At 50.2% G+C, this 397,513-nt stretch carries 355 protein-coding genes, 8 tRNA genes, 5 pseudogenes and 1 other annotated feature (1 of these 369 only partly in view); of the genes and pseudogenes, 186 read left to right on the forward strand and 182 right to left on the reverse strand.

What is annotated here, in order from left to right; genetic code table 11:
* From ACJHYO_RS03955 to alsR, 13 genes are all read right to left on the reverse strand, one after another.
* Positions 1–201, reverse strand: partial view of an ABC transporter substrate-binding protein gene (locus tag ACJHYO_RS03955; protein ID WP_000592279.1) — the 5' portion only. The gene continues 1,368 nt to the left of window position 1, outside the view; 201 of the gene's 1,569 nt are visible here — the first part of the coding sequence; it begins with the start codon at positions 199–201; its stop codon lies off the left edge, out of view.
* Between the two features lie 374 nt (positions 202–575).
* Positions 576–2,723 (reverse strand): formate dehydrogenase H subunit alpha, selenocysteine-containing, encoded by a 2,148-nt coding sequence (locus ACJHYO_RS03960; protein ID WP_011076734.1) that lies wholly within the window; start codon positions 2,721–2,723, stop codon positions 576–578.
* 197 nt (positions 2,724–2,920) lie between these two features.
* Positions 2,921–4,387, reverse strand: a complete 1,467-nt coding sequence (gene mdtP, locus ACJHYO_RS03965; protein ID WP_085455649.1) for a multidrug efflux transporter outer membrane subunit MdtP — start codon at positions 4,385–4,387, stop codon at positions 2,921–2,923.
* Complete coding sequence (gene mdtO, locus ACJHYO_RS03970) at positions 4,384–6,435, reverse strand: multidrug efflux transporter permease subunit MdtO (protein ID WP_085455650.1); 2,052 nt, start codon at positions 6,433–6,435, stop codon at positions 4,384–4,386. Before mdtO ends, mdtP begins: the two co-directional genes overlap by 4 nt.
* Positions 6,435–7,466, reverse strand: coding sequence for a multidrug efflux transporter periplasmic adaptor subunit MdtN (mdtN, locus tag ACJHYO_RS03975; protein ID WP_000446369.1), 1,032 nt, complete (start codon positions 7,464–7,466; stop codon positions 6,435–6,437). Before mdtN ends, mdtO begins: the two co-directional genes overlap by 1 nt.
* An 18-nt stretch (positions 7,467–7,484) precedes the next feature.
* On the reverse strand, positions 7,485–7,760 hold the full coding sequence (locus ACJHYO_RS03980) for a YtcA family lipoprotein (protein WP_001317551.1): 276 nt from the start codon (positions 7,758–7,760) through the stop codon (positions 7,485–7,487).
* 208 nt (positions 7,761–7,968) lie between these two features.
* The gene (gene yjcS, locus ACJHYO_RS03985; protein WP_410232409.1) at positions 7,969–9,954 is read right to left on the reverse strand and encodes an alkyl sulfatase YjcS; all 1,986 of its coding nucleotides are present in this window, start codon (positions 9,952–9,954) and stop codon (positions 7,969–7,971) included.
* A 272-nt stretch (positions 9,955–10,226) separates the two neighbouring features.
* A complete protein-coding gene (alsK, locus tag ACJHYO_RS03990; RefSeq protein WP_001171673.1) occupies positions 10,227–11,156 on the reverse strand; it encodes an allose kinase in 930 nt (309 codons plus the stop codon).
* On the reverse strand, positions 11,140–11,835 hold the full coding sequence (gene alsE, locus ACJHYO_RS03995; RefSeq protein ID WP_001314355.1) for a D-allulose-6-phosphate 3-epimerase: 696 nt from the start codon (positions 11,833–11,835) through the stop codon (positions 11,140–11,142). The genes alsK and alsE overlap by 17 nt, the downstream gene beginning before the upstream one ends.
* A gap of 10 nt (positions 11,836–11,845) precedes the next feature.
* Positions 11,846–12,826 (reverse strand): D-allose ABC transporter permease, encoded by a 981-nt coding sequence (gene alsC / locus ACJHYO_RS04000; protein ID WP_000507111.1) that lies wholly within the window; start codon positions 12,824–12,826, stop codon positions 11,846–11,848.
* Entirely contained in the window at positions 12,805–14,337 is a 1,533-nt protein-coding gene (gene alsA / locus ACJHYO_RS04005) for a D-allose ABC transporter ATP-binding protein AlsA (protein ID WP_021516676.1), read from the reverse strand. Before alsA ends, alsC begins: the two co-directional genes overlap by 22 nt.
* A gap of 126 nt (positions 14,338–14,463) precedes the next feature.
* A complete protein-coding gene (alsB, locus tag ACJHYO_RS04010; RefSeq protein WP_001361478.1) occupies positions 14,464–15,399 on the reverse strand; it encodes a D-allose transporter substrate-binding protein in 936 nt (311 codons plus the stop codon).
* A 58-nt stretch (positions 15,400–15,457) separates the two neighbouring features.
* The gene (gene alsR, locus ACJHYO_RS04015) at positions 15,458–16,348 is read right to left on the reverse strand and encodes a D-allose utilization transcriptional regulator AlsR (protein ID WP_000083216.1); all 891 of its coding nucleotides are present in this window, start codon (positions 16,346–16,348) and stop codon (positions 15,458–15,460) included.
* A gap of 358 nt (positions 16,349–16,706) precedes the next feature.
* On the opposite strand from alsR, the gene rpiB reads away from it, so the two are divergent.
* Positions 16,707–17,156, forward strand: coding sequence for a bifunctional allose-6-phosphate isomerase/ribose-5-phosphate isomerase RpiB (rpiB, locus tag ACJHYO_RS04020; protein ID WP_000716792.1), 450 nt, complete (start codon positions 16,707–16,709; stop codon positions 17,154–17,156).
* Between the two features lie 68 nt (positions 17,157–17,224).
* Positions 17,225–17,554, forward strand: a complete 330-nt coding sequence (gene yjdP / locus ACJHYO_RS04025; protein ID WP_000819746.1) for a DDRRRQL repeat protein YjdP — start codon at positions 17,225–17,227, stop codon at positions 17,552–17,554.
* 27 nt (positions 17,555–17,581) lie between these two features.
* On the opposite strand, the gene phnP is transcribed toward yjdP, so the two are convergent.
* The 16 genes from phnP to ACJHYO_RS04105 all read right to left on the reverse strand — a co-directional run bounded on the left by phnP (position 17,582) and on the right by ACJHYO_RS04105 (position 29,466).
* Positions 17,582–18,340 (reverse strand): phosphonate metabolism protein PhnP, encoded by a 759-nt coding sequence (gene phnP, locus ACJHYO_RS04030; RefSeq protein WP_021516677.1) that lies wholly within the window; start codon positions 18,338–18,340, stop codon positions 17,582–17,584.
* A 1-nt stretch (position 18,341) separates the two neighbouring features.
* A complete protein-coding gene (gene phnO, locus ACJHYO_RS04035; protein ID WP_085455652.1) occupies positions 18,342–18,776 on the reverse strand; it encodes an aminoalkylphosphonate N-acetyltransferase in 435 nt (144 codons plus the stop codon).
* Positions 18,763–19,320, reverse strand: a complete 558-nt coding sequence (gene phnN / locus ACJHYO_RS04040) for a ribose 1,5-bisphosphokinase (protein WP_085455653.1) — start codon at positions 19,318–19,320, stop codon at positions 18,763–18,765. The genes phnO and phnN overlap by 14 nt, the downstream gene beginning before the upstream one ends.
* The gene (gene phnM, locus ACJHYO_RS04045; protein WP_000586261.1) at positions 19,320–20,456 is read right to left on the reverse strand and encodes an alpha-D-ribose 1-methylphosphonate 5-triphosphate diphosphatase; all 1,137 of its coding nucleotides are present in this window, start codon (positions 20,454–20,456) and stop codon (positions 19,320–19,322) included. Before phnM ends, phnN begins: the two co-directional genes overlap by 1 nt.
* Positions 20,453–21,133: a phosphonate C-P lyase system protein PhnL gene (gene phnL / locus ACJHYO_RS04050; protein WP_000611415.1), complete on the reverse strand. Its 681-nt coding sequence runs from the start codon at positions 21,131–21,133 to the stop codon at positions 20,453–20,455. The genes phnM and phnL overlap by 4 nt, the downstream gene beginning before the upstream one ends.
* 110 nt (positions 21,134–21,243) lie before the next feature.
* Positions 21,244–22,002 (reverse strand): phosphonate C-P lyase system protein PhnK, encoded by a 759-nt coding sequence (gene phnK, locus ACJHYO_RS04055; protein WP_001075531.1) that lies wholly within the window; start codon positions 22,000–22,002, stop codon positions 21,244–21,246.
* Positions 21,999–22,844, reverse strand: a complete 846-nt coding sequence (phnJ, locus tag ACJHYO_RS04060) for an alpha-D-ribose 1-methylphosphonate 5-phosphate C-P-lyase PhnJ (protein ID WP_000002299.1) — start codon at positions 22,842–22,844, stop codon at positions 21,999–22,001. Before phnJ ends, phnK begins: the two co-directional genes overlap by 4 nt.
* Positions 22,837–23,901 carry an alpha-D-ribose 1-methylphosphonate 5-triphosphate synthase subunit PhnI gene (phnI, locus tag ACJHYO_RS04065; RefSeq protein WP_001296656.1) on the reverse strand — a complete coding sequence of 355 codons (1,065 nt, stop codon included), beginning with the start codon at positions 23,899–23,901 and terminating at the stop codon, positions 22,837–22,839. The genes phnJ and phnI overlap by 8 nt, the downstream gene beginning before the upstream one ends.
* On the reverse strand, positions 23,901–24,485 hold the full coding sequence (phnH, locus tag ACJHYO_RS04070; RefSeq protein ID WP_021513923.1) for a phosphonate C-P lyase system protein PhnH: 585 nt from the start codon (positions 24,483–24,485) through the stop codon (positions 23,901–23,903). Before phnH ends, phnI begins: the two co-directional genes overlap by 1 nt.
* Positions 24,482–24,934: a phosphonate C-P lyase system protein PhnG gene (phnG, locus tag ACJHYO_RS04075; protein WP_000542780.1), complete on the reverse strand. Its 453-nt coding sequence runs from the start codon at positions 24,932–24,934 to the stop codon at positions 24,482–24,484. The genes phnH and phnG overlap by 4 nt, the downstream gene beginning before the upstream one ends.
* A complete protein-coding gene (phnF, locus tag ACJHYO_RS04080) occupies positions 24,935–25,660 on the reverse strand; it encodes a phosphonate metabolism transcriptional regulator PhnF (RefSeq protein ID WP_085455654.1) in 726 nt (241 codons plus the stop codon). It lies immediately after the preceding gene.
* A 20-nt stretch (positions 25,661–25,680) separates the two neighbouring features.
* On the reverse strand, positions 25,681–26,460 hold the full coding sequence (gene phnE / locus ACJHYO_RS04085; protein ID WP_001296658.1) for a phosphonate ABC transporter, permease protein PhnE: 780 nt from the start codon (positions 26,458–26,460) through the stop codon (positions 25,681–25,683).
* Positions 26,461–26,565: 105 nt separating this feature from the next.
* On the reverse strand, positions 26,566–27,582 hold the full coding sequence (phnD, locus tag ACJHYO_RS04090) for a phosphonate ABC transporter substrate-binding protein (protein WP_000991976.1): 1,017 nt from the start codon (positions 27,580–27,582) through the stop codon (positions 26,566–26,568).
* 24 nt (positions 27,583–27,606) lie between these two features.
* Positions 27,607–28,395: a phosphonate ABC transporter ATP-binding protein gene (gene phnC, locus ACJHYO_RS04095; protein WP_410232410.1), complete on the reverse strand. Its 789-nt coding sequence runs from the start codon at positions 28,393–28,395 to the stop codon at positions 27,607–27,609.
* A 132-nt stretch (positions 28,396–28,527) separates the two neighbouring features.
* On the reverse strand, positions 28,528–28,971 hold the full coding sequence (gene yjdN, locus ACJHYO_RS04100) for a VOC family metalloprotein YjdN (RefSeq protein ID WP_001131341.1): 444 nt from the start codon (positions 28,969–28,971) through the stop codon (positions 28,528–28,530).
* 159 nt (positions 28,972–29,130) lie between these two features.
* Entirely contained in the window at positions 29,131–29,466 is a 336-nt protein-coding gene (locus ACJHYO_RS04105) for a zinc ribbon domain-containing protein YjdM (protein ID WP_001300891.1), read from the reverse strand.
* A gap of 402 nt (positions 29,467–29,868) precedes the next feature.
* Between ACJHYO_RS04105 and crfC the strand changes: the two genes are divergently transcribed.
* The 4 genes from crfC to pmrR all read left to right on the forward strand — a co-directional run bounded on the left by crfC (position 29,869) and on the right by pmrR (position 34,939).
* The gene (gene crfC / locus ACJHYO_RS04110) at positions 29,869–32,097 is read left to right on the forward strand and encodes a clamp-binding protein CrfC (RefSeq protein ID WP_085455655.1); all 2,229 of its coding nucleotides are present in this window, start codon (positions 29,869–29,871) and stop codon (positions 32,095–32,097) included.
* Complete coding sequence (locus ACJHYO_RS04115; protein WP_085455656.1) at positions 32,094–32,972, forward strand: YjcZ-like family protein; 879 nt, start codon at positions 32,094–32,096, stop codon at positions 32,970–32,972. Before crfC ends, ACJHYO_RS04115 begins: the two co-directional genes overlap by 4 nt.
* Before the next feature lie 263 nt (positions 32,973–33,235).
* Positions 33,236–34,738 (forward strand): glycine betaine/L-proline transporter ProP, encoded by a 1,503-nt coding sequence (gene proP, locus ACJHYO_RS04120; RefSeq protein WP_001296659.1) that lies wholly within the window; start codon positions 33,236–33,238, stop codon positions 34,736–34,738.
* A gap of 111 nt (positions 34,739–34,849) precedes the next feature.
* Complete coding sequence (gene pmrR, locus ACJHYO_RS04125; protein ID WP_000797657.1) at positions 34,850–34,939, forward strand: LpxT activity modulator PmrR; 90 nt, start codon at positions 34,850–34,852, stop codon at positions 34,937–34,939.
* On the opposite strand, the gene pmrB is transcribed toward pmrR, so the two are convergent.
* The 7 genes from pmrB to melR form a co-directional block, all read right to left on the reverse strand.
* The gene (gene pmrB, locus ACJHYO_RS04130; protein ID WP_001052123.1) at positions 34,915–36,015 is read right to left on the reverse strand and encodes a two-component system sensor histidine kinase PmrB; all 1,101 of its coding nucleotides are present in this window, start codon (positions 36,013–36,015) and stop codon (positions 34,915–34,917) included. The genes pmrR and pmrB overlap by 25 nt on opposite strands.
* Positions 36,016–36,684 carry a two-component system response regulator BasR gene (gene basR, locus ACJHYO_RS04135; protein ID WP_000697907.1) on the reverse strand — a complete coding sequence of 223 codons (669 nt, stop codon included), beginning with the start codon at positions 36,682–36,684 and terminating at the stop codon, positions 36,016–36,018.
* On the reverse strand, positions 36,681–38,324 hold the full coding sequence (gene eptA, locus ACJHYO_RS04140; RefSeq protein WP_001314357.1) for a phosphoethanolamine transferase EptA: 1,644 nt from the start codon (positions 38,322–38,324) through the stop codon (positions 36,681–36,683). Before eptA ends, basR begins: the two co-directional genes overlap by 4 nt.
* Positions 38,325–38,427: 103 nt before the next feature.
* Positions 38,428–39,765: an arginine/agmatine antiporter gene (gene adiC, locus ACJHYO_RS04145; RefSeq protein ID WP_000093154.1), complete on the reverse strand. Its 1,338-nt coding sequence runs from the start codon at positions 39,763–39,765 to the stop codon at positions 38,428–38,430.
* Between the two features lie 136 nt (positions 39,766–39,901).
* Positions 39,902–40,663, reverse strand: coding sequence for a DNA-binding transcriptional activator AdiY (adiY, locus tag ACJHYO_RS04150; protein ID WP_001217066.1), 762 nt, complete (start codon positions 40,661–40,663; stop codon positions 39,902–39,904).
* Positions 40,664–40,998: 335 nt separating this feature from the next.
* The gene (adiA, locus tag ACJHYO_RS04155; protein ID WP_001445397.1) at positions 40,999–43,266 is read right to left on the reverse strand and encodes an arginine decarboxylase; all 2,268 of its coding nucleotides are present in this window, start codon (positions 43,264–43,266) and stop codon (positions 40,999–41,001) included.
* A 198-nt stretch (positions 43,267–43,464) separates the two neighbouring features.
* Entirely contained in the window at positions 43,465–44,397 is a 933-nt protein-coding gene (melR, locus tag ACJHYO_RS04160; protein WP_255123145.1) for a transcriptional regulator MelR, read from the reverse strand.
* A gap of 258 nt (positions 44,398–44,655) precedes the next feature.
* On the opposite strand from melR, the gene melA reads away from it, so the two are divergent.
* A complete protein-coding gene (gene melA, locus ACJHYO_RS04165) occupies positions 44,656–46,011 on the forward strand; it encodes an alpha-galactosidase (RefSeq protein WP_085455657.1) in 1,356 nt (451 codons plus the stop codon).
* Here melA and ACJHYO_RS04170 read toward each other — a convergent pair.
* From ACJHYO_RS04170 to ACJHYO_RS04190, 5 genes are all read right to left on the reverse strand, one after another.
* Positions 46,008–46,658 (reverse strand): DUF2238 domain-containing protein, encoded by a 651-nt coding sequence (locus ACJHYO_RS04170; RefSeq protein WP_000198739.1) that lies wholly within the window; start codon positions 46,656–46,658, stop codon positions 46,008–46,010. The two genes, melA and ACJHYO_RS04170, sit on opposite strands and share 4 nt — an antisense overlap.
* A gap of 122 nt (positions 46,659–46,780) precedes the next feature.
* Positions 46,781–48,427 (reverse strand): class I fumarate hydratase, encoded by a 1,647-nt coding sequence (gene fumB / locus ACJHYO_RS04175; protein ID WP_000066699.1) that lies wholly within the window; start codon positions 48,425–48,427, stop codon positions 46,781–46,783.
* Positions 48,428–48,504: 77 nt separating this feature from the next.
* On the reverse strand, positions 48,505–49,845 hold the full coding sequence (dcuB, locus tag ACJHYO_RS04180; RefSeq protein WP_000899522.1) for an anaerobic C4-dicarboxylate transporter DcuB: 1,341 nt from the start codon (positions 49,843–49,845) through the stop codon (positions 48,505–48,507).
* Positions 49,846–50,415: 570 nt separating this feature from the next.
* Positions 50,416–51,135, reverse strand: coding sequence for a two-component system response regulator DcuR (gene dcuR, locus ACJHYO_RS04185; RefSeq protein WP_000611282.1), 720 nt, complete (start codon positions 51,133–51,135; stop codon positions 50,416–50,418).
* Complete coding sequence (locus tag ACJHYO_RS04190) at positions 51,132–52,763, reverse strand: sensor histidine kinase (RefSeq protein ID WP_001216466.1); 1,632 nt, start codon at positions 52,761–52,763, stop codon at positions 51,132–51,134. Before ACJHYO_RS04190 ends, dcuR begins: the two co-directional genes overlap by 4 nt.
* 180 nt (positions 52,764–52,943) lie before the next feature.
* Here ACJHYO_RS04190 and yjdI point away from each other — a divergent pair, with 180 nt between their 5' ends.
* The 4 genes from yjdI to ghoT all read left to right on the forward strand — a co-directional run bounded on the left by yjdI (position 52,944) and on the right by ghoT (position 54,184).
* The gene (yjdI, locus tag ACJHYO_RS04195) at positions 52,944–53,174 is read left to right on the forward strand and encodes a 4Fe-4S mono-cluster protein YjdI (RefSeq protein ID WP_000373291.1); all 231 of its coding nucleotides are present in this window, start codon (positions 52,944–52,946) and stop codon (positions 53,172–53,174) included.
* Between the two features lie 11 nt (positions 53,175–53,185).
* Positions 53,186–53,458: a GNAT family N-acetyltransferase gene (locus ACJHYO_RS04200; protein ID WP_000405647.1), complete on the forward strand. Its 273-nt coding sequence runs from the start codon at positions 53,186–53,188 to the stop codon at positions 53,456–53,458.
* A gap of 228 nt (positions 53,459–53,686) precedes the next feature.
* Entirely contained in the window at positions 53,687–53,983 is a 297-nt protein-coding gene (gene ghoS / locus ACJHYO_RS04205) for a type V toxin-antitoxin system endoribonuclease antitoxin GhoS (protein ID WP_001312331.1), read from the forward strand.
* 27 nt (positions 53,984–54,010) lie between these two features.
* Complete coding sequence (ghoT, locus tag ACJHYO_RS04210) at positions 54,011–54,184, forward strand: type V toxin-antitoxin system toxin GhoT (RefSeq protein WP_001173343.1); 174 nt, start codon at positions 54,011–54,013, stop codon at positions 54,182–54,184.
* 118 nt (positions 54,185–54,302) lie between these two features.
* Here ghoT and lysS read toward each other — a convergent pair whose 3' ends face one another.
* From lysS to aspA, 12 genes and pseudogenes are all read right to left on the reverse strand, one after another.
* Positions 54,303–55,820, reverse strand: a complete 1,518-nt coding sequence (gene lysS, locus ACJHYO_RS04215; protein ID WP_000003806.1) for a lysine--tRNA ligase — start codon at positions 55,818–55,820, stop codon at positions 54,303–54,305.
* 236 nt (positions 55,821–56,056) lie between these two features.
* Positions 56,057–57,514 (reverse strand): dipeptide/tripeptide permease DtpC, encoded by a 1,458-nt coding sequence (gene dtpC / locus ACJHYO_RS04220; protein WP_000856826.1) that lies wholly within the window; start codon positions 57,512–57,514, stop codon positions 56,057–56,059.
* Positions 57,515–57,572: 58 nt separating this feature from the next.
* Positions 57,573–59,720, reverse strand: a complete 2,148-nt coding sequence (gene cadA / locus ACJHYO_RS04225) for a lysine decarboxylase CadA (protein ID WP_001296667.1) — start codon at positions 59,718–59,720, stop codon at positions 57,573–57,575.
* A gap of 79 nt (positions 59,721–59,799) precedes the next feature.
* Positions 59,800–61,134 (reverse strand): cadaverine/lysine antiporter, encoded by a 1,335-nt coding sequence (cadB, locus tag ACJHYO_RS04230; protein WP_000092909.1) that lies wholly within the window; start codon positions 61,132–61,134, stop codon positions 59,800–59,802.
* Between the two features lie 365 nt (positions 61,135–61,499).
* Positions 61,500–63,038: a lysine decarboxylation/transport transcriptional activator CadC gene (gene cadC, locus ACJHYO_RS04235; protein ID WP_001187191.1), complete on the reverse strand. Its 1,539-nt coding sequence runs from the start codon at positions 63,036–63,038 to the stop codon at positions 61,500–61,502.
* 259 nt (positions 63,039–63,297) lie between these two features.
* Positions 63,298–63,457 (reverse strand): annotated as a pseudogene (locus tag ACJHYO_RS04240) (integrase); the annotation flags it as partial.
* Positions 63,458–63,654: 197 nt separating this feature from the next.
* A tRNA-Phe gene (locus ACJHYO_RS04245) sits at positions 63,655–63,730 on the reverse strand.
* 106 nt (positions 63,731–63,836) lie between these two features.
* Positions 63,837–64,412: a transcriptional regulator gene (locus tag ACJHYO_RS04250; protein ID WP_001188520.1), complete on the reverse strand. Its 576-nt coding sequence runs from the start codon at positions 64,410–64,412 to the stop codon at positions 63,837–63,839.
* Between the two features lie 36 nt (positions 64,413–64,448).
* Positions 64,449–66,146 carry a protein-disulfide reductase DsbD gene (gene dsbD / locus ACJHYO_RS04255; RefSeq protein WP_000068944.1) on the reverse strand — a complete coding sequence of 566 codons (1,698 nt, stop codon included), beginning with the start codon at positions 66,144–66,146 and terminating at the stop codon, positions 64,449–64,451.
* Positions 66,122–66,460: a divalent cation tolerance protein CutA gene (gene cutA, locus ACJHYO_RS04260; RefSeq protein ID WP_000883409.1), complete on the reverse strand. Its 339-nt coding sequence runs from the start codon at positions 66,458–66,460 to the stop codon at positions 66,122–66,124. The genes dsbD and cutA overlap by 25 nt, the downstream gene beginning before the upstream one ends.
* Before the next feature lie 115 nt (positions 66,461–66,575).
* The gene (gene dcuA, locus ACJHYO_RS04265; RefSeq protein ID WP_000961959.1) at positions 66,576–67,877 is read right to left on the reverse strand and encodes an anaerobic C4-dicarboxylate transporter DcuA; all 1,302 of its coding nucleotides are present in this window, start codon (positions 67,875–67,877) and stop codon (positions 66,576–66,578) included.
* Between the two features lie 117 nt (positions 67,878–67,994).
* Complete coding sequence (gene aspA, locus ACJHYO_RS04270; RefSeq protein WP_000069437.1) at positions 67,995–69,431, reverse strand: aspartate ammonia-lyase; 1,437 nt, start codon at positions 69,429–69,431, stop codon at positions 67,995–67,997.
* Between the two features lie 336 nt (positions 69,432–69,767).
* On the opposite strand from aspA, the gene ACJHYO_RS04275 reads away from it, so the two are divergent.
* The gene (locus tag ACJHYO_RS04275; protein WP_001267445.1) at positions 69,768–70,244 is read left to right on the forward strand and encodes an FxsA family protein; all 477 of its coding nucleotides are present in this window, start codon (positions 69,768–69,770) and stop codon (positions 70,242–70,244) included.
* Positions 70,245–70,259: 15 nt separating this feature from the next.
* Here ACJHYO_RS04275 and yjeH read toward each other — a convergent pair whose 3' ends face one another.
* Positions 70,260–71,516: an L-methionine/branched-chain amino acid transporter gene (gene yjeH, locus ACJHYO_RS04280; protein WP_000015814.1), complete on the reverse strand. Its 1,257-nt coding sequence runs from the start codon at positions 71,514–71,516 to the stop codon at positions 70,260–70,262.
* A gap of 275 nt (positions 71,517–71,791) precedes the next feature.
* Here yjeH and ACJHYO_RS04285 point away from each other — a divergent pair, with 275 nt between their 5' ends.
* From ACJHYO_RS04285 to ACJHYO_RS04295, 3 genes are all read left to right on the forward strand, one after another.
* Complete coding sequence (locus tag ACJHYO_RS04285) at positions 71,792–72,085, forward strand: co-chaperone GroES (protein ID WP_001026276.1); 294 nt, start codon at positions 71,792–71,794, stop codon at positions 72,083–72,085.
* Between the two features lie 43 nt (positions 72,086–72,128).
* Positions 72,129–73,775, forward strand: coding sequence for a chaperonin GroEL (groL, locus tag ACJHYO_RS04290; RefSeq protein ID WP_000729117.1), 1,647 nt, complete (start codon positions 72,129–72,131; stop codon positions 73,773–73,775).
* A gap of 137 nt (positions 73,776–73,912) precedes the next feature.
* On the forward strand, positions 73,913–74,266 hold the full coding sequence (locus ACJHYO_RS04295; protein WP_000558209.1) for a DUF4156 domain-containing protein: 354 nt from the start codon (positions 73,913–73,915) through the stop codon (positions 74,264–74,266).
* 49 nt (positions 74,267–74,315) lie between these two features.
* Here the strand turns inward: ACJHYO_RS04295 and ACJHYO_RS04300 are convergent, their stop codons facing one another.
* Together ACJHYO_RS04300 and epmB are read right to left on the reverse strand one after the other, a co-directional pair.
* Entirely contained in the window at positions 74,316–75,185 is an 870-nt protein-coding gene (locus ACJHYO_RS04300) for a YjeJ family protein (RefSeq protein WP_001008035.1), read from the reverse strand.
* A gap of 234 nt (positions 75,186–75,419) precedes the next feature.
* Positions 75,420–76,448 (reverse strand): EF-P beta-lysylation protein EpmB, encoded by a 1,029-nt coding sequence (gene epmB, locus ACJHYO_RS04305; protein WP_000940544.1) that lies wholly within the window; start codon positions 76,446–76,448, stop codon positions 75,420–75,422.
* A gap of 41 nt (positions 76,449–76,489) precedes the next feature.
* Here epmB and efp point away from each other — a divergent pair, with 41 nt between their 5' ends.
* From efp to sugE, 4 genes are all read left to right on the forward strand, one after another.
* On the forward strand, positions 76,490–77,056 hold the full coding sequence (efp, locus tag ACJHYO_RS04310) for an elongation factor P (protein WP_000257278.1): 567 nt from the start codon (positions 76,490–76,492) through the stop codon (positions 77,054–77,056).
* A 51-nt stretch (positions 77,057–77,107) separates the two neighbouring features.
* A complete protein-coding gene (gene ecnA / locus ACJHYO_RS04315) occupies positions 77,108–77,233 on the forward strand; it encodes a lipoprotein antitoxin entericidin A (protein ID WP_000977757.1) in 126 nt (41 codons plus the stop codon).
* 110 nt (positions 77,234–77,343) lie between these two features.
* The gene (gene ecnB / locus ACJHYO_RS04320; RefSeq protein ID WP_000239596.1) at positions 77,344–77,490 is read left to right on the forward strand and encodes a lipoprotein toxin entericidin B; all 147 of its coding nucleotides are present in this window, start codon (positions 77,344–77,346) and stop codon (positions 77,488–77,490) included.
* Positions 77,491–77,665: 175 nt separating this feature from the next.
* Positions 77,666–77,983: a quaternary ammonium compound efflux SMR transporter SugE gene (gene sugE, locus ACJHYO_RS04325; RefSeq protein ID WP_000118477.1), complete on the forward strand. Its 318-nt coding sequence runs from the start codon at positions 77,666–77,668 to the stop codon at positions 77,981–77,983.
* On the opposite strand, the gene blc is transcribed toward sugE, so the two are convergent.
* The 6 genes from blc to frdA all read right to left on the reverse strand — a co-directional run bounded on the left by blc (position 77,980) and on the right by frdA (position 83,109).
* Complete coding sequence (gene blc, locus ACJHYO_RS04330) at positions 77,980–78,513, reverse strand: lipocalin Blc (RefSeq protein ID WP_085455659.1); 534 nt, start codon at positions 78,511–78,513, stop codon at positions 77,980–77,982. The two genes, sugE and blc, sit on opposite strands and share 4 nt — an antisense overlap.
* An 88-nt stretch (positions 78,514–78,601) precedes the next feature.
* Positions 78,602–79,735, reverse strand: coding sequence for a BlaEC family class C beta-lactamase (locus ACJHYO_RS04335; protein ID WP_001350795.1), 1,134 nt, complete (start codon positions 79,733–79,735; stop codon positions 78,602–78,604).
* 62 nt (positions 79,736–79,797) lie between these two features.
* A complete protein-coding gene (gene frdD / locus ACJHYO_RS04340) occupies positions 79,798–80,157 on the reverse strand; it encodes a fumarate reductase subunit FrdD (RefSeq protein ID WP_000609663.1) in 360 nt (119 codons plus the stop codon).
* A 10-nt stretch (positions 80,158–80,167) separates the two neighbouring features.
* On the reverse strand, positions 80,168–80,563 hold the full coding sequence (gene frdC, locus ACJHYO_RS04345; RefSeq protein ID WP_000208757.1) for a fumarate reductase subunit FrdC: 396 nt from the start codon (positions 80,561–80,563) through the stop codon (positions 80,168–80,170).
* A 10-nt stretch (positions 80,564–80,573) separates the two neighbouring features.
* Positions 80,574–81,308 (reverse strand): fumarate reductase iron-sulfur protein, encoded by a 735-nt coding sequence (gene frdB / locus ACJHYO_RS04350; RefSeq protein ID WP_000829496.1) that lies wholly within the window; start codon positions 81,306–81,308, stop codon positions 80,574–80,576.
* Positions 81,301–83,109 carry a fumarate reductase (quinol) flavoprotein subunit gene (gene frdA, locus ACJHYO_RS04355; RefSeq protein ID WP_001192980.1) on the reverse strand — a complete coding sequence of 603 codons (1,809 nt, stop codon included), beginning with the start codon at positions 83,107–83,109 and terminating at the stop codon, positions 81,301–81,303. The genes frdB and frdA overlap by 8 nt, the downstream gene beginning before the upstream one ends.
* A 324-nt stretch (positions 83,110–83,433) precedes the next feature.
* Between frdA and epmA the strand changes: the two genes are divergently transcribed.
* Positions 83,434–84,411, forward strand: coding sequence for an elongation factor P--(R)-beta-lysine ligase (epmA, locus tag ACJHYO_RS04360; protein ID WP_000004771.1), 978 nt, complete (start codon positions 83,434–83,436; stop codon positions 84,409–84,411).
* Positions 84,412–84,629: 218 nt separating this feature from the next.
* Positions 84,630–86,132, forward strand: coding sequence for a glutamate/gamma-aminobutyrate family transporter YjeM (yjeM, locus tag ACJHYO_RS04365; RefSeq protein WP_001314359.1), 1,503 nt, complete (start codon positions 84,630–84,632; stop codon positions 86,130–86,132).
* 150 nt (positions 86,133–86,282) lie between these two features.
* Here yjeM and mscM read toward each other — a convergent pair whose 3' ends face one another.
* From mscM to rsgA, 3 genes are all read right to left on the reverse strand, one after another.
* The gene (mscM, locus tag ACJHYO_RS04370; RefSeq protein WP_410232412.1) at positions 86,283–89,606 is read right to left on the reverse strand and encodes a miniconductance mechanosensitive channel MscM; all 3,324 of its coding nucleotides are present in this window, start codon (positions 89,604–89,606) and stop codon (positions 86,283–86,285) included.
* Between the two features lie 21 nt (positions 89,607–89,627).
* Entirely contained in the window at positions 89,628–90,596 is a 969-nt protein-coding gene (gene asd / locus ACJHYO_RS04375) for an archaetidylserine decarboxylase (RefSeq protein WP_000934920.1), read from the reverse strand.
* Between the two features lie 96 nt (positions 90,597–90,692).
* The gene (gene rsgA, locus ACJHYO_RS04380) at positions 90,693–91,745 is read right to left on the reverse strand and encodes a small ribosomal subunit biogenesis GTPase RsgA (RefSeq protein ID WP_000041976.1); all 1,053 of its coding nucleotides are present in this window, start codon (positions 91,743–91,745) and stop codon (positions 90,693–90,695) included.
* Between the two features lie 94 nt (positions 91,746–91,839).
* On the opposite strand from rsgA, the gene orn reads away from it, so the two are divergent.
* The 5 genes from orn to ACJHYO_RS04405 all read left to right on the forward strand — a co-directional run bounded on the left by orn (position 91,840) and on the right by ACJHYO_RS04405 (position 93,181).
* Entirely contained in the window at positions 91,840–92,385 is a 546-nt protein-coding gene (gene orn / locus ACJHYO_RS04385) for an oligoribonuclease (RefSeq protein ID WP_001295188.1), read from the forward strand.
* Between the two features lie 210 nt (positions 92,386–92,595).
* Positions 92,596–92,671 (forward strand) — tRNA-Gly (locus tag ACJHYO_RS04390).
* 36 nt (positions 92,672–92,707) lie between these two features.
* Positions 92,708–92,783, forward strand: a tRNA-Gly gene (locus ACJHYO_RS04395).
* 35 nt (positions 92,784–92,818) lie between these two features.
* Positions 92,819–92,894 (forward strand) — tRNA-Gly (locus tag ACJHYO_RS04400).
* Between the two features lie 233 nt (positions 92,895–93,127).
* Positions 93,128–93,181, forward strand: a complete 54-nt coding sequence (locus tag ACJHYO_RS04405; RefSeq protein ID WP_010723271.1) for a hypothetical protein — start codon at positions 93,128–93,130, stop codon at positions 93,179–93,181.
* On the opposite strand, the gene queG is transcribed toward ACJHYO_RS04405, so the two are convergent.
* Positions 93,164–94,303: a tRNA epoxyqueuosine(34) reductase QueG gene (gene queG / locus ACJHYO_RS04410; RefSeq protein WP_085455660.1), complete on the reverse strand. Its 1,140-nt coding sequence runs from the start codon at positions 94,301–94,303 to the stop codon at positions 93,164–93,166. The genes ACJHYO_RS04405 and queG overlap by 18 nt on opposite strands.
* Here queG and nnr point away from each other — a divergent pair.
* From nnr to ACJHYO_RS04515, 21 genes are all read left to right on the forward strand, one after another.
* Positions 94,302–95,849 (forward strand): bifunctional ADP-dependent NAD(P)H-hydrate dehydratase/NAD(P)H-hydrate epimerase, encoded by a 1,548-nt coding sequence (gene nnr / locus ACJHYO_RS04415; RefSeq protein ID WP_077769761.1) that lies wholly within the window; start codon positions 94,302–94,304, stop codon positions 95,847–95,849. The genes queG and nnr overlap by 2 nt on opposite strands.
* The gene (gene tsaE, locus ACJHYO_RS04420; protein ID WP_000981977.1) at positions 95,821–96,282 is read left to right on the forward strand and encodes a tRNA (adenosine(37)-N6)-threonylcarbamoyltransferase complex ATPase subunit type 1 TsaE; all 462 of its coding nucleotides are present in this window, start codon (positions 95,821–95,823) and stop codon (positions 96,280–96,282) included. Before nnr ends, tsaE begins: the two co-directional genes overlap by 29 nt.
* 18 nt (positions 96,283–96,300) lie before the next feature.
* Entirely contained in the window at positions 96,301–97,638 is a 1,338-nt protein-coding gene (gene amiB / locus ACJHYO_RS04425) for an N-acetylmuramoyl-L-alanine amidase AmiB (RefSeq protein ID WP_000990294.1), read from the forward strand.
* A 9-nt stretch (positions 97,639–97,647) separates the two neighbouring features.
* Positions 97,648–99,495, forward strand: a complete 1,848-nt coding sequence (gene mutL / locus ACJHYO_RS04430) for a DNA mismatch repair endonuclease MutL (RefSeq protein WP_033555750.1) — start codon at positions 97,648–97,650, stop codon at positions 99,493–99,495.
* Complete coding sequence (miaA, locus tag ACJHYO_RS04435) at positions 99,488–100,438, forward strand: tRNA (adenosine(37)-N6)-dimethylallyltransferase MiaA (protein ID WP_001280357.1); 951 nt, start codon at positions 99,488–99,490, stop codon at positions 100,436–100,438. Before mutL ends, miaA begins: the two co-directional genes overlap by 8 nt.
* A gap of 85 nt (positions 100,439–100,523) precedes the next feature.
* Positions 100,524–100,832, forward strand: coding sequence for an RNA chaperone Hfq (gene hfq / locus ACJHYO_RS04440; RefSeq protein WP_001051883.1), 309 nt, complete (start codon positions 100,524–100,526; stop codon positions 100,830–100,832).
* A 75-nt stretch (positions 100,833–100,907) separates the two neighbouring features.
* Positions 100,908–102,188, forward strand: a complete 1,281-nt coding sequence (hflX, locus tag ACJHYO_RS04445) for a ribosome rescue GTPase HflX (RefSeq protein WP_000460357.1) — start codon at positions 100,908–100,910, stop codon at positions 102,186–102,188.
* Positions 102,189–102,273: 85 nt separating this feature from the next.
* On the forward strand, positions 102,274–103,533 hold the full coding sequence (hflK, locus tag ACJHYO_RS04450; protein WP_000312479.1) for an FtsH protease activity modulator HflK: 1,260 nt from the start codon (positions 102,274–102,276) through the stop codon (positions 103,531–103,533).
* 2 nt (positions 103,534–103,535) lie between these two features.
* Positions 103,536–104,540, forward strand: coding sequence for a protease modulator HflC (gene hflC, locus ACJHYO_RS04455; protein WP_001232412.1), 1,005 nt, complete (start codon positions 103,536–103,538; stop codon positions 104,538–104,540).
* Between the two features lie 81 nt (positions 104,541–104,621).
* A complete protein-coding gene (locus ACJHYO_RS04460; protein WP_001089295.1) occupies positions 104,622–104,819 on the forward strand; it encodes a DUF2065 domain-containing protein in 198 nt (65 codons plus the stop codon).
* Positions 104,820–104,922: 103 nt separating this feature from the next.
* Positions 104,923–106,221 carry an adenylosuccinate synthase gene (purA, locus tag ACJHYO_RS04465; RefSeq protein WP_000527955.1) on the forward strand — a complete coding sequence of 433 codons (1,299 nt, stop codon included), beginning with the start codon at positions 104,923–104,925 and terminating at the stop codon, positions 106,219–106,221.
* Between the two features lie 204 nt (positions 106,222–106,425).
* Positions 106,426–106,851: a nitric oxide-sensing transcriptional repressor NsrR gene (gene nsrR / locus ACJHYO_RS04470; RefSeq protein ID WP_001177639.1), complete on the forward strand. Its 426-nt coding sequence runs from the start codon at positions 106,426–106,428 to the stop codon at positions 106,849–106,851.
* A 38-nt stretch (positions 106,852–106,889) separates the two neighbouring features.
* Entirely contained in the window at positions 106,890–109,331 is a 2,442-nt protein-coding gene (gene rnr / locus ACJHYO_RS04475; RefSeq protein ID WP_000076277.1) for a ribonuclease R, read from the forward strand.
* Between the two features lie 90 nt (positions 109,332–109,421).
* Entirely contained in the window at positions 109,422–110,153 is a 732-nt protein-coding gene (gene rlmB / locus ACJHYO_RS04480) for a 23S rRNA (guanosine(2251)-2'-O)-methyltransferase RlmB (RefSeq protein WP_001293282.1), read from the forward strand.
* Between the two features lie 126 nt (positions 110,154–110,279).
* The gene (locus ACJHYO_RS04485; RefSeq protein ID WP_000220143.1) at positions 110,280–110,681 is read left to right on the forward strand and encodes a YjfI family protein; all 402 of its coding nucleotides are present in this window, start codon (positions 110,280–110,282) and stop codon (positions 110,679–110,681) included.
* 18 nt (positions 110,682–110,699) lie between these two features.
* Positions 110,700–111,398 (forward strand): PspA/IM30 family protein, encoded by a 699-nt coding sequence (locus ACJHYO_RS04490; protein WP_000511955.1) that lies wholly within the window; start codon positions 110,700–110,702, stop codon positions 111,396–111,398.
* 49 nt (positions 111,399–111,447) lie between these two features.
* Positions 111,448–112,107, forward strand: coding sequence for a YjfK family protein (locus tag ACJHYO_RS04495; RefSeq protein WP_000012531.1), 660 nt, complete (start codon positions 111,448–111,450; stop codon positions 112,105–112,107).
* Between the two features lie 17 nt (positions 112,108–112,124).
* A complete protein-coding gene (locus ACJHYO_RS04500; RefSeq protein WP_000547753.1) occupies positions 112,125–112,523 on the forward strand; it encodes a DUF350 domain-containing protein in 399 nt (132 codons plus the stop codon).
* Positions 112,524–112,532: 9 nt separating this feature from the next.
* On the forward strand, positions 112,533–113,171 hold the full coding sequence (locus tag ACJHYO_RS04505) for a DUF1190 domain-containing protein (RefSeq protein ID WP_410232413.1): 639 nt from the start codon (positions 112,533–112,535) through the stop codon (positions 113,169–113,171).
* A gap of 2 nt (positions 113,172–113,173) precedes the next feature.
* Positions 113,174–114,337, forward strand: a complete 1,164-nt coding sequence (locus ACJHYO_RS04510; RefSeq protein ID WP_001591414.1) for a glutathionylspermidine synthase family protein — start codon at positions 113,174–113,176, stop codon at positions 114,335–114,337.
* Between the two features lie 83 nt (positions 114,338–114,420).
* On the forward strand, positions 114,421–116,046 hold the full coding sequence (locus tag ACJHYO_RS04515) for an isovaleryl-CoA dehydrogenase (protein ID WP_033555747.1): 1,626 nt from the start codon (positions 114,421–114,423) through the stop codon (positions 116,044–116,046).
* A 116-nt stretch (positions 116,047–116,162) separates the two neighbouring features.
* Here the strand turns inward: ACJHYO_RS04515 and yjfN are convergent, their stop codons facing one another.
* Together yjfN and bsmA are read right to left on the reverse strand one after the other, a co-directional pair.
* A complete protein-coding gene (gene yjfN / locus ACJHYO_RS04520) occupies positions 116,163–116,438 on the reverse strand; it encodes a DUF1471 family protease activator YjfN (protein WP_000811566.1) in 276 nt (91 codons plus the stop codon).
* A gap of 148 nt (positions 116,439–116,586) precedes the next feature.
* Positions 116,587–116,916 carry a biofilm peroxide resistance protein BsmA gene (bsmA, locus tag ACJHYO_RS04525; protein ID WP_000254636.1) on the reverse strand — a complete coding sequence of 110 codons (330 nt, stop codon included), beginning with the start codon at positions 116,914–116,916 and terminating at the stop codon, positions 116,587–116,589.
* A 181-nt stretch (positions 116,917–117,097) separates the two neighbouring features.
* On the opposite strand from bsmA, the gene yjfP reads away from it, so the two are divergent.
* Positions 117,098–117,847: an esterase gene (gene yjfP, locus ACJHYO_RS04530; protein ID WP_085455663.1), complete on the forward strand. Its 750-nt coding sequence runs from the start codon at positions 117,098–117,100 to the stop codon at positions 117,845–117,847.
* On the opposite strand, the gene ulaR is transcribed toward yjfP, so the two are convergent.
* Both ulaR and ulaG read right to left on the reverse strand, forming a co-directional pair.
* Positions 117,844–118,599, reverse strand: coding sequence for an HTH-type transcriptional regulator UlaR (ulaR, locus tag ACJHYO_RS04535; RefSeq protein ID WP_000133631.1), 756 nt, complete (start codon positions 118,597–118,599; stop codon positions 117,844–117,846). The genes yjfP and ulaR overlap by 4 nt on opposite strands.
* A gap of 107 nt (positions 118,600–118,706) precedes the next feature.
* Positions 118,707–119,771, reverse strand: a complete 1,065-nt coding sequence (gene ulaG / locus ACJHYO_RS04540; RefSeq protein ID WP_001298012.1) for an L-ascorbate 6-phosphate lactonase — start codon at positions 119,769–119,771, stop codon at positions 118,707–118,709.
* Positions 119,772–120,125: 354 nt separating this feature from the next.
* On the opposite strand from ulaG, the gene ulaA reads away from it, so the two are divergent.
* From ulaA to ulaF, 6 genes are read left to right on the forward strand one after another with little or no spacing between them, the layout of a single operon-like run.
* Positions 120,126–121,523 (forward strand): PTS ascorbate transporter subunit IIC, encoded by a 1,398-nt coding sequence (gene ulaA / locus ACJHYO_RS04545; protein ID WP_000404886.1) that lies wholly within the window; start codon positions 120,126–120,128, stop codon positions 121,521–121,523.
* A 15-nt stretch (positions 121,524–121,538) separates the two neighbouring features.
* Positions 121,539–121,844 (forward strand): PTS ascorbate transporter subunit IIB, encoded by a 306-nt coding sequence (gene ulaB, locus ACJHYO_RS04550; protein WP_000218362.1) that lies wholly within the window; start codon positions 121,539–121,541, stop codon positions 121,842–121,844.
* Positions 121,845–121,853: 9 nt separating this feature from the next.
* Positions 121,854–122,318, forward strand: a complete 465-nt coding sequence (gene ulaC, locus ACJHYO_RS04555) for a PTS ascorbate transporter subunit IIA (protein WP_000776505.1) — start codon at positions 121,854–121,856, stop codon at positions 122,316–122,318.
* 13 nt (positions 122,319–122,331) lie between these two features.
* Positions 122,332–122,982 (forward strand): 3-keto-L-gulonate-6-phosphate decarboxylase UlaD, encoded by a 651-nt coding sequence (ulaD, locus tag ACJHYO_RS04560; RefSeq protein WP_000056749.1) that lies wholly within the window; start codon positions 122,332–122,334, stop codon positions 122,980–122,982.
* Positions 122,983–122,991: 9 nt separating this feature from the next.
* On the forward strand, positions 122,992–123,846 hold the full coding sequence (gene ulaE / locus ACJHYO_RS04565; RefSeq protein ID WP_000949498.1) for an L-ribulose-5-phosphate 3-epimerase UlaE: 855 nt from the start codon (positions 122,992–122,994) through the stop codon (positions 123,844–123,846).
* On the forward strand, positions 123,846–124,532 hold the full coding sequence (ulaF, locus tag ACJHYO_RS04570; protein ID WP_001170780.1) for an L-ribulose-5-phosphate 4-epimerase UlaF: 687 nt from the start codon (positions 123,846–123,848) through the stop codon (positions 124,530–124,532). Before ulaE ends, ulaF begins: the two co-directional genes overlap by 1 nt.
* Positions 124,533–124,660: 128 nt before the next feature.
* Here the strand turns inward: ulaF and yjfY are convergent, their stop codons facing one another.
* Entirely contained in the window at positions 124,661–124,936 is a 276-nt protein-coding gene (yjfY, locus tag ACJHYO_RS04575) for a DUF1471 family protein YjfY (protein ID WP_000492914.1), read from the reverse strand.
* Between the two features lie 327 nt (positions 124,937–125,263).
* Between yjfY and rpsF the strand changes: the two genes are divergently transcribed.
* From rpsF to ACJHYO_RS04605, 6 genes and pseudogenes are all read left to right on the forward strand, one after another.
* The gene (gene rpsF / locus ACJHYO_RS04580; protein ID WP_001216676.1) at positions 125,264–125,659 is read left to right on the forward strand and encodes a 30S ribosomal protein S6; all 396 of its coding nucleotides are present in this window, start codon (positions 125,264–125,266) and stop codon (positions 125,657–125,659) included.
* A 6-nt stretch (positions 125,660–125,665) separates the two neighbouring features.
* Positions 125,666–125,980, forward strand: coding sequence for a primosomal replication protein N (gene priB, locus ACJHYO_RS04585; RefSeq protein WP_001296681.1), 315 nt, complete (start codon positions 125,666–125,668; stop codon positions 125,978–125,980).
* A 4-nt stretch (positions 125,981–125,984) separates the two neighbouring features.
* On the forward strand, positions 125,985–126,212 hold the full coding sequence (rpsR, locus tag ACJHYO_RS04590; RefSeq protein ID WP_000135199.1) for a 30S ribosomal protein S18: 228 nt from the start codon (positions 125,985–125,987) through the stop codon (positions 126,210–126,212).
* A gap of 41 nt (positions 126,213–126,253) precedes the next feature.
* The gene (gene rplI / locus ACJHYO_RS04595; RefSeq protein WP_001196062.1) at positions 126,254–126,703 is read left to right on the forward strand and encodes a 50S ribosomal protein L9; all 450 of its coding nucleotides are present in this window, start codon (positions 126,254–126,256) and stop codon (positions 126,701–126,703) included.
* 401 nt (positions 126,704–127,104) lie between these two features.
* Positions 127,105–127,596: a helix-turn-helix domain-containing protein gene (locus ACJHYO_RS04600; protein WP_021516697.1), complete on the forward strand. Its 492-nt coding sequence runs from the start codon at positions 127,105–127,107 to the stop codon at positions 127,594–127,596.
* A gap of 2 nt (positions 127,597–127,598) precedes the next feature.
* Positions 127,599–128,866 (forward strand): annotated as a pseudogene (locus ACJHYO_RS04605) (type II toxin-antitoxin system HipA family toxin).
* Positions 128,867–129,008: 142 nt separating this feature from the next.
* Here ACJHYO_RS04605 and ACJHYO_RS04610 read toward each other — a convergent pair.
* The 6 genes from ACJHYO_RS04610 to ACJHYO_RS04635 all read right to left on the reverse strand — a co-directional run bounded on the left by ACJHYO_RS04610 (position 129,009) and on the right by ACJHYO_RS04635 (position 136,428).
* Positions 129,009–130,286: an MFS transporter gene (locus ACJHYO_RS04610; RefSeq protein WP_001033605.1), complete on the reverse strand. Its 1,278-nt coding sequence runs from the start codon at positions 130,284–130,286 to the stop codon at positions 129,009–129,011.
* A gap of 92 nt (positions 130,287–130,378) precedes the next feature.
* Entirely contained in the window at positions 130,379–132,451 is a 2,073-nt protein-coding gene (locus ACJHYO_RS04615; protein ID WP_085455664.1) for an FAD-binding protein, read from the reverse strand.
* Positions 132,448–133,989 carry an acyl CoA:acetate/3-ketoacid CoA transferase gene (locus ACJHYO_RS04620; protein ID WP_085455665.1) on the reverse strand — a complete coding sequence of 514 codons (1,542 nt, stop codon included), beginning with the start codon at positions 133,987–133,989 and terminating at the stop codon, positions 132,448–132,450. Before ACJHYO_RS04620 ends, ACJHYO_RS04615 begins: the two co-directional genes overlap by 4 nt.
* Positions 133,990–133,998: 9 nt before the next feature.
* The gene (locus ACJHYO_RS04625; protein ID WP_001283532.1) at positions 133,999–134,775 is read right to left on the reverse strand and encodes an enoyl-CoA hydratase/isomerase family protein; all 777 of its coding nucleotides are present in this window, start codon (positions 134,773–134,775) and stop codon (positions 133,999–134,001) included.
* Between the two features lie 9 nt (positions 134,776–134,784).
* Complete coding sequence (locus ACJHYO_RS04630; protein ID WP_001205254.1) at positions 134,785–135,627, reverse strand: sugar phosphate isomerase/epimerase family protein; 843 nt, start codon at positions 135,625–135,627, stop codon at positions 134,785–134,787.
* Positions 135,628–135,636: 9 nt separating this feature from the next.
* Positions 135,637–136,428 (reverse strand): 3-ketoacyl-ACP reductase, encoded by a 792-nt coding sequence (locus tag ACJHYO_RS04635; RefSeq protein WP_000843394.1) that lies wholly within the window; start codon positions 136,426–136,428, stop codon positions 135,637–135,639.
* 212 nt (positions 136,429–136,640) lie between these two features.
* Between ACJHYO_RS04635 and ACJHYO_RS04640 the strand changes: the two genes are divergently transcribed.
* A complete protein-coding gene (locus ACJHYO_RS04640) occupies positions 136,641–137,288 on the forward strand; it encodes a TetR/AcrR family transcriptional regulator (protein WP_001350383.1) in 648 nt (215 codons plus the stop codon).
* Here ACJHYO_RS04640 and ytfB read toward each other — a convergent pair.
* The gene (ytfB, locus tag ACJHYO_RS04645; RefSeq protein ID WP_001683491.1) at positions 137,272–137,910 is read right to left on the reverse strand and encodes a cell division protein YtfB; all 639 of its coding nucleotides are present in this window, start codon (positions 137,908–137,910) and stop codon (positions 137,272–137,274) included. The two genes, ACJHYO_RS04640 and ytfB, sit on opposite strands and share 17 nt — an antisense overlap.
* 217 nt (positions 137,911–138,127) lie before the next feature.
* On the opposite strand from ytfB, the gene fklB reads away from it, so the two are divergent.
* Together fklB and cycA are read left to right on the forward strand one after the other, a co-directional pair.
* Positions 138,128–138,748 carry an FKBP-type peptidyl-prolyl cis-trans isomerase gene (fklB, locus tag ACJHYO_RS04650; RefSeq protein ID WP_000211225.1) on the forward strand — a complete coding sequence of 207 codons (621 nt, stop codon included), beginning with the start codon at positions 138,128–138,130 and terminating at the stop codon, positions 138,746–138,748.
* 308 nt (positions 138,749–139,056) lie between these two features.
* Entirely contained in the window at positions 139,057–140,469 is a 1,413-nt protein-coding gene (gene cycA, locus ACJHYO_RS04655) for a D-serine/D-alanine/glycine transporter (RefSeq protein ID WP_000228369.1), read from the forward strand.
* Positions 140,470–140,513: 44 nt separating this feature from the next.
* Here cycA and ytfE read toward each other — a convergent pair whose 3' ends face one another.
* From ytfE to qorB, 3 genes are all read right to left on the reverse strand, one after another.
* Entirely contained in the window at positions 140,514–141,176 is a 663-nt protein-coding gene (gene ytfE, locus ACJHYO_RS04660) for an iron-sulfur cluster repair protein YtfE (RefSeq protein WP_410232415.1), read from the reverse strand.
* Positions 141,177–141,283: 107 nt separating this feature from the next.
* Positions 141,284–142,249, reverse strand: a complete 966-nt coding sequence (locus ACJHYO_RS04665) for a DMT family transporter (protein ID WP_001304672.1) — start codon at positions 142,247–142,249, stop codon at positions 141,284–141,286.
* Positions 142,250–142,356: 107 nt separating this feature from the next.
* Entirely contained in the window at positions 142,357–143,217 is an 861-nt protein-coding gene (gene qorB / locus ACJHYO_RS04670) for an NAD(P)H:quinone oxidoreductase (RefSeq protein WP_021513930.1), read from the reverse strand.
* An 88-nt stretch (positions 143,218–143,305) separates the two neighbouring features.
* Here qorB and ACJHYO_RS04675 point away from each other — a divergent pair, with 88 nt between their 5' ends.
* Positions 143,306–143,686 (forward strand): winged helix-turn-helix transcriptional regulator, encoded by a 381-nt coding sequence (locus tag ACJHYO_RS04675; RefSeq protein WP_001317588.1) that lies wholly within the window; start codon positions 143,306–143,308, stop codon positions 143,684–143,686.
* A 128-nt stretch (positions 143,687–143,814) separates the two neighbouring features.
* Here ACJHYO_RS04675 and cpdB read toward each other — a convergent pair whose 3' ends face one another.
* Complete coding sequence (gene cpdB, locus ACJHYO_RS04680; protein ID WP_024240782.1) at positions 143,815–145,758, reverse strand: 2',3'-cyclic-nucleotide 2'-phosphodiesterase; 1,944 nt, start codon at positions 145,756–145,758, stop codon at positions 143,815–143,817.
* Positions 145,759–145,947: 189 nt separating this feature from the next.
* Between cpdB and cysQ the strand changes: the two genes are divergently transcribed.
* Entirely contained in the window at positions 145,948–146,688 is a 741-nt protein-coding gene (gene cysQ / locus ACJHYO_RS04685; protein ID WP_000886909.1) for a 3'(2'),5'-bisphosphate nucleotidase CysQ, read from the forward strand.
* Here the strand turns inward: cysQ and ACJHYO_RS04690 are convergent.
* Complete coding sequence (locus ACJHYO_RS04690; RefSeq protein ID WP_000175289.1) at positions 146,678–147,235, reverse strand: YtfJ family protein; 558 nt, start codon at positions 147,233–147,235, stop codon at positions 146,678–146,680. The two genes, cysQ and ACJHYO_RS04690, sit on opposite strands and share 11 nt — an antisense overlap.
* Before the next feature lie 324 nt (positions 147,236–147,559).
* Here ACJHYO_RS04690 and ACJHYO_RS04695 point away from each other — a divergent pair, with 324 nt between their 5' ends.
* Positions 147,560–147,766: a DUF1107 domain-containing protein gene (locus ACJHYO_RS04695; protein ID WP_000689228.1), complete on the forward strand. Its 207-nt coding sequence runs from the start codon at positions 147,560–147,562 to the stop codon at positions 147,764–147,766.
* A 77-nt stretch (positions 147,767–147,843) separates the two neighbouring features.
* Here ACJHYO_RS04695 and ACJHYO_RS04700 read toward each other — a convergent pair whose 3' ends face one another.
* Both ACJHYO_RS04700 and msrA read right to left on the reverse strand, forming a co-directional pair.
* The gene (locus tag ACJHYO_RS04700) at positions 147,844–149,187 is read right to left on the reverse strand and encodes a hemolysin family protein (RefSeq protein WP_000935036.1); all 1,344 of its coding nucleotides are present in this window, start codon (positions 149,185–149,187) and stop codon (positions 147,844–147,846) included.
* Positions 149,188–149,509: 322 nt separating this feature from the next.
* On the reverse strand, positions 149,510–150,148 hold the full coding sequence (gene msrA, locus ACJHYO_RS04705; RefSeq protein WP_085455666.1) for a peptide-methionine (S)-S-oxide reductase MsrA: 639 nt from the start codon (positions 150,146–150,148) through the stop codon (positions 149,510–149,512).
* 205 nt (positions 150,149–150,353) lie between these two features.
* Between msrA and tamA the strand changes: the two genes are divergently transcribed.
* Genes tamA through ACJHYO_RS04720 form a run of 3 tightly spaced genes read left to right on the forward strand, consistent with a single transcriptional unit; the run spans position 150,354 to position 156,207 of the window.
* Positions 150,354–152,087 (forward strand): autotransporter assembly complex protein TamA, encoded by a 1,734-nt coding sequence (tamA, locus tag ACJHYO_RS04710; protein ID WP_001269314.1) that lies wholly within the window; start codon positions 150,354–150,356, stop codon positions 152,085–152,087.
* Positions 152,084–155,863 (forward strand): autotransporter assembly complex protein TamB, encoded by a 3,780-nt coding sequence (gene tamB / locus ACJHYO_RS04715; RefSeq protein ID WP_000060878.1) that lies wholly within the window; start codon positions 152,084–152,086, stop codon positions 155,861–155,863. The genes tamA and tamB overlap by 4 nt, the downstream gene beginning before the upstream one ends.
* 2 nt (positions 155,864–155,865) lie before the next feature.
* A complete protein-coding gene (locus ACJHYO_RS04720) occupies positions 155,866–156,207 on the forward strand; it encodes a gamma-glutamylcyclotransferase (RefSeq protein WP_001219160.1) in 342 nt (113 codons plus the stop codon).
* Positions 156,208–156,585: 378 nt separating this feature from the next.
* Here the strand turns inward: ACJHYO_RS04720 and ppa are convergent, their stop codons facing one another.
* Positions 156,586–157,116, reverse strand: a complete 531-nt coding sequence (ppa, locus tag ACJHYO_RS04725) for an inorganic diphosphatase (protein ID WP_000055072.1) — start codon at positions 157,114–157,116, stop codon at positions 156,586–156,588.
* Between the two features lie 309 nt (positions 157,117–157,425).
* Here ppa and ytfQ point away from each other — a divergent pair, with 309 nt between their 5' ends.
* The 4 genes from ytfQ (at position 157,426) to yjfF (ending at position 162,042) form a co-directional block, all read left to right on the forward strand.
* Positions 157,426–158,382, forward strand: coding sequence for a galactofuranose ABC transporter substrate-binding protein YtfQ (gene ytfQ, locus ACJHYO_RS04730; protein WP_000265933.1), 957 nt, complete (start codon positions 157,426–157,428; stop codon positions 158,380–158,382).
* A 139-nt stretch (positions 158,383–158,521) separates the two neighbouring features.
* A complete protein-coding gene (gene ytfR / locus ACJHYO_RS04735) occupies positions 158,522–160,024 on the forward strand; it encodes a galactofuranose ABC transporter, ATP-binding protein YtfR (protein WP_000205797.1) in 1,503 nt (500 codons plus the stop codon).
* A gap of 13 nt (positions 160,025–160,037) precedes the next feature.
* Positions 160,038–161,060 carry a galactofuranose ABC transporter, ATP-binding protein YtfT gene (gene ytfT / locus ACJHYO_RS04740; protein WP_021522337.1) on the forward strand — a complete coding sequence of 341 codons (1,023 nt, stop codon included), beginning with the start codon at positions 160,038–160,040 and terminating at the stop codon, positions 161,058–161,060.
* Positions 161,047–162,042, forward strand: a complete 996-nt coding sequence (gene yjfF, locus ACJHYO_RS04745; RefSeq protein ID WP_000595996.1) for a galactofuranose ABC transporter, permease protein YjfF — start codon at positions 161,047–161,049, stop codon at positions 162,040–162,042. Before ytfT ends, yjfF begins: the two co-directional genes overlap by 14 nt.
* A 32-nt stretch (positions 162,043–162,074) precedes the next feature.
* Here yjfF and fbp read toward each other — a convergent pair whose 3' ends face one another.
* Positions 162,075–163,073, reverse strand: coding sequence for a class 1 fructose-bisphosphatase (gene fbp, locus ACJHYO_RS04750; RefSeq protein WP_000853753.1), 999 nt, complete (start codon positions 163,071–163,073; stop codon positions 162,075–162,077).
* Between the two features lie 175 nt (positions 163,074–163,248).
* On the opposite strand from fbp, the gene mpl reads away from it, so the two are divergent.
* The gene (gene mpl / locus ACJHYO_RS04755) at positions 163,249–164,622 is read left to right on the forward strand and encodes a UDP-N-acetylmuramate:L-alanyl-gamma-D-glutamyl-meso-diaminopimelate ligase (RefSeq protein ID WP_001219792.1); all 1,374 of its coding nucleotides are present in this window, start codon (positions 163,249–163,251) and stop codon (positions 164,620–164,622) included.
* Between the two features lie 157 nt (positions 164,623–164,779).
* Here the strand turns inward: mpl and yjgA are convergent, their stop codons facing one another.
* Positions 164,780–165,331, reverse strand: coding sequence for a ribosome biogenesis factor YjgA (gene yjgA, locus ACJHYO_RS04760; protein ID WP_000166276.1), 552 nt, complete (start codon positions 165,329–165,331; stop codon positions 164,780–164,782).
* 93 nt (positions 165,332–165,424) lie between these two features.
* Between yjgA and pmbA the strand changes: the two genes are divergently transcribed.
* Both pmbA and cybC read left to right on the forward strand, forming a co-directional pair.
* Positions 165,425–166,777, forward strand: a complete 1,353-nt coding sequence (pmbA, locus tag ACJHYO_RS04765) for a metalloprotease PmbA (protein ID WP_049595564.1) — start codon at positions 165,425–165,427, stop codon at positions 166,775–166,777.
* A 182-nt stretch (positions 166,778–166,959) separates the two neighbouring features.
* Positions 166,960–167,346 (forward strand): cytochrome b562, encoded by a 387-nt coding sequence (cybC, locus tag ACJHYO_RS04770; RefSeq protein ID WP_049595565.1) that lies wholly within the window; start codon positions 166,960–166,962, stop codon positions 167,344–167,346.
* A gap of 44 nt (positions 167,347–167,390) precedes the next feature.
* Here the strand turns inward: cybC and nrdG are convergent, their stop codons facing one another.
* From nrdG to treR, 5 genes are all read right to left on the reverse strand, one after another.
* Positions 167,391–167,855, reverse strand: a complete 465-nt coding sequence (gene nrdG / locus ACJHYO_RS04775; RefSeq protein WP_001106230.1) for an anaerobic ribonucleoside-triphosphate reductase-activating protein — start codon at positions 167,853–167,855, stop codon at positions 167,391–167,393.
* 157 nt (positions 167,856–168,012) lie between these two features.
* Complete coding sequence (nrdD, locus tag ACJHYO_RS04780; RefSeq protein ID WP_000187799.1) at positions 168,013–170,151, reverse strand: anaerobic ribonucleoside-triphosphate reductase; 2,139 nt, start codon at positions 170,149–170,151, stop codon at positions 168,013–168,015.
* Between the two features lie 393 nt (positions 170,152–170,544).
* Positions 170,545–172,200, reverse strand: a complete 1,656-nt coding sequence (gene treC, locus ACJHYO_RS04785) for an alpha,alpha-phosphotrehalase (protein ID WP_085455668.1) — start codon at positions 172,198–172,200, stop codon at positions 170,545–170,547.
* 49 nt (positions 172,201–172,249) lie between these two features.
* Positions 172,250–173,671 carry a PTS trehalose transporter subunit IIBC gene (gene treB, locus ACJHYO_RS04790; protein WP_001299664.1) on the reverse strand — a complete coding sequence of 474 codons (1,422 nt, stop codon included), beginning with the start codon at positions 173,669–173,671 and terminating at the stop codon, positions 172,250–172,252.
* Between the two features lie 118 nt (positions 173,672–173,789).
* The gene (gene treR / locus ACJHYO_RS04795) at positions 173,790–174,737 is read right to left on the reverse strand and encodes a trehalose operon repressor TreR (RefSeq protein ID WP_001181333.1); all 948 of its coding nucleotides are present in this window, start codon (positions 174,735–174,737) and stop codon (positions 173,790–173,792) included.
* 184 nt (positions 174,738–174,921) lie between these two features.
* On the opposite strand from treR, the gene mgtL reads away from it, so the two are divergent.
* Together mgtL and mgtA are read left to right on the forward strand one after the other, a co-directional pair.
* Positions 174,922–174,975, forward strand: coding sequence for a mgtA regulatory leader peptide MgtL (mgtL, locus tag ACJHYO_RS04800; RefSeq protein ID WP_001387276.1), 54 nt, complete (start codon positions 174,922–174,924; stop codon positions 174,973–174,975).
* Positions 174,976–175,115: 140 nt separating this feature from the next.
* Positions 175,116–177,812 carry a magnesium-translocating P-type ATPase gene (gene mgtA, locus ACJHYO_RS04805; RefSeq protein WP_094259015.1) on the forward strand — a complete coding sequence of 899 codons (2,697 nt, stop codon included), beginning with the start codon at positions 175,116–175,118 and terminating at the stop codon, positions 177,810–177,812.
* Positions 177,813–178,017: 205 nt separating this feature from the next.
* Here the strand turns inward: mgtA and ridA are convergent, their stop codons facing one another.
* The 9 genes from ridA to arcA (ACJHYO_RS04850) form a co-directional block, all read right to left on the reverse strand.
* A complete protein-coding gene (gene ridA, locus ACJHYO_RS04810) occupies positions 178,018–178,404 on the reverse strand; it encodes a 2-iminobutanoate/2-iminopropanoate deaminase (protein ID WP_000047539.1) in 387 nt (128 codons plus the stop codon).
* A 72-nt stretch (positions 178,405–178,476) separates the two neighbouring features.
* Complete coding sequence (gene pyrI, locus ACJHYO_RS04815) at positions 178,477–178,938, reverse strand: aspartate carbamoyltransferase regulatory subunit (RefSeq protein ID WP_000148581.1); 462 nt, start codon at positions 178,936–178,938, stop codon at positions 178,477–178,479.
* A gap of 12 nt (positions 178,939–178,950) precedes the next feature.
* Entirely contained in the window at positions 178,951–179,886 is a 936-nt protein-coding gene (gene pyrB / locus ACJHYO_RS04820) for an aspartate carbamoyltransferase (protein WP_000013046.1), read from the reverse strand.
* A gap of 3 nt (positions 179,887–179,889) precedes the next feature.
* Complete coding sequence (pyrL, locus tag ACJHYO_RS04825; protein ID WP_001296693.1) at positions 179,890–180,024, reverse strand: pyr operon leader peptide; 135 nt, start codon at positions 180,022–180,024, stop codon at positions 179,890–179,892.
* Between the two features lie 89 nt (positions 180,025–180,113).
* Entirely contained in the window at positions 180,114–180,602 is a 489-nt protein-coding gene (locus ACJHYO_RS04830; protein ID WP_000666045.1) for an arginine repressor, read from the reverse strand.
* Between the two features lie 115 nt (positions 180,603–180,717).
* Complete coding sequence (locus tag ACJHYO_RS04835; RefSeq protein ID WP_001298046.1) at positions 180,718–182,121, reverse strand: YfcC family protein; 1,404 nt, start codon at positions 182,119–182,121, stop codon at positions 180,718–180,720.
* A 56-nt stretch (positions 182,122–182,177) separates the two neighbouring features.
* Positions 182,178–183,182: an ornithine carbamoyltransferase gene (argF, locus tag ACJHYO_RS04840; RefSeq protein WP_000235828.1), complete on the reverse strand. Its 1,005-nt coding sequence runs from the start codon at positions 183,180–183,182 to the stop codon at positions 182,178–182,180.
* Between the two features lie 10 nt (positions 183,183–183,192).
* On the reverse strand, positions 183,193–184,137 hold the full coding sequence (arcC, locus tag ACJHYO_RS04845; protein ID WP_410232416.1) for a carbamate kinase: 945 nt from the start codon (positions 184,135–184,137) through the stop codon (positions 183,193–183,195).
* 10 nt (positions 184,138–184,147) lie between these two features.
* Positions 184,148–185,368, reverse strand: a complete 1,221-nt coding sequence (gene arcA, locus ACJHYO_RS04850; RefSeq protein ID WP_094259017.1) for an arginine deiminase — start codon at positions 185,366–185,368, stop codon at positions 184,148–184,150.
* Between the two features lie 677 nt (positions 185,369–186,045).
* On the opposite strand from arcA (ACJHYO_RS04850), the gene ACJHYO_RS04855 reads away from it, so the two are divergent.
* Complete coding sequence (locus tag ACJHYO_RS04855) at positions 186,046–186,498, forward strand: YhcH/YjgK/YiaL family protein (RefSeq protein ID WP_000635215.1); 453 nt, start codon at positions 186,046–186,048, stop codon at positions 186,496–186,498.
* Between the two features lie 44 nt (positions 186,499–186,542).
* On the opposite strand, the gene argF (ACJHYO_RS04860) is transcribed toward ACJHYO_RS04855, so the two are convergent.
* Positions 186,543–187,547 (reverse strand): ornithine carbamoyltransferase, encoded by a 1,005-nt coding sequence (gene argF / locus ACJHYO_RS04860; RefSeq protein ID WP_000012935.1) that lies wholly within the window; start codon positions 187,545–187,547, stop codon positions 186,543–186,545.
* Positions 187,548–187,708: 161 nt separating this feature from the next.
* Between argF (ACJHYO_RS04860) and rraB the strand changes: the two genes are divergently transcribed.
* The gene (rraB, locus tag ACJHYO_RS04865; protein WP_000002952.1) at positions 187,709–188,125 is read left to right on the forward strand and encodes a ribonuclease E inhibitor RraB; all 417 of its coding nucleotides are present in this window, start codon (positions 187,709–187,711) and stop codon (positions 188,123–188,125) included.
* Positions 188,126–188,302: 177 nt separating this feature from the next.
* Here rraB and ACJHYO_RS04870 read toward each other — a convergent pair whose 3' ends face one another.
* Complete coding sequence (locus ACJHYO_RS04870; protein WP_001298035.1) at positions 188,303–188,806, reverse strand: GNAT family N-acetyltransferase; 504 nt, start codon at positions 188,804–188,806, stop codon at positions 188,303–188,305.
* Positions 188,807–188,998: 192 nt separating this feature from the next.
* Here ACJHYO_RS04870 and ACJHYO_RS04875 point away from each other — a divergent pair, with 192 nt between their 5' ends.
* Complete coding sequence (locus tag ACJHYO_RS04875) at positions 188,999–190,186, forward strand: YjgN family protein (protein ID WP_410232417.1); 1,188 nt, start codon at positions 188,999–189,001, stop codon at positions 190,184–190,186.
* Positions 190,187–190,232: 46 nt separating this feature from the next.
* On the opposite strand, the gene valS is transcribed toward ACJHYO_RS04875, so the two are convergent.
* From valS to pepA, 3 genes are all read right to left on the reverse strand, one after another.
* Positions 190,233–193,088 (reverse strand): valine--tRNA ligase, encoded by a 2,856-nt coding sequence (gene valS, locus ACJHYO_RS04880; protein WP_000416365.1) that lies wholly within the window; start codon positions 193,086–193,088, stop codon positions 190,233–190,235.
* The gene (gene holC / locus ACJHYO_RS04885) at positions 193,088–193,531 is read right to left on the reverse strand and encodes a DNA polymerase III subunit chi (protein ID WP_000786399.1); all 444 of its coding nucleotides are present in this window, start codon (positions 193,529–193,531) and stop codon (positions 193,088–193,090) included. Before holC ends, valS begins: the two co-directional genes overlap by 1 nt.
* A 257-nt stretch (positions 193,532–193,788) precedes the next feature.
* Entirely contained in the window at positions 193,789–195,300 is a 1,512-nt protein-coding gene (gene pepA, locus ACJHYO_RS04890; protein WP_000397144.1) for a leucyl aminopeptidase, read from the reverse strand.
* A gap of 153 nt (positions 195,301–195,453) precedes the next feature.
* Here pepA and ytgA point away from each other — a divergent pair, with 153 nt between their 5' ends.
* The 3 genes from ytgA to lptG all read left to right on the forward strand — a co-directional run bounded on the left by ytgA (position 195,454) and on the right by lptG (position 197,749).
* Entirely contained in the window at positions 195,454–195,504 is a 51-nt protein-coding gene (gene ytgA / locus ACJHYO_RS04895; protein WP_211180521.1) for a protein YtgA, read from the forward strand.
* Positions 195,505–195,566: 62 nt separating this feature from the next.
* Entirely contained in the window at positions 195,567–196,667 is a 1,101-nt protein-coding gene (gene lptF / locus ACJHYO_RS04900) for an LPS export ABC transporter permease LptF (RefSeq protein ID WP_000584114.1), read from the forward strand.
* On the forward strand, positions 196,667–197,749 hold the full coding sequence (gene lptG, locus ACJHYO_RS04905; protein WP_001295681.1) for an LPS export ABC transporter permease LptG: 1,083 nt from the start codon (positions 196,667–196,669) through the stop codon (positions 197,747–197,749). The genes lptF and lptG overlap by 1 nt, the downstream gene beginning before the upstream one ends.
* A 160-nt stretch (positions 197,750–197,909) precedes the next feature.
* Here lptG and ACJHYO_RS04910 read toward each other — a convergent pair whose 3' ends face one another.
* From ACJHYO_RS04910 to idnD, 5 genes are all read right to left on the reverse strand, one after another.
* Positions 197,910–199,412, reverse strand: coding sequence for a helicase HerA-like C-terminal domain-containing protein (locus ACJHYO_RS04910; protein WP_021513935.1), 1,503 nt, complete (start codon positions 199,410–199,412; stop codon positions 197,910–197,912).
* Between the two features lie 77 nt (positions 199,413–199,489).
* Positions 199,490–200,488, reverse strand: a complete 999-nt coding sequence (gene idnR, locus ACJHYO_RS04915; RefSeq protein ID WP_001331768.1) for a DNA-binding transcriptional regulator IdnR — start codon at positions 200,486–200,488, stop codon at positions 199,490–199,492.
* 66 nt (positions 200,489–200,554) lie between these two features.
* Positions 200,555–201,874: a gnt-II system L-idonate transporter gene (gene idnT / locus ACJHYO_RS04920; protein WP_001128336.1), complete on the reverse strand. Its 1,320-nt coding sequence runs from the start codon at positions 201,872–201,874 to the stop codon at positions 200,555–200,557.
* 64 nt (positions 201,875–201,938) lie between these two features.
* Complete coding sequence (gene idnO / locus ACJHYO_RS04925) at positions 201,939–202,703, reverse strand: gluconate 5-dehydrogenase (RefSeq protein ID WP_000998695.1); 765 nt, start codon at positions 202,701–202,703, stop codon at positions 201,939–201,941.
* Positions 202,704–202,726: 23 nt separating this feature from the next.
* Positions 202,727–203,758, reverse strand: coding sequence for an L-idonate 5-dehydrogenase (idnD, locus tag ACJHYO_RS04930; protein ID WP_001197423.1), 1,032 nt, complete (start codon positions 203,756–203,758; stop codon positions 202,727–202,729).
* A 216-nt stretch (positions 203,759–203,974) separates the two neighbouring features.
* Here idnD and idnK point away from each other — a divergent pair, with 216 nt between their 5' ends.
* Positions 203,975–204,538: a gluconokinase gene (idnK, locus tag ACJHYO_RS04935; protein WP_000896740.1), complete on the forward strand. Its 564-nt coding sequence runs from the start codon at positions 203,975–203,977 to the stop codon at positions 204,536–204,538.
* 3 nt (positions 204,539–204,541) lie between these two features.
* On the opposite strand, the gene ahr is transcribed toward idnK, so the two are convergent.
* Positions 204,542–205,561 (reverse strand): NADPH-dependent aldehyde reductase Ahr, encoded by a 1,020-nt coding sequence (gene ahr / locus ACJHYO_RS04940; RefSeq protein ID WP_001555771.1) that lies wholly within the window; start codon positions 205,559–205,561, stop codon positions 204,542–204,544.
* 195 nt (positions 205,562–205,756) lie between these two features.
* Here ahr and ACJHYO_RS04945 point away from each other — a divergent pair.
* From ACJHYO_RS04945 to ACJHYO_RS04955, 3 genes are all read left to right on the forward strand, one after another.
* A tRNA-Leu gene (locus ACJHYO_RS04945) sits at positions 205,757–205,841 on the forward strand.
* A 200-nt stretch (positions 205,842–206,041) separates the two neighbouring features.
* Entirely contained in the window at positions 206,042–207,310 is a 1,269-nt protein-coding gene (locus tag ACJHYO_RS04950; RefSeq protein WP_410232418.1) for a tyrosine-type recombinase/integrase, read from the forward strand.
* A gap of 393 nt (positions 207,311–207,703) precedes the next feature.
* Positions 207,704–209,293 carry an SIR2 family protein gene (locus tag ACJHYO_RS04955; RefSeq protein ID WP_094259018.1) on the forward strand — a complete coding sequence of 530 codons (1,590 nt, stop codon included), beginning with the start codon at positions 207,704–207,706 and terminating at the stop codon, positions 209,291–209,293.
* Between the two features lie 77 nt (positions 209,294–209,370).
* Here ACJHYO_RS04955 and ACJHYO_RS04960 read toward each other — a convergent pair whose 3' ends face one another.
* From ACJHYO_RS04960 to ACJHYO_RS04970, 3 genes are all read right to left on the reverse strand, one after another.
* Positions 209,371–210,534, reverse strand: a complete 1,164-nt coding sequence (locus tag ACJHYO_RS04960) for a restriction endonuclease subunit S (RefSeq protein ID WP_001683505.1) — start codon at positions 210,532–210,534, stop codon at positions 209,371–209,373.
* Positions 210,531–212,165, reverse strand: a complete 1,635-nt coding sequence (locus tag ACJHYO_RS04965; RefSeq protein WP_001683506.1) for a class I SAM-dependent DNA methyltransferase — start codon at positions 212,163–212,165, stop codon at positions 210,531–210,533. Before ACJHYO_RS04965 ends, ACJHYO_RS04960 begins: the two co-directional genes overlap by 4 nt.
* A 63-nt stretch (positions 212,166–212,228) precedes the next feature.
* The gene (locus ACJHYO_RS04970; protein WP_094259019.1) at positions 212,229–215,642 is read right to left on the reverse strand and encodes a DEAD/DEAH box helicase family protein; all 3,414 of its coding nucleotides are present in this window, start codon (positions 215,640–215,642) and stop codon (positions 212,229–212,231) included.
* Positions 215,643–216,219: 577 nt separating this feature from the next.
* Here ACJHYO_RS04970 and ACJHYO_RS04975 point away from each other — a divergent pair.
* From ACJHYO_RS04975 to ACJHYO_RS04990, 4 genes are read left to right on the forward strand one after another with little or no spacing between them, the layout of a single operon-like run.
* On the forward strand, positions 216,220–216,903 hold the full coding sequence (locus ACJHYO_RS04975; protein WP_170984046.1) for a WYL domain-containing protein: 684 nt from the start codon (positions 216,220–216,222) through the stop codon (positions 216,901–216,903).
* 38 nt (positions 216,904–216,941) lie between these two features.
* Positions 216,942–217,955 carry a GTPase family protein gene (locus ACJHYO_RS04980; protein WP_094259020.1) on the forward strand — a complete coding sequence of 338 codons (1,014 nt, stop codon included), beginning with the start codon at positions 216,942–216,944 and terminating at the stop codon, positions 217,953–217,955.
* A gap of 11 nt (positions 217,956–217,966) precedes the next feature.
* Positions 217,967–218,323, forward strand: coding sequence for a hypothetical protein (locus tag ACJHYO_RS04985; protein ID WP_249540000.1), 357 nt, complete (start codon positions 217,967–217,969; stop codon positions 218,321–218,323).
* A gap of 5 nt (positions 218,324–218,328) precedes the next feature.
* Entirely contained in the window at positions 218,329–218,751 is a 423-nt protein-coding gene (locus ACJHYO_RS04990) for a hypothetical protein (RefSeq protein ID WP_249540001.1), read from the forward strand.
* A 210-nt stretch (positions 218,752–218,961) separates the two neighbouring features.
* Here ACJHYO_RS04990 and ACJHYO_RS04995 read toward each other — a convergent pair whose 3' ends face one another.
* Both ACJHYO_RS04995 and ACJHYO_RS05000 read right to left on the reverse strand, forming a co-directional pair.
* Complete coding sequence (locus tag ACJHYO_RS04995) at positions 218,962–219,180, reverse strand: helix-turn-helix transcriptional regulator (protein ID WP_094259021.1); 219 nt, start codon at positions 219,178–219,180, stop codon at positions 218,962–218,964.
* Between the two features lie 117 nt (positions 219,181–219,297).
* Positions 219,298–219,912, reverse strand: a complete 615-nt coding sequence (locus ACJHYO_RS05000) for an inovirus Gp2 family protein (protein WP_094259022.1) — start codon at positions 219,910–219,912, stop codon at positions 219,298–219,300.
* A 592-nt stretch (positions 219,913–220,504) separates the two neighbouring features.
* On the opposite strand from ACJHYO_RS05000, the gene ACJHYO_RS05005 reads away from it, so the two are divergent.
* The 10 genes and pseudogenes from ACJHYO_RS05005 to ACJHYO_RS05050 all read left to right on the forward strand — a co-directional run bounded on the left by ACJHYO_RS05005 (position 220,505) and on the right by ACJHYO_RS05050 (position 229,051).
* Entirely contained in the window at positions 220,505–221,458 is a 954-nt protein-coding gene (locus ACJHYO_RS05005; protein ID WP_094259023.1) for a hypothetical protein, read from the forward strand.
* A gap of 235 nt (positions 221,459–221,693) precedes the next feature.
* Entirely contained in the window at positions 221,694–222,512 is an 819-nt protein-coding gene (locus ACJHYO_RS05010) for a DUF932 domain-containing protein (protein WP_094259024.1), read from the forward strand.
* A 29-nt stretch (positions 222,513–222,541) separates the two neighbouring features.
* Positions 222,542–223,015, forward strand: a complete 474-nt coding sequence (gene radC, locus ACJHYO_RS05015) for a RadC family protein (RefSeq protein WP_001552321.1) — start codon at positions 222,542–222,544, stop codon at positions 223,013–223,015.
* The gene (locus ACJHYO_RS05020) at positions 223,015–223,350 is read left to right on the forward strand and encodes a type IV toxin-antitoxin system YeeU family antitoxin (RefSeq protein ID WP_096939090.1); all 336 of its coding nucleotides are present in this window, start codon (positions 223,015–223,017) and stop codon (positions 223,348–223,350) included. Before radC ends, ACJHYO_RS05020 begins: the two co-directional genes overlap by 1 nt.
* A gap of 30 nt (positions 223,351–223,380) precedes the next feature.
* Positions 223,381–223,716, forward strand: a complete 336-nt coding sequence (locus ACJHYO_RS05025; protein WP_094259026.1) for a TA system toxin CbtA family protein — start codon at positions 223,381–223,383, stop codon at positions 223,714–223,716.
* 130 nt (positions 223,717–223,846) lie between these two features.
* Positions 223,847–224,680 carry a DUF4942 domain-containing protein gene (locus ACJHYO_RS05030; RefSeq protein WP_094259027.1) on the forward strand — a complete coding sequence of 278 codons (834 nt, stop codon included), beginning with the start codon at positions 223,847–223,849 and terminating at the stop codon, positions 224,678–224,680.
* Between the two features lie 76 nt (positions 224,681–224,756).
* Positions 224,757–225,005, forward strand: coding sequence for a CopG family ribbon-helix-helix protein (locus tag ACJHYO_RS05035; RefSeq protein ID WP_024187601.1), 249 nt, complete (start codon positions 224,757–224,759; stop codon positions 225,003–225,005).
* Between the two features lie 3 nt (positions 225,006–225,008).
* Positions 225,009–225,284: a type II toxin-antitoxin system RelE/ParE family toxin gene (locus tag ACJHYO_RS05040; RefSeq protein ID WP_001683517.1), complete on the forward strand. Its 276-nt coding sequence runs from the start codon at positions 225,009–225,011 to the stop codon at positions 225,282–225,284.
* Between the two features lie 113 nt (positions 225,285–225,397).
* Positions 225,398–226,195 carry a helix-turn-helix transcriptional regulator gene (locus tag ACJHYO_RS05045; RefSeq protein WP_001552326.1) on the forward strand — a complete coding sequence of 266 codons (798 nt, stop codon included), beginning with the start codon at positions 225,398–225,400 and terminating at the stop codon, positions 226,193–226,195.
* Between the two features lie 820 nt (positions 226,196–227,015).
* A pseudogene (locus tag ACJHYO_RS05050) lies at positions 227,016–229,051 on the forward strand (hypothetical protein).
* Between the two features lie 398 nt (positions 229,052–229,449).
* Here ACJHYO_RS05050 and ACJHYO_RS05055 read toward each other — a convergent pair.
* Together ACJHYO_RS05055 and ACJHYO_RS05060 are read right to left on the reverse strand one after the other, a co-directional pair.
* Positions 229,450–229,629 (reverse strand): annotated as a pseudogene (locus tag ACJHYO_RS05055) (peptidase); the annotation flags it as partial.
* A 44-nt stretch (positions 229,630–229,673) separates the two neighbouring features.
* Entirely contained in the window at positions 229,674–230,546 is an 873-nt protein-coding gene (locus tag ACJHYO_RS05060) for a phosphorothioated DNA-binding restriction endonuclease (protein ID WP_087602996.1), read from the reverse strand.
* Positions 230,547–230,645: 99 nt separating this feature from the next.
* On the opposite strand from ACJHYO_RS05060, the pseudogene ACJHYO_RS05065 reads away from it, so the two are divergent.
* Positions 230,646–230,750, forward strand: a pseudogene (locus tag ACJHYO_RS05065) (HNH endonuclease); the annotation flags it as partial.
* Between the two features lie 7 nt (positions 230,751–230,757).
* Here the strand turns inward: ACJHYO_RS05065 and ACJHYO_RS05070 are convergent.
* The 3 genes from ACJHYO_RS05070 to nanC all read right to left on the reverse strand — a co-directional run bounded on the left by ACJHYO_RS05070 (position 230,758) and on the right by nanC (position 233,645).
* Complete coding sequence (locus tag ACJHYO_RS05070; RefSeq protein ID WP_001532876.1) at positions 230,758–231,738, reverse strand: sialate O-acetylesterase; 981 nt, start codon at positions 231,736–231,738, stop codon at positions 230,758–230,760.
* Between the two features lie 64 nt (positions 231,739–231,802).
* Positions 231,803–232,909 carry an N-acetylneuraminate epimerase gene (nanM, locus tag ACJHYO_RS05075; protein WP_001532880.1) on the reverse strand — a complete coding sequence of 369 codons (1,107 nt, stop codon included), beginning with the start codon at positions 232,907–232,909 and terminating at the stop codon, positions 231,803–231,805.
* 19 nt (positions 232,910–232,928) lie between these two features.
* Positions 232,929–233,645: an N-acetylneuraminic acid outer membrane channel NanC gene (gene nanC / locus ACJHYO_RS05080; RefSeq protein WP_001531273.1), complete on the reverse strand. Its 717-nt coding sequence runs from the start codon at positions 233,643–233,645 to the stop codon at positions 232,929–232,931.
* Between the two features lie 1,463 nt (positions 233,646–235,108).
* Here nanC and fimB point away from each other — a divergent pair.
* The 9 genes from fimB (at position 235,109) to fimH (ending at position 243,860) form a co-directional block, all read left to right on the forward strand.
* A complete protein-coding gene (gene fimB, locus ACJHYO_RS05085) occupies positions 235,109–235,711 on the forward strand; it encodes a type 1 fimbria switch DNA invertase FimB (RefSeq protein WP_000790574.1) in 603 nt (200 codons plus the stop codon).
* Between the two features lie 477 nt (positions 235,712–236,188).
* Entirely contained in the window at positions 236,189–236,785 is a 597-nt protein-coding gene (gene fimE / locus ACJHYO_RS05090) for a type 1 fimbria switch DNA invertase FimE (protein WP_000044711.1), read from the forward strand.
* Between the two features lie 480 nt (positions 236,786–237,265).
* Positions 237,266–237,814: a type 1 fimbrial major subunit FimA gene (fimA, locus tag ACJHYO_RS05095; RefSeq protein WP_000695546.1), complete on the forward strand. Its 549-nt coding sequence runs from the start codon at positions 237,266–237,268 to the stop codon at positions 237,812–237,814.
* Between the two features lie 64 nt (positions 237,815–237,878).
* Entirely contained in the window at positions 237,879–238,418 is a 540-nt protein-coding gene (locus ACJHYO_RS05100) for a fimbrial protein (protein ID WP_000824098.1), read from the forward strand.
* Between the two features lie 36 nt (positions 238,419–238,454).
* A complete protein-coding gene (fimC, locus tag ACJHYO_RS05105) occupies positions 238,455–239,180 on the forward strand; it encodes a type 1 fimbria chaperone FimC (protein ID WP_000066559.1) in 726 nt (241 codons plus the stop codon).
* A 65-nt stretch (positions 239,181–239,245) separates the two neighbouring features.
* A complete protein-coding gene (fimD, locus tag ACJHYO_RS05110) occupies positions 239,246–241,882 on the forward strand; it encodes a fimbrial usher FimD (RefSeq protein WP_000120951.1) in 2,637 nt (878 codons plus the stop codon).
* Positions 241,883–241,891: 9 nt separating this feature from the next.
* On the forward strand, positions 241,892–242,422 hold the full coding sequence (gene fimF / locus ACJHYO_RS05115) for a type 1 fimbria minor subunit FimF (protein ID WP_001244830.1): 531 nt from the start codon (positions 241,892–241,894) through the stop codon (positions 242,420–242,422).
* A 72-nt stretch (positions 242,423–242,494) separates the two neighbouring features.
* On the forward strand, positions 242,495–242,938 hold the full coding sequence (locus tag ACJHYO_RS05120) for a fimbrial protein (RefSeq protein ID WP_306306309.1): 444 nt from the start codon (positions 242,495–242,497) through the stop codon (positions 242,936–242,938).
* A 19-nt stretch (positions 242,939–242,957) separates the two neighbouring features.
* A complete protein-coding gene (gene fimH, locus ACJHYO_RS05125) occupies positions 242,958–243,860 on the forward strand; it encodes a type 1 fimbria D-mannose specific adhesin FimH (RefSeq protein WP_000832236.1) in 903 nt (300 codons plus the stop codon).
* A 242-nt stretch (positions 243,861–244,102) separates the two neighbouring features.
* Here fimH and gntP read toward each other — a convergent pair whose 3' ends face one another.
* Positions 244,103–245,446, reverse strand: coding sequence for a gluconate permease GntP (gntP, locus tag ACJHYO_RS05130; protein WP_000558243.1), 1,344 nt, complete (start codon positions 245,444–245,446; stop codon positions 244,103–244,105).
* 339 nt (positions 245,447–245,785) lie between these two features.
* Here gntP and uxuA point away from each other — a divergent pair, with 339 nt between their 5' ends.
* The 4 genes from uxuA (at position 245,786) to iraD (ending at position 250,297) form a co-directional block, all read left to right on the forward strand.
* On the forward strand, positions 245,786–246,970 hold the full coding sequence (gene uxuA / locus ACJHYO_RS05135) for a mannonate dehydratase (RefSeq protein ID WP_000438591.1): 1,185 nt from the start codon (positions 245,786–245,788) through the stop codon (positions 246,968–246,970).
* An 80-nt stretch (positions 246,971–247,050) separates the two neighbouring features.
* Positions 247,051–248,511, forward strand: a complete 1,461-nt coding sequence (locus ACJHYO_RS05140; RefSeq protein WP_000208180.1) for a fructuronate reductase — start codon at positions 247,051–247,053, stop codon at positions 248,509–248,511.
* A gap of 214 nt (positions 248,512–248,725) precedes the next feature.
* On the forward strand, positions 248,726–249,499 hold the full coding sequence (gene uxuR / locus ACJHYO_RS05145; protein ID WP_000833684.1) for a Uxu operon transcriptional regulator: 774 nt from the start codon (positions 248,726–248,728) through the stop codon (positions 249,497–249,499).
* A 414-nt stretch (positions 249,500–249,913) separates the two neighbouring features.
* Complete coding sequence (gene iraD / locus ACJHYO_RS05150; RefSeq protein ID WP_001304530.1) at positions 249,914–250,297, forward strand: anti-adapter protein IraD; 384 nt, start codon at positions 249,914–249,916, stop codon at positions 250,295–250,297.
* 47 nt (positions 250,298–250,344) lie between these two features.
* On the opposite strand, the gene ptsP is transcribed toward iraD, so the two are convergent.
* Genes ptsP through dhaK form a run of 3 tightly spaced genes read right to left on the reverse strand, consistent with a single transcriptional unit; the run spans position 250,345 to position 254,439 of the window.
* Positions 250,345–252,726 (reverse strand): phosphoenolpyruvate--protein phosphotransferase, encoded by a 2,382-nt coding sequence (ptsP, locus tag ACJHYO_RS05155; protein WP_410232419.1) that lies wholly within the window; start codon positions 252,724–252,726, stop codon positions 250,345–250,347.
* Positions 252,727–252,729: 3 nt separating this feature from the next.
* Positions 252,730–253,362 carry a dihydroxyacetone kinase subunit DhaL gene (gene dhaL / locus ACJHYO_RS05160; protein ID WP_000701650.1) on the reverse strand — a complete coding sequence of 211 codons (633 nt, stop codon included), beginning with the start codon at positions 253,360–253,362 and terminating at the stop codon, positions 252,730–252,732.
* Between the two features lie 12 nt (positions 253,363–253,374).
* Positions 253,375–254,439, reverse strand: coding sequence for a dihydroxyacetone kinase subunit DhaK (dhaK, locus tag ACJHYO_RS05165; RefSeq protein WP_000733759.1), 1,065 nt, complete (start codon positions 254,437–254,439; stop codon positions 253,375–253,377).
* Positions 254,440–254,763: 324 nt separating this feature from the next.
* On the opposite strand from dhaK, the gene ACJHYO_RS05170 reads away from it, so the two are divergent.
* The 4 genes from ACJHYO_RS05170 to ACJHYO_RS05185 all read left to right on the forward strand — a co-directional run bounded on the left by ACJHYO_RS05170 (position 254,764) and on the right by ACJHYO_RS05185 (position 260,405).
* Positions 254,764–255,846, forward strand: a complete 1,083-nt coding sequence (locus ACJHYO_RS05170; RefSeq protein WP_000357812.1) for a glycerol dehydrogenase — start codon at positions 254,764–254,766, stop codon at positions 255,844–255,846.
* A 66-nt stretch (positions 255,847–255,912) separates the two neighbouring features.
* Positions 255,913–257,181, forward strand: a complete 1,269-nt coding sequence (locus ACJHYO_RS05175) for an MFS transporter (protein WP_000203402.1) — start codon at positions 255,913–255,915, stop codon at positions 257,179–257,181.
* Positions 257,182–257,198: 17 nt separating this feature from the next.
* On the forward strand, positions 257,199–258,563 hold the full coding sequence (locus tag ACJHYO_RS05180; protein ID WP_000228118.1) for an FAD-dependent oxidoreductase: 1,365 nt from the start codon (positions 257,199–257,201) through the stop codon (positions 258,561–258,563).
* Between the two features lie 300 nt (positions 258,564–258,863).
* Positions 258,864–260,405, forward strand: coding sequence for a BCCT family transporter (locus ACJHYO_RS05185; RefSeq protein WP_000559096.1), 1,542 nt, complete (start codon positions 258,864–258,866; stop codon positions 260,403–260,405).
* A 55-nt stretch (positions 260,406–260,460) separates the two neighbouring features.
* Here ACJHYO_RS05185 and ACJHYO_RS05190 read toward each other — a convergent pair whose 3' ends face one another.
* The 4 genes from ACJHYO_RS05190 to gcl all read right to left on the reverse strand — a co-directional run bounded on the left by ACJHYO_RS05190 (position 260,461) and on the right by gcl (position 265,117).
* The gene (locus ACJHYO_RS05190) at positions 260,461–261,603 is read right to left on the reverse strand and encodes a glycerate kinase (RefSeq protein ID WP_000706582.1); all 1,143 of its coding nucleotides are present in this window, start codon (positions 261,601–261,603) and stop codon (positions 260,461–260,463) included.
* A 74-nt stretch (positions 261,604–261,677) separates the two neighbouring features.
* The gene (locus ACJHYO_RS05195) at positions 261,678–262,565 is read right to left on the reverse strand and encodes a 2-hydroxy-3-oxopropionate reductase (RefSeq protein WP_001020473.1); all 888 of its coding nucleotides are present in this window, start codon (positions 262,563–262,565) and stop codon (positions 261,678–261,680) included.
* Positions 262,566–262,582: 17 nt separating this feature from the next.
* A complete protein-coding gene (gene hyi, locus ACJHYO_RS05200) occupies positions 262,583–263,365 on the reverse strand; it encodes a hydroxypyruvate isomerase (protein ID WP_021560182.1) in 783 nt (260 codons plus the stop codon).
* 12 nt (positions 263,366–263,377) lie between these two features.
* On the reverse strand, positions 263,378–265,117 hold the full coding sequence (gcl, locus tag ACJHYO_RS05205; protein ID WP_001338071.1) for a glyoxylate carboligase: 1,740 nt from the start codon (positions 265,115–265,117) through the stop codon (positions 263,378–263,380).
* A 393-nt stretch (positions 265,118–265,510) separates the two neighbouring features.
* Between gcl and dhaR the strand changes: the two genes are divergently transcribed.
* The 3 genes from dhaR to nhaC all read left to right on the forward strand — a co-directional run bounded on the left by dhaR (position 265,511) and on the right by nhaC (position 270,520).
* Entirely contained in the window at positions 265,511–267,445 is a 1,935-nt protein-coding gene (dhaR, locus tag ACJHYO_RS05210) for a dihydroxyacetone kinase operon transcriptional regulator DhaR (RefSeq protein WP_410232420.1), read from the forward strand.
* Positions 267,446–267,731: 286 nt separating this feature from the next.
* Complete coding sequence (gene ibeA / locus ACJHYO_RS05215) at positions 267,732–269,102, forward strand: putative intracellular survival FAD-dependent oxidoreductase IbeA (RefSeq protein ID WP_001357515.1); 1,371 nt, start codon at positions 267,732–267,734, stop codon at positions 269,100–269,102.
* A 14-nt stretch (positions 269,103–269,116) separates the two neighbouring features.
* Positions 269,117–270,520, forward strand: coding sequence for a Na+/H+ antiporter NhaC (gene nhaC / locus ACJHYO_RS05220; protein WP_001357516.1), 1,404 nt, complete (start codon positions 269,117–269,119; stop codon positions 270,518–270,520).
* 86 nt (positions 270,521–270,606) lie between these two features.
* On the opposite strand, the gene hypT is transcribed toward nhaC, so the two are convergent.
* From hypT to ACJHYO_RS05240, 4 genes are all read right to left on the reverse strand, one after another.
* Positions 270,607–271,518 carry a hypochlorite stress DNA-binding transcriptional regulator HypT gene (gene hypT / locus ACJHYO_RS05225; protein ID WP_000340758.1) on the reverse strand — a complete coding sequence of 304 codons (912 nt, stop codon included), beginning with the start codon at positions 271,516–271,518 and terminating at the stop codon, positions 270,607–270,609.
* Positions 271,519–271,582: 64 nt separating this feature from the next.
* Entirely contained in the window at positions 271,583–272,755 is a 1,173-nt protein-coding gene (gene iadA, locus ACJHYO_RS05230) for a beta-aspartyl-peptidase (RefSeq protein WP_000568393.1), read from the reverse strand.
* Positions 272,756–272,767: 12 nt separating this feature from the next.
* Positions 272,768–273,229 (reverse strand): YjiG family protein, encoded by a 462-nt coding sequence (locus ACJHYO_RS05235; protein WP_000211971.1) that lies wholly within the window; start codon positions 273,227–273,229, stop codon positions 272,768–272,770.
* Positions 273,226–273,909 (reverse strand): nucleoside recognition domain-containing protein, encoded by a 684-nt coding sequence (locus ACJHYO_RS05240; protein ID WP_001298014.1) that lies wholly within the window; start codon positions 273,907–273,909, stop codon positions 273,226–273,228. Before ACJHYO_RS05240 ends, ACJHYO_RS05235 begins: the two co-directional genes overlap by 4 nt.
* A gap of 249 nt (positions 273,910–274,158) precedes the next feature.
* Between ACJHYO_RS05240 and kptA the strand changes: the two genes are divergently transcribed.
* Positions 274,159–274,713 (forward strand): RNA 2'-phosphotransferase, encoded by a 555-nt coding sequence (kptA, locus tag ACJHYO_RS05245; protein ID WP_094259029.1) that lies wholly within the window; start codon positions 274,159–274,161, stop codon positions 274,711–274,713.
* Between the two features lie 12 nt (positions 274,714–274,725).
* Here kptA and ACJHYO_RS05250 read toward each other — a convergent pair whose 3' ends face one another.
* The 6 genes from ACJHYO_RS05250 to ACJHYO_RS05275 form a co-directional block, all read right to left on the reverse strand.
* Positions 274,726–275,904, reverse strand: a complete 1,179-nt coding sequence (locus tag ACJHYO_RS05250) for an MFS transporter (RefSeq protein ID WP_001141220.1) — start codon at positions 275,902–275,904, stop codon at positions 274,726–274,728.
* Positions 275,905–275,971: 67 nt separating this feature from the next.
* Positions 275,972–276,832 carry an SdiA-regulated domain-containing protein gene (locus ACJHYO_RS05255; RefSeq protein WP_001300028.1) on the reverse strand — a complete coding sequence of 287 codons (861 nt, stop codon included), beginning with the start codon at positions 276,830–276,832 and terminating at the stop codon, positions 275,972–275,974.
* Between the two features lie 64 nt (positions 276,833–276,896).
* Entirely contained in the window at positions 276,897–277,154 is a 258-nt protein-coding gene (locus ACJHYO_RS05260; RefSeq protein WP_000657674.1) for a DUF3343 domain-containing protein, read from the reverse strand.
* Positions 277,151–277,918 carry a putative 2-hydroxyacyl-CoA dehydratase activator YjiL gene (gene yjiL, locus ACJHYO_RS05265; protein WP_014640273.1) on the reverse strand — a complete coding sequence of 256 codons (768 nt, stop codon included), beginning with the start codon at positions 277,916–277,918 and terminating at the stop codon, positions 277,151–277,153. The genes ACJHYO_RS05260 and yjiL overlap by 4 nt, the downstream gene beginning before the upstream one ends.
* Positions 277,919–277,927: 9 nt before the next feature.
* Positions 277,928–279,079: a double-cubane-cluster-containing anaerobic reductase gene (locus ACJHYO_RS05270; RefSeq protein WP_001298064.1), complete on the reverse strand. Its 1,152-nt coding sequence runs from the start codon at positions 279,077–279,079 to the stop codon at positions 277,928–277,930.
* A gap of 115 nt (positions 279,080–279,194) precedes the next feature.
* The gene (locus ACJHYO_RS05275; RefSeq protein WP_014640274.1) at positions 279,195–280,475 is read right to left on the reverse strand and encodes a DUF445 domain-containing protein; all 1,281 of its coding nucleotides are present in this window, start codon (positions 280,473–280,475) and stop codon (positions 279,195–279,197) included.
* A gap of 184 nt (positions 280,476–280,659) precedes the next feature.
* On the opposite strand from ACJHYO_RS05275, the gene ACJHYO_RS05280 reads away from it, so the two are divergent.
* A complete protein-coding gene (locus ACJHYO_RS05280; RefSeq protein WP_053294456.1) occupies positions 280,660–281,616 on the forward strand; it encodes an Rpn family recombination-promoting nuclease/putative transposase in 957 nt (318 codons plus the stop codon).
* Positions 281,617–281,858: 242 nt separating this feature from the next.
* On the opposite strand, the gene ACJHYO_RS05285 is transcribed toward ACJHYO_RS05280, so the two are convergent.
* On the reverse strand, positions 281,859–283,271 hold the full coding sequence (locus ACJHYO_RS05285; protein ID WP_001682534.1) for a PLP-dependent aminotransferase family protein: 1,413 nt from the start codon (positions 283,269–283,271) through the stop codon (positions 281,859–281,861).
* Between the two features lie 176 nt (positions 283,272–283,447).
* Between ACJHYO_RS05285 and ACJHYO_RS05290 the strand changes: the two genes are divergently transcribed.
* From ACJHYO_RS05290 to ACJHYO_RS05300, 3 genes are all read left to right on the forward strand, one after another.
* Entirely contained in the window at positions 283,448–283,612 is a 165-nt protein-coding gene (locus tag ACJHYO_RS05290; protein WP_001682535.1) for a DUF1127 domain-containing protein, read from the forward strand.
* A 498-nt stretch (positions 283,613–284,110) separates the two neighbouring features.
* Positions 284,111–287,401 (forward strand): protein YjiT, encoded by a 3,291-nt coding sequence (gene yjiT / locus ACJHYO_RS05295; RefSeq protein WP_115445189.1) that lies wholly within the window; start codon positions 284,111–284,113, stop codon positions 287,399–287,401.
* 12 nt (positions 287,402–287,413) lie between these two features.
* Positions 287,414–293,758: a DEAD/DEAH box helicase gene (locus ACJHYO_RS05300; RefSeq protein WP_410232421.1), complete on the forward strand. Its 6,345-nt coding sequence runs from the start codon at positions 287,414–287,416 to the stop codon at positions 293,756–293,758.
* 56 nt (positions 293,759–293,814) lie between these two features.
* Here the strand turns inward: ACJHYO_RS05300 and mcrC are convergent, their stop codons facing one another.
* The 6 genes from mcrC to hsdR all read right to left on the reverse strand — a co-directional run bounded on the left by mcrC (position 293,815) and on the right by hsdR (position 303,694).
* Positions 293,815–294,861 carry a 5-methylcytosine-specific restriction endonuclease system specificity protein McrC gene (mcrC, locus tag ACJHYO_RS05305; protein WP_021581294.1) on the reverse strand — a complete coding sequence of 349 codons (1,047 nt, stop codon included), beginning with the start codon at positions 294,859–294,861 and terminating at the stop codon, positions 293,815–293,817.
* Complete coding sequence (gene mcrB, locus ACJHYO_RS05310; RefSeq protein WP_032341241.1) at positions 294,861–296,240, reverse strand: 5-methylcytosine-specific restriction endonuclease subunit McrB; 1,380 nt, start codon at positions 296,238–296,240, stop codon at positions 294,861–294,863. Before mcrB ends, mcrC begins: the two co-directional genes overlap by 1 nt.
* A 161-nt stretch (positions 296,241–296,401) precedes the next feature.
* Positions 296,402–296,743, reverse strand: a complete 342-nt coding sequence (gene symE / locus ACJHYO_RS05315) for an endoribonuclease SymE (RefSeq protein ID WP_021581296.1) — start codon at positions 296,741–296,743, stop codon at positions 296,402–296,404.
* A 227-nt stretch (positions 296,744–296,970) separates the two neighbouring features.
* Positions 296,971–298,395, reverse strand: a complete 1,425-nt coding sequence (locus tag ACJHYO_RS05320; RefSeq protein ID WP_000009567.1) for a restriction endonuclease subunit S — start codon at positions 298,393–298,395, stop codon at positions 296,971–296,973.
* Positions 298,392–299,981 (reverse strand): type I restriction-modification system methyltransferase, encoded by a 1,590-nt coding sequence (hsdM, locus tag ACJHYO_RS05325; RefSeq protein ID WP_001063206.1) that lies wholly within the window; start codon positions 299,979–299,981, stop codon positions 298,392–298,394. Before hsdM ends, ACJHYO_RS05320 begins: the two co-directional genes overlap by 4 nt.
* Positions 299,982–300,181: 200 nt before the next feature.
* Positions 300,182–303,694 carry a type I restriction-modification system endonuclease gene (gene hsdR / locus ACJHYO_RS05330; protein ID WP_021581297.1) on the reverse strand — a complete coding sequence of 1,171 codons (3,513 nt, stop codon included), beginning with the start codon at positions 303,692–303,694 and terminating at the stop codon, positions 300,182–300,184.
* 187 nt (positions 303,695–303,881) lie between these two features.
* On the opposite strand from hsdR, the gene mrr reads away from it, so the two are divergent.
* A complete protein-coding gene (gene mrr, locus ACJHYO_RS05335) occupies positions 303,882–304,796 on the forward strand; it encodes an adenine/cytosine-specific restriction endonuclease Mrr (RefSeq protein WP_000217934.1) in 915 nt (304 codons plus the stop codon).
* A 45-nt stretch (positions 304,797–304,841) separates the two neighbouring features.
* Here the strand turns inward: mrr and yjiA are convergent, their stop codons facing one another.
* The 3 genes from yjiA to btsT form a co-directional block, all read right to left on the reverse strand.
* Positions 304,842–305,798, reverse strand: a complete 957-nt coding sequence (yjiA, locus tag ACJHYO_RS05340) for a GTPase (protein ID WP_001295525.1) — start codon at positions 305,796–305,798, stop codon at positions 304,842–304,844.
* Between the two features lie 10 nt (positions 305,799–305,808).
* Positions 305,809–306,012, reverse strand: a complete 204-nt coding sequence (locus ACJHYO_RS05345; RefSeq protein WP_000467859.1) for a YbdD/YjiX family protein — start codon at positions 306,010–306,012, stop codon at positions 305,809–305,811.
* Positions 306,013–306,129: 117 nt separating this feature from the next.
* Positions 306,130–308,280, reverse strand: a complete 2,151-nt coding sequence (gene btsT / locus ACJHYO_RS05350) for a pyruvate/proton symporter BtsT (RefSeq protein ID WP_001366791.1) — start codon at positions 308,278–308,280, stop codon at positions 306,130–306,132.
* 376 nt (positions 308,281–308,656) lie between these two features.
* Here btsT and tsr point away from each other — a divergent pair, with 376 nt between their 5' ends.
* Positions 308,657–310,321 carry a methyl-accepting chemotaxis protein gene (gene tsr, locus ACJHYO_RS05355; RefSeq protein WP_000919584.1) on the forward strand — a complete coding sequence of 555 codons (1,665 nt, stop codon included), beginning with the start codon at positions 308,657–308,659 and terminating at the stop codon, positions 310,319–310,321.
* A 42-nt stretch (positions 310,322–310,363) separates the two neighbouring features.
* On the opposite strand, the gene ACJHYO_RS05360 is transcribed toward tsr, so the two are convergent.
* The 3 genes from ACJHYO_RS05360 to ACJHYO_RS05370 form a co-directional block, all read right to left on the reverse strand.
* Positions 310,364–311,635, reverse strand: coding sequence for a TRAP transporter large permease (locus ACJHYO_RS05360; protein WP_000118642.1), 1,272 nt, complete (start codon positions 311,633–311,635; stop codon positions 310,364–310,366).
* Entirely contained in the window at positions 311,632–312,105 is a 474-nt protein-coding gene (locus ACJHYO_RS05365) for a TRAP transporter small permease (protein WP_001235679.1), read from the reverse strand. The genes ACJHYO_RS05360 and ACJHYO_RS05365 overlap by 4 nt, the downstream gene beginning before the upstream one ends.
* A gap of 63 nt (positions 312,106–312,168) precedes the next feature.
* Positions 312,169–313,140: a C4-dicarboxylate TRAP transporter substrate-binding protein gene (locus tag ACJHYO_RS05370; RefSeq protein ID WP_000034589.1), complete on the reverse strand. Its 972-nt coding sequence runs from the start codon at positions 313,138–313,140 to the stop codon at positions 312,169–312,171.
* A 690-nt stretch (positions 313,141–313,830) separates the two neighbouring features.
* Here ACJHYO_RS05370 and ACJHYO_RS05375 point away from each other — a divergent pair.
* Positions 313,831–315,483 carry a Na+/H+ antiporter gene (locus ACJHYO_RS05375; protein WP_001298060.1) on the forward strand — a complete coding sequence of 551 codons (1,653 nt, stop codon included), beginning with the start codon at positions 313,831–313,833 and terminating at the stop codon, positions 315,481–315,483.
* Between the two features lie 170 nt (positions 315,484–315,653).
* On the opposite strand, the gene ACJHYO_RS05380 is transcribed toward ACJHYO_RS05375, so the two are convergent.
* Entirely contained in the window at positions 315,654–316,559 is a 906-nt protein-coding gene (locus tag ACJHYO_RS05380; RefSeq protein WP_000091596.1) for a GntR family transcriptional regulator, read from the reverse strand.
* 138 nt (positions 316,560–316,697) lie between these two features.
* Between ACJHYO_RS05380 and ACJHYO_RS05385 the strand changes: the two genes are divergently transcribed.
* On the forward strand, positions 316,698–317,720 hold the full coding sequence (locus ACJHYO_RS05385) for a zinc-binding alcohol dehydrogenase family protein (RefSeq protein ID WP_094259032.1): 1,023 nt from the start codon (positions 316,698–316,700) through the stop codon (positions 317,718–317,720).
* A 139-nt stretch (positions 317,721–317,859) separates the two neighbouring features.
* Here the strand turns inward: ACJHYO_RS05385 and opgB are convergent, their stop codons facing one another.
* The 6 genes from opgB to ACJHYO_RS05415 form a co-directional block, all read right to left on the reverse strand.
* Positions 317,860–320,151 (reverse strand): phosphatidylglycerol--membrane-oligosaccharide glycerophosphotransferase, encoded by a 2,292-nt coding sequence (opgB, locus tag ACJHYO_RS05390; protein WP_001292628.1) that lies wholly within the window; start codon positions 320,149–320,151, stop codon positions 317,860–317,862.
* Between the two features lie 253 nt (positions 320,152–320,404).
* Complete coding sequence (yjjA, locus tag ACJHYO_RS05395; protein ID WP_001357532.1) at positions 320,405–320,899, reverse strand: DUF2501 domain-containing protein YjjA; 495 nt, start codon at positions 320,897–320,899, stop codon at positions 320,405–320,407.
* 48 nt (positions 320,900–320,947) lie between these two features.
* Positions 320,948–321,685 (reverse strand): DNA replication protein DnaC, encoded by a 738-nt coding sequence (gene dnaC / locus ACJHYO_RS05400; RefSeq protein ID WP_000799911.1) that lies wholly within the window; start codon positions 321,683–321,685, stop codon positions 320,948–320,950.
* A gap of 2 nt (positions 321,686–321,687) precedes the next feature.
* The gene (dnaT, locus tag ACJHYO_RS05405) at positions 321,688–322,227 is read right to left on the reverse strand and encodes a primosomal protein DnaT (RefSeq protein ID WP_094259033.1); all 540 of its coding nucleotides are present in this window, start codon (positions 322,225–322,227) and stop codon (positions 321,688–321,690) included.
* Positions 322,228–322,334: 107 nt separating this feature from the next.
* On the reverse strand, positions 322,335–322,808 hold the full coding sequence (locus ACJHYO_RS05410; RefSeq protein ID WP_000538188.1) for a threonine/serine exporter: 474 nt from the start codon (positions 322,806–322,808) through the stop codon (positions 322,335–322,337).
* Entirely contained in the window at positions 322,799–323,569 is a 771-nt protein-coding gene (locus ACJHYO_RS05415) for a threonine/serine exporter ThrE family protein (protein WP_001314410.1), read from the reverse strand. The genes ACJHYO_RS05410 and ACJHYO_RS05415 overlap by 10 nt, the downstream gene beginning before the upstream one ends.
* 619 nt (positions 323,570–324,188) lie before the next feature.
* On the opposite strand from ACJHYO_RS05415, the gene ACJHYO_RS05420 reads away from it, so the two are divergent.
* Positions 324,189–324,914, forward strand: a complete 726-nt coding sequence (locus tag ACJHYO_RS05420; RefSeq protein WP_000936639.1) for a helix-turn-helix domain-containing protein — start codon at positions 324,189–324,191, stop codon at positions 324,912–324,914.
* Positions 324,872–325,549 carry a DNA-binding transcriptional activator BglJ gene (gene bglJ, locus ACJHYO_RS05425; protein ID WP_094259034.1) on the forward strand — a complete coding sequence of 226 codons (678 nt, stop codon included), beginning with the start codon at positions 324,872–324,874 and terminating at the stop codon, positions 325,547–325,549. Before ACJHYO_RS05420 ends, bglJ begins: the two co-directional genes overlap by 43 nt.
* Before the next feature lie 37 nt (positions 325,550–325,586).
* On the opposite strand, the gene fhuF is transcribed toward bglJ, so the two are convergent.
* A complete protein-coding gene (fhuF, locus tag ACJHYO_RS05430) occupies positions 325,587–326,375 on the reverse strand; it encodes a siderophore-iron reductase FhuF (protein WP_000331596.1) in 789 nt (262 codons plus the stop codon).
* 140 nt (positions 326,376–326,515) lie between these two features.
* Here fhuF and ACJHYO_RS05435 point away from each other — a divergent pair, with 140 nt between their 5' ends.
* Positions 326,516–326,752, forward strand: coding sequence for a DUF1435 domain-containing protein (locus ACJHYO_RS05435; RefSeq protein ID WP_001350368.1), 237 nt, complete (start codon positions 326,516–326,518; stop codon positions 326,750–326,752).
* 38 nt (positions 326,753–326,790) lie between these two features.
* Here the strand turns inward: ACJHYO_RS05435 and ACJHYO_RS05440 are convergent.
* From ACJHYO_RS05440 to rsmC, 4 genes are all read right to left on the reverse strand, one after another.
* A tRNA-Leu gene (locus ACJHYO_RS05440) sits at positions 326,791–326,877 on the reverse strand.
* Between the two features lie 34 nt (positions 326,878–326,911).
* Positions 326,912–326,998: transfer RNA gene (locus tag ACJHYO_RS05445), tRNA-Leu, on the reverse strand.
* 28 nt (positions 326,999–327,026) lie between these two features.
* Positions 327,027–327,113 (reverse strand) — tRNA-Leu (locus ACJHYO_RS05450).
* Positions 327,114–327,312: 199 nt separating this feature from the next.
* On the reverse strand, positions 327,313–328,344 hold the full coding sequence (gene rsmC / locus ACJHYO_RS05455; protein ID WP_001272332.1) for a 16S rRNA (guanine(1207)-N(2))-methyltransferase RsmC: 1,032 nt from the start codon (positions 328,342–328,344) through the stop codon (positions 327,313–327,315).
* A gap of 102 nt (positions 328,345–328,446) precedes the next feature.
* Here rsmC and holD point away from each other — a divergent pair, with 102 nt between their 5' ends.
* From holD to ACJHYO_RS05495, 8 genes are all read left to right on the forward strand, one after another.
* Positions 328,447–328,860 (forward strand): DNA polymerase III subunit psi, encoded by a 414-nt coding sequence (gene holD / locus ACJHYO_RS05460; RefSeq protein WP_000204031.1) that lies wholly within the window; start codon positions 328,447–328,449, stop codon positions 328,858–328,860.
* Positions 328,829–329,275: a ribosomal protein S18-alanine N-acetyltransferase gene (gene rimI, locus ACJHYO_RS05465; protein ID WP_001552361.1), complete on the forward strand. Its 447-nt coding sequence runs from the start codon at positions 328,829–328,831 to the stop codon at positions 329,273–329,275. The genes holD and rimI overlap by 32 nt, the downstream gene beginning before the upstream one ends.
* Positions 329,276–329,289: 14 nt before the next feature.
* Positions 329,290–329,967, forward strand: coding sequence for a pyrimidine 5'-nucleotidase (gene yjjG / locus ACJHYO_RS05470; protein ID WP_000870712.1), 678 nt, complete (start codon positions 329,290–329,292; stop codon positions 329,965–329,967).
* A 90-nt stretch (positions 329,968–330,057) separates the two neighbouring features.
* Complete coding sequence (prfC, locus tag ACJHYO_RS05475; protein ID WP_000175940.1) at positions 330,058–331,647, forward strand: peptide chain release factor 3; 1,590 nt, start codon at positions 330,058–330,060, stop codon at positions 331,645–331,647.
* A gap of 392 nt (positions 331,648–332,039) precedes the next feature.
* Complete coding sequence (gene osmY / locus ACJHYO_RS05480; protein WP_001295748.1) at positions 332,040–332,645, forward strand: molecular chaperone OsmY; 606 nt, start codon at positions 332,040–332,042, stop codon at positions 332,643–332,645.
* 126 nt (positions 332,646–332,771) lie between these two features.
* Positions 332,772–332,933, forward strand: coding sequence for a DUF1328 domain-containing protein (locus ACJHYO_RS05485; RefSeq protein WP_000490275.1), 162 nt, complete (start codon positions 332,772–332,774; stop codon positions 332,931–332,933).
* 121 nt (positions 332,934–333,054) lie between these two features.
* Positions 333,055–334,128 carry a patatin family protein gene (locus tag ACJHYO_RS05490; RefSeq protein WP_001298490.1) on the forward strand — a complete coding sequence of 358 codons (1,074 nt, stop codon included), beginning with the start codon at positions 333,055–333,057 and terminating at the stop codon, positions 334,126–334,128.
* Positions 334,125–334,904, forward strand: a complete 780-nt coding sequence (locus tag ACJHYO_RS05495; protein WP_000563042.1) for a metal-dependent hydrolase — start codon at positions 334,125–334,127, stop codon at positions 334,902–334,904. The genes ACJHYO_RS05490 and ACJHYO_RS05495 overlap by 4 nt, the downstream gene beginning before the upstream one ends.
* 216 nt (positions 334,905–335,120) lie before the next feature.
* Here ACJHYO_RS05495 and ACJHYO_RS05500 read toward each other — a convergent pair whose 3' ends face one another.
* Together ACJHYO_RS05500 and ACJHYO_RS05505 are read right to left on the reverse strand one after the other, a co-directional pair.
* Positions 335,121–335,984, reverse strand: coding sequence for a YjjW family glycine radical enzyme activase (locus ACJHYO_RS05500; RefSeq protein WP_001088372.1), 864 nt, complete (start codon positions 335,982–335,984; stop codon positions 335,121–335,123).
* A complete protein-coding gene (locus ACJHYO_RS05505) occupies positions 335,956–337,506 on the reverse strand; it encodes a YjjI family glycine radical enzyme (protein WP_001143234.1) in 1,551 nt (516 codons plus the stop codon). The genes ACJHYO_RS05500 and ACJHYO_RS05505 overlap by 29 nt, the downstream gene beginning before the upstream one ends.
* Positions 337,507–337,763: 257 nt before the next feature.
* On the opposite strand from ACJHYO_RS05505, the gene deoC reads away from it, so the two are divergent.
* The 4 genes from deoC (at position 337,764) to deoD (ending at position 341,994) form a co-directional block, all read left to right on the forward strand.
* Positions 337,764–338,543, forward strand: coding sequence for a deoxyribose-phosphate aldolase (gene deoC, locus ACJHYO_RS05510; RefSeq protein ID WP_001295412.1), 780 nt, complete (start codon positions 337,764–337,766; stop codon positions 338,541–338,543).
* Positions 338,544–338,620: 77 nt separating this feature from the next.
* Entirely contained in the window at positions 338,621–339,943 is a 1,323-nt protein-coding gene (gene deoA / locus ACJHYO_RS05515; protein ID WP_000477811.1) for a thymidine phosphorylase, read from the forward strand.
* A gap of 51 nt (positions 339,944–339,994) precedes the next feature.
* Entirely contained in the window at positions 339,995–341,218 is a 1,224-nt protein-coding gene (deoB, locus tag ACJHYO_RS05520; protein WP_000816471.1) for a phosphopentomutase, read from the forward strand.
* A 56-nt stretch (positions 341,219–341,274) separates the two neighbouring features.
* On the forward strand, positions 341,275–341,994 hold the full coding sequence (gene deoD, locus ACJHYO_RS05525; RefSeq protein ID WP_000224879.1) for a purine-nucleoside phosphorylase: 720 nt from the start codon (positions 341,275–341,277) through the stop codon (positions 341,992–341,994).
* 160 nt (positions 341,995–342,154) lie between these two features.
* Here the strand turns inward: deoD and ACJHYO_RS05530 are convergent, their stop codons facing one another.
* The 3 genes from ACJHYO_RS05530 to ACJHYO_RS05540 are packed head-to-tail and all read right to left on the reverse strand — an operon-like array spanning position 342,155 to position 344,138.
* Positions 342,155–342,418: a helix-turn-helix domain-containing protein gene (locus ACJHYO_RS05530; RefSeq protein ID WP_000566145.1), complete on the reverse strand. Its 264-nt coding sequence runs from the start codon at positions 342,416–342,418 to the stop codon at positions 342,155–342,157.
* 31 nt (positions 342,419–342,449) lie between these two features.
* Complete coding sequence (gene lplA, locus ACJHYO_RS05535) at positions 342,450–343,466, reverse strand: lipoate--protein ligase LplA (protein WP_001682548.1); 1,017 nt, start codon at positions 343,464–343,466, stop codon at positions 342,450–342,452.
* Positions 343,467–343,493: 27 nt separating this feature from the next.
* Positions 343,494–344,138 carry a YtjB family periplasmic protein gene (locus tag ACJHYO_RS05540; protein ID WP_000124608.1) on the reverse strand — a complete coding sequence of 215 codons (645 nt, stop codon included), beginning with the start codon at positions 344,136–344,138 and terminating at the stop codon, positions 343,494–343,496.
* 105 nt (positions 344,139–344,243) lie between these two features.
* Here ACJHYO_RS05540 and serB point away from each other — a divergent pair, with 105 nt between their 5' ends.
* The 5 genes from serB to nadS all read left to right on the forward strand — a co-directional run bounded on the left by serB (position 344,244) and on the right by nadS (position 348,606).
* Complete coding sequence (gene serB, locus ACJHYO_RS05545; protein WP_001132964.1) at positions 344,244–345,212, forward strand: phosphoserine phosphatase; 969 nt, start codon at positions 344,244–344,246, stop codon at positions 345,210–345,212.
* A 48-nt stretch (positions 345,213–345,260) separates the two neighbouring features.
* Positions 345,261–346,643: a DNA repair protein RadA gene (gene radA / locus ACJHYO_RS05550; RefSeq protein WP_094259035.1), complete on the forward strand. Its 1,383-nt coding sequence runs from the start codon at positions 345,261–345,263 to the stop codon at positions 346,641–346,643.
* Between the two features lie 20 nt (positions 346,644–346,663).
* The gene (nadR, locus tag ACJHYO_RS05555) at positions 346,664–347,896 is read left to right on the forward strand and encodes a multifunctional transcriptional regulator/nicotinamide-nucleotide adenylyltransferase/ribosylnicotinamide kinase NadR (protein ID WP_000093834.1); all 1,233 of its coding nucleotides are present in this window, start codon (positions 346,664–346,666) and stop codon (positions 347,894–347,896) included.
* Positions 347,897–347,987: 91 nt separating this feature from the next.
* Positions 347,988–348,320, forward strand: coding sequence for a type II toxin-antitoxin system RelE/ParE family toxin (locus tag ACJHYO_RS05560; RefSeq protein WP_000513549.1), 333 nt, complete (start codon positions 347,988–347,990; stop codon positions 348,318–348,320).
* A gap of 1 nt (position 348,321) precedes the next feature.
* Positions 348,322–348,606 (forward strand): NadS family protein, encoded by a 285-nt coding sequence (nadS, locus tag ACJHYO_RS05565; protein ID WP_000007436.1) that lies wholly within the window; start codon positions 348,322–348,324, stop codon positions 348,604–348,606.
* 55 nt (positions 348,607–348,661) lie between these two features.
* Here the strand turns inward: nadS and ettA are convergent, their stop codons facing one another.
* Complete coding sequence (gene ettA / locus ACJHYO_RS05570) at positions 348,662–350,329, reverse strand: energy-dependent translational throttle protein EttA (RefSeq protein ID WP_000046754.1); 1,668 nt, start codon at positions 350,327–350,329, stop codon at positions 348,662–348,664.
* A 206-nt stretch (positions 350,330–350,535) separates the two neighbouring features.
* Here ettA and sltY point away from each other — a divergent pair, with 206 nt between their 5' ends.
* Together sltY and trpR are read left to right on the forward strand one after the other, a co-directional pair.
* Positions 350,536–352,473, forward strand: coding sequence for a murein transglycosylase (sltY, locus tag ACJHYO_RS05575; protein ID WP_001682549.1), 1,938 nt, complete (start codon positions 350,536–350,538; stop codon positions 352,471–352,473).
* An 89-nt stretch (positions 352,474–352,562) separates the two neighbouring features.
* Positions 352,563–352,889, forward strand: coding sequence for a trp operon repressor (gene trpR, locus ACJHYO_RS05580; protein ID WP_000068677.1), 327 nt, complete (start codon positions 352,563–352,565; stop codon positions 352,887–352,889).
* A gap of 72 nt (positions 352,890–352,961) precedes the next feature.
* On the opposite strand, the gene yjjX is transcribed toward trpR, so the two are convergent.
* On the reverse strand, positions 352,962–353,489 hold the full coding sequence (gene yjjX, locus ACJHYO_RS05585) for an inosine/xanthosine triphosphatase (RefSeq protein WP_001531361.1): 528 nt from the start codon (positions 353,487–353,489) through the stop codon (positions 352,962–352,964).
* Between the two features lie 51 nt (positions 353,490–353,540).
* Between yjjX and gpmB the strand changes: the two genes are divergently transcribed.
* Positions 353,541–354,188, forward strand: coding sequence for a 2,3-diphosphoglycerate-dependent phosphoglycerate mutase GpmB (gene gpmB, locus ACJHYO_RS05590; RefSeq protein WP_000942350.1), 648 nt, complete (start codon positions 353,541–353,543; stop codon positions 354,186–354,188).
* Here gpmB and robA read toward each other — a convergent pair.
* The gene (gene robA / locus ACJHYO_RS05595) at positions 354,185–355,054 is read right to left on the reverse strand and encodes an MDR efflux pump AcrAB transcriptional activator RobA (protein ID WP_021531009.1); all 870 of its coding nucleotides are present in this window, start codon (positions 355,052–355,054) and stop codon (positions 354,185–354,187) included. The two genes, gpmB and robA, sit on opposite strands and share 4 nt — an antisense overlap.
* A 210-nt stretch (positions 355,055–355,264) precedes the next feature.
* On the opposite strand from robA, the gene creA reads away from it, so the two are divergent.
* The 4 genes from creA to creD are packed head-to-tail and all read left to right on the forward strand — an operon-like array spanning position 355,265 to position 359,274.
* The gene (gene creA, locus ACJHYO_RS05600) at positions 355,265–355,738 is read left to right on the forward strand and encodes a protein CreA (protein WP_000875487.1); all 474 of its coding nucleotides are present in this window, start codon (positions 355,265–355,267) and stop codon (positions 355,736–355,738) included.
* Between the two features lie 12 nt (positions 355,739–355,750).
* A complete protein-coding gene (creB, locus tag ACJHYO_RS05605; RefSeq protein WP_001188687.1) occupies positions 355,751–356,440 on the forward strand; it encodes a two-component system response regulator CreB in 690 nt (229 codons plus the stop codon).
* Entirely contained in the window at positions 356,440–357,864 is a 1,425-nt protein-coding gene (creC, locus tag ACJHYO_RS05610; protein ID WP_001219586.1) for a two-component system sensor histidine kinase CreC, read from the forward strand. Before creB ends, creC begins: the two co-directional genes overlap by 1 nt.
* Before the next feature lie 57 nt (positions 357,865–357,921).
* A complete protein-coding gene (creD, locus tag ACJHYO_RS05615; protein WP_001357542.1) occupies positions 357,922–359,274 on the forward strand; it encodes a cell envelope integrity protein CreD in 1,353 nt (450 codons plus the stop codon).
* Positions 359,275–359,333: 59 nt separating this feature from the next.
* On the opposite strand, the gene arcA (ACJHYO_RS05620) is transcribed toward creD, so the two are convergent.
* Positions 359,334–360,050, reverse strand: a complete 717-nt coding sequence (arcA, locus tag ACJHYO_RS05620; protein ID WP_001194358.1) for a two-component system response regulator ArcA — start codon at positions 360,048–360,050, stop codon at positions 359,334–359,336.
* 95 nt (positions 360,051–360,145) lie between these two features.
* Between arcA (ACJHYO_RS05620) and yjjY the strand changes: the two genes are divergently transcribed.
* The 7 genes from yjjY to ACJHYO_RS05655 all read left to right on the forward strand — a co-directional run bounded on the left by yjjY (position 360,146) and on the right by ACJHYO_RS05655 (position 366,925).
* Positions 360,146–360,286, forward strand: a complete 141-nt coding sequence (gene yjjY, locus ACJHYO_RS05625) for a protein YjjY (protein ID WP_001295754.1) — start codon at positions 360,146–360,148, stop codon at positions 360,284–360,286.
* Positions 360,287–360,685: 399 nt separating this feature from the next.
* A complete protein-coding gene (locus ACJHYO_RS05630) occupies positions 360,686–361,372 on the forward strand; it encodes a tRNA/rRNA methyltransferase (RefSeq protein WP_001223137.1) in 687 nt (228 codons plus the stop codon).
* A gap of 213 nt (positions 361,373–361,585) precedes the next feature.
* Positions 361,586–361,651, forward strand: coding sequence for a thr operon leader peptide (thrL, locus tag ACJHYO_RS05635; protein WP_001386572.1), 66 nt, complete (start codon positions 361,586–361,588; stop codon positions 361,649–361,651).
* Positions 361,587–361,706, forward strand: a sequence feature (Thr leader region). It overlaps the preceding gene by 65 nt.
* A 25-nt stretch (positions 361,707–361,731) precedes the next feature.
* The gene (gene thrA / locus ACJHYO_RS05640) at positions 361,732–364,194 is read left to right on the forward strand and encodes a bifunctional aspartate kinase/homoserine dehydrogenase I (RefSeq protein ID WP_001350366.1); all 2,463 of its coding nucleotides are present in this window, start codon (positions 361,732–361,734) and stop codon (positions 364,192–364,194) included.
* Position 364,195: 1 nt separating this feature from the next.
* Positions 364,196–365,128, forward strand: coding sequence for a homoserine kinase (gene thrB, locus ACJHYO_RS05645; protein WP_000241660.1), 933 nt, complete (start codon positions 364,196–364,198; stop codon positions 365,126–365,128).
* Positions 365,129–366,415, forward strand: coding sequence for a threonine synthase (thrC, locus tag ACJHYO_RS05650; RefSeq protein ID WP_000781063.1), 1,287 nt, complete (start codon positions 365,129–365,131; stop codon positions 366,413–366,415). It abuts the gene before it with no gap.
* Between the two features lie 213 nt (positions 366,416–366,628).
* Positions 366,629–366,925, forward strand: coding sequence for a DUF2502 domain-containing protein (locus ACJHYO_RS05655; RefSeq protein WP_000738733.1), 297 nt, complete (start codon positions 366,629–366,631; stop codon positions 366,923–366,925).
* A gap of 39 nt (positions 366,926–366,964) precedes the next feature.
* Here the strand turns inward: ACJHYO_RS05655 and yaaA are convergent, their stop codons facing one another.
* Positions 366,965–367,741: a peroxide stress protein YaaA gene (gene yaaA / locus ACJHYO_RS05660; RefSeq protein ID WP_000906188.1), complete on the reverse strand. Its 777-nt coding sequence runs from the start codon at positions 367,739–367,741 to the stop codon at positions 366,965–366,967.
* A 69-nt stretch (positions 367,742–367,810) separates the two neighbouring features.
* A complete protein-coding gene (locus tag ACJHYO_RS05665; RefSeq protein ID WP_085455674.1) occupies positions 367,811–369,241 on the reverse strand; it encodes an alanine/glycine:cation symporter family protein in 1,431 nt (476 codons plus the stop codon).
* A gap of 278 nt (positions 369,242–369,519) precedes the next feature.
* Here ACJHYO_RS05665 and tal point away from each other — a divergent pair, with 278 nt between their 5' ends.
* Together tal and mog are read left to right on the forward strand one after the other, a co-directional pair.
* Positions 369,520–370,473, forward strand: coding sequence for a transaldolase (gene tal, locus ACJHYO_RS05670; RefSeq protein WP_000130187.1), 954 nt, complete (start codon positions 369,520–369,522; stop codon positions 370,471–370,473).
* Between the two features lie 114 nt (positions 370,474–370,587).
* Positions 370,588–371,175, forward strand: coding sequence for a molybdopterin adenylyltransferase (gene mog, locus ACJHYO_RS05675; protein WP_001314415.1), 588 nt, complete (start codon positions 370,588–370,590; stop codon positions 371,173–371,175).
* A gap of 204 nt (positions 371,176–371,379) precedes the next feature.
* Here the strand turns inward: mog and satP are convergent, their stop codons facing one another.
* The 3 genes from satP to ACJHYO_RS05690 all read right to left on the reverse strand — a co-directional run bounded on the left by satP (position 371,380) and on the right by ACJHYO_RS05690 (position 373,238).
* Positions 371,380–371,946, reverse strand: a complete 567-nt coding sequence (satP, locus tag ACJHYO_RS05680) for an acetate uptake transporter (protein WP_000528533.1) — start codon at positions 371,944–371,946, stop codon at positions 371,380–371,382.
* A gap of 148 nt (positions 371,947–372,094) precedes the next feature.
* A complete protein-coding gene (gene msyB, locus ACJHYO_RS05685; RefSeq protein ID WP_001102393.1) occupies positions 372,095–372,808 on the reverse strand; it encodes an acidic protein MsyB in 714 nt (237 codons plus the stop codon).
* A gap of 25 nt (positions 372,809–372,833) precedes the next feature.
* Positions 372,834–373,238 (reverse strand): DUF2541 family protein, encoded by a 405-nt coding sequence (locus ACJHYO_RS05690; RefSeq protein ID WP_000843687.1) that lies wholly within the window; start codon positions 373,236–373,238, stop codon positions 372,834–372,836.
* Positions 373,239–373,609: 371 nt separating this feature from the next.
* Here ACJHYO_RS05690 and dnaK point away from each other — a divergent pair, with 371 nt between their 5' ends.
* Both dnaK and dnaJ read left to right on the forward strand, forming a co-directional pair.
* Positions 373,610–375,526 carry a molecular chaperone DnaK gene (gene dnaK, locus ACJHYO_RS05695; protein ID WP_000516135.1) on the forward strand — a complete coding sequence of 639 codons (1,917 nt, stop codon included), beginning with the start codon at positions 373,610–373,612 and terminating at the stop codon, positions 375,524–375,526.
* An 88-nt stretch (positions 375,527–375,614) separates the two neighbouring features.
* Complete coding sequence (gene dnaJ, locus ACJHYO_RS05700) at positions 375,615–376,745, forward strand: molecular chaperone DnaJ (protein ID WP_001118464.1); 1,131 nt, start codon at positions 375,615–375,617, stop codon at positions 376,743–376,745.
* 104 nt (positions 376,746–376,849) lie between these two features.
* Here the strand turns inward: dnaJ and mokC are convergent, their stop codons facing one another.
* On the reverse strand, positions 376,850–377,002 hold the full coding sequence (gene mokC / locus ACJHYO_RS05705; RefSeq protein WP_000809168.1) for a type I toxin-antitoxin system toxin MokC: 153 nt from the start codon (positions 377,000–377,002) through the stop codon (positions 376,850–376,852).
* Between the two features lie 614 nt (positions 377,003–377,616).
* Here mokC and ACJHYO_RS05710 point away from each other — a divergent pair.
* The 5 genes from ACJHYO_RS05710 (at position 377,617) to nhaR (ending at position 383,645) form a co-directional block, all read left to right on the forward strand.
* Entirely contained in the window at positions 377,617–378,378 is a 762-nt protein-coding gene (locus ACJHYO_RS05710; RefSeq protein ID WP_001274832.1) for an outer membrane protein OmpK, read from the forward strand.
* A gap of 19 nt (positions 378,379–378,397) precedes the next feature.
* Positions 378,398–379,891 (forward strand): sulfatase, encoded by a 1,494-nt coding sequence (locus ACJHYO_RS05715; protein ID WP_085455675.1) that lies wholly within the window; start codon positions 378,398–378,400, stop codon positions 379,889–379,891.
* Positions 379,892–380,019: 128 nt separating this feature from the next.
* Positions 380,020–381,279: a hypothetical protein gene (locus ACJHYO_RS05720; protein ID WP_000494924.1), complete on the forward strand. Its 1,260-nt coding sequence runs from the start codon at positions 380,020–380,022 to the stop codon at positions 381,277–381,279.
* A gap of 234 nt (positions 381,280–381,513) precedes the next feature.
* Positions 381,514–382,680 (forward strand): Na+/H+ antiporter NhaA, encoded by a 1,167-nt coding sequence (gene nhaA / locus ACJHYO_RS05725; protein WP_000681386.1) that lies wholly within the window; start codon positions 381,514–381,516, stop codon positions 382,678–382,680.
* A 59-nt stretch (positions 382,681–382,739) separates the two neighbouring features.
* Positions 382,740–383,645 carry a transcriptional activator NhaR gene (nhaR, locus tag ACJHYO_RS05730; RefSeq protein WP_000062878.1) on the forward strand — a complete coding sequence of 302 codons (906 nt, stop codon included), beginning with the start codon at positions 382,740–382,742 and terminating at the stop codon, positions 383,643–383,645.
* Positions 383,646–383,740: 95 nt separating this feature from the next.
* Here the strand turns inward: nhaR and rpsT are convergent, their stop codons facing one another.
* Positions 383,741–384,004: a 30S ribosomal protein S20 gene (rpsT, locus tag ACJHYO_RS05735; protein WP_001274021.1), complete on the reverse strand. Its 264-nt coding sequence runs from the start codon at positions 384,002–384,004 to the stop codon at positions 383,741–383,743.
* A 102-nt stretch (positions 384,005–384,106) separates the two neighbouring features.
* Here rpsT and ACJHYO_RS05740 point away from each other — a divergent pair, with 102 nt between their 5' ends.
* The 11 genes from ACJHYO_RS05740 to carB all read left to right on the forward strand — a co-directional run bounded on the left by ACJHYO_RS05740 (position 384,107) and on the right by carB (position 397,329).
* Positions 384,107–384,325, forward strand: coding sequence for a DUF2575 family protein (locus tag ACJHYO_RS05740; protein WP_001337277.1), 219 nt, complete (start codon positions 384,107–384,109; stop codon positions 384,323–384,325).
* Between the two features lie 7 nt (positions 384,326–384,332).
* Positions 384,333–385,274, forward strand: coding sequence for a bifunctional riboflavin kinase/FAD synthetase (ribF, locus tag ACJHYO_RS05745; RefSeq protein ID WP_000767329.1), 942 nt, complete (start codon positions 384,333–384,335; stop codon positions 385,272–385,274).
* Positions 385,275–385,316: 42 nt separating this feature from the next.
* Positions 385,317–388,133 carry an isoleucine--tRNA ligase gene (gene ileS / locus ACJHYO_RS05750; RefSeq protein ID WP_410232422.1) on the forward strand — a complete coding sequence of 939 codons (2,817 nt, stop codon included), beginning with the start codon at positions 385,317–385,319 and terminating at the stop codon, positions 388,131–388,133.
* Positions 388,133–388,627, forward strand: coding sequence for a signal peptidase II (gene lspA / locus ACJHYO_RS05755; RefSeq protein WP_000083369.1), 495 nt, complete (start codon positions 388,133–388,135; stop codon positions 388,625–388,627). The genes ileS and lspA overlap by 1 nt, the downstream gene beginning before the upstream one ends.
* A 108-nt stretch (positions 388,628–388,735) precedes the next feature.
* On the forward strand, positions 388,736–389,185 hold the full coding sequence (gene fkpB / locus ACJHYO_RS05760) for an FKBP-type peptidyl-prolyl cis-trans isomerase (protein WP_021515981.1): 450 nt from the start codon (positions 388,736–388,738) through the stop codon (positions 389,183–389,185).
* 1 nt (position 389,186) lies between these two features.
* The gene (gene ispH / locus ACJHYO_RS05765) at positions 389,187–390,137 is read left to right on the forward strand and encodes a 4-hydroxy-3-methylbut-2-enyl diphosphate reductase (RefSeq protein ID WP_001166403.1); all 951 of its coding nucleotides are present in this window, start codon (positions 389,187–389,189) and stop codon (positions 390,135–390,137) included.
* A 65-nt stretch (positions 390,138–390,202) separates the two neighbouring features.
* Positions 390,203–391,117, forward strand: a complete 915-nt coding sequence (gene rihC / locus ACJHYO_RS05770; RefSeq protein WP_001239167.1) for a ribonucleoside hydrolase RihC — start codon at positions 390,203–390,205, stop codon at positions 391,115–391,117.
* Positions 391,118–391,139: 22 nt separating this feature from the next.
* On the forward strand, positions 391,140–391,505 hold the full coding sequence (locus ACJHYO_RS05775; RefSeq protein WP_000220879.1) for a DUF805 domain-containing protein: 366 nt from the start codon (positions 391,140–391,142) through the stop codon (positions 391,503–391,505).
* A gap of 160 nt (positions 391,506–391,665) precedes the next feature.
* Complete coding sequence (gene dapB, locus ACJHYO_RS05780) at positions 391,666–392,487, forward strand: 4-hydroxy-tetrahydrodipicolinate reductase (protein ID WP_000543585.1); 822 nt, start codon at positions 391,666–391,668, stop codon at positions 392,485–392,487.
* 454 nt (positions 392,488–392,941) lie between these two features.
* Positions 392,942–394,090, forward strand: a complete 1,149-nt coding sequence (carA, locus tag ACJHYO_RS05785; RefSeq protein ID WP_001295757.1) for a glutamine-hydrolyzing carbamoyl-phosphate synthase small subunit — start codon at positions 392,942–392,944, stop codon at positions 394,088–394,090.
* Positions 394,091–394,107: 17 nt separating this feature from the next.
* Positions 394,108–397,329 carry a carbamoyl-phosphate synthase large subunit gene (gene carB, locus ACJHYO_RS05790; RefSeq protein WP_001126333.1) on the forward strand — a complete coding sequence of 1,074 codons (3,222 nt, stop codon included), beginning with the start codon at positions 394,108–394,110 and terminating at the stop codon, positions 397,327–397,329.
* The last annotated feature ends 184 nt before the right edge of the window (positions 397,330–397,513 follow it).

The following is a 397,513-nucleotide window of genomic DNA, read 5'->3' on the forward strand; positions in this document are numbered from 1 at the left end:
ATCATTACGGTCCGGTTGTACTACGCGTTGATACAGACTTGGTACAGTCTGAATACTTGAGAGTTCATTAGCTTCTGCCGGGTCCAGACTCACAATATCATCCAGTCCCTGGGCTACAACCAACGTATTCGGCGGTGTAGCGGCAACGGTTGTGGCGGAAATTGTGCTTAAAACCAGTAAAGGTAATAGTTTTTTAATCATATGCTTCCCAATCCCTGAAATTACTTTGAGGTTATTAATATGCTATCAGACGGGGGTTCGCTGCATTAATCGCGCCAAAATATCCCGTTAATAGAACGAGTTAAACGGTCGATGATTTCTCACCTTACCGAAATTTTGTTTATCAAATGTAAAGTATTATTACGTTAGGCCGCGATGAGAATTGAGTAAAGATAATTCTCATTTGCAATCGTGACTGGAATAGAAGAACAACCGAGAAGACGTCGCTAATAACCAGGATGGGCTGGTTTGACTGCGCAGGTATGTATAAAAAAATCCGGAAACAGAGAGTCGTTTCCGGATTGATACAAAGGCGTTGGGTAATATCGCCGCTTTTAACGTGAGTTTAAGCGGTATTACGCCAGTGCCGCTTCGCGCAGGCGAGTTTTCAACTTGTTGTACTCGTCAATCACGTACTGCTCGGCGGCGCGCTGATCGGCGATCGGCTCGACGCGCACGGCGCAGTATTTGTATTCCGGCGTTTTCGTAATCGGGCTTAAGTTTTCGGTCACCAGCTCGTTACAGGCACCAATCCACCACTGGTAGGTCATGTAAATCGCCCCTTTGTTCGGACGATCGCTGACCTGCGCACGGGTGATAATTTTGCCTTTACGCGAGTGCACCCAAACCAATGCCTCATCTTCAATACCCAGACGTTTGGCGTCTTCGGTATTGATTTGTGCGTAGCCAGGTTCATCAGCCAGCGCCGCCAGTGCCGCACAGTTACCGGTCATCGAACGGCAAGAGTAGTGACCAACTTCACGCACCGTTGACAGTACCATCGGGTATTCGTCGGTGAGTTTGTCGATTGGCGCTACCCAGTCGCAGGTGAAGAACTGCGCCAGACCGTTCGGGGTATCAAACTTCTCTTTAAACAGATAAGAAGTCCCCTGATCGGCATCTGAAGTATCGCGGCAAGGCCACTGAATGAAGCCCAGTTCGCCCATTTTCTCGTAAGTCGCACCGTAGAAATCCGGGCACAGATGACGCAACTCGTCCCAGATCTCCTGGGTGTTGTTGTAGTGCATCGGATAACCCATACGAGTGGCAATTTCACTGATGATTTGCCAGTCCGTTTTCAGATCCCACTTCGGCTCAACCGCCTTGAAGAAACGCTGGAAGCCACGGTCAGCCGCAGTAAACACGCCTTCATGCTCGCCCCACGACGTTGACGGTAAAATGACATCCGCCGCCGACGCGGTTTTGGTCATAAAGATGTCCTGAACGATAACCAGTTCCAGATCTTCAAAGGCTTTACGTACTGCCGACAGTTCCGCGTCAGTTTGCAGCGGATCTTCGCCCATAATGTACGCCGCTCTCACTTCACCATGCGCCACGCGGTGCGGCAGCTCGCTGATGCGATAGCCGGTATGAGCAGGCAGGCTTTCCACGCCCCAGGCTTTGGCGAATTTCTCGCGGTTAGCCGGATCTTTCACGTACTGATAGCCCGGATACGTATCCGGCAGCGCGCCCATATCGCAGGCACCCTGCACGTTGTTCTGACCACGAACCGGGTTTACACCCGCATGTGGCTTACCGAGGTTACCGGTCAGCATCGCGAGGCTGGTCAGAGAACGCACGGTTTCCACGCCCTGATAGAACTGGGTTACCCCCATGCCCCACAGGATGGCGGCGCTTTCTGCCTGGGCATACATCCGCGCCGCCTGACGAATCTCACTGGCGCTGACGCCGGTGATATCTTCAACCGACTCCGGCGTGTAGCCTTCAACGATTTTACGATACTCTTCAAAGCCTTCTGTACGGGAAGCGACGAACGCTTTGTCGTACAGATTTTCTTCAATAATGACATGGCCCATCGCATTCAACAGCGCGATGTTCGAGCCGTTTTTCAATGCAATGTGCATGTCAGCAATGCGCGCGGTTTCAATTTTACGCGGATCGCAGACGATAATTTTCGCCCCGTTACGTTTAGCGTTAATTACGTGATTCGCCACGATTGGGTGGGAATCCGCCGGGTTATACCCGAAAACGAACACTAAATCGGTATTATCAATTTCGTTAATAGCATTGCTCATTGCGCCATTACCGACCGATTGGTGCAGACCTGCAACCGATGGGCCGTGTCAGACACGAGCGCAGCAGTCAACGTTATTGGTACCAATAACGGCGCGCGCAAATTTTTGCATTACATAGTTGGTTTCGTTACCCGTACCGCGCGAGGAGCCGGTCGTCTGGATGGCATCCGGACCGTACTTCTCTTTGATGGCGCTCAGGCGCTCGGCAACGTAATTCAGTGCCTCATCCCAGGAAACAGGTTCGAGTTTGCCGCCACGCTGGCGACGGATCATGGGGGTTTTCAGGCGCGGGGTCAGGATCTGGGTATCGTTAATGAAGTCCCAGCCATAATAACCCTTCAGACACAGGGTACCCTGGTTGGTTTTCCCCTGCGCTGCCTCCGCCCGGACGATTTTGCCGTTATCGACGACCAGGTTGATTTTGCAACCTGATGCGCAATAGGGGCAAACCGTGACGACTTTTTTCATCGGTCTCGCTCCAGTTAATCAAATCACGCATACGCGCTCTCGACTACAGTATGCATCTTTTATGCCACATTTTATTTGGGGTCATTCCCTGATATTACGGGCACTATTTATTCAAAACTCTGACGAAAAACAGGCTGTCGTCAGTTTTGACGTGACGAAACGAAATACCGCGTGACAGCCATCACGCGGTAGACATTTTATTTTTTCCCGACGACGGGAGCCGCCTGATACCCGCCGCCCAGCGATTTCATCAACTGAATGCTTTGGATCACCCGGCGGCTGTCCAGCATCAGTAATGACATCTCTTCGGCAAGCACTGGCAACCGGGCTTCGGTGGCCTGTAAGCGGCTGGTTAAGCCGCGCTGATAGGCGGCCTCGGCTGCGCGCTGGGTGAAGCGCGTTGCTTCTACGCGTTCAGCCTGCATCTCTCGCTCGTCGTTGAGCGTTTGCAGACGTGTGCCGTTGACGGCAACGTCACGCACCGCGTTCAGTACTGACTGGTTGTAACGTTCAATCATCATGTTGCTGGCGGCGCGAGTGCCTTCGAGATTGGCATTCAACCGTCCACCGTCAAACAGCGGCAATTTCAGACCCGGGATGAAGTTGAACTGGCGACTGGTTTTTTTGAATAAGGTATCCAGGTGGATGGAGTCCAGACCGAAAAACGCTTTGATATCAAAGCTCGGGTAGAACAGCGCCCGCGCGGAATCCACCTGGTCTAATGACGCCTGAACATACCAGCGCATGGCTTGCAGATCCGGGCGTCTGGCGAGCAACTCATAAGAGAGCGTTGCCGGAATGCCGGTCTGTACTCGTGGTAATGCCACCGGTTTGATCTCCGGCATATCGCTGGCTCCCGCGCCAATCAATGCACGCAGAGATTCTCGCGTTTCAGTGATTTGCCCTTTGACGGCAGCAATTTGTTTATCGACCGCCAGAATCTGTGCCCGCGCGCCGTGGAAAGGCACTTGCGCTTCCAGACCGTGCGCCACTTTACTCTGGTGCGCTTTCACCGCGTAATCAATCACATCGCGAGTTTGTTCTAACAGATCGAGCATCTGATAGCTGGCCTGCATACTGTAATAAAGCTGCGCTACGCCCGTGGTCAGCGATAGCTCTACTGCTGCGGTTTCTGCCAGCGCGGCATTATGCGCGCCAATGGCGGCAGCAACCGCTGAGCGATGCACACCCCACAAATCGAGATCCAGTCCGGCAAACAAACCGACTGTGGCTTCCGTATAGTACGGCCCGTCCATACCCAGTGCTGGCGCATCCATCGCATAAGGGCTTAAAAAGCCGTTCGCCGAGACGCGTTGGCGGTTGAGCATCCCTAACGCTGCGACCTGTAATTGTGAACCGGCATCTAACAAATCGGCCTGGGACTGCGCTTTTTCTTCCCGCAGTTTCGCTTCGGCGAGGGGGTGTGAACCACTTAGCGTCCGTTGGATCAGCGCATCCAGCTGCGGGTCGTTAAATTGTTTCCACCACTGCGCCTGCGGCCAGCCGGAGCTGGCAAGATGAATATCATCGGCCAGTTTGATTTGTTCCGGTTTGAGCTGTTGATGAGGCGCAGAATCCTTACGAACCAGGGCACAGCCGGAAATCAGCGTCGTGCTGCCGAGAATGCTGCACAACAGCAGGCGTGAAAGTTGACGATTGATCATTGCGTGGCTCCTTGTGCCTGTTCCGTGGCGGGCGTTAATGCCGGGGCTGTCCAGTCTGGCAAGCGGGCGAAAAGCTGGCAGACGTGTTGCTCCTGTTTTAATAAGGTCGGCAGGATGGCCTGCGAGGCGGGTGTTTCTTCAAGCGTTATTTGAGGAGAATGACTGAGTGCGGTAGCCACACCGGCGGCGTATTTCTCCAGGGCATCGGCAAACTGACCTGCTCTGTCCGGCTGTAGTGCGTTATCCAGCGCCTGCGCCGAGTTCCAGGTGGCATCCCAGGCGTGAAGAATATCGCGGCCCTGACGAATAACCGTTTGCGAACGTTCAATCAGTAATGCGCGTTCTTCGCTGTCCAGTTGACGCTCCAGCACCACGCGTTGGCACATCTCTTCACAGGCATTAAACGCCGCATGCAGACCTATGCGAATGTGCAGATAAGTGCGCAGAGCCGTGACTTCCTGCTGGCGTGGGATCCGCATTACTTTACTCAACATACCCAGCGCGCCAGCCAGTTTTTGCGGCAGCGTGCGCGCTTCGCTTTCAGGCCAGACAAAGGTGTAAATCACCGCCGACACCACGGTACCAATGATGATACCCAGAGCGCGATCGCGAATTTCCACCAGGTCGTACACCGGGCCAAAAACGTTTTCGAGCGTGGCGAGCGCGAAGGTGACCACCATCTGTGTGCCGATATAAGAAGAGCGTTCAGAGCTGGTGGCAATCCATGCGCCCAACAGGAAAATCGGTGCCAGCACAAACAGCAATTCGACAATATTGTCCAGCCAGGGCATGACCATTAGCGTGAATAACAGCGCCAGAATCGCGCCGCAAAAGGCCCCGCCAAAACGCAGCACCATCTTCTGGTACGACGAACCGACATTTGGATTAGCGACGATCACGCAGGTCAGCATACAGGTGTGAATGCCTTCCCAGTCCACGCCGCTGTAGAAGGTGTAACAGATCAAACAGGCGAGCAGCGTTTTTACCGCGTAGCGCATATAGTCTGGATTGGTAAAAGCATCGGCGACCATTGATGGCGGTTTGGCTGCGGGCGTTGGCGGCGTATTCGGGTCCATCTGACCAAGCTGTAACAGCGTCTGGCAGATATTCTCCAGGTTACATTCCCGTGCCGTCATCGCTTCACTTTCACTGATCCGCCAGTCGCTTTGCCAGCACTGACCTTCGGTAATGGAATGCTGCAGCTTGTTGATTTCTGAAGCTAATTTTTGTCGGAATTCAATAATTGCCTGAGAATCAGCAAAAGAGGTGGGATCGTAGCGATTCAGTGTCGAGTAAATGTAGGTTACCGTTGCCACGCAGCTTTGCCACCATGCGCTCTGGGTTCGCCAGTTGGCATCGTCCGCGAGGCAAAAGACATTGAGTTTTTGCAGCGCCAGCGCCTCTCTTTCAATCCGCGTTTCGGGTAGCGGTGCGAGGCTGTCCGTCAGGTGGCTAATGGCATCATCAAGCCGATCATTAAGCGCCTGATGCATCTGCGTAATGGCACGACTGGGAAACCACAGCACGCCGATTAACGTCATCAGCAAGGTTGGATAGAGGCCAACAACGATACACCACAGCGTTAAGCGCACGACCGCTTCCGGATAGTCGAGCATAGCGGGGAAGGTTTGCCCGTAAATAGCGACAATGGCGACGGCGAAAAAGACCAGTCCCAGCCGATGGGTGCGCATCAAAAACATGCAGCCCATCAGGATCGGCCCGGCGATGATCAATCGGATCAACGGTTCGCCATATGACCATTTGTAGATCAAAAACAGGCTGCCGATCTCCAGCACCGTGGCAACCACAAACAAGATCGCGACAAATTTGGTGTAAAACGCGTTCGACTGAATACCGTAAAACAGCACTGCCAGTGATAACGCCACAAAAGGGATCTCAAAAGTCATCGAGATCAGAATCACCAGCAGGCAACCTACCCAGAGTTGCATCGTCTGTGGCACGCGCCCTGGTCGCCGCTCGCTTAACTCTTCATGAAAGAACGTCAGCAGCCTGACCACCGGTAATGGCAGGGAGTTGAGCGCGCTCATTATTGCGGCTCAAGATTAGCGACTGCCGAAGCGCCGATGCGGAACATTTCCGGGTCAGGTTTATCGACCATGATTTTGACCGGAAAACGCTGGGCAACGCGGACCCAGTTAATAGACCGTGACACTTTCGGCAGGCCGCCCAGCACCAGGCCGCCGTCATCCGGTAGCACGCCGTAGCCAATCGAATCCACTTTACCCTCGAAGGTTTTGCCGCTGTCGCTCATCAGGCGAATGGTTGCGAGTGTACCCGAGCGAATATTTTTCAGGTCAGTTTCGCGGAAGTTGGCAATCACGTACCAGTGACGAGTGTCGATTAGAGTGAAAATAGGGCGCATCGCAGATGCAAACTGCCCGACGGAGGTTTTGAGGGAAATGACCCGGCCATCAAACGGCGCGCGAACGGTCGCCATTTCCAGATGCAGTTTCGTCAACGCAATATCCGCTTCGACTGCCGCACGTTGCGCCACCAGCGCATCCACGCCGCTGACGGAGCTGGCGGCTGACTGCGCCTGCAACAATACGGCATTAAGGTCCGCTTCTGCCGCACGCTGTGCGGTTCTTGCACGGTCAACCTCTTCCGCAGAAACAAAACCTTCTCGCAGTAGCGGTTCGGTACGGCGTAACGTATCGCTGGCTTGTTTCGCGGCGGCACGGGCTTTTTCTACCGTGGCATTAACCGAGTCGGCACCAAACTGTTGTGCGTCAACGCTACGCTGGGTGAGCATAATTTGCTTATCCAGCGCCGCGAGGGAGGCTTCAGCTTTCGCCAGATTGGCTTCGTACGGGCGCGGGTCAATGCGGAACAGCAAATCGCCCTGTTTCACCGCCTGGTTGTCGGTGACCGCCAGTTCTACAATGCGACCGCTGACTTCCGGCACCACATCAATGGTATCTGCTGACGCGTAAGCGTCATTAGTTGATGGCGCACTGTCTACGCGCCAGATAACGAAAACAAGGGCAACCAGCGCCAACGCAACCACTAACAGAGCAGGGAATTTACTGCGAGGAGCTTTTTTCGGCGTACTTTCCATGAGCGCGTCTCAAATAGATTAGAAAAATGCCAGCCAGAACAGCATGGCGTAGAGAGCAAAAAGGGCGGTATAAATAATTCCGACAAATGCCAGATTGATATTTGTCCGCTGAATAATTCGCCTCGTGATGAGCGTCAAAATAAGGCTGGCAATAGCGCAGAAAAACCAGCCGGGATAATAAGCGCCGATCACCGGGATCGCCGGAGATAATGAGCATCCCGATACCATGAAAACGGGAATTATCCACGCTGTTTTTTTGAGTTGCATCGCCATGCGAGAGAGAACTGTTGGCATATTAAATACATCCTGTCTGCTGCGAACAATATCTGTAGTGAATATCAATATCCATTGAAGGCGTCAGTATGGCTATTTTCTCGATGAATAAAAATAGCTTTATTCAGCCACCGCATTCATAACTTATATATTTTATTTATTAATTGGCTGTATATATTTTTAAAGTAAATGCTTTTGGCGGCTTCAGTGCCCCCAAAAGCGAGTGACATTAATTTGGGGTTACGATATTCACCCACAAATCGAAATTATCCAGACAGGCGATAATTTCTTCCAGTTTCGCGCCATTGCCAATAATTTTGGCTTTCTTCGCTTTTACCAGATCGGCCATTTTTGCCTGTCCGGTCAGCACGGCGTGCAGATCTTCACGGCTGATGTAGAAAGAGGCGTCAGCTTGCGGTTGCAGTGTTTTACGGTAGTTAAGCACGCTATCGTTCAGCGTCAGGTTGAGGTTATCGCCGTTGCTCATATTGAAGTTCAGGCTGATATTTTTACCCGCGGCTTTCACGCTATCGAGGCGAACGGACATAAAGTCGAACAGCATTTCGACCGACATCCCGCGAATGGTGTCCGGGGAACCGGTGGTGCCGTGGCTGAACTTATGCACCCCTTCGCGCAGCTCTTTCGCGCCGGTCAGGTAGAAACCGCGCCATGTGGCGGACTCGGCCTGATAGCCCAGCTGTTCAAAGTTATTCGCTTGCAGATTCTTCGCGACCTGGTCACCCGGGTTGGCGGCAATCACCTGTTTCAGCAGTTCTGCCGACCAGCGATAATCACCTTGCTTGTTCGCTTCTTGCGCCAGGTTGATGATGCGGGCAGAACCGCCCAGCGCCTGCACGTAACGTTTACCCATCTCCACCTGACCATACGGATGCAGGTTAGCCGGGTTACCGTCGTAATAGCCAAGATAGAAGTTATATACCGCGCGGGCGTTGTGGCTGACAGAACCGTAATAGCCGCGGCTGGCCCAGTTATTGGCAAGCGCAGGCGGCAGCTTAATCATGTCGCCGATTTCATTCATGGTGTAGCCCTGGTTCGCCAGGTGCAGGGGCTGGTCGTGAATGTACTTGATAGTATCGCGATATTTACCAATATAATCATTGATATGTTTATTGCCCCAGACCGGCCAGGTGTGCGGCATAAACAGTACTTCCGCGTCGTTACCCCACATATCCAACGTTTCGTTCAGATACTCGGTCCACTTGCTGGTGTCGCGGGTTTTCGCGCCGCGCAGGGTGTAGAAGTTGTGCAGGGTATGCGTGGCGTTCTCCGCGGTACACAGGGCTTTCAGGGCCGGAATATAGAAGTGCATTTCGGCTGGCGCTTCGCTACCTGGGGTCATCAGGAAGTCAAACTCCAGGCCGTCGATAATCATCTTCTCGCCAGTTCTGACGATAGTTTTAGTCGGTGCAATAATGCTCGGGTCGCCCGTTGCCAGCGTCACGCCAAGGCCATTACCCACATTGCCTTGCGCGTTGTGCGGCAGTAACAGACCGTAAGAGTAGAGCGCACGGCGGCTCATGATGTTACCCGCCAGCACGTTTTCGCTGATGGCTTCGTCCATAAAGCCAGCCGGAGCAATCACCTGAACTTTGCCGGATTTAACATCGGCTTCAGAGATAATACCTTTCACGCCGCCATAGTGATCGGCGTGGCTGTGAGTGTAGATAACGGCAACAATCGGTTTTTGCGGACGATGCTGGAAGTAAAGGTCAAGTGCGGCTTTTGCGGCAGGTGGCGTCACCAGTGGATCAATAACAATAATGCCTTTCTCGCCCTCAACGAACGTAATGTTAGAGATATCCTGGCCGCGCACCTGATACATTTTATCGGTGACTTTGAACAGGCCTGAAATGCCGTTGATCTGCGACTGACGCCACAGGCTGGGGTTTACGGTTTCCGGCGCAGCGGCATTAATATCAAATTTGTAATCATTCGCGCGGTAGTAAATTTTACCGTTCGCATCACGCAGAATACCTTCATCCAGCAGCGGAGCGATAAATCCACGCTGAGCATCGTCAAAATCCTGGCGATCGCTAAACGGTAATGATTTGGCGTAATTCTGATTAACCTGTTGGGTATATTGAGTGGCGGCTTTCGCTTCATCTGTTGCGTAAGCGGTATTTATCATCATGCCGCTGGCGGCAGTGAACGCAATAACAATCCTGCTCAAACGGAATAACCGAGAGTTATTCATATAAATCTCCATTTATCATTTATGTCGTAAATATGTAATCCATGCAAAATACGTCATTTAAAGCTGGCGTTATCATAATTCTGAAATTGCGACTTTAATAAGTGGAAGTGTGAGCGGAACGAGCCATTTTATTAGGCATTTGTGCTGAAGAGGGAAAATTACAGTAGAACTATTATTGCTGGGAATAATATGGGCTGTTTTATGTAATTATTATATATATTGTACCTGTCGTTGGCACAGCGGGACATTGCGCTACTGTGCCAACGCTTTACTCATGGGACTTTAGCACAGGACTGTGGCAAAAAACGTTGATGCGCCAATATTGCTGCACCCTGAGCGCCATTAAAGTCAGAAGATGAGGCGGCAATAAAGCGCACAACCTGATACGGCAGTGGACGGCGCAGGTACTTTTGGGTCATGGCAATGAGAGTCTCGCGTGGGAAGGCGGGCATATCCATCACGCCACCACCCAGAATCACCGCATCGGGATCGAACAGATTAATGCTGGTGGCAATGGCTCGTGCCGCGTTTTCAAGCAGACTCTGGACGAAAGGGGCGTTTTCCGCATGGACGAAAAGATCGCTCAATGGGTAATTTCGGGGCTGTTGTTCGTACCAGCGTCTTAGCGCCATTCCAGAGCAATTGGTTTCCAGGCACCCAGGATTACCACACGCGCAGTGTTGGGTCATATCTCCCAGGGGGATATGGCCCAGTTCGCCTGCCACACCGTGTGCACCCGTCCACGGCGCACCGTTCATCCACACTGCGAACCCCATCCCCGTACCGAGATAGGCTGCCAGAACCAGTTGTTGCGTAAGGCGATTTTCTACTACGTCCCAGGAGAGTTGCAGGTTAACGTCGCGGGAAAACTCAACCGGACAATTCAGCGTATTTTCGAGCTTATCGGCGAGATCATATAAATCTGCCGCTGTTAACGGCAGGTTAGGCGTAGAAATAATGGTGCGTTTATCTTTACTGACCAGCGCCGGAAATCCCATCACCAGACCATGACAGCGAGCGTTAAAGCGCCTGAGTTGCTCGTCAATCATTTCGCCGATACCCGACACCAGGTCGGGAGCAATAACTTCTGCGGTCCGCTTTTTTTCGCAGTGTAGCGTTTCACCTTCTGCTGTCCGCAGACAAAAGCGGATATGCGTTGCCCCCATATCCACGCCCGCTACGACGTTATGCTGTTTTTGCATGAGGCTGTACCTCGCTTTTTGCAGCCAGAATCTGCGCGGTCATAATTCTCCATGCTTCGTCGATATTTTCCGCATGATTAAACAGGCCGGAAGTGCCGACGATAAAGACATCCGCCCCTGCCGCCATTAGTTTTTCGTAAGTTGCCTGGTTGCAGGAACCGTCCACCTCAATTTCGTACTCCAGACCTTCTCGTTCACGCCATGCCTTCAGTTCGGCAACTTTATCCAGCATTTCAGGAATGAAGGGTTGTCCGGCAAAACCGGGATCGACAGTCATGACCGTAATTTTATCAGCCTTATGGATATAGTATTTCATGGCCTCAACCGGCGTTTCCGGATTAAGAATCAGCCCCACTTTCATGCCATGACGGCGGATTTCATCAATCAGGCGGAATGCCTGACCGTTGATAGTTTCCGGATGCAAAGTGATGAAATCAGCTCCCGCACGTGCCAGTTGAGCAATGTAATCCTGCGGACGCGTTACCATCAGATGGCAGTCGAGCGGTTTACTCGCCAGTTTTTTTACCTGGCTTACGAAGAACGGTGAGAGCGTCAGATTCGGCACAAAGTGGCCGTCCATGATATCGATGTGAAAGTAATCGGCATGGCTGTCGATAAATTCGATCTGTTCTTTAAATTTCAGCAGATCCATACACATTAACGAGGGGGAGATTTTCATGTTCAATTCCTTACTTACTGATAAGACGGTCAAGGGCGACAGCCGCGATAATTAATCCGCCCATCACCACCAGTTGGTAATAGGTTTGTACCTGCAAAATATTCAGACCGTTGTTGATGGTGCCGATGATCAACCCGCCAATCACCACAGAGAAAATGCGCCCCTTGCCGCCGAAGAAACTGGTGCCGCCAATGATGGCGCTGGCAATGGCATAGGTTTCAAAACCCATACCGGCAAGCGGTTCTGCGGCACCGAGTCGTGCAGTTGAGACGACGCCTGCCAGACCTGCACAAACACCGGAGATGATAAACACCACCAGGATGTGGAATTTCACGTCAATCCCGGAATAGAACGCCGAGTTTTTGTTGCCGCCCAGTGCGTAGATGTTGCGTCCGAGCCGCATACGCGTTGTCAGAAACCAAAGGATGAGCGCGACAATTAGCGAGAAGATAACGGGGACAGGTATCCCAATTACGCTGGCGGCAAAGAAGTTCACGAAGTCAAATGAGAAGCCGTATACCGAGTTGGCATCGGAGATCACCAGCGTGATCCCACGGAAAATAGCGTTGGTGCCAAGGGTGATAATGAACGGGTGTAGTCCCGTCCAGTTGACCAGGCAGCCGTTGATCGCCCCCAGTGCGCCGCCAACCAGTACACCGCCAATTAGCGCCGCGAGAAACGGATCAATACCTGCCAACATCAGTTTAGCGGTCACCATACCGGAAAGCGCCAGAATCGCGCCAACCGAAAGGTCGATACCGGCGACCAGGATAGCGAAGAATTCCCCCATGCCGATCAGTACCGTCACGGAGCTTTGCACAAAAATCTGGGTAATATTATTGGTGGTCAGAAAATATTCTGACGACAGCGAACCAAAAATGGCGACGATGATCGCCAGGATAAAAAAGGTGCCGTATTTATCCCAGAACAGCGCAAAGTTGAACGGTTTCTTCTCGCTCGCTTCGCTTTTTACTCGTGTGGTAAAGCCCATGCCATAATCTCCTCTTCGCTCATGTCATCGCGATTGGTCAGGATTTGCGTCAGTCGTCCTTCGCAGAACACGGCGATGCGGTCGCAGACGGTGATAATTTCAGGTAGTTCAGATGACACCATCAGGATGACTTTTCCGTCGTCCGCCAGTTGGCGCATCACTTTGTAAATTTCGGCTTTCGCGCCAACATCGATGCCACGGGTAGGTTCATCGAAAATGATCACTTCCGGGCGACAGCACAGCCATTTGGAGATCAGGACTTTCTGCTGGTTACCGCCGGAGAGTTCAGTGATGTTCTGGTTTACCGAATGACATTTCAGCGCCAGCAGTTCGCGTTGATTTTCAGCGGTACGTTGCTCGTCAACTTCATGAAACAACCCCATCGCGCCTTTATAGCCGCCGTCTTTCAGACTGCGGCTGATAGCCATGTTCTGAGCGATAGAAAAGTTGGGGAAAAAGCCGTTATCCCGGCGGCTTTCAGTGATGTAAGCCATCCCTTTTTTCACGGCATCCAGGGGAGAACGTGGAGAGATATCTTTGCCATTAAGACGGATTTCTCCGCCAGCGCGTTTATCAACGCCAAACAGGCAGTTCATCAGTTCAGTACGTCCGGAACCGACCAGTCCGGCAAAGCCTAATATTTCTCCCCGGCAGACGCTAAATGAGATATCCCGGACCTTTTTTCTGTCACGGCTGGTGACGTTGCGCACCTCAAAAACCGTATCGTGCGCAAGGTTGCTGACATTCTCCTTCATCGCGTTAAAACGGTTTTGCAATTCGCGGCCTACCATCAGACGGACGATATCGTCATTTGACACATCGCTCACCATGCCGCTGCAAACGCTGCTGCCGTCTTTCATCACCGTATAGCGGTCGCAAATACGGCGAATTTCCGCCAATTTATGCGAGATATAGACGATGGCCGTACCCTCCTTACGCAACTGATTCATGATCAGAAACAGATAGTCCACCTCTTTATTGGTGAGTGAGGAGGTGGGTTCATCCATGATGATGACTTTGGCATCGAGCATCAGCGTTTTGGCAATTTCCAGCATCTGCTTGTGGCTGATAGATAAATTCGCCACTTTCTCATCTAAATCAACTTTCAAGCCCACGCGTAATAACATCATTGCGGCGCGGACACGCATTTCTCGCCAGTCGATAATATTGACACCGCAGATTTTTTTCGTCAGATGACGACCAATATATAAATTTTCCAGTACGGTTAATTCATCAATAACGCTGAGTTCCTGATAAATAATCCCGATACCGAGTTGTGCCGCTAATTTATGATCCAGTTTGTTATAGTTAATGTTATTAATGGTAATGGTGCCTTTGGTCGGCTCATGTATCCCGGATAACACTTTCATTAGCGTAGATTTACCCGCACCATTTTCTCCTAGTAATGCATGTATTTCACCAGGATAAACCGTTAAATTAACCGACTTTAATGCGTGAACCGGACCAAAGGACTTGCCGATCCCCGCCATCGATATATATGGCGTGGCCATAAATAACCTCTCTGCACGAAATATCGTATTATTGCCTGATGGCTACGTTTATCAGGTCTACGTTCAGGTTATTTTGTTGGCCGGATAAGACACTTCATTAGCATCATCATCCGGCATCATTCAGTTTTATTGAGTGACCAGGATTGAATCGACCAGTTTAAATTCCGGTGCTTTATCCAGCGGGATAACCTTGCCGGATTTCTCAGCGTCAACCATCAGCTTCAGACCCGTTGCACCGATATCCGCCGGGTTCTGGGCAACCGTCGCGGTCATTTGTCCGGCTTCCACCATTTTGCGGGCTTCCGGAATGCCATCTGTACCGACGACCAACACTTTGCCCGTTTTTCCAGCGTTTGCGACTGCCTGAGCAACACCCATTGCCATCGTGTCATTCGCGCAATAGATCGCTTTAATATTCGGATTACGTTGCAACACGTTAGTGGCGACATCCAGTGCTTTAATACGGTCCCAGTCGGCAGGCTGGCTGGCGACAAGCTTGATCTGGCTTGCTTTTTTGAAGGCTTCGGTGGCACCATTACGACGCGCTTCACCGGAGGCGTTACCGGCTTTACCCTCAATGATTGCGACTTCACCCCCTTCGGCACCCAGCTTGTCAATAATGAATGACGCGCCTTTCGCCCCGACGGCAACATTATCGGTGGTGACAAAACCTTCCACATTACCGCCTGCTTTTTTCAGATTATCCATGTCGATTTTTTCATCGAGATTGACCAGATAAATGCCTTTTTTCCATGCGCGGGCAACAGGCATGACCAGGTTCACTGAGGATAATGGTGCGAAGGCGATACCTTTGTAATTTTTATTACTGAGATCTTCAAATAACTGCAATTGAGATTGAAAATCGCCTTCTGAAGGAGAGGCAAAAATATCAACGCTGACGCCCAGCGTTTTTGCTTCATCTTCAATGCCTTTTTTCATATCTACCCAAAATGGATTGGAGAGTGTTTTCAATACGACGGCATATTCGGCGGCAGCAAAAGCGCTGGTTGACAACATTAAGCCCACGAGTGTGCCGCTGAAATATTTCAGATATTTATTCATAATCATGTTCTCACGGTAAGGGGAGAGGTAACTCCGCGATGGCGGAATTACCTTTTTCTTATTTCAGCGCGCCTGGTGAGAAGAAATCAACAATTGCGCCGGTTTTTTGCATATTAATATTAGCTTGTTCAATGTTGAGCTGGGCGACAGAGACAAAAAACGCGTCCAGCAAAGTCAGTTGTAATATTCTTGCCGAGGCATTACGACCTAATAACGGTGTTTCCGGGGCCGGTGAGCAAATAATATAATCGGCCAGCTTCGCTATTGGTGAATGATAGCTATGCGTTATACAAATAATCTTTGCCCCGTTCTTTTTTGCCAGTTCTACAGCCGCTTTTACATCACTGGTTCGCCCGGAATGAGTCACCACCAGCACCACATCTCCTTCCTGTAACAACGAAGCAGACATCATCATGATGTGAGCGTCCGGATAGGCCTGGCAGCGTACGCCAATGCGCAAAAACTTGTGCTGTACATCAGCACAGATAGCATTTGATCCTCCGGCACCGTACAAATCCCGCTGTCTGGCCTGATAGAAAAAGCGGGCGGCACGGTGGATCTCATCAACGTTGACGATCGACTGACCTTCCATAATGGTGCGTAAAGTGATGTTAAATACCTTATTCACCACATCCTGCGGCGCTTCATCAAAAGCCAACTCGGAAGGCAATACTTGTTCTGACTGAGAAAAATAATCTTCCAGCGCACTGCGTAAGTTACGAAAGCCGCTAAACCCCAGCAGCTTTGATACCTTAACGATCATCGCTTCAGATACCGCCAGAGCTTCTGCGACATCTTTAATTGCGGGTGCACAACTCAGGTTACCGGGTTTGAGTAACCACTCCACGATGCGGCTTTCGTTTTCTGTCATTCCTTCCTGCTTCATTCGCAGGTAAGGCGCTAACCCGATACCGTTCGGAAGCGCTGAATCAAACTCTGACTGGCTCATCACGTTCTCTTGTCCTTGAATTGAAGACGCCACTATATCACCACAGCAAGAACAGAAAAGATGCTGGCAACTTCACAAAAAAATAAAATTTATAAAGTTTGTTTTGTTGTGAATAATGGAGAGTGGCTTAAAATTTCATTTCATTTAATCACTTTAAAAACATGATGTTATTTGTTTTCCTGGTTTATTAGATGATAGATGTTGCTGGATAGTGAGTGTCTTTAACGCTATTGCGCTGCCAGATGTAACTCTGTAAAACAGATCGGGAAGGCGGATTTCATCGATTTTGGATGTTTTTAATTCATTTGCATCACAAATGTTTTTTGATTGTGAAGTTTTGCGCGGGCGGGGAAGATGAATGAAAAAGATTGCATTTGGCTGTGATCATGTCGGTTTCATTTTAAAACATGAAATAGTGGCACATTTAGTTGAGCGTGGCGTTGAAGTGATTGATAAAGGAACCTGGTCGTCAGAGCGTACTGATTATCCGCATTACGCCAGTCAAGTCGCACTGGCAGTTGCTGGCGGAGAGGCTGATGGCGGGATTTTGATTTGTGGCACTGGCGTCGGTATTTCGATAGCGGCGAACAAGTTTGCCGGAATTCGCGCGGTCGTTTGTAGCGAACCTTATTCCGCGCAACTTTCGCGGCAGCATAACGACACCAACGTGCTGGCTTTTGGTTCACGAGTGGTTGGCCTCGAACTGGCAAAAATGATTGTCGATGCGTGGCTGGGCGCACAGTACGAAGGCGGTCGTCATCAACAACGCGTGGAGGCGATTACGGCAATAGAGCAGCGGAGAAATTGAGATTCATCCACTACTTGCATGGATGAGTAATGACTAATGTGGATAGAGTTTCTTTTTGAGGTTGGCTAATGAAACGCTTTCCGCTATTTCTTTTATTCACCCTGCTCACGCTGTCCACCGTTCCGGCCCAGGCCGATATTATCGACGACACCATTGGCAATATTCAGCAGGCGATTAACGACGCTTATAACCCTGACCGTGGGCGAGACTATGAAGATTCGCGCGACGACGGCTGGCAGCGTGAAGTGAGCGACGATCGGCGCAGACAATATGATGACCGCCGCCGCCAGTTTGAAGATCGCCGCAGGCAGCTGGACGATCGCCAGCGCCAGCTTGATCAGGAGCGTCGGCAACTGGAAGATGAAGAGCGGAGAATGGAAGATGAGTATGGGCGTTGAGGTAGGGGCCGGCGCGGGTATTTTCCCTCACTCCACCTCAATCTCCATCCCATCAAACCCCGCCTCAAACCCCGATGGTAGCGCGTTTTCCATCAGCCACGCATCAAACTGATGGCTGATATGGGTCAGAATAACCCGCGGCGAGCGGATAACCTGATTCAGCGCAAGCACGGTATTTAAATCACAGTGATTACGCGGTGCATCCTCGCGCGGCGGGTGGCTGCAATCAATCACCATTACCTGCGGCTGATTATTGCGTAAAAATTTCAGCGTTTTTTCCGGCAGGCCTGCGGTGTCAGATAGCCACGCCACCCGGCTGTGTGCCGTTTCCAGCAGATAACCGAAGGTCAGTTTTGAGTGGTTGAGCGGCAGAGGCGTGACCTGTAACCCCTGTAAATCAAACACCACAAACGGTTCCATCGTGTGGCTGAAATCAAGCAGGCCCGGATGTTTAAACAGATCGTCGCAGCCCTGTTCATCCGGCGGGCCGTAGACCGGGATCTGATCGCCCACGCCCCAGCGCAGCGGAAACAGCCCCTGGACGTGATCCATATGATAATGCGTCAGCAAAAACTGCTGGAACGATCCTGGCGACCAGCGATCGGCGAGATCGTGCAGCCCGGCGTCGATCAGGGTGATTGCGTCGTTAAACTTTACTACGCCGCTGCATGGCTGGCGGCGATACTGCGGCGAGCGTCGTGCTCTGGCGCAGGCCGCGCACTCGCAGCCCCATGCCGGAACGCCCTGTGCGCCGCCGGTGCCGGTGAGCGTGAGGGTCAAGCTCATATTACAGCGCCTTGGTGAAGCGGAAGTGGCTCTGCTCGTAGCCTTCACGCAGGTAAAAACGGTGTGCGTCGTGGCGCTTCACGTTGGTGGAAAGCTCGGTCATTTCGGCCCCGGCCTGGCGGGCTTCTTCTTCTGCCCATGCCAGTAATTTACTGCCGACGTTCAGACCGCGCGCCTGCGGCATCACCACCAGTTCCTGAATTTCGCCGATCCAGTTGACATGATGCAGATGAAACTGCAAATGCAGGCCGATCATGCCGACAACCTCGCCATCCAACAGCGCCAGATGGTAGCGCATATTCGGGTCACGCAGGTTGGCGTTAAAGCCCACGCGAAACGCCTGGTGGTCAAACTCCGCTTGTTTTAGCTCACAAATCAGCGCGTAAACCGCGTCGGTGTCGTACTGCGTTGCCGGGCGAAGTTCACAAGCAGACATGGTGTTTCTCCTTCTGATGAATCAGCGACAGCAGCGTGTCGACCGACTGGCGCAGGCTGCCGTCATTATTGAGTGTATGGCAATCCTGAGGAGTATAGCGGGCGGCGCGCGCCAGCCGGGCATTAATTTCACTGGCGTTTTCGCGGCCACGGTTTTCCAGGCGCTGGCGCAGGATCTCCGGCGAAACCTGTAAACAGATGGGCAGCAGCGCCGATTGATAACGCGCCCGCGCCTGCGGCAGGTGGGCGCGTGAGCCGTTAACCACGACGTCGAATCCGGCGTGCAGCCAGAGGTCGATCTCAATGCCGACACCGTAATACAAACCATTAGCATGCCAGCTCAAGGCCAACAGATTTTGCCCCGCGCGGGTAAAAAACTCCCGCTCGCTTAAGGCGATATGATTTTCACTTCCGGCGCTGGCATCACGCGTGATGTAGCGATGCGCTACCAGTAGCTGGGTTTGTTCCCGCTGGCGGAGTTCCGCCAGCAGGCTGTCTTTCCCGGAGCCGGACGGACCCATTAACCAAATCAGTTTTCCCGTCATCAGAACACCCTTTTACCCTGACGCCAGACGTGGTCAATATGAATGTGATTGCCCTTGCGATGCGCCAGCACCAGGTCGGCGCGTTTGCCCTCGCCAATCACCCCGCGATCCTGAAGATTCAGTGCCTGGGCCGGGTTTTTGGTCACCAGCCTCACCGCCTGCGGCAGCGTAAAGCGGTTGCTCTGGTCATCGGCCACGCGAAACGCCGCATCCAGCAGGCTGGCGGGGTAGTAGTCGGAAGAGAGGATATCCAGCAGGCCAAGCTGCGCCAGTTCACTGGCCGCCACGTTGCCGGAGTGCGAACCGCCGCGCACGATATTCGGCGCGCCCATCAGTACGTTCATGCCGTGCTTGCGCGAGGCTTCTGCCGCTTCGAATGTGGTAGGAAATTCGGCGATCACGCTGCCAAGCTGATGGGATTGGGCTACGTGGGCGTGCGTGGCGTCATCGTGGCTGGCGAGCGCAATGTGTCGCGCGCGGCACATTGCGGCGATGGATTCGCGATTCGGCTGTGACCAGCGTGCGGCGAGCGCCAGTTGCTCCTCTTCGTACTGTTGCATCTGCGCATCGGTGAGCGAGTATTTGCCCTGATAATATTCACGATATTTTTCGCGGTTGGCGAACTGGCGCTGGCCCGGTGAGTGATCCATCAGCGACACCAGCGTTACCGGTTCGCGCTGTACCAGTTTTTCAAACAGCGGCAGCGTGGTGTGATGCGGCAGTTCGCAGCGTAGGTGCAGACGGTGCTCGGCACGGTTGACGCCGCGTTTCTGCGTCTCTTCGATGGCGTTGATCATCTTCTCCAGATTCTCCAGCCGATCGCCGCCGTCGCGTACATCACCAATCGCCACGGCGTCCAGCACGGTGGTGATGCCGCTCGCCACCATCAGCGCGTCGTGGCTGCTCATCGCCGAGTGGGCAGGCCAGTCAACTTTCGGGCGCGGGGTGAAGAATTTATCCAGATTATCGGTATGCAGCTCAATCAGCCCCGGTAGCAGCCAGCCGCCTTCGCCGTCCATTGCTTCTGACAGGTGACTCTGGCTTTCGGCAAAGGCGCGGATTTCGCCGTCCTGCATCTCCAGAGAACCGTGTACCACCTCGTTTTCCAGCACCAGTTTGACGTTATTGATAATCATGAAGAGACTCCCATTGGGTGCAGGCGGTCGGCGACTTGCTCGCGCACGGTTTCGTCATGGAAGATACCGACGATGGCCGCGCCGCGGGCTTTGGCTTCGCGGATCAGTTCCACTACGGCGGCGCTGTTTTTAGCGTCCAGCGAGGCGGTAGGTTCGTCGAGCAGCAGAATGGGGTAGTCGACGATAAAGCCACGGGCGATGTTGACACGCTGCTGTTCGCCGCCGGAAAAGGTTGATGGCGCAAGGTGCCACAGGCGTTCAGGCACGTTCAGGCGCGTCAGTAATCGGGCGGCTTTAGCGGCGCAGGCTTCACGCGGTACGCCGGTATTGAGCAGCGGCTGCATCACCACTTCCAGTGCCGAAATACGAGGGATGACGCGAAGAAACTGGCTTACCCAGCCGACAGTGGTTTTGCGGATCTCCACCACTTTGCGCGCTGGCGCGGTGACCAGGTCGACCCATTCATCACCGTGTTTGATCTGGATTTGCCCTTCGTCGGGTAGATAGTTGGCATACAGCGAGCGTAGCAGAGTTGATTTTCCACTGCCGGAATGGCCGTGGAGTACCACGCATTCGCCGGCGTTGACGGTGAGTGAGGCGCCTTGTAATACAGGCAGGCGCACGCCGTTTTGCTGGTGCAGGATGAAGGTTTTACTGACGTTTTGTACGTTAATCATTTTTAGCCTCGTGGTTCGGGTGTCGGATGCGACGCTGATGCGTCTTATCCGACCTACGGGGAGCGCATTTGTAGGCCGGATAAGGCGTTTACGCCGCATCCGGCATCAGCTCAATTCTGCAAAACCGATGACACCAGCAACTGGGTATACGGATGGTGCGGGTCGTCGAGCACGCGGTCGGTTAACCCACTCTCCACCACTTTCCCTTGCTTCATTACCAGCAAACGGTCCGCCAGCAGACGGGCGACGCCTAAATCGTGGGTGACAATCACTACCGCCAGGTTAAGCTCCATCACCAGACCGCGGAGCAGGTCCAGCAGGCGCGCCTGTACCGACACATCCAGCCCGCCAGTGGGTTCATCCATAAACACCAGCTTCGGATGCGTCACCAGGTTGCGGGCAATCTGCAAACGTTGCTGCATGCCGCCGGAAAAGGTGGTCGGCAGGTCGTCGATCCGGTTGGCGGGAATCTCCACCTCTTCCAGCCATTTCTGCGCGGTGGCGCGAATATCGCCGTAATGACGCGCTCCGGTTGCCATCAACCGTTCGCCGATATTGCCGCCTGCCGACACCTGGCGGCGCAGGCCGTCAAGCGGATGCTGATGCACCACACCCCATTCGGTGCGCAGCAGGCGACGGCGGTCGGCCTCGCTCATCGCGTACAGCGAACGGTTCTCGTAGCGAATTTCCCCTTGCTGTGGTGTCAGGCGGGCGGAAATTGATTTCAGTAGCGTGGTCTTCCCGGAACCGGACTCCCCAACAATGCCCAGAACTTCTCCCGGCCATAAATCAAAAGAGACATCGCTGAAGCCTTTGCCCGGGGCATAAAGGTGGGTCAGGTTATTGACCGAAAGTAACGGTTGATTCATTGGCTTTTGGCCTCGCTCTGTTGGCGGCAATAATCGGTATCGGAGCAGACAAACATGCGGTTTCCGGCGTCATCCAGCACCACTTCATCAAGATAGCTGTGGGTCGATCCGCAGATGGCGCATGGTTCATCCCACTGCTGGACGGTGAACGGATGATCATCGAAATCGAGGCTTTCCACGCGGGTAAACGGTGGCACGGCATAGATGCGCTTCTCGCGCCCCGCGCCAAACAGTTGCAGGGCGGGCATCATGTCCATTTTCGGGTTATCGAATTTCGGGATCGGCGACGGGTCCATTACGTAGCGCCCGTTCACCTTCACCGGATAGGCGTAGGTGGTGGCGATATGACCGAAGCGGGCGATATCTTCATACAGTTTCACCTGCATCACGCCGTACTCCTCCAGCGCGTGCATGGTGCGCGTTTCCGTCTCTCGCGGCTCAATAAAGCGCAGCGGTTCGGGGATCGGCACCTGGAAGATAACTATCTGATCTTCGGTCAGCGGCGTTTCGGGTATGCGGTGACGCGTCTGGATAAGTGTCGCATCGTCCGTGCGCTCGGTGGTGTTCACCCCAGTCACGCGCTTAAAGAAGTTACGAATCGACACGGCGTTGGTGGTGTCGTCTGCGCCCTGGTCAATCACCTTCAACACGTCGCTTTCGCCAATCACGCTGGCGGTGAGCTGAATGCCGCCGGTTCCCCAGCCGTAGGGCATCGGCATCTCGCGTCCGCCAAACGGCACCTGATAACCGGGGATTGCCACCGCTTTTAAGATAGCGCGGCGGATCATGCGTTTGGTCTGCTCGTCGAGGTAAGCAAAGTTGTAGCCGCTCAGATTAGCCATGGTTCTGCTCCTGTTGCAGACGTTTGAGTAGCTCCAGTTCGGCCTGGAAATCGACGTAGTGCGGGAGTTTGAGATGCGAAACAAAGCCTGCGGCTTCGACGTTGTCGGCATGGGCCAGCACGAACTCTTCATCCTGTGCCGGACCTGTTGCGTGCTCGCCGTATTCCGGTGCCTGCAACGCACGGTCAACCAGCGCCATCGCCATTGCTTTGCGCTCGCTCATGCCGAACACCAGCCCATAGCCGCGTGTAAAATGCGGTGGTTCATCCGGCGGGTCGATAAAACCGTTGACCATTTCACACTCGGTCATCAACAATTCGCCGACGTTCACCGCAAATCCCAGCTCTTCCGGCACAATAAATATATCGATATAGCCACTGCGAATTTCGCCTGCGAACGGGTGATTGCGCCCGTAACCGCGTTGGGTGGAGTAGGCCAGCGCCAACAAATAGCCTTCGTCACCGCGCATTAATTGTTGTAGACGGGAAGAACGCGAACAGGGATAAACCGGCGGCGTGCGGGTGATGTCGTCCGGTTGTGCGCCGCTATCTTCTTCAAACTTCGCCAGCCCCTGACGCGCCAGCAGGCTGAAGACGTGTGGCGACGGTTGCTGTTCGCTGTCAGCGGTGGTCAGCGTTGGCGTTTCGCCGTTTGCCAGCAGGGTGAAATCGAGCAGGCGATGGGTGTAGTCGTAGGTGGGGCCAAGCAGTTGGCCGCCGGGAATGTCTTTATAAATTGCTGAAATACGCCGTTCGAGACGCATCCCGGTGGTGTCGAGCGGCTCACTGACCGCCAGCTTCGCCAGCGTGGTGCGGTAGGCGCGCAACAGAAAAATCGCTTCGACGTTATCGCCGCTGGCCTGTTTCAGCGCCAGCGCGGCCAGCTCGCGGTCGGCAATACCGCCTTCGGTCATCACGCGATCTACCGCGAGGTTAAGCTGCTGTTCAATCTGGGCGACGCTCAGTTCAGGCAAATCAGTATCGCCCCGGCGTCGGCTCTCTTGCAGGGCGTGGGCGGCGTCGATCGCCTTTTCGCCCCCTTTCACGGCAACGTACATCAGCACACCTCCACATGAGTGGTTCGCGGAATAGCCAGCAGGCGCTCGCCGCAGGTCAGGATCAGGTCGATGCCGAGCGGGAACGGGTGCGGGCGCTCGGTAAGTTCATGAAGAATGCACTTTGGCAGTTGCGGGGCGATCATCCGTTCTTCGGCAATACCTGCGCCGGTGAGGCGCAGCATGCGCCCGCCGCTCAGGCTGACGACCTGTAAAATCAGCGTCGCGCCCGCTTCCGGCGCAACAGCGGTGCCGGTGGAAAGGGCGTTGAGCTGCTCGCTGGAGATCGCCTCATCTGTTACCGCGAAGGTCGCCTGTTTCGGCTGATTAACCAGCGGCGCGTTGGTATGAAAACGCAGGCTCTGATTGACGATATCGTTGCTCAATGGCGCGGCAAGCCACACCGGCGTGTCGTTATCGGCCAGCGTCAGCAGCACGCTGGTGGTGGCGATATTCAGCGGCTGCCAGCCGCGCTTGAGCTGATGCAGGGCGACAATCACGCCCGGCTCGCTCATGGCCTTTAACAGGCGACGAAAACTGTGCTGGGCATCCTGCACGGGAAGCATAAAAGCGGTTTCCAGGGTCATGCGTTGTCTCCGCGAACCATCGTAAAGAAGTCGACCCGGCTGGCGTTCACTTCGGCCTGACGCGCGGCAATGCGTGCCATACGGTCAGCGTCCAGCGGGGTAATAAGGGTTTCTGATAAGTTTTGAAAGTGGCGGTTTTGCTGCATCAGCGCATCAATCAGCGCACAACGTTCGGCGTGCTGTTTGTCGCGCCCCAGCACCCAGCTATAGCCGAGCGTGCCGTCAGTCAGACGCACGGCGGCGCGGGTGAGCGTGGCGTCGCCAGCAAAAAAGCGTTCGCCGGTGCCGCCCATTCGCGCCTGAATCTGCACCAGGCCAGTTTCAGCGGCGCGGATCACCTCATAATCGGCGTTGATGTTCAGCGCGTTCAGGCGGGCTGCCAGTTCAGCCGGTTGGCTGTGCGCCAGCACGGACATCCAGTGCTGGCGGGTCGCGGTATCTGCGTGCATTCAGTGCTCCATAGTGAATTCAATCATGTCGGCGCGCGTCAGGCTGACGGAGTACTCCGCCGGGCTGCTTTCACCGTCACGGTGGTTAAGGGTGCGCACGCACAGCAGCGGCGACAGATTCGGGATTTCAAGACGCTGGCACTCTTTGGCTTGGGCGCGGCGGGCGCTGATCCGCGTCTGGCTGCGTCGTAGCGTAATCCCCGTTTGCTCGCGCAGAAAATCGTGCAGCGAACCGCTGTCGAAACGTTGCAGCGTCGGCCAGAGGGTGAGGTCCGCAAAGTAGTGGTCGATTAAACAGAGCGCGACGCCGTTGACCCGACGCAGGGTGCGCAGGTGGATGACGTTCTCCCCCTCGGTTATCCCCAGCGCGTCAGCGACGTGACCGGAGGCGGGGCGCAGCACCGATAGCAATTTTTCGCTGGTGGGATGGCTGCCCTGGTCCAGCAGGTTCTGGCTAAAACGCGCCTGGGCGTTGAGCGGGTAATCGAACGGGCGCATCAGCACCAGTACGCCGACGCCCTGACGGCGCTGTACCCAGCCTTTTTCCACCAGTTGGTCGATGGCGCGGCGCAGGGTGTGGCGGTTCACCTCAAAGCGCGCCGCCAGTTGCTGCTCGGCGGGAAGATAGTCGCCGCAGCGGTAGTGTTGACGAAGCTCCTGCTCAAGTTTTGCGGCTATCTCCTGATAGCGTGTTGGGTAGCTGGTCGGATGTGTAGACAAGAGCATAGATATCAATGCCTCGCTAATCAGATAAAGTGCTTACGCAACCGTTGAGAGAGGAAATCCAGCAGGCTGACCGTGACGATAATCAGCACCATCAGGGCGCAGGTTTGCTGGAACTGGAAACCGCGAATCGCTTCCCACAGCGTGACGCCGATCCCGCCCGCGCCAACCATACCGACGACGGTCGCCGAGCGGACGTTGGATTCGAAGCGATAGAGGGAGTAGGAAATCAGCAGCGGCATGACCTGCGGTAGTACGCCGTAGAGGATCTCTTCCAGCTTGTTGGCTCCGGTAGCGCGAATGCCCTCCACCGGGCCGGGTTCAATCGCTTCTACCGCTTCGGAAAGCAGTTTGGAAAGTACGCCGGTGGTGTGGATAAACAGCGCCAGCACGCCAGCGAACGGGCCGAGACCGACGGCGACCACGAACAGCATGGCGAAGACCATTTCGTTAATGGCGCGGCAGGCGTCCATCAGGCGGCGTACAGGTTGGTAGACCCACCACGGTACCAGGTTTTCAGCGCTCATCAGGCCGAAGGGGATGGAGAGAACCACCGCCAACGCGGTGCCCCAGACGGCGATTTGCAGCGTGACGGCCATTTCGGTGAGGTAATCCTGCCACTGGCTGAAATCGGGCGGGAAGAAGTCGGCGGCGAACGTCGCCATGTTGCCGCCATCTTTAATCAGCGTAAGCGGGGCCATTTCCGCGCCCTGCCACGAGACGACCAGCACGGCGATAACAACGGCCCAGCTCAGAAGCGAGAACCAGCTGCGCTTGGGTGGGGCGATGGTGATGGTTTGCATGTTTGGCTCCGGTCTGTAGGCCGGATAAGGTGCTTGTACCGCATCCGGCATCAACGTCTGCACATTGTCGGATGCGACGCCGGGGCGTCTTATCCGACCTACGATTTACTGCACCGCTTTACTCACCGAACTCATTGCGCTTAACGCGTTGTTCAGGCGGTCCAAATCATCCAGTTGCGCCTGAATGGCGGTGGTTTTTGCCAGCTTGTCCTGTTCGTTCAGCCCTTTGTTGTCCTTCACGCTTTGCATCTCTTTAAACAGTGCGAGCTGGCGAATCGGCACCAGTTGCAAGTCGCTGGAGGCGCGGAACGGCGCCCAGCCCAGGCGCTCCAGCACCGCTTTCTCTTCAGGCGTTTTGCCGTAATTCATAAAGAAGTCGTAGATCTTGTCTTTAGTGGTTTCGGAAAGATTTTTGCGCCAGACGATCGGATCGCCAGGGATCAGCGGTGATTTCCAGATCACCTTCAGTTCTTTCAGCTTCTCCGGCGCGGAGGTTTTCAGCTTGTCGAGGTTTTCGGTGTTGTTGGTGGCGACATCCACTTGCTTGTTAGCGACGGCGAGGGCGTTGGTTTCATGCCCGGCGTTGACGGTGCGCTTAAAGTCGCTGGCGGAGATATTGTTTTTAGCGAAGACGTAGTAACCGGGGACGAGGAAGCCGGAGGTAGAGTTAGGATCGCCATTGCCGAAGGTGAGATCTTTCCGCTTCGCCAGCAGATCGTTCAGGTTGTTGATCGGGCTATCTTTGTTGACGATCAACACGCTCCAGTAACCCGGCGATCCATCCGCCGCGACCGTCTGGGCGAAGACCTGACCGTTGGCGCGATCCACCGCTTCCATCGCCGACAGGTTGCCGTACCAGGCGATATCCACTTTATTGAAGCGCATCCCCTGGATAATGCCCGCGTAGTCCGGGGCAAAGAAGGCGTTGACCTTTACGCCCAGCTTCTTCTCCATATCCTGTAAGAACGGCGTCCATTGCGGTTTCAGGTTTTGCTGTGATTCCGTTGAAATAATGCCGAAATTCAGCGCCTTTTCCTGCTCTTCGGCGTATGCCGGATTTAACAGGGTGCTGAGGCTGAACATGCTGGTGAAGGCCAGCGAGGCAATTATCTTAGCGTTCATTCGTTTTCCTCAATGATGGGGATGTCAGGCAGCTTTCGCGTTCTCTTCGACGCGGTTAATTCTGCGGTAGAGATGGTCAAAACGTTCGTTATCAAACTGTTGGCTGCAGCCGTCGTAGAAGACGTGCCCCTGGCGCAGGGCGACGATGCGTTCGCAGTAGCGCAGGGCGTAATCCACCTGATGCAGCGTGACGACCACGGTAATGCCGTCGTTCTGGTTGATGTCGCGCAGGGTGTCCATCACGATGCGTGCCGATTCCGGGTCCAGCGAGGCGATGGGTTCGTCAGCGAGAATGACCTTCGCCTGCTGCATCAGCGCGCGGGCAATCGCCACACGCTGTTGCTGGCCGCCGGAGAGTGTGGAAACACGTTGATGGGCAAAGTGCACCATGCCAACGCGGGTCAGCGCCTGTAACGCGCGCTGTTTCTGCTCGCGGGTGAAGTTGCTAAAACAGGTTCGCCAGAATGGCGTGCTGCCGAGCGCGCCAATCAGCACGTTCTCCAGTACGCTCAGGCGATTCACCAGGTTGAATTGTTGAAAGATGTAGCCGGTATGGGCGCGGCTTTTACGGATATCGCGGGCCAGACGGCCTTCGCGCTGGACAGTGCGGCCCAGCAGCTCGATATGGCTACCGACAGATTTATCGCCGGTAATCAAACCGCTTAAGTGACGTAAAAGGGTGGATTTTCCGGAACCCGACGGCCCAAGCAGAGCCACCATTTCACCATGATGAATGTTCAGATCAACCGCGTGCAGCGCCTGATGCTGATTGAAGGTTTTGGCGAGCTTCTCGACACGGATAATCGTTTGCATGATGCAGCCTCCCTAAAAAAGTGGCTCCATCGTGGCGGATTATTGTGACGATTTGGTTAATTCAAAGTGACTAACAGATGAAGAGTTAACGGGAATTCGATGACAGTGCGGGAGGGCGGGCCTCCCGGCGGGTTATTGCGTTGGCTGTTGTTTGATGACATTAATCATCCACGGTACGCCAAATTTATCGGTGACTTTGCCAAAGCCATGCGCCCAGAACGTTTCCTGCCAGGCCATTTCGATTTTTCCGTTGGCGGCAAGGTTATCAAACCAGCGTTTTCCTTCTACCACCTGTTGAGAATCGAGCACCAGCGTAAAGCCGGAGTAGCTGGCTTTTCCTGACGGCATGGCATCGCTCATCATGATGTCGCTTCCGGCAATGCGCACGTTGGCATGCGCGATGGCGGTATCGGGAAATTGCATTCCGGAAGGGCAGTTTTCGGCGCTGTCCTGCGCTGATTTCGGCATTTCGCCGAAGCTGATTTTATAGAGCAGTTCCGCGCCCAACGTACGTTGATAATAGGCAATCGCGTCGGAACAGTTACCGGCAAAAGAGAGGTAGGGACTTAACGGCATGATGGTGACCTCAGTTAAGAGAAGCCCGTTAAGTGTAGTTCGAAATTTATACAGATGAGAGGGAAGCCTGATAAGACGCGGTCAGCGTCGCATCAGGCAGTCGCCACCGTTGCCGGATGCGGCGCGAGCGCCTTATCCGGCTTACCGATCACAATACAATCAGTTCTTTTTCACAAACTCAGATTTCAGTTTCATCGGACCAAAACCGTCGATTTTGCAATCGATGTTATGGTCGCCTTCAACCAGGCGGATGTTTTTCACTTTGGTGCCAATTTTCAGCATCGAAGAGCTACCTTTCACCTTCAGATCTTTAATGATGGTCACGCTGTCGCCGTCAGCCAGCAGATTGCCGTTAGCATCTTTAACGATCAACTCGTCGCTTTCCTGTGCAGGTTCTGCGTCGTTCCATTCGTAGGCACATTCCGGGCAGATGTACATGCCGTTATCTTCGTAGGTGTATTCGGAGTTGCATTTTGGGCAGTGTGGTAATGACATGTGGATTTCCTCAAAAGTCAGCAGGGCAAAAGCGCCAAAAAACGGCAGATTGCCGAAAAAGGCCGCAATTATACACAAAATCCCTGAGTTTGTCGGGGGTACTGCTGATTTTAGACGACGATCGTTTTCATTTGAAAGGAAACGCAAAAAGAAAATAATCTTTTTGCCTCCATTTATTATTTAAGATAAGGTTAATGCTCTACTCGTTCTTTTTTTAATTCACATGATGTTTTTATCTTTCTGACGTTTTAAACGTATTGGGAGATGTTATTTATTCTAATAAAAAAACAACACGCTAAATATAAAATTATTTCTTGCAGTAATTATAAAAGCCGAAAACAGAACTCAAAAACAATCTGGCTAAATAAAAGTAACAAAATTTGCTTTAAGGAAGAATTTTCTATGTACACACAGACCCTGTATGAGTTAAGTCAGGAGGCTGAACGGCTGTTACAGCTTTCTCGCCAACAGTTGCAGTTACTGGAAAAAATGCCTCTCTCTCCCCCCGGAGACGATGCGCCACAACTGGCTTTACCCTGGAGTCAGCCTAATATCGCCGAACGTCACGCGATGCTGAATAATGAGTTGCGTAAAATTTCCCGGCTGGAAATGGTGCTGGCGATTGTCGGTACCATGAAAGCAGGGAAATCAACCACCATTAATGCCATTGTTGGTACGGAGGTTCTGCCTAATCGTAATCGCCCAATGACTGCGCTGCCAACGCTTATTCGCCATACGCCCGGGCAAAAAGAACCGGTACTGCATTTTTCACATGTCGCGCCAATCGACCATTTAATTCAACAATTACAACAGCGCCTGCGTGATTGCGATATTAAGCATCTGACCGATGTGCTGGAAATAGATAAAGATATGCGTGCGCTTATGCAGCGGATCGAAAATGGCATCGCTTTCGAAAAATATTATCTGGGTGCTCAACCTATTTTTCATTGTCTGAAAAGTTTGAATGATTTGGTGCGACTGGCGAAGGCGCTGGACGTCGATTTTCCTTTTCCTGCTTACGCCGCCATTGAGCATATTCCCGTGATTGAAGTGGAGTTTGTCCATCTGGCGGGGCTGGAGAGTTATCCCGGTCAGTTGACGTTACTGGATACCCCTGGGCCAAATGAAGCCGGGCAACCGCATCTGCAAAAAATGCTTAACCAGCAGCTGGCTCGCGCCTCGGCGGTATTGGCGGTGCTGGATTATACGCAACTGAAATCGATCTCCGATGAAGAGGTCCGTGAGGCGATTTTGGCGGTGGGGCAATCGGTGCCGCTGTATGTGCTGGTCAATAAGTTCGATCAACAGGATCGTAACAGTGACGACGCCGACCAGGTGCGGGCACTGATTTCCGGGACGCTGATGAAAGGTTGTATTACGCCACAGCAGATATTTCCGGTGTCGTCGATGTGGGGCTACCTGGCGAATCGGGCGCGCCATGAGTTAGCCAACAACGGTAAGTTACCACCGCCAGAGCAACAACGCTGGGTGGAAGATTTTGCCCATGCCGCGCTCGGCAGGCGCTGGCGTCATGCCGATCTGGCGGACCTCGAACATATTCGCCATGCTGCCGATCAGTTGTGGGAAGATTCGCTGTTCGCCCAGCCAATTCAGGCGTTGCTTCATGCCGCTTACGCTAACGCCTCGTTGTATGCTCTGCGATCTGCCGCGCATAAACTGTTGAATTACGCGCAGCAGGCGCGGGAATACCTGGATTTTCGTGCGCACGGGTTAAACGTCGCTTGTGAACAATTGCGGCAAAATATCCATCAGGTCGAAGAAAGTTTGCAGCTATTGCAACTCAATCAGGCGCAGGTGAGCGGCGAGATTAAACATGAAATCGAGTTGGCCCTGACCTCCGCCAACCACTTTCTGCGTCAACAGCAAGATGCGCTGAATGCGCAGTTAGCCGCGTTGTTTCAGGATGACTCGGAGTCGTTAAGTGAGATGCGTACCCGCTGTGAGACACTGTTACAGACGGCGCAGAACACCATCAGTCGCGACTTTACGCTGCGTTTTGCCGAGCTTGAATCCACTCTTTGCCGGGTGTTAACCGATGTTATTCGCCCCATTGAGCAACAAGTCAAAATGGAATTGAGTGAGTCAGGGTTTCGTCCTGGGTTTCATTTTCCTGTTTTTCACGGCGCAGTTCCCCACTTCAACACTCGCCAGCTGTTCAGTGAAGTCATTTCGCGCCAGGACGCAATGGACGAGCAGAGCACGCGTTTAGGCGTTGTGCGTGAGACTTTTTCGCGCTGGTTGAATCAGCCCGACTGGGGACGGGGAAATGAGAAATTCCCGACAGAGACGGTTGATTACAGTGTGTTGCAACGAGCATTAAGCGCAGAAGTCGATCTTTATTGCCAACAAATGGCTAAAGTTATGGCAGAGCAGGTCGATGAATCTGTTACGGCAGGCATGAATACTTTTTTCGCTGAGTTCGCTTCATGTTTGACGGAATTACAGACGCGTTTACGCGAAAGTCTGGCTCTGCGTCAACAAAATGAATCGGTGGTCAGGCTGATGCAACAGCAATTGCAGCAGACTGTGATGACTCACGGCTGGATTTACACCGACGCTCAGCTGTTACGCGATGATATTCAAACACTTTTCACGGCAGAACGATATTGACCAAGACGTTACTGGACGGCCCCGGTCGCGTGCTGGAGTCGGTTCATCCGCGCTTTTTAGTGGATCTGGCGCAGGGCGATGATGCCCGCCTTCCACAAGCCCATCAGCAGCAGTTTCGTGAACGACTGATGCAGGAACTTCTTGCGCGCGTGCAGCTTCAGACATGGACGAACGGCGGCATGTTAAATGCGCCGCTTAGTCTGCGTCTGACATTGGTGGAGAAACTGGCGTCGATGCTGGATCCCGGTCATCTGGCGCTGACGCAGATCGCGCAGCATCTGGCGCTGCTGCAAAAAATAGATCACCGTCAGCACTCTGCTTTCCCGGAGCTCCCCCAGCAAATTGTCGCCTTGTATGAGTGGTTTTCAGCCCGTTGTCGCTGGAAGGAAAAGGCGTTAACGCAACGAGGCCTACTGGTGCAGGCGGGTGAACAGAGCGAGCAAATTTTTACCCGCTGGCGTGCTGGGGCGTATAACGCCTGGTCGTTGCCTGGGCGCTGTTTTATCGTTCTGGAGGAGTTGCGCTGGGGGGCATTTGGCGATGCCTGCCGTCTGGGAAGCCCGCAAGCGGTGGCGTTGTTGCTGGGTGATTTGCGCGAGAAAGCGACACAACATTTGGCAGAGAGTATCAATGCGGCCCCGACCACGCGTCACTATTACCATCAGTGGTTTGCCTCTTCGACCGTTTCGACGGGCGGGGATCATGCTGATTTTTTAAGTTGGCTGGGAAAGTGGTCCACGGCAGATAAACAACCCGTTTGCTGGTCAGTGACCCAACGCTGGCGAACTGTCGCACTGGGGATGCCACGACTCTGTTCAGCGCAGCGTCTGGCGGGGGCAATGGTCGAGGAAATCTTCTCTGTAAATTTGGTGTAAATAATCAGTTACATCAATGAGTCCTAAACGAAATACATGTGTGAAGTTGATCACAAATTTAAACACTGGTAGGGTAAAAAGGTCATTAACTGCCCAATTCAGGCGTCAACTGGTTTGATTGTACATTCCTTAACCGGAGGGTGTAAGCAAACCCGCTACGCTTGTTACAGAGATTGCATCCTGCAATTCCCGCTCCCCTTTTGCGGCCGTCGCGCTGATTTTTCTGGCGTTTGCGGAAATGGGCCAACTCTGCGAGGAAAGCTATGCTGAAAAGGAAAAAAGTAAAACCGATTACCCTTCGTGATGTCACCATTATTGATGACGGTAAACTGCGTAAAGCCATTACCGCAGCATCACTGGGTAATGCAATGGAATGGTTCGATTTTGGTGTTTATGGTTTTGTTGCTTACGCATTAGGTAAAGTTTTTTTCCCGGGGGCTGACCCCAGCGTGCAGATGGTTGCTGCACTCGCCACTTTCTCCGTTCCCTTTCTGATTCGACCGCTTGGCGGGCTCTTCTTTGGTATGTTGGGCGATAAATATGGTCGCCAGAAGATCCTCGCTATCACTATTGTGATTATGTCGATCAGTACGTTCTGTATTGGCTTAATACCGTCCTACGACACGATTGGTATTTGGGCACCGATTCTGCTGTTGATCTGTAAGATGGCACAAGGTTTCTCGGTCGGCGGTGAATATACCGGGGCGTCAATATTTGTTGCGGAATACTCCCCTGACCGTAAACGTGGCTTTATGGGCAGCTGGCTGGATTTTGGTTCTATTGCCGGGTTTGTGCTGGGAGCTGGCGTAGTGGTGTTAATTTCGACCATTGTCGGCGAAGAGAACTTCCTCGATTGGGGCTGGCGTATTCCGTTCTTTATCGCTCTGCCGTTAGGGATTATCGGGCTTTACCTGCGCCATGCGCTGGAAGAGACTCCGGCGTTCCAGCAGCATGTCGATAAACTGGAACAGGGCGACCGCGAAGGTTTGCAGGATGGCCCGAAAGTCTCGTTTAAAGAGATTGCCACCAAACACTGGCGCAGCCTGTTGACATGTATTGGTCTGGTAATTGCCACCAACGTGACTTACTACATGTTGCTGACCTATATGCCGAGTTATTTGTCGCATAACCTGCATTACTCCGAAGACCACGGGGTGCTGATTATTATCGCCATTATGATCGGTATGCTGTTTGTTCAACCGGTGATGGGCTTGCTGAGTGACCGTTTTGGCCGTCGTCCGTTTGTGCTTCTTGGTAGTGTTGCATTGTTTGTGTTGGCGATCCCGGCGTTTATTCTGATTAACAGTAACGTCATCGGCCTGATTTTTGCCGGCTTATTGATGCTGGCGGTGATCCTTAACTGCTTTACGGGCGTTATGGCTTCTACCTTGCCTGCGATGTTCCCGACGCATATCCGTTACAGCGCGCTGGCGGCGGCATTTAATATTTCGGTGCTGGTTGCCGGTCTGACGCCAACGCTGGCGGCCTGGCTGGTCGAAAGCTCGCAGAATCTGATGATGCCTGCCTATTACCTGATGGTAGTGGCGGTGGTTGGTTTAATCACCGGCGTAACCATGAAAGAGACGGCGAATCGACCGTTGAAAGGTGCGACACCGGCGGCGTCAGATATACAGGAAGCGAAGGAAATTCTCGTCGAGCATTACGATAATATCGAGCAGAAAATCGATGATATTGACCACGAGATTGCCGATTTGCAGGCGAAACGTACCCGCCTGGTGCAGCAACATCCGCGAATTGATGAATAAGCTGAAACGGATGGCCTGATGTGACGCTGTCTTATCAGGCCAATTGAACTCTTAAGGTTCACTTAATCTCTGACGCGCATACTCTCCTCCAGGTTAACGGAGGAGAGTGCAATGAAAAACCGTGTTTATGAAAGTTTAACTACCGTGTTCAGCGTGCTGGTGGTCAGCAGCTTTCTTTATATCTGGTTTGCCACGTACTGATCTTTTTTCAGCCGTATCCAGGCCCGCGTGCCGGAAGTCTCTTGCCGGTTTTGCAGGAAAAACTGCCCGTGATGCAACTGTGTAATGCGGCTGACAATACTTAACCCCAGACCAATCCCGCCATAACGGCTGTCCATTCGTACAAACGCTTTACTCAACTCCCCGCATTTACTCTCATCAATACCCGGCCCTTCATCTTCAACGGCCATGACCGCTCCGCCATCTTCTTGCAGCTTAATCATAATGTTGCTGCCTTGTGGGCTATAACGATGGGCGTTTTCTACCAGGTTTCGCAATAACATCCGCAGCAGGGTTGCATCACCCTGAACGGTGATGTCGGCGGCGCTCTCTGGCAATAGCAGGGTTTGCTGGCGCTGGTCGAGCATGGTACTAAGTTCGTCATACGAGGGGAGAATGACATCTTCCAGCAGTTTTACATGTTGATAATTACCGGAAGAAAATGACTGTCCGGCACGCGCCAGTTGCAGCAGCTGGGAGACGCTCTCCATCATCTGATCAAGTCGTGCCACTAACGGTGCTACATCAATGTGATGCGTTTTCGCCAGCAGTTCCAGATGCAAACGCACCCCCGCCAGTGGCGTTCGCAGTTCGTGCGCGACGTCAGCGGTAAACAACCTTTCGTTATCCAGCGTGCTGGTCAGGCGACTGACCAGATCGTTTAATGCCGAAACCACCGCATCGATTTCGAGGGTGGCGCTATGAATGGCAATGGGCGTTAAGTTGTCGGCGGTGCGCGCTTCCAGCTCTTTTTGCAGCTCCGCCAGCGGTCGGGTGATGCGGCGTACCGCCTGATAGCAGATAAATAGCGTCAGGCTAACCATAAAGACGCCGGGGACAATCAGGCTGGCGACCGCCTCGCGGATCTCACGCATGATGTGGCGATCGTTGTTGCGATTGTCGCGTAGCGCCTGCTCAAACAGCTGAATCTGCTCGGTACTTTCATGCCATAGCCAGAAGACGCTGATCAGCTCAAACACCAACAAAATGGCCCCGATGGTCAATATCAGCCGTTGGCGCAGCGATATTGGTCGGCGCAGAAAACGCATCAGATTCAATTAGTTTTCCTCATTTGCGACCAGCATATAGCCAAATCCGCGCACGGTGCGGATACGGGCTTTGCCCACTTTGTCGCGCAGGTTATGGATATGCACTTCCAGGGTGTTGGTCGAGGGCTCGTTGTCCCAGTTGTAGATATCGTTGTAGAGAATTTCCCGATGCACCGGGCTGCCTGCTTTAAGCATCAGGCGGGACAGCAGAGCATATTCTTTGGGCGTCAGAATCAGTTCTTCTCCGCTCATCCATACCTGGCGGCGACCCATATTCAGCGTCAGGTTGCCAACGTTCAGCTCACTTTCGCCCTGATTATTATGGCGTCGTAGCAGGGCGCGGATACGGGCGTGCAACTCTTCCAGCGCAAAAGGCTTCACCAGATAATCGTCGGCCCCGACATCCAGCCCGGCGATTTTGTCGGTAAGGGTATCGCGGGCGGTGAGAATTAACACCGGCAGAGTGTATTTTTTCTGCCGGATACGGGCAAGAAAATGCAGCCCATCTTCATCGGGTAAGCCTAAATCCAGTACCACCAGGCTGTAATGACCGGCTTCAAGGCTTTGTTCCGCCATCCGCGCGGTGCTCACGCCATCGCACGCGTAGCCTTCGGTTTGCGCCGCCAGAATCAATCCCTGCAATAACAGCGTATCGTCTTCAACAATCAGAATTTTCATTCACTCACTCTCCTGCAAGTTTGCAGAATATCATCCGCAGCCTGGTAATACTTCGTCTCAACGCCAGTCAGGCCCAATAAGGTTGAGAATAAATTGTCTTGTGAATAGTGTTGCGTTTGCGCCTGTTTTTGCAGGCAGTTCTGGTCAACCTGATACCGTTTTTGATAATCCTCCGATAGCCACAGCAGCATCGGCACCTGTTTTTGGCTATCCGGGGCGATGGCATAAGGCAGACCGTGCAGATAGATGCCATTTTCACCTAACGATTCACCGTGGTCAGAAAGATAAACCAGGCTGGTGGTAAATTTATCCTGATGTTCTTTCAGCAGATTAATCGCTTTATCAACAATATAGTCGACGTAAACCAGCGTGTTGTCGTAAGTGTTCACCAGTTGCTCTTTGGTACAGGTCTGGATCTCGTTAGTGTCGCAGGTTGGGGTAAATTTCCTGAACTGCGGCGGATAGCGGTTGTAATAGGTCGGGCCGTGGCTGCCGATGGTGTGTAAGACAATCACGCCATCACCCTGCAGGTTATTGATGTAATCTTCCAGCCCGTGGAACAGCACTTCATCATAGCATTCGCCGTTGATGCACTGACCAGGCAGGTTCAGCGCGGTGACGTTCTGGTGAGGTACGCGATCGCAAACGCCTTTACAGCCGCCATCGTTGTCATTCCACAGCACGTTGATGCCCGCTCGCTGAATGATATCCAGCACGCCTTCCTGGTGCTGTGCCAGCTCTTCTTTGTAGTGCTCACGCGGCATATCCGAGAACATGCACGGCACTGAGACGGCTGTTGCTGTGCCACAAGATGCGGTATTAGGGAAATAGACCACGTTATCTTTTGCCAGGCGAGGATTGGTTTCGCGTGGATAACCATTCAGCGAGAAATTCTCTGCGCGCGACGTTTCTCCGACGATCAAAATGGTCAGGTTTTTACGTTTCCCATTTTGCATTAATGGGTTGCGGTGAGCATCTTCACCAATGCGTATCAGTGGCAGGTTGGCTGACCGCTGGTGAGAGTACCACGACCAGCTAGCAACAATGCTGTTGGACGGGCTTAAGGATTTCACCAGCTCTTTGTTGTTGCGAAACAGCGAGGCATAGTCTTTGTAGAACAGTGCGGCAACCAGCAGAATCAGCAGCACAGAAATCAGGATGTTGGCCCCGCGGAAAAGAACGCTGCGCAGGCGTGAGGTGGTGGGTTTGATTTTGATCCAGCAGGCAATAATCGCGGCCAACACGCCACTTAACCCCAGCGTTAATAACATTCGTGGCGTCATCAACGCATAACTTTCCGCCGGCGTAGTATCAATGATATTGGTGATCATTGAACGGTCGATGACGATGCCATAGGTCATGATGAAATATTGTGCAGCCGCACCGACCAGAATAAACAGGCAGGCGAGTGGACGATTAAGCCATAAGAAAGAGCCTAGTGTCAGGACAATATTAATCACGCTGAATGCGACGACCGGCATCGACAAGAAAACCAGCACGTTATGCAGTGAATCCAGCGGTAACACCTGTAGCACCTGTTTAAAAAAGGCGATATTCAGGCAGACTGAGATATAAAAAGTAGCAAGTAATAACCAGGAGAATAAATTTAAAGAGGGTCTTTTTAGTAGGCGCTTCAACATCACGGTGTTTCCATCGAACAAAGTGCGCATATGCTCGCAAAGCAAAATTAAGCCAACCTTAAGTTCTTAAGGTTGGCTTTTATGTTTGCTTGATTAAGGGGAATTAATCTTTGCTTATTGGTGCATCTAAGGGATACGGGTTTTTATGCAGCCGGTTGTAATTCAGCGCATACATGGCGGTGATTACCATCAGAGTGACAAATGACCACATAACCTCTTTCGCGCCGGACCCTACTACGGCCCAGATGCAGTAGAGGAAGGCAATGGTAGTAACTGCCAGGTATGCCGGGCGTGCTTTACCAAAGTGACCGTGGCCGAGCAGTAGTAACGCCGCACAGGTGTAAAGATATGGCACCAGTGTAAAGATGACCGACACGGAAGAAACCAGACCGAATTCTTTGGTCGCGTTTGGCGAAATGCTACTGAGCTGGAAGATGGTCATCAAAATACCGACGATAATCAGCCCCGCCACTGGCGTGCCCGCTTTATTTACACGGGCAAAAATCGGTGGGAACAGTCCGTCATCGGCAGCGGCTTTCGCCGTTTGACCCGCCAGCAACGTCCAGCCGCCCAGTGAACCTAAGCAACCCGCAGCTGCGCAGAAGGAAACAATGGCCCCGGCGGTGTCACCCAACGCCATCCGTGCGGCATCACCGAATGGCGAAGCAGAAACGCGCAGTGCGGCATTAGGGATCATCCCCATAATCGCGGTGGTAGAAAGTACATAGCAAACGGCAGCAATCAATACCCCGCCAATGGTGGCGATAGGGACGTTGCGTTTCGGGTTTTTCACCACACCTGCGGCAACGGAGGCACTTTCCACACCGATGAACGACCACAGCGTAACGTTAAGGGTACTTTGAATCGCACCGAAGGTGCCCAGGCCGCTGACGTTCCATGCCGCCATATAGGTTTCACCACGGAACCAGAACCAGCCAAATACGGCAATCCCGACGATGGGGATCAGCGCCAGCACGGTAGCAACGGCCTGTACGCGGGTGATCATTTTCGGACCGACAATGTTCAGCAGGACGAAGATCCACAGCACCACGACGCAGGTGATGGTTAATACCAATGGGTCTTTCAGAATCGGGAAGAAGTAACTTAAATATCCTACGCCAATGACCACCATGGCGATATTGCCGATCCAGCAGGCCAGCCAGTAGAGGACGTTGGTTTGATAACCGAGAAACGGGCCAAAGCAGCGGCGGGCGTAAGCGTAAGAACCACCAGGACTTGGGTCGAGGAACGACATTTTGGCGTATACCATCGAGAGCCCCAGCGCACCGATAATCGTCACCAACCATCCATAAATGGCAATCCCGCCAGTGGAGGCCAGGTTTGCAGGTAACAGAAAAACACCTGACCCCATAATATTCCCCGACACCATCAGGGTGACGGGGATTAAGCCCACTTTGTGAGCATCAGCATCCGAAGACATAATTAAACTCCTGCGAAGGCGAGCTTCGTGACAATAAATTACGTCATATCATACGCCTGCATTCGATAGTTGAATTATTATCGGCCGGGTTATCGCTGATGCCGTTATTAATATAGCTCTTCGTTAAGGTTAAAAATCAGGCGACAGTGCGTTCTCTGTGCTGACTAACATAATGCAGCGGCGTCATACCGTAGAAGTCTTTAAAGACAGAAATAAAGTACGACGTACTGTTGTAGCCGCAGGACTGTGATACCTGAGAGATATTTTTACCGTCCATCATTAATTCATTTACGGCATAACGCATGCGGCAGGTGGTGATTATTTGGCTATAACTGGTGTTTTCGCTTTTCAGCTTTTTCTTTAACAGACTTGGGCTAAGACATAAACAACTGGCTACCATACTAAGATTCCAGTCTTTGTGGATATCGCTTTCAATAATTTGATAAACGCTGTCACTTACACAATTACGTAACATATACATCATTAGTGAAAGGAATTTTTTACTGTCGAGAAAACGGGATAGCACAGTGAATAATAATGCACGTGTTCGTTCCTTTTCTGACTCAGTTTCAGCGGGCATCATGCTATGCTGCGCGGCAACGCGAAAGACGTCTGGCGTCAGGCATGGAAGGGTGAGGATGGGCGTAGCGCTACGTTGCCATACTGGTATTTGCGAGAGATCTTTATTCAGAAACCGGAGGTAATCTTTGATGATGTCGTGACTAATATGAGCAACCAAAGTGTTATTAAGAGAGGAGACGTCGATAATATTATTTTCACAATTTAATAACGCCATGTGGTTAGCTTTAAGGCTAATAGATTCTTTCCCATTCACCCTTATCCAGACATCTTTTTCAGTCAATAAAACAATACAAGGTTGGTCGCTGCAAATCCTCATACATGTACTCCTGAGTGCGAATAAAAGACCAGTTCTCGCTAAAGCGAAGCGATACCGGGAAATGGTTATATAATTGTATGATGAATATAAACATGCATAAAAATAACGAGTTTTACTAATATTACAAATTTTTATAGTAATTTCTCATGTACATATTTTTTTACAGGCTAAAAAAAGTATAAATAACAGGCAAAAAAAAGCGCGGGGTGGGACCGCGCAAAAAGCATGACATTTTTTGTTTGCAGCAATTTTTATGAAAACGTTGCCATACTTAAAAGGCCTCAAGCCAGGTGGCGTAATGTTATTTAACAATTACGCCTTCAGCGGAATAGTGGTTACGCTTTCACACACATAACGTGGTAAATACCGTCAATAATTTCTGTCCCTTCTGTTTCGTGTTCAAATCCAGGGAAATGATGGTCCCAGGATTGCAGCGAGCGTAAATAACTTACTTGCGGACTGTTTTTATCGCCGAAGTTTTCACCAGACAGCAGCATCGGGATTCCTGGCGGATACGGGATAACTGAGTTTGCCGCGATACGTCCTGGCAGATTTTCAATGGATACCAGTTCGACATTGTTGTCGACAATCGCGTTGTACGCTTCACGCGGGGTGATTTCCGCCACCGGTAGGCCGGAATAGGCTTCATTCAACCGTGCGCCAGGGTTGTTTTCTTTCAGCCAGGCAAACATGGTGTCACCCAGATCGTGAATCCCTATGTTCGCGTAAGTGTCAGGATATTGTTCAACAAGTTCCGGCATCACCTGCGCCAGCGGTGTGTTGGCATCATAGTGGCGTTTGAAGGAGCAAAGGGTGTTAACCAGAGTCCCCCATTTCCCACGGGTCACGCCCATAGAGAACAGGAACATAATCTGGAAGTCAGTGGTACGGGTAGGCACAATGCCGTGGCGACCAAGCCAGGCTGTGACCAGCGCCGCCGGAACACCGGTTTCTTCCAGTTCACCATCTTCACCCATTCCCGGAGCAAGGATGCTGACTTTAATCGGGTCGAGCATACTCCAGTTATCCGGAATATCTTTGAAGCCGTGCCAGCTTTCGCCCGGATGCATGACCCAGCAGTCCTGAACGGTGGTCAGCAGTTTGGTTGGTGCGTCAGCAAAGTCATAGGTTTTGCCGGTTTGTGGGTCGGTGACGACTTCTTTGTTCCACGGTTTGAAGAACCAGCTACCGTCAGCGGTGAACTCTTTATACAGCCGCGCCATCGCCTGACGGAAATCAACCGCTTCGTCGATCACTTCCTGGGTCAGTGACAGGCCGCTGTTGCCGTCCATCATCGACACTGCCACGTCGTTGGATGCGCAGATGGCATACAGCGGGGAGGTGGTGGCATGCATCATGTAGGCCTGGTTGAAGCGGGAGAAGTTAATCGCCCCACGACCTTCACGTACATGAATATAAGAGGCCTGGGACAGCGCATTCAGCAGTTTGTGGGTGGAGTGGGTGGCGAAAACGGTAGGACCGTTGTGATCGCCAGGTTCGCCGCGCATGGCATAGTGATCGGCATAGATCGGGTTGAAACGTGCATAGCCGTACCAGGCTTCGTCAAAGTGCAGACGATCGGAGGTTTTTTCCAGCAGATCCTGTGCTTCTTTAGCGTTATAACACACGCCGTCATAGGTGCAGTTGGTCACCACGCAGTAAGACGGTTTTTGCCCGGCTTTGTCTTTAGTCAGCGGGCTTTCATTGATTTTCTTCTGCAAGGTTTCAGGTTGCATTTCCTGCGGATAGATTGGCCCGATAATGCCGTAGCGGTTGCGGCTTGGCACCATGTAGACCGGTTTCGCACCTGTCAGCATCAAGCCTTGTTCGATGGATTTATGGCAGTTACGGTCAACGACCACTACATCGTTATCGGTCATGCAAGCCTGCATGATGGTGCGGTTAGAGCCGGAAGTACCGACGACTACCGACCAGGAGCGATCGGCACCAAATACGCGTGCGGCATATTTTTCGCTTTCGCCAAATGCGCCAGTATGGTCAAGCAAAGAACCGAGGGAAGTGCGTTCGATGCCCATGTCGGTGCGGAACAGATTTTCACCATAGTAGTCATGGTAGAAACGTCCGGCGGGTGTTTTAGTAAAACCAACGCCGCCCTGGTGGCCTGGCGCTGCCCAGGAATATTCATGGATGTCGCTATATTTCATCAGCGCGCTGAACAGTGGCGGCAATAGCTGCTGGCGGTAGCGGGTCATCGCGGCAACGGCGCGTCCGGCGATAAAGTCGGCAGTATCTTCCAGAATCCAGGCGAATTCATCGACAAGCTCCAGCAGGTCGCGATCCATTGCGGCGAGGGCTTTTTCCCGATCGCCCAACAGGAAGACCGGCACGTTTTGTTGGCGCTCATGAAGCTTACCGATCAATTGTCTGACGTTTTGATGTTCGTCCGGATGTTCCATTTGATAGCTGAACATCAGGCAGTCAATGGCTTCGTTTGAAGAGAGAATGGCAAAACCATCATCAAAGGAGGTGGATTTAATCACGGTAACATTTTGCTGGCTTAAAGCATCTGCCAGACGCTCAACGGCGTTACCGACCCAGGTGTCTTGATGGAGAAACTCGCTTTCAACAATTAATACTTTCATCATTGCTTACCCGGTTATGAAGGAATCTTCGTTGCGGGCAAGTATCTTCCGGCCTTTTCGGGCTGTAAAGCGCGTGAAAAACAAACATTTTTGAAATATTTATTTTTATAAACAACACGTTATGTGATTATTTTAAATTATTTTCACTGCTTATTATCGACGGCTAAACTATTTTTTTGGCTGATACTGATATCGTCTTTAGCCGGGAAACGTCTGGCGGCGCTGTTGGCTAAGTTTGCGGTATTGTTGCGGCGACATGCCGACATATTTGCCGAACGTGCTGTAAAAACGGCTACTCGAACGAAAGCCTGCCGTCAGGGCAATATCGAGAATACTTTTATCGGTATCGCTCAGTAACGCGCGAACGTGGTTGATGCGCATCGCGGTAATGTACTGTTTCATCGTCAATTGCATGACCCGCTGGAATATCCCCATTGCATAGTTGGCGTTAAGTTTGACGTGCTCAGCCACATCGTTGATGGTCAGCGCCTGATCATAGTTTTCGGCAATAAAGCCCAGCATCTGGCTGACATAAAATTGCGCATGGCGCGAGACGCTGTTTTTGTGTGTGCGCGAGGTTTTATTGACCAGAATCGGTTCCCAGCCAGAGAGGCTAAATCGCTTGAGCATCAGGCCAATTTCATCAATGGCGAGCTGGCGAATTTGCTCGTTCGGACTGTTTAATTCCTGCTGCCAGCGGCGCACTTCAAACGGGCTAAGTTGCTGTGTCGCCAGTGATTTGATCACCATGCCGTGAGTGACGTGGTTAATCAGATCTTTATCCAGCGGCCAGGAGAGAAACAGATGCATCGGCAGATTAAAAATCGCCATGCTCTGACAGGTTCCGGTATCTGTTAGTTGGTGCGGTGTACAGGCCCAGAACAGCGTGATATGACCCTGATTGATATTCACTTTTTCATTGTTGATCAGGTATTCCACATCGCCATCGAAAGGCACATTCACTTCGACCTGACCATGCCAGTGGCTGGTGGGCATGATATGCGGTGCGCGAAACTCAATTTCCATCCGCTGGTATTCTGAATACAGCGACAGTGGGCTACGGGTCTGCTTTTCGTCGCTGCTGCACATAAACGTATCTGTATTCATGGATGACTCTCTTTCCTGGAATATCAGAATTATGGCAGGAGTGAGGGAGGATGACTGCGAACAGGCGCACGGTTTTATTCCTCTCCCTGGAGGTGCGAGGAGAGCGGATGAGAAGACTGGGGTCGATTATTCAGCTTTTCAGGTAATTTATTCCCATAAACTCAGATCTATTGATGTGCCACTTAGGATCTGAGTTTTTGGGAATGCTCAACCGGGAAACCGGAGGTTTTCTGCGATATCGCCTGCCATGATGAAGTCATTCAAGCAAGCCAGGAGATCTGCATGATGTCTGCACCTAAAATTACATTTATCGGCGCTGGTTCGACGATTTTCGTTAAAAATATTCTTGGTGATGTGTTCCATCGTGAGGCGCTGAAAACGGCGCATATTGCCCTGATGGATATCGATCCCACCCGCCTGGAAGAGTCGCACATTGTGGTGCGTAAGCTGATGGATTCAGCAGGGGCCAGCGGCAAAATCACCTGCCACACCCAACAGAAAGAAGCCTTACAGGATGCTGATTTTGTGGTGGTGGCATTTCAGATTGGCGGTTATGAACCTTGCACGGTGACTGATTTCGAGGTCTGTAAGCGGCATGGTCTGGAACAAACCATTGCCGATACGCTGGGGCCGGGCGGTATTATGCGCGCGCTACGTACCATTCCGCACCTGTGGCAAATTTGCGAGGACATGACGGAAGTCTGCCCCGATGCCACCATGCTCAACTACGTTAATCCAATGGCGATGAATACCTGGGCGATGTATGCCCGCTATCCGCATATCAAGCAGGTAGGGCTGTGCCATTCGGTGCAGGGAACGGCGGAAGAGCTGGCGCGTGACCTCAATATCGACCCGGCTACGCTGCGTTACCGTTGCGCAGGTATCAACCATATGGCGTTTTACCTGGAACTGGAGCGCAAAACCGCCGACGGCAGTTACGTGAATCTCTACCCGGAACTGCTGGCGGCTTATGAAGCAGGGCAGGCACCGAAGCCAAATATTCATGGTAATACTCGCTGCCAGAATATTGTGCGTTACGAAATGTTCAAAAAGCTGGGCTACTTCGTCACAGAATCGTCAGAACATTTTGCTGAGTACACACCGTGGTTTATTAAGCTAGGTCGTGAGGATTTGATTGAGCGTTATAAAGTACCGCTGGATGAGTACCCGAAACGCTGCGTCGAGCAGCTGGCGAACTGGCATAAAGAGCTGGAGGAGTATAAAAACGCCTCCCGGATTGATATTAAACCGTCACGGGAATATGCCAGCACAATCATGAACGCTATCTGGACTGGCGAGCCGAGTGTGATTTATGGCAATGTCCGTAACGATGGCTTGATTGATAACCTGCCACAAGGATGTTGCGTGGAAGTGGCCTGTCTGGTTGATGCTAATGGCATTCAGCCGACCAAAGCCGGTACGCTACCTTCGCATCTGGCCGCCCTGATGCAAACCAACATCAACGTACAGACGCTGCTGACAGAAGCTATTCTTACGGAAAATCGCGACCGTGTTTACCACGCCGCGATGATGGACCCGCATACTGCCGCCGTGCTGGGCATTGACGAAATATATGCTCTTGTTGACGACCTGATTGCCGCCCACGGCGACTGGCTGCCAGGCTGGTTGCACCGTTAAGGGGTAATCGCTTCCGGCGCTCTGGTGATTAAGCCAAAGCGCCGTAGCTGGCGGCAATGAAAGCGGGCGAGGAATATCACCGTCGTTAATGCGCCCAGTAGTGCGCAGAACATATCGGATTGCGTATCCCACGGGTCGCCTTGAGTACCGAGAAAATCATCTGCGCCCTGGCCCATTGCCAGCGCTGCCCACCACTCGATTAACTCATACATCGCGCTTATCGCCAGCGCGACACAACAGACCAGAAACGCCACCATTTTACGCCCGCGAACGTACATCCCGCGCACGAGGATCTCTCGTGCCACCAGTGCAGGCACCAGCCCCTGGAAAAAATGCCCCAGTTTGTCATACGGATTACGGCTCAACCCCAGCCATTCCTGCACCTCAAAACCAACGGGGACTTTCGCGTAGGTGTATTGCCCGCCGACCATCAGGATGATGGCGTGAAAGAAAATGAGCGTATAGAGCAGCGGCGTTAACGGATAACGTTTAGCGGTGGCAAGCAGTAGCGGCACGACAATAATCACCGGTGTCACTTCCATCAGCCAGGTGAGTTTGTCATGGGCCGAAATGCCGGTATAAATCAGGATTAACGTTAGCGCCAGTGCGCCGGTGTTAAGAATTAACGGCTTGAGTGTGCGGGTCATGGTGAGTTCGCAAGTCAGGGAAAATACTGACTATTGACCAGTAAGCGTGAAATTACAATCACAAAAGAGGTGGCCCAGGGGGATCACCTGGCAGCATGCTGCCAGGCGCTGGGCCGAAGAGGTTACTTAGTGCAGTTCGCGCACTGTTTGTTGACGATCTGCTGGAAGAAGTCGTTACCTTTGTCATCGACCAGGATAAACGCCGGGAAATCTTCTACTTCGATTTTCCAGATAGCTTCCATACCCAGCTCCGGATAAGCGACGCATTCCAGATGCTTGATGCTCTGCTGCGCCAGTACCGCCGCCGGACCGCCGATACTACCGAGGTAGAAGCCGCCGTGTTTATGGCACGCGTCGGTAACCTGCTGACTGCGATTACCTTTCGCCAGCATGATCATGCTGCCGCCGTGGGATTGCAGCAGATCCACGTAGGAGTCCATACGACCTGCGGTGGTTGGGCCAAGTGAACCTGATGGATAACCGGCAGGCGTTTTCGCCGGACCCGCGTAGTAGATCGGGTGATCTTTGATGTACTGCGGCAGTTCTTTACCGGCGTCAATCAGCTCTTTCAGCTTGGCGTGTGCAATATCGCGACCCACGATAATGGTGCCGGTGAGCGACAAGCGGGTGGATACCGGGTATTGCGAAAGCTGGGCAAGGATCTCTTTCATCGGGCGGTTAAGGTCGACTTTCACTGCTTCGCCTTCACCTGCCTGACGCAGTTCTTCTGGAATGTACTGGCCTGGATTGTGTTCCAGTTTTTCGATCCAGATACCTTCGCGGTTGATTTTCGCTTTAATGTTACGGTCAGCGGAGCAGGAGACTCCCATGCCTACCGGGCAGGATGCGCCGTGACGTGGCAGACGGATAACGCGGATGTCGTGCGCGAAGTATTTACCGCCAAACTGCGCGCCAAGACCGAGTTTCTGGGCCTCTTCCAGCAGTTCCTGTTCCAGCTGGATATCGCGGAACGCCTGACCATGTTCGTTCCCTTCCGTCGGCAGTTCATCGTAATAGTGAGCGCTTGCTAACTTGACGGTTTTCAGGTTGGTTTCCGCAGACGTACCGCCAATCACAAACGCGATATGGTACGGCGGGCAGGCTGCAGTACCGAGGGTACGCATTTTCTCGACGAGGAAGTTTTTCAGTTTGCCGGGCGTCAGCAGGGCTTTGGTTTCCTGGTAGAGATACGTTTTGTTGGCAGAGCCGCCGCCTTTAGCGACACAGAGGAATTTGTACTCATCGCCATCTACCGCGTACAGGTCGATTTGCGCAGGCAGGTTCGTGCCGGTGTTGACCTCTTTATACATGTCCAGCGGCGCGTTCTGTGAATAGCGCAGGTTATCTTCGATATAGGTGTTATAGACGCCTTTCGACAGCGCTTCTTCATCACCGCCACCGGTCCACACGCGCTGACCTTTTTTACCGACGATGATCGCGGTGCCGGTATCCTGGCAGGTCGGCAGCACGCCTTTAGCGGCGATTTCGGAGTTTCTTAAGAATTGCAGCGCCACGTACTTGTCGTTTTCGCTGGCTTCTGGATCGTGAAGAATAGCCGCAACCTGTTTCTGGTGTGCCGGGCGGAGCATGAAAGAAGCATCGTGAAAGGCTTGCTGCGCCAGCAGGGTCAGGGCTTCTGGTTCCACTTTCAGGATGGTTTCGCCGTCGAAGTCGGCAACGCTAACGTAATCGGAAGTGAGTAGATAGTATTCGGTATTGTCTTTCCCCATCGGGAAAGGTGCCTGGTAGATAAAGGGTTTGTTTGACATAGCTTCCAGCCTGTAACTCTGTATTTGTTATTCGAAAATGGCGTGCCGCGTAGTCACGGGCGGCACGCAAAGTGCATTTATAAGAACCCGTACATCGCGGCGAAGATCCAGCCGAAGACGCACGATACGCTCACACCAATCAACCCCGGCAGAATAAAGCTGTGGTTGATGACGAAGCGACCGATGTGGGTGGTGCCGGAACGGTCAAACTGAATCGCTGCCAGATCGCTCGGATAAGTCGGCAGGATGTAATAACCGTAGCAAGCCGGTGCTGAAGCCACGATGTAAGCGGGGTCAACGCCGATCGCCAGCGCGACCGGAACAATCGCCGCCAGCGCCGCAGCCTGAGAGTTTACAAACTTGGAAACCAGCAGCAGAACAATGGCATAGGCCCACGGATACTCTTTCACCATTTCACCCAGTACGCCCTGAATTTCAGACATATGCGCACCGAACATGGTTTCAGCCATCCATGCGATACCGTACACCGCCACGATGGCAATCATACCGGAACGGAAGACTTCGTTTTTTGAGATAGACGCGGGATTGGTTTTGGTCAGGATAATAATCAGCGCCCCGGTCAGCAGCATAAACATCTGAATAACCAGTACCATCGACAGCGGTTTGCCGCCGAAGGATGGACGCAGGTCCGAATCAGCACCAAGAAGGGCGACTACAGCGATTGCCCCGAGGAAGATCCACATTGCCAGCCAGTTGCTTTTCGGCAGTTTTTTATCCAGCAGCGTCGCGGTATCACCGTAAACATACTCACGGTTTTCCGGTACGGAGATGAATTTTTGGAACTCTTCGTCTTTATCCAGATCTTTACCGCGGAACCAGCTGAAGATACCGATCGCCAGGATACCGATTAACGTCGATGGAATGGTGATTGCCAGCAGGTCGAGGAACTCAAGATGGCGACCATCAAAGGTGACATTACCCAGCATCGCAACCAGAGATACGACCGCAACCGACACCGGACTGGCGATAATCCCCATCTGTGCACCGATAGAACTTGCCGCCATCGGACGTTCCGGACGGATGTTGTTCTTAATAGCAACGTCGTAGATGATCGGCAGAATGGTGTAAACCACATGACCCGTACCGCAAAGAATGGTCAGCGTACAGGTCACAAACGGCGCGACAATTGAGACATATTTCGGGTTGCGACGCAGCAGCTTCTCGGCAATTTGCAGCATGACATCAAGACCGCCCGAAGCTTGCAAGGTCGCCGATGCCGCCACCACCGCAATGATAACCAGCATGACATCAACCGGTGGTTTACCTGGCTGAAGGTGGAAGACGAAGACCAGAATGACCAGACCGATACCGCCTAATAAACCCAGCGCGATACCCCCCTTTCTGGCACCATAAAACAGACATATCAGTATTATGATAAGTTGGATAGTAAATAACATGTGTGAACCCTCGCGATAATCCTATTTAAATTTTTGCTGAATAGATCACAGTCACGTTCTGTTTTGTATGAACTGTTTTCAGAGCCTGACTAAATATCCGTTTGGTCGTTACCGGCTTGAGCAAATACCTCACAGTGAATATTGGCTGATTAAAGCAGCGGCAAATTTATGCACTGTGATAAGCGGCTTTTTCAGAGAGAAAGACTCTCTGGCGATGGGTTTATAGTTTGTACAGCGCAGATGTTAATGTTTTGTTTGCTGTTATCTTATTGATATTTATCGGTCTGTTTTTTGTTCTCAGGGCAGGTATCATTAGGTTTATAGATTAATCTGATCTACCCATTTGTGGGTAAAAATACACATAATGTGGGTGACATAATAGTTAATTAACTTTTGTTAGCGTTTTGAAATTAAAAACACCGTTCATCTGAAGAGATATTAATTTTTAGCGATGATGGAGGGATAATTATATTTGATCTGGCACAAGTTTTACTGATGAACGATGTAACTTGTGCCAGGGGGATTTTGCATTACGGTAATAATTATTACTTACAGATAACCAGCGATCCGTTATTGGCAATATTGTTTCAGTAGTGAGTAGTGTTCTGCCTGAATACGGTAACGGTAAACCGGACGCCCCGTGACGCCATAATGGATACTGGTGAACAATATGTGGCAGTTGACCAGCCAGATAAGGTATTTACGGCAGGAAACACGCGAGATGTTAACCTCGTTAGCCAGCTCGTCGGTTGAAAACTCATAGTCCTGATGCGCGTCAATCCACTGGCACAGCGTGCGTAACGTCTGCGGCGTTAAGCCTTTTGGCAAGCGACGAGGATCCTGCTCGTTGGAGCTGCTGCCGTGGATTAGCTGATCAAGCTCGGCCTGGTCATAATACTGATGTTTTTCCAGCGCCATTTTCTTTTGCCGCCAGCCGGTGAGCGCCTCTTCAAAGCGGGAAGCCTGGAAGGGTTTGATCAGGTAATCCACAACACCGTAATGCAGCGAATCTTTAATGGTTACTGCATCGGCAGCGGAGGAGATGACAATCACATCACTTTTGCAACGCGCGTTATGCAGGACAGGCAGTAAATCGAGCCCGTTCTCTTTTTGCATATAGATATCTAGCAATATCAGGTCGATAGGCGAATCGCTATTGAAGATAATCTCTTTGGCTTTCTCCAGCGTCGAAGCCGTTCCACAGCATTGAAAGCCCGGGATTTGTGCCACGTATCGGCGATTCAGCTCCGCGACCATTGCGTCATCATCGATAATTAATACATTGATCATCTGTTCGACCTCTCCCCGTCCCAGGGTATCTGGACAAAAAATTGTGTGAAAATCCCGGGTTCCGATTCCACGGCGATGCTGCCGCCGAGATTTTCTACCTGTTGTTTGACAAGTGCTAAACCGACGCCTCGCTCGCTTCCTTTTGTCGAGACACCTTTGTCAAAAATGTGATCGATTTTGTCGGGTGCGATCCCCGGTCCATCATCGTTAACTTCGCAGTGCAGCCAGCCGTGACGGTAGTGCAATGTTACGCTAATTTCGCCACCGGGTTCCGGCCCTAATGCCTCCAGCGCGTTTTCTATCAGATTTCCCAACGTGGTAATCAGCGTCGCGACCTGATCCTCACTACCGCTGTCTGGCAGCTGGCTTTCACTGTTTAAAATCAGCGTATGGCCTAAATCGGTCGCGCGGTTAATCTTGCTGATTAAAAAACCAGCGATAACCGGAGATTTGATCTTACCCAGCAGAGAGCCAATCTCTTCCTGATAGTTATTGGCTGTTTTGAGAATGTAATCTTCCAACTGCTTATAACTCTTCAGATGCAATAATCCGAGAATCACATGCAATTTATTCATAAATTCGTGGGATCGTTCACGAAGTGCGTCAGCATAGTTGACCAGACCGTCGAGTCGCTGCATCAGTTTACGTACTTCAGTTTTGTCCCTGAAGGTTGAAATGGCACCGATGATAACGCCATTACTGCGCACCGGAACGGTGTTGATCAGTAATAGTCGGTCCTTAATCGTAATCTCTTCGTCGCGGCGTGGGGTTCCGTCGCGTAACACTTCCGAGACATCTACCACCTGTGACCACGAGTGGCTTAGCGTCGACAGTTTCTCATCGTCCTGCGACTTACGGTAATTCAGCAATTCTTGTGCGGCATCGTTGATCAGCGTGACCTCGCCGCGATCGTCCACGGCAACGACGCCTTCTTTGATGGACTGCAACATGGCCTGGCGTTGCTCAAACAGTGTGGAGATTTCGTAGGGTTCCAGGCCGAAAAGGATTTTTTTCAGTACGTTAACCAGAATGCATGTGCCGATCAGTCCGACCAGCATGCCAAATAGTACCGACCAGATAATGCTCCAGCGACTGTCATTGATCTGTTGGGTCACGCGGCTTAACTCAAGGCCGATCGCCACCACGCCAATTTGTTTATGATTTTCATCGTAGATGGGGGTAAATACGCGTAAAGCCTGCGCCAGAAAACCGCGATTGATAGCGACATTTTCTTCGCCATTCAGCGCTTTAAGGATGTCATCACCTTTAAATGGCTGACCAATACGCTGGGCTTCAGGATGCGAGTAGCGAAGACTGTGCATATCGGTAACGACAATAAACAGCAGATCGTTGCGTTTGCGCACGGCTTCCGCGATGGCCTGGATTCCACTCTCCTGCGGTTTTTTCTGCAAGCCCTGACGGATTTCCGGCGAGTCGGCGAGGGTACGCGCTACTGCCAGAGCCTTGTTAGCTAGCCCGTCTCGCGTCATATCACTGATTTGCGAGAAGTAAATCAGATGCACCACCAATAGCACCGAGAACAGTACCGCGCTGACCATTAAGATCACAGTGGTACTCAATTTCATCGGACGTTTGCGTAACATACGGTAGGGCAATGAATGTCTCATCAGCTTCCTTGTGTGACAAATTTCTTAAGCATTATCTCTGATGAGGCGGGTAATTCAAAGGGAGTAAGAATGATTGGCTATATAGGGGAAGAGATTCTGGCAACGGAAACTGCCAGTGCTGTATGAAGATTCCGGGGCTATGCTTATAGCGATAATCATACTGATGAGAGAGGGAAGGTCATGGATCGGGCGCTACTGGACGGGGGTTATCGCTGTTATACCGGCGAAAAGATCGATGTCTATTTCAATACTGCGATATGTCAGCATTCTGGCAATTGCGTACGTGGCAACGGCAAGTTATTTAATCTCAAACGAAAGCCGTGGATCATGCCGGATGAAGTCGACGTTGCCACTGTGGTTAAAGTGATTGATACGTGCCCGAGCGGCGCGCTGAAATACCGTCATAAATAAGCGAGGGTAAAATGGAAATACGCGAAGGCCACAATAAATTTTACATTAATGACGAACAAGGCAAGCAAATCGCTGAAATTGTCTTTGTGCCGACCGGAGAGAATTTAGCGATTATCGAACATACCGATGTCGATGAAAGCCTGAAAGGGCAAGGGATTGGTAAACAGCTGGTTGCGAAAGTCGTGGAAAAAATGCGTCGGGAAAAACGAAAAATTATCCCACTATGCCCATTTGCGAAACACGAATTTGATAAAACACGGGAGTATGATGATATTCGCAGTTGATGGGAGAGTACAGAGTCACGATATTTTTCATGCTCTCCGCGGTGTGATGCAGGAGAGCATCTGAAGGGTAGGGGGATGCACAAAGAATGGTCAGAGAGAGCGTTTTTTTGTCCCAAGTCATCCCCTTTACTGAGCAAAAAAAAAAGAATATCTCCTATATGAGAATCATCATTCGGGGTTAATAAGTTTTGCGTCCCCAGAGCGTTCAATATTGATAGGAGTCATATTATGGAAGGTAAAAACAAGTTCAATACTTATGTTGTTTCTTTTGATTATCCATCATCTTATTCCTCAGTGTTCTTAAGGTTAAGATCATTGATGTATGATATGAATTTCTCCTCTATCGTGGCTGATGAATATGGGATACCACGACAACTGAATGAAAACTCCTTCGCAATAACGACATCGTTAGCCGCAAGTGAAATCGAAGATTTAATCAGGCTCAAATGCTTAGACTTACCGGATATTGATTTTGACCTCAGCATTATGACAGTTGATGACTATTTCCGTCAGTTTTACAAGTAGCCAGGAAGGATAAGAAGAACATAAAAAATGGCACTATTCTCTAAAATATTAATTTTTTATGTGATTGGTGTGAACATATCCTTTGTCATTATCTGGTTTATCTCACATGAGAAAACACATATTCGTTTACTTAGTGCATTTCTGGTCGGAATAACCTGGCCAATGAGTCTTCCTGTGGCATTACTTTTTTCTCTCTTTTAGGAGCTGTAGTTGAGTGGACCCGCTGGTTATCTTGAAACGAAGCGTCTCTCCTCAAAACTGGATTTGCGGAATGACGAACGAAGCAGTCGCCTGACTGCTTCGTTCATTAAAGTGAAATTTATTTCTGTGGGCGCATCGCCGGGAAGAGAATAACGTCGCGAATAGTATGACTGTTTGTAAACAGCATAATCATTCGGTCGATACCAATACCCAGACCAGCGGTTGGCGGCAGACCATATTCCAGCGCAGTCACGTAATCTTCGTCATAGAACATGGCTTCGTCGTCACCTGCAGCTTTAGCGTTAACCTGTTCCTGGAAACGTTCAGCCTGATCTTCTGCGTCGTTTAATTCGCTAAAACCATTACCAATTTCACGACCACCGATGAAGAATTCAAAACGGTCGGTGATTTCCGGGTTAACATCATTACGGCGCGCCAGCGGGGACACTTCTGCCGGATATTCCGTAATAAAGGTTGGCTGAATCAGATGTGCTTCTGCCACTTCATCAAAGATCTCCGTAACAATACGTCCCAGCCCCCAGCTTTTCTCTACCGTAATACCGATAGATTCAGCTAATGCTTTAGCAGCATCAAAATTATCCAGATCCGCCATATCGGTTTCTGGACGATATTTTTTGATTGCTTCGCGCATGGTGAGTTTTTCAAACGGTTTGCCGAAATCAAACACATGCTCGCCATAAGTGACTTTAGTGGTACCCAGTACCTCTTGTGCCAGGGTGCGGAACAGTGACTCCGTCAGTTCAATCAAATCGTGGTAATCCGCATATGCCATGTAGAGTTCCATCATTGTGAACTCAGGATTATGGCGAACAGAAATACCTTCATTACGGAAGTTACGGTTGATTTCGAATACCCGTTCAAAACCGCCTACAACCAGACGTTTCAGATACAGCTCCGGCGCGATACGCAGGTACATATCTAAATCCAGAGCGTTATGATGGGTAATAAACGGGCGAGCAGATGCCCCACCTGGAATTACCTGCATCATCGGGGTTTCTACTTCCATAAAGCCGCGCGCGACCATGAACTGACGGATAGCGGCCAGAATTTTTGAACGGACAACAAACGTTTGACGGGATTTATCGTTAGCGATGAGGTCCAGATAACGTTGACGATAACGGACTTCCTGATCCTGCAGACCATGGAATTTATCTGGTAAAGGACGTAGTGCTTTAGTCAGCAGGCGCAGCTCAGTACAGTGAATGGAAAGCTCACCCGTTTGCGTCTTAAACAGCGTACCGCGGGCACCGATAATGTCACCCAGATCCCATTTTTTAAACTGATCGTTATAAACACCTTCTGGCAGGCTATCTCTTGCAACGTACAGTTGAATACGGCCACCGACATCCTGCAACGTTACAAAGGAGGCTTTCCCCATAATACGACGGGTCATCATTCGGCCAGCAACCGAGACTTCAATGTTTAAGGATTCCAGTTCCTGGTTATCCTTCGCATCAAACTCTTCGTGCAACTGGTCAGAGGTATGGTCGCGGCGAAAATCATTGGGAAACGCCACACCTTGCTGACGTAGTGCCGCCAGTTTTTCGCGGCGATTTCTCAGTTCATCGTTAAAATCAATAGCCTCATTGGCTCCCCGTGTTTCTCGTTCAGACATTTTGGTTCCTCTAAATCCAGCTTTCAATTTAGCGTAGATAAAGAGACAGATCGGTACACTGTATTATCTGCCTCGACTATTAATAACTCAGTTTATCTTATCGAAACTAACGCTTACCTCAAGTTGATATCACTAATAAATAACCATCAAAATGGTTTAAATGACTTATTAATCTCGATTTACTAGTGTGATAAACTGAAAGTTAATTTATTCATAACCAATTGTTTTTACGACAGTTAATCGTTGCTCTCCTGTATCATATTCGTCGGCGTGCTAAACAGAAAACGGGTAGCAAAGGCCAATACCACGATGATCGCGACACAAGCCAACGTCCACTCTCCCATCTGAGAAAAGAATCGCTGGTAAGCGGCAATTGCCATACCGCTAATTTGCGACTCTGTCGTCTGCTGTGCCACGACGCCTGCCAGCCAGTTGGCGACCGCGCCTGTTGCCAGCATATAAATACCGGTTAATACGCCAGACATTTTCAGACGCGTGATTTGCGCAATCGCCACCGGGTCAATAAAGAGTTCAGCAAAGCCCATTAGCGCCAGCCCGGATATCATCACGCCCATTGACGCTTGACCGCCAGCCGCTGCATGTCGGGCATCAAATGCCAGCAACATAAAGCCACAAGCCATCAGCAGTAAGCCAAAGGCAAACTTCAGCCAGACGCGCAATGCTGAATTGCCGCGGCTTTCTGGCGACGCCAGCCAGGCCAGAACAACCCCAGCGAGCATCACCGCAATAGCATTCACCGACTGGAATAGTGCTGTAGGTACTTCAATATTGAATGCCTGACGATTCACAAAGCGATCGATAAACAAGCTGATGGTACTGCCGCCCTGTTGTGCCAGTACCCAGAACAACGTCCCGACAAACATCAACAATACAATTTGCCAAAGAGCACGGCGGTGTTCGGGGAATTTGATCATCATGCGGGCAATGATTTGTGCGGCAATGAGGCAAACGATCGCCAGCAAATATCCGGACCAGTCGTTCTCCAGCAGCAGGGTAAAAAATACTGGGGCTAAACAGAGCATCACCACTAACCAGCTCCATACTGGTAAGGCAAATTTGACGCTTGTGAGCGCTTTTTTATCCATACTACGCGTGGACTGGAAATGACGATGACCACTTAAGAAAATCAACAAACCGATAAACATGCCGCCTCCCGCAAGGGCAAAGCCAACATGCCATCCATACCACTGAGCAGCCAGGCCGCAGGCGATGGGCGCGGCGATAGAACCGATATTGCCCGCAGCATACAGCAGCGAAAAACCGCCATCACGTCGATGATCGTTCTCGTCGTAGAGCTCGCCAAGCAAACAGCTGATGTTTGATTTGAATAAACCGTAGCCACAAATAATGATTGCCAGCGCCAGATACAGGCTAAAGGTTGAATTTGTATCAATGCCCAGCACCACATGGCCAAGGGTCATTAACAGCGCGCCGGCAATCACTGCAGTGCGGTTGCCGAGCAGGCGGTCGGCAAGCCAGCCGCCGAGAATAGGGGTAACGTAAACCAGAGAAGCATATGCGCTGAACAGGCTGATGGCATGGTTATCATCAAAACCAAGCTGATGGGTGAGATAGAGAATGAGTAAGGCACGCATGCCGTAAAAACTGAAGTACTCCCAGATTTGGATCGCCACGATATAGTATATCGCGCGCGGCTGTGAGGGTGTTTTCATGTGTTCTCCTTATGAGCAAAAAAGGGAAGTGGCAAGCCACTTCCCTTGTACGAGCTAATTATTTTTTGCTTTCTTCTTTCAATACCTTAACGGTATAGCGGCCATCAGCCTGACGGTATGCACCGTGAATATCGGTTTCAAAGCCCGGATAGTGAGCGCCGATTTCACACAGCATCTGCAGGAACTCCAGAACCGGACGGCTTTCTTCGGTGATCATTTCACCCGGCATTACCAGAGGAACTCCCGGCGGATACGGAAGGATCATATTGGCGTTAATACGACCTACCATTTCGTCGAGGTAAACTTCTTCGGTCATACCGTGCAGCTCTTTCTGGAACGCAGCATACGGAGTCATTACCATAGTCGGCAGAACTTCAAATGCGCGATACATCAGATCCGGCAGATTGTGGTGAACAATCAGTTTGTGGATATTCTGAGCCAGTTCCTGAATACGCATGTTTTCATAGAATTCAGGATCTTCACGATACAGAGACGGCAGCATGTTTTTCACACGCAGGTTCAGATCGAACGCACGTTTGAAGTCAGTCAGAGCACGCAGCAGGCTCAGTGCTTTGGTCTTATCGATACCGATGCTGAACAGGAACAGCAGGTTATACGGACCGGTTTTCTCAACAACGATGCCATGTTCGTCGAGGTATTTCGCCACGATGCTGGCCGGAATACCAAAGTCGCTCATGGTGCCGTCTTTTTCCATCCCCGGAGTCAGCAGGGTGACTTTGATCGGGTCAAGATACATGTGCTCGTTATCGATGTTTTTGAAGCCGTGCCAGGTGCTGTCAGAACGCAGCGGCCAGCATTCAGTCGTATCGATATGATCCGGCTGCCATACATCAAAGAACCAGCCATCAGATTCCGTTCTCAGACGTTTGATCTCTTTACGGAATTTGATCGCACGTTCAATGGAACCATTGATCAGACGTTTACCTGCATTGCCTTTCATCATCGCCGCAGCGGTTTCAGTGGACGCCACGATACCGTAGTGCGGAGAGGTGGTGGTGTGCATCATGTAGGCTTCGTTAAAGGTTTCTTCGTTTACGTCACCTTTAACGTGGATCATGGAAGCCTGAGAGAACGCCGCCAGCAGTTTGTGAGTAGACTGGGTTTCGTAAATCACTTTCCCTTCTACACGGCCACCGCTCATACCGCATTTACCTTCGTAAATCGGTGAGAAGTTGGTGTAAGGCACCCACGCGGAGTCAAAGTGGATGGATTTCACATCCAGTGTTTTCTTGATGAAGTCGGTGTTGTACAGCAGACCATCATAGGTAGAGTTGGTAATTACAGCATGTACCGGCCAGGTTGCGTTTGGTGTTTCTTTCACGCGCTTAGCAATGGTAGCGTGCTGGAATTCACTCTGTGGGATACCACCAAGAATACCGTAAGCGTTACGGGTCGGGCGGAAATAGATTGGCGTAACATCGCTCATCATCATCAGGTGGGTCAGCGATTTGTGGCAGTTACGGTCAATCAGAATGGTGCTGCCTGCCGGAGCAGAGTACATACCAACAATTTTGTTCGCAGTGGAAGTACCGTTGGTCACCATGTAGCTGCGGTCTGCGTTAAAGACGCGAGCGATATACTGTTCTGCTTCTTTGTGTGGACCACTGTGATCCAGCAGAGAACCCAATTCAGATACTGAAATGGAAATATCAGATTTCATGGTGTTCGGACCAAAGAAATCATAGAACAGGCTACCTACCGGGCTTTTCTGGAATGCAGTACCACCCATGTGACCAGGAGTACAGAAAGTATATTTACCTTCACGAACATATTTAAACAGTGCTTTGGTCAGCGGAGGCAGAATAGTGTTGATATATTCGTCAGTGGTCTGCTTGATCTTGTTAGCAATATCATCAGCAGCACCCAGCGCATATTCAAAGAAGCTAATCTGTAAACGCAGGTCATTCAGGCTTACATCGAGAGTGGAATACGTATTAGCGAACGCGTACAACGGCAGGTTCTCGTTCATTTTGCTAATTTCTTCGCACAGCTCGAGATTATATTTATCCCAGTCAAAAATAACGCCGCACAGACGCGCATTGTTTTCGATCAGTTTTAATAAGTCGTCACGGTCGTTCGGGTAAACAATCTGGAAGTTCAGACGTTCAAGCGCGCGATGAAGTTCACGGATGGGTTCTTCTTTAAAATAAACCCCCATGTGATTCAATATTGCAATAACGTTCATAGTCATATCTCCAGGTAAAAAAGGCCCCTCCCAACACATGGGACAAAATGAAAGGAGGAGCCTCGGAAAATACTTTTAATTAATGTGCGTTAGACGCTGTGTGGTTATCCATTGAGTGGCTCTGGCGCTCGTGCATTTTGCGAGCGTAGAACATCAGGATAATCAGGCTGACGATGAAGGTACCTGCCAGCTCGAAGGAGCTTGCGCCCATCAGCGCGATGAAGCAGAACACGCAACCCAGTACAGAGCAGATCAGGCTGACAAAGTTGCGGATGTTAACGCCTTCAAAACGAATCAGGTCAACGCAAGAGTAGAAGTACGGCAGCATAGTCAGCAGTACTGCGATACCGGTCAGTTCACCGAACAGGTCAGAGGCTTTACCACCGGCAGAGTTCATCAGAGTGATGAGGATCATCAGGGCAGTCATTTTCACTGCAGCCAGCAGCAGACCTTTTTTCGGAATACCGTTGCTGTCGACTTCACCATAAACTTTCGGGAAGTTACCGTCGTTAGCGGCACGTACACCTGCCTGGCCTACCAACATCATCCAGGAGCCCAGAGAAGTCAGGCACGCAAAGGCGGTGAATGCAGAAACCAGTGGTGCAGCCCAGTTACCGAGGATAGTTGAAGCACTGATTGCAAACGGAGCACCGGAAGCCGCCATTACAGAAGACGGATACATACCGGAAAGCACCTGAGTCGCAGCGATGTAAACAATACCTGCTAAACCAGTACCCAGCATGGTTGCCAGCGGAACGGTACGTTTCGGGTTTTTAACCATACCAGTACTTACTGCTGCGGATTCAACACCCACGAAGGCCCACAGGCAGAGCAGAATACTTTTAATGATCGCATGACCATCAGTGGTATCCGCAGTATTCCAGTTAGCTGCATAAGTTGCTGCATCAAACCAATGCCAGCCAACAATAGCAGTCATCACCACAGGAATAAGAACCAGCACCAGACCAATCGTGGTTAAACGGCTTACCCAGGTACCGCCGAGCATATTCACAAAGGTAAATACCCAGACGATAGCAATACAGGCGATACCCGCCGGAACAGGATCATTTAATACTGGGAAGAAGGTGGAAAGATAAGATACAGCGGTAATACCAATTGCCAGGTTACCAATCCAGTTAGCATGGTAATAAAGAACACCTGTCTGAAAACCAAATGCAGGGGAAATTTCTCCGGCATACGCAATTGGGCCACCTTGTTGCGGGTTTTTTGTTGCCAGTCGGGCATATACATATGCCAGCGACATTGCACCAATAATAGAGATAATCCAACCCCAGATAGCAATACCACCGATACTTGCTAGGTTCGCAGGTAATAATGCAATACCGCTCCCCATCATATTACCGGCAACAACACCGGTACAGGCAAATAGCCCGATCTTCTTGGCAGAACTCATGCTCTTCTCCTAATTTCATTTTTGAATTTGGAGTCCGGGTCATGATGTATAACTATTTCCTGACCAGACCAAACTGGCGCTAAGATTACTCACGAAAAAAGGATTAATCCTAAAGATTAGGTGAAATAACACAAAAGTTTCTGTAAGTGAGAACTTGAGGTTTTTCATTAACACATCAGGATCGCAAGTTGATATCATGAAAAGATAAACATTCAATTTTTACAATGAGTTGCGTGACATTCTCTGGTTAGGTTTATGTAATAAAAATTATGCGGCAAATAAATTGCCGCAACATATTATACCAACGGGAACATACAAAAACTCAACAACAAATATTCCCGAGCATGAATCAACCCGGGGGTTACTTATTCTGAAGCGAGAAATTTGTCTAGATAAGGTACAACATAAGGAACAGAAGTCTGGAATATACCATTTTCAATCCAGTAAAGGGTGTTTGCCCCTGGGCGTAAATTAAAGGCGGTGAGATATGCATCAGCTGCTTCCCGGTTCATCCCCTTCATTTCATAAACCTTGCCAAGCAACACATAATTTAGCCAGGACATTTCAAGATCAATGCCGGTATTTATCGCCTGATAAGACTCATCTGTTTTACCTTTTACCAGGGCACTGACCGCTTTTATTTGATATATAATGGACAGGTTGTTCAATTCCGGCAGTGTAACAATGTTATCTATTTCTGTGTTCAGTGCTGCTAATTGTTTTTCGTCTAAAGGATGTTGAGAATGGCGCACGATATCAACTAATGCTTTTTCTGCTCTCGCGTAGGTAAATTCTGGGGATGATTGAACAATCTCACCTAATAATTCACTGGCACGATCCAATGATTTATCATCACCATGCAGTAAATAATCATGTGCCTGATAAAAATTAGTTAATAACGCACCACGATGCGGCAAAATTTGCTGGAGCATCTCCTGCATTCGTTGTGGCCACGGTTGGTTTAACGCTTTTGATAAACTCTGGAGTAAATCATTTTGAATCGCCAGCTGATTACCGTTAGTGATGACATAACGTTTATCCAGCATGGTTGAACCATCTGCATTGTCTACCAATTTTACCGACATAAAGCATTGTTGAGCACGGTATTGGCGCTGATTAACAAACGCAATAGATAATGTTTTACCGGAACTGCTCGGTTCATCAATGTTGTAGTTGATTTTGTCATGCACCATAAAGGTGGAGAAGGTGTTAAGTGATGTCGCCACCAAATCACCCACGCCTATCGCGTAAGAGAGCTGATACGGAGAACTCCAGCTGTTACAACTCTTATTAACCATATTAATGTCAATATCGCGTGGATTGAGCAAAATGCGCGATTTACTCATAGGAAGACGTGTTTCAAGACTTGAAAACGCTACCAGTGCTACACAGATACCTAACGACAACAGGAAAAAAAACCATACCCAAAAGGTAGTGAATCGTTTGCTTTTAACTGGGGATTGTTCAGGTGGCGTTGTGGTGTTTTGAATGTTAAGACTGTGGGAGGGAGAATCTGTGGCAGGAACCGCCTCTGGTATAGGGGGAGGCGAAGATAGCATTATTTCCTCTCCCTCTTCTTCGCTGTACCAGATAACCGGCACCATTAATTTATAGCCGCGCTTTGGTACAGTAGCGATATAGACAGGACTATCTTCATCATTATCTTTTAATGACTTACGTAGTTCTGAGATACTCTGCGTCACAACGTGATTGGTGACAATACTTCTCTTCCAGACATTATCGATAAGTTCATCCCTGCTAAGTACTTCGCCACTGTGTTGAGCAAAGAAAACCAGAAGATCGATTAATCTCGGCTCAAGGGTAAGTTGACGCCCATTGCGGCTAATTTGGTTTATGGACGGAGTAACAAGCCATTCGCCAACGCGAACTACAGGTTGTTGCATAATAGAAACTCATTCGAAAAGGGAATGATGCAATGATAATTGCCATAACCTATTTTTTCCATCTATAGATGGGTTTATTTACATATTATTGGTGAATGCAAGACGTTATTTTTACTCGCCATAAACTTCTTGATTACATAGTATTACGAAAGGATTTTACTGAGAACCAGAAGTAATTTTCCTTACCATCAAAATTCATCATCTTTGCCAAAGAAAAATGTTCAGAAAATAATCCATGGAAAATTGTCCGGAGCGCTTACTATTTTAATGGATTGTTAGTCTTTGCATGAGCAAACGGACTGATACATTTCTCTTTGTTCTCATTCAGAAAATCTCATCAGTTGGCGTTCTGCCCGATGTTGTGCTTTATGGGTGCGTTACGCTCATGATGACGTCATTTGACGTTCAACAGCATCACGGGGCCGCACGACATTTCACGTCAGTCAGCGCTATAGCTCAGAAACAAATTTTCCCGAATTGGGATATGCCCGCAAATTGCTGGTGATGTGGGGAGAATCTGGTTGAGTTCGGTAGAATTGATTTGGCGGCAGGACGCTTAAATCGTGGCGTCCTGAAACGAAAAACGGACCTCCGTGGAGGTCCGTTTATATGAATTTGGTGCCCGGACTCGGAATCGAACCAAGGACACGGGGATTTTCAATCCCCTGCTCTACCGACTGAGCTATCCGGGCAACGGGGCGCATTAAACCGTAATCTGCACATCTCGTCAACCTAATTTCAGTAAAAGCGATTCAACTGCTTAAGATTGCGGCAAATCGCTTCTTTTCTGTGTTTCTGTCAGGTCAAAGCACCACCCTGGCGGCAGCGGGCGAAGCGCAGGATATCTTCCGCCAGCCGATGTGCGGTGTCGACATCCGCCTGGCTACGATTCACCAGCATTCGGCTTAAACAGCCTTCCAGCACCAGTTCCATCTGCTTTGCTACCATCGCCGGATCGTCAACTTCCAGCGTGGTTAACAGTTCGTGGGTGAAATCGTAGGCCGCGCTTTTTTGCTGATCGGCCAGTTGATGAATAGGGTGGCCAGGATCGGGATAAAACGTACAGGCAGCGATAAACAGACAGCCCGGATAGCGGTTGTTTTTAACGCACTCCGATAACGCCTGATAACGTGCCAGCAACTTTTGTTCGGCGGTTTGTGTTTCGTCCAGCATCAGCTGACGACGCCAGACATCTATCTGTTGGCTAAGATAACGCAGCGCATCGTAGAGGATTGCCTCTTTGTCTGGCCAGAAGCGGCGTAGCTCGTCCAGTGGGTAATCCACACGTTCAGCAACCATCTCCAGCGTGGTGTTGGCAATCCCTTGTAATTCTAATAATTTCAGGGCTTCTCCCAGTACATCTTCACGTTGCACGCTATTTTCCTCCGTCTTTCCCACTGCAAGTGTCGTTCACGGTTGGCGATCGCGCAAATGTGCGCTGAAGGTTTCAGCATCCATAAAGCCCGTGACGCGTGCTTGTGGATGCTCCTGGCCTTGTCCGTCAAAAAAGAGAATTGTCGGTAGGCCAAGGACATTAAGATGCTTTAACAGCGCCACATCTTGTGCGTCGTTGGCAGTGACGTTAGCCTGAAGTAAGACCGTGTCTGCTAACGCTTTTTGCACCTGCGGGTCGCTGAAGGTGTATTTCTCAAACTCTTTACAGGCGACGCACCAGTCGGCATAGAGATCTAACATCACTGGTTTGCCTTTGGCTTCAACGAGCGCCTGATTTAACTCATCTACCGTTTTGATTTGTGTAAAGTTGAGATGCGTCTGAGTTTGCACGGTATGCGTCGCACCAAATGCCCAATCCTGAAGTGGGCGCACGCTAACCAATGCCGCTGCCAGCAGGATTATTTGCACCACGCGCATCCAGCCGCGTTTGGCCTGTAGGCTGGTGATAAAGGCCCAGCCAAAGAATGCGACACCAAGCGCCGACCACAAGCGTAATCCCCATATATCACCAATCACTCGCTCCAGCAGGAAGACCGGCAGTGCGAGGATCACAAAACCAAACGCGGTTTTGACTTGTTCCATCCACGGGCCGCTTTTCGGCAGCAAGCGGTTACCAAAGACGGTAATTAGCATCAGCGGCAGGCCCATGCCCAGCGCATAAAGATAAAGCGTGCCGCTGCCCAGCCACATGTTCCCGCTTTGGGCGATATACAGCAGAATCGCGCTAAGCGGTGCGGTGGTGCATGGTGAACAGATCAGTCCGGCAATCGCCCCCATAATAAACACACCGCCAGGTGAGCCGCCCTGTTGGCGATTGCTCATCAGCGTGAGACGTGTTTGCAGCGAAGAGGGGAGTTGCAGAGTAAACAAGCCAAACATTGACATCGCCAGCAAGGTAAAGACGATGGCGAGGCCAATGAGCACGTATGGGTGCTGTAGCGCCGCCTGGAACTGTAACCCTGCGGCGGCAACCACCAGACCCAGCGCCGTGTAAGTCAGCGCCATCCCCTGCACATAAATAAAGGTCAGCAACAATGCTCTGGCAGTGGAAAGCCGCTGTTTACCGCCCAGCACGATGCCAGAAATCAGTGGGTACATTGGCAGCACGCATGGCGTAAAGGCGATACCAATACCGATCAACAACGCCCAGAGCGCGGAAAAGGGCAATTGCGCGGTGGGCTGCTCTTGCTGCGGAACAGACACAGGCTGTGACGCTTCGTTGTTGGCGACCACTTCGCTTAACGGAACGGTTTTGGTTTCTGGCGGATAACAGAAACCGGCATCAGCACAGCCCTGGTAGGTGACAGTTAACGTTGCTCCCGCACTCGCCTGGTTGATGGTTACGGGAAGCGTCAGCCGATCGCGGTAAATCTCGCTTTTGCCGTAAAACTCATCTTCATGCCAGACGCCTTGCGGCAGCTGCACGTCGGCAATTTTCGCGTGTTCCGGCGTAATGCGGATCTGTTTACGGTAGAGGTAGTAACCGTCTTTGATCTGCCAGGTCAGATTCAGATCATGTTGATTTTGCTGAAAATCAAAAGCAAAGGCTTGATCCGCGGGGACAAATTGTGAACGTCCCGGCGCGTCGAATAATCCGGCAAAAACGGAAGTGCTGCAAAGTAGCAGGATCAGCGTAAAGATGCGTTGAGCCATGAGAGGTAATCTGTGTCTCCGTGTGTAACAGGTAAAACCAGAAGTTCCGGGGTTTGATATGGATGATGAGACTTCAGGCATTCCAGCAGCGCCTGCTGGTGAGATACGGTAGTTTTTAAAATCATCTGCACTTCGTATTCTTGCTCCAGCTTACCTTCCCAGTAATAGAGAGAGGTAGCGCCGGGGATCAAGGTCGCGCAGGCCGCCAGTTTTTCCGCCAGCACTTTGGCGGCTAAATCCTGGGCTGTCGCTTCATCCGGTGCCGTACATAGCACCACGACAGACGTGGTATTCGAACTTTTTTCATCAAGCATAAACACCTCGCAAGAACAGATGGAACTGCAAGAGAGAGGTCACTATACAACGGACGGGGAAAGGATGTTAGTCGGCGGGAAAGAAAGCGGGGCGTGAACGCCCCGCGATGGGTCATTACAGCATGAAGCTACCCAGCACGAAGCCGAAGCAAACGGCCAGGGCAACGCCCAGAGTACCCGGGATGAAGAACGGATGGTTGAAGACGAATTTACCGATACGGGTAGTACCCGTGTCATCCATCTGTACCGCAGCAACCAGTGTCGGGTAGGTCGGCAGAATGAACAGACCAGACACCGCAGCGAAAGAAGCAACAGCGGTCAGCGGAGAAACGTTCAGTGCCAGAGCCATCGGCATCAGTGCTTTTGCGGTTGCAGCCTGAGAGTACAGCAGAGCAGAAGCAAAGAAGAAGATGACGGCCAGCAGCCACGGATGACCCTGAATCACTTCACCAGCGGTATCTTTGATCCAGTCGATGTTGTTGGAAACGAAAGTATCGCCCAGCCACGCAACACCCAGGATACAAATACAGGCGCTCATACCTGCTTTGAAGGTGCTGGAGTTGAGAATGTTGTCGGTATCGACTTTACAGATAACGGTGGTCAGAGTTGCAACGCTGAGCATGATGATCAGGATTGCGTTGGTGGTGTTCATCAGCGGTTTTTCAACCAGACCCATGCTTGGGCTGTTGATGATTGCATAGATAACCACGCCAACTACGCCCAGCAGGAACAGCCAGACGGACGTTTTTGCACCGGATTTGATTTCAATCTGCTTTTCACCGCGCAGTTCAACCAGGCCCTCTTCCAGACGCTTGCGATAAATCGGATCGTCAGAGAGTTTGGAGTTGAACAGCATAGTGACCAGGAAGGACATCACCAGAACCGCCAGCAGGGTGGACGGGATGACCACGGAGAGCAGATGGAGGTAGCTGATGCCATGACCTTCCATTACGGAAGACATGTAAACCACTGCCGCTGAGATTGGCGATGCGGTGATCGCAATCTGCGCGGATACCACTGCAGTAGACAGCGGACGGCAAGGTTTAACGCCTTGTTCCTTCGCAACTTCAGCGATAACTGGCAGTGTCGCCAGAGAGATGTTGCCAGTACCAGCAAAGATTGTCAGGAAATAGGTCACGATCGGTGCGAGGATCGTGATGTATTTCGGGTTACGGCGCAGCAGCTTTTCTGTCTGATGAACCAGATAGTCCAGACCGCCAGCAACCTGCATGGCAGAAATAGCGGCGATAACCGCCATGATAATGGAAATGACATCGAACGGGATGTTACCGGGTTTAACGCCAATAGCGGCAAGAACCAGCACCCCCAATCCGCCTGCAAAACCAATACCTATTCCCCCCAATCTGGCGCCCAAGAAGATCGCCAGCAAAACTATGATGAGTTCTACAACTAGCATATTAGCCTTCCTTGTTTTTTAACAAGTTGATATTAAATTGTTATTTTTAAGTTACTGCTCACAAGAAAAAAGGCACGCCATCTGACGTGCCTTCTTTATTTGTACTACCCTGTACGATTACTGTTCGCTTTCATCAGTATAGCGTTTTGCTTTGTAAGCCGGGTGCATCAGATTCTGTACGGAGAAAATATCGTCAAGTTCCGCTTCAGTCAACAGACCGCGTTCCAGAACGACTTCACGTACACTCTTACCGGTTTCGGCACAGATTTTACCCACGATGTCACCGTTGTGGTGACCGATGAACGGGTTCAGGTAAGTAACGATACCGATAGAGTTGTAAACGTAACCTTCGCACACTTCTTTGTTAGCAGTGATGCCGTTAATGCATTTTTCCAGCAGGTTGTAGCAAGCGTTGGTCAGAATGTGAACGGATTCGAACATGGCCTGGCCAATGACTGGCTCCATAACGTTCAACTGCAGCTGACCTGCTTCTGCTGCCATGGTAACAGTGGTGTCGTTACCGATGACTTTGAAGCATACCTGGTTAACCACTTCCGGAACAACCGGGTTTACTTTAGCTGGCATGATGGAAGAGCCTGCCTGCAGTTCCGGCAGGTTGATCTCGTTCAGGCCGGCACGTGGACCAGAAGAGAGCAAGCGCAGGTCGTTACAGATTTTGGACATCTTCACAGCCAGGCGTTTCAGCGCGCCGTGAACCATAACATAAGCGCCGCAGTCGGAGGTCGCTTCGATCAGGTCTTCAGCCGGTACGCATGGGAAGCCAGTGACTTCAGCCAGTTTTTTCACTGCCAGCGGAGAGTACTCTTTCGGCGTGTTCAGACCAGTACCGATTGCTGTTGCGCCAAGGTTAACTTCCAGCAGCAGTTCAGCGGTACGTTGGATATTTTTCACTTCTTCTTTCAGCAAGATGCTGAAGGCGCGGAATTCCTGACCGAGGGTCATCGGTACTGCGTCCTGCAGCTGGGTACGACCCATTTTCAGGATGTCCTGGAATTCGACAGCTTTACGTTCAAAGCCTTCACGCAGTTGGTTAATCGCATCTACCAGTTTAATCAGGGAAGAGTAAACTGCGATACGGAAACCGGTCGGGTAGGCGTCGTTAGTGGACTGACATTTGTTAACATGGTCGTTCGGGTTCAGGTACTGATATTCACCTTTCTGGTGACCCATCAGTTCCAGACCGATATTGGCCAGCACTTCGTTGGTGTTCATGTTTACGGAAGTACCTGCGCCGCCCTGGTAGACGTCTACCGGGAACTGATCCATGCATTTTCCGTTGTTCAGGACTTCATCACATGCGGCAATGATGGCATTCGCTACACTTTTAGGAATGGTTTGCAGCTCTTTGTTTGCCATAGCTGCGGCTTTTTTAACCATTACCATACCGCGAACAAATTCAGGAATATCACTGATTTTGTTGTTGCTGATATAGAAGTTTTCAATCGCTCTCAGAGTGTGAACACCATAGTAGGCATCAGCTGGAACTTCCCTGGTACCCAACAGATCTTCTTCGATACGAATGTTGTTTGACATGTGAACCTTCTTTTTCAAGCTGCCAATGATTTGCTTTAAACACACAGAATATATGTGGTTTCGAATGTTTTTCGGCCGACGATTATCCCCTGCATCGACCGAATACCCGAGATCATATGCTGCTTGAGGATTTCTACCGTAACCTGGATCACTTTAAGTGTCGGTTTTTACCCCTTAATTATTAATTTGTGAAATGGATCACCGCTTTGGGATTACTACCAAAAATAGTTGCGCAAACATCTTGAAATTTTGCTAATGACCACAATATAAGCTAAACGCGATTCGCAACCCATTCAGGTAGCCGGGTTTAACCGGCTGCTATTACAGGAGAAACCTTTGCGCTGGTTACCTTTTATTGCCATTTTCCTTTATGTCTATATTGAGATTTCAATCTTTATTCAGGTTGCTCATGTATTGGGGGTATTGCTGACCCTCGTGCTGGTTATATTCACGTCAGTTATCGGTATGTCACTGGTACGTAACCAGGGCTTTAAGAATTTCGTGCTGATGCAGCAAAAAATGGCGGCGGGTGAAAACCCAGCGGCGGAGATGATTAAAAGTGTTTCGCTGATCATTGCCGGTTTGCTGCTTTTATTACCGGGCTTTTTCACCGATTTCCTCGGTTTGCTTCTTTTATTACCGCCGGTGCAAAAGCATCTGACAGTGAAGTTGATGCCTCATCTGCGTTTTTCCCGTATGCCAGGCGGCGGTTTTAGCGCCGGGACCGGTGGCGGTAATACTTTTGATGGTGAGTACCAGCGAAAGGATGATGACCGCGACCGCCTTGATCATAAAGACGATCGCCAGGATTAATGTCGAAACGCCGGATTATGTGGTTATGCCATTTTCCGGCGTTTTTCGTTTTGGCAGAAACAGCCATAACCCCGCCAGCATGATCAGCGCGTAGAGACTTTTCCAGCCGACCATTGCCAGTAACAGAACGCATAATAGCCCGCCAACCACCGCCAGTAGTCGATAACGTCCTTGCAATAATTTACAGCCTGCCAGCATGCATAACAGATAAATCATAATAAAGATGCCATTGGCATAAATAATAAGAGCGTCCAGATTGATCTCTAAAGCATGAATCACCAATGTGCTCACCACGCAGCAACCGAGCACTGCATTGAGGGCATTATTCGGGATATGGCGAGAAGAGAGGCGTGCCAGGTAGTGGTCAGGATTATGTTGCGCCTGCGACCAGACCAGGCGGGCGAAGCTCTGTATATAAATGTTGAGACTGGCAAAGCAGGCCAGATAGCCAATTACGCAGGCAATCCATAACGCTCCTACACCGAACAACTGCACTACAATTTTGGGAAGCGATGCTGCCGCCGCCATTTGTTCACCATAGGCGTCGAAGTGTAAGACGACTACCGTACAGCCCCAATAGACTAATCCTGCCAGCAGCAGGCCAATCATCAAAGCACGAGGAAAATCACGCTCTGGATTTTTAAATTCCGAGGCAAGATGGGCAAATGCTTCCAGACCGACAAAACACCAGAACATCACTGATAACGCAGCGAATAACCCGGTAAGTTCGATATTTCCTGGCGCAGGGAAGGGGATATTCGCAGGTTTGATATCGCCCGCCCACCAGATAGCGACAATCAGTGCGACGATAAGCCCGGCAATAACTGTTTGTAGATTAGCACTGGAACTGGCACCTCGAGTACCGATATACCACACCAGCGCCAGCGTACCGAGTTCTGCCAACAACAGTTGCCCGCTATGCCAGCCAAACATTGCCTGGCCGAATCCGGCAGCAATTTGTAGCGCGGCAGGCAAACCCACGGGAATGACCGATAAAAACAACCAGCCGGTGACTCGCTCAAGCCGCGAACCAAACGCCATACCGACGAAGTGTGCGACGCCGCCTGCGCTGGGATAGTGGCGACCCAGAATCGCAAACACAATCGCAATCGGGAACACTAAGATAATCAAAACGGGCCACGCCCACAGGCTGTTATTGCCTGCTACTAGCGCAGCTAACGCAGGAACGGCAAACACGCCAGTGCCTAATAATGACGTCGATAGCAGGCCGATGCCCTGGGCCAGCCCCAGTTCTTGTTTGAGTCCACTCATGGGTTGATGTCCGATTGCGCCCAAATTTTGGGCAACTGCGTAGATTTTCGATGGTAGCACAATCAGATTCGCTTATGACGGTGATGAAGAAATAGCGATGAAATGTGAGGTGAATCAGGGTTTTCACCCGATTTTGTGCTGATCAGAATTTTTTTTCTTTTTCCCCCTTGAAGGGGCGAAGCCTCATCCCCATTTCTCTGGTCACCAGCCGGGAAACCACGTAAGCTCCGGCGTCACCCATAACAGATACGGACTTTCTCAAAGGAGAGTTATCAATGAATATTCGTCCATTGCATGATCGCGTGATCGTCAAGCGTAAAGAAGTTGAAACTAAATCTGCTGGCGGCATCGTTCTGACCGGCTCTGCAGCGGCTAAATCCACCCGCGGCGAAGTGCTGGCTGTCGGCAATGGCCGTATCCTTGAAAATGGCGAAGTGAAGCCGCTGGATGTGAAAGTTGGCGACATCGTTATTTTCAACGATGGCTACGGTGTGAAATCTGAGAAGATCGACAATGAAGAAGTGTTGATCATGTCCGAAAGCGACATTCTGGCAATTGTTGAAGCGTAATCCGCGCACGACACTGAACATACGAATTTAAGGAATAAAGATAATGGCAGCTAAAGACGTAAAATTCGGTAACGACGCTCGTGTGAAAATGCTGCGCGGCGTAAACGTACTGGCAGATGCAGTGAAAGTTACCCTCGGTCCGAAAGGCCGTAACGTAGTTCTGGATAAATCTTTCGGTGCACCGACCATCACCAAAGATGGTGTTTCCGTTGCTCGTGAAATCGAACTGGAAGACAAGTTCGAAAACATGGGTGCGCAGATGGTGAAAGAAGTTGCCTCTAAAGCGAACGACGCTGCAGGCGACGGTACCACCACTGCAACCGTACTGGCTCAGGCTATCATCACTGAGGGTCTGAAAGCTGTTGCTGCGGGCATGAACCCGATGGACCTGAAACGTGGTATCGACAAAGCAGTTACCGCTGCAGTTGAAGAACTGAAAGCGCTGTCCGTACCGTGCTCTGACTCTAAAGCGATTGCTCAGGTTGGTACCATCTCTGCTAACTCCGACGAAACCGTAGGTAAACTGATCGCTGAAGCGATGGACAAAGTCGGTAAAGAAGGCGTTATCACCGTTGAAGACGGTACCGGTCTGCAGGACGAACTGGACGTGGTTGAAGGTATGCAGTTCGACCGTGGCTACCTGTCTCCTTACTTCATCAACAAGCCGGAAACTGGCGCAGTAGAACTGGAAAGCCCGTTCATCCTGTTGGCTGACAAGAAAATCTCCAACATCCGCGAAATGCTGCCGGTTCTGGAAGCTGTTGCCAAAGCAGGTAAACCGCTGCTGATCATCGCTGAAGATGTTGAAGGCGAAGCACTGGCAACTCTGGTTGTTAACACCATGCGTGGCATCGTGAAAGTTGCTGCGGTTAAAGCTCCGGGCTTCGGCGATCGTCGTAAAGCTATGCTGCAGGATATCGCAACCCTGACTGGCGGTACCGTAATCTCTGAAGAGATCGGTATGGAGCTGGAAAAAGCAACCCTGGAAGACCTGGGTCAGGCTAAACGTGTTGTGATCAACAAAGACACCACCACCATCATCGATGGCGTGGGTGAAGAAGCTGCAATCCAGGGCCGTGTTGCTCAGATCCGTCAGCAGATTGAAGAAGCAACTTCTGACTACGACCGTGAAAAACTGCAGGAGCGCGTAGCGAAACTGGCAGGCGGCGTTGCAGTTATCAAAGTTGGTGCTGCTACCGAAGTTGAAATGAAAGAGAAAAAAGCACGCGTTGAAGACGCCCTGCACGCGACCCGTGCTGCGGTAGAAGAAGGCGTGGTTGCTGGTGGTGGTGTTGCGCTGATCCGCGTAGCGTCTAAACTGGCTGACCTGCGTGGTCAGAACGAAGACCAGAACGTGGGTATCAAAGTTGCACTGCGTGCAATGGAAGCTCCGCTGCGTCAGATCGTCCTGAACTGCGGCGAAGAACCGTCTGTTGTTGCTAACACCGTTAAAGGCGGCGACGGCAACTACGGTTACAACGCAGCAACTGAAGAATACGGCAACATGATCGATATGGGTATCCTGGATCCAACCAAAGTAACCCGTTCTGCTCTGCAGTACGCGGCTTCTGTGGCTGGCCTGATGATCACCACCGAGTGCATGGTTACCGACCTGCCGAAAAACGATGCAGCTGACTTAGGCGCTGCTGGCGGTATGGGCGGCATGGGTGGCATGGGCGGCATGATGTAATTGCCCTGCACCTCGCAGAAATAAACAAACCCCCGGGCAGAAATGTCTGGGGGTTTTTCTTTTAGTCATCTTTCTAGTATAAGATTCAGACACGGACGACGCGAGTGGCGTCCAGCTCATTGATTATGGGGAATAACATGCACGTAAAATACTTAGCAGGGATTGTCGGTGCCGCGCTACTGATGGCGGGTTGTAGCTCCAGCAACGAATTGAGTGCTGCCGGTCAGAGTGTACGCATTGTGGACGAGCAACCAGGTGCAGAGTGCCAGCTGATTGGTACTGCGACAGGTAAGCAAAGCAACTGGCTTTCCGGGCAACACGGAGAAGAAGGCGGTTCTATGCGCGGCGCAGCAAACGATCTGCGCAACCAGGCGGCTGCAATGGGCGGTAACGTGATTTATGGCATCAGCAGCCCGTCGCAGGGAATGTTGTCCAGTTTTGTCCCGACGGATAGCCAGATTATCGGTCAGGTTTATAAGTGCCCGAACTGATGTGATCCAGAGGCTGGATACTTCCAGCCTCGTAGTAAAACAGATGAGATTATTTCGCCTGTGGTGCAGTTTTGCTGGTGGATTGAACACGTAAGTGATGCAGCGCGCGTAAGCATTGATCCTGGGTTAGCGGTTGGGCGTTATTTGCCGCTACGGTGCGAACATAGACCTGACATGGCACACCCGCGAGTTTTTTCAGTCGGGGGCTGAAATCAAGCATTCGGCGAGTGATCGCCTCCACTTCTTTACCCGGCGTTGCTTCACGCGTTTTCACCACTGCGCCGCTAAATTGTTCATTGCCACTTTCATCTTTAAAGCGGTAAAGCACCGCCAGATAATGGTTGAACAAGTTATGTTTCCATTCCGGTTGGGAATAGGTGTCATATTCCAGATTGCCATTTTCCTGGCAGTCAACGTCGTATAACGGCAGGAAATCTAACAGTGAGGTAATACGTAATGCCAGTTCACGCATTTCCGCATTATTAATTGCATGAATGATTGCTCGCGCCAGCATTTCAATCTGCAACTCATTGACGACTAACTCACATTTGCTACCGTCATGTAGCGTTAATACGAAGGTAAGATTTTCGCCCTGATCATCGGTAAGTTCCAGCGTGTTAACCCGACGATTAATATCGGCATTTTTAAGCTCATCAACCAGAATTTCTGGGATATTTTCTGCCATTTTCTTAATGACTTTATCGCGAGCTTGTTCATACTGAAGGCGTGCAGCAGCATCCAGTTTATGCTTTTGATGCAGACGACTTTCCAGCGCAATCAGAAGGTCGCGCAATTCCATGGCAGACATAAAGAACAACGATTCTTTATTGCGAGGTTCTTTAATTTTCAGCGCCAGTGCAATGAAATTATTACTCTTGCGAATAACACCGGTATTAACACCCTTGATGCTTATGGCCATGTAGGTTCTCCCTAACCATTTCTCAATTAAATAATTAATTTTAGTTTATAAGCCAGATAAATGGGCTTGGTAGTAATAGTTGTTAAAATAACATAAATAGCCGTGCTCACTCTATATAAACAGAAAAGAAAGGTTAATTATTGGTGTTGGTTATATAAAGAGTAACAACAGCAATGTATATGAATAATTAAAGGTTATGCAACGGGCAAAGATTAAACTTCCCTGTTTAATCAGTTACTGCTGGCGTAGCTGGAGATCCAGCGGCGTTTTGCTGGGTTCGCCGCCAATTTCTCGCGCCAGTTTAGGCACCAGATATCCCGACACCAGTGTCAGCAACTCACGCATAATCTGCCGTGCTTCGTCATCACTCACCATAAAATGCGCCGCGCCCTGTACTTTATCGAGCACATGCAGGTAATACGGCATCACGCCCGCATCGAACAACGCATTACTCAGGTTTGCCAGCGTTTGCGCGTTATCGTTCACACCACGTAACAGAACGCTCTGGTTCAGCAAAGTAACGCCCACCCGGCGCAACTTAGCCATCGCCTGACGGAATGTTTCATCTACCTCATTGGCATGGTTGATGTGATTCACCAGCAAGATTTGCAGCGTAGAATGAGAAAAGCGTTCAACCAGCGCATCTGTGATGCGTGCCGGGATCACAATCGGCAGACGGCTGTGAATCCGCAGACGTTTGATATGCGGGATGGCTTCCAGTTGTGTGAGCAACCAGTCCAGCTCGTGATCTTTCGCCATCAGCGGATCGCCGCCGGAGAAAATCATCTCGTCCAGTTCCGGATGCGCAGCAACATACTCAAGTGCAGTCTGCCAGTTACGCTTATTGCCCTGATTTTCGGCATAGGGGAAGTGGCGACGGAAGCAATAGCGGCAATTTACCGCGCAGCCGCCTTTGACCAGCAAAAGCGCCCGGTTGTGGTATTTATGCAACAAACCAGGCACTACGCTATGCTGTTCTTCCAGCGGGTCGGTGGAGAATCCGGGCGCGACGACAAACTCATCTTGCGAGGTAAGTACCTGACGCAAAAGCGGATCGTTCGGATTGCCTTTCTCCATGCGATCGATAAATGAGCGGGGCACACGCAGGGCAAACAGCTTTTTGGCGCTGCGTCCGGCCAACAGTTTTTCGTCCGCGTCTATATTCAAAAGACGCAGAAGTTCATCAGGATCGGTCACAACATCGGCAAGTTGCGTTAACCAATCTTCTCTGGATGGGGTATTTAGGGTTACAATATGCGCCATTTTGTGGCTTAGCTACCAATTAACAAATTTCAGAGGGCCTTATGGCAACGTACTATAGCAACGATTTTCGTGCTGGTCTTAAAATCATGTTAGACGGCGAACCTTACGCGGTTGAAGCGAGTGAATTCGTAAAACCGGGTAAAGGCCAGGCATTTGCTCGCGTTAAACTGCGTCGTCTGCTGACCGGTACTCGCGTAGAAAAAACCTTCAAATCTACTGATTCCGCTGAAGGCGCTGATGTTGTCGATATGAACCTGACTTACCTGTACAACGACGGTGAGTTCTGGCACTTCATGAACAACGAAACTTTCGAGCAGCTGTCTGCTGACGCAAAAGCAATTGGCGACAACGCTAAATGGTTGCTGGATCAGGCAGAGTGTATCGTAACTCTGTGGAATGGTCAGCCGATCTCCGTTACTCCGCCGAACTTCGTTGAACTGGAAATCGTTGATACCGATCCGGGCCTGAAAGGTGATACCGCAGGTACTGGCGGCAAACCGGCTACCCTGTCTACTGGCGCTGTGGTTAAAGTTCCGCTGTTTGTACAAATCGGCGAAGTCATCAAAGTGGATACCCGCTCTGGTGAATATGTCTCTCGCGTGAAGTAATGCGGTTGTGGTGCGGCCTGCAGGCTGCACCATCACTTATTCAGGTCAGAGATGATGAAACGCCTTATCGTTCTTGTTTTGCTTGCCAGCACGCTGCTTACGGGCTGTAACACCGCTCGCGGTTTCGGCGAAGATATCAAACACCTCGGCAACTCCATCTCCCGCGCTGCCAGCTAATTTTTCTTCTCTTCCGAAAAATCATCAGATTTCCATCATTTTTGGCGATGTTGTCTATTATTAATTTGCTATAGGCAAACATAAATAACATTACCTAAAAGGAAGACGTTATGGTGAAGAAGACAATTGCAGCGATCTTTTCTGTTCTGGTGCTTTCAACAGTATTAACTGCCTGCAACACCACGCGTGGCGTTGGTGAAGACATTTCTGATGGCGGTAACGCGATTTCTGGCGCAGCAACGAAAGCGCAGCAATAAGCAATAACGGTACGACAGCTGTGTCGTGCCGTTTGTTTTTTCTGCGATAGTTACATAGGTAATAGTTGAAATTCCCCTGCCACCTGGCAAAATATCCGTTCAACCATCAGCTTTGCAGGACGACCTGCAAACGCGTCTTTTCACCGGGGACGGCCCCAATTTTCCGGAGCCTGATATGTCCTGGATTATCTTAGTTATTGCTGGTCTGCTGGAAGTGGTATGGGCCGTTGGCCTGAAATATACTCACGGCTTTAGTCGTTTGACGCCAAGTGTTATTACCGTGACGGCGATGATTGTCAGTCTGGCGCTACTTGCCTGGGCGATGAAATCGTTACCAGTAGGGACGGCTTATGCCGTGTGGACGGGTATTGGCGCAGTCGGCGCGGCCATCACCGGCATTGTGCTGCTCGGTGAGTCCGCTAACCCGATGCGCCTGGCGAGTCTGGCGTTAATCGTATTGGGGATTATTGGTCTGAAACTCAGCACTCATTAACTACCGGGCTGCTGTACCCAAATAAACTTACTGACATCAAACCCTTCCCGGGTCGCGACTGCCAGCATCTCCTGTTTCACTTCGTCAGAAATGGTTGGCGTGCGGGAGAGTATCCACAGGTAGTCGCGGTCCGGGCCGCAAACCAGCGCATGGCGGTATTCCCGATCGAGTGCAATAACGTTATAACCGCCATAGAAAGGACCAAAGAATGACACTTTCAGCGCAGCGTGAGTTGGTGCTCCGGTAAAGTACGCTTTCCCTTCACTCTGCTGCCACATTTCTCTGTCAGGGTTATAGCCTTTATTAATGACATTCAGGCCGCCGTCATCACGCAGGCTGTATGTTGCGGTGACTTTTTCCAGTCCACGTTCAAAGCGGTGATCAAAACGGGCAATCTCATACCAGGTACCGAGATAACGTTTAGCGTCGAAATTATTCACTACGGTCACGCCACGCGGCGGCGTAGGGGAACTGCAGGCAACGACCAGAAATGCAGCTGTCGCTGCGGCAACGAGAGGGAGCAGGCGCATAAATGTTTCCTTACTGGTTTTTTTCTAAGTGTAGATGACAGCAAGGAAAAGCGGAGAAAAGGTCTGAAAATTCGGACCCGATGAAATTTTACTGTAGAGTGTTGAGAATCTGCCAGGCGGCGGTAACTCTCGCTGGATTGGGATAGTTTTTGTTAGCCAGCATCACGATACCCAGCTCTTTTTCTGGAATAAACGCGACATAGCTACCAAATCCGCCGGTCGCCCCCGTTTTATGTACCCATGATGCGCGTACTGCAGGAGTTGGGGGCGTAATCGGTTTTACGGGGCGTGCTGCCAGTGCAATTTTATTGTCACTGCCGTTAATGATGATGTCAGGATTTACCGGCCAGTCCAGCATTTCCCAGCCCAGACCCTGATACATATCGCCGGTTTGCCAGTAGCGAGATTGTGCCAGCTGTATCCCTTGTTGAAGTATTTTCTCATTGATATCAAAGGGTTTTAAATTGCTTTGCACCCAGCGGGCCATATCTTCAATGGTCGACTTCACACCATAAGCTTCAGCATCTAACGCCCCTGGCGAAACATGTACTGCCTTACCTTCGCGATATCCCCAGGCGTAGTTCTTTTCTTCTGCGGACGGTACATTAATCCACGTATGATTGAGTTTGAGTGGCTGGAAGACACGAGTTTTCATCGCCTGCTCAAAACTCAAACCAGACGGCTTCACAGCCAGTGCGCCGAACAAACCGATACTGGAGTTGGCATACAGACGTTGTGTTCCTGGAGCCCATGCAGGCTGCCAGTTTTGATAGAAGCGCAGCAAGTCGCTTGAGGATTTCACCTCATCCGGCACCTGCAATGGCAGGCCGCCAGCGGTGTAGGTTGCGAGATGTAATAGTGTGATCCCATTCCACTGTTTAGCGGTAAGTTCAGGCCAGTATTTTGTTGTGGGATCGCTTAACTTGATTTCCCCTCGAGCAATAGCGTCGCCACCAAGCACGCCCGTAAATGTTTTGCTGACCGAACCTAACTCAAACAACGTTTGCTGTGTGACGGGCTGCTTTTTGGCGATGTCCGCATAGCCCCAGGTAAAGTAATAAGGTTTACCCTGATAAATTACCGCTACCGCCATACCGGGGATCTTTTGTTGCTCTATAAGCGGGGTAATTGTGCGATGCACAATATCGTTGATTTGTTGAGGTGCGGCAAATGTGGAGCAAGAGGCGGTAATTAATAAGGTGCAGAGCGTCGTTTTGAACATAGGGTCTGGTTTCCATACAAAACGGCCCGCCATAGGCGGGCCAGATTTACATTGGCGATGCGTTAGATTGTAACGACACCAATCAGTGTGACAACTGTCAGGATAGCAGCCAGACCGTAGAAAACCCATTTACCCGCAGGTACGTGGATTTTCAGATCGTGCATCGCGTGGTGCATACGGTGTAAACCACACCACAGCGGCAGAACGATCATCAGGAACAGGAATACGCGACCAATGAAGCTCTGCGCGAACGCCAGAACGCGCTCGTAGCTCAGTGCATCACCCGGAAACAGCCCTAGCGGCAGCAGAATACCAACCAGCAGGATCATCACCGGCGCAATGATGGCGCTCCACATACCACCGGCCCCGAAGAGGCCCCAGAATACCGGTTCGTCAGAACGCTTTGGATTTGGATTAATCATCTCAGGCTCCTTACCAGTACAGGGCAACAAACAGGATTACGATGGTGGCAACCACAGTTACCGCCCAGAGACTTTTGATAATTGGCTCTGGTCCCATTTTTTCGTCTTTTACAATGATATTGGCTGCTTTTGGTGCCAGCTCAAACCAGGTTTTGGTGTGCAGCAGGGCTGCCGCCAGAGTGATCAGGTTAATGATCACGATAACCGGGTTTTGTAAAAAGTCGACGAATCCCGCCCAGGCTTCCGGGCCATTTTTCAGGGCAAACAGCCCGAAAATCAGTTCAATGCTGAACCACACAGCCGGAACCGCCGTGCCTTCGCGCAGCATGTAAAAGCGATAAAACGGCAATTTTTTCCACCAGGTGGACGTCATTGGCCGTACATACGGTTTACGTTTAGTCGTCATGTTGCACTCCTTAGCGTGGTTTCAGGGTCGCGATAAGAAAGTCTTTCGAACTTTCTACTTTGCCCTGCTGAATGGCCGCAGCCGGATCGACGTGTTTCGGGCAGACTTCGGAGCAGTAGCCCACGAAAGTACAGCTCCATACGCCGTTCTGGCTGTTCAACTGCGCCATACGCTCCTTCTTACCGTGGTCGCGGCTATCTTCGTTATAACGATGCGCCAGCGTAATGGCAGCCGGACCGATGAACTCTGGGTTCAGGCCAAACTGCGGGCACGCGGCGTAGCACAGACCACAGTTGATGCAACCGGAGAACTGGTGATACTTCGCCATCTGCGCCGGGGTCTGGATGTTAGTACCCTGATCCGCGGTGCGGGCGTTGCCGATGATGTACGGTTTGATCGCTTCCAGACTTTCGATGAAGTGGGTCATATCGACCACCAGATCGCGTTCAATCGGGAAGTTAGCTAACGCTTCAACCTTCATACCGTCGGTGTAATCACGCAGGAAGGTTTTACATGCCAGTTTTGGCACGTTGTTAACCATCATGCCGCAGGAGCCACAAATCGCCATACGGCAGGACCAGCGGTAGCTCAGGTCCGGTGCCAGGTTGTCTTTGATGTAGCCCAGCGCATCCAGTAATGAGGTAGTTGCGTCATAAGGCACTTCATAGAATGCGCTATGCGGTGCGGTATCGACTTCCGGGTTATAGCGCACCACCTCAATTTTCAGGTTTTTCATCTCAGCCATTCGCCTTCTCCTTCTTATTGGCTGCTTCCGCCTTATCGGCTGCATCCGCTTCGCCACCGTAAACACGTTTAGCTGGCGGCAGCGTAGTAATCTTCACGTCGCTGTACTCCAGGCGAGTCGTGCCATCAGCATCGCGGAAGGCGAGGGTGTGTTTGAGGAAGTTGACGTCGTCACGCTCGGTGCAACCTTCGTCCAGACGCTGGTGCGCGCCGCGGGACTCTTTACGTGCCATTGCGGAGTGCGCCATACATTCAGCAACGTTCAGACCGTGGCCCAGCTCAATGGTGTAGAGCAGGTCGGTGTTGAACACGCTGGAAGTGTCGGTGATGCGCACGCGCTTGAAGCGTTCCTGCAGCTCTGCCAGCTTGTCGATGGTTTTCTGCATCAGTTCCGGCGTACGGTAGATACCGCAGCCTTCTTCCATGGCCATGCCCATTTCGTCGCGGATCTTAGCCCAGTTTTCGCCGCCATCCTGGTTAACCAGATCTTTCAGACGTTGTTCAACGCCAGCTGCCTGCGCTTCAATTGCCGCTTCGTTGCCATTACCGGCAGTTGCTGCACGCTCTGTCGCTTGTTCACCGGCCAGACGACCGAAGACCACCAGTTCCGCCAGCGAGTTGGAGCCCAGACGGTTCGCACCGTGCAGACCAACAGAGGAACATTCACCCACGGCGAACAGACCTTTAATGCGGGTTTCACAGTTCTGATCGGTTTCGATACCGCCCATGGTGTAGTGTGCGGTCGGACGTACCGGAATCGGTTCTTTAACCGGATCGACGCCAACGTACGCTTTCGCCAGTTCGCAGATGAACGGCAGACGTTCATGCAGTTTTTTCTCGCCGAGGTGACGCAGGTCGAGGTAAACCACATCGCCACGTGGCGTGGAGATGGTGTTGCCTTTACGCCATTCGTGCCAGAAGGCCTGAGAAACTTTGTCGCGTGGACCCAGTTCCATATATTTGTTTTTCGGCTCGCCCAGCGGAGTTTCCGGGCCCATGCCGTAATCTTGCAGATAACGGTAGCCATTTTTGTTGACCAGAATACCACCTTCACCGCGGCAGCCTTCGGTCATCAGGATACCGGAACCTGGTAGACCGGTTGGGTGATACTGAACGAATTCCATGTCACGCAGCGGAACGCCGTGGCTTAGCGCCATACCCATACCGTCACCGGTAACGATGCCGCCGTTGGTGTTGTAACGATAAACGCGACCCGCACCGCCGGTAGCCATAACGACCGCGTTAGCACGGATCTGCACCAGCGTGCCTTCCATCATGTTCATTGCTACCAGGCCGCGAACATGACCATCATCAACCAGAATATCCAGCACGAAATGTTCGTCAAAACGCTGGATCTGCGGGAATTGCAGAGAGGTCTGGAACAGCGTGTGCAGCATATGGAAGCCGGTCTTATCGGCGGCGAACCAGGTGCGCTCGATTTTCATGCCGCCGAAGCGACGTACGTTGACGCTACCATCCGGGCGACGGCTCCATGGGCACCCCCACAGTTCCAGTTGGGTCATTTCGGTTGGGCAGTGGTGGACGAAATAATCCACGACATCCTGCTCACACAACCAGTCGCCACCCGCTACTGTATCGTGAAAGTGATATTCGAAGCTGTCATGATCCTGCGCGACAGCGGCGGAGCCCCCTTCTGCAGCAACGGTATGGCTACGCATCGGGTATACTTTTGAGATTAGTGCGATTTTTGCATTTGGATTTGCCTGCGCGGCAGCAATTGCAGCACGTAATCCCGCGCCACCGGCGCCTACAATGGCAAGATCGGCTTGAAAGGTTTGCACGACATTCCTCCAGATTGTTTTTATCCCACAGCCCCGTACTTCAGGGTAAGTGCCTGAAAGTTACGGTCTGCGAACGCTATTCCACTGCTCCTTTATAGGTACAACAGTATAGTCTGATGGATAAGTCTGAAATTTGACGAGATCGATTTTTTTAGTGCGCAAGAGGGCTAAATTATCACTGAAGATGATTAATTTAATTACTAAACCATCAGATCGTGCTTTTTTTAGTCACTGCCCACCGTTGTTTTATTCCTGCGTAAAATTTGTCTCGCCGTCGCGTTGCGAGTAGACTTCGTGCCCTTGTCAAAAACTGGAGATTTAACTATGAGCGAAACGGCATCCTGGCAGCCGAGCGCATCCATTCCTAACTTATTAAAACGCGCGGCGATTATGGCGGAGATCCGTCGTTTCTTTGCCGATCGTGGAGTGCTGGAGGTGGAGACGCCTTGTATGAGCCAGGCGACGGTAACCGATATTCATTTGGTCCCGTTTGAGACACGTTTCGTTGGCCCCGGGCATTCGCAGGGGATGAATCTCTGGTTAATGACCAGCCCGGAATACCATATGAAGCGCCTGCTGGTTGCCGGTTGTGGGCCGGTATTCCAGCTGTGCCGCAGCTTCCGTAATGAAGAGATGGGGCGTTATCACAACCCTGAGTTCACTATGCTTGAGTGGTATCGACCGCACTATGATATGTACCGGTTGATGAACGAGGTGGACGATCTCTTGCAACAGGTGCTGGACTGTCCGGCAGCAGAAAGCCTTTCTTATCAACAAGCTTTCTTACGTTATCTGGAAATTGACCCACTCTCTGCCGACAAAACGCAACTGCGGGAAGTGGCAGCGAAACTGGATTTGAGCAACGTTGCCGATACTGAAGAAGACCGCGACACGCTTCTACAATTGCTGTTTACCTTTGGCGTAGAGCCAAATATTGGCAAAGAAAAACCGACCTTTGTGTACCACTTTCCAGCCAGCCAGGCATCACTGGCGCAAATCAGTACCGAAGATCATCGGGTCGCTGAACGCTTTGAGGTTTATTATAAAGGTATTGAGCTGGCGAATGGTTTCCATGAATTGACGGATGCCCGTGAGCAGCAACAACGCTTTGAACAAGATAACCGTAAGCGCGCGGCGCGCGGTTTGCCGCAGCACCCCATTGACCAGAATCTGATTGAAGCCTTGAAAGTCGGTATGCCTGACTGTTCCGGCGTGGCATTAGGTGTTGATCGTCTGGTGATGTTGGCGCTGGGCGCGGAGACACTGGCTGAAGTCATCGCCTTTAGCGTTGACCGGGCATAATTCTGAAAAATTACTGAATTAACAGCGAAGAATGGCGTGATAAGCGCCATTCTGTAGCATATGTTTTCATTTTTCCGCTAAAGACCACAATTTAAGACTGGATATTTGATATCATCCAGGTATCAATTCTGTATTGGTTTTTACGCTGCCCGCTCAATGTTGGGCAGTGCAGTTCAGTGGGCGCGTTTTATACACGCGCTGAAATGAAGGATGGTTTCATGCCTCACTCGATAAAAAAGATGAGTCTGATAGGACTCATATTGATGATCTTTACTTCTGTATTTGGATTTGCCAATAGCCCATCGGCTTATTACTTAATGGGTTATAGTGCGATTCCCTTTTATATATTTTCTGCATTGTTATTCTTTATTCCATTCGCCTTAATGATGGCTGAAATGGGAGCTGCTTATCGCAAAGAAGAAGGCGGTATCTATTCCTGGATGAATAATAGTGTCGGACCACGTTTTGCCTTCATTGGTACGTTTATGTGGTTTTCCTCTTATATCATCTGGATGGTGAGTACCTCCGCGAAAGTTTGGGTACCGTTCTCAACATTCCTCTACGGTAGCGACATGACCCAGCACTGGCATATTGCCGGACTGGAGCCTACGCAGGTGGTTGGTCTGCTGGCAGTGGCATGGATGATTCTGGTCACCGTCGTTGCTTCAAAAGGGATTAATAAAATTGCCCGCATTACTGCGGTGGGCGGTATTGCAGTAATGTGTCTGAATTTAGTATTGCTGTTAGTAAGCATTACTATTTTGTTATTAAATGGTGGGCATTTCGCGCAGGATATTAATTTCCTTGCATCACCGAACCCAGGTTATCAGTCCGGTCTGGCAATGCTATCGTTTGTGGTATTTGCCATTTTTGCCTATGGCGGAATTGAAGCGGTTGGTGGTCTGGTTGATAAAACGGAAAATCCAGAAAAGAACTTTGCCAAAGGTATTGTTTTTGCCGCTATTGTTATTTCAATCGGTTATTCGCTGGCAATATTTTTATGGGGCGTCAGCACAAACTGGCAGCAGGTATTAAGTAATGGTTCCGTTAACCTCGGCAATATTACCTATGTGCTGATGAAGAGCCTCGGGGTGACGCTGGGTAACGCACTGCATTTGTCACCTGAAGCGTCATTGTCGCTGGGCGTATGGTTTGCGCGTATTACCGGACTTTCGATGTTCCTCGCTTATACCGGTGCGTTCTTTACACTTTGCTATTCACCGCTGAAAGCCATCATCCAGGGGACGCCGAAAGCATTGTGGCCGGAACCGATGACGCGCCTGAATGCGATGGGGATGCCGTCTATCGCCATGTGGATGCAGTGTGGGTTGGTTACTGTCTTCATCCTGCTGGTTTCGTTTGGTGGCGGTACCGCATCGGCGTTCTTTAACAAGCTGACGCTGATGGCGAACGTGTCTATGACGCTTCCTTACCTGTTCCTCGCGCTGGCTTTCCCGTTCTTTAAAGCACGTCAGGATCTCGACAGACCATTTGTGATTTTCAAAACGCGTATGTCGGCAATGATTGCGACAGTGGTTGTCGTACTGGTGGTGACATTTGCGAACGTCTTCACCATCATTCAACCTGTGGTTGAAGCCGGAGACTGGGACAGCACATTGTGGATGATTGGCGGCCCTGTCTTCTTCTCGCTGTTAGCGATGGCGATTTACCAGAACTATTGCAGTCGCATGGCGAACAAACCTGAGTTAGCTCTCGACTGATCATATGAAATCCTGCAACTCATCGTCTCTCCGGCGATGAGTTGTCAGGAAGTAATGCGTATGGATGATACTCTCCGGGGCCAGTGATAACTGAAGATGATGTTAAGCTGCTAAATGAGCCACGTTGACATCATTTGGCAGCTTCATGCATTACAAACTTCCCGCCTGACGACCTTTGCCCGCAGAAGTTAATGTTCTCCCCGTTTGCTTACCATTCAGGCTTTCCAGACGCATCTGGAAGGGCGGGAATGGCATATCAATACCGTGGGCATGGAATCCTGCCAGAATCAGCTGGTGAATCTCATGGCGTAGTGGCATACGGTGACCCATCTCAGCGGCGTAAATACGCAGCTCGAAAATTTGAATCCCCTGTTGCAGATCCACCAGGAAGACTTCCGGTGCTGGGTTATCGATTACCAGCGAGCAGCGACGCGCTGCGGTGAGCAGGATTTCCGTCACTTCTTCACTGTTGGCATCGGCAGGGGCCGGAATCGTCAACACCACGCGCGTGACCGAGTCAGAGAGCGACCAGTTGATAAACTGCTCGGTAATAAACGCCTTGTTCGGCACGATAATTTCTTTGCGGTCCCAGTCGCTGATGGTGGTGGCGCGGGTGTTAATTTTTGTCACGCTACCGGTGAGATCGCGGATCGTTACCGTATCGCCAATACGAATCGGTTTTTCGAACAGGATAATCAGGCCAGAGATAAAGTTGGCGAAAATCTCCTGTAAACCAAAGCCCAGACCAACACCGAGCGCGGCGACCAGCCACTGCAATTTCGACCACTCAATACCAATCATCGAGAAGCCGACCAGCCCGCCAATCAGCATCAGCAGATATTTGGTGATGGTGGTGATGGCGTAGCCCGTACCCGGCGTTAAATCCAGGTGCTGCAGAATCGCCAGTTCCAGCAGCGCGGGCAGGTTGCGCACCAGCTGCGTGGTGATGATAAACACCAGAATGGCAATCAGTACCGCACCGAGGGTAATCGGCTCCAGGCTTTCTACGCCCTGTACCGTGGAAGTGACATCCCACAGCGAAATATTTTCGAGGAAGCCGAAAGCGGAATGGATTTCTGACCACAGCACAATGACCGAAAGCAGGGCGATCAACATCAAAATTGAGCGCACCAGCCGCAAGGATTGCGCACTGATGGCATCGAGATCGACTTCGCTTTCATCGACTTCAATTGCTCCTTCCGGGCTACTGTGATGATGCGCTTCCTCTTCGCCACGCGCGCGCTGCGCTAACATCTCTGCCCGGCGATGCTTCGCCCGGTCAAACGCCAGCCTGCGGCGCTGGATCAGCATCCAGCGGCGGATAACGTGATAAACCACCAGTAGCAAAAACCAGATGGCAACCGAGGTTTCAAGCCTCGCTAACAGCGCCTGCGCCGTTGCCAGATAACCCACCGCCGACGCCAGAATGGCAACCAGCGGTGCGCCAATCATCATGTTCCACAGCATATGGTTGGTAATGTTGTCGCCGCTGCCCTCTTTGTTGAGATACAGCGGGATCCCGGCCTTTTTCAGGCTGAGGGTGACCACCGCCAGCGCACCGCAAATGAGGATAAAGCAAAGCCGTCCCAGCGAACCGGAGAATTCACGGTCGTCGAGGTTATCGAACATCATCAGCGCCATAATCAGCGGCACAATAAGCCCGATGCTCATCAGGTAGTAACGCATCCCACGGGAAACTCGTTCGCGCGGCCAGCCAAAATGAGCGATAAACAAGCCGTTCAGGCGAGCAAAGGTGGCGCAAATCATCACTACCCACAGCAGCGGCACGGTGGCTGTTACGCCATCACCAATCGCGACCGCCAGCGGATAAGGCCACGCCTCGCGCAAGCCGTAACCCAGTGTCATCCACAGCACAGGCAGCGGTGACGCGACGAGAATCGACCAGAAAAGAGTGCGTAACGTCAGCCAGAAGTGATCCTGAGTCACTTTGCCGACTTTCGCCGCCGAACGTTCAAGAAAACGGGTGAAATAGCGGCGCGAGTAAATACTGCAACCGACCAGAATCAACGCGCCAAACAGCGGCAAAATCGTCTCCTTACTGGTCAGCATCATCACACTGGCTTTGCCCAACTGACTGAAGGTGTCCAGCGAAATGAGACGACGCAGATCCTGGGCGATTTCCAGCGGCCAGGCGATGGTCATCGGGCGCACGTCAGAGGTCCAGAACAGATAGCGGTGCGTCGCTTCGTTCACCTCTTTCAGCGCATCCTCCAGTTGCCCGTTGGAGACTTTCAGCTTGGTCAGCTCCAGCAGTAGCGTGTCGCCACCCTGCAACAATGAGTTCAGCAACTCACGCTGAGTGCGTAGCTGTGCTTCCAGAATACGGTTTTGCTCAGCGGTCAGTGGCTGACCGTCGGCCTGATGGATTTGCCGTAGCAGCGGCTGTTTATTAAGCAGATCCTCATAACGTAACCGTTGCACACGTAACTGCGCCATTTCGGTATCAAGCTGTTGTGGTTTTGGCATTTCCGGTAGCCGTGCCACCTGCGCCCGCAACGCTTCGCCGAGCAGGTTAGATGATCCCAGCCATTGCGACTGTTCACGCAGCGTATTCAACGCCTGCCGGACCTGTAACGTCTGGCTGGCAGCCTGACGCTGTTGCGAGGCAACGAGATCCATCCGCTGCGCCTGTTGATTCAGCGCCGCCGATAGTTCGCGGTTAATTTTAAACTGGGCGACGATATCTTTTGGCAAATCGGCGCTACTTTCCGCCAGTTGCTCGGTACTTTCCAGCGCCCGTTCCGCTTCCAGTTGGCGTTGACTATTCAACTGGTTGCGTAGTGCTTGCAAATATGCATCCAGCTGCTGGCTCTCTTTTTCCGCCAGCTCAGAGCGCAAGCGCGCTAATTCCTGGCGGTTATTGGCAGATAGCTGCGCCAGCTCCAGTTCATCAACGAGCGCTTTCAGACGTGCGGAGTCAGACTGCAACGCGAAATTTTGTGCCTGATTGAGCGGGGTATTGCCGGTAAGTGTCCCCAGGCGGCGCTCGATTTCATTCAACTGACGGCGGGCATCGGTTTGCTGTTGCGGCAGTTGATTCAGCGAATCGGCAATCTCGCGGGCGCGCTCCTGCTCTTGCTGGGCCTGACGGCTTTTATCCAGCAACTGACTGCTGATCTGGAGAATTTCCTGATTCAGCTCATCGTTAGACATTCCCGGCGACACGCTGCGTGGCTCGTCACGCATGTTGTTTAACTGCGCGCGCAGAGTGGCGGAAAGTTTCGGATAATTATCAATGACTTCTTGATATTGCTTGATGCGCTCAAGGGAACCTTTTCGTTCCTCAAGCGCATTTAAGGCAGACTGGAGCGCCTCTACGACTTCCGGCTGCGCAGGTTTCGCCGCTTTTGCCTGCTCCAGTTCCTGGGTGATTTGTTTGCTATCGGGGGCCGTCGCGGCGTACGCCCCCCAACTGAGGCACCAGGCCATCAGAAAAGTGATAATCAGGCGCACGTCAGCGTTTCCTTTGATGGATTAGACCTGGTCTTTTTTGTCGTCAACCAATGGGCTGGCGTCGTGTTCTGCTTCGATCTCTTCAGCAGGAAGCGGGGCTGGTTCAGCGTCTGGCGTAACAAAGGTTTCGGTAGATACTGCCAGCGGCTGGCCAATTTTCGTGACAGACAGGCTTTCCAGTTGCTCAACCAGGTTCACTTTACCTGGTGCAAACAGGTTGATAACGGTAGAGCCAAGTTTAAAGCGACCCATTTCCTGGCCTTTCAGCAATGCCACAGAACCGTCGTTTTCCCCGGCAGGCCAGGTCCAGCGCTTGATGATGCCTTCGCGCGGCGGCGTAATGGTGCCCGCCCAGACCGTCTCAATGCTGCCTACAATCGTCGCACCGACCAGAATCTGCGCCATCGGGCCAAATTCGGTATCGAACAGGCAGATCACGCGTTCGTTACGGGCAAACAGATTCGGCACGTTCTGAGCCGTGAGATGGTTAACGGAGAAGAGATCGCCCGGCACGTAGATCATTTCACGCAGAATACCGTTACACGGCATGTGTACGCGGTGGTAGTCACGTGGGGAGAGGTAAGTGGTCACAAACGTACCGTTACGGAAGAGATCCGCCATCAGATAGTTGCCTGCCAGCAGGGCTTCGAGGCTGTAGTTGTGGCCTTTGGCTTGCAGGATTTTATCTTCTTCGATTTTACCCAACTGGCTGATAACGCCATCGGCAGGCATAACCAGTACATTCGGATCGGTATCGATTGGGCGTACTTCGTCACGCAGCGGACGGACAAAGAATTCGTTAAAGGTGCGGTAGCTGGCGGTGTCCGGCTTTTGCGCCTCTTTCATGTCGACCTTGTAGTATTTAACGAACAGATCGATAACCAGTTTTGTCAGCCATCCTGCCCGCTTGCTTGCGCCCCAACCCGCCAGGCGAGTAAGCCATAGTTTCGGCAGAATGTACTGTAGCGAAAGTTTAAATGAATTTAACAAGGTAGCCTCCAGGCCATTGTTTTGTCGTTCCTGATCCGGCCTACATGCCGGATCCTGAAAAAAAGGGGACGATTCTAACGACGGTTAGCTTAATTGTCAGTCATCCGTATCAGAAAAGTTTTTACGCGTTTTTACCTGCGCCATGCTTTCCAGAATACGGTGATAGTTTTCGAAACGGGTTTCCGCGATTTTCCCTTCCTCAACCGCTTCCCGGATAGCGCAGCCCGGATCGGTATCGTGTTTGCAATCGCGATATTTACACAGACCTAAATAGTCATGGAATTCGACAAAGCCCTGAGTGATTTGTTCCGGCTCCAGGTGCCAGAGACCAAACTCACGCACACCTGGGGAATCAATCACATCACCGCCGTGCGGGAAGTGATACAGTCGTGCGGCGGTCGTGGTGTGCTGACCAAGCCCCGAGTTGTCAGAGACATCGTTGGTCAGGATCTCTTTTTGCAGACCCAGCAATGCGTTCAGCAGGCTGGATTTGCCAACGCCAGACTGCCCGGCAAAAATGCTGATGCGCCCGGTCAACGCCTCTTCCAGCGGTTTCAGCCCATCCTGAGTATGACTGGAAACCATCAATACGCGATAACCGATATTGCGGTAGATATCCATCTGCTCGTTGACGAACTCCATGCCTTCGTCGTCCAGCAGGTCTATCTTGTTGAGCACAATAATCGGCTCAATCTGCAAGGTTTCGCAGGCCACCAGGTAACGGTCGATAATATTGAGCGACAGCTCCGGCAAAATGGCGGAGACAATGACAATCTGGTCGATGTTGGCAGCAATAGGTTTCACACCGTCGTAAAAATCCGGGCGCGTCAACACTGAGGTGCGCTCATGCACCGCTTCCACGATCCCTTTGACATTTACGCCTTCCGCCGCTGGTTTACCCGGACGCCAGACTACGCGGTCGCCGGTCACCAACGAACGGATGGTACGGCGAATATTGCAGCGGTGAACGTCGCCATCGGCGGATTCCACATCAGCGTGCATACCAAAGCGGCTGATGACGATACCTTCATCAGGCTCGCCAAACAGATTGTCGTCGTAGTCGGGCTTCTCCTTAGACGTTTTAAGACGACGCTGGTGATTGGCGTTCACGCGGCGCTGCTGGCCTTTGGAGAGTTTATTTTTACTCAATCGTACAGACTCCTGGTCGCCCCTGATGGGCAAAACATCTATGATACACGCAATTGTGGATCAATATAGTCACTGTGAATGGGTGGAAAATAGCATGAGTGCCAATGAAAACAACCTGATTTGGATCGATCTTGAGATGACCGGTCTGGATCCCGAGCGCGATCGCATTATTGAGATTGCCACGCTGGTGACCGATGCCAACCTGAATATTCTGGCAGAAGGGCCGACCATTGCAGTACATCAGTCCGATGAACAGCTGGCGCTGATGGATGACTGGAACGTGCGCACCCATACCGCCAGCGGGCTGGTAGAGCGTGTGAAAGCGAGCACGATGGGCGATCGTGAAGCTGAACTGGCAACGCTCGAATTCTTAAAACAGTGGGTGCCTGCGGGAAAATCGCCGATTTGTGGTAACAGCATCGGTCAGGACCGTCGCTTCCTGTTTAAATACATGCCGGAGCTGGAAGCCTACTTCCACTACCGCTATCTCGATGTTAGCACCCTGAAAGAGCTGGCGCGCCGCTGGAAGCCGGAAATTCTTGACGGCTTTACCAAGCAGGGGACGCATCAGGCGATGGATGATATCCGTGAATCGGTGGCGGAGTTGGCTTACTACCGCGAGCATTTTATCAAGCTGTAAAATTTTTCCTGGTCACGTAAGCGCCGGAATCCACTTGCGGCGGCGTGATTTTGACGCTAAATTGAACGTCTTGCTGATAATTTCAGCACTTGAGATAAAAACTCAAAAAAAATTTTTTAGGGGGGTTGCAGAGGGAAAGATTTCTCGTATAATGCGCCTCCCGTAACGACGCAGAAATGCGAAAATTACGAAAGCAAAATTAAGTAGTACGCGGGAATAGCTCAGTTGGTAGAGCACGACCTTGCCAAGGTCGGGGTCGCGAGTTCGAGTCTCGTTTCCCGCTCCAAAATTTGAAAAGTGCTGTAAAGCACAGACCACCCAAGCGGGAATAGCTCAGTTGGTAGAGCACGACCTTGCCAAGGTCGGGGTCGCGAGTTCGAGTCTCGTTTCCCGCTCCAAAATTTGAAAGTGCTGTAAAGCACAGACCACCCAAGCGGGAATAGCTCAGTTGGTAGAGCACGACCTTGCCAAGGTCGGGGTCGCGAGTTCGAGTCTCGTTTCCCGCTCCAAATTCTTCTCTCAATAAAATATCCACAGCGACGCGATGCGTTATTGCTGGTTTTTGTTGTCTCTGACAAACTCTTGTAAACAGAGTTATCCACAGCCTCAGGCCGTAATCTTAATTTCAAAGAAACTTCGCACGGTGAATAGTATTTTTTTAACCTATTGATAGATAAGTTAAAAATTAAGATTTCGTTTTGTCGTATCGATCACTTGACGATTTTTTCCGGCTTGAATTGCAATGCGTTTTTATTTTTATTCACAAGCTGTGGATGAATCAGGCGTCACGCGGTAACCCTTTTTCAATCACCCGAACCAGACGCTGTTTTTTCGGTAATTGCACTTCGACCACGCACGCATTTCGTCTCTCGATTTGCTGCGCAATCGCCCACGCTATGTGCTCATCAAGAAGTGGGTGCTCACCTTTACGACTTTCCAGCGCTGTCAAAATCGTTTCATCCCAGGGGGCATTGCCTAATGCTACGGCGATATTACGCAGCCAACGCAGGTGACCTATACGGCGAATCGCCGAACCTTCCGTGACTTTTAAAAACTTCTCTTCACTCCAGGCGAATAACTCAATGAGTTCCGGTGCGTGTAGCGGCTTACGCGGGCTGAAATCGTCTTCTGTAGTGAGTTGCGAATAGCGATTCCACGGGCAGATAAGCTGGCAGTCATCGCAACCGTAAATACGGTTTCCCATTAACGGTCGCAACTCTTCCGGGATCGCCCCTTCCAGTTCGATGGTGAGATAAGAGATACAGCGGCGAGCATCGACGGTATATGGCTCGACGATGGCACCGGTCGGGCAAATCGTCATACAGGCCACGCATTTACCGCATCCTTCCTCGACTGGTTGATCCACGGGCAGCGGAATATCGACCAGCAATTCGCCTAAAAAGAAGAACGAACCGGCCTCGCGATTGAGGATAAGTGAGTGCTTACCTGTCCAGCCAAGTCCTGCTTTTTCAGCTAACGGGCGCTCGAGAATAGGCGCAGAATCGACAAACGGTCTAAAATTCAGCGAAACACAATGTTGCTGAATCATCTCGCCCAGCTTTTTGAGTCGGTTGCGCAGAAGTTTGTGATAGTCACGGCCCAGCGCATAACGGCTAACATAGCCGAGTTTGGGGTTTTTCAGCGTGCTGGCAAATGCGGCGTTAGCAGGAATGTAATTCATCCGCACGCTGATCACGCGCAGCGTACCGGGCAATAACTCATGGGGGCGGGCACGTAGCATACCGTGACGCGCCATCCAGTCCATTTCGCCGTGGTATTGTTTGTCCAGCCATGCTTGCAGTTTGGGCTCGGACGCGCTGAGATCGGTATCGGTAATACCTACCTGCTGAAAGCCCAGTTCCAGCCCCCACTGTTTAATTTTTTGCGCTAACTGATTGAGATCGAGGGGCTCTGACATGACGGACCATACAATGAAGAAAAACCCCATAAGTATACCACACACCGTCTGGTACGCCGACGATATCCGCCGCGGAGAACGCGAGGCGGCAGATGCGCTGGGGCTCACACTCTATGAGCTGATGCTTCGCGCTGGCGAAGCCGCATTCCAGGTGTGTCGTTCGGCTTATCCTGACGCCCGCCACTGGCTGGTGCTGTGCGGTCATGGTAATAACGGCGGCGATGGCTACGTGGTCGCGCGACTGGCCAAAGCGGTCGGTATTGATGTCACGCTGCTGGCCCAGGAAAGTGACAAACCGTTGCCGGAAGAGGCCGCGCTGGCACGCGAAGCATGGTTAAACGCGGGAGGCGAGATCCATGCTTCGAATATTGTCTGGCCCGAATCGGTAGATCTGATTGTTGATGCGCTGCTCGGTACCGGATTACAGCAAGCGCCTCGTGAATCCATTAGCCAGTTAATCGACCACGCTAATTCCCATCCTGCGCCGATTGTGGCGGTTGATATCCCTTCCGGCCTGCTGGCTGAAACTGGCGCTACGCCAGGCGCGGTGATCAACGCCGATCACACCATCACTTTTATTGCGCTGAAACCAGGCTTGCTCACTGGAAAAGCGCGGGATGTTACAGGACAACTGCATTTTGACTCACTGGGGCTGGATAGCTGGCTGGCAGGTCAGGAGACGAAAATTCAGCGGTTTTCGGCAGAACAACTTTCTCACTGGCTGAAACCGCGTCGCCCGACTTCGCATAAAGGCGATCACGGGCGGCTGGTGATTATCGGTGGCGATCACGGCACGGCGGGGGCTATTCGTATGACGGGGGAAGCGGCGCTACGTGCTGGTGCTGGTTTAGTCCGAGTACTGACCCGCAGTGAGAACATTGCGCCGCTGCTGACTGCACGACCAGAATTGATGGTGCATGAACTGACTATGGACTCTCTTACCGAAAGCCTGGAATGGGCCGATGTGGTGGTGATTGGTCCCGGTCTGGGCCAGCAAGAGTGGGGGAAAAAAGCCCTGCAAAAAGTTGAGAATTTTCGCAAACCGATGTTGTGGGATGCCGATGCATTGAACCTGCTGGCAATCAATCCCGATAAGCGTCACAATCGCGTGATCACGCCGCATCCTGGCGAGGCCGCACGGTTGTTAGGCTGTTCCGTAGCAGAAATTGAAAGTGACCGCTTACATTGCGCCAAACGTCTGGTACAACGTTATGGCGGCGTAGCGGTGCTGAAAGGTGCCGGAACCGTGGTCGCCGCCCATCCTGACGCTTTAGGCATTATTGATGCCGGAAATGCAGGCATGGCGAGCGGCGGCATGGGCGATGTGCTCTCTGGTATTATTGGCGCATTGCTTGGGCAAAAAATGAGCCCTTATGATGCAGCCTGTGCGGGCTGTGTCGCGCACGGTGCGGCAGCCGACGTACTGGCGGCGCGTTTTGGAACGCGCGGGATGCTGGCAACCGATCTCTTTTCCACGCTACAGCGTATTGTTAACCCGGAAGTGACTGATAAAAACCATGATGAATCGAGTAATTCCGCTCCCTGATGAGCAGGCAACATTAGACCTGGGCGAGCGGGTAGCGAAAGCCTGCGATGGCGCAACCGTAATCTATCTGTATGGCGATTTAGGCGCAGGTAAAACCACCTTTAGCCGGGGCTTTTTGCAGGCTTTGGGCCATCAGGGTAATGTCAAAAGCCCCACTTATACGCTGGTCGAACCCTATACGCTCGACAACTTAATGGTTTATCACTTTGATTTGTACCGCCTTGCCGATCCCGAGGAGCTGGAGTTTATGGGGATCCGCGATTATTTTGCCAACGATGCCATCTGCCTGGTGGAGTGGCCACAACAAGGTACAGGTGTTCTTCCTGACCCGGATGTCGAAATACACATTGATTATCAGGCACAAGGCCGTGAGGCGCGCGTGAGTGCGGTTTCCTCTGCGGGTGAATTGTTGCTGGCGCGTTTAGCCGGTTAACCTTTGAAAGGTGGCGGGATGATGTATCGCATCAGAAATTGGTTGGTAGCGACGTTGCTGCTGCTGTGCGCGCAGGTGGGTGCCGCGACGCTCTCTGATATTCAGGTTTCTAACGGTAATCAACAGGCGCGGATAACGTTGAGTTTTATTGGCGATCCTGATTATGCGTTTAGCCATCAAAGCAAACGCACCGTGGCGCTCGATATCAAACAAACGGGCGTGATTCAGGGACTGCCATTGTTGTTCAGCGGTAATAATCTGGTGAAGGCGATTCGCTCCGGAACGCCTAAAGATGCACAAACGCTACGGCTGGTGGTCGATCTTACCGAAAACGGTAAAACCGAAGCGGTGAAGCGGCAGAATGGCAGCAATTACACTGTCGTCTTTACGATTAACGCCGATGCGCCGCCACCGCCTCCTCCGCCGCCTGTGGTTGCGAAACGCGTTGAAACGCCTGCGGTTGTCGCACCGCGCGTCAGTGAACCAGCGCGCAATCCGTTTAAAACTGAAAGTAACCGCACTACGGGTGTTATCAGCAGTAATACGGTAACGCGACCGGCTGCGCGCGCGACGGCTAACACTGGCGATAAAATTATCATCGCTATTGATGCCGGACACGGCGGTCAGGACCCTGGCGCTATCGGCCCCGGTGGTACGCGGGAGAAAAATGTCACCATCGCCATCGCGCGTAAATTGCGTACTTTGCTCAATGACGATCCGATGTTTAAAGGCGTTTTAACCCGTGACGGGGATTACTTTATCTCGGTGATGGGGCGCAGCGATGTGGCACGTAAGCAAAACGCCAATTTCCTTGTGTCGATTCATGCCGATGCAGCACCGAACCGCAGTGCGACTGGCGCTTCCGTATGGGTGCTCTCTAACCGTCGCGCCAACAGCGAAATGGCAAGCTGGCTGGAACAGCATGAGAAACAGTCGGAGCTATTGGGCGGAGCGGGCGATGTGCTGGCGAACAGTCAGTCTGACCCCTATTTAAGCCAGGCGGTGCTGGATTTACAGTTCGGTCATTCCCAGCGTGTAGGGTATGATGTAGCGACCAGTATGATCAGCCAGTTGCAACGCATTGGCGAAATACATAAACGCCGACCAGAACACGCGAGTCTCGGCGTTCTGCGTTCGCCGGATATTCCGTCAGTACTGGTCGAAACCGGTTTTATCAGTAACAACAGCGAAGAACGTTTGCTGGCGAGCGACGATTACCAACAACAGCTGGCAGAAGCCATTTACAAAGGCCTGCGCAATTACTTCCTTGCGCATCCGATGCAATCTGCGCCGCAGGGTGCAACGGCACAAACGGCCAGTACGGTGACGACGCCAGATCGCACGCTGCCAAACTAAGGACGATTGATGCCAATTCAGGTCTTACCGCCACAACTGGCGAACCAGATTGCCGCAGGTGAGGTGGTCGAGCGACCTGCGTCGGTAGTCAAAGAACTGGTGGAAAACAGCCTCGATGCAGGTGCGACGCGTATCGATATTGATATCGAACGCGGTGGGGCGAAACTTATTCGCATTCGTGATAACGGCTGCGGTATCAAAAAAGACGAGCTGGCGCTGGCGCTGGCGCGTCATGCCACCAGTAAAATCGCCTCTCTGGACGATCTAGAAGCCATTATCAGCCTGGGCTTTCGCGGTGAGGCGCTGGCGAGTATCAGTTCGGTTTCCCGCCTGACGCTCACTTCACGCACCGCAGAACAACAGGAAGCCTGGCAGGCCTATGCCGAAGGGCGCGATATGGACGTGACGGTTAAACCGGCGGCGCATCCGGTGGGAACGACGCTGGAGGTGCTGGATCTGTTCTACAACACCCCGGCGCGGCGCAAATTCCTGCGCACCGAGAAAACCGAATTTAACCATATCGATGAAATTATTCGCCGCATTGCGCTGGCGCGTTTCGACGTCACGATCAACCTGTCGCATAACGGTAAAATTGTGCGTCAGTACCGTGCAGTGCCGGAAGGCGGGCAAAAAGAACGGCGCTTAGGCGCGATTTGCGGCACCGCTTTTCTCGAACAAGCGCTGGCGATTGAATGGCAACACGGCGATCTCACCCTGCGCGGCTGGGTGGCCGATCCGAATCACACCACGCCCGCCCTGGCAGAAATTCAGTATTGCTACGTGAACGGTCGCATGATGCGCGATCGCCTGATCAATCACGCGATCCGCCAGGCCTGCGAAGACAAACTGGGGGCCGATCAACAACCGGCATTTGTGCTGTATCTGGAGATCGACCCGCATCAGGTGGACGTCAACGTGCACCCTGCCAAACACGAAGTGCGTTTCCATCAGTCGCGTCTGGTGCATGACTTTATCTATCAGGGCGTGCTGAGCGTGCTACAACAGCAACTGGAAACGCCGCTACCGCTGGACGATGAACCACAACCTGCACCGCGTGCCATTCCGGAAAATCGCGTGGCGGCGGGGCGCAACCACTTTGCTGAACCGGCAGTTCGTGAGCCGGTAGCTCCGCGCTACTCTCCTGCGCCCGCCTCAGGCAGTCGTCCGGCTGCCCCCTGGCCGAATGCGCAGCCAGGTTACCAGAAACAGCAAGGTGAAGTGTATCGCCAGCTTTTGCAAACGCCCGCGCCGATGCAAAAACCAAAAGCGCCAGAACCGCAGGAACCTGCACTTGCGGCGAACAGTCAGAGTTTTGGTCGGGTACTGACTATCGTCCATTCCGACTGTGCGTTGCTTGAGCGCGATGGCAACATTTCACTTTTATCCTTGCCAGTGGCAGAACGTTGGCTGCGTCAGGCACAATTGACGCCGGGTGAAGCGCCAGTTTGCGCCCAGCCGCTGCTTATTCCGTTGCGGCTAAAAGTTTCTGGTGAAGAAAAATCGGCATTAGAAAAAACGCAGTCTGCCCTGGCGGAATTGGGTATTGATTTCCAGTCCGATGCACAGCATGTGACCATCAGGGCCGTGCCTTTACCCTTACGCCAACAAAATTTACAAATCTTGATTCCTGAACTGATAGGCTACCTGGCGAAGCAGTCCGTATTCGAACCTGGCAATATTGCGCAGTGGATTGCACGAAATCTGATGAGCGAACATGCGCAGTGGTCAATGGCACAGGCCATAACCCTGCTGGCGGACGTGGAACGGTTATGTCCGCAACTTGTGAAAACGCCGCCGGGTGGTCTGTTACAATCTGTTGATTTACATCCGGCGATAAAAGCCCTGAAAGATGAGTGATATCAGTAAGGCGAGCCTGCCTAAGGCGATTTTTTTGATGGGGCCGACGGCCTCCGGTAAAACGGCGTTAGCCATTGAGCTGCGTAAAATTTTACCAGTAGAGTTGATAAGCGTTGATTCTGCCCTTATTTACAAAGGGATGGATATCGGGACGGCGAAGCCGAACGCTGAAGAGTTACTCGCCGCGCCGCACCGATTGCTGAATATTCGCGATCCGTCGCAGGCTTACTCGGCTGCTGATTTTCGCCGCGATGCGCTGGCGGAAATGGCCGATATCACCGCGGCGGGGCGGATCCCACTGTTAGTGGGCGGTACGATGTTGTATTTCAAGGCATTGCTGGAAGGGTTGTCGCCGCTACCGTCGGCAGACCCGGAAGTACGGGCCAGAATTGAGCAACAGGCGGCAGAGCAAGGTTGGGAGTCATTGCATCGTCAACTTCAGGAGATCGATCCGGTTGCGGCAGCAAGGATTCATCCAAATGATCCACAAAGGCTTTCCCGGGCACTGGAAGTTTTTTTCATTTCGGGTAAAACTTTAACGGAACTGACGCAAACGTCAGGAGACGCTCTACCGTATCAGGTGCATCAGTTCGCCATCGCCCCGGCGAGCCGTGAACTGCTCCATCAACGAATTGAGCAGCGTTTTCATCAGATGTTGGCTTCAGGTTTTGAAGCAGAAGTCCGGGCGCTTTTTGCCCGAGGAGATTTGCATACGGATTTGCCTTCCATTCGTTGCGTGGGTTATCGCCAGATGTGGTCTTACCTTGAAGGCGAAATCTCATACGATGAAATGGTTTATCGAGGTGTTTGCGCCACGAGACAGTTGGCGAAGCGGCAGATAACCTGGCTGCGTGGTTGGGAAGGGGTTCACTGGCTTGACAGTGAAAAACCAGAACAGGCGCGTGACGAAGTATTACAGGTTGTTGGTGCTATCGCAGGCTGAATGTGTACAATTGAGACGTATCGTGCGCAATTTTTTCAGAATCGAAAGATTCAAAGTACAAATAAGCATATAAGGAAAAGAGAGAATGGCTAAGGGGCAATCTTTACAAGATCCGTTCCTGAACGCACTGCGTCGGGAACGTGTTCCAGTTTCTATTTATTTGGTGAATGGTATTAAGCTGCAAGGACAAATCGAGTCTTTTGATCAGTTCGTGATCCTGTTGAAAAACACGGTCAGCCAGATGGTTTACAAGCACGCGATTTCTACTGTTGTCCCGTCTCGCCCGGTTTCTCATCACAGTAACAACGCCGGTGGCGGTACCAGCAGTAACTATCATCATGGTAGCAGCGCGCAGAATACTTCCGCGCAACAGGACAGCGAAGAAACCGAATAAGGTTTCGGGCTGTTTTTTTACACGGGGAGCCAGCGATCCTGCGTTCCCCGCTGATCTATTTAGAGGGTTATACGCTTGTTTGACCGTTATGATGCTGGTGAGCAGGCGGTACTGGTACACATCTATTTTACGCAAGACAAAGATATGGAAGACCTCCAGGAGTTTGAATCTCTGGTCTCTTCCGCCGGTGTCGAAGCATTGCAGGTGATTACCGGTAGCCGTAAAGCGCCGCACCCAAAGTATTTTGTAGGTGAAGGTAAAGCAGTTGAAATTGCGGAAGCTGTCAAAGCGACGGGTGCTTCGGTCGTTCTTTTTGACCATGCCCTGAGCCCGGCGCAAGAGCGTAACCTGGAACGTTTGTGCGAGTGTCGTGTCATCGACCGCACCGGCCTTATTTTAGATATTTTCGCCCAACGTGCGCGTACCCATGAGGGTAAGTTGCAGGTTGAGCTGGCGCAGTTGCGCCATCTGGCTACGCGCCTGGTGCGTGGCTGGACCCACCTTGAAAGACAGAAAGGCGGGATTGGTTTGCGTGGTCCGGGTGAAACCCAGCTCGAAACCGACCGTCGTTTGTTGCGTAATCGCATCGTGCAGATACAGTCGCGCCTGGAAAGAGTTGAAAAGCAGCGTGAGCAGGGGCGGCAATCGCGTATCAAAGCCGACGTTCCTACTGTTTCGCTGGTGGGATATACCAACGCCGGTAAATCTACTCTTTTCAATCGCATCACCGAAGCGCGGGTCTACGCGGCAGACCAGTTGTTTGCCACCCTCGACCCGACGTTGCGGCGTATTGACGTTGCGGATGTCGGTGAAACCGTGTTGGCAGATACCGTAGGGTTTATTCGCCACCTGCCGCACGATCTGGTGGCGGCATTTAAAGCCACGTTACAAGAGACGCGGCAAGCCACATTGCTGCTGCACGTCATTGACGCGGCGGATGTGCGTGTACAAGAAAACATCGAAGCGGTGAATACGGTTCTTGAAGAGATTGATGCTCACGAGATCCCAACCCTGCTGGTGATGAACAAGATCGATATGCTGGACGATTTCGAACCGCGTATTGACAGAGATGAAGAGAACAAACCGATCCGTGTCTGGCTTTCTGCGCAGACCGGAGCGGGGATACCACAGCTTTTTCAGGCTTTGACGGAGCGTCTTTCCGGCGAGGTGGCGCAGCATACATTGCGTCTGCCGCCGCAGGAAGGGCGCCTGAGAAGTCGTTTTTATCAGCTTCAGGCAATAGAAAAAGAGTGGATGGAGGAGGACGGCAGCGTAAGTCTGCAAGTTCGTATGCCGATCGTTGACTGGCGTCGCCTCTGCAAACAAGAACCGGCGTTGATCGATTACCTGATCTAACGGCGTAGCGTCTGAAGCGTGGAGTCATATCCTCTGGCGTCGAAAGACAACAGGGATCACCGCATAACAAATATGGAGCACAAACATGGCGTGGAATCAGCCCGGTAATAACGGACAAGACCGCGACCCGTGGGGAAGCAGCAAACCTGGCGGCAACTCTGAGGGAAATGGAAACAAAGGCGGTCGCGATCAAGGGCCACCTGATTTAGATGATATCTTCCGCAAACTGAGCAAAAAGCTCGGTGGTCTGGGCGGCGGTAAAGGCACCGGATCTGGCGGTGGCAGTTCATCGCAAGGCCCGCGCCCGCAGCTTGGCGGTCGTGTCGTTACCATCGCAGCGGCAGCGATTGTCATTATCTGGGCGGCCAGTGGTTTCTATACCATTAAAGAAGCCGAACGTGGCGTGGTAACACGCTTTGGTAAATTCAGCCATCTGGTTGAGCCGGGTCTGAACTGGAAACCGACGTTTATCGACGAAGTCAAACCGGTGAACGTGGAAGCCGTGCGTGAACTGGCAGCTTCTGGTGTGATGCTGACGTCGGACGAGAACGTAGTGCGCGTTGAGATGAACGTGCAGTACCGCGTCACCGATCCGGAAAAATATCTGTATAGCGTGACCAGCCCGGATGACAGTCTGCGTCAGGCTACCGACAGCGCCCTGCGCGGGGTTATCGGTAAATACACCATGGACCGCATTCTGACGGAAGGTCGTACCGTGATTCGTAGCGATACCCAGCGCGAACTGGAAGAGACGATTCGTCCGTATGACATGGGCATCACTCTGCTGGACGTCAACTTCCAGGCTGCTCGTCCGCCGGAGGAAGTAAAAGCGGCGTTTGACGATGCGATTGCCGCGCGTGAAAACGAACAGCAATACATTCGTGAAGCAGAAGCGTATACCAACGAAGTTCAGCCGCGTGCGAACGGTCAGGCGCAACGTATCCTCGAAGAGGCACGTGCGTACAAGGCCCAGACCATCCTGGAAGCTCAGGGTGAAGTGGCGCGCTTTGCTAAACTTCTGCCGGAATATAAAGCTGCGCCGGAAATTACTCGCGAGCGTCTGTATATCGAGACGATGGAAAAAGTGTTGGGTAACACCCGCAAAGTGCTGGTTAACGACAAAGGTGGCAACCTGATGGTTCTGCCGTTAGACCAGATGCTGAAAGGTGGTAACGCCCCTGCGGCGAAGAGCGATAACGGTGCCAGCAATCTGCTGCGTCTGCCGCCAGCCTCTTCCTCCACAACCAGTGGAGCAAGCAACACGTCGTCCACCAGTCAGGGCGATATTATGGACCAACGCCGCGCCAACGCGCAGCGTAACGACTACCAGCGTCAGGGGGAATAACGATGCGTAAGTCAGTTATCGCGATTATCATCATCGTGCTGGTAGTGCTTTACATGTCTGTCTTTGTCGTCAAAGAAGGTGAGCGCGGTATTACGCTGCGTTTTGGTAAGGTACTGCGTGACGATGACAACAAACCTCTGGTTTATGAGCCGGGTCTGCATTTCAAGATACCGTTCATTGAAACGGTGAAAATGCTCGACGCACGTATTCAGACCATGGACAACCAGGCCGACCGCTTTGTGACCAAAGAGAAGAAAGACCTGATCGTCGACTCTTACATCAAATGGCGCATCAGCGATTTCAGCCGTTACTATCTGGCAACGGGTGGTGGCGACATTTCGCAAGCGGAAGTGCTGTTGAAACGTAAGTTCTCTGACCGTCTGCGTTCTGAAATTGGTCGCCTGGACGTGAAAGACATCGTCACCGATTCTCGTGGTCGTCTGACCCTCGAAGTACGTGACGCGCTGAACTCCGGTTCTGCGGGTACAGAAGATGAAGTTACTACCCCTGCAGCAGATAACGCCATTGCCGAAGCGGCAGAGCGCGTAACGGCTGAGACGAAGGGCAAAGTTCCGGTCATCAATCCGAACAGTATGGCGGCGCTGGGTATTGAAGTTGTCGATGTGCGAATTAAGCAGATCAACCTGCCGACCGAAGTGTCTGAAGCGATCTACAACCGTATGCGCGCCGAGCGTGAAGCGGTAGCGCGTCGTCACCGTTCACAAGGTCAGGAAGAAGCGGAAAAACTGCGCGCGACTGCCGACTATGAAGTGACCAGAACGCTGGCAGAAGCTGAGCGTCAGGGCCGCATCATGCGTGGTGAAGGCGATGCAGAAGCAGCCAAACTGTTTGCTGATGCATTCAGTAAAGATCCGGACTTCTACGCATTCATCCGTAGCCTGCGTGCTTATGAGAACAGCTTCTCTGGCAATCAGGACGTGATGGTCATGAGCCCGGACAGCGATTTCTTCCGCTACATGAAGACGCCGACTTCCGCAACGCGTTAATATAACGACTGCGGTACAGGTCAATAAAGCCACCGCATCCTCAGGGATGTCGGTGGTTTTCTTTTTCTATAAGGATAATGAATGAATTCGACAATCTGGCTGGCGCTTGCCCTGGTTTTGGTACTGGAAGGTTTAGGGCCGATGCTTTACCCGAAGGCATGGAAGAAGATGATCTCTGCGATGACCAATTTGCCCGATAATATTTTACGTCGTTTTGGCGGTGGACTTGTGGTTGCGGGCGTTGTGGTCTACTACATGTTGAGGAAAACGATTGGCTGAACAAAAAACAGACTGATCGAGGTCATTTTTGAGTGCAAAAAGTGCTGTAACTCTGAAAAAGCGATGGTAGAATCCATTTTTAAGCAAACGGTGATTTTGAAAAATGGGTAACAACGTCGTCGTACTGGGCACCCAATGGGGTGACGAAGGTAAAGGTAAGATCGTCGATCTTCTGACTGAACGGGCTAAATATGTTGTACGCTACCAGGGCGGTCACAACGCAGGCCATACTCTCGTAATCAACGGTGAAAAAACCGTTCTCCATCTTATTCCATCAGGTATTCTCCGCGAGAATGTAACCAGCATCATCGGTAACGGTGTTGTGCTGTCTCCGGCTGCGCTGATGAAAGAGATGAAAGAACTGGAAGACCGTGGCATCCCCGTTCGTGAGCGTCTGCTGCTGTCCGAAGCATGTCCGCTGATCCTTGATTATCACGTTGCGCTGGATAACGCGCGTGAGAAAGCGCGTGGCGCGAAAGCGATCGGCACCACCGGTCGTGGTATCGGGCCTGCTTATGAAGATAAAGTGGCACGTCGCGGTCTGCGTGTTGGCGACCTTTTCGACAAAGAAACCTTCGCTGAAAAACTGAAAGAAGTGATGGAATATCACAACTTCCAGTTGGTTAACTACTACAAAGCTGAAGCGGTTGATTACCAGAAAGTTCTGGATGATACGATGGCTGTTGCCGACATCCTGACTTCTATGGTTGTTGACGTTTCTGACCTGCTCGACCAGGCGCGTCAGCGTGGCGATTTCGTCATGTTTGAAGGTGCGCAGGGTACGCTGCTGGATATCGACCACGGTACATATCCGTACGTAACTTCTTCCAACACCACTGCTGGTGGCGTGGCGACCGGTTCCGGCCTGGGCCCGCGTTATGTTGATTACGTTCTGGGTATCCTCAAAGCTTACTCCACTCGTGTGGGTGCAGGTCCGTTCCCGACCGAACTGTTTGATGAAACTGGCGAGTTCCTCTGCAAGCAGGGTAACGAATTCGGCGCAACTACGGGTCGTCGTCGTCGTACCGGCTGGCTGGACACCGTTGCCGTTCGTCGTGCGGTACAGCTGAACTCCCTGTCTGGCTTCTGCCTGACTAAACTGGACGTTCTGGATGGCCTGAAAGAGGTTAAACTCTGCGTGGCTTACCGTATGCCGGATGGTCGTGAAGTGACTACCACTCCGCTGGCAGCTGACGACTGGAAAGGTGTAGAGCCGATTTACGAAACCATGCCGGGCTGGTCTGAATCCACCTTCGGCGTGAAAGATCGTAGTGGCCTGCCGCAGGCGGCACTGAACTACATCAAGCGCATTGAAGAGCTGACCGGTGTGCCGATCGATATCATCTCTACCGGTCCGGATCGTACTGAAACCATGATTCTGCGCGACCCGTTCGACGCGTAATTCTGGTACGCCTGGCAGATATTTTGCCTGCCGGGCTAACAGTGTGATACATTGCTGTGTCGGGTAAGCCATTACGCTATCCGACACAGTGTTAAATCCTCGCTTTTTTCCTTCCCCGAACTGAAATAAATTAGCGACACAGCTTGTGGCTGGTTTATCATCAATATAAATGTATTTTTTCCCGATTTCCCTTTTGAGGTTGATGTGCAGTTAACGAGTTTCACTGATTACGGATTACGTGCGCTGATCTACATGGCGTCATTGCCAGAAGGGCGGATGACCAGTATTTCTGAAGTGACTGACGTCTACGGCGTCTCCCGTAATCATATGGTCAAAATAATCAATCAACTTAGTCGTGCCGGCTACGTGACTGCTGTTCGTGGAAAAAATGGCGGCATTCGCTTGGGTAAACCGGCGAGTGCAATACGTATTGGTGATGTGGTGCGCGAGCTGGAGCCCTTATCGCTGGTGAATTGCAGCAGTGAGTTTTGCCACATTACACCTGCCTGTCGGTTGAAACAGGCGCTTTCTAAGGCCGTGCAAAGTTTTCTTACGGAACTGGATAACTACACGCTTGCCGATTTGGTTGAAGAGAATCAACCGCTTTATAAATTATTGCTGGTGGAGTGACGAAAATCTTCATCAGAGATGACAACGGAGGAACCGAGATGTCACAAGATCCTTTCCAGGAACGCGAAGCTGAAAAATACGCGAATCCCATCCCTAGTCGGGAATTTATCCTCGAACATTTAACCAAACGTGAAAAACCGGCCAGCCGTGATGAGCTGGCGGCAGAACTGCACATTGAAGGCGAAGAGCAGCTTGAAGGCCTGCGTCGCCGCCTGCGCGCGATGGAGCGCGATGGTCAACTGGTCTTCACTCGCCGTCAGTGCTATGCGCTGCCGGAACGCCTCGACCTGGTGAAAGGTATCGTTATTGGCCACCGTGATGGCTACGGCTTTCTGCGAGTTGAAGGGCGTAAAGATGATTTGTATCTCTCCAGCGAGCAGATGAAAACCTGCATTCATGGCGATCAGGTGCTGGCTCAGCCGCTGGGCGCTGACCGTAAAGGTCGTCGTGAAGCGCGTATTGTCCGCGTACTGGTGCCAAAAACCAGCCAGATTGTTGGTCGCTACTTCACCGAAGCGGGCGTCGGCTTTGTGGTTCCTGACGATAGCCGTCTGAGCTTCGATATCTTAATCCCGCCCGATCAGATCATGGGCGCGCGGATGGGCTTTGTGGTGGTGGTTGAACTGACTCAACGCCCGACTCGCCGTACCAAAGCGGTGGGTAAAATCGTCGAAGTGCTGGGCGACAATATGGGCACCGGCATGGCGGTTGATATCGCTCTGCGTACCCATGAAATTCCGTACATCTGGCCGCAGGCTGTTGAGCAACAGGTTGCCGGGCTGAAAGAAGAAGTGCCGGAAGAAGCAAAAGTGGGCCGTGTCGATCTGCGCGATTTACCGCTGGTCACCATTGATGGCGAAGACGCCCGTGACTTTGACGATGCAGTTTACTGTGAGAAAAAACGCGGCGGCGGCTGGCGTTTATGGGTCGCGATTGCCGACGTCAGCTACTATGTGCGTCCGCCAACGCCGCTGGACAGAGAAGCGCGTAATCGTGGTACGTCGGTGTACTTCCCTTCGCAGGTTATCCCGATGCTGCCAGAAGTGCTCTCTAACGGCCTGTGTTCGCTCAACCCGCAGGTAGACCGCCTGTGTATGGTGTGCGAGATGACGGTTTCGTCGAAAGGCCGCCTGACTGGCTACAAATTCTACGAAGCGGTGATGAGCTCTCACGCGCGTCTGACCTACACCAAAGTCTGGCATATTCTGCAGGGCGATCAGGATCTGCGCGAGCAGTACGCCCCGCTGGTTAAGCATCTCGAAGAGTTGCATAACCTCTATAAAGTGCTGGATAAAGCCCGTGAAGAACGCGGCGGGATCTCATTTGAGAGCGAAGAAGCGAAGTTCATTTTCAACGCTGAACGCCGTATTGAACGTATCGAACAGACTCAGCGTAACGACGCCCACAAGTTAATTGAAGAGTGCATGATTCTGGCGAATATCTCGGCGGCGCGTTTCGTTGAGAAAGCGAAAGAACCGGCACTGTTCCGTATTCACGACAAGCCGAGCACCGAAGCAATTACCTCTTTCCGTTCAGTGCTGGCGGAGCTGGGGCTGGAATTGCCGGGCGGTAACAAGCCGGAACCGCGTGACTACGCGGAGCTGCTAGAGTCGGTTGCCGATCGTCCTGACGCAGAAATGCTGCAAACCATGCTGCTGCGCTCGATGAAACAGGCGATTTACGATCCGGAAAACCGTGGCCACTTCGGTCTGGCATTGCAGTCCTATGCGCACTTTACTTCGCCGATTCGTCGTTATCCTGACCTGACGCTGCACCGCGCCATTAAATATCTGCTGGCGAAAGAGCAGGGGCATCAGGGCAACACCACTGAAACCGGCGGCTACCATTATTCGATGGAAGAGATGCTGCAACTGGGTCAGCACTGTTCGATGGCGGAACGTCGTGCCGATGAAGCAACGCGCGATGTGTCTGACTGGCTGAAGTGTGACTTCATGCTCGACCAGGTAGGTAACGTCTTTAAAGGCGTAATTTCCAGCGTCACTGGCTTTGGCTTCTTCGTCCGTCTGGACGACTTGTTCATTGATGGTCTGGTCCATGTCTCTTCGCTGGACAATGACTACTATCGCTTTGACCAGGTAGGGCAACGCCTGATGGGTGAATCCAGCGGCCAGACTTATCGCCTGGGTGATCGCGTGGAAGTTCGCGTCGAAGCGGTTAATATGGACGAGCGCAAAATCGACTTTAGCCTGATCTCCAGCGAACGCGCACCGCGCAACGTCGGTAAAACGGCGCGCGAGAAAGCGAAAAAAGGCGATGCAGGCAAAAAAGGCGGCAAGCGTCGTCAGGTCGGCAAAAAGGTCAACTTTGAGCCAGACAGCGCCTTCCGCGGCGAGAAAAAACCGAAGCCGAAAGCAGCGAAGAAAGACGCGAGAAAAGCGAAAAAGCCATCGGCGAAAACGCAGAAAATAGCCGCAGCGACCAAAGCGAAGCGTGCGGCGAAGAAAAAAGTGGCAGAGTGATCATTACCCTCTTCAAACAGAAGAGGGTGAATTATCCGTAGGCCGGGCAAGCGTGGCGCTCCCGGCAAAACGTAAACAACGAGTACATTAATGAGCGAAATGATTTACGGCATCCACGCAGTGCAGGCCCTGCTGGAGCGCGCCCCTGAACGTTTTCAGGAAGTCTTTATTTTAAAAGGCCGTGAAGATAAACGTCTGTTGCCGCTGATTCACGCCCTTGAGTCCCAGGGCGTGGTTATCCAGCTGGCAAACCGCCAATATCTCGACGAGAAAAGCGACGGTGCCGTGCATCAGGGCATTATCGCCCGTGTGAAGCCAGGACGTCAGTATCAGGAAAACGATCTGCCGGATCTGATCGCTTCGCTCGATCAACCGTTCCTGCTGATCCTCGACGGTGTAACCGATCCGCACAACCTCGGCGCGTGCCTGCGCAGCGCGGACGCCGCTGGCGTTCATGCGGTGATTGTGCCGAAAGATCGCTCCGCACAGCTCAACGCCACGGCGAAAAAAGTGGCCTGCGGCGCGGCAGAAAGCGTTCCGCTGATTCGGGTGACTAACCTGGCGCGCACCATGCGTATGTTGCAGGAAGAGAATATCTGGATCGTCGGTACGGCAGGTGAGGCGGATCATACACTTTATCAGAGCAAAATGACCGGACGGCTGGCACTGGTGATGGGCGCGGAAGGTGAAGGTATGCGTCGCCTGACCCGTGAACATTGCGATGAGTTGATCAGCATCCCAATGGCAGGAAGTGTTTCTTCGCTGAACGTTTCTGTGGCGACAGGCATTTGCTTATTTGAAGCGGTACGCCAGCGTAGCTAATTTCTCGGAATTATGAAAAGCCATCCAGATTTGGATGGTCTTTTTTTGTCTATAGCTGGTAAGATAATTACGTACTGCAAATATTCATTTTATTAATATTTAAACTTAATTTATATGGAATAATATATGACATGGAATCCGTTGGCGCTGGCGACGGCGCTGCAAACTGTACCTGAACAAAATATTGATGTAACAAATAGCGAAAGCGTATTAATTATTAAAATGAATGATTATGGCGATTTGCAAATCAATATTCTTTTTACTTCCCGCCAAATGATCATCGAAACCTTTATTTGTCCGGTAAGTAGTATCAGCAATCCAGATGAATTTAATACCTTCTTATTAAGAAATCAGAAGCTGATGCCATTGTCATCGGTAGGGATCTCCAGCGTGCAACAGGAAGAGTATTACATTGTTTTCGGTGCATTATCGCTTAAATCTTCTCTTGAAGATATCCTGCTTGAGATAACCTCGCTGGTAGATAACGCATTGGATCTGGCTGAAATTACAGAAGAATATTCACACTAATTACAAGGACGGGTATTTATGGGAATTTTAAAAAGTTTATTTACGCTGGGGAAATCGTTTATCTCCCAGGCGGAAGAGTCCATTGAAGAAACCCAGGGCGTGCGCATGCTGGAACAGCATATTCGTGACGCTAAAGCTGAACTCGATAAAGCCGGAAAATCTCGCGTTGATCTGCTGGCGCGAGTGAAATTAAGTCACGATAAGCTGAAAGATTTACGTGAGCGCAAAGCCAGTCTGGAAGCTCGTGCGCTGGAAGCGTTAAGCAAGAACGTGAATCCGTCGTTGATTAACGAAGTTGCTGAAGAAATCGCGCGCCTTGAGAATCTCATTACCGCTGAAGAGCAAGTGTTGTCGAATCTGGAAGTCTCTCGTGATGGCGTGGAAAAAGCAGTTACAGCGACAGCGCAGCGTATCGCTCAGTTTGAGCAGCAAATGGAAGTCGTTAAAGCCACTGAAGCCATGCAGCGTGCACAACAGGCTGTAACGACCTCTACTGTTGGCGCATCTTCCAGCGTTTCGACAGCGGCAGAATCCTTAAAACGCCTGCAAACGCGTCAGGCCGAACGTCAGGCTCGCCTGGATGCTGCCGCACAGTTGGAAAAAGTCGCAGACGGTCGCGATCTCGATGAAAAGCTGGCGGAAGCCGGAATTGGCGGTAGCAATAAAAGTAGCGCCCAGGATGTATTAGCAAGACTGCAACGCCAACAGGGCGAGTAATTTTTTGCCAGCCTCACTGCAAGGCTGGCAACTATTTTAAGGATAAAATATGTCTGGTTTTTTCCAGCGTCTGTTTGGCAAGGATAATAAGCCTGCTATCGCTCGCGGTCCGTTGGGTCTGCATCTCAATAGTGGTTTTACGCTCGATACGTTAGCGTTTCGTTTGCTGGAAGATGCATTGCTGATTGCGCTGCCGGGTGAGGAATATACCGTGGCCGCCGTCAGTTGCATCGATCTGGGCGGGGGTAGCCAGATTTTCCGTTACTACACTTCGGGCGATGAGTTCCTGCAAATCAATACCACTGGCGGCGAAGATATTGATGACATTGATGATATCAAGCTCTTTGTCTATGAAGAGAGCTACGGTATCAGTAAAGAGAGTCACTGGCGCGAGGCGATCAACGCCAAAGTGATGGGGGCAATGACCTTAAACTGGCAGGAAAAACGCTGGCAGCGATTTTTTAACAGCGAAGAACCGGGAAATATCGAACCCGTCTACATGCTGGAAAAAGTAGAAAATCAAAACCATGCCAAATGGGAAGTGCATAATTTTAGCATGGGCTACCAACGGCAGGTGACCGGAGATACTTACGAATATTTGCTGTTAAATGGTGAGGAATCTTTTAACGATCTCGGCGAGCCGGAGTGGTTATTTTCGCGCGCGCTGGGGGTCGATATCCCGCTGACATCACTTCATATTATTGGTTAATTACAAGGACGTTTACAATGCATATACTGGATTCACTTCTTGCCTTTAGTGCCTATTTTTTTATTGGCGTGGCGATGGTGATTATTTTCCTGTTTATCTACTCCAAAATTACACCGCACAACGAATGGCAGTTAATCAAAAACAATAACACCGCGGCGGCACTGGCGTTCAGCGGAACATTGTTGGGGTACGTGATCCCCTTATCCAGTGCGGCAATCAATGCGGTGAGTATTCCAGACTATTTCGCATGGGGCGGGATTGCTCTGGTGATTCAATTACTCGTTTTTGCTGGCGTCAGGCTTTATATGCCCGCATTAAGCGAAAAAATTATTAATCACAATACCGCAGCAGGAATGTTTATGGGAACCGCCGCGCTGGCTGGCGGTATTTTTAACGCAGCTTGTATGACATGGTAATGGACGATCATGGCCAGAAAACGCAAATCCAGAAATAACAAAAATATCGGACATGGGGCAATCAGTCGCATTGGTAGACCGCATAATCCTTTTGAGCCGCGCCGCAATCGCTACGCACAAAAATACTTAACGTTGGCACTAATGGGCGGTGCCGCTTTTTTCGTATTGAGAGGTTGTGGCGATAGTGGCGATGTCGATAACGACGGCGACGGAACGTTTTACGCGACTGTGCAGGATTGTATTGATGATGGTAATAATTCAGATATCTGTGCTCATGGCTGGAACAACGCCAAAGCGGCGTTTTATGCCGATGTTCCGAAGAATATGACTCAGCAGAATTGTCAGTCTAAGTACGAAAATTGCTACTACGACAATGTTGAACAGAGTTGGATCCCGGTCGTTTCTGGATTTTTGTTAAGCCGGGTTATTCGTAAAGATCGCGATGAGCCGTTCGTCTATAACAGCGGCGGATCCTCATTTGCTTCCCGCCCCGTCTGGCGCAACACTTCCGGTGATTACTCCTGGCGCTCCGGTTCTGGCAAAAAAGAGTCTTACTCTTCGGGCGGCTTTACCACCAAAAAAGCGTCAACCGTTTCTCGCGGCGGCTATGGTCGTTCTTCCAGCGCCCGTGGGCATTGGGGAGGCTAATCATGCTGAGACACAACGTTCCTGTGCGGCGGGATCTGGACCAGATCGCCGCCGACAACGGTTTCGACTTTCATATCATCGACAATGAAATCTATTGGGATGAGAGTCGGGCTTACCGCTTTACTCTGCGCCAGATTGAAGAGCAGATCGAAAAACCGACTGCGGAACTGCATCAGATGTGCCTGGAGGTGGTGGATCGCGCGGTTAAAGATGAAGAGATCCTGACGCAACTGGCGATCCCGCCGTTGTACTGGGATGTGATCGCCGAAAGCTGGCGCGCACGCGATCCTTCGTTGTATGGCCGGATGGATTTTGCCTGGTGTGGTAATGCACCGGTTAAGTTGCTGGAGTACAACGCCGATACGCCAACTTCATTGTACGAGTCGGCTTATTTCCAGTGGTTGTGGCTGGAAGATGCCCGGCGCAGCGGCGTTATTCCGCGTGATGCCGATCAGTACAATGCCATTCAGGAACGCCTGATTTCACGTTTTAGCGAGCTTTACAGTCGGGAACCGTTTTATTTTTGCTGCTGTCAGGACACCGACGAAGACAGGAGTACCGTGCTGTACTTGCAGGACTGCGCCCAGCAGGCAGGGCAGGAGTCGCGGTTTATCTACATTGAAGATCTCGGTTTGGGCGTCGGCGGCGTACTGACCGATCTTGATGATAATGTCATCCAGCGTGCATTTAAGCTGTATCCGCTGGAGTGGATGATGCGTGACGATAACGGCCCGCTGCTGCGCAAGCGTCGTGAGCAATGGGTGGAGCCGTTATGGAAAAGTATCTTGAGTAATAAAGGGCTAATGCCGCTGCTTTGGCGCTTCTTCCCTGGTCATCCTAACCTTCTTGCATCCTGGTTCGATGGTGAAAAACCGCAGATTGCCGCTGGCGAAAGCTATGTGCGTAAACCGATTTACTCGCGCGAAGGCGGAAACGTCACCATTTTCGACGGTCAGAATAACGTCGTTGACCACGCTGATGGTGATTACGCCGATGAACCGATGATCTACCAGGCGTTTCAACCTCTGCCGCGATTTGGCGATAGCTACACACTCATCGGTAGCTGGATTGTCGATGATGAAGCGTGCGGAATGGGGATCCGTGAAGATAACACGCTGATCACCAAAGACACCTCACGTTTCGTTCCGCATTACATTGCTGGATAAGAATGTTTTAGCAATCTCTTTCTGTCATGAATCCATGGCAGTGACCATACTAATGGTGACTGCCATTGATGGAGGGAGACACAGTGCACTGGCAAACTCACACCGTTTTTAATCAACCTATACCATTAAATAACAGCAACTTATACCTGTCTGATGGCGCGCTTTGCGAAGCGGTAACGCGTGAAGGTGCTAGCTGGGATAGCGATTTTCTCGCCAGTATTGGTCAGCAGTTAGGAACGGCTGAATCCCTTGAACTGGGGCGGCTGGCGAATGTGAATCCGCCTGAATTATTGCGCTACGATGCGCAAGGACGCCGTCTGGACGATGTGCGTTTTCACCCCGCCTGGCACCTGCTGATGCAGGCGCTATGTACCAATCGGGTGCACAATCTTGCCTGGGAAGAAGACGCTCGCTCCGGCGCATTTGTGGCGCGCGCGGCGCGTTTTATGTTACATGCGCAGGTTGAGGCTGGGTCGTTATGTCCGATAACGATGACCTTTGCCACCACGCCATTGTTGTTACAGATGTTACCCGCGCCGTTTCAGGACTGGACCACGCCGCTGCTGAGCGATCGCTACGATTCTCACTTATTGCCAGGTGGGCAAAAACGTGGCTTGTTGATCGGCATGGGAATGACGGAAAAGCAGGGCGGTTCCGATGTCATGAGCAACACCACCAGCGCAGAGCGTCTGGACGATGGTTCTTATCGGCTGGTGGGGCATAAATGGTTTTTCTCGGTGCCGCAAAGCGATGCGCATCTGGTGCTGGCACAGACCGCGGGCGGTTTGTCCTGCTTTTTTGTGCCGCGCTTTTTGCCTGACGGGCAACGCAACGCGATTCGCCTCGAGCGGCTGAAAGATAAGCTGGGTAATCGCTCTAACGCCAGCTGCGAAGTGGAGTTTCAGGATGCCATTGGCTGGTTGTTGGGGCAGGAAGGGGAAGGAATTCGTCTGATCCTGAAAATGGGTGGGATGACGCGTTTTGATTGCGCCCTGGGTAGCCATGCCATGATGCGCCGTGCATTTTCGCTGGCGATTTACCATGCACATCAACGCCATGTTTTTGGTAATCCATTGATCCAACAGCCTCTTATGCGTCATGTCTTAAGTCGCATGGCACTTCAGCTTGAAGGGCAAACGGCGTTGCTGTTTCGTCTTGCGCGAGCGTGGGACCGGCGCGCCGATGCCAAAGAAGCTCTGTGGGCGCGTTTATTTACGCCTGCGGCGAAATTTGTGATCTGCAAACGAGGCATTCCGTTTGTGGCCGAAGCGATGGAGGTGCTGGGCGGCATTGGTTATTGCGAGGAGAGCGAGCTGCCGCGGCTTTACCGGGAGATGCCGGTAAACAGTATTTGGGAAGGTTCCGGCAATATTATGTGCCTGGATGTGCTGCGCGTTCTCAATAAGCAAGCGGGCGTATACGACTTATTGTCGGAAGCATTTGTGGAAGTGAAAGGGCAGGATCGCTATTTTGATCGCGCGGTTCGTCGTTTACAGCAGCAGCTGCGTAAGCCAGCTGAAGAATTGGGGCGAGAGATTACTCATCAGCTATTCCTGCTGGGCTGCGGTGCGCAAATGTTGAAATATGCCTCTCCGCCAATGGCGCAGGCGTGGTGTAAGGTGATGTTAGATACGCGCGGCGGCGTACGGTTGTCAGAGCAGATCCAGAATGATTTATTGCTGCGGGCGACGGGAGGAGTGTGTTTGTAAGCGTATACGACTGATGCGACGCTGGTTTCGATTAACTAAATGAAATATTTTAAAATTGTAGGCCGGACAAGGCGCTCGCGCCGCATCCGGCATTGTTCATTTGCTGTAGATGACACTCACGCATACAGTATCGCCTGTACGCGCCAGTTATCAGGCTGCTGGTCTTCGTACATGGTAATAATGCGGTACCATGACGCACCTTGTTCATCGGCCTTTAACGCCACGATACGTTCCACGTCCTGCGGATCCCCTGAAATATTGCTAACTGAGATCTGACCTATTTCATTCAGGCCCGTCACGCAGTCAGCACTGGCGAATTCTGCAGACTGTGCCGTGGCGCTCGCAGGATAAGTCACTAATTGCAGCGAGGGTGAGGCAAGTAATTGTTTCATCGTCAGCTCCATTTTTCGTTTCCCCACATGTTGCAGGGCATTCCATCGCGGTAATAAACGCCCGAGCTTCCAGCCGGTAATTTATTGTGCACAGGTAAACGCATAGGGACGCAAAGCAATGTAAAGCTGACTATGTAAGTTGTCTGATTTATTTACGGTACAAAATGGCTTGTGAATACCACTGTCCTGTCACGATGGTTTCGTCCACCATGACGACAACGTAATAATCAGCTTTTGCAGCGACAGCTTTCGCTCTGATTTCTGCTAATGCGTCATCCGGAGAACCCCGAACCATCGTGCTTACGCTACCTATTCGCTGTAACCCTTGCGTCTGGTCGCGGCGAATCTCTTGCGGATGGTCCGTTACTGGCGGTGCTGGCTGTGGCGTACCTTGCAGTGCGCTACAGGCACTTAACATCAACACCAATAATAAACTGGCAAACCGGTAAATAACGCTATTACGTTTCCTGCTAACCATAGTGTAGTGCCTTATTAATTTAACTTTGGGGGAATGTTCCCGAATTGTTACCTGGTACGCGATTTTCGAATGAAAACGTGACGAAAGCGTAACCCACATCTCAACATTATGAACTAATACCGCCAGCAGAAACTTGTGCTAAGGATTTCTTCATGTCATACCAGACAAAAAGGAGAGACAGATGATTGAAATAGAATCACGCGAGCTGGCAGATATTCCCGTTCTTCATGCTTATCCTGTCGGGCAAAAAGATACCCCGTTACCGTGTGTGATTTTTTATCACGGCTTTACTTCGTCCAGTCTGGTGTATAGCTATTTTTCCGTTGCGCTGGCGCAGGCTGGTTTGCGGGTGATCATGCCGGATGCGCCCGATCACGGTAGCCGTTTTAGTGGCGACGCAGCGTGGCGGTTAAATCAATTCTGGCAAATCTTGCTACAAAGTATGCAGGAATTCACTACATTACGTGCGGCAATAGCCGAAGAAAACTGGCTGCGTGATGACCGTCTGGCAGTCGGTGGCGCGTCGATGGGCGCGATGACGGCACTGGGAATTACCGCTCGCCACCCCACGATAAAATGTACCGCCAGCATGATGGGATCGGGCTATTTTACATCGCTCGCCCGTTCACTGTTTCCACCGCTGATACCTGAAACGGCAGCACAGCAGAATGAATTCAATAACATTGTCGCGCCGCTGGCAGAGTGGGAAGCGACAAACCACCTGGAACAACTTGGTGACAGACCTCTACTGCTGTGGCATGGCCTTGACGATGACGTCGTGCCTGCCGACGAATCACTACGTCTGCAGCAGGCCTTAAGCGAGACGGGGCGGGATAAACTGCTAACCTGTTCATGGCAGCCAGGCGTGCGTCACCGCATTACGCCTGAGGCGTTAGATGCTGCCGTGACATTTTTCCGCCAGCATCTTTAAACACGCAGAATGCTGACCCCTTGCGCTTCCAGTTGTTGCAGGATTTCCGGGTTAGCATTTTTGCCGGTGATCAGCATATCGATTTGATCGGCACGGCTAAAAAGCATTCCCGCGCGTTCGCCAATCTTACTGCTATCAACCAGTACCACCAGTTTCCCTACCACGCTCAGCATCTTCTGCTCTGCCATTGCCGTCAGCATATCGGTTTTATACAACCCTTCTGCTGTCAGTCCTTTGCCGCTGGTAAACATCCAGTGCCCGGCATAGAGACTGTTTTCGCTGCCCTGCGGGCTTAAGGTGATGGACTGGCTTTTGTTGTACTGTCCGCCCATAATGATCACGCTGTCATGCTCCTGATCGATCAGGTAGTTTGCCAGTGGTAGATAATTAGTGATGATTTGCACTGGCTTGCCACACATTTCCCGCCCAAGCAGAAACGCGGTGGAGCCGCAGTTGATGACTACGCTTTCGCCCGGATTAACCAGCTGCGAGGCCGCTTTAGCAATACGTACTTTTTCATCGTGATTCTGCGCTTGATGCAGATTCATCGGCGTCCAGCGCGGGCGCTGTTGGGTAATAGCTTCTGCGCCATTGCGCACTTTTTTCAGTTTGCCGCTTTCGTCAAGTTTATTGATATCGCGTCGTGCAGTGGCAGGCGAAATTCCCAGACGCTCAACGACTTTCTCAACGGTCACAAAGCCCAATTGTGCGAGCATTTCCAGGAGGATTTGATGTCTTTGTGCTTCAGTCATGAGCTATTCCGATAAAATTTGATTTTTTTAGATGATATTTGAAATAGCCAGGAAATACTATGCCGGATAGCGCGAGCATCTCCACGCTATCCGGTACAAGCGACAGATTACAGGAACGACTTGAACGGCAGATCTGGTTCAATAGTGAAGCAATCATCGAAACCACGCGGATAGTGGTACTCGAAGTTGTCTTTATCCAGCGGCCAGGTAAATTTGCCGCCGACCTGCCAGATAAACGGCTTGAAGCCATACTTCAGGCGATCTTTTTTCATCTCCCACAGCACGCGGATCTCTTGCGGATCGGCCTGGAAGTTTGACCAGATATCGTGGTGGAACGGGATCACTACTTTCGCATTCAGCGCTTCGCCCATACGCAGGATATCAGCACTGGTCATTTTGTCGGTAATACCACGTGGGTTCTCTCCGTACGATCCTAAAGCCACGTCGATCTGATGCTCATTACCATGTTTTGCATAGTAGTTAGAGTAGTGGGAGTCGCCGCTGTGATACAGGGTACCGCCTGGGGTTTTGAACAGATAGTTCACCGCGCGATCGTCCATGCCGTCCGGCAGTACGCCAGCCGCTTTTTGATCGGCAGGCAGGGTGATCAGTGCCGTGCGGTCGAAAGCATCAAGTGCATGAATTTCAATGTCTTTCACTTTTACGACATCGCCCGGTTTGACCACGATGCAACGCTCTTTCGGTACGCCCCAGCCAATCCACAAATCAACGCAGGTTTTCGGTCCAATGAACGGTACGTCATCAGCACAGTTCTGCATCACGGCAGCAGCGACGTTAACGTCGATATGATCGTTGTGATCGTGAGTCGCCAGTACCGCGTCGATCTGGCGAATCGCAAACGGATCAAGAACAAACGGGGTGGTGCGCAGGTTTGGCTGCAGTTTTTTCACGCCAGCCATGCGCTGCATCTGGTGACCCTGTTTCATGAACGGGTTACCGTGGCTTTGTTTGCCAGTACCGCACCAAAAATCAACACAAACGTTGGCACCTCCTTCTGATTTCAACCAGATCCCGGTACAGCCGAGCCACCACATTGCGAAAGTGCCAGGTGCGACCTGCTCTTGCTCAATTTCTTCATTCAGCCAGCTACCCCACTCCGGGAAAGTGCTCAGGATCCAGGACTCACGGGTGATACTTTTCACTTTACTCATCGCCATTTACCTTCGTGATAGTTCAATTCGAATCAACATGTGATTTGTTTTGATTAATCCTGACACTATTTTTTCAGGAAGGCAATGACCATTTTTTGACTTTTTAGCAGGAGAGTTATTGTGGATTTTGAGTGTGGAAAGATTAAATTGAATGTGTAATGCAATTAACTAAATGAATTTAAATGAATAAATATTTCATTATGTGAATCCCATTCTGTTTATGTGGAATTATTTGCGTGCGACGTCACATTTAATCATAAATAATCTTGTTGTGATTACTTTTGAAAATTAGAGTGAGAGCACAACATTCCGGGTGTGCGAAATACCCGGTTACCTCTTCTTCAGGAGATCGTTATGGAGATCCTCTACAACATCTTTACCGTGTTTTTTAACCAGGTCATGACCAATGCCCCGTTGTTGCTGGGTATTGTGACCTGTCTGGGTTACATCCTACTGCGCAAAAGTGTCAGCGTTATTATTAAAGGTACGATTAAAACCATAATTGGTTTCATGTTGTTGCAGGCAGGGTCCGGCATCCTGACCAGCACCTTCAAACCGGTGGTGGCGAAAATGTCCGAAGTCTACGGCATTAACGGCGCAATTTCCGATACTTACGCGTCGATGATGGCAACCATTGAACGCATGGGCGATGCCTATAGCTGGGTGGGTTACGCGGTGTTGTTAGCGCTGGCGCTGAACATCTGTTACGTGCTGCTGCGTCGCATTACCGGTATTCGTACCATCATGCTGACTGGTCACATCATGTTCCAGCAGGCGGGGCTGATTGCCGTTACGCTGTTTATCTTCGGCTACTCCATGTGGACGACCATTATCTGCACCGCGATTCTGGTTTCGCTCTACTGGGGCATTACCTCCAATATGATGTACAAGCCGACACAGGAAGTCACCGACGGCTGTGGTTTCTCCATTGGTCACCAGCAGCAGTTCGCATCATGGATTGCTTATAAAGTCGCACCGTTCCTCGGCAAAAAAGAGGAAAGCGTTGAAGACCTCAAACTGCCTGGCTGGCTGAATATTTTCCACGACAACATCGTCTCCACGGCGATTGTCATGACTATCTTCTTTGGTGCCATTCTGCTCTCCTTTGGTATCGACACCGTGCAGGCGATGGCAGGCAAAGTGAACTGGACGGTGTACATCCTGCAAACCGGTTTCTCCTTTGCGGTGGCGATTTTCATCATCACTCAGGGCGTGCGCATGTTTGTGGCGGAGCTCTCTGAAGCATTCAACGGTATCTCCCAGCGCCTGATCCCGGGTGCGGTTCTGGCGATTGACTGTGCGGCTATTTATAGCTTCGCGCCGAACGCCGTGGTCTGGGGTTTTATGTGGGGCACCATCGGGCAACTGATTGCGGTTGGCATCCTGGTCGCCTGTGGCTCTTCAATCCTGATTATTCCAGGCTTTATCCCGATGTTCTTCTCCAACGCCACTATCGGCGTGTTCGCTAACCACTTCGGCGGCTGGCGCGCGGCGCTGAAGATTTGCCTAGTGATGGGGATGATCGAAATCTTTGGTTGCGTCTGGGCGGTGAAACTCACCGGAATGAGCGCCTGGATGGGCATGGCGGACTGGTCAATTCTGGCACCGCCGATGATGCAGGGCTTCTTCTCCATCGGTATCGCCTTTATGGCCGTCATCATTGTCATTGCACTGGCTTATATGTTCTTCGCTGGCCGCGCGCTGCGTGCAGAAGAAGATGCAGAAAAACAACTGGCAGAACAATCTGCTTAATAAGGAGTTTTGATTATGACCGTACGTATTCTGGCTGTGTGTGGTAACGGACAAGGCAGTTCCATGATCATGAAAATGAAAGTGGACCAGTTTTTAACCCAGTCGAACATCGACCACACGGTAAACAGCTGCGCGGTTGGCGAATACAAAAGCGAGTTGAGCGGTGCGGATATCATCATCGCTTCTACCCATATTGCGGGCGAAATCACCGTGACCGGCAACAAATATGTGGTTGGCGTGCGCAACATGCTCTCTCCTGCTGATTTTGGCCCGAAACTGCTGGAAGTGATCAAAGAGCATTTCCCGCAGGACGTGAAGTAAGGACGCGCCATGAAATTACGTGATTCGCTGGCTGAAAATAAATCTATCCGCCTGCAAGCGGAAGCAGAGACATGGCAGGACGCAGTGAAAATCGGCGTTGATCTGCTGGTAGCGGCAGATGTGGTAGAGCCGCGTTACTACCAGGCGATTCTGGATGCGGTTGAACAGCACGGCCCGTACTTTGTGCTCGCACCCGGCCTGGCAATGCCGCACGGACGCCCGGAAGAGGGGGTTAAGAAAACTGGTTTTGCGCTGGTGACGCTGAAAAAGCCGCTGGAGTTCAACCACGAAGATAACGATCCGGTGGATATCCTCATCACCATGGCGGCGGTTGATGCCAACACTCACCAGGAAGTGGGCATCATGCAGATCGTCAACCTGTTTGAAGATGAAGAGAATTTCGACCGTTTACGTGCCTGCCGTACCGAGCAGGAAGTACTGGATCTCATTGACCGCACCAACGCGGCAGCTTAAGAAGGAATTGAACATGTCATTACCGATGTTACAAGTCGCGCTGGACAACCAGACTATGGATAGCGCCTACGAAACCACTCGCCTGATTGCCGAAGAAGTCGACATTATCGAAGTGGGCACCATTCTTTGCGTAGGCGAAGGCGTGCGTGCGGTTCGTGACCTGAAAGCGCTGTACCCGCACAAAATCGTACTGGCTGACGCCAAAATTGCCGATGCAGGCAAAATCCTTTCTCGCATGTGCTTCGAAGCCAACGCTGACTGGGTGACCGTAATTTGCTGTGCGGATATCAACACCGCCAAAGGCGCGCTGGACGTGGCAAAAGAGTTTAATGGCGACGTGCAGATCGAACTGACCGGCTACTGGACCTGGGAACAGGCGCAGCAGTGGCGCGACGCAGGCATTGGGCAGGTGGTTTATCACCGCAGCCGTGACGCGCAGGCCGCAGGCGTGGCATGGGGCGAAGCGGATATCACCGCGATCAAACGTCTTTCCGATATGGGCTTCAAAGTTACCGTCACTGGTGGTCTGGCGCTGGAAGATCTGCCGTTGTTTAAAGGCATTCCGATTCATGTGTTTATCGCTGGTCGCAGCATTCGTGATGCCGCTTCTCCGGTGGAGGCCGCACGTCAGTTCAAACGTTCCATCGCTGAACTGTGGGGCTAAGGAGCGGATATGTTGTCCAAACAAATCCCGCTTGGCATCTACGAAAAAGCACTCCCCGCTGGGGAGTGCTGGCTGGAACGACTGCAACTGGCAAAAACGTTAGGCTTCGATTTTGTCGAGATGTCGGTAGATGAAACGGACGATCGCCTTTCGCGCCTCGACTGGAGCCGCGAGCAGCGTCTGGCGCTGGTGAACGCGATTGTTGAAACCGGCGTGCGCGTGCCGTCTATGTGCCTTTCTGCTCATCGTCGTTTCCCGCTGGGCAGCGAAGATGACGCGGTGCGGGCCCAGGGGCTGGAGATTATGCGTAAAGCTATCCAGTTCGCCCAGGACGTCGGTATTCGCGTGATCCAACTGGCGGGCTATGACGTTTACTATCAGGAAGCCAATAACGAAACGCGTCGTCGTTTTCGTGACGGCCTGAAAGAGAGCGTTGAGATGGCGAGCCGCGCGCAGGTCACACTGGCGATGGAGATCATGGATTACCCATTGATGAACTCCATCAGCAAGGCGCTGGGCTACGCACACTATCTCAACAATCCGTGGTTCCAGCTCTACCCGGATATCGGCAACCTGTCGGCGTGGGACAACGACGTGCAGATGGAGTTGCAGGCCGGAATTGGGCATATCGTCGCGGTACATGTGAAAGACACCAAACCAGGCGTCTTCAAAAACGTGCCGTTTGGCGAAGGCGTAGTGGATTTCGAACGTTGCTTCGAAACGCTCAAACAGAGTGGCTATTGCGGGCCGTACCTGATTGAGATGTGGAGCGAAACGGCGGAAGACCCGGCGGCAGAAGTAGCGAAAGCGCGTGATTGGGTGAAAGCGCGCATGGCCAAAGCAGGCATGGTGGAGGCGGCATAATGCAAAAGCTGAAACAGCAGGTGTTTGAAGCCAACATGGATTTACCGCATTACGGGTTGGTGACCTTTACCTGGGGCAACGTCAGCGCTATTGACCGTGAACGCGGGCTGGTGGTGATCAAGCCCAGCGGTGTCGCCTACGAAACCATGAAAGCGGACGATATGGTGGTGGTCGATATGAGCGGTAAGGTGGTGGAAGGGGAGTATCGTCCGTCTTCCGACACTGCGACGCATCTCGAACTCTACCGTCGTTATCCGTCGCTTGGTGGTATTGTCCATACCCACTCCACTCATGCCACCGCATGGGCGCAGGCGGGGCTGGCGATCCCGGCGTTAGGCACCACGCACGCCGATTACTTCTTTGGCGACATCCCGTGCACGCGCGGATTAAGCGAAGAAGAGGTGCAGGGTGAGTACGAACTGAATACCGGCAAAGTGATTATCGAAACGCTGGGTGACGCCGAGCCGCTGCATACGCCGGGAATTGTGGTGTATCAGCACGGACCGTTCGCCTGGGGGAAAGATGCCCACGACGCGGTGCATAACGCGGTGGTGATGGAAGAAGTGGCGAAAATGGCGTGGATTGCGCGCAGTATTAATCCACAACTGAATCACATCGACAGCTTCCTGATGAATAAACACTTCATGCGTAAGCACGGTCCCAACGCCTATTACGGGCAGAAGTAAAACACGCGCTGCGGAAATTTCCTTCTTCGGGAGATAACTGGTCTAATTCCGCAGCCGTTTTTCAAAAAAAGCCCCCTGCGAAGGGGGCAAAGCAAACTATGGCAATGTTTCGTTGGTTATACCTGGTGCTAGCGATAAATATCCGCGCTGGCGTGCATGTTGCCGTTACTCCCCGGTTCCCGCATCAGAATCACATGGTAGTACGTTGCGCCTTGCGCATCTGTCTCTTCATTTAATGCCTGACGTGCTTCACTCTCAGTGGCGAAGTTATGATTGATATAAATCACGCCTAAGCTTTGCACATCGTCCATATTTCTGGCCTGGTGGTTATTAATTTCAATGGCTGCCCATGTATTTGCACTTAGCAAAAGCACAGCCAGAAGGGCTAAAACACGACTGAACATAGATACCTCCTTGACGGCTGACTTTGTGTGCTCTCCTCTTGTGGTGATCTTCTGATTTAATTTTAATCAATGATAAAGAAGTTGATGGTGACCATTTCTGATGCAGTTGTTCAAAAAAACACCATGACGAAGTGTGATGAACTCCAAATCAGCGGTTTAGAGGTTATTTGCGAAAGGGGAGATTTATTTCGGCTCTGCCCTTGAGTTTAGCGGGGTATGTCAGTACTATAACGCGTCATTTTTCAGCCGACCTTTAACACGTTCCTTGCCTCCCCGGGATTCGGCTGACCCAGACAGGAGGCTGAATAATCCGTAAGGAGCAATTCGATGCGTCATTACGAAATCGTTTTTATGGTCCATCCTGACCAGAGCGAACAGGTTCCGGGCATGATCGAGCGCTACACTGCTGCCATCACTGGTGCAGAAGGCAAGATCCACCGTCTGGAAGACTGGGGCCGCCGTCAGCTGGCTTACCCGATCAACAAACTGCACAAAGCACACTACGTTCTGATGAACGTTGAAGCTCCGCAGGAAGTGATCGATGAGCTGGAAACTACCTTCCGCTTCAACGATGCCGTTATCCGCAGCATGGTTATGCGTACCAAGCACGCTGTTACCGAAGCATCTCCGATGGTTAAAGCGAAAGACGAGCGCCGTGAGCGTCGCGATGATTTCGCAAACGAAACCGCTGATGATGCTGAAGCTGGGGATTCTGAAGAGTAATTTCTGATGACCAACCGTCTGGTGTTGTCCGGCACCGTGTGCAGGACTCCCCTTCGAAAGGTCAGTCCATCAGGAATTCCTCACTGCCAGTTCGTGCTTGAGCATCGTTCTGTGCAGGAGGAAGCCGGCTTTCACCGGCAGGCATGGTGCCAAATGCCCGTTATTGTTAGCGGACACGAAAACCAGGCCATTACTCACAGTATAACGGTCGGCAGTCGCATAACCGTTCAGGGGTTCATTTCATGCCATAAGGCAAAGAACGGACTGAGCAAAATGGTTTTGCATGCCGAGCAGATTGAATTGATAGATTCTGGAGACTAGCCATATGGCACGTTATTTCCGTCGTCGCAAGTTCTGCCGTTTCACCGCGGAAGGCGTTCAAGAGATCGACTATAAAGATATCGCTACGCTGAAAAACTACATCACCGAAAGCGGTAAGATTGTCCCAAGCCGTATCACCGGTACCCGTGCAAAATACCAGCGTCAGCTGGCTCGCGCTATCAAACGCGCTCGCTACCTGTCCCTGCTGCCGTACACTGATCGCCATCAGTAATCGGTCACGGTCCATTAATACGACTTTGAGAGGATAAGGTAATGCAAGTTATTCTGCTTGATAAAGTAGCAAACCTGGGTAGCCTGGGTGATCAGGTAAACGTTAAAGCGGGCTATGCTCGTAACTTCCTGGTACCGCAGGGTAAAGCTGTTCCAGCTACCAAGAAAAACATTGAATTCTTCGAAGCACGTCGCGCTGAACTGGAAGCTAAACTGGCTGAAGTTCTGGCAGCAGCTAATGCTCGCGCTGAGAAAATCAATGCACTGGAAACTGTTACCATCGCGTCTAAAGCTGGCGACGAAGGTAAACTGTTCGGTTCCATCGGTACTCGCGACATCGCTGACGCTGTAACTGCAGCTGGCGTTGAAGTGGCTAAGAGCGAAGTTCGTCTGCCGAACGGCGTTCTGCGTACCACTGGCGAACACGAAGTGAGCTTCCAGGTTCACAGCGAAGTATTCGCGAAAGTGATCGTAAACGTAGTAGCTGAATAATTCGTTATTCAACGAGACGTAAAAACGCCGACCAGTGGTCGGCGTTTTGCTTTTAAGTGATAAAAACCGCAGAAACAGACGTTCCCTCCATAAATCTCTTGCTATTCCTTTTATAAAAAGTTCGCAGTACCCATACCTGGCCCCCAGCCTCGCCGCTGGTAGTTCGTGTCATGTTTTTTACGCGTAAAACACGACAAAAGCATCAATACAGCGATCGTCTCCCTTGTATGATAATAAAAACAATATGTTATATATGAATGCGCTGTTATTTTATTGTTTTTATATATAAAAGGATAAAATATCATCACTTTCGTAATCTTGAACGCTTTGCAGGTGCGTTCAATCCAATAAATGCTAATATTATGGCTATCATAGCCATAAAAAGATAAAATATTATCACTATGGGTAAAAAAACAGCACCGTTACTCCCTTATACGAATCAGATGCTTAGTGAATTTGGTGAGCGGCTGAAACTTGCTCGTTTACGACGCAGGCTTACCGCAAAGCAAGTTGCTGAACGTGCCGGGATGTCGCCAATAACATTGCGCTCTCTGGAGTCAGGAAGTGCAGGGGTCACTATAGGGGCATATTTGTCTGTGATGCAGGTTTTGGGTCTGGAAACGGATTTAAATAAGCTTGCAGCTGAAGACGACTTAGGGCGTCAGCTCCAGGATTCCCGTTTGATTAAAAAAAGAGGGCTTTCTCGTTCATCCGGTAAGAGTGAAGAAGAGATTCAGACAGCCTCATTTCAGACGAAACGCGAGAAAGAAGGTCATCTCACCACGGATTTAACAGCACTGGCAAAAGACTCAACGCCAACTATTCCAGGGGAAACGTCCACCTCTCTTGCTGCACTATTACAACCGATAAAAAAACCGATAAAAGGAAATTAATTATGGCATTAATCGGAGTGTATGCGGATTGGGAAGGCCTGGATGGTCCGGAGCGGATTGGTTATTTACACAGTCGTCGCACCCGGGCGCGTGAGATATTTGAGTTTGAGTACGATAAAAAGGCGCTTGCAGATCCTGCAATTAATTTTATTCAGTTAGATCCTGAAATAATGTTGTATGAGGGAGCACAGTACCCAATTCCTCCTAAGGATAAATTTGGTGCATTTAGTGATTCCTGCCCGGATCGTTGGGGGCGTATGCTAATGAAGCGTCGTTTTGAGAGGGATATTCGAGACGGGTTATGTGATAAAGACTCCCACCTTTATGAGTCTGATTATCTACTAGGTGTTCATGATCTTTATCGGGTTGGGGCTCTTCGATACAAACGTGAAGACGCTGGAGAGTTTCTTGATAATCGCATTGATGTTGCACCCCACCATTTACCGAAATAGCGAGTCTGGAAAGGGCTAGCCGGGCAATTGAAGAAGATCCTGATAATAAAGAGCTAATGGGGCAAAAATGGTTAAGAATGCTAATCGCTCCGGGGGGATCATTAGGGGGGGCACGTCCGAAAGCCAGTGTTGTTGATGAAGCTGGGCATCTCTACATCGCTAAATTTCCCAGTGTAAAAGATGAGTATGATGTTGGTGGATGGGAAATGGTCGTTAATGCACTTGCTGTTGGCTGTGGACTGAATGTTGCACCTGCTCAGGCGCATAAATTTGCCAGCAATTACCATTGTTTTATGGTTCGTCGTTTTGACCGCACTAATGCGGGAAGGCGTCTGCATTTTGCTTCGGCTATGACACTAACCAGGCATCAGGATGGTGAAGATGCCTCTACAGGTGTGAGTTATCTGGAATTAGCAGATGTTCTTATCAGACATGGAGCGCAGACTAATACTGACCTTAAGGAACTCTGGTCCAGGATTGTTTTTAATATTCTTGTTTCTAATACCGATGACCATTTACGTAATCATGGATATATCTTGATACCGGGAAAAGGTTGGCGGCTTTCTGAGGCATATGATTTGAATCCTGTTGCCAGGTCTGACGGTCTAAAACTCAATATTACAGAAAATGATAATGCACTTGATTTGGAATTAGCTCGAGAAGTTGCGGAGTATTTTCGACTTGGTTTGACAGAAGCAGATGACATTATTGCTAATTTTAGAGGGATTGTCAGTCAGTGGCGAATCATTGCCGAGCGTCTTCGATTACCTGGTCGTGAGCAAGAGTTAATGGCAGAGGCGTTCAGGGGGGCAATTTAGAATAGTTATTTCGATATATTCGCTAAATCATAAATTTGCGAAGCAATGCCAGTAGATACTGAACGTTTTGGAAGAGACGTTTAATTTATGAGAAAAATAGAAACGCTACAAAGCTAAATTATAGCGTTTCTATGTAAAATAATTAGCTTGTCGCTAACTGTACTTGTGGTTCTTCGTCTTTAACTTTGATAAGCATCCACAGCGCAATGGCGCCAATAATGTCAAAGAAAGCCAGGGCAATAAAGAACGGCGCGAAGCCAATAATGTGAACGAATGCCCCGATAAACAGGTTGAAAATCAACTGACCGCTCCATGCACAGGCTCCTGCCATACCCACAGCGGTAGCTACTTCGTCTTTTTTGAATAGGTCACCGCCCAGAGTTGCTGCAACAGTAGAAAGACATTGATGCGAGAATGCGCCAATGCTAATCAGTAATACGGCGATGTAGGGATTTTCGACAATACTCACCAGACCAATCGTCATCATAATGACGGCTGCAATAGTGAAGGTAATTCTTCGTGAGTTAATTAAACTCACGCCGCGATCGTGGAAGAACTTCGCGACAAAACCACTGGCTAAACAGCCGAGATCGCCCAGCAGGAAAGGCAGCCAGACGAACATGGCAATTTCTTTCAGGCTAAAATGCAGCGTTTCGACGAAGAAAATCGGTACCCAGAAGTTAATGGTTCCCCATGCCGGGTCAGCGAGAAAACGCGCGATGCCAATCCCCCAGAAATTACGTTGGCTGAGGATATGCTTGATTGACGTTTTTTCTTTCTTATCTGTTTTAAGATGCTGTTCTTGCCCAGACTCAATATAGTGGCGCTCTTCATCAGAAAGGCGTTTAGCATCTTTTGGATCTTTATAACAAAAGAACCAAAATAAAGCCGCGAGTAAAGCAAGGCTACCTGAGACAATAAACGCAAATTGCCAGCTATGAAACATAATGCACCAGGCAATCAACGGTGGAGCAAGCATCGCGCCGAGTGAGGTACCCATATTGAATACACCTGTCGCCACGCCACGCTCTTTTGCCGGGAACCATGTTGATGCGGTTTTTACACCCGCAGGAATTGCCGATGCTTCGCTGAAACCCATCAGGGCGCGCATAAATGCCAGACCTGACCATGTTCCTGTCAAGGCATGCCCCATTGTCGCCAGGCCCCAGATTGCGGCACATATCGCAAAACTTAACTTCAGACCCACGGTATCAATAAAGAAGCCCATTATCGGTTGCCCCAATGTATAGGCCAACTGGAATGCACTGACAATCCATGAATATTGTTCTTTGGTTATTCCGGTTGTCTCCATAATCGTTGGAGCCGCAATACCTAACGCCGTTCTGTCCAGATAATTGATTACAGTGATAAAACATACGAGGGCAATCATATGCCATCGATAATTCTTTATTTTATTCATTTTTAAACCTTTTAATTATATTAATAAACCCTGGTTGTTGGTATTTCCATGTAATAGGCAATAAAAATCAGGTACAGAGGAAATATTGAAGATTATTGTGTGTAAATGTCTCCCTTTAAAAAGTCTGGCCAGTTTTTTTCAAAGTAAATACCGTTAATACACGGTTGCATACGTAAAGACTTTACTTCGGTAATAAAAGAACCTTGCGAATATTGAATTGTTAATTTGTGATTTTTGTCTTCAGCGAGTTCAGAGCGAAAACGCCATTCTTCTTTTGCGCCGCGACGAGTTTGTGGTAGGCATTTGCCTTGTGGATCAATAACCATACGCGCCCCACGGCTACCACCACCAGCATCAATATAATGCGTTAATTGTGTTAATACCGCGGCAGAAGTCAGCGCCATATGCCGCCACATAAACAGCTCGGCAACTTCACCCACATGTTTGATTGCCAATCCATGCCGTTGGACAAATTCGTTCAATAGCAGGGCATCACGAGTGGCACGTCGGACTTTATCGGCATGGCAAATAAATCCCGCATAGTCAGACATTCGTGCCTGAATTTTTTCTCTCACAACCGACAACGGCATCCCGGACCCGTTATCGTGCGCCTGAGTAATGATCTCTCTTATAGAAGCCAGTGCCGGAGCTGCCAGCTGTGCAATATCTCCATCAATATTCCGCTTTTGCGTGCAACCAATAAAGCGCGCCAGACGAACAGCAAAAACCTGCCCGGCATTCAATGCCGCGCCGCCAGGTCGGGTGACGCCGTGTGTGCCAGCAACTTCCCCCACCGCAAAACAACCGGGCAGAGATGTTTGTCCCCAGATATCGACTTCAATGCCGCCATTCATGTGCTGATTATTCATGGCAAACTGCAATGGCTGCGTGATGAGATCGTAACCGTGCATCTTATACAGCGAGATAGACAGAGGATTCATTTGTTGCAGGCGTTCGATGGGCGATGGTGCCAGAGCGTCGTTATTTTCCAGATACGCGCGAACGTCGTCGTCCAGTCGATCTAATGAGAACGGCAGGTCACCCGGCACAGGTTCTGGATTACGATTGAAATCCATAAATACCTGACGACCATGTTGCTGCTCTTGCGCTACTGCCATATCTAACAAGCTGGAGCCAAAATCCATTACCCGCGTGGCGTGGAACGGCCACTGATAGCCTTTACGGAAAATGTTTGAAGCCAGCTCCTGGGTGGTGCGATAGTAATCCGCGAGGAAGTTATACTCGTTGCCCCCGGCATCCACGGAATAGATATATGGGATCACCTGTACATAGGTGCCGGACAAATTCCACGGAAACGTGCTGCGCGGTGTGCCTATACCAAACTGGCTTTCAGTCAGATTCGTTAACGTCAGACCTTCCTCCAGCGCCAGCCCCAGCGAGCCGAAACATTTGTGTGGATACACACTGTCGCGATAAAGCTCGCCAGGCCCTCCTGTTGCCAGTACCACATTGGGCGCAGTCACAATTGCCAGCCCCCATGGGTTATGGGCGCGATGACCGGTCGCGAGGATTGCCCCCGCCACACGGTCTTCACCGTTTTCGTCACGCTGATGCAGCAGTTTAATCACTGTTGCACTGGTCAACATTGGGATAGCAAGACGCTGTACTTCTTCCAGCAGCACTTTCACCATTAACCTTGAGGTACGCGGCCCACACGAGGTTGCACGCCCGGCTTCGTCATGGTCGGTTTGATAACGAAGAATCGCGCCATAGCGATCTTCCGGTAATTCCAGACCAAGATATTGCAACCCGCCAAGAGTGTGCAGAGAACCTACCGCTTCGACATAAGCGGTGTCGTGATCCATCGCCCCACCGCTCGCCAGTGCCTCTGCCAGTTTGGCGAAGTTGTCGCCGTTGCCCGCGGTAGCGGCGGTAAACAGTGTTTGTTTATCAGAGCCAGAACATGCCGATGTCCCCATATATAACCCGGCGGTGGCGATTAACACATTTTGCTGGCGGCGTTTAAGTTCCACAGCTGCACGTAGCCCGGCTGCACCACTGCCGACTACCAGGGCATCTGTTTTCCAGAGTGGGTAATCAACACCGTCTACCGTGACAACCCATGCGGGTTCTGCCTGTGCAAAACCCTTTGGGAAAGTAACGTGTGTCAGTGCATCAAGGATGGCCTCATCAAGCTGACTCATGCATCCTCCATTGGCGTAAACAGGCTACTTTCCATCAGGCGTGGGTGCCTGATAATCGGACGGAAGGCCATATACGGCAGAATGTCGCGGTCAATCTCTACGCCAGGGGCGATCTCAATTAATTCAACGCCTTCTGCCGTTAACTGGAATACCGCACGTTCGGTGATATACAGCACTTCCTGACTGCTTTGCTGTGCGTATGCGGCGCTAAAAGTAATTTTTTCCACCTGGGTAACCAGTTTGGGGATTTGACCTGACTGGGCGATATGCAGGCCATCAGGCGTTACATCAATCTTGCTGCCTTTGGCGTCAAACGTACCGCAGAACACCACTTTACGGGCGTTTTGCGCAATTTCGAGGAAGCCGCCGGGGCCAATGAGATTGCCATTGAGATGGGATACGTTGACGTTACCGTACCGATCCATCTCTCCCATGCCGAGGAAGGTGATATCGATACCGCCGCCACTGTAGAATTCGAATTGATCGAGTGATGGAATAATGGCATCGGCGTTACGGGCGCAGCCGAACAGAGCATCATCCAGCATCATGCCGTTATGTACACCCTGTTCTACACTCAGCCACAAACTTTGATAAGGCACGCCTTCGCGCAGTGCAACCCCAGGAATACCGCCGGGAATACCAAAGCCAAAGTTGGTTGAAGCACCTGCCGCCAGTTCCCGCGCTGCCCGACGGGCAATCAGGCGACGCACCGGATGACTAACCAGTTCAATAGCGTCGTTAGAACTTAGACGGCGATGCTGACCGCTGATGGTCAGGTCGTAACCGCCAAGATAGGTTTGCGGTTGTTCGCGGTGTTCAACGATACCATCGACCAGAATCCCCGGTAGCTTGACCTTGCGAGGTTCAATGGCGCCAGCTTCCAGTACATCGCGCACCTGTACAAACACTTTGCCGCCACTGTTGTGTGCTGCCAGCGCCATCGAATAGCTATCCATATCAATCGCTTCTTCTTCGAGGCTAACGTTGCCACGCGGATCGGCATAGGTGCCGCGCAAAATCGCGTAGTCCACTTTGAAAGGGCGATAGCGGAGTTTGGTTTCACCGTCGATTTCAATCAGTTCTACCAGGTCGTCGGTCGTGCATTCATTCGACTTACCGCCACCATTGCGTGGATCAACAAACGATCCCAGCCCAACGTGGGTAAAAAGCCCCGGACGTCCGGCACCGATCTCCCGCAGCAGTGCCTGAATTACGCCACCAGGGAAACAGTAGGCTTCAATAGCATTGCTTTTCACCAGTTCCTGCATCTTGGGCGACCAGGTAAAATGTCCGGCAATAATGCGTTTGAGCATTTCGGCGTGAGCAAAACGGTTAGTGCCTTTGCTGTCGCGATCGCCAATACCCAGCGAGTGGATTAATGTCAGATCGCGCGGGTGTCCGGTTTGCAGGAAACGCTCTTCAATGGCGGCCATAATATGGTCAGCTTCCACCATACCGCCGCCGTTACCGCTAATGGCAATGGTTGCGCCGTCCTGAATTTGCGCCGCCAGTGTCTCGGCGGTTGATAACTTACGCATACAATTTCCTTATTGATTGTGGAAGCTCACGCCGGCTTTTTCGGCAAATGCGTGCGTCGCCTGTTGGCAATCCTGAGTGGCGGACATTAATCCAGCCAGTAACTGGTGGGAGTAATCGGCGTGTTTATTTTCCAGCGCCAGAATCAGTTGCTTAATATGTGCCAGTGCCACCGGACCACATTTTTCCAGCTGCGCTAACTGGTTCGCCATCCAGCTTTCCACCTGTTCTTTTTCTACCACTTCATCAATTAAATTCGCCACCTGGGCTTCCTGCGCCGTCAGGCGTTTACCCAGCATCAGCATCTGGCGACCGACTACCGGGCCAACCTGATTAAGCACGCGTTCAATGCCCATCCAGCCAGGCACCATGCCGAGCATCACTTCCGGGTTAGAGAATTTCGCGCCGGGGCGAGCGATACGAATATCGCAGCACAAGGCAAGTTCAATACCGCCACCGATGGTATGACCGTTGAGATTCGCAACGGTTAATTGGGGTAAGTTGCGCAGGCGATTAAAAACGTCATTACCGCGTTTAATCCATTTTCTGCCCATATCTAATGGCGAATAGGCCGACCACGATTTAATATCGCCGCCCGCACAAAAGAATTTATCGCCGGTTGCCGTTAATTCGACTAAGCGTAATGCCGTGTCATTTTCAATTTCATTTAAATAATGGTCGAGAGATTCGATCATTTCTTCATTAATAGCATGACATTTATCTTCACGGTTCAATGTCAGGCGGCAAGAAGCCGCCGCTCTGCTGAACAGAACGGGTTGGTCACTCATGATTATTCCTTAACAATAATGTGCGATGCGATCGACGCTAATATCCAGCGTGCTGTTAATATCTTTCTGCCACCAGTACGGTGAGAATATTTCCAGTTCAATAGCGCCATTAAATCCGGCGTTTTCAACCAGCCGACGAATTGACGGAATATTGATGACACCATCTCCCGGCATTCCACGGTCATTGACCAGATCGGTGGTCGGCACTAACCAGTCGGAAACATGAAACGCGAGGATGCGTTTTCCGGCACGCAGGATCTGACTGGCGAGATCCGGGTCCCACCAGACATGGTAGACATCTACCGCCACGCCGAGGCCAAATTCGCCATCGGGATCGAGTTCATCACACCAGTCCAGCGCCTGACGTAACGTGCACAGACAAGAACGATCGGCAGCAGTCATCGGGTGCAGTGGCTCCAGTGCAATTGGCACGCCGACCTCTTTCGAATGTGGCAGCAACTGGCGAATCCCTTGTTTCACCTGTTCCCGTGCTTCGTACAGATCTTTTGTTCCCATTGGCAGACCGCCAACCACCTGCATATAACAGGCGGCGTTCAGTACAGCGGCGTCGTCCAGCGCCCGGCGGTTATCGTCAATCGCCAGTTTGCGCTCCGCCAGCGTCGGTGCGGTGTAGTAGGTGCTACGGCACAAACCGGAAACGTTCATGTTACTGGCAGCAAGCTGGCGGGCGATTTGCTGGAGATCTTCACTCTGCAACTCCCTGCGCCAGGGGGCAATCGCGCCAATACCGCGTGCGGCGCAGGCATCAATAATGGCGGGTAGCGGCGTTTTATAGCCCAGTGTCGCGGTATTGATACTGAATAAATCCGGGCGTTGTAACAGATCTCTCATGATTCAGCCTCAGAAGCGCGGCATACTTAAGCCGCCGTCGATGGCGACCGCCTGACCACAGGTGTAAATCAGTTTACCTTCCGCCATCGCGCGGACAGTGGAAGCAATATCAGCCGGATAACCCCAACGTCCCCACGGCACCAGACCTTTGGCAATCAGTTCGTCGTAATAGGCCGTTGCCGGAATAGTCATATCGGTTTTGATGAGACCAGGACGCACTTCATATACGCCAATTTGTTCATTACAAAGGCGAGCAGCAAACAGACGAGCAGCGGCAGAGACGGCAGTTTTGGCAATGGTATATTCGCCGCGATTCATCGCCAGCATGATGGCGTTGATGGAACTGACAAAAATAATCGAGCGGTGCGGCAGTTCTGCTTCCGGTTTCGGCTGTGCCAGTAAGCGCTTACTGAATGCCTGAGCAAGGAAGAACGGTGCGCGGGTGTTAATGGCAATATTTTGGTCGAAGCTGTCTGGTTCGAGGTCGAGAAGGTCACCGCGTTTTTTCACTGAAATGCCTGCGTTGTTGAGCAGGCAGTCCAGACGTCCCCACTGGTTTTGCGCTGCGTCGAGCATCTCTTCATGCAGGGAGAGATCGCCCACATCAGCAGGGAAGCAAATCACTTCCACGCCTTCCGCCAGACATTCTTGTTGTGTGGCATGTAATTTTTCTACGCTATCCGCATCCGGACGATCATTAATCAGCAGATTAAATCCGCCACGCGCAAGCTCCAGCGCACAGCCCTTTCCAATACCACGAGCGGCTCCGGTAATCACGGCAACAGGACGAGTGGATTTCATACAATAGCTCTCTTTTTTTGAATTTTGTTTCCTTAGTGATGATTAGCTTGCGACTGGAGGATAAAAAGATCAACCATCTAGTTGGTTGATATGCGATGGCGATCACAGGACATTTGATAACCTGATGAAAGTACAAGTTTTTGCCCTTTTTTCTGAAGCTGAAATCAAATCAGGTTATGATAGTCACCACGAAGAGGTCGTGGGGAAGCGTTATGTATCTTGATACCAGCAACGTACAGAGCCTGAAAGAAAAGCTGCTGTTATGCGCGGTTAATGAATTTGCCGAATATGGTTACGAAGGGGCCAGAGTCGATAATATCGTCAAGGCCGCGGGGTGCAGTAAACAGACGGTTTATCACCACTTTGGTAATAAAGAAAATTTATTTATCGAAGTACTGGAATATACCTGGAACGATATTCGACAAAAAGAAAAGGCCCTTGATTTCTCAGATCTTCCGCCACAGAAAGCCATTGAGAAAATAATCGATTTTACATGGGATTATTATATTTCTAATCCCTGGTTTTTAAAAATTGTGCATAGTGAAAATCAAAGTAAGGGTGTGCATTATGCAAAGTCACAGCGTCTTTTAGAAATTAACCATGCGCACTTGCAGTTAATGGAATCCTTATTGGATGAAGGGAAGAAAAACAATATTTTTAAGCCAGATATCGACCCATTGCAGGTGAATATTAATATTGCTGCGCTTGGGGGATATTATTTGATCAACCAGCATACGCTTGGTCTGGTTTATCACATCAGTATGGTTTCACCCCAGGCACTGGAAGCCAGACGTAAGGTCATCAAAGAGACAATCCTTAGCTGGCTTTTGGTTGACCCTTCATCTACCGCGCGCGAATAAAACTGCCATCCGGCTGGCGGGTAAACAGGACCTGTTGATTATTCCCCGTATCAATGGTTAAGCCCGTCACCACGCCGCTGGCGTTCTGGCGGATTTTCACCATCTGCCCGTTTTGCAAATTACTCAGTGGCTTATCCGCGCCTTCTACCTGCGCCATGGCATAGACATCGGTAGCGGGCAGTCCGTGGTCGCGGAACAGCTGCGCCATCGTTTTACCGGGTTCGACACGATAGGAGCGCCATTGATTATCAATTCCGCTATCTGGCTGGAATGGTTGCGTATGGGGGGTTTGCGGCTGCTCTTCTGGTTGGCCTTCCTGTATTGGTTCTGGAGCGACCGGAGCCACCTGATCAGGATCATTTTGTGGCGTGACTAATTGCGCCCGCAGCTGTTCTTCTGTCGGTGGTTGTGATTGCGACTGAATATCTAACTGCGCTTCACGCGTCACCACCGGCGCGTTGGGCGTATCATCAGATGGAAGCAGAAATCCGACCACCAATACAATGGCGGCAATAATGATCCCCCGACGATGCATCGGCGGCAGCGGGTCCATGAAGCGAAAATTGTCCGGCGCGTGCCAGACTTTCTCCAGGGTTGGTTTTAGTTCAAAGCGCCCGGGCATGGTTTCCTCCTGCTCCGCGTCTTGTTCCTCAATCATAGCCTATGAATAAGCTAACGCTATGATGTCCGTGGTAAACCCGCCTTTATTATATTCATACGGGATATTGCTATTGTTTCTTTTTCCCCGGGATTTGTCATCATTCCCGCGACAAAGTTTTACCCAAAGAAGTGTGGCTGATATGCTGCCCGCTACTTTATACCCTAAGAAAGGAAATACGATGACCACCCCAACTTTTGACACCATCGAAGCGCAAGCAAGCTACGGCATTGGTTTGCAGGTAGGGCAACAACTGAGTGAATCTGGCCTGGAAGGGCTGCTGCCAGAAGCTCTGGTTGCAGGCATTGCCGATGCGCTGGAAGGCAAACATCCGGCTGTTCCAGTTGATGTGGTGCACCGCGCGCTGCGTGAAATCCACGAACGCGCCGATGCCGTTCGTCGTCAGCGTTTCCAGGCGATGGCTGCTGAAGGTGTGAAATACCTGGAAGAAAACGCCAAAAAAGAAGGTGTAAATAGCACCGAATCTGGCCTGCAATTCCGCGTGATCAACCAGGGCGAAGGCGCAATTCCGGCACGTACCGACCGCGTTCGTGTTCATTACACCGGAAAACTGATCGACGGCACCGTGTTTGACAGCTCCGTTGCTCGCGGCGAGCCAGCTGAATTCCCGGTTAACGGCGTGATCCCTGGCTGGATTGAAGCACTGACTCTGATGCCGGTAGGTTCTAAATGGGAACTGACTATCCCGCAGGAACTGGCATATGGCGAGCGTGGCGCAGGCGCGTCCATCCCTCCGTTCAGCACCCTGGTGTTTGAAGTCGAACTGCTGGAAATCCTCTAAGCAGCGCATTCTGTTCCCCTCGAACCAGAGGGGAGCAGGCATTCAGCAATAAACCCTTCAGTTTGCCAAACGGCGCTATTTTATGTTGCAAAGCCCCTGTAAGCGTGTATTTTTGTGAGCTGTTTCGCGTTATCACCGTGATATGACACTCACTTTAAACATAAAATTAACATTAGATCTAAATCTTAGTATTCATCCCGCGTATTGTTACCTAATATCGATGAGTCCCGATACAGATTCGTCGTATCATAGACTGACTAAAGGCCGTAGAGCCTGAACAACACAGACAGGTACAGGAAGAAAAAAACATGGTAGATCAGGTAAAAGTCGTTGCCGATGATCAGGCTCCGGCTGAACAGTCGCTACGGCGCAATCTCACAAACCGACATATTCAGCTTATTGCCATTGGCGGTGCCATTGGTACAGGGTTGTTTATGGGGTCCGGCAAAACGATTAGCCTTGCCGGGCCGTCGATCATTTTCGTTTATATGATCATCGGTTTTATGCTCTTTTTCGTGATGCGGGCAATGGGGGAATTGCTGCTTTCGAATCTGGAATACAAATCTTTTAGTGACTTCGCTTCCGATTTACTCGGGCCGTGGGCAGGATATTTCACCGGCTGGACTTACTGGTTCTGCTGGGTTGTAACCGGTATGGCAGATGTGGTTGCCATTACCGCCTATGCGCAATTCTGGTTCCCTGGGCTTTCTGACTGGGTTGCTTCGTTATCCGTGATCATTCTGTTACTGGTTCTAAACCTCGCCACGGTAAAAATGTTCGGTGAGATGGAGTTCTGGTTTGCGATGATCAAAATCGTCGCCATCGTGTCGCTGATTGTTGTCGGCCTGGTCATGGTGGCGATGCACTTTCAGTCACCGACCGGTGTGGAAGCATCATTTACACATTTGTGGAATGACGGCGGCTGGTTCCCGAAAGGCTTAAGCGGCTTCTTTGCCGGATTCCAGATAGCGGTTTTCGCTTTCGTGGGGATTGAGCTGGTAGGTACAACAGCTGCGGAAACCAAAGATCCGGAGAAATCACTGCCACGCGCGATTAACTCCATTCCGATCCGTATCATTATGTTCTACGTCTTCTCGCTGATTGTGATTATGTCCGTGACGCCGTGGAGTTCGGTAGTCCCGGAGAAAAGCCCGTTCGTTGAACTGTTTGTGTTGGTAGGTTTGCCTGCGGCTGCCAGCGTGATCAACTTTGTGGTGCTGACCTCTGCGGCGTCTTCCGCTAACAGCGGTGTCTTCTCTACCAGCCGTATGCTGTTTGGCCTGGCCCAGGAAGGTGTGGCACCGAAAGCGTTCGCTAAACTCTCTAAGCGCGCAGTACCCGCGAAAGGGCTGACCTTCTCTTGTATCTGTCTGCTCGGCGGCGTGGTGATGTTGTATGTGAATCCCAGCGTGATTGGCGCGTTCACGATGATTACAACCGTTTCCGCGATTCTGTTTATGTTTGTCTGGACGATTATCCTTTGCTCGTACCTGGTGTATCGCAAACAGCGTCCTCATCTGCATGAGAAGTCGATCTACAAGATGCCACTCGGCAAGCTGATGTGCTGGGTATGTATGGCGTTCTTTGTGTTTGTTCTGGTGTTGTTGACACTGGAAGATGACACCCGCCAGGCGCTGCTGGTTACCCCGCTGTGGTTTATCGCGCTGGGGCTGGGCTGGCTGTTTATTGGTAAGAAACGGGCTGCTGAACTGCGGAAATAATCGCATTATCATGCTGGATGGCGCAATGCCATCCAGCTTTTAGATCACTCACCCGCCAGCGCGCGCGGGAATAGTACATTGTTTTCCAGACTGATGTGCTCCATCAGGTCATCAATCAGTTCATTAATGCCGTTATACATCGCTTTCCAGGTGGTGCAGGCTTCCGGCGGCGGTGTGACGTTATTGCTGGTGTGTTTGATCACTTCCAGCAGTTCGCCCGCTTCATCGTGCTCGCTTTCCATTACGCTGATTGGCCCCATTGCCTGGCTGCCCATGCCTTGTTTAATCATCGGGAAGAGAATTTGCTCTTCTTTCATCATGTGGCTGGAAAGCTCTTCATGCAGCATAGTCAGGTATTTTGTCAGCCCTTTTGGCACACTTGGTTTGTCGGCGTGAACGCGCTCGACTTTAGTCGCTTGCAGGATCAGCTCCGGCAGCTGCTCGCGATGGCGATCGTGATAGCGCACAATAATGTGGTCGATGATTTCCGCCAGCGGGGCGCTACGCCAGTCTTTCTCAATCGGTTGTTCAGCAAGCTTTGCCAGTTCGGCTTCAATGACGTCAACATCCAGTTCTTTACGTGCCGCCGCGCGCGCCAGCGTCTGCTTACCGCCACAGCAGTAATCCATATCATATTTACGAAACAGAGCCGAAGCGCGAGGAATAGAGAGCGCCAGTTCACCTAAAGGTTGGTCGCGATAAGCCATAGCTGATACCTCATTCTTAATAAGATAAGATGTATTTTAAATACATCTTTAAGGCAAAAGCTATAACCCTTACGTAGCAGAGGCTTATTTAACTCACTGCCAGCGTGTCAACTTTCTGAGACAGATTCAGTTAAAGGTTTTTCTGGTTTTGCTCTGACCGCAATGACCACGCCAATCACTAACAGCGCGATACCGCTCAGCGTCATTAGCGGCGGCATTTGCTGGCGGAGTAAAAAGGTGTACAGCAAACCTGCCAGCGTTTCGAAAACAATCAGCGGCCCGAGAATCACTGTCGGTAATCGCTGGCTGGCGACGTTCCAGCAGAGTGCGCCAACCCATGAGCAAAGCACGGCTATCGCAACCATCAGACTAATAAACACCAGCGGACGGGGGCCAAAGGGTAAGGAGAAGTCCGGCGTTTGCATATTCAGCCAGTAACAGGCGACGAGATAGCCGATGAGAGAAACCGGCAGCGTGACCAGCGCCTGCGCCGTCGCCCACATCATCGGATGTTTGTCGGGATTTTCCCGCAGCCAGCGGGCGTTGCGCAGGGCATACCATGCCCAGCAGACCACGGAAACTAACGCCAGCACGATGCCTGAGGTATAACGTGCCCAGTCAAAATCGGGGAGTCCGTGGTTTAACTCAGCAATATTCACACACGCCAGGCCGATGCCAATACAAACCAGTGCCGGGGCGAGTTTTCCCCATGCGAGTTTGCCGTCGCGCTGGCTATAAAGCAGATTGGCAAAAACGGGAATCACCACCGGCAGGGTGCCGATAATCATCGTGGAAACAGGCGCGCCAGTACGTTGAATGGCACTGGCAAGGCAGAAGTAATAGATAAGGTTGCCCATCATGGTGAGCATCAAGGCGGTAAGCCAGTCGCGACGCGCCAACTGACGCAGACGCACGCGTCCCAGCCAGGCAATGGGCAGCGCAATTAACCCTAACGCCAGATAACGCCCCATCGACTGCAGCATCGCCGGGTATTCCGGTACGATCAACGGCCCGACAAAAATAAGCCCCCACATCAACCCTGCTAACAGGGCGTACAGCACGCCGCTAATCATTACTGGCATCCATTGGTCTGTCAGAAGAAAGTTCAGGAAGCAGACATGATTGCTCCCGGCATCCCGTCATTATCAGAGAGGATGCGGGAGGATGCCACTTTAATTAACTAGTTATTAACATTAAAAAGATGGCTTACGCTTTCGGCTAACGTTGTCGTTGGGCGGCCAATCAATTTGCTAAGCGTTTTGCTGTCATCAAACAGACCGCCTTTCGATGCGCCAACGTCAGAATCCGCCAGCATATCCGCCAGTCCATCAGGCAGTCCGACGCTTTTCAGTGCCGCAGCGAAATCGGCTTCGCTCAGGTTTTGATAGGTAATCGGTTTGCCGCTCTGTTTGGTGAGTTCTGCCGCTAACTGTGTCAGCGTCCAGGCACTATCGCCCGCCAGTTCGTAAACCTTGCCTTCATGACCGGCTTCGCTAATTACGCGCGCCGCAGCTACCGCATAATCAGCCCGCGTTGCTGAGGCGATTTTGCCATCGCCCGCGGCACCGATAAATACGCCGTGTTCCAGTGCTGCCGGGGCGCTGGCGAGGTAGTTTTCGGTGTACCAGCCGTTGCGCAGCAGGGTGTAAACGATGCCAGAATCAGCCAGCATTTTCTCCGTCTCGATGTGCTCATCGGCGAGGCCGAGCGGGGAGGAATCGGCATGTAGCAGGCTGGTATAAGCGATAAATTTCACGCCGGCCGCCTTTGCGGCATTAATAACATTACGATGCTGCGGGGCACGTTGACCCACTTCGCTGGAAGAGATCAGCAGTAGTTTTTCCACTCCCTGAAGCGCAGATGTCAGTGCGGCTTCATCGCCGTAATCAGCCTGACGCACGGTAATGCCTTGTGCTGTCAGTGCCTGTGCTTTTGCCGGATTACGAACGATAGCCACTATTTGGCTGGCAGGAACCGTTTTCATCAAGGATTCAATAACATAGTGACCAAGTTGGCCAGTGGCACCAGTAATAGCGATCATGGGAAGTCTCCATCGTTTTGTCTTGTGTTTAAATACGCTAACACCTAAACTTACTTTTAGTAAGTACGTACAAAAAGGTAAGTATGAAATGAGTCAGGTTAGCCTGTCGCAACAACTGAAAGAGGGAAATCTCTTTGCGGAACAGTGCCCGTCGCGCGAGGTTTTGAAACACGTCACCAGCCGTTGGGGGGTGTTGATTCTGGTGGCGCTACGCGAAGGTACTCATCGCTTTAGCGACCTGCGGCGCAAAATGGGCGGGGTGAGTGAAAAGATGCTTGCGCAGTCGTTACAGGCATTAGAACAGGATGGTTTTCTTAACCGTATCGCGTATCCGGTGGTGCCGCCGCATGTGGAATATAGCCTCACGCCGCTGGGCGAGCAGGTGAGCGAAAAGGTTGCTGCACTGGCGGACTGGATTGAGTTGAATTTGCCCGAGGTGTTAGCGGTGCGGGATGAACGTGCGGCATAACTGCCGGATGCGCTGCGCTTATCCGGACTACGGTTCATGGCTTGTAGGGCGGATAAGATGCGTCATCATCGCATCCGCCAATAAATGCCGGATGCGGTTGATGATTTGTAGGCCGAAAAAGAAGTGTTTTACTTACTCAGATCCACCTGATAAATCGCAAACCCGATATCATCGGTCGCGACTTTATTCATCGGATACTGCCCTTTCTCTTTAATAAACACTGCGGCTTTATCTGACGGAGAGGTTTCGAAACGGATATCCAGTTTCTTATCGCCAGCTATTGGTGCTAAACGCCAGTTGTTATCTGCCGCCGGGTGAATTTCCCCCGCACGTTTCGACTCATCAGCAATCCACGCTGCCAGCACCGAGCGGTTCTCATCCGGTGAAGCAAAAGCGATATGGCTGTCGCCCGTACCGGCAAATTTGCCGCCGTAAGCGCGATAGTTATTGGTGGCAACGAGGAACATGGCGTTCGGATCAATCGGCTTGCCGTTAAAGGTCAGGTTCTTAATCCTTTCCGCATTGGCATTAATCATCTGGCACTCGCCGTCATAACGGGCGGGCTGGGTAACATCAATCTGATAATTCACACCATCAATAACATCAAAGTTATAGGTGCGGAAACCATCCCAGTTGATGAGTGACTGTGGTTTCGTGCTGTTAGGATCAATCTGGTTAAACTGTCCGGCGGAGCACTCCAGCCACTCTTTCACCTCTTTACCGCTGGCTTTCACCACAATCAGCGTATTGGGGTAGAGATAAAGATCGGCGGCATTACGGAAGGTCAACTGGCCTTTTTCCACCTCCACATAGCTTGCCGGGTCATTTTTGCGACCACCAACTTTAAACGGTGCGGCAGCTGAAAGCACTGGCAGTTTTGCCAGATCCGGATCGCCCTGAATGTAATGCTCGACGTACGCTTTTTGCGCGTTGTTCACCACCTGCACGGTCGGATCGTCCTGCACAAGCGCCAGATAGCTATACATATTGTCGGCAGATTTACCGATTGGCTTGCTGACGAACTGGCGTGTGGCATCGTGATCGGCTTTGAGTGTTTCTACCAGCTTGCTGTCTTCCGCCGCGAGGGATTTTTTATTCGCGATGTCGTAAATCGGCCGTGCTTCCGCTTTCGCCTGCGTCACCTGCCATTTACCGCTGTCATTACTGAGTTGTAAGTCGACCACACCAAGATGATCGCCCCACATGCCTGGCATTACCGCCGGAACACCATTCAGCGTGCCTTTCGCGATATCAGCCCCTTCGATATCAGCAAAATCTTTACCTGGGAAAACGGCGTGAGCATGGCCAAACATAATGGCGTTAACGCCCGGAATTTCACTGAGGTAATAAACTGAGTTTTCCGCCATCACTTTATACGGATTGGCAGACAGCCCGGAATGCGCCAGAACGACAACGACATCGGCACCTTTCTCGCGCATTTCAGGCACGTATTTGCGCACGGTTTCGGTAATATCATTCACCGTCACTTTCCCGGATAAATTAGCTTTATCCCAGCCCATGATTTGTGGCGGGACGACGCCAATATAACCAATCTTCAGCGTCTGTTTTTTTCCGTCTTTATCGACCACTTCGGTGTCTTTAATTAAATACGGTGTAAACATTGGCTGTTTGGTTCTGGCGTCAATGACGTTGGCATTTACATAAGGGAATTTCGCTCCCGCCAGCGCATTTTTCAGATAATCCAGACCGTAGTTAAACTCGTGGTTGCCAAGCGTGCCGACGGTATAGTCCAGCGTATTTAATGCCTTATAGACCGGGTGAATATCACCTGCTTTTAATCCTTTCGCCGACATGTAATCTGCCAGCGGACTCCCCTGAATCAAATCGCCGTTATCGACCAGTACGCTGTTTTTCACTTCATTGCGGGCATCGTTAATCAGGCTTGCCGTACGTACCAGTCCGAATTTTTCCGTGGCGGTGTCTTTGTAATAATCGAAATCCATCATGTTGCTATGCAGATCAGTGGTTTCCATGATACGCAGATCGACCGTCGCTGCATTCACACTGGCGGCAATCAGCGTGGCCAGGAGCGTTGCGCTAAACTTAATCATCAGGGACATCCTTTTATCATCGGGAATACGAAAGAAAAGGGAGAATAAACGTCTTACTTATAGAACAGTGAAGAATGCCACAATTTTACGCTTTGAAAATGATGACACTATCACAGTTGGCGCATTCATTAACGATAGGGTATAAGTAAAACAATAAGTTAACACCGCTCACAGAGACGAGGTGGAGAAATGTTAGATCAAGTATGCCAGCTTGCACGGAATGCAGGCGATGCCATTATGCAGGTCTACGACGGGACGAAACCGATGGACGTCGTCAGCAAAGCGGACAATTCTCCGGTAACGGCAGCGGATATTGCCGCTCACACCGTTATCATGGACGGTTTACGTACGCTGACACCGGATATTCCGGTCCTTTCTGAAGAAGATCCTCCCGGTTGGGAAGTCCGTCAGCACTGGCAGCGTTACTGGCTGGTAGACCCGCTGGATGGTACTAAAGAGTTTATTAAACGTAATGGCGAATTCACCGTTAACATTGCGCTCATCGACCACGGTAAACCGATTTTAGGTGTGGTGTATGCGCCGGTAATGAACGTAATGTACAGCGCGGCAGAAGGCAAAGCCTGGAAAGAAGAGTGCGGTGTGCGCAAGCAGATTCAGGTCCGCGATGCGCGCCCGCCGCTGGTGGTGATCAGCCGTTCCCATGCAGATGCGGAGCTGAAAGAGTATCTGCAACAGCTTGGCGAACATCAGACCACGTCCATCGGCTCTTCGCTGAAATTCTGCCTGGTGGCGGAAGGACAGGCGCAGCTGTACCCGCGTTTCGGGCCAACGAATATTTGGGATACCGCCGCTGGTCATGCTGTGGCTGCAGCTGCCGGAGCGCACGTTCACGACTGGCAGGGTAAACCGCTGGATTACACTCCGCGCGAGTCGTTCCTGAATCCGGGGTTCAGAGTGTCTATTTATTAATTAATTTATGCAGCAGGTCCATCACTTGCTGCACCTCTTCCTGAGTAAGTGCCCCGTCTTTGGCCCATTGCACGCGACCGTCTTTATCCAGCACCACTACAGCGGAACTTTTTTCATCCAGCTGCCAGGCACCGCGTGCGACGCCATTGCTATCAACAATAAACTGCGACCAGGGATAAAGCTTTTTATTACTCTCCAGACTGCTGCGCACAAACATCCCTGAACCCGGAATCGCGTCGTCGGTGTTAACAATGGTGGTGGTCTGGTAACGATCGTGCGGTAACTTCGCTGATTTAATCGCTTCAATCAGCGTCGCGTTTTTCTCTTTTGCAGAGGTGCGACCAGCAATATGTTGCAGTACTCGCACTTTTCCCACTAACTGCGCGCTGTTCCAGGTTTTGTAGCTAAACTGATCTTTATCAAGCACCAACTCGCCACGATCGGTGATGCCAATCGGCGGCACTCGCTGACCGGTTTCGAACTGATGTGCGGAAGCCATCATCGGCAACAGCAGGCAGGTGAGTGCCAGAATCTTGCGTAGGGTCATGGTGTTTCCTTCTTATGATATGCAGGTGATCCGACCACTTGGGTCTGAGTTTTAATCATATGTGCTATTTATCGAATTTCCCGCAAGTGTGATGCCAGTTTGCGGTCAAGCGCACAAATCATATGAAAAATGAATGCTTATACTGAAGACCGCGCTTCGGTAAAAAGATAATTCTGAATAATTGTAACCTTTAGGTAAAAAAAGTTATACGCGGTGGAAACATTGCCCGGATAGTCTATAGTCACTAGGCATTAAAATTTGCGCCTCATAATAGTTGGGCCGATTGTGGCACCGCAAAGGCGTAATACTCAGCAGGAGATAACAATGAAAATTTTCCAACGGTACAACCCACTTCAGGTGGCGAAGTACGTAAAGATCCTGTTCCGTGGACGGTTATACATCAAGGACGTTGGCGCTTTTGAATTTGATAAGGGTAAGATTCTTATCCCAAAAGTGAAGGATAAGCTGCATTTGTCAGTGATGTCCGAAGTTAACCGTCAGGTTATGCGTCTGCAAACAGAGATGGCTTAACCAAAGTGCTATGCAGTAAAAAGTGCTATGCAGTAATAAGACGGCTCCTGATTCAGGAGCCGTTGATGTTTCTGGGGTTATGCGACGCTTTCTTCTTTATCTTTAGCGTCAGGCAGTTTTGGCGAAAGGGCGGTGGCTTTGCTGTCGATTCGGGTCACCAGCAGCTGGTCGATGCGGTAGTTATCGATATCCACCACTTCAAATTTGTAGCCGGCGAATTTCACCGAATCGGTGCGTTTCGGGATCTTACGCAGCATAAACATCATAAAGCCGCCGATGGTTTCGTAGTTGCCCGACTGCGGGAACTCGTCAATATCCAGCACGCGCATGACGTCGTCAATAGGCGTGCCGCCGTCTATCAGCCATGAGTTCTCATCACGGGCGACAATTTGCTCTTCCAGCCCCTGGCCGACCAGATCGCCCATCAGCGTGGTCATCACGTCGTTGAGGGTGATGATCCCCACTACCAGCGCGTACTCGTTCATGATCACCGCGAAGTCTTCACCTGCGGTTTTAAAACTTTCCAACGCCTCTGAAAGGGTTAACGTATCCGGCACAATCAGCGTGTTGCGAATTTGTACGCCGCTGTTCAGTGCCAGGCTTTGGTTAGCCAGCACGCGGTTCAGCAGGTCTTTAGAATCGACATAGCCGATGATGTGGTCAATATCTTCATTACAGACGAGAAACTTAGAGTGCGGATGTTCCGCAACCTTATTCTTCAGACTTTGCTCATCTTCGTGGAGATCAAACCAAATCACGTTTTCACGCGGTGTCATTGAAGACGGAACGGTACGGGATTCCAGCTCAAAGACGTTTTCAATCAGCTCGTGTTCCTGTTTACGTAACACGCCCGCCAGCGCACCGGCTTCCACTACCGCGTAGATATCATCAGAAGTGATGTCATCTTTACGTACCATTGGCAGTTTGAAAATACGGAAGATTATGTTCGCCAGTCCGTTGAAGAACCACACCAGCGGGGTGCAAACGTACAGGCAGAAGCGCATCGGGTTGATGATACGCAAAGCCACAGCTTCTGGCGCAATCATACCGATGCGTTTCGGGGTTAAATCCGCAAACAGGATAAACATGCCAGTCACTAACGAGAAAGAGAGAATAAAGCTCAGTTGCTCAGAGAGTTCTGCCGACATATAGCGGGAGAACAGGCTGTGAAAAGCTGGAGAAAATGCCGCATCACCGACGATACCGCCGAGAATCGCCACTGCGTTCAGACCGATCTGGACCACGGTAAAGAACATGCCGGGATTTTCCTGCATATTCAAAACGCGTTGGGCATTTATATTGCCTTCATCAGCCAGCAGTTTAAGTTTGATTTTGCGTGAGGCGGCAAGCGAGATCTCGGACATCGAGAAGAACGCACTTACAGCGATCAAACAGAGTATGACTAAAATACTGTTTAACATATCTTATCCGACCTTTCAGGCCAGATCCTCGGAAGGGGAAGTTGATTAATTTGTGTGAAATACACATTGAAAGCCGATTCGAAGAAAGTGAACCGGCATTTTCAGTGGCTAGTATAGCGTAAGGTACTGTAAAGCCGCCAGAGGGTTAAAATTCAGACAGCTGAAAAATGAAAAACTGCCTGATGCGCTATGCCGAACAGGCCTACGCAGTCCCCGCAATATATTGAATTTGGACGATTTTGTAGGCCTGGCATTTTGTTTACGCCGTATCCGGCATAAACAAAATGCACTTTATCAACAATCTACATTTGTACCCGTAACGCTATGCTTCCGGCGGCAGACAGACGCCAATTCCGCCAATTCCACAGTAACCATACGGGTTTTTATGCAGATATTGCTGGTGGTCATCTTCGGCATAATAAAACGGTGTGGCGTTAGCGATTTCCGTGGTGATGCGACGATCGTCATCGGCGGCAAGCATCGCCGCCTGAAAACGTTCCAGACTGGCGCGAGCGGCGGCATCCTGTTCTGGGGTCAGCGGATAAATCGCTGAACGATACTGCGTGCCGTGGTCATTGCCCTGACGCATTCCCTGGGCGGGATCGTGATTCTCCCAAAATACTTGTAGCAACTGCTCATAGCTGATGACGGATGGATCGTAAACAATGCGCACCGCTTCGGCATGGCCAGTATCGCCGGAGCACACTTCCCGATAAGTCGGATTTGGCGTATAGCCGCCGGTATAGCCTGCGGCGGTGCTGTAAACGCCGGGTAACTGCCAGAACAGACGCTCCACACCCCAGAAACAACCCATCGCAAAAATGGCAATCTCCATTCCGTCAGGTACATTGGTCATTGAGTGGCCGTTGACCGCATGCAGTATGGCTACGGGCATCGGGGTGTTACGTCCAGGCAGGGCATCGGCGGGGGAAACCAGATGCTTTTTATCAAATAAACTCATGGTGTCGCTCTCCCGAAAATCGGTCATTGGGGTTAAGGTTGTAACAAGAGGCGTATTTGCACACAATAACCACCGTGAATAGGTCTAAAGTAAAACATAAGAAATATTTTGGGTTTAGTCTGCTTTTTAATCCATATTACTGGATTTTTGTTAAGCCGTTTAACGGCGTTCCAGGGGCAGGAAAAAAGGATATTCAGGAGAAAATGTGCGCTATATCCGACAGTTATGCTGTGTAAGCTTACTCTGCTTAAGCGGATCTGCCGTCGCCGCGAACGTCCGTCTACAGGTCGAGGGGTTATCGGGACAGCTGGAAAAGAACGTTCGCGCGCAGCTTTCTACGATTGAAAGTGATGAAGTGACGCCAGACCGTCGCTTTCGCGCACGCGTCGATGATGCCATCCGCGAAGGTCTGAAAGCGCTGGGCTATTACCAGCCGACCATTGAATTTGATCTCCGTCCACCGCCAAAGAAAGGGCGGCAGGTATTGATCGCCAAAGTCACGCCAGGCGTGCCGGTGTTAATTGGCGGCACCGATGTGGTATTGCGCGGCGGCGCGCGGACCGATAAAGACTATTTGAAATTGCTCGATACTCGCCCGGCTATTGGTACGGTACTGAACCAGGGCGATTATGAAAATTTCAAAAAGTCCTTAACCAGCATTGCGTTGCGTAAAGGTTATTTCGATAGCGAATTTACCAAAGCACAGCTGGGCATTGCGCTCGGCCTGCATAAAGCCTTCTGGGATATTGATTATAACAGTGGCGAACGTTACCGCTTTGGGCATGTGACCTTTGAAGGATCACAAATCCGCGATGAATACCTGCAAAATCTGGTGCCGTTTAAAGAGGGCGATGAGTACGAATCGAAAGATCTGGCAGAACTGAACCGTCGACTTTCTGCTACCGGCTGGTTTAACTCGGTGGTGGTGGCTCCACAATTTGATAAAGCGCGCGAAACGAAAGTATTACCATTGACGGGCGTGGTTTCGCCGCGAACAGAAAACACCATCGAAACCGGCGTCGGTTACTCTACGGACGTGGGACCGCGCGTGAAAGCGACGTGGAAAAAGCCGTGGATGAACTCTTACGGTCACAGTTTGACCACCAGTACCAGTATTTCCGCGCCGGAACAGATCCTCGACTTCAGCTATAAAATGCCGCTGCTGAAGAATCCGCTGGAACAATATTATTTGGTGCAGGGCGGTTTTAAGCGCACTGACCTGAACGATACCGAGTCTGACTCCACTACGCTGGTGGCTTCTCGCTACTGGGATCTCTCCAGCGGCTGGCAGCGTGCCATTAACCTGCGCTGGAGTTTCGACCACTTTACCCAGGGTGAAATTACCAACACCACGATGCTGTTTTATCCTGGGGTGATGATTAGCCGCACGCGTTCTCGTGGTGGCCTGATGCCAACCTGGGGCGACTCGCAACGCTACTCTATCGACTACTCCAACACGGCCTGGGGCTCGGATGTTGATTTCTCCGTTTTCCAGGCGCAGAACGTCTGGATCCGCACACTGTACGATCGCCATCGTTTTGTGACACGCGGCACGCTGGGCTGGATTGAAACGGGTGATTTCGACAAAGTACCGCCGGATCTGCGTTTCTTCGCCGGGGGCGATCGCAGTATTCGCGGCTACAAATACAAATCTATCGCCCCGAAATACGCCAACGGTGACCTGAAAGGGGCCTCGAAGCTGATAACCGGATCGCTGGAATACCAGTACAACGTGACCGGAAAATGGTGGGGCGCGGTGTTTGTCGATAGCGGCGAAGCGGTAAGCGATATTCGCCGCAGCGACTTTAAAACCGGTACCGGTGTCGGCGTGCGCTGGGAATCGCCGGTCGGGCCAATCAAACTCGATTTTGCCGTGCCGGTCGCGGATAAAGACGAACACGGGTTACAGTTTTACATCGGTCTGGGGCCAGAATTATGAGTTTATGGAAAAAAATCAGCCTCGGCGTGGTTATCGTTATCTTACTGTTGCTGGGATCGGTGGCGTTTCTGGTGGGCACCACCAGCGGCCTGCATCTGGTATTTAAAGCGGCGGATCGCTGGGTGCCAGGACTGGATATTGGCAAGGTCACCGGCGGCTGGCGTGATCTCACCTTGTCTGACGTTCGTTATGAGCAGCCAGGCGTGGCGGTAAAAGCGGGCAATCTGCATCTGGCGGTCGGGCTTGAGTGCCTGTGGAACAGTAGCGTTTGTATTAATGATCTGGCGCTGAAAGACATTCAGGTCAACATCGACAGTAAAAAAATGCCTCCTTCTGAACAGGTTGAAGAAGAGGAAGATAGCGGTCCGCTGGATCTCTCCACGCCGTATCCCATTACCCTGACACGGGTGGCGCTGGACAACGTCAACATCAAGATTGATGACACCACGGTATCGGTGATGGACTTCACCTCCGGCCTCAACTGGCAGGAGAAAACCCTGACCCTGAAACCGACATCGCTGAAAGGCCTGTTGATTGCTTTGCCGAAAGTGGCGGAAGCGGCGCAGGAAGAAGTGGTCGAACCGAAAATTGAAAATCCACAGCCGGAGGAAAAGCCGCTCGGCGAAACGCTGAAAGATCTCTTTTCTCGCCCGGTATTGCCGGAAATGACCGACGTGCATTTGCCGCTTAACCTGAACATTGAAGAGTTTAAGGGCGAGCAGCTGCGCGTGACGGGCGACACGGACATCACCGTGAGCACCATGCTGCTGAAAGTGAGCAGCATTGACGGCAATACTAAACTGGACGCCCTGGATATCGACTCCAGTCAAGGGATCGTCAACGCCAGCGGCACGGCGCAGCTGTCAGACAACTGGCCGGTGGATATCACCCTCAACAGCACACTGAACGTGGAGCCGTTGAAAGGTGAAAAGGTGAAGCTGAAAGTGGGCGGTGCGCTGCGCGAACAGCTGGAGATAGGCGTTAACCTTTCCGGTCCGGTGGATATGGATTTACGCGCCCAGACGCGACTGGCGGAAGCCGGATTGCCGCTCAACGTGGAAGTGAACAGCAAACAGCTTTACTGGCCGTTCACTGGTGAGAAGCAGTATCAGGCGGATGATCTGAAACTGAAACTTACCGGCAAAATGACCGATTACACGCTCTCTATGCGCACGGCTGTTAAGGGCCAGGAGATCCCGCCAGCCACCATTACCCTTGATGCCAAAGGTAATGAACAGCAGGTCAATCTCGACAAACTTACCGTCGCGGCGCTGGAAGGGAAAACGGAACTTAAGGCGTTGCTCGACTGGCAGCAGGCCATTAGTTGGCGCGGTGAGCTAACGCTTAACGGCATTAACACCGCCAAAGAGATCCCGGAGTGGCCGTCGAAACTCAATGGCTTGATTAAAACCCGCGGTAGCCTGTACGGCGGCACCTGGCAGATGGAGGTGCCAGAACTGAAGCTGACCGGTAACGTCAAACAGAACAAAGTGAACGTTGACGGCACGCTGAAAGGCAACAGTTACATGCAGTGGATGATCCCAGGGCTGCATCTGGAACTGGGGCCAAACAGTGCCGAAGTGAAAGGCGAGCTGGGGGTAAAAGATCTCAATCTTGATGCCACCATCAACGCGCCGGGGCTGGATAACGCGCTGCCGGGGCTTGGCGGTACAGCGAAAGGGCTGGTGAAAGTACGCGGCACGGTGGAAGCGCCACAACTACTGGCAGATATCACCGCGCGCGGCCTGCGCTGGCAGGAACTTTCCGTGGCGCAGGTTCGCGTGGAAGGCGACATTAAATCCACCGATCAGATCGCCGGGAAACTCGACGTACGCGTTGAGCAAATTTCGCAACCGGATGTAAATATCAATCTCGTCACCCTGAATGCCAAAGGCAGTGAAAAGCAGCACGAGCTACAGTTGCGGATTCAGGGCGAGCCTGTCTCCGGGCAGCTTAATCTGGCAGGAAGTTTTGATCGCAAAGAAGAACGCTGGAAGGGAACTCTTAGCAATACCCGCTTCCAGACGCCGGTCGGCCCGTGGTCGCTGACCCGCGATATTGCGCTGGATTACCGCAATAAGGAGCAAAAAATCAGCATCGGGCCACACTGCTGGCTTAACCCGAATGCGGAACTGTGCGTGCCGCAAACTATCGATGCGGGTGCCGAAGGGCGTGCGGTGGTGAATCTCAACCGCTTCGACCTGGCCATGCTGAAACCATTTATGCCAGAAACCACTCAGGCCAGCGGTATCTTCACGGGTAAAGCGGACGTTGCCTGGGACACCACGAAAGAGGGGCTGCCGCAGGGCAGTATCACTCTTTCGGGGCGTAATGTGCAGGTGACGCAAACCGTCAACGATGCGGCGCTGCCCGTGGCGTTTCAGACGCTGAATCTGACGGCGGAGTTGCGTAACAACCGTGCCGAATTGGGCTGGACCATCCGCCTGACCAATAACGGCCAGTTTGATGGTCAGGTGCAGGTGACCGATCCGCAAGGCCGCCGTAATCTTGGTGGCAACGTCAATATCCGTAACTTCAACCTTGCGATGATAAACCCCATCTTTACCCGTGGGGAAAAAGCAGCGGGGATGGTGAGTGCCAACTTGCGTCTGGGTGGTGATGTGCAAAGCCCGCAGTTGTTTGGTCAGCTTCAGGTTACGGGGGTGGATATCGACGGCAACTTTATGCCGTTTGATATGCAACCAAGCCAGCTTGCGGTCAACTTTAACGGTATGCGCTCGACGCTTGCAGGTACCGTGCGGACCCAGCAGGGTGAAATCTACCTGAACGGTGATGCCGACTGGAGCCAGATTGAAAACTGGCGGGCGCGGGTAACAGCGAAGGGCAGTAAAGTGCGTATCACCGTGCCGCCGATGGTACGAATGGATGTATCGCCAGATGTTGTATTCGAGGCTACACCAAACCTGTTTACCCTCGATGGTCGCGTGGATGTTCCGTGGGCGCGCATCGTGGTGCACGATCTGCCGGAAAGCGCAGTAGGCGTTTCCAGCGATGTGGTGATGCTTAACGATAACCTGCAACCGGAAGAGCCGAAAACGGCGTCGATTCCGATTAACAGTAACCTGATTGTCCACGTTGGCAACAATGTGCGCATTGACGCCTTTGGCCTGAAAGCGCGGCTGACGGGCGATCTCAACGTCGTTCAGGACAAACAAGGGCTGGGCCTGAACGGGCAGATCAACATCCCTGAAGGGCGCTTCCATGCCTATGGTCAGGATCTGATTGTGCGTAAGGGTGAGCTACTGTTCTCTGGTCCGCCAGATCAACCGTATCTTAATATCGAAGCTATTCGTAACCCGGATGCTACAGAAGACGACGTCATCGCCGGAGTTCGCGTCACTGGTCTGGCGGACGAACCGAAAGCGGAGATCTTCTCTGACCCGGCGATGTCGCAACAAGCTGCATTGTCTTATTTGCTACGTGGACAAGGGCTGGAGAGCGATCAGAGCGACAGTGCGGCAATGACCTCGATGCTGATTGGCCTGGGGGTTGCGCAAAGTGGCCAGATTGTGGGTAAAATCGGCGAGACGTTTGGCGTAAGCAATTTAGCGCTCGACACCGAGGGAGTTGGCGACTCCTCCCAGGTGGTGGTCAGCGGCTATGTATTGCCAGGCCTGCAAGTGAAATACGGCGTGGGTATATTTGACTCTATAGCAACACTCACGTTACGTTATCGCCTGATGCCTAAGCTATATCTGGAAGCCGTGTCTGGTGTAGACCAGGCACTGGATTTGCTCTATCAGTTCGAGTTTTAGCAATGCGAATATTTGTCTACGGCAGTTTACGCCACAAACAAGGCAACAGTCACTGGATGACCAATGCCCAGTTACTGGGCGATTTCAGTATTGATAACTACCAGTTGTATAGCCTGGGCCACTATCCAGGCGCAGTTCCGGGGAACGGAACAGTACATGGTGAAGTTTATCGTATTGACAACGCCACGCTGGCCGAACTTGATGCCTTGCGCACCAGGGGCGGTGAATACGCGCGCCAGTTGATTCAGACGCCGTACGGGAGTGCATGGATGTACGTTTATCAACGACCCGTTGATGGATTAAAGCTAATTGAAAGCGGCGACTGGTTAGACAGGGATAAGTAATAATAAAAGCACGCCACCTTCGGGTGGCGTTGTTTTATGCGATGTATCTCGCGATTTTTTTGTAACTTTCCCATCTTTTGCTTTTCTCTCCGGGCCGCTTTCCATATCCGTTAACGCATGTAAAACTCTGCTGGCGTTAACAAATGTGCAGGGGTAAAACGGGGGCACGCTTTGAACGGTGAGTATGAGTGAGGCCGGCTAACTTCCAGCAAGTGGCTATGAACAGCAAAATGGTGGTCGAGTTTAGCTTGTTCTTACCGTTCAAGCCTTTAAACTGCTGAAAATAATAATAGTGGAGTAGAGAGTTTATAAATTGCGGGCATAAAAAAACCCCTACTAACCGAAGCCCGGCGTTCAGGGTTATTACGCCAGAAGAACTTATTTATTCTTGGCGCGCTCGAAGGAAGCAACGATTTCAGCTTTAGCGGCTTCTGCGTTTTCCCAACCTTCAACTTTAACCCACTTGCCTTTTTCGAGGTCTTTGTAGTGCTCGAAGAAGTGAGCGATTTGCGCTTTCAGCAGCTCTGGCAGATCGTTAACGTCTTTAATGTGATCGTATTCTTTGCTCAGCTTGGTGTGCGGAACAGCAATCAGTTTCGCATCTTCACCGGCTTCGTCGGTCATTTTCAGTACGCCAACCGGACGGCAGCGGATCACAGAACCCGGCTGCAGCGGGTACGGAGTCGGGACCAGTACGTCAACCGGGTCACCGTCCAGAGACAGGGTGTGGTTGATGTAACCGTAGTTGCACGGATAGAACATCGCGGTGGACATGAAGCGGTCAACGAACAGTGCGCCGCTCTCTTTGTCGATTTCGTATTTGATCGGATCTGCGTTAGCCGGGATCTCAATAACAACGTAGATGTCTTCCGGCAGATCTTTACCCGCAGGGACGTTGAGTAAGCTCATGTCTGTTTCCTTTAAAAATATGTGGCAAACAAGTGCCGAGTATTATAGCCAACTCGCGCCGAATGTCTTCGCTTGTTTTCGTCTTCATTTTCCTTTTTCGCCAGTTTTAAGACGGTATACAGAGCAGGAAAATCCATAACCGTAGCCGCATTTTTCATAGTGAGATGAAAGCGATTACAAACTTGTGATTAACGTTTTATTTACTTTTTTGAAGTGTGATGTAACGCAATCCGTTACATAACGAATTGTCTATAGTTTTTTCGCGAACATCTTTTCACCAATAATAATTACCCCGACGAGGACAACCCTATGTGGAAACGCTTACTTGTAGTCTCTGCAGTCTCGGCAGCCATGTCGTCTATGGCGTTGGCCGCTCCATTAACAGTAGGATTTTCGCAGGTCGGATCGGAATCCGGCTGGCGCGCCGCAGAAACCAATGTGGCGAAAAGTGAAGCCGAAAAACGCGGTATCACACTGAAAATTGCCGATGGTCAGCAAAAGCAGGAAAACCAGATTAAAGCGGTACGTTCCTTCGTCGCGCAAGGGGTGGATGCGATCTTTATCGCTCCAGTGGTAGCGACCGGTTGGGAGCCGGTATTAAAAGAGGCGAAAGATGCCGAAATCCCGGTCTTCTTGCTTGACCGTTCCATCGATGTGAAAGACAAATCTCTCTATATGACCACTGTCACCGCCGACAACATCCTCGAAGGCAAGTTGATTGGTGACTGGCTGGTAAAAGAAGTGAATGGCAAACCATGCAACGTGGTGGAGCTGCAGGGCACCGTCGGGGCCAGCGTCGCCATTGACCGTAAGAAAGGCTTTGCCGAAGCCATTAAGAATGCGCCAAATATCAAAATTATCCGCTCGCAGTCAGGTGACTTCACCCGCAGCAAAGGCAAAGAAGTGATGGAGAGCTTTATCAAAGCGGAAAACAACGGCAAAAACATCTGCATGGTTTACGCCCATAACGATGACATGGTGATTGGTGCAATTCAGGCAATTAAAGAAGCGGGCCTGAAACCGGGCAAAGATATCCTGACAGGCTCTATCGACGGCGTGCCGGACATCTACAAAGCGATGATTGATGGCGAAGCGAACGCCAGCGTTGAACTGACGCCGAACATGGCAGGTCCTGCTTTCGATGCGCTGGAGAAATACAAAAAAGACGGCACCATGCCTGAAAAGCTGACGTTAACCAAATCCACCCTTTATCTGCCTGATACCGCAAAAGAAGAGTTAGAGAAGAAGAAAAATATGGGGTATTGAGGGTTGCTATGCCTGATGCCGATTCGTAGGCCGGATAAGGCGCTCGCGCCGCATCCGGCGGTTGTGCGCTGAAGCCTGATGCGACGCTTACCGCGTCTTATCATGCCTACTGGGAGCACGCTTTACACCGGGGGAAACCATGACGACCGACCAACACCAGGAAATCCTCCGCACCGAAGGATTAAGTAAATTTTTCCCCGGTGTCAAAGCGTTAGACAACGTTGATTTCAGCCTGCGCCGTGGTGAAATCATGGCGCTGCTCGGTGAAAACGGGGCGGGAAAATCGACGCTCATCAAAGCATTAACCGGTGTATACCACGCCGATCGCGGCACTATCTGGCTGGAAGGCCAGGCTATCTCACCGAAAAACACCGCCCACGCACAACAACTCGGCATCGGCACCGTCTATCAGGAAGTCAACCTGCTACCCAATATGTCGGTCGCTGATAATCTATTCATAGGTCGCGAACCCAAACGTTTCGGCCTTCTACGCCGTAAAGAGATAGAAAAGCGCGCCACCGAACTGATGGCATCTTACGGTTTCTCCCTCGACGTGCGCGAACCGCTCAACCGCTTTTCAGTCGCGATGCAGCAAATCGTCGCCATTTGCCGGGCTATCGATCTCTCCGCCAAAGTGCTGATCCTCGATGAACCCACCGCCAGTCTCGACACTCAGGAAGTAGAGTTACTGTTTGGCCTGATGCGTCAGCTTCGCGATCGCGGCGTCAGTCTGATCTTCGTCACTCACTTTCTCGATCAGGTCTATCAGGTCAGCGATCGGATCACCGTCTTACGTAACGGCAGTTTTGTGGGCTGTCGGGAAACCCGCGAGCTACCGCAGATCGAACTGGTAAAAATGATGCTGGGGCGTGAACTGGACACCCACGCGCTTCAGCGTGCCGGGAGAACATTGCTGAGCGACAAACCTGTTGCCGCGTTCAAAAATTACGGCAAAAAAGGAACGATCGCGCCGTTTGATCTCGAAGTACGCCCCGGCGAGATCGTCGGTCTGGCAGGCTTGCTGGGATCAGGACGTACCGAAACCGCCGAAGTGATCTTCGGTATCAAACCTGCTGATAGCGGCACGGCGTTGATCAAAGGCAAACTGCAAACGCTACGCTCGCCACATCAGGCTTCGGTACTGGGCATCGGCTTCTGCCCGGAAGACAGGAAAACCGATGGCATTATCGCCGCCGCCTCGGTGCGGGAAAATATCATCCTCGCTCTCCAGGCCCAGCGCGGCTGGCTGCGACCAATTTCCCGCAAAGAGCAGCAAGAGATTGCCGAACGCTTTATTCGCCAGCTTGGCATTCGCACACCTTCCACCGAACAACCGATTGAATTTCTCTCCGGCGGCAATCAGCAAAAAGTGTTGCTTTCACGTTGGCTACTGACCCGACCGCAATTTCTGATCCTCGACGAGCCAACGCGCGGAATTGATGTTGGTGCCCACGCCGAGATCATCCGCCTGATTGAAACGCTGTGCGCCGATGGGCTGGCGCTGCTGGTGATCTCCTCCGAGCTGGAAGAGCTGGTGGGCTATGCCGACCGGGTGATTATCATGCGCGATCGCAAACAGGTAGCGGAGATCCCACTGGCAGAGCTTTCCGTTCCGGCGATCATGAACGCCATTGCGGCGTAAGGAGAACAGTGTGATGCCTCAATCTCTCCCGGACACTACGCCGCCGAAAAGGCGTTTTCGCTGGCCAACAGGAATGCCGCAGCTGGCGGCACTGTTGCTGGTGCTGCTGGTTGATAGCCTGGTGGCCCCGCATTTCTGGCAGGTGGTGCTTCAGGATGGGCGTTTGTTCGGTAGCCCTATCGACATTTTTAACCGTGCGGCCCCCGTTGCGCTACTGGCGATTGGCATGACGCTGGTTATCGCCACCGGTGGGATTGATCTCTCCGTAGGGGCGGTGATGGCTATCGCCGGAGCCACAACGGCTGCGATGACGGTCGCGGGATTCAGCCTGCCAATTGTTTTGTTAAGCGCCCTCGGCACTGGCATCCTGGCGGGATTGTGGAACGGCATACTGGTAGCGATCCTCAAAATTCAGCCGTTTGTCGCCACCCTGATCCTGATGGTCGCCGGGCGCGGCGTGGCGCAACTGATCACCTCCGGACAGATCGTCACATTTAACTCACCGGATCTCTCCTGGTTTGGCAGTGGATCGCTGTTGTTCCTGCCAACGCCAGTCATTATTGCGGTGCTGACGCTTCTCCTGTTCTGGCTGTTGACCCGCAAAACGGCACTGGGGATGTTTATCGAAGCCGTTGGTATCAACATTCGGGCGGCAAAAAATGCCGGGGTAAACACGCGGATCATCGTCATGCTCACCTACGTTTTGAGCGGGCTATGTGCGGCGATTGCGGGCATTATCGTGGCGGCGGATATTCGCGGTGCCGATGCCAATAACGCCGGGTTATGGCTGGAGCTGGACGCCATTCTTGCAGTGGTGATTGGCGGCGGATCGCTGATGGGCGGGCGCTTTAACCTGCTGCTTTCGGTGGTGGGGGCGCTGATTATTCAGGGAATGAACACCGGAATTTTGCTTTCTGGCTTTCCGCCGGAGATGAACCAGGTGGTGAAAGCGGTGGTGGTGCTTTGCGTGCTGATTGTTCAGTCGCAACGCTTTATCAGTCTGATTAAAGGGGTACGTAACCGTGATAAAACGTAATTTGCCACTGATGATCACCATCGGCGTCTTTGTGTTGGGTTATATCTACTGTCTGACCCAGTTTCCCGGTTTTGCTTCCACAAGAGTGATCTGCAATATCCTGACCGATAATGCCTTTCTTGGGATAATCGCCGTTGGCATGACCTTTGTGATCCTCTCCGGTGGGATCGATCTCTCCGTCGGTTCGGTGATCGCCTTTACCGGCGTGTTTCTGGCAAAAGTGATTGGCGATTTCGGCCTCTCGCCGCTGCTGGCGTTTCCGCTGGTGTTGGTGATGGGCTGTGCCTTCGGCGCATTTATGGGACTTCTGATCGACGCCCTGAAGATCCCGGCGTTTATCATTACTTTGGCCGGAATGTTCTTTTTGCGTGGCGTCAGCTATCTCGTTTCGGAAGAGTCGATCCCGATAAACCATCCTGTTTATGACACGCTCTCAAGCCTTGCGTGGAAAATCCCTGGCGGTGGTCGCTTAAGTGCGATGGGACTACTGATGCTGGCGGTGGTGGTTATCGGCATATTACTCGCGCATCGTACCCGTTTTGGTAATCAGGTATACGCCATTGGCGGCAACGCAACGTCGGCAAACCTGATGGGGATTTCCACTCGCAGCACCACTATTCGCATTTATATGCTCTCCACCGGACTGGCAACGCTGGCGGGGATTGTCTTCTCGATTTATACCCAGGCCGGATATGCACTGGCGGGCGTAGGTGTGGAACTGGATGCTATCGCCTCAGTGGTAATTGGCGGTACGCTTTTGAGTGGTGGCGTTGGAACGGTATTAGGGACGCTTTTTGGCGTGGCGATTCAGGGACTGATTCAGACTTACATAAACTTTGATGGCACGCTGAGTTCCTGGTGGACGAAAATCGCCATCGGTATTTTGTTGTTTATTTTTATAGCATTACAGCGTGGATTAACGGTGCTGTGGGAGAATCGTCAGAGTTCGCCAGTGACAAGAGTCAACATTGCGCAGCGATAAAAACGCCTCTCCGTGTGGAGAGGCGCAGGAGCTTACGCGTCCGGGAACTCACGGATAAAGCGTTCGACATCTTCAACCATATGGTCGTTGCCGACAAAGAACGAACGGCGCTGGTGCAGGGTTTCCGGGATAATATCCAGAATACGCTCTTTGCCATCGCTCGCTTTACCGCCCGCTTGTTCCGCCAGGAATGCCATCGGGTTGCACTCATACAGTAAACGTAGTTTACCGTCCGGGTGGCTGGCGGTGCTTGGGTAGAGATAAATACCGCCTTTCAGCAGGTTACGGTGGAAATCCGCGACCAGTGAACCGATATAACGTGAGGTATACGGGCGGTTGGTGGATTTATCTTCTTCCTGGCAGAATTTAATGTACTTCTTCACCCCGTTCGGAAACTTAATGTAGTTTCCTTCGTTGATGGAGTAGGTTTTGCCTTTCTCCGGGAAGCGCATCCGTTCCTGGCACAGGCAGAAAACACCCAGCGAAGGATCATAAGTAAAGGCGTGAACACCGCATCCGGTGGTGTAAACCAGCATAGTAGAGGAGCCGTATACCACGTAACCTGCCGCAACCTGTTTGTTACCAGGCTGGAGGAAATCTTCTTCCGTTACCGGCGTGCCAACAGGCGTAACGCGGCGGTAGATAGAGAAAATGGTACCGACAGAGACGTTAACATCGATGTTGGACGAGCCATCCAGTGGGTCCATCAGCACCACGTATTTTGCGTGTTCACAGCCTTCAAAGACGACAATCTCATCTTCTTCTTCAGAGGCAATGCCCGCAACGATATCGCGTGCTTTCAGTGCGGCTTTCAGTTTCTCATTAGCGAACAGGTCGAGTTTCTGCTGAACCTCGCCCTGCACGTTCTCAGCACCGCTGGCACCCAGGATATCAACCAGTCCTGCTTTGTTGATATCGCGATGGATAATCTTGGCGCCCAGTTTTATTGCCGACAGCAAAGCAGTGAGCTCACCGGTAGCATGAGAAAACTCGTGCTGCTTTTCGACAATAAATTCACCTAACGTTTTCATAAAACTTTCCCTGCAATGTTTATGGAGTAAAGCGACCGCAACAATCTTAACAAATAATCCCAATGTTGCGCTCAGGTGAATCGCGCCAGCAAATTACGGATTATCCTGAAATGCGTTTCTCACTTGCCCGACATATGCGTAAAATGAGCGCCAGATTAAAAAAGGATAGTGACGTATGCGCATTCATATTTTAGGAATTTGTGGCACGTTTATGGGCGGTCTGGCGATGCTGGCGCGCCAGTTAGGCCATGAAGTAACGGGTTCGGACGCCAATGTGTATCCGCCGATGAGCACCTTACTTGAGAAGCAAGGCATTGAACTGATTCAGGGTTACGATGCCAGCCAGCTCGATCCACAGCCGGATCTGGTGATTATTGGTAACGCCATGACCCGTGGAAATCCGTGTGTGGAAGCGGTACTGGAAAAAAACATCCCTTATATGTCAGGTCCGCAGTGGCTGCACGATTTTGTGCTGCGCGACCGCTGGGTGCTGGCCGTTGCCGGTACACACGGCAAAACCACCACGGCGGGAATGGCGACCTGGATTCTGGAACAATGCGGTTACAAACCGGGATTTGTGATCGGCGGTGTGCCGGGGAACTTTGAGGTTTCGGCGCGTCTGGGCGAAAGCGACTTCTTTGTTATCGAAGCGGATGAGTACGACTGCGCCTTCTTCGACAAACGCTCTAAATTTGTCCATTACTGCCCGCGTACGCTGATCCTCAACAACCTTGAGTTCGATCACGCCGATATCTTTGACGACCTGAAAGCGATCCAGAAACAGTTCCACCATCTGGTGCGTATCGTTCCGGGGCAGGGGCGTATTATCTGGCCGGAAAACGACATCAACCTGAAACAAACCATGGCGATGGGCTGCTGGAGCGAGCAGGAGCTGGTGGGCGAGCAGGGGCACTGGCAGGCGAAAAAGCTGACCACCGATGCTTCCGAATGGGAAGTCTTGCTGGATGGCGAAAAAGTGGGCGAAGTGAAATGGTCGCTGGTAGGCGAACATAATATGCACAATGGCCTGATGGCGATTGCAGCGGCTCGCCATGTTGGTGTAGCGCCGGCAGATGCCGCTAACGCGCTGGGTTCGTTTATTAACGCTCGTCGCCGTCTGGAGTTGCGTGGTGAAGCGAATGGCGTCACGGTATATGACGATTTTGCCCATCACCCGACGGCGATTCTGGCAACGCTTGCGGCGCTGCGTGGCAAAGTTGGTGGTACGGCGCGCATTATTGCCGTGCTGGAACCTCGCTCGAATACCATGAAAATGGGGATCTGCAAAGACGATCTGGCACCTTCATTAGGTCGTGCCGATGAAGTCTTCCTGCTGCAACCGGCACATATTCCGTGGCAGGTGGCAGAAGTGGCAGAAGCCTGCGTTCAGCCTGCACACTGGAGCGGCGATGTGGATACGCTGGCAGATATGGTGGTGAAAACCGCTCAGCCTGGCGACCATATTCTGGTGATGAGCAACGGCGGTTTTGGTGGGATCCATCAGAAACTGCTGGATGGGCTGGCGAAGAAAGCGGAAGCTGCGCAGTAATTCACAGCCTCAGCCTGATAGAGTGTGTGTAGGCCGGATAAGGCGTTCACGCCGCATCCGGCATTTGAGCATAGTGCCTGATGCGACGCTTGATGCGTCTTATCAGGCCTACAGGTGCACCGCATCCGGCAAACCATACTCACATCAACAACGAAAATTACCCTTCGTTCTCCGCTAACTCGCGCAGATACTGGAAAATCTGGCGTGCGGATTTCGGCGGCTTATTCCCTTCTTTCTCTTTCTTCGCGTTACGGATCAGAGTACGCAGTTGCTGACGATCGGCATCGGGCCACAGATTCAATACTTCAGCGATGGCTTCATCACCCTGGTCGATCAGACGATCGCGCAGGTTTTCCAGTTTATGGAACAACACCACTTGCTGGTTGTGGCGGTTTTTCAGCTTATCCAGCGCCTGACGGATCGGTTCTACGTCGCGCTGGCGCAGCATCTTACCGATGAGCTGCAACTGGCGGCGGCGACCTTCCATCTTAATACGCTGGGCGAGCTCAATAGCCGCGCGCAGATCCGCATCTAACGGGATCTTATCCAGCGCGTTTTTCCCCAGATCAACAATTTCCGCGCCAAGGCGTTTTAGCTCCTCGGCATCACGTTTAATTTCACTTTTACTGACCCAGATAATTTCATCGTCTTCGTCTTCGATGTCATCACCGGGAACGTCGTCGAGCCAGTCTTCGGGCTGCTTAGTCATCTCAGGCTCCTTAAAAAAAGAGGCTAATGTTACCAGTTAAGATGCGCACTGAAAAACGGTTCTCTGTTAGACTTCAGAGAAACTCTCTACATTATGGCACTTGCAATGAAAGTAATCTCTCAAGTTGAAGCGCAGCGCAAGATTCTGGAAGAAGCAGTTTCGACTGCGCTGGAGTTGGCCTCAGGCAAATCGGACGGTGCAGAAGTTGCCGTCAGCAAGACCACCGGCATTAGCGTAAGCACGCGTTATGGTGAAGTGGAGAATGTTGAATTCAATAGCGATGGCGCGCTGGGGATCACCGTTTATCACCAGAACCGTAAAGGTAGCGCATCGTCTACCGATTTAAGCCCGCAGGCCATTGCCCGCACCGTACAGGCGGCGCTGGATATTGCCCGTTACACTTCGCCAGATCCGTATGCAGGCGTGGCAGACAAAGAACTGCTGGCTTTCGACGCGCCGGATCTTGACCTGTTCCACCCTGCGGACGTTTCTCCGGATGAAGCCATTGAACTGGCGGCCCGTGCGGAACAGGCGGCATTGCAGGCGGACAAACGCATCACCAATACCGAAGGCGGTAGCTTTAACAGCCACTACGGTGTCAAAGTTTTTGGCAACAGCCACGGCATGTTGCAGGGTTACTGCTCAACGCGTCATTCGCTCTCCAGTTGTGTAATCGCCGAAGAAAATGGCGATATGGAGCGCGATTATGCCTACACCATTGGGCGTGCGATGAGCGATCTACAAACGCCAGAGTGGGTTGGGGCCGACTGTGCTCGCCGTACCTTATCGCGCCTGTCACCGCGTAAACTTTCTACCATGAAAGCGCCGGTGATTTTTGCCAATGAAGTGGCAACAGGGTTGTTTGGTCATTTGGTGGGGGCGATAGCGGGTGGTGCGGTCTACCGTAAATCGACCTTCTTGCTGGATTCGCTGGGTAAACAAATTCTGCCGGATTGGCTGACCATTGAAGAGCATCCGCATCTGCTGAAAGGGCTGGCATCTACACCATTCGACAGCGAAGGTGTGCGCACCGAGCGCCGCGATATCGTCAAAGATGGCATCCTGACTCAGTGGCTGCTGACCAGCTATTCGGCGCGGAAACTGGGGCTGAAAAGCACCGGACATGCGGGCGGTATTCACAACTGGCGGATTGCCGGACAAGAGCTAAGCTTCGAACAAATGCTCAAAGAGATGGGCACCGGGCTGGTGGTGACGGAGCTAATGGGCCAGGGCGTGAGTGCCATTACCGGTGATTATTCCCGTGGTGCAGCTGGCTTCTGGGTAGAGAATGGCGAGATTCAGTATCCGGTGAGCGAAATCACCATCGCTGGTAATTTAAAAGATATGTGGCGCAATATTGTCACCGTCGGTAACGATATTGAAACACGCAGTAATATACAGTGTGGTTCTGTGCTGTTGCCGGAGATGAAAATCGCCGGGCAGTAAAAAACTGGCGCGACCTGCAGCGCTATAAACTAAAAAATTACACAAAATCATTCGCACTGCATCGAGACGGAAAGTGAATGAGAGCCGGGGAGCGTACTCGTAGTACGTGACTCGGGCGAATGAGCGTAGCCGTCGATGAGGCAGTGTGAAGGATGAAGTGTAAATAAAAAAGGAAGTGAGCAATGCGTAAAAGCCTGTTAGCTATTCTTGCAGTCTCCTCGTTGGTATTCAGTTCGGCGTCGTTTGCCGCTGATCTTGAAGACAATATGGAAACCCTCAACGACAATTTAAAAGTGGTTGAAAAAGCCGATAACGCGGCGCAAGTCAAAGACGCGTTAACGAAGATGCGCGCTGCGGCGCTGGATGCGCAAAAAGCGACGCCGCCGAAGCTTGAAGGCAAATCACCGGACAGCCCGGAAATGAAAGACTTCCGCCACGGTTTCGACATTCTGGTCGGTCAGATTGACGACGCGCTGAAGCTGGCAAATGAAGGTAAAGTAAAAGAAGCGCAGGCTGTCGCAGAGCAACTGAAAACGACCCGCAACGTCTATCACCAGAAGTATCGTTAATTCTTTATTTCCCTGTTGCCTGCACTCAGGTAACAGGGAACTTATCATCGCAAATGATGCACCACCTGATTGCTGCTGCCGCGCCAGATCAGGGAAGGGTCTTTTAAATCCTGCACAAATTTGCCGTCGACCAGCACGTTAATCAAATCAACAACCTGCATTTGCGCAGCGTTGAGTTCGTCGAGTTTATAGCCTGTCCACATCCAGATGTCTTTACCCGGACACTCGGCGCGGATGCGTTGTACCAGCTTCAGAATATCCGGCACGTTTTGCGGATGTAGCGGATCGCCGCCGGAGAGGGAAATACCCTGGCGTTTGATGCGAGTGTCATTCAGATCGTTAATGATCTGGTCTTCCATTGCTTTGGTAAATGGCTGACCGGAATTTACCCGCCAGGTGCTTTTGTTATAGCAACCGGGGCATTCATGAACACACCCGGAGACAAACAGGGTGCAGCGAGTGCCGGGGCCGTTGACGATGTCGACAGGATAGTACTGATGATAGTTCATTATTTCACCTGGCTTATCAGTCCGCGTGTAGGCTGCATCCGGTAATCAACGCCTGATGCGACGCTGTCGCGTCTTATCAGGCCTACAGCCGTTGCCAAATGTAGGCCGGATAAGGCGTTTACGCCGCATCCGGCATTTGCTTAACACAGAGTGAAGATTAACCTATCTGCCCATTTCCCAAATGTTTAACGCGGCGCTTAACTTCTTCCTGCTTACCAGCGTTAAACGGACGTGCATCCGGGCTACCTAAATATCCGCACACGCGGCGAGTCACCGACACACGGGAGGTGTCATGGTTACCACATTTCGGACAAGTGAAGCCTTTGCTGGTGCACTCAAACTCGCCGGTAAAGCCACACTCGTAGCATTCATCGATCGGTGTGTTGGTGCCGTAATACGGTACATGCTGATAGCTGTAATCCCAGACATCTTCCAGCGCCTTCAGGTTGTGCTGAATGTTTGGATACTCGCCATAGCAAATGAAGCCACCGTTCGCCAGTGGCGGGTAAGGCGCTTCAAAGTCGATCTTGTCGTACGGGTTCACCTTCTTCTCCACATCGAGGTGGAAACTGTTGGTGTAGTAACCTTTATCGGTCACGCCCGGCACCACGCCAAACTCAGCGGTATCGAGACGGCAGAAGCGGTCACACAGGTTCTCACTCGGCGTACTGTAGAGGCTGAAACCGTAGCCAGTTTCTTCTTTCCACTGATCCACCGCCTGACGCAGACGCTCAACAATCGCAATACCTTTCGCGCGCAGCTGCTCGTTGTCGTAAACATGCTCGCCGCCGAACAGCGCGTTAATGGTTTCGTGGATGCCGATGTAACCCAGCGAAATAGACGCACGACCATTTTTGAAGATTTCAGAAACGTCGTCGTCAGCATTCAGACGCACGCCACAAGCGCCTTCCATATAGAGGATCGGGGCTACGCGCGCTTTCACGCCTTCGAGACGAGCGATACGGGTCATCAGCGCCTTACGTGCCAACACCAGACGTTCATCCAGCAGCTTCCAGAAGGTGGCTTCATCGCCTTTTGCTTCCAGAGCAATACGCGGCAGGTTCAGGCTGATCACGCCGAGGTTGTTACGACCATCGTGGATCTGCTCGCCGTTTTCATTTTCCCACACGCCGAGGAAGCTGCGGCAGCCCATCGGGGTTTTAAACGAACCGGTGACTTTCACTACCTGATCGTAGTTCAGGATATCCGGATACATGCGCTTGCTTGCGCACTCCAGCGCCAGCTGTTTGATGTCGTAGTTCGGATCGCCTTTTTTATGGTTCAGGCCATCGCGAATCGCAAACACCAGTTTCGGGAACACCGCCGTTTTACGGTTTTTACCGAGGCCGGCGATACGGTTACGCAGGATAGATTCCTGAATCAGGCGCGACTCCCAGCTGGTGCCCAGACCAAAACCAAAGGTCACAAACGGTGTTTGACCGTTGGCGGTGTGCAGGGTGTTTACTTCGTACTCCAGCGACTGGAAGGCATCGTAGCACTCTTTGATGGTACGAGAGTTAGCGTAGCCTTCGGCGTCCGGGATGTTCCACTCTTCTGCGGTCTTGCGATGTTTGTTGTAGCTGGCGGTGACAAACGGTGCCAGCACTTCATCGATACGGTTAATGGTGGTGCCGCCATAAATATGGCTGGCGACCTGAGCAATAATCTGCGCAGTTACCGCGGTTGCCGTAGAGATCGATTTCGGCGGTTCAATCTCGGCGTTCCCCATTTTAAAGCCCTGGGTCAGCATGCCTTTCAGGTCGATCAACATGCAGTTGAACATCGGGAAGAACGGTGAGTAATCGAGATCGTGATAGTGAATATCACCACGTTCATGTGCCTGCACCACGTCACGCGGCAGCAGGTGCTGGCGTGCATAGTGTTTAGCCACGATCCCGGCCAGCAGGTCGCGCTGGGTTGGAATCACCTTGCTGTCTTTGTTGGCGTTTTCGTTGAGTAACGAGGAGTTGGTCTGCTCGACCAGACCACGGATCTCCTGGTTCAGGCGACCGCGTTTTTCACGTTCAATGTCGCGATCGTGACGGTACTCGATGTAAGCACGAGCCAGTTGTTTGTATGGCCCCGACATCAGCTGGTTTTCAACTGCGGTCTGGATCTCATTGATATCCACCTGGTTGCGGCCCTGCATCTGCTCGCTGACAACCGCAGCAACAGTGGCGCAATAATCGGCATCATCGACTTCCGCTGCTTTAGCTGCACGCAGAATCGCTTCTTTGATGCGCTCTGATTTAAACGGCACTTTGCAGCCGTCTCGTTTCATCACATGCGGTGTCATGATCGCTCCATATTTTTAAGAACAGGTTATCCACAGAAATTGGGAAAGGCGTTTTCCGGTTTTTTCGTTTCGTTTTCCGGTGCTTTCCGCAATCGCCATCCGCTTATCCACAACGTCGCACCTTTTTCGTGGGGAGCTGTAGTAGCAATTATAGTCGATTAATACAACATATTGGGTTGGGACGCATTTTAAAGTCTATATATAGTGCTTTGCATCAAGGATGTTTGAACTTTTTTTGATGTAGCTCAAAGTAAAAAGCAGAGCGTACGGATGACGGGCGCTACAGCGATATGTAAATTTTTTAATGAATTTTTTGATTATAAAATCAACAAAAACAACATACTGACAGGCAAAACCCCGGAATGACAGGCATTACCGGGGCTTAGCGAAGATTTACTTCTGTAACCACCAGACAGCCTCAAAAGGCCGTAAAGTCATGGTACAGGGTTGTGGTGAGGCTTCTTCGTAGTTATGCATCACAAGCTGCCAGTTGCCGAGCATTTTCCCTGGCTGCCAGGGTTGGGTCTCACGGCTAAGGTTGGCAATGACCAGCAAGGTTTGCCCCTTCCACTCACGGCGATAGCACCACAATACAGGGCTGTTTGGCAGCAGATCCTGGTAATCGCCCCATGTCAGGACGGCTTCTTGCTTACGCAGTGCGATTAACTTTTGGTAGGTGTAAAACACCGAGGACTCATCGGCCAGCGCTGCTTCTACGTTGATTTCCTGATAGTTATCGCCCAGGCCAATCCACGGTTCGCCAGCCGTAAACCCGGCATTATCGCCGTTGGTCCATTGCATGGGTGTGCGACTGTTGTCACGGGATTTACTGGCGAGGATTGTCAATAACTCGTCGGCATCACGCCCATCGTTGCGCAGCTCGGCAAACATATTGAGGCTCTCCACGTCGCGATAGTCAGTAATGCGCGTGAAATGTGGGTTGGTCATGCCAATCTCTTCGCCCTGGTAGATATACGGCGTTCCCTGCATGCCATGCAGCACCATCGCCAGCATTTTTGCCGCAGGCACGCGGTATTCACCTTCATCACCAAAGCGAGAAACAATGCGCGGCTGATCGTGGTTACACCAGAACAAGGCATTCCATGCCACGTTGTGCATTCCTTGTTGCCAGTGGCAGAACAATGTTTTCAACGCCACAAAGTCAGGTTTAGCCAGCGTCCATTTTTCACCACCGGGATAATCGACCTTCAGGTGATGAAAATTAAAGGTCATCGACAATTCACTGCCTGTCAGTGCCGCGTATCGCTGGCAATGCTCAAGGCTGGTGGAGGACATTTCACCTACGGTCATTAACCCGCGTGGCGTAAACACATCGCGGTTCATCTCGTGCAAAAACTCGTGTGCTCGTGGCCCGTCGGTGTAGAAGCGACGCCCATCGCCATCCAGGTCTTCAGGGTAACGCGGGTCTTTGGAGATCAGATTCACCACATCCAGGCGCAACCCGTCGACCCCACGATCGGCCCAGAACTCACAGACTTTTTTCAGCTCTGCGCGTACCGCTGGATTCTCCCAGTTGAGATCCGCCTGTTCTGGTGCAAAGAGATGCAAATAGTACTGTTCGCTTTCTGCATGCCAGCGCCACGCACTACCACCGAATTTTGAACGCCAGTTGTTCGGTGGCGTTTCTGGTTCTCCATCGCGCCAGATATAAAACTGGCGGTAAGGGCTTTCTTTGTTCAGCGCCTCGCGAAACCAGGCATGTTGGGTAGAGGTATGGTTAAACACCATATCGAGAATGATACGAATCCCACGCGATTTTGCCTGTGTCACCAGTTCGTCAAAATCGTCCAGCGTGCCGTAGGTGGGATCAATCGCCGTATAATTCGCTACGTCGTAACCGTTATCGACCTGGGGAGAGACATAAAAGGGGGTTAGCCAGATGGCATCAACGCCCAGTTTATGCAGATAGTCCAGGCGTTGGATAACGCCACGTAAATCGCCGGTGCCGCTACCCGTGGTGTCCTGAAAACTCTTTGGATAAATCTGGTAGATAACGCCGTTTTGCCACCAGTGGGGAAGATGAGTCATTACGTTATTCCTGCAAATGCGAGGGGGCGCAATTGCGCCCCGAAGAAAATTAAACAATGTCCAGCGTGCCCAGGCGGTATTTCCGCTGATAGATAAACGAGGTGAGTACAATCGGGATGATGATGGCGATAGCCATTGCCAGCGCAAACACCTGCCAGTAGCTCGGTTGAATCGAGAGAATTCCCGGCAGGCCGCCTACGCCGATGCCATTCGCCATAACGCCGTTCAGGCCGCATAGCAATCCTGCCAGACCAGAACCAATCATCGCGCACAGCATCGGGAAGCGATATTTCAGGTTGATGCCGTACATAGCAGGCTCAGTGACTCCAAGCCAGGCGGAGATAGCGGCAGGCACGGAGATCTCGCGTTCATTGTGCTTGCGGCTGGAAATGATAATACCTATCACGGCGGAGCCCTGAGCGATATTCGACAGTGCAATCAGCGGCCACACTGGCGTGCCACCCATGCTTTGAATCATCTGCAAATCAATAGCAAGCGTGGTCTGGTGTACGCCGGTGATCACCAGCGGGGCGTACAGGAAGCCAAACAATGCCGCGCCAATCGGAGCAAAGCTGCCGGTCATCAGGTGACGTACCGCAAAGGCAACGCCATCGCCAATCATGCGACCAAACGGACCAATCAGCGCATGGGCGAGGAACACCGCGAGGATCAGCGAACAGACGGGCACCACCACCAGATAGAGGTAATCCGGCACGATGCGCTTAAGACGAGTTTCAATAACGCCCAGCGCCAGTCCGGCTAACAGTGCCGGGATGACCTGCGCCTGATAGCCCACTTTGGCGATGCTGAACATGCCAAAGTCCCATACTTCCGGCAGCTGCTGCCCGAGCAGATAAGCGTTCATCAGCTGTGGAGAAACCAGCGTTACGCCAAGCACGATACCGAGGATCGGTGTACCGCCCATTTTTTTCACCGCTGACCAGCAAATCCCGACCGGCAGGTAGAAGAAGATCGCTTCACCGATCAACCACAGAAAATCGTAGATCGTTTGCAGGGAAGGGTACATTTGCGCCAGCGTCTGACCGTTGCTCATGGGCAAATCGCCGATCACATTGCGAAAACCGAGGATCAAACCACCACTAATCAACGCGGGCAGCAACGGGAAGAAGATCTCCGCGAAATGAGAGATCAACTGCTCATGCCATTTCATATTCTGCCGGGCGGCTTTTTTTACCTGCTCTTTATCAACCTGCGCCTGTCCGGTTGACGCAATCAGTGCTTGATAGTAATCACCCACGTTGGTGCCAATCACCACCTGAAATTGCCCGGCATTGGTGAAACAGCCTTTCACCATGGGGAGTTGCTCAATTTCTTTCGGTCTGGCATTGGCCGGTTGGTTGAGGACAAAGCGCAGGCGAGTAATACAGTGGCTCACCGTCGCAATATTGCCGCGCCCGCCGACCAGTTCAATCAACCGATCGATATCCGTTTGGTTTATTTTGCTCATCATAAAGCCCCATGGCAGATGACATTTTTGGTTGGCTGCAGAATATATTGCGCGGAAAAATTTAAAAACGGGAACGTTCCCGAAACGCAGCGAAGATCACAATTTATCGTTCAGGAAACGATCAGGACAGGGTGGCGGGGATGATGATTTGTTGCGGTTCGCTGCGCCCGGTGACCTGCGCGATCAACTGGCAGGCCGCCTGGCGTCCAGCTTCGGCATAACCGGGATCTACGGTGACGATCTCCGGATGGAGGAATTTCATTAACGGTGTATTACCGACGCTCGCCAGTTGCAAGGTGTCGATGCGTTGCTCTTGCAGGTATTTACTTGCGCCAAGTGCCAGCGTGTCGGTTGCGCACAGTAACGCGGTAGTTTCAGGCGTAATCACTTTTGCTACGTTCTCATAGCCTTGCTTCATAGCAAGCCCTGGCAGAGCGGCAACGGGATGCAATTTATGCGTTTTGCAGAACGCCAGGTAGGCTTCGTGACGTCGCTTACCGGTTGTCACGTCACTGTGCGGCACGCCGAGATAGCTGATATTACGATGTCCCTGGTCATACAGCCGTTGCATCAGGATCTTGATTGCCCCTTCGTCGTCATAACAGACCGAAGCAAAGCCTTTTGCGTCACGCGCCAGCAGAACCAGCGATGACTGCCAGTGGGCTAACATTTCTTCTGTTATGCCGGTAAAACCGAACAGCACTACGCCGTCGATATTACGCCGTTTCAGCACCCCCAAATGTTCGGCAACTAATTGTGGGGAAAACTGACTTTCCATCATGATTGGATCGTAACCTTGTTCATAGAACGCTGGCAGCATGGTTTGAACGGCGAGATTTTCTGACAACGAATCCAGACGGGTAACAATGATGGCGACCACTTTATCGCTTTGCCCACGCATAGCGCGCGCAGAGCGGGAAGGGGAAAATCCATGCTGATTCATCACTGCTTCAACACGCTCGCGCGTGCGCTGGCTCACGCCGCTTTCGTTATTCAGCACCCGGGAAACCGTAGATTTCCCCACGCCGCTTAAGCGCGCGATGTCTTTGATGGTCAGCCGATTTTGCATCCTGTTGTCCCATAACGTGTTGTTTAATTATTTGAGCCTAACTTTACCTGTGCATTCAGCAATGGGTAAAGTCTGGTTTATCGTTGGTTTAGTTGCCAGCAGGTATTATATCGCCATAAATGCTACGAATATTATTGGATTCTCCTTATTATTTGCGGCGCTTTTTTCACTTACCGGAGGTTATATGGAACCTGATCCCACGCCTCTCCCTCGACGGAGATTAAAACTTTTCCGGTAAGCCCGTCTTTTCACGGCGTTACCGGATGCGTAAGGCCGTGACGTTTTAACGTCCCTGCTCAGCTTTATTACCTTCAGGTAAGGCTTCGCCACGCCTGAAGACATTTCTGTACTGTTTCAGACAGTGCGGAGGGACTCCTTATGTTTAAAGAAATTTTTACCCGGTTCATTCGCCATTTACCTTCCCGTCTGGTTCATCGCGATCCATTGCCTGGCGCGCAGCAGACAGTGAATGCGGCGGTCCCGCCTTCTTTAAGTGCGCATTGCCTGAAAATGGCGGTGATGCCCGAAGAAGAATTGTGGAAAACGTTCGACACCCATCCGGAAGGGTTAAATCTGGCGGAAGTGGAATCTGCCCGCGAACAACATGGTGAAAATAAATTACCCGCACAACAACCGTCGCCGTGGTGGGTACATTTATGGGTCTGCTATCGCAACCCCTTTAATATTTTGCTTACCATTCTCGGTGCTATTTCTTACGCCACGGAAGATTTATTTGCCGCAGGTGTTATCGCGCTAATGGTCGCTATTTCTACGTTGCTGAACTTTATTCAGGAAGCTCGTTCCACCAAAGCGGCAGATGCCCTGAAAGCGATGGTCAGTAATACCGCGACGGTACTGCGCGTAATTAACGATAAAGGTGAAAATGGCTGGCTGGAAATCCCGATAGACCAGCTGGTGCCCGGCGATATTATAAAACTGGCGGCAGGGGATATGATCCCGGCAGATTTACGTATCTTGCAGGCGCGGGATCTGTTCGTCGCTCAGGCGTCGTTAACCGGTGAGTCTCTGCCCGTGGAAAAAGCAGCTACTACTCGCCAGCCGGAGCACAGCAATCCGCTGGAGTGCGACACCCTGTGTTTTATGGGCACCACCGTGGTGAGCGGCACGGCACAAGCAATGGTGATTGCCACAGGTGCCAATACCTGGTTTGGTCAACTGGCGGGGCGTGTTAGTGAGCAGGAAAGCGAGCTGAATGCCTTTCAGCAAGGGATCAGCCGCGTCAGTATGCTGCTGATTCGCTTTATGCTGGTGATGGCTCCGGTGGTGTTGCTTATCAATGGTTACACTAAAGGCGACTGGTGGGAAGCGGCACTGTTTGCGCTTTCGGTCGCGGTAGGCTTAACGCCGGAAATGTTGCCGATGATTGTTACCTCGACGCTGGCGCGCGGTGCAGTAAAGTTGTCGAAACAGAAAGTGATCGTCAAACATCTGGATGCCATTCAGAACTTTGGCGCAATGGATATTCTGTGCACTGATAAAACCGGCACCCTGACACAGGATAAAATTGTGCTGGAGAATCATACCGATATCTCCGGTAAAACTAGCGAACGCGTGCTGCATAGCGCGTGGTTGAACAGTCATTACCAGACCGGGCTTAAAAACCTGCTTGATACAGCGGTGCTCGAAGGTACGGATGAAGAGTCAGCGCGCTCGCTGGCCAGCCGTTGGCAAAAAATTGATGAGATTCCGTTTGATTTCGAGCGTCGTCGGATGTCGGTGGTTGTGGCAGAAAATACCGAACACCATCAGTTGGTTTGCAAAGGTGCATTGCAGGAAATCCTCAATGTGTGTTCGCAAGTGCGTCACAATGGCGAGATTGTACCGCTCGATGACACCATGCTGCGTAAGATTAAGCGGGTTACTGATACGCTGAATCGTCAGGGGCTGCGCGTGGTTGCGGTGGCGACAAAATACCTGCCAGCGCGTGAAGGAGATTACCAGCGGGCGGATGAATCCGACCTGATCCTCGAAGGATATATTGCTTTCCTTGATCCGCCAAAAGAGACAACAGCTCCGGCACTGAAGGCATTAAAAGCGAGTGGAATTACCGTAAAAATCCTTACTGGCGACAGTGAGTTGGTTGCAGCGAAAGTGTGCCATGAAGTGGGGCTGGACGCGGGAGAGGTGGTCATTGGTAGTGATATTGAAACGCTATCTGACGACGAACTGGCAAATCTCGCACAGCGCACCACGCTGTTTGCTCGTCTGACGCCGATGCATAAAGAACGCATCGTAACGTTGCTGAAGCGCGAAGGGCATGTGGTTGGCTTTATGGGCGATGGTATTAATGATGCGCCCGCCTTACGCGCTGCGGATATCGGCATTTCTGTGGACGGCGCGGTAGATATTGCCCGTGAAGCGGCTGATATCATCCTACTGGAAAAAAGCCTGATGGTGCTGGAAGAGGGGGTTATTGAGGGTCGTCGCACTTTCGCCAACATGCTGAAATACATCAAAATGACGGCGAGCTCTAACTTCGGTAATGTGTTCAGCGTGCTGGTGGCGAGTGCTTTCTTGCCCTTCCTGCCGATGTTGCCGCTACACTTGCTTATTCAAAATCTGCTGTACGATGTGTCACAGGTGGCGATCCCATTTGATAACGTCGACGACGAGCAAATTCAAAAGCCGCAGCGTTGGAATCCGGCGGATCTGGGGCGCTTTATGGTCTTCTTCGGACCGATCAGCTCGATTTTCGATATTCTGACGTTTTGCCTGATGTGGTGGGTATTCCATGCCAACACGCCGGAAACGCAAACGCTGTTCCAGTCGGGCTGGTTTGTGGTGGGCTTACTGTCGCAAACGCTGATTGTGCATATGATCCGCACCCGCCGTGTGCCGTTTATTCAGAGCTGTGCATCGTGGCCGTTAATGATCATGACCGTGATCGTGATGATTGTCGGGATCGCATTGCCGTTTTCACCGCTGGCCAGTTATCTGCAACTGCAGGCGCTGCCGTTAAGCTATTTCCCGTGGCTGGTTGCGATTCTGGCAGGGTATATGACGTTAACCCAGTTGGTGAAAGGTTTCTATAGCCGTCGTTACGGTTGGCAGTAAAGAATAAACTGGGCATGGTGGCCCGGAATCAGATTGCAGACAAAGTGAGCTTTGTTCATGCCGGATGCGGCGTAACCGCCTAATCCGGTCTACAAATTCAATAAATTGCAGGAATCACGTAGGCCTGATAAGCGTAGCGCATCAGGCGATTTTGCTTTTGTCATCAGACTTAATCCGGGCATGATAGCCCGGATTTCCATCAAGATTAGCGACGAACAGCGATCGCTTCGATCTCAATCTTCACGTCTTTCGGCAGACGGGCTACTTCAACGCAAGAACGTGCCGGGAAGGTGGCGTTGTGTTCGGTGAAGAAGGCTTCGTAGGTAGCATTAACGGTTGCGAAGTCGTTCAGATCTTTCACAAACACGGTAGTTTTAACGATGTCGCCCACTTTCAGGCCAGCGGCTTCGACGATCGCTTTTACGTTATCCAGCGACTGACGCGCCTGTGCAGCGACGTCTGCCGGGACTTCGCCCGTTTTCGGATTTACCGGGATCTGACCGGAGGTGATGATCATATTGCCCAGATCAACGCCCTGTACGTAAGGACCGATAGCTGCCGGTGCATTTTCCGTCGCGATAGTTTTGCTCATGATTTCTCCTTTATTACAGCGGTAAAAAGTCTGGCTCATTATAGGGAGCCAGACTTTTATTACCAACCGCAATTAATTGGCCAGCACCACATTATGAGAAAACTCTTTTTCACAGTATTTGCATTTGAGCGCGATATCATTGGCGCGTTTTCGCACGGCAAAGCTGGATGAAACCGGTTCGGCATGGCTGATACAGTTGCTGTTAGGGCAGACCAGCACATTGTCGATGCGCTCTGGCAAACTGGGGCGCGATTTGCCAACCACTTCATAGTTGTCGATACGGTTAACCGTGGCTTGCGGTGCATATAACGCCAGCTGATCAACCTGATCCTCACTTAAAAAGGTATTTTCGATTTTGATCAAATCTTTGCGGCCCATCTCGCCAGAAGGCAAATTCAGACCAATGGTGATGCGCTGATCTGTTTCGGTCAACTTGAACAGACTCAACAGCTTAAAACCGATCTGGGCGGGGATATGGTCAATTACCGTGCCGCGTTTAATAGCTTCAACCTGCAATTTATTATCGTGTGTCATCTCTATTTCCCCTTACAGTACCAGATCGCGATTCAGAACCAGTGCCAGTAACGCCTGGCGAGCGAAAATCCCGTTGCCTGCTTGCTGGAAGTACCAGGCGTGAGGCGTTTTATCCACATCCGTCGCAATCTCATCAACACGCGGCAGCGGATGCAGCACTTTCATATTGGCTTTGGCGTTGTGGAGATCGCTGGCGCGAAGAACAAACTGCGCTTTCACGTTGGCGTACTCGGACGGGTCCAGACGCTCTTTTTGCACGCGGGTCATGTACAGGATGTCTACTTCCGCCATCACTTCTTCAATAGAGCTGTGCAGACTCCAGGCGATCCCTTTTTCATCGAGCATATCCAGAATGTATTGCGGCATTGCCAGCGCATCCGGCGCGATAAAGTAAAAACGGTTGCCGTCGAACTTCGCTAGCGCCTGGGTCAGGGAGTGAACGGTGCGGCCATATTTCAGGTCACCAACCATTGCGACGTGGAGATTGTCCAGACGCCCCTGGGTTTCCTGAATGGTGAATAAGTCCAGCAAGGTTTGCGTCGGATGTTGGTTGGAGCCATCACCGGCATTCAGTACCGGTACATTGCCGGAAAACTCGGTGGCCAGGCGCGCTGCACCTTCCTGCGGATGACGCATCACTATCGCATCGACGTAAGTGCTGATAACCGAAATGGTATCGGCCAGCGTTTCGCCCTTTTTACCCAGTGATGTATTGGCGCTGTCGGAGAAGCCCACCACGCTGGCACCCAGGCGGTGCATGGAAGTTTCGAAAGAGAGGCGGGTGCGGGTAGAGGCTTCGAAGAAACAGCTGGCAATAACTTTGTGCTTCAACAGCTCTGGTTGCGGGTTCGCTTTCAGTTTCGCCGCTGTCGCCAGCACCAGATTAAGGTCATCGCGACTAAGGTCGTTTATGGAAATGATATGTTTCTGATATAGCGGATTAGCCATCTTTTATCTCCTGACGCCTGGGCAAAAAAAAGCCCCTCGATTGAGGGGCTGGGAATGGGTGATCAACGGGAAGAAAAACGGCAGGCCAGCGTCTTTTTTCAGACGCGGTAAGACAAAATGTCGAACACACTGAACCATACATCCTCCCGGCAAATTGTCCGGCATTATACTCAGCTCTGAGAGAGGATCAAGAAGATGATGCAGTTATAAAGCAAGGCAAACGGTTATCATGAATATATATTCAATTTTAATAAGTAATTAATTTGCTTGTGCACCAGGGCTGTACGCTTTACCACACGTGGTGCGACCCAAACGATATTGCTGCCAGCAATCACGCCAAGAATTTCTGGCAAAGCATGGAAATCAAGGATTCGCGCTACTGCCCGACCATATCCGGCGACGGTATGGATAAGGATAAATTCACCATTATGCTCGACACTCAGGACCATTTCAGCGACGGATCGACCTGCGTCAGGTGTGGGAAGTAATTGAGGATTCACCGAATAAATTTTTTGTCCTTTTGTATTTCTAATTTTTATGACTCCCAGCAATTTCAGTAGTCGTGAAACGGTTGACTGACTGATACTGTCAAAGCCATGGTTTTGCAAATCGCGGCGGATTTCCTCCTGTGAAAGATAACTTTTTTCGGTAATCAGGCGCTGACAGACCGCCAGTTGCTTCTTTTCTTTGGCGGAGTAATCATCGTATTCCTTCATAATGCACCTTTTATTTATTATTACCTGATGATATTTTTCACATTTTATAATGTGAGAGTGGTTCATTTATCACTACACCAGATTTGAAGGCCGCTTTGATAAGCGGCCTGTCGCGTTAAATCATCGCGGCGATACTCAGCACAATCATATTCAACATCGTGAGAATCAGCAGTAGCGGTGCTACCCATCTCAGATAACGGACCCAGGGTACACGGGCAATCGCCAGACCGCCCATCACTACCGCAGAGGTTGGCGTAATCAAATTAACCACCCCGGAAGCAGACTGATAAGCGGTCACCACCAGATCGCGTTGTACATGAGCAAAATCAGCGAGTGGAGCCATTATTGGCATCGTTAACACTGCAAGGCCGGAAGATGAGGGAACCAGAAAAGAGAGCAATACTTCCAGCCAATAGGTCACGTTGATGAAAACAGTGGTGGAAAGCCCTGAAACCAGATTCTCAGCACTGTGCAGAATTGTGTGCGTAATCATGCCGTTATCCATCACGACCACAATACCGCGGGCGATGCCGATAATCAGTGCCACACCAAGGAGATCCCGCGCGCCGTCAATAAAGGTACTGGTGAAGGTTTCTTCGCCCATGCGGGCAATGACACCCACGATGACCGCAGCTGCCAGAAAGACAGCAGAGATTTCCGCCATCCACCAACCCAGTACCGCTACGCCGTAAATCATAAAGGCAAAGGATGCAGCAAAAAGTATCAGGATCGCTTTGCGCGTGGGGGTAAATTCCAGCATCGTTTCTGAACGATTTCCCAGAAAATGCGCCTGGTTTTCAGCCATCTTATCCGCCACGATAGAGCTTTCCGGACTGTTGCGAACTTTGCGGGCATAACGCATAACCCAGTAAACACAAATCACGTAGCCTACTAACAGCAAAATAACACGCAGCAAAATGCCCTGAGTAAAGGGGATCCCTGCGGCGTTGGCAGCAATGACGGTAGCAAATGGGTTAATGGTTGAGCCCAGCGTGCCAATGCCCGATCCCAATAACACTGTGGCGGCAGCGACCAGAGGATCAAAGCGGGCAGCCATCATGACGGGCACCAGCAACGTGTAGAAGGGGAGTGATTCTTCCGCCATCCCATAAATAGTACCGCCAGCAGCGAAGAGCGCCATCAGGATCGGAATCATCCACTCTTCCCGACCATTAAGGCGAGTTGTCACTCGTTCGATACCGGCATCTATTGCCCCGGTTTTATTTACTACTCCCAAAAATCCACCGATGATCAGGACGAACAGCGCGACATCAATCGCTCCCGCAGTGTAGGTTTGATGGTTGTACAAGCCGTCGATGGGCGCTAACAGGACAGCCGTAATACCCTGTGGTTGTGCCTCAACAGGTGCGTAAGTGCCTGCAACAGGAACTTCCTTTCCCAGTGCGGCATTTGTCACCATCTGATATTTTCCCGCAGGTACAATCCAGGTCATTGCCGCAACTAACGCAATCAGCACGAACAAGATGGTATAAGCGGTGGGAAATTTGAATTTACCCATAATGTGATCTCCATAATCACGGGCATACGCCACTCGTCGACGCATGCCCGTCAGGGTTAGTCGCCGAGAGTTGCTACCATCACCGCTTTAATGGTGTGCATCCGGTTTTCTGCTTCATCGAAAACAATAGAGTGGGCCGATTCAAAAACCTCTTCAGTAACTTCCAGTCCTTTGAGGCCGTAGGCCATCTCGATCTCGCGTCCTACTGTGGTGTGCTCATTATGGAAGGCGGGCAGGCAGTGCATAAATTTAACTTCAGGGTTACGCGTGGCAGTAATCACCTGTTGATTGATCTGATAAGGTGCCATCAGACTCACTCGTTCTGCCCAGGCTTCTTTTGGCTCTCCCATCGAAACCCAAACATCCGTATAGAGAAAATCAACGTCGTATACGCCTTCTTCCACATCCTCTGTCAGGGTGATTCTCGCCCCAGTCACGCTGGCGATCTCACGGCATTGTGTTACCAGCGCTTCATCTGGCCAGAAAGATTTTGGTGCCACCAGACGGATATCCATCCCCATTTTTGCAGCACCAACCATCAGCGAGTTCCCCATGTTATTTCGGGCATCACCAAGATACGCAAAGCTCAGCTCTGGCAGCGTTTTGCCTGGCGCATGTTCCAGCATGGTCATTAAATCCGCGAGGATCTGTGTCGGGTGAAATTCATTGGTCAGTCCGTTCCATACCGGAACACCAGCGAACTCACCTAATTCTTCAACGATATTCTGACCATAACCGCGATACTCAATACCGTCATACATGCGTCCGAGTACGCGAGCGGTATCTTTCATTGATTCTTTATGGCCGATTTGTGAGCCGCTGGGGCCGATGTAAGTCACCTGCGCACCTTGATCAAAGGCCGCGACTTCAAAGGCACAGCGGGTACGGGTAGAGGATTTTTCAAAAATCAACGCAATGTTTTTACCGACCAGCGTTTGTTTTTCGTTTCCAGATTTCTTGGCGGCTTTAAGATTGATAGCCAAATCAATCAGGTATTGAATCTCTGCTGGGGTGTAATCAAGCAGCTTAAGAAAATTACGGTTTTTCAGTGAAGTAGCCATGGGGATGTCCTTATAAAAATGGATCAAGCGTGGTTATGGGGGTATCAAGGCGAATAAGAGTGCCTTTGTCTCCGGCGAGAATTTCCGGACCATCTGCAAGAGAGCCGATCCCTGCAATGCCCCGGCACTGACTAACAAACTTTGCGCAGGCGGTGACTTTCGGCCCCATAGACCCGGCATCAAACTGCATTTCGTTGAGTAATTCCGGCGTGACCTGGGCCAGCGGGCGTTGGGTTGGCTTGCCCCAGTCGAGATATACTGCGTCCGCATCAGTGAGGATCAACAAGGCGTCAGCATGGATCTGACTTGCCAGTAGCGCGGCTGAAAGATCTTTGTCGATAACCGCTTCAATCCCATGGTATCCATCGGCTTTTTCAACCACCGGAACACCACCGCCACCATTACAGATCACCAGATGATCGTGGGCGATCAGTGTCTGGATGGCATCCCGCTCGACGATGCGTTTAGGTTGTGGAGAAGGTACGACCCGGCGGAAAGAGTGACCATCTGCTTTGAAAACCCAGCCTTTTTCTGCCTGTAGTACCTGAGTCTGAGCGTGGTCATAAATTGGGCCGATGTACTTAGTTGGGTTACTGAAGGCGGGATCGTTGGCATCCACTTCAACCTGCGTCAGCAGCACGCTGATTTCACGTTGTGGTAGTTGATTTTTCAGCGCCTGTTGTAGCATGTAGCCGATCATCCCCTGGCTTTCGGCCCCCAGAATGTCGAGTGGATAGGGAGCGACATGGGCATAGGCGCTATTTTGAAGTGCCAGAAGTCCAACTTGTGGACCATTCCCGTGAACCAGTACAACCCGCCAGTGTTGAGTCAGTTGGGCGATAGTTTTAGCCGCAAGATCGATATTTTTACGTTGGATTTCTGCTTCGAGTGGTTCGCCTCGTTTAAGCAGGGAATTACCGCCGAGAGCGATAACCAGTGTTGGTTTGTTTTCCATGATCTCTTCCTTAGATACCGTCACGATGCAAAGGGCAGCTCATGCAACGTGCGCCGCCACGTCCGCGGCCTAATTCATCACCGGGGATGGGTAAAACAGTGATGCCTGCTTTGTCATATTTTTCGTTAGTCCAGATGTTGCGCTCGTAGCCCACTACCACTCCCGGCCGAAGCGTGAGCACATTGTTAGCGTCATTCCACTGTTCGCGTTCTGCCTCAAAGGCATCACCACCCGTGGTGATTAAACGTACCTGGTCAATACCGAGGGCTTTTTCGATAGCATGGAGGAGTGTGCTTTCTTGAGTACGTTTCAGGCCGCCGTGACCGTCAGGCGTTAGCGTCCAGCAATTAACATCCGGGCGCACAACTTCGGGATAAACCGAGAAGGTTTCGATATCGATATGAGTCATAACGGTGTCAAGATGCATACAGGAGCGGTGTTTAGGCAGCTCAACAGCGATTACCCGTTCAGCCTGACGATGTTTAAACAATGCCTGAGCAAGAAACTCGATTCCTTGTGGCGTGGTGCGTTCAGACATGCCGATCAACACGGCCCCCCGACCAATCACCAGCACATCACCACCTTCTAACGTGGCGTGGTCATAATTAATATTCTCGTCGCCGAAATATTTAATAAATTCGCCGCCAGCAAATTGTGGATGCCAGCGATAAATAGCGCGTAGATTATTGGTTTCACGTTGGCGAGCAGGTTTTGCCATTGGATTAATCGATACACCGTTATAAATCCAGCATGAGGTATCACGCGTAAATAAATGATTCGGTAACGGCTTCATAATGAAATCATTAATATCGTGGGTATCAACCACCATATTTTTAATTGAGGCGGGAATTTCACTATAAGTCAGCCCACCACTTAAATGACGAGCAAGGTCCCGGTGTGACATCTCTGCAAGCCAGGTGCGGACGTCAGTAGCAAACGTAGGGCCGAGTCGGTAATCTGATATTTGTGTTTCCAGTAACCAGCTTTTGGCTTCCGGGATATCCAATGTTTGTGTTAGTAAATCAGTGAGTAACAGAACTTCTATCCCTTGCTGGCGCAGCGTATTGGCGAAAATATCATGCTCTTCACCTGCCCGCTCAACGGACAATACATCGTCAAATAACAACTCCTGGCAATTGGATGGTGTTAGACGTTTCAGACTGAGATTTGGGCGATGCAACATAACGCTGCGTAGTTGTCCAATTTCAGAACCAACATAATGCTTTTCCATCATTATTCCTTTAACACTTTTTCAAAAATAAAGAGGAGATGGCTGCAAACAAATTAAATGCTTGTAGTCAGGTCTGTTCAGTAATTTTCAGATGCAATGATTCAGTTTATTTCTTCCAGAAAATGTGACGACTTTCACACCGGCGGTGATATTAATAATCGAAGTTGATAATATTTGATGCGGTTCTGATAAATGATAAAGAAACAAAATACGATAATGCATTAATACGCAAATATACGCAGAGTTATTCTTCGTTGTTAATTGATTGTTTTATTTTTCAGGAAATGCCTTTAAGTATAATGCATTGATATTTATGTATATTTTAATATTCATTGCATATCTATGCGAAAGGATAAGGTGATTATTTTTCACAGCACTATTTTCACGGGATAACTATGACAGCACGGGCATTAAAAGCTAAGAAAATGAACTGTGATCTGACTGAGAGTTTTCTTTTAACATATGCAATAACAAGATATTAGGACCAAAATACATAGCTAAGTTATAAGATTTATGCAGCAAAACTGCATACAAAATTACTCCTGCTTAACATCAGTACAACATCTCCAGCAATAAACATGCGCAAGGGCAAAACCTGATGATTTTTCTATGGTGAGAGGTGGCTTTTTTTCGTATAAGGAAAGAAGTGAAACATTGTTTTAATAAAGGAAGATATTATGATTGTTGGCAACATCCATCACTTACAATCCTGGCTGCCGGAAGAACTTCGCGAAGCAATTGAGTACATCAAATCACATGTCAGCGATGAGACAGCAAAAGGTAAGCACGCTATTGACGGCGACCGCCTGTTTTATCTGATTTCTGAGGATACGACTGAACCAGGTGAACTGCGTCGTGCTGAGTATCATGCTCGTTATCTCGATATCCAGATTGTATTAAAAGGGCAGGAAGGGATGACATTTAGCACGCAACCAGCAGGCGTACCAGAGACTGACTGGCTGGCAGATAAAGATATTGCTTTTATCGGGCAGGGGATCGATGAAAAAACAGTGATTCTTAATGAAGGGGATTTTGTCGTTTTCTATCCTGGCGAAGTTCACAAACCGCTTTGTGCGGTGGGAGCCCCCGCTCAGGTACGGAAAGCAGTAGTTAAGCTATTAAAAGCGTAAGTGATCACTGCCGGGGGCGACCTGTGCCGCCGCCCGGCAAAACGTTATTTTGCTAATGTAGCGACCATAACAGCTTTTATGGTGTGCATCCGGTTTTCTGCCTGGTCAAAGACAATACTTGCCGGAGATTCAAAGACTTCATCGGTGACTTCCATTCCACCATACAGACCGAATTCTGCGGCCATTTTTTTACCCAGCGTGGTTTGCTCATCATGAAATGCAGGCAGACAGTGGAGGAACTTAACCTGCGAATTACCGGTCAGGGCTATCATTTTGCTATTCACCTGATAGTCACGCAGCAGGGCAATACGCTCCGCCCATTTCTCTTTGGGCTCACCCATCGATACCCAGACATCGGTATAGATAAAGTCTGCGCCTTTAACCCCAGAGGCGATATCTTCCGTCAAGGTGATTTTACCCCCGTGTTTTTGTGCCAGAGCACTGCATTCGGCGACCAGCGCAGCTTCCGGCCAGCATGCCTGTGGCGCGACCAGACGCAAATCCAGACCGGTAAGCGCCGCAGCTTCGAGCATCGAATTGCCCATGTTGTTACGCGCGTCACCTGCATAGACCAGCGTCATTTCGTTGAATGCTTTGCCGGGCAAATGCTCCTGCATGGTGAGGAGATCCGCCAGCAGCTGCGTGGGGTGGAACTCATTGGTCAGGCCGTTCCATACTGGCACGCCAGCGTATTCCGCCAGTGTTTCGACAATCTCCTGACCATAGCCGCGATACTGAATACCGTCATACATGCGACCAAGCACGCGGGCAGTGTCTTTAATCGACTCTTTGTGACCAATCTGGCTGCCGCTTGGGCCGAGATAAGTAACGCGAGCACCCTGGTCATATGCGGCAACTTCGAAAGAGCATCGGGTACGGGTCGAGTCTTTTTCGAAGATGAGCGCGATGTTTTTGCCAGTGAGTCTGGCTTCTTCTTTACCGCTTTTCTTATCGGCTTTCAGCTTCGCGGCTAACTGCAACAAGCTGTTGAGTTCAGCTGGCGTGAAATCGAGTAATTTCAGGAAATGCTTATGATAAAACCCGGACATAGATCCCTCCTGTGGCTAACGCCTCAATGAATTAAAATTCAATTTATATGGATGATTATTCATTTGCAAGTCTAAAGCATAAATCTTTGTCACAAAGGTGGAGGCAATGTCAGTGGTGTGTGACAATAAGAGTATCGGCAGGACATTAAGAGGAATAAGCCATGGCAAACCCGGAACAACTGGAAGAACAGCGTGAAGAAACACGTTTGATTATTGAAGAATTACTGGAAGATGGCAGCGATCCGGACGCGCTGTACACCATCGAACACCATCTTTCCGCAGACGATCTGGAAACCCTGGAAAAAGCAGCAGTTGAAGCGTTTAAACTCGGTTACGAAGTGACCGATCCAGAAGAGCTGGAAGTTGAAGATGGTGACATCGTGATTTGCTGCGACATCCTCAGCGAGTGCGCGTTGAATGCCGACCTGATCGATGCCCAGGTTGAACAACTGATGACGCTGGCGGAGAAATTTGACGTTGAGTACGATGGTTGGGGCACTTACTTTGAAGATCCTAACGGCGAAGACGGCGACGATGAAGATTTTGTCGATGAAGACGATGACGGTATTCGTCACTAATTAAGCGTTGACGACAAAGGCTGCGTTACCTGATGCGCTACGCATATCAGGCCCAGGTAGTTCCTGCAACCTGGTGAATTTGTAGCCCGGATAAGGCATTTACGTCACATCCAGCATACTCAAAAAGCACGTGGTTAATGTTCGAATGCCCGCGAGTCTAAGCTCGCGGGCATTTTTTCAAAGTTTGCGTAGCATCCGTACTTCACAATCGACATGACCCGTGCAGCCAAGCGCATAGTCGATATGCTCAAAGCCCAAATGCTCATAAAGCGCAATGGCTTCCTTTAAAAAAGCGGTCGTTTCCAGATAGCAGCGTTTGAAACCCATTTCTCGCGCCTGCTCCATTGCCATTAAGGCCAGTTTTTTTGCCAGCCCTTTGCCGCGGATAGCCGGAAGAAAATACATCTTTTGCAGTTCGCAAATGTCTGACTCACTCCCGGTTAATGGCGCAATCCCACCGCCGCCGACCACTTCACCCTCGTACTCAACCACCCAATATGCGTGGCCAGGCTGACTATACACTTGATACAGCTCGTCAAGGTTCGGATCGGCGACGGTGTAGCCTTTATCAGCGGTAAGACCGTATTCGGCGGATACCTGACGAATGACGTGGGCGATAGCAGGATTATCGGCGACGGTAAGTTTGCGCAAACGGAGTGCGGGAGAAGCGACAACATTCATAGCATAGCTCAATTTCAAATGTATGATTTATAGCTCACTTTAATACCACCCTCGCTTAGGTGGTGCAAGAAGAAGATAAATCAGAAAATATTACGCATATCTCTCTGAGATAAAGCGTATTCTAGGCGAACCAGTATCAATTGACTGGAATTATTATCGGTATGAATGGAATTTATTTTAGGGATATAGTTCATGAATGATGTAAACATCGGGAAAGATAATTCTCGGCACTCGTTTGTTTTCACAGGCAAAGGTGGTGAGTATTTTCTTATTTGTCTTGTGAATTTTTTACTGACAATTATTACTCTGGGAATATATGGGCCGTGGGCATTGATAAAATGCCGTCGTTATATTTATCAACATGTGACACTCAAGGGGCAACCATTTAGTTATAAGGGAACAGGTGGTGCCATTTTTGTTAGCATGTTACTTATTGTGGCGGTTTATCTTTTCAGTATTTCTTGTTTTGCAGGTCAATACTTTGCGCTCGGTTTATTCCTGTTTGCTCTCTTGATCTGCGGTATTCCTTGTATGGTAGTGAAGAGCCTACAGTATCAGGCGAATATGACTTCACTAAATGGCATTCGCTTTGGCTTTAATTGCTCAATGCTCCGTGCATGGTGGGTTATGCTAGGACTGCCTGTTCTGTTGGCGTTAGTTTTTTGGTTCGCACTGTATCTTATTGCACAAGTGACGACATCAATAGGAGGGTTATTCTTTAACTTAGTCGCATTAAGTTTGCTTTCTGCCATCGGGCTAGGTGTTGTCCATGGTATAACCTATAGTAAATGGATGCCATTGCTGGGTAATAATGCAACTTTTGGCATTCATAAGTTTTCTATTCAGGTAAACGTAAAAGAATGCATTAAAGGTTGCATGCTCGCAATATTAACCATGGTTCCTTTCATCATTGTGATTGGTATTATGATCGCACCAGTATTCCAGCAGTTAATGATGATGACCATGTTGGGTAGGTCTGATGTTGGCAGTGAGTTTGTATTACAATATTACCCGCAGATTATGGCTTCCTACTTTCTGTATTTTGTCGCGATCCTTGTGTTTGCCAGTTATCTCTATGTCACGTTACGCAGTTTGTTCCTGAATAATCTGACACTGGCAAATGGCACTATTCGTTTTCATTCATCTGTTACCGCGATCGGTATGCTTCTGCGCATGTTGGCGGTATTAATGGGGTCCTCAATTACCTGTGGTCTGGCTTATCCCTGGCTGAAAATGTGGATGGTTAGCTGGATTGCTAACAATACCCATGTCCAGGGCGACCTTGATTCGCTGGAGTTAACCAATGATGACAAACCGCAGGATAGCGGTTCGTTAATGTGGATATCTCGCGGTATTATGCCGTATGTTCCGTTTATCTAAATAAAAAGGCCGGAGCATGCTCCGGCCTTCGTTTTCACTATGAGTATTACAGCGCGGCGATAACAGCCTGCTGTTCAATCAGCTTCGCTTTCGCTTCTGCGTAGCCTTCCAGCTTCTCACGCTCTTTCGCGATGACCGCTTCCGGTGCGCGGGCGACAAAGCCTTCGTTCGCCAGCTTGTTCTCAATACGGCTGATTTCGCCTTCGATCTTCGCTACTTCTTTCGCCAGACGTGCCAGCTCATCTTCTTTGTTGATGAGGCCTGCCATCGGGATCAGCAGTTCTGCGCCGTCGACGATCTTTGTAACGGAAACCGGACCTTTATCATCAGCAGGCAGCACGGTGATGCTTTCCAGACGCGCCAGCGTTTGCAGGAAGCCGCGGTTTTCATTTACGCGACGTTCTGCATCCGCGCTGCAACCACGCAGCAGCAGCTCCAGCGGTTTACCCGGCGCGATGTTCATTTCTGCACGGATGTTACGTACAGCAACGATCGCCTGTTTCAGCCACTCGGTGTCGGCCAGTGCCGCTTCATCAACCTGAGACGCATCGTACTGCGGGAACGGCTGCAGCATGATGGTGTCGGCAGTGATACCGCAAAGTACTTTCACACGCTGCCAGATGGTTTCGGTGATGAACGGAATGATCGGATGCGCGAGGCGCAGCAGACCTTCCAGTACAGTCACCAGCGTATGGCGAGTACCGCGCAGTTCGGCTTCTGTTCCACCGTTCATTACCGGCTTGGTCAGCTCCAGATACCAGTCACAGAACTGGTTCCAGGTGAATTCATACAGAATGCCTGCGGCGATATCGAAGCGGAAGCTGTCCAGCGCTTCGCGGTACGCTTTGATGGTCTGGTTGAACTCCGCCAGAATCCAGCGATCCGCCAGCGACAGCGTCATTTCACCGCCGTTGAAGCCGCAATCCTGACCTTCCGTGTTCATCAGCACAAAACGGCTGGCGTTCCACAGCTTGTTACAGAAGTTACGGTAGCCTTCCAGACGCTTCATATCCCAGTTGATGTCACGACCGGTAGAAGCCAGCGCCGCCAGGGTGAAGCGCAGCGCGTCAGTACCGTGCGGCTCAATGCCGTTCGGGAACTGCTTCTCGGTGCGCTTACGGATTTTGTCCGCCAGCTGCGGCTGCATCATATTGCCGGTACGTTTTTCCAGCAGTTCCGGCAGCGAAATACCGTCAACCATATCCAGTGGGTCAATCACGTTACCTTTGGATTTGGACATCTTCTGGCCTTCGTCATCACGAATCAGGCCGGTCATGTAAACGGTGTGGAACGGCACCTGTGGTTTGCCATTTTCATCTTTGATGAAGTGCATGGTCATCATGATCATGCGGGCAATCCAGAAGAAGATGATGTCGAAGCCGGATACCATCACGCTGGTTGGGTGGAACTGGCGCAGTGCGTCGGTGTTTTCCGGCCAGCCGAGCGTGGAGAAGGTCCACAGCGCGGAGGAGAACCAGGTGTCGAGAACGTCTTCATCCTGACGCAGCGCAACATCAGCACCGAGGTTATTTTCTTTACGCACTTCGTCTTCGTTGCGGCCAACATAAACATTACCCGCTTCGTCATACCATGCCGGGATACGGTGACCCCACCATAGCTGACGAGAGATACACCAGTCCTGAATATCGCGCATCCAGGAGAAATACATGTTTTCGTACTGCTTCGGTACGAACTGAATGTCGCCGTTCTCAACCGCTTCAACCGCTGGTTTCGCCAGTACATCGGCACGAACGTACCACTGGTCGGTCAGCATCGGTTCGATAACCACGCCGCCACGGTCGCCGTAAGGAACGGTCAGGTCGTGCGGTTTAATTTCTTCCAGCAGGCCGAGCGCGTCAACCGCAGCAACGACGGCTTTACGTGCAGCAAAACGCTCCAGTTTCTGGAACTCTGCCGGGATTTCGCTGGAATAAACGTCAGATTCGTTACCTTTGGTATCGAACACCTGGGCGCTTGCACGGATATCGCCGTCAAAGGTCAGGATGTTGATCATCGGCAGGGCGTGACGTTTACCGACTTCATAGTCGTTAAAGTCGTGCGCTGGGGTGATCTTCACGCAGCCGGTGCCTTTTTCCATGTCGGCGTGTTCGTCGCCAACGATCGGAATACGACGGTTAACCAGCGGCAGAATGACATATTTGCCAATCAGATCTTTATAACGCGGATCTTCCGGGTTAACGGCCACGCCAGTATCGCCCAGCAGGGTTTCCGGACGGGTAGTCGCAACCACCAGATAATCTTTACCGTCTGCGGTTTTCGCGCCGTCAGCCAGCGGATAGCGGATGTGCCACATCGAACCTTTCGATTCGCGGTTTTCCACTTCCAGGTCGGAGATAGCGGTGCGCAGTTTCGGGTCCCAGTTTACCAGGCGTTTGCCACGGTAAATCAGGTCTTCTTTATACAGACGAACGAAAACTTCTTTCACCGCATTGGACAGGCCTTCGTCCATGGTGAAGCGTTCACGCTCCCAGTCGACGGAGTTGCCGAGACGGCGCATCTGACGGGTAATGGTGCCGCCGGATTCCGCTTTCCATTCCCAGATTTTGTCGATGAAAGCTTCGCGGCCGTAGTCGTGACGGGTTTTACCTTCTTCTGCGGCAATCTTGCGCTCAACGACCATCTGGGTAGCGATCCCGGCGTGGTCAGTACCGACCTGCCACAGGGTGTTTTTGCCCTGCATGCGCTGATAGCGGATCATGGTATCCATGATGGTTTGCTGGAAGGCGTGACCCATATGCAAACTGCCGGTGACGTTCGGCGGCGGGATCATGATGCAGAAACTTTCCTGGCTTTCATCGCCATTAGGCTTAAAGTAGCCCTGCTTTTCCCAGTGCTCGTAAAGCGGCTGTTCGATATCTTGTGGGTTATATGTCTTTTCCATTATTTCCAGGTTGCCGTATTCAGGTTGAAACCAGCCACGCGGTAGGCTTTATAGCGTTCGCGCGCCAGTTGTTTCAGAGAATCTTCATAAGGAACGAAGTCTACCACTTCTGTGAAAGCGGTGGCAAAATCTGCAAAGCTTGTTCGCAGACTAATCAATATATCGCGCGGGCTGCTGCTGCGCTTTTGCGGCCAGGCGATCTCCACCGGCGCACCGCCGCGCGGTCCTTCTCCCGCTAAATTATGCGGAACAAAGCTTTCTGCCGGACGCGCCCACAGGGCTTCATCCAGTCGGTAAGCCTGCTTTTCATCTTCACAGGCGATGAGTACGCGCTTACCACTGCGCCAACGTTCTGCGGCAATTTCACACACCAACTGCTCAACGGCGCTTAAGCCATCGACGGTGGTGTCATTGTCCAGAAGGTAGAACGTTGCGTTTTTCATATATGGGGCTTCTTGTGGTGGATTTAAATACGCATCAGGTATACACCGCAGCGCCTGATGCGACGCTGCCGCGTCTTATCAGGCCTACAAGTTAAGTGCTGTGTGTAGGTCGGATAAGGCGTTCACGTCGCATCCGACAATAACAGCCTTGCCTGATGCGACGCTGTCGCGTCTTATCAGGCCTACGAGTTCAGTGCTGTGTAGGTCGGATAAGGCGTTCACGCCGCATCCGACAATAACAACACAGCCTGATGCAATTACTCTTCGCCGTTAAACCCGGCGCGGTTTAGCAGGAACTGTGCCAGCAACGCCACCGGGCGACCGGTTGCGCCTTTCGCCTTACCAGAACGCCAGGCAGTACCGGCGATATCCAGGTGCGCCCAGTTATACTTACGGGTAAAGCGCGACAGGAAGCAACCTGCGGTAATCGCCCCACCAGGACGACCGCCAATGTTCGCCATATCGGCAAAATTGGACTCCAGTTGTTCCTGGTACTCGTCGCCCAGAGGTAAGCGCCATGCACGGTCACCGGATTGTTCAGACGCGGCAATCAGTTCATGGGCCAGTGGGTTATGGTTCGCCATCAGACCGGTAATGTGATGGCCTAGCGCGATCACGCAGGCACCGGTCAGCGTCGCCACGTCAATCACCGCTTCCGGCTCAAAACGCTCAACGTAAGTTAACACATCGCACAGTACCAGGCGGCCTTCGGCGTCGGTATTCAGCACTTCTACGGTTTGACCGGACATGGTGGTTAACACATCGCCCGGACGATAGGCACGACCGCCAGGCATGTTTTCGCAGCCTGCCAGCACGCCGATAACGTTAATCGGCAGTTGCAGCTCCGCGACCATCCGCATCACACCGTAAACCGCTGCCGCACCGCACATATCGTACTTCATCTCATCCATGCCTTCTGAAGGCTTGATCGAGATACCGCCGGAGTCGAAGGTTAAACCTTTACCCACCAGCACGATTGGGCGTGCATCTTCCGACGCGTTGCCTTTGTACTCAATCACTGACATCAGCGATTCGTTTTGCGAACCCTGACCGACCGCCAGATAGGAATGCATCCCCAGCTCTTTCATCTGCTGTTCGCCGATAACGCGGGTGATGACATTCTTGCTGTAGCTGTCAGCCAACTGGCGCGCCTGAGAGGCGAGGTAAGCAGCGTTACAGATATTCGGTGGCATATTGCCGAGATCTTTCGCGGCTTTAATCCCTGCGGCAATCGCCAGACCATGCTGGATCGCGCGTTCACCGCTGGTCAGCTCACGGCGGGTCGGCACGTTGAACACCATTTTACGCAGCGGACGACGCGGTTCGCTCTTGTTCGTTTTCAACTGATCGAAACTGTAGAGCGTCTCTTTTGCCGTCTCGACAGCCTGACGCACTTTCCAGTAGTTGTTACGGCCTTTAACGTGCAGTTCAGTCAGAAAGCAGACCGCTTCCATTGAGCCAGTATCATTCAGCGTATTAATGGTTTTCTGAATAACCTGCTTGTACTGACGCTCATCCAGCTCACGTTCTTTGCCGCAACCAATAAGGAGAATTCGCTCGGAAAGTACATTCGGCACATGGTGCAGCAACAATGTCTGCCCCGGTTTTCCTTCCAGTTCGCCCCGACGTAGCAGGGCGCTGATGTACCCATCGCTGATTTTATCGAGCTGTTCTGCAATCGGAGAAAGGCGACGTGGTTCGAAGACGCCCACGACGATGCAGGCACTCCGCTGTTTCTCCGGGCTACCGCTTTTTACACTAAACTCCATGCACTACGCTCCTGAATCTTAAAGACAACGGCGGTGGCTACAGATAGAATTGCAAGCTTTCGTAACTCATGTCCGCTGTTGCGATGACTTCGTGTTAATCTTAACGTTATTACGGCATTGGCACGTCAGAACAAAATCTGAGAGGTGAATCCGTTGAGTATAATTATCTTAGCGACGATTTCGACGACTCAAGAGAATAAATGACGTTTAAGCCATGAAACAAGCTAAAATCCTGCAAAAGACGAGTTTTTACGGGCGTATTTAAAGTGATAATCATAAGATATCTGGTGCGGGAGACGCTCAAAAGCCAGCTGGCGATACTCTTCATCTTGCTTTTGATCTTCTTCTGTCAAAAGTTAGTGAGGATCCTCGGCGCAGCGGTTGACGGCGATATTCCGGCGAATCTGGTGCTCTCCCTTCTCGGGTTGGGCGTGCCGGAAATGGCGCAGCTTATCCTGCCATTAAGCCTGTTCCTCGGGCTGCTGATGACGCTGGGCAAACTGTATACCGAAAGTGAAATTACGGTAATGCATGCCTGCGGCTTGAGCAAAGCGGTTCTGGTGAAAGCGGCAATGATCCTTGCGGTATTCACGGCAATCGTCGCGGCGGTTAACGTGATGTGGGCGGGACCGTGGTCATCGCGTCATCAGGATGAAGTGTTAGCAGAAGCGAAAGCGAACCCTGGCATGGCGGCGCTGGCGCAAGGGCAATTCCAGCAAGCGACTAATGGCAGCTCGGTGCTGTTCATCGAAAGCGTTGACGGCAGCGATTTCAAAGATGTGTTCCTCGCACAAATTCGACCAAAAGGTAATGCACGTCCTTCTGTGGTGGTGGCCGATTCCGGACATTTAACCCAGCTGCGCGACGGCTCCCAGGTCGTCACTCTCAACCAGGGAACGCGCTTCGAAGGCACTGCACTGTTACGTGATTTCCGCATTACGGATTTCCAGGATTATCAGGCGATCATTGGTCACCAGGCGGTGGCGCTCGACCCGAACGATACCGACCAGATGGACATGCGCACATTGTGGAACACTGACACCGATCGTGCTCGCGCAGAACTGAACTGGCGTATCACGTTGGTGTTCACCGTGTTTATGATGGCACTTATGGTCGTACCGCTGAGCGTGGTTAACCCGCGTCAGGGGCGCGTACTATCGATGCTGCCAGCCATGCTGCTGTATCTGTTGTTCTTCCTGATCCAGACCTCCCTGAAATCGAACGGCGGTAAAGGTAAGCTGGACCCGACGCTGTGGATGTGGACCGTTAACCTGATTTATCTGGCTTTGGCGATTGTTCTCAACCTTTGGGACACCGTGCCGGTCCGCCGCCTGCGCGCCAGTTTTTCGCGTAAAGGAGCGGTGTGATGCAACCTTTTGGCGTACTTGACCGCTATATCGGTAAAACTATTTTCACCACCATCATGATGACGCTGTTCATGCTGGTGTCGCTTTCCGGCATTATCAAGTTTGTCGATCAGCTGAAAAAAGCCGGGCAGGGGAGTTACGACGCGTTAGGCGCAGGAATGTATACCTTGCTGAGCGTGCCGAAAGATGTGCAAATCTTCTTCCCGATGGCGGCTCTGCTTGGGGCGTTGCTTGGTCTTGGGATGCTGGCGCAGCGCAGCGAACTGGTGGTGATGCAGGCTTCTGGTTTTACCCGTATGCAGGTAGCGCTGTCGGTGATGAAAACCGCCATTCCACTGGTCTTGCTGACGATGGCGATTGGTGAATGGGTCGCGCCGCAGGGCGAGCAGATGGCGCGTAACTACCGTGCGCAGGCGATGTACGGCGGCTCGTTGCTCTCTACCCAGCAAGGTTTATGGGCGAAAGATGGCAACAACTTCGTCTACATTGAGCGGGTTAAAGGTGACGAAGAGTTAGGTGGCATCAGTATTTATGCCTTTAACGAGAATCGTCGTCTGCAATCCGTACGCTATGCCGCTACCGCGAAGTTTGACCCGGAACATAAAGTCTGGCGTCTGTCGCAGGTTGATGAATCTGATTTGACCAATCCGAAACAGATCACCGGTTCGCAGACGGTGAGCGGCACCTGGAAAACCAACCTCACGCCAGACAAACTGGGCGTGGTGGCGCTGGACCCGGATGCACTCTCTATCAGCGGTTTGCACAACTATGTGAAGTATCTGAAGTCGAGCGGTCAGGATGCCGGACGTTATCAGCTCAACATGTGGAGCAAAATCTTCCAGCCGCTATCCGTGGCGGTGATGATGCTGATGGCGCTGTCGTTCATCTTTGGCCCACTGCGTAGCGTACCTATGGGCGTGCGTGTGGTCACTGGTATTAGCTTCGGTTTTGTCTTCTACGTACTGGACCAGATCTTCGGCCCGCTGACGTTGGTTTACGGCATCCCGCCGATCATCGGCGCACTGTTGCCAAGCGCCAGCTTCTTCTTAATCAGCCTGTGGCTGTTAATGAGAAAATCGTAACCTGATGAACGAATAAAGGGAGCGAAAGCTCCCTTTATTATTGTTGACAAAGTGTGTTTCGTTCATGCCTGAAAGATCATGAAAATTCAATATATTGCAGTAGTGTAGGCCTGATGCGGCGCGCCAGCGTCGCATCAGGCAAAGACAAATCGCACCTGGCTTACCTTCTTCTCCCCCCCAGCAAACTCCCCAACATCCCGCGCACAATCTGATTCGTCACCTGGCGGGCGGCGCTTTTTGCCATTGTTTGCACCACACCATCTTTCTTCCCGCCGCGTGGTCCGGTAGTGCCGAACAAAATATCCTTCAATCCACCGAGAATACCGTCATCCACCGCCACCTCTTTCCCTTTCGCGGGAGGATTATTTTGCTGCTCGATACTGGCCTGAAAGCCTTTTTGCAACATCTCATAGGCGGATTCCCGGTCCACGTCATCCTCGTACTTGCCATACACCGGGGAGTGGTTAACCAAGCCATTGCGCTCATCTTCCGTCACCGGCCCCATTCGTGAACAGGGGGCAATCACCATCGCCCGTTCCACCACTGAAGGGCTTCCTTTCGCATCGAGAAACGAGATTAACGCTTCGCCCGTCCCCAGTTCCTGGATTGCCTTTTCGGTATCAAACGTCGGATTGGGGCGCATGGTTTGCGCCGCTGCCTTCACTGCTTTCTGATCTTTAGGCGTAAAAGCACGCAAAGCGTGTTGAACGCGATTACCGAGCTGCCCGAGCACGTTATCCGGGATATCTGACGGGTTTTGCGAAACGAACCAGACGCCCACGCCTTTTGAGCGAATAAGCCTTATCACCTGCTCAATCTTATCCAGCAGTACCTGCGGTGCATCGTTAAACAGCAGATGCGCTTCGTCGAAGAAAAACACCAGTTTTGGTTTCTCCAGATCGCCCGCTTCCGGCAATTGTTCATACAACTCTGAAAGCATCCACAACAGGCTGGCGGCGTACAGTTTCGGCATCTGGTAGAGTTTTTCGGCGCTAAGGATATTGATAACGCCTTTACCGTTGGCATCGGTGCGCATCCAGTCTTTGATATCCAGCATCGGCTCACCAAATAAGTGTGCTGCGCCTTGCTGTTCCAGCGACAACAGCCCGCGCTGGATGGCACCAACCGATGCACTACTGATATTACCGTACTGATTCTGGAAGGATTTGGCGTTATCGCCGATGTACTGGGTAATTGCCCGCAGATCTTTAAAGTCGAGCAGCAACAATCCCTGATCGTCAGCAATGCGGAAAATGATATTCAGCACGCCAGATTGCACATCGTTGAGATTCAACAGTCGTGCCAGCAACAGCGGCCCCAGATCCGAAACCGTCGCCCGCACCGGATGGCCTTTCTCGCCAAAGATATCCCACACCACCACCGGATTAGTATGAGGTTGCCAGTCATTTACGCCGATATTTTTAAGCCTTGCGAGCAGTTTTTCCGAAGATGTACCTTCCTCCGCAACTCCCGTTAAATCACCTTTCACATCAGCCATAAACACAGGCACGCCGATTTCCGACAATGACTCCGCCAGTTTTTGCAGCGTAACGGTTTTACCCGTCCCCGTTGCGCCGGTAATCAGCCCATGGCGGTTAGCCATTCCCGGCAGTAAAAACAGTTCTGTGTCCGGCGTGCGGGCAATTAACAGGGGTTCGCTCATGAGATTTCCTCCAGTTTCCTGCCTGGAGTATAGGCAACGTCCGGCAAAGAGAATATGTGTAATGCAGAGAAAATAACCTAAAGCGTGTTACCGTGATAAATCTGATACCCGAGGTCAACAGTGTTGTGGTTGTGATCGTTATTCTTAATTTTGCTCAGCAACATTTGGGCGGCCATCCGACCAATATCAAAACGGGGAGTAATTACGCTGGCGAGGCTTGGGATCATTTGCCTGCCAATCTCCAGCCCATGAAAACCCGCAATGGAAATTTGTTCTGGCACGGCGAGGTTTCGCTCGCGGCACAGCAGAAGCGCACCCATCGCAATATCGTCATTGGTGCAAAATACACCGTCTAAATCCGGGTTTGCGCTAAGGGCATCACGCATTAACTGCATTCCTAAATGAATGGATGAGATGGCGCGTGGATTCATGCGTAATGGGGAAAGATTATGCAGCATCATCGCATCGCAATACCCCTGATAACGCTGTTCATCGCGGGTGTCATCTTTGGAACCGAGATACAGAATTTTGCGCCTGACTCGCTTATCCAGCATGGTACACACCATGTCAAAAGCAGCCTGCCGATTATCAAAACCGACCTCCATATCCAGCCGTTCTCCCTGTACATCCATCAATTCCACGACCGGAATGGTGGCTGAACGCAGAAATTTCACCGTCCTGATGGTGTGATATTTTTCCGAAAGAATAATCCCGTCAATGTTATAAGAGAGCAGGTTAATCACCGACTCTTCTTCGGAATCGCGATCGTAATTGTAATTAGCAATAATGGTCTGATAATTATGCACAGAGGTGACGGATTCTATTCCCGCGAGAATGTCAGCGAAGAGTTGATTTTGAAATGACGGAATCAAGATACCGAGGGTATAACTTTGTGCATTCAACAACATGCCGGGAGCGCGATTAGGGATATAATTGATCTCTTCCATAATTTTGGCGATGCGCTCGCCTGTTTCCTTTGCCACCTTTTTCGGCGAGCGGATATAACGACTCACGGTCATTTTTGTTACGCCAGCCAGCGTAGCGATATCCTGTAAAGAAATTCTGTGATTGCGCATAACTTCTCCCAACGTCGGGGGAATCTTCAATCTTCCCCCGAAACTACATCACAATATTTTATTCTTTCAGTGCAATACGGCGTTAATGGCTAACACGCCCAGCAAACCCATAATAGAAATAAGGGTTTCCATCACCGTCCAGGTACGCAACGTTTCACCAACCGTCAGATTAAAATACCCTTTAAATAGCCAGAAGCCAGGGTCGTTTACGTGTGACGCGATCACGCTGCCCGCACCGGTTGCCAGTACCATTAAAGCGGGATCGGCATGGGTAACGTTGATAATCGGCAACACCACACCCGCGGTGGTAATGGCCGCGACGGTGGCAGAGCCCAGAGCGATACGCAACAGCGCCGCGACAGTCCAGCACATCAATAACGGCGAAAGTGTAGTTCCGGTCATTAAGTGTGAAATATACTGCCCGACACCGCTATCTACTAATACCTGCTTAAACGCGCCGCCGCCAGCGATAATAAACACAATCATCGCGATAGCGCCTATAGAATCCCCAATGATATCCATGATTTGCTCGATGGTGCGTCCATTACGTCGGCCCAGTGTGAAAATCGCAATAACAATGGCAATAAACAGCGCAACGGCAGGGTTACCGACAAATTCAAAGAAGAGGCGCACGGTGTTAGTTTTCGGTAACGTAATTTCACAAACGGCGGCGATAGCCATCAGGATGACCGGGATCACGGCAGCGAAAATACTGTTCCAGAAGGAGGGCATCTCCTCTTCGCTAAACAGATGAGGATTAAATAAGCCTTCCGGTGGTGCTTTCTCAAAGCGAGTTAGCAGTTTAGAAAACAGCGGTCCTGCGACAATAACTGTCGGAATGGTAATGATAAATCCATACAGTAAAGTCGTTCCGAGATTAGCCTCAAAGATAGTCGCGATGGCAGTAGGCCCTGGATGTGGCGGCAGAAAACAGTGGGTTACAGAGAGCGCTGCTACCATCGGTACGCCAACATACAACAGGGGTAATCCAGATGATGCCACGATGGTAAATACCAACGGCAACAGCAGGACAAAGCCCACTTCAAAAAACATGGCGAGGCCCACAACCAGACCGGTGATCACTAGCGCCCATTGCACGCGTTTTTTACCAAAAGTGGCAATCAGCGTAGTGGCGATACGTTGTGCCGCACCCGTATCAGAAATCAGCTTGCCTAACATGGCCCCGAAACCGAGGATCATTGCCAGCCCGCCGAGCGTGCTGCCGATACCATTTTGTATAGAGTGCAGGACGGCCTGTGCATCCATCCCTTCGGCAAATCCGACGACGGCAGCGACCAGAACGAGGGCAATAAAGCCGTTAACTTTAAAGCCGATCATCAGGATAAGAAGCAGCGCGACGCCTGCCGCAATAATGATTAATGGCATAGTCTTTATCTCTTATTAGTGCCAGAAAAGCAGCGCTTTCGCGCTGCACGTAGGGTAGTAGGTGTTAAACAGCCACTAACATGCCGCCATCAACAAACAACAGGTGGCCGTTTACGAAATCAGAGGCTTTTGAAGAAAGGAACACCGCAGCACCAATCAGTTCCTGCGGATCTCCCCAGCGTGCGGCGGGGGTCCGTTTGCACAACCAGGCGGTGAAGGCTTCGTCCTCAACCAGTGCTTTAGTCATTTCTGTTTTGAAATAGCCCGGCGCAATACCGTTGACCTGAATATTGTGGCGCGCCAGCTCGACGCACATGCCGCGGGTGAGCATTTTTACCGCCCCTTTCGATGCGGCATAAGGGGTGATGGTGTCACGTCCCAGTTCGCTTTGCATCGAGCAAATATTAATAACTTTACCTGCCTTGCGTTCAACCATGTGACGAGTTACCGCTTGCGATACCAGGAACACGGCGGTCTGGTTTACTGCGATCACATCATTCCACTCTTGTTCAGGGAACTCAGTAAAAGGATGACGGCGCTGGATACCGGCGTTATTCACCAGCACATCAATGGGGCCGATGTCCTTTTCGATATGTTCAACGGCGGCATCAATTTCATGTTTATGAGTAACATTAAAAGGTGCGGCAACGGCCTGAATACCCTCCTGGTGGAGTTTTTCTACAGCAAGTTCTGCGCGTTCGGCAGTAATATCATTAATAATTATTTGTGCGCCATATTTACCCAGGCCGGTTGCCAGTAAAAAGCCAATGCCCTGTGCTGAACCGGTAATCAAGATATTTTTTCCTGCCAGTGAAAATAGATCGTTCATTGTATTATTCCTTTATTTATCTCTTAGAAAACAAGCTGGACTTTTGCTGCCTGGGTTTTATCACCGGCGAAACGTAGCGCCTCTTCCAGGTCTGTGAAGGGATATTCAGCACTCAGTAAAGGCAGTGGATTAATAACGCCATTCGCCAGCCATGACACTGCGGTATTAAATTCGCTGGTAAAACGGAAAGAGCCTTTGAGTGAAATCTCCTTACCAATCAACGTCATCATTGGGAATTCTGCCATCGCGCCTCCCATCCCTACCTGCACCATTACGCCGCGTGCACGAGTGACCTCCAGACAGGTATTCACTGATGAAGGATGACCGGACACTTCAAAGCTGACATCGAAATAGCCTTTTTCCGCTTTCCAGTGATCCATGTCGTCGTTTTGTGGGTTTACGAGCACATCCGCCCCCATCTCTTTGCCCAGCGAAAGGGAACGGGGACTCACATCGGCACAGACAATTTCCGCGGCCCCCAGTGTTTTAACAGCACTGACAATCAGGCAGCCAATGGGCCCAACACCAGAAATAAATACTCGCTTGCCCTGTAACTCGCCGGCCTGATGTGCGGCATGAATCGCGACGGCTAAAGGTTCGGCAAAAGCCATAACCTTTTCGTCAGCTTTGGCCGGATAAGGGACACATTGCGACGTTTCGACCATTTTATAACGGGTAAAGCCACCATCAACATGAGGGAAATACATGGCACTGCCAAAAAAACGCATCTCTGTACACTGATTCTCGTTATGTTCAATGCAGTATTTGCAGTGACCGCACGGTTTAGACGGATTAATGGCTACCGTTTGCCCTTCATGTAATTTTGATGAGTCGCTATGAATAACTTTACCGATAACTTCATGACCTAACACCATCGGTGCCTTTATCATGAAATTACCTACTTTTCCTTCCTGATAATAATGTAAATCGGAACCGCAAATTCCACCTCGGGTTATTTGTACTAATGTTCCATTATTATTCCAATCTATCGTCTGCTCGGTAACGGCAACAGTTTTCTTGCCCGCAACAACGCAGGACTGTGTTTTCACTTGCATAAATTCCTCACTGGTCAGGTAGACACCTCGGAAGCATTTAAGCGGTTTTAATTGTCATTATTTGTGATGAAGATCACGTTAGAAAATTGTTACATTACGATGTTACGCATAACGTGATGTGCCTTGTAATTCTTATCAGCAGAAATAAAAAAACGTGAAATTATTATGCCACCAGGCGTAGTATCGCCGCAGGTAAGATGATTCAGGAGATTTTAAATGGCGGGTGAAAGCTTTATTTTGATGGGCGTTTCAGGGAGTGGTAAAACATTAATTGGTAGCAAGGTTGCCGCGTTATTATCTGCTAAATTTATTGATGGTGACGATCTTCATCCAGCCAAAAATATAGATAAAATGTCGCAGGGTATTCCATTATCTGATGAAGATCGACTTCCCTGGCTGGAACGCTTAAATGATGCTTCATACAGTCTTTATAAAAAGAATGAAACAGGATTTATTGTCTGTTCATCATTAAAAAAACAGTATCGTGATATTTTACGCAAGGGTAGCCCCCATGTTCATTTCCTCTGGTTAGATGGCGACTATGAAACTATTCTCGCGCGAATGCAGCGTCGGGCTGGGCATTTTATGCCGGTAGCGTTACTAAAAAGTCAGTTTGAGGCACTGGAGCGTCCACAAGACGATGAACAGGATATTGTGCGCATTGATATCAACCATGATATTGCCAATGTCACCGAACAATGTCGGCAGGCTGTGCTGGCGATACGACAAAACAGAATATGTGCGAAAGAGGGCAGCGCCTCAGATCAGCGCTGCGAATGATTTTCAAAAATCGGCTTTCAACACCACGCGGTAACGCGCCTTACCGTCGCGCACATGCTGGATGGCGTCGTTAATTTTCGACATCGGGAACAGTTCGGTAGTCGGCGCAACCTTGCTGCGGGCGGCAAAGCGCATCAGCTTACGCAACTCATAAGGTGTACCGGTAGCAGAGCCAGAGACACTGCGATCGCCCGCAATCAGCGTAAAGGCCGGAACCGGCAACGGCGTGAGAACCGCACCGACGGTGTGGAAATTACCGCCATACGTCAGCGCCTCAAAATAAGGCTGCCAGTCGAGGCTGACGTTCACAGTATTGATAATGAGATCAAACTGCCCCGCCAGAGTTTTCAGTGCCTGCGGATCGCGGCTATTCACCACTTTATCGGCACCCATCGCCAGTACTTCCTGCTCTTTCGCCGGATTTGAACTAAAGGCTGTCACCTCGCATCCCATTGCGTGCAGAAGTTTTATAGCGATATGTCCCAGCCCGCCAATACCAATTACCCCAACGCGGCTGGTAGCAGTGATATGGTGCATCAACAGTGGTTTAAAGACCGTGATACCACCACACAGCAGCGGCCCGGCGGACTCGATATCGATATTTTCCGGCAGTGGGATCACCCATTGCCAGTCTGCACGCAACTTCTCGGCAAAACCGCCGCGATTCATAATTGTTGGCACCGCACCTTGCTCGCAGTTGATCTGATTACCGCTAATACAGGCATCGCAATGCCCGCAGCTACGCGCCGTCCAGCCAATCCCGACACGCTGACCGACCTGCAAACCTTTATCCTGCGCGGCGCTCCCGAGCGCCACCACGCGACCAATCACCTCATGCCCGGCAATCAGCGGATATTGTGAAAATCCCCATTCATTGTCGATCATCGATAGATCGGAATGGCAGATCCCGCAATAATCCACCTGCACTTCAACATCTTGTGGCCTCAGCTCACCGGGATCGTACTCATAAACTTCCAGTTCGCCGCCCGCTTCTTTTGCGGCATAGCTTTTTATCATCGACATTTTTTGGTCCTTCTCTGGTGTTGTCTGGGAAGTGTAGAGCATGGCAGGGCGGGGTGCCTGGAGTGTGACAAAGGTTACACATCGCGGTATGCAATGCTGAAAATTTCAGCACTTAGCGAGGTGCGAGCAAGCTGGCGCTTGCATGGTGGCGTGCGACAGGTATAATCCACAACGTTTTCCGCATACCTCTTCAGTGCCGAAGTGGCGAAATCGGTAGACGCAGTTGATTCAAAATCAACCGTAGAAATACGTGCCGGTTCGAGTCCGGCCTTCGGCACCAAAAGTATGTAAATAGACCTCAATTGAGGTCTTTTTTTATGCCTGAAATCCGCGCCACGCAAGGCTTTTCCAGCTTTTCTCCTCAACTGAAGTCAACCTGACTCAACCCACATCAACAGGCTTGTGAGTATACTAATGAGTATATTTGCCGATTCGATATTGCTTGTATACTCACGAGATACCAATGGAAGGAAGACCATTATGGCCCTAACGGATACTAAAGTTCGCTCTGCGAAACCTGAGGAGAAAGAGTATTCACTTGTTGACGGCGACGGCATGTCCTTACTTGTAAAACCTGGTGGTTCAAAGTATTGGCGATTTCGTTTCCGTTTTGGCGGTAAACAACATTTGATGGCGTTCGGCGTTTACCCGGATGTTTCACTGGCGGATGCGCGGAAGAAAAGGGAAGAGGCCAGAAAGCTGGTAGCTGCTGGTATCGATCCTCGTGAGCATAAGCGTGCTGTGAAAGAAGAGCAGGCGAAAGAGATTATTACTTTCGAGAAGGTTGCCAGAGAGTGGCTCGTGACCAACCAAAAATGGTCGGAAGATCATGCTAATCGTGTAAAAAAGAGCCTGGAGGACAATATCTTCCCGGCAATTGGTACTCGCAACATTGCTGAACTAGGCACCCGCGATCTGTTAATTCCTATTAAAGCCGTGGAGAAGTCCGGACGTCTTGAAGTGGCTTCCCGCCTTCAACAGCGCACTACGGCCATCATGCGTTATGCAGTGCAAAGCGGGTTAATTGATTACAATCCGGCGCAAGAGATGGCGGGGGCGGTTGCTTCCAGTAATCGACAGCATCGTCCGGCGCTGGAGTTTAAGCGTATCCCGGAATTACTCCAGAAAATCGATGAATACACCGGCAGGCCACTAACCCGCTGGGCAACTGAACTTACTCTGCTTATCTTTATTCGATCCAGTGAGCTGCGTTTTGCTCGCTGGTCGGAGATAGATTTCGACACGTCGATGTGGACCATCCCGCCTGAGCGAGAGTCTATTCCCGGCGTGAAACATTCTCAGCGAGGATCAAAGATGCGTACACCTCATCTGGTGCCGCTTTCAAAGCAGGCGCTAGCGATCCTGAAGCAGATAAAACAGTTCTGTGGCGAACATGAACTCATTTTTATTGGCGATCACGATCCGCGTAAGCCCATGAGCGAGAACACGGTAAACAGTGCGTTACGGGTGATGGGTTATGACACTAAGGTTGAGGTTTGTGGTTACGGCTTCCGCACAATGGCCTGTAGTTCGCTAATTGAGTCAGGACTATGGTCCAAGGATGCGGTGGAAAGGCAGATGAGCCATATGGAACGCAATTCGGTGCGAGCGGCGTATATACATAAAGCGGAGCATCTGGATGAGCGCAAGCTGATGTTGCAGTGGTGGGCAGATTTTCTGGATGCCAATCGGGAGAGAGCGATTATGCCGTTTGACTATGCGAAGATCAACCGGGGGAATGGCGAGTGAGTTGTCTAAAAGCGCACATTCGCCTCTAAATTGAAAGCTGCTGACTTATTAAAACGAGGAATTGGTTAGCAGTGCCAAATAGCCGAGTTTTCACTAAGGTAAGCCTTTTTATTGAACCTAATCGGCAGTAATGCTCCACCTAAGCCTAGATTTAAAATCATGATTACTTATAAAAGGGGAGTGGACCCTTGATTGAGTGCTACATCTCAGCAACAAAGATGCAGCAATTTGGCTGCATTAGGAGTGATAGCCAATTAGTTAATCTAATAATTAATTGTATCTAAATAATTAAATTTCTTACGTAAAATTGACCAATGTACTGGTGGTGTAAGTCGCAATACCTTAATGTAATCGGTATAAAGGGGCTTGATTTCTTTTAAAGAGAGTATCCGTATGAATTTTAAGAAAAAACTCGAAGAGCATTTTAAGCAGTTCGAAGCATCCCCTGTGTTATTTGTCGGCTCCGGTGTGTCTCGTCGTTATCTTGGTGTGCCATGTTGGCAAGACCTTTTGAAGCATTTTGCTGAGGCGATTGGGGAAAATCATATAAAATTAAAAACAAAATCTAATGGTGACTTACCCGAATATGCACAATTATTGGTGTCGGCATACGCTGAGAAATGGTGGGATACTGAAGAAGGACAATTAGCATTAAGTGAAAAAGAACAGGAGAAAACTTTCATTAACGAACAGTCTCCTTTGAAATTGTCAATATCTAAATATATTGAGAATGCACATAAAAATATTATAGATAATGATGAGTTAAAACACGAAATTTCCCTTTTTGCGAAAGCAAATATTGATGGGATTATTACCACAAACTGGGATGTTTTTCTAGAAACTCTTTTCCCTAAATTTACAACATTTATAGGCCAGGATGGATTGATTATTGGCAGGAGCCACGGTATTGCCGAAATATATAAAATACATGGTTGCTGCACTGAGCCTAACTCATTGATTTTGACATCAAGTGACTATGATAAATATAGAAAGAAAAACCCTTACCTATCATCTAAGTTACTAACTATGTTTATAGAGAGGCCCGTTATTTTCTTAGGCTACTCTTTAACAGATGAACATATAGCTGAAATCCTGGAAGATATAGTTAGTTGTTTTCCTGATGCCAGTTTGGATTTTTTACAGAATAAATTATTGTTTGTTGAATGGAAACCTGAACTTGAAGAGGCTGACATTAGTGATTCTGTGATTCATAAAAAAATCCCGGTAAAATATGTTCAGGCACCATCCTATAAAGAAATATTTGAAGTGCTAAGTGAAACTAAAAAAAGGATTCCAGCACATTTATTCAGAATGATAAAAGATGAACTTTATGAATTAGTCTTAACCGATGATCCTAAAGGAAAATTATATGTGAGAGACTCAGAGAAGATTGAAGAGGGCGTCAGTACAACAGAGTTTGTTGTAGGGTATGGTGCTATTTCGATGGTAAAAAAATCAGAGTCGATGGCGGCAAAAGGATTAGTTGGACTGGAGCGTGTAGATCTTATCCGAGAAGTTGTATTTGAAAATGGACATTATGATTGGGAATGTGTTGTTAATGATGTTCTGCCAAATATATGCAAAGGCAATGCGCGTATACCTGTTTTTCACTTCTTCAATCACGCTAATTTAATTAATCCCGATGGGAGTATAATTAACGAAGCGGGACTCTCAGGTGGAGTATTATCACGATTAAATATCACTCCAGTAAGTTTTCAATCACAAGGATGGGATAAACGACGTTCTGAAAACATTCCTGAAGTTAGAGTTGGTGTAAATGAGTTATATCTTGCTTATGATTTCGGATTTTTTTTGAGGATGATGCCCTATATGGAGCCAGGGTTAATCAAGCGTGACATAGATGAGCTTCTTAAAATATTGAAGAAACATATCGATGAAGCTATGAGTATTCAAGCTTTGTCAAGCAATTTCTGTCGATTAGTCTGTGTATATGACTACATAAAAAATAGCAACCGTTTATAGAATAAAAAGCGCCATCAATATAATTATGGCGCTTTTATAAATAAATATAGTGCTAAATATTTATCCTTAAATAAGGATTATTTAAAAATATTTTCATTAATGGTGTTGGATAATAAAGTAAACGAAAGGTCATGATTGTTATACTTATCACTAAGTAATGAATTAAATTTATTGTATATCAGTTCAAATTTTTTCTGAAGCGATAATGGTGGTACTGGTACAAGTAAATTTTTTAGTTTTTCGGCAGTCAAATGGCTGAAAGTTACTTCAGATATAAACTCTGAGAAGGCATTTTTTTTTGCCATTGAATATAAGTATTCCTGTAAGTACACAGAAGTAACTAAGCTATAATTAGGCCGTACTCTATGCAGGGCTTTTTGATAATAACAATCTTTAATTTGGTTATTCCAAATCGCACACCTACCTATTTCTCCACCTTCGCAAACCAGTAAATCTCCCCTTCTAAGTTCAAACTTAGATATTTCCTTTTCATTAAAATCCATTTCAAGAAGATCGTGGATATCAATTTTTCGCCATCTAACATTAGCATTCCGTAAGTATTTTTTTGAAAAAACCCCTGTTTTTGATTTTTTGGACAACATTTTTCCAAGCTGACAATCTGCGATATCACCAAATTTTTCTAATTTCCAATTTTGGGGATTGCGAACTGGGTCCCCAAACATCTCCAAAAAGGTTGCACGCAAATAATCATTAGCCAGTTTGACTGTTTCTTCCCTCTTCTGACGGATAACATCAGCTTTATCGAGAATGCTCGCGATGCGTTTCTGTTCTTCAAAAGGAGGCAAAGGTATTTCGAAATGTTCTACAACTGTTTTAGATACTTCCTTGAAAGTTGCACCATTACCAAGCAACTCTAATTTTGGTGCGAATTTCTTAATGCAATGATATAAGTATTTATTGTGAACATTTTTGCCTGGGATTAAGCTTTTAAAACCTTGGTTTGTACAAAGTTCAATACCAGCAATAGCCACATTTCCTATTGGTGCTCGTGAGGTAAGTAATACAGTTCCTACTGGCAACATATATGTTGCAGCTGCTTTATATCCTGCCGAAGATATATGTTCTGGAGCCTCATAAATAAAAGGAGAGTTAAGGTTCGATATATCTTTAGGCGTTATCCAAGGAATATCTCCTTCCCAATAAGATGCAATATTGCGTTTAGGGGTGGCTCCTCCCACAACTTCGCAGCAATCTTTAAGTTTCACCATCGGCCAACTCACAGCATCCCCTCCAGCTCATCCAGATCTGCCAGAATCTCTTTTTCCAGATCTTTTAATCGTTTCAGTATCACCTTCGGATCTTCATACTCCTCCGCCTGATACACCACTTCTTTATAACGATTAATAGAGAGATCGTATTTCTGCGCAGCAATATCTTCTTTTGGTACAACAAACGCCGCCTGCGTGCGATCTTTAAAATCAACGCCAGCATCAATCCCTTCCGGGTACTGCTGTTTAAGCAACGAGGCTAACTTCTCACCCATAAAGTTATCAACCGGTAGCCCGCGTAAAGTACGGTAATGCTTCCAGCTTGCCAGCAGATGCGGCAGATCGTTGTCTTTTATCGGGTTGCGCTTATCATCCAGGCTGTAGCCGTCATTTTGTAGATCGTAGAACCAGACCTCATCCGTTTGACCGCCTTTGGTAAAGATCAGGATCGCCGTCGCCACGCCAGCGTAAGGTTTAAATACACCAGAAGGCAGATTGATCACCGCTTCCAGTTGGTTATCTTCCACCAGCGTTTTGCGAAGTGACTGGTGCGCCTTGCTGGAGCCAAACAGCACGCCCTGCGGCACGATAGTGGCACTGCGCCCGCCCACTTTCAGCATTTGCAGAATACGCGCCAGGAACAGCAGTTCGGTTTTTTTGGTTTTCACCATTGCCGACAGCGTGGAGTCGATATCTTCCTCGTCCAGTGAACCGGTAAAAGGCGGGTTCGCCAGAATCAGGTTGAAAGCGTTTTTACTGGCCTGAGGGAAGTTAGTGCTGAAGCTCTGGCTCATGGTGTCCTGATAGTGAATATCCGGCGCTTCCACACCGTGCATAATCAGGTTCATAGCGGCGATACGCAGCATGGTGGTATCAAAATCGTAACCGTGGAACATATTGTTATCTACATGGTTACGCCACGGTGTCAGCAGATCGCCGGTAAAGATTTTTTGCTCTTCCAGCTCGCCACGTTCGTTGGTGCCAATCTCAGTATGGATGGATTCCAGCGAGCTGTACTTCTCCAGCAGATATTCATAGCTGGTTGCCAGAAAACCACCGGTGCCACAGGCCGGATCGCAAATCGTCTCGCCGCGGGCCGGGTTCGGCTCCATCATTTCAACCATCGTGCGGATAATGTGGCGCGGCGTGCGGAACTGACCGTTGATTCCGGCAGTGGTCAGCTTGCTTAACAGGTATTCGTAAAGGTCGCCTTTGGTGTCGCCACGATCCAGCGGCAGGTTTTTGATCACCTCAACCGCTTTGGTCAGCAATGACGGCTTAACGATCTCCAGACGAGCATCTTTCATAAAGTTGCCCAGCAGCGTCACCTTCGATGCATCAGCCTGGCCGAGCTGACGGAAATGCTGGAATACGCCATCGCGCACCACTTCCATCATCTCATCCGAGCCAAGGTTGCTATAGTGACTGAAACGGAACTCCTGCTGTTCTGGCGTAAAACGCGGTTTAAAATCAATACCCGCGATTTGTTTACGCTTCTCGTCGCGTTGTTCCTGGGTATCCAGCATTCGGGAATACATCAGATAGGTGATCTGTTCGATTACGGTCAGCGGGTTGGTGATACCACCCACCCAGAAATCTTCCCATAGTCCGTCGATTTTACTTTTTAAGTCGCCAGTAATCATTGTTAGCGTTTATATCCTGTTTTAAATACAAAAGCCCCGCTGCCGGGGCTTGTCATGTGCGTATTATACCGTCGCTGCGTCGGTCACAACACCCAGCTCTTCGACTATCTTTTGCAGGCGGGCGATCTGCTCTATATCAGGGAACACACCGGTAACGCCTTCGTTGTGGATATGTGTAAAAGGCTGTTCAAAGAGCTGCCGCATTTCAATGGTGCCATAATCGCGAATGTGGTTTTTCAGCAATGACAGGAAGCGCAGTTGTTGGCTGGTCAGACTGTTATCAGCGGCGAACTGAGCAAAGCGCACTTCCACCGCGTCGCTGTCCATCCCGATGATGGTACGCAAAAGTTTATCCAGGCTGGCGGTTGCCTGCGGATAAAACTCTTTCAACGCACGAATATCAACGTTGGGGTTCTGGATCAGCACCAGCTTCGCCAGTTCATCCAGCTCGTTTTGCGTGACTGGCTCGCCGTTGCGGATTTTCTTCAGCACCGGGTTTTGCTGGAACAGCGGCTCCAGCGCCCCCTGAACTTGCTGGCGATAGAGTTTGAAATCAATCGAGCGGATGTTGGTTTTGCGGGTTTCCGTCTGGATCAGGTTAGCATCTTCGGTAATATCCACCTGTATCGAACCAAATTTCGGCGTCGCGTCTTTTTCCATCAGGTGCATGATACCGCGCAAATGAATGCGGATATCCTCAAGTTCTTCCAGGCTGGCTTGCTTCCACCAGCCTAGATCACGAAGCTGATTGATTCGTTGTCCCTGTTGCTGCACCTGAGCCAAATGCGGCGGCAGGCGCTCCACTTTTTCGACGATGGCCGGCCAGAGCACATCCAGCTCTTCCGGGTTGGTATAACGGGCAGTTTGCGCCGCCAGAATATCCATATCAAAGCGTATGGCATCGCTTTGCCCGCGCACGTCCAGCCACTGCATCAGCGGGGCCAGAACAGATAGCAGATCCTGCTGTGTTTTCGGAGAAAGCTGGCGCAGCACCTTTTCATCACTGTACTGCGCTTTTTGCTGCCACTTTTCCTGTACGGCAATCGACTTTTCATCCAGTGCGTTGATTTGCTCGCGAAGCTGGTGAGCAACTAAATCCACCGCCTGTTTGTCGAATTTACGTTGCGCAGCGGCCCCCAGCATAACCCACGCTTCGAAGCGTTTTTGCGCCAGCGATTTTGTCGCTGTGACTTCGGCCTCTTCGGTATGCAGTTCGTGATACTCAAAATTGCCCCAGTGATCGAAAATGCGGAATTTCTGTTTATCCAGCGGTTTGCCGTTGTCGTCGTAACCGTACAGCCCCGGACAGAGGCGCGTACCACGGCCAATCATCTGCCAGAACTTCACTTTTGATTTGACCGGTTTGGCAAAGACCAGATTCACAATCTCCGGGACATCAATACCGGTATCGAGCATGTCAACGGAGATAGCGATGGTCAGCTCTTTGTTGGTGCTTTCATCCAGTCCTTTAAAATCATCAATCAGTTGCTCAGCGCGGGGATCGTAGTTATCGATGACCTGGCAGAAGCGCCCGGCAAACTGCGGGTACATATCGTCGAATAATTCATTCAACAGCAGCGCGTGTTTGTGGTTACGGGCGAAAATGATGGTTTTACCTGGTAACTGGCCGTCCCGATCTTTCAGGCCATTTTCCATCAGGTTACGCAGGATATAGCGGTTGGTGTCTTTGTTGTAGATCGCCTCATCCAGCGCCTTGCCATCAAACTCCAGCGTATTGGGATCTATGCCTTGTTCTTCCAGCTCGCGGATTTGTGCATCGCTTAACTTCTCCCGTTTGATGCCTTCGCGCAGGAATTCTGTGGTGTGCGTGACAACCTCATAGGGAACCAGATTGTTATCGGCGATGGCATCTTCCAGGCTGTAGTTGGCGGTAGGAATACGTCCTTCACAACCAAACAGGCCGAAAGTGGTTTTACTCACCATGTCAATCGGCGTGGCCGTCAGGCCAATCTGGAGGGCATCAAAATACTTAAACAGATCGCCGTAGACGTTGTAGATAGAGCGGTGGGATTCATCGGCGATGATCAAATCGAAATAACCGACATCGAAATGGTCCATGATTTTCATCATGCCGGGATAGGTGGCAATGTAGATCCTGGCGTTCTGCCTGTCTGCTTTTTTCGATTTCCCGACCACATACAGCGGCTCATTGGTGAATTGATTGAAGGCATTCGCCGCCTGTTTGCGCAGTTCTTTACGGTCGCATAGGAACAGAACGCGTTTTACCCAACGGGCATCAATCATCAGTTTGCTCAGTGCAATCGCTACACGGGTTTTACCGGTGCCGGTGGCCTGAACGATTAATGACTGACGATATTTATTGGTAAACCGTTCGCTAACGCGGGCAATGGTTTCAAGCTGGTACAAACGTCCGGCAACGGCCTTACCTTCGTTGTCTTTTACGTGCGGCACACTGTTCAGCGGCAGACGGGTTTCACGCTGCTGAATAAGATATTGCAGGCTTTCCTTGCTGTAGAAGCCAAACACCCGACGCGGGGGATAACCATGAGTTTTATGGTCGTCCCACAGCCAGATATCGTAGCCGTTGGTGTAAAAGATGACCGGACGCTGGCCGTATTCTTTTTCCAGCCAGTCTGCATACAGCCTGGCCTGAATTCGTCCTTGCTCGGCATTGACGCTGGTTTTTTTTGCTTCCACCACCGCCAGCGGTTTGTGTGCCTCATCCCACAAGACATAGTCCGCATAACCGTCTCCGGTCGCGGTAGGTTGTTCTTTAACGGGATGTTCCTGCGTAACCTGATCGGTATTATTAAGCTCTTCGCCTACATTCCAGTCAGCAGCAAGCAGGCGAGAGTCAATCAGGCGACGGCGGGTTTCCGCTTCATCAATAGAGAGAATATCGGCAACATGCTGGTTACGCGCTCTGGCTTCATTCAGGCGCTGGGTGAGGTGTTCGGCCTTTTCCTGCTCTTGCTGTAGTGCGCGTTGTAGCGCCAGTTCGCGCTCACGGCTTTCATCTTGGGCCTTGATTGCATCTTCCAGACGTTTTTCATCTGCACGACCTGAAGATTGTGTTAATGGAGGGAGAGTGAATTTGGGGCAGTCATCAACATTACCGTGGGCGTAGCGAACATACAGCCAAATTCCTAACAAATACGCTTCTTTGAGCAGCCAGTAGGTATCTTTAGCTTTGATACGTCCGCCGTGCGCGGCACGGTTGCCATGGATACGCAGTGCATCCATTTTCATGATGATGGCTTCCGGCATCATGCTGGTAAAGACATCAGCATTCATTAAATCGTAAAGATTAGCCTTAATACCTTCCGGCAACCGCTCCTGACGATACAACCAGCGCACCATCAATTCGGTGTAGTTGCGCAGCTTAACCAGACAGCTTTCCGGATCGGAGTGAACATAGCGTTCCGCCATGCACGCGAGTTCAGCCAGTTCCGGCCACTGGCTGCGCAACATTTCAAAATTGAGAGACTGCTCCATCAATCATCGCCTTATGTTGTGGATACAACAGAAATTCTGGAAAGAATATCACACTAATTTGGCCGACGAAGTGAGCCGGATGGCATATGGTGGTGATGTGTTTAACGACATAGCTGCTCTAACGGCCAGAACCTTGGTTTTCGCCCATCAATGGGCGTCTTCAGCCCTGGCTACTCAAGGGATACCTTGCTCACTAACGAGGGTATGGCTGAACATCTCTGGGATATGTTTTTTGAGCCAATAAAACAGCGGGCTCGTTAACATAGCCTGGGCGTTACTCCGTAATACTTGTCTATTTATTGGCTTATAAATATTTTCAGCACTAAATCATTTTAGTAAGTAGCAGATATCTTTTCCCGGCTAACACAAAATACGACAGGTCGTGTCGTATTTTGATGGCGCTTTTACCAAAAATTGTTATTAATTCATTTTATTTCAATGAATTAATCAACGCTTCGCATCTTCGCCATTTTTTCTATCCACCCCCCCTCTGGCACGACATAACGTGTCGTACCTGTACGGCATAATCTCCCGTATCAATACCATGATATTTTGGGAGAACAGGACTGTCCCCACCATGAAAACACAGCATGATCATCATGACCGCCTGTCTGTCAGGCTATCAGTCATTATCAGCCGCTTACTGGCTGGTGAATCTCTGGAGCTTAAAGTATTAGCTGATGAATTTGGTGTCTCAGAACGCACCCTACAGCGGGATTTTCAGCAACGCCTGATCCATCTGGATCTTGAGCATCACAGCGGAAGTTACCGACTTATCCGCCAAACAGGCCGGGAGCACTTACCCAACACATTTGCGTTTATACGTAATTCAGGAATTTCAGGAATCATTCCGGCTCAGAACCGCAGGTTAATTCGACTGATTACCAGTAACTCCGGAAGCTCGCCGTGCCTTATAGGGCATGGAGGGCTGCCATCTCCAGTTACACAAACCGCCTGTTTTCTGGAACTGGCGGAAGCTATCCGCGACTACCGCGCCGTTACATTATTAGTTAACGGTAAAAGCTACGAAGCAGTAGCTCCCCGCCGTCTGATATTTCAGTCCAAAAACTGGTTTCTTGTTGCTACCCGCACCAGAAATTTACAGGTGTTTCGGATGGAAGATGTTAACGCCGTAACCGTTCTGGATACCTCTTTTCGCAGAAAGCCTGAACTTGACGCTCTGACTGCCAGTGAAGAGTTTATTTCAGCCCTCCCTCACTTTCGTTTCATAAGTGACGTAATTCAGACCTTCAGAGAGTAACAGACAACGTTCATTTCAAATTAAAAAGGAGACATCGTATGGATGACCCGGTAAAGGGCGAAGGCCGGATGATTACTGATGCCAGTGGCGTCACCAGAAGGGAAGGCGGGATTTTGGGAATGTGGGGCAATATATTTCCAGAACGTAATGGTTGCAACGAGCAAAAGGGTGATAGCACACCGCACATACCCGACATCAGGGATATTCTTGATCTTTTTCCTCAGTCACTGCGGGAAACGCTGTTGAACAAAATCAGTGAAGCCATCGACTATGAACCCGTGATTGGTGTCATGGGAAAAACAGGCGCGGGGAAAAGCAGCGTATGTAATGCGCTGTTTAAAGGGGCGGTTTGTGCAGTTAGCGACGTTGAGGCGTGTACTCGTGAAGTTCAGGAATTGCGTATGCGCTTCGGCAAACATTCGCTAAAGATCATTGATATACCTGGTGTCGGTGAGAATGCCCGGCGGGATAAGGAGTATGAAGATTTATACCGTAATTTGCTTCCCTCCCTGGATCTCATCCTGTGGGTAATAAAAGGAGACGATCGGGCCTTTTCTGCGGATGAGCATTTCTACAACAATGTTCTGCTCCCTGCTGGTGGGGGTGAGCGCGTTTTATTCGTCCTTAACCAGGTTGATAAAATTGAGCCATTTCGCGAGTGGGATACACATCTGCATCAGCCATCTCCTGCACAGCGCATCAATATCGAAAAGAAAGAAGCCTACATTACTGAACGATTTGGCTTTACGCACTATCCGGTGATACCTGTCTCCGCCGATGAGGGCTACAACATCCTTCGTCTGGTAGAGACTATTATTCGGGCTTTGCCTGATCGGGCTAAAAGTAGCACAGCTTCGCAGTTTAAGGATGAGTTCAAAACCGAAGAGGTCAAGACGGAAGCAAAAAACGGCTTCGGCAGCGTAATCTCCGGGATACTCGACGACGTTATTGATTCTTTTCCGTTACCAAAGCCTGTCAAAGAGCTTACCCGAAAGGGGAAAGACAAACTTATCGAGTGGGCTGGTAATGCCTGGGACCATTTTTTTGGATAGGGAAGTGCTTAATGAAACTAATCATTATACCTGCATTGTTTGTATCTTTATTTGCATTCCACCCTGCTTATGCAGTCGGGGCCTATGACCTGCAATGTCTGCTGGATAACGGCGAGCAAATGACACTCAGCCACGTTAGCAATACCGTTTATATCAGTTTGAAAATCCTGGCGGTGACTCCGAAGAGAGCGGCTCTGTTATTAAACTGGATATTCCTTCCGGCGAAGCGAAACAGACTCTGGCGGCTAATCCGGAAGCAGGAACCGCTTTTTTCACATTACGTGGAGAAAATGAAGATATCGAAGGCGCGGTTGCAGTCAATTACTCAGAATATGATGGTACAGGTGATGCTTATTACACTGTCATGAATGCAATGGGGCAGGAAACCAGCACAGTATCATGCAAGCCGGGTACCATTAAGGTTTCCAGAAGCCTCCTCCAGAATGGCATTAATAGCGTTGGTAGCCAGCAGGCAAATAAACCTGCTCTCTCTCAACAACAGCAGGCACAGCAACCTACGACACCACCATTTAAAGTTCAGTTCGGCAGCTCCGTCAGCAATGAAGGCTGGAATACCAAATATGGTGTTATTCAGCTCACTATCACTGATGACAACGTGGTGCTGAAATCCATTCGGGTAAACAGAGGGAACTGTAAAATGGAGAGCGCCGGTAACAGAACCCTGCCAGCTAAATATAAATTCGGTGATGTGGCTACGTTCAAATATATGAAGTGTGACCGTATCATTGAAGCTGACATTGTGACCGATACGGGTAGCTGGACATTTAATTCATAATTTTACCTGTAGCAGCATCCGGGGAATTCCTGCTAAATAAGCAGGCTATTCCCCGGTTAATTATTTTTCGACGACGTTAAACTAAATGTATTTCATCCGGGTATAATGAAGTTACGCATCGATAGATGCACCGCAACGGCCCTGTCAGGCGCTTACCGATATAGCGTTTGTACTTAACGGGTAAAGCGTGTGGAGATGATATCAGGGGGATTAATCGCGGGATTCTGCAATACGTTCCTTCAACCAGCGTTTAACTTCACTTTCCCGCCAGCGGGAACTACGCCCCAGTTTGACAGGCTTTGGAAACTTGCCTTCACTAATCAGTTTATAAAACCATTTGTCGGTCAGGCCAGTAAACGTGGTAATAAATGCCATCGTCACCAGTTTGTCATTCATCAGGTCAGTATCGGTATTCGGTTGATTGTTCATGACGATTGTCCTTCTGTCTTTACGTTGATAAAAGACAGGAGCAGCAACACTAACCCGTTGATTTAAGATGATGTTGCATACTCCGCCATTACAATCACTTCTCCGGTAATAAATTACTTATCCCTGACTACAACCAAAGTTACGTTCACCGTCATCGTGGTTTTTTGTGTACTCCTTCGCCAGATAACTGATGTGGTATATGTAGCTGCGGAAAAAGTCCGTATTTGTGCCATTTCTGCGATCAAGTTCATAAGAGACGCCCGGTAAATGAAAGGGGACTTTATTTGCCATATCTCCGGTACGCCTAAGCGCCACAACCCATGCACGCGCCACCATTCCCACCAGCAATCCGCGAGGTTGCGCTGAATTCTCCGTATTCAGCATGGTGTTTCTGAATACTTCCCGATTAACCAACAACAACATGTGATAATGCTTGTTGCCATTCAGTTCACCAAATTCTCTTACCCATGCATATCGCAGCTTACAGGGATAAACACGTTTACCGTCTCTCCTGCGCCGTTGTAAATATGCGGCTATCTGCGCTTTCAGTGAGGCTATAAAACGGGTAATAACCGCTGAGTCATACCCTTTATGGCTATTATCCACTGGCAGTAATAAATCCACTCTGAAAGCCAGTATTCTGGCGTAATCATCCATCGCATAACGGGTAATCTCTTCCAGACGTTTCATATAGTGTGCATTAGGCTTGCCATATCGTTCATTCAGTTTCATGCTTCAGTTCCTTGTGGTTGGTTACATATCCATAAGTGCTGTAGTAACTTTTCACTGAGCTATGCCGATCTGGATTACTTTTCCCTGTCTCTGGTGTCATCCCTCTATATGCTGAATCTAATGAATGAGTGATAAACATAATATTAATACCGGCAATGTTGATTCATAAAGAAAGGGTGATAAAAAGAGTAGAAGCCCGGTATTTACTGGTGTTCGTAGTTAATTATCTGTTCTTGAAGACAAAGAGTTTTACTCTTAAGTTATAATTAATACATTGACATAATCTATGATTTGCGGTCATGAATGACATCTTCCAGATGTCAACTCGTTATCCTGGGAGGTTTCACCCGTAAAGCCACCAGGGCTATACGTGGAAAAATTTAAGACTATCCAGCCGTTTTCTACAGGCGGGATCTGTGAGTATGGTGATAAATAAAAAACTACGTTAATGGTACTTTATTACTATGGAATAACACGATATTACTACGTATTTTCCACTTTTATTGATTTATTGCTACGGTTTTACTTCGAAAACACGTCATAATTACGCTATTGATTTTTGCTGATTTAACAAGGATGACGAGGTAGAACAATGGCCGTTAATGTGCGCTCATCAATAGCAGTGAAGGACATCCGAACCAGCAGGTTCCTCTTCTGGTACATCAGGAAAAACATTCAGGGAGCAAATCAATTTGCGTTTGACGGGAACAATCCAGATACATCCCTTTCGGAGAGAATTATTAATACAGCCCTCGAGGCCGGGTATCCCGATCCTATTCAGCGGAGTAATTTTATTCGCTCACTGGAGCTGGCGATTAATACGACGCTTCTGCCGGAGAAATATTTTAGTTGGTTAAAAGAAAATGAAAGAGCGACGTTCTGGCTATGGGGCGTGATGTGTCTTGATTACCGCTGTATGGAGTCAATTAACGAAAAGCTGGGCACAAATTTAAACACTAACTGGTATCAGAAATCCGGAATAACAGATTCTCCTGCAAGTCATAGCGAAAGATACTCAATCATCGTTGCATTACTGGACTATATTAATATTGAGACTAATCAGGCACCGTTGATGAGACAGTGGCTATATGAGAGGCTTGTATTCTGGAGGGCAAATGAACATCAGAGAATAAAATTACGCTGGCTTAATGAGGATAATGACGAAGTCTGTATATGGGCTTATAATTACATTAATAAATTCCAGAAAGAGCACGGTAGTAATACAGGAAGCCAGTTGGACCCCGTTCAGATCCCGGAACCACTGAATAGTATAGAAACCTATCACGCCATTTATGCCATGCTGGATTTATGGTCAGCGGATGATGACCTCCAGCAGAAAGCGGTAAAGAAAATAAATAAAGCGTTTTACCAAAAAAACTTCAGACGTAAACTTTCTGAAAAACGGGAACGGGAGTCTATCAGTGATACGCATAAAGAACGTCTGGATTTTCTGGTTAAATTTTACAAGTCAGATAAAATATCTGTTATTGAAAGGCTAATAGACGAAAGGGTTCAGGGAATAGAAACAAGATTATCCCGTGGTTGAGGTGTCATTTCAAACTTAAATTCTCCCGGTGATAATCACCGGGAGAATTCAGATATGTATTATTTCAGCACTATATCACGCTCATATATGTACTGCCGGAATGTAATTTAATATCTGCTCGCACCTATTATTTTATCCCACCTATACTACCGTCCGTTTTAATCACGCATTAAATTAGCCGCAATTTTTCAGAAGATGCGGCCTGTTTTTTATATTCTTTATTAAGGAATTTACTATGAAATTAGCCAGCCGCTTTGGTCGCGTAAATCAAATCCGTCGCGATCGCCCATTAACGCATGACGAATTGATGCAGTATGTCCCCAGCGTATTCGGGGAAAATAAGCACGAATCACGCAGCGAACGCTATACCTATATTCCCACCATTACTCTGCTCGATAACCTCCAGCGTGAAGGATTTCATCCTTTCTTTGCCTGCCAGACCCGCGTTCGTGATGTGGGTAAACGTGAGCATACAAAACACATGCTGCGTCTGCGCCGGGAAAACCAGATCACTCGCAACCAGGTGCCGGAAATTATTCTGCTCAATAGCCATGACGGTTCCAGTTCTTATCAGATGCTGCCAGGGCTGTTCCGTTCTGTTTGTTGTAACGGGCTGGTCTGTGGCGAGTCGTTTGGTGAAGTACGGGTACCGCATAAAGGCAATGTGGTGGAGAAAGTGATTGAAGGCGCTTATGAAGTCCTCAGTGTTTTTGACCAGGTTGAAGAGAAACGCGATGCCATGCAGTCGCTGATGCTGCCTCCCCCTGCGCAACAGGCGCTGGCAAAGGCGGCGCTGACGTACCGCTTTGGCGAAGAGTACCAGCCAGTGACGGAATCCCAGTTGCTGGCTCCGCGCCGCTGGCAGGATGAATCCGGCGATCTGTGGACGACCTACCAGCGAATTCAGGAGAATCTGATCAAAGGCGGTTTAAACGGGCGCACGGCAAAAGGTGGTCGCACGCACACCCGCGCCATTAAAGGCATCGACGGTGATATCAAACTCAACCGCGCCCTGTGGGTGATGGCTGAAAACATGTTGCAGCTGGCCTCATAAACAACGCTATTAATAGTAAAGGAAATACGATGTCTGAACTGATGCTAACACCGGTGTTTTCGGTGAGTGAACAACGTGTTATCCGCCGTGCGATGCGTCTGCTGGAGAAATATCAACGCAATCCTGGCGAATCTTTTCTTTCCTCTGACGCCACAAAAACCTGGCTGCAACTGCATCTGGCACGACAGGAGCGGGAAATGTTTGTTGTGCTCTACCTCGATAACCAGAACCGACTGCTGGAACACGAAACGCTATTTCTCGGCACGATTAACAGCACGGAAGTACATCCCCGTGAGATTGTGAAATCTGCGCTACGGCACAATGCCGCAGCAGTGATCCTTGCGCATAACCATCCCTCCGGCGTGACGGAACCCAGTCGGGCCGACAGACTTATTACAACGAATATTGTTAAGACACTGGATTTGGTGAAAGTGAGGGTGCTGGATCATTTCATTATTGGGGCGGGGGATGTCCTCTCTTTTGCCGAACGGGGCTGGCTGTAATGCTGCAAAAGGACAAGGTCATGCAACAAGAATGGGGGCTTCCCTGTACCGTTACACCACGCTTCACTGCTCGACTGGTGCAGGAAAGACATAACCTGCATTACCTGGCTGATCGGGCCGCAATCACCGGGAAATTCAGCTCCCCGGATCTGCTGCATATCGACCAGGCTTTTCCGGGGCTGATGAAACAACTGGAGCTGAAACTGGCTGACGGTGAACTCTCCCCCTGCCAACAACGTACCGTCACGCTATACGCCAAAGGAATAACCTGCGAAGCCGATACGCTGGGTTCCTGTGGTTACGTCTATATCGCTATTTATCCCACTCAACGCTGAGTTTTAACCTCCTTAATACGGAACATCGTTATGAAAATTATACCTGCAACGACGCTGCGGGCGACGACGTCATATCTGTCGCCCGTCGTGGTCTGGCAAATATTACTGGCCCGCCTGCTGGAGCAGCACTACGGGCTGTATCTTAATGACACACCATTCAACAATGAAAAGGTGATTCAGGAACACATAGACGCTGGGATCACTCTGGTCGATGCCGTCAATTTTCTGGTGGAGAAGTACGAATTGATCCGTATCGACAGGAAAGGATTTAGCTGGCAGGAACAGACGCCTTATCTTCGTGCGGTCGATATTTTACGGGCGCGGCAGGCTACAGGTCTGCTGCGCCGCCGCCATAACACGCCATAACACCACGGCACGGTGAATTTGCGAGTCTCCTTCCCGATTTACATCGCCAAAATTACTTCCCTCATAACTCCCTGCATAATGCGCCTGCTGTTCATGGCTGGCGCATTTGCTTTTATACGGACAAAAGATTATGCAAACAGAAGCTGAAGTCTTAACCGATCATAACGAGCTAATTTGCTCGACCAGCATTGAACGTATCGTGACGGGTCGTGATAGTGCACTGAACCAGATAGCGACGTTAATCCAAAAACTTCATGATATCTCCAGCCTGACATCCAGTATTGGCGGTGATGTGGCTGGAACCTGGGCAATGCGAAATGGATATGCCTTTGACTGCTGGCTAATGCAGTCAACAGACAAAGCGATGCCGGTGATCACCCGAAATATCGACCGCAGTATCTGGCGCGATCTCATGCTGAAGTCCGGGATGTTGACCCTGATGGATGCCGAAGCCCGCAGTCAGTGGGCAAAGAACCTGGAGGAGGGCGATCTCCCGGCTATTAGCGAAGCCAACATCCTGAGTACCTTTGAACAACTCCACCACAATAAACGGGATGTTTTCGAACGTGGGATTATCAATGTATTTAAAGGGTTAAGCTGGGACTACAAAACCAATAATCCCTGTTATTTCGGTAAGAGGATTATCGTTAACAATCTGGTGAAGCATGACAGATGGGGCTACAGCCTGAACTGGGGCTGGCGGCGAGATCAGCTTGCCGATCTGGAGCGTATGCTCTATTTGCTGGATGGCAAACCTATCCCCGATAACCGGCATGATATCTCCATCCGGTTTATGGATTTTGTGCGCGATAATCCGCATCAGCAGATTTTCGAAGATGAGTTGTTCACTATTCGCTACTTTCAGAAGGGCAGTGGGCATATCACATTCAAGCGACTGGATCTGGTGGATAAGATGAATGATATCGTGGCGAAGCACTTTCCCAGGATGTTGCCTGCGAAATGAGATGTGATGTTTTTATAGGCACCTCTATGCTAATATTAATAGGAGTTATTAAATGTTATTAAACGAGGTAATCCCTATGGGTTCGCTTACTAAACAAACCATCAGCGCACAGATACCTATTGAATTGGCCGCTGCTGTTGAGAATCTGGCAATTGAGTTAGATCGTTCTAAAAGCTGGATTATTAAGGAAGCGTTGACCAGTATGCTGGCCGAAAGAGAACGGCGTCACCAGAGCATCCAGGCCGGTCTTGCGGATGTGGATGCCGGTCGTGTGATGAGCCACTCGGACATGGTGGATTTTGCTAATCGCTTAAAGAAATCCTGATAAATGGAAATTTACTGGACGCTTAAAGCTCAGGATGACCTTGAGCGTATCTACCGTTTCGCCCTTCAGTATAGCCGCCAGCACGCCGATGACGTTTTGGATCGCCTGATTACTGGTTGTGCTGGTCTTACAGCACATCCGGCAATTGGTGTACAGCAGACTCGGTATGAACCTCGGGAAGTCCGAAAAGTGTTATTTGATGATTATGAGGTCCACTACGAACTTCGTGACAATGACATTTATATCGTGGATCTCTGGCATACCAGAGAAGAACGATGAAGAGATTTTCTTTTCGTTCAAGGGTGTTAATTAGTGAGTATAAACACGGTTATGTGTTTATACTCAATTTTGTGTTTTAATGGCACTTTCCACTCCTTCTGAAGGAGGATGCCATGTTACAGAACAACATCAAACAGCTCCGTACCCAGCTATCTATCACTCAGCGCGAGTTGGCGTTTATGGTCGGCACCAGCCAGCAGCAAATTCAGCGTATCGAAACCGGGAAAGTTGCCGCAAAGCTGGGTCTCGCACAGGCAATATGTAATGCTCTGGATAAGCCTCTAAACGTAGTGTTCCCGGAAAGCGATCGGTTGATAAACGACTTCCGCAAAAAGCGTCGTAAAACTGATGAAGATCTTGAGGCTATAGCCACAAGCGGCATTGAAATGGATAGCGGTCTCTGGACCGTAAAACTATGGCTACAGGGGCAGCGGGACTATTTGCTGTTGCCCATTTCAGCAGCGGATAAGCGGAGGTTTTATTATTATTTTCAGGAAAAAAACACCCCAAACATAGAACGCTTCTTCGTTTTTGATTCTTCCGAGTATCGTTATGCGTTAAATATGCGTGAAGTGGTATTTCATCAGTTCCTTTCTGATGGTCTGCGGCCAATCGTTGACGAAGAGGATGATGCCTACGAAGACGATTATTTTAATGTCCATATCACGCTGGTAAACGGCGGACCAGTGATTCCACTGAGTGTTGAGCCAGATGCGCCGCAAAACGAAGAGACGGATGATATCGGCCAGTTGAATGCTTTTTTTGACGCGCTGGATTGCGAGCCTGAAACCACGGATCGTTTTATGATAACCGACGAAGATGGAGAAGATGCTTTCATTCGTATTGGTTCTATCGCTATGGTGCGAGTCGCGCTTGACGCGTTAGAACCTGTGGAAGATGATGAAGAGTAATTTTTGAGCTAGCTAAGATCTCAGAGAATTGCGTTGAGTATACATGTGAGTATATGCGTCGGTTCTCTTATTTTTAAATTTCAATTATTTCAGTTGATTACGTCGAAAATCGCGGTGCGGCCTTCGCACCACACCGTATGCAAATCGAGTCGCTCAAGAGCGGCTTTTTTTGTGTCTGAAATCACCCATATCCGTGCAGTATATAGGCCTGCCAGAAAAGCAGTTCAGTATTCTTCATTTTGTAGTCGATGGTCCCAAGTTTGCTCTGGCTGGAAGCTGCATCGTCCACATTACGTGGGCAGGGTGGTTTCGCTATGCTACTTGAACGTTTTGACCATGTGGCTCAGGTAGCTAATATCAAAAGACGTCATTTTGTCTCCACGCCCACCTTGGTGAACATTCAATAAATAGTTTCGGTCGAGAGCAGTTATGTAGGGCTAGCAGACGAGATGCGCAGACATCTTGTTGAAGACAATTTTACTGACCACCTGAGAACGCTATTCTACCGAATAATATTTATTATCTTGGTGAATAATGATGATTACCTGTGTAACTATGGTTTTATGCTGATGGGACCGGCAGTACAATTTCTGTAGTGTACTCGCAATTTCAGGTCTCTGGCGTTTATTCTGGTGCAAAGGAGGTATGTGATGAAAACTTTGCTACCATGCCATTAAATGCGACCAATATCGGATTATCCATCAGTTGATTGTTGTAGATTTCATTGGTTATAAAAATACAAGGTGTAAAAGATGAAATTTATAATTATTAGTTAAGTGGCTAGTTTTATAGTAATTTAGACAATAGGATGTATGGAAAAATGGAAAAAGTTTATGATACCACTAGAATTAGTAATCTTGCTAACGACCCGAAACAGTTTTGTTCTTTTTTTTGTGAGTACATAAAAAGAGATGATATTAGTATAGATATCGCCTTGGATGTGCTGAGAATATCTTCCATCTATTATAATAGATTTTCAGTTCAGACTGAAGTTGAGTATAACAATACATTCAAAAAATGTATTAATGAGCTAGTAAACTCATTTCCTGATAACATTGAACTAATCTCTGAGTTCGAGAGTCAATGTAAAATTATGCATGATATAAATAATTCTTTCTTTGCGGCTACAAAATGTGCTGGTATTTGGCGTAAAAATACAAAAAAATCACATGCATTAATACTTAATCTCATCATGTTTTGTGAGATGTTTTTATCATCATTATCATCCTTGGTTGTGGTCAATGATCCTAAAAAAATGAAGAGGATTTTTCCATTATTTATCGTTTCTGAAAATATTAATATTCATGCTGAACCTGATATCGAATATTTTCGAGTTATCGATAGGGCATTTGATGAGGTAGCCAATTACACCGGAAGAATATTTTCTTATTTACGGACTCATGGGCCATTGAAACTAACTTCTTGTGTGAATAAACAAACCTTGCTTTCAATGGGAGGGTACCTTAATGAGTGGAATGTTTTTGACTCATTAAGCAGAGTAAGAGACTTTTTCAGACTAAGTAGTGCAGTATTTACAAAATTGGATAATAACATTTACTCTCTTGAGGTTGATAGTTTTTGTTTATACCGAGATTATGAGATTGCAAGAAATAGACTAATGATGAGAGCGTCACATCTATATAGCGAAGTTCATGAATTTAGTAACAAACATTTTCATCTAAATAGTTGGGTAAAGGATCATATGCCATCTTACTTAAATTCTGATGGCGTTTTTAGCTCATTTCATCTAAGCGAGTTGGAAAATATGTCTCCTGATGACCTTCATGAAGAATATGGGAATATATCATTATTTAATTGGGTGCACGCTTATCAATGTTTAGTCGAGTTATCTAAAGAAGAAATGAGCAAAAGATTTTCATCGACAAAACCTATACCCCTACAGTTGGATCGCTGGCTGATCATAAAAAGCCGTGAGAGTTGGTTATCATTCTTTCAACGTAAGGGGATTGCAGCAGATGCAGCAAAAAACTGATAGATTATTTTACCTTCAATTCAAAATCACATGATCTTAATGATTGCCCATTTATTCCCTGTATGGACGGTTTATGCTTAATGCCTGCATTAATAGCAAATCGCTCAGTGACTCGCTCTCTAATGTCATTATTTGGTTCCAAAAAAATTTCTCAAGCAAGTAAAGGGCGATTTCATGAGCAACAATTTATAAAACGAGTTCGTGATGCGGGGATTAAAGCTTCTCCAATTGATGCTCATGCTAATTATCAGTGTGATTGCGTGATTCTCCTGGATGATTGTTTGATTTTTACAGAACTAAAATCAAATGGTCAACCAATATATTATGGTAAGTACTATCAGCAAGTGTGTAACATCGTTGGAGATAGCTCATTAATACATGATCATAATAATAAATTTATGCGTTCTTATTTTCAACAAATAAATCGAATTTCTGAACATTATCTTAATCATCTTGATGTGATCATTAAAGAATTCGAACTACCATCAACATGGCAACCCAAAGGTGTGTATAAGCTTATTGTTACTACAACTATGCTCGGTGGGAAATATCATGTGGATGATACATATGTAGCGGATAAATATGCATTATCTAGTTTTTTTCAACGAATACCTGGAGTGATATATCAAACAAATGAAAATGGAAAAATGGCGAAAAATATCATTGATGGGTTTGAGTGTTGCGAAGGGGAAATCACTATCGATAAGTTTATAGATTATCTTTCCTCTTTGCCCAGTATTAATGCTGTACGTAAAAATATAAAAAAATTAACTTATAGTGTTCGATTTAATGAAAAATTAGTCCATCACCCTTATTATGATTCTTGGGCTTTTGGTCCATATATTCGTAAGGGAAATGATTAGAGCAATTTATTATATAGTCCATGTTATTCACTGATTATATTATTGATAATATAATCAGTGAATAACTCTAATTTTTTTAATGTTGGGGTTTGGCCTGAAGTTGAAATTGGTACTACGGAACGGTATGATCATATCGCATCAAAATATCAAGGTAGTGATGATTTTCTACGCGCCGATCCAGAAACGTGGATTTTATCATCACCATAAGCAATGGCAGCGACAACACCATCAATTTCTATATCAAAGGTGGTGAAATAAATTAGAAAATTGTTTATTTAATCCATTAGCGATAAGTTTTATTGTTATTTAGCCGAGATATATTCCATTGAAAAAAGTAAATTGGCACTGATATTATATCAAATGGGAATAATCCTTTTGTAAATAAGCTGAGGAATGTGTTAATTCACATCCAGCGCCTTATAAACCGCATCAACCGGTTCTGAGTAAAAACTTACCTGAAACTTGGTAAACAACTCTGCCGGAACTGTTGGAATATCCATAGCCGAGGATATCGGCAACAGAACTCGTTTTGCGTCGCTATCGAAGGCGAGTTGTAAACTAGCGGCAAGATCCTGCACTGATTATGTCAGCAATATTGAACATACTGCGATAGTTATCAACCTCACCCCCTAAAAACCTCTTTCCGATGCCACTCCACAAATCCCTCATAAGGGTAATTTTTACGTACCTGCGGCAAGGCAATAGTTTTCCCGTCAAAATCCCAGAATAATCTCTCAACGATCCCTCCGCCGTTTACCGCATCCGAGACCAGTACCCGCATATTTTCATCCAGGCCAATCGATCCTTTATCAAAGGCTTTATGGTGAATTGCGCAAAGCGCCAGGCCATTGGGAATTTCACAAGGACCTCCTTGCTGTTTCCATTTTATATGCGCCGCTTCCAGCGCGACGGTGGTGTCGTCGTGGCGCATATTAAAGCCACATATCGCGCACTGGTAGTTATAAGCGCGTAATACATTTTTGCGAAATAACGGGTCGCGCTGTTTACGGATTTGCTGGAGGTCAAAACCCAATTCGTCAGCAATTTCCTCCTGAATACTCTCGGTAAAATGCGCTTCGAGTATCTGTTGCGCCAGGGTATTGATGAGTTTTTTATTGCCGGTTACCAGGGCGTAGTGCTGTTCATCGAAACCGCCTGCAACGTGGTATTCAGTCAGTTCCTTCACTGGTGGTTGTCGGCTGCTCCCTGCTGTTGAGCAAAGCCCGGCATTGTGTAATTGCCAGAATCCGTCGCCTTGTAATCGCCAGAACGGCATATCAGGTCGGTACTGCGAACGCTGTGGCCCAAAACGTTCCAGTAAACTGTGCAGAGGTTCGTAGATTTCCGAGCCATAATCGAAAAGGCGCGGATGTCCATTCAGGTATCCTGCTAATACGTATAGCAATAACAACGGCTTATGCGGTGCGCGCTGTTCACCTTGGTGCCAAATTTTTATGTTGGCAATTGCCTGCTGTAGCGATTTACTGGAAGCCATTGATATCCCTAGCAGTGAAATAATTGCGATCATGCTCGCAAATTTTCTGCTGTTCAAGCCTACAAGCGAAGATATATTACCTTGCTCTCATTTGTTTTTTTGCTGCCTGTGTGCCCTAATTGCCATGCGATGTAGCACCGACGCAAACCGCCGTTTACGCCGGAGGAGTTAAAAGCGCTGATGGATGCGAATAAATCAAATTAATGAACGCTCACCTTTCGCGCCAAAACTGCAAAATTGCTTCAACAAATCTGTCAGAAATAATCCCCCGACGGGCTGCCGCGCTGAAATGACTGCTTCGCAGTGACGTCGTCCAGTTCTCCGCTGACCGGTACGCTGAACCGAAATATCCCGTGCTTAAATCGTCCGGATCTTCATCAGGCGCGTTCGTCAGTCCTCTTTCACCTTGTTGCTGGAAGTCGACGAAAATAATATTGGCTAAAACATTATTTTGATAATTGCCATAAATAGCTTCATACGCATGAGGGAAATTTTCTTTCCAGTACCAGGTGGTATCGCCGCAAAACCACGGTGCGTCAGTAATATTATTAAGCTGAGAATGGTATTGTTTTAGATCCCTACGAAAGGCTTCAACCATATGATTAAAGTGTTGAGGATGTGACGCGTAGTCACTGGTCATTAAGTCAAATTCGCCTTGCATCCAGCATACGCCGAGGAATTTGTTATACGGATTTTTTGCCAGTGCGGCTCGCGTTCTGCTGACTAAATCCTGGTAGAGCGGGGTATCCGTTCCCCAACGACAAGCATCATGGCTGGCTCCGTGCCGTTCTGAATATGTCCCCTCGCTGCCCGCGGTAAAAGCCGATCCGCCACGGCAACACGGAACGATGAGAATCCCTGCATTATCAGGAATGAAGGGCAGTAATTTCCGTGCAATATGCAGTGCCTGGCCAACGGTGCCGTACTGTGTTTGATGATTCGTTGCCAGAGGATGGTGATAACCCTGCATATCCTGAACATCGTGTGGGCAGTGAGTCAGTGGAATAATGTCGTTAAAGTGACATGGCGGGCCTCCGGGATGCGTATGCGCAAATCTCGCTAATTGTTTGATTCTGGGATGAGGCGCATCTTCCCTGTCCGGTAATGGCAGTCCTTCGCCATACGCCATGGCATTAGACTGACCAGCAACGGTAAGAACATAGTAATAATTGGGCGATATTATTGCGTTCATATAATTTTCGCGTAATTGAAATGACAAATTGATAGCAGGGCCCCTTTACCGGGGCCCTGAAGCGTTAGTTTTGTACAGTGACTTTATTATCCTTCACAGAGATCAAAACTGAATCCGTCACCGCTTTGCCGCCTGCAGTTTCACCGCCAATAATCAATAGACTATTATTCCAGGGCAATGATACTCCGTAGGCCCGACCTTGCGATAATTCGCCCGATTTATCCCATTTCCCGTTATGCCAAAGATGAATATCAGCGCTATATGATTTTTTCAGGCCTTCATGCGCATAGTTCTTACCGTTCTGGTAATTTTCTCGTGAACCTTTGAATCCGGCCCCTCCGGCAAATATCAGTGAGTCATTGCTCATGCCTGCAAAGCCGCCAGCGACGCCATCTGGTGATGCGACGGGAGCTAGCTTATTCCATTTTAAATTATTACCGGTGAAGTCAAGTTCAAATACGGCATCCGTTCGCAATCCGGGTTTGGCTTCGCCATTAATAAGCCAGGTTTTATCACCTTTATTCACAACCGCCGCACCAGCCGTTCCGTACCAGGGAGATTCGCCAGCGTAACTCCATTGCTGTGTTGAGGGATCAAAAGACAACAGAAATTTATTGAAGAAATAATCTTCTGCTTTTTTGTCAAAATAGTGGGTGTTGATTTTATCTATAGCGGTTGAATCTTTTCCAGCCTGGTTGAGATCTTCAAAATAGCCATTGAAGATATTCTGGTTAACACCGCCAGTAACATAAGCCTTGCCGTTGTGTACAAAAGTCACATGGCCCGCCATGCCCATCGGGGCGTGCGACATCAATTTAACCCAGCTATTGGTTTTGGGGTTGTATTTGTGTACGTCATTAAATACCTGAGTCAAGCCCTCGCTGTTTTTGCCAATGCCGCCAAACACATAAAGATTGCCATCAATAAATGCCGAGGTTGCTTGATCTCTTGGTCCACCAGGGAATGCAGCTAACGCTGTCCATTTTTTATCTTTGGCCTGTGTATCCAGCTTGTACCATGCCGTACCTGCGCTACCTAAACCAATGTAGACAGTGTCGTTATCAATTGCTCCGGTACCACTTTTAAATGGCACAGGAGTTTCCGGTAATACAGACGCGTTTGCGGCAAATGAAGCCATCATGATCGCAAGCGCCGTTATTGTTTTATTCATTGTGACTGTCTCCTGTCTACTACAGTTTAAATGACACACCAATGCGATAACTGTTTTCCGATAAATTATCTCTGCCGTTGTAAACACCCTGACGGTCCAGGTAGTCATATTCTATGTATGGCGTAATATCGGGCGTCATATGGTATTGTAGAACAAATGCATTTTCCGTCGCCCATTTCTTATGGTTTGCATAGCGATAATCGTTCTGTTTGCTGTATAGCGTCGTTTGCCATGCGAAGGTGAAATCACTATTAATATGGTAAGTGACATATCCATCCCAACGATGAACGTTATCACGAGACATATCACCGGATAAGTCTTGTTGTCGGTAAGCTTTCCAGTCGTAACGATAGCGAATGCCAAAATTAAGATCTTTTGTCGCGTCCCAGGACAGTTTTACGTAGGGTCCGTAGCGTGTGCCGTTGCTGCTAAAATGCGTTAACATTCCCGGGCGCACCGTCCATTGATCATCAAGTTTAATCGCGTAATTAACTTCCACCTGAACATCATTGAGTGCGGCATTTTCCTTTTTATTATCATGAATGGTATTCCAGGTATTACTTTCCATACTTGCCCACCATCCATTTTGCCATCCCTCACTGACTTTGAGTCGAGTCTCATAGGCGTGGCTTCCACTACGATATCCACCACGTACGTCCAGTGTCGCAGCCTGAGAAATCAGTGGTGACGAAAAGCACAGTAATAATGCGCCAGAAAGTATTTTAGCCTTTTTCATATATTTCACTCATTTGTAGGATACAGAAAGCAATACAAAGCCCGCATAAACAATTAGCATTTATGTTGTGTAATATTTTTTGCCAGGCTTATAGTGTCTTTGGCAACGAGTAGCTGTATTTTATATTTTTTGTATAAGGTCTCCTGTGAAAATTCTCTTTCCACATTATTTAAATAAACAGAGAACCAGATTAAATACCTGAGTATAAAATCTCTTCTGATGTTTAATTGATTTGAATGTTCGTAAGCTATATCACTTACTCAATCCATTTTACCCAGAGTCATAAAATAGAGTGTCTGTTGATCTCATTTTCATATTCCTTTCAGACTGAAGTGCGTTTTCATCACCCGATGAGAAAGAACTGAAGTGATGTTTGCCATAGATTGCGAGATGCCCTGTCTCATTGACTATCGCGGTGCACCTTTATACCTGTTATACCAGATCAAAAATCACGCAATCCATACAACAAAACGAGATTTGCAATTCGTGTCACAAAATATGTCGATCTTTTTCTAAGAGGAAGATGCCATGTGAAGCCAGACGAACACTTGAGGTGGTCTTCAAAAACTAAATGATTTCTTTTAACCGTTTGTTTTATAAAAAATTTATTTAGGGTCTAAACAAGGGGAGCTTTGCAAGCTAACTCAGTGAGCGTGGTGAAAACAAGTGTTTACCCGCCATCAGGATGATCATAATTCTCATCATGAAATATGTTTCCTGGTTTTGGCTTGTAAGTGGTCACCCCTGAAGTCGATCTGGAAAGGCTTGTAGATGTTGGTGTTTTCAGGATGATGTTTCAGATAGGTTGTTTGCCGTATCGCCCGGCGAATAGCTGTGATTGAGGAAGGTTTAAGTCGCAGTGACCAAAGCCATATTTACCAACGAATGTAGATGAAAAAGCGTCTCCTGCGTTCCCCCATATCTCCAGGAAATACACAGTCTGAAAAAGGAATGTAACAATCTCATGGCGTAAGCTGACGAACCAGGCAGGAATAATCGCTAGGGACCTAAGCATTAGCATGATAATAGCCACTAAGAAATTACTGTGTTCCATGAAATAGCCATTTTGTGGCAAATGCAGTTGACTAATAATTTCATATGTGAGACGGCTAGTTGAACAAATATTAAATTTTGCTGAATTTTTTATGTTGATTTTACTTGTTACAGAACATATCACATGATATATAGATAAGATTAGTTGCATTAATGATGAGGGTTATTATTCGATTCGTATCAGATTGATAAATATATAAAGGTACATAGCATGCAAGAGCATGGCGTTTGTATGGCAAAGTTATTATAAGTAACTATCGCTACTCCATTTAAGTTCACTCAGAAGAACTGGTCCACTTACGTTAGTTATTAAGCAAACGTTCGCTTTTATAAACATAATCAGGATTAAAATGTTGGATTATTGCTAACCCAGCACAGCTAGTGCGCGTCTGTAATTATAAGGGAAAACGATGAAGAATAAGGCTGATAACAAAAAAAGGAACTTCCTGACCCATAGTGAAATCGAATCACTCCTTAAAGCAGCAAATACCGGGCCTCATGCTGCACGTAATTATTGTCTGACATTACTTTGTTTTATTCATGGTTTCCGGGCGAGTGAAATTTGCCGATTGAGGATTTCGGATATTGATCTTAAGGCAAAGTGTATATATATCCATCGATTAAAAAAAGGCTTTTCAACAACGCACCCGCTATTGAACAAAGAAATTCAGGCTTTAAAAAACTGGTTGAGTATCCGTACTTCTTATCCGCATGCTGAGAGCGAGTGGGTATTTTTATCACGTAAGGGGAATCCACTTTCTCGGCAACAGTTTTACCATATTATCTCGACTTCCGGTGGTAATGCCGGGTTGTCACTGGAGATTCATCCGCACATGTTACGCCATTCGTGTGGTTTTGCTTTGGCGAATATGGGAATAGATACGCGACTTATCCAGGATTATCTTGGACATCGCAATATTCGTCATACTGTCTGGTATACCGCCAGCAATGCAGGGCGTTTTTACGGCATCTGGGATAGAGCCAGAGGACGACAGCGTCACGCTGTTTTATAGAGATAGTTGAGATACCAGGGATGGTGTTAAAAACTACATTATTCTTACGATATATCAAAAATGATTAACCATTTATTAATTGATGTTATTGTAAGTATGATTCTTAATTATCATAATAAACATTAAGTTAACCATATCCATACAAAATACAATGGTTTATGTTCTTCAAAATAAATAAACAAAATCATTCATAAATTTACACATCACTTAAATTCGCCTGTTTCCATACTTTTTTCTTTATTTTTTAAGCAACTGGAAGTTAATCCACTGCAATCTATTGTTATATTGAATCAAATCAATGAAAATAGATGTTGTCACATCAGTGATATTTTATTTTTGTATGATATTTAATGTAATTGACTGATAGCCACATCACTTCGGGTGTGGTTATCTTTTTATCTATTGGGCTAATTTTGACCGATTGAGGTTTCCTATAGGTATTCATTCAAATATATCTCAGTCAGGAGTACTACTATTGTGAGTAAACGTCGTTATCTTACCGGTAAAGAAGTTCAGGCCATGATGCAGGCGGTGTGTTACGGGGCAACGGGAGCCAGAGATTATTGTCTTATTCTGTTGGCATATCGGCATGGGATGCGTATTAGTGAACTGCTTGATCTGCATTATCAGGATCTTGACCTTAATGAAGGTCGAATAAATATTCGCCGACTGAAGAACGGATTTTCTACCGTTCACCCGTTACGTTTTGATGAGCGTGAAGCCGTGGAACGCTGGACCCAGGAACGTGCTAACTGGAAAGGCGCTGACCGGACCGACGCTATATTTATTTCTCGCCGTGGGAGTCGGCTTTCTCGCCAGCAGGCCTATCGCATTATTCGCGATGCCGGTATTGAAGCTGGAACCGTAACGCAGACTCATCCTCATATGTTAAGGCATGCTTGTGGTTATGAACTGGCGGAGCGTGGTGCAGATACCCGTTTAATTCAGGATTATCTCGGGCATCGAAATATTCGCCATACTGTGCGTTATACCGCCAGTAATGCTGCTCGTTTTGCCGGATTATGGGAAAGAAATAATCTCATAAACGAAAAATTAAAAAGAGAAGAAGTTTGATTTAACTTATTGATAATAAAGTTAAAAAACAAATAAATACAAGACAATTGGGGCCAAACTGTCTATATCATAAATAAGTTACGTATTTTTTCTCAAGCATAAAAATATTAAAAAACGACAAAAATCATCTAACTGTTTGATATGTAAATTATTTCTCTTGTAAATTAATTTCACATCACCTCCGCTATATGTAAAGCTAACGTTTCTGTAGCTCGACGCAACTTCCTCATTCTTCTCTCCAAAAACCACCTCATGCAATATAAAAAACTGCAAATAAAGATAACTATAGAACATTAAGCCAACAAATAAACTGAAAAAGTTTGTGCGCGATGCTTTCCTCTATGAGTCAAAATGGCCCCAAATGTTTCATCTTTTGGGGGAAAACTGTGCAGTGTTGGCAGTCAAACTCGTTGACAAAACAAAGTGTACAGAACGACTGCCCATGTCGATTTAGAAATAGTTTTTTTAAAGGAAAGCAGCATGAAAATTAAAACTCTGGCAATCGTTGTTCTGTCGGCTCTGTCCCTCAGTTCCGCAGCGGCTCTGGCCGATACTACGACGGTAAATGGTGGGACCGTTCACTTTAAAGGGGAAGTTGTTAACGCCGCTTGCGCAGTTGATGCAGGCTCTGTTGATCAAACCGTTCAGTTAGGACAGGTTCGTACCGCTAGCCTGAAGCAGGCTGGAGCAACCAGCTCTGCTGTTGGTTTTAACATTCAGCTGAATGATTGCGATACAACTGTTGCCACAAAAGCCGCTGTTGCCTTTTTAGGTACGGCAATTGATGCTACGCGTACTGATGTACTGGCTCTGCAGAGTTCAGCTGCGGGTAGCGCAACAAATGTTGGTGTGCAGATTCTGGACAGAACAGGCAATGCTCTGACGCTGGACGGTGCGACATTTAGTGCACAAACAACCCTGAATAACGGTACCAACACCATTCCGTTCCAGGCGCGTTATTATGCAATCGGCGAGGCAACCCCGGGTGCAGCTAATGCGGATGCGACCTTCAAGGTTCAGTATCAATAACCTACCCAGGTTCAGGGACGTCATTACGGGCAGGGATGCCCACCCTTGTGCGATCAAAATAACGATGAAAAGGAAGAGATTATTTCTGTTAGCGTCGTTGCTGCCAATGTTTGCTCTGGCCGGAAATAAATGGAATACCACGCTGCCCGGCGGAAATATGCAATTTCAGGGCGTCATTATTGCGGAAGCTTGCCGGATTGAAGCCGGTGATAAACAAATGACGGTCAATATGGGGCAAATCAGCAGTAACCGGTTTCATGCGGTAGGGGAAGATAGCTCACCGGTGCCTTTTGTTATTCATTTACGGGAATGTAGCACGGTGGTGAGTGAACGTGTGGGTGTGGCGTTTCACGGTGTCGCGGATGGTAAAAATCCGGATGTGCTTTCCGTGGGAGAGGGGCCAGGGATAGCCACCAATATTGGCGTAGCGTTGTTTGATGATGAAGGAAACCTCGTACCGATTAACCGTCCTCCAGCAAACTGGAAACGGCTTTACTCAGGCTCTACGTCGCTACATTTCATCGCCAAATATCGTGCTACCGGGCGTCGGGTTACTGGCGGCATCGCCAATGCCCAGGCCTGGTTCTCTTTAACCTATCAGTAATTGTTCAGCAGATAATGTGATAACAGGAACAGGACAGTGAGTAATAAAAACGTCAATGTAAGGAAATCGCAGGAAATAACATTCTGCTTGCTGGCAGGTATCCTGATGTTCATGGCAATGATGGTTGCCGGACGCGCTGAAGCGGGAGTGGCCTTAGGTGCGACTCGCGTAATTTATCCGGCAGGGCAAAAACAAGTGCAACTTGCCGTGACAAATAATGATGAAAATAGCACCTATTTAATTCAATCATGGGTAGAAAATGCCGATGGTGTAAAGGATGGCCGTTTTATCGTGACGCCACCTCTGTTTGCGATGAAGGGAAAAAAAGAGAATACCTTGCGTATTCTTGATGCAACAAATAACCAATTGCCACAGGATCGGGAAAGTTTATTCTGGATGAATGTTAAAGCGATTCCGTCAATGGATAAATCAAAATTGACTGAGAATACGCTACAGCTCGCAATTATCAGCCGCATTAAACTGTACTATCGTCCGGCTAAATTAGCGTTGCCACCCGATCAGGCCGCAGAAAAATTAAGATTTCGTCGTAGCGCGAATTCTCTGACGCTGATCAACCCGACACCCTATTACCTGACGGTAACAGAGTTGAATGCCGGAACTCGGGTTCTTGAAAATGCATTGGTGCCTCCAATGGGCGAAAGCGCGGTTAAATTGCCTTCTGATGCAGGAAGCAATATTACTTACCGAACAATAAATGATTATGGCGCACTTACCCCCAAAATGACGGGCGTAATGGAATAACGCAGGGGGATTTTTTCGCCTGAATAAAAAGAATTGACTGCCGGGTGATTTAAACCGGAGGAATAATGTCATATCTGAATTTAAGACTTTACCAGCGAAACACACAATGCTTGCATATTCGTAAGCATCGTTTGGCTGGTTTTTTTGTCCGACTCTTTGTTGCCTGTGCTTTTGCCGCACAGGCACCTTTGTCATCTGCCGAACTCTATTTTAACCCGCGTTTTTTAGCGGATGATCCCCAGGCTGTGGCTGATTTATCGCGTTTTGAAAATGGGCAAGAATTACCGCCAGGGACGTATCGTGTTGATATCTATTTGAATAATGGTTATATGGCAACGCGTGATGTCACATTTAATACGGGCGACAGCGAACAAGGGATTGTTCCCTGCCTGACACGCGCGCAACTTGCCAGTATGGGGCTGAATACGGCTTCTGTCTCCGGTATGAATCTGCTGGCGGATGATGCCTGCGTGCCATTAACCTCAATGATCCATGACGCTACTGCGCAACTGGATGTGGGTCAGCAGCGACTCAACCTGACGATCCCTCAGGCATTTATGAGTAATCGCGCGCGTGGTTATATTCCTCCTGAGTTATGGGATCCCGGTATTAATGCCGGATTGCTCAATTATAATTTCAGCGGAAATAGTGTACAGAATCGGATTGGGGGTAACAGCCATTATGCATATTTAAACCTACAGAGTGGTTTAAATATTGGTGCGTGGCGTTTACGCGACAATACCAGCTGGAGCTATAACAGTAGCGACAGTTCATCAGGTAGCAAAAATAAATGGCAGCATATCAATACCTGGCTTGAGCGAGACATAATTCCGTTACGTTCCCGGCTGACGCTGGGTGATGGTTATACTCAGGGCGATATTTTCGATGGTATTAACTTTCGCGGCGCACAATTGGCCTCAGATGACAATATGTTACCCGATAGCCAAAGAGGATTTGCCCCGGTGATCCACGGTATTGCTCGTGGTACTGCACAGGTCACTATTAAACAAAATGGGTATGACATTTATAATAGTACGGTGCCACCGGGGCCTTTTACCATCAACGATATCTATGCCGCAGGTAATAGTGGTGACTTGCAGGTAACGATTAAAGAGGCTGACGGCAGTACGCAGATTTTTACCGTACCCTATTCGTCAGTCCCGCTTTTGCAGCGTGAAGGGCATACACGTTATTCCATTACGGCAGGAGAATACCGTAGTGGAAATGCGCAACAGGAAAAACCCCGCTTTTTCCAGAGTACATTACTCCACGGCCTTCCGGCTGGCTGGACAATATATGGTGGAACGCAACTGGCGGATCGTTATCGTGCGTTTAATTTCGGTATCGGGAAAAATATGGGGGCACTGGGCGCTCTGTCTGTGGATATGACGCAGGCTAATTCCACACTTCCCGATGACAGTCAGCATGACGGACAATCGGTGCGTTTTCTCTATAACAAATCGCTCAATGAGTCAGGCACGAATATTCAGTTAGTGGGTTACCGTTATTCGACCAGCGGATATTTTAATTTCGCTGATACAACATACAGTCGAATGAATGGCTACAACATCGAAACACAGGATGGTGTTATTCAGGTTAAGCCAAAATTCACCGACTATTACAATCTCGCTTATAACAAACGCGGGAAATTACAGCTCACCGTTACTCAGCAACTCGGGCGCACATCAACACTGTATTTGAGTGGTAGCCATCAAACTTATTGGGGAACGAGTAATGTCGATGAGCAATTCCAGGCTGGATTAAATACTGCGTTCGAAGATATTAACTGGACGCTCAGCTATAGCCTGACGAAAAACGCCTGGCAAAAAGGACGGGATCAGATGTTAGCGCTTAACGTCAATATTCCTTTCAGCCACTGGCTGCGTTCTGACAGTAAATCTCAGTGGCGACATGCCAGTGCCAGTTACAGCATGTCACACGATCTCAACGGTCGGATGACCAATCTGGCCGGTGTATACGGTACGTTGCTGGAAGACAACAACCTCAGCTATAGCGTGCAAACCGGTTATGCCGGGGGAGGCGATGGAAATAGCGGAAGTACAGGCTACGCCACGCTGAATTATCGCGGTGGTTACGGCAATGCCAATATCGGTTACAGCCATAGCGATGATATTAAGCAGCTCTATTACGGAGTCAGCGGTGGGGTACTGGCTCATGCCAATGGCGTAACGCTGGGGCAGCCGTTAAACGATACGGTGGTGCTTGTTAAAGCGCCTGGCGCAAAAGATGCAAAAGTCGAAAACCAGACAGGAGTGCGTACCGACTGGCGGGGTTATGCCGTGCTGCCTTATGCCACTGAATATCGGGAAAACAGAGTGGCGCTGGATACCAATACCCTGGCTGATAACGTCGATTTAGATAATGCGGTCGCTAACGTTGTTCCCACCCGTGGGGCGATCGTGCGAGCAGAGTTTAAAGCGCGCGTTGGGATAAAACTGCTCATGACGCTAACCCACAATAATAAGCCGCTGCCGTTTGGGGCGATGGTGACATCAGAGAGTAGCCAGAGTAGCGGCATTGTTGCGGATAATGGTCAGGTTTACCTCAGCGGAATGCCTTTAGCGGGAAAAGTGCAGGTGAAATGGGGAGAAGAGGAAAATGCTCACTGTGTCGCCAATTATCAACTGCCACCAGAGAGTCAGCAGCAGTTATTAACCCAGCTATCAGCTGAATGTCGTTAAGGGGGCGTGATGAGAAACAAACCTTTTTATCTTCTTTGCGCTTTTTTGTGGCTGGCGGTAAGTCACGCTTTGGCTGCGGATAGCACGATTACTATCCGCGGCTATGTCAGAGATAATGGCTGTAGTGTGGCCGCTGAATCAACCAATTTTACTGTTGATCTGATGGAAAACGCGGTGAAGCAATTTAACAACATTGGCGCGACGACTCCTGTCGTTCCATTTCGTATTTTGCTGTCACCCTGTGGTAACGCTGTTTCTGCCGTAAAGGTTGGGTTTACTGGCGTTGCAGATAGCCACAATGCCAACCTGCTTGCACTTGAAAATACGGTGTCAGCGGCTGCGGGACTGGGAATACAGCTTCTGAATGAGCAGCAAAATGAGATACCCCTTAATGCCCCATCGTCCGCGATTTCGTGGACGACCCTGACGCCGGGTAAACCAAATACGTTGAATTTTTACGCCCGGCTAATGGCGACACAGGTGCCTGTCACTGCGGGGCATATCAATGCCACGGCTACCTTCACTCTTGAATATCAGTAACTGGAGATGCTCATGAAATGGCGCAAACGTGGGTATGTATTGGCGGCAATGTTGGCGTTCGCAAGTGCGACGATACAGGCAGCCGATGTCACCATCACGGTGAACGGTAAGGTCGTCGCCAAACCGTGTACGGTTTCCACCACCAATGCCACGGTAGATCTCGGCGATCTTTATTCTTTCAGTCTCGTGTCTGCCGGGGCGGCATCGGCCTGGCATGATGTTGCGCTTGAGTTGACTAATTGTCCGGTGGGAACGTCGAGGGTCACTGCCAGCTTCAGCGGGGCAGCCGATAGTACCGGATATTATAAAAACCAGGGGACCGCGCAAAACATCCAGTTAGAGCTACAGGATGACAGTGGCAACACATTGAATACTGGCGCAACCAAAACAGTTCAGGTGGATGATTCCTCACAATCAGCGCACTTCCCGTTACAGGTCAGAGCATTGACGGTAAATGGCGGAGCCACTCAGGGAACCATTCAGGCAGTGATTAGCATCACCTATACCTACAGCTGAACCCGAAGAGATGATTGTAATGAAACGAGTTATTACCCTGTTTGCTGTACTGCTGATGGGCTGGTCGGTAAATGCCTGGTCATTCGCCTGTAAAACCGCCAATGGTACCGCTATCCCTATTGGCGGTGGCAGCGCCAATGTTTATGTAAACCTTGCGCCTGCCGTGAATGTGGGGCAAAACCTGGTCGTGGATCTTTCGACGCAAATCTTTTGCCATAACGATTACCCGGAAACCATTACAGACTATGTCACACTGCAACGAGGTTCGGCTTATGGCGGCGTGTTATCTAGTTTTTCCGGGACCGTAAAATATAATGGCAGTAGCTATCCTTTCCCTACTACCAGCGAAACGCCGCGGGTTGTTTATAATTCGAGAACGGATAAGCCGTGGCCGGTGGCGCTTTATTTGACGCCTGTGAGCAGTGCGGGGGGAGTGGCGATTAAAGCTGGCTCATTAATTGCCGTGCTTATTTTGCGACAGACCAACAACTATAACAGCGATGATTTCCAGTTTGTGTGGAATATTTACGCCAATAATGATGTGGTGGTGCCCACTGGCGGCTGTGATGTTTCTGCTCGTGATGTCACCGTTACTTTGCCGGACTACCCTGGTTCAGTGCCGATTCCTCTTACCGTTTATTGTGCGAAAAGCCAAAACCTGGGGTATTACCTCTCCGGCACAACCGCAGATGCGGGCAACTCGATTTTCACCAATACCGCGTCGTTTTCACCCGCGCAGGGCGTCGGCGTACAGTTGACGCGCAACGGTACGATTATTCCAGCGAATAACACGGTATCGTTAGGAGCAGTAGGGACTTCGGCGGTAAGTCTGGGATTAACGGCAAATTACGCACGTACCGGAGGGCAGGTGACTGCAGGGAATGTGCAATCGATTATTGGCGTGACTTTTGTTTATCAATAAAGAAATCACAGGACATTGCTAATGCTGGTACGCAATATTACCTGAAGCTAAAAACCTGCACGTTAGCCCTTTGTAGGCCAGATAAGACGCGTCAGCGTCGCATCTGGCATAAACAAAGCGCACTTTGCTGGTCTGTTCCCCTCACCCTAACCCTCTCCCCGGAGGGGCGAGGGGACTGGCCGGGCACATTTTTAGACTTTGTCATCAGTCAGAGCCTGCCAATGGCAGGATCTGGTGTTCTTTTACGCTACCATGCTAATAATCAGCACAATAATCAGCCCAACCACGGAGTTGACCAGCTCCAGCAGTCCCCAGGTTTTCAACGTGTCTTTTACCGACAGGTCAAAGTAACCTTTGAACAGCCAGAATGAGGCATCATTAATGTGGGTGAGGGTGTTGGAACCCGCAGCCGTCGCCAGTACCAGCAGCGCCGGATTCACGCCAACCAGCTGACCGGTTGCTGGATCAAGGATTGCAGCACTGATAATCCCGGCGGCGGTCATCGCTGAAACCACACCCTGTCCCGTCGCCAGACGAATCAGTACGGTGATCAGCCATGCCATGATGTAGGGCGAGATATTACCGTGGGACATCAACATGCCGATGGTGTCGCCGATGCCGGTGTCGATGATGGTCTGCTTCAGCACGCCACCCGCACCGATGATCAGAATCACCATTGCAATGCTCTTCACCGCGCTTTCAAAAGCGTTCATCACCCACTGCATGTCATGACCACGCGCGGTACCAAAGAGTACGAATGCAACCACCATCGCAATAAACATTGCAATCGGCGAGGAACCGATAAAGTTAACCACTTCCCAGGCAGGGGTATCTTTTACCAGCCAGATATTGGCGATGGTGGTGGAGATCATAATGATCGCCGGGATCAGCGGCACCAGAATCGAGACACCAAAAGAGGGCAGGTTGTTCATATCAACCGGTTGATCCGCTTTCAGAAATGACGGTGTCGGGCGCTCAAGGTTGCCGAGGAATTTCGGCAAGATCAGTCCCGCACAGATTACGCTGGGAATAGTCACCAGGACGCCATAGATATAAACCATCCCCATATCTGCGCCGTAAGCATTCACCAGCGCCACCGGACCCGGTTGCGGAGGGAACAGTGAATGTGCGGTGGTGGCCGCCGCTACTGCCGGAATAGCCAGTTTCAGGAACGGTATTTTGGCTTCGGCGGCAATTACGATCACCAGCGGCGCCAGCATAATAAAGGCCACTTCATAGAACATCGCCAGACCAAAAATAAGTCCGATGATAATCACTGATATCTGAACATAGCGCAGGCCGAGACGTGCCAGCAGGGTATGCGCTATCTGGTGAGCAGCGCCGGAGTCGACCATCAATTTACCGATGACCGCACCAAACACCACGATGATCGCCAGTTCCCCCAGCGTGTTGCCGAAACCTGCTTTCATGGTGTGCAGCAGCGACATCAAATCCATACCGGCCAGCATCCCGACGGACAGCGCCGCCACCAACAAAGCCACCATCGAATTGATTTTGAACTTCAAATTCAGTACCAGCATCAGGCCAATGCCGAATACCACCCAGAGAATGTTAAGCACATGCATAACGTTTTACCTTACCTGGTTGAACCGTTGTTATTTTGGGCGACATGTTATGTAAATTGGTCAACCATTGTTGCGATGAATGTCACATCCTCTGATCAATAACCATCGATTACCCTTTGCTGCAATTTGCAGCAACAACCAGGAGAGTGAAATTCTTGTGATGTGGTTAACCAATTTTAGAATTCGGGTTGACATGTCTTACCAAAAGGTAGAACTTATACGCCATCTCATCCGATGCGACGCTACGGCTGTGGCCGGGTTGTTCATCCGGATACCTAAACAACTCCGGGGTTCCGCGTCTCTTCGCTGTTGAACCCACTATGTGAAAGAGGAAAAATCATGGAACAGACCTGGCGCTGGTACGGCCCAAACGATCCGGTTTCTTTAGCTGATGTCCGTCAGGCGGGCGCAACTGGCGTGGTTACCGCGCTGCACCATATCCCGAACGGCGAAGTATGGTCCGTTGAAGAGATCCTCAAACGCAAGGCGATCGTTGAAGACGCAGGCCTGGTATGGTCTGTCGTAGAAAGCGTACCAATTCACGAAGATATCAAAACCCACACTGGCAACTATGAGCAGTGGATTGCTAACTATCAGCAGACCCTGCGCAACCTGGCGCAGTGCGGCATTCGCACCGTGTGCTACAACTTCATGCCGGTGCTCGACTGGACCCGTACTGACCTCGAATACGTGCTGCCAGACGGCTCCAAAGCTCTGCGCTTCGACCAGATCGAATTCGCTGCATTCGAAATGCATATCCTGAAGCGTCCAGGCGCGGAAGCGGATTACACCGAAGAAGAAATTGCTCAGGCAGCAGTTCGCTTCGCCACTATGAGCGACGAAGACAAAGCGCGTCTGACCCGTAACATCATTGCCGGTCTGCCAGGTGCGGAAGAAGGGTATACCCTCGACCAGTTCCGTAAGCACCTGGAGCTGTACAAAGATATCGACAAAGCCAAACTGCGCGAAAACTTTGCTGTCTTCCTGAAAGCGATTATTCCAGTTGCTGAAGAAGTTGGCGTGCGTATGGCGGTTCACCCGGACGATCCGCCGCGCCCGATCCTCGGCCTGCCGCGCATTGTTTCCACCATTGAAGATATGCAGTGGATGGTTGATACCGTAAACAGCATGGCGAACGGTTTCACCATGTGCACCGGTTCCTACGGCGTGCGTGCTGACAACGATCTGGTTGATATGATCAAGCAGTTCGGTCCGCGTATTTACTTCACCCATCTGCGCTCCACCATGCGTGAAGATAACCCGAAAACCTTCCACGAAGCGGCGCACCTGAACGGTGACGTTGATATGTACGAAGTGGTGAAAGCGATTGTTGAAGAAGAACACCGTCGTAAAGCGGAAGGCAAAGAAGACCTGATCCCGATGCGTCCGGACCACGGTCATCAGATGCTGGACGACCTGAAGAAGAAAACCAACCCAGGTTACTCCGCAATTGGTCGTCTGAAAGGCCTGGCCGAAGTTCGCGGTGTCGAACTGGCGATCCAGCGCGCTTTCTTTAGCCGTTAATACCCACCGGCATGGCTGCGCGCCGTGCCGGTTCCTTCTTCCTTGCCGTCACTCTCTGAAGACGGATTCTGGAGTTTACGATGACTACTATTGTTGACAGCAATCTGCCGGTTGCCCGCCCGTCATGGGATCATTCTCGTCTGGAATCACGCATTGTGCATCTCGGTTGCGGGGCGTTTCACCGCGCGCACCAGGCGCTGTATACCCATCATCTGCTGGAAAGTACCGACAGCGACTGGGGTATCTGCGAAGTTAACCTGATGCCAGGCAACGACCGCGTGCTGATCGAAAACCTGAAAAAACAGCAACTGCTGTACACCGTGGCGGAAAAAGGCGCGGAAAGCACCGAGCTGAAAATTATCGGTTCGATGAAAGAAGCGCTGCATCCGGAAATCGACGGTTGCGAAGGTATTCTCAACGCGATGGCGCGTCCGCAGACGGCGATTGTCTCTCTGACGGTCACGGAAAAAGGCTACTGCGCTGATGCGGCAAGCGGTCAGCTGGATCTCAATAACCCGCTGATCAAGCACGATCTGGAAAACCCGACTGCGCCGAAGTCCGCGATTGGTTACATCGTAGAAGCCCTGCGTCTGCGTCGTGAAAAAGGGCTGAAAGCATTTACGGTGATGTCCTGCGACAACGTGCGTGAAAACGGTCATGTGGCGAAGGTTGCCGTTCTTGGGCTGGCTCAGGCGCGTGACCCGCAACTGGCGGCATGGATTGAAGAAAACGTCACCTTCCCGTGCACCATGGTTGACCGCATCGTTCCGGCGGCGACGCCAGAAACCTTACAGGAAATTGCTGACCAGCTGGGTGTTTACGACCCGTGCGCCATTGCCTGCGAACCGTTCCGTCAGTGGGTAATTGAAGATAACTTCGTTAATGGTCGTCCGGACTGGGATAAAGTGGGCGCGCAGTTTGTTGCGGATGTTGTACCGTTCGAAATGATGAAGCTGCGTATGCTGAACGGCAGCCACTCTTTCCTGGCGTACCTCGGTTACCTCGGTGGCTATGAAACCATTGCCGACACCATGACTAACCCGGCTTATCGCAAAGCGGCCTTTGCCCTGATGATGCAGGAACAAGCGCCAACGCTGTCGATGCCGGAAGGTACGGACCTGAACGCCTATGCGACGCTGCTGATCGAGCGTTTCAGCAACCCGTCTCTGCGTCACCGTACCTGGCAGATTGCAATGGACGGCAGCCAGAAGTTACCGCAGCGTCTGCTGGACCCGGTGCGTCTGCACCTGCAAAACGGCGGTAGCTGGCGTCACCTGGCGCTGGGCGTGGCGGGCTGGATGCGCTACACCCAGGGCGTGGATGAGCAGGGTAATGCCATTGACGTGGTTGACCCGATGCTGGCGGAGTTCCAGAAGATCAACGCGCAGTATCAGGGTGCAGACCGCGTGAAAGCACTGCTGGGCCTGAGCGGTATCTTTGCCGATGATCTGCCGCAGAACGCCGACTTTGTTGGCGCGGTGACGGCGGCATATCAGCAGCTGTGTGAGCGCGGTGCGCGCGAGTGTGTGGCTGCGCTGTAACTAACTGATTACCCTACAGACTTACTGGTCAATCAAACTAATATTTGGTTGACCAGTTTTCGTTTTTTTGCCCACCTGTACGTGCCAACATCCAGTGCTAATGGTATAGTTTGAGCTTAACGGGTGCCGTAAAATTGCCCGTTGTAGGTCGGATAAGGCGTTCACGCCGCATCCGGAAAAAATTTGATTAACCGCACCTAACGGACACAACACCATGAAATCTGCCACCTCTGCGCAAAGACCTTACCAGGAAGTCGGGGCGATGATCCGCGATCTGATCATAAAGACGCCGTACAATCCTGGCGAACGGCTGCCACCGGAGCGTGAAATTGCAGAAATGCTTGATGTCACGCGGACGGTGGTACGTGAAGCGCTGATCATGCTGGAGATCAAAGGGCTGGTGGAAGTGCGTCGGGGTGCAGGTATCTATGTTCTTGATAGCTCAGGCAGCCACAACGCAGACAGTCCGGATGCCAACGTCTGCAACGATGCCGGTCCTTTTGAGCTGTTACAGGCGCGGCAGTTACTGGAAAGTAACATCGCCGAGTTTGCCGCCCTGCAGGCTACCCGCGAAGATATCGTCAAAATGCGCCAGGCATTGCAACTGGAAGAGCGTGAACTGGCTTCCAGCGCGCCGGGCAGCAGCGAAAGCGGTGACATGCAGTTCCATCTCGCTATTGCCGAAGCAACGCATAACAGCATGCTGGTGGAGTTATTCCGTCAGTCCTGGCAGTGGCGGGAAAACAATCCAATGTGGATCCAGTTGCACAGCCATCTGGATGACAGCCTGTATCGCAAAGAGTGGTTGGGCGATCACAAACAGATCCTCGCTGCGTTAATCAAAAAAGATGCCCGAGCGGCGAAGCTGGCAATGTGGCAGCATCTGGAGAATGTGAAGCAGCGCTTGCTGGAGTTCTCTAATGTTGATGACATCTATTTCGATGGTTATCTGTTTGATTCATGGCCGCTGGATAAAGTCGACGCCTGATCCCTCATTTCTGGTGCAAAGTTTAACCGCTTTGCACTATGTATTGTTCCCTGAGTAGTTAATGATGTTCTGCAGAATATATTATGCGTAATTTAATCATTACGTACGATATATTGTTTTGGAATAATTATATATCAGTTTAACGCTGAGAAATTATTCGGAATAATCAGAATATGTTAACGTATTTCCGTTATGTTTAATGACTTTTGTCAAATGATATCTTTTTAAATTAAAAGTCAGTGGATATTCTTTTCTGTACAGTGTTTTATCTTTGGCGGATCTTATAAATCCCTTATGAAAGTGCCAGGGACGCAATGAGCATAAAGGAATGATTATGGAATATGAGCATCAACCCAGTGGTGTCCGGCAGCCAGGGCAGGATACAGATGCCACTAAACGTCAGGAGTGCGCAAAATGATGCGCCAATCAGTTCAGACGGTATTACCTGAAAGTACAGGAAACAATACGTTATCGCTGCGTGATTCCGTATGCCGGGATCTCTTTCAACTTTTTAGTTCTCCCCATTCACCGCTACCAATATTACTTGTTTCAGGCATGCCTGAGTGGCAAGGGCATAATCAGAGCGACAAGCTTCTCCAGAGTTGGTATTGCCGCCAGTTACGTTCCGCGCTTTTATTTCATGAGCCACGTATTGCGGCATTGCAGGTCAATCTGAAAGAAGCCTATTGCCACGAGTTGGCCATTAGTCTGGAGATGATGCTGTACCACGATGATGAGCCGCTAACGTTTGACCTGGTCTGGCAGAAGGGCAGCTGGCATCGCACGATGCCGCAGTAAATGACGGGAAACGCGATACGCGCAAGACGTATCGCGTTAGGTCACAATTAGTGGGAGGTTCTGATTGCTGCTTTCAAGGCCGGAAGCCGGGATGGACTGGCACTGAGCTTATCAATCCCCATGGTGAGCAGTCGTGCTGTTTGCTGGATATCTCCAGCCATTTCGCCGCACATACTGACCGGAATTTCATTATTACGTCCGGCCTGACACACCATAGCAATAGCGTTAATCACCGCGTCATTACAATAATCGACCAGTTTCGCGACGGTGCTATTTCCTCTGTCTGCCGCCATAATATATTGCGTCAGATCGTTGGTGCCGATGGAAAAGAAATCGACTTCACTGGCTAATTTGTCTGCAATCATGACTGCGGCAGGAACCTCAATCATAATTCCCAGCGCCGGAAGATTTTCTGCAGTAAGTCCCAGCAGTTTTGCCTGAGCGTGTATCAATGTTTTGACGGCCCTGACCTCCTCGAGCGTTGAAACCATCGGCAGCATAATTTGCAACGTTGGGTATTCTTTCCCGGCCCGGAGAAGTGCGCGCAATTGAGGAATAAATATTTGTGGATGCGCCAGACACAACCGGATACCTCGAAGTCCCAGGAAGGGGTTGTCCTCTGTGGGTAAAGGGTATGAAGGTAGCGGTTTATCACCACCAATGTCCAGAGTCCGGATCGTGACTGGTTTGTCGCCAAAAACTCGGGCGACAGAACAATACACACGGAACTGCTCTTCCTCATCAGGTAATGTCGCAGAATCGTGGAATAAAAACTCGGTACGCAGCAAGCCAACGCCCTCAGCGCCGTGAGACAGTGCGGCATCAATGTCTTGCAGATCACCAATATTCGCCAGCACGCTGATTTTACGCCCACCTTGCGTGACAGCGGGCAGCATGGCATCAGCTAACTGACGATCCCTTTGTTGCCGCCATGCTTCGGCGCGTTGCAGTAAATCCAGGCGGGTGACCTCATCCGGCTGTAGCCACAAACGGCCTGTTTCACCATCAAGAATGACCGTGTCGTTATCGCGGACGTTTTGCGGGGTAATAGCTGCCTTCACAATGGCAGGAATACCCATTGCTCTGGCAAGGATCGCTGTATGTGAAATTGTTCCGCCATTATGAAGACAAATGCCAAGAATGTGTGCTTTATTCAGGCTGGTTATCTGTGATGGCAACAGATCGTTGGCTAACAAAATGCAGGGCGCGGTAGTGATAAAGTGTTGTTCACTTACCCCGCAAAGCTGGTTCAGTACCTGACGTGTAAGGTCACGGATATCTGCCTCGCGTTCACGTAAATACAGTGTTTCCGCCTGACAATATTGCTCTGCTAATGCCTGCATGACTTCTAACCATGCGAATTCCGCCTGTTTGCCCTTTGCCAGACGTTGCTGTAATTGCCGGTTAATCTCTGGATCTTCAAGCATCATTTTATGGGCGGCAAAAATATCGCCTTCAGGGCCTGCCGCTTTATCGGCAAGTTCACAAACAACAATGTCGATAGCAGACTCGATTCGCGACAGCTCTTCTTGCGGAGAATCGACGGTGCGCTGCGTAATTTCTGGTCGTTCGCAGGTAAACCATTTAACAGGACCAATAGCGATACCATTTTGTACTGACAAGCCTGATATTGCGCCATCGACAGGGGCGCTGACCACGGGGGTGGCGGTTAGCGGAATCTCTGAAGAAGCGAGCAGGTGAGCTTCACCAAAATGATTTTTCGCCAACGTTTCAATTGCCTTGAGAGCGTCACTGGCATCGGTGCCTTCGGCCTGGAAGATGATTTCATCGCCACAGCGGACGCCCAGCATTGCCAGTTCGTTGAGACTGCGGGTGCTGGCGCGTTTATCGCCTTTGATGACGATAATGTTTGCCGAATATTGTGCTGATACTTTCAGGATGCTGGCTGCCGGACGAGCATGAATGCCGTGGGGATTACATATCGTCCAGCAAAAAGTTTGCCATTCACCGGAATGATTGACTGGTGATATTGCTGGCATAACGTCGCCTGCAGGCGGGGATGGCATGAGCTGCTGCTGTTTAGCGCACAGCGCAAGATCCACTTCAGCGATAATCTCCGTCACCGAAAGCCCCGCTGCGGCAGACGTTACCGCTGACATGGCACCTTCCACTACAGGGGCGGCGAGCAGATAAATTGCACTTCTTTGCTCTTCAGAAAGCAGCTCCAGCGCCATCTCGGTACTAAGCAGCGCACTGCCCATATCCATGAGTACCAGAACGCCATCCTGTGACCAGACCGATTCAATCGCAGACATAATGGCAATAGCATCAGTGCCAATCGGATTTTGCGGATCATCAATACCTGCAGCAATGGCCAGAGGAACGTCCCCTCCAGACATCTGTAGTGCTAATTCCTCAATCCCCTGGGCGAGACGTAGACTATGAGAAACAATAACAATGGCAACCATAATTTATCCCGCGAATCCTTCCTGCATAGCCTTAATCATCAGCCAGGAGGAGGTCGCGCCTGGATCCTGATGGCCCACACTGCGAGCGCCGAGATAACTGGCACGTCCTTTTTTCGCCTGCATATTGATGGTGTTATCGACGGCTGTTGCCGCATCTTGCACCATCGTATTCAGCAGAAGGGAAGGCGACATTCCGGCTTGCAGGTTCTTTTTGGCTTCGTGGAGGACTGGAACCCAGACATCACACAGTGTTTTATCCCCTTGTTCTGCTTTTCCTCGTGCGATAACGCCTGCAATCCCTTCTTCCAGACACGCCAGCCACTCTTCCAGACTTAATTCTGTTCTGGCTCCCACTGCCGCAGAAGCGCGAATAAATAATGTGCCGTAAAGAGGACCACTGGCACCGCCAACGCTGGAAAGTAGTTTCATGCCAGTATTTTTAAGGATATTGCCAATATGCTGACGTTCAATGTCGGGCAACGTCGCTTTCACGGCACTGAAACCACGATTCATATTGAGGCCGTGGTCGGCATCACCAATATCTCTGTCAAGTGCGGTTAGAAAATCTTGTTGTTCAGTAAGATGTGCAGCACAACTCTCCAGCCAGGCAATAACATGTTTGTTTTGAATTTTCATATAATGTCCTTATTAACATCCCCAACGAAGCGCTGGCGTATTGACCGGGGCATCCCAAAGTTGCAAAAACTCTGGGGTACATTTCAGCAGGCTAATGGAAAATCCGGCCATATCTAATGATGTACAATAATTACCGACCAACTGGCGGCTAATTTTAATTCCCTGGCGCTGTGCGGCGCACATAAATACCCTGGCTACACCATATAACTCTGATTCAGGCGTGCTGCCAAGTCCGTTAATTAACACAATATATTCGGCATTTTGATCGAATGACTCATTCATTGATGATGCGTCAATCCATCCCCCCGCATGGCGATCCCAATGGCGTAATGTGCGTCGCCAGGGGGTATTATCCAGTAATTGCGCTATCACGCTGTCGATTAAAGTGTTCAGATCTTGCAAAGTGCGGCGTTCAATGCCGGGTTCACCGTGGATCCCGACACCAAATTCGATTTCATTATCAGCCAGTTCAAATGAGGGTTTTCCCGCGGCGGGAACCGTACAGGCTGACAGTGCGATGCCAAAAGAACGGGTGGCATTGTTAACATCTTTGCCAAGTTGCTCGCACTGCCCCAGGTTATATCCCTGAAGTGCAGCCGCACCGACAATCTTTTCAACAAAAACTGTACCCGCAACACCGCGACGTCCGGCTGTATACAGGCTATCTTTTACCGCTACATCATCATCAATAATGACGGTCCCAACGGCGATGCCTTCTTCGTGTAACATCTCGACTGCCGTTTCGAAATTCAGAATATCGCCAGTGTAATTTTTGATGAAAAACAGAACGCCAGAACCATTATCAACCGCTTTGGCACATTCGATCATTTGATCTGGCGTGGGCGATGTGAAGATTTCACCAGGACATGCACCGGTTAACATTCCCATACCGACAAAACCTGCATGCAGTGGTTCATGGCCTGAGCCGCCGCCTGAAATCAGCGCCACTGCATTATCGGTTTGTTTGCACCACACATATCGGGGTGCGTAATTTGCCTGCAGGTGTGGCCAGGTGGCGATGAGTCCTTCCATTTGTTCTGTGACAACAGAATCAATCTGGTTAATTAATTTCTTCATAGTCATTCCTGTTCTGATAAATTACGTAAATCGCGCTAAATATGCTTGCGAGATTAATTCTCCAGCCGCAATAAAACAAATCGCACGATAATAAGATTCATAATGAAACAGTTAATTCATTGTGTTGTTCCAAAATGAAATGGGATCGGTGACAAGATTAGGGGTTTGTGATTAAAGCATAAAAAATATTTTTATTATTGCTTTGGGATGATGTTTTTTACAGCGCGATCATAAAACATAATTTTTCGCGAATGAAATGTTTGCCGCCACTGGATGCAACGAGTAGGTTAACAGTGAAGCAAAACAAGTTACGCGAGGAATGATATGGATAAGATTATTATAAGTCCGGCTAAATATATCCAGGGAAATGGTTCTCTGGATAATATTGCTACATATGCGGCGAGTTTGGGAACAGAACCATTAATTATTGCAGATGAATTTGTGACCGGTCTGGTGGGTGACAGAGTAAGCCAGAGCTTTGCAAAAGAAAATATTACTGCAGATTTTGATATCTTTTGTGGTGAATGCTCGCAAAATGAAATTTCTCGAATTCGTGAGAAATTTAATCAGCGTAAATATAATGTCGTTATTGGTATTGGCGGCGGTAAAACGTTGGATACGGCAAAAGCCGTAGCGTATTACCAAAAAATTCCGGTGGTGGTGGTGCCGACAATTGCTTCCACAGATGCGCCAACCAGTTCTCTGGCAGTAATTTACACCCCGGAAGGTCAGTTTAGCGAATATCTGTTTTTCCCGAAAAACCCGGATATGGTGATTATGGATACTGGCGTCATTTCAGCCGCGCCAGTGCGTCTGCTGGTGGCCGGTATGGGAGATGCATTGTCAACCTGGTTTGAGGCGAGAGCCAATCAGGCGTCAGGAAAAGCCACAATGGCAGGTGGGGCGTCGACACTGGCGGCACTGGCTATTGCCCGACTCTGTTATACCACGCTACTGGAAGATGGCTATAAGGCAAAAGTCGCGGTTGAACAAGGTGTTAGCACCAAAGCGGTAGAGAATATTATCGAAGCTAATACCTATCTTAGCGGCATTGGATTTGAGAGTAGCGGCCTGGCGGCAGCTCATGCCATTCATAACGGCATGACGCAACTGGAGGAATGCCATCATTGCTACCACGGTGAAAAAGTGGCATTTGGCGTCCTGGTACAGCTCGTACTGGAAAACGCACCACAGGAGGAAATTGAAACCGTACTCAATTTCTGCCATAGCGTTGGCTTGCCGACAAATCTTCATATGTTAGGCGTGAAGGAAATTAATAAAGATAAATTACGGGCAGTGGCTAAAGCCGCGACTGCTGAAGGGGAAACTATCCATAATATGCCATTCGTAGTAACAGCGCAGGACGTTCTTTGTGCAATTTTAACTGCACATCATTTGGGACTTTAAAAAATAATACGGCCTGTGCAAAGCAGGCCGTTGGTGTCATTTTAAATACTTCATTCGGGAATAAATATGACCAGTAACTGGAAACGTTGGATCACGCTGGCGTTATGTGGTATTGCCGGAAGTGCAATATATAAATTGCCTTATTTACGGGAAACCTATTACGACGCGATGCAGCAGGCTACAGGAGCGACTAATGCTGAACTTGGTTTTCTAATGACAGCCTATGGTCTGGTGAACTTTTTATTATATCTACCTGGCGGTTGGGCTGCCGATAGATTTTCTGCACGTAAATTAATGACCTTTTCATTAATTTCCACCGGGATAAGCGGTTTTTATTATGCGACCTTCCCCTCGTATACCATGATCTGTTTGTTACATGCACTTTGGGCTGTTACAACCGTATTTACGTTTTGGGCCGTGTGTGTGCGAATTATTCGTACCCTGGGAACCAGCGAAGAACAAGGACGCTTATACGGTTACTGGTTTCTGGGTAAGGGATTAACCTCCATTGTACTGGGATTTCTTTCCGTGCCGGTATTTGCCAAATTTGGCGAAGGTGTTGATGGTTTACGGGCGACAATTATTTTTTATTCCGTAGTGACTATTCTGGCCGGTGTTTTAGCCTGGTTTGTTTGTCAGGATGAAACACACAGCGAAGATAAAGCGAATTTCCGTCTGGCAGATATGGCATTCGTGCTGAAAATGCCGACGGTTTGGCTGGCAGGTGTTGTGACCTTTTGTATGTGGTCAATTTATATCGGCTTTGGCATGGTCACGCCGTATCTCACGCAGATCCTGCATATGGGCGAATCGGAAGTGGCAGTTGCCAGTATTCTTCGCGCCTATGTGTTATTTGCGATGGGGGGATTAATTGGCGGACAACTGGCCGACCGCTGTGCGTCACGCACGCGTTTTATGATTTACGCCTTTATCGGCATGATTGTCTTTACTACCGTTTATTTCTTCCTGCCCGGTGAGTCGCGCTACGTCACTATTGCGCTGGCGAATATGGTTGCGTTGGGCGTGTTTATTTACTCTGCGAATGCCGTGTTCTTCTCAATTATTGATGAGGTTCGGATCCCGGCAAAAGTCACAGGGACTGCTGCGGGTCTGATCTCTTTACTGACCTATTTCCCGGAAATCTACTGCTACACGATGGTGGGCAATATGGTCGACCGCAAACCGGGTATTGCCGGTTATCAGGATGTTTTCCTGTTCATGTTGGTTTGCGCATTCATCGGCCTTATCGCCGCACTGGTCCTCCAGCGTGTGAATCGTAAAAGTAAAAATCAAGTCAATGAAATCACTGAAAACAATGCGGATTGCGCATCCTGAATCTGACGGGGGAACCAATGGTGGACATGATTAATGAAAGTGCACGGCAAACGCCAGTCATTGCACAAACGGACGTTCTGGTTATCGGGGGCGGTCCGGCAGGATTATCCGCTGCCATTGCGGCAGGGCGGTTAGGTGCCAGAACCATGATTGTTGAGCGCTACGGGTCGCTAGGCGGCGTATTGACGCAGGTCGGGGTAGAAAGTTTTGCCTGGTATCGTCATTCGGGGACGGAAGATTGTGAAGGGATCTGTCGTGAGTATGAAGGCCGCGCACGAGCGCTGGGTTTCACACGACCAGAACCTCAGTCAATTAGCGAAGTTATAGATACTGAAGGATTTAAAGTTGTCGCCGATCAGATGATTACGGAATCTGGCGTTGAGCCGTTATATCACTCCTGGGTTGTGGACGTGATCAAGGACGGGGATACGTTATGCGGTGTTATCGTCGAGAATAAATCAGGTCGAGGGGCAATTCTGGCGAAAAGAATCGTCGATTGCACGGGGGATGCTGATATTGTCGCTCGTGCAGGAGCGCCCTGGACGAAACGGAGCAAGGACCAACTGATGGGCGTCACCGTGATGTTCAGTTGCGCAGGTGTTGATGTGGCACGCTTTAACCGTTTTGTTGCGGAAGAACTTAAGCCGACCTACGCGGATTGGGGCAAAAACTGGACGATTCAAACCACGGGTAAAGAAGACCCGATGTTTAGCCCGTATATGGAGGATATTTTTACCCGCGCGCAACAGGATGGTGTGATTCCAGGTGACGCCCAGGCGATTGCCGGAACCTGGTCGACCTTTTCTGAAAGCGGTGAGGCTTTCCAGATGAATATGGTGTACGCCTTTGGTTTTGACTGTACCGATGTCTTCGATTTAACCAAAGCTGAGATTGTCGGAAGGCAGCAAGCATTATGGGCAATTGACGCACTACGCCACTATGTTCCGGGCTTTGAAAATGTACGGTTACGCAATTTTGGTGCCACGCTGGGGACGCGTGAATCACGGCTTATTGAGGGGGAAATACGTATTGCTGATGATTACGTCCTTAATCAGGGGCGTTGTTCGGACAGTGTAGGGATTTTCCCGGAATTTATTGATGGTTCCGGTTATCTCATTTTGCCAACGACCGGGCGTTTCTTTCAGATCCCTTATGGTTGTCTGGTGCCGCAAAAAGTGGAGAACCTTTTGGTCGCCGGTCGCTGTATTTCCGCAGGCGTAGTTGCACATACTTCTATGCGTAACATGATGTGTTGTGCCGTTACCGGTGAGGCCGCAGGTACTGCCGCCGTGGTTTCGCTACAGCAAAATTGCACCGTGCGTCAGGTTGCTATCCCTGATTTGCAAAACACGCTGCAACAGCAGGGCGTACGTCTGGCATAACAACAAGGCGCAGAGAGCTGAAAGCCTGTCTGCGCCTTGCAGGAGAAAGACCATGAGGGATGATGACCTGGAGCACTTAAGTGCCAATTACTGGATAACCACAGTTCTCTGCGGCCTCTTTTTGGGGATATTCCTGTTCATGCTGCAACAGCATCAGCGTGGTTTAGCTCTGTATTGTATTGCGGCGCTTTCACTTATTTGCGCCTTTTTTTCTTTACGCCTTTCCCGACAATTGCAACACATGAAAAAGGAACGGCAAAATATTCGTCCTCATTGAATGAAAACATTCAGGAGACTGAAATGCACTATTTAAAAAAACGCTTTTCTTTGATTGAACTGAATGTGTTTATCCCAGCAATATTATTTATTGCGGTAATCATTCTGTGTTTGACGATATATCCACAAGATACCAGCCGGTATATAAATAAAATACATCATTTTTTAACCTGGGAAATGGGCGGGATTTTTCTGGTCATGACTTTTCTGGTTGTACTTTGTTGTCTGTGGCTGGCCTTCTCACGTTATGGCGATATCTTGTTAGGTCAGTCGGGAGAAAAACCTGACTTCAGCTTGTTAACCTGGCTTGGACTTATTTTTACTTCTGGAACAGGGGGCAGCTTGTTATATCTGGCCTCTGTAGAGTGGATTTGGATCATTCAGCAACCGCCTTTTGGCGCAACAGCAGGAAGCGCTCAGGCTGCTCGTTGGGCCTCTGCTTATGGCATGTTCCATTGGGGGCCGTCCGCATGGGCATGGTATTTGATTTGCGCCGTTCCTATTGGTTGGTTTATGCATGTTAAGAAAACAAACTCATTAAAGGTCAGTGATTTATGTCGTGGATGTTTGGGAGCGCGTGCGGATGGTTTTTGCGGGCATTGTGTGAATTTTTTCTACATGTTTGGTTTGCTCGGCGGCGCGGTAACGTCTCTGGCGCTGGGAACGCCGATGATTTCTGCCGTATTTTGCCATGTGTTTCATCTGGATCCTGCCGGGCAGTTTATCAATGTCATGGTTATTTTTATCTGGACGCTAGTACCATTATTCATTCTCTTTTTTGGACTTAAAAAAGGTGTGGCATGGGCCAGTAACTGGAATATTCGTGCTGACATTTTGATGCTACTGGCAATACTGATTTGTGGACCAACGGCATTTATACTTAATCAATCAATTGATGGTCTCGGCCTGATGCTGCAAAATTTTGTAGCGATGAGTTTAAGTACCGATGCTATTGGTCGTAGCGGATTTCCACAGATGTGGACCGTATTTTATTTTTCATGGTGGGTCGTGTATGCCATCCCATTCGGTTTATTTATCGCCCGTATTTCAAAAGGAAGGACGATCCGGCAATTGATTGTATGTGGAACTCTGGCAGGTTCATTGGGATGCATGGTTTTTTACATGGTACTGGCTAATTTCGGCTTATCGTTGCAGACAACTCATGTCATCGATTTTGTTCCCATACTTAACGAACAAGGGCGAGGCGTTGTCGTTTCTCGTTTACTGGAGCAGCTACCCGCAAGTCAGGTGTTTTTGGTTGCTTTTGGGGCTATAGCATTAATTTCATATATTACCGGACACTGTACTGTGGGTTATGCCCTCGGTTTTGCGACGCAAAAACGGGCAGATAGTGAGAGTGAACCGGCATTCTGGAACGTGGCATTTTGGTTGATTATGACTGGAATCGTCGCCATCACACTCTATCTTCTTGATGCGCAAAGTCTGCAACCGCTACAAACGGTGTCTATTCTGGCTGGACTACCGCTTTGCGGCGTGGTGTTTATTTTATTGAAGAGTTTTTTGACACAGCTTGCGGCTGAAGAGAAAAACGCGAGAGATGAATAATGATGTTCAGGAATGCCCGGTAATTTGCATTATCGGGCATTTTACCGAACGGGAATTAACTCAGGATCGCACGAAAATATCCCGCCAGATTTTCTCCAAGACGAATTAAATTATTTTCTCCCTGACTCAGCGCGGTCGGTAAATTGCAAGGGCCGTTGACGACAGAAAAACAGGCTTCTATTCCACACTGGCGTAACTCATTCAGATCAAGTTGATCATCGATATACCCGGCAATTGCGATAACCGGAACGCCCATCATCTGGGCAACTTTGGCTGCGCCTACGGGCGCTTTGCCATTCAGGCTCTGACTATCTAATTTCCCTTCACCGACAATGGCCAATGCTGCGTATTTTAAATGTTGGGTATATTGAATCGCTTCCAGCACGAGCGAAATACCCGGTTGTAAGCGAGCATCGAGAAAAGCCATCAAGGCCGCGCCAACGCCGCCAGCCGCCCCAGAACCGGGTATCGTATCGACGTCTTTACCACAACAACGGTAGATGCAACGGGCATAGTTTTTCATTCCCTGTTCCAGTTGCTCAAGGTCGTCAGCACTGGCCCCTTTTTGTTGACCGAAAACCCGGGTCGCGCCGTTATCGCCGGTTAGTGGGTTGGTGACATCGCAGGCTGCAATAAATTTCACATTTTTCAATCGTGGATCGAGGTGCTGTAAGTCAATGTGGTGAATTGCCGCCAGCCCCATCCCATTAACAGAGACTGATAGCCCTTCGGCGTCTGTAAACGATGCGCCAAGTGCCGACATCAACCCAATACCGCCATCATTTGTAGCACTGCCACCCAGGCATAGAATAACGGTATCAATATTGTGTTCCAGGGCGGCGAGAATAAGTTCGCCAGTGCCAAACGACGTCGTATAAAGGGGAGAAAGCTGGACAGGAGAAACCAGTTCCAGCCCTGAAGCTTGTGCCAGTTCTATCACTGCGGTGGTTTGGTTGCCTAAAATACCGTATTGCGCATGTATTGATTCGCCAAGCGGTCCGGTGACTTTTTTAGTGTAAAACGTACCGTCAGTCGCATGAATGAGTGTTTCGAGCGTGCCTTCGCCGCCATCAGCCACGGGCAAACACACCAGTTGGCTGCCAGGCAGGACCTTGCGCCAGCCGATTGCCAGCGCTTCGGCGACTTTCCATGCAGGAAGGCATTCTTTAAAGGAGTCGGGGGAGATAACTATCTTCATAGCAGGTCTCTCAAAATAGGGGAATGGGGCAGGGCAATGAGTGAACGAAGGGAACCGGTGGTTCCCTTAATTCATTATTTACGGATAGTGAAATTGGCTTGTGTTTCAAGCGCCCGAATTAACGCAGAATGATCCCACTCTTTACCACCGAGCGCGGCGCAGGCGCTAAATAATTGTTGCGTCATAGCCGTGTTAGGAAGCGGGGTATTCAACAGGCGGGCATTCTCCAGCGCCAGATTCAGATCTTTTTGATGCAGACTAATACGAAAACCGGGTTCGAATGTTCCTTTAATCATCCGTTCGCCATGAACTTCCAGCACGCGAGAGGAGGCAAACCCTCCCATCAGCGCTTCACGTACGCGGGCGGGATCGGCACCTGATTTACTGGCAAAGAGCAGGGCTTCAGCCACCGCTTCAATATTCAGTGCAACAATAATTTGGTTAGCGACTTTGCACGTTTGACCATCACCGACGTTACCGACCAGAGTGATATTTTTACCCATCAATTCCAGAATCGGTTTGATCTGCAAATAAACCTCTTCACATCCGCCAACCATAATGGAAAGCGTCCCGGCTTTCGCGCCAACTTCACCGCCAGAGACGGGCGCATCGATATATTCCGCGCCTCCCGCGATAATACGTTGTGCAAATGCTTTGGTGGCAACTGGGGAAATTGAACTCATATCAATCACAATTTTCCCGTGGCTTAAACCGTGTATTACGCCATAGTTGGGATGAAAAAGAACATCCTCAACATGTGGGGTATCAGGGAGCATGGTGATGATGACCTCACACTCCTGCGCGACTTCACGCGGTGTAGAGCAAACAATGCCACGTTCACCAATAAGCTCTTGCGGTGCAGGTTCAAAATGCGCTGAAAAATAAAGAGTATGTCCGGCTTGTTGTAAATTATAAGCCATCGGCTTACCCATTATGCCGGTGCCGATAAATCCAATATTCATGATAAATACCTCAGGGATTAAAATTGAGTCTCGTTTTTTAGCCAGCGTAGACTTTCAGTCGTTGTCGTAGATGGAACATATTCGCAACCAATCCATCCCTGATAACCAATCTGGTCTATATAATTTAACAACCACGGGTAATTAATTTCTCCCGTCCCTGGTTCATGACGCCCAGGGTTATCGGCTAATTGAATATGTCCAATGTTATTCAGGTTGTTTTTGATTGTTGTAGCAATATTCCCTTCCATGATTTGCATATGATAAATATCGTATTGATAGCGAAAATCAGGATGATTTACATCATGAATAATATTGAGAGCTTGTCTGGTGTTGTTAACAAAAAAACCGGGAATATCTTTTGTATTAATGGCTTCCAGAACTAACTTTATGCCATGAGAAGCCAATTTATCTACTGCATAGCGCAAATTTTCGACCAGTGTTTCATGACATTGTTCATGCGAATAACCACCTGGATGTTTTCCTGCAAGGCAATTAACTTGTGAACAATTAAGGACCTGGGCATATTCTATCGCTCTGCAAACACCCTCCTGAAATTCTTTTGCCCGACCAGGATGACATGCAATACCCCGTTCACCCTCTTGCCAGTTACCCGCAGGAAGATTAAACAAAACCTGAGTCAGATTATGTTGATGCAGTTGCGAAGCCAGCTCGTCAGTGGAAAAGTCATAGGGAAAAAGATATTCAACGCCGTGGAATCCTGCGTGACTTGCCTGCGCAAAACGTTCAATAAATGGATGCTCGGTAAAAAGCATTGATAAATTCGCTGCAAACTTTGCCATAATCCTGTTTCCTTATAAATCGAGAATTTCTTCAAATTCTGTGACTTTATTAATGTCAGGTCCCATAGCGATATTAGTCACGCGTTCAGTAATAATTTCTACAACAACAGGTACGTGAAATTCGTCACGCAAACGCTGGGCTTCTTGCAGTGCAGGCGCAATATCCTGTGATGCGAATACGCGAATCGCTTTACATCCTAATCCTTCAACCACAGCTTTATGATCAACGCCATAACCATTAATTTCTGGAGCATTAATATTTTCAAATGACAGTTGAACGCAATAATCAATATCAAATGCACGTTGTGATTGACGAATCAAACCAAGATAAGCGTTGTTAAGTAAAATATGGATATACGGAAGATTAAATTGTGCGCCGACGGCTAATTCTTCAATCAAGAATTGAAAATCGTAATCACCGGATATTGCCACAACGGGAACAGATGGATCAGCTTTTACCGCGCCCAGTGCTGCGGGCATTGTCCAGCCTAGCGGCCCAGCCTGACAGGCATTAATCCAGTGGCGTGGGCGGTAAACATGTAAAAATTGGTTTGCGGCGATTTGCGCCAGACCAATTGTCGAAATATAGCGTGTCTCCGGTCCGAAAACCTTATTCATTTCGTGATACACGCGCTGCGGTTTAATTGGATTGCAGTCAAAGTCTGAACGACGAAGCATTGTGCGTTTACGCTCGGCACATTCGGCAATCCAGCGACTGCGGTCTTTCAGTTCTCCACGTGACTTCATATCACGGGCGACCTGAATAAATAGCGTTAAGGCGCTTTCAGCATCAGAAACAATGCCCAGATCCGGCGCAAATATCCGGCCAATTTGTGCAGGTTCGATATCAACATGAATGAATTTGCGGCCTTCGGTGTAGGTCTCAATGGCTCCGGTATGGCGGTTTGCCCAACGGTTACCGATACCAAAAACAAAATCTGAGGCCAGATAACTGGCGTTACCATAGCGATGACCCGCCTGACATCCCATGCGACCAATCATTAGGGGGTGATCGTCTGATAAAGCGCCCCAACCGCGTAAGGTTTGAATGACGGGAACGCCAGTTAACTCGACAAACTCACGCAACAATTCACTCGCTTCGGCGTTAATAATGCCACCGCCAGCGATGATGACGGGCTTTTCGGCGTCATTTAGCATTTCTAATGCGCGTACGGCCTGGGCCCGTGTTGCCTTAGGTTGCCAGGGGATTAGTGGCTGATAGAGATCGATATCAAACTCAATTTCGGTCATCTGAACATCAAAAGGGAGATCTAAAAGAACCGGGCCAGGGCGGCCTGAACGCATTTCCCAGAAGGCTTTCTGGAATATCCCCGGCAACTGACCCGCTTCGAGAATTGTGCGAGCCATTTTGGTTACTGGCGTGGCGATAGCCTCAATATCGACGGCCTGGAAATCTTCTTTATGAAGTTTTCCTACGGGAGCTTGACCAGTAATGCAGAGAATAGGAATGGAATCCGCAGAGGCAGAATACAGCCCGGTAATCATATCAGTGCCCGCAGGGCCTGATGTGCCAATACACACGCCAATATTGCCATTCTGACTGCGGGTGTAACCTTCAGCCATATGCGAGGCGCCCTCAACATGACGGGCCAGAATATGATCAATACCGCCTGATTTTTTCATCGCGGCATAGAGTGGGTTTATTGCTGCGCCGGGTACACCAAAAGCAACGCTAATGCCTTCTTTTTTCAGTATTTCTACTGCAGCTTCGATTGCACGCATCCTCGCCATACATTATTTCTCCTGATATTTACGCTGAGTTGAATAGTCAGTCAATTTTGGAATTTAACGATGAAATATCTTTGAGGAAATAAAAGGGCAGAACAAATTTCGCTGCACTGTTTCACAGTGAAACAACTCGTATGCCTGTGTTGTTTCAGTTTGAATAATTATAAATATCAAACGCAAAGATTTCAGATGTTGTTGGCAGTTTTAAAATTTATCTAATGTATCATTCGTTTTTTATTGCTTTAACGGTTATTATTTCTAATGTATGTGTGATTACATTGTTGATAAGGTCTGTTTTTGTAATGATCCAGGCTAGATATTATTGCGTTTGATCAAGCTTACTGGCATAGCATTCTGATACAAGTTCTGAAAATGACTTGAATGGATATTATTATAATGAATAAAGAGTCGTATCATAATGATCTAAAAAATAAATGGAAAATGTTTGTTAAGCATGGTTGGGTCGCGACAAATTCGACTAATCATGTGATGCTGAGGTCATGGCAAAAATGTCTCAAGCATTGTGACCCTCGCCACTGGAACACGCCTGTCAAAGCTTCCGGGCAAACATTGCAGACGATTTTTTCTCGTAACGAAGAGTTTATTAGAATTTCACAAAGAGTTGTTGAAGACCATTTCACCCTGGCTGGTGACGACCGGTTGGCATTTTTGATCATTGATCCACACGGCTGGGTTCTATCGTTGAATGCAGCAGGCGATTATTCCAGTCAATTGCGAGAGTTAGGAATTGAATCTGGTATGTCATGGGCCGAAGATGGCATTGGAACCAATGTATATAGTCTTTGTCGGGAAACAAATTTATATACACAACTGGAAGGAGCAGAACATTTTAGTGAACAGCTACATTGTTATGCGATGAGCGCTGATCCGGTCATTGATTATTATGGTAATATACATGGATACATTGTATGTATAATTGAAACCACCGCCGAGCTTGTTAAATTAAAAACATCATATTCATGTGCAACAGAAATCGCTAATTATATCTATATTGAGAATGAACAAAAGTTAATAAACAAAGTACTTTGCCAGCATAATGCTGTGATTGAATGTATGGATGACGGTTTTATTTGTTGGAATAGTCATTCTTTAATTACGATGGTTAATTCTCAAGCACAAACATTACTGAATATTGATAAAGAAAGTTTAATTGGTCAGAACATCCGAAAAGGATTCGTATTTCCGCCGATTTTGAATGAGGCAATTACACAACGAAACAAACTATCGCAAAAGCAAATTGTCCTCGAATGCCGTGGCGAATTTATTGAACTTATGGTTACCCTTCGCCCGTTAAGCGATGGTTCGTTTTTGCTTTTTCTTCATCCATTAGACAAAATCAGGAAAATAGCCCAACAGCAAATAAGCACTAATGCAAATTTTACCTTTGACAGTTTACATGCGGCTTCAGGTGGTATGAAGCAGGTATTACTTATCGCTCGCCGGGCAATTAAATCCATCTCTCCGATTTTGATCAATGGCGAAGAAGGTGTGGGAAAATTGAGTTTGGCGATGGCAATACATAATGAGAGCGAGCAACGTGATGGGCCATTTATTTCTGTAGATTGTCAGATGCTATCACCAGAAAATATCTTACACGAACTTCTTGGCTCTGATGTTGGCCCTTCGCCATCGAAATTTGAACTGGCTCATAATGGCACCTTATATCTGGATAAAGTCGAATATCTATCAGGGGAAGTTCAGAGTGTTTTATTGAAAGTATTGAAAACGGGGCTTGTTACTCGCTCAGACAGCCATCGTTTGATCCCCGTACGCTTTCGCCTGATTACATGTACCAGTAGTTCTTTACGTGAGTACGTGCAACAAGGGGCTTTTAGCCGACAGCTATATTATGAGATCTCCATGAATGAAATTGAAATTCCGCCATTGCGCAAACGTCGTGAAGATCTCAAGCAAATGATTGACGATATTATTGATAAGTATCAGGAGCGCACTCGAAAAAAAATGACAATCACGCCTGACGCAAATTCAGTTCTGCTTGAGTACCGTTGGCCTGGGAACATCTCCGAGTTCAAAAATCGAATGGAGAAGGTATTTATTAACTGCAATCGACTTGTCCTCGGGTTAGAGAATATTCCTCTGGATATCCGACAAAATAACAGTAGTGGCGACGATGATATCCCTCATCTTACTTCACTGGCAGAATTGGAGATGCAAGCTATTGAGCATACATGTCGTGTCTGCGAATGGAATCTAACTAAAGCAGCTGAAGTATTAAAAATTGGTCGTACAACATTATGGCGCAAGCTTAAAATCTATAATCTCTATCCAAATGTTGAGCATGCAGATTGATGCTTTTCAAATTGAAAGAATTTTAATGTCGCAGTGTTTCATTTTGGTGCAGTGCTTTAATGGCATTGAAATATTGTGATGTGCTCCATAAATGCCAATGTGGTTATTAGCCAGGGAGACGGAAAATGTGTTTACACTCCTGAAATAATAAAAAACAGGCAAAGAGAGATGATCTCCTTGTATGTCTGTATTAGCATGATGTTGCTTGTTAATAATTAAAAATATCAACGCGCTTATATAAGCGCGGGGGATTGTTTTACTCAATTATTGAATACGGAGATAAAGTATGGAATTTTATCTGGAACCCGCTCGTAATATACCTGTGCTGACAACCACGGAAGTGTTAGTTGTTGGTGGTGGTCCATCGGGTATTGCCGCAGCAATGAGTGCCGCTCGTGAAGGCGCAGCTACTATGCTGATTGAACGTTTCGGTTGTTTTGGCGGAATGATGACAACGGCTGGCGTCGAGTCAATTGCCTGGTGGCGTCATGAAAATACGGTAGAGTCAGGTGGACTGGCACGCGAAATAGAAGAAACGGCAAAATCAATGGGGGCGTCCAGCCCTGAGCCGCAATCGAATAGTCAGGCTATTAACGCCGAGCGTTTCAAACTGGTTGCGGATGCAATGCTTGAACAGGCAGGTGTGCGCCGCGTACTACACATTACCGCCGTTGATGTTATCAAGCAGGGCAATAATTTACTCGGCGTAATAACAGAGAGTAAATCTGGTCGTCAGGCTATTTTGGCAAATGTCATTATTGACTGTACTGGCGATGCTGATATTGCATGGTTTGCCGGAGCACCATTTACTAAGCGTGAACGCGAAGAGCTAATGTGTATGACAACCGTTTTTAGTTGCGCAAATATAAATAAAAATGCGTTCATGCAAAATATTAAGAGCACGGAACCTAAATATGGAGACTGGGGGGCGGATGAAGAAAATAAAAACTGGTCTTATGATGTTCATGAATCTTGTCGCGATATGTTTAGCCCTTATCTGGGTAAAGTCTTTGCGAAAGGAAAGTCGGCAGGAATTATTCCAAAAGATGTGACATTAGGCGGTTCCTGGAGTACGGTCACCGAGTATGGTGATGCGAATTATTTGAATGTTGTTAGCATCCCTGCCGTTGATTGTACAGATGTTTTTGACCTGACGCGTGCAGAAATAGAAGGTCGCAAGCAAGCCATGCAGGCGATTGAAGCGTTGCGTCAATTCCAGCCAGGATTTGAACAGGCGCAATTAAAAAATTTCGGTATGACGGTGGGAACAAGAGAATCAAGACATATTATTGGGCGAGTCCAGCTTACGGAAAATGATATTTGTAATGAGGGACGTCATGCGGATTCAATAGGGGTATTCCCTGAGTTTATAGATGGAAATGGTCATCTTAAATTACCTCTTGAAGCGAACTATTTTCAAATCCCTTATGGCGTAATGATTCCGCAGCAAGTTGAAAACCTGTTGGTTTGCGGACGGGCAATCGATGCAGATAATTTCGCCTACGCGACAATCCGTAATATGGGGTGTTGTATTGTCACTGGAGAAGGTGCAGGGACTGCCGCTGCTATTGCCATTAAAAATAACACTACCGTTTCACAGGTAGATATTCAGACGGTACAGGAACGCTTACAGCAAAATGGCGTAAAAGTCTTTTAACAGGGAATAAAGTTATGAGAGAAAAACCCAGTTTTTATGTCGCGCTTACACCGATCATTTTTATGATGATCGTGTTGGTTATTGGCATCGGTGTTATGGGCTGGCCTGCCAGCGTCTGTTTATTAATTTCAGCGGCGTTTTCCTGCATTATTGCAATGGCTAAGCTGAAATATACCTGGGATGAAATCCAGGGATTTATTATCGATAAGATTTCGGCGGTGATGGCACCGGTACTTATCGTTATTTTCGTTGGCTTTATGGTCGCGACATGGAGCTATGCAGGTACACTGCCGATGCTGGTTTATTACGGTATGTTACTGGTTGCGCCCGCATGGCTTTATGCCATAGCGTTTTTTCTGAACGCAGTATTGTCCTATGTTTCCGGGGCATCATGGGGATCTGTCGCTTCTATTGGTGTGGCATTAATGGGCATCGGTTCCGGCTTACATGCCGATCTTCCAATTCTGGCGGCAGCCATTGTTACCGGGGCTTATTTTGGCGACAAACTTTCACCGTTAAGTGATACCACCAACCTGACTTCAGCGGTAACCAAAACTAAACTTTATGATCTGATTAAATATCTACTCTGGACGACCATCCCATCAACGATTATTAGCCTGCTGTTTTTTACCTGGCTGGGAATGATTCATACTTCTACGGGCTCTATTTCACCAGAAAGCATGCAGATGCTGGTACAGCTCAAAGAGTTATATAAGTTTGGTCTGTTACCGCTACTGCCTATGCTTATTGTTCTGTGCTTTACCTTTTTGCGTTTGCCTACAGTACCGGCATTATTAAGCAGTGCGTTCGTGGCCGTATTGGTTGGATGGCTGTATCAAGGTTTCCCGCTGGCCGAAGGTATTAAGGCCACAATGAGTGGTTTCCGTCTGACGATGATCACTGATTCAACGACGCTGTTACCTTCTGTGAAAGAACTGCTTGAACAAGGCGGCCTGAATAATCAGGGCGGATTCCTGTCATTTATTATCTGCGCCATGATGTTTGCTGGCATCCTGACGGGAACAGGAATGATGGATGTCACATTACAAAGTGCGGCAAACAAAATAAAAAGTGCCTTTGGCGCTATTCTGGCAAGCGGTGTTTTAGCGATCATCATTAACTTACTTACCGGTTCTGATGGTTTGAATAAGATTGTTATATCTGAATTGATGATGAAGAAATTCGAAGATCTTAATTTATCACCGTTAGTCTTAGCCCGAACGCTGGAAGATTTTGGCACCATGAGCGCGCCAATTATTCCGTGGTCAGCTGCCGGATTGTATATGGCGACAACACTAGGCGTGCCGACGTTTAGTTACTTGCCGTACTGTGTATTCTGTTTCTGCTCGATGATATTTGCGTTGATCTATGCTTCTACAGGTTTCCGTTTACTGCGCTTCAACGAAGCAAAGGCCTGAGTTATTCAAGATAATAAATGCGTTTGCCGGATGGATTAATCTCCATCCGGCGTTAATGTCAAAATTCCATGTTTTGCAGAATAATGTCAGCTAAGCACAATCTCCAGCTCGCGCAGTTCACGCCAGAAGCGTTCGGCAACTGGATTCATGCGGGTATTCATCCGGTATGCATAGGCCTGAATCGGGATCACCAGTTCGTCCCGATTCAGTACAACGAGCTGCCCGCTGCGAATTTCTTGTTGGATGGCATACTCCGGCAACCAGGCAATTCCACATCCGTCGAGGGCAACCTGCTTTAAAAGCTCGCTCATCGAAGAGACAAAAAAGGTGCTGAAACTCAACTCACTGTGGCGCGTCAGAGTGCGATTAATCAATCGCCCCATGTAGGAGTTGCGGCTGTAATTCAGTAACGGAAAGTGTGGCTGAGCGAGGTTAAAAAGTGCTTCTCCGTGTTCGTCACTGGCGCAGACGGGGAACAATTGAGATTCAAATAAGCGGATGTGGTCAAACGGCGCTTCCAGCAAATCTTCGTCGTGAAAGGAAAAAATACAGTCACTTTGCCCTTCACGCAGTTTATCGACCGCTTCATCGACATCAATGGCTTCAATTGCCCAGGTAAAGAGCGGCGGCATCTGGCTGATAATGGACGGTAACAGACCGAGGGAAAGAGAGTGTGCAGCGGCTATCTTGATTTTACGTTGCGCGTAATCGCTACCGCCACGCAGCTCTGCCAGATTGCTCTCTAACTGTTGCAACAGATGGCGGATCTGCGAATGGAAGATTTTCCCTTGTTCTGAGAGTTGCAGCGGCGTTACCTGGCGGTTAAACAATTCAACACCAATCGCCTGTTCCAGTGCACGGATGCGGCGGCTGAATGCTGGTTGCGAGACGTTGCGACTGACTGCCGCCTGGGAAAAATTGCGACATTTTTCCAGGGTCAGAAAATCATAAAGCCATTTGGTTTCAATGTTATGCAAAACCGCACCACAGTCATCCATTACGTTATACTCTGTCAGCCGCCCTTGCGGGCATTCTACGTCCATTCGGGCGGCTGACAACCGTTTATGCCGTTTCAAACGTTCCTTTCACGCAGGCTTTGCCGTCTTTGACCATCAGTTTGCCGCGAGCGTATACCTGCTCAATGCGCAATTCAGGCGTCATGACCAGTAAGTCTGCGTCATTGCCTGGCAGAATTTCGCCTTTCCCGGTCAGGTTAAGAAAACCGGCTACGCTACTGGTGAGCGGGCGCAGGGCATCGCTGATACTGAAATCATAGTCTTTGACCAGCACCTGCACGGTTTCCAGCAATGTTTCAAAACCTGCAACACCGATATGGGTTAAATTTCCTTCGTCATCGAAGAACGGCTGGCTACCGTTGCCGTCGGAGCTGAGGGTGACGCGTGCCAGCGGAATACCCGCCTGAACGGCGCGGGCAATACCTTCGGCAGGGGCGACCGGTTCGTCAATGCTGCTGGTGATATCGATGGTGCCGCCTTTGCGCGCGAACTCCAGCGCCTGCTCAAACAACGGAACGTTGCGGTTAACGTGGGTCGGCAGCAGCTTGCTGATCGGCACATCGCAGTTTTCCAGCAGGTCATAGACAGGCTGTAACGCCTTTTTGCTGTCACCCATGTGGAACACGGTGACGCCAGGTTTACCGCCGAGCAAACCGCCAACGCGGGATTCCGCCGCCATATTAGCCAGGTGATAAACGTCCGGTGCGGCAGAACGGTGATCAGAGATGGCGCATTTCACACCAATCACGCGATCGATAATCGCCACGTCTTTTTCCACGGAACCCGTAATAGTGCGGGAAGGGACATGATAAGCGCCGGTCAGCATCCAGGCGCTGATGCCTTCTTCATTGAGCGCACGGGTCTTGGCGAGCAGGGATTCCGGGTGGCGAGAGATAGAGTCGGTGCCCAGCAGGCCAACCACTGACGTGATGCCCGCTTCCGTCAGACGACTTAACGCCACTTCCGGCGTGCGTGTCGTGGGACCTGCTTCGCCGCCACCACCAATCAAATGGACGTGTTGATCAATAAAACCTGGGCAGAGGATCTGCCCGCTGAGATCGACAACCGTGCAGTCCGGTACAATGTCAGAAGGGATGTTGCTGGCAACGGCAATAATTTTGCCGTTAGCGATGAGGACATCGCAAATTCCCCGATCTTCCGGCGCATACAAATGCGCTCCCTGCAGCAGGGTAAAACCGGCTGCGGAATAATCAATCATGGTAACTCCTTGTTAAACAATAAGCTGCATAACCCAGATCGACAGCAATGCGTTAATCACGCAGACCGTAATGATATGCGGATAATATTTGGCATTCACTTCGGCTGTCCCCAGGCAGCGACCGACATTTTGCACCGGGTTGCCCATTAAATACATCGCGGGCAGTAAAACGGTGACATCGTGACCGGTTAATGCGCCAGCGGTTGCCAGACTGGCGGCAACACCGACTGCGCCGCCCATACTCATTAATGCGGCTAAAAGGACGGTTGCCGCTTCACCTGGCAATCCCCACAGCGCCATTACCGGTTCACAGATATGCCCCACCCAGTCGAGCAGGCCGGTAATTTTCAGCGCCTGAATGATGACAAACGCCATCACCACGTTTGGCAGCAGGTTGGTGGTGGCGATAGTAAAGCCACGGCGCGCGCCATCGATAAACATATCCATGACGTTTTTGCGGACCTGAGTTGTCATGCTTGCGCTCCTTGCGTTGGGTTGCGACGTTCTTCGAAGTTAAGCCAGACGCGCAAAATGTTGGCTCCGACAAATTTAAACACCAGGATGACGGCTAAAGGTACGATTACGGACGTGCCCAGAAAGGCAAACACCGCGACGCCGGAAGAGAAGTAGTTGGTGATAATGGCGCTACCGCTGGTTTGATAGGCGGCGAAAATCACTTTATCGCGTTCGGTAATTTCACCTTCCTGCGCCAGCTCTTTGGTCATACCGGCGGCGGCATCCGTGTTTTGCAGGTTAGCGATCAGCGCCAGCGAGCAGATGCCTGGAATGCCCAACAACGGTTTTAGCACGGGCGTCATTAACTGCTGCGCGGCGCGCAATCCGCCAAGACCATCGGTAATCGAGATAATTCCCAGAGAGAGAATCACTGACGGAGCCAGTTCCAGCGCGAAGAGAAAGCCATCTTTAGCTCCTGTGCCACCTGCGCCGCGAAACGAGGTGGTAGCGCCATTCGCACCAGGCAGTTGCCCAAACGATCCGTTCAGAACGGAAAAGTCAAAAACGCGCCACCAACTGTCTGTCCCGGAAAAAACACCGGAAAAAAAGATAATCGTGAGAAAAAAGGCCAGATACCCTTTAACACCCACTTTTTCTGTCGCCAGCTCCCCAGCTACAGCATCCCCTTGTTGTGTCATAACAATCCCCATTGTTTTTTTGTGTATGTGTGTTGCTTGAGCCAGGAAAATTCCTGGAGCTGAAAAACCTTATCAGCCATGTGGGTATGGGGAAAATGCAAGTATGTTTCTTGCTATGCGTTTTTTGCATAGCAGAAAAATGACGCTGTGTGGCAAAGGTTCTGCGCAGGATTGAGTTGCAGAAAATTCATAAACCCAGTGACAATGACATCAGTAAATAAAAACAGAAAATTCAGGGACGAAAACGCGATGGCAAAATACAACGACAAAGAGCTGGCAGAGACGAGCAAGTTTTTAAGTTTTGTCCTCCGACATAAACCAGAGGCGATTGGCATCGTGCTGGACCGTGAAGGATGGGCGGATATCGATAAGCTCATACTTTGTGCCCAAAAAGCGGGCAAGCGGTTAACCCGCGCATTACTGGATACCGTTGTCGCCACCAGCGATAAAAAGCGCTTTAGTTATTCCAGTGATGGTACGTGTATTCGCGCCGTTCAGGGGCATTCGACTTCGCAGGTCGCCATTGGCTTCATCGAAAAAACACCGCCACAATTTCTCTACCACGGTACGGCAAGCCGTTTTCTTGACGAGATAAAAAAACAAGGGCTGATTGCAGGGGAGCGCCATTACGTGCATCTCTCTGCTGATGAAGCAACGGCACGCAAAGTGGGAGCAAGACACGGTTCGCCGGTTATCTTAACCGTCAAAGCACAGGAAATGGCGAAACGAGGGATCCCTTTCTGGCAAGCGGAAAACGGGGTCTGGCTGACATCAACGGTTGCGGTTGAGTTTCTTGAGTGGTAAGGGAAACTTCTCTCATGAAGTGACCACTTGTAGCTTAAATAATTGCACTGTGCTGATAAGCGCAGCAATAAACAACGCCGCCGCGCCGCAGAGAGTGGCGCTGGCAAGCGCCGATGTTCCATTGCTGAGCATACTGGTCAGCGCCGGGCCGAGGATTTGCCCAATGCCGTAAATGAGCGTCACAAAGCCTAAAAGATTGAGATTTCCCGGTACGCTCAGTTGGCGGGCGATAGTCATCACCAGAGATGTCGTGCCCATAAAGGTACCGCCAAAACCAAGACTGCTGATGATAAGCAAGAGAGGCGAGTCGCTGGCGAGAGTAAGCAGCACACAGATAGCCTGCACCAGCAAATTCGCCGTCAGGCAGGGCAAAGCCCCCCAACGTTTTGCTGCCCATAGCCAGCCAAAGCAACCAGGCACAATTGATAAGCCGACTAACGTCCAGAGATGGGCGGTTAACAATGGTGAGCCTGCATCTTTCGCCATGAGCGGCAGGTAAGTCGCGACGATGATATAACCAAATCCCGCCAGGCCGTACAGAATAGCCAGTAACCACCAGCTCATTATCTGTTGCTCCGTTTTTGCCAATGGCATTGGTGTGATGGCGTGTTTTTTCGAGGGCATTAAAAGCGTAAGTGCAATCAGCATCATGCCAGAAAGCGCCCCGGCACCTTGCCATAACGTTTGCGAGGAGAGGTCAAAATGCAGGCCTGCCAGAACATATTCATTGCCCAGTGCGATGCCAATGCCAACGCCAGAAAACAAAGCTGCCAGCACAAAAGGATGGCGCGTGTGCTGCATAATCAGCGTCGAACCAAAAATCAGCATTCCGGCGCTGGCGACACCCGCCAGGACGCGAATCAATAACACCAGAATAAATGGCGGCAACCATGCCATTGCGAGGATCAACAACCCGCTCGCCAGGGCAGAAGCCAACAGAAATGGGCGCAGGCGCGATGGCTGGTGAAATGCGCCAAAAGAAAATAGCAGACTGCCAGCCAGATACCCCGCATAGTTGCCGCTGGCAATCCACGAGAGCTGGCTAAATGAAAACGATCCTTCCGCCATCATGACGGGCAACATAGGCGTATAAAGGAAGCGGCCTAAACCCATACCTAAGGTCAGAACCAGCATCCCGAAAAGCGCGGTGCTGAAAGAAAAGCGTTCTACGGGATGCGTGGACGAAGGCATGTTTAACCTTGTTTGTCATTTTTGTTGTTAACAAGTTAATAACAAAAAGGTGAAACATGCCAGCCTGTTAATGCGATGATTGAGGGGTAAAGCGATAAAAACGATTTGGTTCGCTAACGATATAAATATTACCAGAGGCATCCATCGCAACCCCTTCGGCCTGTTTGATGTTATGCGACAAACCTCGACTGCCTTTGGTTAGTGACATTTCACCGATAACCTCGCCAACCAGCGTTACTTCCTGGAGTGCGCGAGATTCATGAGACAGCACCAGAAGCGTATTTTTTTGTTGGTTAAATTCTGCGCCGGACACATCATCTAAAGTAAATTGCCGTTGTAGTGCCTTGTCTTTGCTGATATGCAATTCATTGCTACTTAACAGCCCGTTAACTTTGTAGACCTCAATCGGGTTTTTCTCTTTAAAAAACCAGAAAGTGTGATCCTGGCGAGAATAGGCCAATCCTTCAAAACCGCAATTGGTTGGGGATTCCTGCAGCGGGATTTTTATTTTTTTGAGGATTTTTACTTCCGAGTTTGGGGTCAGTGAAATCACATAAATGGCATAATCGCGCTCATCGCTAATGACAAACTGATTATCGCCAATGTATTCGATCGTCTCGAGATCCTTAACAAAATCCAGAGGAATTGTGCGGATCAAATCACCATTGGTGGTCATTTCAACAATGGCGGCAGGTTTGTTGATAGTGCTAAAAAGAGTATTGCTTTGTGCCGACCAGGTCAGCGAAGAGATATTATTCGTTATGCCTGCAATTTCTTTGCCGTCAATGGTGGCGTGGTAATTCTGAAATGATGCTGCATGATTGCTTTTACGGGCGCAAGATTGCACGAAGAAAGTACACACTGCCACAATGACAAAAAGAATCACAATAACGAAGATGCGTTTACTTAACGAAATACTTTTTGTCACGGTAATCCCTTTAAGGCAAATCAATAAGATATCGAGAAGTATACGTAGCGATCTTAATGAATCCTTAACGCGGAGAAATCCCGTAATGTGCAATGCAGCGCCAGCCACCATCCTGCTGACAATAAACTGATTCCGTATGCCCAGGGATCACCCATTGAATTTCCTCGCCAGGCGGACAGGTCAGCCAAATGCATAACCCGCAGCCGCCGCGTAAATCACGGGGAATATCGCTGACGCGAAAAGTCATGCCAGCTGCCTGCAACGCCTTGCGGGTTTGTATGACGCCGACCGTGGAGTGAAATAAAAATAAAAACTCTTTCATCGGCGTGTCCTCACTCGTTGACCAATCACCGCCGCGCCAATTGCACCAGCGAATTGCGCATCAGGGTGAGTTTGTACCGGCATTCCCAGATGGCTTTCCAGCATGTGGGTAAACCTTTGACAGTGACTAACGCCACCAGTAAACAGAATCGGCGCTTCACAGGAGAGACGAGCAATGAAATTGGCACTCCGCCGCGCCATCGCGTTAATCACTCCGGCGAGAATCGCTTCTGGCGCGACGCCCGCTGAGCGCAGGCTGATCACTTCTGATTCGGCAAATACTGTGCACATACTCGTGATGGCGTGCGGCGTGACATTTTCGGTAATGCTGTCGAGCTGTTCGACGTTGGTGCCAAGCGTGCGCGAGATCACCTCCAGGAAACGCCCGGTGCCCGCCGCGCATTTGTCATTCATCAGGAAATCGCACAGGTTACCGTCATCATCAAGCTGAATCACTTTGCTGTCCTGACCACCGATGTCGATTACCGCGCGCGTTGCTGGCTCAAGAAACCGTGCGCCCAGCCCGTGACAGGAGATCTCCGTCACTTGTTTATCGGCAAAATCCACCAGTTGCCGTCCGTAGCCGGTGAGCGTCAGAAACGGCGTTGTCTCTAACCCTTCGCGCAGAGTTTCCCAGGCTTCAGTAATTGCTGTTGCCGGGCGAAAGGGTGTTGGAACGAGGAAACGGCGCGTAATCACGCCGTCAGCCAGTAAGATCCCTTTGGTGGTGGTTGAGCCGGAATCAATGCCAATCGAATATGTCACTGCCACTCCTTACAGCATCTCAATAAAGGCCGCGACACGGGTGCTGAGCTGCCCGACATCCGAGGTGGAGTAGTCTGTTTCAATAGCGATATAAGGAATGTTGTGCTGCTGGCGCACATGACGTTTAATCGCCAGCGATTCCACCGCGTAGGTATGGCACGCCTGCAAAATCACATCAACTACGCCATCGACCTGATATTCTTCAACCATCTGGCTGAGCATTTGCAGGCGCTGATCGTTCGGCGAAACACAGGAGCAGCCAATCGCCAGATATTTATCCGCCAGCGCGTCGTACACATCACCCGTTTCCGCCACGCATTGCTCGGTGGCTTTCGCCCCGGTGCAGTTTTCATAACCGACAACCCAGCCGCCATTCTCTTCAATCGCGCGCACCACTTTCTCTGCTGCGCCGCCAATTGGGCAGCCGGTGATTAAAATACGTGGGCGCGGGTCCAGTCGCTGGCCTTCTTCCCACTGCTGACGAACGCGGGCGGTCATTGCATCCAGTTCATTGATCAACGCCTCTTTATCGAACCGGAAGGTTGCGCCGTAGACTACTTTCAGAATGTCGCTGCCGCTAAGCGCCGGAGGATTTAACTGCCCCAAATGATAAAAGTTGGCCAGTGCGCGACGTTCGCGGTTTTTCAGCGCAATGGCATCGCGCAGAGCATCTTCGCTAATCTCGTGCCCAAAACGTTCTTCTACCGTTTTTTGCAAGCGCAGCATCTCGGCTTTCCATAATGCACGCGAGGCATCGTCCTTAACGCTGTTTGGCAGTTGCATCACATGAACGGGCTTAAACTCCGCCATGTATTCATACATTTTCTTTTTGCCGTCGCAGGTGGTTTCACCGACCACCAGATCAGAAAAGTAGAAGTAGGGGCATTTATCGGTTTTGCCGAAGCCGTAGCTGCTTTTAATCAGCGGGCAGAGGTTGCGCGGCAGATCTTTCTCGGCTTCTTCAATGGTTTCATCAGAGGTGGAACATAGCGAAACCACAACCGCACCGGCTGCCATCGGGATCTCTTGCGGCATAAAGGTGCAGTAGGTGCCAACCAGCGGAATGCCGCGCTCCTTGAGATCCATGACGGTGAGAAAGCCTTTCTGGCGAGCTTCAGAGAACTGATCGAAAATGGCGGGTAGATCGGTGACAAGTGACATGATTTTCCTTCCCCGTACCACGGGAGATAATGAAAAGAGGCCACATTATTACCATTCTTTTAGTGTGGTTTATTTGATCTCTCTCGCGGTTAGCCACTTAGTTTTTCATGGATTTCTATAAATTGCCGAGGGGGAACAAGGCCGGGAGCTGCGACAGCAAATACAAAATAAGTCCAATACAACCGCCAACCAGCGTACCGTTGACACGGATAAACTGGAGATCTTTGCCGATATTTAACTCGATTTGCCGCGACATATCCCGTGCGTCCCAACTTTTTACCGTATCGCTAATGTGGCGAGTCAGGAATGCGGAAAACTCAGGCGCAACGCGGTGTGCGGCTTGTTCGAGATGACCATTTAACGACGCCCGCAAGGCATCATCGGCAATTAACGTTTCGCCAAACCATTGCCCCGCCCGCGCGATACGTTCTTTCACACGAGAATCTTCACTGTTGATATCCGCATTCAGCCATTCCCGTAAATCCCCCCACAATTCACTGAGATAGCGGTTAAAAGCTTCATCTTCTTTCAGATAGCTTTTTACGGCATCGGCTCGCGCTGCCATTTCCGGATCGTTTTTCAGCTTGTCGATCAGGGCAAAAGTGGCGCGATCAAACGCATGGCGGATCTGATGCGCACGATCGCGGCTGATATCATCAAGCAAAGAATTCACCGCGTCAGAAACCAACTCCGCGCTATGTTCGCCCAGCCATTCAGTGGGCAAAATTTTGGCTTTCAGTGGATGCTCGCTCTCCAGCCAGCGAACAATTTGCTGGGCGATAAACTTGCGCGATTTATCGCGCTGGAGAAGGGCGATCAACTGTGCGATCAGCGTATCGAGCAGCACCTGATGACGATCGTTTCTGGTCATGCTCTCCAGAATCAGTGCGCTGGTGCCGGAAAGATCGACCTTATCGATCGCCCGGTGGACCGCGCGCTTAAGCAGGCGCTGAATACGCGCATCATCGGTCAGTTCGAGAAAACCGCTCATGATCTGTAACAGATGCTGACCAACGCGGCGGGCGTTCTCCGGCTGACTAAACCAGTTGCCAATCAACAACGCCGGTTCGTGACGTCGAATCAATGCCACCAGCGATTGGGTATCGAGAAATTTTTCCTGCACGAACTGGCCGAGATTTTCGCCAATCCGGTCTTTATTACGCGGGATAATCGCCGTATGACGAGAAATGATCGGAATCGGCACGCGGCGAAACAGCGCCACCACCGCAAACCAGTCCGCCAGCGCGCCGACCATCGCCGCTTCAGCAATCGCCTTAACACCGCTCACCCAAAAATTGGGCGGCAAAAACAGCGTAACGACAAAGGTAGCAGCGGCGATAAGCAGTAAAGAGAGCGCCAACATTTTGGCGCGTCTGAGTTCAATGAGTTTATTCATATCGTAAGAATAGAGCCTGACGGTAAGAAAACGCAAAAAGCGAGATATCTTCCATAAAAATGTATCGTTTGCAGAAGAATAAAAATAGCCTGGAAACCGCCTCGGGGAATAGGAAATAGCCAGGTGTGAATGGCTTTGTTAGTCGCTAAAGTTGGGCCATCTTATCTACAGGTGACGGATCGCCATGACAAACTTTACGACCAGCACGCCGCATGACGCATTATTTAAATCCTTTCTCACACACTCTGACACCGCGCGGGATTTCATGGAGATCCACTTACCCAAAGATTTACGTGAACTGTGCGATCTCGATAGCTTAAAACTGGAATCCGCCAGCTTTGTCGATGAAAAATTGCGGGCGCTACATTCCGATATTCTGTGGTCGGTAAAGACCCGTGAAGGCGATGGCTATATTTATGTAGTGATTGAACATCAGAGCCGTGAGGATATTCATATGGCCTTTCGTCTGATGCGATATTCCATGGCGGTGATGCAGCGCCATATCGAACATGATAAACGCCGGCAGCTACCGCTGGTCATCCCGATGCTGTTTTATCACGGTAGCCGTAGCCCTTATCCCTGGTCTTTGTGCTGGCTGGACGAATTTGCCGACCCGACTACCGCACGGAAGCTTTATACCGCCGCGTTCCCGCTGGTGGATATCACTGTCGTGCCAGACGACGAGATTGTGCAGCATCGCAGAGTCGCCCTGCTGGAGTTGATCCAAAAGCATATTCGCCAGCGCGATCTAATGGGGCTTATTGATCAACTGGCAGTATTACTGGTTACAGGGTGCGCTAATGACAGCCAGATAACCGCGCTGTTAAATTACATTTTACTGGCTGGCGATGAAGCGAGTTTTAAAGAGTTTATCAGTGAACTAACCCGTCGAATGCCACAACACAGGGAGCGAATAATGACGATTGCAGAGCGAATTCATAATGATGGATGGTTGTTGGGAAGGGAGAGGGGGAGGAAAGAAGGGAAAGAAGAAGGGGAACAGAGCCTCCTCCGATTGTTGTTGCAGAATGGGGCGGATCCTGAATGGATACAAAAGATTACCGGACTTTCGGCAGAGCAAATGCAGGCATTAGATCAGCCCTTGCCTGAAAGCAAGCGCGATCCATGGATCGAGTACTAATCAGTGGCCGATGACAAACGCAAAGCTGCCTGATGCGCTACGCTTATCAGGTCTACATAACCCATTCAATATATTGAACTTTAAAAATTTTGTAGACCTGGTAAGGCGTTCACATGGCATCCGGCATGAACGAAGCGCATTTTGCCTAAGCCATGCTGGAACGTGGAGATGACCCTGCAAAGATAAAACGAGTCACACGCTATTCGTGAGAGGAAATCAGGGGGCTCGCCACTATTTCGAATTCATTCCATTGCCCGATACACGGCTTCGCCAATTTGCTTCAGTGCTTCGCGATAGGTTTCGCTGAGCGGCAAAGCGCAGTTGATGCGCAGACAATTACGGTATTTGCCGGAAGCCGAGAAAATCGAGCCTGCCGCCACCTGGATTTTCATGCGGTATAGCTGCCGCGCGACGCAGACCATATCGACCTGTTCAGGCAATTCTATCCACAGTAAAAATCCGCCTTTCGGGCGCGTAATACAGATTTCGCAGGGAAAATATTCCCGTATCCAGCAGGTATAAAGCGCCAGATTGCGCTGATAATTCTGCCGCATCCGCCGGATATGGCGGTGATAATGACCTTCCAGCACAAACGTTGCCGCCGCCATTTGCGTGGACGGTACATTAAAGCTGCTGATGGCATATTTCATATGCAGCAGTTTATCGTGATAGCGCCCCGGTGCGACCCAGCCCACGCGCAGGCCCGGTGCAATACTTTTACTGAACGAGCTGCACAACAGCACTCGCCCGTCGATATCCCAGGAATGAATGGTCCGCGGGCGCGGATACTCCGTTGCCAGTTCGCCGTAGACATCATCTTCAAAAATCACAATATCATGACGCTGAGCGAGAGAGAGAACGGCCCGTTTGCGCGCGTCCGGCATAATAAATCCCAGCGGATTATTACAGTTTGGCACCAGAATGATGCCTTTAATTGGCCACTGTTCCAGCGCCAGTTCCAGCGCTTCAACGCTGATGCCTGTTTCTGGATCGGTTGGGATTTCAATCACTTTCACGCCCATGCCGCGCAGCATCTGCATCGAACCGTAATAACAGGGGGATTCGACCGCGACAATATCGCCCGGTTTACACACCGACATTAACGCCAGCGACATCGAGTTATGGCAGCCGCTGGTAATGATGATGTCATCGGCGGTGACTACCGAGCCGCTGTCGAGCATCAGGCGGGCAATCTGCTCGCGCAATACCCGCTGGCCGGCTAACAAGTCATAACCGAGAACGGTTTGCAGATTATGCTGCACCACCCGGCTTAGCTCCCGCCACAGCGGTTTCAGGCTGGGCGTTTCGACATCCGGCGTGCTTTTACTTAACGGAACAATGGAACTGTCGCTATGCGCCTCCAGCATATCCAGCACCTGATCCCACTGGGTAATTTCCACCGGGCGCTGCACCGGACGCGTCATCGGCGGTACTGGCGGCTGGGCTTTACGTTGTGCGACAAAATAACCCGAACGCGGCTGCGGAGTGATGAGCTTCATCGTTTCCAGCGTCTGGTACGCCTGCTGCACGGTACTGATGCTGACGCCGTGCTCCTGACTTAAGCTGCGCACCGACGGCAATTTCTCCCCGTGACGATACAGCCCTTGCTCAATCCGCTCGGCAAGCAGAGTCGCCAGATGTTGATAACGCGTCATGCTGTGTTCCTTATTTGGACCATACAGAGAGAAAAACCGGTACAGATGAGGCTAAAAAACCGGATGCAGATGCTGTTTTAACCTGTCTGTATGTTAAATAAAACTAATATTTGCATCTGTATTGTGAACTGCCAGAAGGCGGATGATGAAGCCTCTGAAAGATGAGGAGGCAGCAGATGGAATTTCACGAAAACAAAGCTAAAGCACCGTTTATTGGACTTGTGCAACTCTGGCAGGCAGTGAGGCGTTGGCGGCGGCAAATGCAGGCCCGGCGGGGGTTACAGCAGATGAGTGATGAGCGGTTGAGGGATATTGGGTTACGCAGGGAGGATGTGGAGTGAGGGGGGTTATAGATTTATATATAATAAAACGTTTTTATGTTTTTAAATTAAGTTATAAAAATTTTCCCGAGACAATTCATCAATAGGTATGGAGTGTACAGGAATATCTTCTTCACTAAACTCTTTAAACTCATGTCGATAACGGTCAAAAAACGCACACTGATTACTTGTGTTTTTTGACTGACTTTACAACTCTCATTATTCGCTATTGTGCAGTTTCTCTAATTGTTTTATATCCTGGAAAGTTAAATGTTAGCTACTGCATACTTTTTGATTGTTTGAGATTTATTTTCATTTGAAATTATAAAACCAGGTGATAAATGAGTTGTGATTAATAGATAGTTGATATCATTTTTATCTAAAATTAATTTATAGTACCGACCTGAAAAATTAGTTGTTGCCGCCTGATTAATTATACGATAATTTGAAAAGTTTTCTTTCAAATTAGAAGTATTGTAGGGTTTTGTTTTTGTATCTTTTATCTCTAAGGAGCTTGCTTTGGGTCAATCAGAATACATTTCATGGGTAAAATGTACTTCCTGGCTAAGTAACTTTGTGAATCTTAGAGGGTTGAGACAACCGGATGGCCGTCCTCTTTATGAATATCATGCAACCAATGATGAATATACCCAATTAATGCAGCTACTCCGTGCGGTCGGTCAATCGCAATCTAATATATGTAATAGGGACTTTGCTGCCTGTTTTGTTCTTTTTTGCTCTGAGTGGTACCGCAGGGATTATGAACGGCAATGCGGATGGACGTGGGACCCTATATATAAAAAAATAGGGATTTCATTCACCGCCACAGAGCTTGGTACTATCGTACCGAAAGGGATGGAAGATTACTGGCTGCGCCCAATTCGATTTTATGAATCTGAACGACGCAATTTTCTCGGAACATTATTCAGTGAAGGTGGTTTACCTTTCCGGCTACTCAAAGAATCAGACAGTCGCTTTCTGGCTGTTTTCTCCAGGATCCTTGGACAATATGAGCAAGCAAAGCAGTCAGGTTTTTCTGCCCTTTCGCTGGCAAGAGCTGTCATAGAAAAATCAGCGCTGCCAACTGTTTTTAGCGAAGATACCTCTGTAGAACTTATCAGTCATATGGCTGATAACCTCAATTCCTTAGTACTTACTCACAACCTAATAAATCACAAAGAACCAGTACAACAGCTTGAGAAGGTTCACCCTACCTGGCGAAGCGAGTTTCCAATACCGTTAGATGATGAAACAGGAACGCATTTTTTGAATGGACTGCTATGCGCAGCCTCTGTAGAGGCTAAGCCTCGACTACAAAAAAATAAGAGTACGCGTTGCCAATTCTATTGGTCAGAAAAGCATCCAGATGAGCTTAGGGGGATAGTATCTCTTCCGGACGAAGTTTCCTTTCCTGTAACAAGCGAGCCGTCAACTACGCGCTTTGAACTTGCCATTTGTGAAGATGGTGAGGAAGTCTCTGGCCTTGGGCCAGCCTATGCTTCCCTGGAAAACAGACAGGCAACAGTTCGATTACGTAAAAGCGAAGTGAGATTTGTCAGGCAAAATCCATCGGCAGGTTTGTCGTTAGTGGCTCGTGCTGGAGGGATGATTGTTGGGAGTATTAAACTTGATGACAGTGAAATTGCCATTGGTGAGGTGCCGTTAACCTTCATCGTTGATGCAGATCAATGGCTGTTACAGGGACAGGCTTCTTGCAGTGTACGAAGCAGCGATGTTCTGATTGTACTCCCTCGGGATAATAGCAATGTTGCTGGTTTTGATGGCCAATCGAGCGCAGTAAACGTATTAGGACTAAAAGCACTACCTGTGAAGGGATGTCAGGACGTTACAGTTACAGCAAATGAAACTTATCGGATTCGCACCGGAAGAGAACAAATCAGCATCGGAAGGTTTGCTCTAAATGGAAAGCGTGCAAGCTGGGTTTGTCATCCAGATGAAACATTTATTGGTGTACCAAAAGTCATTTCTACACTACCGGATATTCAAAGCATTGATGTAACGCGTTACCTGAGCGGAATTTCAATTGAGCAATGTCATATACAAGAGATGCTGGGGGCTCAATATCTTTCTATCCGTAATAGTAACAATGAAACGCTCTTGCGTCGCAAAATCGGTATCTTGCCTGCTGATTTCAGTATTGAGATAAAAGGTGGAATGCACGCAAATGAAGGCACTATCTTAATCACCACACAGCATCCTTGTGTAGCAAAACTTAAAGATAAAACATTGGAGGCTACACGTAAGCGTACTGAGGGGCGAACAGAGATACAACTTAAAGCGGAAGGGGTACCTCCGGCATTTATTACATTACAAGTTCTGCCTAATTTGGCGGCTGACCCCATCGACATTGAGTTACCTTTTCCCGCTAAAGGCTGTCTCGCTCTTGATGTAAACGGACGTCCTCTGGATAAAAACATTACGCTGCATGATCTGCTGGGTTCCAGAGCGTTTCTGTTCTCCAGAAATGGTGAGCCGACAAAATATACATTGCAGTTGTATTTGCGCTCCGTTAGTGGATTACAGGCATGGCATGAATGGTGTTATACGGCGTTGAGCGATCGTCCTGTTGAATTGAATCTCTATAGTCTGCGCGAACATATTGAGAACCTGATTTCACTTGAGGCAGGTATTGATCAGGTTGTTGAGATGCGTATTACGGGGGCAGGTGTGGTCATGGCCTGGCAAATTCGTCGCTATAAATACAGCCTGCGCTATGATTATGAAAAAGAACTATTACTCAGCCAGTCAGTGAACCATCGTGCTGGGCAGATTCCTTCCCCCGTTATCATGCTGTTAAGTGAACCCGAGAGGAAATCCATTCCCTTAGCATCTAGAATGAGCGAGGGAGTGCCTGTCGGTGAATATGAGTTGAGCTCAATCGTTAACAAAAATGGACCGTGGTTGGTTGTCCCTAAACCGGGTGAAGAGATGGCTTTTCGTCCCTGCTTCATTCGTGGCGAATCTTCGTTACCGGTAGAAGAAAGCAACATCCGCTCATTGCAGAAAGCGACCCAGCTTTTTAATCCACAGGCAGAAGTTAATACCATCACACTGGTTCTCGGACAGATGGCTAACGATCCTGCCCATTCCGGCTGGCAATTTATGCGTAGCCTGTACGATCAATTCGGGTATTTACCACTGGCAACCTTTGAAGTATGGCGTGCACTGGTGCAGCATCCGCAGGCATTGGCAATGTCGCTCTTCAAATTTGAAATGTCAGCAGAGTACCTGAGTCGTATTGAGAATGAGTTCCCTATTCTATGGGAGTTTTTCCCCATCTTTGAGATCAAAGCTGCATCTGAGCGTTTCAAATTGTTCCTGAGCCAAAAAGGTGCACCGGAGGAAACCCAGAAATTACTGGTTACTAATATGTTTCAACGGCTGGGGCTCGTGTTCCCGACATATGCCGATGAAATTGAGAAATGGTTAAGTAACGGATATCTCCCTCCGTCTATTCCTGAATCTTGTGTCCACGGGTGGTATCAGGAGCTTTTACGTGAGCACAGTGAAGCTCGCTGGCCTGAATATGGCTGCAAGCGTCTGTATAAATGGATGATGTCACAAAAAAATCCAGTGATTGGTATTAATCCTGACGCAAATCACCGCTATTCCGTGGCCTGGTTACCCGTCTTCGCTGCAGCTGTGGCAAGCGGAAATACTTCTTTTGAAGCTGTATTTGACCGTAAACCCGGTGCCGTATTTTTCCTGAGGCAAGTCAGGGACTTCGATTCCCGCTGGTTTAAGACCATCTTTCAGTGCAGCCTGTTGCGTTATGTTGCTAAAAAATAAAAAGGAATAAGGATGACTACACGCTATTTTTCGTCACTTATTGAACAATCGTTGTCTCGTTCAACTGAAGCAACGCTCAGTATCATGGGCGTTACCAACCCGCAGCTGCGTGAACATCTCGCGCAACAAATGGGGGCTGATTGTGGGAAACCGGGCTCATTCCTTGCTTCTCCGGTATTCCAGCAAATGTTTGGATGGAAGGAGTCAAATCACACGATGCGCAGCCTGACGGAAGGCAACGCATTGTTGAGCAAAGCAGTGGTTGATTCACTGGATAATCAGAGTAATGGCCGGTACCGATTTGGTGCTGACTGGAAGCCTTTTACACACCAGTTAGCCAGTTGGAAAGCTTTGCTGGAAAAGAAACATTCAGTGGTGGTAACCAGTGGTACGGGTTCAGGTAAAACGGAATGTTTTATGGTTCCGGTGCTGGAAGATCTTTACCGGGAACTGCATGAAAATGGCAACAATCCGTTGGTTGGTGTCCGAGCCCTTTTTCTCTATCCATTGAACGCCTTGATTAATTCACAGCGCGAGCGTCTGGATGCCTGGACGCGTGGTTTTGGTACTGGGATTCGCTACTGCTTGTATAACGGAAATACAGAAGAGCTCCACGCAAAAATGAAAACAGTGCAGGATAATAGACCAAATGAAGTCTTATCCCGTGAAAAGATGCGTCTGGAGCCAGCCCCGATTCTGGTGACCAACGGCACGATGCTGGAATATATGATGGTTCGCCAGGTCGACGCCCCGATTATCCAGCAATCCAAAGCACAAAAATCACTACGCTGGATTGTACTGGATGAAGCGCATACCTATGTCGGGTCGCAGGCCGCTGAACTGGCGCTCCAGCTGCGTCGTGTGATGACAGCGTTTGGCGTGACGCCAGATGATGTGCGCTTTGTAGCGACCTCTGCGACCATTGCCGGCAGCGACGCCGAAAAGCAGCTGAAAAAATTTCTCTCTGAATTATCCGGTATCCCGAAGGAGCGCATCGATGTTCTGGACGGAAGTCGGGTGATTCCTGAACTGGAACCATCCAAAAACGTTTCTCTTCCGTTAGACGAAATAGAGCAAATACCCGATCTGGATCTAAGAGATAAAAATGATAATAAAATTAAAGGTATAAGTCCTGATCGCTTTTATGCGCTTACGCATTCCCCCGAAGCGCGTTACATACGTGAGATGTTGGTCAAACAGCCCAATCCGATGAAGCTGGATGAGATAACAGAGCGGTTAAACGTGCTGACAAAACAGCATTACAGCCAGCAGGAAGTACTGCGTTGGATCGATGTCTGTTCAGGGACTCAACCTAATGCAAAGGATCCCGCATTTCTTAAAGTCAGGGCGCATATCTTCCAGCGTAATACCCAGGGAATATGGGCTTGTGTTGATAAAGATTGCAGATTAAAGCACGGTACACCGCTCGAAAAAGGCTGGCCCTTTGGCTATGTGTATGTGAACCAGCGACAAAATTGCGACTGTGGAAGCCCTGTCTACGAAGTGGCGTTCTGTAATGATTGTAATGAGCCTCATCTTCTGGCACGGGACAAAAAGGGCAAACTAGTTCAGTGGGAAAATAAAGGTGGCGATGAATTCTCTCTGCAGGATGAAGTACCTGTTGAACATGACGCGACAGAGGAAAAAGTCGAAAAAGAGAACAGTTTCCAGCCTCCGTTGATTATTGCCGCAGGAGAAAGCAGTGAGGCAGGTTATACCCTACAACGCCTCGACCGTCAGACGCGCCGTATTGGCGTTATTAACAATGACAGCATTCCGCTGATTATTAATGATATTGAACAGGTTTGTAGCGCCAGTGGCTGTGGCTACAGAGGCATGAGTGGGAAACAACCCTTCCGGCGTGCATTATTAGGAGGGCCATTTTACGTTACTAACATCGTGCCTACCGTTCTTGAGTATTGTCAGGACTTTACCAGTGATGAAGGCAAAGATGGCGTCGGACCAGATTCGTTGCCAGGGCGAGGACGTCGACTCATTACCTTTACGGACAGTCGACAAGGTACAGCTCGAATGGCGGTGCGTATGCAGCAAGAAGCAGAACGCAGTCTCTTACGCGGAAGCGTAGTCGAAATTCTGAGCTGGCATCAACGGACACAAACGTCCACGGCGCCGAATGCCAATGCCGATCTGGAAAAATTAGCGGCCAGGGCGAAGCAAGCCCGTGAGCAGGCAGAAGAATATCGAAGCTGGGGAATGCCAGACCAGGCGAAATTGTCACAAGCGCAGGCTGAACAGCTTGAACAGGCTTATCAGGCTGCAACCGGTGGAAAAGCAGCAACTACCCTGGTATCCCGCACCTGGACAGAAATGGTTAACGAGCTTAAAGATAAAGCCGATATCCGTGGCCCGGTACTGAAATATAACCACTATTTGCAGCCTGAAGTGTTTAATAAAAACGGCGGGCCACTAAAGCTTTCGGAAATGTTGTTGTTCCGGGAATTCATGCGTCGCCCTAAACGGACTAACAGCCTGGAAACACAGGGGCTGGTTCAGGTTGGTTACCAGGGGCTGGAGAAAATACATAAGAGCCCCTTGCACTGGCAGGGAAAAGGATTAACGCTGGATGACTGGCGCGATTTTCTCAAGGTTACGCTGGATCATTACGTTCGCGAGAGCAACTTCACACAGCTGGATGATGAGCTGAAAAACTGGATCGGTAGCCGTTTTTCATCAAAATTCGTCCGTAACCCGGAATCAAAAGATCCTGAAGATAATCAGAACAGACGCTGGCCTCAAATTCGTAATGGCAATATAACCCATCGTTTAGCGAAGTTGCTGATGTTGGGAGCCGGATTCAAAACCGTCAATACGGCGACTATTGATACTATCAATACATGGCTGAAAGAAGCATGGGCCCAACTTACCGGACCGCTTGCAGTATTGAAACCCGATGGCAACCGTTTTTATTTACCGAAAGAGCATATGACTTTTTCTTTAATCACGGATGCCTGGATTTGCCCGGTAACCAATAAAATCCTGAATACGGCTTTTAAAGGCTTAACCCCTTATCTGCCTACCCATATTTCGTTCGAGCATCTTACCCAGGCGCAATATGACAGTTTTGTCGCGCAGAAAGTCACTATGCCGGAAATCTGGAAGCTGGATCGTTCACAGGAAGACTACGCAGAGGGTCTGGCAAAAGCACGCGACTGGGTCAGCAAAGATCCGCTGATCGCACAATTGCGGTCGGAAAACGTCTGGACAGACATTAACGATCGTGTCGTGGAAGGCGGTTTCTACTATCGCACTGCCGAGCACTCTGCCCAGCAGTCGTCAGAACGCCTGCAAAGCTATGAAAAGATGTTCCAGAACGGGCAACTAAATGTTCTCAACTGTTCCACCACCATGGAAATGGGGGTTGATATCGGGGGCATTACTGCGGTGGTAATGAACAACGTTCCGCCACATCCGGCCAACTATTTACAGCGCGCCGGGCGAGCCGGGCGTAGTAAAGAATCACGCGCGATCTCTTATACCCTATGCAAAGGTAACCCACACGACCAACAGGTTTTTGCCAACCCGCTCTGGCCGTTTGAAACCATGATCCCGGCCCCCATGGTCGCGATGAACTCCGCCCGACTGGTGCAACGTCACGTCAATGCATTATTACTGTCCGACTTTTTATGTAACGTTATTGGCGAAACCGATAAAGAAAAAACCAGTCTCGATAGCCTCTGGTTTTTCGGTGAAGATGACGGGCAGTCAAAATGCGAACGCTTTAAAATCTGGCTGGAACGTCCGGTTCTTGATATCGACACGGCGCTGGAACGGCTGGTGAAAGGTACGGCGTTGCATGGTGCAAGAGCCGAATATCTGCGGGATAAAACAATCAACGCGATCACCTTCCTGCAGCAGCGGTGGCTCTCCGTTTATCGCGATCTCGTGACACAGGAGCGTGAGTCGCAGCCGCAAACGCCTTATCGTAAGCGCATAGAGCTGGAGAAGAAACGGCACTGTGGCGAGTATCTGCTGCGCGATCTGGCTGCCAGAACCTTCCTGCCGGGATACGGTTTCCCGACAGATGTAGTGACGTTTGATAACTTCACGATGGAAGATTATATCCGCGAAAAATCGCAGAAAAGTCGTGATAAAAAGGACCGTGAAGATAACGTCTCCCGTTATAAAGGATTACCTTCCCGTAACCTCGGTGTTGCCATTCGTGAATATGCACCGGGAGCAGAGATCATTCTTGATGGCCGTGTCTTCCGCTCTGCCGGTGTCTCACTGCACTGGCACAACATTAATGCTGATACCAATGAAGCCCAGCGTCTGGATTGCGCCTGGCGCTGTCACAAATGCGGGACCATTGGCTATGAAGAGGGGATGAGCAGTTCCGGGATGCTCTTTTGCTCCAATAGCGCCTGCGGCGAAAAAATAATCATGGATAATCGCCGTCAGGTGCTGCAGCCTGCCGGGTTTGTTACCGATGCACATGCTCCGGTAACGAACAATATTGAAACCATGAAATTCGTCCCGGTTGTCCCCGCGTGGGTCTTTGTTAAAGCAGAGCCCGTACCGTTGCCTAACCCGCTAATGGGTTATATGGCTTCTGGGGCTGATGGGCATGTTTTCCAGCAAAGTCTGGGGGAAGGTGGACACGGTTATGCATTGTGTCTGAGCTGTGGCCGTGCGGAGTCGATGCTGAATGAAAATGATGCTCCGAAAAGTATGGAAGCTCACTATCCACCGCGTCCGGGTAAAGCGGACCGCGACAGCCAGAATCATCGTCTGATTTGCCCAGGTTCGACGGCACTCGTGAAGAAAGTCACCCTGGGCGCACTGGCGCGCACCGATGTCTTTGAAATGGTTCTGCGCAAACCACAAAATGGCGAGTATCTGCCAGATAACACAGAAGAGGGGCGGATTGTCGCCATGACTCTGGCGGTTACTCTGCGTCAGGCGCTGGCGGGCGTTCTGGGTATCTCCACCGCAGAACTCGGCTATTCTGTACGTCCGGTCAGACTGGAGGATGGGCAATCGGTATTAGCCTTACAGCTTTATGATGTGATCAGCGGTGGTGCAGGTTTTGCCTCCAGCGCACCGGTACACATTGAAGCTATTTTGCAGGGAATGGTGAAACAGTTAGGCTGCCGCCATTGTGATACTGCATGTAGTGAATGCCTGCTTGATTCCCAGACTCGCCACGATCATGATTTGCTGGATCGCAAAGCGGCGCTGGCCTGGCTTGGCGATGACTTCACGTATTACATCGGTTTACCGGATGAAGAGACATTCTCGCTGCCGGATGCCCGCTACTGCCCTGGCGCTATTGGCGATACGATTCGCCGGGCGATTAACGAAGGCGCTGAAAAGCTCACCCTGTGGATGACTGGCGCGCCCAATGAGTGGGATTTATACGCCCGTCAGTTCCGCGCGGCTATTCAGAGCTATCGGCTAAAAGACAACGTCGAGGTCGATCTTGTTATTCCGGCGGGAGTGGATGATCCGGACCTGTTGCATGAACTATCGCAATTTACTGCGCTGGGTGTGCGACTGTGCCATGTTGAACAGGATCTGCAATTACCGATTGTTGCCCAGGTTACCTTTGCCGATCGCGTGATGACGCTGGCCTCTCGCAGTCAGCAGGCAACGATTCCGGGGCCGGAGTGGCACCTGAATGACGAACTGGTAGTGCGTAGCCTCGGTTATAAAACGGTAGAACTGAGCGAGTTTATTCTGCCAGCTAAAGCCGCCAACGCTGTCGAGCGGGTCAAAGACATTCAGATCCACAAACAGTTGAATGGACCGTTGTCGCAGTTTGGGCAACGCTTCTGGGACGTGCTGTTTAACGACCATGAAGAAGCGCAGTCACTGATGAAAAATACGCGAATTACCGGCGTTCACTATACCGATCGCTATCTGCAAAACCCGGTTGCGCTGGCGTTGTTGGGATCAATTCTGAGACCGCTAAAAACAAAGCTGACCGATGGCGCTGAAGTGACGCTGGATACGCTGTTTAAAGATAAAGATCGCCCCGGTAACCGGCCTTTCCATGACTGGATGAGCATAGCGGATTTTCAGGATTTCGCTGATCAGTGGTTTGCAGCTGCGCTGGGCAGGCCGGTAGAACTGACGGTGTTCGACTCGCCGCGCGATATCCCTCACCATCGTAAACTGACGGTGACTTTTGAGGATGGTCAGGTATTGAAGATCCGCTTCGATCAGGGGATGGGCTACTGGCGAATCAACTTTGCATCGCAATGGCATTACTTTGATTTCCGCGATGACGTTTCTTTCCAGTTAGTCAAAATGGATCAAGCTTGTCAGGAAGGGAATGTGGTCAACAGTGAAGAGAGCTGGGCAACGGATGTGCTGGTGGAGGTGCTCGCCTCCTGATGATGTGCCGCTCCCGACGTCGTGTCGGGAGCGGTATTTTCTATAAAACTTACCGCTTATTTGAGATATTCATCGAAAATGGCGAGTAATTCTTGATGTATACACGGCCATTCCTGACCTAAATTGACGGTACACAGGCCAATATCGAAGCCATTAATTTTATAACGATGTTTCACTGCGGTGTCTACGTGGGGATATATTAATAAACCCCCTATGTTTTCGCCATTTTCAGGCTTTAACGACCATAAGTAATTCATCAGTTGATAAAGGTTTTGAGAATGAAATTTTTCTGAGCCCATTCTTCGTGAAAAAATACTCTTATAGTATTTGGCGTCAATGATAAGTATTTTCTCTGATGAACGAATGGTGATGTCAGTTTCCATTCGAGGTAACAAATTAAGTGACTGATCCGATATGCTTGATGCATCCCATTTTAAATAAGAGCGGGTTGTGTATGCAGATGTTAATTCACGACGGCAAAATTCAAAAAGAAACTTTTGATAAAGTAATGACATCTCTTTTTCATTTCTTTCAAAATCATAGAAACGATAATGTCCTTTGTTTTGACCTGGAATAGAATTATTGACGATGAACTTGCAGACGCTGATAACAAATTTATAATAACGCGTGTTCTTTCCGCCATTCAGATAGCTGAAATGCTGCGGAGTTAAATGAAGAGTGCTAATGCCCGGTAATTTTCTATAAAGTGAACGAGCTTCATCTCTGATGGTTGAGTTTAACTTTTCATGCTTAATTAACATGGCTAATGTGCTTTTTATAATTCGGTTAGCCAGCGTGTCTTCATTAAGCAGATCAAAAGTACTGACGGTTTTCCCATGATTAAGATGGAAGCCGCGTATTGTTTTAGCAAACTCTATTCGCCCTTTGATGCCAGGAATGATCCCGGTATGAGGATTGTAATCAAGCTCAAGCCCTCGGCGTGAAAGCTGTAAAACCCCTTTATTTAATACATACCCCAGGATATCAAGAAGATTGTTACCTGGTATGGCTTCAAGGTTTGCCTGCTTAATTTCCTGTAAATAACCCCATGCATAGGTAAGCATGTAATAGATATTACGGACAGGTATCACGGGCTGTTCCACTATGAGTCACCTAATAATTTGTCGGTCCATATCTGTTGTTTATAGGGATCATCAAAGAAATATTCTTCGAGTAAAGGCGCGATATCCGTCATCACAATTTCCTTAAGCCATTGCGTATCCGGAGAGGTGCCATCTTCCAACCCGGAGCAGAAGTAACTATGCCCAATGCGAAATCCTTTCCCAAGGATAGTGGCCTCTTTGCTGATTTCCTGGTTTAACTCGTTCATTTTTTGGCATAAAGACTCAACAAATGAAGGTTCTGCTTTTTTATTCAGTAAAAAATTCCGGAACTGTGGCGTATCAAAACCTGGCTCAATATCTATGAAAGAAAATCGTCTGCGCAGGGCATAATCAACAACGGCCAGAGAGCGATCAGCAGTATTCATTAAACCGATGATATAAACATTCTCCGGGACATAGAATCGTTCTTCATCGTTTTCGGAGTAGGTTAAGGGAACAGACCAGTTTTCACCTCGTTTATCATGTTCCATTAACATCATCACTTCGCCAAATACTTTACTGAGATTGGCACGATTGATTTCATCTATAATAAAAACATACTTTTTCTCTGGCTGCTTTATAGCTTGCTGACAAAAATTGTAAAATATGCCGTCTTTACGTCGGAAGCCGACGCCATTCGGACGATAGCCCTGTATAAAATCCTCATAGCTATAAGATTGATGGAACTGAACCATATTGACGCGTTGCGGAGCCTTTTCTCCTGTCAGCAGGTAAGCCAGACGGCGTGCAACAAAGGTTTTTCCAACGCCGGGCGGCCCCTGGAGGATAATATTTTTTTTGATGGTTAATCGTTTGAGTATCGTCTCTATCGTGGTTTCAGGGATAAACAAATCATTTAACGCATCTTCCAGACAGTATGATTCAGTTTTTGACATAGGTGGAATAACACTCTCGCTGGAATTAAATATTAATTTATAGTCGTTGATTATGTTGTCCAGCATGGAGGCAAACCGGGTATAATCAAGACCTTGTGAGACTTTTTGGGAACAGGTGTAATAGGACTGTCCGTATTTTTTAGGATAAACACCTGAAGTTGCCTGAAAATACTCTGCGATTGTTTTAGGTATGTCTGAAGAGAACTGCCATTGGGCATGTGGTTTATTCGTGTCGCTTATACCATAAGCCAAAACCAACTCATCAAAATCTTTATAATAGAGAATAACGGGATATATACCGTTAGAAACTTCCTGACCTTCTCCAAGAAATGCAAACCAGGGAATAGATGTAAAATTGCCATAACCGAAACTCACTTTTACTCGCAGGTTACGGTAAGACGTTGGATAATCTTTAGTGGATTGTGAACTTTGTTGCTGTGCTTGCTCAATAAATTTTTCAATCCAGGCTTGAATTGATTCCATAAGATGTGCCTTCCTCATTGCTAAGCCTCTATTATCGCTTTCGCAACGTACTGAAACAATGGATTTTTACTGCACAATCAGGCAGGTAAATATTTACTGAGGGGGAAAGTTTCTATTGAGTCAGTGGAAGGCTCCCGGTGGTTAACCGGGAGTAAACGCTGTTACGCGACTTTCTGTTTACCGGCAATCACTCCAATAAACGCCTGCACCTGCTTTTGTTTACGTGCCGACAGCTTGCACACCTGGCGCAGCGACTGCATCAGTTCGCTCTCTTCGACGGCGAGTGGTTGGGCGGTGAGGACAATACAGCCTTCCATCACTTTGACATTTACCGCCGTGCCGGTGGTAAAACCGGCGGCTTCCAGCCACTGACCTTTCAGGGTGATGGCGGGAATACGGCTGTAATCCGGGTAGCGACTCGCATAACTCACGGTTAATTGACGGTTATTTGCCGGGGAGACTTCTGCTTCGAACGGTTGTGCAATAGAATGCATGTCAGTCATGATTACTATTCCTTAGAAATAGGGATTGTGATTAGCGGTGCGGGTGTGTTGGCGCACATCCGCACCGCGCTAAATACCTGGATATATCATCAGTAAATACAGGGAAAGTCCAGCTAAAAATAGAATAAAATGGGCAATTTCCGGAATGATTTAAATATATTTATGTGAGTTATGATTGGCGAGAAATAATAAAAAGCGCACCGGAAAGGTGCGCCAGAAAATAATGATCAGAACTTTTTACGCGAGGCTTTTTTACCCCCGCTGGCTGCGCGCTCAGCTTTGATTTTCTCCAGCAACGCAGCGGCGCTGTTTTCTCCGCTGATTAAATCCGGGTTTTCGGCCCGCCACTGGGCGGTGAGTTCACCACGGAACGCTTTTGCCAGGATGGATTGCGTCAGGTTGTTGACGCGGGCTAAGGCGTTGTTGACCTGTTTTTCTATGGAGTCGGCGTAGGCGAAGAGTTGCTCGACGCGGCGAACGATTTCGTGTTGTTCTTCTATAGACGGTAAAGGGACAAATGCATTTTTAAGATCTTTTAAATTTAATGTCTTTCTGGCGACCTCCTTAGATGACTGAACTAGCCATGTTTGCATAACTGGTGAACTTAACCATATATGGAGAAACATAGGAACAATAATCTTATATTCAGGAGATATTCTGGCAACGGCACGAGCGATATTAACATTTATATCTTCTCTAACAATACCTATTCTACCTATAGCCCCAACAATTGTTACAAGAATGTCATTCTTTCGTACTTTGGAACGCTTATATTGTAAATCTATTTCCTTTGAAATTTTACGAAGATGATTTAAATCTACTTCACCATCGTTAATATCACAAACACGAATTAATTCTATACCGTCTTTTATATCATCTCCAGGTTGCACCACACCATAACATAATGGTCTTTGTGTATTGATAATGTTATTCAAAATTGTTTCACTCCAGTCTTCTGGAATAAGGATTTTGTAGTTATCTAATTCAACTTTTTTTGTTATAAAATCTTTATCTTCTTTGGTCAACCTACCAGTTACTGCCGCAGCCAACACCGCCTGACGAAAACGTTTCAGGATTTGTGGGATTTGCTCAAGGCGTGCTTTGGTGCTGTCTACCTGCGCCAGCAGCGTATCGAGTTTTTCAGCGATGATTTTTTGCTCGGCAAGTGGTGGCAACGGAAGTAGGGTATCTTGAAGTGTCCTGGAAGAAAGATGCTTTACAGTAACCGAGGACGTATTTGCATTGATTGCGGATAAATATCCTGGTAAGGCGTGATAGAAAAACCTTTTATTGTATTTGTCTTCCTGAACTTCAATTTTACATACTCGTTGATTTAACAGAGCTGGTTCTGAGCACCATATAGTTGCATTAAAATCACCATCCATTCCCACGATTAAGTCTTCGGGATATACCCAATATCCCTCAGGAATTTGACCCGAGTAATAAGTCGATGTATTACCTTTTAGAACATCACGAATTCTAATTAATGGTACACCATCTTTACGATTATTAAATTCTGACGACTTAAAAGCAAAACCGTTTGTGATGTTTGCTACGGAATCCATTGAAATACGTAACCAGCTATCATGGATTGAAAGTAACCCATTGATATTTTGCTCAATTAATTCTTTTGATGTTGAGTTGAAACTCATTCCTTCACCCCACCAAACGCTTCTTCCAGCAACTGACGCTGTGCATCCGCCTCATCGCTCGCTCCCAGTTCACGTATCAGCGCATCCAGTTCGCCCAGCGCCTGTACCAGCTCGCCCATCGCTTCTGCCGCTAATACATCCGGCTCCGGCAGGTTGTCGGCATCAATGCTATCTTTATCTTTCAGCCAGGAGATATCCAGCGAATCGGATTTCGTGGTGCGGATCCACTCGCGGGTGAACTTACGCCAGCGGCTGGTAGCCAGGTGCTGGTCGGTGTTTTTGTTCTCTTCGCTGTCGGCAACTTCCGTCTCTTCGGCGTTAAAACTCCATTCCCCTTCGCTACGCGGGCTTAAACCGTGCGGATCTTCGCCATACACGCGCTCAAACGGCTGCAGATGCTCGTCGGTAAACGGCGTGCGTTTGCCGAAGCTCGGCATATTGGTACGCAGGTCGTACACCCACACATCATCGGTACAGTTCTTATCCTGATGCGGGTTCGCCACCGTCCCTTTGGTAAAGAACAGCACGTTCGTCTTCACGCCCTGCGCGTAAAAAATACCGGTCGGCAGACGCAGAATAGTGTGCAGATGACACTTATCCATCAGGTCACGACGGATGTCCGTGCCTTTGCCGCCTTCAAACAGCACGTTATCCGGCACCACCACCGCTGCACGACCGCCGGGGTGCAGTGTTTCGATAATATGCTGCATAAAGCACAATTGTTTGTTGCTGGTCGGGTGAACAAAGGTACGGGTAATGTTGGTGCCTGCGGCGCTACCAAACGGCGGGTTAGTGGCGACAATATGCGCCTTCGGCAGGTTTTCACCGTCGCTACCCAGGGTGTTGCCCAGACGGATTGCGCCACCGTGGTCGAGGTTGCCTTCGATATCGTGCAGCAGGCAGTTCATTAGCGCCAGACGACGGGTGCCGGGTACCAGTTCGAGGCCGATAAACGCGCGGTGGATCTGGAAATCCTGCGTGTCGCCATCAAGGTCGTCCAGATCGTTAGTCTGCGACTTAACGTAGCGGTCAGCTTCAATCAAAAAGCCCGCTGTACCTGCTGCCGGGTCCTGCACCACTTCACGCGGCTGCGGTTTCAGCAGATGAATAATGGTTTTAATCAGCGGACGTGGGGTGAAGTACTGGCCCGCGCCAGACTTGGTTTCGTTGGCGTTTTTCTGCAACAGCCCTTCGTACATATCGCCGAAGTCATCGCGTGACTTACCGTGCGCGCCGTTGTACCAGTCCAGTGAATCCATATTGCTGACCAGTTCGGTCAACTGTTTCGGCTGGGTAATGGTGGTGTTGACGTTCTGGAACACCGCCTGCACCAGCTTTTGATTGTCGGCGCCCAGATGCACCAGCAGGTTACGGTAGAACTGCAACTGCTCCTGGCCGATGCGGGATTTCAGGTCATCCCAGCGGTAGCCTTCCGGCAGGTATTCCGCTTCCTGTCCGGTTTCTTTACACATTTTCAAAAACAGCAGCGAGGCGAGTTCATTGACGTAGTTTTGATAGGAAACGCCGCCATCGCGCAGGTTGTCGCACAGTTTCCACAGCTTCGCGACCAGATCGTTATTGTTCATTGTAAGTTCCGTAAATTAAGCAGCGGCCCGCATGTTCGGGGCCGCAGAAGAAGAAATTGCCGAGGGTAATATACACAAAATCATTCAGATTGCATCAAGGCGGCAAGTGAGCGAATCCCCGGGAGCGTACAGAAGTACTTGACCGGGGTGAACGAGCGCAGCCAACGCAGAGGCAGCCTGAAGGATGAAGTGTATACGTGTCAGGCCAGCTCGTCCCAAATGTAATCGCTGAATTTATCGAGCAGGTTGTCGAGATTATCGTCAAAGGTTCTTTGCAGCATCGCCTTCCCGCCGCGACGGTGGAAGTTGCCGGTTTTGAAGACATCGTCGTCGAGCACCACTTTCTCTTTCAGCGCCTGCGCTAAACGATCGAGCCAGCTTAATTGCTCGCTGCTCCAGTCATTTTCGCCCTTAATGCGCGTCAGCGCGTGATCGACACGTTCCTCAAACGGTTTCAGCGCATCGCCCACCGCAGCGCGGCGAATATGTCCAATCAGCCGGGCGGCGATATCTTCATTGCGCGTCTCTTGCCATGCTTTGCGCAGGGAAGATTCCTCAAAGTGCTGGCGGTCAAACCACTCCTGTAGCTCGACCAGCCCTTTACGGGTGAGATCGCGCGGGCGATTAATCACCGCCTGCAATGCCGGCTGTGCATTCGGGGAACGTTGCACCAGCGAGTCAAAGGCTTCGAGGAAATCCTGCGGCGTGTCGTAATCACCGTACAGCGATTTTACGCTCACCACTTCATCGTCGATATCGAGGAAGATCGGCGCATCATTCAGGTTGTTGATGTCGGTTTTCAGCTTTTCCAGACGGGCGATAAAGCCAGGTAGTTTGTTAAAGACTTCGGCGCTCCAGTGCGGCCCTTTTTCCCGCAGGCGCGAGGCGAAGCCGTTAAAGTTAACCCCCGCCGCGTCCTGGCATAGCTCATCCAGACGACGCACCTGTTTGTCTATCGTTTCGCTGCGGTCACGGTTAAACGTGGCCAGGCCGATGATGCGCTGGAGCTTCGCCACCAGTTGTTCATGGCTGTGCTCGGCAAAACTGCGGCCATCCGCTTCGGTGATTTTATAGGTTTCTGAATCGGTAATTTCGTTGACCAGCGTTTGCAGTTCCACCTTCGGACGCACCACCACCGGACGCATGGTGTCGACGCTCTCCAGCGTGCTGTAGATATCGACACAGTCGAAAATCTTAAAGCTGGTTTTATTCACCTCCGGGCATAAGCGCGTGGCGCGCCCTTTCATCTGCTCGTACAGAATACGGCTGCGTACCTTGCGCAGGAACACGATATTACAGATCGACGGAATATCGACGCCGGTTGTCAGCAGGTCGACGGTTACCACGATATTGGGCAGCCGCTCTTTATTGAAGCGGGTGATCATGGTCTGCACTTTGCGCGCGTCTTTATCGGCATCACCGGTGATCTTGATGATCGCGTCGTGCTCCAGTTGCGGATACTTTTTCTTGAACGCGGTACGCAACTCTTCCACCACCATATCGGCATGGGCATTGGTAACGCAGAAGACCAGCGTTTTTTGCGACCCGGTCGGGTCAAGGTAGTTGGTGAGCTCGTTACAGACGGCGCGGTTAAACGCCGGGATCACCAGGCCACGGTTAAAGTCGGCGACCTCAAAATCCTGATCGTCTTCCAGGGTATCGTTGATCACTTCTCCCTGCGGGCTGATGCGCTCTACCTGTTCGCCCTTGGAGAGATAAACCCCCTCCTGGGCGTTGCGGGTGATGATCTGAATCGGCGGATCCTGGTCGATCAGAAAACCGTCGATAACCGCGGTACGGTAGGTATAACGGTAAACCGGCTCGCCGAAAATCTGCACCGTATGCAGCGCCGGGGTGGCGGTGAGGGCGATTTTTACCGCATCGAAGTGATCGAGAATGCGACGGTAGGCAGAAACGTAATCCAGCTGGCTGCGAAACTGCAGTTCGCCTTCGGTCTGCTCTTTATCGAGAATATAGCCGCGATGCGCTTCATCGACGACGATACAGTCGTAACGGGCCACCGGCATCGGTTCATCTGATTGCAGGGTGCGTTTCACCAGCGACTGTACGGTGGCAACGTGAATTTTGGTGCTGTCTTCGGGGAATTTATCCGTCAGCCCTTTAATGTCGAAAATGCTGTTGAAAGTGTCGCCGTTAATACGCGTATCTTCAAACGCCCCCAGCGCCTGCTCGCCAAGAGAACGGCGATCGACAAGGAAGAGAATGCGTTTAAAACGCTGGGACTGGATCAGGCGGAACATCATGGCAATTGCGGTGCGGGTTTTACCGGTACCGGTCGCCATCGCCAGCAGGATCTCTTGTTGACCCTTGACGATTGCCTTTTCAACCGCGCGGACGGCATCTTCCTGATAATAACGCAGGCCTAGCTCGCTCATGCCAGGGTTATCGGCAAACCATTGATTCTGTTTTTGCGGTTCGCTGCCGAGCATTTCCAGCAGCTCTTCCGGGCGATGCCACTCGGGTAAGGCTTTCGACATATTGCGGGTATCACGCACGTCGCGATACCAGATGCCACTTTTAGTCTTCATTGCTGCGCGGTATTCGCGCCCGTTGGTGGAGTAGCAGAAGGGGATTTTAAACCGTTGTTGGCCGCTGGTGTCCTGCCAGCTAGTTTCATACTCCGGCACCGCTTCATGCACTTCATCCGGTGAGTAATGCTCAAGCAAGGTTTCCCGCAGGAAGCTATTATCGAAGCATTTACTGTAGCGATACGACTCATTGAGCTTGCCGGGAACGTCGATATTTTTACGTTTCGCCTCTACCACCGCGATGGGTTTGAGGCCGACAAACAGCACATAATCCGCAAAGCCTTGATTACCCGTTTCATCTTTCCCGGTCGGCCATTCAGCAATGGCTTTATTGACGCCGGGTTCCGGGCGCGCGCCTTTGGAGAAGCGCAGGGTTTTGCTGTCGGCCTGCCAGCCTGCCTTACGCAGTTGGGCATCAATCAGGAAGCGGCTCTCTTCTTCGCTAAGATTGAGTGTACGCTTGATGGCCTGATCGGTAATTTCTTTGTGGTAAGCCTTACGTTCCTGTTCGGTCTGCTTGGCCAGTTCCGCGTTCTTCTCGGCGAGCTGTGCTTCCAGTGCAGCAAGGCGAGCCTGGGTTTGCGCTTCGGTTTCCTGCTGCTTGCCTTCCAGAATGGCGATATAGCCGTTCAGGGCAACCAGTTTCTGCTGTTGCGCTTCGACTTCTGCCTGAGTCTGCGCTTTTTCTCGCACCTGCTGTTCAAGCTGTTGTTTTAGCGTCAGCACTTCCTGGTGATAGAGGTTTTCACCACGTTCCGGCAACACAAACACCGGCACCGGGAAGTCATAATCTTTGGTGACCAGACGGTAGTACCAGACAGCCAGGCGGAACCCGAGTCGCAGACACATTTGGGCATCGTCGAGATCATTATGATATTCGTGCACCGCCTGGTTACCAATGCGGCGTAATTTGTGGAATACAGAGAGAATGTTGTCATCAACGAAGGCGATTTTGCCGAGTTCGCGCAGGAGATCGTGTTGATTCTCACAAGGGGGGATGTTGAGTAACATACCAAGATGTTTCGCTGTAGCTTCGCCAAACATACGCATTTTAATCAGCGTCGTGTTGGGATCATCCGGGTAGTTATTTTCCGCCGCACAGGCGATGGCATAAGTGAAGTCGTTGACGCCCTTCAGGAATTCGAAGTTGGATTTATTCATCATTGTTATTAATCCATTGCTGTGTGGGCCTGTCCAAATATTTAAGGCCCATAACGCCCTATCTTAGCTTTCTGTACCTTTCCGGGCAATGACCACGGTCACAGCAACTGACTCATTTCTAACGTGTTCGCCTATTTTGGTAGTGTTATAGTAGCCGAAAAACATCTACCTGATTCTGCAAGGATGTACTATGACGGTTCCAACCTATGACAAATTTATTGAACCTGTTCTGCGTTATCTGGCGACAAAACCGGAAGGTGCAGCCGCGCGTGATGTTCATGAGGCTGCCGCGGATGCATTAGGACTGGATGACAGCCAGCGAGCGAAAGTCATTACCAGCGGACAACTTGTTTATAAAAATCGTGCAGGCTGGGCGCATGACCGTTTAAAACGTGCCGGGTTGTCGCAAAGTTTGTCGCGTGGCAAATGGTGCCTGACTCCTGCGGGTTTTGACTGGGTTGCGTCTCATCCCCAGCCAATGACGGAGCAGGAGACGAACCATCTGGCCTTCGATTTTGTGAATGTCAAACTTAAGTCACGGCCGGATGCCGTCGATTTAGATCCGAAAGCCGACTCTCCCGATCATGAAGAACTTGCAAAGAGCAGCCCGGACGATCGGTTAGATCAGGCGCTAAAAGAGCTTCGTGATGCGGTGGCTGATGAGGTTCTGGAAAACTTATTGCAGGTTTCTCCTTCGCGCTTTGAAGTCATTGTTCTGGATGTTTTGCATCGCCTGGGGTATGGCGGCCACCGTGATGATTTGCAGCGTGTTGGCGGTACTGGAGATGGTGGCATCGATGGTGTGATATCGCTTGATAAACTTGGCCTGGAGAAAGTTTATGTTCAGGCAAAACGTTGGCAGAATACTGTAGGCAGGCCAGAATTACAGGCATTTTACGGCGCACTGGCTGGGCAAAAAGCGAAACGTGGGGTGTTTATTACCACTTCTGGATTTACTTCTCAGGCGCGTGACTTTGCCCAATCCGTCGAGGGTATGGTGTTGGTTGATGGGGAACGCCTGGTGCACTTAATGATCGAAAACGAAGTAGGGGTTTCTTCACGTTTGTTGAAGGTGCCGAAACTGGATATGGATTATTTTGAGTGAAATATCAGGCCGGATGCGGCTGCGCCTTATCCGGCCCATAACCCCTTACTTCCTCAACCCCGCAAACGCCGCCCGAATCTCATCCTCCGGCAGCTGAATCCCGATAAACACCATCGTGCTATGCGGTTTTTCATCGCCCCACGGGCGGTCCCAGTCGGCGCTGTAGAGGCGTTGGACGCCCTGGAACAGCAGGCGATTAGGTTCGCCGTCAATCCATAGCATCCCTTTGTAACGCAGCAGTTTATCTGCCGATTCCAGCAGCAGGTTTTCCATCACCCGGGAAACTTCGCTGATATCTACCGGGTAATCCAGTTCCACCACAATCGACGAAATATCGTTTTGTTTGTCCGCGATAAAGTGAAAACGTGGCTTGGTGCTGACGACGTTTTCTTCCAGCATAAAACCGTTGGTGTTGAACAACAGGCCCAGGTCGATGTCGCCGTGGGTGACGGTGTAGACCGGTGCACGGGCGTTGATGCGCGCCAGGCGTTCACGCAGTTTTTCTGCTTCGCCTGCGACGTCGGTTTTAGTCAGCAGAATACGGTCGGCGTAGCCAACCTGGGACTGGGCGATGGTGAACTGGTTCATCTGCTCATCGGCATGTACCGCATCCACCAGCGCAATCACGCCATCCAGCAGGTAACGCTGGCATAAAATCTCATGGGAGAAAAAGGTCTGAATAATCGGGCCGGGATCGGCCATGCCGGTGCATTCAATGACCAGACGGTCGAACTGAATATTGCCCTTGTCGAGATTATCCAGCAGGTCGAGTAGGGCGTCTTCCAGCTCGTTGGAGCGCGAACAGCAGATGCAGCCGTTGGTCAGCGTTTTGATCTGCGTGGCGCGATCGCCAATCAGTTGATCATCAACGGAGACTTCGCCGAATTCGTTTTCAATCACGGCAATCTTGTAGCCGTGTTGTTCGTTAAGAATATGGCGCAGCAGGGTGGTTTTTCCTGCGCCTAAAAAACCGGTGAGTAGGGTAACTGCAATCGGGTTCATGCTCTCTCCATTAACAACAGCGCATACCGCCTTTACCATCGCCGCCGTAGCGCGCGTTCTGGCGTTCGCGGAAGAATTCTTCATAGCTCATGTACGGCTTGTCGGGATGGTTGGTCTTCATATGCTCGACGTAGTTGTCGTAGTCTGGAATGCCAATCAACATCTTCGCCGCCTGGCCGAGATATTTTTTTGCCTGTCCTAAGTTACCAAACATTTTGCCTTCCAGATATGCGTAAAGCCCGGAAGGTCCGGGCTGGGGATTTGCCGGATGCGGCGTAAACGCCTTATCCGGCCTACGATAGACATTTTGTAAGCCGGATAAGGCAACCGGTTAGTGGTGCGAAGAGATCTTCACGCCGCCTTCCGGGATTGGAACGTACGGTGTTTCTTTGTCAGTACGTTTGTCGCTGTTACGCACCTTCAGCCAGGTTTTGAAACCGTAGAAGATGATGCTGTACACCACAATCAGGAACAGAATACTCAGGCCTGCGTTGGTGTAGTTGTTCACAACGATGTGGTTCATGTTGGCAATCTGCTGCGCCGTCAGGTCAGTACCGTTAGCAATCTTCTCTTTGTACTGGCTCGCCATGTAGAAGAAGCCTTCCATCTGCGGGTTGGTGCTGAACAGTTTCAGGCCCAGCGCCCAGGTGGTGCAGATAAGCAGCCATACTGCCGGGATAACGGTAACCCAGATGTATTGGGTGCGCTTCATCTTAATCAGTACAACGGTGCCCAGTACCAGCGCCACGGCTGCCAGCATCTGGTTGGAGATACCGAACAGCGGCCACAGGCTCTTAACGCCGCCCAGCGGATCGACCACGCCCTGATACAGCAGGTAGCCCCACAGACCCACACAGCCCGCAGTACCGATGATACCGGCAACCAGAGAGTCGGTTTTTTTCAGGAACGGGATGAAGTTACCCAGCAGGTCTTGCAGCATAAAGCGGCCAGAACGGGTACCCGCATCCAGCGCGGTCAGGATGAACAGGGCTTCGAACAGAATACCGAAGTGATACCAGAAGCCCATGTCAGCCATCGGCAGCACTTTGTGGAACACGTGAGCGATACCTACCGCCAGCGTTGGCGCACCACCTGCACGGTTCAGGACAGAAGGCTCACCAATGTCTTTCGCGGTTTGCAGGATCTGCTCTGGCGAAATCACGAAGCCCCAGGAGCTGACGGTCGCTGCCGCGTGTGCGGTAACGTCTTTCAGCTGTGCCATGATGATCGGCGCGTTCTCGCCACCCATTTCATGCAGGTTAGGCATGGTGATGCCGAGGCCAGCAGGCGGGGTGTTCATCGCGAAGTAAAGACCCGGTTCGATGATGGACGCAGCAACCAGCGCCATAATCGCCACGAAGGACTCCATCAGCATTGCGCCGTAGCCGATGAAACGCGCGTCGGTTTCATTAGCCAGCAGTTTCGGCGTCGTACCGGAAGAGATCAGCGCGTGGAAGCCAGATACCGCACCACAGGCGATGGTGATGAACAGGAACGGGAACAGAGCGCCTTTCCACAGCGGGCCAGTACCGTCAATGTACTGGGTCATGGCAGGCATTTTCAGTTCCGGGTTCAGCACCACGATACCCAGCGCCAGGCCGACGATAACGCCGATTTTCAGGAAGGTTGCCAGATAGTCGCGCGGTGCGAGGATCAGCCACACTGGCAGCAGTGCGGAAACAAACGCATAGCCAATCAGCGCGAAAGTAATGGTGGTATCTTTAAAGGTCAGTGCCGGACCCCAGTACGGATCGTGAGCAATCACGCCACCGAAGTAGATAGAGGCAACCAGCAGCACGATACCAATGACAGAGACTTCACCCACACGCCCCGGACGAATAAAGCGCATGTAGATACCCATAAACAGCGCAATCGGTACGGTTGAGCAAACGGTGAAGACCCCCCACGGACTTTCGGCCAGGGCTTTAACCACAATCAGTGCCAGAACGGCGAGGATGATGATCATGATTAAGAAACAGCCAAACAGCGCGATAGTCCCCGGTACTGGTCCCATCTCTTCTTTGATCATCTCACCAAGAGATGCGCCGTTACGGCGAGAGGAGATAAACAGCACCATAAAGTCCTGAACCGCACCGGCCAGCACGACCCCCGCCAGCAGCCACAGCGTGCCAGGCAGGTAGCCCATCTGCGCGGCGAGAACCGGACCCACCAGCGGACCAGCACCGGCGATAGCGGCGAAGTGGTGACCAAACAACACGTAACGGTTGGTCGGAACGTAGTTCAGACCGTCGTTGTTAATAACCGCAGGCGTCGCGCGCGTGGGGTCGAGTTTCATCACCTTCTGGGCGATGTACAGACTGTAGTAGCGATACGCCACCAGATACACCGACACAGAGGCGACCACGATCCACAGGGCGCTGACGTGCTCCCCCCGACGTAATGCAACTACCGCGAGGCAGAATGCACCGATGATTCCGAGAATCACCCAGGGTATGTGCTTGAATATCTTTTTAGTATCCATAGTAAAACCTGGCATGTATTGATTAATAGTTGGCCGAAGCCGTTCTAGGTTTGCGTTGCGTTTGAGGAGGTAAATTGACCGCTATCCTGCAGTGATGTTGCCAGAGTTACGCGCGCGTAAAGTAAGGTAAATAACTGAGTGGTTATTTTAGGGACGTAAGCGGTCAGGAATGGCGGTGAGCGGCAAAGGCGTCGTTTAAGTGACCATAAATATGTGATTTATATCACATATTTATATTGCGAATAATTTATGTAAATAATGGCTTTTTAAATTCAGGGGGTGAATAAAATTACTCGGCGTCATCTCCGCGGGATTTTCATAAAGTTTTTCCTTTCCAGGCCGAAAATCTTGCATCGGTCCACAGGAAAGAGAAACCATGTTAAAACGTATCAAAATTGTGACCAGCCTACTGCTGGTTTTGGCCGTTTTTGGCCTTTTACAACTGACTTCAGGCGGTCTGTTCTTTAATGCCTTAAAGAACGACAAAGAAAATTTCACTGTTTTACAAACCATTCGCCAGCAGCAATCCACGCTGAATGGCAGCTGGGTCGCTTTGTTGCAGACGCGTAACACCCTCAACCGCGCGGGTATCCGCTACATGATGGATCAGAACAATATTGGTAGCGGTTCAACCGTTGCTGAGCTGATGCAGAGTGCCAGTATTTCGCTGAAACAGGCGGAAAAAAACTGGGCGGATTACGAAGCGTTGCCGCGTGACCCGCGTCAGAGCACCGCCGCAGCGGCAGAGATCAAACGTAATTACGATATTTATCACAATGCGCTGGCGGAGCTGATACAACTGTTAGGTGCAGGCAAAATCAACGAGTTCTTTGATCAGCCGACCCAGGGATATCAGGACGGTTTCGAGAAGCAGTATGTGGCTTACATGGAGCAAAACGATCGGCTCTATGATATCGCCGTCAGCGATAACAATGCCTCCTACAGCCAGGCGATGTGGATTCTGGTAGGCGTGATGATCGTCGTACTGGCGGTCATCCTCGCCGTCTGGTTCGGTATTAAAGCCTCGTTGGTCGCGCCAATGAATCGCCTGATTGACAGCATTCGTCATATTGCAGGCGGCGATCTGGTGAAACCGATTGAGGTGGATGGCTCTAATGAGATGGGGCAACTGGCAGAGAGTTTGCGCCATATGCAGGGAGAGCTGATGCGTACCGTCGGTGATGTGCGCAACGGGGCCAATGCCATCTATAGCGGTGCCAGCGAAATCGCCACCGGCAATAACGATCTCTCTTCGCGCACCGAGCAACAGGCCGCTTCGCTGGAAGAGACGGCAGCCAGCATGGAGCAACTGACCGCAACGGTGAAACAGAACGCCGAAAATGCGCGCCAGGCCAGCCATCTGGCGTTAAGTGCTTCCGAAACGGCGCAACGCGGCGGCAAAGTGGTGGATAACGTGGTGCAGACTATGCGCGATATCTCCACCAGTTCGCAGAAAATCGCCGATATTATTAGCGTAATTGACGGCATTGCCTTCCAGACCAATATTCTGGCTTTGAATGCGGCGGTTGAGGCTGCGCGTGCGGGTGAGCAAGGACGCGGTTTTGCGGTGGTCGCGGGAGAAGTGCGTAATCTGGCCCAGCGTAGCGCTCAGGCGGCTCGTGAAATTAAAAGCCTGATTGAAGACTCGGTGGGGAAAGTGGATGTTGGCTCTACGCTGGTCGAAAGCGCCGGGGAAACAATGGCGGAGATTGTCAGTGCCGTGACCCGCGTGACGGACATTATGGGCGAAATTGCTTCTGCTTCTGATGAGCAGAGCCGTGGTATCGATCAGGTTGGCTTAGCGGTTGCTGAGATGGACCGGGTAACTCAACAGAACGCCGCGCTGGTGGAAGAATCTGCTGCCGCCGCCGCCGCGCTGGAAGAGCAGGCCAGTCGCCTGACCGAAGCAGTGGCAGTGTTCCGGATTCAGCAACAGCAGCAACAGCAGCGTGAAGCATCGGCTGTGGTAAAAACCGTGACGCCAGCTACGCCGCGCAAAATGGCCGTGGCAGATAGCGAGGAGAACTGGGAAACGTTTTAACGTAATGATGCCGGATGAGTATTTCATCCGGCGTTTTTATTATTAAACCAGGAACAGTGAAATCGCCGGGATATATGTCACCAGCATTAGCATTAACAGTAGAGCCGCCAGTAGGGGCAGGGATTGTTTAAAGAAATTTCCCACCGAAACTTGCGTGATATTACATACCAGCAGCATCACGGTACCTACCGGTGGCGTGAATGCGCCAATCGACAGGTTGAAGATCATGATGATGCCAAAATGCACCGGATCGATGCCAAAGTGTTCGACCACCGGTTTTAATAGTGGTACCAGGATCAGCAAAATGGCGTTTCCTTCCAGAAACATCCCCAGCGTCAGTAGCAATATGTTGATAATCAACAGGAACATGTATTTGTTTTCGGTCAGAGAAGTCACAAAATTCGCCACTGCGACACCAGCATGTTCCATTGAGAAAATCCATCCCAATGCGGCGCTGGCCATGATTACCAGCATCACCGATGCGGTTGCGCGTGCCGTTTCGCCCAATGCTTTGACGACATGAGAAATCCGCATTTCACGATAGATAAAAAAGCCAATCGCCAGCACGATTAGCACCGCTACTGCACCTGCTTCTGTTGGGGTGAAAATGTTAGCGCGAATACCACCCACCACAGCAAAAATGAGGAACAGCGCAGGCCAGGCCTGTCCCAGCGAGAACACCACCTCTTTGCCCGTAGGCCAGCTTTCACGCGAGGGTTTAGCGTTAGTTTTGCGGGCGACAAGGTAGACGGTAAACATCAGTACGACTGCGCATAGCAAACCAGGTACCAGTCCGGCGATAAACATTTTTCCGATAGAGACATCGGCAACCAGACCGTAAATAATCAGGGCTATTCCAGGCGGTATGATCGGGGTGACTAACGAGCCACCAGCGGTAATGGCGGCGGCAAACGCGCGATTGTAGCCTTTACGCTCCATCTCCGGCACCATCATGCGCGACAGCATCGCCGCGTCAGCAAGGTTAGAGGCGCTGACGCCGCCCATCATGGTGCTGACGAGAATGTTTGCCACGCCCAGTCCGCCGCGCATTTTCCCCACCAGAACGTTGGCAATGTGCAGGATGCGTTCGGCAATGCCGGTGTAGCTCATTAGTGTGCCTAGCAAGATAAAAAACGGAATTGCCAGCAATGATGGGCTTTGCGTTGGCGCGATTAGTCTTTGCACGGCAATTTCAATCGGTACGCTGGAGAAGAATAAAAAGTAAGCGATGATACCAATAAACATCGCCAGATAGACCCGAATGTTGAGAAACAAACAGACGATCATTAGCGGAATAATCAATAACCAACTCATTGCATTTTGTCTCCGCTATCGGATTGTTTTGTATCGTTTATTAACCAGTAGAGGGTATAAATAGCCGTTGCCAGAGCGCCGACAGGGACCGCCAGATCGATCCAGAACCAGGAAACCTTCAGAATTTGTGTCACTTTAAACTGCGCCATTTCGGCTAGTCGGTAGCCCAGCCAGGCCATATAAAGCAGCAGTGCGATGGAGAGAAGGGCGACCAGTATTGCAATAACACGCCTGAGTTTGCCTGGAAGCATCTCCATCAGGAAGGGAATGGTCAGGTGCGCCCTGTCACGTTCCGCCACCACTCCACCTAACATCACCACCCAAATCATCAGCATTCCCGACATTTCTTCTGTCCATTGAAGCGGTTGGCCGATGAAATAACGCATAAATACCGCTCCAATTGTCACCACAACCAGAACGAATAGCGCAAAGGCAGCACTAAATTCTGCCACTTTGCCAAAAAGACGCATGAAACCTCCTGTTAGTGCGTGTCCTGCCTAAGAGAGATGAGGCAGGACGCTGAGCATTAATGCTTATTGCAGTTGCTGTTGAATGGTTTCGTACAGACCTGGTGTCCATTCCGGGAATTGAGAGTAAACTTCGCGTGCTTTCTTCTGGAATGGTCCAGTATCGGGATAGATCACTTCGACGCCGGCTGCCTGCATGGTTTTCAACATTTCGGCATCACGCTCAAGAGTGAGTTTCTGGCTATAGACACCCGCTTCATAGCCGGTCTGGTGGATCATCTCCAGTTGTTCTGGTGAAAGGGTGCTAAAGAAGGCTTCACCACCTATCCACACTGAGGTATTTGTCAGGTAGTTAACCATTGTCAGATATCTTGCCTGCTCATACAGTTTTTGCCCTTGCAGCACTGAAATTGGGTTTTCTACGCCGTCAATAACGCCCTGGGTTAATGCGGGATAAACTTCGCCTAATGGCATGGGAGTTGGTGTTGCCCCCATCGCCTGAATGGCTTTTATTTGCATGACGTTATTAGGAACGCGAATTTTTAAACCTGCGAGATCGTCAACGGTGCGAATGGGTTTTTTCGAAATAATCTGTCGAGTGCCATAGAGATAATTATTCATTACCACATGAATTCCCTTTTTCTTCAGACTTTCATTTTTTTGTTTAAACCAGTCGCTTTCATATATTTTGAACAGTTTTTGCGGATCGTCAGTCAGATACGGTCCAAACAAAATCCCCAAATCGGGTTCATAATCGGCAAGAAAAGCCACATCACTCAAGGTTATGACATTCATGCCCATCATGGCTTGCTCGGTGACATCCTGTTTTGATCCCAATTGGGAGCTGGGATAGAGCGCAAGTGTTATTTCGCCATTACTTTTTTTATTTAATAGGTCTGCCCAGTAACGCATGACCACATCCAGGGGTTCTCCAGGGTTATTTTCATAGGCAACTTTTATTGAAATAGGTTTTGCCTGGATTATTGACGGTAAAAAAAGGGTACTGACAGTAATTAGCATCGCTATTATTTTGCTCATCTTTACTTACTCCATGCTAAGGAAATAAAACTCCAACATTGTTGTCGGGAGTGAAACCTTATGAAAAAGCAGTCATTACTGAAAAGTAGTCAGCGAATAGCAGAATGGCTGCAGATGTATCATAAATTCGTGCACCGGGTAATACTTTGCTGCTTTTAATCGGTTTTTAATGCATTTTTTGATTGTATATCTTAAAGTTATGTAATGCATGACGTTACAAGGAACACCCTCTGATGAGTTTAGTTATCGCTGATAAGATCTCTTATTCGGTTGATGATTTATTAAAAATAAAATCATTAATTTGGCTGCGGTTATTTTTAATTGTCAATACAGATAAAAACTAAGTGTTGACGCAGAATGGTGGTATCCATTAAGTTTATTTAGTGCTGATTTAATACATTTGCTGAACGTATAATTCATGCTGATATTAAAAGAAAGCCGTCATTCACTAAATAACTTGTTCGGCAAGGAAATCAGAGAGTAACGGATGATTCGTTACAACGGGGAAAGGCAGTAAATATTCACGTGGTGAATTTGTTATCAACTTGAAAACTTATTTTACTGGGTTCCTTCTGATCATGTGAGTGAACGCAGTGATTAATGATTAACGTTAAGTGCTAACCAGAGCACTTTTTATGAAGTTAAATTAATAATATCTATTATTTATGAATGAGGAAGCCTGTTTATTATATGGAAATACTTTTAACAATTTTAATTCTTACGTTGGTAGTATCATTAACCAGCGTGCTTACACGTCTGTCTCCTGTCCAGATACCACTTCCTTTAATCCAGATTGCCGCTGGCGCAGTACTGGCCCAGCCTATATTTGGTCTGCATGTGGAATTCAATCCTGAACTTTTTCTCTTATTGTTTATACCACCCCTGTTGTTTGCTGAAAGTTCAAAAATACAACCTAAAGAATTGATCAAGCACAGCCGGGAAATTATCAGCCTGGCACTTGTGTTGGTACTAATCACTATTTTTGGTGTCGGCTATGTGATTCATTTACTCTTACCGAATGTGCCGCTCATCGCTGCTTTCGCATTAGCCGCCGTGTTGTCGCCTACCGATGCCGTGGCGTTGCTGGGGATTGTCGGGAAAGGGCGTATCAGCAAAAACATCCAGGAAGTGCTCGAAGGCGAAGCGTTGATGAATGATGCTTCCGGCCTGGTGGCGTTGAAATTTGCTGTTGCAGTGACGATGGGAACGATGGAATTCAGCGTTCATGGCGCAACCATTGCGTTTTTTGTCGTTGCGTTGGGCGGTATTGCCGTGGGGATCGCTGTTACCTGGTTATATGGTAAAGGGCTGCTGTTGATCAGCCGATATGCTCACGATGAACCTTCCATTCAGATTGTATTGATGCTTCTGTTGCCGTTTATTGTTTATCTGGTTGCGGAACATTTTGGCTTATCTGGCATTCTTGCCGCTGTCGCCGCGGGGTTAACAACCAGTCGCATTGGCGTAGTCCACCACGCGCCTATTCGCCTGAGAATTAAAGCTAAAAGTAGCTGGTCGATGCTTGAATATGTCTTTAACGGCATGGTGTTTCTGATTTTAGGCTTACAACTGCCGGGCATTATTTCGGAATCACTGATCCGTGCAGAAAACGATCCACTGGTGGACACCGGATCGCTGCTCCTTGATGTCATTTGGATCTACCTGGCGTTAATGGTTGTGCGCCTGGGCTGGCTTTGGCTGATGCGTCTGTATAGCCGTAAACGACCCGGCAAACATCCGATGCTGTTTGCTGGATATAAAACGCGTCATATGCTGCTGGCGACCTTTGCGGGGGTGCGCGGAGCTATCACGCTTGCGGGGGTGCTTTCTATCCCGTTATTGCTGCCGGATGGCACACCTTTTCCCGGGCGTTACTTGCTGGTATTTCTCGCTACAGGTGTGATCCTCTTTTCGCTGGTTTGCGGCATTATTATTCTGCCGTTATTACTAGGGAAAAATGTGGGGATTTTCAGCGATAACCGACAAAAAGAAGAGGAAGCTGCCGATCTGTTTATGGCTAAAATGGCCATACTGAGTGTGCAAAAGACCGAGCAACGTTTGCTGCGCGCCAGAACAGAAAACCTCGATAACGAGTTGATTATGGAAACGGGGGCCAGAGTTATCGGTTATATGCGACATAGTGAAGAGGATATGTCGCCTAATGATAATTCCCTGCATATGCAGCGTGCGAAGCTGGAAAGAACATTTAATCTGGCGGCGTTAAATGCCAAACGCGCGGCTATTTACCAGATGCGCGCAAGGCAAGAAGTCAGTGATGAAACACTGGCAAAAATAGTCAGTGAATTAGATGTGCTGGAAACGTTAATCATGGATAGCCGATAATTTTATCGCTGCCAGTAATAGGGAATTAAATGATGGCTGAGAGTAATACTTTCAGCATCGTTTATTCCCTATGTATTTCCTTATGGGCAGAACAATCGCCTGGATTAATACTGCATTAATACAACATAGTGATATAAACCAAGAATCAATGTTTTTAATCTGTACTTAATTTATCGGTGATGTTGCCTGATGGAACGAATCATTGATTGTTTGGCGGTATCCAGATGGTTTCGCAACGCCGTTATTGCATCTAAATCGCTACGGCAAATCAGGGCGCTGAGAATGGTCATATGTTCATCAACAGCAATGATATTGCGCTGTTTGAGATCGCTTTCATCCCATTGATAGTGAAAATGAAAGATCACCGATATAATTTCAAGTGATTGATTAAAAAAGATGTTGTCAGCAGCGGATAACAGCATGGCATGAAAATCACGGTCTAATTGAGAAAACATTCGAAAGTTGCTGCCAATGCTGTCGCGCAGCGTCCGGTGGCGTTCGAGCATGGTTTTTGCTTGCAGCCAGCGAGGGTCATCATCGGGAAGGTTGAGAAAGTGTTGCAGGGAATGTGTTTCGAGCATTTCGCGCAGTTCGAACAATTGCTCGGCGTAGGATTGATCGAACTGCTTCATGCTCCATTGGCCGCGCTTTTCGCTTTGAATAAGATTATAACGACCGAATTTCAAAAGATATTCTCGTACCACTACCGGACTGACGCTTGCCGCTCGCGCCAGCTGAAGTTCGGAAAAGCTTTCTCCGGCGCGTAACTGGCGCAGGTTAATCATGGTGAAAAATGCCTGCTCGAAAAGACGGTTTTGCTCTTTCAGCGAGGCCGTGATGCAATCAAATCCATCGTTCTGTTCGGGTTTGCGGGCGATAACATAATTTTTCCCCACCAGGGTGAGCACGCCACATGCGCTTAAATGCTGGAGTATGTGGCGTACCGTAGTGCGACTGATGTTATACATTTCTGCCAGTCCGCTTTGTGAAGGCAGCGGAGAAGGAATATTGCCCCTCGCCATATCTTCAATCACCTGATTTATGACGCTATGACGTAAATTCTGCGAACGACTCATTCTTCCCTCCAGTCCGGCATTAAAAGCCGATTTAAAACATTTTTATGCGCGATCATCCGCATATTTTATGGGTAAATTCAGGCGCTCTTATAAATTCGACGATATCTGAAAGTCATAAAATAAAAGGAGCGGTGAATCATGTCCACAATGAAAGTATTAATTTGTCAGGAAATAAAGAATTTAGTATGGGAAGTCCGGGAAAGACCGGTGCCAGGCGATAATGAAGCATTAATTAAAATTAAAACTGTCGGGATTTGCGGTACAGATATTCATGCCTGGGCGGGCAATCAGCCATTTTTCAGTTATCCACGCGTTTTAGGCCATGAAATATGCGGGGAGATTATTGAATCAGGAAAAAACATTCACAATTTTAATATCGGACAGCAAGTTGCGGTAATTCCGTATATTTCTTGTCAGCAATGCCCGGCGTGTAAAAGCGGTCGTACCAATTGCTGTGAAAAAATTTCAGTCATTGGCGTGCATCAGGATGGCGGTTTTAGTGAGTATTTGAGCGTGCCGGTGGCGAACATTTTGCCCGCAGACGGTATTGACCCGCAGGCGGCAGCATTGATTGAACCTTTCGCTATTAGCGCTCATGCGGTGCGTCGCGCAGCCATTGCTCCCGGCGAGCAGGTGCTGGTGGTCGGGGCGGGGCCAATCGGTCTGGGCGCGGCGGCAATCGCTAAAGCCGATGGCGCACAGGTGGTGGTGGCGGATACCAGTCCGGCGCGCCGTGAACATGTGGCAACGCGTCTGGAATTACCTGTTCTGGACCCGTTAGCCGAAGATTTTGACGCGCAGCTGCGGGCGCAGTTTGGTGGTTCGCTGGCGCAGAAAGTGATTGACGCGACAGGTAATCAACATGCGATGAATAACACCGTAAATCTGATTCGTCACGGCGGCACGGTGGTATTTGTCGGCCTGTTTAAAGGTGAGTTGCAGTTCTCCGATCCGGAATTCCATAAAAAAGAAACGACGATGATGGGCAGCCGCAACGCCACGCCGGAAGATTTCGCTAAAGTCGGTCGATTGATGGCGGAAGGGAAAATCACTGCCGACATGATGTTAACCCACCGCTATCCGTTCGCCACGCTGGCAGAAACCTACGAGCGCGATGTGATTAACAATCGTGAGTTGATTAAGGGCGTAATTACTTTCTGATAAGGCGAGATTATTAAAGTTGCCATGCAGCGTCCGGGGAAGTGTTGGGCGCTGTTTTTTTTCTGTTTCTCAATAATGTTTTGTAGGTCGGAGAAGGTGTGTAGGTCGCACCTTATGCGACCTACACATCAGTCAGGAATTACCCTTCACGTTCTACCACTTTAATTTCCACCATGCCGATCCCGAGCTTACGCGGCGAGTGCCCGAGGATATTCCCTTCGTTGGTTGAGACAGGTTCCGGTGGCACAATTACCAGTGTGTCGGCATCGGTTGGGTTATCGAAATGCAGTGTGGTGGTGGTCACTTCATTGCCCAGCACAAGGGTTTGTTCTTCATTGCCTACGCGTACCGGAATAGGACGGCTGGCGTTATTGCCGTATGCTTTGGCGGTAATCACCAGGTCAAATTTCTTCGGCAGCGGATGCTTGTACTCGATTTTTACTTCATCGCCCAGCTGTGCGTTGGACCAGCGGCCCCACGACTCTGGACGAGAAATCCCGCTAAACTGTTTCACCTCTTCTGGCGCACCAGCGACGTTAAAGATGAAACTGTCGGCTTTGTAGCGAATATCGTTATCAACAATCTTTAGCGTATCGACATTGCCTTTGTAACGCGCCATGTCGATGACCGTATCTTTAAATGCCGTTTTGCCCTTCCATATTGCTTTGTCAACATGCTGAACAATTTGCTGACCGCCAAGCTGCCCTTGCGAGACACACCAGTCGGTGGAAAGTGCCAGTTCCGGAGCCCAGAGTTGTGCCATCTTATAGCAACGGTCAACCCAGACGAAATTGTCGCGTGGAGCGAAATCAGCCAGCTGGAAACGCAGCGGTGCTGAGTATTCGCTTTCCGGCAGCGGTTCCACGCGTTTGTCTGAAACCCGCAACAGCAGCGGCAAACGGAAATGGCTACCTGAGAAGGCAATCATGTTTTTCTGCTGGTCGATGGTGAACTCTTTCATCTCTTTAGGGAATTTCCACAGGCGGATGATATCCGGCTTCCACGCCAATGTTTTCTCTTTGATATTGAGGAAGATTTCCGACATCGACTGCCCGGATAAACTGCTACGGCCAAGTCCGAGATAGTTATCGCCACCGAGAATGTCCAGCACCGTCGCGCCGTTATCCATCGTATTACGCTTCACTGCCAGCGTCTCTTGCTGCGGCTTGTCGCCACGGATGACAAAAAACAGGTTATTGCGATCCTGCTTATTAAGGTATTTCCACGCCGTATTGTTCATCGCTAAATGGTCAGAAGAGACGACGATGACGGTATCTTTAAACCACGGTGACGCTTTGATTTTGTTGATAAACGTCGCAATATTCTCCTGGCTGCAACTTACCGCGCTGAATGACTGATTCGGCTTACCGTCAAAATCATATTTTTTGCGGTTACAGGTGCGCGAGATAAAACCATCCGGGTGATGGGTATCGACTGTCAGGGTAAACAGTGAGAATCGCTGACCTGAGCGGGAAAGCTCTTCAAATTTTTTCCACGCTTCATCGAGAACGGTATCGTCGTAGAATCCCCAGTCGTTGCGATAGTGCGGGTCGGCCACCACGCTTTTCAGCTCTTCTGAGCCGTATAAGTGGTCGAAGCCGTGCGATTTCAGGAACACATCTTTACCGGCAAAACGCAGATTCGCGCCCTGCACGAAATAGTTCTGATAACCCGAGTTTTTCAGAATATCGCCCAGACAGATGTTCTGCGGGAAGAAGCTGGAAACAGAAGCGGAGGCGTTGCCTTCAAATGGGGCAAACAGCGGTATGCCGCACTGAGAAGCCACCATGCCCGCAATCGTGTAATCCGTTCCTGGCAGCTGCTGCGTGTGGCTGAAATCCAGGCCTTCATTTTTCAACGCGCCCAGTTCAGGCGTGAGATCCGGGAAAGCCTCGTTATCAAAATAGGTCCGCTCGAGACTTTCGCCGTAGATATAAACCAGGTTGAGTTTCGGGTCAGGGATAGTTTTCGACGGCTCTTTATAATAAGCCGCAAAGTCCGGGTCGCCGTCGCGTGACTGGGATTTCACCAGTTCCGTTATCTGACGAAATGCCGGGCTGGCATCCACTGAACCCAGCGCCAGTAAGAGTGCCAGCAGGCTGTAACCAAAATGGTGCGGATGATGACGACGACGGCGCAGGATCCAGCCCAGCGCACCGAACACCGCCGCCAGCCCCAGCACAATGCCGATACCAGGCAGGATGTATTTGCTGACACCAGCACCGGTCAGGCTGTTGGTTAAGGTATAGAGAACCGCGTCGTTAATACCATCGCCAGTAAAATAGTCGCTGGCAAACAGGGTGATATTTAAAACGACAAATAGCCCCAGTACCGTTAATGTGGCTGCAAACCACCAGGTGTTACGTCCCGCTTTCCATGCGTAAATCAGCACAGAGGCGAGAAAAAGGGCGAAAGAGAGTAGTTCTGACAACGGGCGATCCTCACTAAACCGGGCCGTTTAGCCAACGTTTAAGCTTTTTGAGAAGCACAATGTAATGGCGTCGCCATATTGCTGCAATTCTAGTGTCAAAAAAATGCGATGTTGTTAGGAATTAGTTTATAAACAGACTTTTTTGATCGCGGTCGCTTCCCGTGTAACAGGGGTAAAACCGTCCAGGAGCAGGGAAAAGGGCAGGAGAGAGCCGCGTCAGCCGGGTAACAGCTAAAACGCGGCGTTTCGCGGTTCAGGAAATGAAGTTCAGCCCCTGCTTTAACACCAGATCGCAGGCTTTGGTTTTCACCTTTTCTGCCAGCGGAGTCGTTCCAATATTATCCAGATTGAGTTGCTGACCATCTTTGGTTTTCAGCAAACCCTGAATGCCATCCAGATAGTTGGTGTCTTCTTTTTGCTCTTCACTGTTCAGGCCCAGTTTTTCCAGTACCTGATTCTTGATGTTTTCGGCATCGGTTACCGAAGCCAGCTTTTGCTTCGCGCAGTATTGCAGAATGCCTGCGGCGTTGTTCATGTTATCTGCGCTTAAGGCCTGGTTCCCGTTGCTAAGCAAGTTAGTTAATGACGCGAGCGACCAACCGCCTTCCTGTGTCGTGTTGTTTTGGTTGCCAAGTTCGCTGGCGGCGCTGGAGAGCGCATCTTTCCAGGACGCAGCATGCACCCCGGTGGAAATTAATGCGCTGGCGGCAATGGCACAGCACAGAAGATGTTTAATAGTTTTCATCATCATTACTCAAGGTTGAATTGTGTCGCAGTATACCGCCAGAAACGGGGATTAATACTCTTTACCTGTTACACGGCTACGGTAGCTATCCCAGTTGAAGATCACCCACAAACTGTTACCCAGGCGCATACGGTCCATCACGCGTTCGCCCAGCAACTTGGTCATCTCTTCCATATTACTGTTGGTCAGCATCCCGGTTGGGCGTTTGGAAGAAGAGCGGCGATCGACGATCTGGTTGATGATCACTTTTTCGTATTTCGATTCGGTCTGCACGCCGATCTCATCGATCACCAGCAGATCAACGTTACTCAGATCGTTAAGCAGTTGTTCTTCGCTGGTACCGCTATTCCTGAAGGTATCTTTCATCGCCGACATAATATCGGCCACGGTGATGATCAATACGGATTTACCGCGTAGCAGCAGCTCGTTGCAGATTGCCGCCGCCAGATGGTTTTTGCCGGTTCCTGGCTTACCAGAAAAGATGAAGCTGGCGATGTTGCCGTCAAACTCTTCGACATACTGGCGCGCTTTGCTTAACGCATTCATTTGCCCTTCACACTCAACGCGATAGTTCTCAAAGGAGCAGTTCTGATGCAGTGGACGAATACCGGAGCGGTTAAAGGTGCGCTGCATTTTCATCGCCCGATTTTCACGTTCGAGAGCGGCGGAGCGGATCGCCCCTTGTTCTTTCTGCCAGGCCAGTAATTCTTCACCCGTTTTGAACGCAGGTTTGATATGGGCAGGCATCATTTTTTGCAGGCGTTGCATCAGGTCGCCAACGTTTTTCATCGTTACCCTCTGAATCCTGGTGGAATTTGGCTGTCAGGTTCACTGACCGTATTCACATCTCGTTTCGGCAGTCCGCCGTTGCTGGCACGACCGATTTGCAGGCTGCGCGCCAGTTTTTGTTGCCACTGCACATGGTGAAAGACTTTGCCTTCTGCCTGCCAGTAGGCAATGAATGACGCCAGTTCTTCGGCGGTCACCGGCTCTCTTAGTGCCACGCCCCATAGCGCCGCCAGGCGGATAAAGTCGGCATCGGGTTGCCAGTCCGGATACATGGCAAATTTCCCCATGGGTACGGCAACGGGAGCGGTTTGCGGTTCCTGATAGAGTTGATCGTCCAGAGCGACATCGCTTCCCGGACGCGCCAGCTTTTCTACCAGCGCCAGCAGTTCAGCCAGGCGTGCAGGAGTGATGGCATAAAACGCCGGGGCATTGTTAGCAAATACGGCAACCACACCGCCTTCAGCTTTTGCCAGAACGGTTTGGTGATCGTGTACCAGGGCGTCAATACCAACGACGTCCGGGGTCAAAACTCTGGAAGACATACTGTTTCTCAAATATGGAACGATGAACGAGAAGGGAGATAACTTTTATAGTAACACACGGAGGAGAGGAGGCTGTCTCTCATCCGCGTGCTTTAAGTGAGGCAATTTTATACGCGAGGGCGCTTGCGGTACAACCATAATCCAGGAATGGAAAGACCGATGGATAACGCACCAACAATCGATGAAGCTGTAAGAAAGTTGGTTAACAGGGTAATCATCAACGGTTCGCTGTAACCTAGCTGGCTGATTTTTACCGCCGAAATCATTGCGGTATAAGCTGATATGCCAGGGAACATAGGGATAACAGCCGCCACGGTAAACACTTTCGGATGCGCCAGATACCAGCGCGACCATTGAATACCAATGGTGCCGACCAGCATAGAGGCCATAAAGGTTGACCATTCAATATTCAGCCCGCTGGTCATTAAGATCATTCGGGAACCATGACCTATCGCACCAAGCAGCGCACACCAGCGTAACGCTCGAACGGGAACGTTGAACACCATCGCAAAGCCGACCGCAGGAATGGCGGCGAGGATCATATCCTGCGCCAACGCTAACAGAAATTCGATCACACCCATCCGCGTAGCCCCCAAATCGTCAGTGCCATTACTACGCCGACACAGGTAGCCAGTGTCAGCAGACTGGCGATTGCCCAGCGTGCCAGTCCGGTATTGATGTGGCCTTTAAACATATCGGCGACGGCATTTATCAACGGAAAGCCCGGCACCAGCAGCAGAACGCTGGCGGCCATCGCAATGGTGGGGGTATTGCTGAAAGTGGGAAGTTGCAAAAGCAATCCGGAAATGGTGGTGGCGGCGAAAGCGGTGAGGCAAAAGTTGATCTGTGGATGAAGATGACGTTGTGCCAGCAGCTGGCGGATATACATCGCGGCCGTACTGGCCAGGAAGGTGATGACGGCACCATCCCAGCCACCTTTATTGAGTTTACAGAAACAGGCGCAGGAAAGGCCAACCATTAAGGCTACCAGCCATCTTGGGTAACGTAATGGCTGAATTTGGCTAAATCGTTTCTCTACGCCTTTGTAATCCAGCAGATGATGCTCCGCCAGAATTACAATGTGCTGGACTTCAGTCACCACATGCATATTAATGCCGCGATCGTGATTTTTACGTGTCGATGTCAGGCATTGCCCATCTTTAATGGTTGTCAGCACTATGGCGTTCGAAGAGATAGAACTCTCGACGCTGTCCATTCCCAACGCCCGACCCAGTCGTGAGGAAAGCTCATCAACCAACGCGCTTTCCGCACCATGTTGCAAAAGAAATAATCCACACTGGATACAAAGCCGTGTTACGGCTCGCTGTTGCTCAGTTTGCATAACTCGCCCTTTGTCATAGACGTGCTGCGTATTGTTCAGATAATGAGAATCCATTTGTATCATGAAGCACGGTTGTTTTGCGGTAGGTTAAGATCAAAATTGCGCTGATTAATCCTGGTTATCGGGAGATGCTCGGTGATAAAAAGCGAATTATCTCTCGCCGTAAACAAACTATCGCATGAATATTATCACTATAATGAATTTGTTATTTGGCCTTTACGAGTCAGGATAATAGATAGCTGGGCGCGTTTTTTTATGTTAACAAGTTAAAACCATCAGATTTTATTGAATAAATATTGATTGTGTGATTCCCGCACTCTGCGGGAAGAGATATTATTTAATTATAAATTAAATGAATGAGATTTCTGTTTTTCATTAAGTATTTCTAACAACTTAATGTAGATATTTTAAATGTCTCCAGGCTATTTCACCAGGTTATCATTTGATGCTAACCTTCTGACACATGCAGTGGAGTTGTTGTGCAGCAGGAGTATGCTGATATGAAAGTGAATGCTAAGGATAATTTATTCGCTTAATCTATTAATTTGCTGGAAATATTTAAGGGATGAATGCCTTGAATAAACCATCATGATTTTTAGACAGTGGATGTGGAGGAAATATGTTGCCAGGATGCTGCAAAAATGGAATTGTTATCAGTAAAATACCTGTTATGCAAGCAGGGTTAAAAGAGGTCATGAGGACTCACTTCCCTGAATATGAAATAATATCCAGCGCCTCTGCGGAGGACCTTACCTTATTACAATTACGTCGTTCCGGATTAGTCATTGCTGATTTGGCCGGTGAAAGTGAAGATCCACGTTCCGTTTGTGAGCATTATTACTCTTTAATCTCACAATATCGGGAAATTCACTGGGTTTTCATGGTGTCACGCTCCTGGTATTCCCAGGCAGTAGAATTGCTCATGTGCCCTACGGCGACGTTATTGTCTGATGTTGAACCCATTGAGAATCTGGTCAAGACCGTACGTTCCGGCAATACGCACTCAGAGCGTATCAGCGCCATGCTGACCTCTCCGGCAATGACTGAAACTCATGATTTTAGCTATCGCTCCGTCATTCTCACTCTTTCAGAGCGCAAGGTACTGCGGCTATTAGGTAAAGGATGGGGCATCAACCAGATAGCTTCATTGCTTAAGAAAAGTAATAAAACTATTAGCGCCCAAAAAAACAGTGCGATGCGTCGACTGGCAATTCACAGCAACGCTGAAATGTATGCATGGATAAATAGCGCGCAGGGTGCAAGAGAACTTAACTTGCCTTCTGTTTATGGAGATGCCGCAGAATGGAACACAGCCGAATTAAGAAGAGAAATGTCGCACTCATAGAAAAATGCGTCATGAGTAGTATCGGTATTGAGAGTTTATTCAGAAAGTTTGCGGGTAACCCTTATAAGCTCCATACCTATACCAGTCAGGAGTCATTTCAGGATGCCATGTCGCGGATCTCGTTTGCGGCGGTCATTTTTTCTTTTTCTGCCATGAGAAGTGCGCGCAGAGAGGGATTATCCTGCCTGACTGAACTGGCGATTAAGTTTCCGCGTACCCGGCGTTTAGTTATTGCGGATGATGATATTGAAGCTCGGCTGATTGGTTCATTGTCGCCATTACCGCTGGACGGTGTATTAAGTAAAGCGTCAACGCTGGAGATTTTTCATCAGGAACTCTTTTTGTCATTAAATGGTGTACGTCAGGCGACCGATCGACTGAACAATCAGTGGTACATTAACCAAAGCCGGACGTTAAGCCCGACGGAGAGAGAAATATTGCGCTTTATGTCGCGTGGCTACTCAATGACACAAATTGCCGAGCAGCTTAAACGCAATATTAAAACGATCCGTGCACATAAATTTAATGTGATGTCGAAACTGGGCGTCAGTTCTGATGCAGGGTTGTTGGAGGCCGCAGATATTCTGTTATGTATGCGGCATTGCGAAACAAGTAATGTGTTGCATCCTTATTAATCCGCATGATGCCGGGTTTACTTCCCCGGCAGTGCTTTCATTTCAGCGTACAATCGCCACATTGCTGCACATCCGGTAAGCGATAACGCTGGCAGCAAGTGCGGCGCACCAGCAGGCCGTCGCGTAGCACCACGGTACGCCAGAGTGGATTATCTTCACCGGTAGTAAGCGTTTTCTCAAAAAAGAGGGCATAGCGCAGCGATTCAACCGTCGCCTCGCCGAGCAGCTGTTTCATCTCAGTCAGATACCAGTTGATCAAATAACCGGTATTGCTCCAGATAAGTTTGCCGTTAATCTCTCCCGTTGCTTCTAGTGCCTGCACAACCGGAACCAGCGCCTGGCTGATTAACGTTTCCATTCGCTGCTGCGGCGAATGTAGTGTTGCGTTTTTATCTTCACACACATCGACCCAGAAACAGGCGGCGCGTCCGGTTTCGTGAAACTCAACGTGGACATGTTCCGGCGACACATCTAATGCTTTTTCCTGAGTCAGCAGCGCCAGCATTAATGGTGGTACCATCAGGCCGATATACCATTGCGCCCACAGTGAGATCAGCGGTTTGTTTTCGCGGATCATCAAAGGTTGGTTGCGGTAGATATGATCGGAATAGACCGCGAGTAGAGAACTTAGCGCATTAGGTGATGACCATTGCGCCAGCGTCATGGCGTTAAGTGGGGCGGGTTCATCCAGGCGGATAAACTCCAGCAAATGTTCACGATGTTCGGCGATCGTCGCCCGCACGGCTTGTGCAAGCCCAGCATCCTGCGGCTGGAGATGCGTTCGCCAGATAACATCTTCATAGAGCGGTGCGGAACGATAGGCCATAATCGTGATAGTAATCTAAATGATAATTATTGCTAATCCTATCGATAGGTTTACCCGATAGCAAGGGATTTCTCTGGCTTGCAAATGATAAAAATTATCATATGATATTAGTTATCATTATCAATGAAAGAGATGAAACCATGTTGCAACGTACGCTGGGCAGTGGCTGGGGAGTGTTGCTGCCGGGATTGCTGATTGCAGGGCTGATGTATGCGGATTTATCGCCGGATCAATGGCGGATTGTCATTCTGATGGGATTGGTATTGACGCCGGTGATGTTGTATCACAAACAGTTACGGCATTACGTTTTGCTACCATCGTGCCTGGCGCTTATTGCTGGCATCATGCTGATGATAATGAATTTGAATCAGGGGTGATAAAACAGTGAAGAGACAAGAAAAGAAGTAAAGATAATTGGTGCGAGGGGGGGGACTTGAACCCCCACGTCCGTAAGGACACTAACACCTGAAGCTAGCGCGTCTACCAATTCCGCCACCTTCGCACAGTCATCTTACTTTTTTTGATATCGCCTCGTTTGGTGCGAGGGGGGGGACTTGAACCCCCACGTCCGTAAGAACACTAACACCTGAAGCTAGCGCGTCTACCAATTCCGCCACCTTCGCCCAGTGCGAGCAATATCAACGTGGTTTTTGGTGCGAGGGGGGGGACTTGAACCCCCACGTCCGTAAGGACACTAACACCTGAAGCTAGCGCGTCTACCAATTCCGCCACCTTCGCATACCATCAATTCTTAAAAAGAATTGCTACCACGGAGGCGCATTCTAGTGGTTTTCAGCTTTTCGTCAATAGTTAATTATCGACAGAGGTGTAATTGCTGGAAAAATGTCCATCAGCGGATTGTGGATAATTCGTTTGTCGGTCAGATAAGGCGTGTACGCCGCATCCGACACGGTATGCGGCGATATATATCAGATACTCAACCTTTCTTCGCCTGGCGGGTCATAATGGCGCGATACACCTTGAAGCGCCCGGTTTGCGCAATCACTTCGTGGAAACCAAATGTCTCATCCAGCACGTCCGGGTAAGGCAGGAAGGCGTTCGCTACAATTCGCAACTCGCCGCCGCTGTTCAGATGACGCACCGCGCCGCGAATCAGCGTTTGCGCGGCATCCAGGCTGGTTTGCATCCCATCGTGGAACGGCGGGTTGGAGATTATCATATCAAAGCGACCTTTCACCTCGGAAAAGACGTTACTGGCAAAGACTTCACCTTCAACACCGTTGGTCGCAAGTGTTGCGCGGCTGGCTTCTACCGCTGGTGCAGAAACATCACACAGAGTGAGGCGGATCTTCGGTGAATGGCGCGCAAAAGCAACGGAAAGCACTCCCGCGCCGCAGCCGACATCCAGCACTTTACCTTTCGTGTGTGGAGTTAGCGTCGAGAGCAGCAACTGACTGCCGACATCCAGACCGTCGCGGCTAAACACGCCCGGCAGTGTTTTGACCGTCAAGCCATCGACGCTGTATTCGCCCCAGAATTTATTGGCATCAAATACCGGCTGCTTTTCCAGACGACCAAAATAGAGGCCGCAGCGACGGGCGCTGTCTACCTTATTCAACGGCGCATAATCGGCCAGCATCTGCTCGGCGCTGCGCACGCCGCTGCGGTTCTCGCCAACGACAAAAATATCCGTGCCCACCGGAAGCAGAGAAAGTAAATTCATCAACTGGAACTGGGCTTCCGGTTTGTTCTTCGGCCAGTAGTAGATCAGCGTATCGCAATCTGCGACGTCATCTGCCGTGGCGACCAGGCTAAAACGGGCGTTATCCCCCATCTGGCGGCTTAACACCTGCCAGTGGTGGAATTGCTGGGTATGAGCACGGCTGGCCGCGGTATCTAAACGCGCGGGCAGGTCATCCTGTAAGTCTCCGGCAAACAGAATACGGCTTTGTTCGAAATCATCACTGTGACGCAGCAAGACTTCACTTGCCGGGGTAAATGCAGACATGGAATGCTCCTCAATTGATACTGGCGGCGATTATAGCCATATGTTGGCGCGGTATCGACGAATTTGCTATATTTGCGCCCCTGACAACAGGAGCGATTCGCTATGACATCCCGACGAGACTGGCAGTTACAGCAACTGGGCATTACCCAGTGGTCGCTGCGTCGCCCTGGCGCGTTGCAGGGGGAGATTGCCATTGCGATCCCGCCACACGTCCGTCTGGTGATGGTGGCAAACGATCTTCCCGCCCTGACCGATCCTCTGGTGAGCGATGTTCTGCGTGCGTTAACTGTCAGCCCCGATCAAGTGCTGCAACTGACGCCAGAAAAAATCGCGATGCTGCCGCAAGGCAGCCGCTGCAACAGCTGGCGGTTGGGTACTGACGAACCGCTATCACTGGAAGGCGCTCAGGTGACATCACCGGCGCTCACCGAATTACGGGCAAACCCAACGGCACGCGCCGCGTTATGGCAACAAATTTGCACATATGAACACGATTTCTTCCCTCGAAACGACTGATTTACTAGCGGCTTTCCACATTGAACAACGCGCCCACACCTTTCCGTGGAGTGAAAAAACCTTTGCCAGCAACCAGGGCGAGCGCTATCTCAACTTTCAGTTAACGCAAAACGGCAAAATGGCGGCGTTTGCGATTACGCAAGTGGTGCTGGATGAAGCTACATTGTTCAATATTGCGGTCGATCCTGACTATCAGCGTCAGGGACTGGGAAGGGCGCTGCTGGAACATCTGATCGACGAACTGGAAAAACGCGGCGTGGCGACGCTATGGCTGGAAGTCCGTGCCTCAAATGCTGCCGCCATTGCCCTGTACGAAAGTTTAGGCTTTAACGAGGCGACGATTCGCCGCAATTACTACCCCACCACGGACGGTCGCGAAGACGCCATCATCATGGCGTTACCAATCAGTATGTAAGACAAGGTGGAATAATGAAGTGGGACTGGATTTTCTTTGATGCCGATGAAACGCTGTTTACCTTTGACTCATTCACCGGCCTGCAGCGGATGTTTCTTGATTACAGCGTCACCTTTACCGCTGAAGATTTTCAGGACTATCAGGCCGTTAACAAGCCACTGTGGGTGGATTATCAAAACGGCGCGATCACTTCATTACAGCTTCAGCACGGGCGGTTTGAGAGCTGGGCCGAACGGCTGAACGTCGAACCGGGTAAACTCAACGAGGCCTTTATTAATGCGATGGCGGAAATCTGTACGCCGTTGCCGGGGGCGGTTTCCCTGCTTAACGCCATTCGTGGCAACGCCAAAATCGGCATCATCACCAACGGCTTTAGCGCCTTGCAACAGGTACGTCTGGAACGCACGGGCCTGCGTGATTACTTCGATTTGCTGGTGATTTCCGAAGAAGTTGGCGTTGCCAAACCGAATAAGAAAATTTTCGATTATGCGCTGGAACAGGCGGGCAATCCTGACCGTTCACGCGTGCTGATGGTTGGCGACACTGCTGAGTCCGATATTCTCGGTGGCATCAACGCCGGGCTTGCGACCTGCTGGCTGAATGCGCACAATCGCGAGCAACCAGAAGGCATCGCGCCCACCTGGACCGTTTCTTCGTTGCACGAACTGGAGCAGCTCCTGTGTAAACACTGATTGCCTCCCCCCCGTTGATGGGTAAAATAGCCGCAATTTTTCGTTTTCAACAAGCGCGGCGCGATGCCGCTTACTCAAGAAGAAAGAATTATGACGTTGTCTCCTTATTTGCAAGAGGTGGCGAAGCGCCGCACTTTTGCCATTATTTCTCACCCGGACGCCGGTAAGACTACCATCACCGAGAAGGTGCTGCTGTTCGGACAGGCCATTCAGACCGCCGGTACAGTAAAAGGCCGTGGCTCTAACCAGCACGCTAAGTCGGACTGGATGGAGATGGAAAAGCAGCGTGGGATCTCCATCACTACGTCTGTGATGCAGTTTCCGTATCACGACTGCCTGGTTAACTTGCTCGATACCCCGGGGCACGAAGACTTCTCGGAAGATACCTATCGTACCCTGACGGCGGTGGACTGCTGCCTGATGGTTATCGACGCCGCAAAAGGTGTAGAAGATCGTACCCGTAAGCTGATGGAAGTTACCCGTCTGCGCGATACGCCGATCCTCACCTTTATGAACAAACTTGACCGTGATATCCGCGACCCGATGGAACTGCTCGATGAAGTTGAGAACGAGCTGAAAATCGGCTGCGCACCGATCACCTGGCCGATTGGCTGCGGCAAGCTGTTTAAAGGCGTTTACCACCTTTATAAAGATGAAACCTATCTCTATCAGAGCGGTAAAGGCCACACCATTCAGGAAGTCCGCATTGTTAAAGGGCTGAATAACCCGGATCTCGACGCTGCGGTTGGTGAAGATCTGGCACAGCAGCTGCGTGACGAACTGGAGCTGGTGAAAGGCGCGTCTAATGAGTTCGACAAAGAGCTGTTCCTTGCGGGCGAAATCACCCCGGTATTCTTTGGTACTGCGCTGGGTAACTTCGGCGTCGATCATATGCTGGATGGCCTGGTGGAGTGGGCGCCTGCGCCGATGCCGCGTCAGACCGATACCCGTACCGTAGAAGCGAGCGAAGATAAATTTACCGGCTTCGTATTTAAAATTCAGGCCAACATGGACCCGAAACACCGCGACCGCGTGGCGTTTATGCGCGTGGTATCCGGTAAATATGAAAAAGGCATGAAGCTGCGCCAGGTGCGCACCGCGAAAGATGTGGTGATCTCCGACGCGCTGACCTTTATGGCGGGTGACCGTTCGCACGTTGAAGAAGCGTATCCTGGCGATATCCTTGGTCTGCACAACCACGGCACCATTCAGATCGGCGACACCTTTACCCAGGGTGAGATGATGAAGTTCACCGGTATTCCGAACTTCGCGCCAGAACTGTTCCGTCGTATCCGCCTGAAAGATCCGCTGAAGCAAAAACAGCTGCTCAAAGGGCTGGTACAGCTTTCCGAAGAGGGCGCGGTGCAGGTGTTCCGTCCGATCTCCAACAACGATTTGATCGTTGGCGCGGTTGGTGTGCTGCAGTTTGATGTGGTGGTAGCGCGCCTGAAGAGCGAATACAACGTTGAAGCAGTGTATGAGTCAGTCAACGTTGCCACTGCCCGCTGGGTAGAATGTGCGGACGCGAAGAAATTCGAAGAGTTCAAGCGTAAGAACGAAAGCCAACTGGCGCTTGATGGCGGCGATAACCTCGCTTACATCGCTACCAGCATGGTCAATCTGCGCCTGGCGCAGGAACGTTATCCGGACGTTCAGTTCCACCAGACCCGCGAGCATTAATTCTAGCCTCCAGGGCGCGGTAGCCGCTGCGCCCTGTCAATTTCCCTTCCTTATTAGCCGCTTACGGAATGTTCTTAAAACATTCACTTTTGCTTATGTTTTAGCTGATATCCCGAGCGGTTTCAAAATTGTGATCTATATTTAACAAAGTAATGACATTTCTGACGGCGTTAAATACCGTTCAATGCGTAGATATCAGTATCTAAAGCCGTCGATTGTCATTCTACCGATATTAATAACTGATTCAGAGGCTGTAATGGTCGTTATTCATCACCCATCGCTTTTGTGATGGCGACCATTGACTTCTGTAGAGGGTGAAGTCTCTCCCTATTCAGCAATGCAACCTCGTGTTGCCAGGCTCAAATTACGAGCAAACATACAGGAATAAATCGATGACTATGACAAGACTGAAGATTTCGAAAACTCTGCTGGCTGTAATGTTGACCTCTGCCGTCGCGACCGGCTCTGCCTACGCAGAAAACAACGCGCAGACTACCAATGAAAGCGCAGGGCAAAAAGTCGATAGCTCTATGAATAAAGTCGGTAATTTCATGGATGACAGTGCCATCACCGCGAAAGTGAAGGCAGCCCTGGTGGACCATGACAACATCAAGAGCACCGATATCTCTGTCAAAACCGATCAAAAAGTCGTGACCCTGAGCGGTTTCGTTGAAAGCCAGGCTCAGGCCGAAGAGGCGGTGAAAGTGGCGAAAGGTGTTGAGGGCGTGACCTCTGTCAGCGACAAACTGCACGTTCGCGACGCTAAAGAAGGCTCTGTGAAAGGCTACGCGGGTGACACCGCCACTACCAGTGAAATCAAAGCCAAACTGCTGGCAGATGACATTGTCCCTTCCCGTCATGTGAAAGTTGAAACCACCGATGGCGTGGTCCAGCTCTCCGGTACCGTAGATTCTCAGGCACAGAGCGACCGTGCTGAAAGTATCGCCAAAGCGGTAGATGGTGTGAAAAGCGTTAAAAATGATCTGAAAACTAAGTAATTCGTCGTAATTCGACCTCCCGAACTTTGTCGGGAGGCGCGATGTGCACCACACTAAAAATATCGCATTGAGTGATTTTCACGCTCATATCAAGCGGTGACATTAACTATGGTAAAGGAGACGCTTATGTTTCGTTGGGGCATCATATTTCTGGTTATCGCGTTAATCGCCGCCGCACTTGGGTTTGGTGGTCTGGCCGGTACTGCTGCAGGCGCAGCTAAAATTGTCTTTGTCGTCGGGATTATTCTGTTCCTGGTGAGTTTGTTCATGGGCCGAAAACGACCCTAGATTTCAGACCATTAAGAAAATTTTATCCAAAGCCAGTCCAGCGGACTGGCTTTTGCGGTTTTAGCGAATAATAAATTGCGTTACTTTGTCATTCTTTCACAACAAAAACAGGAAGGCAGAGGTGGGGCAGCGAATACCTGTAACGCTTGGTAATATTGCGCCGTTGTCGCTAAGGCCGTTCCAGCCTGGACGGATTGCTCTGGTGTGCGAAGGCGGCGGACAACGTGGAATTTTCACGGCTGGCGTGCTGGATGAGTTTATGCGCGCGCAGTTTAATCCTTTCGATCTTTATCTCGGCACATCTGCCGGGGCGCAGAACCTCTCGGCGTATATCTGCAATCAGCCCGGTTACGCGCGCAAAGTCATCATGCGTTACACCACAAAACGCGAATTTTTCGATCCATTGCGCTTTGTCCGTGGAGGAAATCTTATCGATCTCGACTGGCTGGTGGAGGCCACCGCAAGCCAGATGCCGTTGCAAATGGATACCGCAGCGCGGTTATTTGACAGCGGCAAATCGTTTTATATGTGCGCCTGTCGTCAGGATGACTATGCGCCGAATTACTTTTTGCCAACTAAACAAAACTGGCTGGATGTGATTCGCGCCTCCAGTGCGATACCTGGCTTTTATCGTAGCGGAGTGTCGCTGGAAGGTATTAACTACCTGGATGGTGGGATCAGTGATGCGATCCCGGTTAAAGAGGCGGCAAGGCAGGGAGCAAAAACGTTGGTCGTCATCCGCACTGTGCCGTCACAAATGTACTACACGCCACAGTGGTTCAAACGCATGGAACGCTGGCTGGGTGACAGTAGCCTGCAGCCGCTGGTCAATCTGGTGCAGCATCATGAAACCAGCTATCGTGAGATTCAGCAATTTATTGAGAAACCACCGGGCCAGCTGCGGATATTCGAAATTTATCCGCCGAAGCCATTGCATAGTATTGCGCTCGGCAGTCGGATTCCGGCGCTGCGTGAAGACTATAAACTTGGGCGTTTATGTGGGCGTTATTTTCTGGCAACGGTCGGTAAATTATTGACTGAAAAAGCGCCGCTGAGCCGCCATCTGGTGCCGGTGGTGACGCCGGAGTCGATCGTTATTCCGCCTGCGCCAGTCGCCAACGATACGCTGGTTGCCGAAGTGAGCGACGCTCCGCAGGCGAACGACCCGACATTTAACAATGAGGATCTGGCTTGATTTGCCGTTTTATCGACACCCACTGCCATTTTGATTTCCCGCCGTTTAGTGGCGATGAAGAAGCCAGCCTGCAACGCGCGGCACAAGCGGGCGTAGGCAAGATCATTGTTCCGGCGACAGAGGCGGAAAATTTTGCCCGCGTGCAGGCGTTAGCGGAAAAATATCAACCGCTGTATGCCGCATTGGGCTTGCATCCTGGTATGTTGGAAAAACATATCGATGTGTCTCTTGATCAGCTACAGCAGGCGCTGGAAAGGCATCCGGCGAAGGTGGTGGCGGTGGGGGAGATTGGTCTGGATCTCTTTGGCGACGATCCGCAATTTGAGAGGCAGCAGTGGTTACTCGACGAACAACTGAAACTGGCGAAACGCTACGATCTGCCGGTGATCCTGCATTCACGACGCACGCACGACAAACTGGCGATGCATCTTAAACGCCACGATTTACCGTGCACTGGCGTGGTTCATGGTTTTTCCGGCAGCCTGCAACAGGCCGAACGGTTTGTGCAACTGGGCTACAAAATTGGCGTAGGCGGGACTATCACCTATCCACGCGCCAGTAAAACCCGCGATGTCATCGCAAAATTACCGCTGGCATCGTTGTTGCTGGAAACCGACGCACCAGATATGCCGCTCAATGGTTTTCAGGGGCAGCCTAATCGCCCTGAACAGGCCGCCCGTGTGTTTGCCGTGCTTTGCGAGTTACGACCGGAACCGGCGGATGAGATTGCGCAAGCGTTGCTTAATAACACCTATACGTTGTTTAACGTGCCGTAGGCCGGACAAGGCGTTTACGCCGCATCCGGCCGTTGGCGCACAATGCCTGATGCGACGCTGACGCGTCTTATCATGCCTACAAGTCTGTGCCGAACCGTAGGCCGGATAAGGCGTTCACGCCGCATCCGGCAGCTGGCGCACAATGCCTGATGCGACGCTTGACGCGTCTTATCATGCCTACAGGTCTGTGCCGATCCGTAGGCCACATCCGGCATGTCACAAATATAGCGCCGGAAATATTAACCGGCTCACCCCGCGCTCCCGTAACGCATCAGCCAGTTGTTCCACATCCTCCGGCGTGGCGCTCGGCCAGCTTTGCGCCTCGCCATACACGCCGTGGGCATGAAACGCGTTCAGGCGTACCGGAACATCGCCAAGTCCCTTGATTAACGCCGCCAGTTCTTCGATATGTTGCAAATAATCCACCTGGCCAGGGATTACCAGCAAACGCAGTTCCGCCAGCTTACCGCGCTCTGCCAGCAAACAGATGCTGCGCTTGATCTGCTGATTATCGCGTCCGGTTAATTGCTGATGACATTCGCTCCCCCACGCTTTGAGATCGAGCATTGCGCCGTCACACACCGGGAGCAATTTTTCCCAGCCGGTTTCGCTCAACATGCCGTTACTGTCCACGAGGCAGGTGAGATGGCACAGTTGCGGATCGTTTTTGATGGCAGTAAACAGCGCCACCACAAACGGCAACTGGGTCGTGGCTTCGCCGCCGCTTACCGTTATCCCTTCAATAAACAGAACCGCTTTGCGGACATGGTTAAGCACCTCGTCCACGCTCATGGATTGCGCCATTGGCGTAGCATGTTGCGGACACATCTTCAGGCAGGTATCACATTGCTCGCAGACAGCCGCGCTCCACGCCACTTTGCCGTCGACAATCTGCAACGCCTGATGCGGACACTGCGGCACGCACTCTCCGCAATCATTACAGCGCCCCATCGTCCACGGATTGTGACAGTTTTTGCAGCGCAGATTGCAGCCCTGCAAAAACAGAGCCAGACGACTGCCTGGCCCGTCAACGCAGGAGAAGGGGATAATCTTACTGACTAAAGCGCATCTGCTGTTCATGGCTTATCACGCGCGGCTGGCGTTCCAGAATACGAGTGTTGCGTGCGGCTTCTTCTCCCAGCCAGGTGGTGTTGGTGCGTGAACCTTCGGCGCGATATTTTTCTAAATCCGACAAACGCACCATATAACCGGTAACGCGAACCAGATCGTTACCGCTGACATTGGCGGTAAATTCACGCATTCCGGCTTTAAAGGCACCGAGGCAAAGCTGTACCAGCGCCTGCGGATTACGTTTGATGGTTTCGTCGAGCGTCAGAATGTCGCTGATGCCGGAATAATAATAAGCATGATGCGGGGCGACAGTTTGCAGATGGGTAATCGGATCTGGCTCATCACCATACGGCAAACGCGCGCCCGGCGTGGTGCCGATATCGGAACTTATCCCCGACTGTGCGTGTAACATGGCGCGTTTTTGCCAGCCATATTTCACGGGGGTATTGGCGACAAACTCCGCCAGTTGCGCGCTAATGCGATAACCCACTTCATTTGCGGCGGCCTCTTTACCGTAGCGTGCGGCAATTCCTTCTTTTTCACACAGCAAGTTAACCGCTTCCGCCAGCCCATACATGCCAAACATCGGCACAAAACGTTCAGGGTTAATCAGCCCTTCTTTCACCAGGAAGCTATTCTCAAAGAAGTGTGATTGTTGATAGAGGAATTCACACCGCGCATCGATGATGGCGATCTGCTGTTGGCAGTAGTGCGGTAGAGTGCGCGTAAAGAAGTCCTCCAGCGATTCACTGCGCTCGGCAATGGCTTTCAGGTTTAGGCGTACCAGCGTGCTGCCACCACCCGCCAGCGGCAGTGAGTTGTAACAGCTCACAATCCCGTAGCCCCCTTTTGTGAAAATTTTATCATGCACCGGACCGTTGGCGATGTGCGGTTTGCTACATTCACAGATGTTTTTCGCCACTTCCAGCAGCAGGTCATCAGGGGTGATATCAGGATCGTAGATAAAGGTCAGGTTCGGTGAAACCTGCTTCAGCTCTGCGTCTGCACGTAATATCGCACGGGTAATGGGCGAATCAGACGGGCCGATATTGGCATGCATAAAGGCGTCTGGCAGGGTTCTGTCGAGGTAACGCCAGAAACGTTTTATTCGAATATCGATCTCGTCTTGTGTTAGAATTCTAACATACGGTTGCAACAACGCATCCAGTTGCCCCAGGTAGACCGGCATCGATGTGACCGACGGTACATGGTGGTAAAGAATGGTCAGCAGAGAGAGTGCGTCATCAAGGTCTTTCGCGCCTTCCAGCTCCAGCCATTCGGAACCGTTGGCCAAAAAACGGGCGTAATCGGGTAAGACATAGCGCGGTTTGTACGGCGCATGACCTTCAAACATATCGCAGATTACCCCCTCATCCAGCGCGCGGCGGGCTTCGGCAGGCAGCTGTGGGTAAGGCAGATTGTTTTCTGCTTCCAGTGCCAGAAAATGGCGCTTCTGCTCCGGGCTAAGTACCGGGCTGGTGACAATTTGCTGGCAACGTTGTTGCAGTGCATTTTCATGAGAAGTGGGCATCTTCTTTTCCTTTTATGCCGAAGGTGATGCGCCATTGTAAGAAGTTTCGTGATGTTCACTTTGATCCTGATGCGTTTGCCACCACTGACGCATTCATTTGAAAGTGAATTATTTGAACCAGATCGCATTACAGTGATGCAAACTTGTAAGTAGATTTCCTTAATTGTGATGTACATCGAAGTGTGTTGCGGAGTAGATGTTAGAATACTAACAAACTCGCAAGGTGAATTTTATTGGCGACAAGCCAGGAGAATGAAATGACTGATCTGAAAGCAAGCAGCCTGCGTGCACTGAAATTGATGGACCTGACCACCCTGAATGACGACGACACCGATGAGAAAGTGATCGCCCTGTGTCATCAGGCCAAAACTCCGGTCGGCAATACCGCCGCTATCTGTATCTATCCTCGCTTTATCCCGATTGCTCGCAAAACGCTGAAAGAGCAGGGCACCCCGGAAATCCGTATCGCTACGGTAACTAACTTCCCACACGGTAACGACGACATCGAAATCGCGCTGGCAGAAACCCGTGCGGCAATCGCCTACGGTGCCGATGAAGTTGACGTAGTGTTCCCGTACCGTGCGCTGATGGCAGGTAACGAGCAGGTTGGTTTTGACCTGGTGAAAGCCTGTAAAGAGGCTTGCGCTGCGGCGAACGTACTGCTGAAAGTGATTATTGAAACCGGCGAACTGAAAGACGAAGCGCTGATCCGTAAAGCGTCTGAAATCTCCATCAAAGCGGGTGCTGACTTCATCAAAACCTCTACCGGTAAAGTGGCTGTGAATGCGACGCCGGAAAGCGCGCGCATCATGATGGAAGTGATCCGCGATATGGGCGTAGAAAAAACCGTTGGTTTCAAACCGGCGGGCGGCGTGCGTACTGCGGAAGATGCGCAGAAATATCTCGCCATTGCAGATGAACTGTTCGGTGCTGACTGGGCTGATGCGCGTCACTACCGCTTTGGTGCTTCCAGCTTGCTGGCAAGCCTGCTGAAAGCTCTGGGCCACGGCGACGGTAAGAGCGCCAGCAGCTACTAAGGCTTGATTTGCCGGATGATGCAGCGATGCTCATCCGGTTCCCCGATTACCTCGTCTCTTTTCCACGGGAGGTTACCTTGTTTCTCGCACAAGAAATTATTCGTAAAAAACGTGATGGTCATGCGCTGAGTGATGAAGAAATTCGTTTCTTTATCAACGGCATTCGCGACAACACTATCTCCGAAGGGCAGATTGCCGCCCTCGCGATGACCATTTTCTTCCACGATATGACAATGCCTGAGCGTGTCTCGCTGACCATGGCGATGCGAGATTCAGGAACCGTTCTCGACTGGAAAAGCCTGCATCTGAATGGCCCGATTGTTGATAAACACTCGACCGGCGGTGTCGGCGATGTGACTTCGCTGATGTTGGGGCCGATGGTCGCTGCCTGTGGCGGCTATATTCCGATGATCTCCGGTCGCGGCCTCGGTCATACTGGCGGTACGCTCGACAAACTGGAATCCATCCCTGGCTTCGACATTTTCCCGGATGACAACCGTTTCCGCGAAATTATTAAAGACGTCGGCGTGGCGATTATCGGCCAGACCAGCTCATTGGCTCCGGCGGATAAACGTTTCTACGCGACCCGCGATATTACCGCAACCGTGGATTCAATCCCGCTGATCACCGCCTCTATTCTGGCGAAGAAACTGGCGGAAGGTCTGGACGCGCTGGTGATGGACGTGAAAGTGGGTAGCGGCGCGTTTATGCCGACCTACGAACTCTCTGAAGCCCTTGCCGAAGCGATTGTTGGCGTGGCTAACGGCGCTGGCGTGCGCACCACCGCGCTGCTCACCGATATGAATCAGGTACTGGCCTCCAGTGCAGGTAACGCGGTTGAAGTTCGTGAAGCGGTGCAGTTCCTGACGGGTGAATATCGTAACCCGCGTCTGTTTGATGTCACGATGGCACTGTGCGTGGAGATGCTGATCTCCGGCAAACTGGCGAAAGATGACGCCGAAGCGCGCGCGAAATTACAGGCGGTGCTGGACAACGGTAAAGCGGCAGAAGTCTTTGGTCGTATGGTAGCGGCACAAAAAGGCCCGACCGACTTCGTTGAGAACTACGCGAAGTATCTGCCGACAGCGATGCTGACGAAAGCAGTCTATGCTGATACCGAAGGGTTTGTCAGTGAAATGGATACCCGCGCGCTGGGGATGGCAGTGGTTGCAATGGGCGGCGGACGCCGTCAGGCATCTGACACCATCGATTACAGCGTCGGCTTTACTGATATGGCGCGTCTGGGCGACCAGGTAGACGGTCAGCGTCCGCTGGCAGTTATCCACGCGAAAGACGAAAACAGCTGGCAGGAAGCGGCGAAAGCGGTGAAAGCGGCAATTAAACTTGCCGATAAAGCACCGGAAAGCACACCAACTGTCTATCGCCGTATCAGCGAATAACGGTATACTGATCTGATCATTTAAATTTGAAGCACTGAGTACGGAGAACATATGAAACGTGCATTTATTATGGTGCTGGACTCATTCGGCATCGGCGCTACAGAAGATGCAGAACGCTTTGGTGACGTCGGGGCTGACACCCTGGGTCATATCGCAGAAGCTTGTGCCAAAGGCGAAGCTGATAACGGTCGTAAAGGCCCGCTCAATCTGCCAAATCTGACCCGTCTGGGGCTGGCGAAAGCACACGAAGGTTCTACCGGTTTCATTCCGGCGGGAATGGACGGCAACGCTGAAGTTATCGGCGCGTACGCATGGGCGCACGAAATGTCATCCGGTAAAGATACCCCGTCTGGTCACTGGGAAATCGCCGGTGTCCCGGTTCTGTTTGAGTGGGGATACTTCTCCGATCACGAAAACAGCTTCCCGCAAGAGCTGCTGGATAAACTGGTTGAACGCGCTAATCTGCCGGGTTACCTCGGTAACTGCCACTCTTCCGGTACGGTCATTCTGGATCAGCTGGGCGAAGAGCACATGAAAACCGGCAAGCCGATTTTCTATACCTCCGCTGACTCCGTGTTCCAGATTGCCTGCCATGAAGAAACTTTCGGTCTGGACAAACTCTACGAACTGTGCGAAATCGCTCGTGAAGAGCTGACCAACGGCGGCTACAACATCGGTCGTGTTATCGCTCGTCCGTTTATCGGCGACAAAGCTGGTAACTTCCAGCGTACTGGTAACCGTCACGACCTGGCTGTTGAGCCGCCAGCACCGACCGTGCTGCAGAAACTGGTTGATGAAAAACACGGCCAGGTGGTTTCGGTCGGTAAAATTGCAGACATCTACGCCAACTGCGGTATCACCAAAAAAGTGAAAGCGACCGGCCTGGACGCGCTGTTTGACGCCACCATCAAAGAGATGAAAGAAGCGGGTGATAACACCATCGTCTTCACCAACTTCGTTGACTTCGACTCTTCCTGGGGCCACCGTCGCGACGTCGCCGGTTATGCTGCGGGTCTGGAACTGTTCGACCGCCGTCTGCCGGAGCTGATGTCTTTGCTGCGCGATGACGATATTCTGATTCTCACTGCTGACCACGGTTGTGACCCGACCTGGACCGGTACTGACCACACGCGTGAACACATTCCGGTACTGGTTTACGGCCCGAAAGTGAAACCAGGTTCGCTGGGTCATCGTGAAACCTTCGCGGATATCGGCCAGACTCTGGCAAAATATTTTGGTACTTCTGATATGGAATATGGCAAAGCCATGTTCTGATGGATTTGGGCGGAGCAGTGACTCCGCCTTTAATATGTCACAAAAAGGATAAAACGATGGCTACTCCACACATTAATGCAGAAATGGGCGATTTTGCTGACGTAGTTTTGATGCCAGGCGACCCGCTGCGTGCGAAGTATATTGCTGAAACTTTCCTTGAAGATGCCCGTGAAGTGAACAACGTTCGCGGTATGCTGGGCTTCACTGGTACTTACAAAGGCCGCAAAATTTCCGTAATGGGCCACGGTATGGGTATCCCGTCCTGCTCCATCTACACCAAAGAACTGATCACTGATTTCGGCGTGAAGAAAATTATCCGCGTGGGTTCCTGTGGCGCTGTTCTGCCGCACGTAAAACTGCGCGACGTCGTTATCGGTATGGGTGCCTGCACCGATTCCAAAGTTAACCGCATCCGTTTTAAAGACCATGACTTTGCCGCTATCGCTGACTTCGACATGGTGCGTAACGCGGTAGACGCGGCAAAAGCACTGGGCGTTGATGCTCGCGTTGGTAACCTGTTCTCCGCTGACCTGTTCTACTCTCCGGACGGCGAAATGTTCGACGTGATGGAAAAATACGGCATCCTCGGCGTGGAAATGGAAGCGGCTGGTATCTACGGTGTCGCTGCAGAATTTGGCGCGAAAGCCCTGACCATCTGCACCGTGTCTGACCACATCCGCACTCACGAGCAGACCACTGCCGCTGAGCGTCAGACCACCTTCAACGACATGATCAAAATCGCGCTGGAATCCGTTCTGCTGGGCGATAAAGAGTAATTGTGTTTTGCTGAAAAGCGATTGTCGTGTGAAGCCGGAGTGGGAGACTGCTCCGGCTTTTTAGTATTTATTCATCAATAGCAACTGATTTATAGATTTACTATTATTTTTCATATGGATAGAAAATAAAATCCATTCAAGTATCTATTCACGAATCTATTCATTTATGTTCAGCAGTCATCCAGGAAGGGCATATCAGCAACTCTGGTGGACAACCATAAATTCCTGCCATTTTGCTTTTGATGTTTGAACTAAGCCGTTCCGTCTTTTCGATCTGTTTTAGAGAATTAATGGAGATACCTAACATTTTACTTACTTCAGCAAGTGATAGTTTATGCCTGATACGCACGGCGGTTAGCCAGGATATACCCTGGCTGAACATTAAATTGATAATCTCCCGTTCCTGGTTTTCCAGATCGATCATATTTCCTTCCCTGGATATTTTAATCAGCGAGTTACCTTACCGCCCCTGCCATCCACGCTGACAACTCCCGTAGCTCTTTTTCCTGTTCCGGGAAGTCAACCAGCAGCGCTTCGCACTCCTGTTGCAGCATATCCGCGCGGTACAGACAGCCTTGCAGTCGCCCGGCGAGGGCTTCCAGCGGCGCGGGGTTGAGGCTGTCGGTAAACACCTGGGCGCGGGTGATATGGCCTTTTTCAACGTCGAAATGCAGTTCCACGCCGCCCCAGGTAAAGCGTTCATCCAGCAGATGCGAGAATGCCGGAGCCTGACCGAAGTTCCATTCCCAGCTACTCTGGCGGGCAAAGGTTTCGGTGAAGTTTGGCAAGTCTGGCGTTTTGTCCAGGGAGATGATTTCCGCTTCCACGCGCTCGCCATAATGGGCGAAAAAGGCCTCGGTTATGGCCTCGCAAACCTGCTCATGGGTGATCCCCGGTAGCAATTCGGTCAGATTGGTCACGCGGGAACGCACTGAGGTAATGCCTTTCGCCGCCAGTTTCTTTTTATCCGGATTGAGATAGTTTGCCAGGCGGCTAAGGTCGGAATTGAGCAGCAAAGTGCCGTGGTGGAAGCCACGATCTTTGGTTTCGCGATAGGCCGAGCCTGAGACTTTGCGATCGCCTTCGGCGGTTTTCACCACCAGATCGTTACGCCCGGAAGCTTCGGCGCTGACGCCGAGCGCGTTCAGCGCATTGAGCACAATCGACGTGGAGATAGTTTTATCGTACTCCGGCTTGCCAGCCATAAAGGTAAAACAGGTATTGCCGAGATCGTGGAACACTGCGCCGCCACCGCTACTGCGCCGCGCCAGGCGGACGTTATCTTCTTCCATCCGCCGGGTATTACACTCTTTCCACGGGTTCTGCGCGCGACCAATCACTACCGTGTCGGCATTGCGCCAGAGAAACAGAACGCGCTGCGTAGCCGGCATCTGGCGAAAAATACACTCCTCTACCGCCAGGTTAAACCACGGGTCGTAAGAGTCAGAGATGAGCAGGCGTAATGTGGACATAACGATTTCCTTTCTTGTAGTAATGGGTCACTCTTTTTTCTCGCTTTCTTCCTCTTCCGGCACCGGTTTACTGGCGGTTAACAGGAAGGGCGATTGCTGCCAGCGGGTGCGTTTACCCTGTAGCAGCGTGCGGGTCAGCACTACGCCGATTGCCAGCGAGAGCAGCAACATCAGGCGTAAAATGTTAGTGGTGTTATCCACCTGTTGGGCTTCGGTGGCGAGCGTATGGGTGTCGAGCGTCAGGCGCAGATAGCCGAGCGGTCCGTTTTTACCCGCAATGGGTTCGACAATCTGCTGGTTAAAATAGCCGCCCGCTTTTTTGCCGTCGAGCGCCAGTCGGTCGCGCACGTCGACGCTTTCGCCAGAACGGGCGATAAGATCGCCTTGCTCATCATATACGCCTGCGTCGAGAATGCGGCTTTCATCCGTTAACTGATCGAGGATCGCCTGAATGCGTTTTTCATCCGGTGAGTCGGTACGCATCAGCGGTGCAACGTTTAGCGTCACCTGCCGCGCCAGGGTGCGGGCCAGTTCTTCCAGTTGCGGATTACGCTGTCGCTGGTGGTTTTGACTAAACCATGACGCCCCCTGCATCAGCGCCACTAACAAGGCAAGACAGAACAGGACAATCACTGCCCGATGCAGCCGGAATTTCAGTTTTGTGCGAGCCATCTTCCACCCTTTGAAAATTTGAGACTTAATGTTGCCAGAAGCAATGGATACAAGGTAGCCTCATGCGTTATTTTCCCTGCTTCGAACGATTTTACAGGAGCCTTAATGCCTAACATTACCTGGTGCGACCTGCCTGAAGATGTCTCTTTATGGCCTGGTCTGCCTCTTTCATTAAGTGGTGATGAAGTGATGCCACTGGATTACCACGCAGGTCGTAGCGGCTGGCTGCTGTATGGTCGTGGGCTGGATAAACAACGTCTGACCCAATACCAGAGCAAACTGGGCGCGGCTATGGTGATTGTTGCCGCCTGGTGCGTGGAAGATTATCAGGTGATTCGTCTGGCAGGTTCACTCACTGCGCGGGCTACGCGCCTGGCCCATGAAGCGCAACTGGATGTCGCGCCGCTGGGGAAAATCCCACACCTGCGCACGCCGGGGTTGCTGGTGATGGACATGGATTCCACCGCCATCCAGATTGAATGTATTGATGAAATTGCCAAACTGGCCGGAACGGGCGAGAGGGTGGCGGAGGTAACCGAACGGGCGATGCGCGGCGAACTCGATTTTACCGCCAGCCTGCGCAGCCGCGTGGCGACGCTGAAAGGCGCTGACGCCAATATTCTGCAACAGGTGCGTGAAAATCTGCCGCTGATGCCAGGCTTAACGCAGCTGGTACTCAAGCTGGAAACGCTGGGCTGGAAAGTGGCGATTGCCTCCGGCGGCTTTACTTTCTTTGCTGAATACCTGCGCGACAAGCTGCGCCTGACAGCCGTGGTAGCCAATGAACTGGAGATCATGGACGGTAAATTTACCGGCAATGTGATCGGCGACATCGTTGACGCGCAATATAAAGCGAAAACCCTGACCCGCCTCGCGCAGGAGTATGAAATCCCGCTGGCGCAGACCGTGGCGATTGGCGATGGAGCCAATGACCTGCCGATGATCAAAGCGGCAGGGCTGGGGATTGCCTACCATGCCAAGCCAAAAGTGAATGAAAAGACGGAAGTCACCATCCGTCACGCTGACCTGATGGGGGTATTCTGCATCCTCTCTGGCAGCCTGAATCAGAAGTAATTGTCCGCCCGTCATCCTGCGGGCGGCACAGCATTAACGAGGTACATCGTGGCAAAAGCTCCAAAACGCACCTTTGTTTGTAATGAATGCGGGGCCGATTATCCGCGCTGGCAGGGGCAGTGCAGTGCCTGTCATGCCTGGAACACCATCACCGAGGTGCGTCTTGCAGCGTCGCCAACGGTGGCGCGTAACGAGCGTCTCAGCGGCTATGCCGGTAGCGCCGGAGTGGCAAAAGTCCAGAAACTTTCCGACATCAGCCTTGAAGAGCTGCCGCGTTTTTCCACCGGATTTAAAGAGTTCGACCGCGTATTAGGCGGCGGCGTGGTGCCGGGAAGCGCCATTCTGATTGGCGGTAACCCTGGTGCGGGGAAATCCACGCTGTTGCTGCAAACGCTGTGCAAACTGGCGCAGCAGATGAAAACGCTGTATGTCACCGGCGAAGAGTCGCTGCAACAGGTGGCAATGCGCGCTCATCGCCTTGGCCTGCCGACTGACAATCTTAATATGCTGTCGGAAACCAGCATCGAGCAGATCTGCCTGATTGCCGAAGAAGAGCAACCGAAGCTGATGGTAATTGACTCCATCCAGGTGATGCATATGGCGGATGTACAATCATCGCCTGGCAGCGTGGCACAGGTGCGTGAAACGGCGGCTTATCTGACGCGCTTCGCCAAAACGCGCGGTGTGGCGATTGTCATGGTCGGGCACGTAACCAAAGATGGCTCGCTGGCTGGCCCTAAAGTGCTGGAACACTGTATCGACTGTTCGGTGCTTTTGGATGGTGATGCCGACTCACGTTTTCGCACCTTACGCAGCCATAAAAACCGCTTCGGCGCGGTGAATGAGCTGGGTGTCTTCGCAATGACCGAGCAGGGGCTGCGTGAAGTCAGCAACCCTTCGGCAATTTTCTTAAGTCGCGGCGATGAAGTGACCTCCGGTAGCTCAGTGATGGTAGTGTGGGAAGGAACGCGTCCGCTGCTGGTGGAGATTCAGGCGCTCGTCGATCACTCGATGATGGCGAATCCACGCCGCGTGGCAGTCGGGCTGGAGCAAAACCGTCTGGCAATCCTGCTGGCGGTGCTTCACCGTCACGGTGGTCTACAAATGGCCGATCAGGATGTGTTTGTTAACGTGGTCGGTGGCGTGAAGGTGACGGAAACCAGTGCCGATTTAGCGTTACTGCTGGCGATGGTTTCCAGCCTGCGTGACAGACCGCTACCGCAGGATCTGGTGGTGTTTGGTGAAGTCGGGCTGGCAGGGGAGATCCGCCCGGTGCCTAGCGGCCAGGAACGAATCTCAGAAGCGGCGAAACACGGTTTTCGCCGGGCAATTGTTCCGGCAGCTAACGTGCCGAAAAAAGCGCCGGAAGGGATGCAGATTTTTGGCGTTAAAAAACTCTCCGACGCGCTTAGCGTGTTCGACGACTTATAATGAGAGATACGGAGGGAGATATGTCGTCATTTGATTACCTGAAAACTGCCATCAAGCAACAGGGCTGCACGCTACAGCAGGTAGCTGATGCCAGCGGTATGACCAAAGGGTATTTAAGCCAGTTACTGAATGCCAAAATTAAAAGCCCCAGCGCACAAAAGCTGGAGGCATTGCACCGTTATTTGGGACTTGAATTTCCCCGGCAGAAGAAAACGATCGGTGTCGTATTCGGTAAGTTTTACCCGCTGCATACTGGACATATCTACCTTATCCAGCGCGCCTGTAGCCAGGTTGACGAGCTGCATATCATTATGGGTTTTGACGATACCCGCGACCGCGCATTGTTCGAAGACAGCGCCATGTCGCAGCAGCCAACCGTGCCGGATCGTCTGCGCTGGTTATTGCAGACCTTTAAGTATCAAAAAAATATCCGCATTCATGCTTTTAACGAAGAGGGCATGGAACCGTATCCACATGGCTGGGATGTGTGGAGCAACGGCATCAAAAAGTTTATGGCCGAAAAAGGCATTCAGCCGGACCTGATCTACACCTCGGAAGAAGCCGATGCGCCGCAGTATATGGAACATCTGGGGATCGAGACGGTGCTGGTCGATCCGAAGCGTACCTTTATGAGTATCAGCGGTGCGCAGATCCGCGAAAACCCGTTCCGCTACTGGGAATATATTCCTACGGAAGTTAAGCCGTTCTTTGTGCGTACCGTGGCGATCCTTGGCGGCGAGTCGAGCGGTAAATCCACCCTGGTAAACAAACTTGCCAATATCTTCAACACTACCAGTGCATGGGAATATGGTCGCGATTATGTCTTTTCACACCTTGGCGGTGATGAGATTGCGTTGCAGTATTCCGACTACGATAAAATCGCGCTGGGACACGCGCAATATATTGATTTTGCAGTGAAATATGCCAATAAAGTGGCGTTTATCGACACCGATTTTGTCACTACCCAGGCGTTCTGCAAAAAGTACGAAGGGCGTGAGCATCCGTTCGTGCAGGCGTTGATTGATGAATACCGTTTCGATCTGGTGATCCTGCTGGAGAACAACACGCCGTGGGTGGCGGATGGTTTACGCAGCCTCGGCAGTTCGGTGGATCGCAAAGAGTTCCAGAACTTGCTGGTGGAGATGCTGGAAGAGAACAATATCGAATTCGTGCGGGTTGAAGAGGACGATTACGACAGCCGTTTCCTGCGCTGCGTGGAGCTGGTGCGGGAGATGATGGGGGAGCAAAGATAATCATCTTTATAAGATGTTGAGTGGGATTACTGATTTAAAAGTGTACTTAGTACTCCATTTCGGTGTACAATGTACCCCCCAGGGAGGGGTAATGGGTAAGGCGATAATATTTATAGAGACGCCAATATTTACGCGTCAGATCAAGCAGATTGCAACCGATGATGAATTAAAGGAATTACAAAAAGAACTCATCGGAACTCCCGATAAAGGTGATCTCATTCAGCAGACTGGTGGATTGCGTAAAGTCCGAATGGCTGCGGGTTCACAGGGAAAAAGTGGCAGTGTCAGAATAATTTACTTTCTGGCGACGGAAGAGATTATTTATTTGATTATGGCCTATCCGAAAAATGCCAAAGATAGTCTGACAGATACGGAAAAAGCTCAACTAAAGAAGTTGACGAAACTGCTCAAAGGCGAGATATAAAATGAGTTTTTTTGATGAGTTGAAAACCTCTCTGGAAGAGGCTGTCGAGATTAAACAAGGTTTAAAAGAACCTGCACGGGTGACCCGCTACGAAATTGCGGATGTTAAAGCTATTCGTGAGCAACTCAACGTTTCTCAAAGTGAGATGGCAAAAGCTCTGGGAACCAGTGTGGATACCATTAAAAGCTGGGAATCGAAGCGAAGAAATCCTACGGGATTGGCTGCAAAAGTACTTGCCACAATTAAAGAAAATCCTGCCTTTTTCCGGGAACTTGCTTCCCATTAATCATTTAACTAATACCGGATGCGATGCTGGTGCGCCGCATCCGGCATTTTACGCATTACTTCGCAATACGCTTGTACTTGATACGCTTCGGCTCCAGCGCGTCTGCGCCCAGCGTGCGTTTCTTGTACTCTTCGTACTCGGTAAAGTTACCTTCGAAGAACTCAACTTTACCTTCATCCTGGTAATCCAGAATGTGGGTGGCGATACGGTCGAGGAACCAACGGTCGTGCGAGATAACCATCGCGCAGCCCGGGAACTCCAGCAGGGCGTTTTCCAGTGCGCGCAGGGTTTCGATATCCAGGTCGTTGGTTGGTTCGTCGAGCAGCAGCATGTTGCCGCCAACCTGCAGCAGCTTCGCCAGATGCAGACGACCGCGCTCACCGCCGGAGAGTTCGCCAACGCGTTTACCCTGATCAACCCCTTTAAAGTTAAAGCGGCCAACGTAGGCGCGGCTTGGCATCTCGGTGTTGCCGATCTTCATGATATCCAGCCCGCCGGAAACTTCTTCCCAAACGGTTTTGCTGTTATCCATTGAGTCACGGAACTGATCAACCGACGCCAGTTTCACCGTTTCACCCAAAGTGATGGTGCCGCTGTCCGGCTGTTCCTGACCAGAGATCATACGGAACAGCGTCGATTTACCCGCACCGTTCGGACCGATGATCCCGACGATCGCTCCTTTCGGGATCGAGAAGCTCAGGGAGTCAATCAGCAGACGATCACCATAGGATTTACGCAGGTTGCTGACTTCCAGCACTTTATCGCCCAGACGCGGTCCAGGTGGAATAAACAGTTCGTTGGTTTCGTTACGTTTCTGATATTCGGTGCTGTTGAGTTCTTCAAAGCGCGCCAGACGTGCTTTACCTTTTGACTGACGGCCTTTAGTTCCCTGACGTACCCACTCCAGCTCTTTCTCGATCGACTTACGACGCGCCGCTTCTTGTGAAGCTTCCTGCGCCAGACGCTGATCTTTCTGCTCCAGCCAGGAGGAGTAGTTACCTTCCCACGGGATACCTTCACCGCGGTCAAGTTCGAGGATCCAGCCCGCAACGTTATCGAGGAAGTAACGGTCGTGGGTAATCGCCACCACGGTGCCTTCGAAGTCGTGCAGGAAGCGTTCCAGCCACGCTACGGATTCCGCATCCAGGTGGTTGGTCGGTTCGTCGAGCAGCAGCATGTCTGGTTTTTCCAGCAGCAGGCGGCACAACGCCACGCGACGACGCTCACCACCGGAAAGGTTAGCGATTTTCGCGTCCCAGTCCGGCAGACGCAGCGCATCCGCCGCACGCTCCAGCTGAACGTTCAGGTTGTGACCGTCGTGAGCCTGAATGATCTCTTCCAGACGGCCTTGTTCAGCGGCCAGCTTGTCAAAATCGGCATCCGGATCGGCATACAGCGCATACACTTCATCCAGGCGTTTCAGGGCGTTAACCACTTCAGAAACCGCTTCTTCAATGGACTCACGAACGGTGTGTTCCGGGTTCAGCTGCGGTTCCTGCGGCAGATAACCAATCTTGATGTCTGGCTGCGGACGCGCTTCACCTTCGATGTCTTTATCAATGCCCGCCATAATGCGCAGCAGGGTGGACTTACCCGCGCCGTTCAGACCCAGGACACCAATTTTTGCCCCAGGGAAGAAACTCAGAGAGATGTTTTTCAAAATATGACGTTTCGGCGGAACAACTTTGCCGACACGATGCATGGTATAAACGAATTGAGCCACGTTGGACTTCGCCTCTATGTTTATCGTGATGATGAGTTTTCAAAGGCGAAGTGTAGCCTGTTTCCCTGTCTAATCCCAGCCAGTCGATCACCCCGTAAAAGTAAAAAAGTGTCCGTAACGTGGCGTAAACGGCAATGACTGGTTAGCATAAATCTATTACGCGGCATGACGCTGCATTGATGTATTGACACTTAGAGGATGCGCTTGTGGAAAAAGCCAAACACGTTACCTGGCGGCTGTTGGCTGTCGGTGTCTGTCTGCTGACGGTCAGCAGCGTGGCGCGAGCCGACTCACTGGATGAGCAGCGTAGCCGTTACGCGCAAATTAAGCAGGCCTGGGATAATCGACAAATGGATGTGGTCGAACAAATGATGCCTGGACTGAAAGATTACCCACTTTATCCCTACCTGGAATACCGCCAGATCACTGATGACCTGATGAATCAACCGGCGGTGACGGTCACTAACTTTGTTCGCGCTAACCCCACGCTTCCTCCCGCTCGCACGCTGCAATCTCGTTTCGTCAATGAACTGGCGCGGCGTGAAGACTGGCGTGGCTTGTTAGCCTTTAGCCCGGAAAAGCCCGGAACTACCGAAGCGCAATGTAATTACTACTATGCGAAATGGAACACCGGGCAGAGTGAAGAAGCCTGGCAAGGGGCGAAAGAGCTGTGGCTAACCGGCAAGAGCCAGCCTAACGCCTGTGACAAGTTATTTAGCGTCTGGCGTGCGTCAGGTAAACAAGATCCGCTGGCGTATTTAGAGCGTATCCGTCTGGCGATGAAAGCGGGTAACACCGGCCTGGTAACAGTGCTGGCAGGGCAGATGCCTGCCGATTACCAGACTATCGCTTCGGCAATCATTTCACTGGCGAACAACCCTAATACGGTACTGAGCTTCGCGCGTACAACCGGCGCGACCGATTTTACCCGTCAAATGGCGGCGGTGGCGTTTGCCAGTGTGGCGCGGCAGGATGCTGAAAATGCACGGCTGATGATCCCGTCGCTTGCTCAGGCACAGCAGCTTAATGAAGATCAGATTCAGGAGCTGCGCGATATTGTCGCATGGCGTTTGATGGGCAACGATGTCACCGACGAGCAGGCGAAATGGCGCGATGACGCGATTATGCGTTCGCAATCTACTTCGCTTATTGAACGCCGTGTGCGAATGGCGCTTGGCACCGGCGATCGTCGCGGCCTGAATACCTGGCTGGCGCGTCTGCCTATGGAAGCGAAAGAGAAAGATGAATGGCGTTACTGGCAGGCGGATTTATTGCTGGAACGCGGACGTGAAGCTGAAGCAAAAGAGATTTTGCATCAACTCATGCAACAGCGTGGTTTCTACCCGATGGTTGCTGCACAACGCATCGGCGAAGAGTATGAGCTGAAGATTGATAAAGCGCCGCAGAATGTTGACAGCGCCCTGACTCAGGGGCCGGAGATGGCGCGCGTGCGCGAGTTGATGTACTGGAATCTCGATAACACCGCGCGTAGCGAGTGGGCCAATCTGGTGAAGAGCAAGTCAAAAACAGAGCAGGCTCAACTGGCTCGGTATGCTTTCAATAACCAATGGTGGGATCTTAGCGTTCAGGCAACGATCGCCGGGAAGCTGTGGGATCATCTGGAAGAGCGATTCCCGCTGGCTTACAACGATCTTTTCAAACGCTACACCAGTGGTAAGGAGATCCCGCAAAGCTATGCGATGGCGATTGCCCGTCAGGAGAGTGCCTGGAATCCGAAAGTGAAATCACCGGTAGGGGCCAGCGGCCTGATGCAGATTATGCCTGGTACCGCGACCCATACGGTGAAGATGTTCTCTATTCCCGGTTATAGCAGCCCTGGGCAATTGCTGGATCCGGAAACAAACATCAACATTGGCACCAGTTACCTGCAATATGTTTATCAGCAGTTTGGCAATAACCGTATTTTCTCCTCAGCAGCTTATAACGCCGGACCAGGGCGGGTGCGAACCTGGCTTGGCAACAGCGCAGGGCGTATCGACGCAGTGGCATTTGTCGAGAGTATTCCATTCTCCGAGACGCGCGGTTATGTGAAAAACGTGCTGGCTTATGACGCTTACTACCGCTATTTCATGGGGGATAAACCGACGTTGATGAGCGCCACGGAATGGGGACGTCGTTACTGATCCACACGTTTATGATATGCTATCGTACTCTTTAGCGAGTACAACCGGGGGAGGCATTTTGCTTCCCCCGCTAACAATGGCGACATACTATGGCCCAACAATCACCCTATTCAGCAGCGATGGCAGAACAGCGTCACCAGGAGTGGTTACGTTTTGTCGACCTGCTTAAGAATGCCTACCAAAACGATCTCCATTTACCGTTGTTAAACCTGATGCTGACGCCAGATGAGCGCGAAGCGTTGGGGACTCGCGTGCGTATTGTCGAAGAGCTGTTGCGCGGCGAAATGAGCCAGCGTGAGTTAAAAAATGAACTCGGCGCGGGCATCGCGACGATTACGCGTGGATCTAATAGTCTGAAAGCCGCGCCCGTCGAGCTGCGCCAGTGGCTGGAAGACGTGTTGCTGAAAAGCGATTGATTTTGTAGGCCTGATAAGACATGGCGCATCAGGCATCGTGCACCGAATGCCGGATGCGGCGTGAACGCCTAATCAGGCCTGCAATGGCTGATACACGGCATTATGAAACGGACTCAGCGCCAGGATCACCGCCTGGTGATAGACGCTGGTGCGAGTGAGTTTCCCGGCGGTAAACACGCCGATCGCCCCTTCCTTACGACCAATCTCATCAATACCGGTATAACGCGACATCACGGGACCAAGCGCCTCACCTTCACGCACTTTTTCCAGAATCACCGCAGGCAACGGCAAAGTAGCCGAACGCGCCTCGCCGCGCTGGCTGGCGTTTTCTATCACCACCCAACTGAAAGTGCTGTCACCATCGATGCCAGCTTCAATCGCCACCCAAAAATCAGCCTCAGGAAGTAAACGGCGGGCATTGGCTACCCTATTTCGTGCGCCAGCGCGCGTTTCCTCACTGCCAAAGGGCTGTTCCGGTACACCGCTCTCGACGGCAACGGATGCAATATGGCAGGATCCTTCGCCGAAGATCTCGTGAAATGCCTGCAGAATGGCCTGAATTTTAGCGGGATTGGTGGTCGCACAGACAACTTGGTGCATAATCAGCATTACTCAGAAAATTAACGTTACAGCAGTATACGGAAAAAAAGCATGTTACAGGTATACCTAGTCCGCCACGGTGAAACGCAGTGGAACGCCGAGCGACGTATTCAGGGCCAGTCTGACAGCCCGCTGACCGCCAAAGGTGAGCAACAGGCGATGCAGGTGGCAACCCGTGCCAAAGAGCTTGGCATTACGCATATCATCAGTAGCGATTTAGGACGGACCCGGCGCACGGCGGAAATCATCGCCCAGGCCTGCGGCTGTGACATCATCTTTGATTCTCGCCTGCGTGAATTAAATATGGGTGTACTGGAAACAAGAAATATCGATTCACTCACCGAAGAAGAAGAGAACTGGCGTCGGCAACTGGTCAATGGCACCGTTGACGGGCGTATTCCTGAAGGCGAGTCAATGCAGGAGCTCAGCGATCGCGTTAATGCGGCACTGGAATCTTGCCGGGACTTACCGCAGGGAAGCCGACCGCTACTGGTGAGCCATGGTATTGCACTGGGATGCCTGGTGAGTACGATTCTCGGATTACCAGCATGGGCAGAGCGCCGCTTACGTCTGCGTAACTGTTCTATTTCGCGCGTGGATTATCAGGAAAGCTTGTGGCTGGCGTCTGGCTGGGTGGTTGAAACCGCAGGGGACATCTCGCATCTGGATGCCCCTGCATTAGATGAGCTGCAGCGTTAACGACGGATCGGAATCAGCAGTTCACAGCGCAGATTAATTGGGCGATCTCCCGCTTTGGCATCTTCTGCCGGGTAGTATCGCTCAATATCCTGACCTTTACGGCGCGTCAGGTTAAGCATTGGCATGCACGTTCCGTATACCGTCAGGATAAACTCCTGCACGCCGGTTCCCAGACCTTCATAGGTAAACATCACATATTCGCCGCCTTGCAGCATCACCGGATGCCCGGTCAATACATAGCCATCTGCCTGATCCTGTGCTAATGCGGTGGTATAGAACACCTCTTGCTCGTCGTCTTTATCCTGACTCGGACGCGTTTCATTCAGGCCGTAGAGCACCGGCGGAATGGTCGGCGCGTTGCCGAGAAAATCGTGCCAGAACTGGTAGCGCATTTCATGGCGGAAATCAGAGATTTGCTCCAGCGAACAGGAGTAGCTCTGGGTAACACCAATCAGCGGCGTATCTTCCAGAGTGACAAATTTGTGCTCTGGCATAGTGAATTCACCCAGACGTAGCGGCGGGCGAATACCAAAGGCGCTCCATTCAGGAGAACGGCGGTAAAGTGCAGGAGTCTGGGCAAACTGCTTCTTGAAAGCGCGGGTAAATGTCTGTTGAGAGTCGAAGCGGTATTGCAGCGCGATGTCCAGAATCGGACGCGCAGTCAGGCGTAGTGCGACCGCCGATTTCGACAAACGACGAGCACGAATATACGCGCCAATAGCATGGCCAGTGACATCTTTAAACATTCTCTGTAAGTGCCACTTGGAATAACCTGCTTTCGCCGCTACATTGTCGAGCGACAGGGGATGATCCAGATGACCTTCCAGCCAGATTAAAAGGTCGCGAATAATGCCGGCCTGATCCATAAAATATCCTCATCCTTTCAACAACGAGCACCTGACATCAGGTAATTGGATAATAGCATTTTTTGCTGTTTTAGCATTCAGTGTTTTTTTCTTAGTCGAGTATGTTTTAGGTCTTGACGGAAATAAAAGTATTGAGATTTTGTTCTTAATCAATATGTTATTTACCGTGACGAACTAATTGCTCGTGTAATAGATAAAAATGGTAACGATATGAAATACAAGCATTTAATCCTGTCTTTAAGCCTGATAATGCTGGGGCCATTGGCTCATGCAGAAGAGATTGGTTCGGTCGACACCGTATTTAAAATGATCGGCCCGGATCACAAAATTGTTGTTGAAGCCTTTGACGATCCCGATGTGAAAAATGTCACCTGTTATGTGAGCCGGGCGAAAACCGGTGGTATTAAAGGGGGATTGGGCCTGGCAGAAGATACCTCCGATGCGGCCATTTCTTGTCAACAAGTCGGGCCGATTGAACTGTCGGATCGTATTAAAAACGGCAAAGCTCAGGGCGAGGTAGTATTCAAAAAACGCACGTCCCTGGTCTTTAAGTCGTTACAGGTCGTGCGCTTTTATGACGCTAAACGCAACGCGCTCGCTTATCTGGCTTACTCCGACAAAGTTGTAGAAGGTTCGCCGAAAAACGCGATTAGCGCGGTTCCTGTCATGCCGTGGCGGCAATAACAGAGGCGATTTATGCAACGGGAAACGGTCTGGTTAGTCGAAGACGAGCAAGGGATAGCCGATACGCTGGTCTACATGTTGCAACAGGAAGGTTTTGACGTCGAGGTCTTTGAGCGAGGCTTGCCAGTGCTGGATAAAGCTCGCCAGCAGGTTCCCGATGTCATGATTCTCGATGTTGGTTTGCCTGATATCAGCGGCTTTGAATTGTGCCGCCAGTTACTGGCGCTCCATCCGGCGTTACCTGTACTGTTCCTGACGGCCCGAAGTGAAGAGGTCGATCGCCTGCTTGGGCTGGAAATTGGCGCTGACGACTACGTGGCTAAACCGTTTTCACCTCGCGAAGTGTGCGCCAGAGTGCGCACCTTACTGCGTCGGGTGAAGAAGTTCTCGACGCCGTCTCCCGTTATCCGTATTGGTCATTTTGAATTGAATGAACCTGCGGCGCAGATCAGCTGGTTTGACACGCCATTAACGCTGACGCGGTATGAGTTTTTATTGCTGAAGACGTTACTCAAGTCGCCGGGCCGCGTCTGGTCCCGCCAGCAACTGATGGATAGCGTGTGGGAAGATGCGCAGGACACCTACGATCGCACCGTCGATACCCACATTAAAACGCTGCGTGCCAAGCTGCGCGCCATCAACCCCGATCTTTCACCGATTAATACTCATCGCGGCATGGGATATAGCCTGAGGGGCCTGTAATGCGTATCGGCATGCGGTTGTTGCTGGGCTATTTTTTACTGGTGGCGGTGGCGGCCTGGTTCGTACTGGCTATTTTTGTCAAAGAAGTTAAACCGGGCGTGCGAAGAGCAACCGAGGGGACGTTAATCGACACCGCAACGTTGCTGGCGGAGCTGGCGCGTCCCGATTTGCTCTCTGGGGACCCAACGCATGGGCAACTGGCGCAGGCGTTTAATCAGCTACAACATCGCCCGTTTCGCGCCAATATCGGTGGCATTAACAAAGTGCGCAACGAATATCATGTCTATATGACCGATGCGCAGGGCAAAGTATTGTTCGATTCGGCAAATAAAGCCGTTGGACAGGATTATTCGCGCTGGAATGACGTCTGGCTAACGTTGCGTGGTCAGTATGGTGCGCGCAGCACGTTGCAAAATCCTGCCGATCCCGAAAGTTCTGTGATGTATGTTGCCGCGCCGATTATGGACGGCTCGCGGCTTATTGGCGTTTTGAGCGTAGGCAAACCGAACGCGGCGATGGCTCCGGTCATTAAGCGTAGCGAGCGGCGAATTTTATGGGCCAGCGCCATTTTGTTGGGGATTGCACTGGTGATTGGCGCAGGCATGGTTTGGTGGATCAACCGCTCTATTGCCCGGCTCACTCGCTATGCTGATTCCGTCACTGACAATAAGCCCGTTCCTCTCCCCGATCTCGGTAGTAGCGAGTTGCGTAAACTCGCGCAGGCGCTGGAAAGTATGCGCGTGAAGCTGGAAGGGAAAAACTATATTGAGCAGTATGTTTATGCGTTAACTCATGAGCTAAAAAGCCCACTGGCGGCGATTCGTGGCGCGGCGGAAATTTTACGCGAAGGTCCGCCGCCGGAAGTGGTGGCTCGTTTTACCGACAACATTCTGACGCAAAATGCGCGAATGCAGGCACTGGTGGAAACGTTACTACGCCAGGCAAGACTGGAGAATCGTCAGGAAGTCGTTCTGACTGCTGTTGATGTGGCGGCATTATTTCGCCGCGTCAGCGAAGCGCGCACCGTGCAGTTGGCAGAAAAAAACATCACTTTGCATGTTATGCCTACTGAGGTTAACGTTGCTTCTGAACCGGCGTTACTGGAGCAGGCGCTGGGGAATTTACTGGATAACGCCATCGATTTTACTCCCGAGAGCGGTTGCATAACGCTAAGCGCCGAAGTGGATCAGGAATACGTCACCCTTAAGGTGCTGGATACCGGTAGTGGGATTCCTGACTACGCGCTGTCACGTATTTTTGAACGCTTTTACTCTTTGCCGCGTGCAAATGGGCAAAAAAGCAGCGGTCTGGGGTTGGCGTTTGTCAGTGAGGTCGCCCGTTTGTTTAACGGCGAAGTCACGCTGCGCAACGTGCAGGAAGGTGGCGTGCTGGCCTCGCTTCGACTTCACCGTCACTTCACATAGCTTCAAATTCTTCCCACATAGCCTTCGTATCCTGCTGCCATTGCAAAGGAGAAGACTATGTTGAAATCCCCCCTGTTCTGGAAAATGACCACCTTGTTTGGTGCAGTATTGCTGTTGTTGATTCCGATAATGCTGATTCGGCAGGTGATTGTCGAACGTGCCGATTACCGTAGCGATGTGGAAGATGTGATTCGCCAAAGTGCCAGCGGGCCGCAAAAACTCGTTGGGCCGCTCATCGCTATTCCTGTGACCGAGCTTTATACGGTGCAGGAAGACGATAAAACCGTGGAGCGGAAACGAAGTTTTATTCATTTTTGGTTACCTGAGTCATTGATGGTTGATGGCAATCAGAATGTGGAAGAACGCAAGATAGGCATCTATACCGGTCAGGTCTGGCACAGTGATTTAACGCTAAAAGCCGATTTCGATGTTTCGCGTCTTCGCGAACTCGACGCGCCAAATATCACCTTAGGCAAGCCATTTATTGTGATTAGCGTCGGGGATGCGCGTGGTATTGGTGTGGTGAAAGCGCCTGAAGTTAACGGTACGGCGCTGACCATTGAACCCGGCACCGGGTTAGAGCAAGGCGGGCAGGGCGTGCATATCCCTTTACCCGAAGGGGACTGGCGCAAGCAGAACCTGAAGCTGAATGTGGCGCTGAATTTAAGCGGTACCGGCGATCTTTCTGTGGTGCCTGGCGGGCGTTATAGCGAAATGACCTTAACCAGCAACTGGCCGCATCCCAGTTTTTTAGGTGATTTTCTACCAGCCAAACGGGAAGTTAGCGAGTCAGGTTTTCAGGCGCAATGGCAAAGTAGCTGGTTTGCTAATAATCTCGGTGAGCGTTTTGCTTCAGGCAATGATACCGGCTGGGAAAACTTCCCCGCGTTTAGCGTCGCAGTGACGACGCCAGCCGATCAATACCAATTAACGGACCGGGCGACTAAGTACGCCATTCTGCTGATTGCGCTGACTTTTATGGCATTCTTTGTTTTTGAAACGCTCACCGCGCAACGTTTACACCCAATGCAATATTTGCTGGTGGGGCTTTCATTGGTGATGTTTTATTTGCTCTTGCTGGCGCTTTCTGAACATACCGGTTTTACCGTGGCATGGATAATCGCCAGTCTGATTGGGGCGTTAATGAACGGTATTTATTTGCAGGCGGTATTGAAAGGCTGGCGTAATAGCATGTTGTTTACCCTCGCGCTGTTGTTGCTGGATGGTGTGATGTGGGGACTGCTCAACTCTGCCGATAGCGCGCTGTTGTTGGGAACCAGTGCACTGGTGGTGGCGCTGGCCGGCATGATGTTTGTGACCCGTAATATCGACTGGTATGCGTTTTCACTGCCGAAAATGAAAGCCAGTAAAGAAGTTACAACGGACGATGAATTACGTATCTGGAAATAAGGTAGAAAAATAAAAACGGCGCTAAAAAGCGCCGTTTTTTTTGACGGTGGTAAAGCCGATTAATCTTCCAGATCACCGCAGAAGCGATAACCTTCACCGTGAATGGTGGCGATGATTTCCGGCGTATCCGGCGTAGATTCGAAATGTTTACGAATACGGCGGATCGTCACGTCTACAGTACGGTCGTGCGGTTTCAGCTCACGGCCAGTCATTTTCTTCAGCAGTTCAGCACGGGACTGAATTTTGCCTGGGTTTTCACAGAAGTGAAGCATGGCGCGGAACTCGCTGCGCGGCAGCTTGTACTGCTCGCCATCAGGGCCGATCAACGAACGGCTGTTGATGTCCAGTTCCCAACCATTGAACTTGTAGCTTTCAACGCTACGACGTTCTTCGCTGACAGTACCCAGATTCATGGTACGGGACAGCAGGTTGCGTGCACGAATAGTCAGTTCACGCGGGTTGAACGGTTTGGTGATGTAGTCATCTGCACCGATTTCGAGGCCGAGAATTTTATCGACTTCGTTGTCACGGCCAGTCAGGAACATCAACGCAACATTCGCCTGCTCGCGCAGTTCACGCGCTAACAGAAGACCGTTCTTACCCGGCAGATTGATATCCATGATCACCAGGTTGATGTCATATTCAGAGAGGATCTGATGCATTTCCGCGCCATCTGTCGCTTCGAAAACATCATAGCCTTCCGCTTCGAAAATACTTTTCAACGTGTTGCGTGTTACCAACTCGTCTTCAACGATAAGAATGTGCGGGGTCTGCATGTTTGCTACCTAAATTGCCAACTAAATCGAAACAGGAAGTACAAAAGTCCCTGACCTGCCTGATGCATGCTGCAAATTAACATGATCGGCGTAACATGACTAAAGTACGTAATTGCGTTCTTGATGCACTTTCCATCAACGTCAACAACATCATTAGCTTGGTCGTGGGTACTTTCCCTCAGGACCCGACAGTGTCAAAAACGGCTGTCATCCTAACCATTTTAACAGCAATATAACAGGCTAAGAGGGGCAGGACACCCAATAAAACTACGCTTCGTTGACATATATCAAGTTCAATTGTAGCACGTTAACAGTTTGATGAAATGATCGTATCTAAATGCTAGCTTTCGTCACATTATTTTAATAATCCAACTAGTTGCATCATACAACTAATAAACCTGGTGAATCCAATTATCGAGATTTATTTTTTATAAAATTATCCTAAGTAAACAGAAGGATATGTAGCATTTTTTAACAATTCAATCGTTAGTATAGTCAGGAAATAGTTTAGCCTTTTTTAAGCTAAGCAAAGGGCTTTTCCTGCGACTTACGTTAAGGATTTGTAAATTCGCAACGCGTAATAAGTTGACAATGATCACCCTGTTCGCGGTTATTTGGTCAAGAAGAGTGGCAATATGCGTATAACGATTATTCTGGTTGCACCCGCCAGAGCAGAAAATATTGGGGCAGCGGCGCGGGCAATGAAAACGATGGGTTTTAGCGAACTGCGGATTGTTGATAGTCAGGCACACCTGGAGCCAGCCGCCCGTTGGGTCGCACATGGATCTGGTGATATTATTGATAATATTAAAGTTTTCAAGACACTGGCTGAATCGTTACACGATGTCGATTTCACTGTTGCCACCACTGCGCGCAGTCGGGCGAAATATCATTACTACGCTACGCCAGTAGAACTGGTGCCGCTGTTAGAGGAAAAATCTTCATGGATGAGCCATGCCGCTCTGGTGTTTGGTCGCGAAGATTCCGGGCTGACTAACGAAGAGTTAGCGTTGGCTGACGTTCTTACTGGTGTGCCGATGGTGGCGGATTATCCTTCGCTCAATCTGGGGCAGGCAGTGATGGTCTATTGCTATCAATTAGCAACATTAATACAACAACCGGCGAAAAGTGACACAACGGCAGACCAACATCAACTGCAAGCTTTACGCGAACGAGCCATGACATTGCTGACGACTCTGGCAGTGGCAGATGACATAAAACTGGTCGACTGGTTACAACAACGCCTGGGGCTTTTAGAGCAACGAGACACGGCAATGTTGCACCGTTTGCTGCATGATATTGAAAAAAATATCACCAAATAAAAAACGCCTTAGTAAGTGATTTTCAGCTTTTCATTCTGACTGCAACGGGCAATATGTCTCTGTGTGGATTAAAAAAAGAGTGTCTGATAGCAGCTTCTGAACTGGTTACCTGCCGTGAGTAAATTAAAATTTTATTGACTTAGGTCACTAAATACTTTAACCAATATAGGCATAGCGCACAGACAGATAAAAATTACAGAGTACACAACATCCATGAAACGCATTAGCACCACCATTACCACCACCATCACCATTACCACAGGTAACGGTGCGGGCTGACGCGTACAGGAAACACAGAAAAAAGCCCGCACCTGACAGTGCGGGCTTTTTTTTCGACCAAAGGTAACGAGGTAACAACCATGCGAGTGTTGAAGTTCGGCGGTACATCAGTGGCAAATGCAGAACGTTTTCTGCGGGTTGCCGATATTCTGGAAAGCAATGCCAGGCAGGGGCAGGTGGCCACCGTCCTCTCTGCCCCCGCCAAAATCACCAACCATCTGGTAGCGATGATTGAAAAAACCATTAGCGGCCAGGATGCTTTACCCAATATCAGCGATGCCGAACGTATTTTTGCCGAACTTCTGACGGGACTCGCCGCCGCCCAGCCGGGATTTCCGCTGGCACAATTGAAAACTTTCGTCGACCAGGAATTTGCCCAAATAAAACATGTCCTGCATGGCATCAGTTTGTTGGGGCAGTGCCCGGATAGCATCAACGCTGCGCTGATTTGCCGTGGCGAGAAAATGTCGATCGCCATTATGGCCGGCGTGTTAGAAGCGCGTGGTCACAACGTTACCGTTATCGATCCGGTCGAAAAACTGCTTGCAGTGGGGCATTACCTCGAATCTACCGTTGATATTGCTGAATCCACCCGCCGTATTGCGGCAAGCCGCATTCCGGCTGACCACATGGTGCTGATGGCTGGTTTCACTGCCGGTAATGAAAAAGGCGAGCTGGTGGTTCTGGGACGCAACGGTTCCGACTACTCCGCTGCGGTGCTGGCGGCCTGTTTACGCGCCGATTGTTGCGAGATCTGGACGGATGTTGACGGTGTTTATACCTGCGACCCGCGTCAGGTGCCCGATGCGAGGTTGTTGAAGTCGATGTCCTACCAGGAAGCGATGGAGCTTTCCTATTTCGGCGCTAAAGTTCTTCACCCCCGCACCATTACCCCCATCGCCCAGTTCCAGATCCCTTGCCTGATTAAAAATACCGGAAATCCTCAAGCACCAGGTACGCTCATTGGTGCCAGCCGTGATGAAGACGAATTACCGGTCAAGGGCATTTCCAATCTGAATAACATGGCAATGTTCAGCGTTTCCGGCCCGGGGATGAAAGGGATGGTTGGCATGGCGGCGCGCGTCTTTGCAGCGATGTCACGCGCCCGTATTTCCGTGGTGCTGATTACGCAATCATCTTCCGAATACAGCATCAGTTTCTGCGTTCCACAAAGCGACTGTGTGCGAGCTGAACGGGCAATGCAGGAAGAGTTCTACCTGGAACTGAAAGAAGGCTTACTGGAGCCGCTGGCAGTGACGGAACGGCTGGCCATTATCTCGGTGGTAGGTGATGGTATGCGCACCTTGCGTGGGATCTCGGCGAAATTCTTTGCCGCACTGGCCCGCGCCAATATCAACATTGTCGCCATTGCTCAGGGATCTTCTGAACGCTCAATCTCTGTCGTGGTAAATAACGATGATGCGACCACTGGCGTGCGCGTTACTCATCAGATGCTGTTCAATACCGATCAGGTTATCGAAGTGTTTGTGATTGGCGTCGGTGGCGTTGGCGGTGCGCTGCTGGAGCAACTGAAGCGTCAGCAAAGCTGGCTGAAGAATAAACATATCGACTTACGTGTCTGCGGTGTTGCCAACTCGAAGGCTCTGCTCACCAATGTACATGGCCTTAATCTGGAAAACTGGCAGGAAGAACTGGCGCAAGCCAAAGAGCCGTTTAATCTCGGGCGCTTAATTCGCCTCGTGAAAGAATATCATCTGCTGAACCCGGTCATTGTTGACTGCACTTCCAGCCAGGCAGTGGCGGATCAGTATGCTGACTTCCTGCGCGAAGGTTTCCACGTCGTCACGCCGAACAAAAAGGCTAACACCTCGTCGATGGATTACTACCATCTGTTGCGTCATGCGGCGGAAAAATCGCGGCGTAAATTCCTCTATGACACCAACGTTGGGGCTGGATTACCGGTTATTGAGAACCTGCAAAATCTGTTAAATGCAGGTGATGAATTGGTGAAGTTCTCCGGCATTCTTTCAGGTTCGCTTTCTTATATCTTCGGCAAGTTAGACGAAGGCATGAGTTTCTCCGAGGCGACCACACTGGCGCGGGAAATGGGTTATACCGAACCGGACCCGCGAGATGATCTTTCTGGTATGGATGTGGCGCGTAAGCTATTGATTCTCGCTCGTGAAACGGGACGTGAACTGGAGCTGGCGGATATTGAAATTGAACCTGTGCTGCCCGCAGAGTTTAACGCCGAGGGTGATGTCGCCGCTTTTATGGCGAATCTGTCACAGCTCGACGATCTCTTTGCCGCGCGTGTGGCGAAGGCCCGTGATGAAGGAAAAGTTTTGCGCTATGTTGGCAATATTGATGAAGATGGCGTCTGCCGCGTGAAGATTGCCGAAGTGGATGGTAATGATCCGCTGTTCAAAGTGAAAAATGGCGAAAACGCCCTGGCCTTCTATAGCCACTATTATCAGCCGCTGCCGTTGGTACTGCGCGGATATGGTGCGGGCAATGACGTTACAGCTGCCGGTGTCTTTGCTGATCTGCTACGTACCCTCTCATGGAAGTTAGGAGTCTGACATGGTTAAAGTTTATGCCCCGGCTTCCAGTGCCAATATGAGCGTCGGGTTTGATGTGCTCGGGGCGGCGGTGACACCTGTTGATGGTGCATTGCTCGGAGATGTAGTCACGGTTGAGGCGGCAGAGACATTCAGTCTCAACAACCTCGGACGCTTTGCCGATAAGCTGCCGTCAGAGCCACGGGAAAATATCGTTTATCAGTGCTGGGAGCGTTTTTGCCAGGAGCTTGGCAAGCAAATTCCAGTGGCGATGACTCTGGAAAAGAATATGCCGATCGGTTCGGGCTTAGGCTCCAGCGCCTGTTCAGTGGTCGCGGCGCTGATGGCGATGAATGAACACTGCGGCAAGCCGCTTAATGACACTCGTTTGCTGGCTTTGATGGGCGAGTTGGAAGGGCGTATCTCCGGCAGCATTCATTACGACAACGTGGCACCGTGTTTTCTTGGTGGTATGCAGTTGATGATTGAAGAAAACGACATCATCAGTCAGCAAGTGCCAGGGTTTGATGAGTGGCTGTGGGTGCTGGCGTATCCGGGGATTAAAGTCTCGACGGCAGAAGCCAGGGCTATTTTACCGGCGCAGTATCGCCGCCAGGATTGCATTGCGCACGGGCGACATCTGGCAGGCTTCATTCACGCCTGCTATTCCCGTCAGCCTGAGCTTGCCGCGAAGCTGATGAAAGATGTTATCGCTGAACCCTACCGTGAACGGTTACTGCCAGGCTTCCGGCAGGCGCGGCAGGCGGTTGCGGAAATCGGCGCGGTAGCGAGCGGTATCTCCGGCTCCGGCCCGACTTTGTTCGCTCTGTGTGACAAGCCGGATACCGCCCAGCGCGTTGCCGACTGGTTGGGTAAGAACTACCTGCAAAATCAGGAAGGTTTTGTTCATATTTGCCGGCTGGATACGGCGGGCGCACGAGTACTGGAAAACTAAATGAAACTCTACAATCTGAAAGATCACAATGAGCAGGTCAGCTTTGCGCAAGCCGTAACCCAGGGGTTGGGCAAAAATCAGGGGCTGTTTTTCCCGCACGACCTGCCGGAATTCAGCCTGACTGAAATTGATGAGATGCTGAAGCTGGATTTTGTCACCCGCAGTGCGAAGATCCTCTCGGCGTTTATTGGTGATGAAATCCCGCAGGAAATCCTGGAAGAGCGCGTACGCGCGGCGTTTGCCTTCCCGGCTCCGGTCGCCAATGTTGAAAGCGATGTCGGTTGTCTGGAGTTGTTTCACGGGCCAACGCTGGCATTTAAAGATTTCGGCGGTCGCTTTATGGCACAAATGCTGACCCATATTGCGGGCGATAAGCCAGTGACCATTCTGACCGCGACATCTGGTGATACTGGAGCGGCAGTGGCTCATGCTTTCTACGGTTTACCGAATGTGAAAGTGGTTATCCTCTATCCACGAGGCAAAATCAGTCCACTGCAAGAAAAACTGTTCTGTACATTGGGCGGCAATATCGAAACTGTTGCCATCGACGGCGATTTCGATGCCTGTCAGGCGCTGGTGAAGCAGGCGTTTGATGATGAAGAACTGAAAGTGGCGCTGGGGCTGAATTCTGCTAACTCCATCAACATCAGTCGCTTGCTGGCGCAGATTTGTTATTACTTTGAGGCTGTCGCACAGTTGCCGCAAGAAGCACGTAACCAGTTGGTTGTCTCGGTACCGAGTGGAAACTTCGGTGATTTAACGGCAGGTCTGCTGGCGAAGTCACTCGGTCTGCCGGTAAAACGTTTTATTGCTGCGACCAACGTGAACGATACCGTACCACGTTTCCTGCACGACGGTCAGTGGTCACCCAAAGCGACTCAGGCGACGTTATCCAATGCGATGGATGTTAGCCAGCCAAACAACTGGCCGCGTGTGGAAGAGTTGTTCCGCCGCAAAATCTGGCAACTGAAAGAGCTGGGGTATGCAGCCGTGGATGATGAAACCACGCAACAGACAATGCGTGAGTTAAAAGAACTGGGCTATACCTCGGAGCCGCACGCTGCCGTAGCTTATCGTGCGCTGCGTGACCAGTTGAATCCAGGCGAATATGGCTTGTTCCTCGGCACCGCGCATCCGGCGAAATTTAAAGAGAGCGTGGAAGCGATTCTCGGTGAAACGTTGGATCTGCCAAAAGAGCTGGCAGAACGTGCTGATTTACCCTTGCTTTCGCATAACCTGCCCGCCGATTTTGCTGCGTTGCGTAAATTGATGATGAATCATCAGTAACGTCTATTCATTATCTCAATCAGGCCGGGTTTGCTTTTATGCAGCCCGGCTTTTTTATGAAGAAAATATGGAGAAAAACGACAGGGAAAAAGGAGAAATTCTCAATAAATGCGGTAACTTAGAGATTAGGATTGCGGAGAATAACAACTGCCGTTCTCATCGCGTAATCTCCGGATATCGACCCATAACGGGCAATGATAAAAGGAGTAACCTGTGAAAAAGATGCAATCTATCGTACTCGCACTTTCCCTGGTTCTGGTCGCTCCCATGGCAGCGCAGGCTGCGGAAATTACGCTAGTCCCGTCAGTAAAATTACAGATAGGCGATCGTGATAATCGTGGCTATTACTGGGATGGCGGTCACTGGCGCGACCACGGCTGGTGGAAACAACATTATGAATGGCGAGGCAATCGCTGGCACCCATATGGACCGCCGCCATCGCCGCGCCATAACAAGCACAATGATCATCGTGGCGATCATCGTCCGGAGCCGGACAAACATCATCGCTAAATATCAATGCCGGATTACCATCCGGCATTGACTACAAACTTAACGCTGCTCGTAGCGTTTAAACACCAGTTCGCCATTGCTGGAGGAAGCTTCATCAAAGAAGTAACCTTCGCTATTAAAACCAGTCAGTTGCTCTGGTTTGGTCAGCCGATTTTCAATAATGAAACGACTCATCAGACCGCGTGCTTTCTTAGCGTAGAAGCTGATGATCTTAAATTTGCCGTTCTTCTCATCGAGGAACACTGGCTTGATAATCTCGGCATTCAATTTCTTCGGCTTCACCGATTTAAAATACTCATCTGACGCCAGATTTATCACCACATTATCGCCTTGTGCTGCGAGCGCCTCGTTCAGCTTGTTGGTGATGATATCTCCCCAGAATTGATACAGATCTTTCCCTCGGGCATTCTCAAGACGTATCCCCATTTCCAGACGATAAGGCTGCATTAAATCGAGCGGGCGCAGTACGCCATACAAGCCGGAAAGCATTCGCAAATGCTGTTGGGCAAAATCGAAATCGTCTTCGCTGAAGGTTTCGGCCTGCAAGCCAGTGTAGACATCACCTTTAAACGCCAGAATTGCCTGGCGGGCATTCTCCGGTGTGAAATTTGGCTGCCAGTCATGAAAGCGAGCGGCGTTGATACCCGCCAGTTTGTCGCTGATGCGCATCAGGGAGCTAATCTGCGGGGGCGTCAGTTTCCGCGCTTCATGGATCAGCTGCTGGGCGTTGTCTAACAGCTCCGGCAGCGTATAGCGCGTGGTGGTCAACGGGCTTTGGTAATCAAGCGTTTTCGCAGGTGAAATAAGAATCAGCATATCCAGTCCTTGCAGGAAATTTATGCCGACTTTAGCAAAAAAAGAGAATGAGTTGATCGATAGTTGTGATTACTCCTGCGAAACATCATCCCACGCGTCTGGAGAAAGCTGGCGACCGATCTCCGGATAACGCAACGGATCAAACACCGGACGCACGCCGAGTTTACGCTGGCGTAGATAATCACTGGCAATGGTATGAACCACAGGCGAGAGCAGTAATATGGCGGTCAAATTGGTAATAGCCATGCAGGCCATAATGATATCTGCCAGTTGCCACATCAGCGGAAAACTTAGCAAGGTGCCGCCGATGACCGTTGCGAAGGTGCAGATCCGCAGACACCAGATCGCTTTAGGGTTGTTCAGGCGTAAAAAGAAGAGATTGTTTTCGGCATAAATGTAGTTGGCAACGATGGAGCTGAAGGCAAACAGAATAACCACGAGGGTAACAAACTCCGCACCCCAGGAACCCATTAGCACCCGCATCGCCTTCTGGATAAGCTGAATACCTTCCAGCGGCATGTAGGTTGTGCCGTTACCCGCCAGTAATATCAGCATGGCGCTTGCCGTGCAGATGACCAGGGTGTCGATAAAAATGCCAATCATCTGGACAATTCCTTGCGCTGCCGGATGCGGAGGCCAGGACGCAGCTGCCGCTGCCGCGTTTGGCGTCGACCCCATTCCCGCCTCATTGGAAAACATACTGCGCTGAAAACCGTTAGTAATCGCCTGGCTTAAGGTATATCCCGCCGCGCCGCCTGCAGCTTCCTGCCAGCCAAAAGCACTCTCAAAAATAGACCAAATGACGTGGGGAAGTTGCCCGATATTCATTACGCAAATCACCAGGCAGGTCAGTACCCAGATTATCGCCATCAACGGGACAAACCCCTGCATGAGCCGGGCGACGCCATGAAGACCGCGAGTGATCGCCAGCAGAGCAAAGACAGCGAGAATAATACCTGTTACCAGCGGGGGAAAATCAAAAGAAAAACTCAGAGCTCGCGCAACGGCGTTCGCCTGAACTCCGCTGAAAATTATGCCGTAGGCGATGAGCAAAAAGACGGCGAACAGAACGCCCATCCAGCGCATCCCCAGCCCGCGCGCCATATACCATGCCGGTCCGCCACGAAACTGCCCATTGGCATCACGTTCTTTATAAAGCTGTGCGAGGGAACATTCGGCAAACGAGGTCGCCATGCCGATAAATGCGGCAACCCACATCCAGAAGACGGCTCCAGGTCCACCGGCGGTAATTGCCAGCGCAACGCCGGCCAGGTTGCCGCTACCCACGCGCGCTGCAAGACTGGTACACAATGACTGAAATGAGGTTAAACCGCCTGGCTGTGGATGAATGCTATTTTTAAGACTTTTGCCAAACTGGCGGATGTAGCGAAACTGCACAAATCCGGTGCGAAAAGTGAACCAACAACCTGCGCCGAAGAGCAGGTAAATCATTACCGATCCCCAAAGGACGCTGTTAATAAAGGAGAAAAAATCTGGCATGCATATCCCTCTTATTGCCGGTCGCGATGACTTTCCTGTGTAAACGTTACCAATTGTTTAAGAAGTATATACGCTACGAGGTACTTGATAACTTCTGCGTAGCATACATGAGGTTTTGTATAAAAATGGCGGGCGATATCAACGCAGTGTCAGAAATCCGAAACAGTCTCGCCTGGCGATAACCGTCTTGTCGGCGGTTGCGCTGACGTTGCGTCGTGATATCATCAGGGCAGACCGGTTACATCCCCCTAACAAGCTGTTTAAAGAGAAATACTATCATGACGGACAAATTGACCTCCCTTCGTCAGTACACCACCGTAGTGGCCGACACTGGGGACATCGCGGCAATGAAGCTGTATCAACCGCAGGATGCCACAACCAACCCTTCTCTCATTCTTAACGCAGCGCAGATTCCGGAATACCGTAAGTTGATTGATGATGCTGTCGCCTGGGCGAAACAGCAGAGCAACGATCGCGCGCAGCAGATCGTGGACGCGACCGACAAACTGGCCGTAAATATTGGTCTGGAAATCCTGAAACTGGTTCCGGGCCGTATCTCAACTGAAGTTGATGCGCGTCTTTCCTATGACACCGAAGCGTCAATTGCGAAAGCAAAACGCCTGATCAAACTCTACAACGATGCAGGTATTAGCAATGATCGTATTCTGATCAAACTGGCTTCTACCTGGCAGGGTATCCGTGCTGCGGAACAGCTGGAAAAAGAAGGCATCAACTGTAACCTGACCCTGCTGTTCTCCTTCGCTCAGGCTCGTGCTTGTGCGGAAGCGGGCGTGTTCCTGATCTCGCCGTTTGTTGGCCGTATTCTTGACTGGTACAAAGCGAATACCGATAAGAAAGAGTACGCTCCGGCAGAAGATCCGGGCGTGGTTTCTGTATCTGAAATCTACCAGTACTACAAAGAGCATGGTTATGAAACCGTGGTTATGGGCGCAAGCTTCCGTAACATCGGCGAAATTCTGGAACTGGCAGGCTGCGACCGTCTGACCATCGCACCGGCACTGCTGAAAGAGCTGGCGGAGAGCGAAGGGGCTATCGAACGTAAACTGTCTTACACTGGTGAAGTGAAAGCGCGTCCGGCGCGTATCACTGAGTCCGAGTTCCTGTGGCAGCACAACCAGGATCCAATGGCAGTAGATAAACTGGCGGAAGGTATCCGTAAGTTTGCTGTTGACCAGGAAAAACTGGAAAAAATGATCGGCGATCTGCTGTAATCATACTTAGCGTGACCGGGAAGTCGGTCACGCTACCTCTTCTGAAACCTGTCTGTCACTCCCTTCGCAGTGTATCATTCTGTTTAACGAGACTGTTTAAACGGAAAAATCTTGATGAATACTTTACGTATTGGCTTAGTTTCCATCTCTGATCGCGCATCCAGCGGCGTTTATCAGGATAAAGGCATCCCTGCGCTGGAAGAATGGCTGACATCGGCGCTAACCACGCCGTTTGAACTGGAAACCCGCTTAATCCCCGATGAGCAGGCGATCATCGAGCAAACGTTGTGTGAGCTGGTGGATGAAATGAGTTGCCATCTGGTGCTCACCACGGGCGGAACTGGCCCTGCGCGTCGTGACGTAACGCCCGATGCGACGCTGGCAGTAGCGGACCGCGAGATGCCAGGCTTTGGTGAACAGATGCGCCAGATCAGCCTGCATTTTGTACCAACTGCGATCCTTTCGCGTCAGGTGGGGGTGATTCGCAAACAGGCGCTGATCCTTAACTTACCCGGTCAACCGAAGTCTATTAAAGAGACGCTGGAAGGTGTGAAGGACGCTGAGGGTAACGTTGTGGTGCACGGTATTTTTGCCAGCGTACCGTACTGCATTCAGTTGCTGGAAGGGCCATACGTTGAAACGGCAGCGGAAGTGGTTGCAGCATTCAGACCGAAGAGTGCAAGACGCGAAGTTAGCGAATAAAAAAATCCCCCCAGGCGGGGGGATCAGACTGATGACAAACGCAAAACTGCCTGATGCGCTACGCTTATCAGGCCTACGATCTTCTTGCAATATATTGAATTTGCACGATTTTGTAGGCCGGATAAGGCGTTCACGCCGCATCCGGCATAAACAAAGCGCACGTTGTTAACAATCTTATCCCTTCGAGCGGGGGGAGCTTAACAATTAGTGAGACTCACCAATCGGCAGAACGGTGCGACCAAACTGCTCGTTCAGCACTTCACCCATCGCCAGATAGATTGCGCTGGCACCGCAGATAAGACCAATCCAGCCGGCAAAGTGGATGATCGCGGCGTTACCGGCAATGTTACCGATCGCCAGCAGGGCAAACAGCACGGTCAGGCTAAAGAAAACGAATTGCAGAACGCGTGCGCCTTTCAGCGTGCCGAAGAACATAAACAGCGTAAATATGCCCCACAGACCCAGGTAGACACCAAGGAACTGTGCATTTGGCGCATCGGTCAGCCCCAGTTTCGGCATCAGCAGAATTGCAACCAGCGTCAGCCAGAAAGAACCGTAAGAGGTGAATGCGGTTAAACCGAAAGTGTTGCCTTTTTTGTACTCCAGCAGACCGGCAAAAATTTGCGCGATGCCGCCGTAGAAAATGCCCATGGCAAGAATAATACCGTCCAGAGCAAAATAACCCACGTTGTGCAGGTTAAGCAGAATGGTGGTCATGCCGAAGCCCATCAGGCCCAGCGGTGCCGGATTAGCCAACTTAGTGTTGCCCATAATTCCTCAAAAATCATCATCGAATGAATGGTGAAATAATTTCCCTGAATAACTGTAGTGTTTTCAGGGCGCGGCATAATAATCAGCCAGTGGGGCAGTGTCTACGATCTTTTGAGGGGAAAATGAAAATTTTCCCCGGTTTCCGGTATCAGACCTGAGTGGCGCTAACCATCCGGCGCAGGCAGGCGATTTGCAGTACGGCTGGAATTGTCACGCGATAGGCACTGCCGCTGACCGCTTTAACCCCATTTAATGCTGCGCCCACAGGGCCTCCCAGACCCGCGCCGCGCAGCAAACCATGCCCAAGCACGCTCATTGCTGCGTGGGTGCGTAAAATGCGGGTCAATTGGCTGGAAAGCAAATGCGACACACCTTTTGCCAATAATTTGTCTTTCATCAGCAGCGGCAGCAGCTCTTCCAGCTCATTCACCCTGGCATCGACCGCGTGCAGAAACTCCTGCTTATGTTCCTCGTCCATTTTCTTCCAGGTATTACGCAGAAATTGTTCCAGTAACTGTTGCTCAATTTCAAACGTAGACATCTCTTTGTCGGCTTTCAGCTTCAATCGCTTTGAAACATCGAGCAAAATGGCGCGATACAATTTACCGTGTCCGCGCAGTTTGTTGGCGATACTATCGCCACCAAAATGCTGTAATTCTCCGGCAATCAGCTGCCAGTTGCGGCGGTGTCGCTCGGGATGTCCTTCCATCGATTTAAACAGTTCGTTGCGCATCAGTACGCTGGAGAGGCGAGTTTTGCCTTTTTCATTATGGGTGAGCAGCCGGGCGAAATTTGCCAACTGTTCCTCACTACAATGCTGGAGAAAATCCAGATCTGAATCATTCAGGTAATTAACATTCATTTTTTGTGGTTTCTATATTCTGGCGTTAGTCGTCGCCGATAATTTTCAGCGTGGCCATATCCGATGAGTTCACTGTATGACCGGAAAAGGTGATTTTTGAGACGCAGCGTTTGTTGTCGTTATCGCTGTTAATGTTGATCCAGTCAGTGGTTTGCTCTTCTTTTATTTCTGAAGGAATATTCAGGGTCTGACTGGCGCTTCGGGTGGCTTTGAAATAAATCGATGCACCGCTTAACTGCAAATCGCCATGGTCGGCTGAGAGTTGTATGCGTTTAACAATGCGACAAACAGGAAGTTTCAGCGCCAGATCGTTGGTTTCGTTTCGCGGCATTGCAATGACGCCGAGGATTTTATGGTCGTTTGCCTGCGCCGTGCAGCACAGCATCAGGCTAATCGCCAGGCTGGCGGAAATCGTAATAACGGATTTCATAAGGATTCTCTTGGTGGGGAGGGGTAAGGGGATGAAACTAGTTTACTGCTGATAAAGAGAAGTTTCAGGTACGTAATATTTTCTTTTTATTACAATTTTTTGATGAATGCCTTGGCTGCGATTCATTCTTTATATGAATAAAATTGTTGTCAGTTTCACGTCTTGTCCTGCCATATCGCGAAATTTCTGCGCAAAAGCACAAAAAATTTTTGCATCTCCCCCTTGATGACGTGGGTTACGACCCCATTTAGTAGTCAACCGCAGTGAGTGAGTCTGCAAAAAAATGAAATTGGGCAGTTGAAACCAGACGTTTCGCCCCTATTACAGACTCACAACCACATGATGACCGAATATATAGTGGAGACGTTTAGATGGGTAAAATAATTGGTATCGACCTGGGTACTACCAACTCTTGTGTAGCGATTATGGATGGCACCACTCCTCGTGTACTGGAGAACGCCGAAGGCGATCGCACCACGCCTTCTATCATTGCCTATACCCAGGATGGTGAAACTCTGGTTGGTCAGCCGGCTAAACGTCAGGCAGTGACGAACCCGCAAAACACCCTGTTTGCGATTAAACGCCTGATTGGCCGCCGCTTCCAGGACGAAGAAGTACAGCGTGATGTTTCCATCATGCCGTTCAAAATTATTGCTGCTGATAACGGCGACGCATGGGTCGAAGTTAAAGGCCAGAAAATGGCACCGCCGCAGATCTCTGCTGAAGTGCTGAAAAAAATGAAGAAAACCGCTGAAGATTACCTGGGTGAACCGGTAACTGAAGCTGTTATTACCGTACCGGCATACTTTAACGATGCTCAGCGTCAGGCAACCAAAGACGCAGGCCGTATCGCTGGTCTGGAAGTAAAACGTATCATCAACGAACCGACCGCAGCTGCGCTGGCTTACGGTCTGGACAAAGGTACTGGCAACCGTACTATCGCGGTTTATGACCTGGGTGGTGGTACTTTCGATATTTCCATTATCGAAATCGACGAAGTTGACGGCGAAAAAACCTTCGAAGTTCTGGCAACCAACGGTGATACCCACCTGGGTGGTGAAGACTTCGACAGTCGTCTGATCAACTATCTGGTTGAAGAATTCAAGAAAGATCAGGGCATTGACCTGCGCAACGATCCGCTGGCAATGCAGCGCCTGAAAGAAGCGGCAGAAAAAGCGAAAATCGAACTGTCTTCCGCTCAGCAGACCGACGTTAACCTGCCGTACATCACTGCAGACGCGACCGGTCCGAAACACATGAACATCAAAGTGACTCGTGCGAAACTGGAAAGCCTGGTTGAAGATCTGGTAAACCGTTCCATTGAGCCGCTGAAAGTTGCACTGCAGGACGCTGGCCTGTCCGTATCTGATATCGACGACGTTATCCTCGTTGGTGGTCAGACTCGTATGCCAATGGTTCAGAAGAAAGTTGCTGAATTCTTTGGTAAAGAGCCGCGTAAAGATGTTAACCCGGACGAAGCTGTAGCCATCGGTGCTGCTGTTCAGGGTGGTGTTCTGACTGGTGACGTAAAAGACGTACTGCTGCTGGACGTTACCCCGCTGTCTCTGGGTATCGAAACCATGGGCGGTGTGATGACCACGCTGATCGCGAAAAACACCACTATCCCGACCAAGCACAGCCAGGTGTTCTCTACCGCTGAAGACAACCAGTCTGCGGTAACCATCCATGTGCTGCAGGGTGAACGTAAACGTGCGGCTGATAACAAATCTCTGGGTCAGTTCAACCTGGATGGTATCAACCCGGCACCGCGCGGCATGCCGCAGATCGAAGTTACCTTCGATATCGATGCTGACGGTATCCTGCACGTTTCCGCGAAAGACAAAAACAGCGGTAAAGAGCAGAAGATCACTATCAAGGCTTCTTCTGGTCTGAACGAAGATGAAATCCAGAAAATGGTACGCGACGCAGAAGCTAACGCCGAAGCTGACCGTAAGTTTGAAGAGCTGGTACAGACTCGCAACCAGGGCGACCATCTGCTGCACAGCACCCGTAAGCAGGTTGAAGAAGCAGGCGACAAACTGCCGGCTGACGACAAAACTGCTATCGAGTCTGCGCTGACTGCACTGGAAACTGCTCTGAAAGGTGAAGACAAAGCCGCTATCGAAGCGAAAATGCAGGAACTGGCACAGGTTTCCCAGAAACTGATGGAAATCGCCCAGCAGCAACATGCCCAGCAACAGACTGCCGGTGCTGATGCTTCTGCAAACAACGCGAAAGATGACGATGTTGTCGACGCTGAATTTGAAGAAGTCAAAGACAAAAAATAATCGCCCTATAAACGGGTAATTATACTGACACGGGCGAAGGGGAATTTCCTCTCCGCCCGTGCATTCATCTAGGGGCAAATCAAAAAAGATGGCTAAGCAAGATTATTACGAGATTTTAGGCGTTTCCAAAACAGCGGAAGAGCGTGAAATCAAAAAGGCCTACAAACGCCTGGCCATGAAATACCACCCGGACCGTAACCAGGGTGACAAAGAGGCCGAGGCGAAATTTAAAGAGATCAAGGAAGCTTATGAAGTTCTGACCGACTCGCAAAAACGTGCGGCATACGATCAGTATGGTCATGCTGCGTTTGAGCAAGGCGGCATGGGCGGCGGCGGTTTTGGCGGCGGCGCAGACTTCAGCGATATTTTTGGTGACGTTTTCGGCGATATTTTTGGCGGCGGACGTGGTCGTCAACGTGCGGCGCGCGGTGCTGATTTACGCTATAACATGGAGCTCACCCTCGAAGAAGCTGTACGTGGCGTGACCAAAGAGATCCGCATTCCGACTCTGGAAGAGTGTGACGTTTGCCACGGTAGCGGTGCAAAACCAGGTACACAGCCGCAGACCTGTCCGACCTGTCATGGTTCTGGCCAGGTGCAGATGCGCCAGGGTTTCTTTGCCGTGCAGCAGACCTGTCCACACTGTCAGGGCCGCGGTACGCTGATCAAAGATCCGTGCAACAAATGTCATGGTCATGGTCGTGTTGAGCGCAGCAAAACGCTGTCCGTTAAAATCCCGGCAGGGGTGGACACTGGAGACCGCATCCGTCTTGCGGGCGAAGGTGAAGCGGGTGAACACGGCGCACCGGCAGGCGATCTGTACGTTCAGGTTCAGGTTAAACAGCACCCGATTTTCGAGCGTGAAGGCAACAACCTGTATTGCGAAGTCCCGATCAACTTCGCTATGGCGGCGCTGGGTGGTGAAATCGAAGTACCGACCCTTGATGGTCGCGTCAAACTGAAAGTGCCTGGCGAAACCCAGACCGGTAAGCTGTTCCGTATGCGCGGTAAAGGCGTCAAGTCTGTCCGCGGTGGCGCACAGGGTGATTTGCTATGCCGCGTTGTTGTCGAAACACCGGTAGGTTTGAACGAGAAGCAGAAACAGCTGCTGCAAGAGCTGCAAGAAAGCTTTGGTGGCCCAACCGGCGAGCACAACAGCCCGCGTTCAAAGAGCTTCTTTGATGGCGTGAAGAAGTTTTTTGACGACCTGACTCGCTAACCTCCCCAAAAGCCTGCCCGTGGGCAGGCCAGGGTAAAAACCAGGGTGCGTTGAAGATATGCGAGCACCTGTAAAGTGGCGGGGATCACTCCCCGCCGTTGCTCTTACTCGGATTCGTAAGCCGTGAAAACAGCAACCTCCGTCTGGCCAGTTCGGATGTGAACCTCACAGAGGTCTTTTCTCGTTACCAGCGCCGCCACTACGGCGGTGATACAGATGACGATCAGGGCGACAATCATCGCCTTATGCTGCTTCATTGCTCTCTTCTCCTTGACCTTTCGGTCAGTAAGAGGCACTCTACATGTGTTCTGCATATAGGGGGCCTCGGGTTGATGGTAAAATATCACTCGGGGCTTTTCTCTATCTGCCGTTCAGCCAATGCCTGAGACAGACAGCCTCAAGCACCCGCCGCTATTATACTGCGCTTTTAATTCACTTCTGTTTTATCAATTCTTTTTCTGAAGACGCCTCGCATTTTTGCGGAATAATATTTCAATACATCAATTTATTTAACTTAAATATATCCAGGGATTCACAAAAAAAGGTGTTTTCCTCTATCAAAAGTGAATGGCTAAAGGAAATTAATTATTAAAGGTTACTGTAATACTATAGAGAGACAAAGAAATACGTTCAGCAGCTAATACTAAGTTCATCATGAAAAATGCCTATAAATCAAAGGGTGATGTTTAAAACAGACACATTTTCTGAAACACGATATCCCTCCGCCCGTTCGCAAAAGTAATCTGCGATCTTCATCACGCTTCGATAGTCATCTTTAAATATACTGGCCTGGTCATTCTTAATAAAAATGAATTGTCTGGTGTATTAATTCCTATGGAATCATAAAAACAATGAATGGAGAACATATTATATGTCTGCCAAAAGACGACTTCTTATTGCGTGTACCTTGATAACAGCTATCTATCATTTTCCTGCATATTCTTCATTAGAATATAAAGGAACCTTTGGTTCAATAAATGCGGGTTATGCAGACTGGAATAGTGGATTTGTAAACACTCACCGTGGTGAAGTATGGAAAGTGACTGCGGATTTTGGGGTAAATTTTAAAGAAGCAGAATTTTACTCATTTTATGAAAGTAATGTACTCAATCATGCTGTAGCAGGGAGAAATCATACGGTTTCAGCAATGACGCATGTCAGACTCTTTGACTCTGATATGACATTCTTTGGCAAAATTTATGGCCAATGGGATAACTCATGGGGTGACGATCTGGACATGTTTTATGGATTCGGTTACCTCGGCTGGAACGGCGAGTGGGGCTTTTTTAAACCGTATATTGGATTGCATAATCAATCTGGTGACTACGTATCAGCTAAATATGGTCAAACGAATGGTTGGAATGGTTATGTTGTTGGCTGGACAGCAGTATTACCATTTACGTTATTTGACGAAAAATTTGTTTTATCTAACTGGAATGAAATAGAACTGGACAGGAACGATGCTTACACGGAGCAGCAATTTGGCCGGAACGGGTTAAATGGCGGTTTAACTATTGCCTGGAAGTTCTATCCTCGCTGGAAAGCAAGTGTGACGTGGCGTTATTTCGATAATAAGCTGGGCTACGATGGCTTTGGCGATCAAATGATTTATATGCTTGGTTATGATTTCTAATTTTTATCAGGGAATAATTATGCAGAAAACGTTAATGGCCAGTTTGATCGGCCTTGCAGTTTGCACAGGGAATGCTTTTAGTCCTGCCTTAGCCGCAGAGGCTAAACAACCTAATTTAGTCATTATTATGGCGGATGATTTAGGTTATGGCGATTTAGCAACATATGGTCATCAGATCGTTAAAACACCTAATATCGACAGGCTTGCCCAGGAAGGGGTCAAATTTACTGACTACTATGCCCCCGCTCCTTTAAGTTCACCTTCACGCGCAGGGCTATTAACCGGCCGGATGCCATTTCGTACTGGAATTCGCTCATGGATTCCTTCAGGCAAAGATGTTGCCTTAGGGCGTAACGAACTCACGATTGCTAATCTACTCAAAGCGCAAGGGTATGACACGGCCATGATGGGTAAGCTGCATCTGAATGCAGGCGGCGATCGCACCGATCAGCCGCAGGCAAAAGATATGGGCTTTGATTACTCACTGGTTAATACGGCGGGTTTTGTTACCGACGCCACGCTGGATAACGCTAAAGAACGCCCGCGTTATGGCATGGTTTACCCGACAGGCTGGCTACGTAACGGGCAACCCACTCCACGAGCCGATAAAATGAGCGGTGAGTATGTCAGTTCGGAAGTCGTCAACTGGCTGGATAACAAAAAGGACAGCAAGCCTTTCTTCCTCTATGTTGCTTTTACCGAAGTGCATAGCCCCCTGGCTTCGCCCAAAAAATACCTCGACATGTACTCACAATATATGAGCGCGTATCAGAAGCAGCATCCTGATTTATTTTATGGCGACTGGGCAGACAAACCCTGGCGTGGTGTGGGGGAATATTATGCCAATATCAGCTATCTGGATGCACAGGTTGGAAAAGTGCTGGATAAAATCAAAGCGATGGGTGAAGAAGATAACACAATCGTTATTTTTACCAGTGATAACGGTCCGGTAACGCGTGAAGCGCGCAAAGTGTATGAGCTGAATTTGGCAGGGGAAACGGATGGATTACGCGGTCGCAAGGATAACCTTTGGGAAGGCGGAATTCGTGTTCCAGCCATTATTAAATATGGTAAACATCTACCACAGGGAATGGTTTCAGATACACCCGTTTATGGTCTGGACTGGATGCCTACTTTAGCGAAAATGATGAACTTCAAATTACCTACAGACCGTACTTTCGATGGTGAATCGCTGGTTCCTGTTCTTGAGCAAAAAGCATTGAAACGCGAAAAGCCATTAATTTTCGGGATTGATATGCCATTCCAGGATGATCCAACCGATGAATGGGCGATCCGTGATGGTGACTGGAAGATGATTATCGATCGCAATAATAAACCGAAATATCTCTACAATCTGAAATCTGATCGTTATGAAACACTTAATCTGATCGGTAAAAAACCAGATATTGAAAAACAGATGTATGGTAAGTTTTTAAAATATAAAACTGATATTGATAATGATTCTCTAATGAAAGCCAGAGGTGATAAACCAGAAGCGGTGACCTGGGGCTAACCTGATAATCATAATAAATGTAATGTATGCCATTTAGGGCTATGCCCGCCTGATTCAGTGCTACGCATTGAATCAGGTTCTTTTCGCGTTGAACAATATCAAGATACGGCTATTCGCAGGGAGTGGATATGTTTACCAACGTAAATGTTGATTGTTGCAAAACACCAGGATGTAAAAACCTGGGGTTGCTGAATAGCCAGGATTATGTCGCACAGGGTAAAAATATTTTATGCCGTGAATGTGGTTACTTGTTTCCAGTGATATCTGAACAGTCGCTTAATATTTATCGTAATATTGTGAATCACTCCTGGAGAGGTTTGATTTGCCAATGTTCAACTTGCGGAGGCACGTCCCTCAAAAAATATGGATATTCTGCACAAGGCCAGAGAAGAATGTATTGCCATCATTGTGAGAAAACATTTATCACTCTGGAACATGTAATTACCACACCACGAGGAGCCCTGTTAGCATTGATGATTGAGCAAGGGGAGGCACTTGCGGATATCAGAAAGTCATTACTTCTTAACAGCACTGGACTTAGCCGTGAACTGTTAAAATTAGCGCGTGAAGCAAACTATAAAGAAAGTCGACAGTGTTTCCCAGCTTCTGATATTACCCTGAGTACCCGCGCTTTTCGCGTCAAGTATAATGGTAGCAATAACTCTCTTTATGCTCTTGTTACCGCAGAAGAACAAAGCGGCAGGGTGGTTGCCATCTCAACCAATTACTCCCCATCTGCCGTAGAGCAACATTATCAATACACATCGAACTATGAAGAGCGTATGTCTCCAGGGACGCTGGCACATCATGTCCAGCGCAAAGAGTTACTTACTATGCGGCGGGATACCTTGTTTGATATTGATTACGGCCCGGCAGTTTTACATCAAAACGATCCGGGAATGTTGGTAAAACCGGTTCTTCCGGCATATCGTCATTTTGAACTGGTCAGAATACTGACCGATGAGCATTCCAACAACGTTCAGCATTACCTTGATCACGAATGCTTTATATTGGGCGGCTGCCTGATGGCTAATTTGCAGCATATTCATCAAGGTCGCTGCCATATTTCCTTTGTCAAAGAGCGCGGTGTGGCACCCGCCACCATTGATTTTCCACCGCGATTATTCCTTAGTGGTGGGGTACGAAATAATGTCTGGCGTGCATTTTCTAACCGCAATTATTCAATGGCTGTATGCAATCTCACTGGCAGTAAGAAAGTCCGCGAGATGCGGCATGCAACATTGAACAGTGCGACGCGTTTTATCCACTTTGTGGAGAACCATCCTTTCCTTATATCATTGAACCGAATGTCTCCTGCGAATGTCGTTTCTACATTAGATATCCTCAAACATCTGTGGAATAAAAAACTAGAGCATGGAACAATTTAATTATTACTTTTCCGAATAATTTCTTCAGAAATCTTGACATTAGACTATGATTAATGGGGTTTAAGGTCATCAGCCGCCGCTTTCGGGCATCAAAAACTCATCTCTCGCTGATGGCGCAATTCTTTTAATAGATCGTAAAAAGCGAGCTATTCCTACACTATAATCTGATTTTAACGATGATTCGTGCGGGGTAAAATCGTGAAAACGATCTATTCACCTGAAGAGAAATAAAAAGTGAAACATCTGCATCGATTCTTTAGCAGTGATGCCTCGGGAGGCATTATTCTCATTATTGCCGCTGTATTAGCGATGATTATGGCCAACAGCGGTGCAACCAGTGGATGGTATCACGACTTTCTTGAGACGCCGGTTCAGCTCCGGGTTGGGACACTTGAGATCAACAAGAACATGCTGCTATGGATCAATGACGCTCTGATGGCGGTATTTTTCCTGTTGGTTGGTCTGGAAGTTAAACGCGAGCTGATGCAAGGTTCGCTGGCCAGTCTGCGCCAGGCGGCATTTCCTGTTATTGCCGCAATCGGCGGGATGATTGTCCCGGCATTGCTCTATCTGGCTTTTAACTATGCCGATCCGATTACCCGCGAAGGCTGGGCAATCCCGGCGGCGACTGACATTGCCTTTGCACTTGGTGTGTTGGCGCTGTTGGGAAGTCGTGTTCCGTTAGCGCTGAAGATCTTTTTGATGGCTCTGGCTATTATCGACGATCTTGGGGCCATCATTATCATCGCATTGTTCTACACTAATGACTTATCGATGGCCTCTCTTGGCGTCGCGGCTGTAGCAATTGCGGTACTCGTGGTATTGAATCTGTGTGGTGTACGCCGCACGGGCGTTTATATTCTGGTTGGCGTGGTGCTGTGGACAGCGGTGTTGAAATCGGGGGTTCACGCAACCCTGGCTGGCGTCATTGTCGGCTTCTTTATTCCTTTGAAAGAGAAGCATGGGCGCTCTCCGGCTAAACGTCTGGAGCATGTTTTGCATCCATGGGTGGCGTATCTGATTTTGCCGCTGTTTGCATTTGCTAATGCTGGCGTTTCACTGCAAGGTGTCACGCTGGAAGGTTTGACCTCCATCCTGCCATTAGGGATCATCGCTGGTTTGCTGATTGGCAAGCCACTGGGTATTAGTCTGTTCTGCTGGTTGGCGCTGCGTTTGAAATTGGCACATCTGCCAGAGGGAACGACTTACCAGCAAATTATGGCGGTTGGTATCCTGTGCGGTATCGGTTTTACTATGTCTATCTTTATTGCCAGCCTGGCATTTGGTAGCGTAGATCCAGAACTGATTAACTGGGCAAAATTAGGTATCCTTGTCGGTTCAATTTCTTCGGCGGTAATTGGATATAGCTGGTTACGCGTTCGTTTACGTCCATCAGTTTGACAGGACGATGTACTGGGGAGCCATAAACGGCTCCCTTTTCATTGTTATCAGGGAGAGAAATGAGCATGTCTCATATCAATTACAACCACTTGTATTACTTCTGGCATGTCTACAAAGAAGGTTCTGTGGTTGGCGCAGCGGAGGCGCTTTATTTAACACCACAAACCATTACCGGGCAGATCCGGGCGCTGGAAGAGCGCCTGCAAGGGAAACTATTTAAGCGTAAAGGACGTGGTCTGGAACCCAGCGAACTGGGGGAACTGGTCTATCGCTATGCCGATAAAATGTTCACCTTAAGCCAGGAAATGCTGGATATCGTCAACTATCGCAAAGAGTCCAACTTATTGTTTGATGTTGGTGTGGCAGATGCACTTTCCAAACGTCTGGTCAGCAGTGTTCTGGATGCCGCAGTTGTGGAAGACGAGCAGATCCATCTACGCTGTTTCGAATCGACGCACGAGATGCTTTTAGAGCAGTTGAGTCAGCATAAACTGGATATGATCATCTCTGACTGTCCGATCGATTCCACTCAGCAGGAAGGGCTGTTTTCCATGAAAATTGGCGAATGTGGTGTCAGTTTCTGGTGCACTAACCCACTACCAGAAAAGCCGTTTCCTGCCTGTCTTGAAGAGCGTCGTTTACTTATTCCGGGGCGTCGCTCAATGTTGGGGCGTAAGCTATTAAACTGGTTTAACTCCCAGGGCTTGAACGTCGAAATTTTGGGTGAGTTTGATGATGCTGCGTTGATGAAAGCCTTTGGGGCGACGCATAACGCTATTTTCGTTGCACCTTCGCTTTACGCTAATGATTTCTATAACGATGACTCGGTTGTGGAGATAGGCCGTGTTGAGAACGTGATGGAAGAGTACCACGCGATTTTTGCCGAAAGGATGATTCAGCACCCTGCAGTACAGCGTATCTGCAATACAGACTATTCTGCGCTGTTTACTCCAGCTTCAAAATAAACATTTGTACTTTGCAGGCCGAATTTTGGCCTGCAGATGGATATAAAAAAACCCGCCAGAGCGGGTTTTTTTACAAAGCTGACAACAACAGGCAATTAAGCCAGTTTGTTGATCTGTGCAGTCAGGTTAGCCTTATGACGTGCAGCTTTGTTTTTGTGGATCAGACCTTTAGCAGCCTGACGGTCCACGATTGGTTGCATTTCGTTAAATGCTTTCTGTGCAGCAGCTTTGTCGCCAGCTTCGATAGCTGCGTATACTTTCTTGATGAAAGTACGCATCATAGAGCGACGGCTTGCGTTGTGCTTACGAGCCTTTTCAGACTGAATGGCGCGCTTCTTAGCTGATTTGATATTAGCCAAGGTCCAACTCCCAAATGTGTTCTATATGGACAATTCAAAGGCCGAGGAATATGCCCTTTTAGCCTTCTTTTGTCAATGGATTTGTGCAAATAAGCGCCGTTAATGTGCCGGCACTCGTTACGTAGTGATGGCGCAGGATTCTACCAGCTTGCGGGGTGTGAATACAGCTTTTCCGCGAGAAAAATTGCAGCAGGCGGTCAGTTTCTTCCCATGATTTGCGCCATAGCAATGAAAAGCCACTTCTTTCTGATTTCGGTACTCAATCGCCGGTTAACCTTGACCGCTGTACAAGGTATACTCGGACGATTTTCACTGTTTTGAGCCAGACATGAAGCTGATACGCGGCATACATAATCTCAGCCAGGCCCCGCAAGAAGGGTGTGTGCTGACTATTGGTAATTTCGACGGCGTGCATCGCGGTCATCGCGCGCTGTTACAGGGCTTGCAGGAAGAAGGGCGCAAGCGCAACTTACCGGTGATGGTGATGCTTTTTGAACCTCAACCACTGGAACTGTTTGCTACTGATAAAGCCCCGGCACGGCTCACCCGGCTGCGGGAAAAACTGCGTTATCTTGCAGAGTGTGGCGTTGATTACGTGCTGTGCGTGCGTTTTGACAGGCGTTTTGCGGCGTTAACCGCGCAAAACTTCATCAGTGATCTTCTGGTGAAGCACTTGCGGGTAAAATTTCTTGCCGTAGGTGACGATTTCCGCTTTGGCGCTGGTCGTGAAGGCGATTTCTTGTTATTACAGAAAGCGGGCATGGAATACGGCTTCGATATCACCAGCACGCAAACTTTTTGCGAAGGTGGCGTGCGTATCAGCAGCACCGCCGTGCGTCAGGCGCTTGCGGATGACAATCTGGCTCTGGCAGAAAGTTTACTGGGGCACCCGTTTGCCATCTCCGGGCGTGTAGTCCACGGTGATGAATTAGGGCGCACTATAGGTTTCCCGACGGCGAATGTACCGCTACGCCGTCAGGTTTCCCCGGTGAAAGGGGTTTATGCGGTAGAAGTGTTGGGCCTTGGCGAAAAGCCGTTACCCGGCGTTGCAAACATCGGAACACGCCCAACGGTTGCCGGTATTCGCCAGCAACTGGAAGTGCATTTGTTAGATGTTGCAATGGACCTTTATGGTCGCCATATACAAGTAGTGCTGCGTAAAAAAATACGCAATGAGCAGCGATTTGCATCGCTGGACGAACTGAAAGCGCAGATTGCGCGTGATGAATTAACCGCCCGCGAATTTTTTGGGCTAACAAAACCGGCTTAAGCCTGTTATGTAATCAAACCGAAATACGGAACCGAGAATCTGATGAGTGACTATAAATCAACCCTGAATTTGCCGGAAACAGGGTTCCCGATGCGTGGCGATCTCGCCAAGCGCGAACCGGGAATGCTGGCGCGTTGGACTGATGATGATCTGTACGGCATCATTCGTGCAGCTAAAAAAGGCAAAAAAACCTTCATTCTGCATGATGGCCCTCCTTATGCGAATGGCAGTATTCATATTGGTCACTCGGTTAACAAGATTCTGAAAGACATTATCATTAAGTCCAAAGGGCTTTCTGGATATGACTCGCCGTATGTGCCTGGCTGGGACTGTCATGGTCTGCCAATCGAGCTGAAAGTAGAGCAAGAATACGGTAAGCCGGGGGAGAAATTCACCGCCGCTGAGTTCCGCGCCAAGTGCCGCGAATACGCTGCGACCCAGGTTGACGGTCAGCGCAAAGACTTTATCCGTCTGGGCGTGCTGGGCGACTGGTCGCACCCGTACCTGACCATGGACTTCAAAACTGAAGCCAACATCATCCGCGCGCTGGGCAAAATCATCGGCAACGGTCACCTGCACAAAGGCGCGAAGCCGGTGCACTGGTGCGTTGACTGCCGTTCTGCACTGGCAGAAGCGGAAGTTGAGTATTACGACAAAACTTCTCCGTCCATCGACGTCGCTTTCCAGGCGGTCGATCAGGATGCGCTTAAAACGAAATTTGGCGTAAGCAATGTTAACGGCCCAATTTCGCTGGTTATATGGACCACCACGCCGTGGACGCTGCCTGCTAACCGCGCAATCTCCATTGCACCTGATTTTGATTATGCGCTGGTGCAAATCGACGGTCAGGCCGTGATCCTCGCGAAAGATCTGGTTGAAAGCGTAATGCAGCGTATCGGCGTTAGCGATTACACCATTCTTGGCACGGTGAAAGGTGCCGAGCTGGAACTGTTGCGCTTTACCCATCCGTTTATGGACTTCGATGTTCCGGCAATTCTCGGCGACCACGTTACGCTGGATGCCGGTACCGGTGCCGTTCATACCGCGCCAGGCCACGGTCCGGACGACTATGTGATCGGTCAAAAATATGGTCTGGAAACCGCTAACCCGGTTGGCCCGGACGGCACTTATCTGCCGGGTACTTACCCGACTCTGGATGGCGTTAACGTCTTCAAAGCGAACGATATTGTCATTGCGTTGTTGCAGGAAAAAGGCGCACTGTTGCACGTTGAGAAAATGCAACACAGCTATCCGTGCTGCTGGCGTCATAAAACGCCGATCATCTTCCGCGCGACGCCGCAGTGGTTCGTCAGCATGGATCAGAAAGGTCTGCGTGCGCAGTCACTGAAAGAGATCAAAGGCGTGCAGTGGATCCCTGACTGGGGCCAGGCGCGTATCGAGTCGATGGTTGCTAACCGTCCTGACTGGTGTATCTCTCGTCAGCGTACCTGGGGCGTGCCGATGTCACTGTTCGTGCACAAAGACACAGAAGAACTGCATCCGCGTACTCTCGAACTGATGGAAGAAGTGGCAAAACGCGTTGAAGTTGACGGCATTCAGGCGTGGTGGGATCTCGATGCGAAAGAGATCCTCGGCGACGAAGCTGACCAGTATGTGAAAGTACCGGATACGCTGGATGTATGGTTTGACTCCGGATCTACCCACTCTTCCGTTGTTGATGTGCGTCCGGAATTTGCCGGTCACGCAGCGGACATGTATCTGGAAGGTTCTGACCAACACCGTGGCTGGTTCATGTCTTCCCTGATGATCTCTACCGCGATGAAGGGCAAAGCGCCATATCGTCAGGTACTGACTCACGGCTTTACCGTGGATGGTCAGGGTCGCAAGATGTCTAAATCCATCGGTAACACCGTTTCGCCGCAGGATGTGATGAACAAACTGGGTGCGGATATTCTGCGTCTGTGGGTGGCATCAACCGACTACACTGGCGAAATGGCCGTTTCTGACGAGATCCTGAAACGTGCTGCCGACAGCTATCGTCGTATCCGTAACACCGCGCGCTTCCTGCTGGCAAACCTGAACGGTTTTGATCCGGCAAAAGATATGGTGAAACCGGAAGAGATGGTGGTACTGGATCGCTGGGCCGTAGGTTGTGCGAAAGCGGCACAGGAAGACATCCTCAAAGCGTACGAAGCATACGATTTCCACGAAGTGGTACAGCGTCTGATGCGCTTCTGCTCCGTTGAGATGGGGTCCTTCTACCTCGACATCATCAAAGACCGTCAGTATACCGCCAAAGCGGACAGCGTGGCGCGTCGTAGCTGCCAGACTGCGCTGTATCACATCGCAGAAGCGCTGGTTCGCTGGATGGCACCAATCCTCTCCTTCACCGCTGATGAAGTGTGGGGTTACCTGCCGGGCGAACGTGAAAAATACGTCTTCACCGGCGAGTGGTACGAAGGCCTGTTTGGTCTGGCAGACAGTGAAGCAATGAACGATGCGTTCTGGGACGAGCTGTTGAAAGTGCGTGGCGAAGTGAACAAAGTCATTGAGCAAGTGCGTGCCGATAAGAAAGTGGGCGGCTCGCTGGAAGCGGCAGTAACCTTGTATGCAGAACCGGAACTGGCGGCGAAACTGACCGCGCTGGGCGATGAATTACGATTTGTCCTGTTGACCTCCGGCGCTACCGTTGCAGACTATAACGACGCACCTGCTGATGCCCAGCAGAGCGAAGTCCTCAAAGGGCTGAAAGTCGCGTTGAGTAAAGCCGAAGGTGAGAAGTGCCCTCGCTGCTGGCACTACACCCAGGATGTCGGCAAGGTGGCGGAACACGCAGAAATCTGCGGCCGCTGTGTCAGCAACGTCGCCGGTGACGGTGAAAAACGTAAGTTTGCCTGATGAGTCAATCGATCTGTTCAACAGGGCTACGCTGGCTGTGGCTGGTGGTAGTCGTGCTGATTATCGATCTGGGCAGCAAATACCTGATCCTCCAGAACTTTGCTCTGGGGGATACGGTCCCGCTGTTCCCGTCGCTTAATCTGCATTATGCGCGTAACTATGGCGCAGCGTTTAGTTTCCTTGCCGATAGCGGCGGCTGGCAGCGTTGGTTCTTTGCCGGTATTGCGATTGGTATTAGCGTGATCCTGGCAGTGATGATGTATCGCTCGAAGGCCACGCAGAAGCTAAACAATATCGCTTACGCGCTGATTATTGGCGGCGCACTGGGCAACCTGTTCGACCGCCTGTGGCACGGCTTCGTTGTCGATATGATCGACTTCTATGTCGGCGACTGGCACTTCGCCACCTTCAACCTTGCCGATACTGCCATTTGTGTCGGTGCGGCACTGATTGTGCTGGAAGGTTTTTTACCTTCTAAAGCGAAAAAACAATAATAAACCCTGCCGGATGCGATGCTGACGCATCTTATTCCGGCCTACAGATTGCTGCGAAATCGTAGGCCGCATCCGGCAAAAATCCTCAAAATATAAGAGCAAACCTGCATGTCTGAATCTGTACAGAGCAATAGCGCCGTCCTGGTGCACTTCATGCTGAAACTCGATGATGGCACCACCGCTGAGTCTACCCGCAACAACGGTAAACCGGCGCTGTTCCGCCTGGGTGATGCTTCTCTTTCTGAAGGGCTGGAGCAACACCTGCTGGGGCTGAAAGTGGGCGATAAAACCACCTTCTCGCTGGAGCCAGATGCGGCGTTTGGCGTGCCGTCACCGGACCTGATTCAGTACTTCTCCCGCCGTGAATTTATGGATGCAGGCGAGCCAGAAATTGGCGCAATCATGCTTTTTACCGCAATGGATGGCAGTGAGATGCCTGGCGTGATCCGCGAAATTAACGGCGACTCCATTACCGTTGATTTCAACCATCCGCTGGCCGGGCAGACCGTTCATTTTGATATTGAAGTGCTGGAAATCGATCCGGCACTGGAGGCGTAACATGCAGATCCTGTTGGCCAACCCGCGTGGTTTTTGTGCCGGGGTAGACCGCGCTATCAGCATTGTTGAAAACGCGCTGGCCATTTACGGCGCACCGATATATGTCCGTCACGAAGTGGTGCATAACCGCTACGTGGTCGATAGCCTGCGCGAGCGTGGGGCTATCTTTATTGAGCAGATTAGCGAAGTACCGGACGGCGCGATCCTGATTTTCTCCGCACACGGTGTTTCTCAGGCAGTACGTAACGAAGCGAAAAGCCGCGATTTGACGGTGTTTGATGCCACCTGTCCGCTGGTGACCAAAGTGCATATGGAAGTCGCCCGCGCCAGCCGTCGTGGTGAAGAATCTATTCTCATCGGTCACGCCGGGCACCCGGAAGTGGAAGGGACGATGGGCCAGTACAGCAACCCGGAAGGGGGAATGTATCTGGTCGAATCGCCAGACGATGTGTGGAAACTGACGGTCAAAAACGAAGAGAAGCTCTCCTTTATGACCCAAACCACGCTGTCGGTGGATGACACGTCTGATGTGATCGACGCGCTGCGTAAACGCTTCCCGAAAATTGTCGGTCCGCGCAAAGATGACATCTGCTACGCCACGACTAACCGTCAGGAAGCGGTACGCGCCCTGGCAGAGCAGGCGGAAGTAGTACTGGTGGTTGGTTCGAAAAACTCCTCCAACTCCAACCGTCTGGCGGAACTGGCCCAGCGTATGGGCAAGCGCGCATTTTTGATTGACGATGCGACAGATATCCAGGAAGAGTGGGTGAAAGAGGCGAAATGCGTCGGCGTGACTGCTGGCGCATCAGCTCCGGATATTCTGGTACAGAACGTAGTCGCACGTTTACAGCAGCTTGGCGGTGGCGAAGCCATTCCGCTGGAAGGTCGTGAAGAAAACATTGTTTTCGAAGTGCCGAAAGAGCTGCGTGTCGATATTCGTGAAGTCGATTAAGTCATTAGCAGCCTAAGTTATGCGAAAATGCCGGTCTTGTTACCGGCATTTTTTATGGAGAAAACATGCGTTTACCTATCTTCCTCGATACAGACCCCGGCATTGACGATGCCGTTGCCATTGCCGCCGCGATTTTTGCCCCCGAACTCGATCTGCAACTGATGACCACTGTCGCGGGTAATGTTTCGGTAGAGAAAACCACCCGCAACGCCCTGCAACTGCTGCATTTCTGGAATGTGGATATTCCGCTTGCCCAGGGCGCTGCCGTACCACTGGTTCGTGCGCCGCGCGATGCGGCATCTGTACACGGTGAATCGGGAATGGCTGGCTATGACTTTGTTGAACACAACCGTCAGCCACTGGGTATACCGGCGTTTCTGGCAATTCGTGATGCCCTGATGCGTGCGCCAGAGCCCGTTACCCTGGTGGCCATCGGCCCGTTAACCAATATTGCGCTGTTACTTTCACAATGCCCGGAATGTAAGCCGTATATTCGCCGTCTGGTGATCATGGGCGGTTCTGCTGGTCGCGGCAACTGCACACCAAACGCCGAGTTTAATATCGCTGCCGATCCAGAAGCGGCAGCCTGTGTCTTCCGTAGCGGCATCGAAATCGTCATGTGCGGTCTGGATGTCACCAATCAGGCAATATTAACCCCTGACTATCTCGCTACTTTGCCGGAATTGAATCGCACCGGAAAAATGCTACACGCCCTGTTTAGCCACTACCGTAGCGGCAGTATGCAAAGTGGACTACGTATGCACGATCTTTGCGCTATCGCCTGGCTGGTGCGCCCGGAATTGTTCACTCTCAAACCGTGTTTTGTCGCGGTAGAAACTCAGGGTGAATTTACCTCAGGCACGACGGTTGTTGATATCGACGGTTGCCTGGGCAAACCAGCCAATGTACAGGTGGCGCTGGATCTGGATGTGAAAGGCTTCCAGCAGTGGGTGGCTGAGGTGCTGGCCCTGGCGCTCTAATGATAAAACAAGGAAGTGTTCTATGACGTATGGAGAAGCGTATCTGGAAGGGTGGAAAAACATCTTTAATTATGAAGGTGTTTCCAATCGCTTCGAGTTCTGGTCGTTTATGATTGGTAGTGGCGTTATCTGTCTGCTTCCGCTTTTATGTTGGTGGTTAGCGGTAACAATTAACAATGACTATGGTGTTTTCATTTTTTTTGCGCTGCCCGCGTCATTTATTTTAACGTTGATTTTTGCCATACCGGCGATAGCGTTAGCCGTCAGAAGGATGCACGATATCGGATATTCAGGGTGGTGGGTTACCATTGTCGTGTTGATCCCTGTTACGGGCGTAATTCTGCTTATACTGTGCTGCCTGCCGTCAAAGTCACAAGACCAGGCATAATGACAGAGGGTATGACGCATCACTTTCTGCGTCATGCCTTTCACTGATATCCCTCCCTGTTTATCATTAATTTCTAATTATCAGCGTTTTTGGCTGGCGGCGTAGCGATGCGCTGGTTACTCTGAAAACGGTCTATGCAAATTAACAAAAGAGAATAGCTATGCATGATGCAAACATCCGCGTTGCCATCGCGGGAGCCGGGGGCCGTATGGGCCGCCAGTTGATTCAGGCGGCGCTGGCATTAGAAGGCGTGCAGCTGGGCGCGGCGCTGGAGCGCGAAGGATCTTCTTTACTGGGCAGCGATGCGGGCGAACTGGCCGGAGCCGGGAAAACAGGCGTTACTGTGCAAAGTAGTCTTGATGCGATAAAAGATGATTTTGATGTGTTTATCGATTTTACCCGTCCGGAAGGTACGCTGAACCATCTCGCTTTTTGTCGCCAGCATGGCAAAGGGATGGTGATCGGCACTACGGGGTTTGACGAAGCCGGTAAACAGGCGATTCGTGACGCCGCCGCCGATATTGCGATTGTCTTTGCCGCCAATTTTAGCGTTGGCGTTAACGTCATGCTTAAACTGCTGGAGAAAGCAGCCAAAGTGATGGGGGACTACACCGATATCGAAATTATTGAAGCACATCATAGACATAAAGTTGATGCGCCGTCAGGCACCGCACTGGCAATGGGAGAGGCGATCGCCCACGCTCTTGATAAAGATCTGAAAGATTGCGCGGTCTACAGTCGTGAAGGCCATACCGGTGAACGTGTGCCTGGCACCATTGGTTTTGCCACCGTGCGTGCAGGTGACATCGTTGGCGAACATACCGCGATGTTTGCCGATATTGGCGAGCGTCTGGAGATCACCCATAAGGCATCCAGCCGCATGACATTTGCTAACGGTGCGGTAAGATCGGCTTTGTGGTTGAGTGGTAAGGAAAGTGGTCTTTTTGATATGCGAGATGTGCTTGATCTCAATAATCTGTAACCACAAGATATTTATGTTGATGCAAAAACAACACATTTAATTCGTTGAATATAAAGGGCTTTAATTTTTGGCCCTTTTATTTTTAGTGTTATGCTTTTAAATCTAATGCAAATGCTGAAAATTACATGTTTTGTATTCTGTTTTTGTTGTTTTAATGTAAATTTTGACCATTTGGTCCACTTTTTTCTGCTCATTTTGATTTCATGCAATCTTCTTGCTGCGCAAGCGTTTTCCAGAACATGTTATATGATCTTTTTGTCGCTTAATGCCTGTAAAACATGCATGAGCCACAAAATAATATAAAAATCCCGCCATTAAGTTGACTTTTAGCTCCCATATCTCCAGAATGCCGCCGTTTGCCAGAAATTCGTCGGTAAGCAGATTTGCATTGATTTACGTCATCATTGTGAATTAATATGCAAATAAAGTGAGTGAATATTCTCTGGAGGGTGTTTTGATTAAGTCAGCGCTATTGGTTCTGGAAGACGGAACCCAGTTTCACGGTCGGGCCATAGGGGCAACAGGTTCGGCGGTTGGGGAAGTCGTTTTCAATACTTCAATGACCGGTTATCAAGAAATCCTCACTGATCCTTCCTATTCTCGTCAAATCGTTACTCTTACTTATCCCCATATTGGCAATGTCGGCACTAATGACGCCGATGAAGAATCTTCTCAGGTTCATGCCCAAGGTCTGGTGATTCGCGACCTGCCGCTGATTGCCAGCAACTTCCGTAATACCGAAGACCTCTCTTCTTACCTGAAGCGCCATAACATCGTGGCGATTGCCGATATCGATACCCGTAAGCTGACGCGTTTACTGCGTGAGAAAGGTGCTCAGAATGGCTGCATTATTGCGGGTGACAACCCGGATGCGGCGCTGGCGTTAGAAAAAGCCCGCGCGTTCCCAGGTCTGAACGGCATGGATCTGGCAAAAGAAGTAACCACCGCAGAACCCTATAGCTGGACACAAGGGAGCTGGACGCTGACCGGCGGCCTGCCAGAAGCGAAAAAAGAAGACGAGCTGCCGTACCACGTCGTGGCCTACGATTTCGGTGCCAAGCGCAACATCCTGCGTATGCTGGTGGATAGAGGCTGTCGCCTGACCATCGTTCCGGCGCAAACTTCTGCGGAAGATGTGCTGAAAATGAATCCGGACGGCATCTTCCTCTCCAACGGTCCTGGCGACCCGGCCCCGTGCGATTACGCCATTACCGCTATCCAGAAATTCCTCGAAACTGATATTCCGGTATTCGGCATCTGCCTCGGTCATCAGCTGCTGGCGCTGGCGAGCGGTGCGAAGACTGTCAAAATGAAATTTGGTCACCACGGCGGCAACCATCCGGTTAAAGATGTTGAGAAAAATGTGGTGATGATCACCGCCCAGAACCACGGTTTTGCGGTGGATGAAGCAACATTACCTGCAAACCTGCGTGTCACACATAAATCCCTGTTCGACGGTACGTTACAGGGCATTCATCGTACCGATAAACCGGCGTTCAGCTTCCAGGGACACCCGGAAGCCAGCCCTGGTCCACACGACGCCGCGCCGTTGTTTGACCACTTTATCGCGTTAATTGAGCAGTACCGTAAAACCGCTAAGTAATCAGGAGTAAAAGAGCCATGCCAAAACGTACAGATATAAAAAGTATCCTGATTCTGGGTGCGGGCCCGATTGTTATCGGTCAGGCGTGTGAGTTTGACTACTCTGGCGCGCAAGCGTGTAAAGCCCTGCGTGAAGAGGGTTACCGCGTCATTCTGGTGAACTCCAACCCGGCGACCATCATGACCGACCCGGAAATGGCTGATGCCACCTACATCGAGCCGATTCACTGGGAAGTGGTACGCAAGATTATTGAAAAAGAGCGTCCGGACGCGGTGCTGCCAACCATGGGGGGGCAGACGGCGCTGAACTGTGCGCTGGAGCTTGAGCGTCAGGGCGTGCTGGAAGAGTTCGGCGTCACCATGATTGGTGCCACTGCCGATGCGATTGATAAAGCCGAAGACCGCCGCCGTTTCGACGTAGCGATGAAGAAAATCGGTCTGGAAACTGCGCGTTCCGGTATCGCTCATTCAATGGAAGAAGCGCTGGCGGTTGCCGCTGAAGTTGGCTTCCCGTGCATTATTCGCCCATCCTTTACCATGGGCGGTAGCGGTGGCGGTATCGCTTATAACCGTGAAGAATTTGAAGAAATTTGCGCCCGCGGTCTGGATCTTTCTCCGACTAAAGAGCTGCTGATTGATGAGTCGCTGATCGGCTGGAAAGAGTACGAGATGGAAGTGGTGCGTGATAAAAACGACAACTGCATCATCGTCTGCTCTATCGAAAACTTTGATGCGATGGGCATCCACACCGGTGACTCCATCACTGTCGCGCCAGCCCAAACGCTGACCGACAAAGAATATCAAATCATGCGTAACGCCTCGATGGCGGTACTGCGTGAAATCGGCGTTGAAACCGGTGGTTCCAACGTCCAGTTTGCGGTGAACCCGAAAAACGGTCGCCTGATTGTTATCGAAATGAACCCACGCGTGTCTCGCTCCTCTGCGCTGGCGTCGAAAGCCACTGGTTTCCCGATTGCCAAAGTGGCGGCGAAACTGGCGGTGGGTTACACCCTCGACGAGCTGATGAACGACATCACCGGTGGGCGTACTCCGGCCTCCTTCGAGCCGTCCATCGACTATGTGGTTACTAAAATTCCTCGCTTCAACTTCGAAAAATTCGCCGGTGCTAACGACCGTCTGACCACTCAGATGAAATCGGTTGGCGAAGTGATGGCGATTGGTCGCACGCAGCAGGAATCCCTACAAAAAGCGCTGCGCGGCCTGGAAGTGGGCGCAACTGGCTTCGATCCGAAAGTGAGTCTCGACGACCCGGAAGCGCTGACTAAAATCCGCCGCGAACTGAAAGATGCTGGCGCAGAGCGTATCTGGTATATCGCTGATGCCTTCCGCGCGGGCCTGTCTGTAGACGGTGTATTTAATTTGACCAACATTGACCGCTGGTTCCTGGTACAGATTGAAGAGCTGGTGCGTCTGGAAGAGAAAGTCGCAGAAGTGGGCATCACTGGCCTGCACGCTGAATTCCTGCGCCAGTTGAAACGCAAAGGCTTTGCCGATGCGCGTCTGGCTAAACTGGCGGGCGTGCGCGAAGCGGAAATCCGCAAGTTGCGCGACCAGTATGATCTGCACCCGGTTTACAAGCGCGTGGATACTTGTGCGGCAGAGTTCGCCACCGACACCGCTTACATGTACTCCACTTATGAAGAAGAGTGCGAAGCGAATCCGTCCACCGATCGTGAAAAAATCATGGTGCTCGGCGGCGGCCCGAACCGTATCGGTCAGGGTATCGAATTCGACTACTGCTGTGTACACGCCTCGCTGGCGCTGCGCGAAGATGGTTATGAAACCATTATGGTTAACTGTAACCCGGAAACCGTCTCCACCGACTACGACACCTCTGACCGTCTCTACTTCGAGCCGGTAACTCTGGAAGACGTGCTGGAAATTGTGCGTATTGAGAAGCCGAAAGGCGTTATCGTCCAGTACGGCGGTCAGACCCCGCTGAAACTGGCGCGCGCGCTGGAAGCTGCTGGCGTACCGGTTATCGGTACCAGCCCGGATGCCATCGACCGTGCGGAAGACCGTGAACGCTTCCAGCATGCGGTTGAGCGTCTGAAACTGAAACAACCGGCGAACGCCACCGTTACCACCATCGAAATGGCGGTTGAGAAAGCGAAAGAGATTGGCTACCCGCTGGTGGTGCGTCCGTCTTACGTTCTCGGCGGTCGGGCGATGGAAATCGTCTATGACGAAGCTGACCTGCGTCGCTACTTCCAGACAGCGGTCAGCGTATCTAACGATGCGCCAGTGTTGCTGGACCACTTCCTTGATGACGCAGTAGAAGTTGACGTGGATGCCATCTGCGACGGCGAAATGGTGCTGATTGGCGGCATCATGGAGCATATTGAGCAGGCGGGTGTGCACTCCGGTGACTCCGCATGTTCACTGCCAGCTTACACCTTAAGTCAGGAAATTCAGGATGTGATGCGCCAGCAGGTGCAGAAACTGGCCTTCGAACTGCAGGTGCGCGGCCTGATGAACGTGCAGTTTGCGGTGAAAAACAACGAAGTCTACCTGATTGAAGTTAACCCGCGTGCGGCGCGTACCGTTCCGTTCGTCTCCAAAGCCACCGGCGTACCGCTGGCAAAAGTGGCGGCGCGTGTGATGGCTGGCAAATCGCTGGCTGAGCAGGGCGTAACCAAAGAAGTTATCCCGCCGTACTACTCGGTGAAAGAAGTGGTGCTGCCGTTCAATAAATTCCCGGGCGTTGACCCGCTGTTAGGGCCAGAAATGCGCTCTACCGGGGAAGTAATGGGCGTGGGCCGCACCTTCGCTGAAGCGTTTGCCAAAGCGCAGCTGGGCAGCAACTCCACCATGAAGAAACACGGTCGTGCGCTGCTTTCCGTGCGCGAAGGCGATAAAGAACGCGTGGTGGACCTGGCGGCAAAACTGCTGAAACAGGGCTTCGAGCTGGATGCGACTCACGGCACGGCGATTGTGCTGGGCGAAGCGGGTATCAATCCGCGTCTGGTGAACAAGGTGCATGAAGGTCGTCCGCACATTCAGGACCGTATTAAGAATGGCGAATATACCTACATCATCAACACCACCTCAGGTCGTCGTGCGATTGAAGACTCCCGCGTGATCCGTCGCAGTGCGCTGCAATATAAAGTGCATTACGACACCACCCTGAACGGCGGCTTTGCCACCGCGATGGCGCTGAATGCCGATGCGACCGAAAAAGTAATTTCGGTGCAGGAAATGCACGCGCAGATCAAATAATAGCGTGTCATGGCGTATATTTTTCATCCGCTAATTTGATCGAATAACTAATACGGTTCTCTGATGAGGACCGTTTTTTTGTGCACAGAAAACCCCCAGCTAGGCTGGGGGTTCCGGAAAGCTTTCAGCTTTGAGCCAGTTATTAAAACCCCTTTTGATTTGTTAAAACACCTTGCGGTCTGGC

It is taken from the genome of Escherichia sp. WS1118 (assembly GCF_046487695.1).
GTDB lineage: Bacteria > Pseudomonadota > Gammaproteobacteria > Enterobacterales > Enterobacteriaceae > Escherichia > Escherichia coli.

Excerpts from the sequence above, each read along its gene's own strand:
- mdtP (WP_085455649.1), bottom strand. The coding sequence starts at position 4,387 with ATGATCAATCGTCAACTTTCACGCCTGCTGTTGTGCAGCATTCTCGGC.
- mdtO (WP_085455650.1), bottom strand. The coding sequence starts at position 6,435 with ATGAGCGCGCTCAACTCCCTGCCATTACCGGTGGTCAGGCTGCTGACG.
- mdtN (WP_000446369.1), bottom strand. The coding sequence starts at position 7,466 with ATGGAAAGTACGCCGAAAAAAGCTCCTCGCAGTAAATTCCCTGCTCTG.
- ACJHYO_RS03980 (WP_001317551.1), bottom strand. The coding sequence starts at position 7,760 with ATGCCAACAGTTCTCTCTCGCATGGCGATGCAACTCAAAAAAACAGCG.
- yjcS (WP_410232409.1), bottom strand. The coding sequence starts at position 9,954 with ATGAATAACTCTCGGTTATTCCGTTTGAGCAGGATTGTTATTGCGTTC.
- alsK (WP_001171673.1), bottom strand. The coding sequence starts at position 11,156 with ATGCAAAAACAGCATAACGTCGTAGCGGGCGTGGATATGGGGGCAACG.
- alsE (WP_001314355.1), bottom strand. The coding sequence starts at position 11,835 with ATGAAAATCTCCCCCTCGTTAATGTGTATGGATCTGCTGAAATTTAAA.
- alsC (WP_000507111.1), bottom strand. The coding sequence starts at position 12,826 with ATGGGCTTTACCACACGAGTAAAAAGCGAAGCGAGCGAGAAGAAACCG.
- alsA (WP_021516676.1), bottom strand. The coding sequence starts at position 14,337 with ATGGCCACGCCATATATATCGATGGCGGGGATCGGCAAGTCCTTTGGT.
- alsB (WP_001361478.1), bottom strand. The coding sequence starts at position 15,399 with ATGAATAAATATCTGAAATATTTCAGCGGCACACTCGTGGGCTTAATG.
- alsR (WP_000083216.1), bottom strand. The coding sequence starts at position 16,348 with ATGAGCCAGTCAGAGTTTGATTCAGCGCTTCCGAACGGTATCGGGTTA.
- rpiB (WP_000716792.1), top strand. The coding sequence starts at position 16,707 with ATGAAAAAGATTGCATTTGGCTGTGATCATGTCGGTTTCATTTTAAAA.
- yjdP (WP_000819746.1), top strand. The coding sequence starts at position 17,225 with ATGAAACGCTTTCCGCTATTTCTTTTATTCACCCTGCTCACGCTGTCC.
- phnP (WP_021516677.1), bottom strand. The coding sequence starts at position 18,340 with ATGAGCTTGACCCTCACGCTCACCGGCACCGGCGGCGCACAGGGCGTT.
- phnO (WP_085455652.1), bottom strand. The coding sequence starts at position 18,776 with ATGTCTGCTTGTGAACTTCGCCCGGCAACGCAGTACGACACCGACGCG.
- phnN (WP_085455653.1), bottom strand. The coding sequence starts at position 19,320 with ATGACGGGAAAACTGATTTGGTTAATGGGTCCGTCCGGCTCCGGGAAA.
- phnM (WP_000586261.1), bottom strand. The coding sequence starts at position 20,456 with ATGATTATCAATAACGTCAAACTGGTGCTGGAAAACGAGGTGGTACAC.
- phnL (WP_000611415.1), bottom strand. The coding sequence starts at position 21,133 with ATGATTAACGTACAAAACGTCAGTAAAACCTTCATCCTGCACCAGCAA.
- phnK (WP_001075531.1), bottom strand. The coding sequence starts at position 22,002 with ATGAATCAACCGTTACTTTCGGTCAATAACCTGACCCACCTTTATGCC.
- phnJ (WP_000002299.1), bottom strand. The coding sequence starts at position 22,844 with ATGGCTAATCTGAGCGGCTACAACTTTGCTTACCTCGACGAGCAGACC.
- phnI (WP_001296656.1), bottom strand. The coding sequence starts at position 23,901 with ATGTACGTTGCCGTGAAAGGGGGCGAAAAGGCGATCGACGCCGCCCAC.
- phnH (WP_021513923.1), bottom strand. The coding sequence starts at position 24,485 with ATGACCCTGGAAACCGCTTTTATGCTTCCCGTGCAGGATGCCCAGCAC.
- phnG (WP_000542780.1), bottom strand. The coding sequence starts at position 24,934 with ATGCACGCAGATACCGCGACCCGCCAGCACTGGATGTCCGTGCTGGCG.
- phnF (WP_085455654.1), bottom strand. The coding sequence starts at position 25,660 with ATGCTCTTGTCTACACATCCGACCAGCTACCCAACACGCTATCAGGAG.
- phnE (WP_001296658.1), bottom strand. The coding sequence starts at position 26,460 with ATGCAAACCATCACCATCGCCCCACCCAAGCGCAGCTGGTTCTCGCTT.
- phnD (WP_000991976.1), bottom strand. The coding sequence starts at position 27,582 with ATGAACGCTAAGATAATTGCCTCGCTGGCCTTCACCAGCATGTTCAGC.
- phnC (WP_410232410.1), bottom strand. The coding sequence starts at position 28,395 with ATGCAAACGATTATCCGTGTCGAGAAGCTCGCCAAAACCTTCAATCAG.
- yjdN (WP_001131341.1), bottom strand. The coding sequence starts at position 28,971 with ATGCCGTTAAGTCCCTACCTCTCTTTTGCCGGTAACTGTTCCGACGCG.
- ACJHYO_RS04105 (WP_001300891.1), bottom strand. The coding sequence starts at position 29,466 with ATGTCATTACCACACTGCCCAAAATGCAACTCCGAATACACCTACGAA.
- crfC (WP_085455655.1), top strand. The coding sequence starts at position 29,869 with ATGTACACACAGACCCTGTATGAGTTAAGTCAGGAGGCTGAACGGCTG.
- proP (WP_001296659.1), top strand. The coding sequence starts at position 33,236 with ATGCTGAAAAGGAAAAAAGTAAAACCGATTACCCTTCGTGATGTCACC.
- pmrR (WP_000797657.1), top strand. The coding sequence starts at position 34,850 with ATGAAAAACCGTGTTTATGAAAGTTTAACTACCGTGTTCAGCGTGCTG.
- basR (WP_000697907.1), bottom strand. The coding sequence starts at position 36,684 with ATGAAAATTCTGATTGTTGAAGACGATACGCTGTTATTGCAGGGATTG.
- eptA (WP_001314357.1), bottom strand. The coding sequence starts at position 38,324 with ATGTTGAAGCGCCTACTAAAAAGACCCTCTTTAAATTTATTCTCCTGG.
- adiC (WP_000093154.1), bottom strand. The coding sequence starts at position 39,765 with ATGTCTTCGGATGCTGATGCTCACAAAGTGGGCTTAATCCCCGTCACC.
- adiY (WP_001217066.1), bottom strand. The coding sequence starts at position 40,663 with ATGAGGATTTGCAGCGACCAACCTTGTATTGTTTTATTGACTGAAAAA.
- adiA (WP_001445397.1), bottom strand. The coding sequence starts at position 43,266 with ATGAAAGTATTAATTGTTGAAAGCGAGTTTCTCCATCAAGACACCTGG.
- melA (WP_085455657.1), top strand. The coding sequence starts at position 44,656 with ATGATGTCTGCACCTAAAATTACATTTATCGGCGCTGGTTCGACGATT.
- ACJHYO_RS04170 (WP_000198739.1), bottom strand. The coding sequence starts at position 46,658 with ATGACCCGCACACTCAAGCCGTTAATTCTTAACACCGGCGCACTGGCG.
- fumB (WP_000066699.1), bottom strand. The coding sequence starts at position 48,427 with ATGTCAAACAAACCCTTTATCTACCAGGCACCTTTCCCGATGGGGAAA.
- dcuB (WP_000899522.1), bottom strand. The coding sequence starts at position 49,845 with ATGTTATTTACTATCCAACTTATCATAATACTGATATGTCTGTTTTAT.
- dcuR (WP_000611282.1), bottom strand. The coding sequence starts at position 51,135 with ATGATCAATGTATTAATTATCGATGATGACGCAATGGTCGCGGAGCTG.
- ACJHYO_RS04190 (WP_001216466.1), bottom strand. The coding sequence starts at position 52,763 with ATGAGACATTCATTGCCCTACCGTATGTTACGCAAACGTCCGATGAAA.
- yjdI (WP_000373291.1), top strand. The coding sequence starts at position 52,944 with ATGGATCGGGCGCTACTGGACGGGGGTTATCGCTGTTATACCGGCGAA.
- ACJHYO_RS04200 (WP_000405647.1), top strand. The coding sequence starts at position 53,186 with ATGGAAATACGCGAAGGCCACAATAAATTTTACATTAATGACGAACAA.
- ghoS (WP_001312331.1), top strand. The coding sequence starts at position 53,687 with ATGGAAGGTAAAAACAAGTTCAATACTTATGTTGTTTCTTTTGATTAT.
- ghoT (WP_001173343.1), top strand. The coding sequence starts at position 54,011 with ATGGCACTATTCTCTAAAATATTAATTTTTTATGTGATTGGTGTGAAC.
- lysS (WP_000003806.1), bottom strand. The coding sequence starts at position 55,820 with ATGTCTGAACGAGAAACACGGGGAGCCAATGAGGCTATTGATTTTAAC.
- dtpC (WP_000856826.1), bottom strand. The coding sequence starts at position 57,514 with ATGAAAACACCCTCACAGCCGCGCGCGATATACTATATCGTGGCGATC.
- cadA (WP_001296667.1), bottom strand. The coding sequence starts at position 59,720 with ATGAACGTTATTGCAATATTGAATCACATGGGGGTTTATTTTAAAGAA.
- cadB (WP_000092909.1), bottom strand. The coding sequence starts at position 61,134 with ATGAGTTCTGCCAAGAAGATCGGGCTATTTGCCTGTACCGGTGTTGTT.
- cadC (WP_001187191.1), bottom strand. The coding sequence starts at position 63,038 with ATGCAACAACCTGTAGTTCGCGTTGGCGAATGGCTTGTTACTCCGTCC.
- dsbD (WP_000068944.1), bottom strand. The coding sequence starts at position 66,146 with ATGGCTCAACGCATCTTTACGCTGATCCTGCTACTTTGCAGCACTTCC.
- cutA (WP_000883409.1), bottom strand. The coding sequence starts at position 66,460 with ATGCTTGATGAAAAAAGTTCGAATACCACGTCTGTCGTGGTGCTATGT.
- dcuA (WP_000961959.1), bottom strand. The coding sequence starts at position 67,877 with ATGCTAGTTGTAGAACTCATCATAGTTTTGCTGGCGATCTTCTTGGGC.
- aspA (WP_000069437.1), bottom strand. The coding sequence starts at position 69,431 with ATGTCAAACAACATTCGTATCGAAGAAGATCTGTTGGGTACCAGGGAA.
- yjeH (WP_000015814.1), bottom strand. The coding sequence starts at position 71,516 with ATGAGTGGACTCAAACAAGAACTGGGGCTGGCCCAGGGCATCGGCCTG.
- ACJHYO_RS04285 (WP_001026276.1), top strand. The coding sequence starts at position 71,792 with ATGAATATTCGTCCATTGCATGATCGCGTGATCGTCAAGCGTAAAGAA.
- groL (WP_000729117.1), top strand. The coding sequence starts at position 72,129 with ATGGCAGCTAAAGACGTAAAATTCGGTAACGACGCTCGTGTGAAAATG.
- ACJHYO_RS04295 (WP_000558209.1), top strand. The coding sequence starts at position 73,913 with ATGCACGTAAAATACTTAGCAGGGATTGTCGGTGCCGCGCTACTGATG.
- ACJHYO_RS04300 (WP_001008035.1), bottom strand. The coding sequence starts at position 75,185 with ATGGCCATAAGCATCAAGGGTGTTAATACCGGTGTTATTCGCAAGAGT.
- epmB (WP_000940544.1), bottom strand. The coding sequence starts at position 76,448 with ATGGCGCATATTGTAACCCTAAATACCCCATCCAGAGAAGATTGGTTA.
- efp (WP_000257278.1), top strand. The coding sequence starts at position 76,490 with ATGGCAACGTACTATAGCAACGATTTTCGTGCTGGTCTTAAAATCATG.
- ecnA (WP_000977757.1), top strand. The coding sequence starts at position 77,108 with ATGATGAAACGCCTTATCGTTCTTGTTTTGCTTGCCAGCACGCTGCTT.
- ecnB (WP_000239596.1), top strand. The coding sequence starts at position 77,344 with ATGGTGAAGAAGACAATTGCAGCGATCTTTTCTGTTCTGGTGCTTTCA.
- sugE (WP_000118477.1), top strand. The coding sequence starts at position 77,666 with ATGTCCTGGATTATCTTAGTTATTGCTGGTCTGCTGGAAGTGGTATGG.
- blc (WP_085455659.1), bottom strand. The coding sequence starts at position 78,513 with ATGCGCCTGCTCCCTCTCGTTGCCGCAGCGACAGCTGCATTTCTGGTC.
- ACJHYO_RS04335 (WP_001350795.1), bottom strand. The coding sequence starts at position 79,735 with ATGTTCAAAACGACGCTCTGCACCTTATTAATTACCGCCTCTTGCTCC.
- frdD (WP_000609663.1), bottom strand. The coding sequence starts at position 80,157 with ATGATTAATCCAAATCCAAAGCGTTCTGACGAACCGGTATTCTGGGGC.
- frdC (WP_000208757.1), bottom strand. The coding sequence starts at position 80,563 with ATGACGACTAAACGTAAACCGTATGTACGGCCAATGACGTCCACCTGG.
- frdB (WP_000829496.1), bottom strand. The coding sequence starts at position 81,308 with ATGGCTGAGATGAAAAACCTGAAAATTGAGGTGGTGCGCTATAACCCG.
- epmA (WP_000004771.1), top strand. The coding sequence starts at position 83,434 with ATGAGCGAAACGGCATCCTGGCAGCCGAGCGCATCCATTCCTAACTTA.
- yjeM (WP_001314359.1), top strand. The coding sequence starts at position 84,630 with ATGCCTCACTCGATAAAAAAGATGAGTCTGATAGGACTCATATTGATG.
- orn (WP_001295188.1), top strand. The coding sequence starts at position 91,840 with ATGAGTGCCAATGAAAACAACCTGATTTGGATCGATCTTGAGATGACC.
- nnr (WP_077769761.1), top strand. The coding sequence starts at position 94,302 with ATGACGGACCATACAATGAAGAAAAACCCCATAAGTATACCACACACC.
- queG (WP_085455660.1), bottom strand. The coding sequence starts at position 94,303 with ATGTCAGAGCCCCTCGATCTCAATCAGTTAGCGCAAAAAATTAAACAG.
- tsaE (WP_000981977.1), top strand. The coding sequence starts at position 95,821 with ATGATGAATCGAGTAATTCCGCTCCCTGATGAGCAGGCAACATTAGAC.
- amiB (WP_000990294.1), top strand. The coding sequence starts at position 96,301 with ATGATGTATCGCATCAGAAATTGGTTGGTAGCGACGTTGCTGCTGCTG.
- mutL (WP_033555750.1), top strand. The coding sequence starts at position 97,648 with ATGCCAATTCAGGTCTTACCGCCACAACTGGCGAACCAGATTGCCGCA.
- miaA (WP_001280357.1), top strand. The coding sequence starts at position 99,488 with ATGAGTGATATCAGTAAGGCGAGCCTGCCTAAGGCGATTTTTTTGATG.
- hfq (WP_001051883.1), top strand. The coding sequence starts at position 100,524 with ATGGCTAAGGGGCAATCTTTACAAGATCCGTTCCTGAACGCACTGCGT.
- hflK (WP_000312479.1), top strand. The coding sequence starts at position 102,274 with ATGGCGTGGAATCAGCCCGGTAATAACGGACAAGACCGCGACCCGTGG.
- hflC (WP_001232412.1), top strand. The coding sequence starts at position 103,536 with ATGCGTAAGTCAGTTATCGCGATTATCATCATCGTGCTGGTAGTGCTT.
- ACJHYO_RS04460 (WP_001089295.1), top strand. The coding sequence starts at position 104,622 with ATGAATTCGACAATCTGGCTGGCGCTTGCCCTGGTTTTGGTACTGGAA.
- purA (WP_000527955.1), top strand. The coding sequence starts at position 104,923 with ATGGGTAACAACGTCGTCGTACTGGGCACCCAATGGGGTGACGAAGGT.
- rnr (WP_000076277.1), top strand. The coding sequence starts at position 106,890 with ATGTCACAAGATCCTTTCCAGGAACGCGAAGCTGAAAAATACGCGAAT.
- rlmB (WP_001293282.1), top strand. The coding sequence starts at position 109,422 with ATGAGCGAAATGATTTACGGCATCCACGCAGTGCAGGCCCTGCTGGAG.
- ACJHYO_RS04485 (WP_000220143.1), top strand. The coding sequence starts at position 110,280 with ATGACATGGAATCCGTTGGCGCTGGCGACGGCGCTGCAAACTGTACCT.
- ACJHYO_RS04490 (WP_000511955.1), top strand. The coding sequence starts at position 110,700 with ATGGGAATTTTAAAAAGTTTATTTACGCTGGGGAAATCGTTTATCTCC.
- ACJHYO_RS04495 (WP_000012531.1), top strand. The coding sequence starts at position 111,448 with ATGTCTGGTTTTTTCCAGCGTCTGTTTGGCAAGGATAATAAGCCTGCT.
- ACJHYO_RS04500 (WP_000547753.1), top strand. The coding sequence starts at position 112,125 with ATGCATATACTGGATTCACTTCTTGCCTTTAGTGCCTATTTTTTTATT.
- ACJHYO_RS04505 (WP_410232413.1), top strand. The coding sequence starts at position 112,533 with ATGGCCAGAAAACGCAAATCCAGAAATAACAAAAATATCGGACATGGG.
- ACJHYO_RS04510 (WP_001591414.1), top strand. The coding sequence starts at position 113,174 with ATGCTGAGACACAACGTTCCTGTGCGGCGGGATCTGGACCAGATCGCC.
- yjfN (WP_000811566.1), bottom strand. The coding sequence starts at position 116,438 with ATGAAACAATTACTTGCCTCACCCTCGCTGCAATTAGTGACTTATCCT.
- bsmA (WP_000254636.1), bottom strand. The coding sequence starts at position 116,916 with ATGGTTAGCAGGAAACGTAATAGCGTTATTTACCGGTTTGCCAGTTTA.
- yjfP (WP_085455663.1), top strand. The coding sequence starts at position 117,098 with ATGATTGAAATAGAATCACGCGAGCTGGCAGATATTCCCGTTCTTCAT.
- ulaR (WP_000133631.1), bottom strand. The coding sequence starts at position 118,599 with ATGACTGAAGCACAAAGACATCAAATCCTCCTGGAAATGCTCGCACAA.
- ulaG (WP_001298012.1), bottom strand. The coding sequence starts at position 119,771 with ATGAGTAAAGTGAAAAGTATCACCCGTGAGTCCTGGATCCTGAGCACT.
- ulaA (WP_000404886.1), top strand. The coding sequence starts at position 120,126 with ATGGAGATCCTCTACAACATCTTTACCGTGTTTTTTAACCAGGTCATG.
- ulaB (WP_000218362.1), top strand. The coding sequence starts at position 121,539 with ATGACCGTACGTATTCTGGCTGTGTGTGGTAACGGACAAGGCAGTTCC.
- ulaC (WP_000776505.1), top strand. The coding sequence starts at position 121,854 with ATGAAATTACGTGATTCGCTGGCTGAAAATAAATCTATCCGCCTGCAA.
- ulaD (WP_000056749.1), top strand. The coding sequence starts at position 122,332 with ATGTCATTACCGATGTTACAAGTCGCGCTGGACAACCAGACTATGGAT.
- ulaE (WP_000949498.1), top strand. The coding sequence starts at position 122,992 with ATGTTGTCCAAACAAATCCCGCTTGGCATCTACGAAAAAGCACTCCCC.
- ulaF (WP_001170780.1), top strand. The coding sequence starts at position 123,846 with ATGCAAAAGCTGAAACAGCAGGTGTTTGAAGCCAACATGGATTTACCG.
- yjfY (WP_000492914.1), bottom strand. The coding sequence starts at position 124,936 with ATGTTCAGTCGTGTTTTAGCCCTTCTGGCTGTGCTTTTGCTAAGTGCA.
- rpsF (WP_001216676.1), top strand. The coding sequence starts at position 125,264 with ATGCGTCATTACGAAATCGTTTTTATGGTCCATCCTGACCAGAGCGAA.
- priB (WP_001296681.1), top strand. The coding sequence starts at position 125,666 with ATGACCAACCGTCTGGTGTTGTCCGGCACCGTGTGCAGGACTCCCCTT.
- rpsR (WP_000135199.1), top strand. The coding sequence starts at position 125,985 with ATGGCACGTTATTTCCGTCGTCGCAAGTTCTGCCGTTTCACCGCGGAA.
- rplI (WP_001196062.1), top strand. The coding sequence starts at position 126,254 with ATGCAAGTTATTCTGCTTGATAAAGTAGCAAACCTGGGTAGCCTGGGT.
- ACJHYO_RS04600 (WP_021516697.1), top strand. The coding sequence starts at position 127,105 with ATGGGTAAAAAAACAGCACCGTTACTCCCTTATACGAATCAGATGCTT.
- ACJHYO_RS04610 (WP_001033605.1), bottom strand. The coding sequence starts at position 130,286 with ATGAATAAAATAAAGAATTATCGATGGCATATGATTGCCCTCGTATGT.
- ACJHYO_RS04615 (WP_085455664.1), bottom strand. The coding sequence starts at position 132,451 with ATGAGTCAGCTTGATGAGGCCATCCTTGATGCACTGACACACGTTACT.
- ACJHYO_RS04620 (WP_085455665.1), bottom strand. The coding sequence starts at position 133,989 with ATGCGTAAGTTATCAACCGCCGAGACACTGGCGGCGCAAATTCAGGAC.
- ACJHYO_RS04625 (WP_001283532.1), bottom strand. The coding sequence starts at position 134,775 with ATGAGTGACCAACCCGTTCTGTTCAGCAGAGCGGCGGCTTCTTGCCGC.
- ACJHYO_RS04630 (WP_001205254.1), bottom strand. The coding sequence starts at position 135,627 with ATGAGAGATCTGTTACAACGCCCGGATTTATTCAGTATCAATACCGCG.
- ACJHYO_RS04635 (WP_000843394.1), bottom strand. The coding sequence starts at position 136,428 with ATGAAATCCACTCGTCCTGTTGCCGTGATTACCGGAGCCGCTCGTGGT.
- ACJHYO_RS04640 (WP_001350383.1), top strand. The coding sequence starts at position 136,641 with ATGTATCTTGATACCAGCAACGTACAGAGCCTGAAAGAAAAGCTGCTG.
- ytfB (WP_001683491.1), bottom strand. The coding sequence starts at position 137,910 with ATGCCCGGGCGCTTTGAACTAAAACCAACCCTGGAGAAAGTCTGGCAC.
- fklB (WP_000211225.1), top strand. The coding sequence starts at position 138,128 with ATGACCACCCCAACTTTTGACACCATCGAAGCGCAAGCAAGCTACGGC.
- cycA (WP_000228369.1), top strand. The coding sequence starts at position 139,057 with ATGGTAGATCAGGTAAAAGTCGTTGCCGATGATCAGGCTCCGGCTGAA.
- ytfE (WP_410232415.1), bottom strand. The coding sequence starts at position 141,176 with ATGGCTTATCGCGACCAACCTTTAGGTGAACTGGCGCTCTCTATTCCT.
- ACJHYO_RS04665 (WP_001304672.1), bottom strand. The coding sequence starts at position 142,249 with ATGATTAGCGGCGTGCTGTACGCCCTGTTAGCAGGGTTGATGTGGGGG.
- qorB (WP_021513930.1), bottom strand. The coding sequence starts at position 143,217 with ATGATCGCTATTACTGGTGCCACTGGCCAACTTGGTCACTATGTTATT.
- ACJHYO_RS04675 (WP_001317588.1), top strand. The coding sequence starts at position 143,306 with ATGAGTCAGGTTAGCCTGTCGCAACAACTGAAAGAGGGAAATCTCTTT.
- cpdB (WP_024240782.1), bottom strand. The coding sequence starts at position 145,758 with ATGATTAAGTTTAGCGCAACGCTCCTGGCCACGCTGATTGCCGCCAGT.
- cysQ (WP_000886909.1), top strand. The coding sequence starts at position 145,948 with ATGTTAGATCAAGTATGCCAGCTTGCACGGAATGCAGGCGATGCCATT.
- ACJHYO_RS04690 (WP_000175289.1), bottom strand. The coding sequence starts at position 147,235 with ATGACCCTACGCAAGATTCTGGCACTCACCTGCCTGCTGTTGCCGATG.
- ACJHYO_RS04695 (WP_000689228.1), top strand. The coding sequence starts at position 147,560 with ATGAAAATTTTCCAACGGTACAACCCACTTCAGGTGGCGAAGTACGTA.
- ACJHYO_RS04700 (WP_000935036.1), bottom strand. The coding sequence starts at position 149,187 with ATGTTAAACAGTATTTTAGTCATACTCTGTTTGATCGCTGTAAGTGCG.
- msrA (WP_085455666.1), bottom strand. The coding sequence starts at position 150,148 with ATGAGTTTATTTGATAAAAAGCATCTGGTTTCCCCCGCCGATGCCCTG.
- tamB (WP_000060878.1), top strand. The coding sequence starts at position 152,084 with ATGAGTTTATGGAAAAAAATCAGCCTCGGCGTGGTTATCGTTATCTTA.
- ACJHYO_RS04720 (WP_001219160.1), top strand. The coding sequence starts at position 155,866 with ATGCGAATATTTGTCTACGGCAGTTTACGCCACAAACAAGGCAACAGT.
- ppa (WP_000055072.1), bottom strand. The coding sequence starts at position 157,116 with ATGAGCTTACTCAACGTCCCTGCGGGTAAAGATCTGCCGGAAGACATC.
- ytfQ (WP_000265933.1), top strand. The coding sequence starts at position 157,426 with ATGTGGAAACGCTTACTTGTAGTCTCTGCAGTCTCGGCAGCCATGTCG.
- ytfR (WP_000205797.1), top strand. The coding sequence starts at position 158,522 with ATGACGACCGACCAACACCAGGAAATCCTCCGCACCGAAGGATTAAGT.
- ytfT (WP_021522337.1), top strand. The coding sequence starts at position 160,038 with ATGCCTCAATCTCTCCCGGACACTACGCCGCCGAAAAGGCGTTTTCGC.
- fbp (WP_000853753.1), bottom strand. The coding sequence starts at position 163,073 with ATGAAAACGTTAGGTGAATTTATTGTCGAAAAGCAGCACGAGTTTTCT.
- mpl (WP_001219792.1), top strand. The coding sequence starts at position 163,249 with ATGCGCATTCATATTTTAGGAATTTGTGGCACGTTTATGGGCGGTCTG.
- yjgA (WP_000166276.1), bottom strand. The coding sequence starts at position 165,331 with ATGACTAAGCAGCCCGAAGACTGGCTCGACGACGTTCCCGGTGATGAC.
- pmbA (WP_049595564.1), top strand. The coding sequence starts at position 165,425 with ATGGCACTTGCAATGAAAGTAATCTCTCAAGTTGAAGCGCAGCGCAAG.
- cybC (WP_049595565.1), top strand. The coding sequence starts at position 166,960 with ATGCGTAAAAGCCTGTTAGCTATTCTTGCAGTCTCCTCGTTGGTATTC.
- nrdG (WP_001106230.1), bottom strand. The coding sequence starts at position 167,855 with ATGAACTATCATCAGTACTATCCTGTCGACATCGTCAACGGCCCCGGC.
- nrdD (WP_000187799.1), bottom strand. The coding sequence starts at position 170,151 with ATGACACCGCATGTGATGAAACGAGACGGCTGCAAAGTGCCGTTTAAA.
- treC (WP_085455668.1), bottom strand. The coding sequence starts at position 172,200 with ATGACTCATCTTCCCCACTGGTGGCAAAACGGCGTTATCTACCAGATT.
- treB (WP_001299664.1), bottom strand. The coding sequence starts at position 173,671 with ATGATGAGCAAAATAAACCAAACGGATATCGATCGGTTGATTGAACTG.
- treR (WP_001181333.1), bottom strand. The coding sequence starts at position 174,737 with ATGCAAAATCGGCTGACCATCAAAGACATCGCGCGCTTAAGCGGCGTG.
- mgtA (WP_094259015.1), top strand. The coding sequence starts at position 175,116 with ATGTTTAAAGAAATTTTTACCCGGTTCATTCGCCATTTACCTTCCCGT.
- ridA (WP_000047539.1), bottom strand. The coding sequence starts at position 178,404 with ATGAGCAAAACTATCGCGACGGAAAATGCACCGGCAGCTATCGGTCCT.
- pyrI (WP_000148581.1), bottom strand. The coding sequence starts at position 178,938 with ATGACACACGATAATAAATTGCAGGTTGAAGCTATTAAACGCGGCACG.
- pyrB (WP_000013046.1), bottom strand. The coding sequence starts at position 179,886 with ATGGCTAATCCGCTATATCAGAAACATATCATTTCCATAAACGACCTT.
- pyrL (WP_001296693.1), bottom strand. The coding sequence starts at position 180,024 with ATGGTTCAGTGTGTTCGACATTTTGTCTTACCGCGTCTGAAAAAAGAC.
- ACJHYO_RS04830 (WP_000666045.1), bottom strand. The coding sequence starts at position 180,602 with ATGAAGGAATACGATGATTACTCCGCCAAAGAAAAGAAGCAACTGGCG.
- ACJHYO_RS04835 (WP_001298046.1), bottom strand. The coding sequence starts at position 182,121 with ATGGGTAAATTCAAATTTCCCACCGCTTATACCATCTTGTTCGTGCTG.
- argF (WP_000235828.1), bottom strand. The coding sequence starts at position 183,182 with ATGGCTACTTCACTGAAAAACCGTAATTTTCTTAAGCTGCTTGATTAC.
- arcC (WP_410232416.1), bottom strand. The coding sequence starts at position 184,137 with ATGGAAAACAAACCAACACTGGTTATCGCTCTCGGCGGTAATTCCCTG.
- arcA (WP_094259017.1), bottom strand. The coding sequence starts at position 185,368 with ATGGAAAAGCATTATGTTGGTTCTGAAATTGGACAACTACGCAGCGTT.
- ACJHYO_RS04855 (WP_000635215.1), top strand. The coding sequence starts at position 186,046 with ATGATTGTTGGCAACATCCATCACTTACAATCCTGGCTGCCGGAAGAA.
- argF (WP_000012935.1), bottom strand. The coding sequence starts at position 187,547 with ATGTCCGGGTTTTATCATAAGCATTTCCTGAAATTACTCGATTTCACG.
- rraB (WP_000002952.1), top strand. The coding sequence starts at position 187,709 with ATGGCAAACCCGGAACAACTGGAAGAACAGCGTGAAGAAACACGTTTG.
- ACJHYO_RS04870 (WP_001298035.1), bottom strand. The coding sequence starts at position 188,806 with ATGAATGTTGTCGCTTCTCCCGCACTCCGTTTGCGCAAACTTACCGTC.
- ACJHYO_RS04875 (WP_410232417.1), top strand. The coding sequence starts at position 188,999 with ATGAATGATGTAAACATCGGGAAAGATAATTCTCGGCACTCGTTTGTT.
- valS (WP_000416365.1), bottom strand. The coding sequence starts at position 193,088 with ATGGAAAAGACATATAACCCACAAGATATCGAACAGCCGCTTTACGAG.
- holC (WP_000786399.1), bottom strand. The coding sequence starts at position 193,531 with ATGAAAAACGCAACGTTCTACCTTCTGGACAATGACACCACCGTCGAT.
- pepA (WP_000397144.1), bottom strand. The coding sequence starts at position 195,300 with ATGGAGTTTAGTGTAAAAAGCGGTAGCCCGGAGAAACAGCGGAGTGCC.
- lptG (WP_001295681.1), top strand. The coding sequence starts at position 196,667 with ATGCAACCTTTTGGCGTACTTGACCGCTATATCGGTAAAACTATTTTC.
- ACJHYO_RS04910 (WP_021513935.1), bottom strand. The coding sequence starts at position 199,412 with ATGAGCGAACCCCTGTTAATTGCCCGCACGCCGGACACAGAACTGTTT.
- idnR (WP_001331768.1), bottom strand. The coding sequence starts at position 200,488 with ATGCGCAATCACAGAATTTCTTTACAGGATATCGCTACGCTGGCTGGC.
- idnT (WP_001128336.1), bottom strand. The coding sequence starts at position 201,874 with ATGCCATTAATCATTATTGCGGCAGGCGTCGCGCTGCTTCTTATCCTG.
- idnO (WP_000998695.1), bottom strand. The coding sequence starts at position 202,703 with ATGAACGATCTATTTTCACTGGCAGGAAAAAATATCTTGATTACCGGT.
- idnD (WP_001197423.1), bottom strand. The coding sequence starts at position 203,758 with ATGCAAGTGAAAACACAGTCCTGCGTTGTTGCGGGCAAGAAAACTGTT.
- idnK (WP_000896740.1), top strand. The coding sequence starts at position 203,975 with ATGGCGGGTGAAAGCTTTATTTTGATGGGCGTTTCAGGGAGTGGTAAA.
- ahr (WP_001555771.1), bottom strand. The coding sequence starts at position 205,561 with ATGTCGATGATAAAAAGCTATGCCGCAAAAGAAGCGGGCGGCGAACTG.
- ACJHYO_RS04950 (WP_410232418.1), top strand. The coding sequence starts at position 206,042 with ATGGCCCTAACGGATACTAAAGTTCGCTCTGCGAAACCTGAGGAGAAA.
- ACJHYO_RS04955 (WP_094259018.1), top strand. The coding sequence starts at position 207,704 with ATGAATTTTAAGAAAAAACTCGAAGAGCATTTTAAGCAGTTCGAAGCA.
- ACJHYO_RS04965 (WP_001683506.1), bottom strand. The coding sequence starts at position 212,165 with ATGATTACTGGCGACTTAAAAAGTAAAATCGACGGACTATGGGAAGAT.
- ACJHYO_RS04970 (WP_094259019.1), bottom strand. The coding sequence starts at position 215,642 with ATGGAGCAGTCTCTCAATTTTGAAATGTTGCGCAGCCAGTGGCCGGAA.
- ACJHYO_RS04975 (WP_170984046.1), top strand. The coding sequence starts at position 216,220 with ATGAAAACACAGCATGATCATCATGACCGCCTGTCTGTCAGGCTATCA.
- ACJHYO_RS04980 (WP_094259020.1), top strand. The coding sequence starts at position 216,942 with ATGGATGACCCGGTAAAGGGCGAAGGCCGGATGATTACTGATGCCAGT.
- ACJHYO_RS04985 (WP_249540000.1), top strand. The coding sequence starts at position 217,967 with ATGAAACTAATCATTATACCTGCATTGTTTGTATCTTTATTTGCATTC.
- ACJHYO_RS04990 (WP_249540001.1), top strand. The coding sequence starts at position 218,329 with ATGGGGCAGGAAACCAGCACAGTATCATGCAAGCCGGGTACCATTAAG.
- ACJHYO_RS04995 (WP_094259021.1), bottom strand. The coding sequence starts at position 219,180 with ATGAACAATCAACCGAATACCGATACTGACCTGATGAATGACAAACTG.
- ACJHYO_RS05000 (WP_094259022.1), bottom strand. The coding sequence starts at position 219,912 with ATGAAACTGAATGAACGATATGGCAAGCCTAATGCACACTATATGAAA.
- ACJHYO_RS05005 (WP_094259023.1), top strand. The coding sequence starts at position 220,505 with ATGGCCGTTAATGTGCGCTCATCAATAGCAGTGAAGGACATCCGAACC.
- ACJHYO_RS05010 (WP_094259024.1), top strand. The coding sequence starts at position 221,694 with ATGAAATTAGCCAGCCGCTTTGGTCGCGTAAATCAAATCCGTCGCGAT.
- radC (WP_001552321.1), top strand. The coding sequence starts at position 222,542 with ATGTCTGAACTGATGCTAACACCGGTGTTTTCGGTGAGTGAACAACGT.
- ACJHYO_RS05020 (WP_096939090.1), top strand. The coding sequence starts at position 223,015 with ATGCTGCAAAAGGACAAGGTCATGCAACAAGAATGGGGGCTTCCCTGT.
- ACJHYO_RS05025 (WP_094259026.1), top strand. The coding sequence starts at position 223,381 with ATGAAAATTATACCTGCAACGACGCTGCGGGCGACGACGTCATATCTG.
- ACJHYO_RS05030 (WP_094259027.1), top strand. The coding sequence starts at position 223,847 with ATGCAAACAGAAGCTGAAGTCTTAACCGATCATAACGAGCTAATTTGC.
- ACJHYO_RS05035 (WP_024187601.1), top strand. The coding sequence starts at position 224,757 with ATGGGTTCGCTTACTAAACAAACCATCAGCGCACAGATACCTATTGAA.
- ACJHYO_RS05040 (WP_001683517.1), top strand. The coding sequence starts at position 225,009 with ATGGAAATTTACTGGACGCTTAAAGCTCAGGATGACCTTGAGCGTATC.
- ACJHYO_RS05045 (WP_001552326.1), top strand. The coding sequence starts at position 225,398 with ATGTTACAGAACAACATCAAACAGCTCCGTACCCAGCTATCTATCACT.
- ACJHYO_RS05060 (WP_087602996.1), bottom strand. The coding sequence starts at position 230,546 with ATGGCTTCCAGTAAATCGCTACAGCAGGCAATTGCCAACATAAAAATT.
- ACJHYO_RS05070 (WP_001532876.1), bottom strand. The coding sequence starts at position 231,738 with ATGAACGCAATAATATCGCCCAATTATTACTATGTTCTTACCGTTGCT.
- nanM (WP_001532880.1), bottom strand. The coding sequence starts at position 232,909 with ATGAATAAAACAATAACGGCGCTTGCGATCATGATGGCTTCATTTGCC.
- nanC (WP_001531273.1), bottom strand. The coding sequence starts at position 233,645 with ATGAAAAAGGCTAAAATACTTTCTGGCGCATTATTACTGTGCTTTTCG.
- fimB (WP_000790574.1), top strand. The coding sequence starts at position 235,109 with ATGAAGAATAAGGCTGATAACAAAAAAAGGAACTTCCTGACCCATAGT.
- fimA (WP_000695546.1), top strand. The coding sequence starts at position 237,266 with ATGAAAATTAAAACTCTGGCAATCGTTGTTCTGTCGGCTCTGTCCCTC.
- ACJHYO_RS05100 (WP_000824098.1), top strand. The coding sequence starts at position 237,879 with ATGAAAAGGAAGAGATTATTTCTGTTAGCGTCGTTGCTGCCAATGTTT.
- fimD (WP_000120951.1), top strand. The coding sequence starts at position 239,246 with ATGTCATATCTGAATTTAAGACTTTACCAGCGAAACACACAATGCTTG.
- fimF (WP_001244830.1), top strand. The coding sequence starts at position 241,892 with ATGAGAAACAAACCTTTTTATCTTCTTTGCGCTTTTTTGTGGCTGGCG.
- fimH (WP_000832236.1), top strand. The coding sequence starts at position 242,958 with ATGAAACGAGTTATTACCCTGTTTGCTGTACTGCTGATGGGCTGGTCG.
- gntP (WP_000558243.1), bottom strand. The coding sequence starts at position 245,446 with ATGCATGTGCTTAACATTCTCTGGGTGGTATTCGGCATTGGCCTGATG.
- uxuA (WP_000438591.1), top strand. The coding sequence starts at position 245,786 with ATGGAACAGACCTGGCGCTGGTACGGCCCAAACGATCCGGTTTCTTTA.
- ACJHYO_RS05140 (WP_000208180.1), top strand. The coding sequence starts at position 247,051 with ATGACTACTATTGTTGACAGCAATCTGCCGGTTGCCCGCCCGTCATGG.
- uxuR (WP_000833684.1), top strand. The coding sequence starts at position 248,726 with ATGAAATCTGCCACCTCTGCGCAAAGACCTTACCAGGAAGTCGGGGCG.
- iraD (WP_001304530.1), top strand. The coding sequence starts at position 249,914 with ATGATGCGCCAATCAGTTCAGACGGTATTACCTGAAAGTACAGGAAAC.
- ptsP (WP_410232419.1), bottom strand. The coding sequence starts at position 252,726 with ATGGTTGCCATTGTTATTGTTTCTCATAGTCTACGTCTCGCCCAGGGG.
- dhaL (WP_000701650.1), bottom strand. The coding sequence starts at position 253,362 with ATGAAAATTCAAAACAAACATGTTATTGCCTGGCTGGAGAGTTGTGCT.
- dhaK (WP_000733759.1), bottom strand. The coding sequence starts at position 254,439 with ATGAAGAAATTAATTAACCAGATTGATTCTGTTGTCACAGAACAAATG.
- ACJHYO_RS05170 (WP_000357812.1), top strand. The coding sequence starts at position 254,764 with ATGGATAAGATTATTATAAGTCCGGCTAAATATATCCAGGGAAATGGT.
- ACJHYO_RS05175 (WP_000203402.1), top strand. The coding sequence starts at position 255,913 with ATGACCAGTAACTGGAAACGTTGGATCACGCTGGCGTTATGTGGTATT.
- ACJHYO_RS05180 (WP_000228118.1), top strand. The coding sequence starts at position 257,199 with ATGGTGGACATGATTAATGAAAGTGCACGGCAAACGCCAGTCATTGCA.
- ACJHYO_RS05185 (WP_000559096.1), top strand. The coding sequence starts at position 258,864 with ATGCACTATTTAAAAAAACGCTTTTCTTTGATTGAACTGAATGTGTTT.
- ACJHYO_RS05190 (WP_000706582.1), bottom strand. The coding sequence starts at position 261,603 with ATGAAGATAGTTATCTCCCCCGACTCCTTTAAAGAATGCCTTCCTGCA.
- ACJHYO_RS05195 (WP_001020473.1), bottom strand. The coding sequence starts at position 262,565 with ATGAATATTGGATTTATCGGCACCGGCATAATGGGTAAGCCGATGGCT.
- hyi (WP_021560182.1), bottom strand. The coding sequence starts at position 263,365 with ATGGCAAAGTTTGCAGCGAATTTATCAATGCTTTTTACCGAGCATCCA.
- gcl (WP_001338071.1), bottom strand. The coding sequence starts at position 265,117 with ATGGCGAGGATGCGTGCAATCGAAGCTGCAGTAGAAATACTGAAAAAA.
- dhaR (WP_410232420.1), top strand. The coding sequence starts at position 265,511 with ATGAATAAAGAGTCGTATCATAATGATCTAAAAAATAAATGGAAAATG.
- ibeA (WP_001357515.1), top strand. The coding sequence starts at position 267,732 with ATGGAATTTTATCTGGAACCCGCTCGTAATATACCTGTGCTGACAACC.
- nhaC (WP_001357516.1), top strand. The coding sequence starts at position 269,117 with ATGAGAGAAAAACCCAGTTTTTATGTCGCGCTTACACCGATCATTTTT.
- hypT (WP_000340758.1), bottom strand. The coding sequence starts at position 271,518 with ATGGATGACTGTGGTGCGGTTTTGCATAACATTGAAACCAAATGGCTT.
- iadA (WP_000568393.1), bottom strand. The coding sequence starts at position 272,755 with ATGATTGATTATTCCGCAGCCGGTTTTACCCTGCTGCAGGGAGCGCAT.
- ACJHYO_RS05235 (WP_000211971.1), bottom strand. The coding sequence starts at position 273,229 with ATGACAACTCAGGTCCGCAAAAACGTCATGGATATGTTTATCGATGGC.
- ACJHYO_RS05240 (WP_001298014.1), bottom strand. The coding sequence starts at position 273,909 with ATGACACAACAAGGGGATGCTGTAGCTGGGGAGCTGGCGACAGAAAAA.
- kptA (WP_094259029.1), top strand. The coding sequence starts at position 274,159 with ATGGCAAAATACAACGACAAAGAGCTGGCAGAGACGAGCAAGTTTTTA.
- ACJHYO_RS05250 (WP_001141220.1), bottom strand. The coding sequence starts at position 275,904 with ATGCCTTCGTCCACGCATCCCGTAGAACGCTTTTCTTTCAGCACCGCG.
- ACJHYO_RS05260 (WP_000657674.1), bottom strand. The coding sequence starts at position 277,154 with ATGAAAGAGTTTTTATTTTTATTTCACTCCACGGTCGGCGTCATACAA.
- ACJHYO_RS05270 (WP_001298064.1), bottom strand. The coding sequence starts at position 279,079 with ATGTCACTTGTCACCGATCTACCCGCCATTTTCGATCAGTTCTCTGAA.
- ACJHYO_RS05275 (WP_014640274.1), bottom strand. The coding sequence starts at position 280,475 with ATGAATAAACTCATTGAACTCAGACGCGCCAAAATGTTGGCGCTCTCT.
- ACJHYO_RS05280 (WP_053294456.1), top strand. The coding sequence starts at position 280,660 with ATGACAAACTTTACGACCAGCACGCCGCATGACGCATTATTTAAATCC.
- ACJHYO_RS05285 (WP_001682534.1), bottom strand. The coding sequence starts at position 283,271 with ATGACGCGTTATCAACATCTGGCGACTCTGCTTGCCGAGCGGATTGAG.
- ACJHYO_RS05290 (WP_001682535.1), top strand. The coding sequence starts at position 283,448 with ATGGAATTTCACGAAAACAAAGCTAAAGCACCGTTTATTGGACTTGTG.
- ACJHYO_RS05300 (WP_410232421.1), top strand. The coding sequence starts at position 287,414 with ATGACTACACGCTATTTTTCGTCACTTATTGAACAATCGTTGTCTCGT.
- mcrB (WP_032341241.1), bottom strand. The coding sequence starts at position 296,240 with ATGGAATCAATTCAAGCCTGGATTGAAAAATTTATTGAGCAAGCACAG.
- symE (WP_021581296.1), bottom strand. The coding sequence starts at position 296,743 with ATGACTGACATGCATTCTATTGCACAACCGTTCGAAGCAGAAGTCTCC.
- ACJHYO_RS05320 (WP_000009567.1), bottom strand. The coding sequence starts at position 298,395 with ATGAGTTTCAACTCAACATCAAAAGAATTAATTGAGCAAAATATCAAT.
- hsdM (WP_001063206.1), bottom strand. The coding sequence starts at position 299,981 with ATGAACAATAACGATCTGGTCGCGAAGCTGTGGAAACTGTGCGACAAC.
- hsdR (WP_021581297.1), bottom strand. The coding sequence starts at position 303,694 with ATGATGAATAAATCCAACTTCGAATTCCTGAAGGGCGTCAACGACTTC.
- mrr (WP_000217934.1), top strand. The coding sequence starts at position 303,882 with ATGACGGTTCCAACCTATGACAAATTTATTGAACCTGTTCTGCGTTAT.
- yjiA (WP_001295525.1), bottom strand. The coding sequence starts at position 305,798 with ATGAACCCGATTGCAGTTACCCTACTCACCGGTTTTTTAGGCGCAGGA.
- ACJHYO_RS05345 (WP_000467859.1), bottom strand. The coding sequence starts at position 306,012 with ATGTTTGGTAACTTAGGACAGGCAAAAAAATATCTCGGCCAGGCGGCG.
- btsT (WP_001366791.1), bottom strand. The coding sequence starts at position 308,280 with ATGGATACTAAAAAGATATTCAAGCACATACCCTGGGTGATTCTCGGA.
- tsr (WP_000919584.1), top strand. The coding sequence starts at position 308,657 with ATGTTAAAACGTATCAAAATTGTGACCAGCCTACTGCTGGTTTTGGCC.
- ACJHYO_RS05360 (WP_000118642.1), bottom strand. The coding sequence starts at position 311,635 with ATGAGTTGGTTATTGATTATTCCGCTAATGATCGTCTGTTTGTTTCTC.
- ACJHYO_RS05365 (WP_001235679.1), bottom strand. The coding sequence starts at position 312,105 with ATGCGTCTTTTTGGCAAAGTGGCAGAATTTAGTGCTGCCTTTGCGCTA.
- ACJHYO_RS05370 (WP_000034589.1), bottom strand. The coding sequence starts at position 313,140 with ATGAGCAAAATAATAGCGATGCTAATTACTGTCAGTACCCTTTTTTTA.
- ACJHYO_RS05375 (WP_001298060.1), top strand. The coding sequence starts at position 313,831 with ATGGAAATACTTTTAACAATTTTAATTCTTACGTTGGTAGTATCATTA.
- ACJHYO_RS05380 (WP_000091596.1), bottom strand. The coding sequence starts at position 316,559 with ATGAGTCGTTCGCAGAATTTACGTCATAGCGTCATAAATCAGGTGATT.
- ACJHYO_RS05385 (WP_094259032.1), top strand. The coding sequence starts at position 316,698 with ATGTCCACAATGAAAGTATTAATTTGTCAGGAAATAAAGAATTTAGTA.
- yjjA (WP_001357532.1), bottom strand. The coding sequence starts at position 320,899 with ATGATGAAAACTATTAAACATCTTCTGTGCTGTGCCATTGCCGCCAGC.
- dnaC (WP_000799911.1), bottom strand. The coding sequence starts at position 321,685 with ATGAAAAACGTTGGCGACCTGATGCAACGCCTGCAAAAAATGATGCCT.
- dnaT (WP_094259033.1), bottom strand. The coding sequence starts at position 322,227 with ATGTCTTCCAGAGTTTTGACCCCGGACGTCGTTGGTATTGACGCCCTG.
- ACJHYO_RS05410 (WP_000538188.1), bottom strand. The coding sequence starts at position 322,808 with ATGGGTGTGATCGAATTTCTGTTAGCGTTGGCGCAGGATATGATCCTC.
- ACJHYO_RS05415 (WP_001314410.1), bottom strand. The coding sequence starts at position 323,569 with ATGCAAACTGAGCAACAGCGAGCCGTAACACGGCTTTGTATCCAGTGT.
- ACJHYO_RS05420 (WP_000936639.1), top strand. The coding sequence starts at position 324,189 with ATGTTGCCAGGATGCTGCAAAAATGGAATTGTTATCAGTAAAATACCT.
- bglJ (WP_094259034.1), top strand. The coding sequence starts at position 324,872 with ATGGAACACAGCCGAATTAAGAAGAGAAATGTCGCACTCATAGAAAAA.
- fhuF (WP_000331596.1), bottom strand. The coding sequence starts at position 326,375 with ATGGCCTATCGTTCCGCACCGCTCTATGAAGATGTTATCTGGCGAACG.
- ACJHYO_RS05435 (WP_001350368.1), top strand. The coding sequence starts at position 326,516 with ATGTTGCAACGTACGCTGGGCAGTGGCTGGGGAGTGTTGCTGCCGGGA.
- rsmC (WP_001272332.1), bottom strand. The coding sequence starts at position 328,344 with ATGTCTGCATTTACCCCGGCAAGTGAAGTCTTGCTGCGTCACAGTGAT.
- holD (WP_000204031.1), top strand. The coding sequence starts at position 328,447 with ATGACATCCCGACGAGACTGGCAGTTACAGCAACTGGGCATTACCCAG.
- rimI (WP_001552361.1), top strand. The coding sequence starts at position 328,829 with ATGAACACGATTTCTTCCCTCGAAACGACTGATTTACTAGCGGCTTTC.
- yjjG (WP_000870712.1), top strand. The coding sequence starts at position 329,290 with ATGAAGTGGGACTGGATTTTCTTTGATGCCGATGAAACGCTGTTTACC.
- prfC (WP_000175940.1), top strand. The coding sequence starts at position 330,058 with ATGACGTTGTCTCCTTATTTGCAAGAGGTGGCGAAGCGCCGCACTTTT.
- osmY (WP_001295748.1), top strand. The coding sequence starts at position 332,040 with ATGACTATGACAAGACTGAAGATTTCGAAAACTCTGCTGGCTGTAATG.
- ACJHYO_RS05485 (WP_000490275.1), top strand. The coding sequence starts at position 332,772 with ATGTTTCGTTGGGGCATCATATTTCTGGTTATCGCGTTAATCGCCGCC.
- ACJHYO_RS05500 (WP_001088372.1), bottom strand. The coding sequence starts at position 335,984 with ATGAACAGCAGATGCGCTTTAGTCAGTAAGATTATCCCCTTCTCCTGC.
- ACJHYO_RS05505 (WP_001143234.1), bottom strand. The coding sequence starts at position 337,506 with ATGCCCACTTCTCATGAAAATGCACTGCAACAACGTTGCCAGCAAATT.
- deoC (WP_001295412.1), top strand. The coding sequence starts at position 337,764 with ATGACTGATCTGAAAGCAAGCAGCCTGCGTGCACTGAAATTGATGGAC.
- deoB (WP_000816471.1), top strand. The coding sequence starts at position 339,995 with ATGAAACGTGCATTTATTATGGTGCTGGACTCATTCGGCATCGGCGCT.
- deoD (WP_000224879.1), top strand. The coding sequence starts at position 341,275 with ATGGCTACTCCACACATTAATGCAGAAATGGGCGATTTTGCTGACGTA.
- ACJHYO_RS05530 (WP_000566145.1), bottom strand. The coding sequence starts at position 342,418 with ATGATCGATCTGGAAAACCAGGAACGGGAGATTATCAATTTAATGTTC.
- lplA (WP_001682548.1), bottom strand. The coding sequence starts at position 343,466 with ATGTCCACATTACGCCTGCTCATCTCTGACTCTTACGACCCGTGGTTT.
- ACJHYO_RS05540 (WP_000124608.1), bottom strand. The coding sequence starts at position 344,138 with ATGGCTCGCACAAAACTGAAATTCCGGCTGCATCGGGCAGTGATTGTC.
- serB (WP_001132964.1), top strand. The coding sequence starts at position 344,244 with ATGCCTAACATTACCTGGTGCGACCTGCCTGAAGATGTCTCTTTATGG.
- nadR (WP_000093834.1), top strand. The coding sequence starts at position 346,664 with ATGTCGTCATTTGATTACCTGAAAACTGCCATCAAGCAACAGGGCTGC.
- ACJHYO_RS05560 (WP_000513549.1), top strand. The coding sequence starts at position 347,988 with ATGGGTAAGGCGATAATATTTATAGAGACGCCAATATTTACGCGTCAG.
- nadS (WP_000007436.1), top strand. The coding sequence starts at position 348,322 with ATGAGTTTTTTTGATGAGTTGAAAACCTCTCTGGAAGAGGCTGTCGAG.
- trpR (WP_000068677.1), top strand. The coding sequence starts at position 352,563 with ATGGCCCAACAATCACCCTATTCAGCAGCGATGGCAGAACAGCGTCAC.
- yjjX (WP_001531361.1), bottom strand. The coding sequence starts at position 353,489 with ATGCACCAAGTTGTCTGTGCGACCACCAATCCCGCTAAAATTCAGGCC.
- gpmB (WP_000942350.1), top strand. The coding sequence starts at position 353,541 with ATGTTACAGGTATACCTAGTCCGCCACGGTGAAACGCAGTGGAACGCC.
- robA (WP_021531009.1), bottom strand. The coding sequence starts at position 355,054 with ATGGATCAGGCCGGCATTATTCGCGACCTTTTAATCTGGCTGGAAGGT.
- creA (WP_000875487.1), top strand. The coding sequence starts at position 355,265 with ATGAAATACAAGCATTTAATCCTGTCTTTAAGCCTGATAATGCTGGGG.
- creB (WP_001188687.1), top strand. The coding sequence starts at position 355,751 with ATGCAACGGGAAACGGTCTGGTTAGTCGAAGACGAGCAAGGGATAGCC.
- creC (WP_001219586.1), top strand. The coding sequence starts at position 356,440 with ATGCGTATCGGCATGCGGTTGTTGCTGGGCTATTTTTTACTGGTGGCG.
- creD (WP_001357542.1), top strand. The coding sequence starts at position 357,922 with ATGTTGAAATCCCCCCTGTTCTGGAAAATGACCACCTTGTTTGGTGCA.
- arcA (WP_001194358.1), bottom strand. The coding sequence starts at position 360,050 with ATGCAGACCCCGCACATTCTTATCGTTGAAGACGAGTTGGTAACACGC.
- yjjY (WP_001295754.1), top strand. The coding sequence starts at position 360,146 with ATGACTAAAGTACGTAATTGCGTTCTTGATGCACTTTCCATCAACGTC.
- ACJHYO_RS05630 (WP_001223137.1), top strand. The coding sequence starts at position 360,686 with ATGCGTATAACGATTATTCTGGTTGCACCCGCCAGAGCAGAAAATATT.
- thrA (WP_001350366.1), top strand. The coding sequence starts at position 361,732 with ATGCGAGTGTTGAAGTTCGGCGGTACATCAGTGGCAAATGCAGAACGT.
- thrB (WP_000241660.1), top strand. The coding sequence starts at position 364,196 with ATGGTTAAAGTTTATGCCCCGGCTTCCAGTGCCAATATGAGCGTCGGG.
- thrC (WP_000781063.1), top strand. The coding sequence starts at position 365,129 with ATGAAACTCTACAATCTGAAAGATCACAATGAGCAGGTCAGCTTTGCG.
- yaaA (WP_000906188.1), bottom strand. The coding sequence starts at position 367,741 with ATGCTGATTCTTATTTCACCTGCGAAAACGCTTGATTACCAAAGCCCG.
- ACJHYO_RS05665 (WP_085455674.1), bottom strand. The coding sequence starts at position 369,241 with ATGCCAGATTTTTTCTCCTTTATTAACAGCGTCCTTTGGGGATCGGTA.
- tal (WP_000130187.1), top strand. The coding sequence starts at position 369,520 with ATGACGGACAAATTGACCTCCCTTCGTCAGTACACCACCGTAGTGGCC.
- mog (WP_001314415.1), top strand. The coding sequence starts at position 370,588 with ATGAATACTTTACGTATTGGCTTAGTTTCCATCTCTGATCGCGCATCC.
- satP (WP_000528533.1), bottom strand. The coding sequence starts at position 371,946 with ATGGGCAACACTAAGTTGGCTAATCCGGCACCGCTGGGCCTGATGGGC.
- msyB (WP_001102393.1), bottom strand. The coding sequence starts at position 372,808 with ATGAATGTTAATTACCTGAATGATTCAGATCTGGATTTTCTCCAGCAT.
- ACJHYO_RS05690 (WP_000843687.1), bottom strand. The coding sequence starts at position 373,238 with ATGAAATCCGTTATTACGATTTCCGCCAGCCTGGCGATTAGCCTGATG.
- dnaK (WP_000516135.1), top strand. The coding sequence starts at position 373,610 with ATGGGTAAAATAATTGGTATCGACCTGGGTACTACCAACTCTTGTGTA.
- dnaJ (WP_001118464.1), top strand. The coding sequence starts at position 375,615 with ATGGCTAAGCAAGATTATTACGAGATTTTAGGCGTTTCCAAAACAGCG.
- mokC (WP_000809168.1), bottom strand. The coding sequence starts at position 377,002 with ATGAAGCAGCATAAGGCGATGATTGTCGCCCTGATCGTCATCTGTATC.
- ACJHYO_RS05710 (WP_001274832.1), top strand. The coding sequence starts at position 377,617 with ATGTCTGCCAAAAGACGACTTCTTATTGCGTGTACCTTGATAACAGCT.
- ACJHYO_RS05715 (WP_085455675.1), top strand. The coding sequence starts at position 378,398 with ATGCAGAAAACGTTAATGGCCAGTTTGATCGGCCTTGCAGTTTGCACA.
- ACJHYO_RS05720 (WP_000494924.1), top strand. The coding sequence starts at position 380,020 with ATGTTTACCAACGTAAATGTTGATTGTTGCAAAACACCAGGATGTAAA.
- nhaR (WP_000062878.1), top strand. The coding sequence starts at position 382,740 with ATGAGCATGTCTCATATCAATTACAACCACTTGTATTACTTCTGGCAT.
- ACJHYO_RS05740 (WP_001337277.1), top strand. The coding sequence starts at position 384,107 with ATGTGCCGGCACTCGTTACGTAGTGATGGCGCAGGATTCTACCAGCTT.
- ribF (WP_000767329.1), top strand. The coding sequence starts at position 384,333 with ATGAAGCTGATACGCGGCATACATAATCTCAGCCAGGCCCCGCAAGAA.
- ileS (WP_410232422.1), top strand. The coding sequence starts at position 385,317 with ATGAGTGACTATAAATCAACCCTGAATTTGCCGGAAACAGGGTTCCCG.
- lspA (WP_000083369.1), top strand. The coding sequence starts at position 388,133 with ATGAGTCAATCGATCTGTTCAACAGGGCTACGCTGGCTGTGGCTGGTG.
- fkpB (WP_021515981.1), top strand. The coding sequence starts at position 388,736 with ATGTCTGAATCTGTACAGAGCAATAGCGCCGTCCTGGTGCACTTCATG.
- ispH (WP_001166403.1), top strand. The coding sequence starts at position 389,187 with ATGCAGATCCTGTTGGCCAACCCGCGTGGTTTTTGTGCCGGGGTAGAC.
- rihC (WP_001239167.1), top strand. The coding sequence starts at position 390,203 with ATGCGTTTACCTATCTTCCTCGATACAGACCCCGGCATTGACGATGCC.
- ACJHYO_RS05775 (WP_000220879.1), top strand. The coding sequence starts at position 391,140 with ATGACGTATGGAGAAGCGTATCTGGAAGGGTGGAAAAACATCTTTAAT.
- dapB (WP_000543585.1), top strand. The coding sequence starts at position 391,666 with ATGCATGATGCAAACATCCGCGTTGCCATCGCGGGAGCCGGGGGCCGT.
- carB (WP_001126333.1), top strand. The coding sequence starts at position 394,108 with ATGCCAAAACGTACAGATATAAAAAGTATCCTGATTCTGGGTGCGGGC.